Origin of the sequence: Terrimonas pollutisoli, assembly GCF_029360765.1 — a bacterium.
Taxonomy (GTDB): domain Bacteria; phylum Bacteroidota; class Bacteroidia; order Chitinophagales; family Chitinophagaceae; genus Terrimonas_B; species Terrimonas_B pollutisoli.
The window spans coordinates 1-461,373 of sequence record NZ_JARKNA010000001.1; the positions used below are offsets into that span (position 1 = coordinate 1).

At 41.0% G+C, this 461,373-nt stretch carries 356 protein-coding genes, 2 tRNA genes, 1 pseudogene and 2 riboswitches (1 of these 361 only partly in view); of the genes and pseudogenes, 251 read left to right on the forward strand and 108 right to left on the reverse strand.

Features of this window, described 5'->3' with window-relative positions; all coding sequences use genetic code 11:
* The first annotated feature begins 231 nt into the window (after positions 1-231).
* The 6 genes from P2W73_RS00005 to P2W73_RS00030 all read left to right on the forward strand — a co-directional run bounded on the left by P2W73_RS00005 (position 232) and on the right by P2W73_RS00030 (position 16,777).
* A complete protein-coding gene (locus P2W73_RS00005; protein WP_276499910.1) occupies positions 232-4,365 on the forward strand; it encodes a hybrid sensor histidine kinase/response regulator transcription factor in 4,134 nt (1,377 codons plus the stop codon).
* A 447-nt stretch (positions 4,366-4,812) separates the two neighbouring features.
* Complete coding sequence (locus P2W73_RS00010; RefSeq protein WP_276499911.1) at positions 4,813-7,932, forward strand: SusC/RagA family TonB-linked outer membrane protein; 3,120 nt, start codon at positions 4,813-4,815, stop codon at positions 7,930-7,932.
* 19 nt (positions 7,933-7,951) lie between these two features.
* Complete coding sequence (locus P2W73_RS00015; protein WP_276499912.1) at positions 7,952-9,643, forward strand: RagB/SusD family nutrient uptake outer membrane protein; 1,692 nt, start codon at positions 7,952-7,954, stop codon at positions 9,641-9,643.
* A gap of 258 nt (positions 9,644-9,901) precedes the next feature.
* Positions 9,902-11,419 carry a glycoside hydrolase gene (locus tag P2W73_RS00020; RefSeq protein ID WP_276499913.1) on the forward strand — a complete coding sequence of 506 codons (1,518 nt, stop codon included), beginning with the start codon at positions 9,902-9,904 and terminating at the stop codon, positions 11,417-11,419.
* A gap of 35 nt (positions 11,420-11,454) precedes the next feature.
* Positions 11,455-14,874, forward strand: coding sequence for a VCBS repeat-containing protein (locus tag P2W73_RS00025; protein ID WP_276499914.1), 3,420 nt, complete (start codon positions 11,455-11,457; stop codon positions 14,872-14,874).
* Between the two features lie 61 nt (positions 14,875-14,935).
* A complete protein-coding gene (locus P2W73_RS00030) occupies positions 14,936-16,777 on the forward strand; it encodes a glycoside hydrolase family 35 protein (RefSeq protein ID WP_276499915.1) in 1,842 nt (613 codons plus the stop codon).
* A 96-nt stretch (positions 16,778-16,873) separates the two neighbouring features.
* Here P2W73_RS00030 and P2W73_RS00035 read toward each other — a convergent pair.
* The 11 genes from P2W73_RS00035 to P2W73_RS00085 form a co-directional block, all read right to left on the reverse strand.
* Positions 16,874-16,945, reverse strand: a tRNA-Arg gene (locus P2W73_RS00035).
* Positions 16,946-17,001: 56 nt separating this feature from the next.
* On the reverse strand, positions 17,002-17,577 hold the full coding sequence (locus tag P2W73_RS00040; RefSeq protein ID WP_276499916.1) for a MarC family protein: 576 nt from the start codon (positions 17,575-17,577) through the stop codon (positions 17,002-17,004).
* 129 nt (positions 17,578-17,706) lie between these two features.
* Positions 17,707-18,300, reverse strand: coding sequence for an alpha-ribazole phosphatase (gene cobC, locus P2W73_RS00045; RefSeq protein WP_276499917.1), 594 nt, complete (start codon positions 18,298-18,300; stop codon positions 17,707-17,709).
* Positions 18,297-19,115: an adenosylcobinamide-GDP ribazoletransferase gene (locus P2W73_RS00050; protein ID WP_276499918.1), complete on the reverse strand. Its 819-nt coding sequence runs from the start codon at positions 19,113-19,115 to the stop codon at positions 18,297-18,299. The genes cobC and P2W73_RS00050 overlap by 4 nt, the downstream gene beginning before the upstream one ends.
* Before the next feature lie 22 nt (positions 19,116-19,137).
* Positions 19,138-20,226 (reverse strand): nicotinate-nucleotide--dimethylbenzimidazole phosphoribosyltransferase, encoded by a 1,089-nt coding sequence (cobT, locus tag P2W73_RS00055; protein ID WP_276499919.1) that lies wholly within the window; start codon positions 20,224-20,226, stop codon positions 19,138-19,140.
* Positions 20,227-20,256: 30 nt separating this feature from the next.
* On the reverse strand, positions 20,257-21,009 hold the full coding sequence (locus P2W73_RS00060) for a Dph6-related ATP pyrophosphatase (protein ID WP_276499920.1): 753 nt from the start codon (positions 21,007-21,009) through the stop codon (positions 20,257-20,259).
* Positions 21,010-21,012: 3 nt separating this feature from the next.
* Positions 21,013-21,519 (reverse strand): bifunctional adenosylcobinamide kinase/adenosylcobinamide-phosphate guanylyltransferase, encoded by a 507-nt coding sequence (locus tag P2W73_RS00065; protein WP_276499921.1) that lies wholly within the window; start codon positions 21,517-21,519, stop codon positions 21,013-21,015.
* Complete coding sequence (locus P2W73_RS00070) at positions 21,516-21,731, reverse strand: cysteine-rich CWC family protein (protein ID WP_276499922.1); 216 nt, start codon at positions 21,729-21,731, stop codon at positions 21,516-21,518. The genes P2W73_RS00065 and P2W73_RS00070 overlap by 4 nt, the downstream gene beginning before the upstream one ends.
* Entirely contained in the window at positions 21,718-22,662 is a 945-nt protein-coding gene (locus tag P2W73_RS00075) for an ABC transporter substrate-binding protein (RefSeq protein ID WP_276499923.1), read from the reverse strand. Before P2W73_RS00075 ends, P2W73_RS00070 begins: the two co-directional genes overlap by 14 nt.
* A gap of 71 nt (positions 22,663-22,733) precedes the next feature.
* Entirely contained in the window at positions 22,734-23,312 is a 579-nt protein-coding gene (locus P2W73_RS00080; RefSeq protein ID WP_276499924.1) for a DUF6580 family putative transport protein, read from the reverse strand.
* A 64-nt stretch (positions 23,313-23,376) separates the two neighbouring features.
* Positions 23,377-25,266, reverse strand: a complete 1,890-nt coding sequence (locus tag P2W73_RS00085) for a TonB-dependent receptor plug domain-containing protein (protein ID WP_276499925.1) — start codon at positions 25,264-25,266, stop codon at positions 23,377-23,379.
* A gap of 104 nt (positions 25,267-25,370) precedes the next feature.
* Positions 25,371-25,578: riboswitch (cobalamin riboswitch) on the reverse strand.
* Positions 25,579-25,732: 154 nt separating this feature from the next.
* Between P2W73_RS00085 and P2W73_RS00090 the strand changes: the two genes are divergently transcribed.
* From P2W73_RS00090 to P2W73_RS00140, 11 genes are all read left to right on the forward strand, one after another.
* A complete protein-coding gene (locus P2W73_RS00090) occupies positions 25,733-26,857 on the forward strand; it encodes a sensor histidine kinase (RefSeq protein ID WP_276499926.1) in 1,125 nt (374 codons plus the stop codon).
* A 22-nt stretch (positions 26,858-26,879) separates the two neighbouring features.
* The gene (locus tag P2W73_RS00095; protein ID WP_276499927.1) at positions 26,880-27,575 is read left to right on the forward strand and encodes a LytR/AlgR family response regulator transcription factor; all 696 of its coding nucleotides are present in this window, start codon (positions 26,880-26,882) and stop codon (positions 27,573-27,575) included.
* A 185-nt stretch (positions 27,576-27,760) separates the two neighbouring features.
* A complete protein-coding gene (locus P2W73_RS00100) occupies positions 27,761-28,510 on the forward strand; it encodes a DUF6089 family protein (RefSeq protein ID WP_276499928.1) in 750 nt (249 codons plus the stop codon).
* A gap of 255 nt (positions 28,511-28,765) precedes the next feature.
* Positions 28,766-29,515: a dioxygenase family protein gene (locus tag P2W73_RS00105; protein ID WP_276499929.1), complete on the forward strand. Its 750-nt coding sequence runs from the start codon at positions 28,766-28,768 to the stop codon at positions 29,513-29,515.
* Between the two features lie 70 nt (positions 29,516-29,585).
* Positions 29,586-30,098 carry a hypothetical protein gene (locus P2W73_RS00110; RefSeq protein WP_276499930.1) on the forward strand — a complete coding sequence of 171 codons (513 nt, stop codon included), beginning with the start codon at positions 29,586-29,588 and terminating at the stop codon, positions 30,096-30,098.
* Positions 30,095-30,805 carry a pirin family protein gene (locus P2W73_RS00115; RefSeq protein WP_276499931.1) on the forward strand — a complete coding sequence of 237 codons (711 nt, stop codon included), beginning with the start codon at positions 30,095-30,097 and terminating at the stop codon, positions 30,803-30,805. Before P2W73_RS00110 ends, P2W73_RS00115 begins: the two co-directional genes overlap by 4 nt.
* A 92-nt stretch (positions 30,806-30,897) precedes the next feature.
* The gene (locus tag P2W73_RS00120) at positions 30,898-32,238 is read left to right on the forward strand and encodes an APC family permease (RefSeq protein ID WP_276499932.1); all 1,341 of its coding nucleotides are present in this window, start codon (positions 30,898-30,900) and stop codon (positions 32,236-32,238) included.
* Positions 32,222-33,397 carry a trans-sulfuration enzyme family protein gene (locus P2W73_RS00125; RefSeq protein WP_276499933.1) on the forward strand — a complete coding sequence of 392 codons (1,176 nt, stop codon included), beginning with the start codon at positions 32,222-32,224 and terminating at the stop codon, positions 33,395-33,397. The genes P2W73_RS00120 and P2W73_RS00125 overlap by 17 nt, the downstream gene beginning before the upstream one ends.
* Before the next feature lie 62 nt (positions 33,398-33,459).
* Positions 33,460-34,890 carry a TolC family protein gene (locus P2W73_RS00130; protein ID WP_276499934.1) on the forward strand — a complete coding sequence of 477 codons (1,431 nt, stop codon included), beginning with the start codon at positions 33,460-33,462 and terminating at the stop codon, positions 34,888-34,890.
* 245 nt (positions 34,891-35,135) lie between these two features.
* Positions 35,136-36,503: an efflux RND transporter periplasmic adaptor subunit gene (locus P2W73_RS00135; protein ID WP_276499935.1), complete on the forward strand. Its 1,368-nt coding sequence runs from the start codon at positions 35,136-35,138 to the stop codon at positions 36,501-36,503.
* A 231-nt stretch (positions 36,504-36,734) separates the two neighbouring features.
* Complete coding sequence (locus tag P2W73_RS00140) at positions 36,735-37,778, forward strand: NAD(P)H-dependent glycerol-3-phosphate dehydrogenase (protein ID WP_276499936.1); 1,044 nt, start codon at positions 36,735-36,737, stop codon at positions 37,776-37,778.
* Between the two features lie 129 nt (positions 37,779-37,907).
* On the opposite strand, the gene hemW is transcribed toward P2W73_RS00140, so the two are convergent.
* Positions 37,908-39,023 carry a radical SAM family heme chaperone HemW gene (gene hemW / locus P2W73_RS00145; protein WP_276499937.1) on the reverse strand — a complete coding sequence of 372 codons (1,116 nt, stop codon included), beginning with the start codon at positions 39,021-39,023 and terminating at the stop codon, positions 37,908-37,910.
* Positions 39,024-39,093: 70 nt separating this feature from the next.
* On the opposite strand from hemW, the gene P2W73_RS00150 reads away from it, so the two are divergent.
* The 8 genes from P2W73_RS00150 to porN all read left to right on the forward strand — a co-directional run bounded on the left by P2W73_RS00150 (position 39,094) and on the right by porN (position 50,010).
* The gene (locus tag P2W73_RS00150) at positions 39,094-40,896 is read left to right on the forward strand and encodes a POTRA domain-containing protein (RefSeq protein WP_276499938.1); all 1,803 of its coding nucleotides are present in this window, start codon (positions 39,094-39,096) and stop codon (positions 40,894-40,896) included.
* Positions 40,897-40,991: 95 nt separating this feature from the next.
* Positions 40,992-41,942 carry a DUF4271 domain-containing protein gene (locus P2W73_RS00155; protein WP_276499939.1) on the forward strand — a complete coding sequence of 317 codons (951 nt, stop codon included), beginning with the start codon at positions 40,992-40,994 and terminating at the stop codon, positions 41,940-41,942.
* Between the two features lie 42 nt (positions 41,943-41,984).
* Positions 41,985-42,785 carry a uroporphyrinogen-III synthase gene (locus tag P2W73_RS00160; RefSeq protein WP_276499940.1) on the forward strand — a complete coding sequence of 267 codons (801 nt, stop codon included), beginning with the start codon at positions 41,985-41,987 and terminating at the stop codon, positions 42,783-42,785.
* Between the two features lie 79 nt (positions 42,786-42,864).
* Complete coding sequence (locus P2W73_RS00165) at positions 42,865-44,961, forward strand: thioredoxin domain-containing protein (RefSeq protein ID WP_276499941.1); 2,097 nt, start codon at positions 42,865-42,867, stop codon at positions 44,959-44,961.
* Between the two features lie 150 nt (positions 44,962-45,111).
* Entirely contained in the window at positions 45,112-46,416 is a 1,305-nt protein-coding gene (gene porK, locus P2W73_RS00170; protein WP_276499942.1) for a T9SS ring complex lipoprotein PorK/GldK, read from the forward strand.
* 107 nt (positions 46,417-46,523) lie between these two features.
* Positions 46,524-47,342 carry a type IX secretion system motor protein PorL/GldL gene (porL, locus tag P2W73_RS00175; protein ID WP_276499943.1) on the forward strand — a complete coding sequence of 273 codons (819 nt, stop codon included), beginning with the start codon at positions 46,524-46,526 and terminating at the stop codon, positions 47,340-47,342.
* Between the two features lie 104 nt (positions 47,343-47,446).
* Complete coding sequence (gene porM, locus P2W73_RS00180; RefSeq protein ID WP_276499944.1) at positions 47,447-48,982, forward strand: type IX secretion system motor protein PorM/GldM; 1,536 nt, start codon at positions 47,447-47,449, stop codon at positions 48,980-48,982.
* An 11-nt stretch (positions 48,983-48,993) separates the two neighbouring features.
* Complete coding sequence (gene porN / locus P2W73_RS00185) at positions 48,994-50,010, forward strand: type IX secretion system ring subunit PorN/GldN (protein WP_276499945.1); 1,017 nt, start codon at positions 48,994-48,996, stop codon at positions 50,008-50,010.
* Between the two features lie 208 nt (positions 50,011-50,218).
* Here the strand turns inward: porN and uvrC are convergent, their stop codons facing one another.
* The 6 genes from uvrC to gpmI form a co-directional block, all read right to left on the reverse strand.
* Positions 50,219-52,033: an excinuclease ABC subunit UvrC gene (gene uvrC / locus P2W73_RS00190; RefSeq protein ID WP_276499946.1), complete on the reverse strand. Its 1,815-nt coding sequence runs from the start codon at positions 52,031-52,033 to the stop codon at positions 50,219-50,221.
* 2 nt (positions 52,034-52,035) lie between these two features.
* Positions 52,036-52,608, reverse strand: a complete 573-nt coding sequence (locus P2W73_RS00195) for a hypothetical protein (RefSeq protein ID WP_276499947.1) — start codon at positions 52,606-52,608, stop codon at positions 52,036-52,038.
* Between the two features lie 150 nt (positions 52,609-52,758).
* Positions 52,759-54,126 (reverse strand): hypothetical protein, encoded by a 1,368-nt coding sequence (locus P2W73_RS00200; RefSeq protein WP_276499948.1) that lies wholly within the window; start codon positions 54,124-54,126, stop codon positions 52,759-52,761.
* Between the two features lie 26 nt (positions 54,127-54,152).
* Positions 54,153-54,734: an RNA polymerase sigma factor gene (locus tag P2W73_RS00205; RefSeq protein ID WP_276499949.1), complete on the reverse strand. Its 582-nt coding sequence runs from the start codon at positions 54,732-54,734 to the stop codon at positions 54,153-54,155.
* 94 nt (positions 54,735-54,828) lie between these two features.
* A complete protein-coding gene (locus P2W73_RS00210; RefSeq protein ID WP_276499950.1) occupies positions 54,829-55,314 on the reverse strand; it encodes a heme-binding domain-containing protein in 486 nt (161 codons plus the stop codon).
* Positions 55,315-55,332: 18 nt separating this feature from the next.
* Positions 55,333-56,865: a 2,3-bisphosphoglycerate-independent phosphoglycerate mutase gene (gene gpmI / locus P2W73_RS00215; protein ID WP_276499951.1), complete on the reverse strand. Its 1,533-nt coding sequence runs from the start codon at positions 56,863-56,865 to the stop codon at positions 55,333-55,335.
* Between the two features lie 194 nt (positions 56,866-57,059).
* Between gpmI and P2W73_RS00220 the strand changes: the two genes are divergently transcribed.
* The 3 genes from P2W73_RS00220 to P2W73_RS00230 all read left to right on the forward strand — a co-directional run bounded on the left by P2W73_RS00220 (position 57,060) and on the right by P2W73_RS00230 (position 58,759).
* Positions 57,060-57,449 (forward strand): DUF4783 domain-containing protein, encoded by a 390-nt coding sequence (locus P2W73_RS00220; RefSeq protein ID WP_276499952.1) that lies wholly within the window; start codon positions 57,060-57,062, stop codon positions 57,447-57,449.
* Positions 57,450-57,529: 80 nt separating this feature from the next.
* Positions 57,530-58,387 carry a carboxylating nicotinate-nucleotide diphosphorylase gene (gene nadC / locus P2W73_RS00225; protein ID WP_276499953.1) on the forward strand — a complete coding sequence of 286 codons (858 nt, stop codon included), beginning with the start codon at positions 57,530-57,532 and terminating at the stop codon, positions 58,385-58,387.
* A 30-nt stretch (positions 58,388-58,417) separates the two neighbouring features.
* Positions 58,418-58,759, forward strand: coding sequence for a translation initiation factor (locus tag P2W73_RS00230; RefSeq protein ID WP_276499954.1), 342 nt, complete (start codon positions 58,418-58,420; stop codon positions 58,757-58,759).
* Between the two features lie 302 nt (positions 58,760-59,061).
* Here P2W73_RS00230 and P2W73_RS00235 read toward each other — a convergent pair whose 3' ends face one another.
* Together P2W73_RS00235 and P2W73_RS00240 are read right to left on the reverse strand one after the other, a co-directional pair.
* Positions 59,062-59,316, reverse strand: coding sequence for a (4Fe-4S)-binding protein (locus P2W73_RS00235; protein ID WP_276499955.1), 255 nt, complete (start codon positions 59,314-59,316; stop codon positions 59,062-59,064).
* A 145-nt stretch (positions 59,317-59,461) separates the two neighbouring features.
* Positions 59,462-60,913, reverse strand: coding sequence for an isocitrate/isopropylmalate family dehydrogenase (locus P2W73_RS00240; RefSeq protein WP_276499956.1), 1,452 nt, complete (start codon positions 60,911-60,913; stop codon positions 59,462-59,464).
* A gap of 112 nt (positions 60,914-61,025) precedes the next feature.
* On the opposite strand from P2W73_RS00240, the gene apaG reads away from it, so the two are divergent.
* Positions 61,026-61,412, forward strand: coding sequence for a Co2+/Mg2+ efflux facilitator ApaG/CorD (apaG, locus tag P2W73_RS00245; protein ID WP_276499957.1), 387 nt, complete (start codon positions 61,026-61,028; stop codon positions 61,410-61,412).
* A 15-nt stretch (positions 61,413-61,427) separates the two neighbouring features.
* Here apaG and P2W73_RS00250 read toward each other — a convergent pair whose 3' ends face one another.
* Both P2W73_RS00250 and gldB read right to left on the reverse strand, forming a co-directional pair.
* The gene (locus P2W73_RS00250) at positions 61,428-62,471 is read right to left on the reverse strand and encodes a fatty acid desaturase family protein (protein WP_276499958.1); all 1,044 of its coding nucleotides are present in this window, start codon (positions 62,469-62,471) and stop codon (positions 61,428-61,430) included.
* A 77-nt stretch (positions 62,472-62,548) separates the two neighbouring features.
* A complete protein-coding gene (gldB, locus tag P2W73_RS00255; RefSeq protein ID WP_276499959.1) occupies positions 62,549-63,586 on the reverse strand; it encodes a gliding motility lipoprotein GldB in 1,038 nt (345 codons plus the stop codon).
* Between the two features lie 166 nt (positions 63,587-63,752).
* Here gldB and P2W73_RS00260 point away from each other — a divergent pair, with 166 nt between their 5' ends.
* Entirely contained in the window at positions 63,753-65,585 is a 1,833-nt protein-coding gene (locus P2W73_RS00260) for an NAD+ synthase (RefSeq protein WP_276499960.1), read from the forward strand.
* Positions 65,586-65,587: 2 nt separating this feature from the next.
* Here the strand turns inward: P2W73_RS00260 and P2W73_RS00265 are convergent, their stop codons facing one another.
* The gene (locus P2W73_RS00265) at positions 65,588-66,046 is read right to left on the reverse strand and encodes a lipocalin family protein (RefSeq protein WP_276499961.1); all 459 of its coding nucleotides are present in this window, start codon (positions 66,044-66,046) and stop codon (positions 65,588-65,590) included.
* 153 nt (positions 66,047-66,199) lie between these two features.
* On the opposite strand from P2W73_RS00265, the gene P2W73_RS00270 reads away from it, so the two are divergent.
* From P2W73_RS00270 to rsgA, 5 genes are all read left to right on the forward strand, one after another.
* The gene (locus P2W73_RS00270) at positions 66,200-67,201 is read left to right on the forward strand and encodes an AAA family ATPase (RefSeq protein ID WP_276499962.1); all 1,002 of its coding nucleotides are present in this window, start codon (positions 66,200-66,202) and stop codon (positions 67,199-67,201) included.
* Positions 67,202-67,235: 34 nt separating this feature from the next.
* On the forward strand, positions 67,236-68,108 hold the full coding sequence (locus P2W73_RS00275; protein WP_276499963.1) for a DUF58 domain-containing protein: 873 nt from the start codon (positions 67,236-67,238) through the stop codon (positions 68,106-68,108).
* A 69-nt stretch (positions 68,109-68,177) separates the two neighbouring features.
* Complete coding sequence (locus tag P2W73_RS00280; RefSeq protein ID WP_276499964.1) at positions 68,178-69,065, forward strand: hypothetical protein; 888 nt, start codon at positions 68,178-68,180, stop codon at positions 69,063-69,065.
* A complete protein-coding gene (locus P2W73_RS00285) occupies positions 69,065-70,078 on the forward strand; it encodes a vWA domain-containing protein (RefSeq protein ID WP_276499965.1) in 1,014 nt (337 codons plus the stop codon). Before P2W73_RS00280 ends, P2W73_RS00285 begins: the two co-directional genes overlap by 1 nt.
* A 55-nt stretch (positions 70,079-70,133) precedes the next feature.
* A complete protein-coding gene (rsgA, locus tag P2W73_RS00290) occupies positions 70,134-71,048 on the forward strand; it encodes a ribosome small subunit-dependent GTPase A (RefSeq protein ID WP_276499966.1) in 915 nt (304 codons plus the stop codon).
* A 43-nt stretch (positions 71,049-71,091) separates the two neighbouring features.
* On the opposite strand, the gene P2W73_RS00295 is transcribed toward rsgA, so the two are convergent.
* The 3 genes from P2W73_RS00295 to P2W73_RS00305 all read right to left on the reverse strand — a co-directional run bounded on the left by P2W73_RS00295 (position 71,092) and on the right by P2W73_RS00305 (position 72,348).
* Positions 71,092-71,418 carry a hypothetical protein gene (locus P2W73_RS00295; RefSeq protein WP_276499967.1) on the reverse strand — a complete coding sequence of 109 codons (327 nt, stop codon included), beginning with the start codon at positions 71,416-71,418 and terminating at the stop codon, positions 71,092-71,094.
* Between the two features lie 73 nt (positions 71,419-71,491).
* Positions 71,492-71,674, reverse strand: coding sequence for a hypothetical protein (locus tag P2W73_RS00300; RefSeq protein WP_276499968.1), 183 nt, complete (start codon positions 71,672-71,674; stop codon positions 71,492-71,494).
* 152 nt (positions 71,675-71,826) lie between these two features.
* Positions 71,827-72,348 (reverse strand): gamma carbonic anhydrase family protein, encoded by a 522-nt coding sequence (locus P2W73_RS00305; RefSeq protein WP_276499969.1) that lies wholly within the window; start codon positions 72,346-72,348, stop codon positions 71,827-71,829.
* A gap of 175 nt (positions 72,349-72,523) precedes the next feature.
* Between P2W73_RS00305 and P2W73_RS00310 the strand changes: the two genes are divergently transcribed.
* The 3 genes from P2W73_RS00310 (at position 72,524) to P2W73_RS00320 (ending at position 74,973) form a co-directional block, all read left to right on the forward strand.
* Positions 72,524-73,717: an aspartate aminotransferase family protein gene (locus P2W73_RS00310; RefSeq protein ID WP_276499970.1), complete on the forward strand. Its 1,194-nt coding sequence runs from the start codon at positions 72,524-72,526 to the stop codon at positions 73,715-73,717.
* Positions 73,718-73,987: 270 nt separating this feature from the next.
* The gene (locus P2W73_RS00315) at positions 73,988-74,368 is read left to right on the forward strand and encodes a hypothetical protein (protein WP_276499971.1); all 381 of its coding nucleotides are present in this window, start codon (positions 73,988-73,990) and stop codon (positions 74,366-74,368) included.
* A gap of 185 nt (positions 74,369-74,553) precedes the next feature.
* Positions 74,554-74,973, forward strand: a complete 420-nt coding sequence (locus P2W73_RS00320) for a hypothetical protein (protein WP_276499972.1) — start codon at positions 74,554-74,556, stop codon at positions 74,971-74,973.
* A 211-nt stretch (positions 74,974-75,184) separates the two neighbouring features.
* On the opposite strand, the gene P2W73_RS00325 is transcribed toward P2W73_RS00320, so the two are convergent.
* The 6 genes from P2W73_RS00325 to P2W73_RS00350 form a co-directional block, all read right to left on the reverse strand.
* Positions 75,185-75,406 carry a hypothetical protein gene (locus P2W73_RS00325; protein WP_276499973.1) on the reverse strand — a complete coding sequence of 74 codons (222 nt, stop codon included), beginning with the start codon at positions 75,404-75,406 and terminating at the stop codon, positions 75,185-75,187.
* Positions 75,403-76,275, reverse strand: coding sequence for a sulfurtransferase (locus tag P2W73_RS00330; RefSeq protein ID WP_276499974.1), 873 nt, complete (start codon positions 76,273-76,275; stop codon positions 75,403-75,405). The genes P2W73_RS00325 and P2W73_RS00330 overlap by 4 nt, the downstream gene beginning before the upstream one ends.
* A 79-nt stretch (positions 76,276-76,354) precedes the next feature.
* Positions 76,355-76,540, reverse strand: a complete 186-nt coding sequence (locus P2W73_RS00335) for a hypothetical protein (protein ID WP_276499975.1) — start codon at positions 76,538-76,540, stop codon at positions 76,355-76,357.
* A 105-nt stretch (positions 76,541-76,645) separates the two neighbouring features.
* A complete protein-coding gene (locus tag P2W73_RS00340; RefSeq protein ID WP_276499976.1) occupies positions 76,646-77,353 on the reverse strand; it encodes an MIP/aquaporin family protein in 708 nt (235 codons plus the stop codon).
* Between the two features lie 93 nt (positions 77,354-77,446).
* On the reverse strand, positions 77,447-78,937 hold the full coding sequence (gene glpK / locus P2W73_RS00345; protein ID WP_276499977.1) for a glycerol kinase GlpK: 1,491 nt from the start codon (positions 78,935-78,937) through the stop codon (positions 77,447-77,449).
* 265 nt (positions 78,938-79,202) lie between these two features.
* Entirely contained in the window at positions 79,203-80,780 is a 1,578-nt protein-coding gene (locus P2W73_RS00350; protein WP_276499978.1) for a glycerol-3-phosphate dehydrogenase/oxidase, read from the reverse strand.
* Between the two features lie 197 nt (positions 80,781-80,977).
* Between P2W73_RS00350 and P2W73_RS00355 the strand changes: the two genes are divergently transcribed.
* Positions 80,978-81,769: a DeoR/GlpR family DNA-binding transcription regulator gene (locus tag P2W73_RS00355; protein ID WP_276499979.1), complete on the forward strand. Its 792-nt coding sequence runs from the start codon at positions 80,978-80,980 to the stop codon at positions 81,767-81,769.
* Between the two features lie 85 nt (positions 81,770-81,854).
* Here P2W73_RS00355 and P2W73_RS00360 read toward each other — a convergent pair whose 3' ends face one another.
* Positions 81,855-84,341 carry a DUF5686 family protein gene (locus P2W73_RS00360; RefSeq protein WP_276499980.1) on the reverse strand — a complete coding sequence of 829 codons (2,487 nt, stop codon included), beginning with the start codon at positions 84,339-84,341 and terminating at the stop codon, positions 81,855-81,857.
* 127 nt (positions 84,342-84,468) lie between these two features.
* Between P2W73_RS00360 and P2W73_RS00365 the strand changes: the two genes are divergently transcribed.
* From P2W73_RS00365 to creD, 9 genes are all read left to right on the forward strand, one after another.
* On the forward strand, positions 84,469-85,131 hold the full coding sequence (locus P2W73_RS00365) for a hypothetical protein (protein WP_276499981.1): 663 nt from the start codon (positions 84,469-84,471) through the stop codon (positions 85,129-85,131).
* Between the two features lie 10 nt (positions 85,132-85,141).
* Complete coding sequence (locus tag P2W73_RS00370; RefSeq protein ID WP_276499982.1) at positions 85,142-85,441, forward strand: winged helix-turn-helix domain-containing protein; 300 nt, start codon at positions 85,142-85,144, stop codon at positions 85,439-85,441.
* 43 nt (positions 85,442-85,484) lie between these two features.
* Positions 85,485-85,970 (forward strand): hypothetical protein, encoded by a 486-nt coding sequence (locus tag P2W73_RS00375; protein ID WP_276499983.1) that lies wholly within the window; start codon positions 85,485-85,487, stop codon positions 85,968-85,970.
* 96 nt (positions 85,971-86,066) lie between these two features.
* Positions 86,067-86,450, forward strand: coding sequence for a hypothetical protein (locus P2W73_RS00380; protein ID WP_276499984.1), 384 nt, complete (start codon positions 86,067-86,069; stop codon positions 86,448-86,450).
* A gap of 32 nt (positions 86,451-86,482) precedes the next feature.
* On the forward strand, positions 86,483-87,886 hold the full coding sequence (locus P2W73_RS00385) for a B12-binding domain-containing radical SAM protein (RefSeq protein ID WP_276499985.1): 1,404 nt from the start codon (positions 86,483-86,485) through the stop codon (positions 87,884-87,886).
* A gap of 86 nt (positions 87,887-87,972) precedes the next feature.
* On the forward strand, positions 87,973-88,194 hold the full coding sequence (locus P2W73_RS00390; protein WP_276499986.1) for a hypothetical protein: 222 nt from the start codon (positions 87,973-87,975) through the stop codon (positions 88,192-88,194).
* Positions 88,191-88,559 carry a diacylglycerol kinase family protein gene (locus P2W73_RS00395; protein WP_276499987.1) on the forward strand — a complete coding sequence of 123 codons (369 nt, stop codon included), beginning with the start codon at positions 88,191-88,193 and terminating at the stop codon, positions 88,557-88,559. Before P2W73_RS00390 ends, P2W73_RS00395 begins: the two co-directional genes overlap by 4 nt.
* 1 nt (position 88,560) lies before the next feature.
* Positions 88,561-89,235 carry a DUF1361 domain-containing protein gene (locus P2W73_RS00400; protein ID WP_276499988.1) on the forward strand — a complete coding sequence of 225 codons (675 nt, stop codon included), beginning with the start codon at positions 88,561-88,563 and terminating at the stop codon, positions 89,233-89,235.
* Between the two features lie 27 nt (positions 89,236-89,262).
* Positions 89,263-90,555 (forward strand): cell envelope integrity protein CreD, encoded by a 1,293-nt coding sequence (creD, locus tag P2W73_RS00405; RefSeq protein WP_276499989.1) that lies wholly within the window; start codon positions 89,263-89,265, stop codon positions 90,553-90,555.
* Positions 90,556-90,780: 225 nt separating this feature from the next.
* On the opposite strand, the gene P2W73_RS00410 is transcribed toward creD, so the two are convergent.
* A complete protein-coding gene (locus P2W73_RS00410) occupies positions 90,781-94,266 on the reverse strand; it encodes a TolB-like translocation protein (protein WP_276499990.1) in 3,486 nt (1,161 codons plus the stop codon).
* Between the two features lie 154 nt (positions 94,267-94,420).
* Here P2W73_RS00410 and P2W73_RS00415 point away from each other — a divergent pair, with 154 nt between their 5' ends.
* Complete coding sequence (locus P2W73_RS00415) at positions 94,421-95,065, forward strand: MBL fold metallo-hydrolase (protein ID WP_276499991.1); 645 nt, start codon at positions 94,421-94,423, stop codon at positions 95,063-95,065.
* A gap of 19 nt (positions 95,066-95,084) precedes the next feature.
* The gene (locus P2W73_RS00420; RefSeq protein WP_276499992.1) at positions 95,085-95,330 is read left to right on the forward strand and encodes a hypothetical protein; all 246 of its coding nucleotides are present in this window, start codon (positions 95,085-95,087) and stop codon (positions 95,328-95,330) included.
* A gap of 62 nt (positions 95,331-95,392) precedes the next feature.
* Here P2W73_RS00420 and rpiA read toward each other — a convergent pair whose 3' ends face one another.
* Positions 95,393-96,076 (reverse strand): ribose-5-phosphate isomerase RpiA, encoded by a 684-nt coding sequence (gene rpiA / locus P2W73_RS00425; protein ID WP_276499993.1) that lies wholly within the window; start codon positions 96,074-96,076, stop codon positions 95,393-95,395.
* Positions 96,076-97,590 carry a lipopolysaccharide biosynthesis protein gene (locus P2W73_RS00430; RefSeq protein ID WP_276499994.1) on the reverse strand — a complete coding sequence of 505 codons (1,515 nt, stop codon included), beginning with the start codon at positions 97,588-97,590 and terminating at the stop codon, positions 96,076-96,078. The genes rpiA and P2W73_RS00430 overlap by 1 nt, the downstream gene beginning before the upstream one ends.
* Before the next feature lie 356 nt (positions 97,591-97,946).
* On the opposite strand from P2W73_RS00430, the gene P2W73_RS00435 reads away from it, so the two are divergent.
* Complete coding sequence (locus tag P2W73_RS00435; RefSeq protein ID WP_276499995.1) at positions 97,947-98,591, forward strand: hypothetical protein; 645 nt, start codon at positions 97,947-97,949, stop codon at positions 98,589-98,591.
* 5 nt (positions 98,592-98,596) lie between these two features.
* On the opposite strand, the gene P2W73_RS00440 is transcribed toward P2W73_RS00435, so the two are convergent.
* Positions 98,597-99,640, reverse strand: a complete 1,044-nt coding sequence (locus tag P2W73_RS00440; protein ID WP_276499996.1) for a cytochrome-c peroxidase — start codon at positions 99,638-99,640, stop codon at positions 98,597-98,599.
* Positions 99,641-99,667: 27 nt separating this feature from the next.
* Positions 99,668-100,054: pseudogene (gene arfB, locus P2W73_RS00445) on the reverse strand (alternative ribosome rescue aminoacyl-tRNA hydrolase ArfB); the annotation flags it as partial.
* Between the two features lie 58 nt (positions 100,055-100,112).
* Between arfB and dtd the strand changes: the two are divergent.
* Positions 100,113-100,565, forward strand: coding sequence for a D-aminoacyl-tRNA deacylase (gene dtd, locus P2W73_RS00450; protein ID WP_276499998.1), 453 nt, complete (start codon positions 100,113-100,115; stop codon positions 100,563-100,565).
* A gap of 120 nt (positions 100,566-100,685) precedes the next feature.
* Here the strand turns inward: dtd and P2W73_RS00455 are convergent, their stop codons facing one another.
* Positions 100,686-101,003, reverse strand: a complete 318-nt coding sequence (locus tag P2W73_RS00455; RefSeq protein ID WP_276499999.1) for a DUF8694 domain-containing protein — start codon at positions 101,001-101,003, stop codon at positions 100,686-100,688.
* 142 nt (positions 101,004-101,145) lie between these two features.
* Between P2W73_RS00455 and P2W73_RS00460 the strand changes: the two genes are divergently transcribed.
* From P2W73_RS00460 to P2W73_RS00475, 4 genes are all read left to right on the forward strand, one after another.
* Entirely contained in the window at positions 101,146-101,490 is a 345-nt protein-coding gene (locus P2W73_RS00460) for a nucleotide pyrophosphohydrolase (protein WP_276500000.1), read from the forward strand.
* A 29-nt stretch (positions 101,491-101,519) separates the two neighbouring features.
* Entirely contained in the window at positions 101,520-102,476 is a 957-nt protein-coding gene (locus P2W73_RS00465; protein ID WP_276500001.1) for a YihY/virulence factor BrkB family protein, read from the forward strand.
* Positions 102,477-102,697: 221 nt separating this feature from the next.
* Complete coding sequence (locus tag P2W73_RS00470) at positions 102,698-104,167, forward strand: glycine--tRNA ligase (protein ID WP_276500002.1); 1,470 nt, start codon at positions 102,698-102,700, stop codon at positions 104,165-104,167.
* A 239-nt stretch (positions 104,168-104,406) separates the two neighbouring features.
* The gene (locus tag P2W73_RS00475; RefSeq protein WP_276500003.1) at positions 104,407-104,616 is read left to right on the forward strand and encodes a hypothetical protein; all 210 of its coding nucleotides are present in this window, start codon (positions 104,407-104,409) and stop codon (positions 104,614-104,616) included.
* Positions 104,617-104,686: 70 nt separating this feature from the next.
* Here P2W73_RS00475 and P2W73_RS00480 read toward each other — a convergent pair whose 3' ends face one another.
* The 3 genes from P2W73_RS00480 to P2W73_RS00490 all read right to left on the reverse strand — a co-directional run bounded on the left by P2W73_RS00480 (position 104,687) and on the right by P2W73_RS00490 (position 114,190).
* Entirely contained in the window at positions 104,687-110,059 is a 5,373-nt protein-coding gene (locus P2W73_RS00480; RefSeq protein ID WP_276500004.1) for a S8 family serine peptidase, read from the reverse strand.
* 116 nt (positions 110,060-110,175) lie between these two features.
* Positions 110,176-113,601 (reverse strand): transcription-repair coupling factor, encoded by a 3,426-nt coding sequence (gene mfd / locus P2W73_RS00485; RefSeq protein ID WP_276500005.1) that lies wholly within the window; start codon positions 113,599-113,601, stop codon positions 110,176-110,178.
* Positions 113,602-113,878: 277 nt separating this feature from the next.
* On the reverse strand, positions 113,879-114,190 hold the full coding sequence (locus tag P2W73_RS00490; RefSeq protein ID WP_276500006.1) for a carboxypeptidase-like regulatory domain-containing protein: 312 nt from the start codon (positions 114,188-114,190) through the stop codon (positions 113,879-113,881).
* Between the two features lie 198 nt (positions 114,191-114,388).
* On the opposite strand from P2W73_RS00490, the gene P2W73_RS00495 reads away from it, so the two are divergent.
* Positions 114,389-115,105, forward strand: coding sequence for a ferredoxin--NADP reductase (locus tag P2W73_RS00495; RefSeq protein WP_276500007.1), 717 nt, complete (start codon positions 114,389-114,391; stop codon positions 115,103-115,105).
* A 74-nt stretch (positions 115,106-115,179) separates the two neighbouring features.
* Here P2W73_RS00495 and gyrB read toward each other — a convergent pair whose 3' ends face one another.
* The 5 genes from gyrB to P2W73_RS00520 form a co-directional block, all read right to left on the reverse strand.
* The gene (gyrB, locus tag P2W73_RS00500) at positions 115,180-117,162 is read right to left on the reverse strand and encodes a DNA topoisomerase (ATP-hydrolyzing) subunit B (RefSeq protein WP_276500008.1); all 1,983 of its coding nucleotides are present in this window, start codon (positions 117,160-117,162) and stop codon (positions 115,180-115,182) included.
* 192 nt (positions 117,163-117,354) lie between these two features.
* The gene (locus P2W73_RS00505; protein ID WP_276500009.1) at positions 117,355-118,758 is read right to left on the reverse strand and encodes a bifunctional UDP-3-O-[3-hydroxymyristoyl] N-acetylglucosamine deacetylase/3-hydroxyacyl-ACP dehydratase; all 1,404 of its coding nucleotides are present in this window, start codon (positions 118,756-118,758) and stop codon (positions 117,355-117,357) included.
* A 140-nt stretch (positions 118,759-118,898) separates the two neighbouring features.
* Positions 118,899-121,304 (reverse strand): hypothetical protein, encoded by a 2,406-nt coding sequence (locus P2W73_RS00510; RefSeq protein WP_276500010.1) that lies wholly within the window; start codon positions 121,302-121,304, stop codon positions 118,899-118,901.
* Between the two features lie 89 nt (positions 121,305-121,393).
* Positions 121,394-122,443 (reverse strand): UDP-3-O-(3-hydroxymyristoyl)glucosamine N-acyltransferase, encoded by a 1,050-nt coding sequence (lpxD, locus tag P2W73_RS00515; RefSeq protein WP_276500011.1) that lies wholly within the window; start codon positions 122,441-122,443, stop codon positions 121,394-121,396.
* A 57-nt stretch (positions 122,444-122,500) separates the two neighbouring features.
* Positions 122,501-123,721 (reverse strand): HD domain-containing protein, encoded by a 1,221-nt coding sequence (locus P2W73_RS00520; protein ID WP_276500012.1) that lies wholly within the window; start codon positions 123,719-123,721, stop codon positions 122,501-122,503.
* 241 nt (positions 123,722-123,962) lie between these two features.
* Between P2W73_RS00520 and porX the strand changes: the two genes are divergently transcribed.
* The 4 genes from porX (at position 123,963) to P2W73_RS00540 (ending at position 128,316) form a co-directional block, all read left to right on the forward strand.
* Complete coding sequence (gene porX, locus P2W73_RS00525) at positions 123,963-125,519, forward strand: T9SS response regulator signal transducer PorX (protein ID WP_276500013.1); 1,557 nt, start codon at positions 123,963-123,965, stop codon at positions 125,517-125,519.
* 153 nt (positions 125,520-125,672) lie between these two features.
* Entirely contained in the window at positions 125,673-125,951 is a 279-nt protein-coding gene (locus tag P2W73_RS00530; protein ID WP_276500014.1) for a hypothetical protein, read from the forward strand.
* A gap of 70 nt (positions 125,952-126,021) precedes the next feature.
* The gene (locus P2W73_RS00535) at positions 126,022-126,801 is read left to right on the forward strand and encodes an MBL fold metallo-hydrolase (RefSeq protein WP_276500015.1); all 780 of its coding nucleotides are present in this window, start codon (positions 126,022-126,024) and stop codon (positions 126,799-126,801) included.
* 372 nt (positions 126,802-127,173) lie between these two features.
* Positions 127,174-128,316 (forward strand): acyl-CoA dehydrogenase family protein, encoded by a 1,143-nt coding sequence (locus tag P2W73_RS00540; RefSeq protein ID WP_276500016.1) that lies wholly within the window; start codon positions 127,174-127,176, stop codon positions 128,314-128,316.
* 36 nt (positions 128,317-128,352) lie between these two features.
* On the opposite strand, the gene P2W73_RS00545 is transcribed toward P2W73_RS00540, so the two are convergent.
* Positions 128,353-130,161 (reverse strand): ABC transporter ATP-binding protein, encoded by a 1,809-nt coding sequence (locus tag P2W73_RS00545; protein ID WP_276500017.1) that lies wholly within the window; start codon positions 130,159-130,161, stop codon positions 128,353-128,355.
* Positions 130,162-130,252: 91 nt separating this feature from the next.
* Between P2W73_RS00545 and P2W73_RS00550 the strand changes: the two genes are divergently transcribed.
* Together P2W73_RS00550 and P2W73_RS00555 are read left to right on the forward strand one after the other, a co-directional pair.
* On the forward strand, positions 130,253-130,621 hold the full coding sequence (locus P2W73_RS00550; protein ID WP_276500018.1) for a ribosome-binding factor A: 369 nt from the start codon (positions 130,253-130,255) through the stop codon (positions 130,619-130,621).
* 57 nt (positions 130,622-130,678) lie between these two features.
* Positions 130,679-131,902: an FtsX-like permease family protein gene (locus P2W73_RS00555; RefSeq protein WP_276500019.1), complete on the forward strand. Its 1,224-nt coding sequence runs from the start codon at positions 130,679-130,681 to the stop codon at positions 131,900-131,902.
* A gap of 145 nt (positions 131,903-132,047) precedes the next feature.
* Here the strand turns inward: P2W73_RS00555 and P2W73_RS00560 are convergent, their stop codons facing one another.
* Positions 132,048-132,881, reverse strand: coding sequence for a transketolase (locus P2W73_RS00560; protein WP_276500020.1), 834 nt, complete (start codon positions 132,879-132,881; stop codon positions 132,048-132,050).
* A 234-nt stretch (positions 132,882-133,115) separates the two neighbouring features.
* Between P2W73_RS00560 and P2W73_RS00565 the strand changes: the two genes are divergently transcribed.
* Together P2W73_RS00565 and frr are read left to right on the forward strand one after the other, a co-directional pair.
* Positions 133,116-134,246 carry an MraY family glycosyltransferase gene (locus P2W73_RS00565; RefSeq protein ID WP_276500021.1) on the forward strand — a complete coding sequence of 377 codons (1,131 nt, stop codon included), beginning with the start codon at positions 133,116-133,118 and terminating at the stop codon, positions 134,244-134,246.
* A gap of 98 nt (positions 134,247-134,344) precedes the next feature.
* Positions 134,345-134,908: a ribosome recycling factor gene (gene frr, locus P2W73_RS00570; RefSeq protein ID WP_276500022.1), complete on the forward strand. Its 564-nt coding sequence runs from the start codon at positions 134,345-134,347 to the stop codon at positions 134,906-134,908.
* Between the two features lie 11 nt (positions 134,909-134,919).
* Here the strand turns inward: frr and P2W73_RS00575 are convergent, their stop codons facing one another.
* Positions 134,920-135,831, reverse strand: a complete 912-nt coding sequence (locus P2W73_RS00575; protein WP_276500023.1) for a DMT family transporter — start codon at positions 135,829-135,831, stop codon at positions 134,920-134,922.
* 78 nt (positions 135,832-135,909) lie between these two features.
* On the opposite strand from P2W73_RS00575, the gene P2W73_RS00580 reads away from it, so the two are divergent.
* From P2W73_RS00580 to P2W73_RS00595, 4 genes are all read left to right on the forward strand, one after another.
* Entirely contained in the window at positions 135,910-136,656 is a 747-nt protein-coding gene (locus P2W73_RS00580; protein ID WP_276500024.1) for a PPK2 family polyphosphate kinase, read from the forward strand.
* 109 nt (positions 136,657-136,765) lie between these two features.
* Positions 136,766-137,134 (forward strand): large conductance mechanosensitive channel protein MscL, encoded by a 369-nt coding sequence (gene mscL, locus P2W73_RS00585; RefSeq protein WP_276500025.1) that lies wholly within the window; start codon positions 136,766-136,768, stop codon positions 137,132-137,134.
* Positions 137,135-137,206: 72 nt separating this feature from the next.
* The gene (locus tag P2W73_RS00590) at positions 137,207-137,998 is read left to right on the forward strand and encodes a segregation and condensation protein A (protein ID WP_276500026.1); all 792 of its coding nucleotides are present in this window, start codon (positions 137,207-137,209) and stop codon (positions 137,996-137,998) included.
* A gap of 20 nt (positions 137,999-138,018) precedes the next feature.
* Positions 138,019-138,429 (forward strand): OsmC family protein, encoded by a 411-nt coding sequence (locus P2W73_RS00595; RefSeq protein WP_276500027.1) that lies wholly within the window; start codon positions 138,019-138,021, stop codon positions 138,427-138,429.
* An 89-nt stretch (positions 138,430-138,518) separates the two neighbouring features.
* On the opposite strand, the gene P2W73_RS00600 is transcribed toward P2W73_RS00595, so the two are convergent.
* Entirely contained in the window at positions 138,519-139,154 is a 636-nt protein-coding gene (locus P2W73_RS00600; RefSeq protein WP_276500028.1) for a murein L,D-transpeptidase catalytic domain-containing protein, read from the reverse strand.
* 149 nt (positions 139,155-139,303) lie between these two features.
* Complete coding sequence (dxs, locus tag P2W73_RS00605) at positions 139,304-141,238, reverse strand: 1-deoxy-D-xylulose-5-phosphate synthase (protein WP_276500029.1); 1,935 nt, start codon at positions 141,236-141,238, stop codon at positions 139,304-139,306.
* Between the two features lie 194 nt (positions 141,239-141,432).
* On the opposite strand from dxs, the gene P2W73_RS00610 reads away from it, so the two are divergent.
* From P2W73_RS00610 to P2W73_RS00635, 6 genes are all read left to right on the forward strand, one after another.
* Positions 141,433-142,512 carry a sensor histidine kinase gene (locus tag P2W73_RS00610; RefSeq protein ID WP_276500724.1) on the forward strand — a complete coding sequence of 360 codons (1,080 nt, stop codon included), beginning with the start codon at positions 141,433-141,435 and terminating at the stop codon, positions 142,510-142,512.
* Between the two features lie 10 nt (positions 142,513-142,522).
* Complete coding sequence (locus tag P2W73_RS00615) at positions 142,523-143,251, forward strand: LytR/AlgR family response regulator transcription factor (protein WP_276500030.1); 729 nt, start codon at positions 142,523-142,525, stop codon at positions 143,249-143,251.
* A 91-nt stretch (positions 143,252-143,342) separates the two neighbouring features.
* Entirely contained in the window at positions 143,343-144,626 is a 1,284-nt protein-coding gene (locus P2W73_RS00620) for a M20/M25/M40 family metallo-hydrolase (protein WP_276500031.1), read from the forward strand.
* Positions 144,627-144,637: 11 nt separating this feature from the next.
* Positions 144,638-145,918, forward strand: coding sequence for a M28 family peptidase (locus P2W73_RS00625; RefSeq protein ID WP_276500032.1), 1,281 nt, complete (start codon positions 144,638-144,640; stop codon positions 145,916-145,918).
* Between the two features lie 47 nt (positions 145,919-145,965).
* On the forward strand, positions 145,966-146,202 hold the full coding sequence (locus P2W73_RS00630; RefSeq protein ID WP_276500033.1) for a DUF4160 domain-containing protein: 237 nt from the start codon (positions 145,966-145,968) through the stop codon (positions 146,200-146,202).
* Positions 146,186-146,539, forward strand: a complete 354-nt coding sequence (locus P2W73_RS00635) for a DUF2442 domain-containing protein (RefSeq protein ID WP_276500034.1) — start codon at positions 146,186-146,188, stop codon at positions 146,537-146,539. The genes P2W73_RS00630 and P2W73_RS00635 overlap by 17 nt, the downstream gene beginning before the upstream one ends.
* An 8-nt stretch (positions 146,540-146,547) precedes the next feature.
* On the opposite strand, the gene P2W73_RS00640 is transcribed toward P2W73_RS00635, so the two are convergent.
* Complete coding sequence (locus tag P2W73_RS00640) at positions 146,548-147,303, reverse strand: phosphoglycerol geranylgeranyltransferase (RefSeq protein ID WP_276500035.1); 756 nt, start codon at positions 147,301-147,303, stop codon at positions 146,548-146,550.
* Positions 147,304-147,552: 249 nt separating this feature from the next.
* Between P2W73_RS00640 and P2W73_RS00645 the strand changes: the two genes are divergently transcribed.
* The 3 genes from P2W73_RS00645 to P2W73_RS00655 all read left to right on the forward strand — a co-directional run bounded on the left by P2W73_RS00645 (position 147,553) and on the right by P2W73_RS00655 (position 150,661).
* The gene (locus tag P2W73_RS00645; protein WP_276500725.1) at positions 147,553-148,518 is read left to right on the forward strand and encodes a TlpA disulfide reductase family protein; all 966 of its coding nucleotides are present in this window, start codon (positions 147,553-147,555) and stop codon (positions 148,516-148,518) included.
* Between the two features lie 608 nt (positions 148,519-149,126).
* Positions 149,127-150,251, forward strand: a complete 1,125-nt coding sequence (locus P2W73_RS00650; RefSeq protein ID WP_276500036.1) for a TlpA family protein disulfide reductase — start codon at positions 149,127-149,129, stop codon at positions 150,249-150,251.
* Positions 150,252-150,277: 26 nt separating this feature from the next.
* On the forward strand, positions 150,278-150,661 hold the full coding sequence (locus tag P2W73_RS00655; protein ID WP_276500037.1) for an HlyD family secretion protein: 384 nt from the start codon (positions 150,278-150,280) through the stop codon (positions 150,659-150,661).
* Between the two features lie 48 nt (positions 150,662-150,709).
* On the opposite strand, the gene P2W73_RS00660 is transcribed toward P2W73_RS00655, so the two are convergent.
* Positions 150,710-151,438: a DUF2490 domain-containing protein gene (locus P2W73_RS00660; RefSeq protein ID WP_276500038.1), complete on the reverse strand. Its 729-nt coding sequence runs from the start codon at positions 151,436-151,438 to the stop codon at positions 150,710-150,712.
* A gap of 297 nt (positions 151,439-151,735) precedes the next feature.
* Here P2W73_RS00660 and P2W73_RS00665 point away from each other — a divergent pair, with 297 nt between their 5' ends.
* Positions 151,736-155,125, forward strand: a complete 3,390-nt coding sequence (locus P2W73_RS00665; protein ID WP_276500039.1) for a vitamin B12-dependent ribonucleotide reductase — start codon at positions 151,736-151,738, stop codon at positions 155,123-155,125.
* 89 nt (positions 155,126-155,214) lie between these two features.
* Here the strand turns inward: P2W73_RS00665 and P2W73_RS00670 are convergent, their stop codons facing one another.
* Entirely contained in the window at positions 155,215-156,093 is an 879-nt protein-coding gene (locus P2W73_RS00670; protein ID WP_276500040.1) for an AraC family transcriptional regulator, read from the reverse strand.
* 214 nt (positions 156,094-156,307) lie between these two features.
* Here P2W73_RS00670 and P2W73_RS00675 point away from each other — a divergent pair, with 214 nt between their 5' ends.
* The 11 genes from P2W73_RS00675 (at position 156,308) to P2W73_RS00725 (ending at position 172,094) form a co-directional block, all read left to right on the forward strand.
* Positions 156,308-159,439: a SusC/RagA family TonB-linked outer membrane protein gene (locus P2W73_RS00675; RefSeq protein ID WP_276500041.1), complete on the forward strand. Its 3,132-nt coding sequence runs from the start codon at positions 156,308-156,310 to the stop codon at positions 159,437-159,439.
* A 27-nt stretch (positions 159,440-159,466) separates the two neighbouring features.
* A complete protein-coding gene (locus P2W73_RS00680; RefSeq protein ID WP_276500042.1) occupies positions 159,467-161,044 on the forward strand; it encodes a RagB/SusD family nutrient uptake outer membrane protein in 1,578 nt (525 codons plus the stop codon).
* A gap of 23 nt (positions 161,045-161,067) precedes the next feature.
* Positions 161,068-162,105: an IPT/TIG domain-containing protein gene (locus P2W73_RS00685; RefSeq protein WP_276500043.1), complete on the forward strand. Its 1,038-nt coding sequence runs from the start codon at positions 161,068-161,070 to the stop codon at positions 162,103-162,105.
* A 324-nt stretch (positions 162,106-162,429) separates the two neighbouring features.
* Positions 162,430-164,286, forward strand: coding sequence for a sodium:solute symporter family protein (locus P2W73_RS00690; RefSeq protein ID WP_276500044.1), 1,857 nt, complete (start codon positions 162,430-162,432; stop codon positions 164,284-164,286).
* 19 nt (positions 164,287-164,305) lie between these two features.
* Positions 164,306-165,517 carry a glycoside hydrolase family 130 protein gene (locus P2W73_RS00695; RefSeq protein ID WP_276500045.1) on the forward strand — a complete coding sequence of 404 codons (1,212 nt, stop codon included), beginning with the start codon at positions 164,306-164,308 and terminating at the stop codon, positions 165,515-165,517.
* A gap of 14 nt (positions 165,518-165,531) precedes the next feature.
* Positions 165,532-166,734 (forward strand): AGE family epimerase/isomerase, encoded by a 1,203-nt coding sequence (locus tag P2W73_RS00700; protein WP_276500046.1) that lies wholly within the window; start codon positions 165,532-165,534, stop codon positions 166,732-166,734.
* A 14-nt stretch (positions 166,735-166,748) separates the two neighbouring features.
* Positions 166,749-168,494 carry an alpha-L-arabinofuranosidase gene (locus P2W73_RS00705; RefSeq protein WP_276500047.1) on the forward strand — a complete coding sequence of 582 codons (1,746 nt, stop codon included), beginning with the start codon at positions 166,749-166,751 and terminating at the stop codon, positions 168,492-168,494.
* 32 nt (positions 168,495-168,526) lie between these two features.
* Positions 168,527-169,192, forward strand: coding sequence for an SGNH/GDSL hydrolase family protein (locus P2W73_RS00710; RefSeq protein WP_276500048.1), 666 nt, complete (start codon positions 168,527-168,529; stop codon positions 169,190-169,192).
* A gap of 86 nt (positions 169,193-169,278) precedes the next feature.
* Entirely contained in the window at positions 169,279-169,749 is a 471-nt protein-coding gene (locus P2W73_RS00715; RefSeq protein ID WP_276500049.1) for an SGNH/GDSL hydrolase family protein, read from the forward strand.
* 199 nt (positions 169,750-169,948) lie between these two features.
* A complete protein-coding gene (mgrA, locus tag P2W73_RS00720) occupies positions 169,949-170,947 on the forward strand; it encodes an L-glyceraldehyde 3-phosphate reductase (protein WP_276500050.1) in 999 nt (332 codons plus the stop codon).
* A gap of 22 nt (positions 170,948-170,969) precedes the next feature.
* Positions 170,970-172,094 (forward strand): glycoside hydrolase family 26 protein, encoded by a 1,125-nt coding sequence (locus tag P2W73_RS00725; RefSeq protein ID WP_276500051.1) that lies wholly within the window; start codon positions 170,970-170,972, stop codon positions 172,092-172,094.
* A gap of 267 nt (positions 172,095-172,361) precedes the next feature.
* Here the strand turns inward: P2W73_RS00725 and P2W73_RS00730 are convergent, their stop codons facing one another.
* The 6 genes from P2W73_RS00730 to P2W73_RS00755 all read right to left on the reverse strand — a co-directional run bounded on the left by P2W73_RS00730 (position 172,362) and on the right by P2W73_RS00755 (position 177,557).
* Positions 172,362-172,508 carry a hypothetical protein gene (locus tag P2W73_RS00730; protein WP_276500052.1) on the reverse strand — a complete coding sequence of 49 codons (147 nt, stop codon included), beginning with the start codon at positions 172,506-172,508 and terminating at the stop codon, positions 172,362-172,364.
* Between the two features lie 156 nt (positions 172,509-172,664).
* Entirely contained in the window at positions 172,665-173,906 is a 1,242-nt protein-coding gene (gene clpX, locus P2W73_RS00735) for an ATP-dependent Clp protease ATP-binding subunit ClpX (protein ID WP_276500053.1), read from the reverse strand.
* Positions 173,907-174,022: 116 nt separating this feature from the next.
* On the reverse strand, positions 174,023-174,661 hold the full coding sequence (locus P2W73_RS00740; protein WP_276500054.1) for a ClpP family protease: 639 nt from the start codon (positions 174,659-174,661) through the stop codon (positions 174,023-174,025).
* Between the two features lie 145 nt (positions 174,662-174,806).
* The gene (locus tag P2W73_RS00745; protein WP_338116855.1) at positions 174,807-175,499 is read right to left on the reverse strand and encodes a ClpP family protease; all 693 of its coding nucleotides are present in this window, start codon (positions 175,497-175,499) and stop codon (positions 174,807-174,809) included.
* 238 nt (positions 175,500-175,737) lie between these two features.
* Positions 175,738-176,901: a molecular chaperone DnaJ gene (gene dnaJ / locus P2W73_RS00750; RefSeq protein ID WP_276500055.1), complete on the reverse strand. Its 1,164-nt coding sequence runs from the start codon at positions 176,899-176,901 to the stop codon at positions 175,738-175,740.
* A gap of 83 nt (positions 176,902-176,984) precedes the next feature.
* Positions 176,985-177,557 carry a nucleotide exchange factor GrpE gene (locus P2W73_RS00755; protein ID WP_276500056.1) on the reverse strand — a complete coding sequence of 191 codons (573 nt, stop codon included), beginning with the start codon at positions 177,555-177,557 and terminating at the stop codon, positions 176,985-176,987.
* Positions 177,558-177,716: 159 nt separating this feature from the next.
* On the opposite strand from P2W73_RS00755, the gene P2W73_RS00760 reads away from it, so the two are divergent.
* Entirely contained in the window at positions 177,717-178,889 is a 1,173-nt protein-coding gene (locus P2W73_RS00760) for a class I SAM-dependent rRNA methyltransferase (RefSeq protein WP_276500057.1), read from the forward strand.
* Between the two features lie 13 nt (positions 178,890-178,902).
* Here P2W73_RS00760 and P2W73_RS00765 read toward each other — a convergent pair whose 3' ends face one another.
* From P2W73_RS00765 to P2W73_RS00795, 7 genes are all read right to left on the reverse strand, one after another.
* Positions 178,903-179,241 carry a T9SS type A sorting domain-containing protein gene (locus P2W73_RS00765; protein ID WP_276500058.1) on the reverse strand — a complete coding sequence of 113 codons (339 nt, stop codon included), beginning with the start codon at positions 179,239-179,241 and terminating at the stop codon, positions 178,903-178,905.
* Between the two features lie 131 nt (positions 179,242-179,372).
* Positions 179,373-179,843 carry a redoxin domain-containing protein gene (locus P2W73_RS00770; protein WP_276500059.1) on the reverse strand — a complete coding sequence of 157 codons (471 nt, stop codon included), beginning with the start codon at positions 179,841-179,843 and terminating at the stop codon, positions 179,373-179,375.
* Between the two features lie 68 nt (positions 179,844-179,911).
* Entirely contained in the window at positions 179,912-180,919 is a 1,008-nt protein-coding gene (locus tag P2W73_RS00775; protein ID WP_276500060.1) for a PorP/SprF family type IX secretion system membrane protein, read from the reverse strand.
* Between the two features lie 13 nt (positions 180,920-180,932).
* Complete coding sequence (locus P2W73_RS00780; protein WP_276500061.1) at positions 180,933-185,243, reverse strand: PKD domain-containing protein; 4,311 nt, start codon at positions 185,241-185,243, stop codon at positions 180,933-180,935.
* A gap of 219 nt (positions 185,244-185,462) precedes the next feature.
* The gene (locus P2W73_RS00785) at positions 185,463-185,882 is read right to left on the reverse strand and encodes a hypothetical protein (protein ID WP_276500062.1); all 420 of its coding nucleotides are present in this window, start codon (positions 185,880-185,882) and stop codon (positions 185,463-185,465) included.
* Between the two features lie 107 nt (positions 185,883-185,989).
* A complete protein-coding gene (locus P2W73_RS00790) occupies positions 185,990-186,610 on the reverse strand; it encodes a DinB family protein (protein WP_276500063.1) in 621 nt (206 codons plus the stop codon).
* Between the two features lie 89 nt (positions 186,611-186,699).
* Positions 186,700-187,674: a YitT family protein gene (locus P2W73_RS00795; RefSeq protein WP_276500064.1), complete on the reverse strand. Its 975-nt coding sequence runs from the start codon at positions 187,672-187,674 to the stop codon at positions 186,700-186,702.
* A gap of 90 nt (positions 187,675-187,764) precedes the next feature.
* Here P2W73_RS00795 and P2W73_RS00800 point away from each other — a divergent pair, with 90 nt between their 5' ends.
* From P2W73_RS00800 to P2W73_RS00815, 4 genes are all read left to right on the forward strand, one after another.
* On the forward strand, positions 187,765-188,859 hold the full coding sequence (locus tag P2W73_RS00800) for a Nif3-like dinuclear metal center hexameric protein (RefSeq protein WP_276500065.1): 1,095 nt from the start codon (positions 187,765-187,767) through the stop codon (positions 188,857-188,859).
* A gap of 23 nt (positions 188,860-188,882) precedes the next feature.
* The gene (locus P2W73_RS00805; protein ID WP_276500066.1) at positions 188,883-189,638 is read left to right on the forward strand and encodes a zinc ribbon domain-containing protein; all 756 of its coding nucleotides are present in this window, start codon (positions 188,883-188,885) and stop codon (positions 189,636-189,638) included.
* A gap of 125 nt (positions 189,639-189,763) precedes the next feature.
* The gene (gene recN / locus P2W73_RS00810) at positions 189,764-191,422 is read left to right on the forward strand and encodes a DNA repair protein RecN (RefSeq protein WP_276500067.1); all 1,659 of its coding nucleotides are present in this window, start codon (positions 189,764-189,766) and stop codon (positions 191,420-191,422) included.
* A gap of 308 nt (positions 191,423-191,730) precedes the next feature.
* Positions 191,731-192,546: an enoyl-ACP reductase FabI gene (locus tag P2W73_RS00815; protein WP_276500068.1), complete on the forward strand. Its 816-nt coding sequence runs from the start codon at positions 191,731-191,733 to the stop codon at positions 192,544-192,546.
* 93 nt (positions 192,547-192,639) lie between these two features.
* Here the strand turns inward: P2W73_RS00815 and P2W73_RS00820 are convergent, their stop codons facing one another.
* Entirely contained in the window at positions 192,640-192,864 is a 225-nt protein-coding gene (locus P2W73_RS00820) for a DUF2795 domain-containing protein (protein WP_276500069.1), read from the reverse strand.
* 212 nt (positions 192,865-193,076) lie between these two features.
* On the opposite strand from P2W73_RS00820, the gene P2W73_RS00825 reads away from it, so the two are divergent.
* Complete coding sequence (locus tag P2W73_RS00825) at positions 193,077-193,748, forward strand: ABC transporter ATP-binding protein (protein ID WP_276500070.1); 672 nt, start codon at positions 193,077-193,079, stop codon at positions 193,746-193,748.
* A 92-nt stretch (positions 193,749-193,840) separates the two neighbouring features.
* Here P2W73_RS00825 and P2W73_RS00830 read toward each other — a convergent pair whose 3' ends face one another.
* The 3 genes from P2W73_RS00830 to gatC are packed head-to-tail and all read right to left on the reverse strand — an operon-like array spanning position 193,841 to position 195,512.
* Positions 193,841-194,401, reverse strand: coding sequence for a cob(I)yrinic acid a,c-diamide adenosyltransferase (locus P2W73_RS00830; protein WP_276500071.1), 561 nt, complete (start codon positions 194,399-194,401; stop codon positions 193,841-193,843).
* A 47-nt stretch (positions 194,402-194,448) separates the two neighbouring features.
* Positions 194,449-195,165 (reverse strand): ABC transporter ATP-binding protein, encoded by a 717-nt coding sequence (locus tag P2W73_RS00835; protein WP_276500072.1) that lies wholly within the window; start codon positions 195,163-195,165, stop codon positions 194,449-194,451.
* 56 nt (positions 195,166-195,221) lie between these two features.
* Positions 195,222-195,512, reverse strand: coding sequence for an Asp-tRNA(Asn)/Glu-tRNA(Gln) amidotransferase subunit GatC (gene gatC / locus P2W73_RS00840; RefSeq protein ID WP_276500727.1), 291 nt, complete (start codon positions 195,510-195,512; stop codon positions 195,222-195,224).
* A gap of 123 nt (positions 195,513-195,635) precedes the next feature.
* Between gatC and trpS the strand changes: the two genes are divergently transcribed.
* The 3 genes from trpS (at position 195,636) to P2W73_RS00855 (ending at position 198,096) form a co-directional block, all read left to right on the forward strand.
* Complete coding sequence (trpS, locus tag P2W73_RS00845; RefSeq protein WP_276500073.1) at positions 195,636-196,640, forward strand: tryptophan--tRNA ligase; 1,005 nt, start codon at positions 195,636-195,638, stop codon at positions 196,638-196,640.
* A 111-nt stretch (positions 196,641-196,751) separates the two neighbouring features.
* On the forward strand, positions 196,752-197,387 hold the full coding sequence (locus P2W73_RS00850; protein ID WP_276500074.1) for a deoxynucleoside kinase: 636 nt from the start codon (positions 196,752-196,754) through the stop codon (positions 197,385-197,387).
* Positions 197,388-197,466: 79 nt separating this feature from the next.
* Positions 197,467-198,096 (forward strand): hypothetical protein, encoded by a 630-nt coding sequence (locus P2W73_RS00855; protein ID WP_276500075.1) that lies wholly within the window; start codon positions 197,467-197,469, stop codon positions 198,094-198,096.
* A gap of 58 nt (positions 198,097-198,154) precedes the next feature.
* On the opposite strand, the gene P2W73_RS00860 is transcribed toward P2W73_RS00855, so the two are convergent.
* A complete protein-coding gene (locus tag P2W73_RS00860) occupies positions 198,155-198,664 on the reverse strand; it encodes a DUF922 domain-containing protein (RefSeq protein WP_276500076.1) in 510 nt (169 codons plus the stop codon).
* A 206-nt stretch (positions 198,665-198,870) separates the two neighbouring features.
* Here P2W73_RS00860 and P2W73_RS00865 point away from each other — a divergent pair, with 206 nt between their 5' ends.
* From P2W73_RS00865 to P2W73_RS00875, 3 genes are all read left to right on the forward strand, one after another.
* The gene (locus P2W73_RS00865) at positions 198,871-200,334 is read left to right on the forward strand and encodes an RHS repeat domain-containing protein (protein ID WP_276500077.1); all 1,464 of its coding nucleotides are present in this window, start codon (positions 198,871-198,873) and stop codon (positions 200,332-200,334) included.
* A 155-nt stretch (positions 200,335-200,489) separates the two neighbouring features.
* Entirely contained in the window at positions 200,490-200,852 is a 363-nt protein-coding gene (locus P2W73_RS00870; RefSeq protein WP_276500079.1) for a hypothetical protein, read from the forward strand.
* Positions 200,853-201,247: 395 nt separating this feature from the next.
* Positions 201,248-201,817 carry a hypothetical protein gene (locus tag P2W73_RS00875; protein ID WP_276500080.1) on the forward strand — a complete coding sequence of 190 codons (570 nt, stop codon included), beginning with the start codon at positions 201,248-201,250 and terminating at the stop codon, positions 201,815-201,817.
* A gap of 404 nt (positions 201,818-202,221) precedes the next feature.
* On the opposite strand, the gene pckA is transcribed toward P2W73_RS00875, so the two are convergent.
* Positions 202,222-203,826: a phosphoenolpyruvate carboxykinase (ATP) gene (pckA, locus tag P2W73_RS00880; RefSeq protein ID WP_276500081.1), complete on the reverse strand. Its 1,605-nt coding sequence runs from the start codon at positions 203,824-203,826 to the stop codon at positions 202,222-202,224.
* 494 nt (positions 203,827-204,320) lie between these two features.
* Here pckA and P2W73_RS00885 point away from each other — a divergent pair, with 494 nt between their 5' ends.
* The 6 genes from P2W73_RS00885 to P2W73_RS00910 all read left to right on the forward strand — a co-directional run bounded on the left by P2W73_RS00885 (position 204,321) and on the right by P2W73_RS00910 (position 210,174).
* On the forward strand, positions 204,321-205,613 hold the full coding sequence (locus P2W73_RS00885) for an aminopeptidase P family protein (protein WP_276500082.1): 1,293 nt from the start codon (positions 204,321-204,323) through the stop codon (positions 205,611-205,613).
* 83 nt (positions 205,614-205,696) lie between these two features.
* The gene (gene pssA, locus P2W73_RS00890) at positions 205,697-206,488 is read left to right on the forward strand and encodes a CDP-diacylglycerol--serine O-phosphatidyltransferase (protein WP_276500083.1); all 792 of its coding nucleotides are present in this window, start codon (positions 205,697-205,699) and stop codon (positions 206,486-206,488) included.
* Positions 206,485-206,730, forward strand: a complete 246-nt coding sequence (gene purS / locus P2W73_RS00895) for a phosphoribosylformylglycinamidine synthase subunit PurS (RefSeq protein WP_276500084.1) — start codon at positions 206,485-206,487, stop codon at positions 206,728-206,730. Before pssA ends, purS begins: the two co-directional genes overlap by 4 nt.
* Positions 206,731-206,797: 67 nt before the next feature.
* On the forward strand, positions 206,798-207,466 hold the full coding sequence (gene rsmI, locus P2W73_RS00900) for a 16S rRNA (cytidine(1402)-2'-O)-methyltransferase (protein WP_276500085.1): 669 nt from the start codon (positions 206,798-206,800) through the stop codon (positions 207,464-207,466).
* 184 nt (positions 207,467-207,650) lie between these two features.
* A complete protein-coding gene (locus P2W73_RS00905) occupies positions 207,651-208,094 on the forward strand; it encodes a PepSY-like domain-containing protein (RefSeq protein WP_276500086.1) in 444 nt (147 codons plus the stop codon).
* 244 nt (positions 208,095-208,338) lie between these two features.
* Entirely contained in the window at positions 208,339-210,174 is a 1,836-nt protein-coding gene (locus tag P2W73_RS00910; protein WP_276500087.1) for a M1 family metallopeptidase, read from the forward strand.
* Between the two features lie 184 nt (positions 210,175-210,358).
* Here the strand turns inward: P2W73_RS00910 and P2W73_RS00915 are convergent, their stop codons facing one another.
* The 3 genes from P2W73_RS00915 to P2W73_RS00925 are packed head-to-tail and all read right to left on the reverse strand — an operon-like array spanning position 210,359 to position 212,839.
* Positions 210,359-211,000 (reverse strand): response regulator, encoded by a 642-nt coding sequence (locus P2W73_RS00915; RefSeq protein WP_276500088.1) that lies wholly within the window; start codon positions 210,998-211,000, stop codon positions 210,359-210,361.
* A gap of 60 nt (positions 211,001-211,060) precedes the next feature.
* Positions 211,061-211,696 (reverse strand): 16S rRNA (guanine(527)-N(7))-methyltransferase RsmG, encoded by a 636-nt coding sequence (gene rsmG, locus P2W73_RS00920; protein ID WP_276500089.1) that lies wholly within the window; start codon positions 211,694-211,696, stop codon positions 211,061-211,063.
* Between the two features lie 21 nt (positions 211,697-211,717).
* On the reverse strand, positions 211,718-212,839 hold the full coding sequence (locus tag P2W73_RS00925) for a glycosyltransferase (RefSeq protein ID WP_276500090.1): 1,122 nt from the start codon (positions 212,837-212,839) through the stop codon (positions 211,718-211,720).
* A gap of 141 nt (positions 212,840-212,980) precedes the next feature.
* Between P2W73_RS00925 and tgt the strand changes: the two genes are divergently transcribed.
* Positions 212,981-214,120: a tRNA guanosine(34) transglycosylase Tgt gene (gene tgt / locus P2W73_RS00930; protein ID WP_276500091.1), complete on the forward strand. Its 1,140-nt coding sequence runs from the start codon at positions 212,981-212,983 to the stop codon at positions 214,118-214,120.
* On the opposite strand, the gene P2W73_RS00935 is transcribed toward tgt, so the two are convergent.
* From P2W73_RS00935 to P2W73_RS00950, 4 genes are all read right to left on the reverse strand, one after another.
* Complete coding sequence (locus P2W73_RS00935; protein WP_276500092.1) at positions 214,115-214,780, reverse strand: response regulator transcription factor; 666 nt, start codon at positions 214,778-214,780, stop codon at positions 214,115-214,117. The genes tgt and P2W73_RS00935 overlap by 6 nt on opposite strands.
* A complete protein-coding gene (locus P2W73_RS00940) occupies positions 214,770-215,549 on the reverse strand; it encodes a sensor histidine kinase (protein WP_276500093.1) in 780 nt (259 codons plus the stop codon). The genes P2W73_RS00935 and P2W73_RS00940 overlap by 11 nt, the downstream gene beginning before the upstream one ends.
* Positions 215,531-215,998 (reverse strand): hypothetical protein, encoded by a 468-nt coding sequence (locus tag P2W73_RS00945; protein WP_276500094.1) that lies wholly within the window; start codon positions 215,996-215,998, stop codon positions 215,531-215,533. Before P2W73_RS00945 ends, P2W73_RS00940 begins: the two co-directional genes overlap by 19 nt.
* 185 nt (positions 215,999-216,183) lie before the next feature.
* On the reverse strand, positions 216,184-216,519 hold the full coding sequence (locus P2W73_RS00950; RefSeq protein ID WP_276500095.1) for a hypothetical protein: 336 nt from the start codon (positions 216,517-216,519) through the stop codon (positions 216,184-216,186).
* 514 nt (positions 216,520-217,033) lie between these two features.
* Here P2W73_RS00950 and P2W73_RS00955 point away from each other — a divergent pair.
* From P2W73_RS00955 to P2W73_RS00965, 3 genes are read left to right on the forward strand one after another with little or no spacing between them, the layout of a single operon-like run.
* Positions 217,034-217,852 carry a caspase family protein gene (locus tag P2W73_RS00955; RefSeq protein ID WP_276500096.1) on the forward strand — a complete coding sequence of 273 codons (819 nt, stop codon included), beginning with the start codon at positions 217,034-217,036 and terminating at the stop codon, positions 217,850-217,852.
* 33 nt (positions 217,853-217,885) lie between these two features.
* Complete coding sequence (locus P2W73_RS00960; RefSeq protein ID WP_276500097.1) at positions 217,886-218,329, forward strand: hypothetical protein; 444 nt, start codon at positions 217,886-217,888, stop codon at positions 218,327-218,329.
* Between the two features lie 36 nt (positions 218,330-218,365).
* Positions 218,366-218,686 carry a hypothetical protein gene (locus tag P2W73_RS00965; protein ID WP_276500098.1) on the forward strand — a complete coding sequence of 107 codons (321 nt, stop codon included), beginning with the start codon at positions 218,366-218,368 and terminating at the stop codon, positions 218,684-218,686.
* An 11-nt stretch (positions 218,687-218,697) separates the two neighbouring features.
* On the opposite strand, the gene P2W73_RS00970 is transcribed toward P2W73_RS00965, so the two are convergent.
* On the reverse strand, positions 218,698-219,531 hold the full coding sequence (locus tag P2W73_RS00970; protein ID WP_276500099.1) for a CvfB family protein: 834 nt from the start codon (positions 219,529-219,531) through the stop codon (positions 218,698-218,700).
* Positions 219,532-219,538: 7 nt separating this feature from the next.
* On the opposite strand from P2W73_RS00970, the gene P2W73_RS00975 reads away from it, so the two are divergent.
* The 15 genes from P2W73_RS00975 (at position 219,539) to bglX (ending at position 239,835) form a co-directional block, all read left to right on the forward strand.
* On the forward strand, positions 219,539-219,880 hold the full coding sequence (locus P2W73_RS00975; protein ID WP_276500100.1) for a hypothetical protein: 342 nt from the start codon (positions 219,539-219,541) through the stop codon (positions 219,878-219,880).
* A 12-nt stretch (positions 219,881-219,892) separates the two neighbouring features.
* Positions 219,893-220,990: an LptF/LptG family permease gene (locus tag P2W73_RS00980; protein ID WP_276500101.1), complete on the forward strand. Its 1,098-nt coding sequence runs from the start codon at positions 219,893-219,895 to the stop codon at positions 220,988-220,990.
* Between the two features lie 171 nt (positions 220,991-221,161).
* Positions 221,162-222,487 carry a citrate (Si)-synthase, eukaryotic gene (locus P2W73_RS00985; protein ID WP_276500102.1) on the forward strand — a complete coding sequence of 442 codons (1,326 nt, stop codon included), beginning with the start codon at positions 221,162-221,164 and terminating at the stop codon, positions 222,485-222,487.
* A gap of 182 nt (positions 222,488-222,669) precedes the next feature.
* Complete coding sequence (locus P2W73_RS00990; protein ID WP_276500103.1) at positions 222,670-222,918, forward strand: YtxH domain-containing protein; 249 nt, start codon at positions 222,670-222,672, stop codon at positions 222,916-222,918.
* Between the two features lie 27 nt (positions 222,919-222,945).
* Positions 222,946-223,329 (forward strand): phage holin family protein, encoded by a 384-nt coding sequence (locus tag P2W73_RS00995; protein WP_276500104.1) that lies wholly within the window; start codon positions 222,946-222,948, stop codon positions 223,327-223,329.
* The gene (locus tag P2W73_RS01000) at positions 223,322-223,756 is read left to right on the forward strand and encodes a hypothetical protein (RefSeq protein WP_276500105.1); all 435 of its coding nucleotides are present in this window, start codon (positions 223,322-223,324) and stop codon (positions 223,754-223,756) included. The genes P2W73_RS00995 and P2W73_RS01000 overlap by 8 nt, the downstream gene beginning before the upstream one ends.
* A 339-nt stretch (positions 223,757-224,095) precedes the next feature.
* Positions 224,096-224,169 (forward strand) — tRNA-Ala (locus P2W73_RS01005).
* A gap of 545 nt (positions 224,170-224,714) precedes the next feature.
* Positions 224,715-225,305, forward strand: coding sequence for an RNA polymerase sigma factor (locus tag P2W73_RS01010; protein WP_276500106.1), 591 nt, complete (start codon positions 224,715-224,717; stop codon positions 225,303-225,305).
* Between the two features lie 84 nt (positions 225,306-225,389).
* Positions 225,390-226,589, forward strand: coding sequence for a FecR family protein (locus tag P2W73_RS01015; RefSeq protein ID WP_276500107.1), 1,200 nt, complete (start codon positions 225,390-225,392; stop codon positions 226,587-226,589).
* Between the two features lie 222 nt (positions 226,590-226,811).
* Positions 226,812-230,243 carry a SusC/RagA family TonB-linked outer membrane protein gene (locus P2W73_RS01020; protein WP_276500108.1) on the forward strand — a complete coding sequence of 1,144 codons (3,432 nt, stop codon included), beginning with the start codon at positions 226,812-226,814 and terminating at the stop codon, positions 230,241-230,243.
* A gap of 17 nt (positions 230,244-230,260) precedes the next feature.
* On the forward strand, positions 230,261-231,832 hold the full coding sequence (locus P2W73_RS01025; RefSeq protein ID WP_276500109.1) for a RagB/SusD family nutrient uptake outer membrane protein: 1,572 nt from the start codon (positions 230,261-230,263) through the stop codon (positions 231,830-231,832).
* Between the two features lie 109 nt (positions 231,833-231,941).
* Positions 231,942-232,736, forward strand: coding sequence for a LamG domain-containing protein (locus tag P2W73_RS01030; RefSeq protein ID WP_276500110.1), 795 nt, complete (start codon positions 231,942-231,944; stop codon positions 232,734-232,736).
* A gap of 171 nt (positions 232,737-232,907) precedes the next feature.
* A complete protein-coding gene (locus P2W73_RS01035; protein ID WP_276500111.1) occupies positions 232,908-234,104 on the forward strand; it encodes a family 16 glycosylhydrolase in 1,197 nt (398 codons plus the stop codon).
* A gap of 59 nt (positions 234,105-234,163) precedes the next feature.
* Positions 234,164-237,484 (forward strand): VCBS repeat-containing protein, encoded by a 3,321-nt coding sequence (locus P2W73_RS01040; RefSeq protein ID WP_276500112.1) that lies wholly within the window; start codon positions 234,164-234,166, stop codon positions 237,482-237,484.
* A gap of 65 nt (positions 237,485-237,549) precedes the next feature.
* Positions 237,550-239,835, forward strand: coding sequence for a beta-glucosidase BglX (gene bglX / locus P2W73_RS01045; protein ID WP_276500113.1), 2,286 nt, complete (start codon positions 237,550-237,552; stop codon positions 239,833-239,835).
* A gap of 3 nt (positions 239,836-239,838) precedes the next feature.
* Here bglX and P2W73_RS01050 read toward each other — a convergent pair whose 3' ends face one another.
* Positions 239,839-239,982, reverse strand: a complete 144-nt coding sequence (locus tag P2W73_RS01050; RefSeq protein ID WP_276500114.1) for a hypothetical protein — start codon at positions 239,980-239,982, stop codon at positions 239,839-239,841.
* 1,291 nt (positions 239,983-241,273) lie between these two features.
* Here P2W73_RS01050 and P2W73_RS01055 point away from each other — a divergent pair.
* The 15 genes from P2W73_RS01055 to P2W73_RS01120 all read left to right on the forward strand — a co-directional run bounded on the left by P2W73_RS01055 (position 241,274) and on the right by P2W73_RS01120 (position 259,495).
* Positions 241,274-243,379 carry a histidine kinase gene (locus tag P2W73_RS01055; RefSeq protein WP_276500115.1) on the forward strand — a complete coding sequence of 702 codons (2,106 nt, stop codon included), beginning with the start codon at positions 241,274-241,276 and terminating at the stop codon, positions 243,377-243,379.
* Positions 243,380-243,388: 9 nt separating this feature from the next.
* Positions 243,389-244,129, forward strand: coding sequence for a LytR/AlgR family response regulator transcription factor (locus P2W73_RS01060; RefSeq protein ID WP_276500116.1), 741 nt, complete (start codon positions 243,389-243,391; stop codon positions 244,127-244,129).
* A gap of 211 nt (positions 244,130-244,340) precedes the next feature.
* Positions 244,341-244,916 (forward strand): cupin domain-containing protein, encoded by a 576-nt coding sequence (locus P2W73_RS01065; protein WP_276500117.1) that lies wholly within the window; start codon positions 244,341-244,343, stop codon positions 244,914-244,916.
* Positions 244,917-245,021: 105 nt separating this feature from the next.
* On the forward strand, positions 245,022-245,462 hold the full coding sequence (locus P2W73_RS01070) for a nuclear transport factor 2 family protein (protein ID WP_276500118.1): 441 nt from the start codon (positions 245,022-245,024) through the stop codon (positions 245,460-245,462).
* A gap of 83 nt (positions 245,463-245,545) precedes the next feature.
* A complete protein-coding gene (locus tag P2W73_RS01075) occupies positions 245,546-246,349 on the forward strand; it encodes a hypothetical protein (protein ID WP_276500119.1) in 804 nt (267 codons plus the stop codon).
* 546 nt (positions 246,350-246,895) lie between these two features.
* Positions 246,896-248,935 (forward strand): histidine kinase, encoded by a 2,040-nt coding sequence (locus P2W73_RS01080; RefSeq protein ID WP_276500120.1) that lies wholly within the window; start codon positions 246,896-246,898, stop codon positions 248,933-248,935.
* A gap of 29 nt (positions 248,936-248,964) precedes the next feature.
* Positions 248,965-249,705, forward strand: coding sequence for a LytR/AlgR family response regulator transcription factor (locus tag P2W73_RS01085; protein WP_276500121.1), 741 nt, complete (start codon positions 248,965-248,967; stop codon positions 249,703-249,705).
* A gap of 144 nt (positions 249,706-249,849) precedes the next feature.
* A complete protein-coding gene (locus P2W73_RS01090; protein WP_276500122.1) occupies positions 249,850-250,374 on the forward strand; it encodes an SgcJ/EcaC family oxidoreductase in 525 nt (174 codons plus the stop codon).
* 138 nt (positions 250,375-250,512) lie between these two features.
* A complete protein-coding gene (locus tag P2W73_RS01095; RefSeq protein WP_276500123.1) occupies positions 250,513-252,954 on the forward strand; it encodes a TonB-dependent receptor domain-containing protein in 2,442 nt (813 codons plus the stop codon).
* A 69-nt stretch (positions 252,955-253,023) separates the two neighbouring features.
* Positions 253,024-253,212, forward strand: coding sequence for an amidohydrolase family protein (locus P2W73_RS01100; protein ID WP_276500124.1), 189 nt, complete (start codon positions 253,024-253,026; stop codon positions 253,210-253,212).
* A gap of 1,080 nt (positions 253,213-254,292) precedes the next feature.
* Positions 254,293-254,589 carry a GIY-YIG nuclease family protein gene (locus P2W73_RS26445; RefSeq protein WP_369127512.1) on the forward strand — a complete coding sequence of 99 codons (297 nt, stop codon included), beginning with the start codon at positions 254,293-254,295 and terminating at the stop codon, positions 254,587-254,589.
* 681 nt (positions 254,590-255,270) lie between these two features.
* Positions 255,271-256,332: an aldo/keto reductase gene (locus P2W73_RS01105; protein ID WP_276500125.1), complete on the forward strand. Its 1,062-nt coding sequence runs from the start codon at positions 255,271-255,273 to the stop codon at positions 256,330-256,332.
* 32 nt (positions 256,333-256,364) lie between these two features.
* A complete protein-coding gene (locus P2W73_RS01110; RefSeq protein ID WP_276500126.1) occupies positions 256,365-257,381 on the forward strand; it encodes a zinc-binding alcohol dehydrogenase family protein in 1,017 nt (338 codons plus the stop codon).
* Positions 257,382-257,421: 40 nt separating this feature from the next.
* Positions 257,422-257,757 (forward strand): L-rhamnose mutarotase, encoded by a 336-nt coding sequence (locus P2W73_RS01115; protein ID WP_276500127.1) that lies wholly within the window; start codon positions 257,422-257,424, stop codon positions 257,755-257,757.
* A gap of 52 nt (positions 257,758-257,809) precedes the next feature.
* Positions 257,810-259,495, forward strand: coding sequence for an alpha-L-fucosidase (locus tag P2W73_RS01120; RefSeq protein ID WP_276500128.1), 1,686 nt, complete (start codon positions 257,810-257,812; stop codon positions 259,493-259,495).
* Positions 259,496-259,639: 144 nt separating this feature from the next.
* Here P2W73_RS01120 and P2W73_RS01125 read toward each other — a convergent pair whose 3' ends face one another.
* Entirely contained in the window at positions 259,640-260,521 is an 882-nt protein-coding gene (locus P2W73_RS01125) for an AraC family transcriptional regulator (protein ID WP_276500129.1), read from the reverse strand.
* A gap of 529 nt (positions 260,522-261,050) precedes the next feature.
* Here P2W73_RS01125 and P2W73_RS01130 point away from each other — a divergent pair.
* The 33 genes from P2W73_RS01130 (at position 261,051) to P2W73_RS01290 (ending at position 319,578) form a co-directional block, all read left to right on the forward strand.
* The gene (locus P2W73_RS01130) at positions 261,051-263,105 is read left to right on the forward strand and encodes an alpha/beta hydrolase-fold protein (RefSeq protein WP_276500130.1); all 2,055 of its coding nucleotides are present in this window, start codon (positions 261,051-261,053) and stop codon (positions 263,103-263,105) included.
* A 29-nt stretch (positions 263,106-263,134) separates the two neighbouring features.
* Positions 263,135-264,679 (forward strand): alpha-N-arabinofuranosidase, encoded by a 1,545-nt coding sequence (locus P2W73_RS01135; protein WP_276500131.1) that lies wholly within the window; start codon positions 263,135-263,137, stop codon positions 264,677-264,679.
* A gap of 381 nt (positions 264,680-265,060) precedes the next feature.
* On the forward strand, positions 265,061-269,173 hold the full coding sequence (locus tag P2W73_RS01140) for a hybrid sensor histidine kinase/response regulator transcription factor (RefSeq protein ID WP_276500132.1): 4,113 nt from the start codon (positions 265,061-265,063) through the stop codon (positions 269,171-269,173).
* A gap of 361 nt (positions 269,174-269,534) precedes the next feature.
* Complete coding sequence (locus tag P2W73_RS01145) at positions 269,535-272,402, forward strand: glycoside hydrolase family 31 protein (RefSeq protein ID WP_276500133.1); 2,868 nt, start codon at positions 269,535-269,537, stop codon at positions 272,400-272,402.
* A 33-nt stretch (positions 272,403-272,435) separates the two neighbouring features.
* Positions 272,436-275,564: a SusC/RagA family TonB-linked outer membrane protein gene (locus tag P2W73_RS01150; RefSeq protein WP_276500134.1), complete on the forward strand. Its 3,129-nt coding sequence runs from the start codon at positions 272,436-272,438 to the stop codon at positions 275,562-275,564.
* A gap of 17 nt (positions 275,565-275,581) precedes the next feature.
* Positions 275,582-277,177, forward strand: a complete 1,596-nt coding sequence (locus tag P2W73_RS01155; protein ID WP_276500135.1) for a RagB/SusD family nutrient uptake outer membrane protein — start codon at positions 275,582-275,584, stop codon at positions 277,175-277,177.
* 95 nt (positions 277,178-277,272) lie between these two features.
* A complete protein-coding gene (locus P2W73_RS01160; protein ID WP_276500136.1) occupies positions 277,273-278,097 on the forward strand; it encodes a hypothetical protein in 825 nt (274 codons plus the stop codon).
* A gap of 280 nt (positions 278,098-278,377) precedes the next feature.
* Complete coding sequence (locus P2W73_RS01165; protein WP_276500137.1) at positions 278,378-278,659, forward strand: hypothetical protein; 282 nt, start codon at positions 278,378-278,380, stop codon at positions 278,657-278,659.
* A gap of 28 nt (positions 278,660-278,687) precedes the next feature.
* The gene (locus tag P2W73_RS01170) at positions 278,688-279,920 is read left to right on the forward strand and encodes a glycoside hydrolase family 5 protein (protein WP_276500138.1); all 1,233 of its coding nucleotides are present in this window, start codon (positions 278,688-278,690) and stop codon (positions 279,918-279,920) included.
* Between the two features lie 226 nt (positions 279,921-280,146).
* Positions 280,147-281,787 (forward strand): alpha-L-fucosidase, encoded by a 1,641-nt coding sequence (locus P2W73_RS01175; RefSeq protein WP_276500139.1) that lies wholly within the window; start codon positions 280,147-280,149, stop codon positions 281,785-281,787.
* A 194-nt stretch (positions 281,788-281,981) separates the two neighbouring features.
* Positions 281,982-284,165 carry a glycoside hydrolase family 3 C-terminal domain-containing protein gene (locus P2W73_RS01180; RefSeq protein WP_276500140.1) on the forward strand — a complete coding sequence of 728 codons (2,184 nt, stop codon included), beginning with the start codon at positions 281,982-281,984 and terminating at the stop codon, positions 284,163-284,165.
* Between the two features lie 20 nt (positions 284,166-284,185).
* Positions 284,186-286,195: a sialate O-acetylesterase gene (locus P2W73_RS01185; protein ID WP_276500141.1), complete on the forward strand. Its 2,010-nt coding sequence runs from the start codon at positions 284,186-284,188 to the stop codon at positions 286,193-286,195.
* Between the two features lie 61 nt (positions 286,196-286,256).
* Complete coding sequence (locus P2W73_RS01190) at positions 286,257-288,056, forward strand: glycoside hydrolase family 2 protein (RefSeq protein WP_276500142.1); 1,800 nt, start codon at positions 286,257-286,259, stop codon at positions 288,054-288,056.
* A 438-nt stretch (positions 288,057-288,494) separates the two neighbouring features.
* On the forward strand, positions 288,495-288,752 hold the full coding sequence (locus P2W73_RS01195; RefSeq protein WP_276500143.1) for a hypothetical protein: 258 nt from the start codon (positions 288,495-288,497) through the stop codon (positions 288,750-288,752).
* A gap of 2 nt (positions 288,753-288,754) precedes the next feature.
* Positions 288,755-291,925, forward strand: a complete 3,171-nt coding sequence (locus tag P2W73_RS01200) for a SusC/RagA family TonB-linked outer membrane protein (protein ID WP_276500144.1) — start codon at positions 288,755-288,757, stop codon at positions 291,923-291,925.
* Positions 291,926-292,139: 214 nt separating this feature from the next.
* Entirely contained in the window at positions 292,140-293,714 is a 1,575-nt protein-coding gene (locus P2W73_RS01205) for a RagB/SusD family nutrient uptake outer membrane protein (protein WP_276500145.1), read from the forward strand.
* Positions 293,715-293,738: 24 nt separating this feature from the next.
* Complete coding sequence (locus P2W73_RS01210) at positions 293,739-295,220, forward strand: glycan-binding surface protein (RefSeq protein WP_276500146.1); 1,482 nt, start codon at positions 293,739-293,741, stop codon at positions 295,218-295,220.
* A 109-nt stretch (positions 295,221-295,329) separates the two neighbouring features.
* The gene (locus P2W73_RS01215; protein ID WP_276500147.1) at positions 295,330-296,775 is read left to right on the forward strand and encodes a cellulase family glycosylhydrolase; all 1,446 of its coding nucleotides are present in this window, start codon (positions 295,330-295,332) and stop codon (positions 296,773-296,775) included.
* A gap of 121 nt (positions 296,776-296,896) precedes the next feature.
* Entirely contained in the window at positions 296,897-300,448 is a 3,552-nt protein-coding gene (locus P2W73_RS01220) for a T9SS type A sorting domain-containing protein (protein WP_276500148.1), read from the forward strand.
* Positions 300,449-300,635: 187 nt separating this feature from the next.
* Entirely contained in the window at positions 300,636-302,630 is a 1,995-nt protein-coding gene (locus P2W73_RS01225; protein WP_276500149.1) for a glycoside hydrolase family 97 protein, read from the forward strand.
* 202 nt (positions 302,631-302,832) lie between these two features.
* The gene (locus P2W73_RS01230) at positions 302,833-304,791 is read left to right on the forward strand and encodes a sialate O-acetylesterase (protein ID WP_276500150.1); all 1,959 of its coding nucleotides are present in this window, start codon (positions 302,833-302,835) and stop codon (positions 304,789-304,791) included.
* Between the two features lie 101 nt (positions 304,792-304,892).
* On the forward strand, positions 304,893-306,485 hold the full coding sequence (locus tag P2W73_RS01235; protein ID WP_276500151.1) for a GH39 family glycosyl hydrolase: 1,593 nt from the start codon (positions 304,893-304,895) through the stop codon (positions 306,483-306,485).
* A 54-nt stretch (positions 306,486-306,539) separates the two neighbouring features.
* On the forward strand, positions 306,540-307,676 hold the full coding sequence (locus tag P2W73_RS01240) for an acyltransferase family protein (RefSeq protein WP_276500152.1): 1,137 nt from the start codon (positions 306,540-306,542) through the stop codon (positions 307,674-307,676).
* 157 nt (positions 307,677-307,833) lie between these two features.
* Positions 307,834-308,001, forward strand: coding sequence for a hypothetical protein (locus tag P2W73_RS01245; protein WP_276500153.1), 168 nt, complete (start codon positions 307,834-307,836; stop codon positions 307,999-308,001).
* Position 308,002: 1 nt separating this feature from the next.
* On the forward strand, positions 308,003-308,998 hold the full coding sequence (locus P2W73_RS01250) for an alpha/beta hydrolase (RefSeq protein ID WP_276500154.1): 996 nt from the start codon (positions 308,003-308,005) through the stop codon (positions 308,996-308,998).
* Between the two features lie 22 nt (positions 308,999-309,020).
* A complete protein-coding gene (locus tag P2W73_RS01255) occupies positions 309,021-311,381 on the forward strand; it encodes a PDZ domain-containing protein (RefSeq protein ID WP_276500155.1) in 2,361 nt (786 codons plus the stop codon).
* A complete protein-coding gene (locus P2W73_RS01260) occupies positions 311,368-313,491 on the forward strand; it encodes an alpha-L-fucosidase (RefSeq protein ID WP_276500156.1) in 2,124 nt (707 codons plus the stop codon). Before P2W73_RS01255 ends, P2W73_RS01260 begins: the two co-directional genes overlap by 14 nt.
* 209 nt (positions 313,492-313,700) lie before the next feature.
* On the forward strand, positions 313,701-315,674 hold the full coding sequence (locus tag P2W73_RS01265) for a glycoside hydrolase family 97 protein (protein ID WP_276500157.1): 1,974 nt from the start codon (positions 313,701-313,703) through the stop codon (positions 315,672-315,674).
* A 240-nt stretch (positions 315,675-315,914) separates the two neighbouring features.
* A complete protein-coding gene (locus P2W73_RS01270) occupies positions 315,915-316,895 on the forward strand; it encodes a family 43 glycosylhydrolase (protein ID WP_276500158.1) in 981 nt (326 codons plus the stop codon).
* Between the two features lie 110 nt (positions 316,896-317,005).
* Positions 317,006-317,242, forward strand: coding sequence for a hypothetical protein (locus P2W73_RS01275; RefSeq protein ID WP_276500159.1), 237 nt, complete (start codon positions 317,006-317,008; stop codon positions 317,240-317,242).
* Positions 317,243-317,484: 242 nt separating this feature from the next.
* Positions 317,485-317,934, forward strand: coding sequence for an SRPBCC family protein (locus tag P2W73_RS01280; protein WP_276500160.1), 450 nt, complete (start codon positions 317,485-317,487; stop codon positions 317,932-317,934).
* A 147-nt stretch (positions 317,935-318,081) separates the two neighbouring features.
* Positions 318,082-318,570, forward strand: coding sequence for a hypothetical protein (locus tag P2W73_RS01285; protein WP_276500161.1), 489 nt, complete (start codon positions 318,082-318,084; stop codon positions 318,568-318,570).
* Between the two features lie 531 nt (positions 318,571-319,101).
* A complete protein-coding gene (locus P2W73_RS01290) occupies positions 319,102-319,578 on the forward strand; it encodes a hypothetical protein (RefSeq protein WP_276500162.1) in 477 nt (158 codons plus the stop codon).
* A 159-nt stretch (positions 319,579-319,737) separates the two neighbouring features.
* Here P2W73_RS01290 and P2W73_RS01295 read toward each other — a convergent pair whose 3' ends face one another.
* Positions 319,738-319,911, reverse strand: coding sequence for a hypothetical protein (locus P2W73_RS01295; RefSeq protein WP_276500163.1), 174 nt, complete (start codon positions 319,909-319,911; stop codon positions 319,738-319,740).
* Between the two features lie 102 nt (positions 319,912-320,013).
* Between P2W73_RS01295 and P2W73_RS01300 the strand changes: the two genes are divergently transcribed.
* Positions 320,014-320,976, forward strand: a complete 963-nt coding sequence (locus tag P2W73_RS01300) for a hypothetical protein (RefSeq protein WP_276500164.1) — start codon at positions 320,014-320,016, stop codon at positions 320,974-320,976.
* A 908-nt stretch (positions 320,977-321,884) separates the two neighbouring features.
* Here the strand turns inward: P2W73_RS01300 and P2W73_RS01305 are convergent.
* On the reverse strand, positions 321,885-322,058 hold the full coding sequence (locus tag P2W73_RS01305) for a hypothetical protein (protein WP_276500165.1): 174 nt from the start codon (positions 322,056-322,058) through the stop codon (positions 321,885-321,887).
* A 350-nt stretch (positions 322,059-322,408) separates the two neighbouring features.
* Here P2W73_RS01305 and P2W73_RS01310 point away from each other — a divergent pair, with 350 nt between their 5' ends.
* Positions 322,409-324,979 (forward strand): alpha-L-arabinofuranosidase family protein, encoded by a 2,571-nt coding sequence (locus tag P2W73_RS01310; protein ID WP_276500166.1) that lies wholly within the window; start codon positions 322,409-322,411, stop codon positions 324,977-324,979.
* 105 nt (positions 324,980-325,084) lie between these two features.
* On the opposite strand, the gene P2W73_RS01315 is transcribed toward P2W73_RS01310, so the two are convergent.
* From P2W73_RS01315 to P2W73_RS01325, 3 genes are all read right to left on the reverse strand, one after another.
* Positions 325,085-326,125 (reverse strand): LacI family DNA-binding transcriptional regulator, encoded by a 1,041-nt coding sequence (locus P2W73_RS01315; protein ID WP_276500167.1) that lies wholly within the window; start codon positions 326,123-326,125, stop codon positions 325,085-325,087.
* Positions 326,126-326,493: 368 nt separating this feature from the next.
* The gene (locus tag P2W73_RS01320; protein WP_276500168.1) at positions 326,494-326,898 is read right to left on the reverse strand and encodes a hypothetical protein; all 405 of its coding nucleotides are present in this window, start codon (positions 326,896-326,898) and stop codon (positions 326,494-326,496) included.
* Positions 326,867-327,070 (reverse strand): hypothetical protein, encoded by a 204-nt coding sequence (locus P2W73_RS01325; RefSeq protein WP_276500169.1) that lies wholly within the window; start codon positions 327,068-327,070, stop codon positions 326,867-326,869. Before P2W73_RS01325 ends, P2W73_RS01320 begins: the two co-directional genes overlap by 32 nt.
* Before the next feature lie 513 nt (positions 327,071-327,583).
* Here P2W73_RS01325 and P2W73_RS01330 point away from each other — a divergent pair.
* The 23 genes from P2W73_RS01330 to P2W73_RS01440 all read left to right on the forward strand — a co-directional run bounded on the left by P2W73_RS01330 (position 327,584) and on the right by P2W73_RS01440 (position 368,490).
* Complete coding sequence (locus P2W73_RS01330; protein WP_276500170.1) at positions 327,584-328,627, forward strand: LacI family DNA-binding transcriptional regulator; 1,044 nt, start codon at positions 327,584-327,586, stop codon at positions 328,625-328,627.
* Positions 328,628-328,762: 135 nt separating this feature from the next.
* Positions 328,763-331,939, forward strand: a complete 3,177-nt coding sequence (locus P2W73_RS01335; RefSeq protein WP_276500171.1) for a SusC/RagA family TonB-linked outer membrane protein — start codon at positions 328,763-328,765, stop codon at positions 331,937-331,939.
* A gap of 19 nt (positions 331,940-331,958) precedes the next feature.
* Positions 331,959-333,749 carry a RagB/SusD family nutrient uptake outer membrane protein gene (locus tag P2W73_RS01340; protein ID WP_276500172.1) on the forward strand — a complete coding sequence of 597 codons (1,791 nt, stop codon included), beginning with the start codon at positions 331,959-331,961 and terminating at the stop codon, positions 333,747-333,749.
* A 53-nt stretch (positions 333,750-333,802) separates the two neighbouring features.
* The gene (locus P2W73_RS01345; protein ID WP_276500173.1) at positions 333,803-335,014 is read left to right on the forward strand and encodes a DUF5013 domain-containing protein; all 1,212 of its coding nucleotides are present in this window, start codon (positions 333,803-333,805) and stop codon (positions 335,012-335,014) included.
* Between the two features lie 99 nt (positions 335,015-335,113).
* The gene (locus P2W73_RS01350; protein WP_276500174.1) at positions 335,114-336,409 is read left to right on the forward strand and encodes an alginate lyase family protein; all 1,296 of its coding nucleotides are present in this window, start codon (positions 335,114-335,116) and stop codon (positions 336,407-336,409) included.
* 393 nt (positions 336,410-336,802) lie between these two features.
* Positions 336,803-344,242, forward strand: a complete 7,440-nt coding sequence (locus P2W73_RS01355) for a LamG-like jellyroll fold domain-containing protein (RefSeq protein WP_276500175.1) — start codon at positions 336,803-336,805, stop codon at positions 344,240-344,242.
* 322 nt (positions 344,243-344,564) lie between these two features.
* Positions 344,565-345,773, forward strand: coding sequence for a glycoside hydrolase family 88 protein (locus P2W73_RS01360; RefSeq protein WP_276500176.1), 1,209 nt, complete (start codon positions 344,565-344,567; stop codon positions 345,771-345,773).
* A 16-nt stretch (positions 345,774-345,789) separates the two neighbouring features.
* On the forward strand, positions 345,790-347,691 hold the full coding sequence (locus tag P2W73_RS01365; protein ID WP_276500177.1) for a glycoside hydrolase family 97 protein: 1,902 nt from the start codon (positions 345,790-345,792) through the stop codon (positions 347,689-347,691).
* Positions 347,692-347,718: 27 nt separating this feature from the next.
* Entirely contained in the window at positions 347,719-349,122 is a 1,404-nt protein-coding gene (locus P2W73_RS01370) for a sugar porter family MFS transporter (RefSeq protein WP_276500178.1), read from the forward strand.
* A gap of 311 nt (positions 349,123-349,433) precedes the next feature.
* A complete protein-coding gene (locus P2W73_RS01375) occupies positions 349,434-350,366 on the forward strand; it encodes an ROK family protein (protein WP_276500179.1) in 933 nt (310 codons plus the stop codon).
* 19 nt (positions 350,367-350,385) lie between these two features.
* Positions 350,386-351,810, forward strand: coding sequence for a glycosyl hydrolase family 28 protein (locus P2W73_RS01380; RefSeq protein WP_276500180.1), 1,425 nt, complete (start codon positions 350,386-350,388; stop codon positions 351,808-351,810).
* A gap of 20 nt (positions 351,811-351,830) precedes the next feature.
* A complete protein-coding gene (locus P2W73_RS01385; protein WP_276500181.1) occupies positions 351,831-355,214 on the forward strand; it encodes a family 43 glycosylhydrolase in 3,384 nt (1,127 codons plus the stop codon).
* A gap of 38 nt (positions 355,215-355,252) precedes the next feature.
* Positions 355,253-357,823 carry an alpha-L-arabinofuranosidase family protein gene (locus P2W73_RS01390; RefSeq protein WP_276500182.1) on the forward strand — a complete coding sequence of 857 codons (2,571 nt, stop codon included), beginning with the start codon at positions 355,253-355,255 and terminating at the stop codon, positions 357,821-357,823.
* A 73-nt stretch (positions 357,824-357,896) separates the two neighbouring features.
* Positions 357,897-358,991: a serine hydrolase domain-containing protein gene (locus tag P2W73_RS01395; RefSeq protein ID WP_276500183.1), complete on the forward strand. Its 1,095-nt coding sequence runs from the start codon at positions 357,897-357,899 to the stop codon at positions 358,989-358,991.
* Positions 358,991-359,557, forward strand: a complete 567-nt coding sequence (locus tag P2W73_RS01400) for a beta-L-arabinofuranosidase domain-containing protein (protein WP_276500184.1) — start codon at positions 358,991-358,993, stop codon at positions 359,555-359,557. Before P2W73_RS01395 ends, P2W73_RS01400 begins: the two co-directional genes overlap by 1 nt.
* Positions 359,541-359,678, forward strand: coding sequence for a DUF4986 domain-containing protein (locus P2W73_RS01405; RefSeq protein ID WP_276500185.1), 138 nt, complete (start codon positions 359,541-359,543; stop codon positions 359,676-359,678). Before P2W73_RS01400 ends, P2W73_RS01405 begins: the two co-directional genes overlap by 17 nt.
* 202 nt (positions 359,679-359,880) lie before the next feature.
* Complete coding sequence (locus tag P2W73_RS01410) at positions 359,881-362,073, forward strand: heparinase II/III domain-containing protein (protein WP_500691727.1); 2,193 nt, start codon at positions 359,881-359,883, stop codon at positions 362,071-362,073.
* A 59-nt stretch (positions 362,074-362,132) separates the two neighbouring features.
* Positions 362,133-363,767, forward strand: a complete 1,635-nt coding sequence (locus tag P2W73_RS01415) for a glycoside hydrolase family 43 protein (RefSeq protein WP_276500187.1) — start codon at positions 362,133-362,135, stop codon at positions 363,765-363,767.
* Positions 363,768-363,771: 4 nt separating this feature from the next.
* A complete protein-coding gene (locus P2W73_RS01420; RefSeq protein ID WP_276500188.1) occupies positions 363,772-364,203 on the forward strand; it encodes a nuclear transport factor 2 family protein in 432 nt (143 codons plus the stop codon).
* Between the two features lie 8 nt (positions 364,204-364,211).
* Entirely contained in the window at positions 364,212-365,813 is a 1,602-nt protein-coding gene (locus P2W73_RS01425; protein ID WP_276500189.1) for a hypothetical protein, read from the forward strand.
* A 14-nt stretch (positions 365,814-365,827) separates the two neighbouring features.
* Positions 365,828-365,983, forward strand: coding sequence for a hypothetical protein (locus tag P2W73_RS01430; protein ID WP_276500190.1), 156 nt, complete (start codon positions 365,828-365,830; stop codon positions 365,981-365,983).
* A gap of 62 nt (positions 365,984-366,045) precedes the next feature.
* A complete protein-coding gene (locus tag P2W73_RS01435; RefSeq protein WP_276500191.1) occupies positions 366,046-367,338 on the forward strand; it encodes a DUF4861 domain-containing protein in 1,293 nt (430 codons plus the stop codon).
* Between the two features lie 552 nt (positions 367,339-367,890).
* Positions 367,891-368,490 (forward strand): hypothetical protein, encoded by a 600-nt coding sequence (locus tag P2W73_RS01440; protein ID WP_276500192.1) that lies wholly within the window; start codon positions 367,891-367,893, stop codon positions 368,488-368,490.
* A 174-nt stretch (positions 368,491-368,664) separates the two neighbouring features.
* Here the strand turns inward: P2W73_RS01440 and P2W73_RS01445 are convergent, their stop codons facing one another.
* From P2W73_RS01445 to P2W73_RS01460, 4 genes are read right to left on the reverse strand one after another with little or no spacing between them, the layout of a single operon-like run.
* Positions 368,665-369,666, reverse strand: a complete 1,002-nt coding sequence (locus P2W73_RS01445; RefSeq protein ID WP_276500193.1) for an NADP-dependent oxidoreductase — start codon at positions 369,664-369,666, stop codon at positions 368,665-368,667.
* 30 nt (positions 369,667-369,696) lie between these two features.
* Entirely contained in the window at positions 369,697-370,614 is a 918-nt protein-coding gene (locus tag P2W73_RS01450; protein ID WP_276500194.1) for an alpha/beta fold hydrolase, read from the reverse strand.
* Positions 370,615-370,642: 28 nt separating this feature from the next.
* Complete coding sequence (locus P2W73_RS01455; RefSeq protein WP_276500195.1) at positions 370,643-371,638, reverse strand: enoyl-CoA hydratase/isomerase family protein; 996 nt, start codon at positions 371,636-371,638, stop codon at positions 370,643-370,645.
* A 24-nt stretch (positions 371,639-371,662) separates the two neighbouring features.
* Positions 371,663-372,463: an SDR family oxidoreductase gene (locus tag P2W73_RS01460; protein WP_276500196.1), complete on the reverse strand. Its 801-nt coding sequence runs from the start codon at positions 372,461-372,463 to the stop codon at positions 371,663-371,665.
* Between the two features lie 102 nt (positions 372,464-372,565).
* Between P2W73_RS01460 and P2W73_RS01465 the strand changes: the two genes are divergently transcribed.
* The 5 genes from P2W73_RS01465 (at position 372,566) to P2W73_RS01485 (ending at position 376,001) form a co-directional block, all read left to right on the forward strand.
* Positions 372,566-372,979, forward strand: coding sequence for a winged helix-turn-helix transcriptional regulator (locus P2W73_RS01465; protein ID WP_276500197.1), 414 nt, complete (start codon positions 372,566-372,568; stop codon positions 372,977-372,979).
* Positions 372,980-373,308: 329 nt separating this feature from the next.
* A complete protein-coding gene (locus P2W73_RS01470) occupies positions 373,309-373,713 on the forward strand; it encodes a VOC family protein (protein ID WP_276500198.1) in 405 nt (134 codons plus the stop codon).
* Positions 373,714-373,805: 92 nt separating this feature from the next.
* Positions 373,806-374,585, forward strand: coding sequence for a helix-turn-helix domain-containing protein (locus P2W73_RS01475; RefSeq protein WP_276500199.1), 780 nt, complete (start codon positions 373,806-373,808; stop codon positions 374,583-374,585).
* A 62-nt stretch (positions 374,586-374,647) separates the two neighbouring features.
* Positions 374,648-375,499: a VOC family protein gene (locus tag P2W73_RS01480; RefSeq protein WP_276500200.1), complete on the forward strand. Its 852-nt coding sequence runs from the start codon at positions 374,648-374,650 to the stop codon at positions 375,497-375,499.
* Positions 375,500-375,779: 280 nt separating this feature from the next.
* Positions 375,780-376,001, forward strand: coding sequence for a hypothetical protein (locus P2W73_RS01485; protein WP_276500201.1), 222 nt, complete (start codon positions 375,780-375,782; stop codon positions 375,999-376,001).
* A 135-nt stretch (positions 376,002-376,136) separates the two neighbouring features.
* Here P2W73_RS01485 and P2W73_RS01490 read toward each other — a convergent pair whose 3' ends face one another.
* Entirely contained in the window at positions 376,137-378,464 is a 2,328-nt protein-coding gene (locus P2W73_RS01490; protein ID WP_276500202.1) for a sensor histidine kinase, read from the reverse strand.
* Positions 378,465-378,816: 352 nt separating this feature from the next.
* Between P2W73_RS01490 and P2W73_RS01495 the strand changes: the two genes are divergently transcribed.
* Complete coding sequence (locus tag P2W73_RS01495) at positions 378,817-379,200, forward strand: DUF488 domain-containing protein (protein WP_276500203.1); 384 nt, start codon at positions 378,817-378,819, stop codon at positions 379,198-379,200.
* A 7-nt stretch (positions 379,201-379,207) separates the two neighbouring features.
* Here the strand turns inward: P2W73_RS01495 and P2W73_RS01500 are convergent, their stop codons facing one another.
* Positions 379,208-379,867, reverse strand: a complete 660-nt coding sequence (locus tag P2W73_RS01500) for an RNA polymerase sigma factor (RefSeq protein WP_276500204.1) — start codon at positions 379,865-379,867, stop codon at positions 379,208-379,210.
* 326 nt (positions 379,868-380,193) lie between these two features.
* On the opposite strand from P2W73_RS01500, the gene P2W73_RS01505 reads away from it, so the two are divergent.
* The 4 genes from P2W73_RS01505 (at position 380,194) to P2W73_RS01520 (ending at position 382,708) form a co-directional block, all read left to right on the forward strand.
* Positions 380,194-380,733 (forward strand): DUF4142 domain-containing protein, encoded by a 540-nt coding sequence (locus P2W73_RS01505; protein ID WP_276500205.1) that lies wholly within the window; start codon positions 380,194-380,196, stop codon positions 380,731-380,733.
* Complete coding sequence (locus P2W73_RS01510) at positions 380,733-381,110, forward strand: plastocyanin/azurin family copper-binding protein (RefSeq protein ID WP_276500206.1); 378 nt, start codon at positions 380,733-380,735, stop codon at positions 381,108-381,110. The genes P2W73_RS01505 and P2W73_RS01510 overlap by 1 nt, the downstream gene beginning before the upstream one ends.
* Before the next feature lie 448 nt (positions 381,111-381,558).
* Complete coding sequence (locus P2W73_RS01515) at positions 381,559-381,996, forward strand: hypothetical protein (RefSeq protein WP_276500207.1); 438 nt, start codon at positions 381,559-381,561, stop codon at positions 381,994-381,996.
* Positions 381,997-382,285: 289 nt separating this feature from the next.
* On the forward strand, positions 382,286-382,708 hold the full coding sequence (locus tag P2W73_RS01520) for a response regulator (protein WP_276500208.1): 423 nt from the start codon (positions 382,286-382,288) through the stop codon (positions 382,706-382,708).
* 191 nt (positions 382,709-382,899) lie between these two features.
* Here P2W73_RS01520 and P2W73_RS01525 read toward each other — a convergent pair whose 3' ends face one another.
* Both P2W73_RS01525 and P2W73_RS01530 read right to left on the reverse strand, forming a co-directional pair.
* A complete protein-coding gene (locus tag P2W73_RS01525) occupies positions 382,900-383,592 on the reverse strand; it encodes a response regulator (RefSeq protein ID WP_276500209.1) in 693 nt (230 codons plus the stop codon).
* Complete coding sequence (locus P2W73_RS01530; RefSeq protein WP_276500210.1) at positions 383,585-384,664, reverse strand: sensor histidine kinase; 1,080 nt, start codon at positions 384,662-384,664, stop codon at positions 383,585-383,587. Before P2W73_RS01530 ends, P2W73_RS01525 begins: the two co-directional genes overlap by 8 nt.
* 146 nt (positions 384,665-384,810) lie before the next feature.
* Between P2W73_RS01530 and P2W73_RS01535 the strand changes: the two genes are divergently transcribed.
* From P2W73_RS01535 to P2W73_RS01585, 11 genes are all read left to right on the forward strand, one after another.
* Entirely contained in the window at positions 384,811-386,778 is a 1,968-nt protein-coding gene (locus P2W73_RS01535; RefSeq protein ID WP_276500211.1) for a KUP/HAK/KT family potassium transporter, read from the forward strand.
* Positions 386,778-386,921 carry a hypothetical protein gene (locus P2W73_RS01540; protein ID WP_276500212.1) on the forward strand — a complete coding sequence of 48 codons (144 nt, stop codon included), beginning with the start codon at positions 386,778-386,780 and terminating at the stop codon, positions 386,919-386,921. The genes P2W73_RS01535 and P2W73_RS01540 overlap by 1 nt, the downstream gene beginning before the upstream one ends.
* Before the next feature lie 152 nt (positions 386,922-387,073).
* The gene (locus tag P2W73_RS01545; protein ID WP_276500213.1) at positions 387,074-387,928 is read left to right on the forward strand and encodes a chromate resistance protein ChrB domain-containing protein; all 855 of its coding nucleotides are present in this window, start codon (positions 387,074-387,076) and stop codon (positions 387,926-387,928) included.
* Between the two features lie 58 nt (positions 387,929-387,986).
* A complete protein-coding gene (locus P2W73_RS01550; RefSeq protein ID WP_276500214.1) occupies positions 387,987-388,445 on the forward strand; it encodes a chromate resistance protein ChrB domain-containing protein in 459 nt (152 codons plus the stop codon).
* Entirely contained in the window at positions 388,442-389,611 is a 1,170-nt protein-coding gene (locus P2W73_RS01555; protein WP_276500215.1) for a chromate transporter, read from the forward strand. Before P2W73_RS01550 ends, P2W73_RS01555 begins: the two co-directional genes overlap by 4 nt.
* Complete coding sequence (locus P2W73_RS01560; RefSeq protein ID WP_276500216.1) at positions 389,608-390,333, forward strand: superoxide dismutase; 726 nt, start codon at positions 389,608-389,610, stop codon at positions 390,331-390,333. Before P2W73_RS01555 ends, P2W73_RS01560 begins: the two co-directional genes overlap by 4 nt.
* Positions 390,334-390,481: 148 nt before the next feature.
* A riboswitch (TPP riboswitch) is annotated at positions 390,482-390,577 on the forward strand.
* Between the two features lie 67 nt (positions 390,578-390,644).
* On the forward strand, positions 390,645-391,367 hold the full coding sequence (locus tag P2W73_RS01565) for a class I SAM-dependent methyltransferase (protein ID WP_276500217.1): 723 nt from the start codon (positions 390,645-390,647) through the stop codon (positions 391,365-391,367).
* Positions 391,364-392,428, forward strand: a complete 1,065-nt coding sequence (locus P2W73_RS01570; protein WP_276500218.1) for an AIR synthase family protein — start codon at positions 391,364-391,366, stop codon at positions 392,426-392,428. The genes P2W73_RS01565 and P2W73_RS01570 overlap by 4 nt, the downstream gene beginning before the upstream one ends.
* A complete protein-coding gene (locus P2W73_RS01575; RefSeq protein ID WP_276500219.1) occupies positions 392,425-393,069 on the forward strand; it encodes a thiamine phosphate synthase in 645 nt (214 codons plus the stop codon). Before P2W73_RS01570 ends, P2W73_RS01575 begins: the two co-directional genes overlap by 4 nt.
* Positions 393,066-393,347, forward strand: a complete 282-nt coding sequence (locus P2W73_RS01580; protein WP_276500220.1) for a Trm112 family protein — start codon at positions 393,066-393,068, stop codon at positions 393,345-393,347. Before P2W73_RS01575 ends, P2W73_RS01580 begins: the two co-directional genes overlap by 4 nt.
* 92 nt (positions 393,348-393,439) lie before the next feature.
* Positions 393,440-393,988 carry a hypothetical protein gene (locus P2W73_RS01585; protein ID WP_276500221.1) on the forward strand — a complete coding sequence of 183 codons (549 nt, stop codon included), beginning with the start codon at positions 393,440-393,442 and terminating at the stop codon, positions 393,986-393,988.
* A gap of 33 nt (positions 393,989-394,021) precedes the next feature.
* Here the strand turns inward: P2W73_RS01585 and P2W73_RS01590 are convergent, their stop codons facing one another.
* Positions 394,022-394,396: a hypothetical protein gene (locus P2W73_RS01590; protein WP_276500222.1), complete on the reverse strand. Its 375-nt coding sequence runs from the start codon at positions 394,394-394,396 to the stop codon at positions 394,022-394,024.
* 355 nt (positions 394,397-394,751) lie between these two features.
* Between P2W73_RS01590 and P2W73_RS01595 the strand changes: the two genes are divergently transcribed.
* The 5 genes from P2W73_RS01595 to P2W73_RS01615 all read left to right on the forward strand — a co-directional run bounded on the left by P2W73_RS01595 (position 394,752) and on the right by P2W73_RS01615 (position 405,381).
* Positions 394,752-395,375 (forward strand): RNA polymerase sigma factor, encoded by a 624-nt coding sequence (locus tag P2W73_RS01595; protein ID WP_276500223.1) that lies wholly within the window; start codon positions 394,752-394,754, stop codon positions 395,373-395,375.
* Positions 395,376-395,506: 131 nt separating this feature from the next.
* Positions 395,507-396,616: a FecR family protein gene (locus tag P2W73_RS01600; protein ID WP_276500224.1), complete on the forward strand. Its 1,110-nt coding sequence runs from the start codon at positions 395,507-395,509 to the stop codon at positions 396,614-396,616.
* A gap of 170 nt (positions 396,617-396,786) precedes the next feature.
* Entirely contained in the window at positions 396,787-400,161 is a 3,375-nt protein-coding gene (locus P2W73_RS01605; RefSeq protein WP_276500225.1) for a SusC/RagA family TonB-linked outer membrane protein, read from the forward strand.
* A 136-nt stretch (positions 400,162-400,297) separates the two neighbouring features.
* Entirely contained in the window at positions 400,298-401,824 is a 1,527-nt protein-coding gene (locus P2W73_RS01610) for a RagB/SusD family nutrient uptake outer membrane protein (RefSeq protein ID WP_276500226.1), read from the forward strand.
* A 179-nt stretch (positions 401,825-402,003) separates the two neighbouring features.
* Positions 402,004-405,381, forward strand: a complete 3,378-nt coding sequence (locus P2W73_RS01615) for a VCBS repeat-containing protein (protein WP_276500227.1) — start codon at positions 402,004-402,006, stop codon at positions 405,379-405,381.
* Between the two features lie 21 nt (positions 405,382-405,402).
* On the opposite strand, the gene P2W73_RS01620 is transcribed toward P2W73_RS01615, so the two are convergent.
* The gene (locus tag P2W73_RS01620) at positions 405,403-406,164 is read right to left on the reverse strand and encodes a response regulator transcription factor (protein ID WP_276500228.1); all 762 of its coding nucleotides are present in this window, start codon (positions 406,162-406,164) and stop codon (positions 405,403-405,405) included.
* Positions 406,164-409,352 (reverse strand): ligand-binding sensor domain-containing protein, encoded by a 3,189-nt coding sequence (locus tag P2W73_RS01625; RefSeq protein WP_276500229.1) that lies wholly within the window; start codon positions 409,350-409,352, stop codon positions 406,164-406,166. The genes P2W73_RS01620 and P2W73_RS01625 overlap by 1 nt, the downstream gene beginning before the upstream one ends.
* A gap of 492 nt (positions 409,353-409,844) precedes the next feature.
* On the opposite strand from P2W73_RS01625, the gene P2W73_RS01630 reads away from it, so the two are divergent.
* The 12 genes from P2W73_RS01630 (at position 409,845) to P2W73_RS01685 (ending at position 433,871) form a co-directional block, all read left to right on the forward strand.
* A complete protein-coding gene (locus P2W73_RS01630; RefSeq protein ID WP_276500230.1) occupies positions 409,845-412,745 on the forward strand; it encodes a SusC/RagA family TonB-linked outer membrane protein in 2,901 nt (966 codons plus the stop codon).
* A gap of 34 nt (positions 412,746-412,779) precedes the next feature.
* On the forward strand, positions 412,780-414,390 hold the full coding sequence (locus P2W73_RS01635; protein WP_276500231.1) for a RagB/SusD family nutrient uptake outer membrane protein: 1,611 nt from the start codon (positions 412,780-412,782) through the stop codon (positions 414,388-414,390).
* 113 nt (positions 414,391-414,503) lie between these two features.
* Positions 414,504-417,893: a VCBS repeat-containing protein gene (locus P2W73_RS01640; protein WP_276500232.1), complete on the forward strand. Its 3,390-nt coding sequence runs from the start codon at positions 414,504-414,506 to the stop codon at positions 417,891-417,893.
* A gap of 20 nt (positions 417,894-417,913) precedes the next feature.
* The gene (locus tag P2W73_RS01645) at positions 417,914-418,489 is read left to right on the forward strand and encodes a hypothetical protein (protein WP_276500233.1); all 576 of its coding nucleotides are present in this window, start codon (positions 417,914-417,916) and stop codon (positions 418,487-418,489) included.
* Positions 418,490-418,604: 115 nt separating this feature from the next.
* On the forward strand, positions 418,605-421,874 hold the full coding sequence (locus P2W73_RS01650) for a VCBS repeat-containing protein (RefSeq protein WP_276500234.1): 3,270 nt from the start codon (positions 418,605-418,607) through the stop codon (positions 421,872-421,874).
* A 32-nt stretch (positions 421,875-421,906) separates the two neighbouring features.
* Complete coding sequence (locus P2W73_RS01655; protein ID WP_276500235.1) at positions 421,907-422,611, forward strand: 3-keto-disaccharide hydrolase; 705 nt, start codon at positions 421,907-421,909, stop codon at positions 422,609-422,611.
* Between the two features lie 54 nt (positions 422,612-422,665).
* Positions 422,666-425,944 carry a VCBS repeat-containing protein gene (locus tag P2W73_RS01660; RefSeq protein WP_276500236.1) on the forward strand — a complete coding sequence of 1,093 codons (3,279 nt, stop codon included), beginning with the start codon at positions 422,666-422,668 and terminating at the stop codon, positions 425,942-425,944.
* 223 nt (positions 425,945-426,167) lie between these two features.
* Entirely contained in the window at positions 426,168-427,994 is a 1,827-nt protein-coding gene (locus P2W73_RS01665; RefSeq protein ID WP_276500237.1) for a 3-keto-alpha-glucoside-1,2-lyase-like domain-containing protein, read from the forward strand.
* On the forward strand, positions 427,994-429,904 hold the full coding sequence (locus P2W73_RS01670; RefSeq protein ID WP_276500238.1) for a c-type cytochrome: 1,911 nt from the start codon (positions 427,994-427,996) through the stop codon (positions 429,902-429,904). The genes P2W73_RS01665 and P2W73_RS01670 overlap by 1 nt, the downstream gene beginning before the upstream one ends.
* A gap of 57 nt (positions 429,905-429,961) precedes the next feature.
* On the forward strand, positions 429,962-430,744 hold the full coding sequence (locus tag P2W73_RS01675) for a 3-keto-disaccharide hydrolase (RefSeq protein WP_276500239.1): 783 nt from the start codon (positions 429,962-429,964) through the stop codon (positions 430,742-430,744).
* A 47-nt stretch (positions 430,745-430,791) separates the two neighbouring features.
* Positions 430,792-432,828, forward strand: coding sequence for a glycoside hydrolase family 127 protein (locus P2W73_RS01680; RefSeq protein ID WP_276500240.1), 2,037 nt, complete (start codon positions 430,792-430,794; stop codon positions 432,826-432,828).
* Between the two features lie 62 nt (positions 432,829-432,890).
* On the forward strand, positions 432,891-433,871 hold the full coding sequence (locus P2W73_RS01685) for a Gfo/Idh/MocA family protein (RefSeq protein WP_276500241.1): 981 nt from the start codon (positions 432,891-432,893) through the stop codon (positions 433,869-433,871).
* Between the two features lie 333 nt (positions 433,872-434,204).
* Here the strand turns inward: P2W73_RS01685 and ypfJ are convergent, their stop codons facing one another.
* Both ypfJ and P2W73_RS01695 read right to left on the reverse strand, forming a co-directional pair.
* Positions 434,205-435,056 carry a KPN_02809 family neutral zinc metallopeptidase gene (gene ypfJ / locus P2W73_RS01690; protein WP_276500242.1) on the reverse strand — a complete coding sequence of 284 codons (852 nt, stop codon included), beginning with the start codon at positions 435,054-435,056 and terminating at the stop codon, positions 434,205-434,207.
* 53 nt (positions 435,057-435,109) lie between these two features.
* A complete protein-coding gene (locus P2W73_RS01695; protein ID WP_276500243.1) occupies positions 435,110-435,283 on the reverse strand; it encodes a hypothetical protein in 174 nt (57 codons plus the stop codon).
* Between the two features lie 288 nt (positions 435,284-435,571).
* Between P2W73_RS01695 and P2W73_RS01700 the strand changes: the two genes are divergently transcribed.
* The 13 genes from P2W73_RS01700 to P2W73_RS01760 all read left to right on the forward strand — a co-directional run bounded on the left by P2W73_RS01700 (position 435,572) and on the right by P2W73_RS01760 (position 452,650).
* The gene (locus P2W73_RS01700) at positions 435,572-436,222 is read left to right on the forward strand and encodes a bifunctional 4-hydroxy-2-oxoglutarate aldolase/2-dehydro-3-deoxy-phosphogluconate aldolase (RefSeq protein ID WP_276500244.1); all 651 of its coding nucleotides are present in this window, start codon (positions 435,572-435,574) and stop codon (positions 436,220-436,222) included.
* Between the two features lie 9 nt (positions 436,223-436,231).
* Entirely contained in the window at positions 436,232-437,191 is a 960-nt protein-coding gene (locus tag P2W73_RS01705) for a 2-dehydro-3-deoxygalactonokinase (RefSeq protein WP_276500245.1), read from the forward strand.
* A gap of 664 nt (positions 437,192-437,855) precedes the next feature.
* Positions 437,856-438,554, forward strand: coding sequence for a FadR/GntR family transcriptional regulator (locus P2W73_RS01710; protein ID WP_276500246.1), 699 nt, complete (start codon positions 437,856-437,858; stop codon positions 438,552-438,554).
* Between the two features lie 163 nt (positions 438,555-438,717).
* On the forward strand, positions 438,718-439,080 hold the full coding sequence (locus P2W73_RS01715; protein WP_276500247.1) for a hypothetical protein: 363 nt from the start codon (positions 438,718-438,720) through the stop codon (positions 439,078-439,080).
* Between the two features lie 206 nt (positions 439,081-439,286).
* On the forward strand, positions 439,287-440,540 hold the full coding sequence (locus P2W73_RS01720) for a sialidase family protein (protein ID WP_276500248.1): 1,254 nt from the start codon (positions 439,287-439,289) through the stop codon (positions 440,538-440,540).
* 39 nt (positions 440,541-440,579) lie between these two features.
* Entirely contained in the window at positions 440,580-443,954 is a 3,375-nt protein-coding gene (locus P2W73_RS01725) for a SusC/RagA family TonB-linked outer membrane protein (RefSeq protein ID WP_276500249.1), read from the forward strand.
* Between the two features lie 27 nt (positions 443,955-443,981).
* Positions 443,982-445,457 (forward strand): RagB/SusD family nutrient uptake outer membrane protein, encoded by a 1,476-nt coding sequence (locus P2W73_RS01730; protein ID WP_276500250.1) that lies wholly within the window; start codon positions 443,982-443,984, stop codon positions 445,455-445,457.
* Positions 445,458-445,491: 34 nt separating this feature from the next.
* Positions 445,492-446,424 (forward strand): dihydrodipicolinate synthase family protein, encoded by a 933-nt coding sequence (locus P2W73_RS01735; protein WP_276500251.1) that lies wholly within the window; start codon positions 445,492-445,494, stop codon positions 446,422-446,424.
* A gap of 70 nt (positions 446,425-446,494) precedes the next feature.
* Positions 446,495-447,631 (forward strand): Kelch repeat-containing protein, encoded by a 1,137-nt coding sequence (locus P2W73_RS01740; protein ID WP_276500252.1) that lies wholly within the window; start codon positions 446,495-446,497, stop codon positions 447,629-447,631.
* An 88-nt stretch (positions 447,632-447,719) separates the two neighbouring features.
* Positions 447,720-449,000 (forward strand): MFS transporter, encoded by a 1,281-nt coding sequence (locus tag P2W73_RS01745; RefSeq protein WP_276500253.1) that lies wholly within the window; start codon positions 447,720-447,722, stop codon positions 448,998-449,000.
* Positions 449,001-449,029: 29 nt separating this feature from the next.
* Positions 449,030-450,157 (forward strand): sialidase family protein, encoded by a 1,128-nt coding sequence (locus P2W73_RS01750; RefSeq protein WP_276500254.1) that lies wholly within the window; start codon positions 449,030-449,032, stop codon positions 450,155-450,157.
* Complete coding sequence (locus P2W73_RS01755; protein WP_276500255.1) at positions 450,154-450,378, forward strand: dihydrodipicolinate synthase family protein; 225 nt, start codon at positions 450,154-450,156, stop codon at positions 450,376-450,378. The genes P2W73_RS01750 and P2W73_RS01755 overlap by 4 nt, the downstream gene beginning before the upstream one ends.
* Positions 450,379-450,808: 430 nt before the next feature.
* Positions 450,809-452,650, forward strand: coding sequence for a glycoside hydrolase family 2 protein (locus P2W73_RS01760; RefSeq protein WP_276500256.1), 1,842 nt, complete (start codon positions 450,809-450,811; stop codon positions 452,648-452,650).
* Between the two features lie 59 nt (positions 452,651-452,709).
* On the opposite strand, the gene P2W73_RS01765 is transcribed toward P2W73_RS01760, so the two are convergent.
* The 6 genes from P2W73_RS01765 to P2W73_RS01790 all read right to left on the reverse strand — a co-directional run.
* Positions 452,710-453,696 carry an arabinan endo-1,5-alpha-L-arabinosidase gene (locus P2W73_RS01765; RefSeq protein WP_276500257.1) on the reverse strand — a complete coding sequence of 329 codons (987 nt, stop codon included), beginning with the start codon at positions 453,694-453,696 and terminating at the stop codon, positions 452,710-452,712.
* 2 nt (positions 453,697-453,698) lie between these two features.
* Positions 453,699-455,786, reverse strand: coding sequence for an alpha-L-arabinofuranosidase family protein (locus tag P2W73_RS01770; RefSeq protein WP_276500258.1), 2,088 nt, complete (start codon positions 455,784-455,786; stop codon positions 453,699-453,701).
* A gap of 124 nt (positions 455,787-455,910) precedes the next feature.
* Complete coding sequence (locus tag P2W73_RS01775; protein WP_276500259.1) at positions 455,911-457,899, reverse strand: alpha-L-arabinofuranosidase family protein; 1,989 nt, start codon at positions 457,897-457,899, stop codon at positions 455,911-455,913.
* 89 nt (positions 457,900-457,988) lie between these two features.
* The gene (locus P2W73_RS01780; RefSeq protein ID WP_276500260.1) at positions 457,989-459,470 is read right to left on the reverse strand and encodes an arabinan endo-1,5-alpha-L-arabinosidase; all 1,482 of its coding nucleotides are present in this window, start codon (positions 459,468-459,470) and stop codon (positions 457,989-457,991) included.
* 5 nt (positions 459,471-459,475) lie between these two features.
* Positions 459,476-461,017, reverse strand: a complete 1,542-nt coding sequence (locus P2W73_RS01785; protein ID WP_276500261.1) for an alpha-N-arabinofuranosidase — start codon at positions 461,015-461,017, stop codon at positions 459,476-459,478.
* 265 nt (positions 461,018-461,282) lie between these two features.
* Positions 461,283-461,373, reverse strand: the end of a protein-coding gene (locus tag P2W73_RS01790) for a RagB/SusD family nutrient uptake outer membrane protein (RefSeq protein ID WP_276500262.1). It continues 1,466 nt past the right edge of the window; 91 of the gene's 1,557 nt are visible here — the last part of the coding sequence; its start codon lies off the right edge, out of view; it ends in the stop codon at positions 461,283-461,285.

The following is a 461,373-nucleotide window of genomic DNA, read 5'->3' on the forward strand; positions in this document are numbered from 1 at the left end:
TCTATTACCTTAGCAAAACAAAAACTGCTGAACAACTTAACTCCAGCAGCCTAAACTTTTATATCCTGACCCTATAAAACTGAAAAGAAAAAATCCTCAACTGTCGGATTAAATACTAACTATTACAGATAAACTGATAAAAAAATCAATATCTCCCTGGGACAACAGTAGTTTGCTTCCGAATTATTGATTTTTCCCTATTTTACATCCTGCTTGTTGAATTTGTTGTCTATGTGTTTGCCAGCCCTTTGTCGCTATTTAACTGTTGTCGTTTCGGTTTTATTTTCCTGTCAACTCAAATCCCAGGATGTACAGGTAAAGTATTTAGGTATTGAAAACGGTCTTTCCAATAATGTGGTGAACTCCATTTTCCAGGATCATAATGGCTTTATGTGGTTTGGAACATATGATGGATTAAACCGTTATGATGGTTACAGTTTTAAAACCTATCGGAATGTTGTGGGCGACAGCACATCATTGAGCTCTAATAATATTAATGTAATAGATGAAGACGCAGGCCATCGGCTCTGGGTGGGTGGACAGAAGGAGGTTAACATTTTTAACCCGGTTACCTCAACTTTTTCTACGCCATCTTACTCTTTTTATAAAGGAAAAACTACGCAAAGACTAAACGATAATGTAATTGCTCTTTCGGTAACGGATGCGGGAAAAACACTGGCAGGCACACAACATAACGGCCTTTTTTATTTTTCGGATGCGAATGTGGGGCGGCAGATTCCATTAAAGTGGAAAGGAAAAGATGTTTTGAATTACTATGTATCTGCAATCAACTATGATAAACGAAAAGGGGTGGCCTATGTGTTTGTACAGGATTATGGATTGTATGAATTCAATTTCAAAGACGGTTCACTTCGTTTAAAAAGTGATGTGCTGCGTTACGCTAATTGTTTAAAAGCTATCGGCAATGAAAAGTTGTGGCTTGGCAATGACTGGGGACTTTATCTATTTGATGAAATTACGAATCGCTTTTCAGAAAGTTATGTTTCATACAGAGGCCCGGTTGTGAGTCTTTGTGAGGATAAAAAAGGAGTCCTGTGGATCGCAACAGATGGAGCAGGTGTATGGTTGCTGGAACATGGAGAAACAAAAGCGAAACCCTTGCAACCTGCCAACGACGATGGCAAATCGCTGATCAACAGTAACTCCGTTTATGCCGTGTGTGAAGATAAAGAAGAAAGAAAGTGGATTGGAACATTGCGGGGCGGGATAAATATTGTGGAGCCGGCATCTCCATTTAAAAAAATTGTTTACCAGCCAGGTGATAATAATGCTTCAGTAAAAAACTTCATCTTTTCTTTTTGTGAAGATGAACCCGGGAAAATTTGGATTGGCACAGATGGCGCCGGGCTTCGTTATTGGAATCGTTCCACTAATACCTATCAAACGTTTGAACATGATGAAAAAAATCCGGGTTCTATCAGCAGCAATTTTATCACCAGTATTATAAAAGATAAACAAAACAATGTATGGTTCTCCACCTGGTTTGATGGCATTAACCGGTATAATCGTGCAACAAAATCTTTTGAACGCTTTAAATGTTTCAATTCAAAAACGAAAGGGGTTAATAGTAACATTTGGCGGTTGGTGGTTGATTCAAAGGATAGATTATGGGCCTGTGCCGTAAGAAGCGGAGGCTTGTATCAGTTTGATTACCGGTTAAAACAATTTGTTGAGTTTGATAATAGTTTGTCTGAATTGCAGGCTCTTGCGGAAGACCGTAGCGGTACTCTTTGGGGCGGCGATTATTCTGCGTTAATAAAGATTGATACACTGACTAAAAAGCACACCTATTATAAAGTGGGCTATCCCATACGTTGTATATATGAGGATAAGAAAAACAATTTTTGGGTAGGAACCCAGGAAGGCGGGCTGATGCTCTTCGATAAAAAGACCGGCCGTTTTGAGCGATACACTACTAATGATGGTCTTTCCAATAATACCGTGCTGCGTATGCTGGAAGATGAACAAGGTAATATATGGCTCAGCACGTACAATGGACTATCCAAGTTTAATGCGCAAAAAAAAGAGTGGCAGAATTTTTACCAGTCTGATGGTCTGCAAAGCAATCAATTTAGTTTTAACGCAGCCCTGGCGCTTCAAAGCGGGGAGTTCATTTTTGGCGGTATTAAAGGGTTTAATATTTTTTATCCCGGTAATGTTTATAGCAAAAGCGTGTCACCCGAAATATTTCTTTCAGGTCTTCGGGTCAACAACAGCCCGATTGCAAAAAATGAAGCCTTTGTAAAAGAAAGAGAGTTGGAGAAGATCAGGCGCATCGTTATTCCCTACGACGAGGCTTTGCTTACACTGGATTACCTGGGCTTGGATTATTCAGATGTATCCAACATCAATTATGCGTATCAGTTAAAAGGATGGGATAAACATTGGAACAATGTAGGTAATAGCCGGACAGCCAATTATTCAAATTTGCAGGAAGGTGATTATATTTTTGAAGTAAAGGTGAGCAACAAAAGAGGGGCCTGGAGCGAGCCATATGATTTACTCCATATAACGGTGTTGCCACCCTGGTACCGGACCTGGTGGGCCTATTGTATCTATTTCCTGGTTGTAGCAGGTGTCTTATATTTTTATACGTTGTATAAGAGCCGCCAGGCCCGTTTGAAATACCAGATCCAGCTAGCCAACGTGGAAGTGCAAAAGGAGAGGGAACTGAATGAAAAAAAGATTGCGTTTTTTACTAACGTGTCGCATGAGTTCCGCACGCCCTTGTCGCTTATTATTAACCCGATTAAAGATTTATTACATAAAAAAGATAGCAAGGCTGAGACAAGAGAGTTGCGCATCGTGTACCGCAATGCAAGACGCTTGCTAAGGTTGGTAGACCAACTTTTACTATTTAAAAAGGCAGAACAGGAAATAGGCAGGCTAAATCTTAGTAACCAAAATATATATGCGCTTTGCAGGGAAGTATTCTTTTGCTTTTCAGAACAGGCACGATCGAGAAAAATCAGCTATGAGCTGAGATGTGATGTTAAGGATATCATGATAGAAGCGGATCGGGAAAAAATTGAGATCGCATTGTTTAATATTTTGTCTAACGCTTTTAAGTTCACACCTGATGAAGGTTCTATCATTTTCACGATAGAGGAAGATAATGAAAAAGTAAAAATTAGTGTTTCCGATACCGGGCAGGGTATTCCGGCCGAAGAAGGGCAAAAGCTTTTTGAGCGTTTCACTCAATTGAAGAGTGCAAATAATAAAGCGGGGTTTGGTATTGGACTTTACCTGGTCAGGAATTTTGTTGAAGCCCATGGAGGATCCGTATCGTTTAACAGCGGGGAAGGCAGGGGCACCACTTTTCATATTAGTTTGAACAAGCTGCATGTAAACGAGGTGGTGGCTGATAATGTCACGGCGGTAATGGAAACTCGTAAGATTGATCAAAAAATCGATTTTTCGAATGCGGAGATCCCATCGACGGCAAAACCAGTTTCTTCTTTATTAAACGAAATGTCAGAAGATCCTGCAGAGCAGGAAGAAAGCCAAACCAATTCTGTGGTTATCCAGGAGCTGGCTACTGAAAAACAGACATTGCTTATTATAGATGACGATCAGGAAATCAGGCATTACCTGGTTAGTATCTTAAATGACCAATACAAGATACTCCAGGCAGATGACGGCGTCAAAGGACTGAAGCTGGCGAAAGAACATTTGCCCGACCTGATCATAAGTGATATTGTGATGGGGGGATTGGATGGCTTGGATCTTTGTAAAACAATAAAGGAAGACAGCTCCTTAAACCATATCCCGGTTATATTACTGACAGGTAGCTCGTCCGATGAAATGCAACTAAAGGGAATGAATAAGGGAGCGGATGATTTCATTAAAAAACCCTTTGATAAGGATATTTTAATGGCCCGTGTAAGCTCCATTTTAAAAAGAAGAAATATCCTCCAAAGCTATTTCTATAATGAAGTAACCCTGGGATCGGCGAAATTTAAAGTTTCTGTTGAATACAAGGAGTTTATCGAGAACTGTATGAGGATCATTGAAGAGCATTTGCTGGATGATGATTTTTCGATAAAGGTATTGGCGACGGAAATGGGTATGAGCCATTCGAACCTGTACAAAAAGATAAGAGCGGTATCTGGTCAGTCGCTCAATAGTTTTATCCGCTTTGTACGTTTAAAAAAGGCGGCTGAGCTTATGATCAGCACGGAAATGAATGTGAATGAAACAGCAACCATGGTTGGGTTTCAAAGTATAAAGTATTTCCGGGCACAGTTTTATAACCTATTTGGATTAAATCCTTCCGACTATATAAAGAAGTTCAGAAAGCCATTTCATAATAACCAGACCTTAGATCATAGCGTAAGGAAATAATCCTCCGAAATTGTCAAAATAGCAGTTACTTCCAAAAGTTACATAGTGATCCGAACAGTTTGTTCTTCCAAAAGGGATGGTATGGCAATGTTATTATTCGCTATAAAATCTCATGATCGGGACAGCTATGATTTTCCTCTTTTTAATTTTTAATACGAGAATAAGCCTCCTTTTACGCCCAATCAAAGGACAAATCTTCAGCCTTTATGTTTAAAATTCAGAATTTGTACCCCTTTTTTGGATAATCAGGAACCCAGGTTAACTGATAGTGCAGTCTAAATTTGGTTTTGTATCACTGATATCAGCCAGGAGACGGTAGCAGGTTAGGGAGGATCTTCATTAGATAATCAATGACTCAATTTTTGAAACTCTGACATACTGTCGCTTCTTTTCCTACAAACTGCTCTGGCTTTTATCTCCATTTTTAATTTAAAACACGACTGCAAAATGAATTGCTTGCCAACGAATGAGAAAGACGCCGTTGCGTCACCCCGTAAGCACAAACAGATACCGCTTATGCTCTGTTTGTTTTTGTTTTCCCTCTTATCCCTTTCAGCATTTGCACAAATTAGCGTTACCGGACGGGTAACTTCGGGCGACACTTCCCTGGCGGATGTAACTGTACAGGTAAAAGGCGAGTCGACGGGCACGTCCACCAATGCGGAAGGAAGATTTTCGATTACTGTTCCTCCAAAGGGTATTCTTGTATTTTCCCATGTCAATTATGGCGCAACGGAGATGGCGGTGAATGGAAGAACTACGATCAATGTTGAACTGACGCCTCTCAGCTCTACGCTTACTGATGTAGTGGTGGTTGGTTATAACAGCCAGCGCAAAGCAACACTGACAGGATCTATTTCTACTGTGAAAGGACAGGAACTTGTAAAAAGCCCGCAGCCCAATGTATCCAACTCGCTGGCAGGGAGATTTTCCGGTATGACCATCAACAACAGGACTGGTGAGCCGGGCTATGATGGTTCGGCCATTTATATACGCGGATTAGCTACCACCGGCAACAATGATGTGCTGATCGTAGTAGATGGAGTGCCTGGGCAAATTGGTGGTTTGGAACGTCTCAATCCAAATGATATTGAAAGTCTCACTGTACTGAAGGATGCATCGGCAGCTATTTATGGAAGCCGCGCCGCGAACGGAGTGATATTAATTACTACGAAGCGTGGTCGCTCAGGTAAACCCATGATCGCGGCAAGCTTTAACCAGGGCTTTTCGTCTCCTACACGATTGCCAAAGATGGCGGACGCTGTAACCTATGCCGCTATCATGAATGAGATCGCTTATTACACCAGTCAAGGCGGTGGTATGAACCAGCAATATTCTGCGGCCGAGCTTCAAAAGTTCGCAGACGGTTCCGATCCCTTAAATTATCCTAATACTGACTGGGCAGATGTGACATTAAAAAATTCAGCACCACAAAGCCAGGCAAATATATCTGTAAGTGGTGGTTCAGAAAATATCAGGTATTATGTTTCTGCTGGTGCCTTGTACCAGGATGGTTTGTATAAAAATGGCGCTACAAAGTATAAACAATATAGCTTTCGCTCAAACATTGATGCCAATATTACCAAAGATTTCAAAGTAGGCTTATACCTTTCAGGCCGTGAAGAGAACCGGCAATTTCCCATTGCGTCCGCGGGCAGCATTTTCCGTTCTATCTACCGTGCATACTCTATTATTCCCGCTTTTTTCCCGAACGGGCTTCCTTCCTACGGAATTGAAGGATCAAACCCGCCGGTGATGGCAACCGATATTGGTGGTCTGAATAAGAATCCAACACAGGTATTTAACGGCATTTTGAAAGGTAGTTATAATATTGCGCCCGTTAAGGGATTATCCATTGATGGTTTCTTAGCTATTGATAAATTATGGTCTTTCGGTAAAGCATTTTCCCAGCCGTTTATCTTATACAAGTATGATAGGACTACTGACGTTTACAGCAAACAGATAATGGGCGGCGCCAATGGGTTGGCCACATTAAGTGAAACTCAAAGAAACCAATCACAAACTACGGCAAACATTAAATTGAATTTCAAGAGAGGTTTTGGTGGCCATAACATCGACGCTTTTGTGGGTTATGAGCAAAGTGAATATAAAGCAGAAGAATTTGGTGCTTACAGGGAAAATTTTCCAACAACGCAAACACCCGAACTGTCGCAAGGAGGTGCGGCCGCTGCTGATAGGAATAATTACGGAGGTTCTTACCACTATACAAGAAAAAGTTATCTCGGGAAACTGGGTTATAACTACCACGATAAGTACCTCGCCGAAGTGCAGATGCGTATAGATGGGTCATCTATATTTCCTAAAGGAAATCAGTATGGTTATTTTCCATCCGTATCAGCGGGATGGCGCATTTCCAAAGAATCTTTCTTTAATGTAGGATTTATCAATGATTTGAAATTGCGGGCTTCTTATGGTCAACTCGGCAACGACAATGTTGAGTTGTTTCAATACCTCAACAACTATAGCTTGAATAATCAATTGGTATTAGGCAGCAACGTTGTATCTGGTATTGATCTTACTAAATTGGCCAATGAAAAAATCACCTGGGAAACAGCTAAAAAGACCGATATAGGATTGGAAGCGGTGTTTTTGAAAAACTTTTTTATTGAATTGATCTATTTCCAGCAAAAGCGTTCGGACATTCTGGCGAAAAGAAACGCATCCATTCCTTTGGTGTCAGGTATTGTAAATCCGGTTGGGTCGACTTCGCTTGTACCTGACGAAAACATTGCTAAAGTAAATAATAAAGGTTTTGAAGCAACATTGGGTTATAACAATAAAACCCGTAATGGATTTAGCTATGGAATTTCCGGGAATTTCACGTTTGCAAGAAGCAAGGTCAAATTTGTTGATGAAGCATCCGGTATGTTAGAGTACCAGCGGCGGACAGGTCATCCGTTAAATACCATTCTTTTATACAACGCCATTGGCATTTTCCGCACGACGGATGATTTGAGTAAGTATACACAGGTGAATGGTAACGCCAACAAACTTGGTGATTTAATTTACGAGGATTATAATAAGGATGGCAAGATTTCACCAGATGACCAGGTGAGAACCAAGTATGGTAACATTCCTGAAATCACATACGGCGTTATGTTGAATGCAGGATATAAAAACTTTGATATCGTCGCTGTTTTATCCGGACAGGCACATGTTACTCAATATGTCTTACCGGAGTCAGGTACTATTGGTAATTTTTATAGTAGTTGGGCCGATAACAGGTGGAGTCCAACCAATACAGCCGGCACTTACCCAAGAGTAGATACCAGGGCCTCGGCTTCTGTAAATGGTGGATTATATAACAATACGTTCTGGTTGAATGACGCTTCTTTTATCCGTTTGAAAAATGTAGAGTTGGGTTACAATCTTTCACCCGAATTGCTGAAAAGAACGAAGATGGAAGGATTCCGGGTTTATCTTAATGCATTCAACCTCTTCACTATTACCAAAGTAAAAGATTACGATCCGGAAGGAAGTAACGGCAGTGGACAGTTTTATCCTCAGCAGCGCATTATTAATGTTGGAGTAAATGTTTACTTCTAAACCAATTAAAACGGCAATTATGAAAAAAAGATTTTTCTATACTATAATTATCTCAACAGGACTGTTTTCAATGGTATCCTGTAAAAAAGACCTTCTTGATGTAAAGGCAACAGACCGTATATCAGAACAAGCTTTATTGGGTGATTCATCCCTGTTCGAAAAATTTGTTACCAACAGGTATATCGGTGTAAGACTCCAGGATAAAGAAGGTGACGGAACCAATCCAGGTTTTGGAAGAGGATTTGAATATGCTATGTGGAGCTCAATCACTGATGAATCTATTTATAACAATGATGATAATACCTGGTTAATTCAAAGGGGGTTGTTGGCTCCTGAAAATACCGGCATAGCAGGCACCATCTGGGGAAGAAGTTACCGCAGCATCCGCGAATGTAATTTCGCATTAGCCACTCTTCCCAGCGTGGAAATGAGCGAGGACCATAGAAAGCTGTTGAAAGCTGAGCTGCAATTCATCCGTGCTTTCCGTTATCACGATCTGATCAGAAATTATGGCGGCGTGGTATTGATGGGTGATATGGTCTATAACTTAAGTGATAACTTACAGGATGAAGCGCTTTTCAAAAGAAGTTCAATCAAAGAATGCATAGATTATGTGATGAATATACTGGACGCTGCGGCAACTAATCTTCCAAAGGATAATAGTGGCACATGGGCCGTAGGGAGGGCTACGAAAGGCGCTGCACTCGCTTTGAAATCACGGTTGGCTTTATATGCTGCCAGTCCTTTATATAATAGTGGCACATGGGCTGATGCCGCAAAAGCGGCGCAGACTGTAATAGATTTAAATAAATATAGTTTGTACACCGGAGGTTATGGCAATCTATTTTTAGATGCCAATAATAATGAAACCATTTTTGCACGACTGTATACCAAAAATGCAGGTCATACCCACCTGGAAATCGCCAATGGACCTAATGGCTATGGTGGATGGGGTGGAAACCTTCCATTGCAAAACCTGGTGGACGATTATGAAATGAACAATGGAAAGCCGATCACTGACCCTACATCAGATTACGATCCGCAGGATCCATATACCGATCGTGATCCGCGTTTTTATGCAACGATATTATATAACGGTGCTACCTACAGGGGCAGAGCTCTTGAAACATTTACCCCCGGTGGTAAGGACAGTAGAGATGGTGCAGACAACTGGAACACTTCTAAAACTGGTTATAATCTAAAGAAGTTTATGAATGAAGCCTATCCTTTGCAAAACCCATGGGGCAATGCAGGCTTCCAGCCCTGGTATTATTTCCGCTATGCGGAGATCCTCCTGAATTTCGCGGAAGCAGCTAACGAAGTTGGCGGACCGGATGCGATTCCGGCAGGTTCTACCTTATCAGCACGTGCAGCTGTCAACATGGTCAGAAGCAGGACTGGCGTAAATATGCCTCCTGTTACGGCCGCGTCGCAGAGTGAAATGAGAGCAGCGATCCGCAATGAGAGAAGAATAGAACTGGCATTTGAAGAACATCGTTTTTATGATGTACGCAGATGGAAGATCGCGGAAGAGACGGAGAGCAAACCAGCATTAGGAATTAGTATCACCAGGAACGGTAGTACATTAACCTATGCCAATAAGGTAGCCCTGGATGGTCGGGCCTTTAATCCACGCATGTATTGGCTACCCATTCCAAGAGCGGAAATACAGGCTTCGGGAAATAAGATTCAACAGAACACAGGTTATTAATCGTTCGTTTCATAAAGCAAGCAGTTAAGCAGAATCTCCCTGGTAATATAGCCCTGGCCGAAAAGCCGGGGCTAATACCGGGAGTATGAAACTTAATGAAAAACCAGAACACGGATAACACGGACCTGCCTGACGGCAGGCAGGTTTGAGAGATTTACACGGATTTCAATCGTAAATTTTTACTTGAATGTTCATCTGTGTAAATCCGTTTTATCAGTGTCAATCTGTGTCCCATCTGTACTGCGCAAAAAATAATTTATGATTTTAAAATATCTCTGGTTTTATATTTTCTTTCTGTCCTGTTCCCGCTCAAAGACAACTGAGGCTCCTGCTTCTGTTTCTGTTCAGATCCAGATCAATGAACCAAAGACTGCACAGACCATTCACAACTTTGGGGCATCTGATGCATGGGCTTGCCAGTTTGCAGGCAACTGGCCCGATGAGAAAAGAAATGCCATTGCCGATTGGCTGTTCAGCATGGACACTTTGTCGAATGGAAATCCCAAAGGAATTGGCTTAAGCATGTGGCGGTACAATATTGGTGCGGGCAGCGCCAACCAGGGAAATGCAAGTGGTATTAACGATGAATGGCGAAGAGCCGCTTCATTGATTGATAATACGGAGTTAAATCGCATACAGGCCCAAAACTGGTTTTTGTCAGCAGCAAAAGCAAGAGGCGTAAATCAGTTCCTGGCATTTTACAACAGTCCGCCTGTTGAGTTAACCAGCAATAACAAAGCATTTGCCAGCAATGGTGTTTGCAATATCGAGGATAAAAACTATAGTTTGTTTGCCAAACATGCGGCAAGTTCTATACAACAAATAGAGAGTAGCACAGGCATACGTTTCAATTTTTTAAGCCCCGCTAATGAACCACAGTGGGATTGGAGTGATGGTGGACAAGAGGGGTGCCCTTACACCAATACAGAGCTAAGCAACCTGGTAAAAAGTTTCAATACAGAATTAGCCGGCCAGAACCCAGACATAAAAATCCTGGTGCCTGAAGCGGGTCATTTGAAATATTTTTTATCCAACAGCGATAAACCGAACAAGGATAACCAGGTGAATACTTTCTTTGATCCAAGTTCAACTTTATACATCGGTAATCTTTCATCTGTTTATCCCGCGGTGGCCTCACATAGTTATTTTTCTACATCGCCTGCTACAGAAGCTATTGACCTGCGGAAAAAAGTAAATGATGTTATTAAAGCCAGAACCAATCTTCAAGTTTGGCAAAGCGAGTATTGCATTTTAGGCGACAATGCGGGTGAGATCAATGGAAGTGGCCGGGACCTGGGTATGAGTTCCGCAATGTATATCGCCAAAGTAATACAGCAGGACCTGGTTTGGCTAAATGCCTCCGCCTGGCAATGGTGGCTGGCTGTTTCTCCTTATGACTATAAAGATGGTCTCGTTTATATTGATAAGAACACGACCGATGGCAATTATTATCAAAGCAAGATGTTATGGGTTTTGGGAAACTATAGCCGGTTTATCCGCCCGGGCATGATCAGGGTTGAGTCATCCGTAAATGATGCTGATCTGCTTGTTTCCAGCTTTAAAGATCCAACGAGTGGCAAACTCGTATTGGTAATCGTGAATTTAGTCGCCACTGATAAACCAATAACGCTGAACAAGACAAACAGTACGATTTCAGGATCGCAACAGCTTACCACCCATACGACCAATGACTTGAAAAATCTTGAGAAAAAAATAATTAAGGCAAGTGATTTAGTTGCTCCTGCCCGAAGTGTGATGACAGTGATTGTTGATTGATTCACCCTACAACTAAAAAGAGCAGTAAAGTAATTATGCGGGATACACAATTTATTTGTTTTGAAAAAGTGTCAAGTGGAAAAAAGTTGATTCGAAAAATTGCGTTTCGGATTTTTATAGTTTTCATTATTTACTTCTTTTTTACTGGCTGCACATCATCTTCATTGCAGCAATTCACTGATGTTTCTGCAAGCAGCGGTATTCGTTTTAGTAATCAAATAACCGAAACGGAAGATCAAAACATCTTCACTTATGAATACATGTACAATGGCGCGGGGGTTGCTGTAGGTGATGTAAACAATGACGGGCTGCCGGATATTTTCTTTACGGCTAATCAACTTCCCGATCAACTCTATCTGAATAAAGACAATCTGCAGTTCGAGGACATTACTAAATCTGCAGGTGTGGAAGGTAAGTCAGGCTGGAAGACGGGTGTATCGATGGCAGATGTGAACGGAGATGGGTTGTTGGATATTTACGTTTGTTATTCAGGGAATGGACAACCGCAGAACCGGAGCAACCAATTGTTCATCAATAAAGGTGTGCATAATGGTATCCCTGTTTTCAAAGACGAAGCCGTTGAATACGGTTTGGATGCTCCCGGTACCAATAGCACACAGTCGCTTTTTTTTGATTGTGATCGTGATGGTGATTTGGATATGTTCCTGCTCAATCACGCCACTATGTTTTACTCACCGCTTGTAAATACCTATAAGTTGCGACACAAGCGGCATCCCTATTTCAGTAATTATTTATTTCGCAATGATGGCGGCCATTTTACCAACGTTTCTGATTCATCGGGAATAGCAGGAGGTGGAAACAATTTTGGTTTGGGCGTGGTGGCGTCTGATATCAATAATGATGGATGGCCCGACTTATATATGACCAATGATTATGAAGAGCAGGATTTTCTCTTACTCAATAACCAGGATGGAACGTTTAAAGAAGTTACTAAAGAGGCATTAAAACATATTTCCAAATACGGGATGGGTTGCGATGTAGCCGATTGCAATAATGATGGACTCATGGATATTATAGTGCCTGATATGTGGCCTGAGGATAACTATCGTCAAAAAGTATTGCGTGGCCCTGATGAATACGATAAGTACAACATACTGGTCGATAGCGGTTATATGCATCAGAATATGCGGAATACGTTGCAGTTAAATGATGGTAATACTGAAAATGCTTTACCACGATTTTCAGAGATAGGACAATTAGCAGGTATTGCTAACACAGATTGGAGTTGGGCATCCCTGTTTGCTGACCTCGATAACGATGGCAATAAAGACCTTTACATAACAAATGGTTTCTGGCGGGATTATTCGAACATGGATTTTCAAACCTACCAGGTGCAGGAATTCAGAAAATTGTATGGCTTTAATGCTCCGCTATGGCAACTGATAGATAGCATTCCGCAGACAAAGCTTTCGAACTACGCCTTTCATAACAAAGGAGATCTTACTTATGAAAATGTAACCGCACAATGGGGATTGCATACTTTGAATGTATCCAACGGTGTTGCGTATGCTGATTTGGACAATGATGGCGACCTGGACCTTGTGGTAAATAATATGGGTGAACGGGCCTCGGTTTATCGCAACAATAATCTTACCGGTGGAAATTATCTCAACATTCAGTTGAAAGGTATTGCAGGAAATACATACGCAACAGGCGCCCGTGTTGATATAGAGACATATACAGGACAACGGCAGACAGTAGAGCAGCAAACTGTGCGTGGTTATCTTTCTTCCGTATCACCGATACTGCATTTTGGTTTGGGACGAGATTCCGTAATCAATACGTTAACTATAAGATGGCCAAAAGGGAACTATACCGTATTGAAAAATATAAAAGCCAATCAAACGATAATTGTTGATGAGGCGATAGCCAATAAGGATAGTGCGGCTATTCATCAAGATAGTTCTCCGTTCTTTCAAGACATTACAACGACTTCAGGAATTGATTTTTTTCAAACAGAAAATGAATTTGTTGATTTTAAACATGAGTCATTGCTTCCCTGGCAATTATCAAAGCAAGGACCTAAAATGTCGAAAGGAGATGTAAATGGCGATGGGCTTGAAGATGTTTTTATAGGAGCCCCCAGGAAGGGCAAAGCATGTCTATACCTGCAAACGCAAAACGGCCAATTCAAATCCGCCGCTTCGCAGCCCTGGCAACAAGAAAATAATTGCGACCAGGTGCAGTCCATTTTCTTTGATGCAGACAATGATAAGGATCTTGATCTGTATATCGTGAATGGAGGAAATGAAAATGAAGATAGAACGGCCTACCAGGATAAGCTTTACCTGAATGACGGTAAAGCCGGTTTTAAACTATCCGCGGACGCATTGCCGGCTATGCATACTTCCAAAAGCTGCATATCAGTAGCTGATTATAACCGGGATGGTAAGCCTGATATTTTTGTTGGTGGCCGGGTTGTGCCAGGCGCATACGGTATCACGCCAATATCTTATCTCTTGCAAAATCAATCAGAGAAAGGTGTGGTGAAGTTTGCAGATGTTACTGTTTCCGTAGCACCCTCGCTGCAGTATGCAGGTATGATCACTTCAGCCGTGTGGACCGATTTGAATAAGGATCAATTGCCTGATCTGTTGATTGCCGGTGAGTGGATGCCCGTAAAAATATTTATTAATAAAGGAGACAAATTAAATGAGCAAACAAACGATTATGGTTTGCAGGAATCGAATGGCTTGTGGACTTGTATAATACCTGTGGATGTTGATAATGACGGAGACGAAGACTTTTTGTTAGGTAATCTTGCGCCCAACACGCAGTTTAAAGCATCAGCGAAGGAGCCAATGTCTTTATATGTGAATGATTTTTTTGGCTTAGGTAAGGTCACGCCCCTGGTTTTCTACTATATCGGCAGCAAATCTTACCCGTATGCTTCTCGAAATGAATTGTTGGAAGACATGCCCATGCTTAAATCCAAATTTTATTACTATAAAGACTATGCGGCAGCAGATTTCAATACCATTTTTACTTCAGGTCAACAGAAAGGAAAACTGGAATTAAAAGCCAATGAATTGGGTAACTGCTGGCTTGAAAATACCAGTGATGGCAAATTGCTGTTGCACCGCTTACCTGTGGCGCTACAGTTTTCACCCCTGCAGGGAGCGGTTAGCCTTGATGTAAACAATGACGGCGTAAAAGAAATTTTTACTGTAGGAAATTTTTATCCATTTAGAGTTCAATTGGGAAGAGAAGATGCAGGTAAGGGTAGTTTGTTGCAATGGGATAAGATGAAACATCAGTTACTGGTATCCAACTTACCTATGGGTATCCATGCTGATGGTGATGTAAGAGATGTATTGACTGTGCAAACAAGCAGGCAAGAGCCGGTAATTATCATTTCAAAAAATAATGACCGTGTGCAGGTAATCAAAACTATAACGAAACAAAAAGACGATACTAATAGAAGTGAAGACTAAGTATAAATGTTGCGTTAGTTCAGTCAACTAATATTAACCTACCTATCTAAACAGAAACAATATGAAGAAGTTTATTTCATTGCTGACCTTTACACTTTTTCTTTTCATCAATCTTTCTGCCCAGCAGGCATCGCATACATTCAAGCTATCTGATTCTGTTTTTCTATTGGATGGGAAGCCATTTCAAATAATATCCGGCGAAATGCATTATCCAAGAATACCCAGGGAAGCATGGAGAGATAGAATGAAGAAAGCGAAAGCAATGGGGCTGAATACCATTGGCACTTATGTTTTCTGGAATATTCACGAACCGCAACAGGGTGAATATGATTTTAAGGGTAACAATGATATTGTTGCTTTTGTAAAAACAGCGCAGGAAGAAGGACTTTGGGTGATCCTGAGACCAAGCCCTTATGTATGTGCTGAGTGGGAGTTTGGGGGCTATCCTTATTGGTTGCAAAATATAAAAGGCCTGGAAGTAAGAAGCAAGGAATCGCAATATCTCAAAGCGTATAGAAATTACATCATGCAGGTAGGAAAGCAGTTGGCTCCTCTGCAGGTAAATCATGGTGGTAATGTGTTGATGGTGCAGATTGAGAATGAGTACGGTTCCTATGGCGCTGATAAAGAATACCTGGATATAAACAGGAAAATGTTTATTGAGGCAGGCTTCGATGGTATACTGTATACCTGCGATCCCGGGCCGGCTATCAAAGATGGTCATTTGCCCGGTTTTTTACCTGCCATCAATGCTGTGGATAATCCTGAGAAAGTGAGAAAACTTATCAGTCAGAATCATAATGGTAGGGGCCCTTTTTTTATAGCAGAATGGTATCCGGCATGGTTTGATTGGTGGGGCACAAAGCATCATACCGTACCGGCTGAATCATACTCGGGCAAATTAGATACCGTATTACAAGCCGGTATATCTATCAACATGTATATGTTTCATGGCGGCACGACAAGAGGCTTTATGAATGGCGCTAATTACAATGATAAAAATCCTTATGAGCCACAGATCAGCAGCTATGATTATGATGCGCCGCTGGATGAAGCAGGTAATGCAACAGCTAAGTTTTTAAAATTCAGGGAAGCCATCGAAAAAAATTTACTGCCCGGAGAGAAGTTACCGGAAATTCCAAAAGCAAAACCTGCCATTGCTACCGCCCCCGTCATTTTTACCAATACAACTTCGGTTTTTGATTTGCTTTCAAAACCTGTTTCCCATTCCACACCACTTACATTTGAAGATTTAAAACAAGCCTATGGATATGTACTATATCGCACCACTGTCAATGGCAATGGCAGATCAAAGCAGTTATTAAAGATTAAAGATCTGCGTGATTATGGTATTGTATTCATTAACGGTAAACGTGCAGGCATATTAGACAGGCGCTTATACCAGGATAGCTTATTGGTTGATAAGCCCAGGGGTAAAGTCCAAATTGATATTCTTGTTGAGAACATGGGAAGAATAAACTTCGGCCCTTATTTGCTGAAAAACAAAAAGGGTATTACGGAAAAAGTATTGCTTGATGGAAAAGAAGTAAAAGACTGGAAAATGTATCCTCTTCCTTTTGATGATATTAATACTCTTAAATCAAAAGCCTTCTCTAAACCGGGAGCAGGTATACCCGTAGTAAAGAGAGGTTATTTCACGATCGATCAATCAGCAGACACCTATCTTGATTTTTCCAACTGGGGCAAGGGTGTTGTGTGGGTGAATGGTCACAACCTGGGCAGATACTGGGAGATCGGGCCACAGCAAACAGTATATGTTCCGGTTGAGTGGTTAAAGAAAGGCAGGAATGAGATCGTGGTATTTGAATTGATCAAGCCGGGGCAAAAGCTGTTGCAAGGGGTGGAAAAACCAATACTCAGTACCTTAAAAAGGTATCAATAGTTCAGTCGAAGTAGTTTCGGCAAGCCCTATAAAATCATCGAAGAAAAAGAAGCAACAGCGGTAACCGGCCGATTGCCGTTTAACGTCCTGTAGTTGTAGCCTCGACAGGAATCGAACCTGTATCTGGAGCTTCGGAAACTCTTATACTATCCATTGTACTACGAGGCCAGGTTGGGTTTGGTGTTGGATTTTGCGTGCCTAAATCTTTTAATCCTAAGAACTTATCATATCAACCCGGGTGCATTGCTGGCGAATATTTTCACCGCAATGGCGAGCAATATTACGCCAAAAAATTTTCTTACAGCAAGTAATCCTGCGGGGCCCAGCAGGCGGGCAATTGCTCCCAGTGATTTTAAAACAATATAAATAATCACCAGGTTCATTAATATAGCGATCAACAGGGTCGTTTCGCCGTAGTTGGCTTTTAACGACATGATAGTAGTCAATGTACCCGATCCTGCTATTAAAGGAAAGGCAATGGGCACTACAGTCGCTGCTTTTATATCTTTTTCACTTTTAAAAAATTCAAGGCCCAATACCATTTCGAGTCCGAGAATAAATATGACTATCGAACCACCCACAGCAAATGATCGTACATCCAGGCCCAATATCTTCAGTAGAGGTTCACCAATAAATAAAAAAAGAGCCATCAACCCACCTGAAATGATCGTGGCCCTGGCTTCGTTTATGCCACCCATTTTTTGTTTCAGTGAAATGAGGATGGGGACTGAACCGATAATATCAATAACGGCAAACAAGGTAAAAGTAACAGTAAACAGTTCGCTGAAATTTATCGGCATGTAGAAAATGTTTCAGCAAATATAATGGGCTGCTGTTAACATACATGCGGCATGCATTCAGGGAATTGTTATTTCGCCGGAGAATTATTCAGCCCGTTACTGTTATTTGCTGCTATCAAAAAAAGTTATTTAGGCTGGCCGGTGTTGTTCAATCGCAGAAGGAATATTGGAAAGTATTTCATGTTGATAGTCGCTGTTGTGTAACATAATTTTTACAACACAACCATAGTGTATTTTGAAAATCGAAAATGAATCAATCAGCGGCGTACGGGTGACATAGGATAAAATACTTCTTATCACACCGCCGTGTGTGAATATAGCAGCAGGCTTTTTCTGACTTACAATACTGGTAAAACAATTGACTGTTCTTTCGTATAACTGCACATAACTTTCACCGCCGGGTACCTGCCTGTTTACAAAATCATTCATCCAGGGATCTAATTCTTCTTTTGCTATATCATCCCAGTTTTTTAATTCCCAGTCGCCGCAATGCAGTTCTTTCAAATCATCATCCAGCATCAATTCATGGTGTGGAAATAAACAGGATGCCAGTTTGTGGCAGCGTTGCAGCGGGCTGCTGTACACCTGCTGAATACCGGCGGGTAAAAAGCGGCGAATGATGGCGGCTTCATCCTGAAAAGAAGAAGTGACGTCCAGGTCGGCCTGTCCATAACAAATTCCTTTAATGACTGCAGGCGTAGTATGGCGTATCAAATAGATCATAGCAGACAAGTTAACCAGTATTTATTGAGGATAACGATGGATAGCAAAAAAGTTATTTCTGTTACCTGCTGCACGGCGCCAAGACAATCTCCCGTATAGCCGCCGATCCATTTTTTAAAAAATTGCGCCAACAAAAAAGAAACAAGGATCATTGGTGCTATACTTGCCAAATATGGAAGCGGTAAAAAAAGCATAGGAACCAGCATCACCAGGAACGCAAACAATATTTCAACAAAACGGAGTTTGGCGGAGGCCAGCGGTTTGGATTTGGAAATATCTTCCTGGAAGACGTAAGAGTAGTTTTGGATCAGCAACAATGGCATCCACCGGCTGGCCGTGTGTGCCGCTATGATGACAAGTGCAGGGTATGAAAATTTTTCTAATGAAGATAAGTGCCAATTGCTATTGGTGATTTGCAGGGCGATATGAACCAGGAGAAAATATTTCAGCAACAGTATCATGATCAAACCGGCTACGCCAAAAGTGCCCAGCCGGCTGTCTTTCATAATGGTGAGAATTTTTTCTTTGGTCCATCCGCCACCGAAACCGTCACATGAATCCGCAAAACCATCTTCGTGAAAGGCTCCCGTGGTCACTAATCCCGCAATAATGCAGAGGACTGCGGCGATAGGAGTGGAAAGAAAATTTCCGGCTGCAAATGTTAATCCGCAAATGATGCCTACAACCCAACCAATCATCGGAAAATACTTAGCCGCTTTTTGAAGATAGTCGGGGTTGTGATCAGTGGTCTTAGGTACAGGCAGCCTTGTAAGAAACATAAGCGCTGTAAAAAAAATGCGAAACTCTTTTTTCATGAATATTCAAATGGTCTTTATGTTATTCTTTGTTACTAACGCCAGCCGTTTCAAAACTTGCCATCTCATTTAAAAAATTAACGGATGACTGGATCAAAGGAATGGCCAATGCAGCGCCGGTGCCTTCGCCCAGGCGCATACCAAGCTGCAGCAAGGGTTTTGCATTCAAAAAATTCAACATGACCCGATGACCGTTCTCGTCTGAACAATGGGCAAAAACAAGCCCCCATTTGTTAAAGGGGGGTAGGTCCGTATCATTTTCACCCAGTCCTTTTGCTATCACTAAAGCTGCAGTGGAAATAAATCCATCCACCACTATAATCATTTTTCTTTTAGCGGCTTCCAGGTAAGCCCCCGCCATCATGGCTAATTCAAAACCGCCAAAAGTTTGCAGCACATTGAGCATTGAACTCCCGATAGCTATCGGGAGAACATTGAGCATTGAAAATTTCTCTTTCACCTTCTTTAACGTTTCTATTTTCGTTTTCAATTGTTCCTCATTCACACCTGTTCCTCTGCCTGTACATTCTTCAATGGACATTTGAAGAACAGCACTCATGATCAGCGAAGCAGAAGATGTATTACCAATACCCATTTCACCAAAGCCTATGCAGTTGCAACCCGACTGATGAATAGCTGCAACAATTTCTTTCCCCTTCCCGATGGTCCTGTTAACTTCCATTTCTGTCATAGCCGGTTCCTCCAGGTAATTTTTTGTACCATAACCAATCTTTGCATTGATAAAGTTTGAGTTGCTGATGGTATTGTTCCAGTCAAAGTTTACCCCCGCATCTACAACTTTCAATGCAATATTATTTTGCCTGCAAAAAACATTGATAGCTGCGCCACCGTTTAAAAAATTCAGTACCATCTGTGCTGTCACTTCCTGGGGATAAGGATTTACCAAACCGGTTTTAGCGATTCCATGGTCACCGGCAAAAACAACAATATGCGGGTGGTTGATTTGAGGATTCAGTGTTTGCTGTATGGATCCCACCTGCAGGGCAATTTCTTCCAGTCTTCCCAGCGCACCCAGCGGTTTTGTTTTAAGGTTGATCTTATGCTGCAAAGCTTGCTCAAGACTTGCTGTTGTTGATTCTGCAGGAGTCATTTTTTAAATGGTTTTTGTGATAACTGTTGATCATTCATCTTTTGGCAGCAGGTCGCAAAAATAAAAACCGTACTGTGACGCTTGGTTCATAGGATTGCAGCTATCCTGCGTATTTTTCGGCGCTTCATATTTCCGATAAACTATTTCCCCTTTTGTAAAAGCTATGGGTTGTTTAAATATAGGACCGTCAAATACAAAGGAATGGTATTCTCCGTTTTCGCCGCATACATCCACATTGGGCGGCAGGTCCCTTACAAATGATTCATCGATCAGGCGGCCACAAAGACTTTTGTCCAGGAATTTTTCATTTACACAAACAATGATGGCTTTAAAACCAAGCGCTAAAAATTCCTGCATCAGTTCTTTTGTATCCTTTTTCCACAGGGGGAAGAGGCAGGAGATATCCAGTGATTGCAATTTTTCTTCGCGGTATCGTTTCAGGTCTTCCAGGAAAATATCGCCGAAGATGGCATGCGTAAAGCCTTCGCTCTTTAGCTGCTGCACTTTTGTTGTCATCAGTTCTTCGTATTCATCCATGCCCGGTTGTTCCGGCAATTCAATTTTGTGTAAAGGCAGGCCGATAGATGCAGCCTGCTGATCAAGCAATTCATTTCTTACGCCATGCATCGAAATACGGTTGTGCACTTTGTTTACACTTGTCAGTAATGCCTGTACCGGTATTTTTTGTGCAAATGCATAATGAAGGCAAAGGCTTGAATCCTTGCCACCACTCCAGTTCATGTATCCCTTAATCCCCTGAAGGGGGAATGAAAAATCATTCATTTCTTAACCTTTAATCGTTTGTGGAATGCCGGATACCATGAACACTACTTTTCCTGCTTTAGCTGCCAAATATTGATTGGCCCATCCCTGCAGGTCGGTAAATTTTCTGCCGATGTCGGTATCGGCATGTACGCCCATCCCTATTTCATTGCTGATGATAATAAAGGTGCCGGGTTTTTCATACAGCGCATCAATTTGGTTTTTAAATAAGCCGAGTGATGAATCGATATTGTTTTTGGTATCTATAAAAAAATTAGTGAGCCATAGCGTTACACAATCGATAATGCATGTTTTATTTTCAATCGGTAGTTCGCTTACATTTCTTTGCTCTTCATAGTTGATCCAGCGTTCATCTCTTTCGGTTTGATGACGCTTCACTCTTTTTTCAAAGTCATCATCCCATATTTTAGCGGTGGCAATATAAACAGGGTTATTGCTTAGAGATAAAGCCAGTTGTTGCGCATAGCTGCTCTTGCCGCTCCGGGCGCCGCCCGTGATCATCCATATCATTTCCAATACATTTTTTCTTTGAACATCCTATAACGATTCTTTAATTCCAGCAGGCAATCCCTGCAAAGACAATCATTGTATTTTTCGCCGATAAATTTTTTCTCTTCTTCAGTAAAAGAGATGCCGCTGCATTGGCACTCGTTTACATTGCCCACCTTGCATTCAAAACTGCGGCCACATCGCGGGCATTTCTTTTCTTCATGCTTGCACATGCAATTGTTGTGTTTGAAATAAAGGAGAATATTTTTGTTGCAGATGCGATGGTACTGAAAACAAACCGGGATGGAATAATGCGGCTAATAGTTCGATGCCATCTACCAGCGTGGAAACAGAAGGTTGGGTAAACAGATCGTAATCGGCGAGATATACTTGTTGTGTCTGAACGGCTATCAATTGTCCCCATCCTTTTTTTTGCGTAAGTAGTCGCATTTCTTCTTTTGTCCTTTCAACTTCAAAGCCGCAGGGGGCGATCACCAATACTTCAGGGTCATATTTTACTATTTTTTCCCAGGCTGTTACAATAGAGTGGCCCGCAGGGTTACTTAGCATATCAATACCACCGGCCTGGGCAATTTGAAAAGGTATCCAATGACCGCAGTTATAGACTGGTTCTATCCACTCCAGCAACATTACTCTTTTCAATGGCATTTGGTTTAGCCGCAGGCAATCCAGTATATGAGCTGTTCTTTTTTGCAATGAAGAGAGGTATGCATAGGCCACTTCTTCTTTTCCCATAGCTGTTGCAATGGTGATGGCCGTTTTAAAAACATCAACAAGATTGTTTGGCGAAAGGGGTATGAGTAGCGGTTGTTTCCTTAGCTTAGCCACAGCAGTGGCCGTACAGGCGGTATCAATCTGGCAAACCTCACATACATCCTGTGTAAAAATTATATCGGGTTGAATCACCTGCAGCAATTCCTCATCTACATAATACAGACTTTTGCCTTGCGCCTTGCTTGCTGAAAATATTTTGTCAATTTCAGTGCTGGAATAATTGTTTCCTTCCAGTACACATCTTACTACTTTATGTTTTTCCTGGCGTGCGGGAAGTGGACACTCAAATGTTACCCCATGCAGCTGATTTTGCAAGCCCATGTCGTAGATCATTTGCGTAGCTGCGGGAAGAAATGAACAAACTTTCATGATGAATGAGAAATGAAGTTGGAAAAGGACAGATTTCTGATTTCCGATCTCCGGCTTCTGATTTCAATAAATCAAATTGTTTTTGTCTGCAATGCAGTGTACCTCTGCTTCATCCATTCAAATACTCCAAACATCACACCACTATACAATAAAGTACCGATAAGAAAATTTCTTTCATACGGAATGGCGGCTACAAGGCTGGTGTAATAACCGGCCCAGGTTTTTGGGTACATGCTTCCTTCTAATAGTATACAGGCAGGACTGGTAACGATCCAGTGAATGAATACTGTTGCAATAGAAGCAATCACAATATTTTTAATAGTTATTTTTTTCAACAATATTTTTCCTGTTAATACCATCAGGGCGAAAGCAGCGTATGTCCAGTACCAGCCGCTGTACATGATGCCAAACTTACCCTGGTGTACAACGGTGTTAATAACAATATCACTTGCTAACAAGGTCAGCAGGGGAAACGCATAGGCCTTCCAGTTTTTTTGAAAATAAGCACCGCCAAATAAGGCCATCGCACCAATAGGCGTGAAGTTGCTTAAGGGGCTCAGTGTGGCCGCACTGGGTATACGCATAGCCGCCGCGGCTATCATCAACAGTAGCAGAACGATAAAGCGGGGGTTGATCTTTTGAAGTGACATAGCGATTGATTTTATTGAAAGTGAAAAAGAAACAGGCTTCTCATTCTGAAGCCTGTTCAAGTTACTATAATTTAAAACTAATACCACCCATTACATTAAATCCCTGTGTGCTGTACCCATACACTTCCTCGTAGTCCGCATTGGTGATATTCTTAAAGTCAACAAATAATTTTAGCCTGTTTGTCACCACAGCATATTCTGCATAGGCACTCCACAAAAGATATTTTTTCAATATTACCGGAACCTGGTCGTACGTAATCATATCAAAATAGATATCAGTTCTTTTGCTATAATTATAGAGGTTGGTGCTTACAAACAATTTAGGAGTAACTTGGTAGCCCACATTAATACCAAAAGAATGTTTCGGTCTTCTTAGCAGGTTGAAATAGGATGTGTCTTTGCCCGCAATATTTGTAGTTACTTCTCCATCTGTAAAAGCGTAATATAATTTTAGGTGGAGGTCCTTGTTGATATGAAGTGTTGGCTCTATTTCTATACCATGATCTTTTTGCTTATTAAGATTAATATAGCTGAAGGCAGGGCCATAGGCAATCACATCTTTTATATTCCTTGAAAAATAAACTACCCTTGCATCTAATTTATTATCCAGCAAAGAAACCTGGACACCCCCTTCATAGGTTTTAGATTTTTCAGGTTTCAAATCAGGATTGGAGCCCCATTGTCCATACAATTCGCTCAATGTGGGTGCTCTGAACGCCGATGCTACATTTAGAAATAATTTTACTTCCTCGTTTAGAAGATAAGAAGGATTAACGCTATACGTAAAGTGGTCACCAAATTCCGAATGATTATTGTAACGGCCACCTATTTCCAAATTGAAACCACGAAGATTTTTTACAAACAAAGAAAGATAGGGACTGGTGATGTTGAACTTTGGATTTTTGGGATTGGCATTAGTGTCAAGTGACTGTTGGTTGCGGTAATCGACGCCAGCCAATAACTGGAAATGTTCCTCCAGGTTTACATGGCCATACAATTCTGCGCTTTTACTTTTTCCTTCAAACGGAAAACCAGAATAATTCCGGGAGATTTCATCATAACCATATTGTGCCACTACAGCACCCTTGCTGAAATTATATTGTGCAGCCGCACCAGTAGAAAGCAGCGATGATTTGTATTTGTTGGGAGCATCAGCAAAAGAACCGTCGTCATAGTCGCCTTTATAAAAATTATAACGGAAATAAGGTTTGATATGAAGACCTTCGATCACTTCGCCATCTATGTTCAGGTACAAACCATTTTGAAGAAACCCGTCCTTATCAAATGATTTTGCTTTCGTGGTATCTTTTGCTTCAGAGATCCCTTTTGTTTCGTGGTGCACAAAGCCAATATTGTAAGAGACTTTATCAGCATTGCCACTCAATCCGGCATTGCTCTTAAATGTACCAAAAGAACCACCGGAAAAATTTCCAAACAGTTGGGCCGGCTTGTCGGCACCTTTGCGGGTAATGATATTTATAACACCGGCGATGGCGTTAGAACCATATAAAGTTGATTGGGCGCCTTTTACTATTTCAATACGTTCGATTTGTTCGATCGGGAAAAGGCGAAGATCAAAAGCGCCACCAACACCTGAAGGATCCGTAACCGGCACGCCATTTATTAATATAACTGTGTAATCATTTTTGGCGCCGCGAAGAAAAACGGATTTGTCTTTGCCCGGGTTGCTGGTAGCGCCATTGATCACGATGCCGGTCTGCTCGGTAAGTAACTGCGCCAGGTCCTTTCCCATACTTCTGTCCAGTACTGCACGGTTGATCACTGTAACCACTTTGCCGGTTTCCGATGCTTTTTTAGAAAATTTGCTGGCGGTAATGATTACCTGGCTTAATGATTTGTACGTACTGTCTTCTTCCTGACTTGTGGGGACAAGTTGCGCAAATAGCCTGCTGCTGATACTGATCGCAGCCACTACCAAAAATTTCTTTTTCATTTTTTAAAAAAAATTTGTGTGACTGCTTCCGAGAAAATAAAGAGATAGAAATATAAATGTCCTGCGACTTTTACATTTCAAGCCTTTCACCCGAAAGCATTGAATGATTGTTAACTGGCCTGGCAGGTCTTCTGGCTCACCCCAACCTAATTGCCTTCCCGTGTAAAAAACAGTGGCATCCAGAATTAGATTTCCTAACTCCCCTTTAGGGGTTAGGGGGTTTACAGCTACGGGGATAGCACCGGACTTTCACCGGGTTTCCCTTTTAATCCCGATCATTTACATCGGGAAACCAAACCGGCGGCAAATGTAGGGAGAGTAAACTGTTATGCAATCAGAAATATTTCAAGCTGCTACCGCGATTGCTTTTATGTTTTGGCCATCGTAGTTTGTCTTTTCATCCATACAAAATCCCCGCATACCGATACATTCAGCTATTTTTAAGGCAAAGCATGTTTTTTTGTATATGATCCAGTCAAAGAGCTACACGATTGTTACTCATATTGCCGCCTGGATATTATTTCTAAGCTTGCCTGTGTTATTTGTCACTAGTCAATCGGGTTATAGCGGCATACTATCGACACTCGCTTCACCCAATACCTGGCTATTTTTTATTACTTATATTTTTATTTTTTATCTCCATAGCTGGTGGTTGATACCAAAGCTTTACCTGAAGAAAAAGTTTTTTCTATACGCAAGCTCGTTATTTATTTTATTGATCTCGGTATGGTTGCTGAAGCCTTTTGACCGCATGGTGAGTGATCGGGGGCCGGATACCGGGTTGGAGATGCCGAATCCCGGGCCGCCACCATCACCTGTCGATGACTTCAAAAGACCACCTCCCATGAGGCAGCCCGGCGATAAGCCACCGGGTTCACCAATGAATACAAGGGGTTTGCAAAAAATAGATGTGGTCAGCATATTTTTTTACTTCACCATCCTGGCCATGAGTATGGCCATACAGGTCCGGGTAAGATTGCGGGCAACTGAGCAAAGGGCGTTGCAGGCAGAAGCGGATAAAGCGAATGCTGAACTATCGTTTTTGAAGGCACAGATCAATCCCCATTTTTTGTTTAATACGCTGAATAATATTTATTCATTGGCAGCTTCTAAAAGCGATGATACGGCTGAAAGTATTTTGAAGCTTTCCAATATCATGCGCTATGTCACGGATGATGTGCGGGAGGAGTTTGTGCCATTAGAAAATGAAATGGATTTTATCAGGGACTATATTGACCTTCAGCGATTGAGGCTTGGTGATAAAATGAATGTCAATTTTATAGTGTCAGGTAAAATTGCCGGTAAGAAAATTGCACCGCTTATCCTGATGACATTTATTGAAAACGTATTTAAGTATGGTATCAGTAACCGCGAACCTTCCGCCATCGATATTCAATTAACAGTTGATGATCAGGCTATCCGTTTCTATTGTAGTAACAAGTTGTATGAAACCCCGCGCAATGTAGAAAGCACAGGAATTGGTATTGAAAATACCCGGCAGCGCCTTGAACATTTATATGCTGGAAAATATGACCTGTCAATAGACAAGACAAACTGCAGGTTTTCAGTACAATTAACTTTGCCTGGTTAAAATTGCAATTAATTCCATCATTATGCCTTTAAAATGTGTCGCTATTGATGATGAGCCGCTGGCCCTGGAGCTGATCAAAACCTATGTGGCCCGGTTTGCTGAATTAGAAATGCTGCAAGTCTTTGATGATGCCATTTCAGGCGCAGAATTTATTCGCAAAATACCGGTTGACATTTTATTTGTTGATATTAACATGCCTGACATAACCGGGCTCGACCTGGTACGGTCGTTGGAGGAAAAACCGATCATTATTTTTACGACGGCACATAGAAAATTTGCTCTCGAAGGGTTCGAACTGGACGCCATTGATTACTTATTAAAACCCATTTCATTTGAGCGATTCTCAAAAGCGGTGAAGAAGGCGATAGAGTATTCCCGGTATAAAAATCAACAGACCAGCGAGTCCGCTGAGAGTTTGTTTGTATACTCGGAATATCGGCTGATTAAAATTCCTTTTGCTGATATTGAATATATTGAAAGCGTTGAGGACTATATTAAAATACATCTTAGCAATGCCAAGCCCATTCTTACATTGATGCCTTTGAAAAAAGTGCTGGAAAAACTGCCTCCCGAAAAATTCAAACGTATTCACAGAAGTTATATCGTGGCAATCGAAAAAGTAAATTCTATTCTCAACCGGAAAGTACAATTGTCTTCCTCCACGGAGCTTCCGATTAGTGACAGCTATTCCAGCTTTATCAAAGAGTGGAAAAAATAAACCCTAACGGATTTATCAGCACAAAAAACCGATTCGTCGATACCTTTCCGGTTCTCACCGACACTGTGTTTTATTTAACAAACTCCTAAAACGATAGATAAACTTTTTTGCGTTTAGCAAAGGTAGCCGACGTTTAAGCTACCCGTTACTAACTGCTGTATTCTCCACACCAAATCAAAACCAGGATGAATAAATTATCAAAGCAAGCAGTTAGTATCATTGTAATGAGTATTGGGTATAGCATATTCGCTTATTCCCAACTCAATCCAAAACTTCAATTCGGCATCGGTGCTGGCACTTTCATTTACCAGGGTGATTTGACACCATCTGATTTGGGATCATATAAAACCATGAAACCACAATTAAACATTTTCGCTTCACGGTTTTTGAATTCTTCCTTTTCAGTACGGGCCAATCTTTTTATTGGATCGATAAAAGGAGATGATTCAAAGTATAATAAGCCAGTATACAGGCAGGAAAGAAATTTTAAGTTTCGTTCTTCAGTGGCTGAAATAAGTGGCATTGCGGAGTGGAATGTGCTGGGAAGAAACTATGCCGGAAAAGGTTTTTCTCCCTATTTGTTTGGCGGAGTTGGTTACAGCTTTTTGAGAATACGGAGAGACTGGTCCGGATTAAACACAGAGTATTTTTCTGGCGAATCCTCTTTAATAGAAGGCCTGGCAGAAGATGCTCAACATTCAGTGCCGCGAGGCTTATTGGTGTTCCCAGTTGGTATTGGGACAAGGTATTATTTTTCTGATAGGTTTGGTATTAGTGCGGAAACGTCCTACCGGATCAGCAGTACCGATTACCTGGATGGTTTCAGCCGGTCAGCAAATCCTGCTGAAAAAGATCATTACTACAGTCATAGCATAGGAGTTGTTTACAGGCTGGGTAAAAAGAACACTTTCGATTGTCCTGTTATCAGGTATTAAAAATTTACCGGGACAATCCGGGTATATACCGATACAACATACGAAAGAGTAAGCCTCTATCGTCAAAGAGGTGAGTGGCGAAATGAAACAAGTGATATGGTTTGGTTATGTGCAATTGGTTGTTCCCAGGCCCTTCGTTTCAAAGGGCCTGTTTTTTCAAGTAAGAGTGATTTATCGGTACAAAAAGCCTGTTCATCTATCGGAATTGATAGCCGGCAGGAATAATTGAAATTTTAATTATTAAAACGAAAAACAATGGAGCAGTCAAGAAAAAAATTCCTGAGACAATTTTTCATCGGAGCTACATCGGTTCCGTTGATATTGCAGGCTTGTAAAAAAGAGGATCTTACTACTGACACGGATACAGGAACTGGTAGCGGTTCAGGCAGTGGAAGTGGAAGCTGCAGCGTATCGCCCTCTGAAACAGCCGGTCCATTTCCAACTATTACTCCTTCATCATTGGTAAGATCCGATATCAAGGACGATAGGACAGGCGTCGCTTTTACGATCAAGGTAACGATTAAGAATACAAATAATAGTTGTGCGGCTTTAGCAAACGCCATTGTTGATATCTGGCATTGTGATAAAGATGGTTATTATTCAGAGTATGGCGGCACAAGTATGCAGTCAGTCAATTATACGGCAGTACATTTTTTAAGAGGCCGGCAAACTACTGATGCAAATGGCCTGGTAACCTTTACATCTATATTCCCGGGCTGGTACCAAAGCAGGGCTACTCATATACATGTACATATTTATAATGCATCAGGCACTTCATTATTGGTAACACAAATTGCTTTTCCGGAAGGAAGCAGCAGTGCCGTGGCAACGGTGAATGGCAGCGGTGGCGTGGCTTATGGATATTCGAAAGGAATGACAGGCTATACGTACAATGCATCGGATAATGTATTCAGTGATGATAGTGCAGGGGCCGAATTGGCAACGGTAGCAGGAAGCCTGAGCGGGGGATATACTCTTACGCATACCATAAATGTAGCTGCCTGATATTTTTTCTTAGAGTCAATCCGCAACCATAAGGCGTTAGGTTTTTACCTGCGCCTTCTTTATAATTTTTATGGAACAGAAGATCATTCGGCTTCGTTACCGGAAAATAATTGACACTGCTTCGCAAAAGCTGTGGGATAAGCTGGTGTTTGAAAGTACGTATAAAGAGTTCTTAATGCAGTCGCAATTTTATAACCAGGAAAAAAAGCATACAACATTTGCTGCTTTATTACAGCATGCCCCCGGTGCTGAAAAATTGCACTTTCTTGTTAGTACGGCTATTGTTGGCTACCTGCAGCAGTTGAAAGGAGTAGTGCCTGATATTTTAAACAATGTTGGAAAACATTTTCTTCGGTTTGAGAACTACAGGTTTGAACTGATCAACTCTGATATAAAAAATAAATCGGCGCACCAGGCTGCTATCAATTTCTTCAGCGAGCCGCTCACCTGGCATGATACAGTCAGTAATTATTTATTAGTATCGCAGAGCAGTGAAGAAAAAACTGATGACGGTGTATTAACTGAAATGGTACAACTACAGCCTTTTCTCAGTATTTATTCATTAAAAACAGAGGAAGTATGATACAGCAGACAAAAGCAAAAATTTTTTTGGCAGATGAAAGAGGGCTGAATGAAACGGCATGGTTCAGCAGCCAGAATACTTTCAACTTTGGAAAATATTTTAATGAACATAAATATCCTTTTGGTAATATATATGTAGTAAATGACGATACCCTGGATGCCGGCTGTTCGCTGAAAATGTTGATAGAGGAAAATTCTCATATCGTTTTGCTGCCGGTAATGGGAGCTATAACCTTTAACGATTCGTATGGCAATAAAAATACCGTGGCTGCAGGACAAACGCAGTTGCTTACGTTTGATAAAGGCGGAACGCTGGAAATACGCAATCCCTTCAACGATGGCTTGGTAAATTTTTTACAGATATGGATAAGGACAGCGGAAGTAAAAGAAACAAAAGACAATCACCTGTGCACCTACAATGTAAATGAACATATAGACAGCCTTTTCAAAATTTCACCCGAAACCGCAGCTTTACCCTTTACTGTATCTATAGGTAAGTTTAATGGCAGAGGCGAAACAGTTTATCATTTGACCAATAAAAACCCTGGAGTTTTTGTGTTTGTAATTGAAGGTGCATTTGAAGTGCAGGGCAGGTTGTTGCATGCCCGGGATGGGCTTGCTCTTTGGGAAACCAATGAAGTAGAAATGGAAGCCTTGAGTAATGATGCTATTATCCTGGTTATCGAAACACAGTTGTATTCATATTAGCATCCTGATATTATCCATTTTCGAAGTTCCGCTAAGGCTATCGTCAATACGAGGATTAGCAATAACAAACTGTTTTTTGCTATCTTCAATCCATGACAAAAAACAAGCTGGGCCTTTTCGATCTTACGATGATTGTGGTTGGGTTGGTGATCGGGATGGGAATATTCCGTACTTCTTCTGATGCTGCCAATGCTTCTGTTACTCCTGCTATTTTTTTTGTTGCCTGGTTTGCTGGTGGTATCGTGGCACTTTGTGGTGCGTTAACTTATGCGGAAATAGGCTCCCGCTTTCCGGCTACAGGTGGTTATTACAAAGTGTTTGCTGAATGTTATCATCCTTCCATAGCCTTTGCCATCAATTGCATTATTCTGATTTCTAATGCGGCTTCCATGGCGGGTGTGGCCCTGATCGGAAGCGAATATATATCCCAGGTTATTTTTAAAACCGTTCCCGATAATACCACCCGGGCTTTCATAGCGATGGTCCCGATTATTATATTTTATATAGTAAATCTTTTAGGCCTTCGAATGAGTTCTACGGCCCAAAATATTCTGATGATCATCAAGATCGGGATGCTGGTTTTACTGATTAGTTCTATATTCTTCATTTCGCCGGAAGCTGGTTCGTCGGCAGCAGCTATAGCAAGGGAATTCACTACGATGGATTATATCAAATCATTTGGTGTCGCCCTGATAGCTGTTTCTTTTACGTATGGCGGATACCAGCAAACCATCAATTTTGGTGAAGAAATACATGAGCCCAGGAAAACAATCCCCAAGGGCATTTTTATCGGGATATTAATTATTATTTCTCTTTACCTCGCCGTAAGTTATGCGTACTATAATGCAATCGGGTTTGAACAACTGAAAACGTCACGTGGGATCGCATCCATTGTCGTAGAAAAAATGTTTGGCCCGGCAGGCAGGACCGCTGCTTCCATATTGCTTTTTATTGCTGTGTTGGCGTATGTAAATGTATTATTGTTGAGTAATCCGCGGGTGATGTATGCCATGAGCCTCGACAAAATATTGCCCAAACCCTTCCAGAAAAAAGATGAAAAAAAGGATGTGCTTACTGTGAGCCTGACTGTATTTGCAGCCATGGGAATAATTGTGTTGTTTTTTGCCAACGAATTTAACCAGATATTGGGATTTACTATTTTTTTAGACTCAATAGGAATGGCCACTTCTGCCGCTACTATTTTCATTTTGCGAAAGCGTACAAAACACCTGGACGGGACCGGAATTTATAAAATGAAGTTGTATCCATTGTTGCCACTCATTTTTATCCTGGCTTATGTTTTTGTGGGTATTTCAATTGCATTTAATACACCCAGGCTTGCTATGATAGGAACAGCAGTTTTTGCCGCCTTCCTGGTTATTTATTTTTTAGTTACTCACCGGAAAAAAAATTCGAATGTCTCTTCCAACTGATATTTCTTACATATTGAATGAACTGGGTGAAGAAAGGGAAAATTATTTTAATGCAGTATCTCCCCCTATCATCCAGGCCAGCAATTTTACGTTTAAAAAAGTAGATGAATTATACAGCGCTTTCGAAAATGAAATGAGTGATTATCTCTATAGCAGGGGATTAAATCCTACCGTGGAGATATTGCGTAAGAAATTAGCGGCATTGGATGGGGCCGAAGACTGTCTTGTTTTCAATAGCGGTGCTGCCGCAATTTTTGCCGGCGTTTTGGCCAACGTGAAGGCGGGTGATCATATCGTCTCCGTAAGAGCTCCCTATACGTGGGCACAAAAAATGTTTGATGAGATACTGCCGAGGTTTGGCGTTACGACAACTTATATTGATGGAACTGCCGTAGAAAATTGGCAGTCGGCTACACGATCCAATACGAGTTTTTATTATCTGGAGTCACCGAATAGCTGGTTCTTCGAATTGCAGGACATTCGTGCCGTCAGTGCATTAGCAAAGACGAGAAATATTTTCACTTTTATTGATAATAGTTACTGCACGCCCTTGCAACAAAATGTAATAGAAATGGGTGTGGACCTCGCTATGCAAACAGCCACCAAATATATTGGTGGGCACAGTGATACGCTGGGTGGTGTATTGTCCGGCTCACACGCTGTTATCAAAAGGATTTTTGATAGTGAATACCTAAATATTGGTAGTGGTATTCAGCCTTTTAATGCATGGCTATTACTTCGTGGGCTAAGGACTTTGCCGATGCGACTGGAAAGAATTAACAGATCTACCCGGAAGATTATTGAATACCTGAAGCAACACCCTTTGATTGAAAACATTATCTTTCCTCTTGATCCATCTTTTTCACAATATGAGCTGGCGAAAATGCAAATGAAAGATGCGGGAGGGCTCGTGACCTTCTCACTAAAAGCCAAAACAAGGGAAGGCATTGTTCTTTTTTGCGAGTCGCTAAAACATTTTATAATGGCCGTAAGCTGGGGAGGACATGAGTCATTGATAATTCCCAAATGCGCCAGCGTAAAACTGGCCGGGTTTGACGTAGCTAATGTGGCTCATCGTTCAGTCAGGATGTATGTGGGACTGGAGGAGCCTGATTACCTGATTGCTGACCTTGACCAGGCCCTACAAAAACTAGTATGATTTTTAACCTCCGTTTATCAAAAATCAATATGGCGGCATTTGTTTTCAATTATTTTTGTCGAATGGTAACTCGCAGTATCAAGCTGGTCTTTTTCCTGTTCACATTTACAAGTTCTTTTGCGCAGCAAAAATGGGATTTGCGCCAATGCGTCGAATATGCGATGAAAAATAACATCTCTGTTCGGCAGGCGGATGTGCAGGCAAGAATAGCAGCATTAACATATCAGCAAAGTAAGCTATCGCAATATCCATATGCCAACCTGCAAAATAGTGCCGGTTATCAATTTGGGCGATCGATCGATCCCTCCACCAACCAGTTTACCAATGATAAAATTTTATTTACTAACCATTCACTTAATGTGAACCTTGATTTGTTCAATTGGTTCAGAAAAAAAAACACAGTAGCCGCTAACCGTTTCCAGGCGGATGCCTATGTGCAGGGGGTTGAGAAAGCAAGAAACGATATTGCTTTGAATGTGGCTAATGCCTACTTGCAAATCGTGTTGAATGCGGAGCAAATTAAGATCAGTGATGTGCAGGTAAAACAAAGCCTGGACCAGGCCGACAATATAAGGAAACGTGTAGATGCGGGAGCACTTCCTGAATTGAACCTTGCTGAAATAGAGGCTCAGCTGGCCAATGACAGTTCAACGCTCCTTACTGCCAATGCGAACTACACTCTCTCAGTTTTGCAATTAAAGGCACTACTTAATGTCGATGCCGATGTGCCGTTCGATGTTGAAATACCTCCCGTGGAGTTAATTCCTGTAGAGGCTTTAGCCGATCTTGATCCGGCGGCAGTTTATCAACTGGCGACGACCAATATGCCGCAGCAAAAAATCAATGAATTGAATTTGCAGGCTGCTATAAAAAACGTGGCAGCCGCCAAAGGAAGCTTGTATCCCTCGTTCTCTTTATTTGGTGGGCTGGATACCCGTTATTCGGATGCGCAAAAATTATTGCCTAAGGACTATGCAAGCACAATCATTCCAATTGGCTTTGTTGATATAAATGGATCAAATTATATCGTTCAATCGCAGCAATTGCTTCCGACAGGAACAACAAAAAATACTTATTTCCGACAATTGAATAATAACTTTAGCCAATCAATTGGGCTGGGTCTCAGTGTCCCGATTTTTAATGGTGGCGTTGCGAGAACAAACTGGAAAAAAGCGCAGCTCAATGTTACCAATGTAGAATTACAGCGGGAACTGGATTCAAAAACACTGAAACAGGATATTTACCAGGCACATGCCAATGCCATAGCAGCTTTACAGAAATTTAACGCATCTTCAAAATCTGTGGAGACTTCACAAAAAGCATACGATTTTGCCAAGAAAAGATTTGATGTTGGATTATTAAACACCATTGACCTGATCACGAACCAGAACAATTTATTTCGTGCCAGGATCAACAGGGCTTCAGCACAGGCAGACTATGTATTTAAAATGAAGTTGCTGGAATTTTATAAGGGGCAGGGGTTAAAATTGTAACCCCTAACCCCTAAAGGTTTGCTAAAGCACAGCCCCTGCCTACCGTCAGGCAGGCTCGTTTTTCGGCGAGCATGATTGGATTTGTAACTTCGAAAATGCTGAATTGAGATATAAAGATGAAGTGGCAGTTATGAAGATGAGTAAAGAACAGGAGCTGAAAACATGAATATTTTTTAACTATTCCGCACAAAAGAAGTTTTTTCGATTGTCGGAGTATAAATAGTCCGCCGCGGCGGATTTAGGGTATGAATAAAACTTTAAAATGGATATTGATAATTGTAGCAACACTCGTTGTGGTGGCAGTGATTTGGACGCTTATAGCCGGTAAGAATAGTGGAGCTGTAAAAGTAGCTGTTGAAAAAGTGACGAAAAGAACCATTATCGAAACAGTCACCGCAAGCGGAAATATCTATCCGGAGGTTGAGGTAAAAATTAGCCCCGATATTTCTGGTGAGATCACCGAATTGAATGTGCAGGAAGGGGATAGCGTGAAAAAGGGACAGGTGCTGGCCCGCATTTTTGCCGATATCTATGCTTTGCAAAGGGATGAAGCCGCTTCGCAGGTGGGGCAATCGGAGGCAACAGTTAGCAATAGCCAGGCAGCATTGGACGCTACCAAAGCTTCATTGGATCAGGCAAAGCAGGCTTATGAACGCAACAAGTCCTTGTTTGAACAAAAAGTAATTTCACAATCCGAATTTGAGCAGTTTGAAACAACCTATCGGTCGGCGCAGGCCAATTATAACGCAGCCTTGCAAAATATCAAAGGCTTGCAGGCGAACGTAAGAACAGCTGAAACCGGCCTCACCAAAGCCAACAAAGACCTTGGCCGTACCACTTTGGTGGCCCCGATGAATGGCGTAATATCTTCTTTGAAGGTTAAAAAGGGAGAAAGAGTAGCAGGTAATAGCTTTAATGTAGGCACCGAAATGATGACGGTTGCTGATATGAGTGTGATGGAAGTAAGAGTGGATGTGGGAGAGAATGATATTGTAAAAGTAAATATTGGTGACTCGGCAGATGTGGAGCTGGACGCCTATAACAATCGCAAATTCAAAGGTGTTGTTACCCAAATCGCCAGTAGTACCAAAACAACCGCTGCATCAGCTGTCTCCAATGAAGTAACCAATTATGAAGTAAGGATAAGACTTGACAGGGGATCATATAAAGATCTTATTGACCCATCAAAACCAAAGAGATTTCCGTTCAGGCCCGGGATGAATGCCAATGCAGACATTAAGACAAAACGGATAGACAATGTACTGGCGGCGCCGATCACTGCTGTAAATGCCCGGGTAAAAGGTAGCGATAAAAGTATAGCGGATAAGAAAAAAGAAAACGAGGCAAATAAAGAAGAAGATAACCTGAACATGACAGAAACTGCCATTAGTGATGAACTGGAAGAGGTGGTCTTTGTGTTGCAAAAAGATGGTACCGTGAAAAAAACTGTAGTGAAATCGGGTATCCAGGACATTAATTACATCGAAATAAGAAGTGGCTTAAGTGGCGGAGAAGATGTTGTTGTGGGTCCTTACAATGCAATTAGTAAAACATTGAAGGATGGCATGAAAGTAACTGTTGTGCCGAAAGATAAATTGTTTGAAAAGAAATAGTCTGAACTGGGATTTGGGGAGATTGGATGGATTAATAAGAAATTGAAAGAGTTTTGTAATTACAAGGCTCTTTTTTTATGGATATTGCATGACAAATAAGAATGATTGTGAATATTGTTGAGTTCGCAAATAAAGATAGAATATGATCATGAGGGATAAATTGGTTATATAGTCTTCAGGAGGCTCTATCTTAATTTTATCTCCTCTTAATCTTTTAAATCCACCCAAATCATGGTTCAGACATTTGGTATCATTGGCAGCGGAAGTTGGGCGACAGCATTAGTAAAGATCCTGACAGATAATGGAAACGCCGTTAACTGGTGGATACGTAATGAAAAAAGTATAGAATATATCAAGAGACGCCGGCATAATCCCTCTTATCTTCAATCTGCCTATTTTGATGTTTCATTGCTTTCCATGTCGGCAAAAATTGAGGAGGTGATCGGCAACTCAGAGATTCTTGTGATCGGCATTCCCTCTGCATATATCGATGAAAGTATTGCCCATTTAAAGCCAGAACACTTAGAGGGTAAAAAAATTGTGTCTGCCGTAAAAGGAATTTTACCGGAGCAAAACATACTGCTTAACTACTACTTGCAGCAAAAGTTTCAATTTCCCCTGGAGAATTATTTTGCTGTGTTGGGGCCATGCCATGCCGAAGAAGTGGCTGCGGAGAAATTGTCCTATCTCACGTTTTCCGGAATAGATGTAACTGGTGCTTCGCAAATTGCGTCCTATTTCACCAACAGCTATATTAACACAATAGTTAATCATGACATACTGGGTGTGCAATATGCAGCTGTGTTAAAGAATATCTATGCGTTGGGAGCGGGTATTGCGCATGGCCTGGAATATGGCGATAATTTTCAAAGTGTTTATATAGCCAATAGCGCCGATGAAATGGCTTCCTTTTTAAAGGAGTTCGGTGCAGAACATATTGTTGTTGGCGAACACGAAGGAGAGGATCCTGTTACGCATCGCAAAACTCCTAACTACGCAGCTTCGGTATACCTTGGCGACTTATTGGTAACCTGTTATTCCCTGTACAGCCGCAACCGTACGTTCGGCAATATGATCGGCAAGGGCTATTCAGTAAAAGCGGCGCAGCTCGAATTAAACATGGTGGCGGAAGGTTATAATGCGGCAAAATGTATTTATAATATTAACAAATCCATTGAAGCATCAATGCCAATAGCGGAGTCTATCTATAAAATCCTTTGGGAAAATGTTAAACCCGCTGAGGGTTTTAAACAAATAGAAGAGGTGTTGGTCTGATAGGCAGATAAAAACAAGTAATATGCCGCTGTCTTATCATGGTTTCGGACCCGCCGCCATCTTGCTGATGGTTGCGACTCTCATAATTGGCGAATTGTATAAGTTGTACAAAAACCGCAAACAACACTCTTAATCAAAAAACAAATCAGCGGCAATACCGTCAGCCAGTAGTTTGCCCTCTTTTGTCAGCCGTAAAAAATTACCCTCTTTTTTTAAAAGTCCTTTTTCCAAATATTTGCTGCTTTCTGCTGCTAACTTGTCTGCTTCTTTTGTCGCAAGCTTTGTAAGATTCAATCCTTCTTCCGTGCGAAGAGAGATCATGATATATTCGTTCAGTTTTTGCGTAATAGTGAGAGTTTCCTGTTCAAAGGGAATAACTCCCTGCCCTATTGAACGGATATACGCTGCGTTGTTGGCAATATTCCACCATCGGGTATTGCCGTCGAATGAGTGAGCAGATGGTCCGATCCCAATGTATTTTTTTCCCTGCCAGTAAGAGGAGTTGTGACGACTGCGGAATCCCGGTTTTGCAAAGTTGGAAATTTCATAATGTTCGTATCCTGCTTCTTCGAGCCACTGCATCAGCAAAAGGAATTGCTCCGATTGAGTCTCCGCGTTTATATTTTCAGTTTTGTGTTGCCGTATTAATTTGTCAAGCGGTGTTTTAGGTTCCACTGTTAGGGCATAGCAGGATAGATGTGGAATTCCCAATGAGATGGCTTTGTCTACATTTTGCTTCCATTTATCATTGGTCAATCCCGGTGTGCCATAGATCAGGTCGATTGTTATATTTTTAAAATAATCAAGCGCCAACTGCAAACTTTTGAGTGCTTGCGGTGCATTGTGCGCCCTGTTCATCCACAGCAGATCTTCCTCAAAAAAACTTTGTATCCCAATACTCAGGCGGTTAATACCAATTTCTTTCCACTCGCTAAGTTTTTGAATGCTGATATCATCCGGGTTGGCTTCCAGCGTTATTTCCGCTTCCGGAGAAACAGTATAAAGCGATTTTATCTTGCCGAGAATGCTTTCCAATTCGGATTTAGTGCACAAGCTGGGTGTGCCGCCTCCAAAGTAGATAGTTTCTATTTTTTCATCTTCTTTAAAATTAGCCTGCTGTAATTCGATTTCTTTCAATAAAGCATCAACTAATTCGTTTTTAGAACGCAATGAAGTCGAAAAATGGAAATTGCAATAATAACAAGCTTGTTTACAAAACGGGATATGTATATAAATTCCGCTCAACCGGGTTTCTGATTTAAATAAATATTTTTACCAATCCATCCCCTCCGGAGAGGAGTAAGGAATGAAGTTGATGACAAAATTAAGACTGCAAATATTGGTTACAGCATTTTTGTTGATCTGCATGAAAGCTGCGGGTCAATCCGGTTATCCTCTTCTTTTAAATGGCGTTGATAGGGATTCGGCTTTTCTCGCTGCATCAGTAGGTATTAAAACCAACTTTGATTCCCGCAATGAATGTATTAGTTATATAAATGATTTGCCCGCCACTCTTATAGCCAAAGGGTATGTGACGGCTTCGCTGGATAGTATACTTTATGATTCGGCTTTTGCCAGGATCGCTTTATACCTCGGGGAACAATATCAATGGGCGCAATTGGATGCAAAACAAATTGACGCTTCGATATTGCAGTCGGTTGGCTGGAGAGAAAAGATATTTACTAATAAACCGATGGATTTTGAACAGGTGAAGCAGTGGCAGGAAAAAGTGCTAAACTACCTGGAGAATAACGGCTATCCTTTTGCAAAAGTTTACCTGGATAGTATGGTGATAGATAGTGGCAGCGTGCGGGCACAATTAAAATTGGACAAAGGCCCCTCTTATAAAATCGACAGCATTCACATCGTTGGCAACGCTAAAATTGCGAATGAATTTTTACAACGATACCTCGATATTAAAAACGGCAGCCTGTTCAGTAAGGAAAAGTTGCTGCGAATCAGCCGGCGTATGCGGGAGCTAACCTATGTTGAAGAAGAATACCCGTCAAAACTTATCTGGTTAGGCACAGGCTCTACACTGGAAATGTATTTGAAGCCAAAGAAAAGCAGCCAGGTAAATGTGCTGGTTGGATTTTTGCCAAATAACGACCAGTTGTCTTCAAAGAAGATTTTGATTACGGGAGAAGCTAATCTGAACCTGAAAAATGCATTGGGTGCTGGGGAAACAATCGGATTAAACTGGCAGCAATTGCAGGTGAAATCACCAAGATTAAATATTTTATATCAGCATCCTTACCTCTTCAATTCACCGGTTGGGCTTGATTTTTCCTTTGATATGTTTCGAAAGGACAGTACGTTTCTGAATGTAAATTTCCAATTAGGTGCTCAGTATATTTTAAACATCAACCAGGCCGGAAAAATATTTATCCAACGGACTTCCACGATTGTGAATGGGATTAATAAAAATTTTGTCACTCAATATTATCGCCTGCCTGATGAGGCTGATGTAAGTGCCGTGAGTGCCGGGATAGATTACGAATTCAATAATACTAACTATCGTTTAAATCCCACAAAAGGAAATGAGTTCAGGATCATAACAGCTGTGGGCACTAAAAAAATAAAAAAGAACAATGAGATTCTCGAATTGAAAGATCCCGGGAATCCCTCTTTTGATTTTGGAACGTTATACGACACGGTGAAATTGAAGACGTATCAATTACGGATAAAGATTTCGGCGGCCCGGTATCTTCCATTAGGAAAACAAAACCGGAGCACAATAAAGTTGGCTGTTAATGGCGGTATGTTTCAAAGCGGTAATATTTTCCGCAACGAACTTTTCCAGATTGGCGGCTATAAATTGTTAAGGGGCTTTGACGAGGAGAGTCAATACTTATCCCAATTTGCTGTAGCAACGGCAGAATATCGTTACCTCGTTGGCCAAAACTCCTACTTCTATGCCTTTACCGACGGAGGATGGGGTGGCAACAATAGTCAAAATGCAGACGTTGATTACACCTATTTTGGAACCGGGCTGGGCCTGGCCTTTGAGACGAAGGTGGGAATTTTCAACCTGGCATGGGCTGTAGGGAAGCGAAGTGATTTACCCTTTAATTTGCGTCAATCAAAAATACACTTTGGATTCGTCAACTATTTTTAGCAATCTTGTGCCGGTTTAATACGGAAATAATCGTGACTATTTTAGTTGTGAAGTTGAATGTCCGGCTGTTATTTTTGCATTTCAATCAATAGTACTTGCTGCGTTTTTTTTTATCCATTGTTATTATCTTATCTGTATCTGTCCGAGTCGCTGCGCAGGACACCATACTTGCGCAAACAAATCGTAGTGCCGATACGATTTTAAATGCGGATAGTAACAGCATTAGTATTGATTCCGCTACCCTGATATTTTCCGATTCCGTTTCAAAAAGACCAATTATCAGGGATTCGTTGTGGCAATCAAATAGCGATATCCCTCTTCAGGAACAAATACTGCAACGCCATCCTTTTTTCAACTTTAATACCAGGCCGGTAGTTACGCCATCCGACATAAAAAAATTTAATGGGAAGGAGTTGCTTTTCTATGTCCTTGTGGTATTGGTGATAATTTTTGCGCTGCTAAAGCTGGCCTTTTCCAAATATTTTAACGACCTGTTCCGTGTTTTCTTTCGCACTACCATGAAGCAGAGGCAGATAAAGGAACAGCTGATGCAAACACCTTTTCCTTCATTGGTTTTTAATGGGTTTTTCGTGGCCAGTGCCGGCTTGTATGCAAATTTCTTGTTGCATTATTTTGGGTTTAAGCCGGTCGATAATTTTTGGCTGTCGTATTTGTATTGCTGTATCGGGCTTTCAATAATTTATCTGGTTAAGTTTATAGGCCTGATAGTGTGTGGCTGGCTTTTCAATATGAAAAAGGCAGCTGAATCTTATATTTTTATTGTATTTATCATTAATAAAGTGATTGGTATTGCCTTGCTTCCTTTCAACATTTTGTTGGCATTTACCGACGGAACGATGCATTCGGTTGCACTTATGCTATCGTGGTGCTGTATAGCGGGGCTTTTCTTATACCGTTTTATTTTAGGATTCGCTGCTATTCGTAACGAGGTCAGATTCAACCTATTTCACTTCTTTTTGTACCTGTGCGCCTTTGAAATTGCTCCCCTATTGCTGATTTACAAGCTTTTACTATTCTTTTTCTAAGTAGAATAGCTTAGCTTTGCACAAATTTAGCCGCACCACAACATGGTAAAAAATGGGGTTACAAAGGCCGATGTTCAGGCCAAAACAATAAATAAAGTTTTGATCACCCAGCCGAGGCCCGAAAGTGATAAGTCGCCGTACTTTGAACTGTCAAGAAAATACAACCTGGAATTGGATTTTCAACCCTTTATCCGTCTTGAAGGAATACCGGCCCGTGATTTTCGCAAACAAAAGATAGATATTCCAAACTATACCGGCGTCATTTTTACCAGTCGAAATGCTATTGATCATTTCTTTCGTACCTGTGATGAAATGAAAGTAAGCGTTTCCCAGGACACTAAATATTTTTGCATTACCGAAGCGGTGGCACTTTATCTTCAGAAATTCATCTTGTATCGCAAACGCAAAGTGTTCTATGGCGCCGATGGGACTAATAAGAGCATGTTTGACGTAATCAACAAGCATAAAGGCAATGAAAAATTCCTGTATGTATGTTCCGAAAATCAACAGGATAATGAGATCGTCAACTGGCTAAAGGCTAATAATTGTGAATTTGCATTAGCCTTTATGTATCGTACCCAGAGTAATGATGTAAAGGATCTACTGGCAAAAAATAAATACGACATCATTTGCTTCTTCACCCCAAGTGGAATTAAGAGTTTGTTTGACAACCTCCCAAAGTACAAACAGAATGGTACTTTCATAGGTGCGTTTGGTGGCAATACTTCCAAGGCAGCTGAGGAAGCAGGCCTAACCTTACAAATAAAAGCTCCCCAGCCGCAGGCACCCAGTATGGTAGCAGCGCTTGATAAATTTTTAGCTGAAGCAAGCAAGAAAAAATAATTTTAAAAAAGATGTTAAGGGCACTAATCAGTGCCCTTTTTCTTTTTTAGGCCACATGGTTTCTGCGTACTTTGCCTTTATGCCTACACACAAAAACAAATTAAGCACTGAAACCAGCCCTTATCTTCTTCAGCATGCTCATAACCCGGTAGATTGGTATCCCTGGGGAGAGGAAGCTTTGCAAAAAGCAAAAGAAGAAGATAAGCCCATTTTGATCAGTATAGGCTATGCCGCTTGTCATTGGTGCCATGTAATGGAAAAGGAGAGCTTTGAAGATGAAAGTACAGCATTGATCATGAACGAACACTTTGTCAATATTAAAATCGACAGGGAGGAGCGGCCGGATCTTGATCACATTTATATGGATGCAGTGCAGGCTATGACCGGGAGCGGGGGGTGGCCACTCAATGTCTTTCTTACACCATCGACAAAGCCCTTTTACGGCGGCACCTATTTTCCACCTGTTCGGGCTTTCAACAGAGCTTCGTGGAAAGAGACCTTGTTGGGTGTAATGAACGCATTTAAGGAAAAAAGAAATGAGATCGAAGAACAGGCTGAAAGCTTAACCAGTCATTTGTTGCAGTCAAACTCATTTGGGTTACAAAAGCCAGGCGAACAGTCAAATTTGTTTACTGGTAAAAAATTAGCCGAGTCATTTGCCAACATCATGAAAGCTGCTGACAAAGAGTGGGGTGGTTTTGGACGGGCACCGAAGTTTCCTCAGACTTTTACCATACAGTTTTTATTGCGGTATGCGCATGTTAAAAGTCATCAATCCATACCGCAGGAGTCTGCAAGTGAAGAAGCAAATGCTTCGCTCAGGCAGGCGTTGCTTTCATTGGATAAAATGATTGATGGCGGTATTTATGATCAAATAGGAGGAGGATTCGCCAGGTACTCAACGGATACGGAATGGCTAGTCCCTCATTTTGAGAAAATGCTGTATGATAATGCGTTGTTGATTTCTGCACTAAGTGAGGCATACCAATTAACAAAAAAAGATAAGTATGCTAATGCAATTCATGAGACGATGAGTTTTATTCGCCTGGAATTACTTCATCCGCAGCACGGCTTTTATTCAGCATTGGATGCAGATAGTGAAGGAGAGGAGGGTAAATTTTATGTGTGGTCAAAAACAGAGGTGGAGCAACTCCTGGGAGATGAGGCGGACATATTTTGTCGTTTTTATGATATCACCCAAGAAGGAAATTGGGAAGGGAAAAATATTTTAAGAGTGAAGACCCCAATTGAGCATTTTGCCCGTGAGAATAACATTGAACAATCTGTCTTAGTTAGCCTGTTGAAGGGAGGTCGCCAAAGACTTTTGGAAAAAAGAAATACCAGGGTAAAGCCTTTGCTTGACGATAAAATTATTTTAAGCTGGAATGCCTTAATGAATACGGCGAGTAGTAAAGCATATGCAGCCACGGGGAAGGAAGAATACCGGGATTTGGCAATTGCCAACATGCAGTTTCTGTTGGAAAGGTTCTGTAGTAAAAATTCAGAAAGCTTTTTTCACACCTGGAAAAACGAAGAGGCAAAATATCCGGCATTCCTTGACGACTATGCTTTTTTAATACAGGCGTTAATTCACTTGCAGGAAATAACTGCTGATACAAAATGGCTGGAAAAAGCAAAAAGCATTGCTGACTTTGTTATCGACAACTTTAGTGAACCGGCAGCCACCTTCTTTTTTTATACCGGGCAAGGACAGACCGATGTTATTGTTCGAAAAAAAGAAGTTTATGATGGGGCAGTCCCTTCCGGTAACGCCGTGATGGCTGAGAATCTTCATCGCCTTTCCCTGTACTTCGACAGAGGGGATTGGGGTCAGCGTAGCCAGGATATGGTGCTTTCACTCGGCCAGGTAATAACGAAATATCCCACTTCTTTTGGATACTGGAACTGTCTGTTACTGGAGTCAATAAGCGGAACAGCGGAAGTGGCAGTTTTGGGGGCCGAGATAAAAAAGATCCATAAAGAACTGTTGTCGGAATTCATACCTCAACGGGTTCTAATGGTGTCATCGGCAGAAAATGAGGAGTTTCCCCTACTGGCCGGAAAGGCAGTTTCAAAAGTCCCATCTGTTTATATATGTAGAAATTTTGCATGTTTAAAACCCGTCAGTTCCATAGCCGAAGTACGGGAACAAATCAGGTTTGAAATAGCCAATTAATTTTATGTTAATACAATAATTTAGACTTAATATGCGTTAGAATAATTACGTCGTAAAACCCGATTTGGACATACTAAAATAAATTGTAACGTTGTGGTGATGAATAAACCTAAATTTTATATTTGCCCCAATACCCTTAAGAGTATGAAAATGAAAAACCTTAACTACGCATTTCTTGCAATTGTTTGCATTTCAATGCTATCCAGTTGCGGAATACTGGGAAAGAAAAATAAAGGCAGCAGCCTGCCTAATGATGGCCAGGTGCACGGAATTTCTCCGGGCAACAGGTATACACTGCCTAAGCCTCCGGGTATGGTTTATATACCCCAGGGAACATTCCATATGGGACCCAGTGATGAGGATCCTGCATATGCCTTTAGCTCCCGCAATCGTTCAGTTTCAATCAGCGGCTTCTGGATGGATGCTACGGAAATCACCAACAACGAGTATCGTCAGTTTGTTTACTGGGTACGTGACTCTGTCGCCGCCCGCAAGTTAGGTAAAGTAAAAGCTGGTGCAGACGGGAACGAATATGTTGATTGGGCTGCCATGAAACAAATGAAATGGGATGACCCCAAGACGGTTGAAGCTCTTGGAAACACAGATCTCATTCTGGTTCCTGAAGAAAGGATTTTTGGAAAGAAGGAACTGGATGCGTCCAAGCTTGTTTTTCATTCCGAAACCTTTGATCTAAAGGAAGCAGCTAAAAGAGAGAATGCGGGTAAATCCCGTTCTAAATTCATCCTGAAAAAAGACATTCCTATCTATCCTGATACCTTGGTTTGGATTCGTGACTTTGCGTATTCTTACAACGAGCCAATGACCAAACGTTACTTTTCGCATCCTGCATTTGGTAACTATCCGGTTGTGGGTGTAAACTGGAAACAGGCTACTGCTTTCTGCGAATGGAGAACAATGTACCTGAATGCTTTTTTGGATAGCAAAAAAAGAGTGCAGGAGTCCGATTTCCGCCTTCCAACTGAAGCTCAGTGGGAATACGCAGCCCGTGGTGGTCGTTCACAATCAATGTTCCCCTGGGGTAACTACTACCTGCGTAATAAAAAGGGATGTTTAATGGCAAACTTTAAGCCTGGTCGTGGTAACTATCCTGAAGACGGGGGCTTCTATACAGTGCGTGCAGATGCTTATTGGCCAAACGACTTCGGTCTGTATTGCATGTCAGGTAATGTGGCAGAATGGACTTCCTCGATTTATTATGAAGGACGTAATAACTTCCAGCATGATATGAATCCTGATGTTCGCTGGAATGCTAAAGATGATGATCCCCCGCTGATGAAGCGTAAAATAATTCGTGGTGGAAGCTGGAAAGATGTTGGATACTACCTGCAAACAGGTACCAGCACTTATGAATACCAGGATTCTTCCAAATCTTATATTGGATTCCGCAGCGTAATTGACTTACCAGCTGCTCCTCAAAAAGCACGTCGCAGATAAAAACTTTCTCAAAGAGGTATTTTTCTGCGGCCTCTTTTTCTATACAATTTTTTTCATATTCACATCGTTTTAGTTAAAATTTAATAATCTATAAAAACGAACCCTTTATGCTATTCTTTAAAACCCACAAAGGCCAGGTAGTACTAAATTTTCTTTTCAGCTTTTTTGCCGCAGTAGTAATCTTTGCGGCAATGATGAAAATCCTTCACTGGCAAGGTGCTGATATAGCTATCATGTGTGGACTGATCGCTGAAGCCATCGTATTCCTCGTAATGGCATTCTTAGTGCCTCCTCCTGAAGAACCACACTGGCAACGTTATTTTCCAGACATTAACCAACACCCTGATCTGGATCCTAATTTTAAACCTACACCATTGGCTCTTAATTCCGGAGGTTCTGGTAATCCAGCCCTGAATAAATTGGATGATATGCTACGTGAAGCAGATATTACTCCGGCTAACCTGGGTCGCCTGGGTGATAACTTCAAAAAATTAGGTGGAACTGTAGATAGAATGGCTGACATTTCAGATGTAGTAGCCGCAACAGGTGACTACACTGCTAAGACCCGCGAAGCAGCAAATGCGTTAGGTACTATGAAAGATGCTTACCTAGGTGCAGCGAACAGCATTCAGCATTTCAACAATGCAGCTGAAGGCACAAAACAATTCCACGATCAGGTAACTGTATTGACTAAAAACCTGGCTTCTCTGAATACTATTTATGAATTAGAGTTGCAGGATACGAATAATCACCTGAAAGCAATGAACAAATTCTATAGCAACCTGACACAAGCTTCTGAAGCTATGCAGGGTAGTGTAGAAGATGCTCAAAAAGCAAAAGAGCAAATTGCACAATTGGCTACTAACCTGGGCCGCCTGAACAATGTTTATGGCAATATGCTCAGCGCTATGCAAGGTCGTAGCTAATAAAATTTTTAATAATAAAGGGTTCGTTTTAGATTTTAAAATTGAAATCCCGTATCCTAGATTTTTTGATAAGCACCATTAACTAAAATAAAAACCAAATCATCATGGCTTTACCTCGTGAGCCCCGGCAGAAAATGATCAACATGATGTATCTCGTTCTCACAGCCCTGCTGGCGCTGAACGTATCATCTGAGATATTGAATGCCTTCAAAACGGTGAATAAAAGCTTGGAGAATACCAATACAACTGTAAATAAATCTACAGAGACTATCATGGCTTCATTGTTAGATAAAACAAAGGATCCATCTAGTGCAAACAGAGCGAATATTTGGTATCCCAAAGCTCAGCAAGTACAAACTTTGAGTAAAAGCATCTTTGCTTACGTTCAAACTTTAAAAGATCAAATCCTTCGTGAAGCAGGGGGTGACCCAAACAATCCTGAACAAAAGTTCAAGGAAGATAATCTGGACATTGCTACTCGTATCATGATTGAAAAAGGTGAGGGCCAAAAGTTATTGGCGGCTTTGGATAATTATAAAAAGACTGTTCTTAAAGTTGACCCTGCCATTGATTCAGCTTTTAAAACCACACTTCCTATCAATCTTGACAAGCCAGCCAGTAAAAATCAGGCGGGCAAGACGTGGGAAGGCGCCTATTTTCACATGGTACCTACTGTAGCCGCTTTAACTATTCTAAGTAAGTTTCAGAATGACGTGAAAACTTCTGAGAACAGAATAGTTCAATTTTGCCACAATAAAGTTGGAGAAGTAAATGTCGTGTTTGATAGCTATGGGGCTGTAATAGGACAAAGCTCTAACTATCTAATGCCGGGACAAGAAATTGAAATTACCGCAGGTGTTGGTGCTTTTAGTAAAAAAGCACAACCAATAATAGTTGTCGGCGGTTCACCGGTGCAAATTGGAGACGATGGCGCAGCGCATACCAAATTACAAGGGGGTGGTGTTGGACAGCATAGCATTCCTGTAAAAATTACTTACATGAATCAGGAGACGGGAAAAATGGAGACGATTGAGAAAAATGTTACCTATACTGTTGGCCAAGCCAACGCCTCCATTGCTCTTGATGAAATGAACGTTCTTTACGTTGGATATGATAATAAAGTAACTATCGCGGCAAGCGGTGGTGGTGATGATAAAGTACAAGCATCTATCAGCGGCGGCGGCGGTTCTTTGGTTAAAGTTGGTGGTGGTAAATACATCGCCAAGGTTAATACAGTAACCGATGATTGCAAGATCACAGTATCTGTTGATGGCAAAGTAGCTGGTGTTTCCCAGTTCCGTGTTCGTACGATTCCTCAGCCTGCTGCAACTGTGGGTGCTTATCCCAGTGGTGAAAGTATATCGGCAGGTGCATTCAAAGCACAATCAGGTGTGGGTGCCTACATCAAAGACTTCCCGCTCAATTTGAAATATTCTGTAACCAGCTTCACCATCGCCGCCGACAATGCTGAAGGAGATATTGATGAAGCTGCTTGTCAAGGTAATCTTTGGAGCCCGAAAGCCCTTCAAATTGTAAGAGGCCTTGGTCCTAACAGAACAGTAACGATTGATAATATTCGTGCAGTTGGTCCCGATGGTAGAAATCAGAAATTACCTTCGCTGGTATATTATATAAAATAAATTTTGAAGAGATGAAAAGTTTTGTTGTAAAAGGTTGTTTACTCGCTGTGTGTGCATCAATATTGGTAGCTGAAGCTAATGCCCAGCGTACCGGCCGCAGAAGGACAAATGCTCCTGCTAATAATGCACAGCAGAATCAGCAACAGACCAATATAACCACGCCGCCATCGGGTTACAATCCTTACGGCAATATTCCCATCGTTGTTGACTCAGCAGGTGTTTCTGACACAGTCGTAAAAAAGTCACTCCGTAATGATAATGCTTTTGACAAAAGCAGTTTGAATGCCCGTACACCATTAACTTATGAGCATTTAAGAGCAGACGATGCCCTATTTGCTGAAAAAGTATGGCGTGAGTTGGATCTGCGTGAAAAAATGAATGCTCCGTTCCGTTACGAGGCTGAAAGTGATAATGGCAGCCAGATGTTTGTAAATATGTTGCTGAAGGCAGTTAGCTCTGGTGAGGTGACAGCTTTTTCGGACGACCGGTTTACCACGCCTGTTACTATTGCTGACCTTCAGCAGCAAACGGTGGGTACAGCAGATACTGTTCCCCAAGTCGATCCTAACGATCCCAGCAAAGTGATTCGTTATGTGGTGACACGAGCCAGCTTTGATGCGAAAAGTGTGGTGAAACTGAGAATAAAAGAAGAGTGGGTTTTTGACCGTGAAGCCAGTCGTTATTTCTGCCGTATTCTTGGAATTGCTCCGCTCAAAACACAATTTTTCCCAAATGGCCAGGAAAGGCCCGGAAGCACTCCGATGTTTTGGGTTTACTACCCGGATATGCGTCCAATCCTGACTAAATACGAGGTTTATAATCCCAAAAATATGGGTAATAGCCGGATGACCTGGGAGGAATTGTTTGAAAGCCGCATGTTCGCCAGCTATATTACTAAATCTACTTTGGATAATGCTGCTAACCGTACCATACGTCAATACATAAAAGATCCCATTCTGGCATTGTTAGAGGGTGAGAACATTAAAGAGAAGATCTTTAATTATGAGCAGGATCTTTGGTCTTACTAAGTTTTTCCGCGAAATTTTGTATAAAAAGAGCCCCTTGTCAAAGGGGCTCTTTTATTGATAAACAATTTCTAAGCAATAAATAAAAAGCAAAAAATATATGCGCCTACTATTAGGATTATAGGAAAATATTTGTATTTTCGTCTCGGTTTTTCATAGGATATTGGATTTTAAAAACGGGGCTGGATTTCTATCCTGGCCCCATTTTTATTTAATAACCTTCTTCTTGCTGGTTGTTAAAATAGTTAAATACCAGTAAAGCTTTGGCTTTTCCAACAGTATTTTCTAACTCCTCAATCGGCAATTCCCGGATCTTTTTCACTGATTTATATTCTTTTAGCAAGATATCAGCTGTCGTCTTTCCAATACCGGTAATATCCTCCAACTCATTTTTAAAAGTGCCTTTGCTTCTTTTATTGCGGTGAAAAGTGATTCCAAAACGGTGTACTTCGTCCCTGATCCGGCGAATTAATTTAAGACTATCGCTATTATAAGGGAGTTTCAAAGACTCTTTATCGCCTACAAAAAAGAGTTCTTCTTCATTTTTGGCCAATCCGACCAGGGTGGTTTTACCGGCAATACCCAACTCATCAATTGCTTCTGATGCTGCTCCCAATTGCCCCTTTCCACCGTCAATGATTACGAGCCTGGGAAAAGGCTGACTTTCTTCTATAAGCCGCCTATATCGTCTAGAAACAGCTTCTTTCATCGAGGCAAAATCATTGATACCTTCCACAGTTTTCACGTTAAAATGGAGATAATCTTTTTTGCTCGGTACCCCGTTTTTAAAACATACCATAGCCGAAACAGGATAACTGCCCTGGAAATTAGAGTTATCAAAACACTCAATATGATCGGGTAATTCGGGCAATTGCAGGTCTGCCTGTAATCGTTCGAGTATCTTGATTTGATCAGTATTTGCCGGGAGTTTCAGTCTTTCCTTATTTTTCAATTCCTCAATAAAGTAGTCGACATTTTTTTCAGAAAGTTCAAGCAATTTCTTTTTATCGCCGCCTTTCGGAATAGTAATTGTTATTTGATCCTGAGGGTAATCGATGGGAAAAGGAACAACAATCTCCGGAGCATTACTATCAAAACTGGTTCTTAATTGAGCAACTGAAAAGCTTAATATTTCTTCCTCCGTTTCATCCAAATGAGTTTCCAGTTTATTGGTTTGTGTTTGAACGATAGTTCCATTACGAATCATCAGGAAGTTGACGAAAGCTATATCTTTTTCTTTTCTTAAAGCAAATACGTCGAGATCGCCAGCCTTTATATTGGTAATAACTGATTTTGATTGATAGTTTTCCAGGTATTCAATTTTCTTTTTTGTTATTTCTGCTTTTTCAAAAGCGAGATTGGCGGCATGAGTTTTCATTTCTTCCTTGAAATGGCGAATTACCGGCGAAAGATTACCCCGCAGCAGATTTTTTAACTGGTCAATACTTTCTGCATAATCTTCTTTTGTTTGAAGTCCTTCACAAGGGCCTTTGCAATTTCCCAAATGGTATTCCAGGCATATTTTGAATTTTTTCTGCTCAATATTCTTTTGAGTAAGATTGAGGGAACAATTTCTTAGAGGTATCGTATGGCGGGTGAACTCAATTAGCTCCCGAACTTTTTTTACGGAAGTATAAGGACCGAGATATTGTGAACCATCTTCTATTCTTTTCCGGGTAAGAAAAACCCGGGGGAAGGGTTCATTTTTAATAACGATGAATGGGTAGCTCTTATCATCTTTTAAGTTGATATTAAAAATAGGCTGAAACTCTTTGATCAGCGAGTTTTCTAAAAGAAAGGCATCCTGTTCGGAGTTTACAAGAGTAAATTCGATGCGATTGATCCGCCTGACGAGCTCATTTGTTTTGTAACTGGTAATACTTTTATTGAAGTATGAGCCAACCCTTTTACGAATGTTTTTTGCCTTGCCGACATATATCAGTTCATTCGTTGCGGAATAGTATTTATAGATACCGGGTTGTTGAGGAATGCTTGCTGCAATATGTTGAAATTCCTTTGTTGTCATGCTTATTCGTTCTCACCCCAAACTACTTTGAATGTAGTTGTTTTTTCAGGTTGTCCCGCCAATTGCCGGGTAGTAGTTACCTGGAAGCTTTCATCTACTTTCCATAGTAGCTTTTTTTGCACTGCGCTATCTCTTGTATTAACAGTGGTTTCAATAAAAATGTTGGTTACCTTATCGCCGGATGGATCCGGTTTAATCAAAATTTGCTGTCGCTGTACCTGTTCCTTTTCGGGTTTTACAGGACTATAAGTTATCATTACCCGGTTCAATGACTCATCAAATAATTTTTCCTCTTTGTAACGATCTTCATACTTAGGTGAGGCAATGTCAGGAACAGTGAGAAAATCATTCGCAATTACACGAAACTGGTCCCGATGAATAAACGTGGTGTCGGTTTGTATGCTATCAATAAAGTCCAGCTTACGGATTGAATAAAGAGAAGTATCCATTGCTGCTATTTGTCCCTTAATAAAAGAAAGGGCTGGGAAGAATTTTTCTCCTTCTTTTTTCTCTTTTTGCTTACAACTATTGAAAAAAATTAGTCCTGCGATTAAAAGGCTATAACTTGATTTCATCCGGGGGCAATATGTGATTGATAATTATCGGGCAAAATTAATTGAAAAAAGAACTTTTAATAACATTTTACAGCGACTGAATCTGGTAAAAAAATATCTTGTCTTACTAAAAGACAAGATATTCTGAGAATAGATAGTATAGGAATAGCTTTATTTATTAAGTGTGACACCCACTTTCAAACCAAAATCAAACAAGTTTTCTTTAATTGGATATGTATTATGGAAGCTTGAAAGAATTTGATAGCGAACCTGTGGTCCAATTTGCCATTTTGTTTTGCCACTGGTATAGTTAACAAAAGTTTCGAATCCAGTACTCAAGTTTACATGACGGATGAGCCTTGGCACTTCAGCATAATTCTTATAATCGGTTGAAATCAGGTAAGCCCTGTCATTGAGAACGTAAGTAGGTTGTATTGTTCCTGCCACTCCAACGCTGGTTTTTTCATTGCCAGCCAATTTCATCTCAATACCAATAGGGGTGGAGACTGAGAAATAGAAATTTTTCAACCAATCAGATTTATAGCCCGCATAATTGCGATAATAGGTCCAGGTAGAAATTGTCGAGTTACTGCCGTTCCCACCGTTTAAATCGATAGTGGCAACCTCTCCGTTAAAGGCATATGCTTTTATGTCATAACGATTGATATTGAACTGGAGACCTCCTCTTACTTTTAACCCCTTGGTGATTGGGTATCTGCCTGAGAAACCAATTTGCAGACCCAGGTCAGGCTTATGTGTAACAGCACTATTTACGTCCTGCAAGTAAGCAAAAGGATAATTTGAAGAAGATGGATTGTCAACTGACTTATTTACACTGAGCCGACGGTAACTAATAGTAGGAGTTACAAACAACTGCCAGCTAATTTTTTTGGATGGCTTTTTATATTTATAAGAATTTATAACACTTTCGATGGTATATGGAGCATATGACTCAGTCTGCCCGGGCGTTTTTATTAGCGCCTCCGGAATAGTTTTAGCATCTGATAGATGATTAATTTCAGGAAGCCTGGCTATTTCAAACGATGCAACCGGATGAATATTTATGTTCGTAAAGGTTGAATGCTGCCCGCTTTTTACAGGACGTTCAATTAGTACAGGATCAATTAAAACCTCATCAACAGAAATGCCTTCGATTTCCGATAATACTACAGGAGAAAAGCTGGAAAAGCTACCCTCATTTTTAGAGTCAATTAAAGGGGATGTTTCTTTTGCCGCAAAGGGAAGCAAATCCTCGATATTTTTAGGTTCCACTTTTTCAGCAGGGATATTCGTAACAGGTAAATTGTTGTTGAAAGCAGTGCCATTTTTTCCTGAAACCGGGTGCGTAGTCATTACCCAGGTTACAGCGCCGCCCGTAAGTAATAATAAAACTCCCAGCCAGAATCCGTACCATTTTCTCCTCGTATGAAGGGCATTGTTCACTCCCTCCCATACTTTTTCTGAAGGGAACATCCGGTATTGATCAGCACTTTCCTTTATATAATGCTCAAATTCCTTATCGTTATAGCTGTTCTCCATAACCAGTTAAAAATTAAGAGTACGAATCATCGATGGCTAACGGCCATAAGCCAATCGATATCTTGTTTTGGTTTTTGTATAATTTTCTTCCGTATCAAAATATCTTCCAGCATCGCTTTAGCCCTGGTGTATTGGCTTCGGCTGGTGCTTTCCTCTATATCCAACATATCCGCAATCTCCCGATGACTGTACCCTTCTACCGCATACAAGTTCAAAACAGTGCGGTAACCAATCGGCAATAACCGAATGCATTCTACCACTTGTTTTGCCTGTATAATTGCCGGAACACTTTCTTCCCTGATCTGTATACCAGTAGCGTAAATAATGTCTACACTTTCATTGAACTTTTTGTTTTTCTTCAGGATATTGATACAGGTATGAACGATTATTCGTCTTATCCATCCTTCAAATGCACCGCGATTTTCGAAAGTATGTATTTGTAAAAAGACTTTTATAAAGCCTTCCTGCAACATATCTTCCGCATCTTCGCGGTTATGCCCGTATCGATAACAAACCGCCAGCATTTTTGAACAATACTTGTTGTAAAGTTCCCGCTGAGCGGCAGCATCATTGTTTAAACAACCTTTTAAAATGGCTTCTTCGGTCATATATGCCGTTTGGTTGTCTGTAATTTAGACATTTTTTACATACAAAAGCTGCATGAAATAGTAAATTTCAGGGGCGATATGTGGGAAATACCGCCTATTTTTTCCTTATAAGACTATCAATAGGGTATTTGGCTTTCATGCTGTCCCGGAGTGTATTTGTCCAGCTAATTATTTTTTCTTTTTCCGCAGCTGTAAGGATGGCGTCCTTATGCACCCAGGTATAAGATTGCAAAGGCATTTCACCTTCCTTTATTTGTTCTTCAATTTCTTCCAATTTGTGGTATTGATAACGGAGACTTCGGTTGCTGTAGTCGTCCAGGTTCAAATGCTTCTTTCCATTCTTCACATGGCCGCTCATCCACCAATCTACCGGTTGTATGGCAGAATACCAGGGATATTCTGTGTTATTGGAATGGCAATCATTACACGCCTTTGCCAGGATAATTTTTATATCGTCAGGAACTGGATGAACGTTCCCAATATAATTGGCCTGAGGACCGGTAGCCTTGTTTTTTTCAGGATGAATAAATTGAATAATGACCAATATCACCAATAAAAACAGGAAGATCTTTTTTAGCATGGGAGATTTTTGTGAAAATTATGGTTTGTCAATTAAAATTTCACCAGTCATTTCTTTTGGAATTGGTAAACCCATCATGGATAATATAGTGGGGGCGATATCTCCCAGTTTTCCGGGCTTAATTGTTCCTCTCCAGTTTTTGTCAATAATAAACAAAGGAACCGGGTTTAATGTGTGGGCTGTATTAGGAGATCCATCTTCGTTAATGAGGTAATCTGAATTTCCATGATCTGCCGTCAAAAAGATGGTATAATCATTAGCAAGTCCCGCAGTTACTACTTTTTCGACACATTGGTCAACGGTTTCTGCCGCTTTTATGGCGGCCTCCCAGACACCAGTATGGCCTACCATATCTGCATTGGCATAATTGAGGCAGATAAAGTCGGCAGATTTATTGTTTATTTCTGGTAAAAGAGCATCAGTCATTTCATAGGCGCTCATCTCTGGCTGAAGATCATAGGTGGCAACCTTTGGCGAAGGGATCAGAATTCTCGATTCACCTTCAAAAGGTATTTCGCGGCCGCCACTGAAAAAGAAAGTTACATGGGGATACTTCTCTGTTTCGGCAATCCGAATTTGCTTTAACCCATTTTGCTGCAGTATGTCACCCAATGTATTTTTTAAGTCGTCGTTATCAAAAACTACATGCACATTTTGAAAACTTTGATCATACTGTGTCATGGTTGTATAATGAAGAGCCAGTTTCTTCATGTTGTATTCAGGAAAATCTTTTTGCGTTAGCACCTCCGTTATTTCCCTGCATCGGTCGGTGCGGAAATTGAAACAGAAAGCGACATCCCCGTCTTTAATGGTCGTTACCGGACGACCATCCTTATTGGTAATAACAACCGGCTTTATAAACTCATCGGTGATATTATTGGCATAAGATTTTTCTACAGCTGTAATGGCATCATTTGATAACTTACCAATGCCATTTGCCAAAGCGTCATAGGCCAGCTTTACTCTTTCCCAACGTTTATCCCTGTCCATAGCATAATAGCGACCGCTTACAGTTGCGATTTTGCCCACGGTTTTGTCCAAATGTTGCTGCAGCTCTTTTATAAACCCTAAACCACTTTTTGGGTCACAGTCACGACCGTCCGTAAATGCATGCACATACACGTCTGACAAGCCTTCAGCGTGGCAGATGTCTATGATTGCTTTCAGATGATTGATGTGGGAATGCACACCGCCGTCACTTACGAGGCCAAGCAAATGAAATGGTTTGTTATTTTGTTTTGCAAACAGAATTGCTTGTAACAATTGTTCGTTTTTTGCCAAAGAGCCATCTTTAGTAGCAACATTTATTCGCTGCAACTCCTGGTAGACAATGCGACCGGCTCCCAAATTTAGGTGGCCTACTTCTGAATTGCCCATTTGCCCATCGGGTAAGCCTACTGATTCTCCGCAAGTTACGAGAGTAGTATTTGGGTAACGTGTATATAACGATTTCGTGAAAGGTACGTTAGCATGCTGGATGGCGTCAGAAGATGCAACTTTTCCAAGTCCCCAGCCGTCCATAATAATTAAAATAACTTTTTTTTGGCCCATTAGATAATTGATTGTTTAGTATAAATTCATTTGTTACAGGGTAACAATGCGTTGTAAATCTACAAATCATTCATCTATTTAAGCCTTAAAGATATTTAACAACCGGTTTTTATTATTTTAGTATTCCGGTGTCAATGGTGATTATCCTGTGGCACATTTTTAGGACTATATTGCCTATGGAAAACAAATTAGATATGAAACTTTTATTTACTTCTTTTTTGGTTGCTTCACTTATTGTTTTTTCCTCTTTTGCGCAGTCAAGTAATATTGACGGTGTAATCGGAGCTTTACGCATAGGTAATGCTTCTGAACTGGCTAAGTACTTTGACGATAATGTTGAATTGACGCTGCCTGTAAAAAGTGATAGCTATAGTAAGGCCCAGGCCCAGGTAATCTTAAAAGATTTTTTTGCTAATAACGGCGTAAAGACTTTTGTGTTAAAACATAAAGGTGATTCACCCGGTGGAAATTATTGTATCGGCACCCTGCAAACAAAATCGGGCAACTTCCGGGCTCATGTTTTTATGAAAGTGAAAGGGGGAAAAGAAGTATTGAAAGAAATTCGTTTCCAATCCATCGAGTAAATATCGTTTAAAATATCAGGTAAAGCCTTTCCACTATCGGGCAAGCCGAAGTACTGGGAAGGCTTTCTTATTTTTGCTCCATGAGTTTTGATAGTCAACTTAACCACCTGATAGATGAAGCGCTAAAGGAAGATGTTGGTGATGGGGATCATAGCAGTTTGTCCTGTATTCCCGCTGGTGCAAAAGGAAAAGCAGTATTAAAAATAAAGCAAGACGGCATATTGGCCGGCGTAGATGTAGCCCGCAAAATCTTTACCTATAAAGAACCGGCATCCATCTTCACTTCCAATAAAGGAGATGGGGAAAGGATGGCTTTTGGCGAAAAAGCTTTTGAAGTTGAAGCCTCTGTCCACACAATTTTACAATGCGAGAGACTTGTACTGAATTGCATGCAACGAATGAGTGGAATTGCTACCCTAACAAAAGAGTATACAGACAAATTAAAAGGTTATAAGACCCGCCTGTTAGACACCCGCAAAACAACTCCCAATTTTCGTCTGTTGGAAAAGGAAGCAGTGAGAATCGGTGGCGGAGTCAATCATCGTTTTGGATTGTTTGATATGATTATGTTGAAGGATAATCACATCGATTATGCTGGTGGAATTGAAAAGGCCATTGAGAAGGCATATGAGTATATAATAAATAAAAAACCCGCGTTAAAAATTGAAGTAGAAACCAGGAGTATCGAAGACGTAAAAAAGGTTGTCGCTATAGGAAAAGGAAAAGTGTTTCGCATCATGCTCGACAATTTTAGGCCGGAGCAAATAAAGGAAGCCCTGGCACTAATTGGTGAGGATTTTGAAACCGAAGCTAGTGGAGGAATCAACCTTGAAAATATCGGGGAATATGCTCAAACAGGAGTGGACTTTGTTAGCGTAGGAGCATTGGTACACCAGGCAAGGAGTTTGGACCTGAGCCTTAAGGCTGTCATCGCCTGATAAATCTTAAGTTTTAAAGTTGTAAAATTCATGTCAAAAAAAAATAAGCCTGACAACAGGGGATTTGTTTACAGTACAGATCCTAACTTCAAGTTTGAAGAGAATCAGCAAAACTTCGAAACTTTACCGGCGTCACAACAAAAATTGAAGATCCGGCTAGATACAAAGCATCGTGGGGGGAAGGTCGTTACGCTGATCGAAGGGTTTATTGGGGAAGAAAGTGCCCTGGAAGAGTTAGGGAAAAAGCTAAAATCATTTTGTGGAACCGGAGGGTCAGCCAAGGATGGCGAAATTATAGTACAAGGTGATCAACGGGAGAAAGTGCTGCAATGGTTAATGAAAAATGGCTACAAGCTGGCCAAGAAAATTTAAGTAATTATAATTTGCTAAAAAATGAATAATCCCTGGGTACTATGTGGTATTGGTATTTTGTTCTGCATTGCCGGGGTATTTTTTTTCCTCCGGAATGTTTATGAAGAAGATCAATCAGTGTCCTGGGCTGTAACAATTATGATCATGGGAGTCATTCTAATTGCAGCTGGAACCGCCAAATATTTTAAGCTACTTTGAGTTTTGATTTTCTTTTTCTTCGATGAGCCGCACTGGCATATAAAACTACAGAACTTGTTTTTGTTTCTTCCTGCCCATTACACTTCTATTTTAAGTATGCTGGCTCACTCAGCCGCTACTTTATCAGTTTCGCCAGGGTTTTCTTCATTGTAGAAATAGCTTAATGCCCCACTTGGGCATTTTCTCACCTGTTCAATGATCTTTTCGGTTGAGGCACCATTCATTTTTATCCAGGGTCTCTCTTTTGGATTAAAAACTTCAGTCAGTCCTTTCCAGCAAAGAGTAGAGTGTATGCAAACATTCGGCTTCCAGATTATGGTTATCTCATTATTTGTGTATTGATGGGTTTCCTTTGACATTTCAGAACCGCGATTTTTAGAATTAACAAAGACTAAGAAGAGTTAGCCTTTATTGTAATTTACACTATCGGGATAGATCAACAAAAAAGGAAATGAGCTTTTCATTTCCTTCCGATCCATAATAATCTTATCAATCGTGGTTCTGTTACTGTCCTTGCGACAAACTATAGGCTTTTTTATCTCCCCACATATTAAGCAGTTCCAGTGAACATATTTTAAAATTACCGCTGAGACTAACGTACAGGCCAATGATGTCCTGCTGATTCAAGGGAGAGCCATCAATACTTTCAAAACGAACATTGTATTGATTCACCAGGTTGGTAAATACTGATCCTGTAGGCCACACCTGTGTACCCCGATTGCTGACGTTAACGATATTAAATTTAACGCCGCCATGCCGCTGACATTTATGGGCAATTATTTCTGGCTGTTCATCACTTTCGATAAACATGTCGACACCGATTATGTTTTCCTGCTCCATTTCTGCAGAGACCATCATTGGGTTTTTTTCCAGCTTAAATACCGTTTGCAAAGCTGGTTTATTGGGTAAAAGCTCCTTCGCATTCAACTGTGGTTTTTTTCCAAAGTTGCTGATAATAGTTTCAGCAAAATCCGTTGTATTTAACGGCGGGATACCTTTATCACCAAAATCACCGGTTCTCGTTCCCGTCTCTAATGTATAAAGCAAAGCATTTTCAATTTCCGCCGCGTTTTGCATATAGCCAAGGTGACGAAGCATAGCGATACCACTCAAAAGTAAGGCTGTTGGATTAGCGATATTTTTTCCTGCTATATCTGGTGCTGTGCCGTGAACGGCTTCAAATATGCAAATATGGTCGCCAATATTACCCGAAGGCGCAAAGCCCAAACCTCCTACAAGCCCAGCACAAAGATCAGAAACGATATCTCCCTGCAGATTGGTTAAAACAATTACGTCGAATATATCCGGCCTTGTTACCAACTTCATGCACAGATCATCTACAATTACATCATCAGCTTTTAACTCAGGATAATCTTTGGCTACTTCATAAAAACAATCCAGGAATAGACCATCTGTTATTTTCATAATATTGGCCTTATGGCCGCAAGTGATACGACGGGCATTTTTTTGCTTTGCCATTTCAAATGCATACTTGATCACCTGCAGGCTTCCGGGCCGGGTGATAAACCTGCGGCTCAATGCCACATCATGGGTAAGCATGTGTTCTATTCCTCCATAGGTGTCCTCAATATTTTCTCTAACAACCGTTATATCGATCGGAATTCCTGCCTTGCTAAAAACTGTATCTACGCCGTGCAGTGTTTGAAATACCCTCTTGTTAGCATAAGTGTTCCAGGTTTTTCGGGCGGTAACGTTTACACTTTTTACGCCTTTGCCTTTAGGAGTTTCCATGGGACCTTTGAACAGGATGCCAAGGTTTTCTATAGTAGCTTTTGCCTCGGGTGTCATGCCATTGGAAAAACCTTTGTCAAAAACCCATTTCCCCATATCAACGTATTCAAATTCAATCGGAGTTTTGTTGGCTTTAAAAATGCTAAGAACGGCATCCATGATCTCAGGCCCTATTCCGTCGCCCTGCGCTACAGCTATCTTCATAGTGGAAATTTTTGAGGTGTTTAGAAGGCGCAAATTTAAGCCTTGAGGAGTAAAATCCGGCAAGATTTACCGCCGTCAGTGTTTTTCGTTATTTTTACGTAAACTGATTGGTATGAATAGTCTCATTTCCGAGGGTGTGGAGGTAAGTGTAGAAACATTTTACCAGCCGGATTATAGCAACCCTATTCAGTCAGAATTTATGTTCGCCTATCGCATTACGCTGGAAAATCACAACACTTTCCCGGTAAAACTTCATCGTCGCAGCTGGAATATTTTTGATAGCAATGGAAGTACAAGAGAAGTGGAAGGTGAAGGAGTAGTGGGCGTTCAGCCGACCATCCAGCCAGGCGAAACTTACCAATACGTCAGTGGTTGTAACCTTCGTACCGAAATGGGTAAAATGAAAGGGACTTACCAAATGGAAAACCTGAACAATAAGCAAATGTTCACGGTTGACATTCCTGCATTTGAAATGATTGTTCCGATGAAGAACAATTAGGTTACTTTTTTCTTCCTAAAGTTCGATTTTTCTAGTTCTCTCCTTCATTAAGGCTATAGCCTGTTCCCGGCTTGTAAACATGTTATTAATGTTTACAAGGTTGTCAGCCAGCTTATCATATCTTTTTGTAAGCAGGTACATAAAGATGTGCAGATAATGAATGCCATCAAATACTATCGCTTTGTTAGTGGCAAATTCATCTTTTCTCCTCAATAGTTCAGCGGGCATATCCGTGTAATGCATTCCAGGCCGCAGGTGATGTATGATATGATAGCCGTCATTCCAGCAAACATGGTTATACTTTGTATTGATGCAGTTGATCGAGTTAGTATATAAATTATCCGGATTGGAGCTATCAATAAAAGAGTGCTGTGTCCAGTTGCCTAACATCATCACTAAGCGGGCAAACAATAAAGGAACAATGAAAACGAGCAAGGCGGCTTTTAGATTTAAAAAGCACATGCCTATGCAAAAGAAAATAAAAACATACTCGCCAAATGTCAGGCGCATATATAGTTTTTTTCTTTTCCTGTGATACAGGTACAAGATGGTGTTCTTAACGCCAACTAAAAGGAATTTCAGGAAATAAACAAGGAAATCTTTGACGCTATCTCTCTGATAGGCCATCGTGCTGCTGGTATCATCCCCGGTATTGTTTTCTATATGGTGCATGCCAAGATGATGACTGAAATAACCCTCAGGAGCATGTCCGAATAAAGGGCAAATGACCCAGGTGATATACGTGTGGATCCATTGATACGGTTTCTTAAAACACCTGCGGTGGCAGATGCAATGAAACATCAACCCAAACCTGCCTTTGAAATATAATTGTGAAAAATAGAAATAAGGTATCACTGCCAGCCACCACCACCATCCTTGCAATACTGGCGTAAACAATAATATGGCAACGGGCAAAATAAAAATATGTATCCAGGTCAATAAGTAAATAAAAGGCAGATCCCGCTTGTCATTGATGATGTGAAGCCAAAGTTTATCATACCAGCTAAACTTTTCCTTGGGGACATATATAGGGTCAGTAAGGGTGGAAAGTGTCTTCATGCTACTAAATAATTTAAACGCCTAAACCGCAATATAAGCAAATAGGAAACAGGCAGAACAATAGAATGGATTTATAGCTATTTCGGTTTGTATTTGGATTGCTCCAATATCTGCTTCGGCGACGCCTTCATAACATCTTCAGGTTTCATGCCAGAATTTTCTTCAACAAACTTTTTAACGATCTGCCACCCTATCCATGGGCCTATGTTGCCGGGCGAGTTTTCCTGGGAAAAACCTTGTGTAAACGGTGCTTCACCTATATAGTTTTGAATCGTTACCGGGTCTACTGTATACAAATTTTCATTCTTCACAATATAGGTCCAAATCAGCCCCTCATTTTCGTGGCACCAATCAATTTGTTCCTTTGTATAGCCTGTTTTGACATAATCAGGGGTTTCCGGCAAAAACTTATCAATCAGCCACCATTGTTTGCCCTTTTCAATCATCTGTTCTATCAACGATTTAGTATTGCTTTTATCAGGGAAAATATCATCAGCCACCAGTTTCATTACGTCGGCTATGATATATTCCTTTGAAAACCTGCGGCTGCGATACAGGGGCACAACGTTATTGATAAAATATTCCTGGTTATAGAGTGAAAAGTTTTTTCCCAGGTAAAACTGGAGACTTATTCCTAAAAAATCGGGGCCGATAAAATTAGGTGTCAGGTCGCCATTACTCATTTTAGCCATGTCGTTCAGCGAATTCATCGGGCCCACAATAGGGATAATTTTCCCAGGTGTTTTATAGGCAGGAAAATAATACTTCACGTAGCGAAATGCCCTTTCTATCTCGGCTTTTTCGGCACTAAAGTTTTTATAAATTTTTTGGGATGAATCAAACACTGGTTTATATAACCGGTAGAAGGTGCTAATGCCTTCCTGGCTGGTAACGCCAACAATATTTTCCAGGAACACCGGTAGTAGGACAGGATATTTTGCCTGTAGATTCGCCAGCCCTCTTTGCACATTCGTTGTATCTAAAGAAAAAAAATCTTCATCAAATCTTTCAACCGCAAGGTTCACTTTAATACCAGAAATATCGGGTGTATTTTTTTGATTTTTGCAGGCAGCAAAAGCAATAAGTACAAACAAAAAAAGGATGGCTTTTTTCATAGCTCTTGTAAACGAAGTGGGTGTTTAAATGTTGTGTACGAAGATATAGAAACGTTAGTGGCTCTTCATTGTCGTTTTTTATCCAACCGTTAAGGCAATGATTGCTATTGTCAGTTAGATTAGTTTTTTTACTTTTCATTTGGTAGTGGGGAGTTAAATTTGTAGTATGAAGATTGCATTAGCGCAACAGAATTATCATATCGGCAATTTCGAAGACAACACAAGCAAGATCATTGACGGCATCAACTGGGCAAAGCAACAAGGTGCTGACCTGGTGGTTTTTTCTGAGTTATGCGTTTGCGGATATCCTCCCAGGGATTTTCTTGAGTTCAGCGATTTTATTAATAAATGTTATGCCGCCGTCGACAGCATCCGGGAACATGCGGACACTATTGGTGTACTGATCGGTAGCCCCGCCAGGAATTTACAAAAAGAAGGTAAAGATCTTTTTAATGCCGTTTTTCTTTTGCATGAAAAGGGGATAAAGGCCGAGATTCATAAGACATTGTTGCCGAACTATGATGTATTTGATGAATACCGCTATTTTGAACCAGCGTTTGAATGGAATGTAATGGAATTTAAGGGGAAAAAACTGGCGGTTACTATTTGTGAAGATGTCTGGAATATGGGCGACAATCCACTTTATCGCATTACGCCCATGGAGAAGTTGATATTGCAAAAGCCGGATGTGATGATCAATCTTTCTGCGTCACCCTATAATTACGCACAGGATATTGTGCGAAATAGTATTGTCAAAGCACACACACTAAAGTATAATTTGCCGATGCTTTATTGTAACACGGTGGGCTCGCAAACAGAGATTGTTTTCGATGGAGGTAGCCTGGTATATGATGATTGTGGCAACCAGGTCAGAGAGATGAAGTATTTCGAAGAGGATTACCAGGTATTTGAATTAAAAGACCTCACCCAAACCTCTCCGAAGAAGGGGCTTGCTAACTTTCAAAGCCAGCTTATCGAAAATACTTTAGTTGATGAAAAGATTTCAAAAGGGAGGGAGTATTCGTCAAGCGAGGTAGGTGCGCAGGTGGCCTTTCCGCCAGCCGGCGGAGAAGGCCGGGATGGGGCCGGGCCTGTTTATTTCTCTGCCACCGATGTCGGCGTAGGAGAGGATACAATTAAATACCTGACCAATGAAAAGAACATGGCTGAGATCTACCATGTTTTGATACTTGGTATCCGGGATTATTTCCAAAAAATGGGCTTTAAAAAAGCTATACTGGGATCATCCGGTGGAATTGATAGTGCGGTAACCCAGGCATTGGCTGTTGAAGCTTTGGGCAAGGAAAATGTGAGAGCCATCCTGATGCCCTCCCATTATTCAACATCGCATTCTGTGAGTGACGCAGAGCAGTTGAGCAAAAACCTGGATAATCCTTACGATATTGTTCCCATCAAAAATATTTATGACGCTTTTCTTACTGAATTGAAGCCGATTTTCAAGGATCTGCCTTTTAGCGTCGCCGAAGAGAACATTCAAAGCCGTACAAGAGGAAATTTGTTGATGGCAATTGCAAATAAGTTTGGGTATATTTTGCTAAACACGTCTAATAAAAGTGAACTGGCAACAGGGTATGGTACGTTGTATGGTGATATGGCAGGCGGATTAAGTGTATTGGGTGATGTATACAAAATGCAAATATTTGCACTCGCCAGGTACATTAACCGCCATAAAGAAATCATTCCTGTCAACATCATAACAAAACCTCCGTCTGCGGAACTAAGGCCCAATCAAAAGGATAGTGATAGTTTACCAGAATATGATACTCTTGACCGGGTTTTATATGAATACATCGAATTGAGAAACGGCCCCAAAGAAATTATTGCAAAGGGATTCGATCCTGCATTGGTAGCACGGGTATTGAAGTTGGTCAACACGAATGAATACAAGCGAAACCAATTTTGCCCCATCATTCGAATTAGCTTCAAGGCATTTGGTGTAGGTCGCCGGGTCCCTATCGTTGGCAAATATCTCTCCTGATCTTAATGAATAAAAGTGATTACAACATTTTGTGTTGAACCAGATATCGTCATATTTTGAGACACCACTAGTTCCGTTTCTGTCAAACTCACAATAGTGAATGAACTGCTGCCACCGGTGAACAAAGGAGTAGAAATAAATAGAATGGTTTCATTAGTTTGAAAATTCCAGGTGAAGGAATTGGTTTGAGGATCAGCCGGATCACATTTTGTCGCACCTTCATCAGCTGTACCTGTACCGGCTGCTGCAAAGGTTGCTATATTGTCTTTTTGACAAGTTTGCAGAAAAGCGGACACGGATGTGCCACCAACTTTTGCATCGCTGAATTTCCAGGAGCCCTTTACTAATAATTCCGTTTTTGTTTTGCCGGCAGCTGGCTCATCGTCGTCTTTGCTACAGCTGGTATTCAATATTTGCAACGCAGAAAATAGAACTACTGCTAATAAAAATCGTTTTTGCATAGAAGGGATTTGTTTTCGTAAAAATAAGCCCTGTTTTTTAGCACTACAAGGTAGAAATACTTAAAAAAAGAGAACTATTTCGCCTCAATTGCTATATCGGCAAATAATTTGCTTAACTCAAGTTCGTATTTTGTGACACCATAAATCAAGCCAATGTATAAAACCGCAGAAGACATCCGGCAGTTAAATGATCGAATCAGCCATGCCGGCCAGTTTACAGATAAGTTAAGAGAAGAGGTAGGTCATGTCATAGTTGGGCAAAGTCATATGCTCGATCGTTTGTTGATCGGGTTGCTGAGTAACGGACACGTTTTATTGGAAGGTGTGCCGGGCCTCGCAAAAACGCTGACTATAAAATCCCTTTCCCAGGCCATCCATGCACAGTTTAGCAGGATCCAGTTTACGCCTGATCTTTTACCAGCAGATGTGATAGGAACGTTGATTTATAACCAGCAAAAAAATGAATTTGTTGTTCGAAAGGGACCCATTTTTGCCAATTTCATTTTAGCTGATGAAATTAACCGGGCCCCGGCCAAGGTACAATCAGCCTTACTGGAAGCTATGCAGGAAAGGCAGGTGACTATTGGTGATACAACTTACAAGCTGGAGCAGCCGTTTCTTGTGTTGGCCACACAAAATCCGCTGGAGCAGGAAGGTACTTATGCTTTACCGGAAGCACAGGTGGATCGCTTTATCATGAAAGTAGTAGTGGGCTATCCTAAAATGCATGAAGAACAATTGATTTTGCGTCAAAATACACAAGGGTTAACCACTCCAACAATAAGACAGGTGGTTTCAATTCAGGAAGTGATGAATGCAAAAGAGCTGACGCGGCAGATATATATGGATGAAAAAGTCGAGCAGTATATTCTCGATATTGTATTTGCAACAAGAACACCCGAGAAATACCAGTTAGAAAAATTGAAACCCCTGATCTCTTACGGAGCTTCACCCCGGGGCAGCATTAACCTGGCGTTGGCGTCAAAGGCCCAGGCATTTTTAAATAAAAGAGGTTTTGTAATACCGGAAGATGTAAGAAGTATTTGTAATGATGTCCTACGGCATCGCATAGGCCTTACTTATGAAGCGGAGGCGGAGAACGTAAAAGTAGAAGACATTATTGAAGATATTTTGAAACAGGTCAATGTACCCTAGTAAGTTTTGAGTTTAAAAATTTAAATGTTTAAGGTTGTTAACAACGGCTGAAATATTAAAAAAAGTTCGACAGCTCGAGATTAAAAGCAAGAAGCTGGCCAGTGATCTTTTCACCGGTGAATATCACAGCGCTTTTAAAGGGAAAGGCATGTCGTTTAAAGAAGTACGGGAATATGCAGCCGGTGATGATATTCGTTTTATTGATTGGAATGTATCGGCAAGGTTTGGTCATCCCTTTAGTAAGATCTTTGAAGAAGAACGAGAGCTGACAGTAATGCTATTAGTGGATATCAGTGCCAGTTCATTATTTGGAACCGTTCATGCCCGCAAAAGAGATATTATTACTGAAATAGGGGCGGTGTTAAGCTTTTCCGCCGTCAATAATTCAGATAAAGTTGGCGTCATTTTCTATAGTGATAAAGTGGAGGCCTATATTCCGCCTAAGAAAGGAAGGCAGCATGCCTTGTATATTGTAAGAGAGCTGTTGAGCAAGGAGCCAAAAGGCAAAAGTACACAGGTGAATTCGGCGCTTCGCTATTTTAACAACTCTACCAAACAAAAAAGCATTGCTTTTATCCTGAGTGATTTTCTTGACGGTAACTATGAGGATGCACTACGGATCGCTGGAAAAAAACATGATGTGATCGGCATAAAAATATATGATAAAATGGATATGGAGTTGCCCAATGCGGGTTTAATCCAGGTGCAGGATGCAGAGTCGGGAGAAATAAAATGGGTAGATAGCAGCAATGCATTTGTGCGATACAGTTATCAGCAGGAGTTTTTTAAAATGACAGACTATAGCACCCAAACTTTTAAAAAAGCGGGTTGCGACTTGTTGCATGTGCGAACCGGGGATGATTATGTAAAAGTGCTGCAAAGGTTTTTTGTCAGTAGGAATAAATAAACCACCTTTTTTACCCATTCCCGAAAATGGTCGGGGTTGGAACGAACACAAGCCCAGGATTTTGTTTAAATGAGGAATAATTTTTTTTATAGAACCGCTATAGCTATAGGTTTATTTTTTGTCACTGCAACTGTTGCAGCGCAAAACAAGACTGTTGTAAGAGCGTTAGTTGATAAATCAAAGATTTTAATTGGCGAGCCTTTGCGAATAACATTGGAGGCTGATATCCCGGAGCATGAAGCTATCCGCTTTTTCCAATTCGACTCGATTCCGCATTTTGAATTTCTAAACAGACCGAAGATTGATACATCAAATACTGGCAGAGGAACTGTTTTGAAGCAGGTATTAACGCTTACCAGTTTTGACTCGGGTCATTGGATCATTCCTGCATTTCTGCTTACTGATGCTATTGCCACCGACTCAATACCGGTGGATGTTGTTTTTTCTCCTTTCGATCCTGCTCAGCCTTACCATGATGTAAAAGATATAATCGAAGTAAATCCGCAGGAGGAAAAAAAGGAAATCAAATGGTGGTATTTTGTAATTGGAGCGGCTGTGTTGTTATTGCTGGTAATTCTTTTGTTCAGAAAAAAGAAAAAGCCTGTTGTCGCTGTTGTTGCCGAGCCGGCAGACCCTTACAAAGAAGCAATATTGGAATTGCAAAAATTGCAAGCCGAAAGACCCGAAATCAAGGAATACTATTCAAGACTGGTAGATATTTTCAGGGTGTATGTATCAGCCAAAAAAGGAATCCATTCTTTACAGGCCACTACCAATGACCTGGTACGGCAATTAAAAGGTCTCGGCCTTCGAAATGATGAATTTGATAAGCTGTCTCATACCCTACGGCAAAGCGATTTTGTCAAGTATGCAAAATATGTTCCTTCGGCCGAAGATGATAAAAATAATTTTGAAAACATAAGCCGCTCTATCCAACAGATAGAACAAATGCAATAATGTTGTACGATTGGATTAAAAATATCGACTTTGCTTATCCCGAGAATTTTTTGTTGCTCGGGTTGGTTCCCTTCATGATATGGTGGTATATAAAAAAATACAGCAAACGCCAGTCCTCCGTCAGGGTGTCTTCAACGAGATCTTTTACTGTATCCACAGCAAAAAATTATTTCCGCCATTTACCTTTTATACTCCGGTTGCTCGCTGTTACGGCGTTGATCATGGCCCTGGCAAGACCACAAAAAAGAAATGATCAGCAGCAGACCCTGGGTGAGGGAATTGATATTGTGTTATGCATGGATGTAAGCGGCAGCATGGGTTCCCGTGATATTTTGCCATCCCGGATGGAAGTGGCCAAAGAAGTCGCTATTGATTTTGTATTAAGCCGGCCCATTGACCGGATAGGCCTGGTTATTTTTTCAGGCGAAAGCTTCTCCCAGGTTCCTATTACCACTGATCGAAATACCCTGGTCAGTCAAATACAGTCCCTGGAAAGCAGGCGTTATTTAAAAGACGGAACCGTAATCGGTGAAGGGTTAGCAACAGCCGTGGATCGCTTATCAAAAAGCGAGGCCAAAAGTCGGGTAATCGTATTGCTGACAGATGGAAAGGAAGATGCGCCGGATACCAGGCTAATTGATCCACTCACGGCCCTTGAGATTGCAAAATCAAAAGGTGTAAAAGTGTATTCTATCGGCATGGGTGCCGCTCCGTCAACCATCGTAGAGATAACCGGCAATACGCCGAGGCAAAAGACGGCTACTATCGATTTTATTGATGAATCATTGCTCCGCCGGATAGCGGAAGAAACAGGTGGCCGGTATTTCAGAGCCAGGGATAAAGAAGGTTTGCAAAATATCTATAAGCAAATAGACCAGTTGGAGAAGTCCAAAGTAGAGTATACTTCCTATAAGCGTTATGAGGAATTATTTTTGCCGTTAGCCCTTGCGGCAATTTTCTTTTTGCTAGTTGAGATAATACTTCGCTACACCATTTTTAGAAGATTTCCCTGATTAATTATGAGGTTACCGGTCCCAATTAGTGCCAATTCCTGAAATTCGCAACACAATGAAAGCACTGGTTTATAAATCAACGGGCAGCTGGTACACCGTAAAGGACGATTCGGGACAATGGCACAATGCCCGGATGAAAGGCGTTTTTAAAATTGATAATATTACCAGCACCAACCCTGTTGCGGTAGGTGATGAGGTGGAAATAGATATGAACGGAGAACCGATGATCGTTGAGATTCATCCCCGCAGAAACTATATCAACCGCCAATCTCCGCGGGTAAAATTTCAACATCATATTGTAGCTTCTAATCTTGATCAGTCGCTATTGGTGGCAACGTTGAAAGAGCCCAGGACATCGCAGGGTTTTATCGACCGGTTTTTAGTGGCCTCCGAAATGTTTCATGTAAAAGCATTGATTGCTTTTAACAAATCTGATCTTTTTAAAAAGAAAGAACAGGAGCAATTTGAAGAAATGAAAGAAATGTATGAGGCAGTAGGATATAAAGTTTTTTTAACCAGCACAAAGGAAAATATCGGCATCGGGGAATTAAAGAAGGAGCTGAAAGATAAAACTACACTGATCAGCGGTCATAGTGGGGTAGGTAAGTCTTCATTGCTGAATATTATATTTCCCGGGATGAATTTAAAAACGCAGGGTGTAAGTGGCTGGAGCGGTAAAGGACAGCACACTACTACTTTTGCTGAAATGTTTGACCTGCCATTTGGAGGCAGGATTATCGATACCCCCGGTATGAGGGAATTTGGCCTTGTTGATGTTTCCAAACAAGAAGTGTCACATTATTTTCCGGAAATGCGGGAAAGGCTGAATGATTGCCAATTCAACAATTGCCTGCATGTAAACGAGCCAGGTTGCGCAATAAAAGAAGCCGTAGCCAACGGCGGGATCAGCGAAGAACGGTATATCAGCTATGTCAATATAATGGAATCGATAGAAGAAAAGAGCTACTAAATGGAATGTAGTTACCAGTTTCCGGTAACTGGCAACGCTTCGGTTATGCTATATTCTTTACCTGGTTAAACAATTTGCCCTGTAAAATATTCGCCAGTTCGACTACAGCCTGGTTTTCTTTTGGCTGGGCAGCCTTGGTCTTTGTCGGGTGAACAGAAATGCCGTTATAAATATTGTAGTGTAAAGTGAGGGGGTAACCTTTGTATTTAAAATCCCAGTTGATGGAATCAAATTCATCTTCCTTATTCAGAAATTTGATACGGAGGTCGTCATTCATAATGCCAGCAATCTGGTAGAAAAAATTTAAGCCGCCATCATCTGCCAGTACTGCTTCGGTGCATCCTAAAGAGGTACGTAAATTGAGACTCATAGTAAAGAGTTTAGGGTTTTAATGGTTTTTACTATAAGACTTGGATATATTAAAAAAGGCTGCTCGGCCTTTATTAACTTTTAAACTTTTTTGCTTTCCTTGCAGCTTTTTCTGCAGCAGGATCACCAGCGGCTAATTTTTCAGCCCCGATATTCTTACCATTCGTTGGACATCCATATTTTGGTTTAAACATATTGCAGGATGTCATCGCCATCATAAAACCAGCCAACACCATTATTGTAAGAATATTTTTCATAATTGTTTTCTTCGTATAACGAAAGTAAAAATTAGAAATTGCTTCTACTATAGTAGAATTACGGACAGTTGTTTGGGTAATTTGTAAGGTGCATCAATTCAGAAGGTTGAGCCAACTAAATTTTTATGATAAACTACAAACCACCTGAACTTTTACACTTTCTCCCGGAACCAATCTGCATACTTGATATAATTGTTGGCAATCCGATCGATCTCACCATGGATCAGTTCCTGCGAAATGGCCTTAATCTTCTTTGCCGGAACACCTGCATAAATACTGCCAGCTTCGCAAATGGTATTTTCCAGTACTACTGCACCCGCTGCAATGATCGTATTACTATTTACGACACAATTGTCCATAACGATGGCTCCCATTCCAATTAATACGTTATCATGGATCGTGCAGCCATGTACGATGGCATTGTGACCTATTGAAACATTATTGCCGATGGTGGTCCCGTACTTTTGGTAAGTACAGTGAATACAGGCGCCATCCTGCACATTCACCTTATTACCCATTTTTATAAAATTGACATCCCCCCGGATCACCGTGTTAAACCAGGCACTACAGTCATCTCCCATCACTACATTTCCAACGATAGTGGCATTGGGCGCAATAAAACAGTTATTTCCCCACTCGGGATATTTGTCTTTTACTGGAAGTATTACAGGCATAAAAAAAGTTTAAGGTTTCAGGTTTGATGTTTAAGGTTGCGGCCAGTTTTTTAAGATGTCATGGTTGTTTCCGCCGCAAAGGATCCGACTTCCGTTCTTTATTCAATTAGTATCACTTGCAAATTAGCCAATTTCTTTTGCGTGTTAACCAGCCTTTGCGTTCTTTGCGTGAAATATGAATCAGCGGGAGCTTTTTTTACGCCATGTAGGCCAAACTTCTCCAGCGCCACTTTCTCTTGAGATTGTAAAAGCTGAAGGTGCGGTGTTATATGACGCCGATGGAAAAGAATACATCGATCTAATCGGGGGTATCAGTGTCGCAAATACCGGGCATCGGCATCCCAGGGTTGTAGCCGCCATTCAGCAACAACTTGACGCTTACCTGCACATTATGGTTTATGGTGAATTTATCGAAAGCCCACAGGTACAATATGCCAAACTGTTGACAGATCATCTTCCTGCATCACTTAATTCAGTTTATTTTACTAACTCTGGTGCTGAAGCGGTAGAAGGCGCCATGAAACTGGCCAAAAGAGTTACCAACCGTACCCAAATAATTGCTTTTAAAAATTCTTATCATGGCTCCACCCAGGGAGCTCTGAGTATTATCGGCGATGAATACTGGCGCAATGCGTACCGGCCGTTATTACCCGATGTATGGCACCTGGAATACAATTCTTTTGAGTCAATCGATAAGATATCTGGCGAAACTGCCTGCATAATTGCTGAAACCGTGCAAGCAGAGGCGGGTGTCAAAGCCCCTTCTCAGGAATGGATGCAGGCATTAAGGGAAAAATGCACTAAAATGGGAACGCTGTTAATTCTTGATGAGATACAAACAGGCTTCGGTCGGACTGGTAAACTGTGGGGTTTTGAACATTTCGGGATTGTTCCGGATATAGTTTTATTGGGTAAGGCATTAGGTGGAGGCATGCCTCTTGGTGCGTTTGTTGCTGATAAAAAATTAATGGATGCTTTTACCGAAAACCCTGTTTTAGGCCATATCACTACGTTCGGCGGCCATCCTGTTTGTTGTGCTGCGGGTATGGCTGCAATGAAAACTTTGCTGGATGAAGGAATGCTGAACTCCATTCAGCAAAAAGAAAAATTATTCCGCTCATTACTCGTACATCCAAAAATAAAAGTCATTCATTCTTTTGGTTTATGGCTAGCCCTGGAATTTGGTTCGTTTGAAACAAATAAAAAGGTCATTGACTCCTGTATTGCCAATGGCGTATTGACGGATTGGTTTTTATTCGCTTCGGATTGTTTGCGTATTTCACCGCCGCTAATTATTTCGGAAGATCAGCTGCGAAAAGCAAGTGAGGTAATAGTAAAGGCTTGTGATGATTTGTCAGAGACAAATTGATTGGTGGTTGCGAAGTCGGAGACTTCGCAGAGCAGGGGCAGCGTAGAAGTACCCGGTAGTTTTCCGTAAACGAAATTCTACAGGTTTTTATTAAAATCTATTACCCCGGATAGATAAGTTGTTCTATTTTTTTCGGTTTGTACTGGTCGTTTCTTTGTATCAGCAAGCAACTAAAAAATCCGTACTCCTAAGAAAATTGATCCGTCCCATTGAAAGGTTTTAATCCGTACCCCGGCAAAGGAAATTATTTAACCCTTTAAAACTCATCCAATGGAAAATCCGAAACCAATGCAGGTCAACAAACTTAATGATGTAGTTGACCGGCTGATCAACACCCTTTTACCCAAAGCCAGCAGTAACAGAAGCTTTTTTGTTAATGACATTCCTCACCACCTTCGGTTGAAAAAGGAGTCGCCTGTAATTACATCTGTATTGGGAGGCTTGCTTTCAACAATAGTTTCAAATGCAAAAGATAGTTGCATCTGGCTATCCGCGAAATTGTATGGTAATGTTGTTTTAGTGCATGTAAAAACGCCCACGGTTTTAATTCTCATGCTATCCAGGGCCAGCTTCAGCAATTGCAGACACTTGCTGAAAAAAACAGGGGCACTATTGGCTTCACAAGGCACCAAAGTACCATCACGTCACTGACCTTCGGCTTTTATCCATAAAGCCGGAGTGAAACAAAAGATCCGTGTCCTATTTATTTTATGAAATCAATCTGTAGTTTCTTAGTACGGCGAATGCCACAAAGCTATGCCCATTGCCTTCTGACACTCGCCTGATAAATAAACCAGGGTGAAACAAAACCATCTGTAACTTATTTACCTTATCCTATGAACCATCAATCCGTACTACCTGCCAGTCACGCAGACCTTAGGGAATTAATAGCCGATCTGCTAAAGGCTATGTTGCCCCAGACAGTTAACAACAAAAGTGTTTTCATTAACGAAATCCCCTCAAAGCTAACCTTGAGTACGGACCTGCCTCTTGTCAGCGCCGTACTCAATGGCATGCTATCATCGGTAGTAAAACATACCCGGGAAACTTATATCTGGCTTTCAGCCAGGGTATATGGGCATGTAGTGCTTGTGCATATACGAAGACAAGGAAATATCAATACTTCAATTCAGCAGGAAGTGAGCAAACTGCATGCAATGGCTGAAAGGATATTAGGTTCCGTCAGTTTTAATGCTGAAAGAAAGGACATGGCCACATTAACTTTCGGCTTTCCCAACCTTCCGCCGCTTGATTAGAGATTGCATATTGTCAACTGACCGTCTGAGAAATGAAATGTCTCAGGGCGAAAGCCTGTGGTGATTTGCCAGAGACAAATTAATTAAAGACTGTGAAATCGGAGAGTTTGCAGAAAGAATTTTATTTGAAAGGACCAATAATATAAAAACCGGGAGTTCCTGCACTGACAGAACTTCCCGGTTTTTTTGAAGATAAGTTGTTACGAGGTGGTCAGGTTTTCCTTGTGTTTTGTAAAATTCTTTTTTTTGTTTTATCCATTGCTTCATCCATGGCTGCTTGCCTGTCGGCATTACTTGCCCTTGCGATAGTAGCTCCCGGATCGGCATTATAAATATGACAATAGAACATATCGCCAATCTGGTAAACGGTTCGCCGGATCGGGATGCCTTCCACCTCTAATTGCTCTTCTGTAAAATTTTGCGTGTGCATCATGCCATTTCTTTTTTTGGCTGAATAATGACATCTTTCTCTACGGCGGCGCCTACCAGGTTGCCCCATTCGGTCCAGGAACCATCATAGTTGCTTACATTGGGATAGCCCAAAAGATACTTTAATACAAACCAGCTATGACTCGACCTTTCACCAATTCGGCAGTAGGCAATTACGTTTTTCTCCGGTACTACGCCCTTGCTCATATAAAGCTCTTCCAATTCTTCTTTTGATTTAAAAGTACCGTCCTCACGGCAGGCCTGCGCCCACGGAATATTTACCGCCCCGGGTATATGGCCACCGCGTTGGCAGGTTTCAGGTAAGCCGGGGGGAGAAAGAATTTTGCCGGTGAATTCATCAGCAGAGCGAACGTCTACCATGGCAAATTCGGGGGCCAGCATGGCCTTTTGTACCTGGCTGAGATAACTGCGCAATGATTCATTCCGCTGACCGGCTTTATAGGTCGTTGCTACCGGTTCGCGAACGTCTTTGGTGATGACCCGGTTTTCAGCCAGCCATTTTTTTCTTCCGCCGTTCATGATCCGAACATCCTTGTGTCCATACATTTTCAGTTGCCACAGAGCCCAGGCGGCAAACCAGTTATTGTTGTCGCCATACAGGATTAAAATGGTGTCGTTGTCGATACCGCTTCTGCCAAGTAGGTTTTCCAGCTCGGTTTTACTGATGATATCGCGGCGCACCGTGTCACACAGTTGTGTTTGCCAGTTCCAGCCCAGTGCACCCGGAACATGGCCTTCTTCATAAGCCTGTGTGTCTACATCAACTTCCACTACTACTACGTGTGGATCAAATTTGTGCTGATCTACCCAATCCGTGGAAACCAGCACTTCCGGATGAGCATAGTCAGACATGACTCTGAATTTTAAGGTTAAAAAAAATTGTGAAGGACATCCAAGGTACGACTATAACATACCTTTTCCCAAATCATTTTTAGTCATTGGCGACATAAAAAAACCGGGGGTTGGTGAGCAGGTTATTCATTTGTTTGGTTGGGAATGACGGCACTGGGTTTGTTCTTTTAAAATAAAAAAGACTATGCTGTGGTTTTGCTTTGGCAGCGATGGCAAAAAACGCCAACAGAACCAAGTGGGCCTGGATCGGTGTAGTTGCTGCCATACTTCTTTATATTTTATTGCTGATATAATAATCGGAGAGTTAAATTCAATAAAAAAAGTTGATTCATTTAGGAGTCAACTTTTTTTATTGGAGGTGAAATTTTCATCATACAAGTTTAAACAAAGCCGCTGCCAACAACCCGCCAATTATTGGCCCTACCACGGGCACCCAGGCATAGCTCCAATCACTATCTCTTTTGCCTTTTATCGGCAAAATAAAATGAGCTATTCTTGGCCCCAGATCCCTTGCAGGATTGATAGCATAGCCGGTAGGCCCGCCCAATGATAAACCTATTCCCAAAACTAATAATGCCACAGGCAAAGCATCCAATGCTCCCATAGTTGCAGCCGATTTGGAAATATTCAATGCGCCAAACAGAAGAATAAAGGTGCCAATGATTTCCGTAAGTATGTTATGCAAGGGATTACGAATGGCTGGTGCTGTGCTAAAGACAGCCAGTTTCAAATCCTTATCTGCTGTTTCATCAAAATGTTGTTTGTATGCAAGCCAGGCAATCACCGCGCCGGTAAATGCACCCGCAAATTGTGCTGCCAGGTAGGTGCCTAGTAAAGAAGCATCAAAATCGCCAAATACGGCCAGGCCAATGCTGACAGCTGGGTTTAAATGACCACTGCCGCCTAATTTATTAGAAGCATATACACCTACAAACACGGCCATCGCCCAACCGAATGTAATGACGATCCAGCCACTGTTTTGTCCTTTTGTTTTGCTGAGTACAACATTAGCTACTACACCAGCACCCATAATGATAAGAAGGGTAGTGCCAATAAATTCACCGATAAATGGAGACATAATTGAAGGTTTAAGAGGTTTAAGTAGTTTAATAGGTTTCAAAGGTTATGTTCAACTTCTTGAACCTTTTAAACCCTTGAAACTTTTGGAACTTTATTCTGTCCACGCTTGTGCCGCTTTTACTGCTTTCTTCCAGTTTTTCTGCAGATCGTTTCTTTTTTCGTCGTTCATGGAAGGAGTAAATGCTTTGTCTTTCTGCCAATACTGTTGCAGTTCATCAATACTGTTCCAATACCCAACGGCAAGCCCGGCAAGGTAGGCAGCGCCTAAAGCGGTAGTTTCTGTTACCTGCGGTCTTACAACCTGTGTGTTGATGATATCGCTTTGAAATTGCATCAGGTGATTATTCACAGTAGCGCCACCGTCCACTCTTACTTCTTTTATCGGCAAACCCGCATCGGCTTCCATTGATTGTAAAAGATCCATTGATTGAAAAGCAATACTCTCAACAGCCGCTCTTGCTATATGTGCATCGGAACTTCCCCTCGTGAGACCAACGATTATTCCTCTTGCATGCTGGTTCCAATAAGGAGCACCTAAACCTGTAAAGGCCGGTACAACGTAAACGCCTCCATTATCTTCTACTTTTAAAGCTAAAGATTCCACATCACCTGAGTTTTGAATGATCTTTAATCCATCCCGCAACCACTGCACTACGGCTCCGCCGATAAAAACACTTCCTTCCAACGCATATTGCACTTCACCATTTACTTTCCAGGCAATAGTCGTCAGCAAATTATTTTTTGAATTGACCGGTTTGGTTCCGGTATTCATCAACATGAAACAGCCAGTGCCATACGTGTTTTTAACCATGCCCGGTTGAGTACACATTTGACCGAATAAGGCCGATTGCTGATCACCGGCGATTCCACTCACTGGAATTTTTGCTGCCGTCAAAATATTTTCGGTATGTCCATATATTTCACTGCTTGATCTTACATCGGGCAGCATACTTGCAGGTATCCCAAATAAGGATAACAATTCTTCATCCCACTTTAACTCATGAATATTATATAGCAGTGTTCTTGATGCATTGGATACATCTGTTGCATGCACTTTACCGTTGGTCAGTTTCCAAAGCAGCCAGCTGTCGATGGTGCCAAAACACAATTCACCTTTCTGTGCTTTATCTCTTGCACCTTCTACATTATCTAAGATCCACTTTACTTTAGTGCCGGAGAAATAAGCATCTGTTACCAGGCCGGTTTTTTTGCGTATTTTTTCTGCCGAACCATCTTTTTTTAACTGATCACAATATTCCGCTGTTCTCCTGTCCTGCCAAACAATGGCGTTGTAAATGGGAAGATGTGTATCTCTGTCCCAAACAACAGTGGTCTCTCTTTGATTGGTGATGCCGATAGCTGCAATGTGGTTGATGGTAAGGCCAGCTTTTAAAATTGCCTCAGTTGCTACTCCTAACTGTGTACTCCATATTTCATTGGCATCGTGTTCCACCCAGCCCGGTTGGGGAAAGATTTGGGTAAATTCTTTTTGTGCGGTCGCAACTATGGTTCCTTTTTTGTCAAAAATTATAGCTCTTGAACTCGTCGTTCCCTGGTCAAGGGATAAAATGTACTTATCCATGGCAATCGGTTAGCAATTTTTAAAATTTAAATATATTGAAATTATAGTCTCATCTGGCCTCATCCCTCTTATCCCTTCTCCCAAAGAGAAGGGACGGTGCTGCATTGCTAAGCCAGGCTTCATATCTACCAAATCAGCTTTATATCTCCACTCAGCATTTTCGAAGATTACTATTTTAATTATACTCTTCGAAAAGCGAGGGGTCGTGCTTAGCAAGTCTTCCGTCGCGGAGTTTTAGAGGGGGCCATGGCTTATCTGCAGGTTGTTATTTAAGTATATAGTGTTCGGATAGTTTAGTAAAACTTTCCACTTGTTCTGCTTTCCATTGTTCGTCCTTACCTAGCACACTTGCCATAATGGAAGCACATTCCGGTGCAATGCGAAGGCTCTCTTTTGCATTCAGCAATAAGGCTCTTGTTCTTCTTGCTAATACATCCTCAACTGTTCTTGCCATTTCATGTTCCACCGCCCACACTATTTGTTGCCGGTGTATTTTTAATTCTTCACTCAGCCAGTCATTCGCACTGCCATTCATCTGTTGTTTCATTGCGGCCGCATCACTTCCGTAGAAATACAGGGGATCGCTCCAGTTAGTAGTAGCCGCATACCCATGAATATGCAGCGATGCAGTGGCAGATTTTTTATGCTGCCACTTCAATTCTTTTTCTATCCTGTTGATCATATCTTCTCCCATCTTTCTATACGTAGTCCACTTGCCACCAAGAATGGTAAAGAGTCGGGAGGGCGAAACGATGATCTTATGACTGCGGGATATTTCTTTTGTTTTTTGTTTATCGTTGTCGGGAACCGCTAATGGACGAAGGCCGGCAAACACACTTAATACATCGGATCGTTTGGGTTGGGTGGTCAAATAAGTTCCCGCTGTTTCAAGAATGAATGAAATTTCTTTTTCCAACGCTTGCGGCTCCAGTGAGGCTGCTTCAACAAGCGTATCGGTAGTGCCCACTACTACTTTATCATGCCAGGGTACTGCAAACAACACACGGCCATCACTTGTCCTGGGGATCATTAAGGCATCACTGGAAGGATAGAATCTTTTATCCAACACCACATGAACTCCCTGGCTTACGCAAATGGTCTTTGCGCTACCCGGCTTATCCATCTGCAGAATATTGTCTACAAACACACCGGTCGCATTTACAACGGCCCTGGCTTTAAAATCATAGAGCTTGCCGGTTTCCATATCCATTGCGGTGACGCCTGCTGTATTTTTTGCTTCGTCTTTCAACAGGTCGGTCACCTGCATATAATTCACAGCATAGCCGCCATTTTTAATAATGCTTTGTGCAAGGTTGATGGCAAGCCGTGAATCATCAAACTGACCATCGTGGTATAATACACCTCCTTTGAGATTGCTGGTCTGAATGGCCGGTAACTTTTTGATTGTTTCCTCTTTTGAGATAAAAACTGAAGGACCAAGACTTAACCTGCCGGAGATCCAGTCATAGATTTTCAAGCCAACAGTATACTTTAGGCGATCAAATAAACTATAAACCGGAACGATGAATGTTTGATCTTTCACCAGATGTGGTGCATTGCGATGCAATAATCCTCTTTCAATGCTCGCTTCACGAACCAGGCGAACATCTCCCTGGGCCAGGTACCTGACGCCACCATGCACCAGTTTTGTGCTGCGGCTGGATGTGCCTTTGGCAAAATCAGATTGCTCAATTAGTAATGTTTTATAACCACGAACAGTGGCATCCAGTGCTATGCCGAGCCCGGTAGCGCCACCGCCAATCACGACTATATCCCATTCCGGCGTAGCGTCGGCAACCTTTTTTAAATACGTTGATCTATTGTTTAGTTTTTCATTATTCATTTCAAGTAGTTTCGGTATATATTGAAACGAAACTAAAAAATAATAAAATGAAACTAAATAAACCAATTGTTATGTTAAGAAAAAATATTTCGAAATTCGATTAACATAAGGAGTTTCAAATTATTTCGAAAAAACGAACAGATGTTTGAAGTCAGATTTAAGGTTTTGAAATTCAGCTACATCTATATAAATTGAATATGAAACAGCAAAGACAAATTAACGGTATGGCAACGCTGGCGGATAGGCATCAATACATATTATCAAAATTGAAAACAGAAGGCAAAGTAAATGTGCTTGACCTTTGTCATGACTTGAACGTGTCTTCCGTTACTATTCGCAAGGATTTGAAACTATTGGAAGATAAAAATCTTTTATATCGTACACACGGCGGTGGTACGTCCAGCAATCCCTACACCGTTGATCGGTCCGTAGATGAAAAAGAAAAAATAAGAGCAGAAGAAAAAATGGATATAGGCGCTGCCGGCGCTGCATTGATCGAGCCTAATGATTGTATTATCATTGCCTCCGGAACGACCGTTTTGTCGTTAGCAAGAAATATAAAGCCTAAAGCCCATCTTACCGTTATTACTGCGGCTTTAAATGTGGCAACAGAACTCAATCGTCATGCTGAAGTAGAAGTATTAGTGCTGGGTGGCGTGTTGCGTAAAAGTTCTTCCTCCGCTACCGGTATGTATGCTGAAAATATTTTAAATGATTTTTCCTGCAGCAAATTATTTCTCGGTGTGGATGGCATCGATATTGATTTTGGATTGACAACTACTCATGTACAGGAAGCGCAGCTTAACCGCAAAATGATGGCTGCGTCTCAAAAAACAATTGTGCTGGCGGATTCCAGTAAGTTTGGTAAACGTGGTTTTGGCAGGATCTGTGGCCTGGAAGAAATAGACCAGGTGATTACTGATAAAGGCATATCTGATCATACTGTCAAAGCGCTAAAAGAAATGGGGATCGAAGTTGTGATTGTGTAAGAGATTTCAAATTTTGATGTTTGAGATTTTATCGAAATCAGACTTGCGTGTTAAACCTCAAACCTCAAATTTCGTACCTCGAACTTTAGAAACTCAACCTGAAACTTCCAAACACACCAAACTTCTTTGTTGTTCCATTGGGTAGTGAATTGGGCAATACACGCCAGATAAAATCAACTCTGAATACACGAAGAATATTGTCAACCCCGGTTCCTATTTCCATATAGGTTTTACCATCCAATGTTTGAAAAGTATTTCCTTCTTTAAAATTCAGCGCCTTGTTTGCATCAGATAAACTACCCCATAATGTTTTGATGGTATAGAACTGACGGAATTTTAATTTTGGAAACAAACGAAAAATCCCATTCCCAACGTTGTGTTCGAAGTTGATTCCGGCGAATTTATCATGGATGAATTCATATTTGTTCATCATGTTAAACGCATACTTGTTGTAATAATGCAATTCATTGCCAGGGGCGATATCCAATAAAACATAAGGTAATGTCCCAAATGTTTTTCCTCCATATAGCTGGAAAGAAATATTTCCAAAGGGGGGAATTTTTATATAATCGGAAATACTGCCGGATAATTTGGTGTAATTATAATTGCTTTTTAATATACCGGAAATACCTCGGGAAATGTAAATTTCACCAATAGGATAAGGGCTCCCCAAACTCGTTCGGAAAAATTGATTCTCTAAAAATTTTTCAAGATAAGCAAAGCGAAGACGAAGCGACACTTCGAATGTCTTGAGGGGAGAGCGGTCATTGTAGGTAGGGAAGGAATCTTTTAACGGAATATTTTTCAAAGGTGTAAATCCCTTGTGGGTTACGGCTATCAGTTCGGATAAACCAAAGCGGTGCTCATTAAAAAACTCAAATCGCTTTTCTTCCACCTTCATGAATTTTACCGGCACATTTTGTTTGCGTATAGCGAGGGCAAATATATTGTCAGATGAAACTTCACCGTAATAGTTTTGGCCATAGTCCAGGTCGTTGGTATAAGAGCCATACCAGTAACGACGCGGATGTTTGTTGGGCAGGTAAAATAATTCCGCCTTGCCTTTAAATTTTTTATCACCGAATCCATAAGCCAGGTACCAGTGATACCACCAATGCTTATCAAATTTTTTGTTGGTACCAAAATCAAAGCGTAGCCGTAATCCTTCCCATGAATTTGCCGTCACCCAATTGTACCAGGGGCCTAATTGAAAGTTGCCGACATTCAAATAACCTGTTGCAATAAAATTGATCTGTCGTGCCAGCCGCTTGAAGGTGGGTGCATTCAACAACGTGTCGATCATCTTTATAATGCCGGCTTCGGTTTTCGTCAGTTCTTCATGCCTGGTTTCATTCCAATACGTTTTGTCCTTCGCACTTGCATCCGGAAGTGTGATAATTTCCTCCATCAGCTTATTATTATTCAACGCTGCAACAACCGAAGTATCATTAACAACAATATCACGATAGGTAGTTGTTTTTCTGCCAATAAAACCCGGACTGTTTCTGCCAATTGGAGTTACATCTGCCACAAATTTATCCTTCGATAAAAACCAGGTCGAATCATTGATGAGTTTATATTCCTGTATCAGGCTAAGGTTTTCGACAAAGTTTACATTAGCTTCTTTGCCCAATCGAAGGTTCATCTTTTGAACAGCGAAGGTGCCGGCATGCACCCAGCAATCTCCTTCAAATGTATTGGTGCCTTTTCGTCTCGGAACAAACACAAGATGATAAAATCGATTGTTGTTTACCTGTTGGGTATCCGTTACCCGGTAGTTATAATACAAATCGCCATTGTCACTGGCAGGACTTATAAATTGTTTGTCAAATACTGTGATGAAATTGTTATAGATGTTGACATTTTGATCCATGCCGCCCAGGAACTTAATAATACTCTCATTCTTGACACCATTTGTATTGGCAGCTTTTATGACTTCACGGCGTTTGAGTGGTTTTTTCTGGTAATAGTAGTTAGAAAGCGCTTCGGTTAAGTAAGTAGGCAGGTATTTTATTCCTTCCGAACTATCGATGTTTTGATTGATCAGTTCTCCAACAGCCCGCAACGGTTTAAATTTTGTGATCCTGCCAAAATTGACATTTTTAATATCCAGTTCCAGTTTATTATATAACTCATAAGAGAAGTTAGAAAAGCGATAGCGATCGTTGGAAGGTTTGTTCTGAACAATCTTTCGCCAAAGTAAAAGCCCCTTGTTTACTTTGGTTTTTACTTTTACACCTTCGTTAAATGTTCCTCTTTCAAACGGAACATTGAGCAGAATGGAGTCTTTATTTTTATCGATAGGAAATAAAAATGGCTGATAGCCCACAGAGGTGATAACGAGTGTATCAGCCGGCCAGGCTTCCAGCCTGAAAGAAAATCTGCCTGCAGAGTCAGTAAGCTGACCAACCGTGGTATTTTGAAACGCCACGGAAGCAAAGGGCACACCCTCTTCGCTATGGGAATCTTTAACTATACCACTGATCCTCTTGCTTTGTGCAGCAATATCATTTATGGCAATAAAGAAAAGGAAAAAAAGGTATAAGGGGATATAGGGACTTCGCAAACTCATAAAGTACAAAGGTATTGACTGGAGACGAGCCGGGAAAGGGTAATTGATAATATGTGTCATCATTTTGACAGAAACTATTTGGAAAATAAAAAATGAAATGTTTACTTTGTACTTCAAAGTGCTTTTTATGAGCGATCAGAACCAACCAACCGATAGTTTGCAAGACGTAAAGGATATCCGCAAGCTGATGGAACGATCCAGCCGGTTTATTTCGTTAAGCGGCCTGAGCGGCGTGGCTGCGGGCCTTTTTGCTTTGATCGGTGCAGCCATTGCCAGATATGTAATATTCGATGGGTATTACATAGATTACAACGAACGGGGCTATTTTCAGGCAGGAGATTTCAGAACACTGAAACTTCAGTTGATCGTGTTAGCCATCGCTATTTTTGCGGCTGCTTTTTTTTCTGCGTTTTATTTTACGTGGAAAAAAACAAGCCAGGATGGTCACTCGCTCTGGAATCCTGTTTCCAAAAGACTTTTTTGGAATATGGCCATTCCCCTTGTTGCTGGCGGACTTTTTATACTGGGTATGCTCCAGCATAATGAGTGGCGTTTTGTAGCACCGGCTTGTCTTTTGTTTTATGGGCTGGCCCTTGTTAACGCAAGTAAATATACCCTCACAGATGTTCGCTACCTGGGTTACTGCGAGATTGTTGTTGGATTGATCAATATGTTTTGGATCAGGGATGGTTTATTTTTCTGGGCTTTTGGTTTTGGTATTTTGCATATTGTCTATGGAATTGTCATGTGGTGGAAATATGAGCGGAGTGTAAAAAGTGTAATGCTTTAAAAAGATTAGTTTGAAAAATCCGATAACAGGACTAAATAAAGTGTTTGACAACCGCATCCGTTTGGGTGTGATGAGCATCCTTATGGTCAATGATGAAATCAGTTTTAATGACCTTAAACAAATGCTGGAAGTAACCGATGGTAACCTGGCAACGCATTTGGTGAGCCTGGAAGAAAATGGGTATCTCAAGGTGCATAAGGGATTCATCGGGCGAAAGACGAATACAACCTATTCGGTTACCAAGAGCGGGGAAAAAGCCTTTACCGATCACATCACGGCGTTGGAGAATATGATCAAGGGAGTAAAATAAATTTTTTTGTTCTTATACTTTGAAATACAAAGTGCTTTTTAAAATGAATAACAAACTAAAACAAATTCGCGGCTGGGTCATCTTCTTTATGGTCTGCCTTTTTTTAAGCGGCCTCACAGCTATTCCACTGGAAGCGGAATTGCAATTTCTTTCCCGTTGCTTTTCACTACAAACCAGGTTGGGTGCCTGGATTGAAAAAGTTTATTTGGCTATTGTACATACAAACAGGCAATATCCTTTTTTGAGTTATGGTTATGATTGGCTGGCCTTCGCTCATTTCGTATTAGCAATTCTTTTTATCGGCCCGCTAAAGGATCCGGTAAAAAATAAATGGGTGATTGAATTCGCTATGATCGCCTGCCTGCTCATCATTCCATATGCCTTCATTGCAGGTCAGTTCCGTGGCATTCCCATCGGCTGGCGATTGATTGATTGCTCCTTCGGAATAATCGGGCTGATACCTTTAAGTATCTGCCTCGCCAAAATAAAACAAGTAGAAAATTTCATCACGCAAAATCATGTTGTATGAAATGAGTCATAAAATTTTCGAGGTATAATATATCAATTACCGATGAATCCCGACTTGTCGGGACCATGTGGCAAAAAAGAATAAAAAAATATGCACATGAAACAGTATATCAAACAAAATGTAGTCACTGCTCTTTCGTTTTTGCTGGCACTGCCTACAGCGTATTTCATTGTCATTTCAGTTTTAAAATACGAGATGGGTATCAATTCCCCATTTGATTCAGTGGCTCCTTTTCTCGAAAGAATGGGTATCAAAGAAACACCAGGCTGGAACATCAATTTGCTTATCCTCTTTGGTCCCGTGGTGGCATTAGGGTTAACCCTCTTACAAGTGTTAAAAGTGAAATGGAGCATCACCAATGAAGAATTTCATTTTCATTTTGCGGTGAAAAAAAGGTGGTTTCCACTGCTGGTAATTGCTTTTAGTCTGAGTCTTTTGGCTGTTCTCACTCTTTATATGATTGGAGAAAACTGCAGGTAAGCGTTTTTAATGGCCCGGTAAATACATCTGACATGAAAATAAAAATGATACTTCCAGCTTTAATGGAAGCAAAGAGCCCTTATTGGCGACCTATAAAGTATTCCTTGTTTCCCCCGCTGGGGTTGGCAACATTGGCTGCTTACTGCTCGCCTGATGATGAGGTTGAATTAGAGGATGAGCATGTTGAAGAAATAAACACAGATGATGATCCTGACATTGTAGTGATACAGGTTTATATAACCAATGCTTTTAGGGCATACGAATTAGCCGATCACTATCGAAAAAATGGAAAATATGTTTGCCTGGGTGGCCTGCATGTCAGTTCGCTTCCTGACGAAGCCTTATTGCACGCCGACTCTATTTTTATTGGTCCCGGGGAAGATACTTTTCCTCAATTCTTAAAAGATTTTAAAGCCGGGGTTGCGAAGCAGATTTATAGAAATAGCGCCCGTGATATTACTAACATACCTCCTATTAGGCGTGATCTTATCAAAAGAAATTTATACCTCGTACCTAATTCTATTGTGGTTTCAAGAGGTTGTCCCCATCATTGTGACTTCTGTTATAAGGATGCTTTTTTTGAGGGAGGAAAATCATTCTATACCCAAAGGGTTGATGCGGCACTAAAAGAAATCAGCCGGCTGCCTGGTAAACATCTTTATTTTTTGGATGATCATTTACTGGGTAATCAAAAATTTTCTGCGGCTTTGTTTGAGGGGATGAAGGGCATGAACCGGGTATTCCAGGGTGCATCAACTGTTGACGCTATTTTAAGAGGAGACTTGATTGAAAAGGCTGCCGAAGCCGGCCTGCGGAGCATATTTATCGGATTCGAAACGCTGAGCCGCAACAATCTTTCACAAAGTAACAAGAAGCAAAACATGGGTAAAGATTACGGGGAAGCAATTCAGCGGCTTCACTCGCTGGGTATCATGATCAATGGCAGTTTTGTTTTTGGTCTTGATGACGATGACAAAGATGTTTTTAAACGAACCGTTGATTGGGGTGTACGGCAGGGTCTTACTACATCAACCTACCATATTCTTACTCCTTATCCCGGAACAAGACTTTACCAATCCCTGAAACAGCAAGGAAGGTTATTGCACAATAACTGGAGTTTGTATGATACACGGCATGTTGTTTATAAAACAAAAGGCTTATCTGCTGAAGAATTAAAAGCAGGATATGACCGGGCTTACCAATCTTTTTATAGCTGGTCAAACATATGGAAGGCAAGCTGGCAACACGAAGAGTTTAAACATGTTGTGAAGCATTTTGCTTATGCCGGCGGCTGGAAAAAATTTGAGCCTCTTTGGAATTTCATGATCAAAACAAGGGGCCTTAACAAGATGCTTCCCTTGCTTGAAGCCATCTTATCAAAAGTGAAAACAGAAAACAAATCCATCAATAAATCTCCTTTTCCCGCAATTGCCTAAAATCAAATACACTTTTATGTTCAATTACACCTTTATTCAATATCCACATTTCAATAAAATTATTTACACGTCCCAAACTAATAATCATGAGACAAATCTGGTTTAAAAGAGCCGGCTGGTTTTACCTGCCTATACATGCAATGGGAATGCTAATTACCCTGGGTGCAATCATTTTTATGCTTACGGTTTGCATCGCTATACTCAGAAATGGACATTCCGTGACTGATGATCTCTATAAAATGTTCGTCTATCCCTCCTGCACAGCTTTTTGGTGGAAATGGATCGCCGATAAAACTTCAGCATCATGAAACAAAAAACAATTTCTTTCCGGTCAAGACTAAGCAGCTTTGGTTTTGCCGCCAGGGGTATACAGAAATTTTTCGAGCAGGAACCCAACGCATGGCTTCACCTGGTCGCAACGATTGGCGTATTTGCCAGCTCGGTTTACTTCGGCATCACAAGTTTTGAACTACTAGCCCTGGTTATTGTCACAGGCTTTGTATGGGTAGCTGAAATGTTCAATACGGTCATTGAACGGGTGATGGATTTTATTTCTCCGGCATATCATTCCCAGGTGGCCTTTATTAAGGACCTCGCCGCGGGGGCGGTGTTAATGTCCGCCGTAATCGCTGCCACCACAGGCCTTATTGTATTTATTCCAAAAATCATTTAACATGTTTCCGAAATATTTTTTAGTAAAGAAAGCCTTGACAACATTAACAATACAGGATCTGCTATTGATTTCCTGTGGCTTTAGTTGCTTGCTGTTAATTGGAAGAGCGGCTGCAACAGGACTTATTACTTATGCTTTCCTATTGTGGAATTTATTTCTTGCTTTTGTTCCCTATGGAATTACGCAATGGTTAAGCGGTCAATCCCCGCTTTGGAAAAGCAAGCCAAAGTTGATAATAACAATTCTTGGCTGGCTTGTTTTCATTCCTAACTCTTTTTATATTATTACTGATCTTTTTCATCTTGATACATTCGACTCAGCTCCAAAATGGTTTGACCTGCTGCTGTTATTCTCGTTTGCGTGGAATGGTTTGCTATTAGGGATTCTTTCTGTAAGAACACTGGAAAAAATTATTGAAGCTGCATGGGGAAGGGACTTTTCATCAACGATGCTGGTTGTCGTGATGTGGTTAAATGCTTTTGGCATTTATATCGGCCGGTATTTGCGCTTTAATTCGTGGGACATTATTGCGCAACCATTTTCCCTATTCAGCGAAATGTTTGAGGTAATCTTTCATCCTATCAAAAATAAAATGGAGTGGGGGGATGATTACTGTGTATGCAATCTTCTTGTTATTGCTCTACACAACCCTCAAAAAATTAAGCGAAAATTTTAATCAAAATCATATCAAAACAATTTAAACATGGACACCATTGTCGCCAATACTATTTGGCAAAAAAGTAAACTACTCATTAAAGGGTTATTGATCGGAGGATTAGTATTGCTGCTACTGATACCTTCGTTCTTTGTACAGAATATAGTCAGTGAAAGAGAAGCAAGGCAGCAGGAGGCATTTAAGGAAGTAAGCAGTAAGTGGGCAGGCCGGCAAAACATCACCGGGCCTGTACTCGTATTGCCGTATGCAGAAACTGTAACAGGCGATAAAGGCCAGACAACTGTTTTAAAAAAACTGGCTTACGTGTTGCCGGATAATCTGACCATCGAGTCGTCAGTAAAGCCGGAAGAAAGGCATCGCGGTATCTTCCAGGTGATGCTTTATTCATCCCTGGTAAAGATGAGTGGTAAGTTTAATGTAGTTCCGCTGCAACAATTGAAGATCGATCCTTCGGTGGTCTTGTGGAATGAAGCCTACATATGTATGGAATTGGGGGACAGCAAAGGATTAAAGGAAGAAATAAAACTCACCTGGAATGACTCTATGGTTACGTTGAATCCATCTGCTGTCAATAATGGTGTAATGAAGGAAGGTTTTGTGGCGCCTGTAGTGGTGACCCCGGACAAAGAAATTCGCTTTTCTTCAGCGATCGCCATCAATGGCTCCGAACAATTATTGTTTACACCCGTTGGAAAAGAAACCACGGCCAGGCTATCTTCCACCTGGCCTGATCCGAGTTTTACGGGAGGTCAATTGCCAGACCATCAAATTACTGACAGTGGATTTGTCGCCACCTGGAAAAGCCTGGCGCATACCAGAACTTTTCCGCAAGCCTGGAAAGAGACTACTTACAACCTGCAAAATGCCTCGTTTGGCGCGGACCTTTTCATACCTGTAAACGGCTACCAGAAAACGATGCGGTCGGTGAAGTATGCTATTCTTTGTATCCTTCTCACTTTTGCCGCATTCTTCATCATCGAAACTGTAAATAAAAGATCGGTACACCCTTTCCAGTATGGGTTGATTGGGTTGGCACTTATTCTTTTTTATACACTGTTATTATCCATTTCAGAATACACAGGTTTTAATACGGCCTATATTATCGCATCAGCAGCAACGGTTGGATTGATAGCCTGGTTTGTAAAAGGACTGTTACAATCAGCAAAGCTCACTACTGTTTTAGGCGTAGTGCTGGTGTTGATGTATTCCTATATTTTCTCGATACTGCAATTGCAGGATTATTCCTTGTTGCTGGGAAGTATCGGATTGTTTCTTACCCTGGCAGTTATTATGCACTTTTCAAAAAAGATTCAATGGTAACACCGACGAGGCGTTAGAATCATATTATTGGTGGTTCACAATGTCTGTCGGCATTATACCAATAGCTATAAGATTAAATTAATATCTAAATGGTATAATAAACGAAGGTTGACTGTTGGTTTTTCGCTCATCCGTATCAAATGGGCACAAACAAAAATCCTCCGCCGCGGCGGAGGATTTTTGTATTATCCGTGAAATCGTTTTAATAATTCAGGTTATCCCTAATCAAAAGTCAACACCCATTGCAAAATACCACATAGGTTTGTTCCTGAAAAAGCCATTCATTTCCCAGGCAGCATCCACCCTGATAAAATAACCCAGCAATGTACTCCTGGCGCCAAACCCATATCCACCGGCGAAAGGACCAATACCGCCAGCCTTTATCCTAACGGTAAATGGATTATTGGGATCATTGGGATTAGAATACACACTTTGGGGACGCTGAATATCTTTCACATCACCTGCCCATGCAGTTCCAATGTCAAAGAATTGTACCAGTTGGAAATTGCGCAGGAAGGCGTTATTGATCGGCTTATTAAAAAATGTGGAAAACACCGGAACCCTGATCTCACTATTGACAACAACAGCATTATTACCATTCGAAAGATTTTGTTTGAATCCACGAAGGTTTACCGCCAGTGACTGGTAAGCATAATAATTGATGTTATCATCGGGCCTCGGTTCTGGATTAAATTTAGGTGAGAACCAGTTGTCGACGCCACCGAGGTAATAAATGACTTTTTGATCCCCGAAAGAAAAATCACCACCGGCACGAACGGCCCAAATCAGGTTGCGATAGATAGGCAGGTAATGGCGGGCATCAAACCCTGCATTGAACATGAACTTGCCATCAGCATTCGACTTGGTTATCTCGGTAAACCAATCTGTAAATATTTTGTAGCGTAAGCCATGCCAGATATTAGTAGCAGGGTTTATTGTATTGTCGTACACATACTCAAGGCTAAACTGGCCGTATGTTTTTTTATAATCCGGTACTTTGATCGTTTGAGAATTTGTTGCACTCATGACTACTCTTTCAAAGCGTGGGCCGAGGGTTGCCCTGATGCTCCTGATCCTGTCAAGCGGGTATTTTAGTGTGGCCAGGTAGTAACTGGCAAATTGTTTGGCAGTGCCCGTGACAGGTGAATTGTTATAAAGTAAGGTTGCAAAAATCTCATTGCTGCTCCTGTAATACAAAGCTCCCCAGTCAAAACGTTTTCGCTGATTTTGAAAAGAAAATAATACGTCATTGTCTCTTAAGTTTGGAGCAATGCGGATACCGCCGGTAAATTTCACATCTTCCATAAGGTCTGATGTTCCCATACGAATAAGACCATTAAAATCTCCACCATTGGAAAGATATATAGGTCCGTTACCTCCATTATAAGTTTGAAACTTATTCACAGCTAAAACAGAGTTGTTAAAGCCTGTTACAGCATAATCCGCAAAAAATTTCGGCGGACGGTATTCATACAATTTTGCTTTCCGAAGAATGGTTGGCTCGGTGATTTCTGTAGCTTCCACTACACGGCCAATCTGGGCGCTATCTTTTTTCTCATTGTCAAATTCACTTTGGAAAAAATCATCCTGTTTTGCTTCATCAGGTTTCTTACCTTCCTGCTGAGGAGACAGTTTGTTGCGGCTTCTTTTTTCTTCATCAATTACCTGCTTCATATACTCAGTGGGCCGGGCATTGATATTGCGACGACGTAATGCATTTTCATCAACCTTCAGCCTGTAAAGTAATTTTACATCACCCAGTTTTACCACTTCGCTCACCTGCTGGTTATCACCGGCAGTTCTTGTTTCCAGCATACTGCTTTGATAATTGGTCAGCGGGAAAACATAAGATGAATCGTTGGTAAGAGAAACATAGCCGACCGAGTCAATATCCGTCTTATCCCATTCTTTGAGCAGGCTATCTACTTCCGCCAGGGGAGGATTGCGCAAGACTTCATCTCCGATAAAAACTAATGTATCCAACCCCGCTCTTTCAGTACGGAAAAATCCCGCATATCGGTTATTGACACCATTTTCATCACTAATAAAAGTGAAGTGTGATGAATTGTATTGAGACGGATACCGGGCATTACCATGATTGAGTGCGGTGAGCTGTGAAATCTGTTTGAACTCTGATTTATTCCAGTTATCAACCAGGAAAATATTATATCGTTTTCCCGGCAATGAATCATCACTGGTTGCCGCTGTTGCAGAAGGACGATTGCTCGAGTAAATAATACCGGTTTTGTTAGGAAAGGCAACAAAGGAAGGGTCCAGGTCATCATACACATCGTTAGTGATCTGGTCAAAAGACTGGCTGTCTATTTTATAAACATAAATATCGGTTTGCCCGCTTCGGATACCGCTAAAAATAAGCGTATTGGCATCCAGCATATACTTCATATCCTGGATCTGGTTAAACATTGGTAAATCCTGTTTTACCACCTTGATCCTGTTGATGACATCGTAAACGAACATGTGAAGTTTGCCTTCCGAACTATAAACCACCGCCAGCCGGGTGCCTTTACCATCCCAGGCAAGAATGGGATAATTTGGATTTATTTCATCACCCTTCTGGCGTACACCATATTTCAGCAGTACTTTTTTATTCACAAAATTTTCCATCAGTACTACTGAATATTTTCCCTGGTGAAATTCAACAACAGCATAAGTAAAACTTTTAGGGTTGGGGTTGGCATTAAACCTGATAAAATCTTTTTTACCGATCACTTCGCTTACTCCCAACTGGCCTTTTGGCGCATTGCGTCGGCCGCGGATGTCTTTATAATATTGCTGTGGTACCTCCACCATAAAATCTTTGAGGACCTCTTTAAATTTTTTCTTGGTAATCTTTTGTGAAGCACTGTTGAGATTTCGGTAAATGCGGCTCAGGTAAAAGAAATAAGTGACTTTGTTTTTACCGTATTTATCAGCAATGTATTTCCAAAATGAGTGGCCGGCAAGATTTGGCTTTTCAAAAGCGAACTGGTAAAAGTTAGTGTACTTACCAGTCAGCATAATCGAACGCAGGTCATCATCCAATTTTGGCGACCAGTTTTCACCGGCATATTCGATATAGCCATCGGTTAGCCATTTTGGAAGATCCAATAATGCCTGGTTAGCGGCAAATTCGCCCAGGTCATCGCCAAACAACTGATTTTCCACTAATACCTGTGCAAGGCCCTGGCGAATCTGGCGGCGAAGGTTATCATGGTTACCATCAAAATAAACCAGCATTTTATTGTTCACCAGTTTGGTGATACCGCCGGTATTTTGCCAATCGATACCCAATCCAATGTTGGATTGCTGCATTTCATCAAAATTATTATAGGCTACGATATTGATGCGGCGTTGTAAGCCATATTCTACAAACTCTTCAATGCTGGGCAGCTCTGTTTCGGCTATTTGGGCCACGTATTTACCCAGTCCCAAACCATCCTGGCTGAAATAAGTATTAAAGTTTTCGGTTTGATAGTATTTCCATTTGAACTTTTGATATTGAACCCGGTTTTTGCCAAACTCTACAGTATTGACCTGTGCATGGGTTATTGTTGAGGTAAGAATAAAAAGACAAGCGATCAGGCGTGATACGTTACTCATAAAATCTTTGCTGTTTCTTGTACTGATAAATCGTTGTTTTTTCATCGGGTGTTGCCAACCGGCATAGTTGAATTCTGAATTATCTTCGCTGCGATTATTAACCTGTTCCAAATCACAAATTTACCGGATTCAGGTTCATATCTAAAAGTACGAATCGTATATGACAAAATTTTCATTTGGCTGGATAAGGAATATGAAAATTTTGGAACGGTAAATCCGGTGGCTGAGAGGGGAGTGGATTTGGGAAATGAATTAAAAACTAATCATGTTAAGCCTTAAGACATTTACATTTAATCCCGTCCAGGAAAATACCTATGTTTTGTATAACGAAAACAAGGAGTGCTGCATTATAGACCCGGGCTGTTATTTTTCTGCGGAGAAGGAGAAACTGAAAGCGGAGATCGAAAAAGCAGGCTTGAAGCCGGTTTTGCTCCTGAATACACACTGCCACCTCGATCACATCTTTGGTAATAAGTTCGTGCATGACACCTGGGGACTTGTGCTGCATATTCATGAAAAAGAAAAACCTGTTTTGGACAGGGGACCCGAATCAGGATTACGCTGGCAACTGCCATTTGAAAATTACCAGGGACCGCTGACTTATATAAAAGAAGGAACTAATGTCACATTGGGTAATGAAGAACTGGAAGTGCTTTTTACCCCTGGTCATTCACCCGGTAGTGTTTCTTTCTATCATGAAGCTGGTGGGTTTGTAATCGGTGGGGATGTATTATTTAACGGTAGCATCGGCAGAACTGATTTACCTGGCGGCGACTACGATACGTTGATCAATAGTATTCAAACAAAATTTTTCACTCTCCCCGATGAAACAAAAGTGTATTCAGGTCATGGAACAGTAACAACGGTTGGTTTTGAAAAGATGAACAACCCGTTTGTGAAATTGTATTAACAAATTTCAAATAAATGGCATGAAGCAAAATACCTTTTTTACTACTATTGTATGCATTGTTTTTACATTGACAGCAATAAGCTCGTTTTACTTTTGGTTTAAAGCAAATAAAATAGGCTGGAAGTATAGATATAACTGGCCTGATGGTTCATCTCCCGAAGAAAAAAATATGGTAAAAAAATATGGTAAAAAAATATTTAAGAAGTTGCTTTGTTTGCTTCTTAACAGGAAGTTTGTTGATAGTTTTTCTTTTCATTTTTTTTAACATAGGTAAAAATTAATCCCATTTTAAAAGGTACTAAAATAACGATGACTTAGAGGGGGCAATTATTTTTCTTTTACTTCAATGCTTCCATCCGCATGACCAATAATAATCGTATCGGCCATATTGACAAAAAGGCCGGTCTCTACAACGCCGGGAAGGAGATGTAAGGCTATATTGAGCGCAGCAGCATCATTGATTTTTTCAAAATGGCAATCCAGGATATAATGTCCATTATCCGTAACGTAGGGAACATTATTTTTTTCCCTCAACACGATATTGCTGCATCCCATCGCTGTGATTTTTTTCTTCACCTGCTTCCAGCCGATCAGCATTACTTCAACAGGCAATGGAAAGCGACCTACCTGATTCACCCATTTGCTTTCATCTGCAATGATGATCAGTTTATCCGATGCAGCAGCCACCAATTTTTCCTGCAACAAAGCGCCACCACCACCTTTGATCATATTAAAAGAACGATCAACTTCATCGGCGCCATCAATGGTGATTGCGAGGGTATCAATATCATTTAGTTCAACAATATCAATCCCATGCTGCAGGGCCAACGCCTTGGTAGAAGAAGATGTAGGGACGACTTTTATTTGAAGACCTTGTTGTATACGGTCAGCTAATTCTTTTATTAACCAAAATACTGTGGACCCTGTTCCAAGGCCAATAGTGGAATTAGCTGGAACAAGTCCGGCAGCATAGCCGCCTAATTTCTTTTTTATTTCTTCCTGTGTGAACATCAGATTTTCATCACCAATTTACCGATAAAGGGCATTCTTTCCAGCTCTCTTCTTTCCACTTTGGCTACAAACAAGCCGAATAATAATAACAAGATACTGGCTGTAATAAGATTGAACCAATGATTGGACCATAAGCTTACGAGACCACGATGCAATGCATAGATGATCACCGTCAGGACGAGGTAGGAAATGAGTTTTTTGCGGGCATAAGGAACCGGGTAATATTTTTGACCCAGCAGGTAACTGGTTATCATCATAAACAGGTAACAACAAAAAGTGGCAATAGCTGCTCCCAGGTAATGATAACGTGGTATCAGCAGGATGTTTAATACAATAGTGATCGCTGCGCCACCAAAGGTAATGACAGCACCGGTCATGTTTTTATTGGTAAGCTTATACCAAATACTGAGGTTATAGTATATGCCAAGAAAAACATTGCCGAGGGCTAATAGGGGCACCACGTTTAATCCTTCAACCCAGGCGGGTTTATCGATTGCCTGGAAAAACCAGGCAAATACATCTATATAAAGGCTGATAAAAAGAAACATGCAGCAGCAGGCGATCACAAAAAACTTCATGATGCGGGCATAGGTGCGGGGCGCATTTTCGTCTTTACTTTGACTGAAAAAGAATGGTTCAGCCGCCATACGGAAGGCCTGTATCATGATAGTGATCAGAACAGCCAGGCGGTAAATATTTCCAAAAATACCGAGCTCATGTTTGGCTTGCTCTTCCGGCAGGTCAACCACATGCTGGTAAATCAGCCGGCTCAACATATCATTTACCATTCCGCCCATGCCAACAATTACCAGCGGATAGGCATATTCCATCACTTTTTTCCATAGTGACGAATCAAAATGAAACTGTATTTGCGCAAATTCCTTTCTAAGAATAAGAAAAGTAAGTATGCTGCCTGCAAGATTACCCAACAGGTAATAGCCAATGCCAATATTTTTATCATAAAACGTTCCTAAAAAACTATTCGGGTTGTTTTGAACATATTTTGGAATGATGGCAAGGAACAGTACAACAACGAGTATGTTTAAAAGTACACCAGCGAGGGTGGCAAATGCATAACGTTTTGGCCGGTTTTCCTGTCGCAACCTCGCAAAAGCCAGGGTGCTGATGGCATCAAAAAAAATAATGGCCGCCATCCAGTTTACATATTCCGGGTGTTCATCAAGATTGGCCCAGCCGGCAATGGAATCTTTGAAGATGAATAATAGCGCCGTAAAGAAAATGGTAGAACCTAACAGCGACAGGGATAAGGTGCTGTATAAATTCTTTTGCTCTTCATCACGGGAAAAACGAAAATAAGCCGTTTCAAGCCCGTAGGTAAATAACACATTTAAAAACGGGATGATGGCATAGATCTGTGTAAGGTCAGCTGTTTTGGAGGGCTGGGCAAAAATGAGTGGGAGGGTCAGGTTCATTATATACCCAAGAAAACGCCTTGCGATAGTAGGAACGCCATACCATAATGTTTGCCCTGCCAGTTTTTTTATTCCACCCAAGAATTAGATTTTTGACAAAAGTAACTGGTCGTTGCACAAAAAACCAATATCTGTATCACTGTTGTTATTTACTCCCCTGCAACCCATTTTCAGTTTCTTCTATCTTTGTAAAAAATAGTTAATATGATAAGCTGGCAAGGGTATTTGTTTTGAAAATTGTCGTACTATCGAAAAGCAAACACATGAAATAGGTTCATGGCCTCACAGGCAGATTCCATAAAACAAAAACAATAAAAAATAAACCGAAGAAATGAGCCATAAAAATTTTCGAGCAATTTATACTCCCGATAGCTATCGGGACAATGAAAATTTTTATGGTGAATTACAGGCGGCCAAAAAACAATAATAATTAACACATGAAAAGTCTTTTACTTGTCGCAAGCATTTGTATTGGTTCCTCAATACCTGTAGTTGCTCAGTCTTATGAAAGCAGTATTGAGTACGGTAAAAAAAAGCAACAGGCAATTGCGATTGACTATGCCTACACGCAGGAAGCTGTCGAAAACGCAATCGTTCAAAAAATTGAAAAAATGGGTTTTAAGGCCAAAGAAGAGAAAGGGGTTTTTAATAAGGATAAAGGCTTCATCGTCTTTAAAAATGCCCTTATTCCCGAGATCAGCGATTCGCGGATGGATTATATAGTAAAGACAGATCGCAAAAGCAGGCGGGAAAAAGATGAAACGACTCTTTATATCATTATGCAAAAAGATGGTGAAAACGCCTTGTCTTCAATGGATGCCTACAGTGTCGGTAAAGCAAAAGGGTTTGTGAATGGTCTGACGCCGGAAATAGAAGAAGCCAACCTGGAACTCCAGATAAAAGCCCAGGACAATGAGGTGGTAAAAGCAGAAAAGAAGTTCAAGGACTTGCAGGATGAAAAAGCCGATCTTGAAAAGAAATTGAAAAAAAATACCGAGGATATCGAAAAGCAGCAGAAATACATAGAAACACAGCGGACAGCTTTAGATGGATTGAAGAGTAAAAGACGAGCAGAGATGTAGTTAATTCAGGGTTTGCTGAATCGCTTATCATTTAATAAGGAAGAATCCGTCAACGTTCTTAAAAAAAGTGCCAGGTTGATAGCTTCGGTATCAGTAAGCTGGATACCATTGGCCAGGGAAGGATCTAATGTGGCGCTTTGCCGGACACCGGTTCGGTAGTGGTTAATGCATTGTGCTAAGGTGTTGAAGCGTCCATCATGCATATAGTTAGAAGAAATATAAACATTACGGAGGGTCGGCGTTTTGAATTTTAACGAATCTGCAAGGTCCTTTGTGACCCGCATTCTTCCATAATCGGTTAAAAAATTATCTATTGGCAAGCCAATATTCCGAAAGTTGTAATCAGTGAATAAAGGTTCTTTATGACAACTGTTGCAGTGCAACTGGAATAGCAGGTAACCATTTTCTTCTTCTGCAGAGAAACTGGCCGTTCCCTTCTTATACCTGTCATATTTTGAATTAGCTGAAACCATGCTGCCGGTAAACTGGGCGAGGGCTTTCAAAATAAATTCCGGCCTGATAAATTCCGAATGAAAAACATCACGGAATCGCTTCCTGTAATCAGCATCTTTTTGCAACTTATCGATCACTCCATTAAAGGTTTCGCCCATTTCAATATGCCCGTTAATAGGTTGTGCAGCCTCGTCAAACAAAGCGTTGAATTCACCGTCCCAGTGAAATTTATCCTGCCAGGCCAGGTTGAATAAAACCGGTGCATTGCGCAACGTATGCGAATTGAAGACGCCATGGCTTCGGTCATGCTCATAGGTTCCGAAGGCAGCAATTTGCTGGTGACAGGATGAGCATGGATGGGCGCCATCTACCGAAAGCCGGCCATCGTAAAACAATTTTCTACCCAGCTCAAAGCCTTCTTTAGTTAATGGATTATCGGTAAATGTGTAAACCGGGCTGGGAAAGCCTTCCGGGACTTCCTGGTCAAGTAGTGTAAGATTGTTGGGATTGTCATTTTTACGGCAGGATCCCAGGCTATAAGAAAGTGCGACGGCTGAAACGCCAAGCAGTAATATGGCCAGGAAAGTTTTTTTCACTCTATCTTTTTAGAACGGCGGTATTGTCTAAAAATCGCCGGACCTGAATTTTTTTCGACCGGATTTAATCTCTGCCTGTCTTTTTTTAGATTCTATTCTTCTTTCTTTTGCTGCTTTGCTGATTTTTGTCGCAATGCGTATTTTCTTTTTTATTAACGCTGCATTTACCAGCTTATTGATTTTGTCGATTGCTTCTTCCTTATTCGCTAATTGGGTTCGATGTGTTTGAGCTTTTACCTGCAAGAAGCCGTCAGCCGAGATCCGATGTGATAATTTATTTTTTAACAGGATCTTTTGTTCGCCGGATAATAATTGTGAATCATCAATTTTAAAAGAAGCAATCACTGCGGTCTCCACCTTGTTTACATTTTGCCCGCCTTTGCCACCACTTCGTGTTGTTTGAAGTGATATTTCTTTTGCCAGGTCGATCATAGTCAATAGTCAATACATTTGCGAAAAGGATAAAGATACGATGAAAGCAGTCATTCAGCGGGTATCAAGGGCCAGCGTAACGGTCAATGGATCTGTTCATTCACAAATAGGTTATGGTCTTCTTATCTTATTGGGAATAGAAGATGCCGATACTGTTGAAGATATAGAATGGCTAAGCGGAAAAATTGTAAACCTTCGCATTTTTAACGATGAAAATGGAGTGATGAATATCTCACTAAAAGATATAAGCGGGGAGATATTATTAGTAAGCCAGTTCACCTTGCATGCGAGTACGAAGAAAGGGAACCGTCCTTCCTATATTAAAGCCAGCAAACCTGATATTGCAATACCTCTGTATGAAGAAATGAAAAAGCAACTGTCGAAAGATCTGGGCAAACCCATTGAAACCGGGGAGTTTGGTGCTGATATGAAAGTGGAATTATTAAATGATGGACCTGTGACGATCGTAATTGATACTAAAAATAAAGACTAAGAGTTCAAAAGAGAAAAGGAGTTGAAAGCGAGATGCAAATGGTTTACAGCTAAGAAAAAACGAACTATTAAAGGGACTTCACTAAACTCTTTTTCTCTTTTCCCTCCTTGAGCTCTTAGCTTATTGCACACCAATCTTTTCAGAATAGGTATTGCCATCAGCTAATTGTACCCGGATGAAAAATACTTTTTCATTTACGGTTATCCGGAAGCTATATAACGCGACATTAATATCTTTTTGCTCATGAACCCGGTTGCCACCGGATGTCCATGCCATTACACTTTTAATTGTTTTGGAGCTTTTGATCGTTATTTGCTTACCGGATGTGAGAATGCGATAAGGCCGGGCAAAATTTTCAGTTGATTTAGCGGGTATTGATGACCCGGCATTTTGTGCCTGCGATCCCAAAGCAATACAGACGATTGCCAAAAAAGCCATGCTTTTACAAAAAAAGGTTTGTATCATAGAACAATAATGGGTTAGGAAATAAATTTCTGTTCCAGCAGGTACGGCTTTGTTTAGGGAGGTCTATAACGGCAACAATCATGCTATATTGCAAAAATTTTCAAAAAATATTGTTATGACAATTCAAAATGCGCAGCAACAAGTTGACCAATGGATCAAAACAGTTGGGGTTCGCTACTTCAGCGAATTGACCAACATGGCAATCCTGACAGAGGAAGTAGGTGAGCTGGCCCGCATAATAGCCCGTCAATACGGCGATCAATCATTCAAGGAAAGCGATAAGAACAGAAATATGGCTGATGAAATGGCTGATGTTTTATGGGTATTGATTTGCCTGGCTAACCAGACGGGAGTAGACCTGACAGATGCATTACAAAAGAATTTTGAAAAGAAAAATATAAGAGATGCTGACCGCCACCAACAAAATGAAAAACTAAAGGGTGGGCCTAACCAGCAATAATTGGCATTATTTTTTTCAGGCTATTAGGTATGCGGCTAAAAATTATTTGGGGTAGTATTAAGCAGGCCTTTCATGATTTTTTTGAGCACCGGGTGTTGAAGCTAAGTGCTGCCCTTGCCTACTATACTATATTTTCCTTACCGGGCCTTATTATCATTGTGGTATGGGTGAGCGATATTTTTTATGGGCATGAAGCGGTTGAGGGAAGTGTTTATGGCCATATCGCTAAACTGGTGGGGTCTGATGCAGCTATTCAAATCCAGGATACAATTCGCAATGCTACCTTATCAACGGAGGGAAGTTTTGCTACAATCATAGGGCTGGTCACCCTGATCATCGGTGCGACCAGTGTTTTTGGAGAAATCCAGGATTCTATCAATCTAATCTGGCGGGTGAAAGCCAAACCAAAAAAAGGCCGTGCCTGGTTGAAGCTGATCATTGACAGGCTACTTTCTTTCTCACTTATCATCTCGCTTGGATTTTTATTGTTGGTTTCTCTTATTTTAAATGGCATTATGGATGCGTTGATTGGCAGATTGACCCGGGTGTTTCCTGAAACGCAGGTAATATTGGTGTACAGTTTAAACCTGGTTATCACTTATCTCATGACATCATTCCTGTTTGGTCTTATTTTTAAAGTATTACCCGATGCCCGTATCGAATGGAAGCATGTACGAGCCGGGGCATTTGCCACGGCCTTGCTATTTATGGCCGGCAAGTTTTTAATCAGTTATTATCTTGGGCATAGCCGGATGTCTTCGGCCTATGGAGCCGCTGGTTCCATTATTGTTATTTTAGTTTGGGTTTATTATTCGGCGATCATATTGTATTTCGGCGCCGCTTTTACAAGAGGTTATGCCATTTGCACCGGTTCACATATTTACCCCAGCAAATATGCAGTTTGGGTAGAGCAGGTGGAAATACAAACTAAAAAGGATATTCAGCAAACCTCGGCAGCTAATAGTATACCAGCCAAAGCCGATTGATCAAATGAAGTTTTCATAACCTGGTTAATGGAAACAGCCACCTGTATAGCACATATTATTTTTGAAAACGGAAATCCTCCCGGTATTATTTACCAGTAGCTTTCGGGAGAACCTTTCAAATCTTTCTTAAATACGTTTGTTGGTTCCGGCTGATTGAAGCGATTTTTCCTCTTAATCATTTTCATCTTATAAATCCCGGTTCTGACTTACTTTTGCGCCCTATGGCAAACGATTCGGGCAAATTCCAGGCGATTATATCGCATTGTAAAGAGTACGGGTTTATTTTTCCCAGCAGTGAAATATATGATGGCCTGCAGGCCGTTTATGATTACGGACAGTGGGGGAGTGAATTGAAAAAAAACATCAAGGATTATTGGTGGAAGAGCATGACGCAGCTTCACGACAATATCGTGGGTATTGATGCTGCCATCTTCATGCATCCTACTACATGGAAAGCATCTGGTCACGTGGACAACTTCAATGATCCGATGATCGACAACAAGGATAGCAAAAAGCGTTACCGGGTAGATCATTTGATCGAAGCTCACGCCGACCAGATGGAAAATGATGGACGCTATGATGAAGCCAAGGCTCTGCTGGAACAAATGGAGCGTTTACTGGCAAAAGATGATTTTGAAGGATTGAAAAAGCTGATCACCGATCACAATATTAAATGCGCCGTTAGCGGCACTACGAACTGGACGGACATTCGCCAGTTCAACCTGATGTTTTCCACGGAATTCGGTGCCGTATCGGCCGAAGAGGGTGAGGAAAATATAGTTTACCTCCGCCCTGAAACGGCACAGGGGATATTTGTCAACTTTCTGAATGTGCAGAAAACAGGACGCATGAAAGTGCCGTTTGGTATTGCACAAATTGGTAAAGCCTTTCGTAACGAAATCGTGGCCCGCCAGTTTGTTTTCCGCATGCGGGAGTTTGAGCAAATGGAGATGCAGTTTTTTTGCCGACCCGGAACACAAAAGGAGTGGTTCGAATACTGGAAGAAAGCCAGGCAAAAATGGCATCTGAGCTTAGGCATTGACGAAGCCAAATATCGCTGGCACCCTCACGCAAAACCGGCTTTTTATGCAGATAATGCCGGTGATATAGAGTATGAATTCCCATTTGGATTTAAAGAAGTTGAGGGTATCCACAGCCGTACTGATTATGACCTTAAGCAACACCAGGAATACAGTAAGAAAAAGCAGAATTATTTCGATAATGACATTGACCCTGTAACGGGCAAACCATTTGGAAACTACATTCCTTATGTGATTGAAACATCCATAGGCCTGGACCGGATGTTCCTCCTGATCATGAGTAATGCGTACGAAGAACAGGACTTGGGTACTCCTGAAAAACCTGATAGTCGGGTCGTGTTAAAATTTCCTGCGAAGTTGGCTCCAATAAAAATGGCAGTGTTCCCTCTACTTAAAAAGGATGGCTTACCCGAAATTGCTAAGAAAATTATGGATGACTGCAAGTCTTCGTTTAGATGTTTTTATGAAGAAAAAGATGCCATCGGTAAACGTTACCGCCGGATGGATGCCCTGGGCACACCGTTTTGTGTAACAGTTGATCATCAGACGAAGGAAGATAACACGGTTACCATCCGCTATCGGGATAGTATGGAACAGGAGCGGGTGCCTATAGATAAATTAAAAGAAATAGTATTAAAGGCTATTGACTAAACCGAAGCTGTTTAATTTTTGGATGCGAGGCGCTCGCCTCGCCATGTTTAACGGGACAAAATCACATTTAAGTGATTCAATTTGCGAATGTGAAAAACAAATGGGAAAGGTGTTTGGTGCTGATTTTCAAACAACTATACTTTAAAAATTGCCCTTTTGAGCCTTTTTTAGCGACATCCTCTCCTTCTAAACGCCCCAAAATCCGTAATTTCAATCATTACTAATCAAAAAACAATATCATGTCTGAAGTAACACTTACGGCCTATAATGTAAAAACTAAGGAAAAAGGCGTTCCCATTCAAGACGCAGTAATTACCAAAACGGCGAAGGGCGCCTATATGGCCCAGGGTAATGATGGCAAGGGTAATAAACTTACCACTTTGCTGGGTGCGGAGAAAGCATTGGCTGCAATACAAGCCGGAATAGCCAAAAAAGGATGGGAAGATTAAAATAAATTAAACGTATACAAAAGGCCAGGTTTTCGGAAGACCTGGCCTTTTGTATTGCATAGAAGATGATTTATTGCTTCAATAACCTGAACGTATATTTCTTGTCGCCAGCTGTTGCTTCGAGCAAGTACAAACCTGGAGCATAGTTTGGCCCGGAGAGGTCGATAGTTATTTTTTGCACAAAAGCGTTGGCCGTCATAGTTCGCTGCTGCACCAGTTTGCCATTTATATCATGTAATTTGATATTGACCATCTCACCTTCATTTACCTGGTATACGAAATTGAACACACCAACAGATGGGTTAGGATATACCTGCCATTTTACTTCATCATCAAATACAACTGCCCTGATTATTGAGTAAGTGAATTTGCCGTCAATATCTATCATCTTTAGACGATAGTAGCGTACACCCTGTTTATTATATTCTTCGTCTGTAAATTGATATTGTCGTTGGCTTGTACTGTTACCGGCACTTATAACTTCTCCAATTTTGACAAAGTGGTTTTGCCGGTATTCATCATTGCCTTTGGCTAGTTCAATTTCAAAACGGGCGGTATTTTCTTCCCAGGCCGTTACCCATTCTGCTACTACATTGTTCGAGGCATTTTTCTTTGCAGTAAAACTGACCAGTTCAACCGGCAAAGGTTGATCGTTAAAAGGTCCTCCATTGTTGAGCCAGAACTCGGAAAAGTTTTTCACTTTAAACTCAGCGTAGTAGCCTTTATCAAAAGGAACTTTGGTAATCTTCGCGGGAGCAATAAATAGATAATTGGTACCCGTATTATCTCCCAGTGTTCCATTTTCAAACGCATCATTGGTGTCACTATATTTTGTCACACCCAGTTCATAGGCGCTTGATGGTTTGCTACACATGGCACAGCCTGTAGCGGCGATCTGCGCTTCAACTTCGGTATCTAAAAAATAGAAACGAACTGATGCTGAATCAGGACCGGGCAGGTTCACTGTTTGTGGTTTAATGGTGATGTTCCTGTTGTTATAATATTGGTTGGTATTGGTTCGCACCGCACCGGTGTGGTTATAAGTTTGCACGTCTATATCACCCAGGTTTATTCCATTCGGATTTACCGAAGCAAGTAGCTTTCCGCCGGAAAGGAAGTGTACCCAATCATTTCCGTTCACATTTGATTGTTGACTAACTGTACTTGTATAAGGTGGGCCTTCGTAAATGCCATTCAGGTTATCATAAATATGAATGTCATCAATTGCTATACCTTCCCGGGTTACATAGGGGTCAGATTGCATCACAAAACGAAGCCGCAATGAGCCTGAACCTACAGGCAGTGGAATGGTTGCCACATGCCAGCGGGTGTAGTTCTGAATGCTCCAAAGCTGGTTTCCGCTGTAATCTTTGTTATACCAATTTGTACCTTGAGTGGTAGCTCCTAACCTTGACCAGGTCTTTCCATCATTGGAATATTCTACATAAGCAGCGTCGCACAAATCAGCGCCACAATATTCCAGATCCAATGCCGCACTAAAACTTAGCGTTGGACTTGTCATTCCCGTCAGGTCAAAACAGGGAGAATAGAGATAAGATTCTTCCTGGTCGTTATAGTTTCCGGTAAGATTGGTTTTCCACGCTTTTGTGCCACTTGCCGCCTTGCTTATCATAGTTGACGACGGGGCTCCGTATTGCCAGGATGAATTCGTACCATCAGCATGCCAGAATCCGTCATTTGATTCAAAGTTTTGCAGATAAGGGAAGCTGGTTATCTGGGGAGAATTATAAATAGTTATTGTTACAGTGTCATTGCCATGATAGGAATCACTGGGCAATGCACACCACACCTTCAAGGTATGAAATCCGGTCGTCGAAAGATTGGCAGTAGCGGTAAACATGTAGGTAATAGTGGTATGTCCATTAATTGATGAAATGGATTCACTAACCGTTGTGCCATTGTCCACCTTAAAGGAGACAGGTATACTAGCTATTACATCAGGAGAAGTATTCCTGATCTTTATTTTTACCGGAACAGTATTGTTTAAACCGCAACTGGCGACTATTGGTGTGTCGATACTCAGCAGTTCAATATCATTTATCACTTTATACAAGCTGATGTCATCAAAAGTATAGCCATCCGCAGTTTCATTATCTGCTGTTATTGATTGTCCGCCTTGTATCCATCGGGCCTGGAAGCTGGATGAAAAGTTTTGTGACGATTGGTCGAGTAACCCGCTCAAGTCAATACCTGACACTTTTTTAAAGATTCCGGGTGCGCTTTGGTTTACAAAAAGATCATAAGCGTCTATCCAGGGCTGTTGATCATTGCCCCTTATCCATAATCTATTTGCTGGATTATAGTCCTGGCTGTGATGCTTAAACATAAAGTCAAGACGGATATTGTCTACCTGGGCATCATAACCCTGCAAGTTAAAAGTAGCTGTAAGAGTGTCGATGGTACCTCCTGCATTATACCGGTCAGCATCAAGCGTTAGCGCTTTTGTGCCCGAATAAGCAACGCCTGTATTGACAAAAGTTCGTAACCGTCCATAAATTCCGGAAGTGGTGAAATCGTATCGATCTAATCCCTGCAAGCCAAGTTGGGGACTTGCATAAGATTGGTCTGTCGCAGTTTCGATATTATCGAGAAATGGAGTCGCCAGGTTGACTAATGGATTATCCAGTTGCTTGATCGTTCTAGATAAAGTATCATTTTTTACAACGGGGTCGTTTGCATACGAGACGCTCGTTTTTAGATCATAAGTGCCAATAGCAGATAAATCCGCAGGAGTCACAAAACTATAAACATGTGTTCCTCCGGCGGGTATATTTGCCGCCACAATTGTCTCAACCACCGGCGGATTGTTCCCTATAGTGTAACTCACAGGAATATCTCCCGTCGTTGCGGCGTTATCAAGATTTTTAATACGGATGGATACAATGGAATTATTGGAAAGCTCCGTAGATGTAAATTTTCTACCTGAAGAGGGAGAAATAATGCTATCGACTTTTAGGTCATAATCAGATACAGTACCGCTACAGCTACCAGTATTTGGCTGGCGTGAAACTGCCCAGGCCCTTCTGCCCGGGTTACCGTTTATTCTTGGTCGTACGGAAAGCCAGTAAACAGAATCCTTCGAAAGTCCGCTAAAAGTATAAAATGTGTCGATGGTAGTGGCAATAGGAACCATTTCATCGTTTCTTAACATCATTACTTCATAGTCTGTTGCTCCGGTTATCGGCCTCCAATTCATAGCAATATACCCTTCACATTGATTAGCGGTGGATGCAAGTGTTATGACAGGCAATCCTAAAATAGTGAAAGGTTCACTGATGCTTTCAATACCAGTTCCGTTGTGAATGAGCTTTACCCTCGCCTGGTTTGTAGGGGTAGTAGGAGTGTTGGGGATTGCCCAGTTTAATTCTCTTACATTTGCTGCTATCGCACTGTTTATATTGCCCCAGCTAGTCCCGTTATCAAGTGAGTATTGTAAAGTAAAAGTATTGGCTGTATTGCCAAATGCATCCCATTGAACAACGATTGTACTTCCCGTTTGCAGACGTTCGCCTCCTGCCGGAAAAGTTAAAGTGGCAGAAACAGGGATGGTATCGAATACCAAAAAATATTCATGCTGCGTGCCGGATGGGATTGTTGTTCCCTTTACTGAAAAAGTATAATTACCACTGGCGGGATTATCGATAATAACTTGCTCTATATTGTTTACATGATCGGCTCCCGTAGTGGCCGGATCACTCACATTGCCTGGAGACGAATTCAATACCTGGGGCAGATGAGTAGTAGCGGCCGGGTCGGTAACTTCCAAATCAAGGTCATTTACAAGTGCCGTCGCAGCCATTGATGCTGCTGCCGAATCGTTCCAGTACAACATCACCTTAAGCTGGGCCAGTGAAGAACCTGCCGGAATGGTGATTGAATGGGTGTTGGTGGCGCCACTGTTTACTGATGCATTGATATAATCGTTTTTCTCCAACATGGTTACTGACCGCAACAGGTTCATCACGCCAAACCCATAACGATAATCAATACCGGCAGTTCCCAAATCTCTGGCTCCATTGCAAAGCAAGGCTTTCATTAATCCGCTTTTGGGGTTCGCATTTGAATGCAATTGGCGATACCGTTGATAAAGCAATGCCAGCCCGCCGGCAACTGCCGGTGAGGAGTAGCTGGTACCAAAGTCGGATGCATAGGTATTAGTCGGACGGGTGGAGAGCACTTGACCTCTGGCTACGATTTCCGGTTTCAATCTTCCATCTTTAACGGGACCTCTGCTGGAGTTGTTATATTCGCTGGTAGAACCGACTGTAAGCAGATTTTTTGCGGACTGGGGGCCTCCGTACACGTTCCCAAAGTCTGGCAGATAGGGACTGCAATCTTGAGTGCCACTATTACCTGCTGCGAATACATGCTGGAGGTTTGGCATTTGAAAAGTTTGTTGATCCAGTATCCGGGAATAAAGATCATATACTCCTAGCGAGGCGCAGTCTCCGGAAGTCACCGCATATGAATTGTTCGTAATAACCATTCCATAGTCTTGAACATAGGTGGGAGCATAGCCAACTATATTCAGGGTATTTTGTAGAATGAGAGTAGATTTTTGCGCAAAGCCGGTATACTGCTCCCTTACAATTCCTGCGCCGCCAACTATTCCGGAGACGTGAATTCCATGGTAATCGCTGGAACCTGAGCCGGTGGCAGGTGACTTATTAATAAACCTGCCTGCAAAATCAATATGTTGCCATGGGTTTATGTAGTCACCCACACCTACAACCACACCCTCCCCAAGGAGATTGCGGCCTCCGGACAAGCTTGATTGCAAAACGTTTGCTTTCGCAACAGTAGTACTCCGCTCATTTAGTAATTCTGGCTCCGGTGGAGCAAACTGAACATAGTCAAAGAAAGGCAATTCGGCCAGCTCCTGAACCCGATTGGTTGCAATTCTTAACGCTATAATATTGTAAGCCTTAAAATCCGCCGAAATTATTTCAAAGCCTTTTGCTTTTAATATAGCGCTAATTGTTTCATACGAAAAAGCCTTGGGAAAACTGGCCCAAAGATCCACTGTACCAGGAGCTTTTATAGCCCAGGATGGAATCTCCCCGCGGGATAAGGCAGGTTCCATTTTCTGTGCTGCTGACAACTCAATAATTGCCCTCGTTTTTGCTCTTTTGAGTCCATTTGATCGAAGAGAACCGGTAACGGTAGCAGTATAGGCATTATTAGGGATGTAATCTACAAGCTCTATTCCTTCCTCCAGCAACTGCTTTCTCTCTTCAGCAGAGGGTATGCTTTCAAACTGAATAACCACAAAGGATTTTCCACCTGACCTTGACGCCCGTTGGCTAACCTGGCTGATTGTACTATCATCAAAATTTTTTGCGGGAATAAATGAGCCACTTTTTAATTGCAGCCGGAATTTTTCATCATCCTGTGAAAATGATGTGTATGAACATAGTAGCAAGCATACAAATAATAGTAGAGCCGGACTCAACCTCATAAACAGAATAGAATGTCTAATAAAAATAGAACAATTAATGGTAAAATCTTAGTTGGGAAAGCCTTCAAGCCAAAAATCGCTTATGCCGTTGCTTCAGCTTCGGCAAAACAATAACGGTGAAGACCCGATAAGAAACGAAGCATTTCTTCCATTGTTTTAATCGGCTCAGCAATTAACATGAAAAGTTTTCCATTTTGCTTGAGTCGTCCTTTGTTGGTACCGGTTTGGAGATAAGTGATAATATTATTGAATAGTGCTGACTCGAAATAGTTTGAATCCGGGCGGTTGATGAAATAGCACCGCAATATATCTGACTTGAGAGACATTTTTTCAAAGCCAATCTCGACAGCCAGCTTCCGGCACCGTACCGTAATAAACAGGTCTTCAACCTGCTGAGGAATAGGTCCGAAACGGTCATGCAGTTCCTCCCGCATTTGCACAAGATCCTGTTCTGTTTCGCAGTTATCCATTCGCTGGTACAGTGAAAGTCGCTCCGCTATATTTTCTACATATTCGTCAGGAATCAGGATCTCAAGATCGGTATCAATAGTGCAATCCTGTACATAATCGTCCTGTTTGGTAATCTCTTCCTTGAAAAGCTCTTTGAATTCTGTTCTTTTTAACTCCCGTATAGCTTCATCCAAAATCTTCTGGTACATTTCAAAGCCAATTTCGGCCATAAAGCCGCTTTGCTCACCGCCCAGCATATTGCCCGCACCCCGGATATCAAGATCTCTCATGGCAATCTGGAAACCACTGCCCAATTCACTGTGCTGCTCCAATGTTTGAAGCCTCTTCCTCGAATCTGACGGTAAAGTACTCATGGGCGGAGCAAGCAGGTAACAAAAAGCTTTTTTATTACTCCGACCGACTCTTCCCCGCAATTGGTGAAGATCGCTAAGACCAAACTGGTGAGCATTATTTACGATGATCGTATTGACGTTGGGAATGTCAACGCCACTTTCCACGATATTGGTGCAAACCAGCACATCGTATTTTTTATCGATAAAGTCTAAAATCCGCTCTTCCAGTTCGTGACCTTCCATTTGACCATGTGCGTACCCTATGCTAAGATCCGGGCACAGTCCCTGGATAATGGCTGCCATCTCAGCAAGGCCGTTGATCCGGTTATAAATGACAAAAACCTGTCCGCCTCTTTCGCTTTCAAAATAAACGGCATCACGGATAAAATCTTCATTAAATACCTGTACTTCTGTCTGAATAGCCTGGCGGTTGGGCGGAGGAGTATTGATAATACTCAGGTCCCTTGCACCCATTAAGGAAAACTGTAGTGTGCGGGGAATTGGCGTGGCGGTCAATGTAAGACAGTCGACCGTTGTTCGCAAGGTTTTGATTTTTTCTTTATGGCCTACACCAAACTTTTGTTCTTCATCAATCACCAATAATCCCAGGTCTTTAAACTTCACATCTTTTCCCAAAATGCCGTGAGTGCCAATCAGGATATCCACTTTTCCTTCTTCCAGTTTCTTTAGCGTTGCTTTTTTCTCCTTAGCTGATTTAAACCGATTGATATAATCGACGGTAACAGGAAAATCTTTTAAACGTTCTGAGAAAGTTTTATAATGCTGGAATGCAAGGATAGTTGTTGGAACTAGCACAGCGGCTTGTTTACCATCCACGCAGGTTTTAAAGGCGGCCCTGATCGCCACTTCTGTTTTCCCAAAACCTACATCACCGCAAACTAAGCGGTCCATCGGTGATGATGATTCCATGTCTTTTTTTACATCCCCCGTTGCTTTACTTTGATCAGGAGTGTCTTCATAAATGAAAGAAGCTTCCAACTCGGTTTGTAAGTAATTATCGGGTGAATGAGAAAAGCCCTGCTGCGCTTTTCTCTGGGCATATAGCTTTATCAGGTCGAAAGCAATTTCCTTAACCTTTGTTTTTGTCTTGTCTTTTAACTTACTCCAAACATCACTGCCCAATTTATTTACCTTCGGCACACTACCTTCTTTGCCTGTATATTTAGCAATCTTGTGGAGTGAATTAATATTTACATACAGAATGTCACTGTCTTTATAAATAATCCGGACTGCTTCCTGCAGTTTGCCATTTGCCTCCATTTTCTGCAAACCGCTGAATACGCCTACGCCATGATCTATATGTGTGACAAAATCACCAGGCTGCAACTCCCGAAGTGTACGAAGTGTTAAAGCCTTATTTTTATTATAAGCCTGCTTGACCCTGTATTTGTGATACCGTTGAAATACCTGGTGATCGGTATAGCAGACAACTTTAAGATCTTCATCAATAAATCCTTCGTGAATGGAAGTTGTAACGGGATTGAAAACAATCTCCGCTTTGAGATCATCAAAAATAGTTTGCAGACGTTCCAGTTGTCTTGGGTTATCTGCAAACAGGTAAATGGAAAATCCCTTTTTTTCCCATGCTTTCAAATCTCTTATCAGCAATTCAAACTGGCGGTTGAATGCCGGTTGCGATTTGGTGGTAAATTCTATGGTAAATGTTGGGTAATAGTCAGGGAAAGTATTGGAATGGCCAAAGCCGATAACATGTCGCTGAATGATTTTATCAACAAAATCTTTTGCGCTAATAAAGTCATCCATACTCAGATCCTTCTTTACCAGTCTTTCCTCATCTTCCTCTTTTGTTTTATACTCACGGCCTTCGTTTAACTCCTGCTCAAGCTTTAGAAAAGCCTGCACTTCATCTTCACTGTCGAGCAGCCTTTCCTTGCATAATTCATAATCCTGTATCCAGGCTACCGTATTTTCCGGCAAAAACTCCAGTAGCGAAATCCTTTCTTCATTTTCAAATTGGGTGTCTACATTCGGTATGATATTTACCTGTAATAACTTTCGTTCACTCAATTGAGTTTCAGGGTCAACAATGCGGATTGTGTCCACGTCGTTGCCGAATAACTCGATGCGATAGGGTTTTTCATTGCCAAATGAATAAATATCAAGGATACCGCCGCGAATAGCAAACTGGCCCGGCTCATACACAAAGTCAGTTCTTTCAAAGCCGTAGTCTGAAAGTTTCAGCAGCAGCTCATTTACATTTAATGTATCGCCGGATTTGATATGAATGATATTAGAAGAAAGTGTTTTCGCAATCACTACTTTTTCAAACAGGGCTTCAGGATAGGTAACAATTACTTTTTTATTGCCGCCTGCTGCAATTTTTGTCAGGGCTTCTGTGCGCAACATAACATGCGAAGAATTGAGCAAACGATAATTCTTCCTGTTTTTAAACGAGGAGGGAAAATAAAATATATCCAGTGCACCTGTCAGATTCTCCAGGGTATTGTGAAAATAAGCGGCCTCTTCCGCATCGTTTAGAATAATCAGGTGATTAAGCTGCTCGCAGGATGGATGTAAAAATGTAGCGGCGGTTAGAAAAGCCGGTGAACTTCCAAGCAGTCCTTTTGCATATATTTTTTGGGGTTGGGAAAAAGAAATCCTGTCCGCAATTTGAAAAAGGCGGGGGGTGTTTTGATACAATTGCAACAATTCCTGAGTCATAGTTCCGCGTTGCAAAAATACGGACTATCAGTTTTATTAATCAACTTCTTTAAAAGTTCATCAGCAAGTACCATTGGAGCCGGTTATTATTTGCAAGTTGTACATGCCAATTAAAAGTGAATGTATCAGGAATTAAACAAAATATTTGGAGAACCTTGTTGATGAGTCGTACCATCACAGGTTTAAATATAAAGTGTAAAGTATTTTATCCTGTCATTAAAAAAGCCCTGCTGCTGCAGGGTCTTTTTCCTTATAAACCGTCCCGTTCGTATGAGAGTTATTTTTGAAGAACAACTTCACCTACATCCAGTGGTTGATCTTGTTTTACTTCCAGGTTTTCAAGTGTTACATCTTTGTAAGGATCTTTGGCATCTACAGTCAATTTATAAGTGCCGGGTTTTACTTCTAACGTAAAAGCTCCCCCGCTAATAGTTCCCTTGGCAGTGTCGGTGCCACTTACAGCCCATACAGACTCCGCGCCATCTGCCGGAGTAACTTTTCCTGTAATTGATGACTGTGTGGTTGTAAACGCAAATAGGCCAGCAACAGAAGCCGCGATGATACCACAGGTTAGCATTTTCTTCTTCATGATAAATCTATTTTTAATGTTAAGAAATTGTATACTTCTTTCACATAAACAGTTATAAGAAGATTGCAGAACCTGAAAACCAACTACTATGCCAATGCCATTTTTTGTGGAAAACCTATGAAGAATATGCCGCAGAACTATTGCAACACATTTGGTGGATTAAATTTCTCTTTTGTAACTTCCACTAAATTAATTGCTATGGCCATACAACCTTGGAGGACTGGAAAGGTTATTCGTATTGAAAATGAAACTGACAACACAAGACGATACTGGATCGAAGTTCCCGAACTTAGTTCTTTTGATTTTGTACCCGGCCAGTTTGTTACGCTGGATCTTCCTATACATGAAAAACCTAATAAAAGATGGCGGAGTTATTCCATCGCTAGCTGGCCCGATGGAACTAATGTCTTTGAGCTGGTGATTGTGTTGGTGGAAGATGGTCTCGGTACACCGTGGTTATTCAAAAATGTGGAAGTTGGCAGTGAACTGACATTACGGGGACCGCAAGGGGTATTCGTATTAGATGAAGAAAATTTACAAAAAGATCTTTTTCTTATTTGTACCGGAACAGGAATAGCTCCTTTCAGAAGCATGATTCATCATATCTGGCGACACAATATTCCGCATAAGGACATTTATATTCTTTTCGGCAGCCGGACTCAAAAAGATATTTTATATTATGATGAGTTAAGAAATCTTGAACTCGAAAACTTCCACTACATACCAACTCTTTCCCGCGAAGACTGGGAGGGTAAAAAAGGATATGTACATAGTATTTATGAAGAACTTTGCGGCGGAAAACAGGCCGCAAGTTTTTTTCTTTGTGGTTGGAAAAATATGATCGATGAGGCCAAGCAACGTATACTTGCGATGGGCTATGATAGAAAATCAATTCACCAGGAATTATATGGATAACTGATTTTAATGATCAATAAAAAAATCCCTGCATTTGTAGGGATTTTTTTATTGGTTATCTTTAATGAATACACTTAAACATCCAGCTTTGCATATTTAGCGTGTGTTTCAATAAAATCTCTTCTCGGGCCAACTTCATCACCCATCAACATGCTAAAGATGCGATCAGCTTCGGCGGCACTTTCAATTGTCACTTGCTTTAGTGTTCTGGTTTCAGGGTTCATGGTTGTTTCCCACAACTGTTCAGCGTTCATTTCTCCCAAGCCTTTGTAACGTTGTATCGTTACTGAATCTTCTTTTCCACCACCCAATCTTTCCACCAGGGTTTTACGCTGATTTTCGTTGTAGGCGTAAGCCTGTTCCTTTCCTTTTTTAACAAGGTATAAAGGGGGTTGTGCTATATAAACATAGCCTTGTTCTACAAGGGCCTTCATATAACGGAAAATGAATGTGAGGATCAGGGTAGCAATATGCGATCCATCTACATCGGCATCGGTCATGATGATAAGCTTATGATAGCGAAGCTTGACGATATTGAGCTCTTTTGGATCCTCGGGAGTACCAACTGTCACGCCCAAAGCGGTATACATATTACGGATCTCCTCATTTTCATAGATCTTATGTTCCATCGCTTTTTCTACGTTAAGAATTTTACCTCTTAGTGGTAAAATAGCCTGGAAGCTTCTATCTCTTCCCTGTTTTGCTGTACCACCGGCTGAATCTCCCTCCACCAGGTATAACTCACATCGATCGGGATCCCTGTCTGAGCAATCAGCTAATTTACCAGGTAAACCGCCACCCGTCAAAACGGATTTGCGTTGTACCAGTTCTCTCGCCTTTCTTGCAGCGGCTCTTGCCTGGGCCGCAAGAATTACCTTGTTAATGATATTTTTCGCATCCTTCGGATTTTCTTCCAGGTAAATTTCTAAAGACTTGGAAACAGTACTGTCAACAACACCCATTACCTCGTTGTTGCCCAACTTGGTCTTTGTCTGCCCTTCAAACTGAGGCTCCGGAACTTTTACTGAAATGATTGCACTGAGTCCTTCTCTGAAATCATCTCCTTCGATTTCCACTTTTGCTTTTTCAAACAGGCTGTTTTTATCGCCGTAGCTTTTAAATACCCTTGTTAATGCACGCCGGAAACCGGAGACATGGGTACCGCCCTCAATCGTGTTGATGTTATTAACGTAAGAGTAAATATGCTCGCTATAGCTGCTATTGTAACACAACGCCACCTCGACGGCGACGTTGGTGGCTTCATCCAGTCCTTCTACAAAAAGCACTTTCGGGATCAGCTGGTCACGGCCTGCGTTGGCGTCCAACATTTCCACAAACTCTACAATACCGCCTTCACTGTAAAATTCTTTTGAATAGGGAGATACTCCATCTTCTTCTTTTTCCCTGAGATCGGTGAGTTTGATGCGAATACCACGATTCAGGAAAGCCAGTTCACGAAGGCGTCCTTCTAAGATCTCTTTGTTATAAATTAGGCTGTTGAAAATGGTACCATCAGGCCAAAAATGAACTTTGGTACCCGTTGTTTCACTTTTACCAATTTCACGAACAGGATATTGCGGAATACCGATATGATACTCCTGCTCAAAAACTTTTCCTTCGCGGTTTACTTTCACATGCAATTTTGTACTCAAAGCGTTCACGCAGCTAACACCCACACCGTGCAAACCGCCGGATACTTTATACGTGTCTTTATCAAACTTACCACCTGCATGCAGTACCGTCATCACGATCTCCAGCGCCGATTTTTTTTCTTTGCTATTGATGCCGGTTGGAATACCACGTCCGTCGTCTTCAACAGAAATGGAATTGTCTTCGTGGATAATAACGAAAATATTTTTACAATAGCCGGCAAGCGCCTCATCAATTGAGTTATCAACTACTTCGTAAACGAGGTGATGCAGACCTTTTACCCCTACATCACCGATATACATGGCCGGCCTTTTACGAACCGCTTCTAAACCTTCTAAAACCTGGATACTATCAGCACCATAGCCGCCGGATGCTACGGGTATTTTTTCTGTAATTTCTGCACTCATAAAAAGGAAAAATCCTGTCGTTTAGTATTAAAAATGAAATACTGACAAATGTACAAAAAAGCGAGCACTCATGCGGCTTTCAAACGCTAAATAAACACTGATTTTTTAACATTTTTTGATGTTTTGAGGGGATAAAAACAAATGGCCAAATCGCATGCGATTTGACCATCAAAATAGCTTTAAAAAACGACTCTATCGCTTCACAATTTGCGCTACAAGGTCGGCTTCGGTACACACCTTGTTGCCAACATATACCGTTCCTTTCATTTCGCAAATACCCCGGCGGATGGGCGCCGATAGCTCCATTTTCAACAACATGGTATCCCCCGGTTTAACCATCTGTTTGAATTTGCAATTATCGATTTTTAAGAAATAGGTATCATATTGTCCCTCTCCACTAAGATTAATGGCTAAGATGCCACCGCATTGAGCCAGTGCTTCAATTTGAAGGACTCCCGGCATAACAGGATTTCCCGGAAAATGTCCCTGGAAAAACCATTCGTTGAAAGTGACGTTCTTTATACCGACAATCTGCGTATCGGACAATTCGATAATCTTGTCAACTAATAAAAAAGGGAAACGGTGCGGTAGTTTCTTTTCAATATAAGTCAGATCATAAATGGGGGGAACGGTTGGGTTATAGGCGGGCACACCCCTGATATGCTTATTCTTCTTTATGTATTGCTTGATCTTTTTGGCAAACTCAACATTTGAACTATGACCGGGGCGATTGGCAATCACTCTTCCTTTGATCGGATAGCCGATCAATGCCAGGTCGCCAACAATATCCAGCAGTTTATGCCTTGCCGGTTCGTTCGGAAAACGAAGCTCAAGGTTATTCAGGTAGCCTTCGCTTTTTACTTCAATCTTATCTTTTTTAAAGATTTTTTTCAGCCTTTCCATTTCAACATCGTCAACAGGTTTGTCTACGATGACGATGGCATTGTTTACATCACCACCTTTGATAAGATTATTATCCAACAACATTTCCAACTCATGCAAAAAGCAAAAAGTGCGGCAGGGGGCAATTTTTTCCTTGAAATTTTGCATGTTTTTTAATTCCGCATGCTGTGTGCCGAGTACAGGTGAATTGAAATCAATCAATGTTGTAACCTGGTATTCGGTAGAAGGCATTACTACCATTTCTACTCTTTTCGCCTCATCATAGTGATAGATATTTTCATCAATACTATACCAGAGTTTGGCTGCGTCCTGCTCAGATACGCCTGCTTCTTCAATCAGCTCGACAAAAGGTTGTGAACTTCCATCCATAATTGGCATTTCAGGCCCGTTGATCTCAATGAGACAATTATCAACGCCCATCCCAACAAGAGCTGCCAGTACATGCTCTACTGTGCTTACTTTACCACCATTTGCCTCTAAAGTAGTACCGCGACTGGTATCGGTCACCAGGTCACAATCTGCTTTAATGATGGGTTGTTGCGGAAGATCAATTCTTTTGAACTGGAAACCAAAACCGGGGCTGGCTGGTTTCAAGGTAAGATCTGCTAAAATGCCGGTGTGCAGCCCTGTACCTGAAATGGTAATTTCATTGGCTAGTGTATGCTGCTTATCAGGATTAAACGTTTGATTCATGTATTCTTTTGCTTAAGCGGGGCAAAGATAATGGTTCGCAGGGAGTATAGTTTCAAAGGTTCCAGGAGTTGAAGAGGTTTCAAAAGTTAAAGCAGAATCTATTGAACTTCTGAAACTTCTTAAACCTTTTGAACTCTTATTTATTCCATCATTTGTTCGATATGGGCCAGTTTGCCGTCTCTTGTCATTCCTTCAATGATCACCCTGAAAGCTCCTGTAACATCATTATTGTAAAAGGATAATACTACCTGGTTTTTTTGGGGCACTGTGATTACCGATGGATTCCAGTATAAAGTGGTGCGTAGATCTCTTTGTTCATTTTTTTGTGTAAATGCTGCATAGTTGGGCGCATAAAATTCTTTGATAGGTGTGTACCCAAATATTTTGTTGCTGGCTAAACCTTTTCCCGGTTCTTGTTTCATATCGTTTCCCTTGCGTGTATAAATGGCAATCGCACCATTGGCACCGTTAAAGCCTCCCATAAATGGGGGTCGGAAAACTTTTATATAAGCCACATCATTCACATTTAACGAGGAAATAAAGCTGGCATCAGTAGGAGACTGGTCCAGGTATAATTGAGGCGAACCGCCGCGCCATTGCATAGAAGGCTGAGGGCCACTGGTATTGATTTGCAACCCTGCCACTTTTCCCTGCAGGTAAGTAAAAATATTTAATGCACTACCTGCCAGGGGGTCGTTAACCAGGTCAAATTGGTAGGCATCACCGGTAAATAAGCCGGATGCATATTTTTCATCTAATAACTGTGTTGGAGTTTTGCTTTTACTTTTTACAACTACAGCTTCCAGGGTTTTTACCCGCTGCATTGCAGCAATGCTGTTAGCTTCGTCGACTAGAAAGGATTGCCAATAGTTGCCCGTAGTATCGGGAGCAATTCCATAAGGTTTGATAAAGTCAGCTGGTTTTAAGGTTGGAGCAGGTAAACGGGAGGTCATAAATTGTATCGTCGCATCCTTCAGTTCTTTTGCTTTTTGAAAACTATAGTACACCTGTGCCGTGTCGAAAATGATTGTAGCAGGATCGTTAAAAGTAGCATTTGATTGAATAGGTACCAGTAACATTTGCCCTTCCTTTTCTTTTTGTTTAACCATCAACACCACGGACGCATCTTTATTTATCTGCTGAGGCAATACACCAATCACTTTCCCTGATAAGGTAATATAACTGGTGTCTTTTTCAAAAAGCGGAGGGGTTATTTTACCTTTTACAATGTCATCCCATTTGAAGCGGCGCCAGCCATGAGTCAGCATTACAAGGTCAAGATGCTCTTTAACCTTTTCATTATCGCCCGAAAAATAATAGGATGGATTATACACTTGCCCCTTTAATTCACTGCTCAGCATCAAATGTGAAATAATATTGTTACTGCTATCTGTACCGATGGAAGCATCTGTGACAGCAACAGAAAGATTAGCCACGAGGCTATCGGGCACTGTTATTTTCAGTTCATTTCTTGCTCTTTTATTTAAACCCCATCGCTGTACTTCCATTTCGGGCTGAAAGGTGTACTCACGGTTATCGAGATAGGTAATTCTTTCTGCAATAGCATTCCAGTTTTTATCAAACAATGTGATGGTAAGAATGCCGCTTGGCAAACCGGCGGTGGGTATAGTGCCTTTTATCGGCCCCGATGTAGCTTTTGCAACCCGGAAAACTTCATGCTGGTAAACGGTGCCAATGAGATGTACCGAGTCCATAACATTGATCATATCAGTCGTACAGTTAACGGTAAAAATTCTGTTAGTGCCGGCTGAAGTAACCTGCAAGGTAGCACCGCCTGGTTTTATTTTTGGTAAAGAAGCGTTACGCTCTACTGCTTTTTCATCTTTCCATTTTACAGCATAGGGGACTCCATTTTGAGGGGTAAGATAAAAATAGCCCATGCCATCATGAATTGTTAGGAGACTGTCAATCGTTTTGCCATTGGCAGTAATTACTCCTTTTACTTTGACCGGTTTGCCCCACTGGTCATTTGCTTTGAACGCTATTTTGTTGGAAATCCCTGCAATGATATCGCCACCTTCCGGAAAAAAATTAATTGTTGGTATTGCCGTATTCTTATTAGCCGGAGAAGTTTTTGCAGTGTTGATGACCGGGATTGCTTTGTTATAAAGAAAAGCAGAATCAAAATTGAGCATCCATTTGGTATAGGCTCGTACATTAAGGTATTTCCCTTTATAATCTGTTGGAATTTCAAACTGGCCGTTGGTAACAGCATCTATTAATGGGCTTACTGCATGCAACAACAGGTTGCCTTTATCATCGATCCAGTCGACATACAGTGTTTTGCTATCATCGGCGGGGATGATTTCATTCATTAAATAAGCCTTGAACCATATAGTCTCGCCGGGAGAGTAGGCCGATTTATCGTAATGAAGATAGGCCCGTTCGGGACTGTACTTATCGGCATAAGCAGCAATAGCCGCATCAATGTCTTGCGCTTTTGAAACAGCTACACTGCAAAATAAAAAGAGAAAAAATGCAATTGACCTATGGCTTTTGGCAGTTGTTTTAATAAGAGAAATCATGCCGTAAATTACGGCAGTATGCCAAAACAAAGATCGCCTTAACAGTTTTGCAACAAAAAAAATGAAGCTGCTGAAAATTTTATCGGTAGCTACATAATGGTTTTCTCTGCCAGCAATTGTTTTATTAGCGCCTCCAATTCTTTTACCCTTTTTTCCAAATCTGGAAGTTTGCGGGTAATTGCCTGGCTGCGAAGAGCGGCTGTATAATCATAGGCAGGTGAGCCCGTAACAGCTTTACCCGGTTCAAGAGATTTACTAACTCCGCTTTGTGCATTTACTTTAGAGCCATCACCCAACTGTATATGTCCAACAATACCTGCCTGGCCGCCAATCATCACACCATTACCGATTTTGGTGCTGCCACTGATGCCTGCCTGCGCAGCAATTACCGAACTATTACCGATCTCAACATTATGCGCAACCTGTATGAGGTTGTCAAGCTTGGCGCCTCTCTTTATTAATGTAGAGCCAATGGTGGCCCGGTCAATCGTGGCATTCGCACCAATTTCTACATCGTCTTCAACAACCACGTTACCGATTTGCGGCACTTTTTTAAAACTGCCATCAGCCTGTGGCGCAAATCCAAAGCCATCACTCCCGATGATGGTACCGCCATGAATGGCGACACGATTACCAATCACACAATCATGATAAATCTTTACACCAGGGTGTATAATACTGTTTTCACCTATTGTTACATTATCACCAATGTAAGCATTGGGATATATTTTAGTGTTGTTTCCAATCTTTACATTTTCGCCCAGGTAGGCAAATGCTCCAATAAATACATTAGTACCGTAACTGGCTGTTTTAGCAATATAGGATGGCTGTTGAACACCGCTCAACTGCTGTTGCATGACCTCCTGGTACTTACTTAGCAACAACGCAAAGGCCGAATACGCATCCGGCACTCTTATTAAAGTAGCTTTTACCGGTTGCTTCAATTCATAAGCTTCATTCAATATGACAATAGACGCCTGGGTCGTATACAAAAAATCTTCGTATTTGGGATTGGCTAAAAAAGTAAGTTGGTTTTCTTTTGCTTCTTCAATTTTGCCAAAAGAATTAACTACAACATTAGGATCGCCTTCCACCGTACCATTTATCAGCAGGCTTATTTGTGCAGCAGGAAAATTCATAGTTATTAAGTCTTAATAGTCAACGGTTATAATAAGTCACAGTTCAATTCAACTGACTTATTCTTTCCGTAAATAACAAAAATAATGTTTTTTAACCGTGCTGCCCAAGTGCTGATGGATGAGTGCATTATCCACTTTGGAAATATCTTTCACCGTTCCGTCTTTAAACAGAATATTAATGCGTTCGTCCTGCGAATCGTAAGTGGTGTTGCTGGCATCTCCTGTAAAAACGAAATAATCCACCAGCTTAGCATCTATGCCCAGCTCGTCGATTGCTTCCTTTTCTTTTTGCCGAATGAGATCACCATCAAATGGCTCAGCCTGCAGTTTTATTTTCAGCAATTTTCTTTCAACGAGTGACCGGCAGAGTAAGGCTAATATTTTATCAGGATGATGACTCCAGTTTTTGATCGTCGCCATCAGGTCATAATCATCCAGGCTACAAAAAATATCCAGGTGATCTTCAATAGCGGTGTTAGAATTGGGATTCTGCAAAAAGAAATTTAATTCAGGTGTTGCGGCTTCTACTTTTTGTCCCGAAGCAATCAACTCTTTGGCCCGCCGGATGATTTTTACCAACATCATTTCCGCGGCTAACACAGCTTTGTGAAGATATACCTGCCAATACATGAGTCGTCTTGACACCAGGAATTTCTCAATTGAATAAATAGCTTTTTCTTCTACCATCAATGCACCGTCCTTTACTGTGAGCATCTTGATGATCCTGTCATAACCCACCACACCTTCTGCTACACCTGTAAAAAAGCTATCTCTTATCAGGTAGTCAAGCCTGTCAACATCCAGTTGACCTGACACCAGTTGGTGAAGAAAACGTTTTGGATGTTGGTCGGTAAATATTTCGATGGCTGTTTGTAATTGGCCATTCAACTCAATATTAAGTTTATGCATGATTAGCTTTGAAATAGTTTCATGATGCACATTATTGATCAACTCATGTTCCAGGGCATGTGAAAAAGGTCCGTGGCCGGAATCATGCAGGAGTATGGCAATTTTGGCTCCCAACTCTTCCTCTTTTGTTATATCAATTCCTTTTCCTTTAAGTTCACTCAGCGCATTGCACATTAAATGATAGGCGCCCAATGAATGATGCAGCCTTGAATGAACAGCACCGGGGTAAACCAGGTGCGCAAACGCCATTTGGTGGATATTACGCAATCGCTGGTAAAAAGGATGGGAGATTATCTGCAGGATCAGCGGGTGATCAATCGTAATAAATCCATAAACCGGGTCATTAATGATCTTGCGGACTACCGTCATTGTTGCTTTTTTGTTAAAGGCTAAAAAAGGCCAGGCTGCAAAAGTACAAAGGCAGCTTTTAAAAAGCTACTTTTGACAGGATGGGTGGCAAAACAAGCATCGTAAAATAAATTGGCTTGCCTGGAATCAATTATCCGGAATCGTTGAAAGTCTTTGATGCAGCCAGTTATTTATTTGGTATAAAGATTGGACCGTAAGCAGCTAACTTATACTTTTAAAAGACAAACAAAAAACGAAAAGAATGGCCGTAGCAAAAATCATCTGGATCGATGACGAAATTGAAAGCTTGCAATCGCAAAAGTTTTTTTTAGAAAATAAAGGATATGAAGTGCAAACTTTCACCAATGGTTTTGATGCCATCGATTTTGTGAAAGACAATTTGGTGGATGTGGTATTAATTGATGAGTCCATGCCTGGCATTACCGGTCTTGAAACATTAGCAAAAATCAAAGAAATAAACCAGTCACTTCCCGTTGTTCTAATTACAAAGAATGAAACGGAAAACCTGATGGATGAAGCGATAGGTTCACAAATCAGTGATTACCTGATCAAGCCGGTCAATCCCAACCAGGTTTGGCTGAGCCTCAAAAAGATCATTGACAACAAGCGTCTCGTAGCAGAAAAAACCACAACCGCTTATCAGCAACAATTTCGTAACCTGTTCATGGCGTTAAATAGCAATCCTGACTATAATGAATGGATGGATATTTATAAAAAATTAGTGTATTGGGAATTGGAGATGCAAAAAAGTGATAGTCCTGAGATGCAGGAAATATTGCAAAGCCAAAAAAGCGAAGCGAATACAGAGTTCTTTAAATTTATTTCCCGGAACTATGCAGGTTGGTTAAAATCAAAAACTGCAGATGGACCCGTGATGAGTCATTCGCTGGTTCAATTCAAAGTTCTGCCGCATTTAGAAAAAGGGACGCCGTTATTTTTTGTGCTCATTGATAATCTTCGCTTCGATCAGTGGAAGGCCATTCAACCCATTTTCGCTGAGAGTTTCCGCATTTTGGAAGAAGACAGTTTTTATAGCATACTGCCTACAGCTACGCAATATTGTAGAAATGCAATTTTTGCGGGGCTATTACCAGTTGATATTGAAAAACAATTCCCGGCCCAATGGAAGAATGATGAAGAGGAAGGGGGGAAGAATTTATATGAAGAAGAATTTTTCCGGGCCCAGTTAAAACGGTTAGGAAAGGGAGATCTGAAAGTATCCTACACAAAAGTGGCGAATAATAATGCAGGACTGGATCTTGTTAACAATATCCATAACCTGATGAACAATGACATTAATGTTATCGTGTACAATTTTGTGGATATGCTTAGCCATGCCAGGACGGAGATGGAAGTATTAAAAGAACTGGCGGGTGATGAAATGAGTTACCGGAGTATAACGACTTCCTGGTTTGAACATTCACCATTGCACCAGGCGTTAAAAAAGATTGCTGATAAAAATATCAAATTGATATTGGCCACCGATCATGGGAGTGTAAGAGTAAAAACACCCTATAAAGTGGTGGGTGATAAGCAAACAACTACTAATCTTCGCTATAAACATGGGCGGAATCTGAACTACGAACCAAAAGAGGTGCTGGCATTCAGGGATCCCCGGGAGATAGGCCTGCCGGTTCCTACCATTAATTCATCCTTCATCTTTGCCAAAGAAGATAGCTTTTTATGCTATCCAAACAACTATAACTATTATGTAAATTATTATCGCAATACATTTCAGCATGGGGGCGTAAGCCTTGAGGAAATGATTGTGCCGGTGATAAAAATGCAGAGTAAGTAAACCCCTGTCCCCTAAAGGGGAACTTAGACTGCGAACTTTTCACTTTTGTGGAAAAGTATTATAGAAGAAAGTAGTCGATGATGTAGTTTCGCAAACGGTAAAGAATTTACAATAGTAAAACTCTAAACTCTCCGCCTTCGGCGGACTTGGGGTATGAAGTATACACAAACAACATTGGATAAATTAGAGGCTATTCCTGAACAGTCAGGTTATGTGCTTCGCTATGAAAGAGGCACATTTCAAAGCGGATATTGTGTTTTAGAGGAAAAGAAAGTGGTTGTATTGAATAAGTTTCTTCAACTGGAAGGACGCATCAATACACTGGTCGATCTCATTCCTCAATTAGACATCAACACGGAATTGTTAACGGAAGACGCGAAGAAATTATATATGGAGATAATTTCTAAGCTGCAGGCAGAGCCCCCAGAGTAGCTCACCCGGTGCAGTTGAATATTGATACTAAAAGTTTATTCTTCATACACCTGACTTCGTACATTTGATCGTGTCATATCCTCCTCTCAAAATAACTTTTCTTGGTACTGGTACCAGCAGTGGTGTGCCCATGATTACCTGTGATTGCGAAGTTTGCACATCGTCCGACAAAAAAGATAAACGTTTCAGATCAAGTATTTTGGTTCAGTCTGAAAAAACAACACTGGTGGTCGATGCCGGTCCCGATTTTCGTTGCCAGATGTTGCGACACAATGTAAAGTGGCTGGATGCTGTCGTTCTCACTCATTCCCACAAAGACCACATCGCGGGTATGGATGACCTGAAGGCTTTTAGTTGGTTTTCTAAAATGCCTATGCAGGTATATGCAGATACTTATACGGATGCAGCCGTCCGCCGTGAATTTTATTATGCTTTTGCTGACACAAGATATCCAGGTATCCCGCAGTTCGATATGCATGCGATTGGCGAAGAAACTTTTATTGTTGGAGATATCCCTGTCACCCCAATACTCGTTTGGCACTTGAATATGCCCGTGAAGGGTTTTCGGTTTGGGAAGTTTACTTATATCACTGATGCCAACAGGATAGAAGATATAGAAAAGGAAAAAATTAAAGGGAGTGAAGTATTAGTTTTAAATGCACTTCGCAAGGAAAAGCATGTTTCACATTTTAGCCTGCTTGAAGCAGTAGACTTATCACAGGAGTTGGAAATTCCCATCACTTATTTTACCCATATTTCCCACCAGTTAGGTAAGCACAATGACGTAGAAGGAGATTTACCTGCGGGTATTCACCTTGCATATGACGGATTAACTTTAGAATTTAGCTAGCAGTATAATAATAAAATATCTAGCAGTATAATAATAAAATATGTGGACTGTTTATTTAGAACTAACTAAATAGGTGTTCCTTTGGCAATATTTGCCTGGATTTTTTATCGAGTTAGTTTTAAGAAGAAAGATGGTCGAAGGTCAAGCCGGATTTGCATTTAGCTCTTTTTGTCCGTGCTGTCTGGATCCTGGTTTATTTTGTTCTTTTAAGTAAATAAAGTAAAAATAAATAGCTAACGATTGTTAGTTTATTATTGAATTTAATTAACTTGCATTTGCCTTTAACGATTGCAAGCTGTTACAACATAACAGTAACAAATGTGCCATCACAATCTGTGGTGGCACATCTTTTAAACCTTTAACGTCAGGAAAATGAATTTCGAGATTTCTGAAATAACGGGGCAGGTGGCTCAAACAGCCCGTGATTTTGCCCAGCAACATATAAAACCCAATGTAATGACCTGGGATGAAAGCCAGTTGTTTCCGCTACAGGTGTTTAAGGAAATGGGAAAACTTGGCTTCATGGGAGTACTGGTGCCGGAAGAATATGGCGGATCAGGTCTTGGATACTTTGAATATAAGACAGTGATAGAGGAAATAGCAAAGGTCTGTGGCTCGATCGGCCTTAGCCTGGCAGCGCACAATTCACTTTGTAACAGTCATATCATGACATTTGGCAGTGAGGAGCAGAAGAAAAAATATTTGCCGAAACTGGCGACCGCTGAATGGCTGGGCGCCTGGGGGTTAACGGAAGCTAACACCGGTAGTGATGCGGGGAATATGCGATGCACAGCGGTAAAAGATGGAAATGAATGGATCATTAACGGTACAAAAAACTGGATCACACATGGCAACAGCGGTGATATAGCAGTCGTCATTTGTCGTACAGGTGAGCCAAGGGCAAAAAATAATGCTACTGCCTTTATTGTAGAAAGAGGAACACGGGGTTTTAGTGCTGGAAAAAAAGAAAATAAGTTGGGAATGAGAGCAAGTGAAACCGCAGAAATGGTATTCGATAATTGTCGTATACCGGATGCCAATCGTTTAGGCGGAGTTGGAGAAGGATTCAGGCAGTCGATGGTGGTATTAGATGGTGGAAGAATCTCCATAGCTTCCCTTTCGTTAGGTATTGCAAAAGGCGCATATGAAGCGGCGCTGAAATATTCGCAGGAACGTCACCAGTTTGACAGGCCAATCTCCAGTTTCCAGGGAATATCTTTCAAACTGGCAGATATGGCTACTGAAATAGCCGCAGCTGAATTGCTGACACTACAAGCCTGTGATTTAAAAAACAGGAAAAAACCAGTGACAAAAGAGGCGGCAATGGCGAAATACTATGCCAGCGAAGTCGCTGTAAAAGTGGCAAACGATGCCGTGCAGGTCTTCGGCGGTTACGGTTATACCAAAGATTTCCCGGTCGAAAAGCATTATCGCGACGCCAAGCTTTGTACAATAGGCGAGGGAACGAGTGAGATACAAAAGATCGTTATTTCGAGGGAGGTTTTAAGGAGTTAAAGTTGGTTTAAAATTTAGTTGAAGAAAAAAGAGTTGTTATTTCACCTCCTGCATCTCCACTAATTTTTTATAAAATCCATTTTGCGCAATCAATCCTTCATGCGTTCCCCGCTCAACGATTTTCCCCTTTTGCAAGACAACGATTTCATCTGCATGACGGATAGTAGATAACCGGTGTGCAATGACAATGCTGGTTCTGTTTTGCATCATATTGTTGATGGCATCCTGTACCAATCTTTCGCTTTCGGTGTCGAGTGATGAAGTAGCTTCGTCCAAGATCAATATCGGTGGATTTTTTACGACAGCCCTTGCAATGGTCAGTCGCTGCCTTTCACCACCACTCAATTTGCTACCCCTGTCGCCAATATTGGAGTTATAATCTTTTTCTTTCTGAATAATGAAATTATGCGCATTCGCTACTTTAGCAGCATCAGTAATTTCTTCTTCAGTGGCCGATTGTTTGCCAATTCTGATGTTATTTGCAATGCTGTCATTAAACAGAATAGGCTCCTGTGTTACAATACTCATCAGGCTGCGAATCGATTGCAAAGAATAATCCTTGATATTCACACCATCTATCAAAACCTCACCCCCTGTTACATCATGAAAGCGGGGAACCAGGTCAGCCAGGGTTGACTTGCCTGCACCGGAAGATCCAACCAATGCGATAGTCTTTCCTTTTTTTATAGTGAGATTGATATTATCCAGTATCGTCGCATCACTGTAGGCAAAAGTTACGTTGCGAAACTCTATTTGATCATTGAAAGAATGCAACACTTTTCCATTTATATTTTCATCAACAACTATTGGTGCTTTTAAGACTTCTTCTACTCTTATCAATGCAGCGGCGCCACGCTGAATATTAAAGAATGCGGTCGAAATATTTTTTGCCGGGTTAATAAGCATAGCAAAGGAGGCGATATAAGCAATCAATTCCTTTGCTTCAAGCCCCTCATTTTCCAATACCAGGCGTCCACCAAAATAGAGAATGGTACTTAATACAATTACACCTAATAGTTCGGTAAGTGGAGAAGCCAGGTCTCTTCTCGCACCCATTTTTTTTCTGATCTCAAATAATTCAGCATTGACAGCATGAAAACGGCTGCTTAACAGTTTTTCTACAAGAAATGCTTTTATCACTCTTAAGCCACCCAGTGTTTCGTCAAGTATAGATAGACCTTCACCCAATTTTACGGCAGCATCCTGTGACTGGCGCTTTAATGTCCGGCTAACACGGCCAATCAAAAGACCTGTAACCGGTAGAAGGATAAGTAAGAATAGCGAAAGCTTGGGAGATATGATCACCAGAAAGATCAGGTAGCCTAATACAGTCAGGGGATCTTTGATCAGGCCATCAAATGTGCCTACCACTGAACCTTCAATTTCTGCAATATCGTTTGTCATCCTTGAAATAACATCGCCTTTTCTTTTTTCAGTAAAGTAACCGACCGGAAGGCGTAATATCTTCTCATATAAATCTCCCCGTAATTCAGTAATGATCGCACTGCGAACAGGTACCGAGATCCGGTTGGATAAATAAACAAACAGGTTTTTTAAAAAAGTGGCTGTGATAATAAAAATGCAGATCGCAGTAAGACCTCCCACTTTGCCTTTTTCGTTGATGATTTGTTCAAGCGTGTTGGTGATATATGAGCCAAGGACATTTGTACGAACCATTTCTGTTCCACCCGCTTGACCCGTGTCGAATATCAAACCAAAAAACGGGATAAGCATTCCTATGGAAACAACACCAAATATGGTAGCCAGTACGGTACAAAGAAAATAAAGTGCAAGCTTGCCGGTATGTTTTTTTAAATAACTGAAAATCCTTGAATATTTCTTCATTGAGAGGTATAAATCGCTTAAACGGTGCAAAGTAAGTAATTTTACAGCGTCTGCGTGGGTTTAGAAGTGCCAGGCAACAAATTATAACAAAATGGAAGAAGGAAAACGTCAAAAACAGATAGCGGGTTTACTGCACGAAGAAATGAGCATTATTTTTCAGCGGTTGGGTTTGAATATGATTGATGGTGGAATGGTTTCCATTTCATCGGTGAAAGTGACACCGGATTTGCTGGAAGCCAGGTTTTACTTAAGTCTTTTTCAGGTCAAAGATGTTGAAGCGGCACTTAAAAAAATTGAAGAAAAGCATCATGAAATAAAAAAGGAATTGGCAGCCAAAGTAAGGCACCAGTTACGAAGTATTCCCGTTTTACGTTTTTACCAGGATGATACACTGGACCAGGTATTTAAACTGGAGGAAATATTTAAAAAGATGAAAGACGAAAAACCGCCAAAGTCTTAATCGGGAATAAGCCGCGTTAAATTTGGCTAACCTTAAACTCTTAAATCAGTAAACTTCTTGAACTTTCTTTTTGCCTGGCGATATTTCAAAGCAAAGAAGTCAATCAACGCCATTAATATCATTGCAAGAATAAGTATTGCTGCAATTGTCATTGGTACAGCTGCATTGATATTGGTGTTGAGTGTCTTCAATGGATTTGAAGGTTTGGTCAAATCATTATATTCTTCTTTCTACACCGATCTGAAAGTTTTGCCTGCTACGGGCAAAACGATAAACGTGACGACGGAGCAATTGCAGCGATTAAAGGGGGTAATAGGTATAAAAAATTATTCGCTGGTTGCAGAAGAAAAAGCACTCATACAAAATGGCGATTTCCAGTCAGTGATGTATTTGAAGGGTGTGGATGATAACTATCGCTATGTGACAGGCGTTGCCAATCACATCATTAAAGGAGAGTATCAATTGGGGACAGAAGATGCGCCACAGGTCATTCTTGGCGGTGGTGTAGAAGGCGCTTTGGGAATCCAGGCCGATCGAAACATTTTTGTGTTGAAAGTTTACTTGCCCCGGAAAAGCAATACCGAACAGATAGACCCATTAAATGATATCAGTAACGATTCGATACGGACCTCCTCGGCTTTTATGATACAGCAGGATTTTGATAATAAATATGGCATTACCAATATTGATTTTGTAAAAAAAGCATTAAAGCTCGGCGCTAATGAATACAGTGGGGTAGAGATAAGCCTCGTGGATCCGTCAAAGGCGGACGATATAAAAAAAGGAGTAGAAAAGATATTTGGCAACGGCTACCTGGTTCAAACCATTTACCAGCAAAATCAAAGTCTGTATGCGGTAATGAATTTGGAGCGCTGGGTAATCTATGGGGTACTTTGTCTTATACTGGTAGTCGCCGCTTTTAATATGATCGGCGCATTGACTATGCTGGTGCTGGAAAAGCAAAAAGATATAAGTGTCTTGCATGCATTGGGAGCTAACAAAACATTTATTCAGAAAATATTCCTGAACGAAGGTTTGTTATTAGCGCTTATGGGTACAGCGGTAGGCATGTTGTTGGCCCTCGTAATTGCATTACTACAAATTAAATTTCATCTCATTCCCCTGCAGGGCGGCTCTTTTTTGATCGATTATTTTCCGGTCAAATTGCGCCTCATGGATTTCATCCTGGTAACGGTGACTGTTTTTGTAATTGCCTTGATCGCTTCCTGGCTTCCATCCCGTAAGGCGGCCTCGCAGGAGTTTTCATTGAGAAGTGAATAGGAGAACCACGATTTTCAGGATTAAATTGGGGTTATTCGCAAATAGAAAATTGAAACTTTCTTGCCCTTCACACATCAGCCAATTGAAAAAAGAAAAGGACTATGAGAATTTCTCATAATCCTTTAAAATCTTTTGAATCGTGGTTCTAATAATCTCCCAGGGTTTCAGGCAACTGGGTCAGGGCCTTTGCTAACTGCTCATCGTTGGGAGCAATGCCGTGCCATTCATGCGACCCTTCCATAAAGTCAACACCTTTGCCCATTTCTGTATGCATCATGATGCCGATAGGTTTTCCCTGCCCAGTCAATGTTCTCGCTTTTTCCAACGTCGCTACCACATCATCCATGTCATTGCCATTCATTTCAAGCGTTGTCCAGCCAAACGCGTCAAATTTTTGACGGATATTACCCAATCCCATTACCTTATCGGTTGGGCCATCAATTTGCTGGCCGTTCCAGTCCACCGTTGAAATCAGGTTATCAACCTTGTGATGGGCTGCGAACATGATAGCTTCCCATACCTGTCCTTCATCAAGTTCCCCATCTCCATGCAGGGAAAAAACAAGATTTTTTTCTCCGTTTAATTTTTTGGCCAATGCCGCACCGATGGCCACACTCATGCCCTGACCCAAAGATCCGCTTGCAATTCTTACACCCGGAAGATGCTCATGAGTTGCCGGGTGACCCTGCAACCGGGAGTTTAGCTTCCGAAAAGTTGCCAGTTCTTTTACGTCAAAATAACCTGACCTGGCAAGTGTGGAATAAAAAACGGGTGAAATGTGACCATTGGATAAAAAGAATACATCTTCGTTTGTAGCATCCATATTAAAGGATGGATCATGCTTCATGATCTTAAAATAAAGAGCCGTAAAATACTCAGTACATCCTAGTGATCCACCAGGGTGACCACTGCTGCTGCCATGTACCATTCTTACTATATCTCGCCTGATTTGCGATGCAATTGCCTTAAGTTCAGCCATAAAAATTAGGAACTTTTTAAACTTTTTGTATCTTGCCGCCTCAAATAGCAGCAAGGGGACTGCAAAAATGCAGTTTTTTTGCACACAAAATCCATCCGTTGATATTAATCTGGTTTAAATCACATAATCCTGATGGTCCTGAACAATTAATATTGACGTGGTAGCAGTTAATGGTTCAGTGCCAATGATGATCTGAATGGTTTAGACCTATTGTTGTACCGTAAATCCCTGCTGATGCTAGATGTATTATTGACAGCTTCTGTTTCCTTTATTATATCTTTCCTTGCGATACCGGTTGTAATGCAAATTGCAGAGCAAAAGAAATTATATGATATACCGGATGAACGCAAACTACATACACATACAGTTACATCTTTAGGCGGCGTTGGTATTTTTGGCGGTTTTTTATTAGCTGCTTTATTATCTATCCAGGGTTATTTGAATCCTGAGTTTCAATATTTCTTCGCCGCAGCATTGGTAATTTTCTTCCTTGGGTTAAAGGATGACCTGATCGTATTATCAGCCAGCAAAAAGTTTGTTGGGCAAGTGGTGGCTGCATCCATCATTATTCATCTGGGTGGAATTAAACTGGACAGCATGCATGGCTTGTTCGGATTTGACCAATTGCCCGAAGCATTTGCACTGGCCCTGACTTATCTCACCATCATTGTCATTATTAATTCTTTTAATTTGATTGATGGTATCGATGGTTTGGCAGGAAGTTTAGGCGTGATGACCATGCTTGTTTTTGGAACCTACTTTTATATGGTAGGTTACCAGGCATACGCCTTATTAGCCTATTCGCTTGGAGGTAGCCTTATCGCTTTTCTCATCTTTAATCATCATCCTGCCAAGATCTTTATGGGTGATTCGGGTTCTCTGATGATCGGCCTGGTAAATTCCATATTGGTCATTAAATTTATAAATGTAGCCAGCGACCCGGCCATTGCCATTCCTATTGAGTCAGCAGTAGCAATTGGCTTTTCTATCATGATCGTTCCTTTGTTGGATACTTTGCGGGTATTTGCTATACGCATTTCTAAAGGATGCTCGCCTTTTACGCCTGATCGTAATCATATTCATCACTTATTACTTAACTGGGGTCTTGGGCATGCAGCTATTGCCCTGTTTTGTGTGGGTATTAATGTGGCCTTTATCATATTCGCTTACACGTTTCGTTCCATCGGCTCTACTTATTTATTGTTAAGCATGTTGTGTATTGCATTTGCGGGGTTTGGGTTTCTCTATTACCGGAGGCCGAAACGGACTGTTGTTACAAGGCGTATGAATGGCACTACCGAATTGAAAACAACTTCTAAAGTTGTTACACTAACACAGGAGGCAGCAGCGGCGGACAGCAAATAACCAGTTAGTGCAAAAAGAATTAGCCGGAAAAGAATAATTTTTCCGGCTTTTTTTTAACTGGCTGCTTTTATTAGCTTTGCCTTTCTCAAATTTTTACTATGACGGAAGATGTTTCAAAAATTATTGCCGGCACAGATGAGCAAATGAAAAAAGCGATCAATCACCTGGAGGCCGAACTACTGAAGATAAGAGCAGGTAAAGCCAATCCCCAGATGCTTGACAGTATTGTGGTAGACTATTATGGTTCGCCGATGCCCATCAACCAGGTTGCTAATATCAGCGTATTAGATGCCCGTACGTTGACGATACAACCCTGGGAAAAGAACATGCTTCAACCCATCGAAAGAGCTATCATTAATGCCAACATTGGCGTCACACCTCAAAACGACGGAGTGATTATCCGTTTGTTCTTACCGCCATTAACGGAAGAAAGAAGAAAAGAACTGGTAAAAAAATGCCAGGCAGAAGGCGAGCATTCAAAAGTCGCCATTCGCAACATCCGCCGTGATGCCATTGAGGCAATTAAAAAATTACAGAAAAACGGGTTAAGCGAGGACGCTGCTAAAGACTCCGAAGCGGATGTTCAGGAAGTCACAGACAAGTTTATTTCCCAGATAGAAAAACACCTGGCTGCAAAGGAGAAGGAAATTATGTCGGTTTAATCTCTTGTCAATTATACTTTTTGAGTCAGCGGAGCTTTAGCTCCGCTTTTTCTTTTATCAGGGAGATTGGCGAGGTAAACGCCCAACAAAATTATCGGGAGACAGATGAACTCAACAATCGTGATAGCTTCCCCATCCAGGAATCCCCAAAACAAAGCGACAAATGGAATACCATAAGTAACTAAAGAGGCAAACAGGCCACTAGCCTTTTGAACAAGGATATAAAACAGAACAGTAGCGAAAGCACTTCCTACAAGACCGAGTAATAATGTATTAAGAATGGACCATTGTACTATCTTGTCAGTAAAGTCTAGTTGAAAGAAATCCTGTTGCCATAATATAATGGCTGTAGGTAAAGCCATTAAAGCAAGCGAGACTGCAGCAATATGTATCGGCTTTTGTTCTTTTAAAAAATGGCTGACGAGATTTACGTTTATACCGTACGATATCGTTCCAAGAATTACCAGAGAAGCATAGCCAAAATTATCAAGGCTGATATTTTTTTTAAAAAGCGTAAGGAGACAAAGACCCACAAAACCGATGACTATCCCGATAATTTTTTGCCTCCCTATTTTATCCCGGAAAAACAGGACGCTAATGCCAACAACACAAATAGGTGTCAACGAATTGAGAATTCCTTCCAGGGAGCTATCGACTTTGGTAATAGCGATAGCAAAACAAAAAGCAGGTAGCAAATTACCGCAAAGGCCGGTAAAAAAAAGCAAGCCTATTTTTTTAAGGGGAATTTTTGATCCATGTATAAATGCAATAGGGATAAATACCAGGGATGATGAAAAGATGCGTAAGGCTGCGATTTGTGAGCCACTTAAGCCTTCACTGCTCACTTTCATTAAAATAAAAGAGCTTCCCCAAATAAAACAAAGCAGTACGAAAATGCTCCAACTAATTACTTTATTATTCATAAGCGAGGGGCGAAGGTCTTAAAACAAAATGAACAGGGGCAAATTTTTTATATTGTGAAACTAAATAAGATGAATGCTATGAATAAAATCAGATTGAGTAATATAGACACCCGTGCACCCAGGAACCTCGATAAAAATGCGACCAAGGAAAAAACAGTTGCTATTCTTGAAGAACTCGATGAGCTCCAAAATCTGTTATATGCAGAAGGCAAACATTCCGTCTTGATTGTAATCCAGGGAATGGATGGAAGTGGAAAAGACGGCGTGATCAGGAATGTGCTGGGTAATATGAACCCACAGGGAGTAACCGTACAATCTTTTAAAGTTCCCACACCTGAAGAAGCTTCGCATGATTTTCTCTGGCGTGTGCATAAATATGTACCTCAAAGAGGAATGATCCAGGTTTTTAACCGGTCGCATTATGAAGATATTCTTGTAACCCGGGTGCACAAATGGTGTGATGATAAAACAGCACAGAAAAGAATAAAGGCAATCAATGACTTTGAAGAACTATTACAAGAGCACAACGACACGCATATCCTGAAATTTTATCTGCATGTATCACCGGAAGAGCAATATGAAAGATTGACTGAGCGATTGAAAGATCCTGCCAAGATGTGGAAATACAATGAAAAGGATTTGAGCGAAGCCAAACTTTGGAATGTATATATGCAGATGTACGAAGAGTGTTTTGAATATTGCAATAAGCCGGCCTGGATCATCGTACCTGCTGATCAAAACTGGTACAAAGAATTTATCATTGCTTCAGCATTGCGTGATATGCTCAGAAGTTTAAAAATGGAATATCCGGGATTAAAAAAGTAGTGCATCAGTGGAAAAGTTTCTATAAAATGGCGTTCGTAAAAAACCGGTCATGTCCTTAAAGTAAATAACTTAGGGATACACTTTTATTAACACACAAAACCAACAAATTATGAGCATGCTAAAAGAATTCAAAGAGTTTGCCACCAAAGGCAATGTTGTAGAATTAGCCGTTGCTGTAATCATCGGCGGTGCATTTGGTAAGATCATTAACTCTTTGGTTGAAGATATTATTACGCCGGTGTTATTAAAACCAGCTTTGGAGGCGGCCGGTGCGGCTAATATTGAAACCTGGGCTCCGGGTGGTGTGTTATTGGGAAAATTTATCGCAGCTATTCTTTCTTTTATTGTAATTGCTTTCGTTTTATTCCTAATTATTAAGGGCATGAATAAAGTAGTGAGAAAAGAAGCCGCTGCCCCGCCACCTACACCCGAAGAAGTACTTTTATTGCGCGAAATCAGGGACTCTTTAAAGAAATAACCCGCAACCATATTTCCCTTATTTTTGAGCCCTGTTTCAGGTAACCCCTGCGACAGGGCTTAATTTTTATACATGGTAAACTCTTCATCATACCAGATCAAACTGGCCCAGTTTGAGGGACCTTTTGACCTGCTTTTATTTTTTATAGAACGTGACGAGCTGGATATATACAATATTCCTATCACTAAAATCACGAATGACTTCCTGGATTATATTCATCAGCAGCAGGCTGTGAACATTGAGCTTTCCAGTGAGTTCATCCTGTTTATATCTACGTTGATGCGGATCAAAGCCAAAATGCTGCTCCCCCGAAAAGAGCTGGATGCGCAAGGGAATGAGATCGATCCCCGCGAAGAATTGGTGAATAAAATACTGGAGTATAAAAAATTCAAGGAGGCGTCGGCTCAAATGGCTGAAATGGAAGCCATGCGAATGCTGATGGTGAAAAGAGGAAATATCCAGAAAGAATTATCACAAATAGGCGAAGAAGCAGGTGAGGGAACCGAGATACAGAATATCACCGTATTCAAACTGATGAAGGCTTTTGAAAAAGCCATGCAGAAATATTCTGACCGGGTCAATAAACCGGTGCATACGGTCGTACAGTATCGCTATACCATGGAAAATAGCCGCCAGGATATGCTGGCGCTTTCACAAAAAGAAAAGACGTTGGCATTTGAGAAAATATTTGAAAGAGCGGAAAACAGGGTTCATGCCATTTTTCTTTTCCTTTCATTATTAGAACTGGTACAGGGAAAATTCTTGAAGATCATTATCGGCGAAGGCAAGAATAATTTTATCATTGAATATAATGAGCCTGAAAACCGGCTGGCCGAATTGGAAGAAGTCAATCAACCACAATAAACAAACTAAAAATTTTTATTATGAAAAGCTTTGCAACTGCAAATTGGAAAGGCTCTGGTAAAGAGGGGTCCGGAACGTTATCAACCGGAAAAGGTGCTATAAAAAATACATCTTATGATTACAAAAGCCGGTTCGAAGACGGGCAATACACTAACCCTGAAGAATTAATTGCAGCGGCACATTCGGGATGTTTTTCAATGAAATTGAGTTTTGTTTTGGGTGCTGCCGGTTTTACACCTGATAGTATTGATACCAAGTGTACCGTCACTTTAGAAAACGGTTCTGTTACATCGAGCCATCTCGAAGTAAAAGCCAATGTTCCGGGTATTGATGCGGCAAAATTTGCGGAGTGTGCAGCTGATGCAAAAGCAAATTGCCCCATTAGCAAACTGTTGAATACAAATATTACTATGGACGCCAGCTTGGCGTAAGCATGTTAGAGTTTTAAAAGGCGCAAACAAGAAACTAAATTTTCGGGTTTGCGTCTTTTTTCTATTAAGCAAGCTTGACTGAAAAAGACTCAATCATATATCCACAACAACACCGGTTTCCCGGATGCATCGATTATCGGCTTCAGGTATTGCAGATAATTGATAGATACAGTTGGGCATCCATCACTTTGACAAATGTCCTCCTTCACTTCCGATTCGGGTACACAATCATGTGCATGTAGTACTACAAATCGTTGAAATGCTTTGTCATTTGTTTTGTCTAGGCCATATAGTTTATAAGCCAGGCCAAACCTGCCGTTGTAAGCATTCCCGATTTTATATTTTCCCAGCGAAGTGCAGCCACAACCCACCGTGTTACCATATTTTCTGCCTTCCAGCCAATATTGATTACAACGACCGTGGGTGACCAGGCCTGAGTTTCTGATTGTATCCCTTTTTAGGTCGTAGACAAAAAACCTGTTTTGTCCGGAATGCAGGCTCATATCGATCAGGAAACAAATAATATCATTATATCCTTTTTGTTGAGCAAACGCCCTGGCTTCGCTTGCTTTTAATTGAAGCTTTTTCGCCGATGCGGTTGTTAAAGTATAATTGGAGCGGTTGGGTTTACCGGCTTTTGCTTTTTCTATTAATCCCGAAGAAAATAGCCAGGTAAAGGAAACCAAAAGAAAAAAGATAAGTAGCAGTATCCTGGTTTTAAACATATGCTATGTTTTAAAAAAGGAAGACACAATTCTAACTCAAATCCATACTTGAAAATTGTGAAAGGTTGTTAATAATAGTTGAAATTATCAAAAAGCAAAAGGCCAACCTGAATAAGGTTGGCCTTTCATAAAAAAACAAGATAAAAAGTTTATTGGAAAAAAGAAGTTGCCGTTACTGTGTCCTTCATCATATCGCGGATTGTTTCAATTATGGCGGTTGTATCATAACCACATTCATGATGCAATTCCTTCGGCGTACCATGTTCAACAATCCTGTCCGGAATTCCCAGAATACGAATATCATTTTTGTAGCCATGCTGAGCCATAAACTCCAATATAGCACTACCAAAACCTCCATCCACACAGCCGTCTTCAACAGTCACTATCTTTTCATAATTGCCCAGAACTTCATGCAATAGCTCTTCGTCAAGTGGTTTTACAAAACGAATGTCGTAATGACCTGGGTTCAACCCATCATTTTTTAACTCACGTATGGCGGCAGCAGCAAAATTGCCGGGATGACCCAATGAAAGAATAGCAATGTCCTTACCGTCTTTTAATTTTCTGCCTTTGCCGATCTCAATCTCTTTCATTTCAGTTTTCCATTCGGGCATTACACCTTCACCCCTGGGATAACGAATCACAAACGGAAGCTTCGTGCTTTCTAATTGTGCGGTATACATCAGGTTGCGTAATTCGCTTTCATTCATTGGTGCGCTAACGATCATATTGGGTATGCAACGCATATAGGCAATATCATAAGCGCCATGGTGTGTAGGACCATCATCGCCTACTATACCCGCACGATCCAAACAAAAGACAACCGGCAATTTTTGAATGGCTACATCATGTATCACCTGGTCGTAGGCCCGTTGCATGAACGAGGAATAGATATTGCAAAACACTTTCAAGCCCTGCGTAGCCATACCAGCACTCACCGTGACGGCATGTTGCTCTGCGATGCCAACATCAAATGCCCTGTCCGGCATTTTTTCCATCATATATTTTAACGATGAGCCGGATGGCATTGCCGGTGTTATTCCAAATATTCTTTCGTTCTTTTCTGCCAGTTCAATAATGGTATGTCCAAACACATCCTGGTATTTAGGAGGTTGAGGCAGATCATATTTTTTCTTTTGAATTTCTCCGGTTATTTTATCAAACAAGCCCGGGGCGTGCCACTTGGTCTGATCTTTTTCGGCCAATGCATATCCCTTTCCTTTTACAGTAACTATGTGCAAGAGTTTAGGACCCGGTATTTCACGAAGGTCAGTAAGCGTATCTACCAGTTTAGCCACATTATGTCCGTCGATTGGACCGAAGTAGCGAAGTTTCAATGATTCAAAAAGGTTGGCGCTGCTGCTTACCATTCCCTTTAATCCCTCTGCCAGTTTGTGCCCCATTGCCCGGCTAAAGTTTTTACCAACAGGTAATTTGCCCAGCAATTTCCAAACGTCATCTTTTACTTTATTGTAGGTTGGAGAAGTGGTAATATCTGTCAGGTATTCTTTTAATGCGCCAACATTAGGATCAATGCCCATATTATTATCGTTGAGGATAATAAGCATGTCCGTATCAGCTACACCGGCATGGTTCATCCCTTCAAAGGCAAGGCCCGCCGTCATAGCGCCGTCGCCGATCACGGCAATACATTTCCGGTCTGTTTCTCCCTTATATTTCGCCGCCATAGCCATGCCCAATGCAGCCGAAATAGAAGTAGAAGAGTGGCCCACGCCAAATGTATCGTACTCGCTTTCACTTCGCTTGGGAAAACCACTGAGGCCATTATACTTTCTGTTGCTAATAAAATTATCGCGGCGACCCGTCAATATTTTATGACCATAAGCCTGGTGACCCACATCCCATACCAACTGATCATAAGGCGTATTGTACACGTAATGAAGAGCAGTGGTTAATTCTACTACACCGAGGCTGGCGCCAAAATGACCACCATGTACGCTTACAACGTCAATGATATACTGGCGTAATTCATCGCACAGTTGATGCAGCTTTTCGCGGGGGAGCTTTTTAAGGTCAGCAGGTGAATCGATGGTTTTTAATAACGGTCCGGGTGTAATTTCCATGTACCAATTTTAACGCTGTAAAAGTAATATTTTCTTGCGAGCCCTTGCCGATTAAGGGCTTTAACAATTAATTGCAGGCACTTATATAGCTTTTGTAGCTCAAAACCAGTCAAAATATCCCATTTGTAAAAGTTATTTTCCACTGATATATTTATAAAGTTCAGGGGTGAATAAAACAGTTAGCTTTGACGACTATGCGTATAGGTAACTCAAGGTACTGGCTCTTTCAGTTTATTGGCTGGGGCTCTTTTGCCCTCATCAATACCTTTTTTGCCTTTTCCTTTGACCGTCTTACGCCTGATTTTTTTAAACGATTGGGTGTTTTTTTAGCGTTGGGTATTTTCTTTTCCCACTTGATGCGGATCATCATCATCCAGCTCGGCTTATTACAAAAAAGTTTGAATAAGCAGATACTCCAGTTTTTCCTTATCACTTTTTGCCTGGCAGTGCTGGTATCCTATATCAGTGTGGAAGCGTTAATTGCATTTAAATTAATTAAGAAGGATGAAATGGATCTGTTGGCGAGAACGGATGTACACTATTGGGTCAGCAAGCTTTTGCTGGTATTGAGCAGTGCTTTTTCATATTTCATCCTATTCTTCATCTGGAGCCTTATCTATTTTGTGTATCATTATGTAGCTAAAAGCCGGAAGCAGCAAATGGATACCCTGCAGTTGGAGTCGCTGGTCAAAGAGCTGGAACTAAAAACGATCAAAGCGCATATAAACCCCCATTTTATTTTTAATTCGTTAAATAGTATCAGGGCCTTGGTAGATGAGAACCCGGAAAGAGCCAGAAGAGCTATTACAGAATTAAGCAATATTCTTCGCAGTAGTATGCAGGCAGATAAATCGGAAGCGGTTCCGTTTGAAAAGGAGTTATATATCGTAAAGGACTACCTGGCCCTGGAAAACATGCGGTTTGAAGACAGGCTGAAGATCGAATATAAGATCGATGAAAATACATTGAGCTTACCAGTGCCACCCATGATGTTGCAAACATTGGTGGAAAATGCGATAAAGCATGGTATCAACAAACAAATACTAGGTGGCGTAGTGCGAATCATTTCAACTATAAATAATAATTTTCATGAACTCTCAGTGGAGAATACTGGTTATTTGAACGGCCAGTCATCGGCTGAAGGTTTTGGTTTGTCGAGTACAACCAACCGCCTTAGCCTGTTATACGGAAATAAAGCTAAATTTGAGATAAAGCAGGCCGCACCTTCGCTGGTAGAAGCGAAAGTGCTGATACCTGTGGCAGATGATTATTAAAACAATTCACATGAGAGCAATTATCATTGATGATGAACGCCTGGCCAGGGCTGAATTAAAAAAACTCTTGCAAGATTTTCCCGAAGTCGAAGTGATCGATGAAGCTGCAAACGCCGAAGAAGGTGTTTCCAAAATTGAAACACAGCAACCCGATCTTATTTTTCTCGACATTCAGATGCCTGGTAAGACTGGCTTTGATATGCTGGCCGAATTAGAACGTTCGCCCCAGGTAATTTTTACAACAGCTTATGACGAGTTTGCGCTGAAAGCATTTGAGGTAAATGCGCTGGATTATTTATTAAAGCCCGTGGAGCCAAAGCGTTTGGCAGATGCCATTCAAAAATTACAACACTCCGAACACCGTGAGAACAAGACGACAGAAGAATTTACCAACAACAGCATATTGAGTGAGCATGACCAGGTGTTTGTAAAAGATGGTGAACGCTGCTGGTTTGTAAAGCTGAGTGATATCCGCCTCTTTGAGAGTGTGGGCAATTATGCAAAAGTTTTCTTTGGACTCAACAAGCCATTAATCCTAAAATCGCTCAATGCATTGGAAGAAAGGCTGGATGAAAAATTTTTCTTCCGTGCCAACAGGAAGCATATAGTGAATCTGAGAATGATCGATAAGATCGAGCCTTATTTCAATGGTGGGTTACTGCTGGAGTTAAAAGGTGGCGAAAAGATAGAAGTAAGCCGGAGACAAACGGTGAAGTTTAAGGAGATGATGAGTTTATAGTAAAATAGACAATAAACAATAGACAATAGGCAATTTACAATTTGAGTGCGGCTTTGCTGATTGCCAATTGCCTATTGACTAAGAAAAAAATATGAAAAAACTTTTAATGGCGGGGTTATTCACAGCAATAACCTCTTTTTTATTGGCGCAAAAAACGGATGCTATTATCAATGCTAAAGAAGTAAAGAGGATTGAAATGGTGTTGGCATCTGATGAAATGAAAGGAAGAAAAGTGTACAGCCCTGAGCTTGATAAAGCTGCGGATTTTATTGCGGCCGAGTTCAAGTCTGCAGGGTTGAAAACATGGAACGGGGGAAGCAGTTTTCGCCAGGAGTTTGCAATGGTGAGTCCTAAACAAACAAGCCTTGTGGCAACCTTCGATAATGTGGAAGTAGATCCTTCAAAAGTGTTGGTGGTTACCTGTCAGCCGGAAATTACCATCAATCAATTGTCAGGGTATGAAACAGGATCGATCAAGGCGGGTGGTAATATTTTTCAGCAAGCTATGGACTTTGCAGAAGCTAAAAAGAATATGATTATAACGGTCGATTCAAGCTATGCTAAAAACTTTCCGAGGCTTAGTTTCCTGAAACGCAGTCTTTTTAAGACGGATAAAAACCTCGTATTTATCTTAGGTAATGCGCTTCCAAAAAATTTTACTATCACAGCAAGGCATGACATTAAGGAACAAAAGTTGGCTAACGTGGTGGGCATATTACCAGGCAAAGGAAAGAAAGACGAATACGTGATATTCTCGGGTCATTATGATCATATCGGAATTGGAAAAGCACAAAATGGTGATTCAATTTATAACGGCGCCAATGATGACGCAGCGGGTACAACGGCAGTGATCATGCTGGCTAAATATTTTGCTGCACAAAAAAATAATGAACGCACCCTGGTGTTTGCAGCATTTACCGCGGAAGAATCGGGCGGATATGGGTCACAATATTTTTCAAAACAACTTTCGCCGGATAAAGTGGTGGCGATGTTCAATATCGAAATGATCGGCACGGAAAGTAAATGGGGAAAGAACTCAGCATACATAACAGGTTATGAAAAAACCAATATGGGGTCTATCCTGCAAAAAAATTTAGAAGGTACAGGTTTTACTTTTCACCCCGATCCTTATCCCGACCAACAATTGTTTTATCGTTCGGATAATGCAACGCTTGCCCGCCTGGGTGTGCCTGCACATACCATTTCTACTTCAAAAATGGATAACGAACCTAATTATCATAAAGTAACCGATCATGTGGAAACGCTGGATCTTGAGAATATGGCAATGATCATTAAATCCATTGCGCTAAGTTCAACGAGCATTGTCGCTGGTAAAGAAACACCCAGCCGGGTGAAGAAAGAAGATTTGAGATAGGAATTAAAATGATGAAGAAAATAACTTTCATACTGGCTGTGCTGCTATCAGTGCAGCCAGTTGTTTTTGCCCAGCATGCAACGGATACAATTAAAGAAAGTGAGGCCCGGCGTATCATGCAATATCTTGCGGCTGATTCTATGAAAGGTCGCGGCAATGGCAGTACTGAACTATTAAAGGCGGGGATGTTTATAGGCAATGAATTTTACAAAAGCGGCCTGCGTCCGTGGCCGGGCTACTTCAGTTACTATATGCCCTTTCGGCCTTTTGGCGGTCAAAAAAATGTGGTCACCGATGAACTGGTATGGAACGGTCAAAAAATGTTGCCCGAAGCATTTCTATACATGCATCCAACACCCGGCAACTACGCTCCAAGAACCCTTGATGGTTTCACTGTTATAAAAATCGATTCATTTTTTACAGAGGATGTGTTAGCCTCCTATGATCATATCAAAACAGATCTGCTTCTATGGAGCAATCAGCCACAGCCGGATAAGGAAAATTATTTTCCCTCCCGTATTAAAACCGCACCGGATGGATTAAGGAGAAATGTATTGTTGGTTTGTGCACTTGCACCGCCTGATTCTATTATGCTTTCAGGTGTCAACAATTATTATTCAAATGTGGAGTATAATGTAGCAGCTATCTTACCGGGTCGGTCTAAAAAGCATGAGGTCGTTTTGTTTTCAGCGCATTACGATCATGAAGGAGTATATGCCCGGAAAAGAAAAGATGGGATCCTTAACGGCGCCAATGATAATGCGTCGGGTGTTACCGCTTTATTGTTACTGGCCGACTATTTTACAAAGAGGAATGACAATGAGCGAACGCTCTTGTTTTGCGCCTTTGCCGGAGAGGAATTGGGCCTATTAGGTTCAAAACACTTTGCAGATGTCATCAACACAAAACCGATCGTGGCCGGCATTAATATCGAAATGATCGGTATTCCTCAATACGGTAAGAATAATATTTTTATAACGGGTTACAACCGCTCTTCATTGCCGGATATTCTGGAAAAACAGTTTCGTTCAACTCCGGTAGCTGTGAAAGCAGGCCCATCAGAAGAAGAGAAGGAGCTTTTTAAAAGAAGTGACAATTTCCCTTTTGTTGAAAAAGGTATACCGGCTCATAGCATCATGAGCAGTGATGATGATGATAAGTGTTATCACCAGCCATGCGATGAAATAAAACGGATCAATATTCCGCATATGACAACGGTGATCAAAGCTATCGCCATAGCGGCGCAGTCGTTAATAAATGGAGAAGATACACCGGCGAGGATAAAAATGTAAGAGCTTGGTATAAGCGATATGCAGTATTATTTTTTAAATTTGTGCAGATGCCCACCGTATTTTACTTTAAAGGTTACCGGTTTTATTTTTTTAGTCAGGAAAGTGATGAACCAGTTCATATACATGTAGAAAAAGCGGAAGCATCAGCTAAATTCTGGCTTGAACCCGAAATAAGAGAAGAGTATTCTTATGGTTTTTCCGGAAGGCAGCGAAAAGAAATTAAGCAGATCATTATTGATAACCTGGATACACTTAAAAGAGCCTGGCATGAACATTTCAAATAAAATACAGAATAAACGGAGTTCCGATCCTTTCGATATCCTGATTTTTGAAAAAGGATTGAGAATTAAAAATGTAATGATTGATAAAGACCTTGATCTGATGCTTGTTGTTTTAAACAACGGGTTTGTTGTTAAAGAGATGCTTTCAGATTACCCGTCTCTGAAAAATGCGTCTATTAAAAACCTTAACGACTGGCGGCTTATTTCCGGAGGCATTGGCATTTCATGGAAGAAAGTCAACGAAGATCTTTCATTGAAAGGTTTTTTAAAAAATGGCGCTTTACAGGAAACACTCAGGCTTTTACAGGGAAAAGGAGCTTTAAAAAAGATAATTGCCTGACCAGTTTATTACGCTTTAACAGCTACCGAATGCACCGCATCGCTCATTTCTTTAATTAGTGATGCGTTTTTTTCAATCGCATTGCCGACAACAATCACATCAGCACCGGCTTTGCAATTCAAATAAGCTTTTTCGGGATCATTAATACCGCCACCAACGATCAGGGGAGTGTCAATATGTTTTGCTACTGCTGCGATCATAGTTTCGCTGATGGCTCTTTTGGCGCCACTACCGGCATCCATATAGATTAATTTCATGCCCAGCATTTCTCCGGCCATAGCTGTACACATGGCAATCTCATTTTTATCGGCTGGAACGGGTGTCGCATTACTGATATACGAAACGGTAGTAGGAGCACCGCCATCCACGACAATATAACCCGTAGGCATTATTTCCAGTCCACTCTGTTTTACAAATGGCGCTGATACCACATGTTGCCCGATTAGCAACTCGGGATTACGGCCGGAGATCAGGGAGAGATATAATAATGCATCGGCATATTTGCTTACCTGCGAGGGGCTACCGGGAAAAAGGATAACGGGGATGGAACAATTTTTTTTAATGTGCTGCACACATTCATCCAGGTGATTGGAAATAACCAAGCTGCCACCTACCAGCAGGTAATCGACTTTTGCATCTGCCGCCAGGTTGGTCAGTTCGTCCAGCATTGATGGGCTAACCTTGTCGGGATCAATGAGTACGGCAAAAGATTTCTTTCCCAGTTTTTTCTTCTCTGTCAATGAATGGTAAATAGCTGACTTCATCCGGTACCGGTTGGTTAGCTGCAAAAATGCAAAAAGTTTTTGGGTTTTAAACAGTTAATTTACAAAGAAATGCAGTCGAAAGTGTAGCACCAAATTAACTATTGCTAGTTCTTTTATTTTATTTATTCAAAAAATCTAAAAAAAGATAATTTAGAAACAATTAAATCAACAACAATTTTTCTTGGAGCTGTTAATTTGCTTGCTAAAAAATAATGTAGTTATTATGAAAACTTTGGTTACAGAAAGGTTATAGGTCAGGAAAAGGGTTATGTTTCCCTCTCTTATGTCAATAGTGAAGGGAAAAAGATAAAGGATAGCTGTTTGCTTATGAAAGGACGTTTTGCCTTCACTGGAAAGATCACAGAGCCTACTATGGGTTTTCTAAGAGGACAGGTAAGTTCAATGGAAGATAACGATCCTAATGCGACAAGTTTTTATCTTGAACCGACCCGAATGAAGATAGTGGTTAAATTTAATCTATTCAAAAAGGCTAAAGTGGCCGGTTCAAAAACTCAGGTTGAGAATGAAAAATTGAATGCTCAAATCAGTCAAATAAAAGACACAGGCGCTGTGTATATAGCTAAAGTGAATAGAGTGTTGAAAAGTTTCATATATAATCACTCCAATTCCTATGTAAGTGTTTTTAAACTTTTGCTTAATAGGTATCGATGGCCCTTTGACACAGTTCGATTGCTTTATGAAAGACTAGACCCTGGATTAGTGAAGAGTTATTATGGGATTCCTTTGACTGCTTCCGTTAATGAAATGCGTGAGAATTCAGCTGGTAGACCTGCTAAAGAATTTTCCACTTTAGATATTAACAACAGTCCATTACAATTGACAATGTTTAAAGGTAAATATATCTTATTAGATTTTTGGGCTAGTTGGTGCGTCCCATGTAGAATATCAGTTCCCAATTTTTTGAAGTTGTATGATAAATATCATACTAAAGGACTTGAAATAATAGCAATATCTGTAGACAAGGACAGCACTGCATGGAGAAACGCCGTGCGAGTTGACCATACTGAAATCTGGTACCATATCCGCAGCGACGGCGGTACAAAAGATACTGTCAATATCGCTAACAAATATGGTGTTCGGTTTTACCCAACAAAAATGCTTATTAACAGAGAAGGAACGATTATTGGCCGCTATTCAGGCACAGAAGAAGATCACTTATTGAATAGTAAGCTTAGTGAATTGATGGGTGAGTAAAATTGAAATAGTAAAAATATTAAGGGATCGTAGATAAAATGAATGAATAAGTGTTTTTCCTTTCTACAAACAGCCCGACATCATGGACTGCGGCCCAACTTGCATTGAGGACTTACAATATTTTCTTTTGGAATAGTACCCTGAAAGAAAAGCCCGGCGGTACTAAACTGATGTGGCCACATTGGTTGCCGGGCAGCCAAAGCCTTTGAAGCTTAAAACTAAGGCAGACACAATTTTTAAACTTTAAATTTCAAAAATGAAAATGCAAAAAATGAGCCTTGCCAGCATCACGGGAAAGTTAAGCAGGGCGGAAATGAAAAAAATTATGGCGGGAAGTGGAGCAGGATGTGGCACTGCATGTAATACCACCTGTACACATTCCGACGGCAGGGCAGGTAACTGTCATATGCCAACTGAAGGGCCTAATATGGGAAAGTGTTTTTGCGTTTCTGGGTATTAATATTTTGATATTTTGGTTTAAGCTGCAGTACTTAATTAGGTGTACTGCAGCTTTGTTAGTTGTTTCCTAAAAGAAAATCAAGCTTAGTGTTTTAGAAACAACAAATGTTTTGCCTTTCAGAATAAAAAGATAAACCAATCAAATAGGTATGCGATTACATATTAGTTTTGTGATAGTATTATGCCTGACAACCATTGCTGCTGTTCATGCGCAAAAGTATCGGGCTCCCTCAGTAAACATAGGTGATCCCGCTCCGCCTATGCGGGTGTATAGTTGGATAAAAGGGACACCTGTCAATATTTTTGAGAAGGGGAATATCTATGTTGTGGATTTATGGGCAACATGGTGCCAGCCTTGTATCGCCGAAATGCCTCGTCTTTCCGCTTTGGCCCGTAAATACAGAGGTCATGTTACTGTTCTTGGTGTAGATGTTTTGGAGAGGAAAACTACAACACTGCGCAAAATAAAAACCTTTGTTGACAGTATGGGTGCGCAAATGGACTATAATGTGATTATGGCAGACAGCGGTCAGATAGAGAAAGACTGGCTCAGTGCCACTGAGGAAATGGGTATTCCTACAACTTTCATAGTAGATAGGGAAGGAAGGCTTGGATGGATGGGCCATCCCTGCGATAATTTCGAAGATGCTCTATCCAAAATTGTGAATGGTAGTTGGGATATTAATAAGGCATTGGCGAAAAGAAATTTAGAATTTCGATTGAGAAACCTGGAGGATTCATTAAAAGAGCAATTAGAGTTTGCACCAAATGGGAATTATAGAAACGATAGTTGGAAACGGGATTCCGCATTATTACTGGTAGATGAAGTGGCGAAAGCCGAACCCCTGGTAAAATATACTCCCATGGTAGCTTCTCAAATATTCTCTACATTACTTAAGACAAATACGAAAAAAGCCTACGAATATGGTAAAGAGGTTCTTGAAACAACCACTTACGAGAAACCTGCTGGCTTTATTATCAGTGGAGCCATAGAGAGATTATCAAGCGAGATTAATTTCCCTCCGGAAATCTATCAATTGGGCCTTGATGCTATTCAGGTAGAATTAGATGAAGTTCTCTCCTGCTATCCGGAAATTAGAAAAGTCTATAAACATTATTACAAAAGGGCAAAGTGGTATGGGGTCTTGGGTAATAAATCAAAAGCAGTTGAGGCATTGGAAAAAGCTATTGAAATTATGAAATCTCAAAACGACTATCTGGAAACAGATCTGGCTCTGTGTGAGGCATGGTTAAAACAATATAAAAAAATGTAGTGATAGGATAAGGGGCGTATGAATTTATGAAACAACATTTCTCCATTGGTCATGCTCAGCTGCTAGTAACGGACCATATTAACCCGGGGAATACCAATTATTACGTAGAAGCGCTGATACAACAATATATTTTTGGGAAAGTAAAAAAAGGGCAGCAGGTGCTTTTAAAGTTTCCAGCATATACCTGCCATGAATTTGGCACTGGGAAGGGAGTTGTTGAATTGATCAACGCAACGCCTTCAGACAGTGGTTATCTTGCAAAAGTTTCTTTGCAGGGGGGATTAATCACTAACTATAAAAAACAACTCCGTTATAATGACAAGCTTCCTGTGCAGGCGGATATTATTACTGAAAACCTGAACCTGCTTCAAAGAGTTTTTTATAATCTCAGAAAAAATATATCCCGATAAACCTGCAGTTCCCAGCCACGCTTTTCGTTACCAATGTTTATGTTTAATTCAAAGTCTCAGATACCCCGCCAACTGCCACACATGACTATTCGTAAAGCTGCTATTCCTTCCGTTAATATACTGGTTGAGATACCCTGTTTCCAGGTCAAACGCCGGATTCACCCGGTAACCCAGCGCCAGGTAAAGCCGGTTCTGGTCAAAATATTTACCATTTACATTAGCCTTATTGCCAATATTCACAAATACCTCGTTTTGTAAAGCTGCAAATAATCCCTTGCCGAATGATTTTTGCTGTTGAAAGGGAATGACATTTCTTATAAAATAGCGAATACGGTTGGCGTAGAGCGAGCCATCTTTTTTCAGTTCTTCATCTGCAATAAAAGTTTTTGCCATAAAACGCTGCTCAAGCCGGAGCCGGTGACTGATGGCGACATGTTTTACTTTATGATTATACAGCAGTTGTTCCCATATCCGGTGTTCCGGCGCATAGCCACTGACATCTGCCAATACCCGACGATTGTGTATAAAGGCATAGCCGCCGGTAATGGTAAAATGTTTATTCAAATGCACATTCAACGCCGATCGCAACAGTAAGGTTTGCGTATGTTTCCACTCGTCCGAGCTGCGCCATTGCACATCGGCATGAATGCTTGTTCTTTTGCCGGTTTTAAACGTATTAAAAGAAGCCAGCCAGCCGGAGAATTGTGACTGCGCATTTAACTCAAGAAATGAAAGACTTGAGAGAAGAGATAGAAAACAAATGATTAATTTTTGCATGGCTGCAAAAAAACAAAATCTCGGGTTAAATTGTTTTATTAATTTATAGAAAGTAGTTAATCTGAAATGCCGGACTAGTATTTTAACGAAATATGACCAAAAAAATATGTAAATGAGCGGAAAAAGTGTGCAAAAATCAGCAAACTCAATACAGGTACGAATTTTGACATTATTCACATTGCTTTTCCACACAATGTGCATATTTGAGAGGTCAAAAATATCGCAGCAAAAAATATATTCGTGAACGCCTCCCACCTAAGGCTTAATCCTAATCTTAACCCGTTAAATAGTTTTGTTATGGCTGATAAAAAGCAACCAACCGCCGCAAGCGGATTGAAATTCCATCGTCGCTATACAAGTGATACGGTGAATGTGTTTGATCAGTTCGAGTATGATTACCGTACTTCTGTGATCAAAAATCCTTCGGGTGAAAAAGTGTTTGAAATGACCAATGTGGAAGTGCCCAAACAATGGAGCCAGATTGCCACGGACATTTTAGCTCAAAAATATTTTCGCAAAGCCGGCGTGCCACAACCCGATGGCAGTCTTGGTCGGGAGACATCAGCCAAACAGGTGGCGCATCGGATGGCCAATTGCTGGAAAGCCTGGGGCGAACGATATGGTTACTTCGCTTCGGCCAACGATGCACAAATTTTTTATGAAGAATTAGTGTATAGCATTTTGAATCAGATGTGTGTACCTAATTCACCGCAATGGTTTAATACCGGCTTGCATGAAAGTTATGGCATCAAAGGAAAACCGCAGGGACATTATTATGTTGACCAGGCAGATGGTGAATTAAAAAAATCTACATCAGCTTATGAACGTCCGCAACCGCATGCCTGCTTTATTTTAAGTGTGAATGATGACCTTGTGAATGATGGCGGCATCATGGATCTCTGGGTTCGTGAAGCAAGAATATTCAAATATGGCTCGGGTGTGGGAACCAACTATTCCAACCTGCGTGGTGAAGGAGAGAAATTAAGCGGTGGCGGTACCTCCAGTGGTTTGATGAGTTTTTTAAAAATTGGTGACCGTGCTGCAGGAGCTATTAAAAGCGGTGGTACAACCCGTCGTGCCGCTAAAATGGTTTGTCTCGACCTGGATCATCCGGAAATAGTTGAGTTCATCAACTGGAAAGTAGAAGAAGAAAAGAAAGTAGCGGCATTGATTGATGCAGGCTATGCATCGGATTACGAAGGCGAAGCCTACAAAACGGTAAGCGGACAAAACTCTAATAATTCGGTTCGCATTCCCAATTCATTTTTTGAAAGATTAAAGCACAATGAAGATTGGGAATTGACTGCCCGCACTGATGGCAGGGTAATGAAGAAAGTTCCTTCCAAGGAGCTATGGAGCCAGATATCGTATGCAGCATGGCGTTGTGCAGATCCCGGTACGCAGTACAATACCACTATCAACGAATGGCATACCTGCCCGGAAGGCGGTGAAATAAGAGCATCCAATCCTTGTAGCGAATACATGTTTTTGGATAACACCGCCTGCAACCTTGCATCAGCCAACCTGATGAAGTTTTATGATACTGAAAAAAATCATTTTGATGTAGAAGGGTATGAATACAATTGCCGTCTTTGGACAGTAGTGTTGGAAATATCCGTGTTGATGGCGCAATTCCCATCCCAGGAAGTAGCTCAATTGAGTTATGAGTATAGGACATTGGGATTGGGTTATGCTAACCTGGGCACATTGCTGATGGTAAGTGGCATCCCTTATGACAGCGAAGAAGCGAGAGGTATTGCCGGTGCTATTACAGCTATCATGACGGGTGTTGCTTACAAAACTTCGGCTGAGATGGCACAGGCATTGGGTGCTTTTCCAAGATACGAAGAAAACAAAGCCCACATGATGCGGGTAATGCGTAATCATCGGTTGGCGGCTTATGACGCTGATGAATACGAAGGACTGAGCTTAAAACCACAGGGATTAAAAGCAGAACATTGCCCAGATTATTTATTAAAGGCTGCCTGCAAAGCATGGGATGATGCTGTAGAATTGGGTGAGAAATATGGCTATCGCAATGCACAGGCAACAGTGATCGCACCCACTGGTACTATTGGATTAGTAATGGATTGTGACACTACCGGCGTTGAACCTGATTTTGCTTTGGTGAAATTTAAAAAGCTATCGGGTGGGGGCTACTTTAAAATCATCAATCAATCTGTACCTGCCGCACTGAAAAATTTAGGTTATACAGAAAAAGAAATCGAAGCGATCATCAAATACGCAGTCGGTGCTAAAAGCTTTGCAGGCGCTCCGTTTATTAATCACCAGTCGTTGAGCGAAAAAGGTTTTATTGCAGATGAGATTAAAAAATTAGATGCGGCCGTAAATACTGCGTTTGAAATCGGTTTTGTTTTCAATAAGTATACACTGGGCGAAGAATGTTTGCAACGCCTTGGTTTTATGCCGGAGCAATACAATGACTTTGAATGGAGCCTGCTGGATGCACTTGGTTTTAGCGATGAACAAATTGAAGCGGCCAATGATTATGTCTGCGGTACGATGATGCTGGAAGGCGCACCTCATTTGAAAGAACAACATCTTGCCGTTTTTGACTGTGCAAACAAATGCGGCAAAAAAGGCCAGCGCTTTATTCATGCGCATGGACATATCCGCATGATGGGGGCCACACAACCTTTTATCAGTGGCGCCATATCCAAAACAATTAACCTGCCGAATGAAGCAACTGTGAATGAAATCGCAGACGCTTATTTATTAAGCTGGGAGCTTGGGTTAAAGGCTTGCGCATTGTATCGGGATGGTTCTAAACTTTCCCAACCGTTAAGTACGAAGTCAGATAGGAAGAAGAAGTCAGAGGTCGGAAGTGAGAAGTCAGAAGTGAAAAGTGAAAAGGCAGATGAATCATCAACAATTATTGAATCGAATATTGTTGATATGAGCAAGCTGACAGTGGAAGAACTGTTGGAAGAAGTGCAAAAGCGGGTGCAATCATCACCTGATACGAAGTTGAAAAGAAAACTGGCAAGTATTGTTGAACGGCGTTCATTGCCGGCCAAGCGTCGTGGTTTTACCCAAAAGGCAAAGATCAATGGACAGGCTATCTTCCTTCGTACCGGAGAGTATGGTGATGGCACATTAGGCGAAATATTTATTGATATGGCAAAGGAAGGTGCAACCATGCGTAGCATGATGAACTGTTTTGCTATTTCTATCTCTATCGGATTACAATACGGTGTGCCGCTGGAAGAGTTTGTTGACAAGTTCGCCTTTACCAAATTTGATCCATCCGGTTTTGTAGAACACCCGAATATCAAATCAACTACTTCTATTGTTGACTTTATATTCCGTGTATTGGGTTATGAATACCTCGGACGCACTGACCTGGTGCATGTATTGGACAAACCTGAGGTGATGAATACAGGAGCAGATGATTGGGACGATGTGCCATCGGGTTTGGAATATGAAAAAGCTCCTGAATTATCCAGCATTCGGATAACACCTGTACCTGTCACAACAACGACAGCCCAAGTCAAAACGCAGTATGGAGTAAAAGCAAAAACAGATACCGCCTTGGACGCTGTTAATGCGGCTGCAAAGAATATGCAAAGTGATGCACCGGCTTGCAATGTATGTGGTCATATCATGATGCGAAGCGGCACTTGTTATAAGTGTAACAACTGCGGCAACCAGGGTGGATGCAGTTAAAAAAGCACAAGGACGGAAAACCACCATATAAAAGGTATGTACCCACCTCTATCCCGCTGCTTGCAGCGGGATTTTTTTATGGAGTAATCCTATATAAACACCCTGTTACCGTAACTGTAATTTTCTCTGAACTCTTTTGGCGTGCAGCCTTTTTTCTTTTTAAAAAGACGATTGAAGTTGGAGATATTGTTGAAGCCGCAGTTATAGGCAACCTCAGCTACCGATTGTGTTGTATCAATGAGTAACCGGGAGGCATGCCCAAGCCGCATTTCCAGCAAGCTATCCATAAAGGTGATGCCAGTTCTTGCTTTGAAAAAGCGACTGAATGAAGCATCCGTCATGTTGGCCAGCCTGGATACTTCGGTTAGGGTGATCTGCTTTTGAAAACTTTGGTTCATGTATTCGATAGCTTTTTCAATGCGACGGCTATTGTAAGATAGTTCTGCATTGTTGAAAGTAGCATCAGACAAAGTGTGCATATTGCGGGATATGGAAAGATCATGCAGTATAGACAATAATTCAAGCACCGAGTCAAATCCCTGTTTTTGACTCAATATGGTTAACCGTGGAGCAATTTGTTCAATCACGGGGCGGGAGAATAAAATTCCCTTAGCTGATTTCTCAAGCATGTTTCGAATAAAGCTCAGCTGGTTTCGGCGTAAAAATTTTTCATCAAAAAGGTCTTTGTGAAATTGTATAGTGACCTCGCGGATCTCTTTGCTTTTGCACTTATGAGTTTGCCACACATGCGGCAGGTTGGAACCTACCAATACCAATTCAAGGTCATCTATTTCACCGATATGATCTCCAACCACCCGCTTTGCTCCCCTGGCATTCATGATAAAATTCAGTTCCAATTCTTCATGGCTGTGGAGAGGAAAGTCGAACTCTGATTTAATACGGGTGAAGATGGTAAAGCAATCACTGCTGGTCAGCGGAGTGATTTCCCTCATTATATTTTTTTGCATATGGCGATATTAAGAGAGCTAAATTATTAAAATACAGATAAAAAAGTATCAGGTGGTATTTTTAAAGTTTATAATTGTTTCCTTTAAACCACTGTAACAATCGTGTGTTTGTCATTCTTACATTTATTGATGTGAGAAAAAGCATTATAATGTGATAAAATAGTATTAGTTTATAGTTTGTTGGTGCAAGACATTTGGCGAAATAACTTGCTATATGAGAATAAAAGTATTTCTACAGGTACTCATGCTCACGGTATGTGTATTTTCCCTCTCTCCAGTTGTTGCGCAGGAAAAAAAATTAACAGGTGTAGTAGCAGATGAAAAAGGTACTACGCTTCCGGGTGCGACAGTTTCTGTTAAAGGCACAACCAATGCCGTTACCACTGATGTCAATGGAAAATTTTCCATTACAGCCGGCGCTAATGCCAAAACACTCCAAATATCCTTTGTTGGTATGGAGCCAAAGGATGTGGCGATTGGTAAACAAACCGATTTCAAAATTTCGCTTCGTTCTGTAGCTACCGCAATGAATGAGGTTGTTGTTATCGGCTACGGTACTGCTAAAAAAGCGAATGTGTCTTCAGCCATTTCTTCTGTAAGCGCAAAGGATTTGAAAGATTTGCCGGTAGCCGGTGTGGACCAGGCGATACAAGGTAAGCTGGCAGGTGTTACTGTCACCAACAACAGCGGCCAGCCCGGTGGTGGTGTGTCTATAAAGGTACGGGGTGTTACTACTATCAACAGCAACGATCCGCTGATTGTAATTGATGGTGTTCCTTTTGTAAGTAATACAGCTTCCAGTTCCGGTTATGCAGGGCTGGGTGGCGCCAACGGACAAACCGGCAATAGCGTGATGGCAAGCATCAACCCCAATGATATTGAAACAATAGATGTATTAAAGGATGCATCGGCACAGGCCATTTACGGATCACAGGCAGCCAATGGTGTAATATTGATAACTACCAAAAAAGGAAAATCTGGCGAAGGAAAAATAAACTATGATGTTTATTATGGCCAATCACAGATTGCCAAAAAATTAGATTTGATGAACCTGCAGGAGTTCGCTACCTATCAAAACCAGGTGGCCATTACCCCTACTGCTGAATTCGCGGACCCTTCCGTGTTGGGCAAGGGCACCGACTGGCAGGATGCCATGTTTAGAAATGGCCAGGTGCAAAATCACCAGTTGAGTTTTTCAGGTGGTAGTGACAAGACCAACTATTATTTCTCTCTAAACTATTTCAATCAAACTGGTACATTGATTGGCTCCGACTTTAAACGTTATTCAACAAGATTTAACCTGGATCACCAGCTTAAGAGCTGGATAAAAGTGGGAATCAGCTCCAATGCTTCAAAAAGCATTCAATACGTAGCATTAGCCGATGCAGCGCCTGGCGCTATCTGGGATATGGCAATTTTAAACCCATTGATCCCTGTAAAAAATATTGATGGTAGCTGGGGTGGTGGAAACTCCAACCTGATCCCCGGTATTCAATCAGGCATTGATAACCCCGTTGCAAACACGGAATACCGCCGTAATAAAAGAAACAACACACAGGTATTTGGAAATATCTATGCTGATGTAAAACTGTATAAAGACCTGAGTATAAAAAATGAAGTTTCCTATTCTTTTGGTATCAATGGCAACCTGGCTTATCAGCTTGCCGGAAACGTTGGGCCCCGTACGCTTGCATCCAAACTGTCTGATTACAGGGGCAACAGTTATTATTATGCATTGCGTAATTATCTTAACTATAATAAAAATGTTGGCAAACACAATGTATCAGCTACTGCAGGTCATGAGTCGCAGTATTCCTACTATGAAGCTATCAGCGGAACGAAACTAAACCTGGCCAATAATATCCTCGACCTGAATGCAGGTAGCAGCACACAAACAGAATGGGAACTGAATGGTGGTAAGAATGAATGGGCAATGGAATCCTGGTTTGCAAGGGCTAATTATTCTTATGATAACCGTTATGCTCTTTCATTAAGTATAAGGGCTGATGGCTCATCCAATTTTGGTACCAACAATAAATGGGGTTATTTCCCCGGTGCATCGCTTGCATGGACAATAACCAATGAATCCTTTGCAGAGAATATCAAATCTGTTGTAAATAATCTGAAACTCAGAATTGGCTATGGAGCAGTTGGTAATCAAAATCTGCCATCCGGCGCACAAAACCCACCTTACACTTCTGCTATTGGTTTCTGGCCCGGCCCTGTTGGTTTCGGTACATCCAGTTATTTAAATGGTATTGCCAATCCTGATCTGAGCTGGGAATCTGTGATCACAAAAAACATAGGACTTGACGCATCTTTCTTAAACGGGAAAATTGATCTGTCAGTTGATGTGTATAATAAAACTACCAGCGACATGTTGTTGTTCCTTACCGGTCCCAGGTTGATCGGCGTAGGTGATAGCTGGGATGATTTGAAAGCACCGATAGGTAACGTGGGAGAAATGTCGAACAAAGGCGTTGATTTAAGCATCAACACTCATAATATCAAAACAAAAGATTTCACCTGGAAAACCAATCTTATATTTTCCTCTTTCAAAAACAAGCTGGAAAAAATGGCCAATTCTACAGCCGGCTTAAATGGTAAAGTGTATTTTGATAACTACATCATTACTTATACCAAAGTTGGGTTCCCTGTTGGTTCGTTTTATGGATTAGTAACGGATGGTTTATTCCGTACACAGGAAGATCTTAATAACAGCCTTCCTCAATTTGGCTACCCGGTTGACGAATCGCATACCTGGTTGGGTGATGTCAGGTTTAAAGATATCAATGGAGATAAAGTGATTGATGCAAATGATATCACGAATATCGGAAGCCCTCTTCCCAAATTCACCTATGGTTTTACCAATACCTTTCAGTATAAGGATTTTGATGCTTCTGTTTTTTTACAGGGAAGTTATGGAGCCAAGATCTTCAACTTCCTTCGTTGGAGACTGGAAAAAATGGATGAGCCCTATTTCAACCAGTTAAAATCGGTGATGAACCGCTACACTGCCACCAATACGAATGGTGAACTACCAAGATTTGTTTCAGGCCAGGTAAATAACATCGCTATGTCTGATCGGTATGTGGAGGATGGTTCTTACCTGCGCATCCAAAATATTACGGTAGGATACCGTCTTCCGAAAAACCTGTTAAACAAAGCAAGAATTAGTAATGCCAGGCTTTACATCTCCATCCAGAATCTGAAAACCTTTTCTGATTACACAGGCATGGATCCCGAAGTGGGTGCCTTTAATAACAATATCCGTCTGATGAATGTTGACCAGGGGCACTATCCCAACCCACGTTCATTCACCGCAGGTATTAATATTGAACTTTAATCAGTAAAATTTCAAAACGTATTTGACATGAAAAATAAAAATAAATATATAGGCGCCGTGTTAAGTGTTGTAGTAATGCTGGCATCCTGTAAAAAAGATTATATAGAAAGAGCCTCTTTAGATGGCACCACACTTTCTAACTATTATAATACGGCGGAAGAAGTAAGAACGCTTACCAGCACATTGTACGGATTGCCCTGGTCGGGTTATGAAAACCGGGCGATGGATGTGATAGGTGATGTAATGGCAGGAAATGAATTTACCGGAAGTGGTAATGCCGATGACTATCCGTTTCAGAATTTCAGTCTTGCTTCTACAGCCGTTCGCCTCGCCGATGCCTGGAAAGTGTTTTATAAGATCGGCGGTTGGACAAGTGAGTATATGAAAGCATTGGAATTAAAAAAAGCTGCGGGTGGCAATGCAAGTTTTCTTGATCCTGCCATTGCAGAGTGTCACTTCTTCCGCGGCACTGTATATTTTTATATTGCCCGTATCTGGGGTGATGCACCTATTGTAACAGACCCGGGAGCTACAGCTTTATCAGGCAACTTTAATATACCACGTTATATCAAATCAGATGTTTTCAAATTCGCATTGGAAGAATTGAAACTGGCTGAGGCGGGTTTACCTGAAACAGATGTGCCAGGCAGGCTTACAAAATATTCCGCTAAAGGAATGATGGCGAAATTGTATTTGCAACTGAAAGATTATGCCAATGCGAAAGCAAAAGCGCAGGAAGTGATCAGTTCAGGTAAATATGATTTGGTTACTAATTATGCGGGCATGTTTAATTCAAGTGCAAACAACAACAATAAGGAATCTCTTTTTTCAGTTCAGCACCAGTTGACACAAAACCCATGGGGTTCGGGCAATCAGAAAAATCCCGACCGCGGCCCCGGCAACTTGCAAACATCTGAAGCTAATATGTGGGAACTATACATACCCACCATTGATATGAGAAATGCTTATGAATCCGGAGACCTGCGCCGCGGCGGTTCTATGATGGAGCATGGATGGAGCAGATCCGCCTGGAAACCGCAGGGTTCGGTAGCCGCTTATAATGCGTTTATGGCAAATGGCTATAAATACGACACGATACAGCCTGTTGGTGATGGCGGCCAGAAAAACAGTACCCGTTCCAATATCGCCAAATATGTAGTTGGCCCCGGTGCTGCATTTGGCGGTGAGAAAGTAATAGGCATGAATACCGGTATCAATACTATGTTATTGCGTTATGCCGATGTTTTATTGATCTATGCGGAAGCTGTGTTGGGTACCGATGCATCCACTACTGATGCATCGGCATTAAGCGCTTTTAATAAAGTTCGCACCCGTGCGGGTTTGTTGGTCAAAACTTCAATTACTGCCGACGATATCTTACATGAACGCAGGGTGGAATTTGCTTTTGAAGGCGATTATTGGTTTGATCTGCAAAGACAGGGATTTGCCAAAGCAAAAGCCATCATCCAGGCACAAAACAGGGGCACAAATGAATATCCTTATTATGTTACCACGTTTACCGAAAATATGATGCACCTGCCTATTCCTGCCGGAGAGATAGTACAGGATCCTGCATTGGCGCAACCACCTGTACCATACTATTAATTTAATTTTTTAAAAAAATAATTATGAGGAATATATTTTTTAATAAAGCATCATTGCTGTTCGTCCTCCTGGCGGCGACGGTATTATTGATTAGTTCATGTGAAAAGGATGGAGATGGCAGTCCCGGTTACAAAGCAGGCAATCCAATAGCCACAAATGGTATTAAACCCGATTCAGGTTCAGGCGGCGCCGTGCTGACACTGGTTGGTTCGGGGCTTGGAGAAATGCGGAGCATTGTCTTTAGTAATAAGAATGTGCCAGCTCCCTTTCAAACAACACTGAATACGGAAACATCTTTGGTATTCCGGGTACCCGATACTGCATTTGGCGGGCCACAAAATATCATTTTCACTAACAGCGAAGGAAAAACCTTAACGGTTCCTTTCCGGGTATTGGCTTATCCTGTTGTGTCAACAGTTTTTCCAACTGATTTTGAAGCTGGCTCCACTGTTACTTTAACGGGAAGCAACCTGGATGATGTGACCAATGTAGTAATTGATGGCACCACTGATGCAGCAACGATCGTCTCCCAAACAAGAAGTGAGTTGGTGATTATCATGCCTGCTTCTAATGTTGACAGGGGCTTTCTCAAAATAACGAATGCCACAGGTTCGATAGTGGCTTCCCAGGAGTTTATTAATGTAGCTAAAGCAATACCTGTTTTCAATGATGCATTGCAAAGTGGTTTTCAAAGCTGGAGCTGGGGCGGAAACTTTGATGCATCTACTGATGATAAAATAACTGGTACCAGTTCAATGAAAGCAGCCTATGATCCGGCCGGTTCCTGGGGCGGTATGCAACTAGGCGGGGGTTCGATTAACCTGGCCGGCCTTAAATATTTTACCTTTTGGGCCAAAGGCACTGATGTAGACAAGAACGTTCAGTTCTGGCTCAACTGGCAGAACCAGAAAGTGGTTACCATACCAGCAAATAAATGGACTTATTTTAAATATGCGCTGGCTACTGAGTTTCCTGGCACCACGACAGTTGACAATGTTACGTTTCAGATCCAGGGAGATGGTAAAACCATTTATTTTGACAACATCATGTTCATTAAGTAACAAATTTGATTGATCAGTTATTTGAAAAGGTCCGGTTTCATTTCCAATGTTTTTAAAGGTGGATGAGCCGGACTTATTAATCAAATGCAGAGAGAAAAACATCAGGAGAGTTTGAACTTTATGTTCCCATAAAGACCATGCATCGGCCGATGATTGCAAACGATTTTATCAAAACGAGCGAACACTAAGATCTTTTAAAAAAAAGATATACGAATGATTCATTAATAAGCAGTGATCGTTGAAGTAAGAGGTCTGCGGGTTGATTTTTCTTTCTGCAGCCTCTTTTTAAGAGAAATTGCTCATCTTGGTCGGAAAAAACAAACAATGAGATTAGGCTGGATAGACATTAGCATGGTGCTGGCATACCTTATCACAATGATCCTTGTAGGTTGGTATTATCGTAAGAAAGCAAGGTTGAATAAGGAGAGTTATTTGCTGGGAAGCAAAAGCCTTCCCTGGTATAAACTTGGTTTAAGTGATGCCAGCGATATGTTTGATATCAGCGGCACTATGTGGATGGTGGCTCTTTGTTTTGTGTATGGATTAAAAAGCATTTGGATTCCTTGGTTATGGCCAGTGTTTAACCAGGTGTTCATGATGATGTTTTTGAGCAAATGGTTACGGCGCAGCAACGCCAACACCGGCGCTGAATGGTTGCAGACAAGGTTTGGAGTGGAAGGCAAAGGTGTGCGGGGCTCCCATATCATCGTCATTGCCTTTGCGCTGATCAGCTGCCTTGGTTTTTTGGCTTATGGTTTTGTTGGGCTTGGCAAATTTATGCAGGTGTTCATACCATGGGATGTGGTGAAGGGTTATGTGCCTTTTGATATAGCCGGCAAATATGTTCCGCATTTTTATGGTATTGTATTCACCCTGTTTGCCATGTTCTATTCCATCATTGGTGGTATGCATAGCATTGTAACGGGCGATGTGATCAAGTACATGATAATGACCCTTGCCTGTATTGCCATAGCCTGTATTGCGATGATGCATTTACAGGGTAAGCCGTTGGACGTTCCCCCGGGATGGAGTGATCCTTTTTTTAGTTGGAAGCTAGACCTTGACTGGACGGCGATAGCTGCAGATGCTAATAAAAAAATTGCCTCAGATGGCTTCAGTTTATTTGGAGCTTTTTTTATGATGATGTTATTCAAAGGTGTGTTTGCATCCTTAGCCGGGCCGGCACCTAATTATGATATGCAAAAAATATTGAGTACAAGAAGCCCAAAGGAGGCAAGTAAGATGACGGGTTTTGTCAGTATTATATTGTTGCCGATAAGATATTCTATGGTGATAGGATTGACTGTGCTGGCATTGTTGTATTACAACCAGCTTTACCTGAAAGGACCAGATGGCATCACTGATTTTGAACGGGTGTTGCCAGCTACGATCAATACTTTTTTGCCTGTTGGTGTTCTTGGGTTGGTGCTTACAGGTTTGCTGGGAGCTTTTATGGGAACCTTTAGCGGTACATTAAATGCGGCACAGGCTTATATTATCAATGACATTTATCTTAAGTATGTGAATCCAAATGCCGGAACAAGAAGGGTGATCACCATGAATTATATCGTGGGGATCGTGGTGGTAGCGGTAGGAATCTTCTTTGGTTTTATGACGGATAATGTAAATGCTATCCTGCAATGGATCGTCGGTGGTTTATATGGTGGCTATGTGGCAGCTAATTGTTTAAAATGGTATTGGTGGCGCTTCAATGCAAATGGTTTTTTCTGGGGAATGGCAACGGGGATAGTTGGCGCATTGATCATGCCTTATGCTATTGAGTGGGGCTTGCAAAAAGGATATATCACCCAGGGCTTGCCTTTGTATTGGTGGCCGGTTCTTTTCATTTTATCACTGCTCGGCTGCTTTATCGGTACTTACACCGCTCCGCCAACAGAAACCGGGGTATTGAAAACATTTTATAAAACAGTAAGGCCATGGGGTTTTTGGAAACCCGTGAATGAACTGGTGATAGCAGATGATCCGGCATTTCAACCAAATAAACGTTTCAAGCTGGATATGTTCAATGTGGTATTGGGAATTATTGCCCAATGTTGCCTGACGATATTGCCTATGTATATCGTGCTGTGGATGAAACTACCCTTGCTGATTACAATAGTTATTTTGACCATTATTGTTATTATACTAAAAAGAACATGGTGGAATAAGTTGGAAGATTAGAGAATTTAAAATTTAAGTGATGCATAAGAAATTTGTCAAACGATTGCAACAACTAGAGCTGGCGCATGATGAACTGTTGAAAAAAACAAACGAAACAGTAGAGGAGAGCAACGGCATAGTTCAACGTTATAAGAATCCGGTATTAACCGCAAAGCATACTCCTTTATTTTGGCGCTACGACCTGGATGAGCAAAGAAACCCTTACCTGATGGAACGTTTTGGTATTAATGCGGTATTGAATGCAGGCGCCATCAAGTTTAACGACAAATACCTTGTGGTAGCAAGAGTTGAAGGAAATGACCGGAAATCCTTTTTTGCTATTGCCCAAAGCGATAATGGTATTGACAATTTTCAATTTTGGGAATATCCTGTGGTGATGCCTGAAACAGGTGATCCGGATACCAATGTGTACGACATGCGCCTGGTGCAACATGAAGATGGTTGGATCTACGGATTGTTTTGTACTGAGCGAAGGGATCCCAATGCATCACTGGCTGATCAATCTGCGGCCATTGCACAATGTGGAATAGCCCGGACAAAGAATCTTAAGAACTGGGAGCGGTTAGATGACCTCATTACCAGGTCACCACAGCAACGAAATGTGGTATTGCATCCTGAATTTGTAAATGGAAATTATGGATTTTATACCCGGCCACAGGATGGATTCATCAATGCAGGTAGTGGTGGCGGTATTGGGTTTGGTGTAAGCAATTCCATTACCCACGCAATAGTCGAAGATGAAATGATCGTCGACAGAAAAATATATCATACCGTCTATGAATTGAAGAATGGTTTGGGGCCTGCGCCGATCAAAACAAAATATGGATGGCTTCACCTGGCCCATGGTGTACGAAACACGGCAGCAGGATTACGCTATGTACTGTATTTATTTATGACCGATCTTCATGATCTTGCGAAAGTCATTTATCAGCCTGCCGGTTATTTTATGGCGCCGGAAGGTGAGGAAAGGATAGGAGATGTTTCGAATGTATTATTCAGTAATGGCTGGATACTGGATGATGACGGTACTGTCTTCATTTACTATGCATCTTCAGACACCCGTTTGCACGTAGCAACCTCTACTCTTGATAAACTATTAGACTATGTGATGAATACACCGGCAGACGGATTCCGTTCAGCTACATCTGTTCAAACACTGATTGGCATCATTGAAAAAAATAGGCGGGACAATAACATATCGAAGGAGAAAGTATTTTCATCAATACTGTGATAAGAAGGAGGCCAATGATAAATAACACGTCTGCAAGCCTGACCCAATTGAAGGAGGAACTCCGGCAGGAATTAGACAATATTCTTCAGTTCTGGAAGGATCATGCGATTGATGAAAGTTTCGGTGGATTTTATGGCAGAGTAGATAACGACAACCGTGTCGACACAGATGCGCCGAAGGGACTGGTACTAAATGCCCGGATTCTCTGGACATTCTCTGCTGCATTCAATTTTACGCAGGAAAAAAAATGGCTGACGATTGCAGACAGGGCATTTCGATTTCTTATGCAATATTTCCATGATCCTGTATACGGCGGTTTTTATTGGTCCGTTGATAAAGCCGGAGCCATAGTTGAGAGCAGAAAGCAAGTATATGGAATCGCTTTTTGTATCTATGCTTTTGCCGGGTATTACAAGGCGGCAGAAAATAATGATGCACTGCAACATGCGAAAAATTGTTATCATTTACTCGAACAGTATAGTTTCGATTTTGGCAAAGGCGGCTACCTGGAGGCATTTACACATGACTGGCAACCTATCCGGGATCTTCGGTTGAGCAACAAGGATGCAAATGAAAAAAAAACGATGAACACTCATTTGCATGTACTGGAAGCATATACCAATTTATACCGCGTATGGAAAGATCCAGGCTTAGAAAAAAGTATTGAGCTGCTACTGGAAAATTTTATAGACCACATTATTGATCACAGCTCAGGTCATTTGCAATTATTTTTTGATGAAGACTGGTGCAATAAGGGAGATATTATTTCCTATGGACACGATATAGAAGCAGCCTGGTTATTATTAGAATCCGCTGAAGTGATTGCTAGCAAAAGTTTTGTTGAAAAAATAAAAAAGATTTCCTTTCAGTTGGCCCATGCTGCCGAAGAGGGCCTGGATAAAGATGGTGGTCTATGGTATGAAATTGAGGATGGGGTAATGGTAAAACAAAAGCACTCATGGCCGCAGGCAGAGGCAATGATAGGTTTTTTCAATGCCTGGCAGATTAGCGGTGATAAAAGGTACCTTCAACATGTATTTAGAAGCTGGCAATTTATTCAACGGCATATTCTGGATAAAGAACGGGGTGAATGGTTTTGGGGCGTGAATGCGGATTATAGCATAATGGAAAAGCAGGATAAAATAGGTTTTTGGAAGTGCCCTTATCATAACTCAAGGGCATGCATAGAGATTATCAAAAGAGTTCAATCTAAATAGTCAGCCGTAATAACATGAAAAAATTATTGTCCCTTCACCTCCCTGTGATTATTGTCATAGTAATATCCGGCAGTTGCAAGAAAAGTAAAACGACGGAAACACCACCGCCTTCTCCACCCGTAGTACCCGGCGATACGGTCATTGTTCCGGGTACAGATCCGGCTATTGCGAATACAATTGGTTTTTTTCTTGATGATTGGCAACCTAAAAGTTTTGCAGCGCCGTCATACGTTGAATCTTCTGTCGCCGCCAGTGCTGATAACACCGTAACCGTTGATGCCACTTCTATCATCACCAAAATTCCACTATCCGAATTTGGACAAAATGCCGTGTGGTGGATGGGGCCTGTCGCCAATGAGCCAAAGTTTATTGATCCTGTTACCAAATTACATCCTATTATTATTCGCTTTCCGGGAGGCAGCACCAGCGATGTTTATTTTTGGAATGCGCAACAGGGAACCACACCGGCCGATGCACCCGCTATGATAACTGATGAGTTCGGCGTTAAAAAAAATCCATCTTATATCTATGGAAAGTCAAATTTAAACTGGCAGTGCAACCTGGATAATTACTATTCCATGTTGCAGCAAACAAATAACAAAGGGATCATCACGATTAATTATGGCTATGCCCGGTATGGCACCAGCAATGATCCCGTAGCCACTGCAGCACATCTTGCGGCCGACTGGGTTCGCTATGATAATGGGCGGACAAAATTGTGGGAGATAGGCAATGAAAATTTTGGAAGCTGGGAATGGGGGTACCGCATCGATCCGGCTTTAAACAAAGATGGGCAGCCCGAATTTGTCACTGGAGCTTTATATGCACAGCATTTTAAAGTGTTTGCCGATTCCATGCGCAAAGCGGCAATGGAAGTAGGCAGCACCATACATATTGGTGCGGTGGTATTTGACAACCCCGCCACCGAGGCGTGGCAGACCAATACAACCAAAACATGGAATACCGGAGTGATATCAGGTGTGAAGAATATCGCTGATTTTTATGTGGTTCATAATTATTTTACTCCATACAATGAAAATTCGAATGCTTCTGTGATCTTTTCATCGGCATTATCGGTGCCATCAACGCAAATTAGTTTTCTGACACAGGCACTGCAGGCCAATGGGGCCACTATCAAACCGATCGTCATGGATGAATGGAACATGTGGGCAAAAGATTCAAAGCAACAGGTGTCAAATGCCAGTGGTGTTTTTGCAGTGTTGGTGTTGGGTGAAGCGATAAAAAATAAATACGGTATGGCTGCCCGCTGGGATTTGATAAATGGATGGAACAATGGAGATGATCATGGCCTTTTTAGTCCCGGTGATGAACCAGGAATCAGTAAGTGGAGTCCACGTCCCAGTTTTTACTATACGTATTTTTTTCAAAAAATGTTAGGCGATAGAATGGTGAATTCTTCGGTAACGGGAAGCAGTAATATCAACGCTTATGCTTCTACTTATTCATCAGGTGAATTGAATGTAACATTGGTAAATACATCATCCTCTCCATTGAATGTAGAAGTAAAAATGAAAAATTTTTATAGCGGCAAACAATTTTATTGGTATACGCTTGAAGGAAGTAATGACAATGGTGAGTTCTCCCGGAAGGTATTGGTAAATGGGGCAGGGCCTGCTTTTGATGCCGGCGGACCTGCTGATTATGCTACGCTCAAAGCCCGGTCAGCACTTACAGCAAATGGAATAAAAGTTTCCATACCTGCCCGTGGTGCGGTTATAATGGCCATTGACAAAAAATAATGCTGTAAATTTCACTGATCAAACAAAAGAACATGAAAAAATTACTCATCCTTCCATTTTTACTGATTTTGATTTCTATGTACACGGTTAAAAAAACAAAGATTGTTTTCTTCGGTGATTCCATTACGCAGGCCGGTGTAAAAAAAGGTGGCTATATCGATCGTATTCAAAAGTCAATTGACGATGCTAAACTTACGGCTAACTATGAGCTGATAGGTGCAGGTATTGGTGGCAATAAAGTGTATGATCTTTATTTACGGATGGATGATGATGTGCTGGCCAAAGACCCGCAGGTGGTCGTTGTCTATGTCGGCATCAATGATGTCTGGCACAAAACAACTTCCGGCACGGGTACGGATAAGGATAAGTATGAAAAATTCTATATTGCCCTTATAAAAAAATTGCAGGCGAAAAATATAAAAGTGGCGCTGTGCACGCCGACTGTTATTGGTGAAAAGAAAGATAATGCAAATCCCCAGGATGCAGACCTGAACGCCTACTCCGATGTGATTCGCAAATTAGCGACTTCCTATAATTGTACATTGATAGATCTGCGCAAAGCATTCCAGGATTACGAACAAGCGAATAATGGAGACAATAAAGAGTCTGGCTTACTAACCACTGACCGGGTGCATCTGACAGATGCCGGTAATCAGCTGGTGGCCGACGAGATGACCAGGGCTTTAGCTATTCGATAATTTGGCGAATGAGCTCTAACAATCTGTATTCCTATAAATTTTTATATCCCTACATCTTCCTTTAGGCAACCAAAATGATTTTGCAAATGATCAAGCTCACACTAACAAAAAAGCAATTCGTCGTGTATGCCTTGGGCCTGATCTGCCTGTTCTTTCAGCAGTTAGCACATGGTCAGAACTCAACTCGTTACAAACTGGAGAATGATGGGGTATTGATCTATCCTGATCCGCGTTTTATCGGTCTTATACATAGTTGCTGCAATATGAATGTAATCATGCCGCAGGATAAGATTAGTATTCGCAACGATACGATAACCTGGAATTTTAGCCGCTATCAACCGGATGTAGTGACCATTTGCCTTGGGCAAAATGACGGAGTACAGGACTCCGCTTTGTTTGTCAGCAATTATGTTAGTTTTCTTGATCAGTTGAGACTGCATTACCCGGATGCAGCTTTTATTTGTCTTACCAGCCCGATGGCTGATGGAGAATTAAAACGATATATGAAAAAGACCATTAAAACTACAGTCGGTATTCAGCATAAAAAAAGGGGATAAAAAAGTTTATTTTTTTTCTTTTTCGAAGCAATACCATAATGGTTGCGACGGGCATCCCGATCTTACTAAGCATAAGCTTATAGCCGGAGAATTGATGAGTTTTGTCAAAAGAGTAATGAAATGGTAAATCTTCAACAAAATCAGTTGATATTTGAATGGATATTTTTTTTAATCAAAGCCTAATCACTACAATTATTTTATGTATAACCCTTCATCAACGCGTTATGATAGTATGCAATACAACCGCTGTGGTAAAAGCGGTTTAAAACTACCTGCTATTTCATTAGGCCTGTGGCACAATTTCGGCTCGGTAGATGTGTATGAAAACGGAAAACAAATAATCCGGCGGGCTTTCGACAGGGGCATTACTCATTTTGATCTGGCGAATAATTATGGCCCGGCTCCCGGCTCGGCAGAAGAAAATTTCGGAAAAATATTGAAACAAGATTTCTCCGGCAATCTCCGTGATGAGTTGATCATCTCAACAAAGGCTGGTTATTTGATGTGGCCCGGTCCTTATGGTGAATGGGGTTCGAGGAAATATTTATTGTCAAGCCTTGATCAGAGCCTGAAGAGAATGCAAATAGACTACGTTGATATTTTCTACTCCCATCGTCCCGATCCTGATACACCTTTAGAAGAAACGATGATGGCATTGGATACAGCCGTTCGCAGTGGCCGGGCATTGTACGCAGGTATTTCCAATTACCAGGCGCCTGAGGCCAAAAAGGCTATTGAAATCCTGAAACAATTGGGAACGCCTTGTTTAATTCACCAACCAAAATATTCAATGTTTGAAAGGTGGGTTGAAGGCGGTTTGCTGGATATACTGGAGCAGTATGGAGTAGGGTGCATTCCATTTTCGCCTTTGGCGCAGGGTATGCTGACTGATAAATATCTGAAGGGTATACCAACTGATTCAAGGGCTGCGAAAGCTCATGGTTTTTTACAAACATCAGAACTAACGGATACACGGTTGCAACAAATCAGGGAGCTAAATGAAATAGCTAAACAAAGAAATCAGTCGCTGGCTCAAATGGCGCTGGCATGGCTGTTGAAAGACAAACGGGTAACTACAGTATTGATTGGTGCGAGTTCTGTTGCCCAGTTGGATAATAACATTGATGCGTTGAATAATCTGTCATTTAGCAATGACGAATTAACAGCAATTGAAAACGTTCTGCAGAAAAAGGGATGAGGACATTAGCTAAGGAGACTATATGAAGCAAGTTCTTATTTATTTTTTATTGTTGATATCAGTAGCCGGGGTTGGCCAAAATAAAAAGCTGATTGATCAAACGGCCACAAATGAAACAAAAGCATTATTCCGGAATCTTGATAAACTATCACAAAGCCACATTCTCTTTGGTCACCAACATGCAACGGAATACGGTCATGGCTGGTCGGGTGATGCAGACAGATCGGATGTAAAATCAGTTACGGGTTCTCATCCGGCCGTGATCGGTGTCGACTTTAGTGGCCTTTCCGGCAGGTCTGAAAGCGAGATTGAAAACAACAAATCAGCATTAAGAAAAAATATCGCAGATACTTACAACCGGGGAGGCATTACCACTATTTCCTGGCATTTCTCCAATCCAGTATCACCTGGAGACTTTTATTGGAAAGACAGTGTCTCAGCCCCGGCAGTGAAATACATCATACCGGGTGGCTCACATCATGACAAATACAAAGCAATACTTAGCACTATTGGAAGTTTTGTAAAATCAATAAAGGGGAGGGATGGTAAGATGGTGCCAATGATTTTCCGTCCCTATCATGAGTTTGACGGCGATTGGTTTTGGTGGGGCAGGAGCCATTGTACCACAGAAGAGTTTAAGCGGCTTTGGAGGTTTACCGTTTCTTATTTAAGAGATAGTATGGGTGTGCATAATTTCATTTATGCGTTTTCTCCCGATAATCTGTTTATTACGGAAGAACAATTTTTAGAACGATATCCTGGTGATGAATGGGTAGATATGGTAGGCATGGATAACTATGGCGACTTTGGAAGGGATGGAAAATATAATGTGGAGGCCGGATTGACGAAATTAAAAATTGTTTCAGCGTATGCTATCAAAGCCGGCAAACTCGCAGCTTTTACTGAAACGGGCCTGGAGTCTATACCCAATGCAACCTGGTGGACCAATATTTTGCTGAAAACAGTAAAGTCAGAAAACCTGAAACTAGCTTATGTGCTGGTTTGGAGAAATGATACAAGAAGCCCTACTCATTACTATGCGCCATTTCCCGGCCATACCAGTGAAGCCGATTTTATTAAGTTTTACAACGATCCATTTACGCTCTTCGAAAAAGATTTGGGAAATATCTATTCTATTAAAAAGTGATTAGCTATGTTTAGTGTGAGTATATTTTCTATAAATCGAAAAGAGTTTTCACTTAAACGCCGTAGCGTTTTTCAGGCGTGTATTATCTTTTCATTTTTATATTAAAATAATTATCATTGCTCTACAAATCAATAGTTATGAAAACCCGATACTTCTTTTGGAGCCTGATCCTGATAATTTTTTTAGAATCCTGCAGCAGGGCAATGACTCCTTTTGAAGCTGCCAATCACCCCCGTGGTAGAAAATGCCGCAATATTCGCTAGGCAATTAATCTTGTCCAAAAAGACTACCAACAGCACCTTCCAGCATTGGGAATTTTTCTACAACAAAATTTTTAATAGCTGCAATGGCTTTTTGCGCCTGCTCGTCTGTAAGTCCTGCTTCGGCTTTTAGTCTATCTATCAGTTCCTGCATGGTAAAAAGTTTAAAAGTTTTAAAAGTTCCACAAGTTAAGAAAAGCAAAACCGTTTGTTTTATTGAAATTATTTTTAGTTGTCTTATAATGTAAAAAGGTTTCAGAATTAGAAAACTTCTGAAACCTTTTTAACCTATTAAACATTTTGAACCTTTTTACGCCACTTTCAACAGGCTCAATTTGCTCTTATCAAACTTATGTTTGGCATAGTCAAGATCGAGAGCAAAATGTGTTTGCCTTGACGATGGCAATTCAAACATGGCATCAGTAAGGATACCTTCACAGATGCTTCTCAATCCTCTTGCGCCCAATTTATATTCCAATGCTTTTTCAACCATGAAATCCAACACATCTTCTTCAATTGTCAATTTAATTCCTTCCAATTCGAACAACCGGGTATATTGTTTAACCAATGCATTTTTTGGTTGAGTGAGAATGGCGCGGAGTGTCGGTGCATCCAGGGGATCGAGGTGTGTCGCAACAGGTAAGCGGCCGAGCAGTTCCGGAATTAATCCAAATGCTTTTAAATCCTGTGCATTGACATATCGCAACAGGTTTTTCTTCATGCTCTCCTGTTGTTCCTTGTCTACATTAAATCCGATCGTGTTTGTTTGCACCCGGCGGGCAATGATCTTATCAATACCACCAAAAGCCCCACCGCAGACAAACAATATATTTTGTGTGTTGATCTTTATAAGTTTTTGTTCAGGGTGCTTACGACCACCTTGTGGCGGAACCAGTACATCTGTTCCTTCTAATAGTTTCAGCATTCCCTGTTGTACTCCTTCTCCGCTTACATCACGGGTGATAGAAGGATTATCGCCTTTGCGGGCAATTTTATCTATTTCGTCAATATATACAATACCACGTTCAGCTGCAGCTACATCATAGTTGCATACCTGCAACAATCTTGTCAGGATACTTTCTACATCCTCACCCACATAACCTGCTTCAGTAAATACAGTTGCGTCCACAATGGCAAAAGGAACGTTCAACATGCGGGCAATGCTCTTTGCGAGCAATGTTTTACCGGTTCCTGTTTCACCTACCATGATGATATTACTCTTTTCGATTTCTACGTCATTACCACCAACCGTGTCGCCTTTTTGTTGCAGGCGTTTATAGTGATTATAAACCGCTACTGCTAAAACCTTTTTAGCTTCATCCTGGCCTATTACATATTCATCCAGGAACTTTTTGATTTCTAAAGGTTTCTTTATCGTGAGTTTGAACGAAGAAGAAGTTTTATCATCCTTAACCATCAGTTCCTGCTCGATGATCTCTCTTGCATGCTCTACACAATTCTCACAAATATGTCCCTCCTGGCCGGCGATCAGAATTTTTACTTCGTCACGACTACGTCCACAAAATGAACAATGTAAAATGTTTTTTGCCATGTTTTATCCTGGAATTATCCCGCTTTTTCTTTATCAACGATACAAAAATAGAAAACCGTCCTGATAAAGACGATTTTCTATTAATTCGGATATCTATAATCCTGATTGGTAGCGTATTACAACTTGGTAATAACCTTATCTACAATACCGTACTTCATTGCCTCTTCCGCATTCATCCAATAATCCCGGTCGAAGTCGATCAAAATTTGTTCAACTGTTTTACCGCAATTCTCGGCCAATATTTTCGCTCCCATATCTTTTACCCGTTTCGTCTGGCGGGCTTGTATTTCAAGATCCGTACTTACTCCCCTGATAAATCCTCCCAATGATGGTTGGTGAATCATCACTTCGCCACTTGGGTAAATAAAGCGCTTACCCTTTTTACCGCCGCTTAACAATATGCTTCCCATCGAAGCTGCCAATCCCATACAGATGGTGCTCACCGGGCTTTTTACCATTTGCATTGTATCATACATCACCATACCGCTGGTAACCACACCGCCGGGGCTATTGATATAAAATTTGATTTCTTCACCAGGCTTGTCAGCGTCCAGTAAAAGCATTTTGCTGACTACATCCCGTGCACTTTTATCATCTACCACGCCCCATAGGTAGATACTTCGGCTTTCAAAAAAATATTTTTCCAGCTTTTTACTGAACATCATGAGGTCAGATTTCGGGGTCTCTTCCTTTTCATCTTCATCAGGTTCCTCTTCTGCTCTCCAATCGTTGTATAAAAAATGGTTGCGATTCATATCTCGAAATAATTTGTAGTTTATGATTTATTTTTTTATTGGCTTCAGTTGTATGATCAACGTTGCTGCATCACACATTTCATCGTCATTTCACTAATTGCCTTTCCTCACGATCAATTAAAATCCTGTCAATCGTGGTTCCATCTTAATCTTTCTTGTCTTTACGGTGATTCACCAATAATACTTCATCAACGAGACCATACTCTTTTGCTTCTATCGAGGTCATCCATTTATCCCGGTCAAAATCTTTTTCAATTTGCTCAACAGTTTTTCCGGTATGATGGTTTACCACCGCGTATAATTCATTTTTTAATTTCCTGATCTCATTCACTGTAATTTCTATATCACTGGCCTGTCCGCCGATTGCTCCGCTCGGTTGGTGCATCATGATGCGTGAGTGTTTTAAGGCGGCTCTTTTTCCTTTGGTACCGGCGCCTAATAACACGCAAGCCATCGATGCTGCCATGCCAATGCAGATGGTGGCCACGTCAGGGCTCACGTATTGCATCGTGTCATATACACCGAGTCCGGCATATACACTACCGCCCGGACTGTTAATGTACATATTGATGTCTCTTGCCCTATCAGATGAATCCAGGAATAATAATTGGGCAGTTATGATATTAGCAACCTCATCATTAACGGGGTAACCCAGAAATATGATCCTGTCCATCATAAGGCGGCTATAAACATCCATCACAGCTACATTCATCGGACGCTCTTCAATGATATTGGGCGTCATGCCAGTAACAAGATGTGATGCATAGCTATGTAATGTGTTGCTGGAAAGACCGCGGTGCTTGACCGCATATTTTTCAAACTCTGAATTATAATTCATAGATATTTTTTGTTTGCAGGTGAAAACGAAGTTCACGGGTGCCGGAATCTTCGCTAAGATAGGTTAAGTCATCAAATATCCGTCCAAATGATAAAACAGCAAAACGGGGTGACAGTATAGCAGGAACAGTTGGTTTTTAAAGCCTTCCGTTTTGCCGTCACATTGGCGAAATGACAGATGTGCGAAATAAAAAAAGCCTACCAGGATGCAGGTAAGCTTTACTCAATTAAAAAATTATTTATGAAAACATCTCCCTTATTTTATCAAAGAAGCCCTTTTCGCTTTTATCAGGTTGTGGTTTGAAATTGGGAGATTCACTCATTTTTTCCAGTGCTGCTTTTTCTTCAGCAGATACATGCTGAGGTGTCCATACGTTCACATGAATAAGCTGATCACCTTTTTCGTATGAATTGACAGCAGGAAATCCCTTTCCCTTTAGCCTGAAAATTTTTCCGCTCTGTGTTCCGGCAGGAATTTTAATTTTTGCACGGCCGTCAATAGTCGGAACCTCCACTTGTATACCTGCTACCGCATCGGGGAAGGAGATATAAAGATCATAAGCGACGTTCAATCCATCCCTTTGTAATTCTTTGTGCGGTTCTTCCTCAATAAGGATAATAAGGTCACCATTCGTGCCACCTCTTTCCCCTGCATTACCTTTCCCCGTTACATTTAATTGCATTCCTTCCTGCACACCAGCTGGTATATCGATGCTTACGGTCTCTTCGCCATAGACACGACCCTCACCTTTACAGTTTCCGCATTTGGCGGTAATCGTTGACCCTTCACCATTGCAGGAGGGGCAGGTAGTCACTGTTTGCATTTGGCCAAGGAAAGTATTTTGCACTTTTCTTACCTGGCCACTGCCACCACAAGTCTTACACGTTTGTATACTACCCCTATCTTTTGCACCGCTACCATTACAAGTGGTGCACTGAACATATTTCTTTACCTTGATATTCTTCTTAACACCTTTGGCTATTTCTTCATAAGTGAGTTTTAATTTAACCCGAAGATTGCTGCCTCTTATTCCCTGGCTACGCTGGCCACCACGGGCTCTGTGTCCGCCGCCAAAAAAGTTGCCGAACACATCGTCTCCGAAAATGTCTCCGAATTGGCTGAAGATATCATCCATGTTCATGCCACCGCTAAATCCACCGGGCCCTCTGCCATTACCACTTACGCCGGCATGGCCATATCGATCATACTGTGACTTCTTGTCTGCATCACTTAATATTTCGTAAGCTTCCGCGGCTTCTTTGAACTTCTCTTCCGCGGCTTTGTCGCCGGGATTGCGGTCAGGATGGTACTGCATGGCGACCTTGCGGTATGCTTTCTTTATTTCATCTGCAGCGGCCCCTTTTCCAACACCTAATACTTCGTAATAATCTCTTTTTGACATATGAATAAGCGATGAGCTTTACACTACGAGTTGAGTAAATTCCATAAACCGGCTCGTAGTACGCGGCCTATGGCTCAAAGCTTTTATTTTCCTACCACCACCTTTGCGTGCCGAATAATCTTATCGTTGAGATAATAGCCTTTCACAACTTCATCTACCACCTTACCTTTTAGTTCTTCTGAAGGAGCTGGTATTTCGGTGATTGCTTCATGCAGGTCGGCATTAAAATCTTTGCCTTTTGTTTCCATGGCTTTTAGCCCCCTGGATTGCAATTTGCTTTTAAGTTTATTGAAGATCAGGCTAACACCTTCTTTTATTTGTTGGCTATCTTCAGTGCTTTCCATCTGTTGCTGAGCCCGGTCACAATCATCCAGCACGTCCAGCATTTCAGCGATCACATCCTTACCGGCTGTTTGAATCAGCTCAATTCTTTCTTTAGCGTTTCTTCTCTTAAAATTGTCAAATTCAGCAGCTAAACGCAGATACTTATCTTTAGCTTCTTTAAGTTCTTCTTTGGTTTTTTCCAAAAGCGACTCTTCCGCAACCGGTTCGTTCAGATGAGTCGAACCACTTAATGAGTCGTCTGAATTGATATCCACTCCCACACTATTTTCCGGGGTTTCATTGATTTTTTCTTTCACGTCTTTTTCTGCCATTTTTTACAAATTGTTTGCAAAGGTAAGCCTGTCAAGAATATTGCCAAGAGGCAGTTTTGGACAAAATGACCTGATAAGAGCCTGCCGGGCAAGGATTGGTGACAATAAAGCCCTTACGTGATGATCGCTTGGGCTTGTTTTGTACCTTGCAGCCCCATTATGAACAAGGTCTACCTGAAAAGAAAAATTGCACAGCGGATCGCCAATGGCCATCCGTGGATATTTAACAACGAAGTTGAAACGATTGAGGGTGAAATAGAAGGAGGCGAAACAGTTGAAGTATTTACCTATGACAAAAAATTTGTCGGCAAAGGCTACATTAACCCTAAATCGCAGATAATCGTTCGTCTTTTAACAAGGCAAAAAAACGATGAGATTAATGATGCTTTTTTTCTAAACCGGATTCGTGAATGCTGGGATTATCGCCAAAAGTTGGGTTATACAGAAAACTGCAGGCTTGTTTTCGGGGAAGCTGATTCACTACCGCAATTGATTATTGATAAGTTCAATGACTATTTTGTTATACAGACACTTGCCTTAGGTATTGACAAATGGAAACCGGCGATTGTCGCCGCTTTAAATCAGCTATTTAAACCAAAAGGTATTTATGAAAGAAATGATGTGCCGGTCAGGGAACTCGAAGGCTTGTCTCAACAAAAAGGTTTTTTGTCCGAACCATTTGATACCAAAATAATCATCAATGAAAATGGTTTGAAATTTCATGTTGACATAGAAAATGGACAAAAAACAGGTTATTTTTTAGATCAAAGAGATAACCGAAGGGCTATTCAACATATTGTAAATGGAGCCGAAGTATTAGGCGCTTTTACTTATACAGGAACATTTGAGATACATGCCGGATACTACGGGGCCAAGTCGGTGTTAGGATTGGATATTTCAGAAAATGCTGTACAGCAGGCCAATCGAAATGCGAAACTGAATGGATTGGAAAATATATGCAGGTTTGAAGCAGCCAATGCTTTCGATGTTTTAAAGCAATGGTCAAAAGAGGGAAAACAATTCGATGTTGTGATGCTTGACCCGCCAGCTTTTACAAAAAGCAGGGAGACGATTCAAAAGGCCATCACGGGTTATAAAGAAATCAATCTTAGGGGAATGAAATTGGTACGACCAGGCGGTTTTTTAGTAACCTCCTCTTGCACGAATCTTGTTAACCCGGAATTGTTCCTGCAGATAATTGATATGGCAGCAAAAGATGCAAGAAGAAAAATAAGGCAGGTAACTTTCCAGGCACAAGCGTCAGATCATCCTATTATCTGGGGTATGGATAATACGCAATACCTTAAATTCCTCATTATACAAGTCAGCTAAAAAGAAATGCAAATTATTTAGACACCTGGAATTTTCCTGTGTCGATTACCTTCCCGCTTTGATCCGTGAGGTGATAAATATAAGTACCGCGGCTAAAATCAGTAAGAGATAAAATTGTTTTTTCACTTACCGATTGTTTCTCCGACATTTTTTTGCCCATAAAATTGAAAACGGTAATCGTTAGGCCCTTTTGATAATTTTTTTGAATATCGAAGGTAATGTAGGCTGTAGCGGGGTTAGGATAAAGGCTCAGTTTTTTCACGCCATCGGGCAACGGATTGCGGGAATCCTGGGCCGTAGAAGCGATGACTGAAAACAATAAAAGAAATAGTATAGGTAAAATTCTTTTCAATGAAACAAATTTACTTTTATTTTTCAATAATATACCGTTTTCCTGAGATGTGCAACGTAAATTTCCGATAAATTTTTACTACTTCATTTTCAGTGTCTTAATGAAATGTATCTCAGGGTTTTAGTTTAGGTTTAATTTATTGAAGCCAGTATTTTTTGGATCTCAGCATAATCGGGCTCCTCGCTGGAATTTTCCAAGACCTCAGCATACCTCGCAATACCCGTTTTGTCTATAATAAAAGCCGATCTTTTCGACACTCCATGCATGTCCAATATCCAGGTATCATAAAGACATCCATATAAAGCTGATACCACTTTATTAAAATCACTCAGTAGCGTAAAGCTATACTCCTGTACTTCCTTGTATTTAGCTAATGTAAAAACCGAATCTACTGAGATGCCCAGTACCGTGGCACTTGCATTCTGATACATCCCAATATTATCCCGAACAGAGCAAAGCTCCTTTGTACAGACACGACTAAATGCCTGCGGAAAGAAGAGCAGCAAAATATTTTTTCCTTTAAAATCTGAAAGGGAAATCTTCGTTCTTGTGGTATCATACAATGTAAAGGCTGGCGCCAATTGTCCAACTTCAATTGCCATATCTATAGTTTTTTATAAAACTAAACTTGTATGAAAACCTGGCAAAAATAAAAGAGGAAGTCAAAAGATCAGAATCGCGGACATTTTACAGCATTTAAACTTGAATTATCACGATCGAGAAAGCCGATATAGGAAACAGATAATTCAAATCCACCACGTCCATTACTGTAAGGTTTCAATTTTGATATGTTTACATCATAGCTCAATGCAAAAGCAAATGGTGCATAATCAAGTTTGACTACAGGTATTAAAGCGTCATCCCACCTGATAAAAGATCCTGCATGTATTGTATACTTTGGATTATCCAACTCGGGTCCAATTTTCAACCCATATAGCGCACCAACAACTGCTTCTTTGTAATTTTCCTGGATTGAATAATCAGCAAGAATAGACACATAAGCGTATTCGGACACTCCAAAACGAAATCCCGCTGACCCTGTCCATTTAGGATTTAGTTTAACGGAAGGATCCCTGAAAAAAGTATTTTTAGGTTTTGTGAAATGATGGTACGCTACGCCTATATAGAAATTATCGTCAGGCTTCTTATTGAGGTTTGAATTATAACTTAATCCTACACTGCCATCGAGGTATGTGTATCTTGGAATAGCTGTAGGTTCGCCATTTGGATCATCTGTAATGACTTTAGATTGGTCAAAATGCCTGTTGACAACACCGCCCATAAAACCTAACGAAAGGTAACGGTTACTTTCATCATCGCTTAGTGATTTGTGATAATTTACTACCGGCAAAATACTTGTTTGAGTTAATGCAGCAGTGCCGGCCCGGTCAAATAATACCTGGCCACCGACAGTTATAAAATCATCAGCTTTTCCTATTGGTAATTTATATTCACCATTTAGAGATCCTGTTTTGTAGCCATCCGTCACGCTGCCCCATTGTTCCCGGTAAACCATTTGTACACGAATGTCCCCGGTGTATATTCCGGCCAATGCCGGGTTTCTTAAAAGTGGTGTTTCAAAAAACTGTGAAAAGTGAATGTCCTGGGCATGCACGATGGCTTTCAAACTGACAAATAAGATTGTCAATACCATTTTGCTATTTATTATCCTTTTCATCATCACAGTATTTCTATCTTAAAAGGGTTACGTTTCCTTTCACAGGTATAACGGTATTGTTATCGCAAAGAATTTCCATTGTATAGATATAAGCGTCCGGGCTGGCAGGTTTTCCATCATACATACCATTCCAACCAGCCGACGGATCGTTGGGCGCAAAATCTTTCTTTTCAAAGACTACCTGTCCCCAACGGTTAAATATTCTCATTGATTTTATCCTGAATAATCCGGTCCCCTTGGGATAAAAAACTTCGTTTCGTCCATCGCCGTTGGGTGAAAAAGTATTAGGGATAAAAAAGTTTTGATTATTGCAGACTACTACAACTGTTACATCACCCGAATTTTTACAACCATAGCTATCCTCGATTTGTACAGTGTATTTTGTGGACCACCTGGGATTGGCATACGGAGACGGGCAATCAGTACAGCTTAAGTTCGTGGCTGGCATCCAGTTGTAGGAAGTAATGTTTCCTGTGTAATTCATTAGAATATTTGCACCAGAACCAACTATTATGGTAGTGGGTTCCTGTACGGGAATAGCAGTAGGTAATGGAGCAACATAGATATTCTTTGTTGCAGTTGAACTGCAGCCAATTTTATTGGATGTCACCAACTGAATGGGAAAACTGCCCGAAGCGTTATATATAACGCTATTATTTTGCTGAGATGAACTTTGCCCGTTGCCAAAATTCCATTGCCACTTGGTAAGTGTATCCGCAGTTGTTAATACACCATTAATTGGTTCAGCTATATTAAGGCATATCGTATCCCTGCTTTGAATAGTGGCAGTGGGAGTTCTATAAACAAATACTGTATCTGAAAAAGACTTGGTACAATTGTTTTGAGTGGTAACAGTAAGTGTGACAACATAAGTACCAGGTTGAGTAAAATTGTGCGATGGCTCCAGATCAGTAGAAGTGGTATTATCTCCAAAAGTCCATACTGTTGAGATGATAGGATCGTTTTTGGTGGTGAAATTTTTGAAATTCACGACACCCTGGTCACAAAACTCCTTTTTATCTTTTCCAAATAGTGGAATAGCACCGAGGATATCAATTCTTTGACGTCCATTTATTACAACCCTGCAACCGGAAATTGTATCAATAATTTCTATCCTGGGACGGTTAAAGCTTGGTCGTGAGTAAAAATGACTCAATGTTGTTGCACCGGAAGAATCAGCTGCACCATCTCCGAAATAGAAAATAAATTTAAATGAAGGCGGTACTACCAGGTTAAAATCTACATTCAACGAGTTACAGGTGGGCGGCACCAGTCCATAATTAATTTTGGTAAATGCTTCAGGATCGTAAAGGGATACAGAAGCCTGAGCTGAGTCTACACATCCTCCCGGACCAGTCAAATAAAGCTTAGGTGTGTAGTGTCCATAGTCGCCATAAAAATAACTTGGATTCTGTAAAGTACTGCTGCCCCCATCTCCAAAAACCCAACGGAACGACTTGTAATCGGAACCCTTAAAAGTAAAAGTAGTTCGCAACGGAGGACAAATAGTTGTTGTATCCTGTATGTCAAAAGCTGCCTTCGGGCTCCTGATTTTTATGTAGTCGTTTTTTGTAATCGAATCTTCACAACCTGAGATGTCAGTAATCTTCAACTTGACTGAATATACTGCATCCCCGGCAGGATAACTGTGTCTTGGATTTTGCAAATTGGAGGTACTTCCATCACCAAATTCCCATAAATATTTTAGTCCGGCACCTGAAGAAGTATCTGCAAATTGAAGTGGCGATTGTGGACAATAAAAGGTGTCAGCCCGAAAACCTACCTGTGGATTTGTAATAAGCAGATTGCCCGGAAGCCTATATCTGTCTGTGCATCCGTTGGCATCGGTCACTACCAAGGTAACTGGAAATCTGCCAGCCTTTGTATAGACATGTGTGAACGGAGGTGCATTAAATGTTTGCACTGGTGTGCTGTCACCAAAATTCCATTCCCATTTTACAATTGCTGCAGAAGCAGGAGCCGGAGTGGAAAGATCATTAAATGTAACCGCCTTATTCAAACATCCGCCCGTAGTTGCAGGCTCAAATCTTGCACTCGGACCATAGACAGTTATATAATTTGCAACAGTTTTAGTATTTGTGCATCCGTTTATGTCAGTAATTGTTAAGCTTACATCGTAAGTTCCATTGGTTGATAGTCGATCTCTCACCGAACGATCGGTCTCAGCAAGTATAGTTGAACCCACTGTCCATTCATAATTCGTGATATTGTTTGCATTATTGTTTATGGAACTTAGCGTAAACACAGAGTTTTTACAAACAGGATTTTCATTTATCGTAAAATCTGCCTTTTCATCAACAAGGGTAACAGGCTTTGTTACTGTATGTGTACAAGTACCATTCGTAATTGTTAACGTTACATTATATGTTCCCGGCCCGGGATAAGTAAAGAGCGGTGGTGTTGCAACAGTAAATTGGGTATTGGCAGGATCTCCCATTTGCCATAAATACGTTAAAGGACTAACGGCAGCGTCAACGGAACTGGTATTATTGAAGCTCACAGACCGATTTGCGCAGTTTACTGAGTATTCAAACTTAGCAATTGGTGGACGAATGGTTACTGTTGAGGCGTACGATGTAGGACAACCATTGTTTGAGACAGTCAGGGTAACCGTTAGGATACCTGTTTCCTTAAACAAATGCGTAGTGTTTTGACCACTACCTGTCGTCCCATCACCGAAATCCCAATTCCATTCAACATCGGCGCCAGGAGAAGTAATCGCCTGACCAGAAAAAGATATAGTTTCGCTGGCACATGCATTAGTGGGGTTTGCTGTATAAGTGATTGCCTGTGCCGGTGTTCCCGCAACGACGGTGTTTGGCACCGTTACCGTTTTTGCGCAGCCGCTTACTGTTGTTATCGTGAGTGAAACAGTATATTTTCCTTCGGTCGGGTAGCTGTGTGGCGGAGGAGATTTTACATTGGATGTGGTACCATCACCAAAATCCCACAAATAAGTGGCTATCGAATCTAAGGTTTGTATTGTCGCCTTCGGAGTATAAGTAAAAGGTATACATCCGCTGGCACGATTAATTGAAACGGTTGTTTCCTGGATCTTAATCAAATCTGTTTTAGTAATAGTGCTGGCGCAATCAGCCGAAGTGCCTGCAGTTAAAGTAACAGTATAATTTCCCAAACTGTTATATTGATGAGTCGGATTTTGCAGTGAGGAGGTGGTCCCATCGCCAAAATCCCATAACCAGGAAGTAGCGCCGGGTGTCATGTCAGTGAATTGAACATTAAATGGCGCCTGGCAGGATGCACTATCATTTGCGGTAAAATTCACGACAGGCTTGTTTATTACCGTCACAGTTTTTGTGATAGAGTCAGTACAACTGCTATAGTTGTTGATCAATTTGACGTTATAAGTTCCTGCAGTTAAAAAGGTTTTAATAGGATTTATTTGAGCCGACATTGTTCCATCGCCAAAATTCCACGAGGATGTCGCCGGCGCTGCGGAAGAATTATTCTGAAATGTTACCGGTTGTTCCAGGCAAATCGTTGAAGGGCTGGAAAAATCCGTATTGGTTTGCGTAATGGTAACATCTTTCTGTATTGACCCCGAGCAGCCCAAATCACTTCTTGCATTCAGGCGAACATTGTAGGTACCGGGAGCATTATAAATTGTTGTCGGGTTTTTTACAGTTGACGTTTGGCCATTCCCGAAATTCCAGGTATAAGTAATGTTACCAGGCCCGCTGGATTGGTTTTGAAAATTAATGGCAAAAGGTGCTTTACAAGAACTTGGATCAGAAAAATTAAAATTTGTTTCCACGCCATCTACCACTCTTATGTATCGACCTCTTGAAATTCTGCGTTCGCAACCATTGCTGCTGATTACCTTTAAGGTTACGGTGTAAAAGCCGGTAGTGGCATACGTATGTGAAGGATTTTGTTGTGAGGAAGTACCACCATCTCCAAATTCCCATTCCCAGGAGGCGATCGTTCCAACAGGAGAAGATGAAAGATCGGTAAACCGAACAGTAGCTGGCACACAAGCCAGCCGTATATTGGCGTCAAAGTCTGCAATGGGCGAAGGATAGACTGTTATATAGTCGATTTTCTCGATTTGGTCTATCCCGTTCGCATTTCGTACTACCAACTTCACGGAGTAAGTGCCAGGAGTTGCAAAAGAAACAGTGGGATTTTGCGCATTGGATAATGTTCCATTGCTGAATTCCCAATTCCATTCGGTGGGACTGCCACTTGATTGATCGGTAAATTTTACAGCCAAGGGAGCACAACCAGATGTAGTGTTGGCAGTAAAATTAGCAACAGGATTTTGTCCAAAAGCATGGGGCATTCCGGAGATAGCAAATATGAAAACAACTAGCGTTTTCCTGAGAGTATTGTAAAATTGAGTTTTCAGTACGTTTGGTTTTATTTGCTACCTAAGAACGGCCTTAGCCGGAAAAAATTATTCAGGGAAAAACGAAAATAAAATATCTTTTCTAAGTGATCGGGTTTTCCGCAGGAATTATAGATTAAATGTGTTAATTACTCTGGTCATAAGTGGTGGCGCTTATAACTTTTCTAATCGCAAAGACTTGGTTTCCGTGGTGGTGTTTTGAGATGCTACTACATAAGTCCAACTATTGTTATCTACATGCCAGGCGCCATTGAGTAAACTAAGTGGGGGAACGGAATTGGAAAAATTCGCCGTGATTGTCATCGTTGTGGCATCTCCGTCCCATGTCCCCGTTTTTTCGACCACTCCGTCTTTTATCGCATCGACGGTTCTGTTGCTGTAATATTGAAATTTGTAACCTGTGAAATCCGAAGTGATAACTGCTCCGTCCTTTTTGAAACTCGTAATTACCCATTGCCCATCCGTCATTGCGGAAATGACAGCATTTTCCTTGATCTTATCAACCGTTTTTTTACAGCCAACGGTCATCAGAAAGAATAATAAAGCGGGAATGGGGAAAATGATCTTTCTCATAGGTTAAGTTGTGTCGCCAATTTAAGGTTATCCTTCGAAATATACAATAGTAGTTTAACCTGATTTTGAGTTGATTTAAGCCAAAGCAATTAAAACCTGAAAAAGAATCAATTAGCCGGGAAACCAGGCTGGTTCATCATGGCATTGATTTTTTGAAAGTACCGATCTGTATTGCTTTGAATAAAAATGATCAATTGATAGTTGTCGAGCCAGCCAAATGGAAGATGTGTAAAATGATTTCGAATGTCACTTGTGGTCGTTCTCAGGTATTTAAGCCGCTTGGTCCGTGAAAATTTAAAGGCTGAAGCCGCCTTGTCCATTGATTCCCAGGTATTTGATAACGGGCTTATTATAAATGCATTGTTGTTTTCGGGATTTTCGCAAGCATATCGCTGAATTGCTTCATCACTCAAAATAACTTCAGCACGTCTTTCCGGCGCAACAGGCAAAGCCATGGATGCATCAAATTTTTTCCATAAATATTCTTCTGTCGAAACTAATCGATAAAAACACTCCTTTATGCTTAATTGATCAGCGGTCTTTTTATAATTAAGCTGCTCAGGCGATAGTCCCTTAATGGTTTTTAAAAGTTCGGTTCTGGTGTCCTTGAAATTAGTGATAACAAATTTTCTTTCCTGGGAAGTAAGAGTGTTGTTTTTTAAAGTTCCTGCGAAGCCTGTAACTACTAAAAGTGTAAGTAGAATGCGGCCTTTGGTTCTTTTTAGCATCGTTGTTTATTAAATGAATAAAACGGCGGCTATTAACTTCAGAATCAAAAACGAAAGTAAAGTTAAGTATCCTGAGATTTCTAGCGTCGTTATTCTTTTAGTGGTCTTTTTTTTACCATTCCTCCTTTAGTGTCGCGAATGCTTTGCATGACGATAAAAGCGTTAGGGTCGATTTTTTCTATTTCATTCGTAAGCCGGCTTATTTCTAGCCTGGTGACCACTGTGAAAAGAATATCGGTGGCTACAAAGTTTTCACCTCTCTTGCCAAAGCCTCTTCTGCCTGAATAAATAGTAAGACCCCGCCCCATTCCTTGCTTGATAAATTCTGCTATTTCATCACTTCTGTTTGAGATGATAGTTACCCCGGTAAATTCTTCAACTCCTTCCAACACAAAGTCAACTGTTTTTGATGCGGCCAAATAAGTAAGCATGGCATACATCGCTATTTCAACAGAAAGAAGATAAGCCGCTGCAGAAAAGATAAGGATATTAAAAACAAGTATGAAATCACCAACACTCAGGCTCTGTTTGCGGCTAAAAAAAATAGCCAGGATCTCTGTGCCATCAATCACAGCCCCGCCGCGGATAGTAAAACCAATACCGGCCCCCAAAAAAAATCCACCAAATACCGCCACTAATAATTTGTCATCTGTCACCATGGGATAAGGAATGACTACAACAGCCAATGCCAGCAAAGTGATAGCAACAACACTTTTTAAGCTGAACCCTTTACTGATTTGTTTCCACCCCAATAAAATGAAGGGTAAATTAAAGATGATGATCAATGCCGCGAAAGGAAGTCCTGTTTTTGCATTTACCAGAAGTGATATACCCGTTACTCCACCATCGATAAAGTTATTAGGCATTAAAAAGCTTTTTAATCCAAAGCCGGCAGATAGTACACCCAACGCCACCAAAACTGCACTACGGATGTAATCTTTTATGGTCCTCTGCACCCGCCAGGAATGCTTGGCCTTTTGATAACGGCTTACTGGCTGGAATTCAGTTTTGCCCAGCGCAACTTCTACTTTTTCCCGAAGATTACTGAGAATGCGGTTAGTCATCTTTCCAAAGTTAGTTGAAAGAAATTTTATTAGTGTAGCTCACATTTGTTCAAATGGTTAACTTGCTGTACTCTTTTTAAAAATGATTATATGCTGATAGCCGAACTAATTTCTTTTTTGGAATCAATAGCTAATCGGTCTCTCCAGGAAAGTTATGATAATGCGGGTCTCATTACGGGCGATCCGGGATGGGAGTGCAGTGGGGTTATTTGTTGCCTGGACTCTACGGAAGAAGTAATCGACGAAGCAATTAAAAAAAAATGCAACCTCGTAATTGCACATCACCCTATAATTTTCAAGGGGCTTAAAAAGATCAATGGGAGAAGTTATGTTGAAAGAACAGTTATAAAAGCTATAAAAAATGATATTGCCATTTATGCCATTCATACTAACCTCGACAATATACTTGGAGGTGTAAGTGGCGAGATGGCAAAAATGTTGGGCTTGCAAAATGTCTCCATTCTTGCTCCCAAAGAGAGTAGTTTAAAAAAGCTATTTGTTTTTGTACCCGTTGAAAAAGCGGAGCAGGTTCGGAATGCTATTTTTGATGCCGGTGGGGGACAAATTGGAAATTACAGCGAGTGCAGTTTTAACGCAGAAGGTTGGGGCACATTTAAAGCAGGACCGGGTACAAACCCATTTGTCGGCAAAATTTCAGAACAACACCAGGAAAAGGAGTTAAAAATTGAAGTGATTTTTCCAACCTATTTGGAAGCGAAGATTGTCGGGGCTATGAAATCTGCACATCCCTACGAGGAAGTGGCTTATGATATAGTTGAGTTGGTAAATGTTCATCCAAAAACTGGTTCAGGTGTAATCGGGGAACTTCAATCGCCCATGGATGAGATCAATTTTTTAAAACATTTAAAATCAGTTTTTAAGTTGCCATTGATCCGGCACACAAATCTCAGGGGCAAACCAATAAGCAAAGTAGCGGTCTGTGGGGGGGCAGGCAGTTTTTTGATTTTCAATGCGTTAAGTTTAAAAGCGGATATTTACATTACCGGAGATATCAAATACCACGAATTTTTCGATGCAAATGGCCAAATGATTATCGCCGACATCGGCCATTACGAAAGCGAACAGTTTACCATTAACTTATTGCAGGAAATTTTGGTAGAAAAATTCCCTACCTTTGCCGTCCTTAAAACAGAAGTGATAACCAATCCGGTTTATTACTTCTGAAGCCTTAAACTTCAAATAAAACAATGGCAAACGTTAAAGAATTTTCTGTTGAAGAAAAGTTGACTTCCTTAGTTACTCTCCAAAAGATAGAAAGCAAGATGGATGAAATCCGGATTTTGAAAGGTGAGCTGCCTATGGAGGTAGCTGATCTGGAAGATGAAATCCAGGGATTGCATTCACGTCAAACACGTATTGAAGAAGAGATCAACGGCGTGACTGATTTTATTCAGCAACGAAAGGATGCTATTAAAGAAGCTGAAGCGTTGGTAAAAAAATACGAGAAACAAAGCGATAATGTAAAAAACAACCGTGAGTTTGAAGCCATTAACAAAGAGATGGAGATGCAGCAGTTGGAAATTAAACTCGCCGAAAAGCATATTAAAGACGCCACTGAAGAAATAGCTGAGAAAGCTGTTTTATTGGAAAGGGCGAAGAAGAATATTGGTAATAAGGAGGCAACGCTATCCAACAAAAAAGGTGAACTGGAAAAAATCATCGCGGCTAATGAGAAGGAAGAAAAGCACTTTGCTAAATTGGCTGAAGATGCAAGACAGCATGTTGACGCCCGTTTATTAGCCAGCTATGAAAAAATTCGTAAGAGCTATCGTAATGGTTTAGCAGTGGTACCAGTTGAAAGAGATGCCTGCGGTGGTTGCTTTTATTCAATTCCTCCACAAAAGCAAAGTGAAATCAAACAGCATAAAAAAGTGATGGTGTGTGAGAACTGCGGCCGTATCCTGGTAGACGAAGAGTTAAGTAATAACGTAGAAATAAAATAATTTTTTTCTTTTTTTTATTTTCCCCGTCCTGCTTTGGCAAGGCGGGGTTTTTTATTGGGTTATATTTTTGCCTTTAGTTAATTTGCTCATTTGTTGAGAAAATTTTCCTAATTCATTCCATATTCATGCTGCAGAGATTGACGATAAATAACTATGCGATTATCGAAAAGCTGGAAATTGAGTATTCAAAGAAATTGAATATCATCACCGGTGAAACGGGTGCGGGTAAGTCAATCATTGTCGGGGCTTTGGGTTTAATTCTTGGAGAAAGAGCCGATTCCGCTGTGTTGGTAAACAAAGAAAAAAAATGTGTAGTCGAAGGAGTTTTTTATCCTGACAATAAAAACATGATAAAAAGTTTCCTGAGGGAGAATGGACTGGATGTTGAAGAAGAGTTGGTGCTTCGCCGGGAAATTGGTACCAATGGAAAATCCAGAGCTTTTGTCAATGATACCCCGGTTAATCTTTCTCAACTGCAGCAACTGAGTTCTTTACTGGTGGATCTTCATCAGCAATTTGATACGTTAGAAATAGGAGAGAGCGATTTTCAAAGAGAGGTAATAGATGCGTTGGCTGGCAATTCGGATTTACTAACTAATTACCAATCGTTATTTCACCAATGGCAGCTGGTGAATAATGAAGCCGAAGAATTAAAAAAGCAAAAACTGCAGTTCGATAAAGAAGCTGACTATAACCAGTTTCAGTACAAAGAGCTGGAGGAAATTGGATTCAAAGAAAATGAATTGGAAAATATTGATGCAGAATTAAAGATGCTGAGTCATGCCGAAGGCATTAAAGGAGCCTTAAACAAAGTTTATTTTAATCTGGAAGAGAGTGAAAACCCTGTTGTGCCCCAGATAAAGAGTTTGTTTAATCAACTTAACGCTTACCAGTCATTCCATCCCGATCTGCCTGCACTGGTACAACGATTACAATCATCACAAATAGAGTTGCAGGACATTGCTGATGAGGTAAGCCGCATCAGCGATCATATTAATTACGATCCTGAAAAAATTGAACAATTAAATGAACGGCTTTCTACCGGCTATAAACTTTTTAAAAAGCACGGTGTACAAACTACGAATGAACTGCTCCACATTCAAAAGGGTTTGGAAGAGAAGTTGAAAGCTGTATTGAATATTGATGAAGCCATCCAGCAAAAAGAAAAGGAAAGTCAACGATTAAAAGATGAAGCAATAAAGCAAGCAACGAAAATTTCTGATGTGCGTAAACAACAGGTAAAGCCATTAGAAGAAAAAGTGAACAAGTTGCTGTCACAGGTGGGCATGCCGAACGCAAAATTGAAAGTTGATTGCAAAAGAGAAGATCGCCTGAATCAATATGGAATGGATGTTATCGAATTTTTATTTGATGCCAATAAGAGCGGGCAGTTTCAGCCTGTCCGTAAAGTAGCCAGCGGAGGCGAGCTTAGCCGGCTAATGCTTTGTATAAAATCATTGGTAGCGCAATCGATCGATCTTCCGACAATGATCTTCGACGAAATCGATACCGGCATTTCAGGCGAGGCCGCAAAACAGGTGGGGATTATTTTGAAAGACCTGGCGGCAAAAAGACAGATTATCTGCATCACTCATCAGCCGCAAATTGCAGGCAGGGCTGATGCACATTTCTTTGTTTACAAAGAAATAATAAAGGACGTAGTGAAAACAAATATCCGCCAGTTAGCTGCGGAGGAAAGAATTACCGCGATAGCTAAAATGTTAAGTGGTGAGAAGCCTACGGCAGCTGCGTTGGAAAATGCAAGAGAAATGCTGGCGAATTGAAAAGCGAGACCATAAGGTTTAATTTTTTAAAGAAACCATGCCAGCTGTCTTCAAACTTATATTATTTCTCATCATAGTTGGAATGATGTTGATTTCAGGGTATTACTCCTTCATTTTTTTGAATAGAAAAATTAATGAAAGTAACACGGGCTGGGAAATAACCGGATATTCCGTTCTATTATTTGTAATAAACCTACTGTTATTCTTTGGGGGATTGTTGCTGCTGATCCGGATCTATGCATTTCTTGTAAATGTTGAGTAACCATTTATCGCTATTTTTACCCGCAAATTTTATTAAATCAATTACTATGGCATATAACTTACTTAAAGGGAAAAGAGGAATTATCACCGGGGCATTAGATGCAAATTCTATTGCCTGGAAAGTGGCTGAAAAGGCACACGAGGAAGGAGCAACTTTTGTTTTAACCAATGCACCTATCGCCATGCGTATGGGTGAAATAAAAAAACTGGCTGAAGCAACAGGTTCAGAAATCGTTCCCGCCGACGCAACGAATGTTGAAGAGTTAACAACGCTATTCACAAAATCACAGGAAATACTGGGCGGAAAAATTGATTTTGTATTGCACTCAATCGGGATGAGTGTGAACATCCGGAAAAATATTCCTTATACCGAGTCCAATTATGAGTATTTTATGAAAGGCATTGATGTATCTGCCATGTCTTTTCATAAGATGTTAAGTGTGGCAAGAAAGCTGGATGCAATCAATGAATGGGGTAGTGTAGTCGCACTTACTTACATGGCCGCGCAACGTACCTATCCCTTTTATACAGACATGGCTGATATCAAAGCTATGCTGGAGTCAATTGCCCGCAGCTTTGGCTATCACTATGGCGTGGAGAAGAAAGTTCGCATTAACACCGTTTCCCAGTCGCCGACAAAGACAACTGCCGGAACAGGGATAAAAGGATTTGGTGATTTTTATGATTATGCCAACGCCATCGCTCCATTGGGCAATGCCACGGCAGAAGACTGCGCCAATTATTGCATCACCCTATTTTCCGATCTTACCAAAATGGTGACCATGCAAAACCTGTTTCATGACGGAGGTTATTCAACTACAGGTGTCAGTACTGAAGTAATGCAGAAATTGGGCGTAGAATAAATACAACGAGCGGAAATAACAAAAGCCTCCATATTGGTTGGAGGCTTCATTATTATTAGAGTTTACCAGTACTCCCCTTTAGGGGATGGGGGGTTAATATTCGTCTTCGTTAAACAAGAAATCTTCTTGTGTCGGGTAGTCAGGCCAGATGTCTTCAATAGTTTCATACACGTCCTGACCTTCATCTTCCAGTTCCTGCAGATTCTCCACCACTTCAAGTGGAGCACCTGAACGGATCGAATAATCAATCAATTCGTCTTTGGTAGCAGGCCAGGGTGCGTCTTCCAGGTAGGAGGCCAATTCTAATGTCCAAAACATATTTCGAAGGGTTTATTTGGTTAATAGCTGAATTTCAGGATAAGTTATTACCCCATTTTTTCGCAAATGTAACGGTATTAACGAATTTTCCAAATCCTTAGTTGTACAGCAGGTGTTGAATAATTTCCTAAAGTTCAGCGCTGCTTTCAGACTTGTTTTGCCCGTCGGGGTGATTTTATGGATATTTGATTAATTTAAAAGGATTTAACACCATGATCTCGGGGAAAAATATTCATAAAAAGTATGATACAGTAGAGGTATTGAAGGGGGTAGATATGGACATTCAAAAGGGAGAAGTGGTAAGTATAGTAGGGCCGTCCGGATCTGGTAAAAGTACATTACTGCATATTCTGGGTACTCTCGATAATGCCGATAGCGGAACGGTAACTATGAACAATGTTCCTATAAACTCTTTGAACGGTAAGAAATTGGCTGCTTTCAGAAATAAGCACATTGGCTTTGTTTTCCAATTTCACCACCTGTTGCCTGAATTTACTGCCCTTGAAAACGTGTGTATTCCCGGATGGCTGGCTGGTAGAAAAAGGAGTGAAGTAAAGGAAGAAGCCGTGAACTTATTGACGATGCTGGGACTTTCTCACCGGATGGAAAATAAGCCCAACCAGCTATCGGGTGGAGAGCAACAAAGGGTGGCTGTAGCAAGAGCTTTGATCAACAAGCCGGATATTGTGATGGCAGACGAACCTACCGGCAATCTTGATTCTGTCAATGCAAAAGAACTTCATCAATTGTTCTTTGATTTGCGGGATAAATTTAACCAGACATTCCTGATCGTTACGCACAATGAAGAACTGGCTCAGTTAAGCGACCGGGTATTGCATATGAAGGATGGGAAAATAGTGCCCCCATCCCCTGAAGGGGGGTAATAGAACCTTATCTAAAAATTGCAGGATCCTATTTTTTGATGCGGGAATATTTCATTTAGGAAAAATTCTAAACATTCCTTGAAAGACAGGGGCTAGACTCTCGGCTTCCAGGGAATATCAGCGATGTTTAGCGAATGGCTGGTATATCTCGCCAGCACAAATAAATAATCACTCAACCTGTTGAAATATTTCGGTATTATTGGTTCCACTTCATTTTTCTCTATTTCCAACCTTACACAGCAACGTTCCGCCCTGCGGCAAATACAACGGGCAATATGCAAGTGTGAAATAGTAGGGTGCCCGCCGGGTAAAATAAAGGATTTCATAGCCGGGAGTATCTCATTCATCGCATCCATCTCTTTCTCTAATAGCGAAACATCTTCTTCCTTCAGATCAGGAATTTTCATTTTGGTTTCCTTTTCCGGATCACAAGCCAGGGCTGAACCAATGGTGAACAACCGATCCTGGATTTCCTGCAGTATTGTTATACCGTTTTTGTCGGTCAAAAGATCTTTGCATAAGCCAATATACGAGTTGAGTTCATCCACGGTTCCGTAGGCTTCAATCCGGAGATGCGCTTTGGAGACTTTTGTTCCGCCGATTAGCGATGTAGTGCCCTTATCACCCGTTTTAGTATAGATTTTAGAAGACATTATGTTCAGGTTGGATATCTTTCCTGTTCAAATTTTTAATAAGATGTTTAAGCAATGACTTTTACAAGGTCCCCTTTAGGGGATTTAGGGGTATCGCTTTCAATGATGCCATCCCGTAGCCTGACAATCCTCAGTGCATGATTGGCGATATCTTCCTCGTGGGTTACCAATACAACGGTATTACCGCGGCCATGTATGTCACCAAAAATATCCATGATTTCGTATGAGGTCTTGGTGTCTAAATTTCCGGTGGGCTCATCTGCTAAAATGATGGCAGGATCGTTAACCAATGCACGGGCAATGGCTACCCGTTGTGACTGGCCCCCGCTCAATTCGTTGGGCCTATGGTGACTTCGGTCGGAAAGATTGACCATGTCCAGTACATGCATTGCTTTTTCATTGCGCTGCTTCTTATTCATCCCCGCATATACCAGCGGCAGTGCAACATTTTCCAATGCGGTGAGACGGGGCAACAAATTGAATTGCTGAAAAACGAACCCAATTTCTTTATTCCGGACTTCGGCCAGTGAATTGTCCAGCATTTTGCTTACATCCTGGTCGTTCAATATATATTTTCCCGAAGTAGGGGTATCAAGACACCCGAGTATGTTCATCAACGTGCTCTTACCCGATCCCGATGGGCCCATCAATGCGACGTATTCGTTTTTATAAATCTCCAGTGAAACGCCTTTTAAAACTTCAAGAACATTTTTGCCCATGTAATAGTTCTTGCGGATGTGTTCCAGGTGAATAATTGAGCTCATAGTTAAAGTCTGAGGGCTGAAGCCGAAGGTTGGAAATCCGGGTTTCGGTTCGGGCCTTATTTTTTTATTACTTTAGGGACCTTGAAAAACTTCTCGTCATGGGAAGGCGCATTTTTTAACGCTTCGTCACGGCTCACCGACCCTTTCACTTCGTCATCCCGTAATACGTTTACTTCTTCACTCATGTGTAACATGGGCTTCACATTTTCCAGGTCCAATTCATTCAGCTTTTCTACAAAAACGATCATCCGCTGCAGATCGTTCTTAATCTCTTGCTTTTCAGCATCATTGAATTTCAACCGGGCAAGATTTGCCAGCTTTTCCACTAATGCATCATTTACTTCCATCAAACAAATATAGTTTGCAAATCGCAATAGGCAATTTGCAATGAACAATTGACAATTGAAAAAATACCGGTAACAGGGAACAGGAAACCGGCAACTTCCCACTTTTCTTATCTTCGCCGCCCTATGGCTAAGCAGAAAGAAAAAGTAATGAGTGGCATTCGCCCCACAGGTTTCTTACACCTGGGAAATTATTTTGGGGCATTAAGCAACTATGTGAAAATGCAGGAGGATTATGAATGTTATTTCATGGTGGCGGATTGGCACTCTTTAACTACTCACCCCGATACCAAAGAACTGCGGAGCAGTGTTTTGAGGGTATTGGCGGAGAATATTGCTTCGGGACTGAATCCGGAAAAAGCGGCTTTATACCTGCAAAGCAGTGTACCGGAAATAGCAGAATTGTATATGCTGCTGAATATGCTGGCTTATAAAGGGGAATTAGAAAAGACGCCGACATTTAAAGATAAAGTGAGATTGCAGCCGCAGAATGTCAATGCCGGTCTGCTGACCTACCCGGTTTTAATGGCCGCCGATATTCTTATTCATCGGGCCAAATATGTTCCTGTTGGAAAAGACCAGGAGCAACATTTGGAAATTGCCCGCAATTTTGTTCAACGTTTCAACAGGCGTTATACCGAAGTATTTCCGGAACCGGTAGCGTTTAATTTCGGTGCAAATTTGCTGAAAGTGCCCAGCCTTGACGGGGCAGGGAAGATGAGTAAAAGTGAAAATCAAATGGCTACTTTATACCTGGCCGATAGCGATGACCTGATCAGGAAAAAAGTAATGAAAGCCAAAACAGATAGCGGTCCTACCGAAATGAATTCAAAAAAACCGGACTATATCGAAAACATCTTTTTGCTGATGAAGCTGGTCAGCAATGAAGAAGTACTAAAGAAATTTGATAACGACTTTAATAACTGTACTATTCGCTACGGTGATATGAAAAAGCAACTGGCAGAAGATATGGTTAGGTTCATTGCCCCGATACGGGAAAAGGCAGAAAACATTTACCGGGATGAAAATTACCTAAAGCAGGTGGTGGAGATGGGTGCTGAAAAAGCCCGCAAGAGTGCACAAATCACCTTTCAACTGGTGAGAGAAGCCATGGGGATGAAATATTTTTAGACCCTATCCCCTAAAGGGGCAACGAAGATTTTCTTTTGAAAGAAGTGCGAAAAGATTTTATATATTCATTTATTTAAACAGAAAATTCTCCACCTGAGGGTGGAATAGGGCATGGCAAAATCAAAGAAACCAAAGCATATAGCAGTAGCGGGTAATATTGGGGCGGGAAAGACGACATTGACAGAAATGCTGAGCAAACATTATAAATGGATACCCAATTTTGAAGATGTTGATCATAATCCATACCTGATGGATTTTTATGAGGATATGCCCCGCTGGAGTTTTAATCTTCAAATCTATTTTTTGAATAGCCGGCTTCAACAATTAGTCGAAATTCAAAAAGGTACTGAGACCGTCATTCAGGATAGAACTATTTACGAGGATGCCAACATCTTTGCGCCTAATTTGCATGAGATGGGGTTGATGAGCAAACGTGATTTTGATAATTATTTCCATTTCTTTCAAACTTTGAAAACCCTGGTGCAACCACCAGACCTGATGATCTATCTTAATGCATCGGTGCCTACACTGGTGGGGCAGATCCAGAAGCGGGGGAGAGAATACGAGGAAAATATCCGGCTCGATTATCTCAAACGACTCAATGAATATTATAATAAATGGATTGACTCCTACAAAGAAGGTCAGCTGTTGATCATTGATGTTGATAAGAATAAATTTGCCGAGAAGGAGGAAGACCTTGGGGAGATCATTTCCAAAGTAGATGCGCAGCTCTACGGATTATTTTAACTGTTTCCAGACAAACTATCTGCTTTAAAGTAATAACTTGTGAGTGAGAAAAATTCACTTGTTCAAACAAAACAAGAATATGAAAGCGATAGTTTTATTTTCACTGGTTATGCTGGCTATTTCAGCAAGATCCCAATCTTTAAAAGAAGCTTTGTATGGGGGTAAATTAAAAGCCGATACAGGAGCTGTGATCAGGAAAGGTGATAGTTTGAAGATCCAGGAAAATATGGCCCAAAAGGTCGTTGAAGATTCTATAAAGAAAAGCACAGCCGACTCAATAAGAAAAGAAGCGATAGCTATACAAAAAGAAAAGGCCATCGCTGCTGGCCAGGATACAACGGCTATTGTATACGCAGATACCATCTCGGCCACGTCCCCGGAAATATCAGCTACAGAAAAAGCTCTTCCCAAAGACAATAATAAAATCTGGAAAGCCTATATCGATTCGCTTACTACGACCATAAAGTCAGAAGTGCTTAGTTCCGGTAAGATAAAAAAGGGAAATTATTTCGTACTGATAGATTATAAAATCAATCCTGATGGACAAATTTCCGTTACCAGTGTGACCTCAGATCCTCAAAACTCTTACTTAGAGCAAAATATCAAGGATAGGTTAACATTGGATGGTCCCCGTTTAAATCCTGTTATTGATGCTAATGGAAGAGCAAGGACAGTGAATAAAAAGCAGACGCTGAATTTTGTGAAATAAATTATTCCGGGAAACGATAGTGGATAAAATAGATAGCTTTCAAAGGCTATCTATTTTATTAATTGTAATTGGCGAAGTCTTTATAATCAAGAAGTGTCTGGTCAATCTTTTTTAACCATTCAGCCTGTTTCTCTTTTTTGATGCTATGATTGGTCTCTTTGTCGTATTCATTTTGCATGTTTTCCTTTTCCGTAGTTATATCATCATAGATATTTTTCAGGTCGGTTTTAAAACTATTTTTATTAAACCGGTATTCGCGCAATCGACGGTTTAATTTGCGGGCAAAAATTTCGGCAATATCAAAATGTCCCTGCTCATGCGCTAGTACATAATCAGTTTTATGCGAGCCCCAGGACCGGGTCTTTGAAAAGCTGCAGGTGATTTTGTAACCAAAGCCTTTGTTGTTAAAACTATATTCGATTCCGAGGTAGGTAGCCGTTGACGCCACAGCATCCGACTCAGGTTTGGGGCTACCCTTGTAATCGGCCCAGGTCAACTTCTTATTGGCACTCCAGCTAATCAGTTCTTCATCGTTGGATTGACCAATGGCTATAACAGAAACCAGCATTGAAAAAATAGTTAATAGATTTTTCAGCATAAGACCTAAAACGAGATCGGGAAGTGAAAAGTTGTACCTAAAACCTAAATAAGTTCATAAAAAAATCTTTTCAAAACTGGTGGCACACGAATGAAAGCAACGTGAATGATAAAAGAAGAGAAAATCATCTGACCAGGTTACGTGGTAAAATCGTTTTTTGATAATAGGAGAAACAAATGGCTCCATTGCTTCCGGTTCATCCCTGCGATTCCACAACTCACACAATCTCTCCTTTTACCCTTGCCTACGATGCCAGCGGTAACCGGATCACTAAAACAGTTAGTGGCAAAACTACCGTGTACGTACGTGATGCCAGTGGTAATGTGATGGCCATTTATGAAAAAGGAAACAGCGAAATTAACAATGGCAATCTTAGCCAGACCGAAGCCCACCTGTATGGCAGCAGCCGCCTGGGTATATATAACCTGAAGCGAAACATGGAAAATCCTGATGTAAATACAACAGGTATTTATAGTTTTGAAAGAGGTAATAAGCTCTTTGAATTAAGCAATCATTTAGGCAATGTATTGGTAACAATTACCGACAAAAAGAAAGCTGTTGACAGTGATGCCGATGGCGATATTGATTATTACGAGGCCGATGTAGTAAGTGCTAGTGATTATTTAGTCTTTGGAATGATAATGCCTGGACGCAATTATTCTTCTGGCTATAGGTATGGTTTTAACGGAAAGGAAAATGATAATGAAGTGAAAGGTGAGGGTAACCAGCAAGATTATGGACTGAGAATTTATGATCCGAGATTAGGGAAGTTTTTATCAGTCGATCCGATTACACGATCTTATCCCGAATTGACTCCATACCAGTTTGCGAGCAATTCTCCAATAGCTGGAGTTGATTTGGATGGGGCCGAATTTAGATTGAGTATATTGGATCCAAATGTTACAGAGAATTTCCTTTGGGCATTAAATGATGGAGATATTTATCGGGCAAGGAGAATTATTTTTGATGCTTTACACACAAAACTAACAAAGGATGTCATAAGAAACATAAACGATATCTCTACAACTACATATGATGATAAAACATTAAGCCCTCTTAGAAAAATAAATGTTATTGATGGGGCGAATCAGGCAATACTAGAATGGGAAAAAGATACTGAAGGCATGGAAGTTGAAATGAATCGTGGCCTTGGAAGACCTTATAACGCAAAAGCAGAAAGTGACTTTACGTTTATTTGGCTAGAGACAAAACCTTTTCCAGAAGGACCTCATAGTATGGAAGATAAGAATTACCCTGTTGATGTTAGAGCTTTCAATACGCCAGCGTATACTGACTACTATAAAGAGAATGATTTTCGGGGGTGGTATAGTACTGTTGACGTTAGTGTAGGGGGCGTAACGGGTTCAGGGTCCGTTTACGGCTATTTGAAAGGAAGTGGCTATGTTCAATATGCAGTTAATTCTGTTGGAGCGGCAGCTCCATTTGCTTATAATTTATCACGGATGGGGGGTAAAATATGGGGGAATGCTACGACTAAATCTGAATTTTATGATCCTAGTATTCTATCTGGTTGGGGTGCACAGTTAGGTGCGGGGGGGGGGCATATAGAGGAGCTGCAATTCAAGGAGGCGTATGGGGAAGTTTTAATACAAATGAGGCAGCTGGAGTTTTTAACTTAAAAAATGCCACCTTTTATGGTGGGTATGGGGGTATCGGTGTTAGCATTGATGTTATGAAAGGCTTTTTCAAGAGATTACGACCTTCGCCATCAAAGGGTGTTTCTGGCGGAGCTGCTGTAACATTTTCTACACTACTTCAAAAGAAATAATAAATAATGAGGAAATACTTTTTATTGATATTATGCTTATTTGCTGTGGCTAGTGTTGGATTTTTAATTATTAAAAGGAATACAATAAAAAGTATGCGGGAAGAATGTTCACTAGAGTTAAGAGGTAAAGTAAAGAAAATGGTAAAAAAGAAGAATGAAAAAAATTATTTAATCGTTTTTGATGATGGAAGGGAATATCAAATTGTTTTTTACGATTTAAATTCAATGGTAGACATTGGTGATTCACTAATTAAACACAAAAATACTTTTACGTTTGTTATTTATAAACCGGATAGACCAGATAGTGTGATTTATGTAGCCGAATCTCGGCTGTATAAGTGTCAAAATGAGGATGGTGTATCAAATTAATAGCAGACCCCCCGTTGTAGTTAGTTTGTCGTGCATTGAAAGTTTCAAAAAATAAAAAAAGTTGAAAGGTTGTGCTGAGATTGTTTCTGCCCGTAGTCTTCCTTCCTAACCGTTTCCGCCCATGTCTCCATGCAGGGTTATGTGAGCAGGGCATGGGACATTGGGCATTTGCGAAGATGTCCTTCCATTCAATACTTTTTTCCTGCCCGGAGTCTTCCTTCCTGACCGTTTCGGCCCATGTCTCCCTGCGGGATTATGTGTGCCAGCCAGGGGACATTGGGCGTTGTGTAACGTATATTCCTATCCCATATCTTTACGCTATGCCGGTACGGAGAGATATACCTTATTGTGAGGGATTGTTCTTTATCACATTTACCTGTTATAGATGGCTACCGATGATAGATCTAGCAAATAGTTATGACCTAGTGTACGGCTGGTTTGACTATTTGAAGAAACAAAATCACCGGATTGCCGGGTATGTTATCATGCCTAATCATCTTCATGCCCTGATAGATTTTTCAACTACAACAAAGAAGATTAATACCATTATCGGAGATGGCAAACGGTTTATGGCTTATGAAATAATCAAAAGGCTGCAGCAGGCAGATAAAATCGATATACTGATGGCGTTGGAAAAAGGAGTGGCGGCAAAGGGTAAGGAGAAAGGAAAGCTGCATGAAGTATGGGAAGAATCATTTGACTGGAAAATTTGTGAAACGGCTGAGTTTGCTTATCAAAAGTTGATCTATATGCACAACAATCCATGCAGTGGGAAGTGGAAATTGGTTGAAGATATTACCAGGTATGAGCATAGCTCGGCAAGGTATTATATCACAGGTAAGCATGCAGGTTATATTGTTACGGATATAGAAGCAATATTCAGTGAGAGATGTGCGGCAGATGAGCTATCTAAAATAAAGTTAGAAGAGAAATTTGTTGATAGAAATGGGCAGATGTCTTCGTAGCTGCCCGGAGTCCCTGCCATCACACAAAAGCCCGGCCGGGGAGACTCCGGGCGGAAACAAGAATCTACAACCAAATATGAGCATGTTCGGTATTATATCACAGATAAGCATGCAGTTCAGGTTATGTTGTTACGGATATAGAAGCAATATTCAGTGAGAGATATGTGGCAGATGAGCTATCTAAAATAAAGTTAGAAGAGAAATTTGTTGATAGAAATGGGCAGATGTCTTCGTAGCGGCCCGGAGTCCCTGCTATCACACAAAAGCCCGGCCGAGGAGACTCCGGGCGGAAACGAAACGAGATCGGGAAGCGAAAAGTTGTATTTAAAAACTAAATAAGTTCACAAAAAAAACTCCCTCCGATATTTCGAAAGGAGTTTAGTATGTCAAGCAATCGCAAAGGATTAAATTTTTGGCGCAGCAGCCAATACTTCGGCTGTCACTCCATCCTTATATTTTTCAAAATTTTTAATAAACAGACTGGCCAGGAATTTTGCCTTTTCATCATAAGCATTTTTATCCGTCCACGTGTTACGCGGATTTAAAATGTCTGAAGGCACAGCAGGGCATTCCTGCGGTACGGCCACTCCGAATATGGAATCAAAATCATATTCAACATTGCTCAATTTTCCATCCAGTGCCGCTGAGATCATGGCACGGGTATATTTCAGTTTCATCCTGTTGCCAATGCCATAGGGGCCGCCTGTCCAGCCAGTATTGATCATCCACACATTCACTTTATGTTCCTGCATTTTTTTACCCAACATTTCAGCATACTTACCCGGATGTAATGGAAGAAACGGAGCGCCGAAACAAGCACTGAATGTTGACTTTGGCTCTGTCACTCCCGCTTCTGTGCCGGCTACTTTTGCCGTATAGCCGGAAATGAACTGGTACATTGCCTGGCCCGGGGTCAATTTAGAGACAGGTGGTAACACACCAAATGCATCACAGGTAAGAAAGAAAATATTTTTTGGTAAACCACCAACGGATGGTTCAAGTGCATTACTGATATAATCAAGAGGGTAAGAAACCCTTGTATTTTCGGTTATAGACGCATCGTCAAAATTGATCTTGTTGCTGCCGGGGAAGAAGATTGTGTTTTCCACCAGTGCTCCCGGCCTGATGGCATGAAATATTTCAGGCTCTTTTTCTTCGGTCAGGTTGATTGTTTTAGCATAACAGCCGCCTTCAAAATTGAAGATACCGGTATCGGTCCAGCCATGCTCGTCATCACCAATGAGTTTGCGGTTTGGATCTGCGCTCAATGTTGTTTTGCCAGTGCCACTCAATCCAAAAAATATTGCTGTATCACCATGTTCCCCCATGTTAGCACTGCAATGCATGCTCAATACATTTTCCTCATAGGGAAGAATATAATTAAGGATAGAAAAAATGCCTTTTTTGATTTCACCGGTGTAACCAGTGCCAGCTATAAGAATCATTTTGTATTTGAAAGAAATAACAGCGGCGTTGTGTTGTCTTGTGCCGCATTCCCTTGGGTCCAGCTTTAATTCTGGTGCTGATAAAATGTGCCATTCCGGTTTGAAATCTTCCAATTCCTCTTCAGCCGGTCGCAGGAACATATTATAGGCAAACAAATTGTTCCATGGCTTTTCGTTTATCACACGAATATTCAACTTGTACCGGGGATCCGCACATGCATAGCAATCACGAACCCATAATTCTTTCCGGTTACTTAAGTAATGGGTTATTTTTTTGCGAATAATATCAAAATATTGCTGATCGATCGGAATGTTGAATTCATTCCAGTGCACTGTATCGGCGGTCTTATTGTCTTTTACAATAAACTTGTCTTTCGGAGAGCGACCGGTAAATTCGCCGGTTCGGATAATCAATGCCCCGGTATCATTCAGCACTCCATCGCCCATTCTCAATGTGTCTTGAACAAGCTCTTGCGGTGATAATTGGTAGTGAATGTTTTCAGTGTTGGAGAGACCTAGGCTCAACAGATTCTTTTTGGGGAGAGTAATTACTGGAATAGACATAAACGCAATCATTTGATTTGTGAGCAAAAATAACATACAAATTCCCGTAAATACAAACGGATGTTCGTCTTACACATTGAATTCGGTTTACTTCCCCGGTGTAAGGCCTTATGATTATTGCAGAAAAATTGATTTTTTTTAAAAAATATTCAGAGAATGGGCCAATCAGATTTAAAAAAATGATTTTGCTTCTTTTTTTAAAATTTACCAGATTCTTTTTTAGCGGGTCGGCCAGATTGTGCCGGCATGTTTATTTGGGGCATTTCTGAATTGTCGCACTCATTAACCACAGAGATCCACAGAGTTTGTCGCAGAGGACACAAAGATTTCCCCCGTGAGTTTTGAGCCATCTCAGTGTTCGCCGTGATTTATTCTTACCTGTTTATACAGCGGCCATTTGGAATGCACCCTTTATCTTTAGCGCTTTAAAAATTGAGAATCTTTACAATTAACTGGCCTGCTCAACGATTTCGCCAGCTATAACTATTGCAATCATGAAAAATTTCCCGCTTAATCCCGAGCTATTCAGAAAGAACCGGGAACGCTTTCTGTCCATGATGAAAAAAAATTCCATTGCTATAATTGTCAGTAATGATGAATGTCCCAGCAATGGTGATGCCTTATACCGTTTCCGTCAAAATAGCGACCTGTATTGGTTAACCGGAATCACGCAGGAGGATAGTATGGTGATACTTTTTCCTGATAATCCTGATCCAAAATATAGAGAAGTGCTGGTACTTGTAAAACCAAACGAGCTAAAGGAAAAATGGGATGGAAAAAGGTTGAGAGCGAACGAGGCGAGGGAAATGAGCGGTATTCAAACAATAGTATGGCTGGAAAGCCTGGACGGTTTATTACAACCATGGATACATTTAGCTGACTCAATTTATCTCGATAGCAACGAAAATGATCGCAAAGGAAGCTTATTACAGACAAGGGATTACCGGTTTGTACAGGAGATGAAAACCCGCTACCCGCTACACCAGTTTGAAAGAGCGGCCAAACTTTTCAAAGACCTGCGTGGAATTAAGACAAATTTTGAAGTAGAAGTAATGCAACAGGCCATTGACATTACTGATAATACGTTCCGCCGGCTTTTGAAGTTTATCAAACCCGGCGTAATGGAATACGAGATAGAAGCGGAGATCGTCCATTCATTTTTGAGTCAGCGGGCAACCGGAGAAGCTTATGGCAGTATCATTGCCAGTGGCGACCGGGCCAGGACCCTGCATTATGTATCCAATAACCAGGAATGCAAAGACGGTGAATTGATCTTAATGGATTTTGGCGCTGAATATGGCGGCTATTGCGCCGATCTTACCCGAACAGTTCCGGTAAACGGCAAGTTTACAAAGCGGCAAAAAACTGTTTATAATGCCTGTCTTCATTTACATGATTATGCAAAAAGTTTGTTGAAACCAGGTATTATTATTTCTGATTATACAGAGAAAGTCGGAGAAGAGGCAACGCAGCAATTTCTAAAGATCGGGTTATTAAAAAAGACGGATATTAAGAATGAAGATCCTGATAACCGTGCTTACCGGAAATATTTATATCATGGGATATCACATCATCTCGGAATAGATGTGCACGATCTTGGTACCAGGACCGAACCCATTAAACCCGGGATGGTCTTCACGGTAGAGCCGGGCATTTATATAGAAGAAGAACAAATGGGTATACGCATTGAAAACAATGTCTGGATAACCAAGAATGGAAATAAAGATTTAATGAAGAATATCCCGATTACAGTTGAAGAGATCGAATCCTTGATGAAACCCTCCTAAATCCTCCCTAAAGGGAGGATTTGAAAAAGAGTCCTCATAAAACAGTTTGGTTAATTTATTTTTGAAAAAAAATTAAAATATTAATGGCTACTAATTCCCCCTTCAGGGGGTTAGGGGGTATACCAAACCTCTTCACCTTACTCAATCTTGTTTTTGGTTGTATCGCTATCGTATGTATTCTTCAAACAGGTCAGTCTATCGTGTATGTTGACCGGGATGGTTTTACTTCCTGGGATCTGCCTGAAAAAATAGCTATCGCATCATTCTTCATTTTTGCAGCTGCCGTTGTTGATTTTTTAGACGGTTTTGTGGCAAGGCTTTTTAAAGCCACTTCCGAAATGGGTAAGCAACTCGATTCGTTAGCAGATGTAGTGAGTTTTGGCGTAGCACCAGGCATGATCCTTTATCAAATGTTGCGTATCAGTTTTGCGAAAGAGGCCGATGGGCTCGATATTTCCAGTTGGGTATTATTACCAGCAGTTCTTATTCCCTGTGCGGGAGCCTGGCGTTTAGCGAAATTCAATATAGACGACTCACAACAATTTTCATTTAAGGGCGTGCCTATACCCGCTGCGGGTATTGTTATTGCGTCTTTACCATTGATCGTTCACTACCAGCAATTGAACTTGCAGGAAACCTTGTTTAATCAATGGTTGATATATGGAATAATTGTATTGTTAAGCTACTTGATGGTGAGCAATCTTCCGTTACTAAGTCTTAAATTCAAGGACAAGACGCTGAAAAATAATTTGCCGAAATATATTTTGGCAGGTATCGCCATTATTGCTGCCATTGCTTTAAAATGGGTAGCTATTCCCGTTGTTTTCATCGCTTATGTTATTGTATCTTTGGCCTTCAAAAATAAAACCGCATGACGTTCGAAGTTCAGATAAAAGTAATGCCATTAAAAGAGTTGTTAGATCCACAAGGAAAAGCCGTTTTAGGAGGTCTTGAAAATCTTGGTCTGAGCGGTGTTGAAGATGTAAGAGTCGGTAAGAACATTACGCTTCGTGTAAATGCCGATACGGCGGAAAAGGCAAAACAAATTGCCGAGGAAGCAAGCAAAAAGCTATTATCAAATCCCGTAATGGAATATTTTGAGGTGTCAGTGAATTAAAGCTGTGAGCTATTAGCTATGAGCTGCGAGCCGGTAGCTCGAAGCTCATAGCCCGAAACTCCAGGCTATGTTATATCTAGTTCCTACTCCCATAGGTAATTTGAAGGACATCACTCTTCGTGCACTGGAAGTGCTGAAGGAAGTGGATGTTATTTTGGCTGAAGATACCCGCACCACTTCTAATTTGCTAAACCATTACCAAATTAGTAAACCGCTGTCGCCTTATCACCAGCACAACGAGCATAAAATAGTACAACATTTAGTTAGCCAAATGTTGGAGGGAAAAAAAATGGCAGTTGTAACAGATGCCGGTACACCTGGTATTTCCGATCCTGCTTTTTTGTTGGTGCGGGAATGTATAAAGGCCGGCATAAAAGTTGAATGTCTTCCCGGCGCCACTGCATTTGTTCCTGCTTTGGTCAATAGTGGTATACCAAGCAATCGCTTCGTTTTTGAAGGATTTCTGCCATTAAAAAAAGGAAGACAAACGTTATTGAAGCAATTGGCAGAAGAAGAAAGAACCATGATTTTTTATGAATCTCCCATGCGATTGGTAAAAACATTGGAAGAGTTTGCATCGTGGTTCGGCGCAGAAAGACACTGTTCGGTGAGTCGTGAATTAACTAAACTTTTTGAAGAAAACAAGCGAGGAGCGCTACAGGAAGTAGCTGCTTATTTCAGTGAAAAATCAGTTAAAGGAGAGATAGTAATTGTGGTGGCGGGTAAAGAAAAATGATAATATAAACCTAAAAATAATCCTGGTCAGATGCTAAATCAGCATAGTGTATCAAATTTGCATTTCAAATAAATGATAGATACTATGAAATGAATCATAAAAAATTTCGGGCAAATTCATACCAACTGCGATGAAAATTTTTATGGTGAATTCCATGTACCTAAACAACAAAAACAATATACACATGAAAAAAGGATTTGTATTATTACTGGCGGGATTATTCTTCACAGGAATTGCTTTCTCGCAAATACGTGAAATTCCAAAGGTCGTTGAAGAGACATTTGCCAACCAATATAAAGGCGCATCGGATATTGATTTCAAAGACCAGTTGGTTAGGGTAGATGTGCATTTTGTGTTGGATGGGGAGAATATGATCGCATCCTACACTAACAAAGGGCTGTGGAAAGAAACACAAAAGGAGTGGAGTTTTGATAAGCTACCCGAAGAAGTGAAAGTGGGTTTTGAAAAGAGTAAGTACGCTGACCGTGACGTCGATGAAACAATTGTAATTTATCTTCCGGGAGACATTACACAATACCGGTTGAAGGCAAAGAAAAATGACATTGAAAAGAAATATTTGTTCTTTAACCCGAAAGGAAGACTGCTCAGGGAAACAGTAACGCTTTAATATTTTTAAAATAATGATGAAGAACTTCCTGCCAGGAGGTTCTTTATTTTTTTAAACCACTGGTCATTTTTGACCCGCGGGTTTTGATGATTTTCCGATATTTAATGTTTTTGAGAAAATGTCAATACCTTAATAAAATTGAAACTATTTTTCACGCAACAACGCAAAGAGGAAAACGCAAAGGGCGCAACGCAGCATGCGTAAGTTAATGACATTGGTTTTTTTTGAGAATAAAACAGTTAACATGATGATGAAACGTTTAGGATTTTTGTTAGTTGGCATCTTTATGATCACTTTCGCAATTGCTCAGCCCAGCAGGTGGCAGCAGCGGGTAAAGTACCTGATGGATATCGACATGAATGTTGAAACCAACCAATTTACCGGTAAACAGAAATTAGAGTATTGGAATAACTCACCGGATACATTGACGAAAGTTTTCTATCATTTATACTTCAATGCCTTTCAGCCGGGGAGTATGATGGACACCCGGAGCAGGAGACAGGGAACTATACAGGCGGGAAGAGGTATGGATTGGGATCCGAGAGTAAAGGACCGGATCCAAAATCTGAAGCCTGATGAAATCGGGTATCAAAAGATCATTTCATTAAAAATGAATGGACGTCCGCAAAAATTTGAAGTACTGGAAACGATATTGGAAGTAAAATTGGACAGGCCGATTTTACCAAAAACAAAAGTGGTTTTTGATATGGCTTTCGAAGCCCAGGTACCCTTGCAAATACGCAGAAGCGGTCGTGATAATCCTACAACAAAGGTTCGCTATTCCATGAGCCAGTGGTATCCCAAACTGTGCGAGTATGATTATGAAGGCTGGCATCCTACACCATATGTTGCCCGTGAGTTTTACGGAGTATGGGGTGATTTTGACGTAAACATTTCTATTGATAAAAATTACATTTTGGGAGGTACTGGTTATTTGCACAATGCGAATCAAATTGGCTATGGGTATGAAACACCCGGAACAAAAGTGGTAAGACCTTCCGGCAATAAGCTGACATGGAAATTCACTGCTCCGAATGTGCATGATTTTATGTGGGCCGCTGATCCGGAATTCAAGCATCTCACCAGAAAGGCAAGACCGGATCTGACCTTTCATTTGCTATATAAATCATCAGCAGATAATGCTGCTACATGGGAAAAAATATTGGATGATGCCGAAAAGGCTTTACCCTTTATTGAAAAAACCTTTGGTCCTTATACGTATAAGCAATATTCATTTATTCATGGCGGGGATGGTGGCATGGAATACCCGATGGCCACTCTACTGGCAAGCCCGGGTGCATGGCTGCATGAGTGGATGCATAACTGGTACCAGGGTATCATGGCTACGAATGAGTCGTTGTATGCCTGGATGGATGAAGGTTTTACCAGCTATGCCGATAGCAGGGTTTCCGCATTTCTGAAAAACGAACAGGGATTTGCGCAAGCCGGTAGCTACCGCAGTTATTTCTCACTGGTAAAAAGCAACAAAGAGGAACCCTTAACAACGCATGCCGATCATTTCAATACCAATGCTGCTTATTCTGCTGCTGCTTATTCCAAAGGAGCTGTTTTTTTGGAACAACTGGGTTATATAACAGGTGCAGCTAAACGGGATAAAATTTTATTGGAATATTACAGGCAGTGGAGATTTAAACATCCCAATGTGAATGACTTTATCCGTATTGCAGAAAAAGTAGGCGATATGAAATTGGATTGGTATAAAGAATATTGGGTCAATTCTACCAAGACCATCGATTATGCATTTGACAGTTTATGGGAAGAAGCTGGTAAAACGAAAATACGCCTGAAAAGAGTTGGCCTGATGCCCATGCCGATAGATCTGCAGCTTACATTTAAAGACGGCAGTGTTGAGACGCATTATGTACCTCTTGATTTAATGTATGGTGAAAAAGCTGCTGAAGACGCCAGTTCTTTCAAAGTGTACCCGGCCTGGAGATGGACCAGCGAACAATATGTCATTGAAAGTAACCGGAAACTGGCGGACATTTCGATAGCTGAAATAGATCCCTCCCAACGAATGGCCGACACAGAAAGGCAGAACAACAGGATAAAATTGTAAACCGATGTAAAGAATAAAAAAAAGCCATTCGCAGCAGTGAATGGCTTTTTGATTTAGATTAGAGCCCGTGTTTATGCTTAAATAGGTAGGTTTACGGTCAATGGTACAATTGAGGTAAATCAACACGAAACTACACGGATTCATGTACCCCGCCTATACCCTTTTTGTGGTATTTTTTGCTGTATTACCTGCCAAAGTACTTATTGACCGCCTCAATCCGGTTGCTTACATGTAGCTTTTCATATATATGATATACATGCTTGCGAACCGTTTCGGGACTAATAAACAGTTCGGCTGCAATTTCTTTATACATCAGCCCCTTTGATAGCTGCTCAAGAATCTCTTTTTCCCTTGTCGACAGAATGTTGAGATTATCAGTTTCGCTGGGATTTTCTGCTTTGGTTTGAAAGGCCGCCACTACTTTACGGGCAATCTGGCTGCTCATCGGTGCACCACCCAGGTACAGTTCCCTGATGGCTTCAAGCATCTTAGGCGGTGCAGTCTTTTTTAGAATATAACCACTGGCCCCCGCAGTAAGTGCCTGGAATATTTTCTCATTCTCCTCATACACCGTACACATCATAAAGTTGGTAGCCGGAACTTTTTGTTTCAAAACCCTCACACAGTCAATTCCCGTTTCTTCTGTTCCGAGGTTGATATCCATCAGTACTACGTCAGGTTTTAACGGGGGTATTTGGGCAATGGCTTCCTGCGCCGTACCAATGGTTCCCACACATTCAAAACCTTCAGACATATCAATAATCTCCTCAAGGGCATTTCTCAAATCCCTGTTGTCGTCCACAACACAAACCGAAATTTTATTCATGAGACAAAATTGAGTCTTAGGTGATGATTAACCAATACCACTAAGTGGTAGTTTTAAGATCTATCGGGGTACATAAAGGATGTATTTATCCTTAAAAAACTCTTCTTCAAAAATATCCTTGATCTCCATCAATCTCGGCCTTGTATAGCTTTCCTGGATCTCAGCGGCTAAATCGCCACCCTTTAAACAGATAAGCCCCGGAACATGCTGTTGTTTTGGATTTTCCTGTTGCTTGTTTTTGAGTAATGGTTTAGTCCATTTCCAAAGATCCTTCAAAGGCGCTACGGCCCTTGACACGACAAAATCAAATTTCCGGTTTTTGATGTCTTCAATCCGGCTGTGTTGGGTTGTTATATTTTCCAGGCCTATGTTTTCAGCAACGGCATCTACTACTTTTAGTTTTTTGGCAATGCTATCAACCAAATGAAATTTTACTTGAGGAAAAAAAATGGCTAAAGGTATGCCGGGAAAACCGCCACCAGTTCCCAGGTCGATGATTTCAGTACCAGGCTCAAAATCAAATATCGCAGCTATGGAAAGAGAGTGCAAAACGTGTCGCTCATATAGGCTGTCAATATCTTTTCTTGAAATGACATTGATCTTATCATTCCATTCTTTGTACACCTCTTTAAGGCCTTCCAATTGTTTGAGCTGTGCCGGGGTAAACTCAGAAAAATATTTGAGAATTATTTCCATAGACTTTCGAAATCCTGGTTCTTAACTCCAGTTTTGCGCTGGTTTTTTCCAGAGTGCAGGTGCAAAGATGATGTAATAAAGGAACATCCACAGATCGAGAAAAAAGAACCAGGGCCATAGATCTTTTTCATCCATTCTCTTCATGGCATGATAAAAAATATAGCCTTGAACGATCAGCCGAATGGCAAATATTCCCAATGCGAACCTCCAGTCGAAAAAAATGATGCTGGCAATGAACAGCGGATAAAACAAAAATTGAGTAACAAAATACAATCCCAACAAAATTTTGTGTTTGGGTTTATAATATTTGGCAGTAGTGTAGTGCCGGGATTTTTGTTTTAGCCAACTACTCCAGGTAGTTTTTGGAATGGAGCGGGTGGTTGCTTCGGGGTCTATGACCACTGCTGTGTTTTTTTTCGTAGCCACTTTGTTTATGAACAGGTCATCGTCGCCACTGGGGATATGGTTAATAGAGGAAAAGCCTTTGTTGCGCAGAAAAATGTCTTTTTTGTAAGAAAGGTTTCTGCCCACCCCCATATACGGAGCGCCGGCAAGCGCATAAGAAAGGTATTGCAGCGCTGTATGGAAAGTTTCAAAACGTATGAGCTTATTTAGAATGCCCGATTTTTTGTGATAAGCTCCGTAACCCAGAACGATCTCAATATTGTCATCATAGCCATCCTGCATTTTTTGAATCCAATGTTCGCTGGCTGGTACGCAGTCGGCATCGGTAAGCAACAACACCTCATGCTTTGCCTCACGAATGCCAATGGATAACGGATATTTTTTCCCTTTGATCAGTTTGGCCTCGTGTGTTAATTCGACAACATTCAGCGATTTGAATGTCTTTTTTAACTCCTGCAAAACGTATTTGGAATCATCCACTGAATTGTCATTTACGGCCACCACTTCGTACGTGCTGGGATATTGCTGAACGAGAATGCCGGGCAGGTTTCTTGCGAGGTTCTCATCTTCGTCGCGGCTGCAGATGATGACGGAAACAGGATGCTGCTGCGATTGTTGCTTTTGTCTGGATTTGTAAAAAGCAATGCGGCTAAAAAACCAGGTATAATAAAATACCTGTATGGTGGTGGTGGTCAGAAAGAGATAAAAAACGATTTCTCCCCAGTTGATGGTTGGCATAACGGCGAAGGTAGAAAGCAATGGGCAATAGGCAATAAACAATAAGCAAAAATTGAAATCAGTTCATCTGCCGGAGGATCTATTGCCGGTTGCCAATTGCCAATTGTCCATTGCCTGTTGACAGCTAACTTTGCGTCCTTTATGGCAGCACTGCAATTTCAATTGGAGAAAACAGATACCGGTTCTAAAGCGAGGACAGGAAAAATAAAGACAGATCATGGAGAAGTGCTCACACCGATATTTATGCCGGTTGGAACTGTTGGGAGTGTAAAAGCGGTAACCCAGCAACAACTAATCAATGATGTAAAGGCCCAGATCATTTTGGGAAATACCTACCATCTGTATTTAAGACCGGGCCTGGAAGTTTTGGAAAAGGCAGGGGGTTTGCACCGCTTCAATGGTTGGCAAAGACCGATACTGACCGACAGCGGGGGATACCAGGTATTTTCGTTGGCTGGTACCCGTATCATCAAAGAGGAGGGAGTTACCTTTCAATCTCATATCGACGGTTCCCGGCATCTTTTCAGCCCTGAATATGTCATGGATATCCAGCGGATTATTGGCGGGGATATCATCATGGCATTTGACGAATGTCCACCTGGAGGAAGTGATTTTACCTATGCCAGGACTTCCATGGAACTTACTCATCGCTGGCTCGACCGGTGCTGGACCCGCTTTCATGGTACGGCTGATAAATATGGCTATACACAAAATTTATTTCCCATTGTACAGGGCGGAACTTTTAAAGAACTCCGCAAACAATCCTGCGAATATATTTCTTCAAAGGATGCTACCGGCAATGCCATCGGCGGACTGAGCGTCGGAGAACCCGAACCGGTGATGTACGAGATATGCAATTGGTGTTGTGACCATCTACCGCAGAACAAACCCCGTTACCTGATGGGTGTAGGAACACCCTGGAATATTTTAGAATGCATAGGAATGGGTGTAGATATGTTTGATTGTGTAATGCCGACCCGCAATGGCCGCAATGCCATGTTGTTCACCACCCAAGGAGTTTTGAACATCGATAATAAAAAATGGGAATTTGATTTTTCTCCGATAGATGAGGGGCTGGCATGTGAAGTAAGCAACTATTACAGCAAAGCCTACTTGCGCCACCTGATGAAGTCAAAAGAGTTTTTGGGACTAACTATTGCCAGCATTCACAACCTCGCTTTTTATTTATGGTTGGTAGGTGAGGCCCGCAGGCATATTGAATTGGGTGACTTTGCCAGTTGGAAAAACGGAATGATTGAGGTGCTGAAAACAAAACTATAGTTTATACAAACCATTTTTTATGGCGAAGATCACCAGGCCCACTCTTGACTGTACATTCAATTTTTTAAAAAGGTCATCCCTGTACCCGTCTACGGTTCGGGGACTTATCTGCATGCTGCTGGCAATGTCTTTATATGTCATTTCTGTGCAGGCGTATTTCAGGAAGGCGATCTCTTTTTCAGATAATTCAGAAACGAGGCTCACCTCACTTCCTCTTTTTTCTTCATGTGTTAAATAATTCAGCATTTTATTACTGACCAGTTCATTCATAAAAAATCCTGAATCCCTTATGCTGTCCAGCGCCTGTTTGAATAAGGCAGGTTTGCTGTCTTTTAAAATATATCCTCTTGCTCCGGCCTTCAGCATACTAATCACCACTTCATCATTATCCATCATGCTCAGGATAAGAATTTTTATCGACGGTGCATTTTGTTTGATCCAGGCAGCTGTTTCGAATCCATTCATTTCCGGCATGGTGATGTCCAGCAGTATAATGTCGGGAACAGCATGAATTTGTAATTGATTAATAAAATCCTTTCCATTATCGGCTTCAAACAAAACAGTATAACCTTCAAAAGAATTGATCAATGCCGCAAGCCCGTTACGGAGCAGCGAATGATCATCTACTAACGCTATGCTGGTATTATTTTTATTCATCATTGTCTTTCTTTATCGAAATGGTAACAGTAGTTCCCTCTCCTTGTTCACTTTTGATAGCCAGGTCGGCATTGATCATCTTCGCACGGTTCCTCAGGTTTTGTAAACCAACACCGCCTGGATTTTTGCCCACATCAAAACCTTTTCCGTTGTCTGTAATCTTTATTACCAGTTTATCATTTTCTTTCCTGGCATCCAAATGTATGGTATCGGCGGCGGCATGTTTGATAATATTGTTAATAATTTCCTGGATCATCCGGAAAAGAATGATGGGCTTATCGCTGCCAGGCAAAGGCAAATTTTCGTCGTAATAAATATGTGTCGTGTACTTTCCGGTTTTTTGCAGATCGCCCAATAATTTAGTAACAGGGGGAAGCCAGCCGTTATTTCTTATATGATCTGCATTGAGTGAATGGCTGAGGTTGCGTAAGTCAGCAATAGCTTTTCCCATCAGATCGTCCATCAGGTTTATTTTTTCAGCATCGGTAGATGGGTTCAGCGTATTCAGGTTGATACGAACAAGACTTAAAACCTGGCCAATATTATCATGGATCTCCCGGCTGATGTCGTTAAATGTATGTTCCTGTATTTCCAGTTTTGATTTAAGCAAGGTCTGCTCAAAGGCGATGTTCATTCGTTCCTGTTCCAGCAATAATTTGTTTTTTCGCTTCAGGTAGATCCGGAAAAGAAAAAAGCCAGATACTACCAGTAACAACACAAAAATGCTTACAGAAACTACTGTTAATATAAGTTCTAACTTTTCTTTTTGCATAAATAAAAGGCCCTGGTAAAACAGCTATACATGAATATACTCATTATATGGGGTATCATTTGATAAAGGCGCATACCCCAAAGCTTAGCGTCATAAGCTAACAAAAATTTATAAAAACTAAATGCGATGTTGACAACGGGGTAGAAAGTGACGACACCAATAACAATCCAAATCAGCGGGTGCCATTTTTTTTCCTCTGCCCTATTATCCAGTTTAAAATAATTGAACAGGAAAAGAATGGCATTTAAGGTCGTGAGCATAGATCCCGTCAAAAAAACATAGTTATTGTAGATTCGAATGGGTTGAATAAGAAGATAGGTGATGATTACGGCTGTCAAATAAACAACCAGCAAACCCATTATCCATTTTTTGGATGGACGGTTAAAGGGAATGCTGGTGAAAAGAAAAGAGAAAAAGACAGTTGCCAGGGGATTATAAATGTTATACATCAAACCTGTTGAATGAATTAGGTTTGAGTATGAGAGAAGGGTAGCGGTGGTTTCCTGTATAAATACATACAAGAGGTAAAAGGGTAATAGGTACAGATTCCTGCTTTTGAGATGTTTTCGGTAAAGCAGTCCTACTACTGCACTAAGCAGCAGGACTGCCAGATAACAGATAGTTAGCCACATGTTTACGGAATTAAGGTGCCCTGGTTATAAGGTGGAGTGGGTGGGGGTGGTGTTCCATCTTTGCCTTCACTGTAACCATCGGTCAGGGGATGTCCGTCCTTATAGGGCCATAAGATCACAGTTACTCTACCCGCCTGCGGATCTTCTTTCGGGTATTTCCCAAAGAAAATTCTTAGCTCATCAGCTAATGGCATTTTTTCGTTTAGCCAGTCCATTAATTCCCTCCCGGTAAATGATACGGTAAGGGTTTTTTTGGCGAGTTCTGTTGTAGGTTCTGTGGAGCGTTCATACTCCTCGATCATCAGGTTAGCTTCGCTAACGGGGATAGGTCCTTGCATACAATTTTGATTTTGGTGATTTGTGGCGTTAAGTTAAATAACTGCATCCTATTTACAACAGAGTCAATGAGAATTGGGTGATAAAACAGCAGCTACCGTGAAAAACACGGTATGGATTTACCGTTAAAAGACACCTGATAATTGGGTCAAAGATCGCTTGACTGCTCTCTACATCTGTCTCAACTTTGTGGCATCGTCGGGCCTTTAAACAACTAAACAACCATTGACCATTAAACCTTATTCCGTTTAGGCCTTAATCCGGACATATACACCTGCCGTCTGTTAGCCTTAGCAGCGGCAGGACTTTTTTTATAAGAAAAGGTATAAATTAGCATTCGGTTATAGTTTTCAACTGGCCGGCATTTTTTGTAGCCTGGATCGTTTTTCTTTCTCTTTAGTAGCATCATTTCCCAAAGTTTGAGGTTTAAGAAGGTTAGTGCATGTGAGTAGACATTGCTGTACCTGTCACTTGTTCAGTAACTAACAATTTTGCTATACATCAAACTCAACAATCATGGAAAAAAAACTTGCGCTGTGCATCGGGATCAATGATTATCCGGGCACAGGTAGTGACCTTTCTGGTTGCGTCAATGACGCCAATGATTGGTCAAAACTGCTTTCTCAAAAAGGATATACTGTGGCGAAACTAATAGACAAGGAGGCTACAGGAAAAAATATCCGCGAAAGCCTGAAAGCAATGATTGTGCAGGCAGTGAAAGGTGATTCAATTTTTATTCAATATTCGGGGCACGGTACTTATATACCCGATAAAGATGGCGACGAATCGGATGGTACCGATGAGTGTTTATGTCCTTACGATTTGTACACGAAAGGCCCCATTTCAGATGATGAGTTAAATGACTTGTTTACCTCCAAAAAACCAGGTGTCAGAATGGTTTTCTTTTCTGACTCCTGCCACTCGGGCACTGTTACCCGGTTTGCACCCATTACTACGCCGCCGACAACGACCGGTAAAAATGCACCTGTTCGAAAAGTAAAGTTTTTACCGCCTGCCAATTTTTTATCACAACGTGACCTGAACAAATTAGGGATGATCAGGACATTTCGCCGTTCTTCACCCCCCGGCAGATATGGCAGTTTATTGATGTCGGGCTGCCAGGATACAGAATATAGTTATGATGCGTTCTTTCAAAATCGACCTAATGGCGCTTTCACCTTTGTTGCGTTACAAACATTGAAGAATTTAAAAACTTCAGCTACTTACCTGGATTGGTATAAAGCTATTCGCAAAGCGTTACCATCACAGCAATATCCCCAATCTCCTAATCTTTATGGTTCGGCCACCATGAAACGGTGGAAGATTTTTTCCTGAGACAAAAACATTTTTTACTCAAATTATCCAATTATGACAATGGTAAGTTATTTGAAAAGAATACCGGTTTTCCTGCTCGTGATTCTTCTTTTTGTTTCCTGCAGGGTTACACTGGTTCCGGAATACAGTGCGCAGTTGGAAGACCAGATAGCCAAAACGGCTAAGGCCACTGATAAGCTCTATATTGATATGCTGGATGTACCGGTGAACAACAGGACCTACGAAAATTTCAAGGAGAGGTACAATGAAATTGAGTCGGAGATCAATTCGATCAAACTTAAAAATGAAGCGAGACCCAAGAATGCTGACTTCCTGGTAATAAACAAAAACCTGAAAGATGCTTTTGCTGAGGCTAAAAAATATCATAAAGAAAATTCGACGCTGGCAGATGGCGAAGCAAAAGCTTACCAGGCAACGTTAGCGGGTTTTTGGAAGCCACTTTATATAGCTGAATTGGCATTAAAACCACGGAAATAGTGATTGTTCTATTTTTTCAACTAAAAAAAGATTTATATGGCATTTGAAATAAATGAAGTTGTTGCACAAATGTTAGGAGCTGTAAAAGCTTCTGTAAAGGATGACTGGAAATTAGTAAAAGAAACTGCAGGCACTTTTTTACAAACCCGCCAGGACAGGTTGGAGTTGCTGGCCAGTTTACGATTGAACAATGAGATAAGTCAGAAATTCTTTCTCAAAAGATTGGAAGACGAAAAAAAAATACTGGAATCGGAATTGCATTCCGTGGCTATTCTGACCAAGGCCGCTGCCCAGAGAGCTGCGAATGCGGCTATTGACGTATTGAGTAAAGCCGTGGCGAAACTGCTGCCCTTGTAGGAACACTGGGTTTAATTTTCCACTAGCTTAATACCCGTTGAGGTAAATTCTATTTTCCGTTGTTTATACAAAAGCCCGGTCGTCATCTTGAATGTTTTTTTGCTCATTGCAAAGAAGGAATAAATGTCTTCCGGTGAAGATTTATCATGATAGGGTAAGTAGCCGTCATTTTCTTTTAACAGTCTTAATACTTTTTCGCTTTCATTTTCAACACGGCCATAACCCGGCTTACCGGCTACAACGTCGATCTTGTTGCCGGGTAAGATGGTTTTAATAAATCCTTCAAAACGATCGCCAATTTCAACATCCCTATATACTTCATTAAAGTGTAAGACTCCCGTATGCTTATTATTTATAATGACCACATACCCTAAATCGCTACGTCGATAAACCAACAGGTCAACAATATCTTTTTCTTTGACCGTGAGCTCATCATTTGAGAGAAATTGATCGACTCTTTCGGTGGCTGCCAAACGTCCCGTTTGTTGATCGAGATATATTTTTACAATGTATTCGCCCATCGGTCGCATAAAACTTACCTGTTGCGACTTGGGTACAAATAAATCTTTCATTAATCCCCAGTCTAAAAAGGCACCCTGAGGCGTAGTGCTAACCACTTTCAATTTTACAATATCTCCTAAGACAGCTTTTGGCTTTAGCGTTGTCGCAATAATCCTGTCTTCACTATCATGGTATAGGAAAACGTTTAATTCATCACCTGTTTTAGTGCCGGGCGGCACAAATCGTTTTGGCAAAAGGATACCTTCTGCACCGTCATCCAGGAACGCACCCATCGGTTTTTGTTTGATTACCTTCAGCAGGTTATACTCACCTATTTTAATCATATATTCATTGACTGGCGGCAAAGTTAACCTATTGATGCCCGGTCTTGAATTATTGGCGTTTTTAATTTGGCAGATGTACCAGGCTGCCGGTCAATTGGGTGCATTCCAAATTCCCGAACTTCTTTTATTAGCCACAAAGCCCACTGAGATTTACACAGAGGTCTTGAAAATGTTTTCTCTGTGTGCCCTGTGCCTTCTTTGTGTATTCCCTGTGGTTATATTTTTACCTGTTAGTGTGGCGACAATTTGGAATGCACCCGGTCAATCTTTCACATTTCATTCCGCCAGAAATCCTTTTTCTTTGCATGACTTGAAAAATGACAAGTGTGTTTTATCTCAAACCAGCTAAGTTGTTATTTCCTTGGGAAGAATTGATTGGTACATATTAAAAAATTTCCTGGTAACATTCGTGTTCTGTATGCTGCTCTTTATGGTGGTAGCGGTAGCCGTTGATACCAGTGAAAAAGCCGATGATTTTGTAAAGACCGGTTTGAGTACTTACCAAATTATCGTACAGTATTATTTTGGATTTGTTCCTTTTATCTGGGGTCTGCTGTTCCCACTGTTCGTTTTTATTTCTGTCATTTTTTTTACCAGTCGCATGGCATCCCGCTCGGAAATCATTGCCATACTGGCCAGTGGTACCAGCTATAACAGGATGTTGCGGCCATATATCGTAGGTGGCGTTTTTCTTGGGCTTGTATTATGGCTTGGTAACCGCTATTTAATTCCAAAAGCAAACGAAATTCAGGGTAAATTTAAAACACAATATTTCGATAAAAACGACCCCACCAAGAACCAACAGTTTAGTAATTGTCGCAATTGTTTTTATCGCCGCATTGACGCTATCACCTACATTGGAATAAAAAATTTTGACACTGTTTCAAAATCAGGGTCGCCCTTTTTTCTCGATAGGGTGAGAAATAATAGAGTGGTGTATAACTTAAGAGCTGTTTCAATACAGTGGGATGTAGCGAAAAAGAAATGGATCTTACAAAATGTAATAGAAAGACGGGTAGATAGCATGCGTGAAACCACCAAGCAGTATCCAACCCTGGAACTAAACATCAGCCTGAAGCCGGAAGAACTGCGAAAGGACGAGTACCTGAAGGACAGGCTTACTACCCCTCAGTTAGCCGCATTTATTCGACAAGAAAAAGCAAGAGGTACGGAAGGCCTGAGTGCTTTGGAAGTGGAACAATACCGTCGCACCGCCACTCCTTTCGCCGTTTTACTGCTAACAATAATTGGCGTTGTGCTGGCCAGTCGAAAAACACGTGGCGGTAGCGGTAAGCATCTGGCCATAGGTATTATCACTGCAGCACTTTTTATTATGTCTGATCGCTTTTCTACCGTGTTTGCTACAAAAAGTAATTTTCCGCCGTTGCTGGCAGCCTGGGTGCCTAATATCATTTTTTCTATCGTTGCATTATGGATGTATAAGAAAGCTCCTAAATAAGCTAACAGTTAATAGTTGAATTGTATAGCCGGGAAATCCACTACCAGCCTACAATACCCAGCCAACTGTCTCATTATTACCGAACAATATTGACTAATTTTTTGTTCTGGCAATGGGCATTAACTACCTTTAGCCCTCTCATACATATTTCGAATTTTTAAAAGTGTTTTCATGGGAATATTAAAAGAAAGGTTTAAGGCAAAAGCTGATCAATTAGGTGCCGAGATCAAAGACTTGCTGAAGGAACATGGAAATAAGGTGATTGGTGAGGTACAGCTTTCACAAATATACCAGGGCATGCGTGGCATGACTGGTTTGGTATCTGAAACTTCTTTACTGGATGCACAGGAAGGTATCCGCTTCAGGGGATACACCATTCCTGAGCTTAGAGAAAAGCTACCAAGGGTGCCTGGCGGTTCGGAACCCTTGCCGGAAGGTTTATTTTATTTGATGCTGATCGGTGAACTGCCTACCGAGGAAGATGTACAACATGTAACGTCGGTGCTTCAGCGTCGCAGCCACGTACCCAATCACGTTTTTGATACAATTGAAGCATTGCCCGTATCTGCTCATCCTATGACGCAGTTTGTAGTAGGCGTGATGGCTTTGCAGACAGAAAGCCAGTTTTCAAAAAAATATGCGGCGGGTTTGAATAAGAAAGATTATTGGGAGGCGATTTTTGATGACTCCATGGATCTTATTGCCCGTTTGCCACGTGTAGCAGCATATATCTATCGTCGTAAATATAAAAACGGAGATCATATTCAGCCGAATGGCTTGTTGGATTGGGCTGGTAATTTTGCGCATATGCTGGGTTACGAGGATAAAACCTTTATGGCCCTGATGCGGCTGTATATGACGATTCATGCCGATCATGAAGGTGGTAATGTATCTGCTCATGCTACTCACCTGGTAGGTTCGGCACTCAGCGATCCCTACTTAAGCTTTGCCGCCGGCATGAACGGACTTGCGGGTCCCTTACATGGCCTGGCCAACCAGGAAGTGATCAAGTGGATATTTGAGATGCAGGAAGAGTTAAAAACTGAGGAGCCCACCAAAGAACAAATCGCTGAATATGTAAAGAAAACATTGAGTGAAGGAAAGGTAGTGCCTGGTTATGGACATGCGGTATTGCGCAAAACAGATCCACGATTTACCGCCCAAATGGAGTTTGGCAAAAAACATATGCCGGATGATAAGCTTGTTAATACAGTTTGGAATATTTATGAAGTAGTACCACCCATTCTTCAGTCGCTGGGAAAAATAAAAAATCCCTGGCCCAATGTTGACGCACATAGCGGCTCGTTGCTCGTACATTTTGGTATGAAGGAATATGAATATTACACGGTGTTATTTGGTGTCAGCCGGGCATTAGGTGTGCTAGCCAGTCTTTGCTGGGACAGGGCATTGGGATTTGCATTGGAAAGACCAAAGTCCGTTACTACTGATCTTGTTAAAAAATGGCTGAAAGGACAAGACAATATTTGGGGAGAATAAGCCCCATTTTTTCGATAAATTATCCGCGGCCCTTGTAAAACTACAGGGGCCTTATTTTTTGCCCCAAGACAATTGACAGCGGTAATAGAGGGTTGCCGCAAAATCTAAAAGCTCTTATTCTGGTACGGTTTTTTATGTTTTTATGAATCAACATGGATTCCTTAACTCTTAAATTTATAACCATGGACACAAAAACAAAAGTTCTATTGGGTATCCTGGGTGCAGCAGCAGCAGGTGTAGTTATCGGTATGTTAGTGGCCCCGGAAAAAGGAGAAGAAACCCGTAAACGCCTACGCAAAACCGCAGGCGATTGGGCTGACAGCTTAAGTCATCTTTGGGAAAGAGGAAAACATGCAGCAGAAGACAGCGCTAAGTATGCCAAATCCGCTGCAGAAGAAAAAGTAAACAAAATGAAAGAAAGCTTTAGCTGAATTGCCTAAATTACTGAAGCAGGGTTTATGATCCTGCTTCAGTCTTTTCTTTTCAATTCCTGCACGCAAATGGAAGATCTCAAAGAAAAAACGGCTGATCTTGCCGATCACATAGAAGGCCTTGCTGATACTTTTTATCGTTTGACGGTTGTAAAGGTTACGCAGCGAACCTCGGATATTGTATCAGGTGCTGTAGTGATGATCGTAATGTGTGCATTGGGTCTGTTCGTTCTTCTGTTTGCCGGTTGTGCCCTTGCCTGGTGGCTGGGCAATCTTGTGCATAGCAGGGTGGGAGGGTTTTTATTGGCTGCCGCTTTCTTCTTACTGGTCATGCTGGTGGTAGCTTTGATTCGCAAGAAAACCATATTCCCCATGATCAGGAACATGATTATCCGCAAGATGTATGACTAAGCCTATTCGCACATATGAGGACCTGATGGAGGAAAAGGAAAGACTCAACCAACTCCTGGCTGCGCAAAAAGAATTGGTGCGACAGGATTTTATTGAAATCAAAGAAGAACTAGCTCCTGTGAGATCGGCGATATCCATGGTAGGTAAATTCGCTACAAAGGATAACCGGAACTTTCTATTGACAACAGCGGCTGATACCGTCATTGAGCTTGTTGTCCGGAGAATGGTGCTTGCAAAGGCAGGCTGGTTTACCAAACTGGTCGTTCCCTTCTTCATGAAAAACTTCTCATCCCACGTTATTGCTGACAATAAGGACAAAATCCTCGACAAACTTTCAAAGTGGTTTGGGAAGAAAAACGCCAATGGAAAAAGTGACGTTGAATTTGAAAAGGTGAAAGAACCTCTTGACACCGAGGAAGAAGATTAATTCCCTTTACACAAATTGTTCAAATCCCTTATTTTTGCTGCCCGGTTAGGAAAAATCGCAGTTCTTTTTTCCGGGGGTTTAGCTCAGGTAGCCAGAGTGTCCCGATGACAATCGGGAAGGTCACTGAATTAAACAAGTACTGAAGCTCTTATATATTTTGGGGGTTTAGCTCAGCTGGCTAGAGCGTTTGCATGGCATGCAAGTTTAAGCATCAGTTAGTTGATTGACCGCCATATAGTTAAGGACTATAAAAAAGTTGAAAAGTATTTTTTAAAAACCTCTTTAAAACTAAACTTTGGTAGTCTTTAATAGTATTAGCATTTAGTTTTTTAAAATAATGGGGGATTAGCTCAGTTGGCTAGAGCGCTAGCGTGGCACGCTAGAGGTCGTCGGTTCGACCCCGATATCCTCCACTCACGAAAAGGACAGCCAAAATATTGACCGTCCTTTCTTATTTTAATGGGTACCATTCTACACCAACTATAATATATTCAGGTATCTTGTACTGACCACAAATACACTTGCGAGACTTGCAAACATTTTGGTCTAATCCGGGGCAGGCCAAATTATTTCAAAATCACCTTTAGTACCAAATCCTAATTTGGAAAAGTTCCAATTTGATCGTCATTTTCACCCGCATAATGGGTTCAATTTTTATCTCATTATGAAAACCCTGATCATGGCTATAGAAAAAACTGAACATGGGATGCTAAAATTGTCTTTGTGCTGGAAAAAGCCGGTAAACCCTTTCGGTCTGCTGAAATAATTGAGGTGTTGGAAAAGAAAGAAGGGGTAAGAGTCCTTTATTCAATTGTAACAACCATTTTTTTAATAGAAGTATCAGAATATACGATTATTTTAATCCCGGCCCTAAGATTACTTTATCACTTGCTCCTGTAACGATCCTATCGCTGCTTTGCGTAATTTTACCGGCATCAAGAACTGCTTTTTGTCCAAAGTGCCATTACATACAGAGAGAGAATTATTGCTGCTTATTAGTCGGGACGATCAAGCTGCTTTCACAATTTTATTGCGTGGTTACTGGAACAAAGTGTACACACAAGCAATCTCTTATCTTAAATCATCCGAGCTTGCACAGGAAATTACCCAGGATGTTTTTTTGAAGATATGGTTCTCCCGTGAAAGGTTAAGTGAAGTACAAAGTTTCTCCGATTATCTCTTTATCATTTCACGAAACGAAATTATTTCAGCTCTTCGAAAAAAGAACACACAGATCGTTGAGCTACCCGGGCAATTGGAAGAAGTGTTATTACAGCCGGATAAGCAACTTCATTATAAAGAATCATACACTAAAATGTTGGGGCTTATTGACCAACTGCCGCCAACCAGGAAAAAAGTTTTTATGCTAAGCCGGCTGGAAGGAAAATCTTATGAAGAAATTGGTACAGAGCTCGGCATTTCACGAAACGGGGTAAAAGACCACATCGTAAAGGCTCTGAATTTTTTGAGAATGCATTTCAATTCTCATGAACAGCTATTGCTAATGCTGTTTATAGCAACGAATTGTTTTTCTGATAATTTTTCTTAAAAAATGTTACGTTGCAGCTACCCATTTTTTTTAAACACACGTCTTTATTAGAAGTGCGGACCTGTGTGAATTAAAATACTCAGTATGAATGAAATTTATTTCAGACAGTTATTAGATGATTATGTTACGGGAAAGCTTTCCGAACAGGATCAAAGGAAGTTCTTTGAATTTTTAGAACAGGACGGTTATCGCAATGTCCTGGAAGAAGTGCTTCGTAAAGAGTGGGATGACGAAAACTATATGGAACAAACCAATACACAAATTGGTGAACGTATTGAACAATATGTATTGAGAAGGATTGCAAACAATGAAAAAGCGCCGGTTCGCCCTATTTCTTTTTTTAGAAGATACCGGATGATCGCTGCCGCTGTTATCATCATAATAGCCGGTGCAGGATTATACCTTTTGCTTACTAATAGAACGAACGATAGAAGGGATATTGCCAAAACTATACAGAACGACGTTCCGCCGGGCAGCAACAAAGCTGTTCTTACATTGGCAGATGGTTCAACAATAATATTGGATAGTGCGGCTGACGGTCAACTGGCACAGCAAGGCAATGCAAAGATTTCAAAGACAAATGAAGGTCAACTGGCCTACAACTTAATAAATGAAAAACCAACCACGGAAGTTCTTTACAATACACTGGCTACACCCCGTGGCGGACAGTACCGGCTGGTGTTGCCCGATGAAAGCAAAGTATGGCTGAATGCAGCATCCTCTATTCGTTATCCTACCGTATTTACCGGCAAGGAAAGAGTGGTTGAAATTACAGGAGAGGCTTATTTCGAAGTTGAAAAAAATGAGAAGTTGCCCTTTATCGTAAAAATAATTTCCCCTTCCGGTGACAATGGCGAAGTAAGGGTATTGGGCACTCACTTTAACATTAATGCATATGATGATGAATCGTTAGTAAGGACAACGTTGCTTGAAGGATCTGTTCTGATTAAAAAGGATGCCGCAATGGCTTTATTGAAACCGGGCGAACAGGCGCAGTTAAACAACGGAAGTTCCGTAAAAGTGGTAAAGAATGTGGATTTAGAAGAAGTTGTTGCCTGGAAAAACCGTGAATTTAATTTTAACGGAGCAGACATTTATGCTGTGATGCGGCAATTATCCCGGTGGTATGATGTAGATGTGATATATCAAAACAAAAAAATTGATGTTCAGTTTTTTTTCGAGATCCCCAGAAGTTCAAAACTTTCCGATGTATTGAGAATATTGGAGCTTGCCGGTAAGATAAAATTTCAAATTGAAGGGAAAAGAGTCATTGTTCTGCCCTAACAATTATGGAAATGGAATACTGATTTTATAATAAATCTTAAAAACGAAAACTTGCTTATGAAGAAAATACAATCCTCGACTTAGTTGCCGCTCACAATGCGTGAAGATTGGCTAAAAAGAAACCGGAAGTAGTGCAAATACCTCCGGCAAATAATCAGGCCGATCCAATTAAAAAAAACTCAGATTCTCTTTATTGTTCAACCTAAAAATCAAACCAAAATTATGCATTTGATTGCTTGTGGCCATGCCCTGAAACGAAAGGGGTTTGGAAAAATCTTGTTAGTGATGAAATTGACTGCCATTCTTTTGTTTAGTGCTTGCCTGACTGCTTCAGCTAACGGCTTTGCCCAAAACGTTTCGCTCTCTGAAACGAACGCTTCCCTGCAAACAATATTTAAAAAGATCAAAAAACAGACTGGCTACACCTTTGCTTACACAAAGGCTCATTTGCTTAAGGCACGGCCCGTTACAATTTCCATCAGTAATGCTTCAATTGAAGAAGTACTGGATCTTTGTTTTCAGAGCGGGCCATTGGATTACACAATTATCAATAAAACGATTGTAATTATTGATAAAAAAGACGAGCCTGGAAAGGAACAGCCATCCGTTCCGCCTCCTCCAATACAGATCCAGGGTAAGATAACCAACGACAAAGGAGAAACCCTGGCCGGCGCTTCTGTTGTGGTTAAAAGAACTGGCACTGGCGTAAGCGCCAACGACAAAGGTGAATTTAGACTTAATGATTTGATCGAAACTGATGTGCTGATAATTTCCTTTACCGGCTATCAAACACAGGAAATAGCCGTAAAAGGAAAAACCTTTTTGAATATTCAATTGAAACCAACAGAAAGCAAATTAGATGACCTGGTGGTGATTGGTTATGGACAAGCAAGTAAGCGGGACTTAACCGGTTCCATCGTTAAAATAAGTGGTAAAGAAGTAGCGGACAAGCCTAATACTAATCCAATATCCAGTTTGCAAAGTAAGGTGTCCGGTTTGTATGTTGTAAACAATGGCACACCAGGCTCGTATCCGGATATCAGAATACGTGGTACATTAAGTATCGGGCAGGTTGGCCCTTTATATGTAGTGGATGGAATAGTTACGGGTGATATTAATTATTTAAACCCGAATGATATTGAAAGCATCGAAGTTTTAAAAGACCCTTCTTCACTTGCTATTTTTGGTGTAAAAGGAGCAACAGGTGTCATTGCTATCACCACCAAAAAGGCCAAAGCCGGACAGACAATTATTAACTTTAGTTCTAATTATGGATCGAAACAACTGGTTGACAAACTTAAATTAGCTGATTCGAGCCAGTTCAATACATTATTTGCAGAAGAAAATGCCAATAACGGAACTACTACTCCGGATTACTCTGTCTTAAACTCCAATACCGATTGGATTGACGCCGTAACCAGAACAGGTATATTTAGTAACACTAACTTGTCTGTTACCGGAAGTACTGAGAAAAACAGGTTCTATCTCGGATTGGGATATACTATAGACGAAGGAATCATTAAACATCAGCGGCTTGAAAAAATGCAGCTTAGCTTAAGCGATGAATTCAGATTTAATAAAAATATAAAAGTTGGTTTTGTTTTAAATAGTTTAAGAACAAGTAATCCGTCAAATGTAGGCTATGCATTGGATGCTGCAAGAAAAGTTATGCCACAAGTATCAGCAGATCCAAAAACATTTGAAGTCTCTGACCCATATACAAATTTGCCTGTTTCAAAATCAATTTATTCAACTTTGTTTGATGCTATTCAAAATAGCGGAGTTTACAATCCGCTTATTCCAATGGAAAGTGAATGGAACAAGCTCAGAAGTATAGAATATAGAAATGTGGGATCTGTATATGCTGAAATAAATTTTTTAAAATACTTCAATATACGAACAGCCTATTATGCCGATGTAAGTAATGTGAATAGCAGGTCTTATAAGCCATTATATTATGCATACAACCCGGTATCTAACCTCCCTTTTTTATATAGTAACAGCACACAGGTTAATGAAACCAGTGCAGACTATAAAAAATTCCAGCAGGATTACATTCTTACTTTTAAAAAGGCATTTGGCGACCATAGTGTAACCACTACCACTGCTTTTACAACGAATTATTTTGGCAATTTCAACAGGTATGGCCAGTCTGTACAAGGTACAAGCCCTTCCGACCCTCCGATTCCTGATAACGAAGATTTATGGTACATCAATAATGGCTTTGGAATTGCTCAACCATCTGCATCATACCAGTCGGAGAATACTACGTTGTCATATCTTGCAAGGTTACTTTATAACTATAAATCGAAATATTTCCTTACTGCATCCTGGCGGAATGATGCATCCTCCAGGATTCCGCCTAAAAACCGTTACCAGCAATTCTGGGCCCTTGGTGGCGCCTGGGAAATGAGCAGGGAAAGTTATATGAAAAATGTAAGGGTGATTGATTATTTGAAATTGAAAGGATCAATTGGGGTATTGGGTAACCAGAGTTCTTACGGACCAGTAGGGGATTATCCTTTTTATCCTGCCATCAATCAAAACTCGGCGCCAGTTAGTTTCGGAAACAATATTGTAAGGGCCGCACAACTTTCCTATCAGATAAACCCTGATTTAAAATGGGAAACTATCGATGCATCTGAAGCGGGTATAGAATTAACTGCCTTCAATAACCGTTTGCATTTTGAAGCGAATTATTTTAATAAGGTTACCAAGGGAATGATGACATATCTCTCATTAGGCATTTTAGGCAGGCAAGACCAAATTGTAAACGGCGGTAAAATAAAAAACTGGGGAGAAGAGTTTTCTGCCACATGGAACCAGAAAGTAGCCAAAGATCTGGAGATCAACCTGGGCGGCAATATTACATTTATGAACAATAAAGTAGTAGAAGTAGCAACTGGCCTTCCTGGAGGACAAATTTTAGAATATAGAAGTGGTAACGGAAGAGCTCAGGCAAGAACCTCAGCGGGAAATCCAATTGGCTCATTTTATGGATATGTGGTGGAAGGTATTTATCAAAGCCAACTTGATATTCTTAAATCACCATCTGCTGCTTCTATTGCCGGTGGTGCTCCTATTAGTCCCGGTGATTTAAAATTCAAAGATTTAAATGGAGATGGTCTGATTACTGAAGGCGACAGAACGGTGATCGGTAATCCTTCTCCCGACTTTATTTATGGCGCTACTGTTTCCGCAACCTACAAAAGGTTCAATGTAAGTGTTGATCTTGGAGGTGTATATGGCAATGAAATTTACAGAACCTGGGGTACAATGGAATCACAATTTCAATTTGTGAACTACCCTGCATCAAGAATAAACAGGTGGCATGGAGCCGGAACATCCAATTGGGAGCCAATATTGAGTTCGAAACATCAAATTAATAGTATTGGTTCTACTTATAATATCGAAGACGGCAGTTATTTCCGTTTAAGAAATTTACAGATAGGTTACGATTTTGATCCCCGCATACTATCAAAAATTCATGTTAACAGTCTCCGTGTTTATGCAAATGCCCAAAACCTTAAAACATGGAAGCGTAATGAAGGGTATACTCCTGAGTTCGGCGGAAGCGCAACAGCCTTTGGGTTTGATGATGCAAGCGGCGCCATTCCACGGGTGTTCACTTTTGGATTAAACGTTACTTTTTAATAGTAAAAAAATTAAAAATGAAAACAAGTATTAAAATATTCAAATATTGCTTTTCTCTTGCAGCACTGGTGTTATTATTTACCGGCTGTAAAAAGTACTTAGACAGAAGACCGCTTACAGCTATCCTGAGTGATTATGGATCTGTATTAGACGTACAAGCTTTGAGTATGTACAAAATTGTTTATACCTATGGTGGGTTTAATGCACTACCCTGGTTGTGTTTTAACAGCTTTCGTGATGATGATGCGCAAAAAGGCAGTACAGGATCTGATCAGGCACAATGGACTGGTATATTCGATAACTATGCATATGCCAAAGACGAATCGGCAACTAATGCCTTTTGGGGAGATCATTACAACGTTATAAATAAGGCCAACGATTTACTTTATACCGCTGATTCTCTAAAACTTACTGATGTAGCATCATTAAAAAACATCGGAGAAGCTTATTTTTTTAGAGCGTTTTGTTATTTCGATTTGGTTAAGGCCTATGGGCAGGTACCTAAAATTGATTTTCATTATACCGTAGCCTCAGACGGCATAAAACCAAAATCTACAGAAATGGAGATATATGCTTTAATAGATAAAGATCTTGACTCGGCTGCCCGGTTGCTACCTGTAACATGGGGTAATTCAACAACCGGACAAAACCCTTTTCCGGGACGACTAACCAGTGGAGCTGCAAAAGCCTTATGGGCACAAACTTATTTGTTCAGGCAAAACTGGTCAAAAGTATTGGCAATAACTAACGAAATCATTAACTCAGGCGAGTATTCACTATTACCTAATTATACAGATATATGGAAAGATGGCGTTAATGGCGTTGGCAAAAACAGCAAGGAATCTATTTTCGAATTTCAGGCATTATTGAGTGCTTCCCGCACGGATGCTACCTCTAATACGTCATTCTGGGGAGTTACACAAAACTTAAGATCGGGTGGTGCCGGTCCGGAATGGAATTTGGGATGGGGCTTTAATATTCCCACCGATAAATTGGTAACTGAATGGTCTGATACCGACCCACGTAAAGCAGCTACTATTCTCTTCTCTGGACAATATGATGGTGGAACTGCAAATGGCGGTTATGGTGCATCATTGCCACCTTATAATCCGGGAGTTGCATTGGATCAGAAATACTGGAATAAAAAGGTTTATTCAGATCCTGCTATGCGTGCATATACCGGCACAACTACATGGGGGTATCCTGCCTGGATCAATCACAGGGTAATCCGTTATGCCGATATCATATTAATGAAAGCGGAAGCAGCCAATGAATTAGGTGATGGTGTCACTGCTGCTGCCATGCTCGAATTAATCCGTAACCGGGCAAGCAGAAATTTAGGCATCGGTCGCACAATTGTACCTTATATAGCATATACCAGCCAGGATCAAATGAGGTCAGCTATTAAGAACGAAAGACGCTGGGAGTTTGCTATGGAGGGGAAAAGGTTTTACGATCTGGTTCGCTGGGGTGATGCAGTATCTGTTTTAGGACCTTTAGGTTATACCCATCGTTGCCGTTATTATCCGATACCGCAACAAGTAATTGATCTGTCCGGTGGAGTAATAGTTCAAAACCCGGAATGGTAAGAAAGATAATGTCTAAACTAAAATGAATTTTCAGATGAAAAAGCATAATATATTTTTTAAATTTTGTTGGGCCTTTGTTGTAATTATTTTTATAGTTGGTTGCCAAAAAATGGATAGGCCGCTATTGGCCTCTGATTACCCGGTTGACCATACCGTTACTCCCACGACTCCATTAAGATTTTACGTGCCGTTTGATTCAACAGATAAATCGCAAAGCCAGATTAATATTCGTTTTATGGATTCCATTTCAGGATATCCGAGTCTTCTTCCGGATCAAAGTGTTACTGCAATTGCCGGCATCAGAGGCACTGCCTACAATTCCTCCAGTTCTTTTGTGCAATACTTACACACAAATGATTTTGTAGCAACTGCACAAAGTTTCACTGTAGCATTTTGGTTCAAACATGATGGTGTGCCGAACGATGGTCAGGCGCAATTTGTTTTTGCACTCCCTTCAACAATCGGGCATTGGTCTGGTGGTACCATGTTTTTGCTTTTAGATCATCCCGGAGCTGGTGCAACAAATGAACTGGCCGTTTTAAAATTTGTCGCAGTTGATAAAAACAATGCAGACGGCTGGTTTGAGTGGAAAGACGCAAACAGAATCCCCGGTATTCAGGATAATAATTGGCATCATTTGGCTTTTGTATATGACCAGGTTTCATCAAAAATGACCCTCTATATAGATGGCACAGCTCATTCGTATACTCCCGATTGGTGGGGTGGTTCGCATGGCGGTATTAATATGGATGCAACTAAAGCAGGCACATTAAAAATAGGTGGCCGCCCTAAAGAGGACTTAGGTTGGGGAAAATCATTCCTCGGCGGTTTAGATCAATTTCGTTTGTATAACACTGCTCTTACTGCTGCCGAAGTTGCGAATTTGTACAACGGTAAATTATAATTCTTGAATATCATAATAACGTGAGTTCGGGCTATTGAATTAATGCTTTAGTGATACCAGCTATAGTATTTCGTGGCATCGTTTCCTGGCGTTGCAAGCACTTTATCGGCTTGTCCCGAACTCACGTTATTCAACAAAAGAGAGACTAGAATACTCCAATCATTCAACGCAATGTTTAGTAAATATTTTCTGACCTTAATAAGCTCCTTTATTACTTGCATTAAGTTTACCGGTTGCAGTAAAAAAGAAACTAATGCAAGATTATTGCCGCAGGCTACAATTACAGGAGTTAGTCAGCTAAGAACAACAAGCTCTTCTCAGTTTCAATTTTCAGTATCGCTTGACAAGGTTACTGATCAAAAAGTAATGATTAATTATTCTACAGTAGCCGGAACAGCATTGGCTACTAAAGATTTTATTCCTGTAGCAGGTACGCTTACTATTGACGCCAACCAGAACAAAGGATTCATTGATGTAACCGTTACGGGAGACAGCACACGAAAAGAGGATCAATATTTTTATGTACAACTGGATAGTCCACAAAATTGCACCATTGCAAATAGTAAAGACACCGGAATCATTCTCAATAGAGACGGCACTTATTTTCCGGTTGATAATAGCGGGTATGTAGCGCCGGCCTCCTATGCCGGTTATTCGCTTGTATGGTCTGATGAGTTTAACGGGTCAAGTGTGGATCCGTCCACATGGACCTATGAAATCGGTACTGGTAATAATAGCTGGGGAAATAATGAACTTGAATATTATACGGACAGAACACAGAATTCATTTGTTTCTGATGGTCATTTAATTATTGAAGCAAGAGCTGAATCTTTTGGAGGACGCAATTATACATCTGCCAGAATGATCACTAAAAACAAAAAAATATTCAAATTCGGGAGAATAGATATCAGGGCCAAAATGCCTAAAGGCAAGGGTATCTGGCCGGCGCTTTGGATGCTGGGAAATAATATTGATGCAGTTCCCTGGCCCGCTTGCGGAGAGATTGATATAATGGAAATGATTGGACAGGAACCAAACAAAATAGTTGGTACGTTTCATTGGGGTAACTCCATCGCTACCCGTGCTTTAAAATGGACCAGTTACACATTAAGCAGCGGCAGCTTTGACCAGCAGTTTCATGTGTATAGCCTGATATGGAAGGAGAATGAAATGAAAATATTAATTGATGATCAGATGTATGCATATATGACACCCGCCGATATGGCGCCAGGTAGTACCTATCCATTCAACAACGATTTCTTTTTTATTTTCAATGTTGCAGTAGGTGGTCAATTGCCGGGCTCTCCGGACAATACAACTGTATTTCCACAGCGGATGGCGGTGGATTATATAAGAGTGTTTCAATAAAGTCAGTCATTTCTTTACTTCCGAATTTGGAACACGGTTTAAAACAAAAAATAAGAAAATTGAATATTACCAAAATAAAGGGGGCTGTAAAATATTGTGCTTTTATTATTGGCATAGGAAAGGCTTTATTCTTTTTCTCATGTAATGAGAAGCCACATGCGTTTACATCATTACCGTCTTCAAAAACCGGCATTGCTTTTATCAATGCCCCAATTAAAAAAGAATTTATCAATATTCTTTATTACCTCTATTACTACAACGGTGGCGGGGTATCGGTTGGTGATATTAACAATGATGGTTTGCCGGATATTTATTTTACCGCAAATAATAAAGCGGGTAACAAACTCTATCTGAACAAAGGTAATTTTCAGTTTGAAGATATAACAGAAAAAGCAGGTGTGGCAGGTATTTCCGACTGGAGCAGTGGTTCAACTATGGCAGATGTTAACGGAGATGGATTCCTTGATATTTATGTATGTTCAGTAAGCCAAAAAAATCAACTGCAGGGTCATAACCAGCTTTTTATTAATAATGGAAACAACACATTTACCGATAAAAGCAAAGACTATAATTTAGATTTTTCCGGCTATTCTTCACAAGCAGTTTTTTTTGATTACGACCACGATGGCGATTTAGATTGCTATATTTTAAACCAGTCTCATTATCCTTTAGATAATTTAGTTGATACTTCAAATCGTCGTACTTATGACAGCCTTTCAGGCGACAGATTATACAGAAATGACCTTTCAACTACCCGAAAATTTACAGATGTAAGCAAAGATGCGGGTATTTATCAAAGTAGTTTGGGATATGGTTTAGGAATTGCCGTTGCTGATTTTAATAATGATGGCTGGGATGATATTTATGTAGGAAACGATTTTCATGAAAACGATTATTATTATCTGAACAACGGGAACGGAACATTTACCGAAAGCGGCGACAAACATTTCAATCATTACAGCCGCTTTAGTATGGGTAACGATGCAGCCGATTTTAATAATGATGGACAAATGGATTTGATAACCGTGGATATGCTACCACCAGATGAAAAAACATTGAAGACTTATGGCAGCGACGAGAATCCGGATATCTATAAATTGAAGCTAACCAGGAATGGTTATCAAAATCAATATTCCCGGAATTGTTTACAGCAGAATAATGGCAGCGGAACATCTTTTAGTGATATAGCGCTGATAAATGGAGTTGATGCAACTGACTGGAGTTGGAGTCCACTGTTTGCGGATTTTGATAATGATGGCTACCAGGATCTGTTTGTCAGCAGTGGTATTGTTAGGCGGCCGGTGGACATGGATTACGTACGGTTTATTTCCAATCTCAAAATGCGGAATACTGATAATAACACAGATAAAGATGATGAGGCAGCGATAGCACAAATGCCTGATGGCTCTTCGCATCCTTTTTTATTTAAGAATAATGGGCAATCTTTTTCCGATGTAAGTAATGCCTGGGGAACAGGTAAAATGAAAGGATATTTTAACGGCGCTGCTTATGCCGATTTAGATAACGACGGCAATCTTGATATTATAATTAATGCACTAAACGCTCCTGCGATTATTTTAAAAAACAACTTACCAAAAAAGAATTCACTGATCTTGAAGTTGAAAGGCAACGCTCCCAATACGTTTGGAATTGGCGCGAAGGCATGGGTATTTGCAGGCGGTAAAAAGCAATACCGCCAGTTAATGCTTACAAGAGGTTTTCAATCCTCTTCTGATACGAAACTATATTTCGGTTTGGACAGTTTACGAACTGCAGACAGTTTGCTTATCGTATGGCCTGATCAAAAATACCAGGTCGTTAAAAATATTTCAATTTCATCCAGCCCAATAGAAGTAAAAGCATCTGATGCATCGGGTAAATTCGACTATAAAATTTTCTTTCCCGAAAGAAAAATATTGTTTGAAGACATCACCAATCAAATTTCAATTCCCTGGCAACACAGGGAAAATGATTTTACAGATTTTAATGTACAATACCTTATCCCGCACAGTGAAAGTACAAGAGGCCCGAAAATAGCTGTGGGAGACGTAAATGGTGATGGACTGGATGATTTTTATGTTTGTGGAGCAAAGGGACAAGCCGGTTCTCTCATGATTCAGCAAGCGAATGGTTCTTTTAAAGCAAGCGATACAACCTTGTTTAACATGTTCGCAGTTTGTGAAGATGTGGATGCAAAATTTTTTGATGCAAATGGTGATGGATATTTGGATTTATGGGTAGTAAGCGGAGGAAACGAAATGCCTGTTAATGAAATCGCCTCTGCAGACCGTTTATTTTTGAACGATAGCAAAGGGCATTTCATGTATGCGGCCAGTAACATCCCTCGTTTTTATGAAAACAAATCCTGCATTACGGTTGCAGATATAGACAAAGATGGAGATAATGATGTATTTCTCGGATTTCTTTCAGACCCTCATAAATATGGCATTCCGCAATCATCCAAGTTATACCTGAATGATGGCAAAGGGAAGTATTCGGTTGCTGATGTTAAAACGATTAATTCGTATAACTTAGGCATGGTCACCTCCGCCATCTTTGCTGATGTAAACAATGATGGGTGGCCCGATTTGATTGTTGCAGGCGAATTTATGCCGGTAACCATTTATTTAAACAACAAGGGACAATTTACCAAAACCCAATTACCGCAATCTTCCGGCTTATGGCAATCTTTATATGCAACCGACATCAATGGAGATGGGAAAACAGATTTCCTGGCAGGCAACTGGGGGCACAACTCCAAACTATGGTCAGGCAAAAACGGCCCGCTGAAATTGTATGTAAAGGACTTTGATAGCAACGGCTCGGTTGAACAAATTTTGTGTTATACGAAGAATGGAAAAGAATACACTTTTCTTGCTAAAGACGAACTGGAACGTTCTCTGCCGATATTAAAAAAAGCCTACTTGAACTATTCAGAAGTAGCGGGGAAAACAGTGGACTATATGCTCTATGATTTATTTAAAGATTATACTGAATTAAAAGCTGAACTATTAGGCTCCTCCTGCTTCATCAATGACGGAAAAGGGAATTTTAAAAGAACAGATTTGCCCGATCATCTACAATTAGCTCCTGTTTTTTCATTTGAACAAATAAACAAAAGCGCAACTGCTGATAACAGTTATATGTGCGGCGGGAACTTTTTTGGTGTTATCCCCTATGAAGGCAGGTATGATGCACAGCCATTGGCTTTATTTAACGCTGATAAGAATAGTGGTTTCAGTTATCTGCATCAGCCCAATTTATCATCAGTTCAGGGACAGGTGAGAGATATCAAATGGCTCAACACCGCAAAATTTGGAAAAATATTGGTGGTAGCAAGAAACAATGAACCCTTACTGTTTTATGCACAAAAGAATTAAATAACGCAAAACGGAAACTCTCTGGCAAAAAAATATTAACCAATTTATTGAAACAAAATAAGAAGATGAAAAAAGTGAAACAATTGTTATTCGGATTATTGATACTACTGGCAGTAAATGTATCTGCACAAACGGCGAAGGATGCAAAGATGAAAGCATTTGTAGATGCCCTGATGAAAAAAATGACGCTGGATGAAAAGATTGGTCAACTCAATTTACCCAGCAGCGGCGACATTGTAACCGGCCAGGCCAAAAATTCAAATATTGCAAAACAGATTCGTGAAGGAAAAGTGGGTGGCTTATTCAATATAAAATTGGTTGCTAAGATAAAAGATGTACAAAGAGTGGCGGTGGAAGAAAGCAGGCTAAAAATTCCATTGATATTTGGTATGGATGTGATTCATGGTTATGAAACCGTTTTTCCTATTCCATTGGCATTAAGTTGCAGTTGGGATATGAAAGCTATTGAACGCAGCGCACAGATTGCAGCAATGGAAGCCAGCGCTGATGGCATTTGCTGGACTTTCTCTCCTATGGTAGATATAGCCCGTGATCCTCGCTGGGGCCGCATTGCGGAAGGGAATGGCGAAGACGTTTATCTCGGTTCTCAAATTGCCAAAGCTATGGTAAAAGGCTACCAGGGAGATTTTTCAAAAAATACAAATATCATGGCCTGCGTAAAGCACTATGCGTTATATGGCGCTGCAGAAGCCGGTCGTGATTACAATACCACTGATATGAGTTATGCAAGAATGTTTAACGAATATCTCCCCCCTTACAAAGCTGCCGTAGATGTCGGTGCAGGTTCAGTAATGGCTTCTTTCAACGATGTAAATGGTATTCCTGCTACTGCCAATAAATTTTTAATGACGGATGTATTACGCAAACAATGGGGCTTTAAAGGCTTTGTAGTTACAGATTATACCGGCATCAACGAAATGACTGCACACGGCTTAGGTGATTTAAAAACCGTTTCAGCAATGGCACTAAAAGCCGGTATTGATATGGATATGGTGGGTGAAGGTTTTTTAACTACACTGAAACAATCATTGAAAGAAGGAAAAATTTCACTGCAGGAAATTGACAGGTCGTGCCGCTTAATACTGGAGGCGAAATACAAACTTGGTTTATTCGATAACCCATATAAATATTGTGATGAGAACCGTGCCAAAACCGAAATATATACTGCCGCCAGCCGTGCCGAAGCAAGAAAGATAGCTGCAGATTGTTTTGTATTACTAAAGAATCAAAACAATATTTTGCCTTTAAAGAAAAGCGGAACGATTGCGGTTGTAGGTCCATTGGGGAACAATAAAGAAAATATGCCAGGCACATGGAGTGTGGCCGCTAATTTTGATAAGCCAATTTCCCTACTCGATGGATTGAAAGCAGTGGCGGGTGATAAAGTAAAGATTGTTTACGCCAAAGGGTCTAACCTCGATGCAGATGCTGCTTTTGACGGAAGAGCCCGAATGATTTCAAAATCGTATGCGCATGACGACCGACCCGCCGGTGAAATTATTGAAGAAGCATTGGCAATCTCAAAAGATGCCGATGTGATTGTGGCTGCTTTAGGTGAAAGTGCAGAGATGAGCGGTGAATCTTCCAGCAGAACTAATATCGACATTCCTGCTGTCCAGCAAGATTTATTAAAAGCATTGCTGAAAACAAGCAAGCCTGTTGTACTGATTTTATTCACCGGCAGGCCATTAGCAATCAAGTGGGAAAGCGAAAATGTTCCTTCCATCCTGAATGTTTGGTTTGGTGGTAGTGAAGCAGGGTACGCTATTGCGGATGTGTTGTTTGGCGATGTAAATCCTTCCGGTAAACTAACCACCACCTGGCCACAAAATGTTGGACAGGTGCCCTTGTATTATAATCATAAAAACACCGGTCGCCCATTACCGGAAGGCGAATGGTTTCAAAAGTACCGCAGCAATTATTTGGATGTAACCAATGATCCTGTTTATCCCTTTGGTTATGGATTGAGCTACACTGCGTTTTCATACAGCGATGTAAAACTTAATACCAATTCTCCTAAAGGAAATCAAACGGTAACTGCAAGTGTAACGGTAACCAATACCGGTAACCGGGATGGCAAAGAAGTAGTTCAATTATATATTCATGATGTAGTTGGCGCTAACAGCAGGCCGGTAAAGGAATTAAAAGGATTTCAGAAAATAGAATTGAAAGCAGGAGAAAGCAAAACAGTTTCCTTCAGCATCAGTATAAACGATTTAAAATATTATCATACCAACATGAGTTATGATTGGGAACCCGGTGAGTTTGAGATCATGATCGGTGCTAATTCAAAGAATGTGAAAATGGCAAAGTTGAATTGGAGCAAATAAATATTAGATGTAATGCCGGATGGCAATGACATTGCCATCCGGGATACCATCCAGCTTTAGTATTGAGCACTGGCCAATTTTTTCCGGTGCTTTTCTAACTCTTGTTTTAGCTTCGCCTGGCTCGAAAAAAATCATCAAATTCTTCATATCTAATATCGGCTTGACTTCGAAACCAATATACCAGTATATTAAAATCAACCGCCAAAGACCACTTGCATACAAAGCAATAGGCCAAAAGATGCTTACTTTCAATCTATATTCGTTAGCAATGGATTACAAAGACCTCTTGCATACAGCATGCAATTTTTTGACATTTTTAAAACTTTTTTAAAACCATAGCCGTCGCTTTTCAGGCAATCCTACCTGAATGAAGTCATTGGAAGGACGTAAAGTGTTGAGTTGGTGTTTCGTAACATATTCATAAACAATTACTTGTATCGGTAAAAAGCATGGCATGCAAAAGGTCACCGGTTCGACTCCGGTAATCTCCACAAAAGGTTCTGATAATTTCAGAGCCTTTTTTTATGTTATTTACTGTTTATATACTTTATTCTGCTGTATTGGGGCAATATTATATTGGTCATACTGCTGACCGGTAGGATAGATTGATTGTACAGGCCTAATAATTCCGGAAGCAAATCGACCAAAAAACAAATGATTGGAGAATCGTTTATACAGAGAGGTTTCAATGTAAAAGAGAAGCAGTAAAAAGGGAGTTTGAAATCAAAAGGAAGAAGCGTAGAAATTATATTGAATGGTTGATTAATTCAGCTGGCTAGAGCGTCCCGAAGGCGTTCGGGGAGGTCGTCGGTTCGACCCCGATATCCTCCACTGTAAAAAAAGGAAGCAAATCATGTGCTTCCTTTTTATGTTTCTCCGGATAATATACCGCTTCGACATTCAGATTACACGCTTTCTATCTTTTACAACCTGAGCGTCATTTTACATTGCAACAAAGTATGAAATCGCCATACTGATATTAGACCAACCTGCAAAAGATCAACCCGATGTTTCCATAGATGCTGTCGTCCGGTTGCTGCGTCCACTTATATTTTAGCAAGCATCGTAATCGTATTATCCTGTCTGCAATCACCACCACTAATGCCAACCAGCAAACTGTCGTTCAACTGTGGAAGAAAATAATAGCTCCTGTCCGGGTTTTGCTTTGCCTTAGATAAACACCTAAAGCCTCACTTGCTCAATAAACACTCCCACTTTCTCATTGTCACTTTCTATAGCTTATTAGTGTCACTAACTTACAATGAGAAGATTCGAGTTGCATAAATCATCAGTTACGATGGTTCAGTCAACTATTGACTATTTTAGAAAGGCTACGCCCAGCGGTGAATAATAAAACTATAGGGTGTATTCCTTCTGCAAGCCTGTTTTTGAGAAATGAAGTAAATTTAATAGGCGCTTCTCATTTAAAAATTTTCTTATGCGTTGCCGGCTTTTTATTTTTTGGGTTCTTATTGCCAATGCTATACAGGCACAAACTCATAAGATAGATAGCATACGAAAAAACCTTAGCATTGTTAATGGCAAGGAAGCAGTAAATAGTCTGAACGCATTAGGCTGGCAATTTTATTATTATTGGATTCATTCTGATTCGGCTCTTAAATATGCAAATCTCGCCCGGCAGAAAGCATTTGCAATTAACTATTATAGTGGAATGGCAGAAGCTTTGATGATTGAAGGCGGTGTGAAGGGGCGACTTTTAGGGCACCCTGATGTAATGGAACGGGATACGAGAAAAGCCATTGAGCTTTTAAAAAATGAAACTAACCCTAAAGTTTTTTCCATGGCCTATTATAACCTGGCCATTTCATTAGCCATAGTGGGTAAATATGATGCAGCCAATGAAGCAGCAGGTAAAGCATTAGCATTCGCAACGACAGCAAACGATCCATTATCGCTTGGTTGGGCCAAACAAGCTGCCGGTTTCAGTTATTCAAAAAGCGGGGAATATTGGAAATCCTTCGAGAATTTTATTGAAGCAGGTGAAATTGGAAAGCAGCAGAATGATACGATGCTGATCTCGTTTTCATTAGCCTTCATTGGAAGAGCATTTAACCGGGCCGGCGATCCATCCAAGGCATTACATTACCATCATCAGGCACTTCAATATAAATGCCCATTTGTCTTTATTTGGCCACATGCTGAAGATATGGCCTATGCTCACCTGGTATTGAAACAGTATGATTCCGTGACCTGGTATCAGCAGAAATACAGGGCTGATATTAATTTATATACAACGGACCCGGCTGTACGGAAAAAATTTGGCGCCTATGCTTATGGCTTTTCAACGGAGTTGCAGTTAGCAAGGAAACAGTACGACACTTTATTAATCCAGGTATTGCCAAGGCTTCCGCTATTACGAAAAAGCAATGACGTATTTCCTCTGATGGTTAATTTATTAGTGGTAGCAAAGGCTTACCTCGGCAAGTCAAATTATCAAACCGCCCTTGGTTATGCCAGCGAATTGAATCAAACAGCATACCACGCAGCCAACAAACAGTTTCTGAAAGATGGGTACGAGTTGCTTGCATCAGTTTATGATCATCTAAAAAAAACTGACAGTGCCTATCATTACTTCAAACAGTTCGCATTTATCAAAGATTCAATGGAAACTGCACTATATGCCGGCAGAACTGCTCTTTACCTGGCAGCTTCAGAAGCGGAAAATAAAATCAGGTTGCTAAAAAAAGACAAGGAGTTGGGCGATCAACAATTAAAACTAAACAAAAAAGAATTACAAAAACAGGCACAATTAAAGAACTTGCTTATTGCCGGCAGCATTGCCTTGCTATTGATCTCAGTGCTGATTGTAAGAAATAATATGCTAAGAAGAAAAAATGAACAGCTTCGAAATAAACATGAACAATCAGGCTTAAAACGAAAAGCAATGGAGCTTGAGATGCAGGCATTGCGGGCACAAATGAATCCGCATTTTATCTTTAACTGTTTAAGCGCTATTGATAACCTTATTCAAACCAGACAGTCAGACAAGGCAACGTCTTATCTTGCCCGTTTTGCAAAATTGATACGGTCAGTATTGGATAGCTCTAAAAATAACCTTGTGCCATTTCAAATGGATTTGGAAACAATACAACTATATCTTGAAATGGAAAAGTTTCGGTGTAATGATAAATTTCACTATGAGATAAATGTGGAGCCAGTTTTATTGCATGGCGATTTTAAAGTGCCTCCGCTTATCGTGCAGCCGTTTCTTGAAAATTCGATCCATCATGGTTTGTTGAATAAAAAAGAAAATGACCGGCAATTACAGTTGAAAATAAATCTCTGCGATGAATTTATTGTTTACTCAATCATTGATAATGGTATTGGCAGGGAAAAAGCAGCCGAATTTAAAGAAAGAAATAAACCCGAACATCAATCGTATGGCATTGCTATTACCCGGGAGCGAATTCACTTGCATAATCAGAATGGCATTGACGATGACCTTGTGATCACGGATATTGAAAAAGAAGGCGTTCTTTTAGGAACAAAAGCTGTTATAAGAATAAATTGCTCAAAATCTTAAAATCATATCATGCTGAAAGCTGTGTTAATTGATGATGACGAAAGCAATCTGAGCTCTTTAAGCGAAAAAATTTCCAATCATTGCAAACAGGTTCAGATCATTGGCTGCTGCGATAATCCGGAAGAAGGGATTCGCATTATTGATGAAGTAAAACCGGATCTTGTTTTTCTTGATATTGAAATGCCTCGGATGAACGGATTTCTAATGTTGCAGCAACTGACCTACAAAAATTTTGAACTCATCTTTGTTACAGCTTATGATCATTATGCCATAAAAGCTATTCGAAGCTGCGCACTGGACTACCTGGTGAAGCCGGTTGAAATAGAAGAATTAAAAAGGGCCGTTGCCAGGGCAGAAGAAAAGAAAAAACAACCTCCCTCATCCTCACAATTAGATCTCCTGATCGACCATTTGCAGAAGAGGCAGACAAAATTGCTGACAATACCAACAAATGATGGGCTTCAATTCATCGATATTGAAAAAATCATGTATCTTGAAGCCAGTGACAATTATTCAAACATCTACCTTTCTACTAATCAGAAGTTTTTGGTAAGTCGTACTTTAAAAGATTTTGAAGAATTGCTGCCTGCGGATCTTTTTATTCGCATTCATCACTCAACTATTGTAAATAAGTTTTATGTGGACAAATACATCCGTGGAGAAGGCGGACAGGTTGTAATGCGCAATGGAAGTGTTCTTGATGTCTCTAAACGAAAAAAATCAGATTTTTTACAGGCAATTGGATATTAAAAGAAATTGGCCAGGACAAACACTTCAGGCCTCACTTACTCAATAAACGCTCCCACTTTCTCATTGCCCCTTTCCACAACTTAGTTTCGACTATAATTTGCATTAAGAAAATCAAGGTATCACATATGCTGTTAAAGCAGGCTGCAAATTCGGGAGGATAATCAGGTTTATCGCTAAATTTTTAAACCCTTTCACAAATAAAATAACCATTATGCAACGCAAATTATTTTTAAAATTTGGCCTTGCCCTTGGCTCTTTTCTTGCAGCTCCTTTTACTATTTATGCAAGGGTTAGAAAAGGAACCCGTGATGACAAAGGCTTCAAAGTAGATGCCGGGAAAGACCGGTTTGATAAAAGCATTTCTCCTTTTGAAGGAGATGCTTTTTACACTAAAGTATCCACCAAAGATGCTGACGGAGATATGTATGTTTTTGAATCAACCCGCATAAAAGAAGGTGGACCGATACTTCATACTCATTATGACACGGATGAATTTTGGTATGTTTTGCAGGGAGAGTTTCTTATCAAAGTAGGCGATAAGCTATATAATGCTAAGGCTGGTGATCTTGTATTCGGCCCGCGAAAGGTGCCCCACACTTTTGCGAAGGTTGGACAGGGAGAGGCAAAAGTGATGATATGCCATCAACCTGCTGGTAAAATGGAAGAATATTTTAAGAAACTCAGCGAAGGTGTGGCTAAAAATATGACAGAAGCAGAAAGGGACAATATGAGAAAGGAACACGGCTTTGAAAGAGTGGGCCCACCACTGACGTATTTGAAACAGTAAACTCTTTGCCGTCCTGGATAACGTTGATACTAACCATGGCTTCCATCACGGTGCCGGCGTACAAAAACTAAAGTATTTGTGATATTCAAACAATAAACATTCAAAATGAAAAAAGCTATCATTACACTTTTTTTATTGTTCATTTTCTTTTTTGGCTATTCACAGAATAAAGAAATTGAAAAAGAAATCCGGCAACTGGAGCAAAAAAGAGTAACGGCTTTAATGACTAAAGACACAGCAGCTTTACTCAAAATCTGGGCTACGGACTATTTTGTAAATCGCCCTGCAGGCGTGGTTTCAACAAGAGACCATGTATTAAGTATGGTTTTGAATGACACGATAAGTTTTAAAAGCCTGGAGTTTGAAATTGAAAAAATTGTGGTTAAGAAAAACTTCGTAATCGTAATGGGAAGCGACACAGCAGACCCGGGCGAGAAAAGCCCTTATGCAGGAAAAATTTTGCATCGCCGCTTTACACATATTTGGTCAAATGAAAGCGGCAACTGGAGACTACTTGGCAGACATGCCAACATTTTGTGCCAATAGATAGATAGTAGAAGTTTTGGTTCAGGTGAAGAAAGTACCATACCTGGTCAGACAACCCTTTTTTACAAGCAAACTCATATACCATGCAACCTCAGGAAGCTTTCGAGAAAGAAAAAACCGGAACACCAAAGATTGTTTCCTTTCAACAGGAACGGTCTATTTCCCGGGGAGCTATTATCCGCATTATTATCGGCATCCTTCTTTTATTGGTATTGGCCCATATCGGGTTTTACAAAACCTATATCCGTCACTTTCCAGGTTTCGCTGATTATACTACACCTGCCGGCCGGAAGTTTCATTTTACCTGGATCATACATTTTCATGGCATGATGATGATAGGATGGCTGCTTATGTTATTGTTGCAACCCTTTCTTATTTTGAAAGGAAAAATAAAACTTCATCGATTGGCAGGTCGCCTGAGTTATGTAATAGCCCCATTGGTGCTGCTCTCCATGTATTTAGTTACCTATTCCAGCCTTCATCGTGAATTAGCACAGGGTATAGCAGTTGCAGCAAGTAGGATTGCACTGGACGTTCCCTTGATTATATTCTTTGCCATACTGTATTTGCTCGCCATTTTTTATACACATAAACCGGCCTTGCACAGCCGCTTTATGTGTAGCACTGCTTTTATATTGATTAGCCCGGCTTTATCCAGGACGTTGAGAGCCTACCTGGATGCCAGCCGTGAAGATAGTATTGACATGTCCAAAAACATTATTGTGATTGTTGCAGGGGTAATTGCCGTTGTGGATTCGTGGCGGACAAAACGTATCAGCCCCTTTGCCCTGGTGCTGGGCTTCATGGTGTTGAATAGAATCATCTGGAATATCAGAGACACCCCTTTTTGGTACTCAATAGCAAATGCGATAGCAAAAATGTTTTGAAAAAACATGAATTTAAAATTCATTCAAACTAACGACAATGGAAAAAGAAAAGGAAGAGTCAGCTGCTGCATCCAAAACCAGCCCGTTAAAATGACAAAAGAACTCAGCGGACTTCGATAGAGATTTAGCGTGGCACGCTAGAGGTCGTCGGTTCGACCGATATCCTCCACGGTAGAAAAAGGAAGCAAATCATGTGCTTCCTTTTCATGTTTTTCCGAATAGTATACCTATTCGGCATTCAAGTGATACGCTTTCTATCTTTTACAACTTGAGCGTCATTTTATATTGCAACAAAGTATGAAATCGCCATCATGACATTAGATTGTTAAAGGTTGCAGGAAAATGTGTGCTGAAAAATCTAGTTAGTTCGTCACTTAAAATATCCGATAAATTTTTCTGAGTGGACATGGACAATGGAAGAGCAAATGTTTTCCCTTCAGTTATCAGCATATTCAGAACCTGTACTAACTAAAAGCGGTCGTTTACAAGAAAATTATCAACAATTTTCCTCTATTTCTTAAATTAGAAGAAAGCATATCAACTGCAATGAGAAGCTTCCTGCTTTTTATATTTTTCTTAGCCACTCAACCGCTCCCGGCACAAACGGTCAGCCTTGAGCTCTATGGCCAACCCAAATTGAAACAGGGTATATCCATTGTACCCTATGCCCTGGTGTATGAAGATCCATCGGGAGACACCACGCAACCGCTGAACGAAGTGATGAAACAATCATTTATTCCAGCTGCATCTTCTCCGGTTACAAAATTTCACAATAACCGGCAAATGAAACGGACCAGCCAGGTGGTCTGGCTGCAATTCAAAATAACAAACACACACTTGGCCGATACTATTCATTTGTGGTATGATTGCGGGCCTCATGCCATAGCCTCTCTTTATGCGGAAGCAAATGGCGGGTTAATTTATCTTGAAAGTAGCGGGCTTTGCACCCCTGTAAAAGACCAATTGACAATATTCGGAATGCCTTTGGTGTTACCCCCTCATACGACTCACCATTATTTTGTTCGCATTGCGGATTATATTGTGTTGATGTCATCAGTTGCTGGCACTATTCATACTACAGAGACCTACCAGGCTGCTTGGCTGACTGACAATTCAAACAATAAGTGGGTGTTTTTTTTAATGCCGATGCTTATTGGTTGTTTATTGCTGATGAGTCTTTATACTTTCTTTCAGTATATTTTAAACAGGGACAAAGCATTTTTATTTTATGGGCTTTATGCTGCGCTTGCTTTTTGCTGGATGATGGAATTTGCCAATCCTCGTTTTCATTTGGGCTTCGTTCCTTCCTTTATGCCCTGGCTGGGTCATGCTGTGTCTTTTTCATTTACTTATATTCTCAGCATTTTGCATGTTCTTTTTTTATCCAAACTCCTTTCCATCCCTGCCCAGCAGCCCGGGATCTGGCGGGTGGCACGGCCCCTGCTATTCCTCCTGGCATTTTTGCAGGTAATGATGGTTATTCAACTTTTTACCGGCATTTTGATTAAAAGCAACGCCTGGTACTGGATTATAGACGGACTACCTGGGGTGTTAATGGGTTTACTAATGGTCATTGCAACCATCCGGAGTAAGAGCAAACTAAAGATCTATTTGCTTACCGGCGAAATCATTCTCTATTTTTATGTAATTGCCCTTTCGCCTTTGCTGGGCTATTTGACCAGGTTTGATTTATCACCGCAGCTCCTGGCTTTCGTGAACAATGTGCCATTCTTTATAGCGTTAGGTTTATTTTCAGAACTCTTTTGTTTTTTGCTGGCTTTAGCCAAACGAAACAAGTTGATAGAAACTGAGAAAAATCATTTGCAGCAGAATTATACCAATCAGCTTGAAACCGAATTGACAAAACGTACACATGAAATTGAACAACAAAGCCGGCAACTGGAAAAACAACATGCTGACCAGTTGCAATTGTCTTTTGAACAAAAGTTATCAGAAATAGAAATGTCGGCGCTCCGGGCACAAATGAATCCGCATTTTATTTTCAACTGCCTGAATTCAATCAAGCTTTATACTACCGATAATGAATCAGCCAAAGCTGCTGATTATCTTACCAAGTTCAGCCGTCTTATTCGTTTAGTGCTGGAAAATTCCCGTTCAGAAAAAGTTACACTGAAAAATGAATTGGAAGCGCTGTCCTTATATATGGAAATGGAAACCATGCGGTTTAAAAGTAAGCTGAACTTTACTATCGAAACAGATCCGGCTCTCGATACTGACCTGGTTGAAATGCCACCGCTGCTTCTGCAGCCTTATGTGGAAAATGCCATCTGGCATGGACTGATGCACAAAAGGGAAGGAGGCAGTGTGTATGTAAAAATCAAGCAACTGAAATCTGAACGGTTGCAAATTACCATCACAGACGATGGCATTGGCCGGGCCAGGGCGGCTGAGTTAAAAAGTAAATCAGCTATCGCCGGTAAATCATTTGGGATGAAAGTGACAGGAGAACGCATTGCTCTTATCAACCACCTCTATAAAACCAATGCTAAAGTACAGGTGAATGATTTGACGGATGCGGAAGGAAATGCAGCAGGTACGGAAGTGGTAATAGAGATATTGATTTAAAAATTATTAAAGTATTCAAGTTTATACTGATGTTAAAAGCAATCCTGATTGACGATGAACCGGACAGTATCCGCTTGCTGGCATTGCAGTTAAAAGCGCATTGTCCGAAAGTAGAAATTGCAGGGCAATACACGAACAGTATGGAAGGATTGCAGGCTATCCGAACATTGAAACCGGATGTGGTTTTTCTCGATGTAGAAATGCCTGAGATGAATGGATTTGAATTATTGGATCAGTTGGATGATATTTTCTTCAGCCTGATTTTCGTAACGGCGTATAATGAATTTGCTTTAAAAGCTTTTCGTTTCAGCGCTCTTGACTACCTGGTAAAACCATTGGATACATCCGAATTGCAGGAGGCTGTAAAAAAAGCCGAAAAGCACCAGCGGGTTGATCAGGGACAAATTGAATTGTTGCGATCACAATTGCAGCGGCAGCAACAACCTCAAAAAATAGCCGTGCCATTTCACACCGGTGTTGTGTTTGTAGAACTAAAAGACCTGGTTTATTGTGAAGCAGAAGGGAATTATACAAAACTTGTTTTAACTGGCGGAAAAACTTACCTGCTAAGTAAAACACTGCGTGAAGTACAGGAAGTATTGGAAGAAAGAAATTTTTTGCGTGTACATCGTCAATACATCATCAACCTTGATCACATCAAATCCTATCATAAAGGAGATGCCGCATATCTCGTTATGCAGGGAGATATAAATATTCCCGTAGCAAAAAATCAAAAAGAACGACTGGTGCAAAAATTCGGTTGGCTATAATCCATAGTTTCTCTGATCTTCCCCGCTCACTCAAAACGTTCCCTCAAGGAAAAACAAAGTGCCTTCACAGGATTGTTATGCAAATCACTCCGGTTAAACCGGAAGTTTGTTTAAAATTATTCACTCACCTAAAGCATTTTTAAAATGAAAAAGTTTATCTGTTTAGGGCCGATCCGGCTTTTTGCTGCAACTGTTTTCTTATTAATGGGTGGAATCCTCCATGCTCAAGATCGAAGCAAGGATGAAGCATCCATCAATAAGCAGGTGGATGCTATGATATATAGCTGGAATAATCATAATTATGATGATCTGAAAAACTATACTACAGAAAATACCGATTGGGTGAATGGCGTAGGTATGTGGTGGAAAGGGCAAAAAGAGTATCAATATGCACACCAGGCCTATCATAATACAATGTTTAAGGAATCGATAATGGAGAAAAAATCTGTGGTCATCCGCTTTGTAACAAAGGATGTTGCCATAGCACATCTTGTGTGCCATCTTAGCGGTACCATGATACATGAAGGAAAGAAGGACGATCCAGAAGATATCCTGGAAACCCTGGTTTATGTGAAAGTAAACGGGGAGTGGTTAGTGACTGCAGGAGTAGTAGTTCCTATTGTAAAAGAAGTACAACAGTATGACCCGGTGAAACAAATGCCGAAGTAATGATGAACCATCATTTAGCCAAACAGTTCGGAGTTGTGTTCATGGTGAATCTTGCAACCCGGATTTTATCGGGGGCTGTGCTATATTATCGCCCTCTATCATGCCACATTACTGTTTACACGTATTCAACCTTTTGTTATGAAAAATTATCCTTTTCTAAACATTCCCCTTTACATCTTCATGTTCATCAGCCTGTTTATAAGCTCCGGCTTGTACAGCCAGTTGCTTCAGGGAAAAGTAACAAGCTCAAACGGAGAGTCACTTTCCAACGCAAATGTTTTGCTGCTCAACAGCCGGGACTCTTCTCTGTTAAAAGGCGCAGTATCAGGTAAAGCCGGGAATTATAAGTTTCAAAATATCCGCCCGGGCACTTACCTCTTATCAGCGTCAATGTCGGGGTATCAAACTGCTTACTCCCGGGCCCCGGTAATTGTTGGCGAAAACGAAATTGCTGTCACCATTCCTGTATTGAATCTTTCAGAAAATGTAAAACAGCTTGGTGAAGTAAAGGTGATGGCCACTCGCCCCTTTATTGTACAGGAAATAGACCGCACCGTGGTGAATGTGGCCAATAGCATTGTGTCTGCCGGCAATACCGCCCTCGAAGTTTTGGAACGTTCACCAGGAATTATGGTTGACCGGCAAAATAATGTTATCTCCATGCTTGGGAAAGACGGAGTAAATGTAATGATCAATGGAAAATTAAATTACATGCCCGCTTCATCAGTGATACAAATGCTGGAAGGCATGAACGCAGCAAACATTGACAAAATAGAGCTTATTACAACACCGCCAGCGAATTTTGACGCACAGGGAAATGCCGGTTACATCAATATCGTTTTAAAACAGAATGACAATTTTGGCACTAACGGATCCGTATCCGGCACCATTGGCTATGGCAAAGGATGGATGGGCCAGGCAAGCCTGAACATGAATCACCGTAAGGGAAAAACAAATGTTTTCGGGAATATTTCTTTATCAAGAACAAAAAAACCTACTCCATTTAATGGATACAGCCGGGTATCCAATAACGGGAACATTACTGAAAATTATTTCAACACAGACAGAGTTGATACCACCTGGAATTATAATGCCCGGCTGGGGTTGGATTACCAGGCAAGCAGTCGCACCTTATTGGGGCTTTTAATTACAAGTGGCGGCAGGTTGTTCCGGCAGGGAGAGCGCCGAAACAACCCGACTTATTTAAACAGTCAGCCTGATACACTGCGAACCAGTTCCAACAGTGAGATTAATAACTTGTTGAATTATGGTGCAAATCTTAACCTGCAACATACATTTAAGGATGGCCAGGATTTAAAGGTGAATGCAGATTATATTCACTACATTAATGACCAGCCTGTCAACTATTATACCCAATTTTATGACAAGGCCGGGGCTTTTATTTATGATTCCACCGCAAGGAGCAAAAAAAAGACTCCCATAGATTTTTGGGTAGCGGGTGCAGATTATTCCAGGAAACTTTCCAAAAAGATAAGCATGGATGCCGGCATTAAGGGAACCATCGCTTCTTTTAACAATGACATCAGTTATGAAAGACTGGTACAAAATAACTGGGAGAGAGATCCTTTCTACTCTGCGGTATATACACTCAAAGAAAATTATTCCGCTGCCTACATTTCATTTAATATGACTGCAAGCGAAAAAATAAGTATCAAAACAGGCCTTCGTTATGAGTACACCAATTCGAATCTCGGTACGCGGGATACAAAAAATATTGTTGACCGGCATTATGGAAACCTGTTCCCCAGTTTTTTTCTTTCGCATAAGGTAAATGATAATAATACCTTCACAGTTTCCTACAACGCCAGAATTGACAGGCCTAAAATCAATCAACTGGCCCCCTTTACTTATTTCACCAGTTCAAATTCTGTGTTGACCGGCAATCCTGCTTTGCAGCCTGCCATTTCCAATAAGGTGAGTTTGGGTTATTCCTTAAGAAAATATTTCTTTTCGGTAGCGTTTGCCAAGGAAGACCATGCCATAGCAGAATTCCAGCCAACGGTTGATTCGGTAACCAACAAGACAATCGTCACCGCTGAAAATCTTAAGAATAAAAAGCTGGTGTCTGCTGTGGTTTCTATTCCAGTATCTGTTTCAAAATGGTGGAGCATGTTTTATAATATAACCGGCCTGTGGGAACAGGTGAATGCCATTTATAAAAACGAGCCGGTACACCTGGAAAATAAAAACATTAATATTTATATGAGCCAGCGGTTTAACCTGCCGAAAGATTTTTCAATTGAGCTGTCAGGGTTTTATCTGTCACGGTCTTTGCGTGGTATCGCAATGAACAGGGCAATGGGTAAGCTTGATTTTGGGCTGAGAAAAAAAATGTCCGAAAAAGATGCCATCAATTTTTCGGTGGATGATGTATTTAATATTTTTGAATTCAGAAGTTATGCAGACATCCCGGAGCATAACCTTGTAGGCCACATTCGTTTCAAATTCGCACAAAGGACTTTCAAGATTACCTACTCACGAAATTTTGGTAACATAAAGCTGAAACAGAACAGAAACATTACGACGGGTGCAGAAGAAGAGAAAAAGCGGGTTGAATAGTAATAGCAATCTTTCTATGCCGCAGTTCGTGCTCGCCCGTCCTGTGGGTACTCACCATAGCAGAATGTAATGATTGCCTATGCCAAAACAAATGCTTACGCTGAGTTTAAGGAAAGAGAAAAAGGCATGTTGAAAAAAGGAATGCTTGCAGATCTTGCGGTGTTATCACAAGATATTTTCACCATACCAGCAGAGCAACTTCCTGCTACTGTTAGTGTGCTTACCATCATAGATGGAAAAATTGTTTATCAAAAATAGACTGACATGTTTGCAAAAAAATAACCGGAATTATCTTTCTTTTTCATCCTTTCTTCCTTCGTTCTTCTTTGCTTGCAATAACTCAGCCTCATAAATGGCTATTTCTTCAGCAGTAGCACTTGCTCAATCGATAGGTACGCCACTTGCTGAACTTTTGGGTGGTAAAGTAAAGGTGTAGAGCTTCAAAGAGAACTGCTGCAATTGTTCAGCGTTAATGTGCTATCATATTAATGATACTGTTGTGTGCTTCAATATTTTTGTCGCATTGCTTTGAAGAGAATACATCTTTTAGAAAGAATGACCCTTATTCCTTTGACCATCTAAATGAAGTCAAGACAAAATAACTTATACGAAATAGGAATCAATTACCTTAAACTTGATTGCATTGGCTTTCGGGGTAGTGCTGGCATGGTCAGCTTAATGGAACGCGAACTCGTTACAAAGAAAGGTTGCAGCACTGTTATTGAACTTTTTGGTAGTGTAACACTGGACACTGGCCTCTCCCTTCTATTAATTCATTTAGTAGAAAACACGAAACCATCACATTTTAATATTCATTAGAAAATCCGTTACATTCTTGGTGACAAAAAAAGCTTGACTTCAAAGCGCTATATTAGTTTGGTAGTATCTACTTCGAAAAACCTCTTGCATACAAAGCAACTTTTTACTTTTAAAAACTTCAGAAAACTGCAAACATAGATGGTAAGTCCAATCACAAATGAATTAATAACTACAACGCTTTCCGGGGTACCGTTTTGTTCCAAAAGCACTTATGAAACAATTAAATTGATAAGGGCAATAGCCATTAACTTTAAACCTACATGCTTTAGTTTTTGCACTCAAAGACCACTTGCATACACATGCAATTTTTTCACGTTTTTAAAACTGTGGACATAGATTGTAAAGCCAATCCTAACTGAATGAAGTCATTGGAAGAGTTTAAAGTATTGAGTTTATGTTTCGTAACAGCTTCAGAAACAATTACTTTTGTTGCAAGAGGGCATGGCATGCAAAAGGTCACCGGTTCGATTCCGGTAATCTCCACAAAAGGTTCTGCCAATTCAGAACCTTTTTTAGTTTATGGTCTTTCTCGTTTACATTCTTTATTCTGCATCATTTGATCAATATTATGTTGGTCATTCTCAGAATATTCGGGACAGAATTTTTCGTCATAACAATTCGGGTAGTAAAGCGACGAAAAAAGCTAATGATTGGAAACTTGTGTATTCTGAAACCTTTGATACAAAAAAGGCTGCAGCCAAAAGGGAAACTGCGATTAAGAAAAAGAAAAGCCGAAATTATATTGAATGGTTGCTTAATTCAGCTGGCAAGAGCGTCCCGAAGGCGTTCGGGAAGGTCACCGGTTCGACTCCGTAATCTCCACTTCACCGGACAACGTCAGATTTTTGAATAGTTGTCCGGTTTTTTTGTTGGCTGAAACCTTTACTGGTATTGAGTATTAGCCGGACAGCCTCATTGATTCTTGGTGTTCGACTTTTTTCTTTCGAAGAAAATAAGTTTTCCGGAAAAATTGAACCGAGTAGTTTTCGCTTGATGGAAACATCTGCTTTTCTATAAAGAGGCTTATGTTGGAAAGCAAGTCAATAGCATCAATTACATTAGCCCTTGTCCAAGTTTTATTTTTTCCTGCCAGGTTAAAACAAATTTTTCGCCTCCATCAATATAATAAATCTGGAAAGTAGGGACTGATTACATTTGGATAGTTCCACTTTTCATTCAGCTTAACATAGTCTACATGTAATAACGAGAAATTATGTCCAGGAAATTATATGCTCCTTTTCTAAAAATCAACGTTCCGAAAAAGTCGGATTTGGACAAAACAAAGTCTTTTTAGCGCAATTAAAATGGAAGGCCGGAGAATAAATTTGTTATTAAGTAGTTCCATTTTCATCATGACGCATTGCCAAATGAATACATCACTTCCTAAAAACGTAGCAACTACCAAAGTTTCTAAAACAGAATTCGAATTTATTTTAGTGATTTCTTTATTCTTCTTAGCAACACTGGATATCTCAATTGAAAAATCAAGAATAAAAAATGAAAGCGCATCATAAGCAGGAAGCAAAAGAGATTGCTACTTTACATCTTCCGCCTGTTATTTTTGGAACCAGTGGTTTAGGAAATTTATTTGTTGCTCTTGAAGAAGAAGAGAATCTGAATATAGTAAGTGAATGTGTCCGTTTGTCGAAAGGAAAAGTGGTATTTGATTCGGCAGGAAAGTATGGTGCCGGTCTGGCATTAGAAACACTCGGGAAATGTCTTAGGCAATTAAATGTAGCACCGGAAAAAGTTGTTATCAGTAATAAGTTGGGCTGGGTTCGTACGAAACTAAACACAAAAGAACCAACTTTTGAACCTGGTGTTTGGAAAAATTTAAAACATGATGCTGTTCAAAAAATAAGTTACGATGGCATCATGGAATGTTTCGAACAGGGTAATGAACTGCTGAATGGATACTATCCTCAAATGGTTTCTGTTCACGACCCCGATGAATATATTGCTGCAGCAAAAAGCTATTCTGATTCAGAAAAATTGTACGAAGATATTCTCGATGCATACGAAGCTTTGTATGATCTGAAGAAACAAGGAAAAGTGCAGTTCATTGGGGTTGGTGCAAAAAATTGGAAAATCATAAAGCGAATAGCGGCAGATGTAGAATTAGATTGGATCATGATTGCCAACAGCATGACGATTAGAAGCCATCCACAAGAGTTGTTGGATTTTATTATAGAGATGGAGAAAAAAGGTGTTTATGTAATTAATTCTGCTGTGTTTCATTCTGGCTTTCTTGTAGGTAGTGATTATTTCGACTATCGACTGATTGAAAAAGATGCTTCGCAAAATGATGCATTGTTCAAATGGAGAGAACAATTTTTTGAAACATGCAATCAGTTTAATGTGAAACCGGCAGAAGCCTGTGTACAGTTTGCATTGAATGTTCCCGGGGTGAAAAGCATTGCATTGAATACTTCACATGCAAGCCGTGTAAAAGAAAATATAGATATGGGAGATGCCATTATTCCGGTTCAGTTTTGGAACGAAATGAAAGCCGGAAACTTAATTGATGTTAATTGCCAGCAATGGCTTCAACAAATTTGAACATAATTCATTTTAAATTTTTAAGGAAGAAAATGAAGACTTTAGTGTGTGTAAGACCTGGCAGGTTTGAATATGTTGCCGGCGAACAACCAGAACCGGAATCCGGGCAGGCCATTATAAAAATCAAAAGAATTGGTATTTGTGGAACTGATCTTCATGCTTTCGAAGGAACTCAGCCATATTTTGAATATCCACGCATTTTAGGTCATGAGCTTTCAGGCGAGCTCGTTGCAGTTGATAATGCTCCCGGTTTTGAAATTGGTGAAGCGGTTACATTCATTCCATATTTCTATTGTGGAAAGTGCATTGCCTGTAAGTCAGGAAAAGAAAATGCCTGCGTTAATATAAAGGTCTGTGGTGTTCATCAGCATGGAGGCATGGTGGAATATCTTTCTGTTCCTTCTTATTCTTTAATTCATGGTGAAGGATTAAGCTTTGACGAACTGGCGCTTGTGGAACCCTTGGCCATCGGAGCACATGGTGTGAGAAGAGCAGCTGTAACAAAAGATGAATTTGTTTTAGTGATTGGTGCTGGCCCCATTGGATTGGGAACAATGGAATTTGCACGTATTGCCGGAGGCAAAGTAATTGCGCTCGATATCAATAATGAACGTTTGAAGTTTTGTAAAGAACGAGTGAAAGTTGAGCATGCAATTAATGCAATGGACGCTGATGTTGTGCAACAATTAAAAACAATCACAAACGGTGATATGCCAACAGTTGTAATTGATGCAACCGGAAATTTAAAAGCCATCAATAATGCATTTCAATACATGGCACATGGAGCCAGGTATGTTTTGATTGGACTGCAGAAAGGAGAGATATGTTTCAGTCATCCGGAATTTCATAAACGGGAAGCAACGCTCATGAGCAGCAGGAATGCAACGAGAGGAGATTTTGAACATGTGATTGAATGTATGAAAAGAAAAGAAGTTGATCCCACCACTTACATTACCCATCGTGTTTTCTTTGAGCAGGTGAAAGATGAATTTGAAGGCTGGCTCAATCCTGCGAATGCTGTGATCAAAGCAATGGTTGAAATGTCTTGACCAATCCGAATAATTATTCATTATAATAAAACTGCATAAAATGAAAAGATACTGTTTGGCTGTTGACTTAGTTGACGATCAGGAATTAATTGCTGAATACGAAAACCGACACAAGAAAGAAAATGCATGGCCAGTAATTACAGAAAGTATTACTGATTCAGGTATCAGCAACATGGAAATTTATAGAACAGGTAACCGTTTGTTCATGATCATGGAAACCGATGACAGTTTCAGTTTCGAACGTAAAGCAGCTATGGATGAAGCCAATCCTAAAGTGCAGGAGTGGGAACAATTAATGTGGAAGTTTCAACAACCATTATCATGGGCAAAGAATGGAGAGAAGTGGATATTGATGGATAAGATTTTTCAATTGTAATTACAACACTGGTAATATCAACACGCATTTATAAAACATACAACTTGCAAATATGAAAAGAAGAACATTGATCAAAGGAATGGCCGCTACTTTGCCATCTTTATGGTTATCACAGGCATTGGGTAATAATTTATTTGATGAGTCTTATGCAGGCGAGTCGATTGCAAAAGGACCATTCAAACCCACGTGGGAATCGTTACAGAACTATAAAACACCCGGATGGTTTCGTGATGCAAAGTTTGGTATGTGGGCGCACTGGGGACCGCAATGTGAACCGGAACATGGCGATTGGTATGCCCGTGGTATGTATGAAGAAGGGAGTGATCATTACAAATACCATCTTGAAAAATATGGGCATCCTTCAAAATTTGGATTTAAAGATGTGATCAACGAATGGAAAGCACAGAATTGGAACCCTGAAGAATTAGTGAGTTTGTATAAAAATGCGGGTGCACAATATTTCATGGCCATGGCCAATCACCACGACAACTTTGATCTGTACGATAGTAAGTATCAGAAACAATGGAACTCGACTAAGATCGGCCCAAAGAAAGATTTGATTGACGGTTGGGCAAAAGCAGCAAGGAACAATGGACTTCCCTTTGGCGTGAGTGTTCATGCATCACACGCATGGATCTGGTATGAGTTGGCGCAAGCTGCAGATAAAACCGGTCAATATGCAGGCATCCCTTATGATGGAAAACTTACAAAAGCAGATGGCAAAGCCCGCCTGAATGACGCAGTCGGGCAGGGAAAATGGTGGGAAGGATTGGACCCGCAGGAATTATATGCACAAAATCATCCGTTGAGCCCCGGCGGTTTAAAGGGTAATTTCACCGAGCAATGGGATTGGGGCAATGGTACGTATCCGCCCAGCAAAGCATACATCGGAAAGTTTTATAACCGCACTATAGACCTTATCAACAAATACAATCCTGATGTTGTTTATTTCGATGATGATCAACTTCCGTTCTGGCCTGTTAGTGATGCAGGCTTACGCATTGCTGCACATTTGTATAACAAGAGCATTAAAGAACATGGAGAACTTCGTGCAGTGCTCAATGGAAAAATGTTAAATGAAAGTCAGCGTAAAGCTATGGTTTGGGATATTGAAAGAGGACAGGCAAACGAAATTCAACCATTGCCATGGCAAACCGATACCTGCATTGGAGGCTGGCATTATGCCCGTGGAATTTATGACCGCAACAGTTACAAAACAGCAAAGACGGTTATTCATAGTTTAGTTGATATTGTAAGTAAGAATGGCAATTTAATGTTGAACATACCTGTTCGTGCTGATGGGACCATCGATGAAAAAGAAAGAAAGATCGTTGAACAAATAGGTACATGGATGAAAGCAAACAGCGAAAGCATTTATGGTACAAGACCATGGAAAATATTTGGTGAAGGACCTGCACAGGAAGCGTCGGCAAAACTTAGCAATCAGGGTTTTAACGAAGGGAAAGGAAAACCATTTACGCATGAAGATATTCGCTTTAATGTGAAAGGCGATGTGCTTTATGCTACTGCAATGGGTTGGCCGCAAGATGGGAAACTTACTATAAAAAGTCTGGGAAAGAACAGCCCCCATTTTACCAAAGAAATTCAAAAAGTAGAGTGGTTGCCAACTAAACAATCATTGACATTTGAAAGAAATGAAAATGCATTGATGGTTTCTTTACCTGAAAAAACTTCTGATGAATTGACGTATGCAAATGTGATAAGGATTCTTTCATAGTAAGTTGATGTTGCTTTAATTGCCCAGGATAGAATCATTAAAGTTGTCTCCTGATCATTTAGGCGGTTATATCCCCGTTATTTCGTTTTTCCAAAATATAGCAAGTAAATGAAAAAGTTATCCGGCATCGCTCCAATGAAGTCATCATGCGTTCGTTGATCGTTGCGCCTTGCGATACTGATTGGGCGTGGTTCCCGTCAATTTCTTAAATACTTTTGAAAAATAGGGGAGACTCTCAAATCCTGTAGCCTCGGCAATTTCCGTATATGGCATAAGAGTAGTCGTTATCAGGTATTGCGCTCGTTCAATTCTTTTCTGATGAATATATATCAGGGGTCGATCGCCAGTGTACCCGGCAAATTGCCTCGAAAAATAATCCGGATGTTGGTTGGCCCGTTGAGCCAGTTGAGCTACTGTTAATGGCTCCCGGAGGTTAAGCTGAATAAAAGATATTGCTTCCAAAATTTTTGATGGGATGGCGACAGGCGTTTTATTTTCAAACTGGACACTATCGACAAAGCGGGCGATCAGTTGCAATAGTATACCCTGCGTTTCGAGATAATTGGCCATATTTTGGCTGTTGTTTAGTTCTTCATATTCCTTATAATAAATATTCTTCTCGTATACCTTTGGATTATCTGAACGATTAATACCTCTTCCGGGATTGATTTGCAATAGTCTTTTTACATTGGCAATGTCAGTGCCGGTTGCTTTGACCTGGATTAATGTCCGGTTGTTATGAAAAAGGGATATGCCGTTGGGTGAATCTTCGAAAAAATGAATAAAATATTGGCCCAGGTATACCGGGCATTTCATAGTACAAACAGTGAAACTCGGAATAATATAAAGATGCCCTGGTCTGAGGATTAGTTTTTTCCCTTGACCGGAGATGTATCCTTCTCCTTCATCAATCAGGTAAATGCGGTAATATGGACTCAACACATTAGAATAATTCCAGTGTGTATCAAGCTTTGCATAATTTATATGCAGAAGAGAAAAGCTGTGTTTTAATAGTCGCCTGTTCATATACAATCGCTAACTGAAACTCCGGTAATAGGTCGGATTTGTGTAAAATAAAGTCTTTTTCATGGAATGGCTGAGAGGCGATAAAAGATAATTTTGTTTAAAGGGATCGGCTAACGCATTTTCCCCGGAGAATTGTCGTGCATATGATTGAAAAGCAACACAGCATGTTTGCGTTTGAGCATAATACTTCTTTATTTTACTTATGGAGTCATAATCACGACCCAATTTTAATTCCTCATTTAAAAAAATATTCGACACTTTTTGCAGTGCAGGCAACGCTATTCAATACGCCTGCAAGAGGGGGTGGCACTATTGATTCAATTGAACGGAATATACGGTCACACGTTCGACTTATGATTGGAACGGAGCAAGGCCTTGATATGAATCCCGTCAATTTTAACAAAATTCAGCGCAGTTCAATTTTGGAAGTTTTTGCATAACAGCCCCATTAGCTTAGCATCATGTATGGTAAAGTCAGGGATCGAACTCTGGCCCCTGTTATTGTTTTTTAATCAAAACGACTTGCTTTATGAACAAGAATCTTCACCGCACCTTTAAGCTTCGCTTGAAAAGGCTTTTACTTGCATTTTTATTTTTCACTCTTATTGCTTCAGCCGGGGCACAGATTGTGACGGCCACTGACGAAAAAAATAAGCGGGTTAGCCGTGCCACTATAACCGGAAATGGAACTAATAGGGATGCTACCGGCGCATATTCGGGGAATTTGGAAAAGCAGGCCCCAAAAGGATTTGATTCTATAAGAACGGATATTTCTCACGGAAGAATTGATACAGTTAGTTATGTATCAAAAACAGTTGGAACAACCCGCAGGAGTTTGATCTATCTGCCGCCGGGTTTTTCAAAAAGAAAAAAATATCCTGTACTGTATCTATTGCATGGGATTGGTGGCGATGAAAAAGAATGGCTTAATGGAGGCAAACCACAGGTGATCTTAGATAACCTTTATGCAGAAAATAAAATAGCGCCGCTGATTGTTGTGATGCCCAATGGCAGAGCCATGAAAGATGATCGTGCAGGCGGCAATATTTTTGATAGCGCCAGGGTACAAGCCTTTGCCACTTTTGAAAAAGATTTGCTGAATGATTTAATTCCCTTCATTGAAAAAAAATATCCTGTACTCACAGACAGGGAGCACCGGGCCATTGCGGGTTTATCTATGGGCGGCGGTCAGTCTTTAAATTTTGGTTTAGGTAATCTTGACAAGTTTGCATGGGTAGGCGGCTTTTCATCCGCTCCCAATACGAAACCTCCAAGAGAATTAGTTCCCAACCCGGAGGAAACGAAAAAGAAACTCAGGTTACTGTGGATTTCATGTGGCGATAATGACGGCCTGATTTCATTCAGTAAAAGAACACATGAGTATTTAAGACAGCAGGATGTTCCGCATATTTATTACATCGAGCCTGGTGTGCATGATTTTAAAGTATGGAAAAACGGGTTATATATGTTTTCCCAGTTTCTTTTTAAACCTGTGGATGTTTCTACATTTTCCCAATATACAGTTTTAGGTACTCCTGCTTCTACCAATACACGTTCAGCCAAGTATCCTCAAATCTTACCCGATAACCGTGTTGTATTCCGTGTGAAGGCACCTGACGCACAAAAGGTGCAAATTGATCTGGGGAAAAAATATGAACTGGCCAAAGATACCGGCGGATATTGGATCGTAACGACCGATTCAATCAGCGAAGGATTTCATTATTATTCTTTATTGATAGATGGTGTGGCTATTGCTGACCCTGCCAGCGAAACGTTTTATGGTATGGGCCGCATGGCCAGCGGTATCGAAATACCGTTTCAGGGCGATCGTTATTATTCATTGAAAGATGTGCCGCATGGAGATATCAGGATTAAAAAGTATTATTCGCCAGTCACTGGTTCATGGCGGCAGTTTTATATCTACACTCCGCCAGGCTATGATGAAAATGTAAGCGAGCAATACCCGGTTCTTTACATTCTGCACGGTGGGGGAGAAGATGAAAGAGGATGGGCTACCCAGGGCAAAACAGATCTGATTCTTGATAACCTCATAGCGGAAAATAAAGCAAAGCCAATGCTGGTGGTAATGCCGGATGGTAATATGGGAACTGGCGGCCTGGCGGGGTTTAACGAAAATGTATTGAGAGCTTTTGAAAATGAATTAAAGCAGTCAGTCATACCATTTATCGAAAAAAATTACCGTGCAGAAACGGATGCAAAGAAAAGGGCACTTGCCGGGTTGTCAATGGGTGGCTTACAAACTTTGTATGCCGGAATAAAAAATACAAACATGTTCTCTTATCTCGGGGTATTCAGCTCTGGCTGGTTTGGCAATCGACCGGAACTTTCCAATCCACAATATGATTTTATGAAAGCTAATGCTGCTATGATCAATAGCAACCTGAAAAGCCTTTGGGTAGCCATGGGCGGTAAAGAAGATATTGCTTACAACAACTGTAAGATCATGCTGTCAAAGTTTGATGAGATGAGTATTAAATATCAATACAGCGAATATCCCGGCGGACATACATGGCCGGTATGGAGAAATAACCTGTACAATTTTGCACAATTACTATTTAAATAAATCATCACTCTTAGAAACAAAAATATTTTATGCGATTCAATCTTTTTAAGCTTGCTGTTTTCATTCCAATATGCACATTTGCGCAAACCCAGGTTACTATAGATGCTGCGAAGGCAAAAGAAACGATCAGTAAACACATTTACGGGCATTTTGCCGAACATTTGGGCCATTGTATATACGGTGGCTTATATGTAGGCGATACCAATAAAACCATTCCGCATAAGGATGGCGTAAGACTGGATGTAATCGAGGCATTAAAAAAATTAAAAGTCCCGGTGCTGCGCTGGCCCGGCGGTTGCTTCGCCGATACCTATCATTGGAAAGATGGTGTTGGTCCTAAAAAGCAACGTCCTTCCATGCTTAATATCTGGTGGGGCAATGTGAAAGAAGATAACAGTTTTGGCACAAATGAATTTTTGAATATGTGCGAATTGCTCGGCGCTGAACCTTATTTGAGTGGTAATGTAGGCAGTGGTACTCCACAGGAATTAGCCGATTGGGTAAAATATACGACACATCCTAATGGCAGCAGCCCCATGCCAGATCTGCGGGAAGCAAATGGACGACCGAATCCATGGAAAGTACAATTCTGGGGGCTGGGCAATGAAGCCTGGGGTTGCGGTGGCAATATGAAAGTGGAATACTATGCCAACGTCTATCGCCAGTATGCCACCTTCATGAGCAACGGGAGCCGCGATTATCAACTATACCGCATTGCATCCGGCGCATCGGATGATGATTATCACTGGACAGAAGTATTGATGAAAGAATTGCCCGCTGGTATGTTTGATGCGTTGGGCTTGCATCACTATGCAGTTATTGACTGGAACAAAAAAGGATCGGCGACCAACTTTACAGAGCAACAATATTTTACTACGATGAAAAGAGCGTTGCTGATGGAAGAACTGGTTACGAAGCATAGCGCTATTATGGATAAATATGACCCGCAAAAGAAAAAATCATTGGCGGTGGATGAATGGGGCGGGTGGTATGATGTGGAACCCGGCACCAATGGCGCTTTTTTATACCAGCAAAATACGATGCGTGATGCGATGATCGCTGGCGCCACCTTAAACATCTTCAACAATCATTGCGACCGGGTCAAGATGGCCAACCTGGCTCAAATTGTGAATGTATTACAGGCCGTCATTCTTACTAAGGAAGAAAAATTAATTCTTACTCCTACCTATCATGTAATGGAAATGTACAACGTGCACCAGGATGCGATGATGTTGCCATTGAAGGTAACAACCAACAATTACCAGGTGGGTAATGAGAAACTACCCGCTGTTTCTGCTTCGGCGTCTAAGGATAAAAATGGACTGACGCATATTTCACTGGTAAATATTGACGCCCATAAAGCACAGGAGATTACCATCAACGTTAATGGTGCGGCTTATAAAACAGTTACCGGCAGAATTTTAACCTCGGATAAATTACAGAACTATAACAGTTTTGAAAACCCGGACAAAATAAAACCTGCAAGCTTTGCAGGCGCCAGCTTAACCAGTTCAACATTGCGTGTGAAAGTTCCGCCGTTTTCGGTGGTGGTATTAGAATTAAAACAGGAATAGAATTAAGGAATAAATTTTATTTAGCTTTTCCATGGAATTTTCATCCCAATGAATTTATTCTTGCTGCAAAAGTTTTCGCCTGATAAGAAAAAAGAGAGGTTGCCTCAAAATAGGAGGCAGCCTTTTTGATTTTACGGCGATTCAAAAATTAAAAACTTAGGACATTATACCTTGTACCGCACCTGGATGCCCTGTAAATGACCAGTTAACATGTACGGCCTTCCATTCCCCGTTTTACATTTTATATACTTGAGTTGAATTCCATTAGGAAAATTCGATAATCCCTCTCATTTTGTTAACTTATTCCGATTTTTGTGCGAATATAAATCCGGGCACCTATGCTAAAGACTGCAAAATTTTTCCAAAGCTAAAATCGATTTGATGCGTTTCCCTGTTTGGATTGTGCTGGTATTACTTTCGCTTTCTGCTTTTGCTCAAAGTACTCAATATAATTTTTCCAGGTTAGACACCTATACAGGCCTTTCACATAACCAGGTCAGCGCCATACTGAAAGATTCGGACGGCTTTGTATGGTTTGGTACTATGTCTGGCCTTAACCGCTATGATGGATATTCGAGCCGGGTATTTCGTAAAAATTACAATGACAGTTCATCGCTATTGGATAATAGCGTCCAGTCGCTTTATGAACTTCCCGATGGAAGGATGTGGTTGGTAACAAATGGGGGAGCCTGTATTTATAATTCACATTCAGAGAAATTTGATGCTGATTATTATGGCTATCTGCAATCTCTCGGTTTGCCTTCGGGGCCAATAACCAATATTGCAAGAGGAAGCAACGGGAGATATTGGTTCCTTTACGACAACGCTGATCTGTACTTGTATTCCGCTACAGATAAAAAGGCAAAATCTTTCAGGCAGCACTTCGGCTTGAATAGTTCTGGAAAAATTATTTCCATTAAAGAAACAAAGGATGGGAAATTATGGCTGCTCTATCAGAACGGATTTTTGCAGCAATACGATATAAATTTAAACAAGCTCATTTTCTCCAGCGCTGCATTGCAAAATTTGAACAAAGCAAATAATTCTTTTAATTTTTTTGTAGACAATGACGGAGACATCTGGCTCTGGGCCCTCAATAAGGGCGTTTTTCTTTTTCAGCCACAGTATAATTCGATCAGGCAGTTTAATGAAAATTCATTTCCCTCAAGATTAACCACAAACCTTGTAACTCAAATCGTTCAGGATAACAACGGCTTGATTTGGGTGGCAACGGATCATGGAGGTATAAACCTTATTGACAAACGACACAACTTCAGCATTAGTTATCTTCTCAATGATCCCAAAGATCCAAGGAGCCTGAGTCAAAATAGCATAAGAGCAATGTACAAAGATGATAATGGAATTATCTGGCTGGGAACCTATAAACAGGGAGTGAATTATTTGAATAGTAATATTGTGCTTTTTCCGCTTTATCGTCACCAGGAGTCTAATGCAAAGAGTCTTCCTTACGACGATGTCAACCGGTTTGTTGAAGATAAATCCGGTAATATCTGGATTGGGACCAATGGCGGAGGATTGATTTTTTTTGACAGGACACAAAATACATTTAAACAATACCTGCACGATCCAAACAACAAAAACAGCCTGAGCAATAATGTAATCGTAAGCCTCTGGTTAGATCATGAGGGTATTCTTTGGATAGGAACCTATTTCGGCGGTCTTAACAGCTTCGATGGAAAGAAGTTCACACATTACAGGCATAATGATAATGACTCTTTGAGCCTGTCGAATGATAATGTGTGGGAAATATTTGAAGACCGGGAGCAGAATTTATGGATCGGTACTTTGGGTAGCGGATTAGATCTTTATGATAGAAAGACAAACCACTTTAAACATTACCAAAACAAGGGAGGACCGCAAGATCCTTTGCCCTCCAATTATATTTCATCCATTCTGCAGGATAAGAAAGGCAATTTATGGGTTGGCACATCCGGAGGAATTACCAGTTTTGAAAAAAATAAAGCCACCCGTGTCTTTTACCAGGCCAACAATGATAAAAAAAACAGTTTAAGCAACAATAATATAAACTGTATTACAGAAGACAGCAAGGGAAGAATCTGGGTAGGTACCCGGGAAGGTTTGAATTTGTTTAATGTGCAAACAAAAGAATTTCAAACATTCACTACAGATGATGGGTTGCCCGATAATATGATATTAGATATTCTTGAAGACAATCATCAGACACTTTGGCTTTCTACACCTAACGGATTATGTAATGCTATTCCGAAACAAAACAAAAACGGTTTTGTTTTTTCGATCATTATTTATGATGAGACAAACAATCTGCAGAACCGTGAATTCAATGACAATGCAGCGCTCAAAACACGGGCAAGCGAACTGATTTTCGGCGGTCCTTCGGGTTTTAATATTATTAATCCGGATAAAATTCTAAAACCTGTTTATCGCCCTAAAATTGTTTTTACCAGTTTGCAAATATTAAATAAAAGTGTAGAACCGGGAGAATTGATCAATAACCGTGTGCTGTTGCAACAATCATTATCACGGCTTCAAAATATTGATCTGAAATATAAAGAAAATGTTTTTTCCATTGAGTTTGCTTCGCTGGATTTTGACCAGAGCAACCGCGATAAATATGCATACATGCTGGAGGGATTTAATTCAGACTGGTTGTATGCAGATGGCAACCTGAGAAGAGCCACCTATACAAACCTTGACCCTGGCCATTATACGTTGAAAGTAAAAGTATTAAGTTATAACGGGGAGTGGAGTGAAGAAAAAGCGCTGCGTATAAATATTGCCCCTCCGTTTTGGCGAACCCCTATTGCATATATTATTTATGCATTGATCGCCACAGGATTATTTTTACTCGCCAGGCGCATTACATTAGAGAGGATACACATGCGCTTTGAAGTAAAGCAACAACGCAGGGAAGCAGAAAGAGCACATGCGCTGGAACAGTTAAAAACCAAATTCTTTACCAATGTAAGTCATGAATTCCGTACACCTTTAAGCCTGATCATTGCTCCGCTTGACAAGATTATCAAGCAAAGCGCAGATGAAGAACAGAAAAAGCAATTAAACCTTGTGCAACGGAATGCCAAACGCTTATTGAACCTGGTAAATCAATTGCTCGATTTCAGGAAGATGGAAGTACAGGAAGTAAAATTGCATCCTTCAATTGGAGACATTGTCGGATTTAGTAAGGATATCAGTCACTCATTTATGGATATCGCCGAAAAGAAAAAGATTCAGTTTTCATTCTCATCTAACATTGACACTCTCGAAATTTTTTTTGACAAGGATAAGATTGAAAAGATTTTATTCAACCTGCTTTCAAACGCTTTCAAATATACACATGATAATGGAATAGTGAGCGTCAACCTGGTGTATAACCCGCCAGAAAATAATGAAGGTGATGGAACGCTTGCCATAGAAGTAAAAGATACTGGCATTGGAATTCCTGCCGGTCAGCATGAAAAGATTTTTGAACGGTTCTTTCAAACAGATGTTCCTGAAAGCATGGTGAACCAGGGAACGGGTATTGGCCTGGCTATCACAAAAGAGTTTGTAAGACTGCATAACGGTGTTATAACTGTAAAAAGTGAACCCGAGCAGGGTACATGTTTTACAGTTTTACTTCCTGCAAGAAGAATATATGAGGCTTCAACCCAACCGGCAACTATCCCGGTACCGGCAGAGGAAACGGAACAAATAAAATTTGAAGAAAGCCAGAGAGGCGGCAAGAAGAAAATGATAATAGTGGTGGAAGATAATGAAGATATTCGCTTTTATCTGAAAGACAATCTGAAAGGACTATACCATGTTGAAGAGGCCACGAACGGAAAAGAAGGTTGGGAAAAGATAAAACTGTTGAACCCTGATCTTGTGGTAAGCGACATTATGATGCCCTTAATGGACGGAGTTGAATTAGCCAGGAAAATTAAAACCGAAACGCTGACGGCCCATATCCCCGTCATCCTGCTTACAGCAATGGGAAGTGAAGAAAAACAACTGGAGGGCTTAAAGGCCGGCGTGAATGATTACATCACCAAACCCTTTACTTTTGAAATCCTTGCGTCACGCATCAGGAATTTGCTGGCTCAGCAAAAATTATTGCAGAAGAGATTCCAAAAGCAAATTGAGGTCAATCCCGGCGAAGTAACTATAACGCCTGTTGATGAGAAGTTCCTGAAACAGGCTTTGGAGGTGGTGGAAAAAAACATGGATAACCCTGATTTTTCGGTTGAGGATTTTAGTCGTGATATGTATATGAACCGTGTCACCTTGTATAGAAAGATCCTTTCGATAACCGGCAAAACGCCGATAGAGTTTATCCGTTCTATCCGTTTAAAAAGAGCTGCCCAATTGTTGGAAAAAAGCGGAATGTCGGTTGCTGAAATAGCATACGAAGTAGGATTCAACAACCCGAAGAACTTCACCAAAGCTTTTAAAGAAGAATTCAAGGTTTTGCCTTCGCAATATATTACCAATCAAAAGCCAAAGGATGCTTAAAGGCTACCTCTGTTGGCAAGGCTCATCAAAATCAATAATTATTACATTTATCAGAAGTAGTTCGGGTTCGCTAATACCGCTCCGGTAGGCAGAATGTCTATTGACAAAATAGCATATGGACTGGATTCAATAACGCAAAGAACCTGACCTGATTTTTAATGATAAATTCAGAGTGCTACCTTCCCAATATAATACCAATAAGCAGGACAATAACACCTGATAGCCTCCGTGTTTGAACAAGGCGTGATGAAAATCAGCTTTTTGCAACATTATAGTCCCTGATCTGCAACATTTGACCCCCCCGTTTCGGGAGGTGTAGCAGTAGTTTTACCATATTCTTTCAAGTGAAAGATTGCTTTATATGAAAAAACGACTGCTGCTGCTTTGCCTCCTGCTTGCTTGTGTTTTTAATGTCTTATTGGCAGAACCACCATCGTACATTCAAACAAAAGACGGCGTTATTGTTTTTACTGACCCGGTTTTTACCGGCACTTCCCATGCCGTTAAACTTGAAGTGGTGTCAGATAATATTATAAGAGTAACTGCTTCACCCGGCAAAAAAAATGTTTCTACTGAAAGTTTAGTTGTTGTTCACAATAAAAGGTCTGATATCGTTTGGAATATTGTTCCTTCCAAAGACAAGCTGACTTTAAAAACGAAGACACTTACTGCTATTATCCATCTCAAAACAGGAGTGGTTTCTTTTTGGGATACAAATGGCAAAAAAATAATAGATGAAAAACCAATTGCAGGACGCAGTTTTCAGCCCGCCGTATTTGATGGTAAACGTTATTACAACCTTACGCAAACTTTTCAAACCACTTCTGATGATGCATGGTATGGGCTCGGCCAGCACCAGGATGGGGTTTTAAATTATCGTGGTCAACAGGTCAACTTCTTTCAGAACAACACAGAAGTGGCGATTCCATTCCTTGTCTCAAGTAAAAATTATGGCATCCTTTGGGACAATTATTCACTTACCAAAGTGGGTGATACAAGGCCACTTCATCCACTCTCTTCACTTCAGCTTTTTTCAAAAAATGGCGAAGCCGGTTGGCTTACGGCTTCTTATGCCAACGACAAACAAAAACCCCGGGACATCATTACTGAAAGAGCGGAAACAGCCATTGATATGGAGTTTCTGGGTGAATCAAAAATTAAACTACCCAAAGAGTTTACAGCAGAAAACGGAATGGTAACATGGGAAGGCAGTCTTGCCAGCCATCTTTCAGGACTTCATCAGTTGCGGTTCATATTTGGCGGGTCGCTAAAAGTTTGGCTGGATGGAAAATTGGTATTGGATCACTGGCGAAAAGCATGGAACCCTGCGCCTGCATTGATCCCTTTCCATTTAAAAAAAGATGGAAAAACAACTATCAAAATTGAATGGATACCTGAAGGCGGCGAATCCTATATTTCTTTGAAATGGCAGGAACCGTTGAGTGAGGAACAACTGAACAGCTTTAGTTTTTCATCAGAAGCCGGCCAGCAGGTTGATTACTATTTTATCTATGGTAATAACATGGATGAAGTGATCTCGGGTTACAGAACGCTTACAGGCAAAGCGCCGATTGTTCCAAAATGGGCTTTAGGTTTTTGGCAAAGCAGGGAAAGATATAAAACACAGCATGAAATTCTTACTACTGTTGACGAGTTCAGAAAAAGAAAAATTCCAATAGACAATATTGTACTGGACTGGAGCTATTGGCGGGAAGCTGAATGGGGCAGCCAGGATTTTGATGAAAAACGGTTTCCTTCTCCGGATAGCATGATTGATGTATTGCACAAAAAATACAATACGCAGATCATGATCTCGGTGTGGCCAAAATTTTATGAAGGAATTTCAGCATACAATGAATTTGATAAAAAGGGATGGCTCTATAAAAAAAATATTGCAGACCGCCAGCGGGACTGGATCGCCAAAGGTTATATCTCCACTTTTTACGATGCCTTCAATGAAAATGCGAGAAAAGGTTTTTGGGATCTGATCAACAAAAAAATTTACAGCAAAGGGATAGATGCGTGGTGGATGGATGCAAGCGAACCTGATATTCTTTCCAATGTTGATCCTGAAAAAAGAAAGCTGCAGATGTCGCCAACGGCATTAGGCAGTGCAGCAGAATATCTCAATGCTTATCCATTACAAAATGCAAAAGGAATTTATGAAGGGCAACGATCAACCGATCCGGATAAAAGAGTTTTTCTTTTGACACGTTCAGGCTTTGCCGGTTCGCAACGTTATGCTGCTGCAATATGGAGTGGGGACATTGGTTCTACATGGATTGACATGAAGAACCAGATTTCTGCAGGAGTTAATTTCTCCATGTCAGGACTTCCTTATTGGACTATGGACATTGGAGGCTTTGTAGTGCCTGAAAAATTTGAAAGACCCGATGCTGAAAGTTTGAAAGAATGGAGAGAGCTGAACACCCGCTGGTACCAGTTTGGTGCATTTGTTCCTTTGTTCCGTTCACATGGACAATTCCCTTACCGGGAAATATTCAACATCGCGACCGATGATCATGCCGCCTACAAAAGTTTTCTTTACTATAATAAACTGAGGTATCGGTTACTTCCTTATATCTATTCACTGGCCGGTGCAGCCTATCATGATAATTATACCATCATGCGGGGACTGGCGATGGACTTTGCAAAAGATACAGCAGTGTTGAACATTGCAGATCAATACATGTTCGGCTCTTCCTTGCTGATCAATCCTGTTTGCGAATACAAACAAACAAGCCGTGAAGTGTATCTGCCAAAGTCTGCGGGATGGTATGATCTCTATACAGGCAAATGGTACAAAGGCGGACAAAGAATTATTGCTGATGCTCCTTATGAAAGAATGCCTGTTTTTGTAAAAGCGGGTTCTATTATTCCCTTCGGGCCCGAGCTGCAATACACAACAGAGAAACCGGCTGACACCATTACGCTGTATGTATATAGCGGCAAAGATGGCAGCTTCACTTTGTATGAAGATGAAGGGTTGAATTATAATTATGAGAAAGGATTGTATTCAACCATTGAATTTCACTACACAGACAGCAATAAAAAACTCACAATAGAAGAAAGAAAAGGAAACTTTCCGGGAATGCTGAAGAACAGACATTTCCGCATAAAACTCATTCCTTATGAAAGACCCACAGCGTTGAATGTTGACGAGAAAGATGGTGTTCTGATTAAGTATGATGGTCGTTATCAAGCCATCTTTCTTCAACCTAAAAAGTAAAACAAGAATTTAATTAAACAAACACTGCTTGTTATGAAAATGACAACCCACAAAAACAAATGGAAGAAATGCCTGCTGGTATTTCTATCCTTCACTTTGCTGGCCATTCATGCAATGGCCCAAACGACCCCGAAAAAAGTTAGCGGTACGGTTATTAATCAACGTACCTCTACCCCGGTTGCCGGGGCAACCATAACCGTCAAAGGTGCCAATCGTTCTGCTGTAGCCGATGAAGCCGGCGGGTTTACCATCGAAGCATCTCCTGAGGATGTTCTCGAAATTACTTCCGTTGGTTATGCCGCGCAGAATGTAAAAGTTGGTTCCGGTTTGCTGAGAGTTCAGTTGCACGAAGCCGACAATCAAATGGATAATGTAGTAGTGATTGGTTATGGTGTTCAAAAGAAAAAATTAGTCACCGGCGCTAACCTGCAGGTAAAAGGGGACGACCTTCAAAAGCAAAACACTACCACCGCTTTGCATGCCTTGCAGGGACAAGCATCTGGTGTGCAAATCACATCCTCTTCGGGACAGCCTGGTTCAGGATTTAATATTGTCATCCGCGGAAAAGGAACCATTGGCAATTTTGGGCCATTGGTTGTAGTTGACGGAGTTCAGGGTGTTGATATAAATTCGATTAACCCTGCCGATATTGAATCCATCGATGTTTTAAAAGATGCTGCTTCTGCGGCCATCTATGGTTCGCAGGCTGCTAACGGCGTTATTCTTGTTACTACAAGAACCGGAAGACAAAATCAAAAAGCACAAATTACTTTGGATGCTTTTTACGGCATTCAAAACGTTGCAAGGAAAGCCCAGTTGCTCAATGCAAAGGAGTATGCGATCATCATGAATGAGCAGGCTATCAATTCCGGCAAAGCTCCTTATTTCACCAACGATGTCATTAATAATTTGCCGGTTAACACCAACTGGATGGATCAAATGTTTAAGAAGGATGTACCTACGCAAAACTATGTTCTAGGTATTCAGGGTGGAAGCGCAAGCTCTATTTATTCAACAACTTTAGGTTACACCAGCCAGGGAGGGATTGTTGGCGGCTCCGATATTTCCGATTATGAGCGCTATACTTTCAAATTAAACTCTGAACATAATTTATACAATAATATCGTTAAGGTTGGCCAGCATCTTACATTCAACAATGTAAACAGTCGTGGTATTCAGACAGGAGGCCAGTACAACAATACTTTGCGTGGCGCCTTTAGTGCGAGCCCTTTTCTGCCCATGTACGATTCTGCAGGAGAGTTCTTCCCCGCAGACAGGGTAGGATGGTTTCCTGGAGATCCTGGTGCTGCATGGGATAATGCTACCGCCAATCCTTATGCAAGCATGTATTACAATTCTAACAGCCGGAACAATAACCATGGCTTGTTTGGCGATGTGTTTATGCAAATTGAGCCCATTAAGGGCTTAAGGTTTCGCTCAAGCCTGGGACTGAATTACTGGAGTAATAAGAGCCACGGTTTTAGCCCTGTGTATCATCTTTCCATCTTCTCCATGCGTGATACATCGACAGTTTTTCAGTCAATGGGCAGTGGCAGAACCCTTCAGTTTGACAATACATTAAGCTATGATTTCAGAGTAGCAAAGGATCACAGCTTCAGTGTGATGGCTGGTACAACTGCTATCAATACAAAAGGCGAAGGTCTTTCTGGAAGCAATTGGGATTTACGCGTTGCGGATATAGAACATGCTTATCTCGATATTGCACAAAACAGGGCTCCTGAATCGGATCATCTTTCTGCAGGCGGCGGACCTTTTGAAGATGCACTGCTTTCTTATTTTGGAAGACTGCAATATAACTTCCAGGAAAAATATTTGTTCAATGCTACCTTCCGTGCCGATGGTTCTTCCAAGTTTGCACCGGATCATCGCTGGGGTTATTTTCCTTCCGTTTCTGCAGGATGGATCGCTTCAAGGGAAAACTTCATGCAGAACATTTCATGGTTAAGTTTCTTTAAGCTTCGCGGAAGCTGGGGTCGTGTAGGTAATCAAAGCGTTCCTGCTTACCAATTTTTGGCTCCTATCAGTTTTAGCCAGGCAGGGTATGTTTTTGGAAATACCGAAGGCGCCAATACGCCGGGTGCTTATCCCAATCGTTTGGCCAATCCCAGAGTGAAATGGGAAACTTCGGAGCAAACCAATATTGGCTTTGATGCTACAGTGATAAAGAGATTGAATGTTACTTTCGACTATTATATTAAGAAGACAAAGGACTGGTTAATTACAGCGCCAATTCTTGCAACTGCAGGTGCTGATGCCCCATTGATCAACGGCGGTGATGTAAAGAATACGGGTGTTGAATTGTCTCTGAACTATCGCAATACCATAGGCAGAAACTTTAATTATTCGGTTGGCGTCAATGGTTCATATAATAAAAACAAAATTGGAAAAATTCCAACTAACGACAATATCGTTCATGGTAATACCAACGTAATATATGCCAATGCTGGTGAGTTCTACAGGGCACAGAATGGTTTTCCGGTAGGTTATTTCTGGGGATTGAAAACAGCCGGCGTTTTCCAAACCGAAGAAGAGGTTAATTCTCACGTAAGCAAAACCGGTAGTCTTATTCAGCCTGAAGCAAAACCCGGTGATGTTCGTTATGTTGATTTGAACGGAGATGGTGTAATTGGTAATGAGGACAGAACAATGATTGGTAATCCAAATCCTGATTTCATTTTTGGCTTTAATGTATCACTTGATTATAAAGGCTTTGACTTCATGGTGCAGGGATCAGGTGTAGCAGGCAATGAATTGGTTCAATCATGGAAAGGCCCGGGTGGACGAGGCAATTATTCTGCTGAGATCCTGGAACGCTGGACTGGTCCCGGATCATCCAACCGGATTCCGAGAGTAACCGAGGAAGGAACCAACTTTGCGCAGTTCTCTGATCTGTACGTGTATGATGGGAGCTTCCTTCGTATCAACACAATTACACTGGGGTATGATTTTGCCCGCATTGTAAAGAAAAATTATTTGAGCAAAGTCAGACTATACGCTTCTGTATTAAATGCTTTCACATTTACTAAGTACAGCGGAATGGATCCTGAAATAGGGCACAATGAAGGTTTCTCTACAGGAGTAGATGTGGGTTATTATCCAAGACCAAGAACAATACTGGTAGGTGCAAACATTCGCTTTTAATCAAAAATGACAGTAAGATGAAAAATTTAAAATTATATATTCCAGTGATCGCTCTGTTATCGCTGGTGTCTTGCAAAAAAAGTTTTCTCGATACAGAAGATGTAACGAGTGCGACAGAGCAAAATTTTTATAAAACACAATCGGATGCATTCAAAGCATTAGTAGGTGTATATGATGGATTGCAACGGACAGGTTCATCCGGCTTCGGATTGAGTGTTGTTGCAACCGAGGTTATGTCCGATAATGCATTTGGCGCCACGGGGAATGCAGACGGATTTGGTTTTCAGATGATAGACGAGTTTGACAAGCTTCGTTCACCTTCCGACCAGGATATGTTCGCTGATAACTGGAGTGTTTATTACAAGGCTATTTATCGTGCCAATATGCTGCTGAAAAATCTTGACCAGGTGGATTGGAAAGGCAACGATGATCTGCGTAAGGTATATGAATCGGAAGCAAGGTTTATACGTGCCTACCTGTATTTTGATATGGTAAGAGTTTGGGGCAATATTCCATTGCTTACAGAACCCTCAGTGGAGAATCTTCCCCAGGCAAATCCCGATAGCGTTTACAGCCTCATTGCGCAGGATTTGAAATTCGCCGCTGCCAATCTTCCTGCCACTAATTATAGTACTCAGGCTCCTGCTACTTTTGGAAGAGTTACCAAATGGGCAGCCGAAGCATTGATAGGCCGTGTATTTCTATATTATACCGGTTATTATGGTAAACCTGATTTAGTCGGTGTCGTTTCCAAAGCAGAAGCATTGGCCTCTCTCGAAGATGTAATCAGCAACGGAGGTTTTGGCCTGGTTGACAATTTCGCCAACCTGTGGCCTGCAGCATCGCTTAATAATTATGTTGGGGAGAATAACAAGGAAACTGTCTTTAGTATCCGGCATACCTATACCAGTGATTGGAATGGTAATGTTGATGGCAATCATTGGATGGTGATGATGGGCATCCGTGTTCAGGCCATTTATCCTTACGGACTTGGTTGGGGAGGCGCTACGGTGAATCCAAAACTTTGGGATGCATACAGTGCAGATGACACAAGAAGGAATGCTTCAATTATTTCAATTGATGGAGAAAGTCTCGATTTCAAAAACAAAAAAGATCAAAGAGAGTACACGGGATATTACACAAAGAAGTACACTCCAATGGCCGATGCGGCAGGCGTAAGTCTTGCTGAGAAAATGGGCGGCGTCAGCTTTATGATCAGCCAGTTCCAGGATTTTGTTTCAATCCGCTATGCTGATGTTTTATTGATGGCTGCCGAATTAGGTTCACCAAATGCTCAGCAATATTTTGACGATGTACGCAAGAGAGCTTACGGAACCAATTTTGTTCAAATGCCCGTAAGCCAGGCAAATATTATGAATGAAAGAAGATTGGAGTTTGCGGGAGAAGGACTTCGTTATTGGGATCTGCTTCGCCAGGGTATAAGTGTAGCAGCATCAGCTATTGCTGAAACAGTGACTCTTGAAAATGGTGGCGTGGCTACGGTGAAGACTATTTCAGCATCGAAGATCACCGAAACAAAAGGGTTGTCTCAAATACCTTATTCACAAATCACTTTGTCTAACGGCGTATTAAAACAAAATGCAGGATGGTAATTGTTTTAATTAAAAATTATTAAACATGAAATGAGCCCCGACGTTTACAGTCGGGACGAATTCCATTTGGCCAAAAAGCAATAAAAAATATACAAATGAAAAAGTTAATTCACTCCATAATAGTAGTTTGCGGGTTAATCACCTTATTTTCAGGTTGCAGGCCCGAAAAGATAGAGCTAGGCCCCGCATTAGATAAAGCTGCATTGAAATTTACCGTCGCTCCAAGCGCTAATAATCCTAATGACATCGTTCTTAAAAGCCTTACCCCAAATGCTACGCCTTATTGGGTGTCGCCATCAGGTAATTCGATTAAGTTAACGGATACTGTAAACATTCCTTTCCCGGGTACTTATACCATTGAATATGCTGCTCAAAGCCGTGGTGGCCTGGTATATGCCGACCCGGTAACGGTAACGATCAATTCGATTGATGAGAAGACTGTGAGTGACCCTATGTGGGTTAAACTAACAGGGGGATTGGGGAAATCGAAAACATGGGTTTTGGATTTAGATGCTAACGCTGTAAGCAAATATTTTGCCGGACCATTTTACTTTGGTGGTACAGGATGGGAATGGGCCCCTGCATTTAAAGATATACCCTGGGCCGGGGTTTCAGCAGGCAATTATGGTACTATGACTTTTGATTTGATTGGTGATGCACATTTTACAGCCGATAATAAAATGTTTCCTGACCTGTCGGGAACAGGCAAATTCATGTTGTACTCAGCTACAAAGGAGTTGCAAACTATTGGTGCGCAGGTTTTACATGACAAAGCACAAGGTGGCCAGGTTGCTAACTGGAATGCAAAAATGCTAATCAAAACACTTACTGACGACCATATGCAGCTTATTGCTAAAAAAGATGCTAATAATTGGCTTATCTACAATTATATAACTAAGGAATATTACGACACACATTAGAGCTATCATATGAATTAATTAACAATGAAAATATTCGCTTCAAGGTCATTCTCCAAACAAAACAAAAATTTGGATTTTGATGCAAGTCTAAAGATATATCCGATGAGGATAAGAGGATCTCAATAAAATTGACTCATTGTTTAGATTTAGAAGGTTACATGAAAAATGAATACAAGTCTCTCATAAGGTAGCAATCGGTCAACCTGCAGGTGTTCAATGAAAGTTGATGCATCCTGCAGGTTTTTTTAACCCAATGAAAAAACACTAACAAACGGATTCAATGAAAGCACGAAGACGAGATAATTTTTTAGGGTTGCCTATGGCTGTTTTGGCTTTTGCATCCTGCCATAAAAAGGATGCTGTAGTTCCTCCACAAGCACATGGCTTACTTCCATTCTATTGGGATGGAGTATCCATCATCAATCATGGTTTCAGCATCTTTTACAGGCTAAACAATACGGTGCTTGATCAACAGGTATTGGATGCATTGATACAGGTGCGCAATAAGGAAAGATATATTGAATTGAGAATGCGAAATACTAAGAAGTTCTTTTGTATTTGAAAACAATAATCACTCTAAAATTAAGCCAATGAAACGCACAAATCTAACGATGTTGTTACTTGCCATAGTAACATGCACAGTTCTTTCTTGTAAAAAAGACCAGCAAAATTTATCGAAGGCACAATCAGAATCAGAACAGGCAATTAGCGGAACGACTGGCAGGGGAGGAAAAGCCAACTACCCCAGCTATAACACTAATCCGCTACCTCCTGATGCTACGGGTATGACGAGTACTGCAGTACAATTGGCTGCCAAATTCAAATTAGGAATCAATATTGGAAATACCCTTGAAGCTATTGGTGGCGAAACTGCATGGGGCAATCCCCAGGTTACACAGGCACTGATTGATAAGTATAAGCAAAGCGGATTTACTGCTGTGCGCATTCCCTGTTCCTGGAACCAATATGCAAATCAAACAACAGCCAAGATTCAGGACACATGGCTTGACCGGGTAAAACAGGTGGTGCAATATTGTATTAATGCTGATCTGTACGTTGTTCTCAATATTCATTGGGATGGTGGATGGCTGGAAAACAATATTACCACCCGCTCACAGTCTTCAGTGAATGCGAAGCAGAAAGCATTCTGGGAACAAATTGCTACCAAGATGCGTGACTTTGATGAACATTTAATGTTTGCCAGTGCTAATGAGCCTAATGCAAGCGATGCCACTTCAATGAGTGTGCTGCTTTCTTATCATCAAACCTTTATTAGTGCAGTAAGATCAACAGGTGGCCGTAATACGTACAGAACACTTGTTGTGCAAGGGCCTTCAACAAATATTGATCATACAAACAACCTGATGAATACACTTCCCACTGATCCTACTCCTAATCGTATGATGGTGGAGGTTCATTATTATGAGCCATTCCAGTTTACGGCACTATCAGAAGATGCACCCTGGGGCAATATGTTCTATTACTGGGGACAAAATAATCATTCTACTATAGAACCTTCCCGTAATGCCACCTGGGGCGAAGAAGATTTTGTTGTTGCACAGTTTCCAAAAATGAAAACAAAGTTTGTGGATAACGGTATTCCGGTTATTGTAGGTGAATATGGTGCTTACAGACGTTCAACGCCTTTGGATATGGATAAACACCAGGCATCAGTAGATCATTGGATAACATTTGTAACACAGCAGCAAATCGCTAACGGGCTCAAACCATTCTGGTGGGATACCGGCGGCATGATTAGCAGAAGCAATTATACGGTAACGGACCAACGAACATTAAATGCATTAATACAGGGGGCGCAATAGTTATTGGAAAAAAATTGAAAATTCATTTTATACGATGAATAAAAAGTCTCAGTGTGAGTTTAGCAAGCAGTCTAAGTAATACGCACAGTATTATTATTAGAATCGTTTCACGGGCCTATTTCTATAGTGCCCGTCCTTTTTTACTTTTTAATATCATGCAGACGATTAGATTTTGCACAGGCTTTTAAATATGCAACCGTAATTTTAAATAATTGAAATAACGTCAATGAAAAGAAGAACATTAATCAAAGGAATGACTGCCACTTTGCCTGCACTGTGGTTATCCCGTGCATTGGGTAATAATTTTTTTGAAGAACAATATTCAGGAGAGGCATTTGCAAACGGTCCATTCAAACCAACATGGGAGTCTTTACAAAATTATAAAACGCCTGAATGGTATCGCGATGCCAAGTTTGGCATGTGGGCACACTGGGGGCCGCAATGCCAGCCTGAACACGGCGACTGGTATGCAAGAGGAATGTATGAAGAAGGCTCTTCTCATTACCTGTATCATCTTAAGAAGTATGGGCATCCTTCCAAATTTGGTTTTAAAGACGTGATACATGAATGGAAGGCGGAGAACTGGAATCCGGAAGAATTAGTGGGCCTGTATAAATCAGTAGGCGCACAATATTTTATGGCAATGGCTAATCACCACGACAATTTGGATTTATACAATAGTAAATACCAAAAACACTGGAACTCTACTAAGATCGGTCCGAAGAAAGATTTGATTAAAGGTTGGGCAAAAGCAGCAAGAAATAAGGGGCTTCCATTTGGTGTAAGCGTTCATGCATCTCATGCCTGGATGTGGTATGAACCTGCTCAACTTTCCGACAAGAAGGGAGAACTGGCAGGTGTGCCTTACGATGGAAAACTAACCAAAGCAGATGGAAAGGGAACCTGGTGGGAAGGTCTTGATCCGCAGGAACTGTATGCACAAAATCATGAATTAAGTAAAGGATATAACTGGGAGTGGAAAGAAGGAATAATAACTACCCCTTCAAAAGAGTATTGCAATAAATTTTACAACCGCACAATCGATCTTATAAACAAATACGATCCTGACCTGGTTTATTTTGATGATTCGCAATTACCCTTGTGGCCTGTGAGTGATGTAGGCCTGCGCATTGCTGCTCACGTGTACAATAAAAGCATTAAAGAACACGGAGAGCTTCGTGCAGTGATCAATGGAAAAATTTTGGATGAAAATCAACGTAAGGCGATGGTTTGGGACATAGAAAGAGGACAAGCTAACGAGATTCAACCACTGCCCTGGCAAACAGATACCTGCATTGGTGGCTGGCACTACGATCGAGGATTGTATGAACGCAATGGCTATAAAACATCCGCAACTGTCATTCAAACTTTAGTTGACATTGTTAGTAAGAACGGTAACCTCATGTTGAACATCCCAGTCCGTGGCGACGGCAGCATTGATGAAAAAGAAAGAAAGATAGTGGAGCAAATTGGCCAATGGATGAAAATAAATAGTGAAAGCATTTATGGTACAAGGCCCTGGAAAATATTTGGCGAAGGTCCCGCACAACAAAATACTGCAAAGTTGGACGGACCAGGATTTAATGAAGGGAAAGGAAAGGCATTTACGCATGAAGACATCCGCTTTGCAACAAAAGGCGATGTGCTTTTTGCAACAGCTATGGGTTGGCCGCAAGATGGAAAGCTTGTTATAAAAACTCTTGCAAAAAACAATGCGCACTTTCCGAAAGAAATACAAAAAGTAGAGTGGGTGCCAACTAAACAGTCTTTAACATTTGAAAGAAATGAAAATGGGTTGATTGTTTCATTGCCGGAAAAAACTTCTGATGAATTGACGTATGCGAACGTGATAAAGATTCTTTCATAGCCATAACAGTTTTATTCGGCACTGTTACGCCGGTGAACTATATAAACCGTATTTCATAATGTAATTCTCAAAAAAACTAATTGCAGCTCTTTTCTATCGAGCAATGTAATCAATAATGCCGGAACAATGACGCTGGCAGCTGATAAAAATCAATTCTGAACAAAATTTCACCAAAGAACAATAAACATTAATACATGAATAGAATTTTGAAAACATTTCTTTTTGCGGCCTCCTTGTTAATGATGTGTGTAACCAATGCGCAACAAACGGCAAAAGCCGGCGATGCCATAGAACAAAAAATCCGCAGCCTTATCAACCAGATGACATTACAGGAAAAAGTGAGCCTGCTTCACGCTAATTCCAAGTTTTATGTATCGGATATAAAAAGATTAGGCATTCCTGAATGGGCATTGAGCGATGGGCCTCATGGCGTTCGTGCCGAAATCAACCGGGATAACTGGGCTTATGCCGGATGGACAAATGATTCCGCCACCTGTTTTCCACCGGGCACGGCTCTTGCTGCCAGTTGGAATCCACGCCTCGCCTATGAGCGGGGACTTGTATTGGGTGAAGAAGCCCGCTTTCGCAAAAAAGATATTTTATTAGGTCCCGGCATCAACATTATCCGCTCACCGCTATGCGGAAGAAACTTCGAATACATGAGTGAAGATCCATTGTTGATTTCGAAAATGTCGGTGGCATATATCAAAGCATTGCAAACAAAAGATGTGGCCGCCAGTGTAAAACATTGGCTGGCGAATAACCAGGAAGAACACCGCGATTCTGTTGATGTGACGATGAGCGAAAGAGCTTTGCGTGAAATTTATTTGCCGGGATTTAAAGCATCTGTAATGGAAGGCGGCGCTTATACGGTGATGGCTGCTTACAATAAATTCAGGGGCGACTGGTGCTCGGAAAATGATTACCTCAACCGGCAGATACTTCGCAAAGAGTTTGGGTTTAAAGGAGTGTTAATGACCGATTGGGCTGCTGCACATACAACAGTGAAAGCGGCTTTAACAGGTCTTGACCTGGAAATGGGTACAGACAAAAAGGATTACAATGAATGGTATTTTGCCAACCCGTTAATTAAAGCAGTGGAAGAAGGAAAAGTGCCCGTATCAGTTGTTGATGAAAAAGTAGCGAATGTGCTTCGTGTAATGATGAAGACAAAAATGTTTGATGAGGCAATTCGTGAAAAAGGAAAGATGAATACAAAAGAACATCAGCAGGCTGCATATAATGATGCTGCTGAAGCGGCAGTGTTGTTACAAAATAACAGGAACTTGTTGCCACTTAATTTTGGTAAACTAAAATCAATTGCCATTATTGGCGATAATGCCACCCGCAAACATTGCGCCGGCGGACTAAGTTCTGAAATAAAGGCCCTATATGAAATCACTCCTTTGCAAGCCATGCAGCAAAAGTTTGGCGCCACGGTAAAAATAAATTTTGCACAGGGATACGAAAAGCAATCTTCATTCAAAGAGGGTAACAACTCCGGCCAGTCCGGTTCCACCAAAGTGGATTGGAAGCTGATTGATGAAGCAGTTGCAGTGGCGAGGCAATCCGATGTGGTGATCATTTTCGGTGGATTGAATCATGATTTTGACACCGAATCTTCCGACAAACAAAATATGGATTTGCCGTATGGACAGGAAATTTTGATGCAGGAAGTGGCCAAAGCAAATCCCAATACAGTGGTGGTTATTATAGCCGGCTCCCCGGTAAAATTGACCGGCATTGTTCACCGGGTGCCATCTATTTTATGGTCGTGGTTTGGCGGAATGGAAGCAGGAAATGCAGTGGCGGATTTGCTGAGTGGTAAAGTAAATCCTTCCGGCAAACTACCATTTACCCTGCCGGTATCTTTGGAGCAATCGCCTGCTCATGCACTTGGAAATTTTCCCGGCAGAGATTTAAAAGTGAATTATGAAGAAGACATACTGGTAGGATACCGCTGGTTTGATACCAAAAAAATTCAGCCGCAATTTCCATTCGGGTATGGACTTTCTTATACTAATTTTTCCATAAGCAATTTTTCAACGGATAAATCAAGCTATGGGAAAAATGAAACAATCCATGCAAAGTTTACCATCAAAAATACAGGCAGCACTTATGGAGCTGAAGTTGCGCAATTATATGTCAGCGATCCGGTTTGTTCTGTATTACGTCCAGAAAAAGAACTAAAGGCTTTTGAAAAAATATTCCTGAAACCAGGCGAAACAAAAACAGTTGAAATGCAGGTGAAAGTTGCTGATCTGGCCTTTTATGACGAATCAAAAAAAGGATGGGATACAGAAGCTGGTGAATATGTCCTGCAATTAGGCAATTCATCCCGTACTATTTTCCAGAGGGTAAAAATTTCAGTTAAGTAAGCCTATCTTAAGGATCGATCATGAATAAATCAATCAGCATATCATTTTTTACAGCTTCATTATTTTTATTTCAATCACTATGTTATGCCCAGGTCAGTTTGCCAAAAGTGTTTGGCGACAATATGGTGTTACAAAGAGGCATAGCAATTCCTGTTTGGGGAATGGCAAAGCCTGGATCAGTGGTTATAGCCAAGCTTGGAACGGAGCGTATCTCTGCAAAAGCCGATAAGGAGGGAAAGTGGATGCTGTACTTTCCCAAAAGAAAAGAAGGCGGTCCATATGAGCTGGAAATTTTTGAATCAGGGAAAGCACAGACAACAATTAAATTCAAAGGTATTTTGATTGGTGATGTTTGGCTGGCTTCAGGTCAATCCAATATGGAATGGCAGGTGCAACAAGTTCAGGCAAACAAAGACATAGCCAACCTTATTCATGGCGACAAATCTTTGTATGAACAATCGAACACGACAAACAAGGAAAGTAACAGTGCCAACTATTCGCAGATACGTTTCTTCATGGTAGAGCATGATAAAAAATTATCTCCTCAGCAGGATGTTTTATCCGGCACATGGAAAATTTGTGATACAGTAAGCGTAAGAAATTTTTCAGCGGTTGCATTTTATTTTGCAAGAAAAATTCACAATGACCAAAACGTTCCAATAGGTATCATACAAAGCACATGGGGCGGCACCCCGATAGAGTCCTGGACAAGCAGGGAAATGTTACTCACCTCGTCCATCAGCAAGGCGCAAGCTATAAGTAATGATACGCTGAGTTCCAATGATTTTGTAAACGATAGTTTGAACCTGGTCCGTTTTTGGGACATTGTGTATCATCCGCAGAACAATACGGATAAAATAATCCCTGTTCCAGATTATAACGACGCTGATTGGACGAAGATTGAAATGCCGAATGTGATAAAAGATTTCGGAATTGGTCATTATGAAGGAATGATGTGGTTAAGAAAAAAAATAACATTGCCCGAATCCTTTACCGGAAAAGATTTAACGCTGAATATTGGTCATCCCGAGATGAACTATTCGCTTTATTTCAATGGTGAGGAAATTTGCAAGACCATATGGAATAGTAATCCGAAGCAATTCTATACCATTCCGGCCAAACTGGTGAAGAATGGAGAAAATACCATTTCCCTGAGAATTGCTATGTTATGGGGCGGGGGTGGGTTGAATCCGCCGGCAGAAAACATTTATATTAGTGATGGCTCTTCTAAAATTTCTTTAGCAGGAATGTGGCTGTATAAAAAAGATATTGAACCTGCAATTCCGAAAATACGCAACTATCACTACTACCCAACAGTGCTGTTCAACGCTATGATCAATCCGCTGATTCCCTATGGCATCAAAGGATTTCTGTGGTACCAGGGCGAGGCTAATGATACAGCAGCTTATGATTATCGAAAATTATTTCCGATGTTTATCAGGGATTGGAGACAAAGATGGAAACAGGGGAATCTTCCTTTTCTATACGTTCAGTTGGCAAATTATAAGAAAAGACAATCGCTTCCTTCCGAAAGCGAATGGGCCGAATTGCGTGAAGCGCAAACATTAACTCTGTTACAACCCAATACCGGTATGGCATGCATCATTGATATTGGAGAAGCAGACAATATTCATCCGATGAACAAACAGGAGGTGGGACGTCGTTTGGCTTTAATTGCAGATAAATTGGTGTATAAAAAAAATGTCATTGCATCGGGACCGTTGTATAAAAGTTTTCAAAAAGAAGGTAATCGTATCCGCATCAATTTTACAAATACGGGTTCCAGGCTTTCAACAAAAGATGGAAAAGAAGTGACAGGGTTTGCTATTGCGGGCAAGAATAAACAATTTTACTGGGCAACCGCTATGATAAAAGGAAATGAAATTATTGTGTTTTCCGACCGGGTGGATGAACCAGTGGCTGTGCGATATGCCTGGGCTGATAATCCTGAATGTAATCTTATAAATGTTGAAGGCTTGCCTGCCATTCCTTTCAGAACTGACGAATGGAAGGGCAAGACCCAAAGATAGCAATGCAAAGATGGGAGGAAGGTGAAACCGGAATAACAATGAAATAATAGACAAAACGCAAATGAATAAATACATGGTAGTAACGTCAAAGCAGCGGGTATTGACTTTTTTGTCCATTTTTTTATTGACCGGTATTTTAAATGCTCAGACGGCTATGATTAGTGTCGGGGCCAGAACCTTACGCAGTTTAAATGGTGCATGGAATGTAATTGTTGACCCGACAGGAATCGGAGAATGGCGGCAGGTTTGGCTCGAACATAAGCCTCAAAAAAAAACTGATTTTTTTGAGTATTCATTTGAAGGAGGGCCTGTATTAAAAGTGCCGGGAGATTTTAATTCCCAAATGCCTGAGCTCACTTATTTTGAAGGCACAGTTTGGTACCGAAAACAATTCAACTATACAATTAAAAAAGAAAAAAGACTATTTCTTCATTTCGGGGCAGTAAATTATACAGCGGATATTTTTCTGAATGGTCATAAAGCAGGAAGTCATGAAGGAGGTTTTACTCCCTTTCAGTTTGAAATTACCGGTAAAGTAAAAGAGGGATTGAACACTATCGTTGTTAAGGTAAATAACATACGGCTTAAAAACGGATTGCCCGGCTTTGGTTTCGACTGGTTAAACTACGGAGGCATAACCCGTGATGTTGATCTTATTGAAACCGGCAACACCTATATTGAAGATTATAGTATTCAACTGAAAAAGGGGAGTTTGAATACTGTTCTTGGCTGGGTACAATTAAATGGAATGCAATCAGCACAAAACATCGAAATAAAAATTCCGGAGCTCAATTTATCGTATAAAACAAAAACGGGCAATGACGGTGTTGCGAGGGTTGAATTTTCTTCGGACTTTAAACACTGGAAGCCTGAAAATCCTAAACGATATAAAGTAATTATCAAAAGCGAAACCGATACGGTGGTAGATACTATCGGTTTCAGGAGTATTGAAGTGAAAGGAACGAAAGTGTTGCTGAACGGAAAACAAATTTTTTTGAAAGCGGTAAATATTCATGAAGAAAACCCATACAAAGGAGCCCGGGCATATTCAAAGGAGGATGCACTTATCTTACTGAATGCAGCCAAAGAATTGGGATGCAATCTTGTTCGCTTAGCTCACTATCCGCATAATGAGAATATGGTTAAAGAAGCTGAAAGAATGGGATTGATGGTGTGGAGCGAACTCCCGTTGTATCAGCATATAGACTTTGCTGATAGCGTTGTTTCCGGTAAAATGGAACTAATGATGAAAGAAATGATCCGCAGAGATAGAAACCGGTGTAGTATCATTATCTGGTGTCTCTCAAATGAAACCTACTCATCCACTCCAAACCGTGATAAAGCTCTTATTGAACTTACAAAACCCTGCAGATCCTCAGACGCTGCCAGATTGGTGACTCATGTTATTAGCACCCAGGGTTATCAGAATAACACTTTCAACGTGTGGGATACTCTTTACCGGTATGCTGATATTATCTCCATTAACGAGTATATTGGATGGTACACGCCATGGCAAGGTTTACCATCTGAGACAAAGTGGAACTTAGTGTATCCTGGCAAACCAGTGTTTATTTCCGAGTTTGGCGGTGAAGCTTTATACGGCAACAATAGCGGACCGGCAGATGAAGCAGCCTATTGGACAGAAGCATACCAGGCCAAAATTTATACCGATCAGATCAAAATGTTCAATACGGTTCCTAACTTATCCGGAGTATGCCCCTGGCTCTTATTTGATTACAGATCATTGGGAAGAATGCATCCCGTTTATCAGCAAGGATACAACCGGAAGGGGTTATTGTCTGAAAAAGGTAATAAAAAGAAAGCATGGTACATCATGAAAGAGTATTATAGCAGAAAATAAGATATCGTGAAAGTTTCGCCGGGTGAAAGCAGTTGACATGTCCAACGCTGCACGTCATTTTCCTGTAAGATTTTATTATTAAATAAGACGAGTTGCTATACCATGCTTATTCTGGTTCATGGTATTATTGTTTCATCTCTTTTTACGGTTTCAAGAAATCCTGCCAAATATTCGTCCCTTCTTGTTCAGGTGGACACCAGCGATTTGGGGTAATGGTTCAGGGAAACTTATTAAATTTTGAAATAAGTGCCGGCCGTTGGCTTTATTCGTATTAACAGGAAAAATAATCGGGTTATCCCGTCCCTTCTCCCGCAAGAGGACGTAATAATCAGCTTTTTGCAACATTTTAGACCCTGATCTGCAACATTTGAGTGCCCTGCTTCAAACAACACATCTGTAGTTTTATAGCACTGTTTCAGAAATGAAAGATTGCTGTTTATGAGAATACAATTGCTGTTGCCATCCGTCCCGGTTTTTTCTATTCGTAATGTCGTTCTGGCAGCCTGGTCTTTTTGTTCTCACTTCAGGAATGTTTTCACCGGCTCTATTGTTAACCCGGTTTTTTTTAAAAAAACGCCTTTTTTTATAAACGCCGGGTCAGTCTTTTCTTTCTCCCCCGCATGGCAATACAGATCTCAAAAGTTTGCCCGTGCTGTTATCATCAGTATTGACAATGTAGTTAAGCTAAACATCTAAATATGAAATCATCCAAAACGACTCGCTTGCGATTATGGCTGCTATGGAGTATTATGCCGGTATTCCTTATATGCACAAATACTTTCGCACAAACAACAAAAATCAACGGTACAGTTATCAATCAACGTACCTCCGCTCCGGCATCGGGAGCAACTATTACCGTAAAAAACACCAATCGCTCTACAACTGTTGGTGACGATGGCAGGTTTAGCATCGAAGCATCAAAAGGAGATGTACTGCTTGTTACAATGGTCGGTTTTCAGAAAACCCAGGTTGCAGTTGGCAAAAGCAGTACAATTGAAATTAAGCTTACGGAAAATGCTTTAGAACTGGATGATGTGGTTGTGATTGGTTATGGTAAATCGAAGCGGAAAGATATTACCGGTTCTATATCTTCAATAGGCGGAGATGAATTGCGCAAAACAGCACCCACAACGTTCGACCAGGCTTTACAGGGAAAAGTTGCCGGTATAATGGTTCAACAGGTTTCCGGTCAACCCGGAGGTGGCGTATCTATCCAGATTCGCGGAGTATCGTCTATCACCGGAAAAAATGCGCCCTTGTATGTGATAGATGGTGTTATTATTCCATCTCCAGAAGATCCTGGCAGTGGTTCAAACCCATTAAATACCATCAACCCTTCCGAAATTGAAAGCATAGACGTATTGAAAGATGCTTCGGCAACCGCTATTTATGGTTCGCAGGCTACCAATGGCGTCATAGTAATTACCACGAAAAGAGGCAGGGCTGGGGCTCCATCCATTTCATACGAGGGCTATTATGGTTTACAGGAATTGCCTAAAAGGCTTCCTACTGTTAATTTGCAGGAACTCGCTACGCTGTTGAACGACCGTGCGGTTGTATGGGGGTTCGATGCAAGGCCGGAATTTACAAACCCAAAATACCTGGGCAAGGGCACTGATTGGCAAGACGAGTTGTTCCGCAGGGCGCCAATGCAAAATCATTCCATTACGGTTAACGGTGGCGATGCCCGCACCCAATATTTATTGTCAACTTCTTATTTCAACCAGGAAGGCATTGCGCTTGGTTCTGATTTCAAAAGGTATTCGGTTCGTTTGAATTTAGATAATAAAACGACCAACTGGCTGAAGATGGGAACCAGCCTTCAATTGGCACACGTTGATGAGAATGTCAATTCAACTACTTCAAGCGTTATTTCTAATGCTCTGAGTTTAACGCCTGATGTTGCTGTAAAAAATTTGGATGGCAGTTGGGGTGGTGTCACCAATGACGACGGTTGGGTCGTGCCTATTCCCAATCCTGTTGGATTGGCGCTTTTGAATACGAATACCAGGAAAAGAAACCAGGTATTTGGAAATGTGTATGCCGAAATTCAGTTTTACAAGGATTTATCATTGAGGAATGAGGCCTCCGGAAATTTTGATTTTAGCAACCAAAAAACGTTCAATCCTACATATGATTTTGGCAGGGCTACAAATACTACCAATTCTTCGTCGTCTTCTGCCTCACAGAGCATATATACTGTGGTTCGCAATTTTCTTACTTACAACCACTTATTTGGAAAGTATAGCGTAAACGCATTAGCCGGGCATGAATCACAATTGAACACTTTTGAAAATGTATCGGCATCAAGAAGAAATTTCCCTTCAGATCTCGTGACATCCATTAGCAGTGGTGATGCCAATACGGCTGCGAACGGAGGTTCAACAGGTTCCGGACCGGCACTTGAATCCTGGTTTGGCCGTGTGAACCTTGGCTGGAACGACAGGTATTTGTTAACGGGCAATATTCGTAGGGATGGTTCTTCCAAGTTTCCACCCGGACATCAGTGGGTAACTACTTCTTCCGCTGCTTTTGCATGGAAAGTAAATAATGAAGCGTTTTTCAAGAATGTAACATTTGTTAACGACTTAAAACTGCGCTTAGGTTACGGTGTTACCAATAACCAGGGCATACGAGATAATACGTTTGTTACAATGCTTACTACTGTAAATAATGGCTTATCGGGCACTGCGCAGTTTCAATCGAACCTGGCCAATCCTGATGTGAGATGGGAAAAAACAAAATATTCCAATGCCGGGATTGACGCAACGTTTTTGAACTGGAGATTAAGTTTTTCTTTTGACATTTACAATCGCCAGACAGATGGGTTGTTATTGAGCCTGCCTTTGCCCGGGTTTGCCGGAACTACAACAAGCTGGTCACCCGGAGCTATGGAAGCACCTATTGTTAACATTGGTGCTATGAGCAATAAAGGATTTGATTTCAGGATCAGTTCCACTAATATCAGATCGAAAAATATTACATGGAGAACCGATTTTACTGTTTCGCACAACGTAAATAAAATAATCAGTTTGGGTAATGGTAATGCAGGAGCCAATTTATCGCAAACGTTTAATGGATATGTTTTTGAAAAAACAGTGGTAGGCCAGGCAATCGGGTCTTTCTATGGTTATAAATTCGATGGTATTTATGCAAAGCCTGAGGATTTTACATTTTTGCCTGTTGATCAGGCCGGAACTCCTTACCCTGTTTCGCCTGATCTTGGTGGAATTTGGTATGGCGACAGAAAATATAAGGACCTGGATGGGGATAGTGTTATTAGTGCAAATGACCAAACGTTTTTGGGATCTCCTTTACCGAAGTTTCAGTTTGGGTTCAACAACTCCTTTAGTTATAAAAATTTTGATCTGAACATTTTTCTCAGTGGAAGCTATGGCAATAAAGTGTTCAACCAGTTGACGATTTCGCAAACGTATCCCCGCAATAATACCAACTATTTCAAGTCTGTTATGGACTATGCCAGGGTTGAGTATATCGATCCCAATGGATCACGTAATGATCTCAAAAATGCTTACGTGTCGAATCCCAACACAAAAATAACCGGCTTGAGAAACGATAATACGAACGAAAATCTTCGCCCTTCTGATCTGTTTATCGAAGACGGTTCGTTTATCAGGTGCAAAAACATTACGCTGGGATACAGGCTTCCTGAAAAAATATTAGCCAAAGCGCATATACACGCACTTCGGATTTATGCAACTGTTTCAAATGCTTTCATCATAACAAATTATTCAGGTATGGATCCTGAAATCGGCTCCTGGAATCCATTACAGGCCGGCTGGGATGGTGGGTACTATCCGCAACCAAGGACATTCACAATCGGAGCTAACCTGAATTTAACCAAATAAAAAAAGTTTGAGATCATGAAATGAGCCATAAAATTTTCGGGCTATTATATCCCGATAGCTATCGGGACGATGAAAATTTTATGACGAATAACATGTGGCAAAATTCAAAAAATAAAAATTAGCACATGAAACCGAGCATGATATTTTTTTCTCACACAGGGGAATGATTATTTGCGAGGTTCCATCTGGCCAAAATAAAATAAAAAATAAACAGATGAAACATCTTAATAAAACTATACTGATTGCAGTGGTTTCGATCTCCTGTTTTGCTTGTAAGAAAAGCTTTCTTGACCGCCCTTCGGAATCGCAAATCAGTTCGGATAACTTTTATAAAACCACTTCAGATTTACGATTAGCCACCGCCAATCTTTATGGTGGCTCCCCCTGGGGTATATGGCATCACGAAGCCTATTTGCCTTTGGGAGATATATTAAGCGGAAACGGCATCCGTCAATGGATCGGTGAGTGGGTGCAGCTTTATACACGCACCATTACTGCCGGGAATCCCGTAATGCAGGGTGGATGGAAAGGCTTGTACAATTTGATTGGTCAATGCAATGGTGTTATTAACTCCATAGAACAAAAGGCAGATAAATCCATTAGTGATGCGGATAAAAATGCGGCTATTGGCGAAGCAAAATTTATTCGCGGAATGGCTTATTATTATCTCGCCAGTTTGTGGGGTGCAGTTCCTATCATTGAAGATAACAGTAAGCTTATTAAAGACCCTTTGGTAAAGCGTAACATTGTTTCCGACGTTTATAAGTTTATTACAAATGATTTAAGCTTTGCCGCAGAAAGCTTACCCATTACCGATGAAAAAGGCAGAGTGACAACCTGGTCGGCACAAGGCATGTTGGCAAAAGTTTACCTGACCATGGCGGGACTGGGAGGCAACGGAAGCCGGGATCAGAAATTATTGGACAGTGCAAAAAAATATGCAGGAAATGTTTGTAATAACAGTGGTTTGAATTTGTTGAAAAATTATTACAACCTGTTCCAGTCTCAATACAATGATAACGAGGAAGCCTTGTTTGCACTTCAGTGGGCTACAGGCCCAAGTGTTGGCTGGGAAGAAGGTAATTTATTGCTGACATATTCTCCATCCGCTGATATTAACCCGCAAAAAAATGGTGCGTGGACTTCTTTGGACCCTACTTACGATTTGTATCTGAATTATTCTGCAAAGGATAGTATAAGAAGAAAAGCAACCTTCACGCTTAATGGAGATCATTATCCTGAATTGAATGCTGCAGGAGGCGGATACACCGCCGGTGGACAAAGTATGAAGAAGCATATTATCGGGAACGAAAAGGATAATAATTCACCCTCTATGACCTTTACAGCATCTATTGAACATGATGCGCTGCTTCGTCTTGCAGATGTTTATTTAATTTATGCCGAAGCGATCCTGGGAAATAATGCAAGTACCTCCGATGGTGAGGCGTTGAAATATTTTAATAAAGTAAGAACAAGGGCTGGTGTTGACCCTGTTACAACAATAAACATGGACAGTGTTCTTAAAGAAAGAAGAATTGAATTTGCTTTCGAAGGACAATACTGGCTGGACCTGGTGCGCCTTTCTTATTGGAACCCCACCAAAGCGGTGGATATTCTCAACAAGCAACAGCGGGTAACATTTAAGTATTCAAACGGAGTAGCTACTCCGGATGATCCTATTGGTACAGCTGTAATACCAGCTAAAATTGAAGCCTTTACATTGCAATTACCTGCATCCGAACTGGGGGCAGATCCCAACCTGGCTGAGCCGCCTGTTCCCTATTATTAATCCATAACGTTATAATATACTATTATGAATAAAATATTAAATCACCGCTTTTATTTGCCGCTTCTTATAATTATAGTGGCTTTACTATCGGCCTGTAAAAAAGATATTAGTGATGATACTCCTCCTGTCATTACGGAGGTTAGGAGTTATGCAGCCGATCCGAATGATACCGTAATTAATGGCCTTACAGTTAATGACCAAATAAGAGACGGCCAGTGGGTGGTTATTTCAGGTCAGAATTTGAAAAATGCAATTCAAATAAAGTTTAATGGTGTAAACGCTTCTTTTAATAGTGCTTTGTTTGCACAGAACAATGCAGTAGTGCGAATACCTACCATACTGTTTTCAACAATCGATACCACTAAGCTTTATACGATAGAGTACGCTACAACAGGAGGCACAACTACGTTTGCTTTCAAATTAGGCCCCGCTGCGCCAACTATTTCTGCTATTTCCAATGTATTTGCTAACCCTGGAGATTCTGTTTTTATTTATGGAACGAATCTGGTTTTAGTCCAGAGTTTTTCCTACGGCGGAACTAAAATTTCTTCATCTAAAACGAATACCGAGGGAACGTCCCTTGGTTTTGTTATGCCTTCGCCGGCTCCCACAAGCGGAGATATAGTAGTAACTACTAAGAGCGGTACAGTAACTTACAAAATATCGGCAACACCTACAATTACCGGCGTTTCCAACGAAAATGCAATCGCTGGTGATTCGGTATTTGTTTATGGTACTTATTTCAAAAAAATTCAAACGTTCACTTTTGCAGGAGCTACTATCACTTCCTTTAATGCATCCGCCGATGGTAGTTCTATAGGTTTTGTTATGCCTTCTATTTCAACAAGCGGCCCTGTATCCATTACCACACCATTCGGTACAGCAACTACAGTTTACAACGTAAATGATATAGTAGGTGTAGGTTCTATATCAAACTGGGAATGGGGCAGCAACTTTAACTGGCAATGGTGGGGCGGTAGCAATTTAACAAGTGGCAGCCCTGATTTCCCAGGAAATCAGAGTCAGTACCAGGTATTGAAAAGAGGCATTTTTAGTTCCGGCGAAGGTAATACCTGGTCAAGTTATGCCATACGTATGAACGCGGTGCAGTGGGTGCCCACAGCCAGTATGAATGATCCTATTGACAATTGGGCATTTAAATTTGAAGTAAATATTCCGCAAGAATGGAATGGGCCTTCCATTCTTATTCAAAGCTCTGATGCTACATATACATGCCGGTTGGAGCCCTGGCAAAAATCTGCAACCACCACAGCGCCATACACTACAAAAGGCTGGCAAACAATAACCATTCCTTTCTCTGCATTCCGTAAAACAGATGCAACACTTGGCGATGGTAGGGGAGCTTCAATGACAAAGTTTGCTGATCTGCTGGGTACATCCGGAAACAGTGAGTGCTATCTGTGGCTGAAAAACTTTAGCACTTCAGATACACCAACGGGCTTTTATGGAGCATTTGACAATTTAAGAGTAGTAAAAATAAAATAGTAGTCTCTCATGCAAGCAGATGACCTGGGGATGGTCAATGAATATTGTACCATCCTTTCAGGTCTATTGTAAAAATTAGTTTACCTCTATGAATACAAAAAACAAAAAAATGAGTAGTTACAAATTGATAGGATTTTTGATGGCCATATTATTTTTTATTGGCTGTAAAAAAAAGAACGATGCCGTTAATCCCGAACTCTCTGTTTCACCGTCGGAGATTAATCTTCCCGCGGAAGGAGGAACAGCAGACCTGACGATCAACTGTAATGCACAATGGAGTATCAGCAATCTTGCTTTGTGGCTTAAATTCAGCAAATTATCCGGCAATAGCGGCAACAACATCATTCAATTAACTGCAATGCCTAATCAAACCGGTGCTACCCGTTCTATATACTTGTCAGTAAACTCTTCAAACGGGCAGGCAAGAAGAGTTAAAGTTTCGCAACCAGCTACGATATATCCATCTTACAATACATCGCCCAAGGCGCCTGATTCAATAGGAATGAGCACTGCTGTGCAATTGGCTGCCAAATTTAAATTGGGATGGAACATTGGTAATACGATGGAGGCGCCTAATGGTGAAACGGGTTGGGGTAATCCTCAGATAACAGAGTCGTACATAAAATTTGTAAAACAGCAGGGCTTTACTGCTATTCGCCTGCCATGCGCATGGAACTGGACACATTTAAGCGACGAAAAAACCGCAAAGATAGATCCCGCCTGGCTCAATAGAGTTAAGGAAATTGTTGGATACTGCGTCAACAATGATATGTATGTTATGCTCAACATTCATTGGGATGGTGGCTGGCTGGAAAATAACATCAGCAAACTAAAGCAAGATTCTGTCAGTGCTAAACAAAAAGCATTATGGGAGCAAATTGCTACAGCTTTACGTGACTTTGACGAGCATTTAATGTTTGCCAGTGCCAATGAACCGAATGCGGATGATGCAGCGGAAACTGCAATCTTAACATCCCATCATCAGACTTTTGTTAATGCTGTTCGTTCAACAGGTGGAAAAAACAGTCACCGCGTACTTATTCTCCAGGGACCCAATACAAGCATGTCATTGACATCTCAATACATGACCACACTTCCTACTGACCCGGCAGCTAATCGCCTGATGGTTGAAGCGCATAACTACACGCCTTCATTGTTTTGTTTCTTTGGTGAAGACCAAAGCTGGGGCAGGATGATTTACTATTGGGGCAACGGGCATCATTCAACCATTGAACCTGATCGTAACGCTACATTCGGTGAAGAGAACGACATAATTTCTGACTACAATAAAGTTAAAGCAGCATTTGTCGATAAAGGAATACCGGTGATAATGGGTGAGTATGGCGCTTACAGGCGTAATAATTCCAACCATGTCCCATTAGACCTGGCAACGCACGAGGCATCGGTGGACTATTGGATAACCTTTACAACTAAAGAAGCGTTGGCCCGCGGAATAAAACCATTTTGGTGGGATACAGGAGGTGCTTTGGATAGAGCAAATAATACAGTAAAAGATCAAAGAACAATTGACGCTCTTTTGGAAGGGGCGAAATAAAGTATTTTGATAAAAGATGGGCTGGCCAGTCGGGGATAAAGGAATGTGGCAAAGGCAACTGGCCTTTTCAACTTTCTAATAATTGTGATAACCCAATATTATAATAGAAAAACTAAAGATTATGCCACATTTTTATCTATTCAGATTCTTGTCAACTAAAGTATCCTCACAGTTCAGGAAAAAATCACTTGGGTTACTATGTTTATTTTTTTTAATTAATCTGTTTCAGGACTATGAAGTAAAGGCTCAAACCTCAGGTTATACATGGAAAAACGCACCTATTGGTGGTGGTGGATTTGTGACAGGGATCGTTACCCACAAAACATCGGGTGATAGGTATTGCCGCACGGACGTAGGTGGCACCTATCGCTGGGATGCTGCGAATAATAAATGGATTCAACTGCTCGACTGGTTTAACGAGGCAGAAAATGGATTTTATGGCGTGGATGCGTTGGCGCTCGATCCGCAAAACGCCAACAATATTTATATGCTATGCGGAACTTCCTATATCAATGGTGGAAGAACGGCTATATTGAGATCTACCGACAAAGGAAATACGTTCACGTATACAGATGTCACTTCCAAATTTAAAACGCATGGAAATGGCGAGGGGCGGGGCAATGGAGAACGTCTTGCCGTTGATCCCAAAAACAGCAACATATTATTCTGCGGTACAAGAGAGAATGGATTATGGAAAAGCACAGATGCCGGCGTTACCTGGAACCTTGCCTGGAGCGGTGTCACTACCACTGCCAATGGCAACGGAATATGTTTTGTCCTCTTTGACCCTTCAAGCAATGTTGTAAACGGAGCGAGTCAAACTATCTACATAGGTGTGTCCCGCATTGGAGGCGGCACCCTCTACAAGAGTACAGACGGAGGCGTCACCTTTACTGATATTTCACCTACCATCAGTTTTATGCCGCACCGCGCCGCCCTGGAGGGAACTACCATGTATGTTACCTACGCAGATGGTGCAGGCCCGTCACTCAATGGAGATGGAAAGGTATATAAGCTTAACACGGCTACAGGGGTCTGGACAAACGTTACCCCTGTTCATTCGAAGGATTACTCGTACGGCGGCGTAAGCATAGACCCGAATAATGTTAACCGGGTAGTCGTTTCTACCTGTGGCATGTATTGGAACAACCAGTTTGGTACCGGATGGGGAGACTTTATTTTTCTATCAATCGACGGAGGATCGACCTGGACACTTAAAAATGGTACCAACGCCACCTATGACGCCAACGGTATGGAATGGTCAAGGGGAGGAGCGGTTAACTGGATGGACTGTATTGAGTTTGACCTTTCAAACCCCTCAATAGTACGGGTAATTGGCGGTGGCGGCGTATACACATGTCCTGATATCACAGCCGCAAATCCATCATGGAAATACGATGTGATCGGAATTGAAGAAACAGCATTGCTTGACGTGATAAGCATTCCCGGAGGCCCGGTTATTTCCTCGTTTGGAGATGTAACCGGCTTTGTGCATGAACCGCTGACTTCTTTTCCTTCAACTAAACTTTCTCCTTTAGGTGGTTATAATAACAACAGCATTGCGTATGCTGCTGCCAACCCAAACAAAGTAGTAAGAATTGCCAATGAAGGAAATGTTGTTTACTATTCCAATGATAAGGGTGCTACGTGGACGGCAGCCACTACCAATATGGGTACGGCAGGAAGGGTGGTCGTCAGCGCCGATGGAGGCACGATCCTGCATTGCCCCTGGGGGTCCTCGATCACCTACTATACAACCAATAATGGTGGAACCTGGTTGAGCAGTTTGGGTGTAGTAGTGGGCGACGCTGCTCCAGTGTCCGATCAGGTAAATCCAAATTACTTCTACATCTACCATCCTTCAGCGGGCCAGTTATTTAGAAGCTCCGATAAAGGAGTCAGCTTTTCAGTAGCAGGCACCCCTGGTGCGTCAACAGCGAACCATCCATGGGAGTCAGCTCTGGCCCGGACAGTGCCAGGTTTTGAAGGCCATATCTGGATACCTCTTGGCCGCAATGGATTAAAATATTCGACCGACGCTGGATCCACTTATACAACTGTTGCCAATGTAACTTATTGCAAATCTATCGGGATAGGAAAGGCAATGCCCGGATCTAATTATCCTACTGTTTTCATTTGGGGAACAGTGTCAGGTGTTACAGGCCTTTTCAGATCAACAGACCAGGGTGTCACATGGCTTAGGTTGAATGATGATGCCCACCAGTTTGCAGGAGCACCATTGCTTATCGGAGATATGAACGTTGCCGGAAGAGTATTCATGAGCGCCGGCGGAGGAAGAGGCTTAATTTATTGGGAGCCTACTGGTTCCTGTACACCTACTACAATCACTCCGTATGTACAAGTTAACGGAGGAGCCTGGCAGCAGACCGCCAATGCTTCACTAACTGCAGGTGACACGGTGATGTTTGGCCCACAGCCTGCCGAGGGCGGATCATGGAACTGGAGCGGGCCAAATAATTTTAGTGCTACAACACGTGAAGTATTCATTTCAAATATTCAGGCCATTCAGGCAGGCAACTATATTGCCACCTACACCAATAGCGGAGGATGCCAAAGTACGCAGACTTTTAACGTCACGGTGACTTCCCCCTGTACACCCACTACTATCACTCCGTACGTGCAGATTAACGGCGGAGCGTGGCAGCAGACCGCCAATGCTTCTCTAACTGCGGGAGGCACTGTAATGTTTGGCCCACAGCCTACCCAGGGAGGATCATGGAACTGGAGCGGACCGAATGGTTTTAGTGCCAGCACCCGTGAAGTAACCATTTCAAATATCCAGGCCAACCAGGCAGGGAACTATGTTGCTACATATACTAATACCGGGGGATGCCAAAGCACACAGACCTTTAACGTCACTGTGACTTCCGCCGTCACAGGCTCCATACTGAGAGAATACTGGACAGGTATTAACGGAAGTACAATTAGTAGCCTTACTTCCAATGCCAATTATCCAAACAATCCTACGGGTAGCGGGCAGATCACCAGCCTGGAAGGCCCGACAAACTGGGCGAATAACTACGGAACGAGAATACGTGGATATGTTCATTCTACTACAAGCGGAAGCTACATATTCTGGGTGGCCGGAAATGATAACACTGAATTATATCTGAGCACAAGCGACAATCCTTCTAATAGTTCAAGGATTGCTTTTGTGAATGGTTCGACAAATCCGAGACAATGGAATAAGTATGCTTCACAACAATCTGTAACCATCAACCTTACTGCCGGACAGAAATACTACATCGAAGTCCTTCACAAGGAAGGAACCGGTGGAGATAATGTAGCTGTAGCCTGGCAGGGTCCCGGCATTACACAACAGGTAATCGCCGGAAGCTATCTTTCTCCGTTTGTTCCGGGAGGAACTGGATCCAGAATGTCATCTGCTCAGGGAACGGCAGCCAATATTAATGAGGATGCTATTAGCCTGTATCCGAATCCTGCCGGCAAAGGAAGGTTTACTATTCTTCTTCCGGAAATTTCAAAAGATGCGGTCGTAAAAATTTATGATAGCCAGGGCAGAATGGTTTACGAAAAGATCGCTCAAGGCAATAACAAGATAGAGATTGATTCACGCCTTAAGACGGGTCTCTACATTGTCAGGATAAATTCGGAAGCATTTAGTTTTACTAAGAAGCTCATTGTTAATTGACAACTCTTTCATCAATTCTGGGAATGCATCGCTGGATGCATTCCCATTTTATGAACAGAATATTGACCATCAAAAACACGGGAGATTGTTATGGTTCTCCGTAACAATCTTTTTTCAACAAAGCAAAGCATTGTATATGCTTTAAGCGTGTCGTTTAACTTTAATAAGATTATTAAAAAGAATTAGTGTGAAAAAAACTTCTTTATTATTAGCGATCTTACTTTTTTTCTTTTCGGAAGAAGAATTAATTGCTCAAACTTCAAATCAAACCTCAAAACGGGTTGCGCAATTACAGAGTCCGGACAAGTCCATTGCATTGAACGTATTCTTATCAGCTTCAGGTGAAATTCAATATGCGGTAAAGAAATCTGGTGTTAACGTCATTCAACCTTCTGCTTTAGGAGTGATGATGAAGGGACACGATTTTACACAACGCATGCAACTGGTGATGACATCTAAGCCCCGGCGCATAACAGATAGTTACCAAACAAAGAATGCAAAAAAAAGCAACATTCTTTACCAAGCCAATCAATTGGTAGTGTCTTTTACTAATGAAGAAGGAAAAAAAATGGATATCATTTTCCGATTATCCAACGACGGTGTGGCGTTCCGGTATTCTTTTCCCTGGATAAAAAATAAGGAAACAATTATTGAGGAACATTCCTCATTTGCTTTTGACAAAAACACAAGAGCGTGGTTACAACCCATGAGTGAGGCAAAAACAGGTTGGGAGCGTTGTCATCCTTCTTATGAAGAACATTATTTGCAGGATATTTCTGTTGGCACAGCGTCGCCATTAAAGTCAGGCTGGGTGTATCCTGCGTTGTTTAAAACAAACGATACATGGGTACTGATTACCGAAGCAGCGCTTGATGGTACTTATTGCGGCACAAGATTGATCAATGACTCATTGTCGTCTGTTTATTCAATCGGCTTTGCCGATCCGAGAGAAGTGTTTACCACCGGTAGAGACGCCATGCATGGCGCCTCTACCGGTGGTAATCTACCGGAAAACAATAAGCCGTGGCTTACACCCTGGCGAATTATAACAATTGGCAGTTTGAAAACAATTGGAGAATCCACGTTGGGCACCGATCTGGCGCCGAAAGCTATTAACATAGACCAATCATTTATTAAACCGGGCAAAGCATCCTGGAGCTGGATCAATAGCAAGGATGACAACATCACTTTCAATGAACAAAAAAAATATATTGACTATGCCTATGACATGCACTGGCAATATTGCCTGATTGATGCAGACTGGGATACTAAGATCGGATATGATAAGGTAGCTGAACTCGCAACCTATGCAAAACAAAAAAATGTTGGATTACTATTATGGTATAATTCGGCCGGTGACTGGAACACTGTAAAATATCATCCAAAAGATATGCTGCTGACGAAGGAAGGAAGAGAAAAAGAATTCAGCCGTCTGCAGTCATTAGGTATTAAAGGTGTGAAGATTGATTTCTTTGGTGGCGATGGTCAGAGCATGATTCAATACTACATTGATATTTTGAACGATGCTGCAAAATATAAGCTGTTGGTGAACTTTCACGGTGCAACATTGCCAAGAGGCTGGCAAAAAACATATCCTCATCTTATGACAGCCGAAGCAATTTATGGAATGGAGATGGTAACATTTGACCAGAAAGCAGCAGACAAGCAGGCCAACCATTGCGCTATGTTGCCGTTTACAAGAAATGCATTCGACCCGATGGATTTTACACCGATGAATCTTACGGGACTTACGTCGTCAAATTGTATCAGAAAAACCACTCCCGCCTTTGAACTGGCCCTTTCGGTATTGTTCTTATCCGGCATACAACATTATGCTCAGGCACCCGAAGGAATGGTGAAGGTTCCCGATGATGTAAAATATTTTTTAAAAACACTTCCTGACTATTGGGACGATATAAAATTTTTGGAAGGCCATCCCGGGAAAGACGCTGTCATTGCCAGGCGAAGTGGTAATCGCTGGTACATTGCCGGTATTAATGGAGATAAAAATGAAAAGAAAGTAAATCTTGACCTTGCCTCATTTAAGAAAAACAAGGCAACTCTGTTCACTGATGGTACAAAAGGTGAACTGTTTTCAAAAACAGTCCTGAACACGGCAAGACAAAAGAAATGTGATATCACACTAAATGCAAATAGTGGATTTGTAATGGTGCTGGAATGATTTTACAACGAAATATTACTCCCTCAAAGGGTTCAAACGAGGCCAACGCAATCATAAAGCTGATGCAGGTATGAGCAGACAAGGCGTAAAAGAACAATATCTGCCAGGAAATAGTACACTTTTCAGGGTTTCATGACTTTGGCTGTACTTGCTTCAACAAGAAAGTTATTTTTTGATGTGCTAAAAACAAATGAACAATACAATGAGATTCCGGGTACGAACATCGCTCCTTTTCCTTACAACATTTCTTCTTTCTCAAACATTTACTTATGCTCAAATCAGTCTACCCAAAGTATTTGGTGACAGCATGGTTTTACAGCGGGGCATCAAAATACCTGTGTGGGGAAATTCAACTCCGGGTGCATTGATCGTTGCAAAACTTGGAAACATACAGGCAACAGCGAAAGCTGATCAACATGGAAAATGGCAGATCAGGTTTCCTGTATTTAAAGCAGGTGGGCCATATACACTTGACATTGCAGAATCAGGCAAACCGGATTCTAAAATTAAACTGAAAGGAATTTTGATTGGTGATGTTTGGCTTGCTTCCGGTCAGTCAAATATGGAATGGCAGGTGCAACAGGCAAAAGATGCGGGTAAAGAAATTGCAAATGCCGATTTTCCGCAAATACGTTTTTTGGTTGTTGAACAGGATAAACAACTAAAACCACAGCCCGACATTCGTGCCGGTAAATGGAAAGTTTGCGATACTGTACATGTGAAAGGATTCTCTGCGGTGGCCTACTATTTTGCACGCAAAATACACCGTGATCAAAATGTTCCCGTAGGCATTATTCAAAGCACCTGGGGCGGCACACCGGTAGAAGCGTGGACAAGCAGGGAGATGTTGCTTACATCACCTATTACTAAAACAAAAACGCTTAGCAATGATACGCTTGGTTTAGACCGGGAAGACTTTTTAACCGATAGCTTGAACTGGATACGCATTTGGAATATTGTTTATAACCCACAAAACAATGCGGATAAAATATTCGCAGTTCCCACATTTGATGACGCTGGTTGGACAACAGTTGAAATGCCCAATGTGGTAAAAGATTTTGGGATTGGGGCTTATGAAGGAGTGGTTTGGCTAAGAAAAAAAATCACCTTGCCTGAATCATTTAACCAAAAAGAATTAACCATCAATCTGGGGCATCCGGAGATGAACTATTCGCTTTACTTTAATGGTGAAGCGATTTGTAAAAATGTTTGGAATTCTAATCCGACACATTCTTATACCATTCCAGCCAACTTGGTGAAGAGCGGAGAAAATACAATAGCTGTCAGGGTGGCCATGCTGTGGGGCGGTGGCGGTTTGAATCCTCCGGCAGAAGACCTTTATATTACCGATGGTGCTTTTAAAATTTCTTTAGCCGGAAAATGGTTGTATCAAAAAGACCTTGAAACCGCTTTTCCGAAAATACTCAACTATCAGTATTATCCAACAGTGCTTTTCAATGCGATGATTAACCCGCTTATTCCTTTTGGCATCAAGGGATTTATCTGGTACCAGGGGGAATCGAATGCCGGGGCAGCTTACAATTATAGAAAATTATTTCCCATGCTGATCACAGACTGGCGGCAACGCTGGCAACAGGGTAATCTTCCATTCTTATTTGTTCAGTTGGCCAATTACATGAAAACAAAACCGCTTCCATCTGAAAGCGAATGGGCCGAATTGAGAGAAGCGCAAACGCTGACACTATCTCAGCCTAATACAGGTATGGCTTGCGCCATAGATATTGGTGAAGCGAATGATATTCATCCAAAAAATAAGCAGGAGGTTGGCCGCCGGCTGGCATTAATTGCCAATAAAATGGTGTACAAACGAGCCGTCATCGCATCTGGTCCGCAGTATAAAAATTTTCAGAAAAAAGGAAATCATATCCGCATCAATTTTATCAATTCCGGTTCAGGCCTTTCAACGAGAGATGGAAAAGAAGTGAAAGGTTTTGCCATTGCAGGTAAAGACAAAAAATTTTATTGGGCAAATGCAACTATTGAGGGAAATAAAGTGATTGTTTCTTGTGATAAAGTTGCGGAACCAGTTGCTGTGCGATATGCCTGGGCAGACAATCCGGAGTGCAATCTTATCAATTCAGAAGACTTGCCTGCTACCCCTTTCAGAACAGATGATTGGAAAGGCATCACTCAAAAATAAAAATCCCGGCGCAAATGGTTTAATGCCGGCAACTATCATCATCAACACAAAAAATAATCGCCATGTGCAGGAATTTTTTTATGCGACCGAAATTATTCTCAATGAAAAAAAATATCTTCTTATTAACGCTTATACTTCCTTTCATTTCCGTTCAACTGTTTAGTCAAAGTTCAAATCGCAATAAACAGGTTATTCAGGAGCGAATAATAAATGTAGATTTCAGCAAACCGGCAGGCTCACTGAATACCTTTTTTAAAGAATGTGTGGGTGCCGGCAGAGCCAATGAAGGATTAAGAGCGGATTGGCAGCAACAATTGGCTTATGTAAGAAAAGAATGTGGTTTCAAATACATCCGCATGCATGGATTGCTGACTGATGATATGGCTGTTTATAAAGAAGACAACAAAGGCAATCCTGAATACAACTACATGTATGTGGATGCCTTGTTTGATTTTTTGCACAGCATTGGAATGAAGCCCTTTGTTGAATTAGGTTTTATGCCAGGCGCATTAGCAAGCGGACCTCAAACAATTTTTTGGTGGCGGGGAAATGTAACTCCACCAAAAGATTATGAAAAATGGGCGGGTTTAATAAAAAATCTTACCGAACATTTTACGGAACGTTATGGTGCCGATGAAGTAAAGACCTGGTATTTTGAAGTTTGGAATGAACCCAATCTTTCTCCCGGTTTTTGGACAGGAACACAGGAAGATTATTTCAAACTTTATAAATACGCAGCACAAGCCGTTAAAAGCGTAAACAAGGAATATCGTGTTGGTGGGCCTGGTACAGCCGGAGCAGCATGGGAGCCGGAAATGATAGCTTATTGTCATAAAAACAATGTGCCAATCGATTTTGTAAGTACACACTCTTATGGAGTGAATCAGGGATTTCTGGATGAATATGGAAATTCAGGTACTGTGCTCGCTAAAGAAGAATTTGCAGTTAGCGGTGATGTGCTGCAATCGAGAAAAGAAATTGCAAGTTCTCCAATACCAAATTTAGAATTGCATTACACCGAATGGAGTTCATCTTATACGCCGGCCGATCCTGTTCATGATAGTTATCATAGTGCAGCGTATGTGTTGCAAAAAATGAAGCAGGTAGGAAATGCGGCGAACTCTATGTCGTATTGGGTGTTTACGGATGTTTTTGAAGAACCGGGCCCAAGATTTACACCTTTCCACGGTGGTTTTGGAATGCTGAACACACAAGGAATTAATAAGTCAGTATTCTATTCATACCAGTTTTTGAACCGGTTGGGAAATATTGAACTGGTAAATAAAGATGCCGCTTCGTGGGTTTGTAAAGACTCATCCGGAAACATGCAGGCATTAATTTGGGATTACACTTACACGATTCCCGACTCGGTGAATAACCAGCAGTATTATATCCGTGATCTGCCTTCGAAATCAAAAGGAAAGCTAAAGATCAATATTGCAAATGTTCCCAATGGCAATTATGCTCTTGAAGTTTATAAAGTTGGTTATCGCAGCAATGATGCTTATACAACTTACCTGTCTATGGGACGGCCTTCTCAACTTACAAAGCAACAGGTTGAGCAAATCAAAAAACAAAACGACGGTTCACCGTTTTTAAAAGAGATTGTTACTATAAAAGATGGAATTCCGGTTTTAAAAGAACTGGAGATTCATGAAAATGATGTTTTCTTTTTAAATATTATCAAACTGTAAATGATAGCGGCAGTACTAATAGCTCTCTAATGCTTAGCTCACAATTTAAAAAGCATGACACCAATAAGATATTACAAACCCGAGTTAGACTTACTTCGCCTTTGTGCATTTCTATTTGTGTTCTTCACACACCGATTGGACCTGGCACCAATTGATCCGGCACAATATTATTGGGGACATCATATTAGTTTGGTTGGAGTTTTTGGAGTACCGCTCTTCTTTTTTCTAAGTGCATTTTTAATAACAGAATTACTTACTAAGGAACAAGACCAGTTCGGAAAAATTAGTATCAAATCTTTTTACATAAGACGCATCCTTCGCATTTGGCCATTGTATTTTACCTTCTTTTTTGGAATGGTATTAGTGACACAGTTTTCAGACAAATTCGGACATATTACACCCGGAACACAACTTGCATTCAGTTTATTTTCCGGCAACTGGTATATTACTTTTAATGAATGGCTTTCGTCTTACCCTGTTAATCCGCTTTGGAGCATTTCTGTTGAAGAACAACTTTACATTTTACTTCCATTAGTTGTATTTTATGCAGGCAAAAGAGGGCTAAAGATTTTTTCAGTTCTTGCACTTCTGCTGGCTTACACAACTGTTATTTACTATGCCCTAAATCCCACAAAAGGATTTAGTGGACAGTGGACAAATAGCTTTGTGCATTTTCAATTTTTTGCAGCAGGAATTCTTCTGTCTGTTTATTTAAAGGGATGGCAACCAAAATGGCAAGTAATTTCCCGAATTGCAATATTTATAGCGGGACTGGTATGTTGGTTGTTAGCCTCAATTGTCTGTGGAATTCATGCAGATGCTCCACACCTTTCAACTATTTCACAAGCTATTGGTGGTTGGTTTTTGATACTTGCCGGAGTTGTACTGTTTTTTCTGTCGTTGTATGGAGCGTCGTCAAAGTATATGCCTTCTGCGTTGCTGTATCTCGGCCGCATATCTTATGGAATGTATGTATTTCATATCACCATGTTTTGGTTGGTTTATATAATATTTAAGGAAGAGCTGGAATCTTTTAGTACGACGATTGGCTTGTATGAATGGAGAAACAATGTTGGTTTTATTATCGCTTTCCTTGCTACGGTAATTATATCGTTATTGTCTTATCGTTTTTTTGAAAAACCATTTCTACAGTTGAAAAGAAAATTCACATTAATTCTTTCAAGAGATTAGCACGATGAAGAACAAATTACTGATTACGTTTATATCCCTTTTTATTCATCTTGCTGAGTTTAGCCGGGAGACAACCGAGACAGATAAGGTTTGTTGTTTATAAATCCGCTGTATTTAAGATTGAAATCTTTTTATAAAACTATAATATGAATAACGTATGAAACTTTACTACACGAAGAGATATTTTTTTTTAGGTCAGCGCAAAGCTTTCAATGGATATTGCCTGGTACTGGTGCAAACTGATAAACAAGCAGGCGAAATCAGGTTGAAGGCTTCATCGGATACATTAAAAATAGATGAAATACTCATAAAAATTAAAGAATAAAATGACACCAATTAATTTATTCAACCGCAGCTATTTTTTTTATACTAAAGTAGTAATAGTATTTTTTTTGCTTTTAGCTGATGGTATTTCAGGTTATGCACAGGAAAAGCCATCAGCGGTGGTCGAAGTCCGTGACGATACATCTGGTGTCCGCAGGGGTGGCTTTGGCGGACCAATTAAACTGGGACCCGATGACAAGCCCGCCTTTGACAATCCCCCTGCCGGGTTCAGAGATAAGCGTGAAAATATTGCTCACGGTTCTATTACTGCTGTTCAGTATGATTCTAAAACGCTCTCCACACGGCGGGAGATGCTCGTTTATACACCTCCTGGTTATTCACCCAACCGAAAGTACCCGGTGATTTATTTACTGCATGGTCTCAATTCGGGCGCCGGTCAATGGCCGTACTGGGTCCGTGCTGATAATGTCATCGACAACCTGCTGGCCGACGGTAAAATCGGACCTGTGATTATGGTTTTTCCTAATTGTAATACAAACATAACTGTGTCCAATCCCCAACCTGATGAACAGGAAGAGCGAAAAGACGGATTTAAAGGTTATGCCAAGTCTTTCGAAAACGATTTGTTCAACGATATCATCCCTTACATCGAATCTCACTATTCGGTTTACACCGACCGCAAACATCGTGCACTCGCAGGCTTGTCTATGGGTGGTGGCCAATCCCTGAATATCGGCCTTTCGCATATCAATACGTTTGCTTATGTCGGTGGATTTTCGTCAGCTCCGAATACCAATGAATTCGGTGGACTTTCTGAAACCAAACTGTTGCCGGATTTGGCGGCAGCTAAGCAGCGGCTCAAAGTACTGTGGCTTGCTTGTGGCAACAAGGATGGACTGATCAGTGTCAGCCAGCGTGTGCACCAGCACCTCAAAGAGCAGGGGGTGCCGCATGTATGGCACGTGGATGGCAATGCTCACGACGATACCGAGTGGGCCAATAATCTGTATCTTTTTGTACAACATATTTTCAAATAAGTGTAGTATATAGAAGAAGAAAATGAATAAGATTCAAAAAATGCTTTTTGCAATGGCTTTTGGGTGGCCGATAGGATTGTTATCACAAACAAACATTTATGTTTCCCCCAAAGGCAATGATGCCAACAGGGGAACACAGATCAAACCATTTGCATCCATTGAAAAGGCGATGGCAGCCGTGCGTAAAACAACGGGGCCGGTGGTGATATGTCTTTTACAAGGAACTTATCATTTAAAGAAGCCGATAGTTTTCACATCCGAAGATTCCCGGAAAGAAAACGAACCACTTACAATAACAAATTTTAAAAACCAGGAAGTCATTATTAATGGAGGGGTTCCTTTAAATCTGAAATGGGAAAAACACAAAAATGGAATTTGGAAAGCCGTTTTAAAACAGGATATCATTTTTGATGAGTTGTTTGTCAATGGGCAATTGCAACGGATGGCCCGTTACCCGAACTTTGACTCTACTGCACGTTTTCTTGGAGGTACGGCGGCGGATGCTGTCAGCAAAGAAAGAACTGCCCGGTGGAGATCGCCTGCAGGTGGTTATGTGCATGCTTTGCATCGTTCTGAATGGGGCGATTTTCATTATCTCATCACGGGGAAAAATGACCAAAACGAACTGGCGCTTGAAGGCGGCTGGCAAAACAATCGCCGGATGGGAATGCATGATAAACATCGTTTTGTTGAAAATGTTTTTGAAGAACTGGATGCTGCAAACGAATGGTTTTATGACAAGAAAACAAAAACGTTATACTATCATCCTCCCAAAGGGCTTGACATAACAACCGCAAAATTTGAAACTCCGCAGATTGCTCATTTGTTTGAATTTAAAGGCACCGAAAAAAGTCCGGTAAGCAATATCAACATAGAAGGTTTAATGCTTACGCAAACATTGCGAACATTTATGCAAAACAAGGAGCCATTACTTCGCAGCGACTGGACCATTTACCGTGGAGCTGCTGTGTTGTACGAAGGCGCAGTAAATTGTTCGCTTACAAATTGCACACTATCGAACCTTGGTGGCAATGCCGTTTTCTTTAATAATTTCAACCGAAAGAACGAAGTATCAGGATGCCTGATTTCAAAAATAGGTGCCAGCGCTATCTGCTTTGTTGGCGATCCCAATGCCGTTCGTTCACCAAGTTTCGAGTACAACCAATTTGTACCCCTGGAACATATTGACCGCACTCCCGGTCCAAAAACAAATAATTACCCTGCAGAATGTAAAGTGTATGACAACCTGATGTTTGATCTGGGCCTGGTTGAAAAACAGTCGGCGGGTGTTGAACTCTCCATGTGCCAAAGCATTACCGTTAGCCATAACAGCATTTATGATATTCCCCGTGCAGGTATCAATGTAAGTGAGGGAACCTGGGGCGGCCATATCATTGAGTACAATGATGTATTCAATACTGTAAACGAAAGTGGCGATCACGGATCGTTTAATTCGTGGGGTCGTGACCGCTACTGGCACCCTGATAAAGACGTACTCGACACGATAGTTGAGAACCATTACGATATTACCATGCTTGATGTAGTGAAACCAATTATTCTGCGCAACAACCGTATGCGTTGCGATCACGGTTGGGATATCGATCTTGATGATGGTTCCAGCAATTATATTATTTACAACAACCTTTGTTTGAATGGAGGAATAAAACTTCGTGAAGGCGTGAATCGCATTGTTGAAAACAATATCATGATCAATAACACTTTTCATCCACACGTGTGGTTTCGGAATAGTAATGATGTGTTCAGGCATAATATTGTTTCATCTTCGTATATGCCAATCGGCATTCCTGTTTGGGGAAAAGAAACTGATTACAACGTATTCCCTGATTCAGCATCGCTTAAAGCTGCATGGGGTAGGGGAACGGATAAAAATTCGGTGAGTGGTTACCTGGATTTTGTGGATCCAAAGAATGGCGATTTTTGCTTGAAAAATGGATCCATTGCATTTACTGCAGGGTTTAAAAATTTTGCAATGGATAGCTTTGGCGTTCTTTCTCCGCAGTTGAAGTCATTGGCCAAAAAGCCACTATTGCCTTCGGTGATTGCGCTTGACAAGATAGATGATAACCCGGTAATTGATTTTATGGGAGCCAAAGTAAAAAACCTGGCTACGCAGGGCGAACGTTCGGCAACAGGTATGAATGATACAACAGGCGTATTGGTTGTTGAAGTGAAACCCGGTTCTGCTGCTGCTAAATTTTTGCAGGCAAATGATGTGATCTTATCATTCAACAATAAAAAGGTGAATAAACTGAGAGACTTGCTTGAAGCACGAATGTCGGTGATAGGATCAAATACGGAAGTATTGATCTTTCGTAACCAGAAAGAGATAAAAAAACATGTTGAATTAAATGGAGAGAAATAAATTTTTAAAAACAACTATCAAAAACCTTATGACAAGATTTCGTTTCGTGGGAATGCTGCTCTCTATCTGTATGATCAGTTCCTCGTATGCACAAACAAAAGCGCCTGCCCCCTTTGGTCCTGTTCCAAGCAAAAATCCAATGCGGTGGCAGCAAATGGAGTATTATTCTTTTGTTCATTTCTCCCTGAACACCTGGACAGATCAATCATGGGGGTATGGCGATGAAGATGTCAAACTATTCAATCCCGAAAAATTAGATTGCCGCCAGTGGGCACGCATTTGCAAACAGGCAGGGATGAAAGGAGTTATCATAACAGCAAAGCACCATTGTGGTTTTTCCCTGTGGCCTTCAAAGTACACGGAGTACTCCGTAAAAAATGCTCCATGGAAGAATGGAAAAGGTGATGTGGTTCGTGAGATGGCGGATGCCTGTAAAGAATACGGCTTGAAATTAGGCATCTATTTATCGCCCTGGGATAGAAACCACCCGGACTACGGAAAGCCTGAGTACATTACTTATTTCAGAAATCAACTCACTGAATTGCTCACCAACTACGGACCCATTTTCGAAGTATGGTTTGATGGCGCTAATGGTGGTTCAGGCTATTATGGCGGCGCCAATGAAACCCGTAAGATAGACGCCACAACTTATTACGACTGGAGCAATATCTACAAGCTGATTAGAAAGCTGCAACCGGATATTCTTATTTGGAATGATGGTGGTGACAGGGCTGATCTTCGTTGGGTGGGAACCGAAGCAGGTTATGTTGGCGAAACAAACTGGAGTTTGCTAAATGCTAAAGGTGAAGTTCCGTGGGAGATGCTGCATTACGGTGTAGAAAATGGAGATTCATGGGTGGCTGCAGAAGTAAACACTTCAATAAGGCCGGAATGGTTCTATCATCCAAATGAAGATGCTAAAGTAAAAACAGTGCCTCAATTAATGGATATTTACTACAATTCTATTGGGCGCAATGGCTCATTGCTGCTCAATTTTCCCATCATGCCAAATGGATTAATTCATCCTAACGATGAAAAAGCGGCGCTTGGATTTGCAAAAGCAGTGAAAGAAGCATTTGCTGTGAATCTTGCTGCAAAATCAAAAGCAACAGCTTCCAATGTTCGTGGCAACTCAAAACAATTTGATGCAGCTAAAGCCATAGATAGTAATAAAGAAACTTATTGGACCACTGATGATGATGTAACAAAAGCTTCGTTGACCATTGATCTTGGCAAACCAACTACCTTCAATCGTTTTTTAGTACAGGAAAATATTCGTTTAGGACAAAGAGTAAAGGGCTTTACTGTAGAAGCGCTTGTTGATGGTAACTGGAAAGAAATTGCGAAAGCAACAACCATCGGTTTTAAACGCATCCTTCGTTTTCCAACGGTGAAAACAACACAGGTTCGCTTCAACATTACCGGTTCAAAAGCTTGTCCTGTAATTTCAAATATCGGAATTTATAATGCACCGCAACTGCTGGGTCCACCTTCAATTATCAGGAATCAATCAGGTGAAATAAAAATAATTCCGGTTGACGGAGAATCGGTTGTTTACTATACAGTGGATGGAACTGTTCCAACTACCAAATCGAAAAAGTATACAAAGCCATTTCAAACAGAAGGGAAGTTAGCGCTAAGAGCAATTGCTTTCGATCCTGCTACAAGAAAAAGCAGCCCTGCGTCTCATGAAAAATTTGATATCCCCAGAAAAGATTGGAAAATTATTGGAATAGAAGATGAAAAAGCATATGCAGTTCTTGATGGAGATCCGCATTCGGTATGGCACCAGCCAAAGGGTACAAAATTACCTGCAGACCCTGTAATTGATTTAGGCAAAGAAGAAAATATTAGCGGCTTCAAATACTTTCCTGATCAGGGTTTGTGGGGACCGGGCATCATCACTACTTACCAGTTTTATGTTTCCAACGACAATAAAGAATGGAAACTGGCAGATGAGGGTGAATTTTCAAACATAAAGAACAATCCCCTTTGGCAAATTAAAAAGTTTGCATCTGCAAAAGCCCGCTATATTAAGTTGAGGGCCATAAAAAATACAGAGGATAACGATAACATAGGATATGCTGAAGTGGATGTAGTTACAAATTAATTTGCCTTTGTACGGGTGATAAAAAATAATTTATACAGCGCTTTTTTACTTTTGCTAAGCACCGGAGTTCTGGCACAAACAACCTTTTTGATTCAGTACTTGGTTTTGGACAGGAACACAGGAAGAATATTTCGATGGATATCCGGGAAAATGACGTTTATTTTTGAATTTGATAAAATTATAAAGCCTTGATGATTTTAAAGATGAATATGAAAAATACCATTCTTTTAGTTTTGGTCCTCGTTGGTATCAACATATGGGTATATTGCCAGCCTGCTATTTCAATGTATAATCGGTTACAGGCAAAGCAGGTTGCTCAACTGGAAAGTCCCGACAAATCTATCGTACTAAATGTATTCTTATCTGCTACAGGTGGAATTCAATACCGGATACAAAAATCTGGGATAAGTGTCATTGAGCCTTCTGCTTTGGGAGTGATGATGAAGGGGCACAATTTCACGCAACGCATGAAACTGATCACGATCTCAAAACCTAAGCGGATAACGGACAGCTACCAAACGAAGAATGCAAAAAAAAGCAACATTCAATACCAGGCGAATCAATTGGTAGTGTCTTTTATCAATGAAGAAGAGAAAAAAATGGATATCATTTTCCGGTTATCGAATGACGGCGTCGCATTCCGCTACTATTTTCCCTGGATAAAAAATAATGAAACGATTATTAAAGAACATTCCTCATTTGCTTTTGACAAAAACACAAGAGCCTGGTTGCAACCCATGAGTGAAGCAAAAACAGGTTGGGAGCGTTGTCATCCATCTTATGAAGAATATTATTTGCAGGACATTTCTGTTGGCACAGTGTCGCCTTTAAAGTCAGGTTGGGTGTACCCGGCATTGTTCAAAACAAATGACGCATGGGTGCTGATCACTGAGGCAGCAATTGACGGTACTTATTGTGGCACAAGATTGACCAATGATTCTGCGTCGTCTGTTTATTCAATTGGATTTCCTGATTCGAGAGAAGTTTTTACAGGTGGTGGCTATCTGCCGGAAAACAACAAGCCCTGGTTTACACCGTGGCGCATTATTACCATTGGCAATTTGAAAACAATTGCTGAATCTACATTGGGTACTGACCTGGCGCCGAAAGCTATTACGATAGACAAATCATTTATCAAACCGGGCAAAGCATCGTGGAGCTGGATCAACAGCAAAGACGATATGATCGTTTATGATGAACAAAAAAAGTACGTTGACTTTGCTTCAGCAATGAAATGGCAGTATTGCCTTATTGATGTGAACTGGGATACAAAGATTGGATATGATAAGATAGCTGAACTGGCAACGTATGCAAAACAAAAAAATGTCGGTTTGATATTATGGTACAACTCTGCAGGCGACTGGAATACGGTAACATATCATCCGAAAGACGTATTACTGACAAAAGAAGGAAGAGAAAAAGAATTCAGTCGCTTGCAGGCAATGGGCATTAAAGGTGTAAAGATTGATTTCTTTGGTGGCGATGGCCAGAGTATGATTCAATACTACATTGATATATTGAATGATGCTGCAAAATATAAGCTGCTTGTAAACTTTCATGGCGCTACACTGCCGCGAGGCTGGCAAAAAACATATCCTCACCTTGTGACTGCTGAAGCAATTTATGGAATGGAGATGGTTACATTCATCCAGGATGCGGCGGATAGGCAAGCCAATCATTGCGCCATGTTGCCATTTACAAGAAACGCATTCGACCCGATGGATTTTACACCCATGAATCTTACAGGACTAACCGCTTCAAATTGTGTTAGAAAAACAACACCCGCTTTTGAACTGGCTCTTTCCGTTTTATTCTTATCCGGCATACAGCATTATGCCCAGGCACCGGAAGGCATGGCGATGGTGCCCAATGATGTGAAAGATTTTTTAAGAACGCTTCCCGACAACTGGGACGATGTAAAGTTCCTGGACGGCTATCCCGGAAAATATGTTGTTATCGCCAGGAGGAGTGGTAATCGCTGGTACATAGCCGGTATTAATGGAGATACAACTGAAAAGAAAATAAGTTTTGACCTCACCTCATTTAAGAAAAGCACGGCGACTCTTTTCACAAACGGTGTAAAGGGCGAACTGTTTTCGAAAACCGTCCTGAGCAACGCAGGACAAAAGAAATGTGATATTACATTGAATGTAAATAGTGGATTTGTAATGGTGCTTGAGTGATTGGTGTTCGCTTCGACACAACCGGGACGTTAAATGATGTATTTGAATGTGTGTTTGCCTGCTGAGAAACCAAAGTGCTTTCTGTGACCGGCGAATTCAATCATTCTTTGTCGTATTATTTTTGTTAGACCAGCATCTAATTGGAACGAGGTATTCCAATAGGCAACGGGACAGTAATAGTCTTTGACGGCATTTCGATATACGTTTTATTTGCAACTTGCACTCAATAAATTGTACGTGATGAATCTTTACATGAAATATTTCGCATTGATCCTGGTACTGACTTTCAGCCTTCAAACAAAGGCGCAGAAAGACAGTTCTAATGCTGGATTTACGAATCCAATTATACCTGGCTATTTTGCCGATCCAACCATCCTGGTGGCTAATAACAAATATTACATTTATGCCACCATTGACCCATGGGGAGGCGACAGCCTTGCGCTTTGGGTCTCTGATGATTTTAAAAACTGGAAGAGAAAGCCTTTAAACTGGCCCACCAAACAACTTTGTAAAAGTCCCACCTCTAACGATAGTAAAGTTTGGGCTCCCAGTGTTGTATTGGGTGCCGACAAAAGATACCATATGTTTGTTTCGGTAGGCAGTGAGGTTTATGCAGGTGTGAGCGACCATCCGGAAGGCCCCTGGCGAAATGTAAAAGCCGACGGCAGTCCTTTCATCGCTACTCAAAAAGCTATCAATGTCCACACTATCGATGCCGAGGCTTTTATCGACGACAATGGCAAAACCTATTTGTACTGGGGCTCCGGCTGGGACTGGAAAGATGGGCATTGTTATTTTGGCGAATTGAATAAAAGAATGGATGCATTCGTGGGAACACCCAAGGACATTACTCCACCCAATTATTTTGAAGGCCCTTATATGCTAAAACGAAATGGTACTTATTATTTGATGTATTCTGAAGGCAAGTGCACTGACAGCAGCTACAAAGTACGGTATTCCACCTCCAGGTCTCCTATGGGTCCGTGGAAAGAAGGCAAAAACTCTCCGATCTTAACCAGCAATATGGCCAACCACCTTATTGGCCCCGGGCATCACACTGTTTTAAAACACAAAAGCAAATACTACATCATCTACCATCGTATTTCTTATCCACTTCAAAAGGATCTGTTGCGGGAGCTCTGCATCGACGAACTCAATTTTGACAAGGAGGGGAATATCAACAAGGTGAAGCCAACGAAAACCGGGGTGACATTTAAATAGACAAATTGCTTGCCCTAATTCAGCAACTACGGGTTTTATATATCGAATTATAATGCAGAATGAAAACTAGCCGATGCAGAAGAATTCTCCAACATCAAAAACAATCCATTGTGGCAGTCAAAAAGTTTTTCACCGCAACACAAATTAAAGGTGATACAGTGTTTGCTTATCACAGCAATTTAGTCTACAATGGATATATCACTAAATTAAATGAGGAGGATTTCTTTGTAAAGCACGGGGAGCTTGTCTTTACAAAAGCAGAGTTGAAAGCTATGTTAGATAAAGATGAAATAAATGCTGTGGAACGCAACTACGGAACAGAAGTGGGATTTGATCGTATCAGGTGATTGATTAACCGGACAGAGTAGCTGCGATTTTTTCCAAATTTTGGATTTTTTGTCCCATGACACTTTACCTGTTTAACGTCATGGATGAGAAAGCTTATAGGCGGCGGGCGGAAAAGATGTCAGTCTTGTTTTGTAGCTTTATTCCCGACAGGAACCGCTACAAAACTGCGCCAGGCCGGATCCGTTGACAGCAATGCTATTAAAACTTAAAAGCCAAGCGAAATTTTTTTAAATAAAGTATTATGTCTAAAAACAATGTTTCGCTACACAGGGTTCTTAAAACTTCTCCTGAAAAAGTTTACCGGGCGTTTACTGAGGCAAATGCACTTGCATCCTGGCTACCTCCATATGGTTTCCTTTGTACTGTTCATGAAATTAATGTGCAAGTGAACGGCACTTATAAAATGTCATTTCAAAATTTTTCCACCGGTAATAGCCATTCATTTGGCGGAAAATATCTCGAGATTAAACCCAATGAGTTTTTAAAGTACACAGATAAATTTGACGACCCCAACCTGCCGGGCGAAATGACTACTTCGGTCTGGCTACATAAAGTTTCGGTTGGTACGGATATAAAGATTTTGCAGGAAGATATTCCTGCTGTTATACCGGCGGAAATGTGTTATTTGGGTTGGCAGGAATCTTTGGAAAAATTGGCCAGGTTAGTCGAGCCTGAAATTCCAGATATGTAATTCTTTTTTTAGCAAGTTTTGTGGCAATGAAGCAGGGCCGGACTGACGGCTATAAAATATCCCAGTCTGATCCGTTGTGTGCTAAACTCACAGACTGTTCAAAATGACAGAACGAGTAAATCGATTTCAAAAATCAACCGCTTAATCGTGACAGCTTCAAAAGCATTACTCTTATCTGTTATTAGCGTGTCATTGATTTCTTGCGGCGGGACGACGCATTATCTTACTGCCGGTAACTTTTCAAAGGATGACAGCTACAAGGTGAATAGCTATTACGGGTGTTGTGGGTGTGAGGCTAAATATTTCAATATTAAATCGGGTAAACAAAAGATTGAACAAGTTATTTATTCATATGGTATCGGCAGTCCTACGAAATTTGTTTTTAATTATGACAAAAGCGGGAAGATAATTAGCTGCGACAAATTCGTTGCAACCACATTAAACGACTTTACCATTGCATTAAGTGACTTTGAAAAGAGGCTTTTTTCTATAGGTGACACAAGAAACACATCGAAGGCAAATTATATTGCAGTCAAATTTTCAGAAATTAAAGGCTTTAGAAAACCTATCGATAATGACATTAGTCATTCCCTTCCACTAATTAAAAAAGGATATAAACTACCGGTTAATTACTGATTATTCCGCAGTATCAAAATCTTCAGTTTGTATTTTACCGGTAAATGCTTTCCACCTTTCGGTTTTTTAATTCCGGAATAGAAGGTTTACTCCTTCGAGGCCTTATTCAAAAAATTACATCTCTTGTTTCCCCATTTTAATTGAGCACGACAAATTAACAGTGGATAGAAATGCCAATTAATTAGTCATTGCGGTAAGCAAATGGCTCCTTGCTTATAAATCTTAAAGTGGAATTACTTTATACTGTTTCGAATCACTATTGAGCACAACAATTTTGAACGGTGATGTTAGAATAGTGTTTCGGGCGGATCAAAACTTTGCCCGTATCCAGATCAGGGGTGCTATAAAAGCCTCATGCAATAAGGAAATAAAATTGACTTGAAAATTGTTTGCCTTGCCAATGAGTTGTGCGTCATTTCCGGAGACCACATTAATAATTAACCTGAAAAATCCGGTAAAGCAAAAAATTAATAAACGGAGCAAGCCGAAAATCCGACAAAGAGTAGGCGAAATATATAAACCTTAAAGGGTATGAAAAACGTAACTAAAATTTCCTGGAGAATCAGAACCGGTAACCAATGGTGGAGTGGTACTGATACCAGAATAGATGTGGAGATGTATCGTGATGGAACTTTATTACAACTTGCATCTGTGGAGCCTGGTCGTACTTCCAGGCTTAACCGAAATGAAGATGTAACTTATTTTTGGGTGTTTCAAAATAATACGGGACTTGGTGAAAGTTATTCCGGTTTTACTCCTCCTTTTTATATTGAATTTCCAAATGGTATTCAAGGTCATTTAAAGGTTAAGTTTATTGCCAGGGGTAATGATGCCTGGGAAAAAACATCTATAATCAGTACTGTATTTAGTGGTGACATAAGAGCAGTTCCAGGAACGATAGATTCACTTTACTGGGAAGAACAACGGGATGAATTTGTTTTCGGCCGGGATGTGGTATTAAGTACGGATTCGTCGGAGGGACACGCTACCTGGACATTGTTGTATTGATAACTAAAGTAAATAAAGCGGAATAAGCTGGTTAGCTGAGGAATGAAAAAGGAAAGAGGCTGAGATAGCAATAAAACAGTTCGCCGAGCTAAGCCTCTATCGAAAGATTCTACCCTTACATTCAAAACTTATGAGAGTTTCGCCTATGAAATTTGGCCATTAAGGCTTGTTCTTAAATTTGTTTACCGGTTTAGGTCTGCCGGCCAGGTAGTAATCAAGTTCGTCTTGTATTTTCATAATGTTTTGAGCATTGTCTTTGATGTTCCCGGTCATTTCGAAATTCATTTCTTTTATTTTCCATTGGCCTGTAAGCTTTGTCAATAGCTTTTCCATGATCATGTTCTTTCCCCCGGTCTGTTAAACTGGGAATTCAGGTGGCTAATGAATGTGATCAATTGAATTGAATATATCATTTAAAACTTAAAAGTAGGTGCTATGCCATTTGTAAAAACTTATGATGTCGATTTCGCCAATGGAAATCTGCATCCGAATTTAAACCTATTAAACTGGCCCGACCTTACTATGTCAGGAGATGTGACTAAAACAACTGAAGGTTTGATCCTGCATGTCGTTCGTGGACCGGTGACTGATGAAAACCTCGGTACACATCCGCCATTAACTAGTATTGATACTGTTGAGTTGCCTGGCAGTTCTTCCTTGCCGAAAAGTAGTGTCTTCATCAAAGTACCTGGTCGCGGACTGCCTCTCGACACCCGGTTATTCATGAGTATTACTTTTGACCTACCGAATGCAGAAGAATTTTTACCTGATAACATCCCTGTTCCTCCGGTACGCCCTTTATCTGGTAACCTGTCTGGTACTCATGGCCCATTAGGTGGGGGTGGTGGTATAGAATTTCCCGGCCCCGAACCATGGGCTGTTGTATTAAGCATAAGTCCGACAAGTGATCTTTCAAGCGAATATTCTGTTCATACCACCTGCCAATTTCATAAAGTGTTCAATTGTGTTCGTCTCAATACACCTTCAAGCCAGGGCATTAGAAGATTACAATCTGACCAGGCTGCTCCTTTGGAAAGCCCTTTAAACTACAGTAGTTATCGTGGCGGGTATACTGTTCTTCCTAATGGCAGTGAAATACAAACCGAGCCTCCATTATTTACACTTAGTACTTCTTTCTGTGGCTGGGATACTATCAAATTAGGGCATTCTGTCGGATGTGGCTTTTTGAAAATTTCCCGTTCCTGGAGACCTGAAGTCGAAGACCATCGGGTATTTTCCAACAATTCATTTATTCCGATACTTGATCCGGAAACTCCTTCTAGAAATGCTATTCGGGCTTTAGGGATTTCGGTGGTCACTCAACAGGGTATTGGAAGAATGAGTGCCAGGATAAGATCATTCAGCCTTTCATTCAATAATAGCATAACGGTTAATTAACACAAGTTTTCTAAAATAGAAGCATTTGAGATAGAGTATTATTGAGTTTGCTGTGTCAGCCCAACCATGACCCTTTGCCCATTCAATTTTGTAGTTATTGATCACGGCAAGCCAGTACAGGCCGGATAAAAGTGAGTGCGGATTGAATTAGTTTTGGTATAAATAGTCAGCCACTGTGTTAAACCGCTATATAAAATTCCTACCACCGGGAAAAACTTTTTCCTGACTGGTTTTATGTACCGGTGATTTTTTGGTGATATGCGGAAGAAATTTGGTGAGTTTTGGCGTTACACTTTTGCTTAAGCTTCTTGTAAAACGATTCGAAAAATAATTTCATTTATTGTGGTGACCAATGCAATCTTTTCCCGGTAATCACCGGACTTCTTTTATATTTGATTATGCATTCCAATATAAGACTTCCAAAAAATTTTAAGGAGTATAATAAGCAAGTCATCTATTCTAATCTTACCAATGAATTAAATGAAAGTATAGCGAATGCTATTTATAAAATGCCGTTTTTTCAAGATTTTCTGCATGGGACTTCAACGGTTTAGTGTGGCGGAATGATGAAATAGGTTATTGGTGTGTCGAAATTTCCAAATATGGGAAATATATAACTACACATATGTGTGAAACCCTCAAGGAGTTAATCATCGAAACAAGAAAAATGCACGGAGAAAAATAGCCCCTAAAGCGGAGGCAAGATGGAAGTAGTGACGAAAGAACAACTGCCCCATATTGCTTTAAAAGCTCATTCGTTAATCTCCATTATTTAAAGCACCGTAGTAATAACTGTCAATCATTAAATGCCAAACATGAGCCCCGGCTCCGGATACTTTGCTGAAATGACCTTGTAATGCTTGCCTTTATAGTCAAAAGTTACCGGAATATCTTCCATCAAACCACAATTAAGGTTTATTCCTGAATTTGTTTACCGGTTTAGGTCTGCCGGCCAGGTAGTAATCAAGTTCGTCTTGTATTTTCATAATGTTTTGAGCATTGTCTTTGATGTTCCCGGTCATCTCAAAATTCATCTCTTTTATTTTCCATTGGCCTGTATGCTTTGTCAATAGTTTTTCCATGATCATGTTCTTTTCTCCGGCAAATATTTTAAAACGAATAACCTGCTCTGATTTCAGCTAACGTCGTTATTAGCAACAACCGGGTGTTTATGTATTACTTCACGCATCCCGGCCGGACAGGAGCTGATAAAAATAAAGATGGCTATAACAGCGTCGCACTTCTATCCAGGTTGTTGAATTGAAATTGAACGAAACGGGGTGGCTTACAGCCAACAGAAATGAACCAACGTACGTGAAACTTTCTCCCCCTTAAGTACAACTTCTGTTTTTAGCACCGATATTTACCGCACAAAAAACCAGCGGCTGTTTTCTGGAAATTAAAAATGAAATTTTAAAACGTATAGCATTCCATGAAGAAGTTTTTTTTATTCATCAGTGTTTTTGTATCAATAGACTTTATTGCACTGGCCAATGAGCCAGACTCTGTTTATCTTTTTTCTTACGCAACCGAAAAAAACAATAATCACAACGGGTTGCATTTCGCCTGGAGCGTTGACAAGATATCCTGGCACAGCATCGGAAATGAGTTCTCTTACCTGAAATCGGATTATGGACGTTGGGGCGCTGAAAAAAGAATGATTACTCCTTACCTAACGCAAGGCCCTGGCGGTGTGTGGCAATGCGTGTGGAGTTTGAACGAAAGGGATAAAGTTTTTGCACATGCTTCTTCACATGATTTGATTGATTGGGGCCGACAAAGCTATCCCGATACAAAAAGTGGAGCCAACGTTCTTCGACCGGTAGTTGTTTATGATAAAACGACAAGTAACTATACAATAACTTATACAGATGTTACGGGCAAGTATTATCGTGTTGCCACCAAAGATTTTAAAACCTACAGCGACGTAACCGAAGTGCCGGCGGCGGAATATAAAAATGCCAGTATTACCATTCCATTGCCTACTGGTAACGCCACGGGCCAATTGTATTACGTAGCCTGGGAAGTGGTTGATAAGCTGATCAAGGCCGCCGATTTACAGCAATACAAAGGCAAATTATACAGCGAATCGGCAAAAGACGATGCTGTGCGGTTTGCCGGTCTTCAACCAGTAAATGCAAGTATCACCCTGCAAGCCGGAAAAGCAAAACCGATAAGTGATATGCTGCTCGGCATATTTTTCGAAGACATCAATTACTCGGCGGATGGTGGCCTCTATGCAGAACTCATTCAAAACCGCGATTTCGAATATGCACTTGGCGACAAAGAATATCGCGACAAGGCCTGGAATCCGACGCATTCATGGACGTTGAAAGGAGAGGGTACAAACTTTACGATTGACAGCATTTCACCTCTTCACGTTAATAATCTACATTATGCAGTGCTGCAAACAGAAGTACATGGAGCATCATTGGTTAACGAAGGCTTTGACGGCATTGCATTGAAAAAAGGCGAGGCTTACAACCTGTCATTTTTTGCAAAACGGTCGGAAGGGAAGGCTGGAAAGTTGCTGGTTCGTTTAGTTAACAAAAAAGGAGAGGTGTTGGGGCAAGCAACCGTTGATGTGTCGTCTAAAGAATGGAAAAAAACAAAGGCTGTTCTGACAGCGTCAGCTGATGCTGCTGATGCGACACTTGAATTGCAGCCATTGTTACCAGGACGATTGGCATTGGATATGATTTCACTGTTTCCACAAAAAACATTCAAAGGCAGAAGCAATGGCTTGCGTGCGGACTTAGCAAAGGTGGTGGCGGATCTCCATCCTCGTTTTATTCGCTTTCCCGGCGGTTGTGTGGCGCATGGCGATGGCCTCGCCAATATCTATCGCTGGAAAAATACAATTGGTCCGTTGGAAGCACGAATCCCACAGCGAAATCTTTGGGGTTATCACCAGAGTGTTGGCCTGGGTTACTATGAATATTTCCAGTTCTGTGAAGACATTGGAGCCGAGCCGTTGCCAGTGATTGCAGCAGGTGTTCCCTGTCAAAATTCAGGCACAGGTGGAGCGGGCCAGCAGGGTGGCATTCCAATGAAAGAGATGGATGAATACATACAGGATATATTGGACTTGATAGAATGGGCCAATGGTGATGTGAATACAAAATGGGGAAAGTTGAGAGCGGCGGCAGGTCATGCAAAGCCTTTTAATTTAAAATACATCGGCATTGGTAATGAAGACCTGATCACGGATGTTTTTGAGGAGCGCTTCACGATGATCAATAATGTTCTTAAAGTGAAACATCCGGAAATAACAGTGATTGGGACGGTGGGCCCTTTTTATAAAGGAACGGATTATGAGGAAGGATGGGAGATCGCAACAAAGCTAAAACTCGCCATGGTTGATGAGCATTACTATGAAAGCCCCGCATGGTTTGTACACAACCAGGATTTTTATGACCGTTACGATCGCTCTAAATCAAAAGTGTACCTGGGTGAATATGCTTCCCGGGGCAATGAGTTGTACAATGCGCTTGCCGAAGCGCTTTACCTGACGTCGCTGGAACGAAACGGTGATGTGGTGCATATGACATCTTATGCGCCGTTGCTGGCAAAAGAAGGTCATACGCAGTGGAACCCGGATCTGATATACTTCAACAACACCGAAGTAAAGCCAACAGTAAATTACGAAGTGCAGAAACTTTTTAGCAACCATGCGGGCAATGAATACCTGCCCGCCACCATCACGCTTTCAAACAACGAGGAAGCCGTAAAAAAACGAATTGCCTATTCCATTGTGCGGGACACAAAAACGGGAGACGTCATTATTAAAATTGTAAACCTTTTGCCGGAAACTGTCAACGCTTCACTCGATTTGGCAGGTATTTCAATTCCCGGCGCAAATGCAAAGAAGATTACGCTGCAGGGAAGTTGGGATGATAAAAGTGCAAAAGCAGTGGAAACGGAATGTTTGGTTTCAGAAAAGTTTACTTCCGAATTACCGGCGTATTCATTCACAGTAATTCGAATGGGGTCAGTTCGATAATCTATACATCTTATGAGTGAATTTTATAAATAGTGTCAATCACAAGGATGGATTTTCCCTTTGCAGGCCAATGCCAGGTTTACGATTAGGCAATATCCTATTGTATTATTCCAAATGATATTTTACTGAGGACTTTCGGATCTCCAATTCCACCGGTAGTTCGACTTTTTTGAAGCTGGAAGGGGGCCGTTTCGCCTCGATAAGTTCTATTAATAATTCTGCGGCTGCTTTGCCCATTTCAAAAGCCGGTTGACGAACCGTAGTTAAAGCTGGATCGAAAAGGTCGGGAGCACTGAAATTAGAAAAACCGGCAAGTGCTATTTTGCCAGGAATAGCAATATTTCTTTTTTTCAGGATAGAAAAACTGCCAATTGTCAGACGATCCGAAGCAGTGAATATGGCATCGGGTGGATTCTCAAGAGAAAGTAATTCATCTATAGCCGTTTCAATTTCGTCTTTGTTCATACCTCCGTGAAAGCAATATTTGACATAGGCTTCATCAACGGGAATATCGTTTTGTTGCAAAGCCTCGTAATAGCCAGCCAGTCTTTCATGCGTAATAGAAATATTCAAGGAACTTGTGATGTGGGCTATGCGCTTATAACCGGATTTAATAAAATGTTCTGTTGCTGCTTTTGCGCCTCCTTTGTTATCCGCTACAACGGTATGTGTTTTGATCGCATTTGTTATCCGGTCAAAAAAAATAAGGGGCACTCCTTTTTCGTGAAGTTTTTTAAAATGCTCTACATTTTCTGTTTCTGTTGAAAGTGAGACAAGCAATCCATCTACGGATTTCCAGGCGAGGTGTTCCGTGTTTTTAACTTCTTTCTCATATGATTCCTGGCTTTGCGTGATAATAAGATGATAGTCCTTATTGCTGGCGACGAATTCTATTCCACTGATGACGTCGGCAAAAAAATTATTTGGCACCGAGCTAATAATTAATCCAATAGTCCGGCTTTTCTTGCTTTTGAGGCTTTGTGCCATCAGGTTGGGCCGGTAATTATTGGCCATGGCATACTCCAATACTTTTTGTTTGGTTTCGGGGCTGATCTTATAACTGTCACGAAGGGCCCGCGACACCGTGGCTATAGAAAGGTCGAGTGCTTTAGCGATATCTTTTATAGTGATTGATTCAAGTTTCATACGGGAATTATGGATGATGGGTGCTAATGCGCCTTTTGCTTATGCAAACATTTTAACGTTTTCAAATATGAAAGTAAGATAAATCACAGACTGCATTATAAGGTATTCGTCAATAATAATATAAAGAAGTGAATTCGACTTAATGCAAACGCTCTGCTCCAATTAAATCCAGCTTTTTAAACTGGCTTTATCGAAGACCTTAAAATCTCAAGGCAATGGTATATTTTATATTAAACGGTGTGCCCGGCGTAAAGTGAATTTCGGGGACTGGTTGCGGTTCATTATACAGCCTGCTTGTGGTGGCAAACTGGGTTTCGTTCCAATTTGCATTAAAGACATTTTCAGTAATGATGCCAAAACTGAATTGCTTACGGGTCAATTACTGTTTTTCTGTTTAGTGTATGCGACAGTTCAATATCTTTTACAGCATCGTATCGCCAACCAATACCTGTTTGCCAGTTCACAGGTATATTTCCCCAATTTGTTTGTTTGGTAATTACTGATTCAAATCCGGCTATGTCCCTGTTTTCCTTTTGGCGTATCTGGTCACCATTTACAGGATCATTTAAAAAGAAAGTAAAGTTGGAATACAGATCAAATGCATACCTGCTATAAAACAAATTGCTTTTTATGCTGGTATTGTTGTTGATATAATGCCGGTGTTGTAAGATGAGATTTGTTCTTTGTGTATTGCCACCCTCTGCTGAGTCGATGCTTCCAAGCCTGGTAATGAGCCCTGCATCAAAAGCTCTTCGGTATTTGCCCGCTGGCATTCCATTTACTTGAAAGATGAGAAAAAGAAAGAGACAGTTTATCTCTTTCTGAAATATCGCTACTATATTTTCCAAATACATTAAGGCGATAAAAATTCTGCGGCGCTTCGAAATAGCCGTCTGTGTTGAGATATTCAGTAGCGATACAGGCAGATTGCTTTGGTGTGTTCAAAATGTTCTGTTGTTGCTCCCTGCACTTTCTGTATGTTATTCCATTGATGGGGTAGGTGAAAGAGTTATCGGGTACCGGGCCAATAAACTAATCCAATTGTCCGGCTGACTCAAGTCTCATTTAGTAGTCATGGATGATCGGTGCAAATGCGCTTTTGCCTTATACAATCATTTTTGACGGTTAAAACATGGAAGCAAGACAAATCCCGGATATCGCTACAATAGATTGAATAATAGTTATATACAACATAGAAGCCTAACTTATGCAAACGTTTGCCCAAATTAAATTTAACAAGTTGATAGCTAAATCGATTAATTGATGTTCCTTTATATTGTCATTTTTACACTTATTCTTTTTGCTAAATCGATTAACAAAATTGAGTGGAAATGACAAGGAAGATTAACGATTGCTATCCGCCAGACATTTTTTTGAGATCCTCTCGTCTGCCACCCGGCTATCGCTAATCCCCGATTTAAGGTTCAATTTTTTTAGACGTAACTGAAATCTGATTGCTTGAAACGTAAACAATCCATACATGATGTAGCAAAAGAGCTGAACCTATCGGCCACCACTGTATCATTTGTAATAAATGGAAAAGCTGCTGAAAAACGAATCAGCAATGATGTAAAGGAAAAAGTGCTGGCTTACATAAAAGAAACAGGCTACCAAACCAACATGGTGGCCAAAAGCCTCCGCACTGGTAAAACAAAGATCATCGGCATGCTGGTGGAAGATATTTCTGACCCGTTTTTCTCAAGCATAGCAAGAGTAGTAGAGGAGAAGGCGTACAAGCTGGGCTATAAAATATTTAATTCAAGTACAGAGAATGATACAATCCGTGCCAGGGATTTGATCAAAGTTTTCAGGGAAAGGCAGGTAGATGGTTATATTATAGCTCCTTCGCCGGGCATCGAAGAAGAGATTCAGCAACTCGTAGATGACAATTTTCCTGTTATTCTTTTCGACAGGTATTTTCCTGAATTGCCCACTCATAATATTATTGTTGACAATGCCGGCGGAGCCTACGAGGCGATGCAGCATTTTGTAGAAAATGGTTATAGAAGTATTGGTTTTGTGACCCTCGATTCAGCGCAGGTGCAAATGCAGGAAAGGTTGAATGGTTATTTACGTGCAACCTCGGAGAATGCGCTCCAGCCGTTTATTCAAAAAGTACCTTACGATACTGCGCTTGACAAACATGATAAGATAGTAGAACAGGTTAAAGCATTTGTGCATAAAAATCCTGGTCTTGATTCTATTTTATTTGCGACAAACTATCTCGCCATCGCAGGCCTGCAGGCGTTAAAGGATTTGAATCTTACAATACCCGGCAATATTGCTGTGATCGGCTTTGATGATAATACACATTTTTCATTGTTCTCACCTTCTGTTACTGCTGTGGCGCAACCGGTTGAAGAGATGTCGGCGAAGGTGATGGAACAACTGATGCTTTGCATAAATGATGAAAACAGGAAAACCAAAAATACAACGATCCGACTACCGACAAAACTAGTGATAAGGGAGTCCTCGCTGAGAAGGAATGGAGTAAAACAATAGCCCGGTTACATATTGAACAGGATTAAAAAAAATCGACGAAAATCGAAGCAGGATTTCTTTTGCCCGATCCGAACCCTATGAATTAAAAATTAAGCGCAAATCAATCAAATCTAAAAAACAAAAAAAACTTGCGGTATGAGAAAAATTAAGTCAAAGCAAGGAGGAAAAATGGTCGCATTTACGATGCTCATTTTCTTTTTGGCTTTTTTCAGTCCTTCCTCTTTTGCTCAAACTAAAACGGTAACCGGAAAGGTGGTAAATGCCGATACCAAAGAGCCTTTGGCAGGAGCTACGGTAAAGGTAAAGGGCAGTACGAAAGGTACAACCACCGATGCCGATGGAACATTCGCCATTGAAGCACCCGAAGGGGCTGTTCTCGAAGTAGGGTCTGTAAGTTACCAGGAACTGGAAATAAAACCTTCCAGGACCAAGGGAGCTTTGGTAGTCGGATTATCGCTTAAAGAGAAGGATTTGGGCGAAGTAGTAGTGGTAGGTTATTCAAAGCAAAAGAAAGCAACCTTAACAGGCGCTGTTGAACAGATAACAGCCAAGACTTTTGAAAACCGTGCCGTAACGAATATCGGTTTGGCTTTGCAGGGAGCAACACCGGGGTTGTTGGTTACCCGTTCCTCTCCGAGGCCGGGTAATGAAGGTTTGAATCTTGTGATCCGCGGTCTTACTTCAGCCAATGGCAGTGCTCCTTTGATCATCATTGATGGAGTGCCTGCGCTTAACTCTTATTCATTTTTTAATATGAATCCAGATGATGTTGAAAGCATTTCAGTATTAAAAGATGCGTCGGTAGCCATTTATGGAAGTGCTGCAGCCAATGGTGTTATATTGGTTACTACTAAACGCGGAAAAGGAAAAACCAAATACGACTTTTCCAGCAATATGCGCTTTACAACCAATGGTATTACCGGCTATTCGCCCAACATGCAGCAATATGCTACCATGTGGATTGAAGCCAATAAAGAAGAAACCAATCCTAACTGGTGGGTATGGGGAAATAAGGATAATATGCTGAAGATGCAACAGGGTGTGGAAGGCGCCTATCCACTTTTTGGTATCGACTACTACATTTTTAATGCCAACCGCATTAAGGAAATGTTTGCCCGCCGTAATTCTTATCAAAACAATATAAGCATTTCGGGCAGCGACGAAAAAACCGCTTACCGCTTATCCCTTCTAATGGCTGATAACCAAGGCAACCTGGCGACAGCCTACGATGGACAAAAACAATACAATGCCCGCTTTAATTACGATATTAAATTATCGCAAAAGCTAAAATTAGAAACTGCTATCAGCCTGGTTGATGCCAAAACCAGCACACCTTCTGCCGGTTTGGATAATACTTTATACGGGTATGATATGCCCTTCTTCCCTGCGAAGAATCCATTCGGACAGTGGTTTGCCACTTTTAATGGTGTAGATGGCGGCGCCAACAGGAATGCTGCTGCCAGAACCAGTGATGGTGGACGTGATAATCGAAATTCGCTTACCGGAAGAGTGGATTTAAAAGCTATTTACCAGGTTTATAAAGACCTCTCGATAGAAGGCCTGGCGTCGGTGCAAAATGAACGCTTTAACCAGGAAACATATCTTTTAGCCCTTCCCGTGTATAACTGGTATGGTAGACAAACCGGGTGGGCTGGAGGTTTGGATACGACCAAAACCAATTATTATACATATGCATGGACAGGCGTTACTCAGTATTATCAGCTTTTAATGCGATATAATAAGAACTTGAAAGGGCTGCATAATTTCTCTGCAGTTGCCGGTATTGATGCTCAAAAAACAAATACCAACTGGGTATCGGCAAACCGCACCCTTTTTACTGATTTGGGAGTGCAAAACATTAGGCTAGCCACAGGAATACAAACAAACGATGGAGGTAGCTCACTAGTTGGTAACTATGCTTATTTGGCCAGATTCAATTATGGCTATGCCGACAAATATTTATTGGAATTCCAGGGAAGAATTGATGGAAGTTCCCGGTTTGCGCCTGGCTATAAATTCCAGAACTATGGCGGTGTTTCTGCAGGATGGGTATTTACCAGAGAAAAATTCTTAAGCGGTATTAATTCTGTTCTTGATTTTGGTAAGCTTAGAGCAAGTTGGGGCAGCGTAGGTAATCAGGCTACTGGTCTTGGTGCATTTGATTATTTAACCCTTGTAAGAACTGGTACTACGGTATTAGGTTCACCCGCGGCTTTGCAAAGCACAGCTTCTATGACTGACTTAACCAGTTATACCAGGACATGGGAAAGAGTGGTGCAAAAAAATATTGCACTTGATTTGGGTTTCTTTAAAAACCGCCTGTCGACCACTGTCGAGTATTTTACTAAGGATAATATCGGAATGCTAATTGGTGTAAACTATCCTTCGGTGTTAGGTGGCAATCCTCCCGCAACCAACAATGGGCATTTTAGCGTGAAAGGTTGGGAAACCATTGTAAAATGGAGTGATGGAAAGAAGGATTTTTCATACAATATTGGTGTTACCCTGAGTAATACAAAAACGAAAGTGACCGGAGTTCAGGGTGCTGATAATTACAATCCCGGAAGAAACGGCCTGGTAAACGGGTTTTCTTTCCAACCATGGTTTGTTTACAAAACAGACGGTTATTTTAAAGACCAGGCTGAAGTGGATGCTTATTATGCAAAATATGGTTCCAGTGCTGATTTAGCAGGGTTACCTCAAAATAATGTGGCTGTAGCCCTACGGCCAGGTGATATTAAGAAAGTAGATGTATCAGGCAAAGGCAATATTACCGGTTCGGGCAATGCAAATAGTTCGTTGGTATATGCAGGCGATGGTACACCACATTATACATTTGGAATAAACTTAGGAGGGGCATGGAAAGGATTTGATTTAACCGCATTTTTCCAGGGTCAGTTAGAGCAATTGATTATGCGAAACGGGTATATGGCCTATCCTTTCGGTGCAATATGGACCAACCAAAACCCTTCGTTCATTGGTAAAACATGGACCGCAGAAAATCCCGATGCCATTTTCCCACGCTTAACAGTTAACGGAACCCGTGCAAAGTGGAACTATGCCAACAACGACTTCATGTTGCAGAATAACCGGTACATCCGTTTAAAAACTTTGATTGTTGGCTACACCCTGCCTGAATCCTTAATGAGAAAAGTAAAGCTGGAAAGAGCAAGAGTATATTTTTCTGGAAATGACTTGTGGGAGATGACGCATATCAAAGATGGCTTTGATCCTGAAATGGGAGAGACTTCTCAAAATGCCGGTTATCCCTTTGCCAGAACATGGTCATTCGGTGTAAACATTGGATTTTAAAAACTGAAATCATTCAATCATGAAAAAAATATTTAACTATATCATAATAGGCAGCTTATCCCTTGGCGTTGTCTCTTGTAAGAAAGATTTTGTTGACCTTAAGCCCAAGGACGCTTTTTTAGATGCGGTTTATTTCAAGCAACCAGGTGAATTTAAGGCTTACGCTACAAATTTTTATAGCAAGTTACCAGGTTGGGATTTTGGTACAATGGATAATAATTCTGATTTGTCTGCCAATGCTAATGGTACTGGTTACGATATTGGTCACGGAACCATTGCAACCAGTACTTCTGCAAACTGGGATTATTCCGGCATTCGTAGTAGCAATATCCTGTTATCAAAAGCAGCAGCTTATACTGGCACTGGTGATATAAGCCAGTACGTAGCTGAGGCTTATTTCTTCCGTGCCTTTGCCTATTTCAATCTGCTAAAAACTTATGGTGGTGTACCTATTATAACTGAAGTACTGGATGTTAACTCTCCGGAATTATATGCACCGCGCAACAGTCGCTACGAAGTAGTGCAGCAAATCCTGGCAGACCTCGACCAGGCTATTCCAAAATTGCCAACAGAGCAAACAATACCCAGTACCGACAAAGGCAGAATAAGCAAATGGGCTGCTGAGGCATTTAAGGCCCAGGTTGAATTGTATGAAGCCACCTGGGAAAAATATGTTGGCCAGGATCCGGATGGCGATGGTACAGCAATAGGGGCAGGCAAGGCTGGGCACGATGCAGCGAATGTAAATAAGTATTTGGCTGATGCAATAGCTATGTCCCAGGATGTGATGAACAATGGCGGATACGCAGTATGGAATAAAAATTCAGTAGCCAGTATGGCAAATTCCAGCTCCTGGTATTTGTTCAATTTAGAAGACGCAGGAAGTAATCCGGGAGGCTTTGATAAATCCACTAACAACGAGTTTATCTTATATACCGTATATGATTATACGCTAAAAAAACCTGGAAAGAATATTTCATGGACATCCTGGCAGTTATATCCCAGCCGCAAATTTGTAGATATGCCGGTTTGCAAAGACGGGTTGCCTATAGACAAATCGCCTTTGTTCCAGGGCTATCATAAAACAGGGGATGAATTTAAAAACAGGGATCTGCGTTTAACAAATTACCTCTATGCCAGTGCAACCGGGCCGACATCAGCTACATTAGATTATGGTGGCTTAGGCAGCAGCGGATATGGCAATGCCAAATACGCCGTATACGGTTATGGAACCCGTAGAACTGATAATACCGAATCGGCTAATTATCCCATCATCCGTTTGGCCGAAGTGTATTTGAATTATGCAGAAGCTTTAATTGAGCTAAACGGATCCATTACAGATGCAGAGTTAGATGCATCTATTAATAAGTTGAGAGACCGGGCCGGAGTGGCACGCCTTACTAACGCTTTAGTAACTGCCAATGGTCTGGATATGAAGGAAGAAATAAGAAGAGAAAGAGGTGTGGAGCTATACCGCGAAGGCAAACGCTTTGATGATTTGAAACGCTGGGGAATTCTGGAAGCTTCTTTGAATCCTTCACGCCTGGGCATGGTAGTAGGGGGTGCAGATTATCCTACTGATTTCAAAACTGCTTCATCTACAGGTGCAGATAGCGTTATCGTTGCTAAGTATAAAGCTTCATCTTATGTGTTTGGCGAGGAAGAAGTACAAACTCCTGCCGGTACATTAAAATGTGTGGTGGTTGATAGTAAGCAAAATCATACAATTGCTAAAAAGCATTATCTGTATCCCATTCCTCTTACCCAGATTTCATTGAATTCAAAATTGCTTCAAAATCCAGGGTATTAATAGCAACTATAATTGATTGAACGTAATTAATTCATTTCTCTTAAAGATTTTTTATGAAGAATAAATTTTTAAATATAGTCTGTGGCCTAATCGCAATAGCCATCATCGGCACCAGTTGTGAAAAAGATCCGGAATTCAGGGAGTTTAATTATCCTGCAGCAGTGCCATCAGGTATGAGCCCGGCCAGTGGTTATGCTATGACCAATGTTACGATTACCGGTACCAATCTCGACACATTAAAAGGAGCAGTAAAAATTTGGTTTGGCGGCATACAGGCAACCAATATAGTAAGCGCTAAAGGCAATCAAATAGTAGTGCAAGTGCCGGCGAATGCTGTATCCGGAAAAGTCAGTCTCCAGGTATGGACTACAAAAGTGGATTCAGTAGGAACGTATACTGTAATTCCTTCTCCGGTGATTAATTCAGTGGCTTCACAAAATGCGCAAAGCAATGTTGCATTTCCAGGCGATACATTAGCGATTAAGGGTATTCGCTTCGGTACAGATGCTTCTAAAATGGTTGTAAACTTTAATGGAACTCAGGCAAATATAATTACCCCAATTACTGATACACTGTTTAAAGTAATTGCACCGGCTTCATTTGCAAGCGGTAATGTAACACTTACAATGGGTGGCTTAACTCTTACGGCCACGCCGGCTATTATTAATCCAACAGCAGCAGGTGATATTACACCCTATTTTTTAGGGAATACCGGGGATACTGTTAAGGGTGGTGGTTTTACTAATATTGCGGCTCCATACGATGGCAGATGGGGAGTGCTTGCTGCTCCATGGCGTTCTAATGCAGCAGCTTTAAACAAAACTAATGGCACAATTGGTGGTTATGGTAAGGAAGCCTGGGGCATACCTCCCGGTTATATTTGTTGGGAAACATGGGGTAATACGCCTGTTACAGATGGGATAATTTATCAGCCAACTTCAATGGCGCTGCCAGCAGGAAGTTATACTTTTTCATTTAAATATTATGCAGAAGTACAAACTAACAGCACTGTTTATGGTGTGGTAGCAGAAGGCGGAAATGGTATTCCTGTTCTTGCTGATCTTGGTACAGCATTGGCATCTGTTCAATGTTATAATGGAACTGCTATTGGTTCTACCACCCCTAATTTAACTGAAACTAAAAGTATAACGTTCACACTTGCCAGTTCGCAGGTTGTTTCAATCGGTTTTTTAGGCAATTTGGCTGGAGCAACAACTAAGGGCGCTTATTTTAGAGTGGCTTGGATAAAATTAGTTAAGAACTAAATGTTCCTAAAGCTTTGGAGATGCCTTACATCTCCAAAGCTGTTTTTTATCCGAACTATTAAACAAATTGTTTTGAGAAGGGATGGTAAAGCAAAAGTTATGTACAAGAATTACAAAATATTTGTGTTGTTCGTTTTTGTCGTTTCGGCTATAAGTTCCTGTAGTAAAAAAGAAAAACTTAGCGTTAGTACAAGTGAGACAACGGCTGCTATAAAATACATTGATACCCTTCCTGCATCAACACCCATGAAGCATGTAGGAGCGCTGCATACGCAGGCGGATTTTGATCGCATTAACACAAAACTGGCTTCCAATGCCGAACCTTGGATAAGCGGATGGAATAAACTGATCGCCAATTCGCATGCGCAAACAACTTATGTGGCCAATCCAACAGTAAAGCTTATACGTGGAGGGAACAGCGCTGAAGAACCAGAACCTGATAACTATTCCCGTGCCATGAATGACGTTGCTGCTGCTTATCAGTTGGGGCTTCGATGGAAAATTTCAGGAGATACCACTTATGCCCGGGCAGCAGTAAATATTTTAAATGCATGGGCTGCTATTTGTATAAAACTAACTGGCAATTCCAACGTGGCACTTGGTGCAGGTATCTATGGGTATCAGTTTGCAGTAGCAGGAGAATTGCTAAGAGATTTCAATGGCTGGCAAGAAGCAGATTTTGCAAAATATCAACAATGGATGCTCAATGTTTTTTACCCGGTCAATTATGGTTTTTTATCAGGGCATTTTGGTTGCCATCCGGAACATTCATGGTCAAATTGGGATTTGTGTAATATGGCATCTGCAATGGCAATAGGTATTTTAACCAATAACCGGGGCATTTATAATTATGTGATCAACTATTATCAACGGGGATTGGGAAATGGAAACAATTTCAAAACCATTTTTTATGTATTTCCAGGTGCTGATTCCACAATGGCAGAAATGCAGGAAAGCGGAAGAGACCAGGGACACTGCACACTTTCGCTTGCGTTATTGACAACAGTTTGTCAGCTTGCCTGGAACCAGGGAGATGATTTATGGGGCTTTAGAAACAATATTATTTTAAAAGCAAGTGAATATGTGGCTAAATACAATATAGCCATGTTAAATGTGCCTTATTATCCTTATAGCTGGCATGAAGGAGATCCATGGACCGGATGCGGGGTTAAAACAACATTGTTGCCAGAAATAGGGTCGGGCGGCAGAGGTAACTTACGCCCAATGTGGACGATGATTTATAACCATTATGCAAAAATTAAAAACCTGCCGGCGCCCTATTCTGCTATGGGTGTGCAGCGGACGCTACCGGAAGGCGGAGGCGGTGACTACGGTCCCAACAGTGGTGGATTTGATCAACTCGGCTTTGGCACTTTGCTGTACACTTTGGATTAGTAAATGTTTTTGGTTGAAGAAATAAACAAACCAATTATTTTAAAAACAAGGCTAATGAAAATTAAAAAGTTTGTGCAATGAGTAACTCTCAATAAACTCTTAAGCCGCCATCCGGTATACATTTTAAACAACATATCAGACATAAAATTTTTAGCAGATAATCGTAAGCAATAGCGGAAGAGGTTTCTACCTTTTCCTGTTTTTAAAAAAATAACTATACTCTGCAAGTCATGCTATAGACGAATGTGTGCTTCAGCCGGATGACCAGATGAAATAAAAACATTGGTTTCAAAAAAAAATACTGCAATCAAAGCTTGCCAAATTGATATTAGAGATGCCAATCTTTAGAAAAACAATTTCAGCATTCTTTAACGTGTTTAAACAATTGCCAATATGAAATTTTTTACGCTTGGTTCTGTAATGAAAACCGCAATTCTTAACTGCTTTTGGGTAACGGTTTTTACCTTCTTGATTTGTGTTAATACAAAGGCACAACGTTTCCAACATCCGGGCATACCATTTACAAAGTATGATCTTGAACAGCTCAAAGCAAATATTACAAAAGAGCCTTGGCTATCAGCTTATAATTCCTTTAAAGAAGACTATCGTTCTAAACTCACCTACACGGCAAACCCCAAAGCAACAGTAACCCGTGCACCTAATTTGAATAATACAGTTTGGATCAATGATATGATCGCTGTTCATCACCTGGCCTTTATGTGGGTATTTACAGGCGACTCTGCTTATGCACGAAAAGGCACAGATATTATAGATGCCTGGGCAGTAACCAATACGGTTTGGGGTGGTAATGAATCCATGCTCGACATTGGTGACTTTACCGAATACTGGGCCACAGGCGCCGATATTCTTCGTGGTACATTTCCAGGCTGGACTGACTCTAATACCGTCCATGTCAAGAACTATTTTGCCAATGTGCTTTATCCAACTTCGTTTGTACCTTATCAACTGCGTGATGCAAACAAAGGTGCCCTTCAGTTGAAAATAGCTTTAGCAGCAGCGGCTTTTTGCGATGATGTCACAAGATTTAACCAGGCCATTGATGTGTACCGCATGGATGCCGGCGGCGGCATGCGCAACTCATTAACCAACGGCGAAGTAGGCGATGCCGGCCGTGACGACCACTGGCGGGTACAAGCTGCAGCAATTGTGTGGGGGGCCGAACTGGCCTGGAAACAGGGTATTGATATGTATGCAGAATTGGACAACCGGGTACTGGCTATTGGTGAACTATATCACAAATTCGCTTTTGAAGGCGATACGATGACCTTCATTCCATTTGGTGGTTATGCCTCTTACTGGACTAACTGGGGCATTGCACCCGGGGCACGTCGTGGAGATATGACTAACCTCATGCTTGGTGCGTACGCTCTGCGTAAAGGTATTCCCACGCCGTACACTGACAAGATGAGGGCCGCATTAGGTGGAGCCGGTGGCGACTTTTTATACCTGAAATCATCCGATACTTCTACAGCTACTCCATTGCCTCCGGTGTATTATCCTTCAGAGCATGTACAGCCGGTAAGTCATTTAACCAATACAGATATTGGTAACCCCGGAATAGCAGGCAGTGCTTCTTACAACAATGGCGTGTGGACCGTAAAGGCAGCGGGCAATTCAACAAGCAGTGCATTCAATTATACATTTAAAAAGATGAGCGGAGATGCGGGCCTGGTGGTAAAGGTTGATAATATGTCTCTGAGCTCGGGCGGTTCCGGAGTCATGATCCGGCAGTCGGTGGCACCTGGTGCTCCTTTTTGGGACATCTTCCTGTCAGCATCGGGTGGGACAGGCAGGCATTGGCAGCCTAAAGCCCCTTGGTGGCTTAAGATAGAGAGGGTAGGCAACCGCATATTTACTTATCATTCGCATGACGGTGCAAACTGGACCGCCCTCAATTGTTTTTATTCTGAAAGCGGATATCCTGCTGAACTCTATTATGGCTTTTATACACTGTCTAATAATACTTCGGCTCTTAATACCACCAATTTTACTAATGTAGGTTTCAGCCAGGCTGCACCTGAGGGTTCTCCTGAAATCAGCAGTGCCACTTCCCTCACAACTACAGTTGGCGCTCCGTTTAATTATACTATTACTGCGAGTGGAGCTCCCACTACATATGGTGCGAGTGGCTTGCCCGAAGGTTTATCCATTGATGCTGTAACTGGCGTTATATCAGGAACACCAACTGCAATTGGTCAAAGCGAGATAACCTTAACTGCCACCAATGGCATTGGTACAGGTAGAGCTACTTTAATGCTTAAGGTTATCGGTAGTGATATACCTGCTGTTCCCGATTCCGTGGTAGCAACAGTAGTTAATACCACGCAAATTAAACTTACCTGGAAAGCCTCTGCCAACGCTACCGGTTATTCGGTTAAACGTTCACTCACTCCGGGCGGACCTTATACTCTCATACAGAGTGGTATTAATGTTACCAGCTTTACCGATGCTGCTCCTGTTCCTGAAGTGAACAACTATTATGTGGTAACAGCTCTTACAGGTGAACTGGAGAGCGGAGTTTCCAACGAAGTATTTGGTTCTGTGCCACCGGCAATTCCCGGCAAGCCAGTAGTAACCAGCAAAAACGGTCAGATAGACCTGACCTGGGCTACAGCTAACGGTGCTACTTCCTATAAAGTAAAACGTTCATTAACTACCGGCGGGCCTTACACAGTTATTGCACAGGTATCTGCAAACAGTTATTCTGATGTAAATGTCATTAACGGCACCGGGTATTATTATGTGGTTTCGTCTGCGGGTACGAGCCTTGAAAGCGCCAATTCTTTAGAATCATTCGGTGTACCTGGTTCCAATTCTTCTACATGGAGTTCAACTCCTGGTAGTAATCTATGGAGCGAAACAGGCAACTGGGTGGAGAACAGCGTGCCACAAAGCCCTGCTATCGTAACGTTCAAAAACACTGCAGATAGTGTTTTGACAAATAACCTTACAGGTCTCGAGGTTTCAAGAATGCTGTTCGATACAACAGCCAGCGCTTACACCGTCAATGGTAACAGCTTTACGCTGAAGACCGACCTGGTGAACATATCTTCCAATACACAAACCATCACAACACCTATTACAATTAATGAACAGGTGAATGTAACTGCTACTTCAACCATTAAATACACAGGTGTTCTGAGTGGCTCAGGAGGTTTGACAAAAAATGGCGGTGGCTGGCTTATGCTGTCGGGACAAAATACTTACTCCGGTAATACTATCCTTAACGGAGTTGTTGCTATTCAGGCGCATGGTAAAGGAACATCAGGTGCACCAACATCAGGTCCGCTGGGCACAGGTAAAATCATTATGAACGGAGGCACCATACAATCCGGTGATAGTGCAGCTACCATCTATAATGATATTGAAGTTGTTGCCGGGAAACGAAGTTTTCTCAATCAAACTGTCAATTCCATGACTATTTATGGTAGGATTACAGGAAGCGGCACTTTGTGGGAAGATGGTAACGATTATCCGGGCATCAATCTTTATGGAGATAACAGTGGGTTTACAGGAACATTTGTTGCAGCGCTTCGCAGCGGAAGAAACCGTGTTCGTTTTATGGTTCCGGAGGCGGGCAGTGCCAAAGCATATTGGAATCTTGATGCAAATGGAATTGATTGCATAGGCATTGGTTTCAAAACAGGCACACTTCACTTTGGTGCACTTTCTGGCCGTGGTTATATTCGTAATAATGCTGGCGGTACACCAATAATCAGCATTGGTGCATTAAATCAGTCAACATGGTTTGGTGGAACTATAGCTAATTATTTTGATATTGTGAAAGTAGGTACCGGAACGCTGTTTTTTGGCGGCAACCATACTTATTGGGGAACTACCACCATCAAAGACGGCGCATTCCTTTTGAGCAATAGTCCAACTAATGGCGCTTTTGCAAGCCCTGTTGTGGACAGCAGCGGTATATTCGGAGGAACTGGTCTTAGCCAGGCATCTGTAACAATCGGTACGGGAACTTCCGCAACCGCTATGCTCGAACCCGGCAATGGCAGTATCGGCACGTTTACTACCACAAGCAGCCTTACACTTAATAGCAATGCAATCTATAATGTACAGGTAAGCACAAAAGATACAATAGCAGATAAAATAAAGGCCGGCACTGTTAATCTGGTGGGTTACCCTGCGCTGGCAGTAGTCAATACAGATTCTGCTGCATTGGCATTAGGAACCAACTTTACGATTATCGAAAACACCGGCAGTAATGCTGTATCCGGTACGTTCAAAGATCTTCCCGAGTTAGGTCTTATAAAACTTGGCAACCATAACTTCCGCATTACTTATATTGGAGGTGATGGTAATGATGTTGTACTGAGGGATGAACGTGTTGTGCCAATGACCATCGTAAGTGCTAAAACAGATACCGCACTGGTGGGCAAGGCATACAGTTATACTATTCAGGCTATTCATTCGCCAAACAGCTTTAATGCTGCAGGACTGCCTGATGGCCTGAGTGTAAATCCATCAACCGGCGTAATATCCGGTACGCCAACTGTAAGCGGCAACTTTGCAATTGTTTTAACTGCAGCTAATGATACAGCTTCAGTAACAGATACACTGCGTCTTGCAGTATTGAAAACAGTAGTGGAAAATGTGCTGGCTGCTGAAGGCGATACAAAAGTTGTTTTAGAATGGAATCCCATTCTGAACCTCACGTATAACATTACACGTTCTACATCACAGTCTGGTCCGTTTACTTTGGTGGGCAAGGCCACTGCTGCAAGATTTGCAGATTCTCTGCTTACTAATGGTACTACCTACTATTACATCATATCAAGTGTAGATGGAAGCGTAGAATATCCCGGAACATCTCCAATAGCGGCTACTCCGCAATTAGGTCAATGGGATTATTATAAGTTTAACGACAGCACTGGTACAAAAGCCATTGATTCATGGGGTGCCCGTCATGGTGCATTTACCGGCGGAGCCAGTTGGACAGATGGTCTTCAGGGTAAGGCTGTTAAACTGAATGGAAGCAATGGATATGTAACACTTCCAACAGCATTGATGAGTTCTGTCAATAATTTCACCATTGCTACTTGGGCAAAGGTGGATGCAAGTGCAAACTGGGCAAGGATTTTTGATTTTGGCACAGGCACTACTAACTATATGTTCTTAACAGCACGGGCAAGCACAGGTTATGTGCGATATGAAATTATTACCGGTGGTGTGGTACAACAAATCAATAGTACAGTAGCCATTGCTCCCGGCGGATGGCACCATTTTGCGGTAACATTATCGGGCACCACTGGAATACTTTATGTTGATGGAGTTGAAATAGGCCGTAATAATGCCATGACAACAAAACCATCTTCACTGGGTAATACCACACAGAACTGGATTGGCAAATCGCAATGGAGTAGCGATCCACTCTTCAATGGTTCCGTGGACGAGTTCAGAATTTACAACAAAGGTTTAAGTGCATCAGAAATATTGGCACTGGTTTACCAATCGGTACCGCCGCCATCACCAATCAATCTTTCTGTTATTGGTGGTAATAATCAAATAGCATTAACATGGTCTGCACCAACGAGTGCTACAGGTTATAATGTAAAACGTGCCGAAACTGCCGCAGGGCCTTTCACAACTATTGCGAACGTAACGAGCACCAGCTATATTGATAGCACAGCTGAAAATTGCAAAACCTATTTTTATGTAGTATCGGCAATTAACAGTGTAGGTGAAGGAGCAAACTCATCGGTGGCGAGTCTTTCATTTGGTAAAAAGCTTACAGGTGCACTCATCGGTACAAACGGTTCATGGGGTAATAATGCTGCTACAACCAAAGCAGCAGCAGTGGATGGCAACCTTGCTACTTTCTTTGATGCTCCAACAGGTACAGCCTGGGTGGGATATGATTTGGGAGCAAACAATAACAATGTCATTACCAAGCTGAGATATGCGCCACGTGCCAATTTTGCACCTCGCATGGTAGGCGGCATGTTCCAGGGTTCTAATGTTGCAGATTTCAGTTCTGCAACAACATTATTCACTGTTACGGCCCAACCAACAGTTGGTGTTTATACAGAGCAGACCGTTTCAAATAGTACAGCTTTCCGCTATATCCGCTATATCTCTTCAAGCACCGGCTTTGGTAATGTTGCTGAAGTTGAGTTTTACGGATTTCTGGCCCAAGCGCCACAAATGTTGAGTAAAGCCGGCACACAAAACATTTGGTATGATTCGTCATTCAGTTATTCAATACAAGCCAGTAACAGACCAAACAGTTACAGTGCTGCAGGTTTGCCCGATGGCTTAACGCTGAATACCTGCAACGGTATTATTTCCGGTGCACCAACCACTGCAGGAACTTTTTCTGTGATACTTACTGCAGCAAATGATTGGGGTTCGGTAAATGATACAATGACACTAACGGTGTACAGATTCCCCACCGTTAAAACAAAGAGCATAGAAGTAGCGGTGGGCGCAGATGGAAAAGCATTCATCACACCACAACAAGTGGATGATGGTTCGATAGGTTATTCAGGAGTGCTGATATTAAGTTTAGACAAAACAGATTTCACTTGTGCTGATATTGGTTCACCAGTAACCGTAACACTTACTGCAACAGATGCAGATGGGCATTCAGGCACAGGAACAGCGCAGGTAACGATTGTTGATAACATCAATCCAATTATTACCGCACCAACAGATGTAAACGCAAATGCTGACAATGGCGTTTGCGCTGCAACGAATGTTTCACTCGGTGCTCCGGTTACTTCCGACAATTGCGGTGTGCAATCCGTGACGAATGACGCACCGGCAAGTTTCCTTGTAGGAAGCACAGTAGTGACCTGGACAGTTACTGATGTTCATGGCAACAAGTCTACTGCTCAGCAAACAGTAACCGTTGCAGATAATGAAAAACCAACGCTTACTGCAGCATCAAACCAATTCTTCTGTTACAGTATTGCAGGTTCTTATACTGTTCCTTCATTGATTGCTAATGATAATTGTGGTATTGCTTCTGTTAGTTACAGTGTAAGTGGTGCTACTTCAAGAAGTGGCAATGGGTCAGATGCAAGCGGTTCCTTCAATGCAGGTGAATCAACAATTGCATGGACAGTAACAGATATTCATGGAAATGTAAGTAATGCAAGTACTGTTGTAACTGTAAATGCACCGCTTGCTGTTAGCATTCCCGATGTATATGCATTAAGTGCAGGTGTTGATGCCAACACGATCTATACCGGCTATGGCGCTTCATCGCTTACCATTACTGCGTTACCTGCAGGAGGCAGTTCACCCTATACGTATAGTTGGAACACATCTCCGGTTTCAACAACACAGGCAATTTCCGTTACGGCAGCAGGAACATACACTGTAACGGTAACAGACGCCAAAGGATGTGAGGCAACAGTCTCCATCACAATTAAAGTTGTTGATGTGCGCTGTGGTAATAAAAACAAAAACAGGATGATTTGTCATAGTGGTAATTCGCTATGCGTTCCTTATGAAGATGTGCAGGATCATTTAAACCACGGCGATTATTTGGGAACCTGCAATGCTACTCCTTCACGTTCTGCAAATACAAGTACAGCAGCATCAGTAGAATTAGTTAAGGAAGGCACGATTGTTTATCCAAATCCTGTTACTGACAAGCTGATCATTAAAGTGAGCAGATTGCAGGAAGGAGCCTTGGTGAAAGTGTATAATGTAAACGGAGCAGTAGTTGTTACGACCAGGCTGACGAATATTATCCAAAGCCTTCCTGTGCAAACACTGGCTGCAGGTATATATTATGTGCAGGTAATAAATGGCGGTGTTCTTACTACAACAAAAATTGTAAAACAATAATGAAACAGTCATTTGAAAAACCAAATAGTAGGTGTGAGGCAAACGGCACAGGAACAGAATTGTGAGGCTGGGAATAGTTACTAAAAAGAATTCATCAGGGGCGGCAGTTTTTTATATCCGTTAAGCAGTTGGTTATTTTAATAGCTGCCCTTGATGAATTTATTTAAAGTCTATGACAGGCGACAGAAACTCTTGTCTGCATAGACTTATATTTTATGATAGTAAAAAGATAAAAACATTTCATAATATCTTTAAACGGCGATGATGCCTGGCAAAACATCTATCGTATGCTGTTAGCAGTTTATATCAAATTTTAAATTAAATGAGAGGGTCATTGATCATAATATTGTTAAGTGTTGTTAGTTTGGCTGGTTGTAAAACATCCGAACAAAATAATATTGACACAGCCAAAGAATTGAACTATTGTCTTGCACAAGCAACAAAAACATTAAATGGGTTGACTGATTCATCCATGATCCCCCGCAGCATTGCCAATGGAAAAACAGCATGGCGGTTTGTAAACTATCGTGACTGGACAAGCGGCTTCTGGCCCGGCATTCTCTGGTACGCCTGCGAATATTCAAATGATGATAAATGGAAAAAGGAAGCGGCCCGTTTTTCTTCCGTTCTCAAACCGCTTGTTGATTCAGCAGCCATTGATCATGATCTAGGCTTCCAGTTTTTTTGCAGCATCGGTAACGGATACAGGCTCACAAAGGATTCATCCTATAAAACAATTTTGCTAAGAGCTGCTGATACACTTGCCAGGTTATACAATTCAAAAGCTGGAACCATTTTATCATGGCCACGGGAAGTGCCAGGTGTTGACTGGCCTTTGCGTCACAACACTATTATGGATAATATGATCAATCTTGAATTGTTATTCTGGGCATCAAAGAATGGCGGCAGTAAAAATTTGTATGATATAGCAGTGAAACATGCAGAGACAACCATGCAAAATCATTTTCGTGATGATTACAGTTCTTATCATGTAGTGGTGTATGATACTGCAACGGGGAAAAAGATCAAGGGCACTACACACCAGGGATACAACGACAGCAGCATGTGGGCAAGAGGGCAAAGCTGGGCCATCTATGGTTATACAATGGTGTACCGGGAAACAAAGGATCCTAAGTTTTTAGACTTTGCTCAAAATGTAACAGATGTTTATTTACAAAGTCTTCCCGATGATTTGATTCCTTACTGGGATTTTAATGATCCTGCCATTCCCAATGCCCCCAAAGATGCATCGGCTGCCTGTGTGGTAGCTTCAGCGTTATTAGAATTATCTACATTGGTGAACAATGAGAATAAATCAAAACTGTATCGAAATAAAGCAGAGGCCATGCTGAAGGCATTGTCTTCATCAAACTATCAAAGCGGTGATGCAAATAATGCCTTCCTGTTACATTCGACCGGGCATAAGCCAAATGGTGGTGAAATAGATGCTTCGATTATTTATGCTGATTATTATTATATCGAAGCATTGCTCCGATTAAAGAGATTGCAGGAAGGAAAAGCCATTTATTAAAACCTTTAAACACACAATGAAAAAAAATATTTTCATAATTGTCTTTTTACTGGTCATTACAGACTTATACAGTCAGCAAATAATAGATTCTGCCAAAACAACTGTTGTGTCGCCGGATAAGAATTACACTGTCAGTTTTTACCAGAAAAGAAATAGCGACGGTACAAGAACCATGTTTTATAAAGTTGATTACAAAAATCAACCAGTAATTCATGAGTCGGTATTAGATATACAGCTTGATAATAATCTTTCCGAAAGAGCGATGGCTCTGCCGGTTGATAAGCATGCAAAGTGGTGTGAAAATTTAACCGTGAAGAAAATTGTTTCTTCTTCTCATGATACTTCATGGCTCCCTGTTTATGGTGAAAGAAATAAAATCAGGGATCATTGTAACGCCATGACCATTGAAATGATCAAAGATGACAATCCCATTTACTTAATGAATGTGGAAATAAGAGCTTATAATGAAGGTGTGGCTTTGCGATATTTTTTCCCTGAAAATAGTAAAGGAACTTATTACCGGGTAATGAATGAGAATACAGAATTTGCTTTGCCTGAAGGAACAAAAGCGTGGCATCATTCATGGGCGCAGGCACCGTATAAATTATTGCCTTTGAAAGATTGGCCTGACGAAAGCGAAAGACCGTTGACACTGCAATTACCCAATGGATGGTTTGCCTGTCTTGCTGAAGCACAGATGGTGGATTATGCAAGAACAAAATTTAAACTGAGCAATGAAAAACCAAATACAGTTCTTACATCCATGTACACACCTGCTGACCTGATCTCACCTTTCGCTACGCCGTGGAGGGTGATCATGGTGGCGGAAAAAGCCGGTGGTCTTGTTGAGAACAATGATCTTTTATTGAATTTAAATGAACCTTCAAAAATCAAAGACCTTGGTTGGATAAAGCCGGGAAAGATCATGCGGGTAATGACGCAAACAACCAAAGATGCTTTTGAAAATATTGACTTCGCCGAAAAGCATAACCTGCAATACATTTTATTCGATTGGAAATGGTATGGTCCTGCCTTTACTTTTAATTCCGATGCTACGAAAGTCGCCATTCCTGATTTTGATCTGCCTGCTATTATCAATTATGGGAAAGAAAAGGGAATTGGTGTTTGGCTGTACTGCAATCTGCAGGGTTTATATGCACAAGCTGATTCGTTGTTCAGGGTGTATAAGGAATGGGGAGTGAAAGGAGTAAAATTTGGATTTGTACAGGTGGGTTCGCACCGATGGACAACCTGGCTGGAAGAAATGCTTAAGAAAGCAGCGGAAAATAATATCATGGTAAATGTACATGATGACTGGCGACCCACCGGCGAGCAACGTACCTGGCCCAATCTTATGACAGCAGAGGGAATCAGAGGGAATGAAGAAATGCCTGATGCCACGCACAATACTGTTCTTCCCTTTACAAGATATATCGCCGGCGCTGCTGATTATACTATTTGTTACTATGATAAACGAATAAAGACAACACATGCCCATCAGTTGGCATTAGCAGCTATCTATTATAGTCCGTTACAAACCTTGTACTGGTACGATAAGCCTGCCTTCAGCAATGATGAGCCCGAACTGGAATTCTGGGATAAGATACCGGTATCATGGGATGAAACAAAAGTATTGCAGGGCAAACCGGGTGAATTTGTCAGCACGGCAAGAAGAAAGGGCGACGATTGGTTTGTAGGAACTATCACCAACAATGATGCAAGAACCCTGAAGCTATCTTTTGATTTTTTAACAAAAGGGAAAAAATATACAGCCACCTTTTACAGCGATGATGAAACAGTGTCGACAAAAACCAAAGTGAAAGTAGAACGCAAAACGATAACTTCAGCAACAGTAATGGAACTGAAGTTAAAAGCCTCGGGAGGGCAGGCTGTTTGGATAAAACCATTCACGAAATAAGTTATGTCAAATCACTAATCGTTTTATATGCAAATACAAACCAGCGATTTTTCAGGCAATGTATCTTTAAAAAGTTCGTCCAATCTTTTAACCATTTCATTGATAGCCGCCCTTGCCGGATTTATTTTTGGGTTCGACACAGTTGTTATTTCCGGCGCCAATCAACCTATTAAAGACCTTTGGCACACCACCGAAATTTCTCCCTGGTTTCACGGGTTCTTTATTATGTCAATGGCCCTGTGGGGTACCGTAGTTGGTGCTATATTCGGCGGCATACCAACCGATAAATATGGCAGAAAAAAAATATTATTGTGGATTGGTATTTTATTTAGTGTGTCAGCACTAGGTTCTGCATTGGCGCCGGATCCTTATACATTTTCTTTCTTTCGATTCATAGGAGGCCTGGGTATTGGCGTTTCTTCGGTGGCTGCGCCTGCTTATGTTTCTGAAATTTCTACTCCTGCAACAAGAGGACGCCTGGTTGCCATGTATCAATTCAATATTGTATTTGGGATATTGATCGCTTTTCTTTCCAATTATTTTTTAAAAGGAGCAGGCGGCGAAAATGACTGGCGTTGGATGCTTGGCGTAATGGCAATTCCCTCGCTGCTTTATACATTAATGGTAATGGGTATTCCTGAAAGTCCCCGATGGCTTTTGGCACGGAAAAATGATACGGCAGGGGCTAAAAAAGTATTTGAAAGAATAGGTGTCGCTAATGCTGATGAAGTGATTGAATCGGTAAAGGAAGGCATCAGGCACGAATCTTCAAACGGGCAGAATATTGGTTTTTTTCATCGCAGGCATAAAACAATTTTATGGCTTGCATTCATGATCGCATTTTTTAATCAATGGTCGGGGATCAACTTCATTTTATACTATGCGCCGGAGATACTGGAAAGAGCAGGGCTGGCTTCTGTTGATTCATTGAAGAACTCCATTTATATCGGCGGCACCAATCTCATTTTTACCTTTGTTGGCTTGTACCTCATTGACAGGCTGGGCAGAAAGACATTAATGATCATCGGCTCGCTGGGTTATATACTCAGCCTTGCATTGGTGGCTTATGCTTTTAAGTCAGCAGCAGGTCCCGCCTTCCTGCTTACATTCCTGTTGCTTTTTATTGCATCGCATGCTATCGGCCAGGGCGCAGTAATCTGGGTTTTTATTGCTGAAATTTTTCCTAATAAAATAAGAGCAAGAGGCCAATCCTTTGGCGCCAGTACACACTGGGTATTTGCCGCGATCATTACATTGATCACACCGGTTTTTTTGGACAAAACCAACGGAATATTGAAAGAGAACCCCTGGCCCATATTTGCTTTTCTTGCGTTCATGATGTGTCTTCAATTAATATGGGTATTGACCAAAATGCCCGAAACAAAGGGAGTATCGCTGGAAGAGCTGGAGAAGAAATTAGTGAAGGAATAAATAGATAAATGGTGTTAAGAGTTTAAAGTTCTTTTGTGAAACAGGCAGCGAAAAGTAATGATGATTTTTTTGATGCCCTGATGAAAGGACGATGAAGGGATTGCGACCCGCCTTCGCAATGCTTCGAACGGGCAGGCGCAAGGGACGATGCCATAAAAAACCATAGCTGGTATAAAAATAAGCTAACGTGAAACTAAACTTAGGTACAAATAAAAATTTACACGAGAAACCAAGCATGATATCCCGATAGTCCTGAGCTTGTCGAAGGATCGGGGACAAGTATTGATCAAAAAACAATAAAAAATAAACAGATGAAACTTTGGGGAATAGACTTAGGCGGAACAAAGACCGAATGCGCCGTACTGAATGAAGATATGAATGTCATTATTCGTAAACGTATTTCAACAGAAGCACACAAAGGTTATAAACACATTCTCTGGCAGGTGCTGAAACTGGTGGAAGAAGTGGCTGAAGAGATCAATGAAAAGCCCGGGCGGATCGGTTTTGCTACTCCAGGTATGCTGGAGCCCGAAACGCAAACAATGAAAAATTGCAATACGGTTTGCATGAATGGCCAGGCAATGAAGGATGATCTTGAGAATATTTTAAGTGTGCCGGTGAGACTGGCAAATGATGCCAACTGTTTTGCCCTTGCTGAAACATTAATGGGAGCAGGGAAAAACTATCCCGACGCCAAACTGGTGTTTGGCGTTATCATGGGAACGGGTGTTGGCGGGGGATTGGTGGTAAATAAAGAGATCATTGAAGGAAGACAGGGGCTCGGCGGCGAATGGGGACATAATATTTTAGAAGAAGGCGGCGCTCCCTGTTATTGTGGTAAGAAAGGTTGCGTAGAACAGGTGATCAGTGGTGTTGCGCTGGAAAATTTTTATGAAAAAATTTCCGGTGTGCATTTAAAACTTTCTGAGATATACCGGCGTCGCCAGGCCGGTATTGATTCTCATGCAACGGCAACAATCGAACGCCTGCTGGAATATTATGGCAGGGCTATTTCCACTTTGGTTAATGTCATTGATCCCGACCTGATCGTTATCGGCGGTGGTGTGGGTAATATAGACCTGCTTTATACAGAAGGTTATGAACGCATCAAAAAATATGTATTCAATGATGGCAGGCTCTCTACGCCTGTGGTTAAACCATTGCTCGGCGACAGCGCCGGTGTATTTGGCGCGGCGTTGTTATGGCAGAAAGCAGCGGCTTATCCTGTTGGCATCACTCATTAAAAATTACGCTTGTTACAAAATGAAAAATTTATTTGTTCTTTTTCCTTTTTTCCTTTTTTATTCAGTTGGATATACGCAACGGTTGATCACCTATCCTGCTCTGCAGGCGGTTATTAACTCCATGCATAATGATGATTTTACAGTAAGGGTAAGAAAACCGGGTGGCCAATGGAAGGATCTTTATGAATACAATGTAAAGGTGGATGAAGTAAAGGGAACGTCTCATCATGTTGAGAATGCTTCAATGTGCAGTTTCGATTTCTCAGGCGAAGTGGAAGTTTTAGTTACAAGCAATAAAGGCAACGTTCAGCAAGCTCGTATCCGGCCGTTGTCTTACGGTATTAAACCGGTTATAAAAGGGAATACCATCAGTTTCAAATTGAAGCAACCACGTAACCTTTCCGTTGAAATCAATGGCGATATTTTTCATAACCTTCATCTTTTTGCCAATCCCATTGATGAGTTTGTTCCCAATAAAAAAGACACTAATCTCATTTATTTCGGAGCCGGTATTCACAAGGTTGACAGTGGTAAACTGAAAGTGTCTTCCGGAAAAACAGTTTACCTGGCCGGCGGGGCTGTGCTCATGGGACAGGTGCTGATAGAAGGCGTTCGTGACGTGAAGTTGCTGGGGCGTGGAATTATTGATCCTTCAATAAAAATGGGAGTACGCATTGCAAACTCAAAGAATATAACGGTTGAAGGGATAGTGACTACACAATGTGCCACAGGCGGATCAGACAGTGTAACCATCCGGAACGTAAAAAGCATCAGCTATTATGGTTGGGGCGATGGTATGAATGTTTTTGCAAGTAACAATGTGCTGTTCGATGGAGTTTTTTGCCGCAATTCAGACGACTGTACCACCGTATATGGAACCCGGGGTGGCTTTACAGGCGGTTGCAGAAATATCACCATGCAAAATTCAACACTATGGGCTGATGTTGCCCATCCTATTTTGATCGGCACACATGGTAACAGCCCCAATCCGGAAGTCCTCGAAAACCTGAATTACATCAATATTGATATTCTCGATCATAAAGAGGTTCAATTGGATTATCAGGGATGCATGAGCATTAATGCTGGAGATAATAACCTGGTGCGTAACGTACGGTTTGAAAATATCAGGGTGGAAGATTTCCGCCAGGGGCAACTGGTAAATCTCCGTGTCTTTTATAATAAAAAGTATTGTACGGCGCCCGGCCGTGGAATTGAGAATGTTTTGTTCAAGGATATTACCTATAACGGAAAGAATGCTGAAATATCAATTATATCCGGTTATGATGAAAACCGGCAGGTTAAAAATGTGATCTTTCAAAACCTGGTGATAAACGGCACCCTCATTACCGATGATATGCCGGGCAAACCCAAATGGTATAAAACTTCTGATATGGCAAGAATCTTTGTAGGTGAGGATGCAGAGGGAATTGAATTCAGAAAATAATTATCTCCTTCGAAAAAAGAATGAATAATCAAATTAAAAGGGAAGTGAAAAAAGTATTGTGTTTTACGTTGCTCGTCCTGGTATCTTTTTTAAGTCAGGCGCAGGAATATCCGAAAGCTATTTTGCAAGGCGATTATCCTGATCCATCGATTATACGTGACGGTGAGGATTATTACATGACACATTCTCCGTTTTATTATGCTCCCGGTTTTTTGATCTGGCATTCGAAAGATCTTATGAACTGGGAACCTGTTTGCCGTGCGATCGCGGAGTATAAGGGTTCTGCAATGGCGCCGGATCTGGTGAAGTACAAAGGAAAGTATTACATCTACTATCCGGCCGACAACACGAATTGGGTGGTTTGGGCTGATAATATAAAAGGGCCTTGGAGCAAACCCATTGATCTGAAAGTTTCAGGCATTGATCCCGGGCATGTGGCTGATGAAAAAGGCAACCGCTACCTATATGTGAACGAAGGTGAAATGATTCAACTAACCGAAGATGGTTTAGCCACCATCGACAAAAAGAAAAAAGTATATGACGGTTGGGTGTATCCTAAGAGCTGGGTAACAGAATGCATGTGCCTTGAATCGCCAAAGCTGAATTATCATAATGGTTATTATTACATGACTTCTGCAGAAGGCGGTACTGCTGGTCCTGCAACAAGTCACATGGTTGTTTCAGCACGTTCAAAAAGCATTTTCGGTCCATGGGAAAATTCTCCTTACAATCCAATTGTGCATACTTATAGTGCGGATGATAACTGGTGGTCGAAAGGACACGGTACCTTGATTGACGATGTGAATGGAAACTGGTGGATGGTATATCATGCTTATGCAAATGGCTATCATACATTGGGAAGACAAACTTTGATCGAACCAATTGAGTGGACAAGTGACGGATGGTTTCGGACCAAAGCCACAAACCCTCCTGTAAAGTCTTCAACTACTATTAAACATGGACTTGAACTTTCCGACGATTTTAAAAGTGATACGTTAGGCATTCAATGGACCTATTGGAAAGAATATGCACCACAGTCTCTTGCATTCAAACAGCAAAGTCTTTTTGTTGAAGCAAAAGGAACAACTCCTGCTGATGGTCGTATTCTGCTCACCACTGTTACTGATAAAAATTATGAAACACAAGTTGAAGTAACTGCAGGCAAAGGAAATATTGCCGGCTTAATCCTGTATTACAATGAGAAGGCTTATGCAGGATTGATTTCTGACGGAAGTTGGTTTACAGTTTATAAAAACGCAAATGACTCATTGAAAGTTCCCAATAAAATAGGGAAGCATTTCTATGTAAAAATTCAGAACCGTGGAAACAATGTTCTGATTAAAGTTAGCAAGGACGGTAATACATGGACTTCGTTGATAGAAGATCTGGATGTTTCAAGTTTGCATCATAACAACTATAAAGGATTTTATGCATTACGTATTGGCTTGCTTTCGGCAGGAAAAGGAACAGCATGTTTTAATCAATTCCGTTATAAAAATACTGTGCCGCAGGAAAAAGATATGAATGCTTACCTGATGGTTTTTCATAGGGATGAAACGCATGGATTATATATGGCATTGAGTCCGGATGGCTATAAATTTACTGCATTGAATAATGGAAATCCTGTGATTGCCGGTGATACCATTGCAATGCAAAAGGGTATTCGTGATCCGCATATTTTCAGGGGACCTGATGGTGGCTTTTATTTAGCAATGACCGATCTGCATGTTTTTGCAAAAAGAGATGGTCTTAGGGACACAGAATGGGAGCGTGATGGAAAACAATATGGTTGGGGAAATAATCGTGGATTGGTGCTGATGAAATCATGGGATCTTATCAATTGGAAAAGAACCAATATCCGCTTTGATACATTGTCAGCAGCATTTAGTGAAATAGGATGTGCCTGGGCGCCCGAAACAATTTACGATGAGAAGAAGGGAAAGTTGATGATTTACTTTACCATGCGTTTCAAAAATGAAGCGAACAAACTTTATTATGTATATGTAAATGATGCTTTCGATAAAATTGAAACGATGCCACAGTTATTGTTTCAATATCCTGATCCGAAAGTCTCTGCTATTGATGCTGATATAACAAGGGTTGGTGATAAATATCGGATGTTTTATGTTTCACATGATGGGCAGGCAGGAATCAAACAGGCTGTATCTGATAAGATCAATGGTGACTACCAGTTTGATGCCCGTTGGTATGATCCGGAAAAAGTATCCTGTGAGGCTCCCCATGTATGGAAGCGTATAGGTGAAAAAAAATGGGTATTGATGTATGATATATACGGCCTGTCGCCACACAATTTTGGCTTCAGCGAAACAAGTGATTTTGTAAACTTTACTGATCTCGGCCATTTCAATGAAGGTGTGATGAAAACCACCAATTTCACGTCGCCTAAACATGCAGCCATCGTTCAACTTACCAAAGAAGAAGCTGAAAAATTGGCCAGGCATTGGGGACTTTCTTATGATTCGTTAACCGAACCAAATAAAAATAATCCGGTATTAAAAGGAAGTTATGCTGATCCGGAAATTCTTTATGCTGAAAAAACGAAGAAGTATTATATCTACCCAACAAGCGATGGTTTTACTAATTGGAGCGGTACTTATTTCAAAACTTTTTCTTCCAGTGATCTGAAGAACTGGAAAGATGAAGGCGTGATACTTGATTTAAAAAAGGATGTGTCTTGGACGCAGCGTAATGCATGGGCACCAAGCATCATTGAAAAAAAAGATAAGGCCGGGAATTACAAATACTATTATTATTTCACAGCAGGTCAAAAAATTGGAGTTGCTGTTGCCGATAATCCAACAGGACCTTTTAAAGATTTAGGAAAACCTTTGATTGACAAATTGCCTGAAGGAATAAAGCGTGGTCAGAATATAGATCCTGATGTATTTACAGATCCTAAAACGGGAAAAACTTATTTGTATTGGGGAAATGCTTTTATGGCTGTTTGTGAATTGAATAATGACATGCTGTCGATTAAACCAAACACTACAAAGGTTCTTATTTCAAATGATCAATATTACAGCGAGGGCACACATGTTTTTTACCGCAATGGATTTTATTATTTCATGTGGTCGAAAAACGATACCCGTAGTCCCGATTACCAGGTACGTTATTTGAAATCTGCTTCTCCGGTTGACCCGATCGATCCATCAAAAGGAGAAATTATTCTTAGCAAGGATGCGAGCAAAGGAATTTTTGCTACCGGCCATCATTCTGTGTTGCAGGTTCCCGGCAAAGACGAATGGTATATTGTTTACCATCGCTTTAAACGCCCCGGCGGTATTTATATGGGACCAGAAGCAGGTTACAACCGGGAAGTATGCATCGACAAAATGGAGTTTAACGAGGATGGCAGCATCCTTAAAGTTGTTCCAACATTTTAAGACATGTGTGTAATAGTTTATTAATAATGGTTTGAGTAATGCGAAAAAATAATAGAAGGATACTTTTTTTGATGCTGTTTTTGGTAGTTGGAATCAATCAAACAGTTTTAGCAAACGAACCTGATTCCGTTTACCTGTTTTCTTACGCCACCCTTAAAGATAAAGGACGTAGTGGTTTGCATTTTGCGTGGAGTGCTGATGGAAAAAAATGGAACATGGTTGGCAATGAATACGGCTATGTAAGAAGTGACTATGCAAACTTGAAACAAATGAACAGCCCTTACCTGTTTCAGGATGCTTCCGGGGAGTGGCAATGTATCTGGAGCCACAATGAAACACTCAACCAGTTTGCTCATACTTCTTCAGCCAACCTGGTGAATTGGGGAAGACAGAGTTATCCTTACCTGCAACAAAACTTAAGCTTTCAACAGCCTGTTGTACGTTATGATAAAAGCAACCGGCAGTACACAATTTCATTTATCTCCGGCAACCAGTACTATAAAATCAGCACAAAGGATTTTAAAGTATTTGATTCAGCCGTAGCCATTCCTGCTTCCGAATATAAAGATGACCGGATAACAGTTAACCTGCCTGCAGGCCCAACAACCGGCAATGTTTGCAAAGTTGCATGGCAGGTTATTGCCCGGCTTACCGAATCATGGGAATTGAAGCAGTTCAAAAATAAACAGGCAGCAGAATCCTTCAAAGATGACAGTACCAGGTTTGCAGCATTAAAACAACTAACGGCAACCATTAGCCTGAAACCCGAAAACCGCACAGCCATATCCAATCTGCTGATAGGAGTTTTCTTTGAGGATATCAATTATTCAGCCGATGGGGGCCTGTATGCGGAGCTTTTGCAGAACCGGGATTTTGAATACATGCCCGCCGAAAAATTTTATCGTGATACAACCTGGAATACAAAACACTCCTGGACAACGGAAGGAAAGAACATAAGCTTTGTGATTGACAGTGTAGCACCTCTTCATCCCAATAACCCGCACTATGCTGTGCTGCGGGTAACTCAAACCGGCGGCGCTTTCATCAACAGCGGTTATGATGGCATTCCGTTAAAAAAAGGCGATGCGTATGATTTTTCGCTGTTCGCAAAAAATACCAATAAAATAAAGAAAACAATACTGGTAAAACTTGTATCTGAAGAAGGAAAAATAATTGCCCAAACAAAAGTGAATATTGACGACACGAATTGGAAAAAATATGCGGCTCAATTCATAGCAACAGAAAATATAAATAATGCAAGACTGGAACTGCACACACAGTTTGCAGGAAATATTATGCTGGACATGATTTCACTTTTCCCTCAAAAAACATTTAAGGGTAGAAAAAATGGTTTGCGTGCAGATCTGGCAGAAACTGTTGCTGCCATACGCCCCCGGTTCATCCGCTTTCCGGGTGGCTGTGTAACGCATGGCGATGGACTTGAAAATATTTACCGTTGGAAAAACACCATCGGTCCCATTGAAACAAGGAAGCCACAACCCAATATCTGGCGTTATCATCAAAGCGTTGGTTTGGGATACTTTGAATATTTCCAGTATTGTGAGGATATAGGAGCAGAGCCACTGCCTGTAATTGCTGCCGGCGTTTCATGCCAAAACTCTGGCGTGGGTATAAATGGAGGCGGTCAACAAGGCGGCATACCGATGAAAGAAATGGATGAATATGTGCAGGATATTCTTGATTTGGTTGAATGGGCTAACGGACCTGTTAATTCTAAATGGGGAAAGCTAAGAGCAGCAGCAGGCCATCCGGCTCCGTTCAATCTTAAATATATCGGTATCGGCAACGAAGACCAGATCACAGATGTTTTTGAAGAACGTTTTACCATGATCAACAAAGCACTTCAGCAAAAACATCCTGAAATAATTATAATCGGAACTTCCGGCCCTTTTCATAACGGAACTGATTACGAGCAGGGATGGACATTAGCCAGCAAGCTGAATGTTCCAATGGTAGATGAGCATTATTACGAAAGCCCGGGCTGGTTTATCAATAATCAAAATTATTACGATCGTTACGATCGTAATAAACCGAAGGTATATCTTGGAGAGTATGCTTCACGTGGCAATACCTTGTACAATGCCCTTGCCGAAGCTCTGTATTTGATCAATGTGGAACGCAATGGCGATGTAGTGCAAATGACTTCTTATGCACCATTGCTTGCAAAAGAAAAACATACTCAATGGAGTCCTGACCTGATTTATTTCAACAACACAGAAGTAAAACCAACAGTGAACTATGAAGTGCAAAAATTATTCGGCAACAATGCGGGAAATGAATATTTGCCGGTAAACATTAAACTTTCAACTAACGATGAAGCTGTGAGTAAGCGCTTTGCTATTTCAGTTGTGCGCAATACCGCCAACGGAAGCTTGATTATAAAAATAGTTAACCTGTTACCAATTGCTACATCGGTGAACCTGGATTTGAACAATTTGGGTGTAGGAAATAAAATGGAGAAATCAGTTTTGCAAGGTCGGCCGGAAGATAAGTTGGTGCCTGTTGTCGTTACCGCTGTTTCGGCACAATCTGAGCTCAAAGAAATATTGCCGCCTTATTCATTTACGGTGTTGAGGATTTATAAATAGCGGATAGGAATATAAAGCGAAATGAATTCAATATTGGTTACTTCAAATAAAGGTAACTGAACAGCTTAAAAGAATGAAAAAAAAATTCATAACAGTGTTGCTTGTTTTTTTACTGCATTGGCCTTTCTGCGATTCATTTGCCCAGGAGAAAAATAGCAAAAGGCAGGAATATGATTTTTCTTTTTTAAGCAATAAAATACTAGGCTGGGTTGATAGCGGTTATTACAATGGCGCTTCTATTCTTATTGCAAAAGATAACAAAGTCATTTATAAAAATTATTTCGGGAGTTACAAACCTGAAACAGTTGTATTCATTGCATCAGCCGGTAAATGGCTGGCTGCTGCAACAATAGCAGCAATTGTTGATGAAGGAAAACTTTCATGGTATGATAAAGTAAAAAAATGGTTACCTGAATTTACTGATGCAAAGGGCGAAGCTACATTGGCGCAACTATTATCTCATACCGCAGGTTATCCTGACTATCAGCCGGATGATCAACCAATAGATATTTATCAAAACTTAAAAGAATCTGTTGCGCAAATTGTCAATCTTCCTGCTGATACATTACCCGGAACAAAATTCAAATACGGAGGATTAAGTATGCAGGTAGCAGGAAGAATGGCTGAACTGGCAACAGGTAAAGACTGGGAAACATTGTTTCAGCAAAAGATTGCCATTCCTCTTAGTATGTATTCCACTCATTTTACTCCTGTTGATTCCAGTGGGGGACATGCTCCAATGCTGGGCGGGGGCGCCAGGACAACTTTGCAGGATTACACCAATTTTCTTGCTATGATTTTTAATAATGGCGTTTATAAAGGAAAAAGAATTTTATCAGTAAATGCTATCAGAGCCATGCAGGCGGATCATGTGCTAAATGCAAAAGTGAACACAGGCGAGTTTGTTGAAAATGTGAGAGGCAGTTTGCGAAAAGATATTTATGGGTTGGGTGAATGGAGAGAGGAAGTAAATGAAAAGGGAGAAGCAACGCTCATCAGCAGTCCTTCATGGGCGGGAGCTTATCCGTGGATTGATAAGAAAAATAACGTGTATGGATTTTTCATGACACATATTGTACAAACTAAGAACGGGTTCAATTCGTTTTTATCAAGTCCTGTTCTTGCTATAATGGCGCGGAATATTTTAAAGACAAAACAAATTAAGTGATGAGGAAAATTTTTACTGCGTGTTTATTTCTGCATGCCTGTATTGTTCATGCACAGTCACATTACCCCGGTCAGCATGCCGGCAAATTTGAATTGGAAGATAAACTGAAGCTTGCGGTTTACAGTTTCGATTTGCAGGATGTGAAGCTGCCTGATAGCCGGTTTACAAAAAATAGGGAAAGAGAAGTGCAATGGTTGATGAGTATTGATGTAAACAGGCTGTTGCACAGCTTTCGTACCAGTGCAGGGGTGTACAGCGGGCAGGAAGGCGGTTATATGACCGTAAAAAAAATAGCAGGATGGGAGTCGTTGGATTGTGAGATCCGCGGGCATACAACCGGGCATATTCTTTCTGGCCTGGCCTTATTATATTCATCTACTCATGATGAAAAGTTTAAAACAAAAGCCGATAGTCTTGTAAAAGGATTAGCTGAAGTACAGCAGGCATTAAACCAGGGAGGTTACCCCGGAGCTTTTCCTGAAGAACTCATTAACCGGAATATTGCGGGCACAAGAGTCTTCAGGCATCACCAGCGAATTAAAACTGAATATGAACAAATTGCTTGAATATGTAAAACCTGTTGCCGGAAAGTCATTGACATTTAAAACAGTTAAAGAAGGAATAACGCTGAAACCATTGTATGATACGCACCGGGAGCGTTATGTGGTATATTGGGATATAAGATAAGTATGCATAAAGAAATAACTATAATACATAAATCGTATTCTGAATGTGGTATAAAAAGATAACTTTCGTTTTTACACTAATGCTCATATGCAGCTGTGCATTTTCACAGGAAGGGATCGGTAAGGTAAAGGCTCACCCTTACCTTTTCTATACGGCCGGGAATATTAAAGCAGTAAAGGAAAATCTAAGGAAAGATACCGTTATGGAAAAAGCCTGGCGTGAAATGCTTGCTAATGCAGATGCGGCAGCAACCGCAGGAAAGGGCGGCAGCATGGAAGAACTGAGTTTTGCCTATCGCATGACAGGTGATAAAAAATATGCACTTCAGGCAAAAACATTGTTGCAGGATCTTTTGAAGCGAGGCGCATGGGATGGATTGGATGACCGCAGCCCGAGATGGAACTCAGCATTGGGTACAGCCCGTTACAATGGTATGAGTGCTATCACGTTTGATGCCATTTATGATATACTCACACCAGGCGAAAAAAAACAGATGGCCGAGCGTATTGTAACATTGGGTATAGAGCCATCTCTAAACGACTGGATTTCGGCTGATAAAAGATTACACACTTTAAATTCGATGGGACACAACTGGTGGAGTTCAATTGTCTACCAGGCGGGGATAGCTTCACTTGCCATCATGAACGAAGTACCGAAGGCTAAAAAATGGGCTGAGGATGTGATGCAATCTGCGGACGAGTGGTTTGCTTTTTCAGGAAGTGTTTTAGAAAATAAGCCTTCCAGCTTTGATCCGGCAGGTGGTTTTTATGAAAGCATCAGTTATGCCAACTTTGGTTTTTCTGAATATCTTTTCTTCAGAGTGGCGTGGACAAATGCGGTATCAAAAATTTTGAAGCCTTATGATCCGTTGTTGGAGAAAACACTGGATTGGTTTATCCAAATGTCTTATCCTGCATCCGGCAAACTTCAATCTGTCAATTTTGGCGATACCAATCCTTATGCCAATGGCGACAGACCGGTGAAGCTGATGATGGCTTTGGGTTTTACTAAAAAGAGATACGAATGGTATTTGAGCAAAACCAAACGGGATCGCATAAAAGAAGATCTTGGCATCCACACACCGTTGGGTTTGTTGTACAGTCCGGTTATCAGCTCGTCAGAGCCTGCTCCTGATTTACCAACTTCTGCCATTTATGAAAATATGGGTTGGGCTTCTATGCGCTCTTCATGGAAGGAAAATGCAAGTATGCTTGCCATTAAATCGGGTTATACGTGGAACCATGCCCATGCAGATGCAGGTTCGTTTATACTTTATCACAATGGCAAAAATTTATTGATCGATGGTGGTAATGTCAACTACGGCAACCCGTTGTATAGCAGTTATTCTGTTCGCAGTGATGCACACAACGTTATCTTGTTCAATGGTAAGGCGCAGGATCCGCAGGATCAGTACCATGCTGTTAAAAATACAGGCCATTTATATAACCTGATGGACGCAGGCAATTTTAAATATATTCTTGCCGATGCTACAGGACCTACATCCCATTATTTTTTACGCAACTACCGAAACGTGGTTTGGGTGGGTAATGTGATATTGATTTTGGATGATGTGAAAACCTATGATCAGGGAAAGTTTGAATGGTTATTGCATACCGCTGTTGATGCCAGGAAGAAAGGGATCGACCTGGATATAACAGATGGTAACGCATCTGTTTTGGTAAGACCGTTATTTCCTGAAACCTTACCAAATGGATATCCACATGATTTTCCTGAAAAAATGCGATTGGAAGAAAAGCAGGGTGTAAAAGATCATGAACCCAACACAAAGGTTACCTACTATTCCATTTCCCCTGCAGAAGAATTGAAGCAAACAAAATTTATTACCGCTATTATTTTACTGGATGATAAGAATAAGCCAATTGAGGGGCCCTCATTGTCGGGCATGGCCAGTGCGAAGGAAATGAGAACTGCTTTGCCCGGGATTGAAAAACTGGAAGGTAATAATTATATCGGTGTGCGAATTACAGATAATGGTATAACAACCGATGTGTACTTCAACCTGATGGCCGATGGCAGGATCATGCACCGGAACAGCCACAATGAAATCAATGGATGGGAAACAGATGCTTACTTATTAGGTGTGACTTACAAAGAAGGAACCAACCCTTTAGCAGTTGAGAATATCAACAGTTGGTTTGTTGCCAATGGAAGTTATATCCGAAAGAAAGATGAGGTGATCCTGCATTCACTTTCAAAAGTATTTCTGCACGCAAACCTGGACGATGAAACGCCACGGATTTTATTACAGGGACAACCATTGATTCGTGCAGAACTTTCTGTCAATAAGAAAGCTGCAAACGTGAAGCTGAACGGCCAGGCGATAAAGGCAGTGTATTCGGATAAGAAAATGTTGCAGTTAAAGACCGGCGGGTAACCCGCATTACATTATTTTTTCTTGAAAGACAAACGTCTTACACTAAATTCTTTTATTGTATGAAGTATAATGAGAAGCTGTTCGCTGTGATAGTAAGTTTAATTTTTTTAACGCATGTTTCCGCCCAAACAGACTATATGTCGCAGGTATGGGTGGCCGACAATGGCGACGGCACTTATAAAAACCCGGTACTGTATGCTGATTACTCCGATCCTGATGTGATACGTGTGGGTAATGATTATTACATGACGGCTTCCAGTTTTAATTGCACTCCCGGTTTGCCAATCCTTCACTCAAAAGATTTAGTAAACTGGCGACTGATTAACTATGCATTAAAGAAACAAATTCCTGAAGAAGTATTTAATGCGCCTCAACACGGTAAGGGTGTATGGGCTCCTTCGATGAATTATCGCAACGGAGAATTTTATATCTACTATCCCGATCCGGATTTTGGTATTTATATGATCAAAACCAAAGATCCTGCAAAAGAATGGAGCCAGCCTGTTTTGGTGTTAGCAGGCAAAGGCATTATTGATCCCTCTTCGTTTTGGGATGATGATGGACAAGCGTATTTAGCTGTTGCCTGGGCAGGTAGCAGGGCAGGCGTCAACAGTTTGCTTACCGTTTTTAAAATGAATAAAGAAGGAACCAAAGTAATTGATGATGGTAAACATGTATATGACGGGCATGACCAGGACCACACCGTAGAAGGACCTAAGTTTTTTAAACGCAATGGCTATTATTATTTACTGCCACCTGCAGGCGGAGTTGCTACAGGCTGGCAACTGGCATTGCGCTCCAGGAATATCTATGGGCCGTATGAACGGAAAGTAGTAATGGACCAGGGCAATACTGCTATCAACGGCCCGCACCAGGGGGCGTTGGTTCAAACGCAGACAGGCGAATATTGGTTTTATCATTTCCAGGATAAGGGTGTATATGGAAGAATTTTGCATCTGCAGCCGGTTCAATGGAAAAGCGACTGGCCCGTGATTGGCGTGGATAAGGATGGGGATGGAAAAGGAGAACCAGTTTTAGTGTTCAGGAAACCGAATGTTGGAAAGGTATACCCGGTAACAACACCTGCAGAAAGCGACGAGTTTACTACTGATACGTTGGGCTTGCAGTGGCAATGGCATGCCAATCCTAAGATTCAATGGTCGGCCCTGATAAGGAATTCAGGATATCTCAGGCTCTTTGCTTATCCCTCTGATTCGTCAAAAAATTTGTGGGCCGTTCCCAGCCTGCTGTTGCAAAAATTTCCTGCGCCGGATTTTACCGCTACAACAAAACTTGAATGGAATATTGAATGGGATGTATGGCAGAAAAAGAAAGCGGGTTTGCTGGTAATGGGTAACGATTATGCTTATCTGTCCATTTCAAAAAATGAGAACGGCTATCTTGTATCACAGGTAATATGTAAAGATGCTTTATCGGGAAATGAAGAAAATACAGTTGAGCAAAAGCCATTGAAAGATTCAACGGTTTATTTGCGGGTCACTGTGTCATCACCTGATGCGCAATGCACATTCAGTTACAGTGAAGATGGGATTAACTACAAAGCCATTGGAAAATCTTTCACAGCTAAACCTGATAAATGGATTGGCGCTAAAGTGGGATTGTTTTGTACAGGCGTACCGGGAATAAGAAATGGTGGTTATGCAGATGTGGATTGGTTCAGAATAACAAAATAAAAATATGAAGAAGGCATTGACACTAATGGTTGCCGGTTTATTTACTGCCGGAATAAGCTTTGCGCAAAGCAAAAAAATAAAACAGGTAGCAAAAGATGTAAATGATCTTAAAGAAGCGATGATTTCTGCTGACTCAGCAAAGCTTGCTGCCATTGTTTCGGATGATCTTAGTTATGGACATTCCGGCGGAAAAATAGAAGACAAATCTGCTTTTATCCGGGCATTTGTAAATGGTAGTTCTGATTTTGTTACGATTGATATAACTGAGCAAAAAATACGGGTTTATCAAAACACCGCAGTAGTGACGCATATACTGAATGCCACAACGAATGACAACGGAAAACCTGGTACGGTAAAGTTGTCAATACTTACAGTATGGAATAAACAAAATAGCCACTGGAAAATGGTTGCACGCCAGGCAGTACGGCCGCAGTAGAAATTGTTATGAAGAAGCAAAGCATACTATTACTCCTTCTGTTTTTTTTCGTTTCATCTGCTTATGCGCAAGTATGGCAATGGAGTGTTGCAGTAGATAGTGTTGTTTCTGGTGAAACAAAAGATCACCCGCAGGCTTATTTATGGATACCGGAAAATTGCAGGCAGGTGAAATCCGTTGTGTTTGCACAGCATAATATGGTAGAGGAGGGAATGCTGGAACATCCATTGTTCCGTAAAACGATGCGTGAACTGGGTATTGCAGAAGTATGGGTAACACCCGGTATCAATATGCCTTTCGATTTTACAAAAGATGCAGGTGAGGATTTTAGTTATATGATGAAATTACTGGCCGATGTTTCGGGGTATAAAGAGCTGGAACATGCACCGGTTATACCTCTTGGACACTCAGCTTATGCTACTTTCCCCTGGAATTTTGCTGCCTGGAATCCCGGAAGAACATTGGCACTGGTTTCCATACATGGTGATGCTCCGCAAACGAACCTCGCAGGTTATGGAGGTGCCAATGTAGATTGGGGAAACAGGAATATCGACGGGATTCCTTCTTTGTTTATCATGGGAGAATATGAATGGTGGGAAGATCGGATAAAGCCAGCATTTGATTATGTCGCCAAACATCCTAACAGTGCTATCAATTTGTTTTGCGATGCCGGTCACGGACATTTCGATTACAGCGATGAGATGATTGCATATGTGTGTATGTTCATTAAAAAAGCTGCGGCCAAACGATTGCCGAAATCAATGTCCATGGACAAACCGAATGTACTTATACCTGTAAAACCACAACAGGGTTGGCTGATGGATCGCTGGCACAAGAATAGTTTGCCAATGGCAATAGCAGCTCCTTACGCTTTATACAAAGGGAACCGTCAGTTTGCGTCATGGGTATTTGATCAGCAGATGGCCGATGCTACAGAAAAATTTTATGTGGCTGAGAGAGGAAAGAAAAAACAGGATATTGGATTTATGCAACATGGTGAAATCCTGCAACCGGTAAAAACACATGCCAATTATCAATTGAAATTTATTCCGCTGGAAGACGGGATCAGCTTTACACTTCGTGCTTTTTTTGCGGACACATCACGAACAAAACCGGTTACTGCATTTGCAAAAACCGCTTTGAAGATTGACAGAATCTGCGGGCCGGTAAAGAAAATCAACGACACTGCTTTTCAGATCAGTTTCAGCAGGCTTGGATTTAACAATCCAAAACGCAGCAATGATATCTGGCTGCTGGCGCATAACAAAGGGGATGATCAATACAAGAGTAGCGTTCAGCAACTGGATATGCGTTTCCCTCTATTCAATAAAGAGGGAGTGGCGCAACAAATTGAATTTCCCCAAATACAAAATCAAAAAGCTGGAATAAAACATATCAGGCTGAAGGCCGTTTCATCTGCAGGTGCCCGGGTATCTTACTATGTAAAAGCAGGCCCCGCTTTTGTAAAGGATCAACAACTGCATTTTACAAAAATTCCTCCCTGCGCAAAATTCCCGGTAAAGATCACGGTTGTTGCGTGGCAGTACGGTGTTGCGGGAAAACTGCAATCGGCAAACCCAATTGAACAATCTTTTTTTATCAATAAATAAACGGACATTGGTTTATGCAAGCTTTAGTGTTATTTGATCTGGAAGGCAAAACGGCTTTGGTTACAGGACGTGATGCGGGACCAGGACAAGCCATGGCAATAGCTTTGGCTGGCATCGCCTGCATCGGCGGAACGGTGTTGTTTGTGGACGGAGGATGGATGGCCCGGTAGACTTTTAACCTATATTGCAGAGTTTTTAATCAACTATTTTTACTCACTGTAAAAAAATAATGATGCAAATAAGTTTTCCAGCAAGAGTTACTGTTGCCATTTCCGGTTTGTTTTTTTTGTTTTTATCCTGTAACTCACCTGCGGGCAAAGACATTACCATAACAAACCCATTAGCGGCAGAGCGGCCAGATGAGTTAATCGTGTTGACGAAATCAGTTATTGAAGCAAAGATTGGAACAATACCCCCCGGAAAGTTTGTCTTGCTGACTACCGCAGACGACAAACCTGTATTGGTTCAATACGATGATATGGACAGGGATGGTAACTGGGATGAGCTGGCTTTTTTATATTCCTTCAAGCCGGAGGAAAAAGTCGGTTTGTCGCTGGCAATTGCCGATGCACCTGCGGCCATTAAAGCTTTTGTTCGGGCGCATGCAAGGCATCGGCGAAAAAATGCTGACAATAGTTTTGGCAATGATCTGCAAAGAGATTCTATACCTGCAGGTCAGCCTGCGACAGATTTTGCGAAGCAGGCCTATCCACCTTTTTTGACGGAAGGCCCTGCATGGGAGAATGATAAAGTTGGTTTCAGGTTATATTTTGATACACGAAATGGAAAGGATATTTGGGGAAAGATAACCAGCCGGATGATGATGGATGAAATAGGGCTGGACACCGCAAAGAATTATCACCTGCAGGCGGATTGGGGAATGGATGTATTGAAGGTTGGAAAATCATTGGGAGCAGGCGCATTGGCATTGTCTGTTCCAATGGAAAATGGTAAAGATAGTTTGATAAGATTGGGCGGCGTTAATATGGGAAAGGTAGTTTATGAAAAAATTGCCGATGGGCCTGTCAGGGCTGTCATCCGTTTGCATTATCCCGCATGGAAGTTATTGGACAACCTGAAGCCCGTAAGTCTTACCGAAGAGATCAGCATTTGGGGTGGACAATATTTTTATGAGAGTAAGGTAACAATTAACGGAGCCCCTGGCAATGCTAAACTGGTAACAGGAATTGTTAATCTCCACAGCAAGGAATCTTACCAGGTTGATACCGCCAATCATAAGATCCTTTTCACTTTCGATAAGCAATCTGAGAATAAGGACGAATTAGGAATGGGAATAGTGATACCGGCGAACAGCTTTAGCAACTACTTCACCACTCCCAATGAAGCAACAGATATTCAAAACACTTATGGCGTGCGCCTGAAAATAGCCGGGGAACAACCGGTAGTGTTTCGGTTCTATGCCGGCTGGGGTAAAAGCAATGATGCATTTTTATCGCAGGCAAAGTTCTCTGCTTACTTGAAAATGCAAGCTTTATACTGGGAGCAAATGGCTATAATCAATTAGCAAAAATCCGGGCGAAACATCCTTTTGCCCGGAGTTTTATTGGCTGAAATCTTTGCTGCCTGTTACACACTTTTTAGCGAAAAGGATTATGCCATTATTTCAATAGGTGACCATCGTTTGATACAATGGTCATTTTTTTTTTACTTGTGTCAACGGTTAAATTTTTCGTATTAAAAGCAGGAGGCAGATAAATATCCGCCCCCTCAATGTTTCCGTTTTTAAAAAACCATTAAATACGAAAAACCAATTATTCCACTACAAGTTCTTAGCCAGTTTATAAAGCATTTAATACCAGGTTTCGGGAATTGAAGGGTATGGAAAAAATTCCACAGGGTTTGGGATTATCTGCATGTCAGTAAAGAGGATCTTTCAATATTGTTGGTTCCCCGGATTACCTGTGGCGAAAAGGAATGGAAGAATGGAAATTGTATTGGCGCCTTAACATCCGATAGCTATCGTATTGAAATGGCGAAGACTAGATTTTAAAATCAAAATCGATTTTTCTTGAATTGAATGTTGGAGCGACATAAATTTACGTTTAGCGGAAATTTTATGGCAGCACTCTATTGGACTGAAGACTCCATTTTAAATAATCAGACCGACAAAACTTCACCTGCAGATATTTTTGCAGCATTTTGTGAAGCTATTGGAAAATATTTTGAGCACAAAGGCTTTAGGTATACAAGAAGTAGACCTCGTATTAGGTTTGAAACTGATGACTTATTTCTTGATATTAATTTTTGGAGTTTTCGAACCAATATGGCAGGATTGTATGTTACTGTTGAAATACTGCCATATGTTGGCTCAAAAAAACTAAAGAAGTGGATTAAAGAAAATAAAATGGGAAGAAACGAGTTTATTTTTGCACCACTTCGCTATGGCTTTCGAACTATAAACGTTTATGGTATATCTCATGAGGCATTTGGAAAACTTATAAATCAAATAGAAAGTTTAATTAGTTCTCAAATAAATATTGTCAATAACGAAGAATTTATTGACAGTTTATTTATGAATGATTGTCGAGGCACAATACGTGATAATTTTGCTTGCTATTTAGCAATGACTAGGGATAACAGGTTAACTAATTACATTGAAGACAACATCGTTGGTGTCGGCTCACCTTTAAGTTTCAATTTGAAAAACTTCCGCTAGGCTCGCAAAAATGGCGGCTTGCGGATCGTGTCTTTCCTCGTCCGGTTCGCTATTGAGCTACATATCCAACTAACGAATTACTATCAGAAAAAAAATATCTTGAGCTTTTAATCAATCATCGGCACCGGTTAGCCAGGGAAGCTGCTACTTTAAAGACGCTACCAGCCAGACAAACTAATTGACCTTAACAACAACTTTACCCTTTGCACGACCCGCTTCTACATAAGACATAGCTTCATTAGTTTGTTCAAAGGGAAACACTTTATCCATAACCGGTTTTATGACACCCGACTCTATTAGTTTTGTTATTTGACTTAGCTGTTCGCCTTCTGCTCTCATAAAAAGAAAAGAAAAGTTTACACCAAGACGGTTTGTTTTTTTCCTGATTCCGGCACTCAAAAATTTCAATATTATTTTCAAAAACCAATTCGCATTGATCTCTAGCCCAAAATCAGGGTCGGGCGGACCGGAGATAGAAATAACTTTTCCACCAGTCTTTACTACCTTCAGTGATTTTTCGAGTGTCTTTGTATCCTGACTATTCAGCACCACATCGTAATCTTTCAGTATTGTTTCAAAATCCTCTTTTTTGTAATCAATTATAATATCTGCACCCAAACTTTTTACCAAATCAATATTTGCGGTACTTGTTGTTGTAGCCACAGTAGCACCCAAATGTTTCGCCAACTGAATGGCGAATGTGCCTACACCACCGGAGCCTGCCTGGATGAAAACCTTTTGCCCTTTTTTCAAATTCGCTTTTTCAACTAGTGCCTGCCAGGCTGTTAAACCCACCAGGGGTATAGAAGCGGCTTCTTCCATAGAGAGGTTTTTAGGCTTAATGGCAACATCATTTTCATTCATGGAAATGAATTCTGCAAAAGTCCCAATCCGATGGTCTGCAGGTCTTGCATAAACCTCATCACCAACTTTGAATTTGCTGACATTTGAACCAACTTTCGTTACAACACCTGACACATCATGCCCCATGGTAAATGGAGTTTTATAAGGCAAAATCATTTTGAATTCACCATTTCTGATTTTTGAATCCAGAAGGTTCACACCTGCTGCATGTACCTGAACCAAAATATCAGTTTCTTTTACAACCGGGTCTGCTATTTCAGTTAGTTGCAATTTTTCTTTTTTGCCGTAGCGATTAACAATAAATGCTTTCATGCTCTGAATTTTTCTTTTTTGCTTTGTTCTTTATTTTGCTAAAAACGCCAATACACTTTTTACAAATTCTTCGTGATATTGAAATATGCCACCATGCCCGGCATCTTTATAAATAATGATTTCTGAATTAGAAAGGCGCTTATTTAAATCATAAGTATTACTACTCGGAACCATTCTGTCGTTATCACCATTTGCTACTAATACGGGTTGTTTAATTACTGATAGATCTTGTGGTGCTTGTAGTCCCCAGGCATGAATAGCTTTTAGCTGTCTTTGGAAGTTGCCAATTTTCATCTTTTCATCACGATTTTCTTTGCGTTCCTTTAACCGGATTAAAAATTCCTTCGCTGATTTCTTTCCATTTTCGTTTCTATTAAAAAAAAGATAGGTTTTAGCGTCTTTAAAACTAAATAAGCCTCTTAGTATATCCTGGTAAGTAATTCTTGTAACATTTTTTATTCCTTCTCCTCCGGCAGGGCCAGAGCCGGTTAGTATAGCTTTACGAACAAGCTGTGGTTCCTGGAGTAATATTTCCTGAGAGATAAAACCACCCAATGAAAAGCCAACCAAATCAACTTTTTCATAGCCTAACGCATGAATAAAAGCTCTTGCATCTGTGGCCATTTCTGCAATGGTTTTTGGCGTTTTACCTTTGGTAGCACCTACACCTCGATTATCAAAAGCGATTATCTGATGTTGTGAAGCAATGCCATCTATAATTCTTGGATCGCAGTTATCCATTGTGGCAGCTAAATGGTTTAGAAAAATAATTGGTATGCCCGAATTATTTTCTCCAAGTTTTCTATAAAAGAATTTTGTTCCGTTTACATCTGTGGATTCTGTTTTTACATTTTGATATCTCATAATTGTTGATTTATTTAATTGTGAGAATACATTAATAAAAGTCGTTAAGGCCACTATTAATAATAAACTATATTTTATGTTCATTTTTCCTTTTGAATTTTGTTATTCTTTACTATCGTCCGGATTTATTCGTTGGAAGATCACCTATATGACCCGTGTTCAGTGCTTGAGCGTACTTCTCCCGATTCAATAAAGGGAGCTCTCCGGTAGCTGCTGTAGTAGCAATGTAGTCGAGCATCAGATGTTGGGCTTCTTTTGATTGATCTCTCACGAGAAACTCAGCATGCTCAAGTTGTAAACCTTTTTCAATATACATTGAACTACCAAAGTATACAGATCGCTTAATAGCCCCGAGAGACTTCTTTGAACGGCGACTCAAATATTCTGCCCGCTCTATTGAGCGTTCAAGCACCTTATTCTGTGGTACTACTTCATCAACCGCCCCAAGTGCAAGAGCCTCTGCTGGCGTAAACGGCCTACCTTCAAGAATAGCATTTAAAGACTGCTGCATGCCAATTAAGCGAGGCAATCGTTGAGACCCTCCGCCACCCGGAGTAAGTGTGAGCAGTACTTCCGTTAATCCGATTACAAAGTCCCCGTCTGCCATGATGCGAATATCACATGCCCACGCCAATTCTGCACCGATTGCCAGAGCGGTACCATTAAGAGCAGCAATGAATATGGTGCCACTTGCATTCATTTTCAGGAATGTCGCATGCATGTTATCTAATTGCAAAAGTGTCTTGAGTTTTGTCATTCCAGCAAGTGATCTGACAATAGGTATTTTATTAATTAGTCTCGCCATGCGTGAAACAACTCCTGCAAAGCCTGTATTGATAGGAGGGAATCCTACACCGCCCTGTTGTAGCCAGGTAACATCGGAGTGGCTCAGGAACCGATCCGGATGAGTGCCTGTGAACACAACGGCACGAATGTTCGGGTCCCGGTCTGCTCTATCAACCAACTCTTTCAATTGCCTGGCAATCTCTTGATCCAACAATGCATGAGGACCACCGTCGATACGGGCAACGAGTATCGCTCCATGGTTTTCGGTATTGATGTTACCATTGGGCTGAGTGGACTTGCCACTATTCATTTTACTTTGCATTGCTTCCCTATTCTAAGTTTTATTTTAAAATTTGTTTAATTTTTTAAGAACTCCTTTTTCTAAAATACCATAGGCGAAGTGCTGCAAATTGATCAAGGCAGAAGTGCCCTTACCAACAATGTTCCTGAACTTAGGCTTATCAGTTTGAACCACTTTAAGCACTTTCCCTACAACAATTGAAGGGTCTTCGGCTTGTTCTACTAAGTCATTAGTGAATTTTTCAATTTTACCCCTTAACGTATTGTAATCTTCAATTTTCGTTAAAGGCGAAGATGAATTATCTAAAATGCTTGTTTTAAAAGCAGAAGGTTCAATCATAGAAACACTAATATTAAACTCATTCAATTCATAACGTAATGATTTGAAATACCCTTCCAATGCGTGTTTTGAAGCAGCATAGTAAGCGGCATTAGGAAATGAAACAAGCCCTACAATTGAACCTACAGTTACTATTTTACCGGATTTTTGTTTTCTAAAAAATGGCAATACAGCATTAGTTACCTTTATAGTTCCCCAAAAGTTAGTTTCCAATTGTTGCCTGCCTAACTGAATGGGCGTTTCCTCTGCAATACCCGACACTAAAAAACCTGCATTATTGATTAGAATATCCAAACGACTTATTTCTTTGAATATCCTTTCTGAAAAAGTATTAATTGACTGCTCTGAATCAAGGTCTAATGCAATCATTTTGAAGGGTAACGTTGTCGCATACTTTTCAGGGTTTCGGCTTGTGCCAATTACATTGTAACCCTTTTTGTGTAGCTCGTTTGCGACTAACAAACCAAAGCCTGATGATGCTCCTGTTACTAAAATATTTTGTTTCATTTCTTTTTGTTTAAATAGTTAATCTGTATATTTGCTTGCATTTTGCAAGTGCAAATATAGCAATTACTTGCAAAATGCAAGTAATTTTAAAATATTTTTTTTATGAAATCGAAAAAAAGGTCAGATTGTCCCGTTTGTAGTTCGCTTGATGCATGGGGAGATAAGTGGTCCCTGTTGATTATCAGGGACCTGATGTCTGCAAAAGAGTGCACTTATGGCGATTTTCTAAAAGCCCCGGAACGTATAGCAACGAATATTCTGGCTTCAAGGTTAAAGGAACTTGAAGAAAACAAGATCATTGAAAAATTAGATCATCCGGATAGCAAAGCAAAGGTGTTATACAGGTTAACCAAAAAAGGCATCGACTTGCTTCCTGTAATGGTTGAAATAAACTTATGGGCTGAAAAATATTTCCCTATACCGGCTGACAAGAAAGCAATGTTGAAAGAGGTGAAAAAGGATAAGGCTGCATTTATTAAGTCAATGACTAAAGTATTGGAGAGACAAGGTAATTAGATAATTTATTATTAAGCATTTCCAACACCTAAGAAACTAAATAACTAAACAAAAAAGAAAAACAGCAGCTAACAAACCCATCAAGTGGGGCTTGGCATCCAAACATCAGCTATTTGCTACTGTCAGCAGTAGTTCGGGGCAGACGAATAAAGCCCGGCAAAAGTTCTTAACTTCATCGACAAGCAAAACCAAGCTTCGGTTTCTAAAATATTCCACCGCAGCAATACCTGACCGTTGTATTTGTAAAGACATCAAAAGATTTTTTCGAAATCAATGGAAAACAGAATAAAACGGCTGCTCTAACATGCGCAAGCAAAAAATTTTACCATATGTCTTCGGGTAACCCGGTTATATCAGTTATGCTGGCAGTCGTAAGTACACCCACAGCTGTTAAATGGTATAAGACGGCTCTCGGCGCTATTGAATTATGGAACCTTGGTTCGGTAGCTGGTTTAGAGATTGAGGGAGCAGTCTTTTTTGTAGGTGAGCCGGCAAAGAATGGATGGGAAAGCCCTGAAAGGCTGGGTATAACATCAGCACGAATAGAAGTGTTTTGTGATGATCCGGATGCATTTATAGATCGTGCTGTGAAAGCAGGTGCAAATGGTAGCCTTGATAAAATAAAAAATCACGAGGCGCCATGGGGCATTCATAGACAAGGAGGATTTATTGATCCTTTCGGGCATATCTGGTTGGTAGGGGACAAATCTCCTTTAAATCCTTTTCCTCAATGAAATGGTTCTCTTTTCATTTCATAACTTAGTGATGGCAGGCAACCGAAGCCTGCACACATGACGGCCGGACATAACAACATACATCAGGTGAAATGAAATACTGGTACCAACAACCACATCGGTTGCTGTCAGCATATGTCAGAACGGTTTTGATACTGGAAGGATTTGTTGAAGCAGACCCGCCCGGACTGCCACTTTTTACCAATGGCATGCCTGCTTTACTCTGCCGGACTGAAAAAGATCAGACAGGAAATGAGAACGTCATGCAATTAACCCTGTTTGGAAAATCTATCCCGCCAGACTGCTGGACGATTAATGACAATACAACTATCATCGCCTGTTTCTTTAAACCATTTGTACTGGCAGGTATATTTAATATACCCGCCATGAAATTAGTAAAGGCCCCCGTTGATCTTTGCACCTGGAATCCGCATAAAACAAATGCGCTGATAACGCAATTGATCTATGCAGGATCAACGCAGAGCAAAATGGAGGTACTTGATAATTTATTAATTCACCAGTTGCAGCAACAGGAGAGGGAATGTGAAATAATTAAATATGCTACGGATGAGATCCTGTGCAACCCGGATACGGAAATCTTATCCGCAATACGGAATAAATTGAATCTTAATGAAAGGACCTTTCAAAGGATCTTTAAAAAATATGTAGGGGTCAGTCCAAACCAATACAGGCGCATCTGCCAGTTTCAGCTTTCCTTTGCGCAACTCAGGACTAAAAAATTTGATAAGCTTTCAGATGTTGCTTACGATAACGATTTTGCCGATCAAAGCCATTTTATCCGTTCATTCAAAGAGTTCACACAAACCACACCCAATGATTATCTCAGGTCTGGTTTGAAAAAAAAGCCATAGTGTCGTTTTTATTCTATTCACTGATCCTATACTTTTATTTCTTTGCTATCAAATCATAAAGAATGAATGAGAAAATAACTTCCTGTCTTTGGTTTGACGGGCAGGCAAAAGAAGCCGCTGCATTGTACTGCTCTGTTTTTGCCAATGCAAAAATTACAAGCCAGTCGCCCATCGTAACAAGCGTTGATATTTCAGGGCAAAGCTTCACGCTTTTGGATGGAGGACCTATGTACAAACCCAATCCTTCCATTTCATTTTATTATATCTGCGAAAATGCAACGGAGCTTGACCGCATCTGGAATGCATTTAGTAAGGAAGGGAAGGTGTTGATGCCTTTAGACAAATATCCCTGGGGCGAAAAGTATGGATGGATATCCGATAAGTACGGCATTTCGTGGCAGCTTGCCCTCGGCAAAATAAGTGACGTGGGCCAGAAAATAACGGCTTGCCTGCTATTTACCGGGAAACAATATGGTCGGGTGGACGAAGCCATAGCACATTACTCTTCTATTTTCAAAAACACCGGGGTTGACGGCATCCTTCGTTATGGGGCTAATGAATTGCCAGACGGGGAAGGCAAGGTAAAACATGCGCAGATCACTTTAAATGACCAGAAATTTATGTTGATGGAAAGCGCCGGGCCACACAACTTTAGTTTTAGTGAAGGTGTATCATTAACCATCCATTGCGAAACACAGGAGCAAATAGATTATTACTGGGAAAAGCTCACTGAAAGCGGGGAAGAAAGCATGTGCGGATGGCTGAAAGATCAATTTGGTGTATCCTGGCAAATCGTTCCAACTGTATTGAACAAGATCATGAGCGATCCGGCCAAAGCAGGCAAGGCAGCACAAGCTTTTATGGCTATGCGAAAATTGGATATTGAACAAATTGTGCATGCCTCCATTTCCTGAAGCTCAGCTTATTCTTTGCAAGCGATAACAACTGGTGATCGGTTTTCAGCTAAAAATACTTTTACTTTCACCAGGTGATTGACGATTAATATTTCAATAGCAAATCGCTTATAAAACAATAAGGCATGAAACGTTTATTACAACTATTCTGCGTTGCTTTTTTTGCAACTCACGTCAAAAATGATCTACGATGTAAGATTAATCTTACTTCGTAAAAATCCGATTTTATTTCAGCGTAGTGCTTTTTACCTTGCGCCGCTTAAACCACTACCTGTTAATTATGCCTTACTTTGTTGTTATTGCAAAGGATAAAAAGAATGGAGCAAAAAGAAGAAGAAAAATTACACTGGAAGCTACCGGCAGAGACAGCGCTAAAATCGCATTCATTGAAAAATGCAGGAATGTGGATTTTGAACCTGATCTCACTACGCTCAGAGAAATTACCCGCAAAGAATATGATGCGATCATTGCAACCCTTTTAGGGAAAAAGGTTAAGAATTGAACAACATAGCACATTGTTGATGTGGCTTTACTTGTTGCAAGTGTATTATTGAAAGCCTGTTCTCAATGTCAATGCACAGGAATCCCTGGCGGTAAAACACCTCCTGTTATTACGGTTATATAATTAAATGCATTTTTAATTTTGCATGGCAGGTAAACTAAAATAGAAGGTTGCTCCTTTATTTACTTCTGCGTTGGCCCACACCCGGCCGCCATGCCTGCTTACTATTCGCTGCACCAGGGCCAGGCCAACGCCGGTTCCTTCAAACTCTTCCAGGCGATGCAATCGCTGGAATACACCAAAAAGCTTGTTGACGTATTTCATATCAAACCCAACACCGTTGTCCTTTACATTGTAAATAACTTCATGAGCTGTTTTAACAGATGTGATCTCAATGACGGGCTTTTCTTTTTCACGGGAATATTTTATAGCGTTGGAAATAAAATTGACCCACACCTGTTGTATCAGGCTATTATCGCACCAGGCCGGCTCGAGGTTACCGATGTGCAGCGTTACATTATTTGTATTTACCAGGTGCTGTCCGGCAATTACTGACCTGACCAGCTCATTCATATCCACCCGGCGTATTGTCAATTCTCTTCGGCCCAGCCGGGAAAAATGAAGAAGATCATCAATCAGGGTACCCATTCTTTGTGCATTGGCGGTTATGATGCCAAGCAGCCGGTTTCCTTCTTCATCCAGTTTTGCAGCATAGTCCTCCATTACCGCTTTGGTATAGCCATCTATTATACGCAAAGGGGCACGCAGGTCATGAGAAACAGAATAAGAAAAAGCTTCCAGTTCTTTGTTTACAGTCTCTAATTCCCTTTGCGCTTTTTTGCGTTCAGTTATATCATAAATGATATTGATTGCAAATTTTTCTCCCTTCAATAAAATTGTCTCAACTGAAGCAAGTATATCCAATATTTTTCCCGATTTATTCCGGATCATCATTTCAAAGCTTTTTGCCGATCCATGCTCCCTGATAAGCTGCAATATCTCTTCCCGTTTCTCCATGTCCACCACCAGTCCCAACTCTGTGGAACTGTGATTTAATAACTCTTCTTTTGAATAGCCGGTGATGTTAGCAAACGCATCATTTACCTCAATGTAGGTGGAGTCGGAAAGCCGTGTAATGGTGATACCCGCTGCACTTGCCCTGAATGCTTTATGAAATTTTTCTTCACTTTCTTTTAACTTCAATTCTGCCTTTTTTTGTTCTGATATATCACGCACAAACCCAATGAACAGATATTTTCCGTTTGAAATCGCCGGAGAAATACTGAGTGATATATCAAGTTCAATATTGTTTTTATTGATGGCCTGGATCTCAACTGTTTTTCCAATCACTGGCCCCTTCCCCGTTTGCAGAAAACGGTTTAATCCCGTTTTATGCGCTTCCCTGTAACGGTCCGGAATAATGGTGTCACTCAGGAGTTTTCCTTTCACCTCATCACTACTCCATCCAAAAATAGACTCAGCCTTTGGGTTCCATTGAGTAACATACCCGTTATGGTCGATAACAATCACCGCGTCAGGCGCAGCTTTGAAAATAGTTTGTATTTGCTCTTCTCTTTCCCTCAAAGCATTTTCAGCCAGCTTGCTTTGAAAATCTCTTTTGTTCAGGAGTGTAACACTATACAATACAATACCCATTAACACGACAATGATGCTAAATACTAAAATGTTTACGCCAAATTCAAGTGTAAAGCTGCTTGTCCAATGACCGACCATGCGTAAAAGGCCAAGAAGAGCAGGTACCAGTATGGCCGCAGGAATTAACCTTCGTGCAACCATGCTTCCTGCAAATGGTCCTGTAATTTCCTTCATCAATCCTTTATCTGCATTAAAAAACAGCATGGATAAGGACAAAAGAAGAAAACAAGCGGCGGAATGAATTGCCATCGGCAGATAAGTGAATACCCCGTAAAATATTTTTACCTGGTACAGATAGCCTAATATGGCAAACAGGCTTATACCGGCGAGAGTCAGGAGAATAATATCAGAAGCAGTCCTTTTGTTTATTGTTTTCGCATGCAAAAGCAATAAGGCAATACCTGTCAGCATAAAATTAATCGCAGCAATTGGTACAATGCGATCAGATTGCAGTTTATTTTGAAACAGCAGTGCGTCAATTTGAAAATCCAGGCCGAAGGTGAGAGAAAAAAATTTTAGCGTCCCAATTAGTAAAACCAATATGGCAAAAATGTAGCCGGTCTTTCGTTTTCTCCCTGTGAGCTGGTCCGTAGTCTGAAAAAGGAATGAAACGGCTGCAAAAATAAATGCCAGTGCAGCAATAGGATTCATCGCCTTGGCGCCGGGAAGGGGGCGTGTTAAGACTAGAATATCAAACTGCCACCCAATCAGCACAAGCAAGGCAATCGCTATCACGGATATTGCTAAAATTACCGACCACCTTATCATTTCATTGGAGAAGCCGGTCTTAAGAGTAGAACGCTGCATCTGAAGTTGAATTCAATTAGAGAACATTGTTTCACTTTTAATCAGCGCCTTAACGGTGAGCAAAGCTACACTTTATTCAAAATCTTTGTCAGGATTTGAAAGAACGGATCATTCATTTTATCATTTGCAAAATGCTGCTTGTAGCGAAGACTCTGTCACTCGCCCGCAAAGACTGTACCGTAGCTTAGGCTTGTCGATCAAATAGCACCGGGTTGATGAAACTTATCATATGAATGCTTTTGTAAAGTATGCGGAATACGGACGTGTTGAAAATTTTTCTTAGTGACGGAAGCCGGTCCACATCTATAAACCGATACAGCTATATAAAATAGTTAAACCTAATTTTGTTCAAATGAACAACAAGGCCGGTGATTTGATAAAAATAAAACGTATTTATGATCCTCCCGATCCAAAGGACGGCATTCGAATCCTGGTTGACCGGCTGTGGCCGAGAGGTGTAAAAAAGGAGAATGCAAAGGTGGATATTTGGATGAAAGAAATTGCTCCTTCACCGGGTTTACGCAAATGGTTCAATCATGAGCCTGCAAAATGGGAGGATTTTAAAAAAGCATATAAGGAAGAGTTAGAACATTCAAAAGTTATCGGGGAGCTGGGGGAGTATATCAGGGTAAACAAGAAAATTACTCTCCTGTATGCTGCCAGTGACCAGGAACATAATCATGCACTGGTCTTGTTGGATTACATAAAAAAAGTTTTCCGGCCCGGTAAGAAATAAATGATAGTCAGGAAACGGCGATTTGATTCATCACTCTTTCAATCATCCGGTCACAACGGGAAAGATGAAAATGAAGAATGTCTTCTTTTTTATAATAGCCGTTTAACGACTCTTTCAATAGGGCTTTGGCCCGGTTGAGCCGCACTTTCACGTTGGCTTCGCTCAGATCCAGGCACTCCTGCGTCTCTGCAACGTTCAGGCCCTCAATCTCCCGCATGATGAAAACAATTCTGTATTTATCAGGAAGATTACGAATGGCTTCCTCCAGAATGACTTTTAATTCAGTATTCAACATTTGCCCAACAGGCGTTCTCACGGTGGCTGTCTGTTGCTGATAAATTTCTTTATCCATAGTATCGTCATTCATATTAATGGATCGGCCTCTTTTTTTTAATCGTAACAAGCTTTCATTGATCAGTATTCTTGTCAGCCAGGTAGAGAAACTTGCTTTAAAAGCAAATTTGTCCAGGTTCTCCCAGGCATTGATATAGGCTACCTGCATGATATCTTCCACTTCCGCGTCATCATTGATGATTGACATCCCCACCCGGTAAAGACGTTGGTTGTACCGGCGAATAATGATCGCATAAAGGTTTTTTTCACCGCTTAATATCCTGCCGATAATCTCTTTGTCAGAGATAGTATCCGTTGCAATAGCGTCCCGCATGTCCGTAATGTTGATCAATCTGTAATTAGAGTAACGGGAAATGATAAGGTTACAAAGTTACCCGAATATTTTTTGAAAGCTTTTTAAGCATTTCCGGCTGTATGCGGGCCCGGCGCCCCTGGCTGATATTATATCACAGGTCTTATCCAACCTGAGTGGGGCGATAACGCACTGATAGTAGAAAGTAGCTTAAATGTCGGACATGAAGCGGAATGTATACTGGTGAACTTTTTTTCAACGAATCATTTTATTCCGGAAAATATTGTAACCTTTTTTTAGCGCAACACTCAAATATTCAGTTCGTCACATTTTAAAATTTAACGCAAATGAAAATTATTAAAACTGCCGGGGCAGTGGGTGTGTGTATGCTTTGTATGACTTTTTTGTCAATAACACCCGTAATTGCTCAACAAAATCCAAAACTCTCAGATCCGGAAGTGGCATCGGTAGCTGTAACCGCCAACCAGATTGATATCAGTTATGCAGAGATTGCGAAGAAAAAATCGAAAGATGCTGAAGTCCTGAAATTTGCAGAGACGATGGCCAGGGATCATAAGGCTGTGATAGAACAGGCCGCTGCATTGGTCAAGAAGTTAGGCGTGACGCCAAAAGATAATGCAGTAAGTCAAAAACTGCTGGCTGATGCCGAAAAAACGAAGAAATCATTACGTGCCAAATCAGGCAAGGCATTTAATAAGGCATACATCGATAACGAAGTGGCCTATCACAAAGCCGTTATCAATGCGGTAGAAAATCTCTTAATACCGGAAACTGATAATGCCGAATTAAAGACTTTGTTACAAAATGTGCTCCCTGCTTTAAAAGCGCATTTGGGACACGCCGAGATGATTCAAAAAACGATGTAATGAAAAACCAATTAATGATGCTGAAGGAAACTGTTTGTTTGGCGATGTTACTATTTCTTTTGGAAGCTTGTTCATCCCCTGCTGAAAAAATAAAAGCCGAGCCTGTCAAAACTGTTGAAGAAACCAAGCCAACCATGCATGCAGTGGAAATCATCCAGATGAAATTTTATCCGGCTGAATTGAAAGTAAAAAAAGGCGATAAAGTTGTGTTCGTTAACCACGACCTGGTAACACATGATGTAACAGAGGAATCAAAAAAAGCCTGGAGCTCCTCTCCGCTCGCAACGGATCAGACATGGATATTGGAAGTAATAGAAAGTGTAAATTATTACTGCTCTATACATCCGGTGATGAAGGGTAGTATTGTTGTGGAATAATTTAGGTCGGCGATTATTGTGAAGTGATGGTTTCTGTTTTATTGTAACATAACCGCCTCATTGTCCCGGGGCGGTTACTTTTTTTGAAGAAGCAATAAATAGAGTTGAGTGTAACTTTTCCGAACGTGTTACGCTTATAAAGAAAAACTGCGTTTTTAGCAGTCCTGGCAAAATTCCGGAACAACAGAAAGTGATGTCACATTGGGTATCCTGCGACCCATTGCGAAGGGGGCAATGATCCGTGCAGCTGTGAAGTGAATTCCCGTCAACAATATTCTACACGGCAGACCTCAAAATCATTACAGGAATGAGATAAAGACCTCTATTTTTTAAGGCCTTTAATACTGGTTTCTTTGTGTTGGTGATTTTGATATCCGTACTCTGTGAAAACATCAACTTAGTGATGATCCATCTCAAATTTTTTTTTCTTCACTTCTGAAAACGTTTTATGGAAAAGTATGTCTCATACCGTACGGATGATTTCGAATCCGGCAATGCTGCCCTAAATGACCTGGCAGATCAATTGGTTCAGACTTTTGTTGTAAAAGCGAATCAACGTAATATTTGCCTGGTAAATGAAATTCCCCCTCATTTACAATTAAAAGCGGATATACAAATGACCGCCTCTATTGTAAGCGGACTCCTGGCTTCTCTTGTCTCCCACGCCATGGATACCTGTATACGCCTATCGGCAAAAAAATATGGTAATGTAATCTTATTACAGGCACGGGATGGAGGTAGCCTGAATTCAAGTCTCGTAGAAGCACAACTACAGGTGTTGCAGCCGCTGGCCGAAAAATTAAAAGGATCTATTGCAATTACAAGTCAGCGAAAAAATGCTACTACCATTACTTTCGGTTTTCCTAACCTTCCTTATCGAATATAACCGATAGTAAACATTCTTCCTGCTTATCAGAGCAGGAGAAATTGAATTTTTTTGTTGGTTTCGGTTAGCTGCAGCGTAATGAGGTCAACTTGTAGATAAGAAATTGATAAATTATTTTCCCGGCACAAAATTGCGTTGCCGGTGTCAACAATAATGGTAATTTTGAATAGCCACAACAACCTCCCAACATTTTGAGCTTCCTCTGAAAGTCTGTTTCAACGGCTTCCAAAAAACTACGAATGAGATTATTCAATGGTTCTTTTCAAGCAACGTGTAATATTGATTAATTATGAAGCAAGAGGTCAGATGCTTGTTAATAGAAGATGATGTAGACGACCAGGAGATTTTTCAAATGGCATTACAGGCGGTAACTCCTTTGGCAAAATTTACCTGCACTTCTAATGGCGTGGATGCATTGAACTACATACAGGAAAATGCGGACTATTCTCCATCCATGATCTTTATTGACTATAATATGCCATTAATGAATGGCATTGAATGTTTAAAAAATCTGCGAATGATAGAACGGTTGAAATCTGTCCCCATTTACATCTGGACTACGACCAATGATGAAGGCATCAAACAGCGATGTAAGCAGAACGGCGGTACTGATTTTATTGTAAAAGCCACCCGGCTGCAGGAATTGGAACTTGAGATTGCAACCCTTTTATCATCGATTGAAACAACAGCAAGCGATAAGGCAGGGTCGTAAAGATGGGAGGACAGGAGTTCAACTGTCTTAGAATAAGCGATCGGATCGCCAATAGTTTAAGACCGGTTGGATTATTGAGGGATAATCCGCATTGCCGGGTGTCAGTAACAAAATTCACAGTCACTTATTTCGTATTGGGTCAGCACAAGCTGGCTCTTTTTTCGTAATGAAAGTTGACGTAGAGTCAGGAATTACATCATTGCATTCACAAAAAATCGATAACCCACCCCGGACTCTGTTAATATAAAATCGGGACGGTTGGGATCATCTTCAATTTTTTTTCTCAACTGTGCGATAAACACTCTTAAATATTGTGATTGGTTAATAAAACCCGGCCCCCAGATAGCTCTCAGGAGGTATTGATGTGTCAATACTTTTCCTTCATTCCTAACGAGCAAAGCAAGCAGGCTATATTCGGTGGAGGTAAGCTTAACCAATTGCTTATTTTTTTTAACCGTCCTGGCGTTGAGGTCTATTTCCAGTCCCTGGTAATTCAGCACCGTGTCGCCATCCTCTGTTGCTGCGTTTCTCAGAGCCGAACGTATCCGGGCCAACAGTTCTCCGGTGCGGAAAGGTTTCGATAAGTAATCATTGGCTCCATTATCCAGTGCTTTGATAATGTCCTGTTCATTCTTTTGAACAGAAAGTATAATAATCGGATTGGTGTACCACATCCGCAATTTTTGCAAAACAATATGGCCGTTTTCATCAGGCAACCCGAGATCCAGCAATATCAGGGCTGGCGGATGATTGGCTGCAAGTATTTGTCCTTCTTTGGCAGTGCTTGAAGGCCTGCAGGTATAACCATTGCTCTGCAAAGTAATTTCCAGCAGCTTCCTGATCTGTGGTTCATCGTCAATGATTAATATCTCAGCTTTATTCATTTGCGGGTACGTTAAAATAGTTTGTTTTTACAGGAAAGCAAAGGATAAATCGAGCACCACCGCCCGCGGGTTTTTCCAGGTCAACTGTTCCCTCTAATGCCTCGGTAAATCCTTTTACAATAGAAAGCCCAAGACCGGAACCGGATGTCTTAGGGTTTTTATAACGGGATAATTTATCGAAAGCATCTTTCATCGCAATTGCAGTAAATCCTTCGCCATTGTCTTCAACGATTAGCTGCAAAAGGTCGGCATGGCAGCTGGCCGCAATGCTGATCTGGCAATGAGCCGCTGTATGGATGGCTGCATTATTGAGCAGGTTGTAGATGACTTGTTCCAGTATGCCCTTATCTGTTTGACACAACGGTAGGTTGGGATTGATATGGATGGCTATCTTTCTTTTCGGGTTATTTTCTTCCACTCTTTTTACAACATCAAAAACCAGTTCCACTACATCACACCAATCATACTTTGGTTGTATATGACCCGATTCAAGCCGTGAGATATTGAGCAGGTTTTCAACCTGAGCGTTTAATCGTAATGCGGCTTTTGAAATCTCCCCGATCAATTCATCCTTATTATCGTTGGTGAGGTAAGGATTCGATTGCAAATTATCCGTTGCCCCGATGATGGCAGCAATCGGCGTCCGAAGCTCATGTGAGAGAGAATTCAGAATGGTATTATATAGTTTGACACTGTTGGCCTTCTCTTCTTTTAACCGTGCCATCTTTTCAATTTGCCTGATCTTATACGTTAGTACGCCATTGATGATAGCAATCACAAAATACATGATCAGCAGGATGCCATCTTCGGTCGCATGCACATGAATGGTAAAGCGGGGCGGTATAAAAAAGAAATTCCAGATAAAGGCACTCAGCGCTGCTGAAACCAAAACGGGTAAGATATCAAAAATGATGGCCAGCAATGAAACCGAAAGCAACAAGATAAATGCTACCACTCTATAGCCCACCCATTCCGATAATCCAAAACATACGACAGAAACCAAAATGATAAAAGCAAGGCTATAAAAATACTGTTGCTTCTTGCTAAGCGTTGGAAATAAAAATCTGTTCATGGAAATCAAAGTACAAAAGTAAAGTCATCCCTGCTTACTGATTCAGGTTTACTTTTTTACCGGTATAAAGATTTTATAAAGGTTTATAGCTCACCGCAATCAGTCAGCACAACCGGTTCTACATTTGCCCCCAAATTTTAAAAAAGATGTCTTCGCACAATCGTGTTACGCTGGCTGGTATTTTGATTGCGTTGGGAATTATTTATGGCGATATAGGCACATCGCCGCTTTATGTGCTGAATGCCATCATAAACGGCAAAACTATCACCGACGAGCTGATAATTGGATCACTCTCCCTTATTATCTGGACACTGACATTGCAGACAACGGTAAAATATGTCATTCTTACGCTGCAAGCAGATAACAAGGGAGAAGGTGGTATTTTCTCATTGTACGCATTGGTGAGACGAAGGAAAAAATGGCTCGTCATCCCGGCGATGCTGGGCGGTGCTGCGCTGCTGGCAGACGGAATGATCACCCCACCCATCTCGGTTACCTCGGCTATTGAAGGATTGAAACAGGTGCCTGCCTTTCATGATATCAGCCAATGGACGGTAGTGTATATAGTGATTGCCATCATTGCCGCTTTATTTTTTCTGCAGCAGTTTGGAACAGCTTTCATTGGCAGGTTTTTTGGACCCGTAATGACTATTTGGTTTACGATGCTGGCCGTGCTTGGCATCATACATTTTTTTGAATACCCCGGCATCGTCAAAGCTTTTAATCCTTATTATGGTATAAAGCTGCTGATTACTTATCCGCAGGGCTTTTATATTTTGGGTGGTGTATTTCTTTGTACCACGGGTGCTGAAGCTTTATATTCAGATCTGGGGCATTGCGGTAAGTGGAACATTCGTTACTCCTGGATATTTGTAAAATCCTGCCTCATCCTCAATTACCTTGGGCAGGGTGCCTGGCTGCTGATAAATCAAAAAGGAAAACTGGTTAGTGCGGATATAATCGAAGCTGGCTTCAATCCGTTTTATGGAATAATGCCGCAATGGTTTTTATTTTTTGGAATCGCCATCGCCACTGCTGCAACCATCATCGCCAGCCAGGCCCTCATCTCAGGTTCCTTTACGCTTGTCAGCGAAGCCATGCGGCTCAACCTTTGGCCAAAGCTGAAAATTAATTACCCCACCGAAGCCAGGGGGCAGCTCTTTATTCCCGCCGTAAACTTTTTGCTATTTGCCGGTTGCGTAGGCATCGTGTTGTATTTCAAAAAAGCTTCTAACATGGAAGCGGCTTATGGTTTGGCCATTACCGTCACCATGATCGCTACTTCCGTACTCTTTGCCAATTATTTAGTGATACGTCGCACCCGGCCAGTATTGATTTACCTGTATCTCGGCGTGTATTTCGTGATTGAATTTAGTTTTCTCTACGCCAATATGGACAAGTTTCCGCACGGCGGCTATGTAACATTACTGGTAGGCGGTCTTTTGTTCCTGGTGATGTATAATTGGTTCAAGGCGAGGAAAATCAAGAATCGCTACGTAGAGTTTGTGCGGCTCGAACATTATATTCCTAAAATGCAGGAATTGAGCAATGATAAATCTGTGCCTAAATACGCTACGCACCTGGTTTATCTCACCAGTGCCGACAACCCGAAGGAGATCGAGCATAAGATTATTTATTCCATTTTGAACAAGAAGCCCAAAAGAGCCGATATCTATTGGTTCGTGCATGTGGATACGCTGGATGATCCTTATACGTCCGAATATGCGGTGACGCACATCATTCCCAATGATATCATCCGGGTGGAATTCAGACTGGGCTTTCGGGTACAGCCGCGCATCAATCTTATGTTTCGAAAGGTCGTAGAGGACCTTGTCATGAATAAGGAGGTCAATGTCGCCAGCCGCTATGAGTCATTGGAGAAAATGAATGTAATCGGCGATTTCCAGTTCGTCGTGCTCGAAAAATACCTGAGCCAGGATAATGAATTGCCGTTTTGGGAAAGGGTAATGATGAAGCTTCATTTTTATCTGAAGGAGATAAGTCTTTCCGAAGAGCGGGGCTTCGGCCTGGATCCAGGCAATGTTGTGGTGGAAAAATTTCCGCTCATCGTCTCACCGGTTACGACCCTCAGGCTAAAAAGAGTGGAGGATTAATGAAAAAGCAGGATGATAAAATACTATCCATGCTGCTGGTCATCCTGGCCTGGTTACTTGCCCTGGCATTCCTGGTGTGGGTAATCTTTAAAATAAAATGGCTGTATGGATTGTCATACATTTTAAAAAGGATTACATTTTGAAGTTATCTCTTTTAACGTGTACCCAATGAGCCTTTTTTAGTGGACGATCGATCAGGCTTAGCCTACCGGGATGTGTATACCAGTTCTGCGTACTAAAAGTGTTCGATTCTATGTCTCCGGTCTGTTGTAATTTCAAAGCTTAATCGGCTATTATGAAATGGATTACGAGAGAGCGACCAAAGGTCGACAGGATAGCTTGTCCCTGGCTGATCCGAAACTTTGTTGATAAAGAAGCTGAATTCATCTATGTGCCGGCAGATAAGGTAGCAGAAAGGGCCCATGCATTGTCAGCAATAGCTTTTGACATTCCCGGCGTAGAGTACTCGCATCATGCTGACAAATGTACATTTGATTATATTCTTGAAAAACATCAACTCACAGATGCGGCCTTACATACTTTAGCAGTGATTGTAAGAGGTGCAGACACTGACAGGCACGATATCGCCAGCCAGGCTTCCGGCCTGTGGGCCATCTCTGCGGGTTTGGCTTACAACATCAAAGACGATTACGAATTACTTGAAAAGGGAATGATGATTTATGATGCCTTGTACAGTTGGGCCAGCCATCTGCAAAAAGAAAAGCATACACAGAACCCTGTTGACCATTTGTTCATTGAGGTCTTCAATAAATTCATCAAACAAAAAGCTGCGCAAAGAAAAACACCTGATTGGGTAAAAGAGCTGAAACAAATAATACAGGACCAGGTGGATACTAATTTAACTTTAACTGACATTTCAAAAAGCCTGGATATTCATCCTTCCTATCTATCCCGGGAATTTTCCCGGTATTTCAACAATCTTTCGTTTGGTGAATACATAAGAAAGTTGCGTATTGAAAAAGCCGTTGAGTTAATGAAGACAACGGGCTATTCTTTGACCGAAATTGCCTACCTCACGGGCTTCTCCGACCAAAGTCATTTTACAAGAATTTTCAAACAGCATTTTGAGAAAAGTCCCTCAGCCTATAAAAAAGATTTAGCAAAAGATCAATCACGTACAAAAGGTTAAATGCATTCTATTTCCAGGTCTTAATTCCAAAGCATATTTGCTTTCTAAACTGGCTAACATGAAATGGATAACAAGAGCCAAACCTAAAATAGACAGGATTGCCTGCCCCTGGCTCATTAAAAATTTTGTAGATAAGGACGCTGAATTTGTCTATGTGCCGGTAAACGAAGTGCTGGCAAGGTCAAAAGAACTGGATGCAATACCCTATGACATTCCAAACGTGGAATATTCACACGACGGAGAGTTCTGCACTTTTGACTTTATTGTTAAAAAGCATCACCTGGCCGATCCGGCTTTATTGCAACTGGCCATTATTGTGCGTGGAGCGGATACCGATCGTTTTGATCTGGCGCCGCAAGCTGCAGGATTATGGGCCATTTCAGCAGGCCTCTCTTATAACATACCTGATGATCACGAAATGTTACGAATCGGAATGAAAATGTATGACGCCCTGTACAGTTGGGCAAAATATGTTTCTGATGAACGTCATAGCTGGAACCCTGATTTAAAAGTATGAACACCGGTACACCCAATTATTCGCTGAAAGATTTGATAGTCTATTTTCTGAAACTCGGTACAACAGGTTTTGGAGGACCGGTGGCCCTGGTAGGCTATATGCACCGCGATTTGGTTGAAGATCGCAACTGGATTTCCGAAGAAGAGTATAAACAGGGGTTGGCCCTGGCCCAATTAGCACCGGGACCACTGGCAGCACAATTAGCAATTTATCTCGGCTTTGTTCATTACCGCGTTGTCGGAGCAACATTGGCGGGGCTTGCATTTGTATTGCCTTCATTTCTGATGGTTGTGTTGTTGGGCATTGCTTATAAATTGTATGGCGGGCTGCCCTGGATGCAGGCAGTTTTTTATGGAGTGGGTGCAGCCGTAATCGGTATCATTTTCATGAGTTGCTATAAGCTCACGACAAAATCATTGGGAAGATTTACCCTGCAATCTTTAAAAGAGAACTATTTGTTATGGCTCTTTTTTATAGTATCGGCAGCTATAACCATTGCAATAGAAAGAGAAGAGATCCTGTTATTCGTAGGCACAGGTTTATTATATATGTTTATTAAGGCGCCGCCAAAATGGTTGACAAATAAAGCGGCCAATTCAATTGCTCTCTTGCAAATTGGATTTTGGGATTATGAAATGGGTGTGCTTGGTAAGATAGCCCTCTTTTTTACAAAGGCAGGAGCTTTTGTTTTTGGAAGTGGTTTGGCCATCGTTCCATTTCTTCATAGCGGGGTAGTAGCAGAAAATCACTGGCTCACAGAGCAACAGTTCCTGGATGCTGTGGCAGTAGCGATGATCACTCCGGGCCCTGTGGTTATCACCGTTGGCTTTATTGGTTATTTGATTGCTGGCTTTCCAGGCGCCTGTGTGGCAGCATTGGCAACATTTCTTCCCTGCTACCTGTTTACGATTTTGCCTGCCCCTTATTTTAAAAAGATAGCCGGCAACAAAAGTATTAAAGCCTTTGTGGATGGAATTACGGCAACGGTAATTGGCGCATTGGCTGGCGCAGTAGTGGTAATGGCTACCAGAACTATTGTCGATATCCCCACGGCTTTAATAGCGGCTGCCACCATTTTTGTTTTAATTTACATCACCAAAATCCGGGAGCCTTATATTATACTGGTTGGTGCAGCATTGGGTATCCTTTTTAAACAAATGATATGAATAGAAAGCAATTTATTTCAGCTTCAGGTGTTTTAGCCGCTACAAGCATTTTACCCACTAATTCTGTATTGGCGCAGCATTATGAAGAAAATGGCCTGGATAAACTGACCGATGCAAACGGAAATTTTCAGCATCTGCCGCTGCCTTATAACAAAAATTTTCTCGAACCCCACATGGATGAAGAAACCGTTTACCTGCATCATACTTTTCATCATGGCGGGGCCGTAAAAGCGGCAAATGTTGATCTGCAAAAAATCCGCAAAGCAATGGATGAAAATAACCTGGAGACGGTTGATTACTGGACAAGGAAATTGTCTTATCATTTTTCCTCGCATGTGCTGCATACCATCTTCTGGACGAACTTAACAAATAAGAAAACGGACCCTGGCGGCGAATTGCTAAAGCGGATTGAAAAAGATTTTGGCAATTACGATAAATTGAAAATGTATTTAGCAAAAACATCCAAAGATATTGATGGCAATGGCTGGGGTATTTTAGGCTACCAGCCTTATTCGGATAAACTTACCGTACTGCAATGTGAAAATCATGAAAGGCTTACACAATGGGGTGTCATCCCTTTGCTGGTGGTAGATGTTTGGGAGCATGCTTATTATCTTAAATACAAAAACAAACGAACAGATTTTGTGGATACGATGTTGCAAATCATCAATTGGGATAATGTGGCGGATCGGTTAAACACGGCAATTAAACTAGCGAAGTAAAAATGCATGAAAAAAATGAAGATTGTTCATTTGTCAATCTTTAAAATAAAATCAGTTTAATCATTATTGAGTAATGATAGAATTTGAAGAACGATGATCATCGGTTTTTAAAATTTTCTTGTGAAAGCGATTTAAATATATTTGCAAATACAAAAGCACGGGGTGCCTGGTGGAAGCCAGGCTGAGATTATACCCGGAACCTGATTTGGATAATGCCAACGTAGGGATGCAAACTGAAAATATTTTCATTTTATGCTCCATTCTTTGGTTATCCAATCGAATGGAGTTTTTGTTTTAAACAACAACATGAAATGGAAATACAAAAAGCAAACGCTGAATTGATTCCCCGCAGCCAGCAAAACTGGCAAAACAGGCCGGAGTGGTTTTTTAATCGTGAACATACTGACACCTACGAGCAATGGTATGAAGGCCGTTACAAACGGGCCGAGATCTGGCAAAAGAAAATAATGGAGCAGCTTGTTTCAAAAGATAGACGGGTAAAAACGCTGCTTGAGTTTGGATGCGGTACTACCCGCTTTACCCGTTGGTGGAAAGAGATAGGCATTGAAGCGACCGGTGGTGATATTTCTCCACTCATGTTATCACAGGCCATCGAACTTTTTGAAGGCGACCTGGTAATGGCTGACTCACACTATATGCCATTCAAAGACCATGTGTTTGACGCCCTGGCATTCATTACCACTTTTGAATATTACAAAGATCCTGTACAGGTGATCAGGGAAGCCGCACGGGTTGCCAGATATGGTATAGCGATGGGAATGATGAACCGAAACTCCACCAAAGTGGTAAGAAGAAGGGTGCAACAATTGTTCGGTAAAAATCCTTTTTATATCACCGCCACTTTTTACACACCTGCACAGCTTACAAAGATCATCCACCAGGCACTTGAAGGACGAGACTATTCCATTGAATGGACGTGCACGGGTCTTCCCAAATGGTTTCCTGCACAGCAATGGAGCTTGCCGCTGGGAGATTTTTTCGGCTTATACATACAACTAAATGATGTGGCATGAATGATATAAATGAAAAGCTTGGGAAAATAGATCAGCATTTGTTTGAGCACTTTATCAGCAACAAATGTGGACGACATCGTGCTGAAGTCATTGCTGGGCCACAATTTGGCGTAGACGTTGCGCTCATTGATCTGCCGGGTGAAATAGCAATGGCGTTAACCAGTGACCCTTTATCTCTTATTCCAACCTTGGGCCTGCAAGAATCTGCCTGGTTATCCGTGCAACTGATGGCCAATGACATGGCAACAACAGGGTATGCACCTATGTATGGACAGTTTGTATTGAATCTCCCTGCTGGTTTTTCAAAAAGTGATTTTAAAATTTACTGGGATTATATCCATCAATTTTGTTCTAAAATAGGAGTAGCTGTAACAGGCGGGCATACGGGTTTTATTGAAGGACAAAATTCTACCATCGCCGGAGGCGGTACGTTTTTTACTGTTGCACCTAAAAATAAAATGCTTGTATCCAAATATGCCAACCCGGGAGATTCTATTTTGGTGACAAAGGCATGTGCGATCTCTTCGGCGGCTATTCTTGCGATGAGCTTCCCCGAAACCGTCCGCAACAAATTGGGAACGGAACTTTTTCAAAAAGCCTGCGATAGCTTTTATGATACATCTTCCCTGGAAGATGCATTAGCGGCTGCCGGAAAAAACAGGGAACATGATGATATAACTGCTATGCACGATGTAACGGAAGGTGGTGTAATGGGTGCGATATACGAATTGACCAAGGCTTCGGATAGTGGTGCGATCGTTTATAATGAAAGATTACCTGTCGGTCACCTGCAACAGGAAATTTGCGAATTATTTTCGTTGGATCCGCGGCATTGTATTGGTGCCGGTTCCATGATTATTACCTGTAAAAAAGGAACAGCTACTGCTGTTATCAATCGCCTGGCCAGGGAAAATATTGCTTGTGTGGAAGTGGGAGAATTGGTAGAAAAAAACAAGGGCATCAAATTGATTGAAAACGGAACAACCAGCGATGTAGTTTATTTTGAAGAAGATCCTTATTGGGCAGCTTTCTTTACTGCATTTAATTCAGGATGGAAATGATAACAACATTTAAAAGAAATATAAAGCCCGGCATTTATGTGGTGGTTGATCCTTCCATGGCGGAAGCTGTGCTGCTGGATAGAATAGAACGATGTGCGCAGGAAGAAATAGTGGCGCTGCAGGTCTGGGATAATTTTTTACCTGGGCAAAACATATATAAGCTGCTGCAAAGGATCTGTGAACTGTGTCATGCAAGAGATATTCCTGTAATCATTAATAACAGGTGGCAATTGCTAGAAAATATACCGTTGGATGGCGTCCATTTTGACAAAGTCCCCGGAAATTACCAGTTGATAAAAGAAGTTATAAAAAGACCATTTATAAGCGGAGTTACCTGCAACAATGAATTATCAGTGGTGCATTGGGCAAATGAACAACAGTTGGATTATCTTTCTTTCTGTTCAATGTTTCCTTCCAGCACCAGCAACAGTTGCGAGCTGGTGCATTTCGACACGATCCGCGAGGCAAAAAAAATTTCCTCCTTACCTGTTTTTTTGACGGGAGGTATACGTCCCGGAAATATGCATGAATTGGATGGACTGGGTTATACAGGTATCGCTGTAGTCTCCGGCATAATGAATACAAACAAGCCGGATGAGTCAATAAAAGAATATCGCGAAAAACTAAAAAATAAATCATGAGAATTGAAACGATAAAAAAACTTTGTTGTCCTTTTGATAAGTCTGAATTGGCGTTAACAGCCATTGCAAAGGATATCAATGAAAATATAATCGAAGGACTGCTGATCTGTGATGAATGTAAACGTGTATATCCTATTGTAAAAGGAGTACCTATTATGAGCCCTGACGAATATCGTGAATTTAAATTGGAACAACCTTTATTGGAGCGATGGCAAAAGCAACTGAATGGAAAGTCGGTTGATAATTTCCGGTTGGTTGACAAGAATACAACGACCTAAAGCCCTGGTGCTCACCCTATTTCCCGGCTTTGAAAATAGCATGAAATTTTTGGCACTGGATTGGCACGTAGAAATGTGCACAATTCAATTGCGTGAACATAGTTCTAAAATATTTCAATCTGTTCTTTCTCCTGTTGCCCGTGATGTTGTTTTCGCAGGTAGACCAAAGGCGGGCCGGCAATCAACGTTTGAACGACACTATCTGGACCACCGGGCTGCAAACACTTTTTTCCAGCCAAACCATCGGCAGCAAGGTGACAACGCAATTGCGCTCTGCTGTTTCTACAGGTAAGCCTGGCATTATCGTTTCCTTTGGTATTACCATGAGCAGGGAAAAATTAGTGACCGCAGATGACGAAAGCAAAGCCATTTTAAAAACAACCGGTGGAAAAAGAATAACACTACAGATCGTCAGCGGGACGATGACTAATTTTTTGGAAGCGCCAACTGTCCTGGAATCAATTCTTCATTTTAAGCTTCATCCGGATGATATTGCGCTTTTAAAAAAAGAAAAGGTAACAGACGTAAACATCATTGTTGAAAGTGGTAACTATAACTACGGCTTGCACGAAAAGGCGCAGGGAATTTTAAATACACAATTAAGCCGGGCGTTAGATAGAACGAATACAGGAATAAAGTAAGCGGATTGCTTTTGAGTGCATAGAGTTCTGTAATCAGTTCAACTGCCTGAAGGCAATCGCATCCGGCATTTGTTTCATATCTACTAAAGGATGAACCAAATATTCCTCGGCAAAACTGGCGCAGAGTCGTGCATAAAAAGTGCTGGGCTCACGGGTGATCATACCTACTTTCAGGCGGTCACTCTGCTCCATGGCAGAATTTACTAATTCAATGGCGGCTGTAAAAGGGAGCTTAAGGTTCAGCAACAAACTATCCGGGTTGGCAACAGTCAGCAGGTTGGTGGGCTGACCATAATTAGAGGCATCCAGGATGTAATCGGCAAGTTCCTTCTGCCGGTGGGTCTTCAGTGTGTAGAGGATCACGGGAAATTCAGTGATCACTTCAATCACTCTTTTTTTGTTTTTCATGAGCTGTTGATTTACTGTCAAAGTAAAGACAGCCGGCAGCCGAAAAAAATAGACTCTTGTATAGATCTTTCGTAAGTGCATTAACAATCTGTTTGTAGAATAACAACGACATACAAATCGCATCGTGCAGCGATAACATTGGTCTCAGAGTCTTTAATAGGCATGTTTATTAGTATCCGGGCATATCCTAGGTGATAAGGTAGCATCCAAAGCAGGGTTGATTATTTTGGCAATAACTGTTTAATCGCTTTATATCGTTTTAGCAAACAACTGCCAATCCCCAACATGCCGGCTATATTTTTAATTTTAAGTTGTTACCGGATATTTTGTTAATATTGGTTTGCGATTGCTTATGATGAACAACGACGAAACTTTGTGGAAAGGGCTGAAACAAGGCGATAAGGAAATGTTTTTGGCCTTATACAAAAAGTATTACCATAGTCTTTTATTTATTGGGCTAAAGGAGATAAAAGATGCCCAATTGGTGAAGGACACCATTCAGCAAGTGTTTTTATACCTGTGGGAGAAAAGGAGTACTATAGACGAAGCAAAAAATGTTAAAACCTATATCATTATTTCCTTTTTAAGAAAGCTTACCGGCGATTGGAAAAAATCCGAAAAGACAGGCAGTTTACAGGTGGTTTGGAATCATTATTCCGAAGATCCACAGCCTAACCCCGAAGAAAACCTGATAAGGAAGGACGAGCAACATCATCTGTTTAAACTATTGATGCATCATATTAATGATCTCCCTAACCGGCAGCGGGAGCTCATTGTTCTCAAGTTTTATGAAGGACTCACCTACGAGGAAATTGTGCAAAAAACAGGTTTATCCCATCGCACGGTCTATAATAAAATCCATGAAGCATTAAAGAAACTAAAATTGGATATGGCGACCAACCAACAAGCTCATGGCGCCGCACTAATGTTATTGGTTTCAGCTATGGCTTCTTCCTGCATCATTGAAAGTTATCACTAATCTCCTGTTACGGCTCAGCCTTTTCAGCACTGATTCTGCAATTTTTAGAAAAAAGACATTCTTTTTTCAATTAACGGGTAAAAATTGCCCGCAGGACACTCTGTTTTAAAAATGGTTATTTAAAACACATTATGAAGTCTGATAAAATGGATGTTGCGGATTTATTGGCAGATGAGTCTTTTATTAATTATTGCAGGAGGTCTTCACCGGAGGACGTGACATTTTGGGAAAATTATATCAGGGAAAACCCTGAGCGCCGGTTGTTGGTGGAATATGCCAATGAAAAGTTTATTCAACTATTCAATGCGTTGGGAGAAGCAGACATGGAAGAACAGGCAGTCCGCTTAAAAAGCAGGTTAGACTTACTGGATTTAACGGAGCCTGCACCCGTTGTTCAGATGGAGGGATTTGAAAGGAAAAAATCCGGTCACAATTTTTCATTGTTGCTTAAACTTTCGGCCGCCGCCGTATTGTTTATAGGCCTCTTTCTTACCATTAATTACTATAACAATGGCAGGAGCAAAAACAGCAAAACATTCCTGGCGGCATACGGTGAAAGAAAGAATATTCAATTGCCCGATGGTTCCGATGTTACATTAAATGCCGGAAGTAAAATAGAGATCAATGAAAGTTTTGGCGTTTCCACCCGTGATGTTTATTTGGAAGGGGAGGCGTTTTTTGATGTAAAGCATAATGAAAAACTTCCCTTTATTGTTCATACCCCGGCCATGGATGTGAAAGCCCTGGGCACCGCTTTCAATGTAAAGGCTTACCTGGATGAAAGGATCACTGAAACTTCATTAATAAGGGGGCTGGTGGAAGTGACACTTAAAGAAAATAATAACCTTACCATGCTGCTTCGTCCTAATCAGAAAATAAAGTGGGAACACCCCTTCGGTGATGCTGGTTCGGCTGTAGTAAAGAGCGGGGATAATTTAAATGTAACAGACAGCCTGGTGAAAAAACTACAGGTCACGGATTACGGTAATATAAAAGAGGTGGCCTGGAAAGACAACAAACTGGTGTTTGAGGATGAGTTGTTTGGCGATATAGCCGCATTACTGGAAAGGTGGTACGGCGTAGAAATTGAATTCAATGATGATGCGATTCGCAATTACCGGTTTACCGGAGTTTTTGAAAAAGAGGATATCAATACAGTACTTGACTTTTTAAAAGAATCCAGGAGATTTAATTATACAATAGAAGAAGGAGAGCCTTTGAAAATAAACTTGTCTAAATAAAAATACAGGGAAGAATGCGGCAACATTCCCCCTGTAGTAAAATTTTGAAACACTTTTTCTAAAAAAAGTAGTTTCTATTTTTTAAAAAAAACCAAAATAAAGGTATGAAAAAAAATCATGCTTGTAGGTGGAGTTTTACAAACCTATCACTAACGAAGCTGCTTAAAATCATGAAACTAACTTCTATTCTGCTATTTGTCTGTGCAATGTCGGTCAATGCAGGCGGGTACTCCCAGGATGTGAAGGTCAATCTTTCGCTTACAGGGGTAAAGCTTACGAAGGTCTTTAAGGAGATCGAAAAAGAAACAAAGTACCGATTTACTTTTTGCAACGATATTATTCCGGAAGGCCGGATCTTTACTGTCAATGTAAGAGCGACACCAGTATCCCGGGTGATGAATGAAATAATGTCGGCAACAAAACTTAAATATCGGTTTGTTGAAGAATCCGGCATTTTTATTATTTCAGAAAAAAGCGATGAGGTATTAGATGAGCCTGAAGCCCCCATACTACGCACTATCACCGGTACAGTAACCAACGATGCCGGAGAGCCATTGGCCGATGTATCTGTGCAGGTAAAAGGTTCGACCACTGCTACTATTACCGATGCCAAAGGTTTCTTCTCGCTTGATGTGGACGATAATGCCAAAATCCTGGTGTTTTCATTTGTTAGTATGACAACCAGGGAAGTGAGTATTGAAGGGAAAACCTCGGTACAGGTAACTCTTCAATCCAATAACAGGGCAATGGATGAGGTGGTCGTAGTAGGTTATGGTACACAAAGAAGAGCTTCAGTCACCGGGGCTGTTTCCAGTGTGAACAGTAAAACGCTGAACGAGCTGCCGGTGCTGAGCGTTTCCCAGGCATTACAAGGTCGTGTTGCCGGGTTGACGGTTACTAATAATGGAAGCCCCGGGGCAGAGCCCATTGTACGGATCAGGGGTATCAGTTCGATCAGCTTTGCTTCCGATCCGTTATATGTTGTTGATGGGTTTCCAACAGGCAACCTGTCAACTATTGATACTAGAGATATCGAGTCTGTCGATGTATTGAAAGACGCCTCTGCTGCTGCTATCTATGGTTCAAGAGCTACCAATGGTGTGATCATGATCACCACTAAGAAGGGCAGAAGAGACAGCAAAATACGGGTGAGTCTTGATTCTTATGTCGGCACACAGGAAGTTACAGAAAGGCTTGATTTGTTGGATACCGAAGGGTTCAAAAAATATGCGCTTGCATACAGGGGTAGCCAGGTAGAAAGATTAACTGCACCAATGGTGGATCAGCCTACTCATACCGGGGCTACACAAACCTACGGACAAACCAATACCGACTGGCAGGATGCTTATTTCAGAAAAGGAAACATGACCCAGCATAATGTAGGCTTAAGCGGGGGAAATGATATATCCCGTTTTTATGCTTCTGCCGGTTTTATGGACCAGGAAGGTATTGCTCCAAGTGTTGGTTATCGCCGTTATAATTTCCGTCTGAATTCAGATCATGTCATTAGTAAAATCTTCACTTTCGGTGAGAATTTATATGTGGCTTATGGCGACCAGGCTTATGATAATAACGAAACAGGCTCCAGGACGAATTTGGTCAATGTAATCAGGATGTTTCCTCATATCCCGGTGTATGACCCGACCTCAAATGGTGGGTATAGAGGTGCCCATCCTGTTTTAGATGGTGGTGATCCTACAAATCCTGTTGAAGACGCTGAGCTAAAAAATCCCGGTAACAGAAAAACAGCAAAGATTTTAGGAACAGCTTTCCTGGAGATCAATTTTACCAAATGGCTAAGATTTAAATCAACATTTGGTATAGACTATGCCAATGGTTTAGACTATCGCTTTTCACCGATTTTCAACGACAACGGAGCCGTTGCCGGTTCAAGTTCAACCCAGGCTACTATTACTAATAACCGCGGTGTTTCTACAGTGCTATTATATACTGAACAACTTTCCTTCGATAAAACTTTTGGCAATCATCACATCAATGCTATTGCCGTTTATGAACAACAAAGCCAGCAAACACGTAATGAAAACGCAAACGGTAAACAAGCTTCGAACGACCTTCGGACATTAAACAATGCCACCAATGTAGGTGTGCAAACACTGGTCGGTGAAAATACATTGATCTCATACCTGGGTCGTGTGAATTATGATTTTAATGGAAAGTACCTGGCGAGTGTCGCTGTTCGTCGTGACGGTCTTTCAGTTTGGGCCCCAGGAAAGAAGTGGGCAACATTCCCGTCAGCTTCTATTGGTTGGAGAATTGATGAGGAAGATTTTATGAAGGGCCAGGAAAAGATTTCTGAGTTAAAATTAAGGGCCGGCTACGGCGTTACTGGTCTTAATGGAACGGTTTTAGGCAACACACCCTGGCTGGTGACTGTAAATGCCAATAGTGCTTATTATCCCTTTGATGGTGCAGCTACCAGTGGCCCCGCTTCTTCTATTCAGCGTTTAGGAAATAAGGAACTGGAATGGGAAAAAACAAAACAATTAAATATTGGATTGGACCTTGGATTTCTGCGAAACAAATTCACTTTGTCCGCTGAATATTACCAGAGGAAAACTGATAACTTAATTTTGAACGTCCCGCTTCCTCCTTCCTTTGGTTATATCACCAGTGAAGTAGCACAAAACGTTGGTTCCATGAAGAACAACGGCTTTGAAATGCAATTAGGATACAATGACAGGGAAGGCGAATTAAAATGGAACGCCAGTGCCAATCTTAGTTTTATCACCAACGAAGTAACAAGATTGGCTGAGGGAGTTCCGAATATTGAAAAAGGGGGGGACCAGGATTTTGGATCTTACAATATTACCAATACAGCCGTCGGTCACCCTGTTCAATCGTTCTATGGTTGGGTGGTAGAAGGTATTTTTCAAAATGCTGCAGAAGTTAGCAGTCATGCCACACAAGTTGCTGGAGCTGCGGGAACAGCCCCTGGTGACCTTAAATTCCAGGATACTAATAAAGATGGGGTAATTGATATAAAAGATCGCCAGTTTTTAGGAAGCTTCATTCCTAAGGCTACCTATGCATTTACACTGGGAGGTAACTATAAGAATTTTGATCTGTCTATTTTCTTACAAGGCGTTCAGGGTAATAAAATCTTCAACGCGACAAGGGTTATTACGGAAGGTATGGTTCGTTTCTTTAATGCAGGCACACAGGTATTAAATGCATGGACTCCTTCTAATACCAATACCAGTATTCCCAGGGCTATTTCCTCTGATCCCAATCAAAATGCCCGGCCTTCGACACGTTTCCTTGAAGATGGTTCTTATCTGCGCTTGAAAAATATCATGCTGGGTTATAACGTTTCGGCCACCTCTTTGCAATCATTAACCAAAGGAGCGGTGAAGAACTTCCGTATTTATGTTTCGGCTCAAAATATCCTGACATTTACAGACTACAGCGGATATGATCCCGAAGTAGGTAACAGAACGCCCAACCAATCATTAACCAACGGAATTGACTTTGCTGTTTATCCCCAGCCAAAAGCTTACCTGCTTGGTATCCAGGTAGGTTTTTAACAGCAAACATTGAGTCAACTTTTATAAAATAAAATAGTATGAAATGAACCATAAAAATTTTGGAGCAATTTATACCAACCGCGATGAAAATTTTTATGGTGAATTACATGTGGCCCAAAACAATAAAAATTAACACATGAAACAAAATATAAGTAAAAGGTGTCTGGCTGTTCTCCTGGTATTCACCGGAATAGCTGCCTGTACCGATAAACTGGATGTTCTCGATGAAAACAACCCGACAACCGAAAGTTATTTTAAAACTGCTTTGGAATTGCAGAATGGCGTAAATGCAATTTACTCCACCTTGCGCTCAGCAGAGTTGGTTGGAAGGGAATGGTTCTTTACGCATGACATGAGAAGTGGTGAATGTTCACCGGGTGGTGCGCAATTAGAAGCTCCAAGGGCGGAGTTATTGAAGCAGGCTTCACCGGCACCATCTAATTCTGTAATGTCGAATGTATGGACGGGTTCTTACCAAATGATCAACAGGGCGAACCAAGTGCTTTTGAAAGCACCAGATATAACAGATAATACAGCGCTTAGAGATCGCCTGGTTGGTGAAGCTAAATTTTTGAGAGCCTGGGCCTATTTTGAACTGGTATCGCAGTGGGGTGATGTTCCGCTTTATACAGAGACGATTACTTCTACTACCGGCTTCCAGGGCAAGTCGCCTGCTGCGGATATTTATGCATTTATCATCGCCGATTTGACGGATGCTGCTCAAAAATTACCGGCTACTTATTCCGCTTCTGACAATGGAAGGGCGACAAAAGGCGCCGCTAATGCCTTACTGGGAAGAGTGCAAATGCAGAAAGGCGATTATGCTGCGGCAAAAGCTGCTCTTTTGGAAGTGTATGGCAAATATTCATTGGTCAATTATTTATGGAATTTTGATGGTGATGCCATAAATGATAAAGGTGTTTCAATTACGAAAGGGCATGAATTTAATGCAGAGTCTATTTTTGAAGTTGTCTTTGTAGATAGAGGAGATAACAATTTTAACTGGGGGTATAATGGTGAAGGTTCCACAAGCCCGTTAAGTACAGTACGTAACCAGGAGTATGGTATTACCTGGGGAAATATAATTCCTTCCGACCGCTTGCTGAATGAATTTGAGCCGAATGACCCAAGGTATAAATTTACCATTTTTGAGGAAGGCGATCAAATATTGACTCAATCACCGGTGGACCAACCAAAGACATTGACAGCTGCTGATATGAATGTTGCCGCCAGCACAAAGAACGGCGTCACAAAGAAAAGATTTTTCCGCAAGTATGGTATTTACGATTGGGTTAATTCCGGTTTTCATCCCGGTGGTCTTAATCATCGTTTAATTCGTTATGCTGATGTATTACTGATGCTGGCGGAATGTGAAGCGGAAGTTGGAACACCGGCGCAGGCTGCCAGTTATATCAATGAAGTTCGTAGCCGGCCGGGTGTAAACATGCCTGCGGTTACATTGACATCAAAAAACGATGCATTAAAGGCAGTGATGCATGAAAGATCCGTTGAATTGAGCGCAGAACAGGTTAGCAATATCGATATCCTTCGCTGGAGGAAAAAAGGATATTTTCCTTCTATTATTCCAGATCGTGTACCAGGACAGGTTGATTTATTGCCGATTCCCTCGAGTGAAACTTCAACGAACCCATTGATAAAATAGATCATTGTTATCGCTCTTCCATAGCGATTATTAGAATAGTTTGAGAGTTTAGTTCTTTTCTCATCGTTAAGCAGTAATCATAGGGCTGTCATTATTGACGGCCCTATTTTTTAATATAAAATTCCAAATTCCTTTGGTCGGGATACTGTATCTCTCTCCCGAAGTAACTTGCAACCAGTATGAAAAAAAGATTTACCGATAGCCGTTCTTATTTTTTTATTGCGGCCATCCTTTTTTTGAACTCGTGTATTCATAAGCAACAGAACAGGTTGTTCACGCAGCTCGGTCCGGCAGAGTCAGGTATTTTTTTTAGTAACGATATTCATGACAGCGATTCTTCACATTCTTTTATCAACGAGTTTGGTTACATGGGTGGAGGAGTAGGGATTGGTGATTTTAATAATGATGGGTTAAAGGATATTTTTTTTACCGGTAACCAGGTAAGTAGCCGCCTGTACATTAATAAAGGAGATAATCAATTCGATGATATAACGGAAAAGGCGGGGATTGGTACTGATGTCTGGTGCACGGGTGTCAGTATTGTTGATATCAATCATGACGGGTATGATGACATCTATGTATGCGTTTTTGGAAAGGATCTGCTGCACCCCGCAAAGAATCTTTTATTCATTAACCAACATGATCTTTCTTTCAAAGAACAAGCGGAAGCATATGGACTTGCTGACACGGGCTATTCAACCCAGGCCGTATTTTTTGATTATGACAGGGACGGTGATCTTGATATGTATCTAGCTAATTATTTATTAAGTGCAAGAAATACCAATACCATTTTTCCCCGTGACAAAAGTGGCAGGTCCGCTGCCAATGATAAGCTCTATCGGAATGATGGTGATAGTGTACAGGCAGGGCATCCCGTCTTTGTCGACGTTTCTATGCAGGCCGGGATTAAGGAAGACGGGTATGGCCTGGGCGTAGTAGCAAGTGATTTTAATAATGATGGATGGCCGGATATTTATGTCGCCAATGATTTTGTATCCAATGATGAACTATGGCTGAACAACCGCAACGGTACGTTTACTAATTGTATCGCGAAATCGATTCAACACCAGAGTTATTCCAGTATGGGCACAGATGCCGCAGACATTAACAATGATGAGTTACCGGATATCCTTACACTGGATATGTTGCCTGAATACAATGAAAGAAAAAAAACTTCCTTCTCTTTCATGAATTATGAAAGGTATGAGGCAGAACGGGCCATGGGGTATGAGCCGGAATTTATGCGCAACACGCTTCAACTAAATAATGGCAGCCTGCAGCGGGGAGATACCAGCCTGCCATTTTTCAGCGAGATAGGACAGTTGAGCGGCATACAGGCAACCGATTGGAGCTGGAGTGTGTTGTTAGCTGATTTTAATAATGATGGATGGAAGGATATTCATGTAACAAATGGAATCGGAAGAGATTTTATTGATGCCGATTTCCTGGAATTCAGTAGTAATATCTTCAATAGTGGCCGCAGCAGGGAAGAACAGGAAAAAGCGATCAGGCAAAAACTGGCTTCGTTGGATCATGTTAACCTTCCGAATTATTTATACCTCAACCAACGTGATTTAACGTTTGCCGATCACTCGGAAGCCGGGGGTATCAATGAGCCATCCATGTCAAATGGAGCCGCCTATGCCGACCTTGATAATGATGGCGATCCCGATCTCTTGGTCAATAACATCAACAAAGAAGCATTTGTTTTTATCAATAATACCAATCAAAAAAATAAACCGGTCACTACTCATTTTTTAAGCCTTCAATTGAAAGGGGATAGCCTGAACCGGCATGGTCTCGGTGCAAAAATTTTTGTGTATAATGATGGTAAAGCTCAACTGCAGGAACAAAACCCGGTGCGGGGTTATTTTTCTTCGGTAGATCAGCAACTGATCTTTGGATTGGGAAAAAGTGATCATGCGGATTCGTTGGAAATTGTTTGGCCGGATAGTAAAAGACAAGTAATAAAAAATATCGTTGCCGATACTACATTGGTTCTTTCATGGAATAATGCTGCTGCCGGTCGAATAGTTGAGACAGTGAAGCCGGCGTTTCTTTTTTCGGATATTACTTCATTGGCCGGTCTTTCATACAGGCACCAGGATAATCCATTTAATGACTACACCATTCAGCGGTTGTTGCCGCAAAGGTATTCGCAGCTAGGGCCCTTTATTACTTCCGGCGATATCAATAATGATGGGACCGCTGACTTTTTCATTGGCGGTGGATTTAATTTTTCCGGTAAAATGTTCACGCAGAATCCCGGAAAGGTATTCACCTCAAGAGATCTTACAGACAGTATTAAGTTTGAGGAAGACCTGGATTGTATTTTATTTGATGCTGATAAAGATGGCGATTCCGATCTGCTCGTTACCTGCGGTGATATGCAGTACAATGAAAATTCAATCTATTATAAACCTCGATTGTACATCAATGACGGGAAAGCCAATTTCAGTTTGCAGGCTAATGCGATTCCCCATTCGGTAAAAACAATTGCCGGATGTGTAAGCGCCGGTGATTATGATGGGGATGGTGATGATGATTTATTCATTGGTGGGCGGGTGTCAAAGAAGTATCCGCTGCCACCACGCAGTTTTTTATTACAAAACAATAACGGCGTTTTTAAAGATGTTACCGCAAAAGTTTGTCCTGCTTTGCGAAACGTGGGTATGGTTACGTCGGCGGTATGGACAGATTTTGATAATGATAAACAAACCGACCTCATCATTGCAGGTGAATGGATGCCTATACAATTTTTTAAGAACAATCATGGCAATTTAATGGAAGCAACCTCATCCACCGGGTTAACCCAGCTAAATGGTATGTGGCGAAGCTTGGTTGCAAACGATATGGATAATGATGGAGATATTGACCTGGTTGCCGGTAACCTCGGTTTGAATTGTGAATACAAAGTCAATGAGGCAGAACCTATGCAGTTATACGCTACCGACCTGGATGGTAACGGAAGTATCGACCCCGTTTTTTTCTATTATATAAAAAGCGAGGATGGAAGAAAGCATTCGTTTCCTGCTATCAGTCGAAACCGTTTTTCGGACCAGGTACCTGCTATCAAAAAACAATTCTTGTTGTACAAGGATTATTCCAATGCAACATTTAATGAAATTTTCAAAGGAAAGGCCAGGGGAAATATTTTACAACTGCAGTGTAACGAAACAAGAACCTGTTATTTTGAAAATACAGGCAATGGGAAATTCATCAAACATCCATTGCCTGTTGAGGCGCAGTTTGCACCGGTAAACGCAATCATCTGTGATGACCTGGACAACGACGGATTTAAGGACCTGCTACTGGCAGGTAACGAATACCAGGCAGAAGTAATAACAGGAAGATATGATGCGTCCTATGGTTGTTTTCTCCGTGGCAGTAGTAATAAATCTTTTACACCGGTTCCTGCAGTTCAAAGCGGATTTATGCTGACCGGTGATATAAAAGACATGTCACTTATTCGCTTATCAAATGGAGAAAAAATAGTTCTTGCAGCAGTCAATAATGATTCACTGCGGGTATTCAGAGTAGGCGTTGCGTCAAAATAATTGGACTGCTTATTTTACATTTCAGTTATGACTTTTCGCCTGGAATTCTGAAGGAGTCATATTGAACTGTTTGAAAAAACACCTTCCGAAATGATGTTGCGATGTGAATCCCACCATATCCGAAATCTCATACAGCTTAAACTTGCCTTCTGTTAAAAGTTTGGCTGCTTGTTTGAGCCGGTTAACTTTTATTAGTTCATTAGGCGGCAGGTTACAGATATCATTGATTTTCCGATAAAGCGTTGCACGGCTCATAAACATTTCACGGGCAAGAAATTCAACATCGAGATTCGGGTTTTTAAGATTGTTCGAAATAATGTCAGTGATCTTTTCCAGGAATTCTTCATCTGCTTTCGAATAGCCAATGCTTTTTATATGGGTAAGTGGAGAGCTTGCAAAAAAATCCTTTAGCTTATTACGGTTTGTTAAAAGGTTGTCGATCTGCGCCAGCAAATGCTTGGGGGAAAATGGTTTTTCAATATATGCATCTGCACCTTTTTCCAATCCCTCGATACGGGAATCCAGCGTTTTCCTGGCAGTCAGCAAAATAATAGGAATGTGGCAATAGTTGATGCTGGATTTAATCCTGTTACAAATTTCAAAACCATCCATTACCGGCATCATGATATCACTGATGATCAGGTGTACTGTTTCGTTTTCAACAATCTGCATGGCTTTCTGTCCGTTAAGAGCAGTTAAAACCGCGTACTTTGGTCTCAGGCTGTCTGCAAGAAATTCAATGATCTCTGCGTTATCATCCACAATTAAAACTACTGATTCCATTAGGTAAAATTTTCTGCGTTAAGTTCTATAACAGTTAATTTATAATCCCGATCGTTATCGGTGTTTACCGGGAGTGTAAGAACAAAGATGTTGAAGCCATCTATTGGTTCTTTTAAGTCCAGCGTCCCTTTGTGTAGTTCAGTGAGAGCACGGGAAATAGCCAATCCTATACCCGTACCATTTTGATAATTGGTTTCTTTTATTCTAAAAAAAGGTTCAAAGATCTTTTCTTTACTCTCTGCAGGAATTAACAGACCATCATTTCTAAATTCAATATGAAATTCATTTTCCTTTTCCAGCCAGGTTAATTTTACATGGACAATGTTTTCAGCATACTTAACAGCATTACTATATAAATTGGTTAAGATCTTTTGAAAAGAATCATTATCAACCAACGCATAAAAATCGTTGGATGGCAGGTCAAGCGAATAGGATAAATTTCGCTGATCGGCCAGTGGCTGAAAACTGGCATGGATGTCCTCTATTAATTCTGTGATATTGATTTTTTCAAAATTCAGGCTGAATCCTTTTGCTTCTATCTTTCTAAAATCCAGTAGCTGGTTGGAAATATCAAGCAAACGGTTGGTGTTCCGTTCCATAATGCGGAGGTTGTTCTTTATTTCCGGGACCTTATCTGCATGGTTCATGATATTTTCCATCGGGCCCTGAATTAACGTTAAGGGTGTTCTTATTTCGTGGGCAATATTGGTAAAGAATTCAATTTTGTTTTGGTACAGTTCTTTTTCAGTCTTATGCGCCAAAAGTTCAATTTTCCGCTGGTGCTTTTCATTAATCCTGTTATGATAAATACGAAAAACAACATACACGATAGCGATGATCAAAACTGAATATAGTAAATAGGCCAGTTTGCTTTTCCAAAAAGGAGGCAATATTTCTATTCTTAGACTTGTTTCTTCTTTATTCCATATACCGCTACTGTTTGCGGCTTTTACTTTGAACGTATAAACTCCGGGCGGTAATTCGGTGAAATAAGCCTTTCGGTATGTCTTCAGTGGTGTCCAATCATTATCAAGGCCTTCCATCTTATACGCATATTCATTCGTCTCGGGGGAGGTGTAACTCAAAGCTGCAAAATCAATGCTGAATGTTGACTGATCATGTTGTAACGTAATTTGGTCCGTGTAAGTAATTGACTTTTTGAGTGGTGATTTTTTCCCGTTTACAACCAACTCCTTATCGTATAACTGTATCCCTGTGATGTAAACGGGAGGTGTTACAGTGTTGCTGGTAAATTTCTCAGGAACAAAACTGATCATGCCTTTTACGCTCCCAAAATACATTCTTCCGGTCGAATCCTTATAAGCAGAATTCCAGTTGAACTGATCATTAAGTAATCCATCAGCAACCGTATAAACTTTTATCGATTCTGAAATCGGGTTAAAACATATAAGCCCTTTAGTAGAGCTGATCCATAAATTATTTTTTTTGTCTTCCAGTATTTTAAAAAGAAAATTACTCGGCAGCCCGTTTGTAATGTTGTAAGTCTTAAATTTTCTTATTTGTGGATCATATTTACTCAACCCCCCTTCGGTAGCGAACCATAAATTGCCACGGCTGTCCCTGAATTGTCCGTTCACCATATTATTGGGCAGGGAATCTGTGCTTTTAAAATTTGCCCTGAAATTGCTGATCAATCCGTTTTTTTGATTGAGTGTAAAAACTCCATTACCGAGTGTACAGATCCACAGCAAGCCGTTTTCATCTTCTAAAATTGATTGGGTCTGGAATGGAAATCCGGCCACTGGTGAAAATGAATCAGTCAGTTTGTTATATTGAAAAAGTCCTTCCCAGGTACCCACCAGTATATTTCCTGATTTTGTTTTATAGAGATGAACGATGAAATTGCTGGCAAACGAATTTTTGCCTGCAGTATAATGCTTTATTATTTTGCCTGTTTTCAGGTTCATCCGGTCAAGGCCATATTGATAAGTTCCAATCCATAGTTCATCGTCCACTATGAGAAGGCCATGTATGTTTGAGTAGGAAATGCTTCCTTTTTTCCCGTCAGGAACAAAATGCTCAAATACTTTTGTTTTTACATTGAGCTTATTCAATCCGGCGTCTTCTGTACCGATCCATAAATTACCCCGGCCATCGGGACAAATTTCATGTACACCATTTCCTTTAATAGAGTTGATCCCATCCCGCGAAAAATATTTTTCGAACGAAGTGTACGGATAAGAGTAATAACTGATACCTCCGAATCTTGTGCCGGCCCATATACCTCCTTCTTTATCCCTGTATAATGTGTTAATTGCATTATCAGAAATAGAATAGCTATTGTTATACTGCATGCGGAGACTGGTAAATTTTCCACCATTGATGTTATAGATAAACAGCCCGTATTCAGTTGCCGCCCAATATTCATCTTCCGAATATTGAATAAAATCTTTTGCGAATATTTCAGTTTTGTCGTGATTGTAGATGAGAAGATCTTTGTACGCTTTTGTTTTAATATCAAAAAGTTTTATTCCCTGGTTTAATGTACCTACCAGTAATGAACCTTTATTGGTATTGAAAATCTTAGTTATGTACCTGCCGGGAGTTGTCCGGGATTTTGAAAAAAGATCATAGGATGTAAATCGATCAGTGGCTTTATCATATTTATTAATAAAACCATTGGAAGTCGCAACCCACACAGTTCCATCCTGATCCTTACAGATAGATGTCGCCAGGATTTCCTGTGGATAGGAACGAACCGTTTTGCTATTCTCATTATAGGAGTTGAGTGTTTTGTTCACAGTAAACCAAATATTTCCGCTGTTGTCTTTACAAAGAGCCCTGACCTCTTTGTGGGAAGTAAAGGGTATTAGCTCAAAGCTTTGATCCATGGGGTCGTGGTAGTATAACCCTTTTGCAGTTCCAACCAGGATTTTGCCATTATCAGTGGTAAGCAACGAAAAGACAGAATTATTGCCGAGACTTTTTGGGTTGGCAGGATCATTTCTAAAGACTTTAAAGGTGTAGCCATCAAACCGGTTTAAGCCGTCGATGGTTCCGAACCACATAAACCCTTTTTTGTCCATGGCACTACAAAGCACCGTATTATTTGAAAGACCATGTTCTACCTCGTAATGCCTGAAATAATAGGGAGACTGTCCGACTGCTATAGCTGGTGAAAGGACCAATGAAAACAGTAGCAGCGATAGTGATAGCCTGATTGACAAATATGGCAAGTTTGGTTGCTTAAAGGTAACTGAAATTTCTAAGCGAACAAGCCGCGATGCTTGCCGGATGGCTTGAGTATTGGAAGAATAAATTTGAGACGATTTGGACAAATTGCGAGACAAATGAAGCTTGAAAAACGAGGGATAAATAGTTACTTCACATAAGTGTTTGTGTGACACTTAATTGCCGCGATTGTTGTTCACCTATAATGAATGCTGTATGATGAAAGTAACCTCACTCTTATCCGGAGTGCTTTTGGAAGAGGCACGCCAAAAAAAATCTTTTTTTTATTTTTTTTCTGCGCCAGACAGAAGTTTTAGTAGCGGATAGCTTGTTTAAATGCGCAAAGAGATTTTCAATTGCCTTAATATTCTCCTTCCAATCTGCTAATTGTTTTTCTAACAACTTCAACTAAACTTATGAGTTACTGTTTTATTTACCTTTCACCTTCCCGGCTTATACGTGCTGTTGTATTTATAGCTCTGCTTTTTTTGAGTACTACAATTTTTGCACAGGTGCAGGTGCAGGGAAAGGTAACCGATAACAATAATGTTCCCCTGCCTGGTGCCACTGTCACCACCAAAGGAACCACCAGCGGTACCAGCACCAATGCTGAGGGCAATTTCACCATTTCTGTACCGAATCAACAAGCTGTGCTTGTTTTTTCATCCGTAGGTTACATGACACAGGAAGTGCCGGTCGGTAATAGAACGACAATCGATCTTCAACTGACTCCCCAGGCCGGTACTTTAAATGAAGTGGTGGTCGTGGGTTATGGTACCCAAAGAAGGAAGGAAGTAACCAGTGCTGTAGCTACTGTAAGCGCTGAGCAATTTAATAAGGGAAACATCGGCAACGTTGCTCAATTGCTACAAGGTAAAGTTGCAGGCTTGTCTATCTCAAGGCCCGGGGGCAATCCTAATGCTGGATTTACCATGCGTTTAAGGGGTTTATCTACTTTGGGTGCTAATAGCTCTCCATTAATTGTAGTGGATGGTCAGGTTGGTGCTGATATCAACACAGTAGATCCAAATGATATTCAAAGTATAGACGTGTTGAAAGATGCTGCATCAGCCGCTATCTATGGTACGCGGGGCTCATCTGGCGTAATTATTATTACTACAAAAAGAGGTGGAAGGATACCGACTGTAACATATAATGGAACGGTAACTGCCGAGGTGCCGGGTAAATTTACTCCTCATATGACAGCTGCGGAGTTTAAAGCCGCCGGCGGCCGCGACCTTGGTGCAGAAACCGACTGGAATGAGGAAATTACAAGAACTGCATATTCACATGTTCACAATCTGTCTCTTGCTGGTAGCGGAGGTAATGGAACTAATTATATTGCCTCATTTAACTATCGTGATGTGCAAGGTGTTGCTATAAGAACGGGCTTCGATCAAATCAATGGTCACTTTGGTCTTACGCAAAAGGCTTTAAAAGACAGGGTTACTTTTACCTTGGATGCAAACGCTACAAGGCGTACTTCTAAGTTTGGTTTTGACAGAGCATTTCAGTATGCAACGATTTTTAATCCAACAGCTCCGCGTCGTACTACCGATTCTGCTAACACCGGGCTCAACTATACAGGTAGTGGGTATGTAGAACAAAACTTTGTGGAATATGCAAATCCACTGGCGGTGCTCGAGCAAAATACTAACGAGGGGGTTCTTAAAAGAATGAACATTAATGCTTCTGCAAGCTTTGAGATCATTAAGGGATTAAGACTTCTTGGACGGTATGCACAGGAGAACACCAGCAATTATAGGTGGGTTTACCTTCCCAAGACCTCATTTGACACACGTTTAATTCCCGGTGGCAGTGGCTTTGACCGTAAAGGTTTGGCTCAAAAACAGGATGATGAAAATTACAACAAGCTATTTGAAACAACTCTTTCTTATGATAAAAGAGTATTTAATGAGTTTAACCTTGCGGCTGTAGTGGGTTATTCTTATCAGGACTTTTTGAACAATGGCTTTTTAGTGCGTGCCGGCGATTTTCTTACAGATATAACATCCGAAAACTTTGCCAGTGCTGCTGATTTCAAAAACAATAAAGCAGAAGCCACCAGTTATAAAGATGGCTCAAGATTAATTGCATTTTTCGGCAGACTGAACCTTAACTACAAAGATTTGGCGTTCCTCTCGGCTAGTTTGAGAAGGGAAGGTTCGACACAATTCGGTGAACGTAACAAATGGGGTAATTTTCCTGCCATCAGTGCCGGTCTTGACATTAGCAGGCTTACAGATATAGCTCGTGTAAACTCTCTTAAACTCAGAGCAAGCTATGGTATAACCGGAGCCTTACCTCCAAGGTCTTATCTCTCGCTCTTCCTGTATGGGCCAACAGCTAATAACTTTTTGTACAATGGTAATTATATTCCTGCTTATGAGCCAACGCAAAACGATAATCCAGACTTAAAATGGGAAAGAAAAGCAGAATTTGATGTGGGGCTTGACTTTGCATTATTTAACAGCCGCCTGACAGGTACTGTTGACTACTACAATCGTAAAACCTCTGATTTGTTGTTTAACGCTACCGTACCTGTTCCTCCCTTTCCAACTAACAGAAGGTGGATGAATATCGGGACAATGGAGAATAAAGGAGTAGAAGTCTTGTTGGCATATGATGTATTTAAAAATAAAATCTTTAACTGGAATACTTCAGTAAATTTTTCAACCTTCAGTGTTGAACTTACCAAACTGAATAAAGAACTTGCTGGTAACATAATTGGAGCAAGTAACCTTGGTTCTCCAGGCCAGGAACAAACTCAAATTACCCGTGCTGTAGAAGGTGAGAAAATTGGTATTATTTGGGGGTCTATTTTTAGAGGGGTAGACGATAATGGTAAATTTTTGTTTGACGATGGTCACGGAAAGACTACAGCACTTGACACTTTCAAAACAAAAATTGGTAATGGCTTGCCCAAGTTCGAATTAGGTTGGACCAACACATTCCGCTATAACAATTGGGATTTAAACTTCTTCCTTAGAGGCTCGTTTGGACATGACCTGGTAAATACGTATCGTGCCTTCTTTGAAAGTTCAGCACCCACTATAATCGCCAGCTATAATGTTGTAAAATCGAAGTACTTTAATCCTAAATTGAACGATTCTCAAACATTCAGCGACCTCTTTGTCGAAAATGCCTCTTTTGTTAAACTGGATAATGCCACTCTTGGATATACTTTTAATTTTAAAGGAGATGGTGCTATCAAAGGGCTACGAGCATATATTAACGGACAAAATTTATTTGTAATAACAGATTATACCGGTGTTGACCCTGAGGTGAGATATGCTTATGGCGGTAATATCCTGGCTCCCGGTGTTGATGCAAGAGATACATGGGTGCGTACCCGGTCATACACTCTCGGCGTGAATCTTAAGTTTTAATTTTTTTGAATCATTTTGTCAAAATTAGTTTGATATGAGAATTTTATCTGTTGCAAAATATTCTTTCATGGGCTTGCTTTTGATATCTGCTTCCTGTACCAAGCTTGATGAAAAAGAACTGGTCTCGGGGTTGGCTACTAATCTGAACTTTGGACAAACCGATGCGGAAGTAGTATCTCTTTTAGCGGCGGCCTATACAAATCTTTATGGCAGCTTTGGCGCTGATGGAAATATCATGCGTCTGCAGGAAGTACCTTCTGATGAAGTAGTGGTACCAACAAGAGGACCGGACTGGGGAGATGGTGGCCATTGGGTACGTCTAAAATTACATACGTACAAACCTAATGACGGGGGACCTGAAAACACATGGGGGTTTCTTTTCAAAGGAGTAAATACCTGCAACCGGGTGCTGGCAATATTGGAGCCAATAGGCACTCCTTCTTCTGAAAAATTTATGACAGAAATAAAGGCATTAAGAGCCATTTATTATTATTGGCTGCTTGACCTGTTTGGCAATGTTCCCATTAGCACCGATTTTGCAAAAACTGATCCGCCACCAAATAATACCCGCAAAGAAGTATATGATTTTGTGGAGAAAGAGTTAACCGATGCACTTCCCGATTTGCAACAAACAGGACCCAATGATAACGCTACTTATGGAAGAGTAAACTATTATACTGCCAAAGCTGTGCTGGCTAAATTATATTTGAACGCCGAAGTTTATACCGGCACGGCTCAGTGGGATAAATGTATTGCCGCCTGCGATGATATTATTAATTCAGGTAAGTATGCTTTAATGCCCAACTATAGAGATAATTTCAAGAAAGACAATAAAGGTTCTACAGAGTTTATTTGGGTAATCCCCTATGATGAAGTGCAGGCAAGAGGTTTTAATCTTCCTCACATGACTTTGCACATGGAAAGCCAGGAAACATACAAAATGACCGCACAACCATGGAATGGCTGGGCATCGGTTCAGGAATTTTATAATTCCTATATTGATCCTGTTCAAAACCCTGGCCCGCAAGACTCTGTTATTGGTACGAGTCCGAACGGTGCAAAGGTGTTAGGAACAAAAGATAGAAGGCTAAGCAATTTTATCGTAGGGCCACAATATAAGTCTGATGGCGTTACACGTCTTACAGATAATGCCGCTGATCCCACAGATCCTGATAGTACTCTTGTTACTTATACTCCCTATATCAATGAATTATTCCCCGGAGCCTGGCGGCAATCCGGTGCTCGTATCGGCAAATACGAATTTTATAGAAACATGACAGGTCAATTAAGCAACGATTTCGTTCTTTTCCGTTATGCTGACATATTATTGACAAAAGCAGAAGCTGTGGCAAGAAAAGCTACTAACTGGAATGATCCTGCCGCCCTGGCGATCGTTAATGAGATAAGAACAATGCATGGCGGTGTTGATCCTTATGTAACCATGACGGCAGGCACATTTTTGGCAGAAAGAGGCAGAGAAATGTTTTTTGAAACCACGAGAAGGCAGGATATGATACGCTTTGGAACATATAATGCCGCTTTCAAGTTCCATCCTGCTGATGCCAGCGCACATGTGAACATTTTCCCGATACCTGAAAGTGTGATTAATGCAAATAAAAATTTAAAACAGAACCCCGGATATTAAGTTTCTCTCATCCATAAGCAGTAAGTTTAGCAATCAAAACAGGCGAATTTTTTCGCCTGTTTCTTCAATTATGGTGGGGACTGATTCAATGTGAAAAAACGATTAGTGTTGTCATGAAGAGTGAACAATTTATTTTTCGAATAGTCATACTAGTTTTTCTTGTGGGCAGCGTATCAATTTTTGTTGCTGGCTGCACAGCGAAGAAAGATCCTGTTCGCCTGTTCACAAAGTTGCCTGGCGAAACTACCGGCATCAATTTTATCAACGCTGTTTCCTATACGGAAGAATTCAATCCCTATACCTTCAGGAATTTTTTTAACGGTGGTGGCGTAGCCATCGGCGATATAAATAATGATGGATTACCCGATCTCTTTTTTTGCTCCAATCAACAGTCCAATAAACTTTATTTGAACAAAGGCAATTTTCAGTTTGAAGATATTACGGCTCAGTCGGGAATTGTTTCCGAAGGTGTTTGGTCAACAGGTGTTACGATGGCTGATGTAAACGGCGACGGCTTGCTGGATATTTATGTATGTAAATCTGGTGATATAACAAGCCTGAACAGGAGCAATGAATTATTTATTAACCAGGGAAATTTAAAGTTTGTACCAAAAGCCAAAGAATACGGTTTGGATAATCGTGGCTTATCCACCCATGCTGCTTTCTTTGATTATGACAGGGACGGTGATTTGGATTGTTACCTGCTTAATAATTCTTTTCGGTCTGTCGGTAATTATGATTTAGTAAAAGATGAGAGAGCATATGCGGATTCATTGGGCGGAAATAAGTTATACAGGAATGATGACAATCGTTTTACTGATGTTACATCGTCGTCAGGAATTTTCAGCAGTAAAATAGGATTTGGCCTGGGAGTTACTATTACAGACATTAATAAAGACGGCTGGCAGGACATTTATGTATCCAATGATTTTTTTGAACGGGATTACTTTTATCTCAACCAGCAAAATGGTCATTTCGAAGAAGCGGCTGAAAAATATATCCGTGAACTTAGTATGAACTCAATGGGAGCCGATATTGCAGATATAAATAATGACGGCTATGCTGACATTTATGTAACGGATATGTTTCCGGAAAACGAAGAAAGAGTAAAAACAAAAACTGTTTTTGAAAATTGGGATAAGTACCAGGCTAATCTTACCAGCGGATATTACAAGCAATTTGTTCGGAATTCGCTGCAGTTAAACCAGGGAAGCATTGTAAACAAAGAAAACAGGAAGGAAACATATTTCAGCGAGATCAGCCGTTTTGCCAATGTATCAGCCACCGACTGGAGCTGGGGAGCTTTGATAACGGACTTTGATAACGATGGCTTCAAAGATATTTTTGTAGCAAATGGTATTGCTAAAGACATCACCGACCAGGATTATATTCAATATACCAGCGGTGCTTATAACGAAATAAAACAGCAAATACTCAATAAGGAAAAAAATGTAATTACCCGCCTCATAGATTTAATTCCATCGCATGCGATTCCAAATTATGCCTTTGCCAATAACGGCGACCTGACGTTTAGCAATAAAGCAAAAGAATGGGGATTAGACGAGCCATCATTTTCCAACGGATCGGCGTATGGAGATCTGGATGGAGATGGTGATCTGGATTTAGTAGTGAACAATGTTAACATGCCTTGCTTTGTATACCGCAATGAAAGTGTACAGCAGCACCCGGAGAATAAATATTTAAAACTGTCATTGCAGGGAGAAGGCAAAAACCGTTATGGTCTTGGCAGTAAAGTAACGGTATGGTACAACAACACACTGGCTTACCAGGAGCAGATGCCGATGCGTGGTTTTGAATCAACAGTGGACTGTTGCCTGAACTTTGGACTGGGAAAATGCAGCATCATTGATTCAGTAGTGGTGGAATGGAATGATGGGAAGAAAAGTGTGCTAAAAAATGTAAAGCCCAACCAGCATATAACAGTAAAGCAAAAAGAAGCAGTGTTATCAGTTACCGGTTACCGGTTGCCAGTTGCCAGTAATCAGCAGTCAGCAACTATTTTCACTGAAAGCCTTACAAACTACGGGCTTGACTTTGTACATACAGAAAATCCCTTTGTAGATTTTAACCGTGACAAACTCACCTTCCACATGCTGTCCACACAAGGCCCGCGGCTGGCCAAAGGAGATATCAATAAGGACGGACTGGAAGATATTTATATCTGCGGCGCCAAAGACCAGCCGGGAGTTTTATATCAGCAAACAAAGGAAGGAAGGTTTATCAAAACCAATGAATCGTTGCTGGCAGCAGATAAAGGAAGCGAAGATACCGATGCATTATTCTTTGATTGCGATGGTGATGGTGATGAAGACCTGTATGTATGCAGTGGTGGCAATGAATTTCCTGCCAAATCACTGGAGCTGATCGACCGGCTGTATATTAATGATGGCAAAGGGAAACTCACAAGATCAGCACCGGTACTTCCATCCTACAATTTTGAAGGCTCCTCCTGTGTAAGAGCAGCAGACTATGATGGTGATGGCGATATGGACCTGTTTGTGGGAACAAGAGTAAAACCAATGCAATATGGTTACCCCTGCAAAGGCTATATACTTCAAAACAATGGCAAAGGGATTTTTAAAGATGTAACGGAGCAATTAGCCCCTTCACTAATCAAAGCCGGCATGATCACCGATGCGCAGTGGTTGGATTATGATAACGATGGAAAAATGGATTTGGCGGTGACTGGAGAATATATGCCGGTAAGATTGTATCACAATGAAAATGGAAAGTTTAAAGAAGTGACAGCAGCGGCGGGACTTGAAAAAAGCAATGGCTGGTGGAACAGGTTGGTGGTAGCCGATATAAACGGTGATGGTTATGCAGACATGATAGGTGGCAATCATGGACTGAACTCAAGATTTAAAGCCAGTGAAACAAAGCCGGTGAGTATGTATGTGAGTGATTTTGATGAGAATGGTTCGACGGAGCAGGTGGTGAGTTGTTATAATGGCGATCATGCATACCCGATGTCGTTGCGGCATGACCTGGTATCGGTGCTTCCCTATTTGAAGAAGAAGTACCTGAAGTACGAAGACTATAAATTGCAGGGAGTAGAAGATATTTTTACGGAAGCACAGCTGAGCAAAGCAGTGAAACTGGATGCGTATGAGTTGAGGAGCTGTGTATTTATCAACGATAAGAAAGGTGGTTTTATCAAGCAGGCATTAAGCAATGAAGCGCAGCTGTCTCCTGTGTATGCAATAGCAGTGGAGGATGTAGACAGAGATGGAATAAAGGATATAGTGATAGGTGGAAACTTTTATGAAAGCAAACCGGAAGTGGGCATCTATGATGCCTCGTATGGGGTGCTGCTTAAGGGAGATGGGAAGGGAAACTTTACAGCAATAAAAGGAACAGCAAGCGGATTGCATATACAGGGAGCAGTAAGAGATGCAGTGTGGTTAAAGGCAGGAAATAAAAAACTGCTGTTGGTTGCTAAGAACAATGCATCATTGCAGGTAATAGATTATTTAAAATAGCAAAACACGGGTTACTAAAGATGAGTGGATTGAAATATTATTTACTGTTTTTGACGATAGGGCTGTATGCTTGTCAGCATTCAACAATGGATGAATATGATTCACTCGTCAAAAAAGAATTAAACAGTAATAAAAAAGTAAATGATATTTTTTGGGGAATTAATTTGGGAATGACTAATAAAGATTTTTATGTGCATTGCTGGAATCTGAATAAAAAAGGGATGTTCAGGGATGGTCCGGGCAATACAAGTGTTTTACATGAATTGGAAAATAAAGAATTGAAACATCCTGCCGAGATGAATTTTTACCCGGAGTTTAAAGACGGCAAAATTCATAAGCTATGGACAAAATTCAGGTATAAAGGGTGGATGCCGTGGAATAAAGAACTTGGCTCCGATAAACTCTTACCAGATGTAGTGAATCTTTATAAAAAATGGTATCCGGAAGGGAATCATTTTATCACGGTTCGGGATGCTAAGCGGGGAACAACCCATGTAAAAATTGATGGTAACCGCCAGATCATCATTGGAATATTTGATGACACAGATGTTAAAGTAGAATATACTGACCTGAGTGTGGTGGAAGTAAAAAAATAATATGTTTATCAGAAATTATTGTATAAAAGAAATATCCGGAATTGCCTGTCTGTTCCTGTTATTGCTGTTCTGCTCATGCCGAAATAATTCCGAACCAAAGGTTTTATTTCAAAAAATGACACCCGAACAAACCAATATTCATTTCAATAATAAACTTTCTTACGACCGGCATTTCAATATATATACTTACCGGAATTTTTATAATGGAGGTGGTGTTGCTATTGGTGATGTAAATAATGACAGCCTTCCTGATCTGTTCTTTACAGCCAATATGGAATCAAGTAAATTGTTTTTGAACAAAGGCAATTTTCAGTTTGAAGATGTTACGGAGAAAGCGGGCATAGGAAAAAAAGGAAAATGGTCAACAGGGGTAAGCATGGCAGATGTAAACGGTGATGGCCTTCTCGATATTTACGTATGCAACAGTGGCGATATAAAAGGCGATCAACGGGAGAACGAATTATACATCAATAATGGAATAGAAGGAGGCAAAGTAACTTTTACCGAAAAAGCAAAGGAATATGGGTTAGACGATCGGGGTTTGTCAACGCATGCTGCTTTCTTTGATTACGATAAGGACGGTGATCTGGATATGTTTTTATTGAATAATTCGTTTAAAGCAATCGGGAGTTTTAATCTTCAGCACAACGAAAGAAATATCCGGGATTCAATAGGCGGGCATAAATTTTTTCGCAATGATGGAAATCACTTTACCGACATCAGTGAGCAGGCGGGTATATACGGAAGTGTAATTGGTTTTGGTTTAGGTGTTACAGTGGGTGATATCAACCATGACGGCTGGCAGGATATATATGTATCCAATGATTTTTTTGAACGGGATTACCTCTATATAAATAACCACGACGGAACATTCAGGGAAACACTTGAAGATGAAATGATGAGTATCAGCAACGCATCGATGGGGGCCGACATGGCGGATATAAACAACGATGCACACCCGGATATTTTTGTTACTGAAATGCTTCCTGAAGATGAAACAAGGATCAAAACAAATATCACATTTGAGAACTGGGATAAATATCAACTGAATTTGCAGTATGATTATTATCACCAGTTTACCCGCAATATGCTGCAGTTGAACAATGGGGACAATAGCTTTAGCGAAATAGGACGTTTTTCAGGAGTAGCTGCCACCGATTGGAGCTGGGGAGCTTTGATAACGGACTTTGATAATGATGGCTTCAAAGACATTTTCGTAGCGAATGGCATTTACCAGGATCTCATCAACCAGGATTATATTCAATATATAGCCAACGAAAATTTTTTTAATGAGGTCGTTTCCGGCAAAGCCGATTACAGTAAGCTGATCGATTTAATTCCTTCGCATGCGATACCTAATTATGCATTTGGAAACAATGGGGATTTAACGTTTAGCAATAAAGCAAAAGAATGGGGATTAGCCGAGCCATCATTTTCCAATGGCTCGGCGTATGGAGATCTGGATGGAGATGGTGATCTGGATTTAGTAGTGAACAATGTTAATATGCCTTGCTTTGTATATCGCAATGAAAGTGTACAGCAGCACCCGGAGAATAAATATTTAAAAGTGTCATTGCAGGGAGAATACAAAAACCGTTATGGTCTTGGCAGTAAAGTAACGGTATGGTACAACAACACACTGGCTTACCAGGAGCAGATGCCGATGCGTGGTTTTGAATCAACAGTGGACTGTTGCCTGAACTTTGGACTGGGAAAATGCAGCATCATTGATTCAGTGGTGGTGGAATGGAATGATGGGAAGAAAAGTGTGCTAAAAAATGTAAAGCCCAACCAGCATATAACAGTAAAGCAAAAAGAAGCAGTGATGCCGGTTACCAGTTACCAGTTACCACTGAGCGACAGTCGAAGTGTAACCGGTAATCATCAACCGACAACTATCTTCACCCAAAGCCTTACAAACTATGGGCTTGACTTTGTGCATACCGAAAATCCGTTTGTAGATTTTAACCGTGACAAACTCACCTTCCACATGCTGTCCACACAAGGTCCGCGGCTGGCCAAAGGAGATATTAATAAAGACGGCCTGGAAGATATTTATATCTGCGGTGCTAAAGATCAGGCCGGTGTTTTATACCAGCAAACGGCGGAAGGCAGATTTATCAAAACCAATGAATCGCTGTTGGCAGCAGATAAAGGAAGTGAAGATACCGATGCATTATTTTTTGATTGCGATGGTGATGGTGATGAAGACCTGTATGTATGCAGCGGCGGCAATGAATTTCCGGCCAAATCACTGGAACTGATAGACCGGCTGTATATCAATGATGGCAAAGGGAAACTCACAAGATCAGCACCGGTACTTCCATCCTACAATTTTGAAGGCTCCTCCTGTGTAAGGGCAGCAGACTATGATGCTGATGGCGATATGGACCTGTTTGTGGGAACAAGACTAAAACCGATGCTATATGGTTACCCCTGCAAAGGCTATATACTTCAAAACAATGGCAAAGGGATTTTTAAAGATCTAACCGGCCAGGTAGCACCATCACTTGTAAAAGCCGGAATGATCACCGATGCGCAGTGGCTGGACTATGATAAAGACGGCAAGATGGATTTGGCGGTGACAGGAGAATACATGCCGGTAAGATTGTTTCACAATGAAGGAAACAAATTAAAAGAAACAACCGAAATAGCAGGACTTGAAAAAACCAATGGGTGGTGGAACAGGTTGGTAGTAGCCGATATAAACGGAGATGGATATCCGGACATGATAGGTGGCAATCATGGACTGAACTCAAGGTTTAAAGCCAGTGACACAAAGCCGGTGAGTATGTATGTGAGTGATTTTGATGAGAACGGATCGACGGAACAGATAGTCAGTTGTTATAATGGCGATAATGCCTACCCGATGGCCCTAAGACATGATCTGGTATCGGTGCTTCCGTATCTGAAGAAAAAATACCTGAAGTATGAAGACTATAAGTTGCAGGGAGTGGAAGATATTTTTACGGAAGCACAGTTAAGCAAGGCCGTGAAGCTGGAGGCATATGAGCTGCGGAGCTGTGTATTTATCAACGATAGGAAGGGAGGTTTTATCAAGCAGGCATTAAGCAATGAAGCGCAGCTGTCTCCTGTGTATGCAATAGCAGTAGAGGATGTAGACGGAGATGGAAGAAAAGATATAGTGATGGGCGGCAATTTTTATGAATCCAAACCGGAAGTGGGAATCTATGATGCATCATATGGGGTGATGCTGAAAGGCGATGGAAAGGGAAACTTTACAGCAATAAAAGGAACAGAAAGTGGTTTGTACATCCGGGGTGCGGTAAGAGATATAACGCTGACAAAGGCAAACAACAAAACGTTGCTGCTTGTTGCAAAGAATAATGCGCAGGCAGAAATAAAAGAATTAAAAAAGAATTGAATGATAACTTACCACCAAATAAAGAGATAATCATGAAATTTTTACTAACAGCGGGATGCTTTTTTCTTTTTGTGTGTGCCGATGCCCAGGACGACAGTAAAAAGAGCTCTTCTTCGGCTGAGAAAAAAACAAAGTCATTGTTTAACGGGAAAAATTTAGATGGTTGGTACACTTTCCTGAACAAAAAAGGAAAAAATAATGATGCCGAAAAAATATTCCTCGTTGAAGATAATATACTGCACATCTCAGGCAAGGAATTCGGGTATATTGCAACAGAAAAAATCTATACAAATTTTCATTTGGTCGCAGAATTTAAATGGGGTGTAAAAAAATATCCGCCAAGAGATGGCGCTGATGTTAAACGTGACAATGGTATTTGTTTCTATTTCCCGGCAGCCGAAAAAGATACCGTTTGGCCAAAATCAATCGAGTGCCAGATACAGGAAGGAGATGTTGGAGATCTATGGCTGATTGACAGTACTACCGTAAAAATTAATGGTGAACGAACAAAACCCAATGATTATACAAGAGTATATAAGAAAGAAGATGCCGAAAATCCGACGGGTGAATGGAACCAGGTAGAAATTATCGCCAACAAGGGAAAGGTTACTTATATTGTAAATGGTAAAGTCGTAAATGAATTTGAAGATCCGAGTGAGCAAAAAGGAAAAATTCTTGTTCAGTCCGAAGGCGCTGAAATTTATTACCGGAAAATAGAAATAGCTGAGCTTAAGTAAAAGCCCTGTTGACGTAATTACTATATGCATTGTTTTTTTAACAAAAGGTTTTCTTTGACGTTGATTGTAACAGGGTTACTTGTTTTTATTTCCTGTAATCGTGAAGAGAAGTTTTTTACTGTTTTATCTCCGGATGTAACAGGTATTTATTTTCAGAATACGATCAGTGAAGCCGACAGCTTCAATATACTTGACTATCTCTACTTCTATAATGGCGGCGGCGTGTCCGTTGGCGATATTAATAATGATGGTTTAGACGATATTTATTTTACCAGCAACCAAGGCAGCAACAAATTATATCTGAATAAGGGCGGTATTCGTTTTGAAGATATTACGGAAAAAGCAGGCGTAGCCGGTAATGGCAATTGGAAAACAGGGGTAACCATGGCTGATGTGAATGCAGATGGTTGGCTCGACATTTATGTGTGTGAAGTGGGGAAATATAAATCACTACATGGCCGCAATGAACTTTTTATAAATAATCACGATGGTACTTTCTCCGAAAGAGCAAAGGAATATGGATTGGACGCAGAAGGGTTTAATACACAAGCTTCCTTTTTTGACTACGATAAGGATGGCGACCTGGATATGTTCCTTGTTAATCATTCCGTTCATTCAACGGATACTTATGTTGATACGGCTGCACGCAGAAGAAAAAGTGAAGTGAGTGGTGATAAATTATTCAGGTGTGATAAGACGGGAGATAAAATTGTATACCGGGAAGTAACAGAACAGGCAGGAATTTATAGCAGCATCATTGGTTATGGCTTAAATGTCGTTATCGCCGATTTTAACAATGATAACTGGGACGATATTTATGTAAGTAATGATTTTCATGAAAATGATTATTACTATCTCAATAACAGGAATGGTACTTTTTCAGAAATGAATCAAGAAGCTTTTGGACATGAAAGCCGGTTTTCGATGGGAAGTGACGCCGGTGATGTGAACAATGACGGTTGGCTGGATATAGTTACGCTGGATATGCTGCCTGCGGATGAAAAAATATTAAAATCTTCGGTAAGTGATGATAATCCCGATGTTTATGATTTTAAAATGAGTAAGGGATATCATCACCAGAATGCAAGAAATTGCCTGCAACTGAATACCGGGGGTGGAAAAAAATTTAGTGACATCGGTTTGTACGCAGGCATAGCAGCTACGGATTGGAGCTGGTCACCACTACTGGCCGACTTTGATAATGATGGTATAAAAGATCTTTTTGTAACGAACGGAATATTGCGAAGGCCAAACGATCTTGACTTTTTGAAGTTTATTTCCACGGCTGATATTGCGGCGCAGATACAAAAAGATAAATCTGCTGATAGATTAGCGATCAGTAAAATGCCGGAAGGCAAGGTCAGTAATTATATTTTTAAAGGTTCACCCGAATTGAAATTTAATGAGCAAACCCAAAACTGGGGCATTAATAGTCCGGGCTTTTCAAATGGCGCTGCTTACGGCGATCTCGACAATGACGGCGATCTTGACCTGGTTGTAAATAATATCAATTCACCGGCAGGTATCTACCGTAACAATTCAAACCAGCAATCTGGGAATCATTACTTGGATATTCAATTGCGGTCCGCAGGTAATAATACATTGGCATATGGGAGTAAAGTTGTTATTAAAACAAAAGCAGGCATACAACTAAACTATGTAACAGCTACAAGAGGATTCGAAAGCTCATCATCTCCTGTATTGCACTTTGGTCTTGGAAAAACCGATAAGGTAGATTCACTTCAGATCACATGGCCGGATGGCAGCCTGCAGACGATGACAAATATCAAAGGAGGGCAATTGTTAGTCATAGAACAAAAATCGTCGGGAGTAGCCAATAAAATTTTACAACCTGCTGCAGCCAATATCTTTTTTAAAAATGTTACTGATTCGATTCAGGTTGACTACAGGCACCGGGAGAATCTTTTTTTTGATTTTAATACCCAACAATTGATACCTCACGGGGTTTCGGCTATGGGACCTAAACTAGCAGTGGCCGATGTTAATGGCGATGGCTTAGATGATTTCTTTGTGGGCGGTGCTAAAGGACAGACGAGCAAATTATTTCAGCAAACTGTCCAGGGAAAATTTATCAGCACCAATGAAAGTTTATTTATTCCCGATTCATTGTGCGAAGATGTAAATGCAGTTTTCTTTGATGCAGATGGTGACGGGGATGAAGATCTGTATGTAGTAAGCGGTGGTAATGAAATGGCAGGTAATAACCCGGCTCTGTTAGACAGGCTTTATATTAATAATGGCAAGGGTGGTTTTACAAAAGGCAATCTGCCTCCGATGTATCAAAACAAATCGGTGGCTATAGCGGCTGATATAGATCATGATGGCGATCTCGATTTATTTGTAGGCGGAAGAGTCGTGACAAATCGTTATGGTGAGACGCCGCAATCCTACATTTTAATAAACAATGGAAAAGCTTCCTTTACAGTTGCAGATGAGCGGTTGGCTCCGGGCTTACAAAAGGTCGGTATGGTTACCGATGCAGCCTGGACTGACCTGGATAAAGATGGGTGGAAGGATCTCGTAATAGTAGGAGAATGGATGCCCATAGTAGTTTATAAAAATATTGCAGGCAAGCTGCATAATGCTACCAGCCAACTTGGTTTGCAGGAGGCAACAGGTTTATGGACATCTGTATATGCTTCGGATATAGACAAAGATGGTTATGAAGATCTTTTAGTAGGTAATTGGGGAGAGAACTCGAAGCTGCAGGTGAAAAATGGTTTTCCTTTACAGCTATATACCGGTGACCTTGATAAAAACGGTGATATGGACCAGTTGATGTCGATTGAGAGAGATGGGCAATATTACTTTTTTTTGGGAAAAGAAGAGATTGAAAGGGTATTTCCCGGCATGATCAAAAAAAAATACCTCGATTATAAAACAATGGCCGGTTTAACAGTGGACGAGATACTGGGCGACAAGCTTAACGAAATGTCTAAACTAACGGTGAGTAATCTTTCCTCCGTCCTGGTAAAAAACACAGGAGGCGCTCTACAGATGACTAAACTTCCTTTCCCTGTGCAGTGGTCGCCTGTTTTTGCATTTATCACCGGCGACTTCAATAGGGATGGCGCTAACGATATTATTACCGCCGGCAATTTTTTTGGCGTATTACCTTTCGAAGGCAGATATGATGCCAGTTACGGTAATCTTTTACTCAATCAATCATCTTCATTTATTTCGTTGCCGTCATTGCAATCAGGTTTGCAACTGGACGGGCAGGTGAGGGATATAAAAAGAATTAAGATCCGCGGAAGAGATTTTCTTATTATTGCAAGAAATAATGACAGCCTTCTTTTTTACAGTAATTAATCCCCCGGCTCTTCGTAATTTTTTTTGAGACGATTAACCCAAAGAATGATACATATGAGAGGAGGTAAAAAAGAAATTTTCCTGACTTTTAACCGATTTTTTCCTTTTTGGGATAGTTGCTTGTGAGGTGAATTTTGAAATACGGGTTTAACGATTAAGTTGATCTTACACTTTGCACTCCTGGAACAGTTCATACCAAATGATTTTACAATTTTATCAAAGAATGATTACAAAACCTGCTGAACTTTCAGCCCGGCATAAAAGGTTTATTTGTGCCTTGCCCCTTTTATTGATACTGTCTGTGGCGTTTGCGCAAACAACCTTGCCCCTCACGGACCTTTCTTTCTTCAAATCACCTTCGGCCAATTGGCGCACCGGTGGAGATGTGAATGCTGATCTCAATAGCACTGGTCGTTTAACTTACACAAACGGCACAGGAATTTTGGTTAATACATTTACTGATGAAAGTGCCCGGGCGGATTTATTTTCTGCAGAAGAATATGGCGATGTTGATATCGAGCTGGACTATATGATGGCGAAGGGATCAAATTCCGGAATTTATTTATCAGGCCGGTATGAAATTCAGTTGTTAGATAGCTGGGGTATTCTTAAGCCAAAGTCAAGTGACAATGGTGGTATTTATGAGAGATGGAATGATAGCACCGCTGCCGCACAAAAAGGATTTGAAGGCCATGCACCCCGGCAAAATGTAAGTAAAGCGCCAGGCCTGTGGCAGCATCTCAGGATATCGTTTCAAGCTCCCCGCTTTACGAATGCTGTGAAAACGGAAAATGCTAAAATGCTTCGGGTAGAATTGAATGGTGTGGTTATCCACGAAAATGTTGAACTTTTTGGACCCACCCGCAATGGGTTAAATGATGAAAAACCGAAAGGACCCTTGCGTTTGCAGGGCGATCATGGGCCCGTAGCTTTTCGCAATATTAAAATAACAAGTTTCGACAAAGCCAAACCTCGTTTATCGAATCTGCAATATGCGGTATATAAAGGTCCATTTAATAAACAGCCTGACTACGCAAAATTGAAACCTGTTATAAAAGGATCATCGGAAACGCTTACTACCAATATTAATAATCTGCCGGATAGTTTTATTTTAAGATATACAGGAAAATTAACAGTGGATGAAGCAGGGGAATATCATTTCAATCTTTTCACAGTGGCTGGCAGAGGATCATTGGTGATCAATAATCAGCAACTTTCTATTGCAAGAGGAAGAAACCCGGTCAAAATTTCACTGCCTGCAGGTGAATTACCTTTTGAATTATCTTATTTCAAAACGATGGATTGGGGACAGCCTGCGTTGGGCCTGACTGTGGCCGGGCCAGGCATTCGGGACTACACGTTGAGTGACATGAATAATTTAAGTAGTGAGCAAACTGATCCAATTCTTGTGGATGCCCCAGTCAATACGGTGCTGAGAAGTTTTATTGATATCCCCACAATAAGAGTTGTTCATGCCGTGTCCGTGGGAAGTCCGGAAGGATTGCACTACACTTATGATATGGACAATGGTGCAATCGTGCAGGTGTGGCGCGGTGGTTTTTTAGATGCAACTCCTATGTGGCATGATCGGGGAGATGGTTCTTCAAGGGCAACCGGTAGCAAACAACTTTTTGGAAAACCTGTATTGAATATCGGCAAGCTTGCATCAGCTAATTCACCCTGGAAAACAGATACATCAGGAACGGGATTCCGGCCAAAAGGATATGAACTGGATGAAAAAGATCGTCCCGTTTTTCAATATTTCATTTATGGCAACGCTGTAAAAGACGCTTCACAGGTATTGGAAAACCGGCAGGGCATCAGTCGTGAAATATCCGTTTTGAATCCGTCAGAGAATCTTTACGTCAGGCTGGCCGCAAGTAAAAACATTGAAGATTTGGGTAATGGCTTATACCTGCTGGATGATAAATCATACTATTTGAAGATAGAGGATGGGAGTGAAGCAAAACCGATGGTTCGTGATGCCGGGGAAAAGAAAGAGTTAGTAATACCAATAAAAAATAAAATAAAATATATAATCCTGTTCTGATGATAAAAAGAAGAAATCATAGCATTAATTGGATCGCAAAAATTTGCTTTGTGACTGCGCTGCTGATTGGCAGCCATGCTGTGCAGGGCCAGGAGTCGGCAAAGGAAGAAGATTTTTTCCGGATCATGCGGGTCAGTTCTCCGGAAGGCACATTGCTTGAAGTAGGTGGACTTTGTACATTACCAAATGGAGATCTGGCCGTGACTACAAGAAGAGGTGATGTATTTATCGTTGAAAATCCAACGAGCCAGCGTCCCTATTTTAGAAAATTTGCAACTGGTCTTCACGAAGTTTTAGGCGTGGTTTATAAGAACGGTGCTTTGTATTGCGTGCAGCGGGGTGAGTTGACTAAGTTAGTTGATAAGAACATGGATGGTAAAGCCGATGTGTATGAAACTATTTACCAATGGCCTTTATCCGGCAACTATCATGAATATAGTTTTGGACCGAAGATCGCACCGGATGGATCTTTTTTTGTGACATTGAATTTGGGTTTCCCTGATGCCTGGTGGCATCCCAAAAGCATGGTTCCCTGGCGTGGTTGGGCCTTGCGCATCCAGGAAGATGGCACGATGGAACCATGGGCGGCAGGATTACGATCGCCTTGTGGTATCAGCATGATTGATGGCGAATTGTACTACACCGATAATCAGGGCGACTGGATGGCATCAGGAAGCATCATTCCATTGAAGAAAGGAACATTTGCCGGGCACCCTGCAAGTCTTGTATGGGATACAGCAGCTAATTCTCCGTTGAAAGTAAAACAGGAACAGATATTTTCTAAGCTCAGTCAAAGAATCGAGTTTGACCAGGATGGAAGGCCCGTAAAACCGCAGAATATTGTAAATGAAAAATTTTTTACGCTGGCCGACATGAAAAAAAATATTCCTGAATTACAATTACCACTGGTTTGGCTTCCGCATGGCGTATTGGGCATTTCTACTTCGGAGATTGTTAAGATACCTGAAGGAGTATTTGGTCCTTTTGAAGGACAGTTATTGGTTGGCGACCAGGGACAAAGTAATCTCAGCAGAGTGTTTTTAGAAAAAGTAAATGGCGAATGGCAGGGTGCTGCCTGGCTGTTTAGAAGTGGCTTTCAGTCCGGCACCGTAAGACTCAGCTGGGGCAAAGACGGATCGCTTTTCGTAGGCGAAACCAATAGAGGTTGGGGCTCCGTAGGTGATGCCAACCAGGGATTGCAACGACTCGTATGGAATAATCGTCTGCCTTTTGAAATGCGTACAGTTAAAGCAATGCCCGATGGATTTGAAATAGAATTTACCAAACCAGTAGACAAAAAATTTGCAAACGACATCGCTTCTTATTCCGTCAATAGTTTTACGTATAAATATCATGCAGTGTATGGCAGCCCGGAAGTAAACAGGCTGAAACATAAAATAAAGGGAGTAAAAGTGTCGGCTGATGGTATGCATGCACGCATCGTGGTGGAGAATTTGCGCCAGCATTATATTCATGTGATAAGCCTCGAAGGAATACGGGATAAAGAAAATGCTTACTCATTAATTCATCCCACTGTTTATTATACGTTGAATAATATTCCGGAAGGGAAAAAACTGGCTATTGCTGAATTAAGCACTGTTAATACAGCAAAAACGGCAGCTAAAACAAGCGGCAGTGTTCCAGGAAAGCCTTTAACTTTTAACCAGGTAAAACCATTGTTGACCCAATACACTTGTATCTCCTGTCATGATCCCAATAAAAAACAAGTGGGTCCTTCTTTTTCAGAAATTGCAAAGCGTAAATATAGCGCCGAAAAGATGCTGCAACTTATTTATAATCCGCAACCGCAAAACTGGCCGGGGTATGCAGTATCTATGCCGCCGATGGCGCAATTGCCAAGAGCAGAAGCGAGGAAGATAGTTGCCTGGATAAAATCGCTTGAGAAATAGACAAAACAAGTTTCACTTTTGAAAGCATTAATGTTTCATTGAATTAATAAATTTTGCATGAAGAAAAATAGTATTTATTTAATTAGTTTATTTCTGACAACAGCTTTTGCTTCTGTTGCGCAGCAGGAGACAAGAGAGCAGCAAGCAAAGAAAACAGAAGTTTGGACGCCTGTTCCGCCGGTAATAACGCCTTCTGAAAAACCCGGCGCCCCGCCATCTGATGCAATCATTTTATTCAGCGGTGATTCGCTTACAGAATGGGTATCGTCAAGAGATACAACAAAGCCGGCAGGATGGATCGTTTCAGGTGATGTATTGATGGTAAATAAACCGGCCGGTACGATTCAAACGAAAAGAAGATTCACCGATTACCAGCTTCATATCGAATGGCGCATTCCGAAAAATATTACCGGTTCGGGACAAGGGAGAGGAAACAGCGGCGTATTTCTTGGCGGCTGGGGCAAAGGCGATGAGGGATATGAAATACAGGTTTTGGATTCTTATAAAAGTGAAACCTATACAAACGGTCAGGCTGGCAGTATTTACAAACAGCATATTCCTTTGGTGAATGTAAACCGTCCGCCAGGTGAATGGAATGTGTATGATATTGTATGGACAGCGCCACGTTTTAATAATGATGGATCATTGAAATCGCCGGCAAGAGTCACTGCTTTTTTAAATGGTGCATTGGTGCAAAACAATGTAGAGGTAAAAGGAGATACAAGATGGATAGGAACACCTGAATATCACAAACACGGACCATTGCCCATCAAGTTACAATCACATGGAGATCCCAGTGAGCCGATTAGTTTTCGCAATATTTGGGTAAGAATTTTGTAAACTACATTTCCTTTTTTGAATTGATTGTTTTGTTTAAAATTTGAGCCATGAAAAAGATCTGCTTTGCCATTTTAGTTTTAACAACGACAATATCATACGGGCAAAATTCTGATTATGCCATCCAGGCTATCAATTTTACGTCGGTAAAGTTTATGGACAATTTCTGGATGCCCCGGATGCGTACGAATCATACGGTTACTATTCCTGCATCCTTTGAGCGTTGTGAACGGACAGGACGTGTAAAAAACTTTGAAATGGCCGCTGCTAAAAGCGGTAAGTTCTGTACCATTTTTCCTTTCGACGACACAGATATTTATAAGACGATTGAAGGAGCATCGTTTTCAATGAGCCTTTTCCCCGATAAAAAACTGGATTTATATATCGATACCCTGATTGAAAAAGTAGCAAAGGCACAGGAATCTGATGGCTATTTGTACACGGCGAGAACGATAAACCCCGCAGATCCACATAAGTGGGCTGGTACAGAAAGATGGGTTAAAGAAAGAGAGCTTAGCCATGAACTTTATAATGCCGGTCATTTGTATGAGGCAGCCGCAGCGCATTATTATGCTACAGGAAAAAAATCATTGCTCAATATCGCCTTGAAAAATGCAGATCTCATTTGTTCCGTATTTGGTCCTGATAAAATGCATGTAGCACCCGGTCATGAAATTGTGGAGATGGGTCTGGTAAAACTTTATCGCATTACCGGCAAAAAAGAATACCTGCAAACAGCAAAATATTTTGTTGATGAAAGAGGTCATTTTAATGGATATGACGCAACAAGTAAAGACCAATGGAAAAATGGATCATATTGGCAGGATCACAAGCCCGTTGTTGACCAGGATGAAGCAATTGGCCACGCCGTAAGGGCCTGCTATTTATATGCAGGTGTAGCTGATATAGCAGCATTAACAGGTGATGAAAAATACCTGCAAGCTGTAGACAGGATCTGGGAAAATATGGTGAGTAAAAAGTTTTATGTACAGGGTGGTCTTGGCGCTATTCCCCATGGAGAACAATTTGGCGAAAACTATGAACTGCCCAATGCCACAGCTTATAATGAAACATGCGCTGCCATAGCAAATGTGTACTGGAATCAGCGGATGTTTTTGTTGCATGGCGAGTCGAAATATATTGATGTATTGGAAAGAAGTTTATACAACGGACTAATCTCCGGTGTTGGTTTGGATGGCAAATCATTTTTTTATACCAATGCCATGCAGATCAAAAACAGTTTTAGTCATTCTGCAATGGAACCTGAACGTGCCGGATGGTTTGATTGTTCCTGTTGTCCAACCAATGTTGCAAGATTGATCCCATCAATACCGGGCTATGTATATGCTCAAAAAGATGATAATGTATATGTGAATCTTTTTGTAAGCAGCAATGCTTCCCTCAAGATTCACCAAAAGCCGGTGACTATCGTACAGGAGAATAATTATCCCTGGAATGGTAATTTGAAATTTACTGTTTCACCAAAATCACCAGATTCATTTAAAATGTTGATGCGCATTCCGGGCTGGTCACAAAACCAGGCTGTGCCTTCCGATCTTTATTCTTTTTCATCTTCAAGCGAACAAAAAATATCCATTAAGATCAATGGCGCACCAGTTGATTATACTATTGAAAAGGGCTATGCTGTGCTGAACAGGAAATGGAAAAAAGGAGATGTAATTGAAATGAATCTCCCGATGGAAGTAAGAAGAGTTATTGCAAATGAAAAAGTAAAGGACGATATTGGCAAAACAGCGCTGCAGGTTGGGCCATTAATGTATTGTGCGGAATGGATAGACAACGGAGGAAGGGCAAGCAATTTTATACTGACTGCGGATGCGGTCTTTTCAAAAGAATATAAAGCTGGTTTACTGAATGGCGTAACCGTTTTACAAGCTGAGCTTCCGGCCGTGTCAATCGACCACAAAGGAGAAAATATCAGCACGGCTAAAAAGACTTTTACAGCGATACCTTATTATGCATGGGCCAACAGGGGAAAAGGCGAGATGATGCTTTGGTTTCCAGTAGCTGTGAAGGATGTTGACCTCCTTTCAAATGAAAATATAACTCCAATTATAAGCAAATAATGAAACATAGATCTTAAGTATAGAAAAGATCAAAATTCAGCTGGGTTTTCAATTTTCTAATAATGAAAATATTCAAATGGGGAATAATAGGCCCCGGTAAAATAGCAGAGAAATTTGCAGAAGCTCTGCTAAATTGCCCAAATGCGGAATTATGGGCAGTTGCTTCCAGGGATAAAGAACGGGCGGAATCATTTGGAAAGAAATATAGAGCGGCAAAATATTATGATCAATACGAAGCTCTCATTAATGACGAAGAGATAGATGTGGTATATGTTGCCACACCTCATACCTTTCATTACAGGCATGTATTACTTTGCGTGAAAAACAAAAAGCCTGTTTTATGTGAAAAACCACTTTCGGTCAATTATCAAAGCGCATTGGAGATGATAACATTGGCGAAAGAAAATAAAGTTTTCTTAATGGAAGCTATGTGGACAAGGTTTCTTCCGGTAATAAAAGAAGTTTTTCGATTAGTAGAAGAAGGGGAAATTGGTAAGATAATTTTTGTAAGAGCCGACTTTGGATTTTCTTTTCCTTACGATACTGAGAACCGGATTTTCAATATGAAATTAGGAGGGGGCTCTTTGCTTGACATCGGTGTTTATCCTTTGTTTCTTGCGTTGTCTCTCCTTGGGGAACCTGATTCAATAAAGACGTCTGCTCACTTTTCTACAACTGGTGCAGATGAATCAATGAACATAATGCTATCTTATAAAAATGGGGAAATGGCTTCGCTCTATTCAACAATATTGGCAACCACACCCACTACAGCGGAGATAACAGGCACCAAAGGATCTATCACGATTCAGCAGCCCTGGTACAAAGCTTCGGCTATTGTACTTCGTAAACCGGATGGAACAGAAAAAAATATTTCGATGCCTTATGGAGATAACGGGTTTGAGTTTGAAATTAATGAGGTAATGAACTGCCTGGAACAAGGCACGACAGAAAGTACATTGATGTCCTTAGATTTCAGCCTTATGATGGCGAGAGTCGTTAATGAGATTTGCAATCAATGTGCAATCAGGTATGAGGTTCAATAAGCCTGGTATGGTTTTTTACTGTAGCATTTTTCAGCGGCATGCTTGTCGGAGAAAAATTTATCCGGATAAATTTGAAACACTTGGAAGATCTGCTAGTACATTAATATCTTCAATATGGTGGTTCGACTTTTGTCCGGTAACCTCCGCAGAAGTGGGAGAAACAGTCTTAGAATGGTTTCTCCCGCTTTTCTTTTTTCCCCAAAAGCTTTGCCAGTTACTGTTTGTCTTGTTTTGTGAAATTTTCCGTTTACCACATTTTGGGAAGTTGATAATTCCGCCCTGCTTTTTTTGCAAGTGTTTTTACACGTATGTTCAGAATTGTTGAAGAAAGCTTTAAAGATCACTCGATTTAAACGTATCCCCCTGACCAGGGTCACCCGTTTCATAGCCTTTTTTAAACCAGTACATGCGTTGTGCAGAGGTTCCGTGGGTAAATGCATCGGGAACAACATAGCCTTGCGATCTTTTTTGCAGGCGGTCATCACCAATTGCATTAGCTGCATTCAATGCTTCTTCAATATCGCCACTTTCGAGGATGTTTTTCTTTTGTGTATAATGGGCCCAGACGCCGGCTAAAAAATCGGCCTGCAACTCCAGCATCACCGAATAACGATTGTATTCGGCCTCACTCACCTGGCGGCGAAGCTGGCTTACCTTGCCTGCCGTGCCATTTAAATTTTGGATATGATGGCCTACTTCATGTGCCACGACATAGGCCATTGCAAAATCACCCGGCGCATTAAGTTTGGTTTGTAAATCCTCGTAAAATGAAAGGTCGATATATACTTTTTGATCGGTCGGACAATAAAAGGGGCCCATTGCAGCGCTTGCCATCCCGCAGGCGGACTCGATGCCATCCCTGAATAAAACAAGCGTAGGTTCAGGATAATCAGATCCCTGCTCTGCATACAATTTATTCCAGACGTCTTCGGTTTCGGCAAGAACAACTTTTACAAATTCTGCCCGCTCGTCATCGGCGGCTTTTTCTTCAGCCGTCATTTCAGTAGTAGTTGCGCTTCCCGGAAAATTTGGCGGTGGAGGCGCTGTATCACTGCTGCCACCTAAAAAGGTATACAATAAATAAACGATGACGCCGATAATACCGCCGCCTGCGGCAATACCGCCACCGGAAATCCCCCGTCGGTCGTCAACGTTTGAACTTCCTTTTCTTCCTTTCCAGCGCATAATGAATGTTTTATTTTATTATAAAAGATGGATGGAGCCAGGTAAACGAACGATTATAAAGTGTATTCGCCAAATTCATGCGGGTATTTTTTTCGGTAAATTTTTGCTAACTCCTCTTCTTCTCTTACCGACTTTCTTTTATGATCGTTCCACCACCTCATTAACATGTAAATAGTGATGCCTGCTACGACACCTGTCAAACCGTATTCAATTACCTTATTTTTCATGCCTCAAGTTTATTAAATAACACAATTGGTATGCCATGATAGTCCGGGAATCTTGTCAATTGAGGTTGTTGAGCTTAAGCAATTCTGGTTTATCTTCGGACGCACCAAAAGGATCTTTATGTATCTCTGTCTTTTAGCAATAATAATTGAAGTTAAGCTGAAATAAACATAAAAATTAACACATGAACATTGAATATGTTTAGGCCAGCCGTCGTCGTGGACCAATATATAAAAGGGTGAGACAATAAAGATTGGATCTTTTGATAAAACCAGTAAATATTTTTTTTGATGAATAAGGATGCAGTACTGTCGCAAATTCTTTCCGGTAAAATTGTAGCGATCATCAGGGGAGCATTGCCGGAAGATGTGGTTAAAATTGCAAATGCGCTTTATGAAGGCGGTGTTAAATGTCTTGAGGTCACCTTGAATTCTCCGAATGCCCTGTATGCTATTGAAAGTATTGCTAAAAAAATGGAAGGCCGCTTATTAGTGGGAGCCGGCACTGTTTTAACGGCAGTAGAAGCTCACGCAGCAATTAATGCCGGTGCAAAGTTTATTATCTCTCCCATTTTAAGTGCAGAAGTGATTGAAGCAACGAGGCAGGCCGGTGCTGTAAGCATTCCCGGTGCATATACACCTACTGAAATATTCAATGCGTTTACAAGTGGTGGTGATATCATTAAGGTTTTCCCAGGTTCCGCAGGGCCAGGATTTATAAAGGAAGTATTGGCTCCATTACCACATATTCCGTTGATGCCGACCGGCGGTATCAGCATTGACAATATTGAAACATTCAAAAAAGCGGGAGCTGTTGCATTTGGCATCGGCAAATCACTGGTAGATACCAGTCAAAAAGTTAATGATAAATATTTGCAGGAGATAGTCTCCAATGCGAAAAGATTTATGCAGGCGTTGAATCATGAACCCGTTAACGAATAGAACTACCATATGACTTTTTTTAGCTGCGATTGGGGCACTTCAGCATTCAGGTTAAGATTGATCGAATCGTCATCCGAGGATATCAGGACATTGGCTGAGATAAAAACAGGCCAGGGAATCGCCGCAACCTATAAGCTATGGAAAGAGGCTAGTATTAACGATGCAGAAAGAGTGGCGTTTTATCAGTCTTATCTTTTTGATCAAATACAGCAAATAGCAAAACAGGTAGATAAGGATATTAAAAACATTCCGATAGTGCTGTCGGGCATGGCTTCCTCCAGTATTGGCATGCTGGAACTTCCGTATAAACAATTGCCGGTTCATTTGGATGGATCGGATCTTTTGGTGAAAATAATTCCTTCGGTTGTGCCGGGTTTTTCTTCGAATTTGGTAATGATTTCGGGTGTAAGTTCTGAATTGGATGTAATGCGGGGCGAGGAAACAATCCTGGTAGGTTGTGATATTAAAAAAGCAAATAGGCAAGAACTGTTTATTTTCCCGGGTACACATTCCAAACATGTCAGGATAAACAACGGACAAGCACATTCGGTAAGCACTTATATGACTGGTGAGCTGTTCAGTTTGCTGGCACAGCATAGTGTTCTTTCGGGTTCAGTGCAACAAAATAGTTTTGATGAAAAATATGCTGAATTGTTTGCTGCGGGTGTAAAAAAAGGGAAAGAGGCAAACTTGTTAAACGGTATTTTCCAGGTGCGGGTGAACCAGTTGTTTGATAAGACATCGAAAGAAGAAAATTATTATTATCTAAGCGGCCTGTTAATAGGCTATGAGTTAAAAGACCTGGCTGACAAACCTGTTCCTGTTACCATTGTTGGAAACGGTGAGTTGCAAAAATTATATAGGGAGGCTCTTCATGTTCTTGGCTTGGATGATCGGGCACAATACAAAGACGCAGATGAAGCTTTGATCCGTGGGCAGTTGAAAATAGTAAAGCAATATGGATACTAACTTTTACCAATCATAATAACAAATCAATTTTAAACCCAGCACATGAAATTTTTTAAGAAGATTTCTCTTTTTTTGAAAACGGGTTGTTTGTTTACGGGGTTATGATGAGGTGGTGAATTGAAAGCCCTGCATATGAAGTACGTTTACTGGCACCTCTTTTTCGCCTTCTATAAAACACATTTTGCTGTCAATAATTAGGCGAAAAAGTAGTGCCTTTCGTTGCCCCGCATAACACGAAGCAGGTTCTGCGAATTATAGGCTATGAACACAAAAACGACTTACAAATTATCGGAGACTTTGTGTGTTGGCCGGAAAAACGGGCGGAGCCATTCGTTTGTCCTTGATCTTTTTGTTACTCCTATGTTTGTTTTGGGATTGTCATTTAATATATCTTTTGGTCATTATTTAAAATTAAGTGAAAGGGGTGAGAGTCTATTTTGTTACAAGCAATGCTTTGGGTATATGCTGGGAAAAAGAAAGGAATGAATGAAAATAAAAAACGGTGCGTTTATGTTAGGAAAATAGTTACATGAATTGAGAAAATAGCAATTCTCGAACAACACTTTTTTTTCATCACTCAAAATAAGAGTTTGCCGTTGACGGGAATGAGGAAATTATCGCAGATATTTGTACTACATTTAAACAGAAGTAATCCTTTTAATGTATGCGCAACACCCACCCCGATGAATTAGGAATTGGCCGGATCACACAAAAAACTATGGCAGACATTGTGGAGGTGAGATTGCGGGAATACCTGAAGAAAAAATCATTTAAGCCCGGCGATCCTCTTCCCAATGAAATGCAGTTGGCGGAGTCATTGGGTGTAAGCAGGAACGTAGTCCGGGAAGCACTGAGCCGTTTACGGATGTTAGGCATGGTGGAGACAAAGAAGAAAAGGGGGATGGTCTTATCCCGCCCCGATATTTTGGGATCATTTGAAAGGGTGCTCGATCCACTAATCATAGATGACAATACGCTACAGGATATTTTTGAAATAAGACTTACACTCGAACTGGGGTTGGCAGATCTCCTGTACCTGCGCAAAACAAAAAAAGATGTGGAAGAACTGGAACAGATTGCAAAACATCAAAAAGTGGATAGCGGCAAACAGGTCTTCCGGATTAAAAATGAAATTGCTTTCCATAGTAAAATATACCAGATGACCGGTAATGAAACATTGATGCGGTTTCAGAATATGTTATTGCCTGTTTTCGGTTATCTTGTTTCATTGGAGAAAGTTCCCATTGTCGGCAAGGTCACCCATATGGACCTGGTGAATATTTTAAAGACCGGTACCAAGGAAGAATTTCGGCAGGGAATGCTGCAGCACCTGCAACACCATTTTGATAAATTGAGAAAATAACTTTAGCAATAAGTTAGCGGCAATTTGAGTTGCTTCAGTTTTAAATAGATTCTATTTAAATAATGTACTTTTTGGAATAAATGAATTTGACTGAGAAAAGAAATTTTTAATAGCAACTGTACTTTTTTTAATGATCCACTCTTCTTGTAAAAGGAAAGATCCAATGATTGAGATGTTTTCTGCTTTTATAAGTAATAGCACCAAGGTAAATATTGCATATGGAAATAGGCTAGATACAAGTCAAATTATTATCGATACGACAATTTCCAAAATGTCTGAAGTTGAAAAGATCAAAAACTTTATTGTGCAGAGTGGTGAAAGAGACACATGCTATCATTTATCGGGAACAATCACTTTTCTAAATAGTTCTGAAGACGGATTTGTAATTGATTTTAGTCTGAATCCCCAATGCCCGGCTTATTGTTTTTATACTGAAGATAAACCGATGGGCTTAAAAATGTCATATCAAAGCGGAATGTATTTATCGGAACTTCAAAACATTTTGCTGAATAATCGGTCTAAATAAAACAGGAGCCGGCAGCTTGGCAATATGACAAGGGAGCGAATAAATTTGTCATGAACATTAACCTTTAAATGTTGCTTTAGCAGCACAATTAGTCTCTTCTCCCAAACCCAATAAAACATTTTTTAGAAAAAAATTTGGCAGAAAAAAACATTTATGCCTACATTTGATATGTCCTACAAAAGGACAAAACAACAAAATCTAACGAAATGGCCTGCCTGCTTGCTAAACGGAATCACCGGCCGCCCGGTATCTTCCTAAAACTTATTGCAGCAATTGTCTTGCTTCTTTGCATCGGCAGTTGCGCCAAGAAAACCCAGCCTCTTGCCTCCACTGAAAAAGAAGAAGCTATTGAAGCAAGAGCCGTTACTCCTTACCATACCAGCTCTGTTATTTTCAACGGAGGTAACGAAAGCATTTATCATTCTTTCCGTATTCCTTCGATCATCAAAACCAACAATGGAACACTGATCGCCTTTGCCGAAGGCAGAAGATGGAATCCCGGTGACTGGGGTGATATAAACCTTGTCTATAAACGTTCCACCAACAATGGTTCTACCTGGTCGGCATTGGGTGAAGTAGTTGGTTCCGGGAATGGCACCTGGGGTAACCCTACTGCTGTGTATGACTGGAACAAGGGACCCAATGGAAGAGTTTGGCTTTTCATGTCTTGGAATAGCGGTGACCACACTTCCATGAGTACGATTGATACCTGGGGTGAAAGAAAAGTGTACGCCTCCTATAGTGATGATCATGGTGTAACATGGTCAATCCCGCAGGATCTTACTAATACTTTGCTTCCTCCCAACTATACCTGGGATGCTATGGGGCCGGGCATTGGCATTCAAACAAAATATGATCATCCCGGAAGGCTGATCATTCCTGCGAAAGGCAGAAATATTTACAGTGATGATAACGGAACCACCTGGCACTACCAGCTTATTCCCTCGGGTACTGATGAGGGCACTATCGTGGAAAGAATGGATGGCAGTTTATTACGCAACGACCGGCCACAAACTGGCGAATGGAATCTTGCCAAACGAAGAAGAAAATCAACCGGCTCCATTGAAAATGGCTTTACTGCATGGACACCCGATAATGCTTTGCCGGATCCGAAATGTGAAGGTTCCATCATCCGCTACAATACTGATGACCCAGCAAGGATCATTTTTCTCAATCCCAATCATGAATCAAAGCGTTGCAACATGACGGTGCGGGTCAGTTATGACGATGGTAATAGCTGGCCTGTCAGCCGGCCAATCTTTGATTGGAACACCTGCGATTATGCAGCCATTACTATTGCTAAAGGCGGATACTCCAGCATGATCAAGACAGCTGATTATGCCGTGGCTGCTTTGATTGAGATAAACGAAGATGTGCACAACAGCGACTCCAGTCATAAATCTATTGAGTTTCACAAATTCAATCTTCCCTGGATATTGAATGGCGCCACAGAACCTTAATCAACTATTTGTTTACTGTTTTAAAACGATTATTTGCTTATGAAAAAAATGATCTTCTGGCGGAAACTGCGAATGCCCCTCGTTTCTGCAATCGTATTTCTTTTACCACTTTTTGCGGTAGCACAAACCTATACGGTCAATGGAAAAGTTACCGACAGCACCGGTGCTGGCATTGAAAAAGTAAGTGTAAAAGTAAAAGGAACTTCAACCGGTACTGCTACTTCAGCCGATGGCAGTTTCGCTATCGCATTGCCTTCCCCAAAAGCTACACTTGTATTTTCAAGTGTAGGCTTTATTCCGCGGGAAGTAAAAGCGGGTTCACAAACAACAATCAATGTATTGTTGGAGCGGGCCGATGAGACGCTTACCGATGTAGTAGTAGTTGGTTATTCCCAACAATCACGGGCAAAGACCACGGCAGCGATCGCAAAACTTGATCCGCAGGAATTGCAAAACACGTCGAACCCAAACCCCGTACAGGCGATGCAGGGTAAGATTGCCGGCGTATCCATTCCTATTAATTCCGGCCAACCTGGAGCGGGTGCTACTAACATGATCATACGTGGTGGTACTAAAGTGGATGTATATGGTTCAGGCCAGACAAACAGCAGAGGCGATGGATTAGGAGTCGCTACCAACAGCAACCCGCTAGTTGTTGTCGATGGCGTTTTCAGATCACTCAATGATGTCGACCCTGATAATATTGCATCTATCCAGGTGATGAAGGATGCTGCGTCAACAGCTATCTACGGCGCAAGAGGTGCCAATGGCGTTATTGTAGTTAAAACAAAGACCGGGCGGTTCAATACCAAAATGAAGCTTTCGCTCAAACATCGCACTACATGGGAAACACAAGCAAGAGATTATGATTATCTCTCTGCTGAAGAATATTTAAAATTGGCAAGGACCACCGTAAAAAACAGTTATGATTTTAACGCCACTTTGAGAAATACGCTGTTGAATAGCGCTGGTTATTCTGCGGGTACCAAAGCTTTTACAGGGCCAGGCCAATATGGCAATCATATTTACACCACAGCATTATATGATAATATCGTAGCTGTGGAAGGACAAGCTTATGTAGATAACCTGTTGACGAAAGGCTACAAAACGATGGATGATCCCATCAATCCCGGCACCAAATTATTATACTACGATAACCAGTACCAGGACCTGATCTGGAATACCGGCGTTACGCAAAATGAAAACATTTCCTTAGAAGGCGGTAGCGACCGTGCTTATTATTATGTTTCCGGGGGATATACCGACCAGGCCGGTACATTCGCCGGCACCGGTTATAAAAGATATGATGTGCTTGGCAACTTTGGCTTTAAGGCTACGGATAAATTGCGTATTGAGGCAATGGTCAACTATCAAAATCTCCAGCCACTTTATGTAGAAAAATTCCAGGATGAATTGATAAGAGGTGTTCGCATTACGCCGCTGCATCGCATTTATAAAGATGATGGCAGGCCTCAATCGGGAGAAAGTTATACCGTGCGCAACCGGTTACATACTCTTTACTACGATGATGTGCGTTCTGCAACCGAACGGCTTGTTACGAGGCTTGAACTGGATTATACGATTATCAAAGGGCTTCACTTCAGACCTTCTTTCTCTTATGTGATCAACGACTTCAAATATCTTTTCCGGAGAAAGGGCACACCGTCAACTGATTGGGCACAACCGCCTACGATACGTCAAAAATATGAATCGGTCAATCAATCACGTCAGCTGATGGTGGACCAGGTATTGCAATACGATTTCAATATCCGGAACGATCATCATTTTACCACGTTGGCAGGATTTAACTATATCAGGAGCCAGGGCAACACAATTGATATTGGGTCGCAACGAGGTACCAATGACTATATATTCACTATTGATGAACCATCCGTTGGAGTTGTTAATGGAGTTACTACAACCAACGTTACTGATTTTGGAACCAATCTTTCCGAATCAAAATCTGCCAGCCTCTTCGGCCAGTTGTTGTACGATTACAAGACAAAATATTTATTCGGGGCTTCATTACGTTATGACGGGTTCTCCAACTTTGCACCCGAAAATAAATTTGCCTACTTTCCTTCTGTTTCCGCAGGCTGGAATATTCATAAAGAAAATTTCTTCAACGTGAGATCGCTGAGCTTGTTGAAACTGAGAGCAAGCTGGGGCGTTGTTGGTACGAGTGATTTGAGCATTACAGATACATATGGTGGTTACCGCTCTGTACAATATGCATTCGGCTCGGGCATACTAAGGTCCAATCTTTCCAACCCCAATCTGAAATGGGAAAAAACAGAAATAACGGACATAGCCATAGATGCAGGTTTTTTAAATAACCGTATTACTTTAACCGTTGATTTCTATAACAAATTAACAAAGGACAGGCTTGACCTGAAGCCTCTTCCTTTGGAAGCTCCGTTTACAAGCATACGCTTCAACAATGGTACTTTACAAAATAGGGGAGTAGAAGTGGAATTAGGCGCAGAGGTTTTAAAAATAAAATCATTTAACTGGAAAGCTAATTTTTCTTTCGCTTACAACAGTCAGAAGATTTTGAAATTGCCAACTAACACAAGATTGAAAAACCGCCAGGGTGGTGGAGTTATTTATGATCCAAATTCCAAATCAGATATTGAAGTAGGAGGATTAGCCGAAGGAGAACGTCCTTTTGGTGTTTGGGTTTACCAGGTAGAAGGCATTTTTTCCACAGAAGCTGAAGCCGCTGCGTGGAATGCTACGAAAGTTGACAGGCTAGCAACCTCCAATGGTCTTACAGTAAAAAAGCACGCCGGTGATTACATTTTTTCAGATCTGAACAACGATAATATCATTGATGCGAAGGACGTGGTATTTGTTGGTTACAGAACACCCAATTTTACAGGTGGTATGCAAAATACATTTTCTTACAAAGGAATTTCTTTACGCTTTACTATGGATTATGCATTAGGTCATATTATTGAAAATGGTGCATTAGCAAGATCTCTCGGATCAGGAAGGGCGTATAATGAAGGCGCTACGTCCGTGGCATTGGGAAATGATATCTGGCAAAAAGAAGGTGATGTAAATAAGCGTTATGCCCGCTTTTCCCTCGGCGACGCGGATATTGGCCAGCGTAACTTTCTCCGGTCTGCCCCCGCTGGTATAGGTGTTGGCCAGGGTTATGGTTCTGATGTATCCACTATGGTTGAAAAAGGCGATTTTCTTGCTTTCAGGGAAGTTTCCATCAGCTATAATCTGCCTGCTAACATCACCAGAAAATTCTGGTCAACCGGTGTGAATGTATTTGCAAGCGTATTTAATATTGGTTATATAACAAAGTACAAAGGTTTGAACCCTGAAGTATATACTGGTTATGATCCGGGTGGTTATCCCCGCCCAAGGCAGTTTTCAATGGGAGCTACTTTGAAATTCTAAATCATCCTCAATAATAAATTAAGTAAGATGAAGAAAATAATTATAACTACTGTAGTGGCTGCATTATTAATTTCTGCGTTACCAGGTTGTAAAAAACTATTGGAGGTAAAACCGGAGTCAAGCATTACAGAAGAGATCTATTTTAAAAGCGAAGGCGACTTTGAACCCAATGTTACCGGCATTTATACATATATGCGTGAGCTTGTAAACAACGATTTATATGGCGAACAGCGAAGCGAAGAGCTGGTAAATGGCCCTAATGCAAGGCTTAGTTCAGCTGTGTGGGGACAACTGCTTAGCCCTACCAATGGCGCATTGGCTTATAATGGATGGTATACCGCCATCGGACATTGTAATCTCCTGCTGGAAAAAATAAAAGGTTTCGAGTTTGCGACTAACCCCGATACGAAAAAAAGGATTGTTGCAGAAACACATGCGTTGCGTGCCTGGTTCTATTTTCACCTTACAAGAATCATTGGTAAAACTCCATTAATGTTAGAAGCTGTTACCAATGAAAACGTTCCTTTGCTGCCGCGGGCTACAGAAGCAGAAGTAATGACACAAATACAAGCTGACCTCGACGCTGCTTTGCAACAGTTGGAATCGATGAGTAATTTTTCAAAAACAACATTTCCTTCAACAAAATACCGTTTCAGCTATGCTGCCATACAGGCATTGAAAGCTGATACAAAGTTGTGGAGTGCAAAAGTATTGGGAGGTGGTACTGCCGATTTGAATGCAGCCATTGCGGCACTCACCGAAGTCGAAGCCAGCGGTGTAGCACTGAATACTGATTTCAAAAGTGTTGTGGGATTAAGAGCGGCTGCAAATCCCGAGATCATACTCTCCGCTTTTTTTCTCAGGGATGAAGGTGTTGGGAATTATTCAATTCAAACTATTGCTATTTCCAGCCATATTACATCGGTATTGAATAAGGATAGTATTCCCAGCGCCGTTTCGCCAAGTTATGCACAGGGTGGTTATTTAATGAGCCCTGAATCAAAAGCATTATTCAATCCGGGTGATAAACGTATTCCGTTTACATTCGTTACTGAACGGCTTGCCAGCGGAACCGGAACAAGAACATGGATAGTAAAATACCCGGGCACAAAATATGCAGACGACAGGTTTCCTGATAATGATATCATCATTTATCGTCTTGCTGACATTTACCTGATGAAAGCAGAAGCATACGCTGCATTGGATAACGCGACTCTTGCTATCGAAAACTTAAACAAAGTAAGAAACCGTGCCAGCACGGGCGACTATAGCGGGGCAACTGATAAAGCTTCTGTTGAAAGGGAAATATTGAATGAGAGAGGAAGAGAATTGTTTTTTGAAAATAAACGCTGGTATGATCTCGTTCGTTTTCATAAAGGGGGAACAATTGATGTGTATAACTATGTTCCCAACCTCATTGGTAAAACAACTCCATTATTCTGGCCGTTGAATACAACTGTACTGGCCAATAATAGTTTACTTGTACAAACGCAGGGTTACTAATAATAGTAGAATAAAATAAGTAAAATAAAAAGAGATGCAAAAAATTGAAGGACTAATAGCGGCGGCATTTACACCTTTTCGGGAAGATGGTTCATTAAATTTGGATTTGATCCCTTCTCTCGTTGACAAACTCGTTAACGATGGATTGAAGGGAATATTTGTTTGCGGCAGTAATGGTGAAGGACCCAATATGACCACAGAAGAAAGAATGAAAGTAGCGGAAGCATTTGTGAAGGCAGCCCGGGGTCGTTTATTGATAATTGTACATGTGGGACACAGCAGTATCGCAGAATCAAAAATTTTGTCGACGCATGCAGCAGCGATCGGAGCTGATGCTTTTTCCTCTGTCGCTGCGTTTTATTTCAAGCCTGTATCCGTTCAGAACCTTGTAGACTGCATGACGGATATTGCCATCGCTGCACCGGCTCTTCCTTTTTATTATTATCATATACCTCATCTCACGGGAGTGGGCATGGATATGATCGAATTTCTTCAATTGGCCGGAGACCGCATTCCCAATCTGGCAGGAATAAAATATACTTCGTCTACCATACAGGAATACCAGGCTTGTCTGACTTTTGACAATGGAAGGTTTGACATTTTGTATGGATTGGATGAATTGTTGGTGCCGGCGCTTTCCGTAGGTGCAAAAGGAGCTATTGGCAGTACGTACACATTTGCGGCGCCACTCTATTTAAAAATTGTTGATGCTTTTAAAAAAGGCGACCTCTTAGCAGCCCGTGAGCAACATGCTTATATGGTTGAAGTGATACGGGTATTATTGAAATATCCACCTATTCCCGGTCAAAAAGCAATCATGAAAATGCTGGGTTGGGATCTCGGCCCCTGCCGACTTCCGCTTACGACTCTCAGTGCAGAAAACTTTGATAAATTTTATAAAGAGTTGGATGATCTTGGTTTCTTTGAAAAAGTTTCTCCTGTTTCATTAGAAGCAGTTAAACGTTGAAGAGAAAGAATTATCATCGGGAAAAAGTTTTTCACCAGTGAAAAGAATTGTTTTCATAATAATGATTGTAATGACAGGATTAAACTGTGTAAACAGCAAAGCGGTTGGGGGAGAAGATAAGATAAAGAAAATTGACTGGTCGGTAGCTGCTGTTCTGCCATCAGTCAATGGAAAAGAACAACCTGGTTTGGCGGGACCGGTAGCCGGGATTATTAATAACTATTTACTTGTAGGTGGTGGCGCCAACTTTCCTGATGGACTTCCATGGTATGGAAATAAAAAACAGTACCAGGATGAAATATATCTTTTCGAAAAAAAGGAGGGTGAAATTGTAAATGCATCTATAAGCAAACAAAAGTTACCAAACCCCGTTGCCTATTGTGCCAACGTGACCACGCCAAAAGGGCTTGTCTATATCGGTGGAGAAAATGAACAGGGATTGTCTGATAAGGTTGTTTTGGTTGAATACAATGCAATAGCTAATGAACTTGTATTTTCTGATCTGCCTGCTTTGCCTTTATCGCTTACCAATCTTTCTACTACTTTTTATAATCATAACATTTATGTAGCCGGCGGTAATTCCAAAGAGGGGCCTTCCGATAAATTTTTTTGTCTCAACCTGGCAACACCCGGTGCAAAATGGGAATCGTTGCCTGATATCCCTGTAAAAATTTCTTTTGCAGTAATGATAGTTCAATCCAATGGGGATCATGATTGCATCTACCTGGTAGGCGGGCGGAGAAAAAACGGTAATGGCATCAGCGATATTTTTAGTACGGTGTACCAGTTTGATATAAAAAACACTCGTTGGTCACAAAAAAAATCTCTGCCATTTGCTGCTTCTGCCGGAACAGGCATTGCTTATGGGTCGGATAAAATATTGATATTGGGCGGCGATAAAGGCGAAACCTTTAGCAAAGAAGAGAAACTAAATGCAGCGATAAAATCAGAAACGGATGAACAGAAGATAAAACAACTTACCAAAGAAAGAATTGCGTTGTTAGAAGCACATCCCGGTTTTGCAGGCGATGTGTTATTGTACAATACGATCAGCGACGAATGGGAAAAACTAAATGCTTTGCCTCCGGGTAATCCTGTTACCACAACAGCAATAAAATGGGGAGATGATATTATTATTCCAAGTGGCGAAATAAAAGCCGGAATACGAACACCTGGAATATTAGTTGGGAAAACCCCTGTCCCCTAAAGGGGAACTTAGGTCGAAATTTCTTTTTATGTTTTTGGTTTTTTTTGCCGAAGCATTAAAGTGATTAAAAAGATGCCAAACTATAATAATGACTGGTACTAAAATAGAAAATGATTCAAAGCCCCCCTTTAGGGGCGGGGGGGCTTCTTACCCATGGATTGTAGTAGGACTGCTATGGGTGGTAGCATTGCTTAATTATATGGACAGGCAAATGCTCAGCACCATGAGACCTTCCATGATGATAGATATTGCTGAACTACAAACGGCTACCAACTTTGGAAGGCTGATGGCAATTTTTTTATGGATCTACGGATTCATGAGTCCATTGGCTGGAATGATCGGCGACAGGGTAAACCGGAAATGGCTGATCGTTGGAAGTTTGTTTGTTTGGAGTGCCGTTACACTGGCTATGGGTTATGCGCAAAATTTTGAGCAGTTGTACTGGCTTCGTGCATTGATGGGAGTAAGTGAAGCGTTATATATCCCGGCAGGCTTATCATTGATCGCCGATTTTCATTCTTCCAAAACCCGATCACTGGCTATAGGCATTCACATGACGGGCTTGTACATGGGCCAGGCATTGGGCGGATTTGGCGCCACCATTGCTGCCAGCTTTTCGTGGCAGTCAGCCTTTCATTCATTTGGTATCATCGGTATTATTTATTCAGTAGTCTTAATGCTTTTCCTAAGGGAAAAAAAATCTTCTATAGAAGTAACTGATAAAATAACTATTGAAAAACCTGGGTTTTTCAAAGGGCTGAGTTTGCTGTTTAGTAATATCGCCTTTTGGATCATCGTATTTTATTTTGCCGTGCCAAGTTTGCCCGGGTGGGGAATTAAAAACTGGTTGCCTACTTTATTTGCCGACAATTTAAATATTGATATGAGCAAAGCGGGACCTTTATCAACCATCACGATTGCTGCTTCTTCATTCTTAGGCGTGCTATTCGGTGGAATCTTATCCGACAGATGGGTTCAGAAAAATATAAAAGGAAGAATTTATACCAGTGCTATCGGTCTTGGTCTGACTATACCCGCTTTATTGCTGATTGGTTATGGTCATTCGTTGTTTCATGTCATCGGTTCAGCGTTTTGTTTTGGTTTTGGCTTTGGTATGTTCGATGCCAACAATATGCCTATCCTTTGTCAATTTGTTTCTTCCAAATACAGGGCTACAGCCTATGGCCTGATGAATATGGTAGGCGTATTCGCCGGCGCATTTGTTACGGATTGGCTGGGCAAATCAACGGATGCGGGTAACCTGGGAAAGAGTTTTGCGATGCTTGCGGCTATTGTTTTGGCTGCATTGATCATTCAATTATCATTTCTCCGGCCAAGGGTAAATGATTTTGATACCGTAAACAAATAATTTAAATAGTTAGAAAACTGAAGCAATACATGATAGTCTCCCGAAACAATTTGTGGTTATTATTGGCAGTGTTGGTGTGTACGATAACAACCGGAAATAATTTATTGGCGCAGCAACTCAATCATATTTACAAAGGAGGAGAAGAGGGATACAACTGTTTCCGGATTCCATCCCTGGTTACTACCAGCAAGGGCACAGTACTGGCTTTTGCTGAAGCAAGAAAAATCAATTGCGGTGATGCAGGAGATATTGATATGGTGGTAAAGCGTTCGGAAGATGGCGGCAAAACCTGGAGCCCGTTGCAGGTGATCTGGAATGATTCAGCCAATACCTGCGGCAATCCTGCACCTGTTGTTGATCAGCAAACAGGAAATATCATTTTATTAAGCACCTGGAATTTGGGTGCTGATCATGAAAAAGACATTATCAATGGTTCAAGCAAGGATACGAGAAGAGTGTTTGTTCTGAGATCAACGGATGATGGTAAAACATGGTCGCAAGCAGCAGAAATAACAAAAAATGTAAAGAAGAATAACTGGACCTGGTATGCAACGGGTCCCGGACGTGGAATACAATTGAGCAAAGGAAGGCATAAAGGTCGCCTGGTTATTCCTTCTAATCATATCGTAGCAAAAACAAAAAAGAATTATTCGCATGTGATTTATTCCGATGATGGGGGGAATACCTGGAAATTAGGCGGTGTGACCAAACGGGAAGGCGTGAATGAGTCTACTATTGCCGAACTTTCTGATGGGCGCCTTCTGTTAAATATGCGAAATGCAGGCAAATCGAGATACCGGCAAGTTGCGATCAGTAAAAATGCCGGAAAAAAATGGTCAGCCATATATCCCGATACAGTATTGATTGAACCCGTTTGTGAAGCCAACCTGATTCAATACAAATTCCCGGGAAAAAAGAACCTTCTTGTTTTTTCAAATCCTGCGAGTACAACTTCCCGTGTTAAAATGACAGTAAGGATAAGCGAGGATGACGGAAAGACCTGGCCATTAAAAAAGCTGATCTACGAAGGGCCTTCCGCTTATTCCTGTTTAACGGTTCTGCCCAATGGCAACCTGGGCTTATTTTACGAGGCAGGAATTCAACGGCCTTATGAAGGAATTGCTTTTGAAGAAATAGCTATAGACGATTTCAAATGAACAAAGTTCCACAAACAAATAAGCATCCACTTACTGCTAAGGAACTTAAAGGAAATTGGGGAACGTTATTATTGCCCGTCAACAACGATGATAGCATTGATTATGTTCGCCTGGCTGATGAGATTGACTATTTCATTGATGCAAAGTTGGATGGCATTTATTCAAATGGTACGGCAGGTGAGTTTCATAATCAAACCGAAGATGAGTTTGATAAAATATAGGAGTTGATGGCACAGAAATGCGATAAGCAAAAATGCGTGGGGTGGGAGCTCATGGCCAATGATTTGAACGAGCATTAGTAGTAGAAAAGCGGATTCTGTCTTTTTTCGAAGAATGCATCTTGCCATTTAAGAATGCAGGGTATACAAATCCGGCATTAGATAAATTTTTAGGCGCAGTGGGAGGCTGGTCAGCTATCGGCACCCGTTTGCTGATGGCCGTATAAATCTATTCCTGAAAATGAGTTAGAAGCTGTCAGCCTCCGGGCGAAGAAATGGTTGCCTGTTTTTTTTCCAAACTATTATTCACATTCAGTAAAAATTCAATTATAGTTTCTCGTTAAGCAGTAGTCAGACAAGCCGCTCCGGTTGAAATTTGTGAGCGGCTTTTTTTCAAAAAAAACTTAACCTTTATCGTATAAATTACCGGCATATGAAACAGCTTTCTTATTTGTTTTTTTCCTTCGTTCTTTTTCACTCAGCGTCGCAAGCACAAGATTGGCAAATTGTAAAAGGTAAGATCATATCACCGTGGGCTGAGAAATTGAACCCCGATAATGCACTGCCTGATTATCCAAGACCACAAATGGTAAGAAAAGACTGGACAAACCTGAATGGGCTTTGGCAATATGCAATTCTGCCAAAGGATCAACAGTCGATTCCTGCTAACACCCAGGGATCGATACTGGTACCATTCGCAGTAGAATCGGCTTTGTCTGGTGTTGGAAAAACGGTTGGTAAGGACAGCATACTTTGGTATAAGAAAACAGTGAATGTTCCTGCTGCAAAAAATAAAAATGTATTGCTTCACTTTGGTGCCGTGGATTGGCAATGCACTGTATTTGTAAATGGAAAAGAAGTGGGCAGTCACCAGGGAGGTTATGATCCATTTTCCTTCGACATTACGAACGCACTAAAAAAAGGAACGAAACAGGATATCGCTATCAGGGTATGGGACCCTTCAGACGACGGACCTCAACCCAGAGGGAAACAAATCAAAAATCCTCATGGTATTTGGTACACACCTGTAACAGGTATCTGGCAAACAGTTTGGCTGGAATCCGTTCCAAAAACCTATATCGCTGAAACAAAACAAACACCCGATCTTGATAAAAAGCAAGTCCTTGTTAATGCCAGGATTGAAAACCTCCAGCCCGGTGACCAGGTTATAGTCACTGCATGGGATGGTGAAACAAAAGTGGCAGAACAAAGCGTTAGTGGTAATAGTGAAAGTTCATTGACTATTGCGAATCCAAAACTATGGTCCACTGAAAATCCTTTTTTATACGATTTGAAATATATCGTTCAGCGCAAAGGAAAAACGATCGATGAAGTGAAAAGTTATTTTGCCATGCGCAAAATATCTATGAAGCCGGATAGCAAAGGCATTCAAAGAATGTTGCTGAATGAAAAGTTTGTGTTTCAATATGGCCCGCTTGACCAGGGCTGGTGGCCCGATGGTTTGTACACCGCTCCTACAGATGAAGCATTGAAATTTGATATTGAAAAAACAAAGGAAATGGGCTTCAACATGATTCGCAAACATGTGAAAGTAGAACCGGCCCGCTGGTATTATTACTGTGATGTATTGGGAATGTTAGTTTGGCAGGATATGCCGAGCGGCGACCTGGGCAATCGCTGGGAATCACGTCCGGGTATTTATGGTCGTGCGACTGATAAAGACAGAACACAGGAATCGGAATCTATATTCCGTACAGAGTGGAAAGAGATCATGCAGGACTTACACAATTTTCCAAGTATCATTGTTTGGGTGCCGTTCAATGAAGCATGGGGCCAGTTTAAAACAAGAGAAATTGTAGAATGGACAATGCAAAAAGATCCGTCAAGACTGGTGAATACTGCAAGCGGCGGAAACTTTGAAGATGTAGGTCATATTATTGACTTGCACAATTATCCTGAACCTTTGATGCCGCAGCCGGATTTGTTTGGTCAAAAACGGGTATTGGTATTGGGTGAATTTGGTGGACTGGGATTACCGGTTGAAAATCATACCTGGCAGGAAAAAAATAATTGGGGCTATCAAAGTTTTAAAAATAATACAGAGCTGTTCAACAGGTATTCAGAGTTTATCGATAGTATACCCAATCTTATTTCCAAAGGATTGTCGGCGGCAGTGTACACTCAAACAACAGATGTAGAAGTGGAAACCAATGGCCTGATGACATACGACCGGAAACAAATCAAAATGCCGGTCGAAAAACTAAAGGAGTTACACCAAAAATTATACAATCCATCACTGGTGACGATCCGATAAACAGGATCGCCAGAATGATTCGTTGTTCGTTGAATTTATAAAGCAATTCAAGCTTTATTTTATTCACCCTGTTTTTCAACCTGTGGCCATCCGTTCACCCATTTCAATTTTTCCATTCTCAATTTTGAACGGCCCTTGTCTTTTGCATCATAACCGTGAAAGATCAAATAATCAGTGCCGTCAAAGCTGGCCACCGCATTATGACCAACACCATTCCAGTTGGCATCGCCTTCTAATACGATAGAGCCGCCACCTAAATTCATTGCCACGCCTTCCTGGTCGACATAGGGACCTTGTAATTTTGCCGAACGGCCCACAACTATTTTATAGGTGCTTTTCTCACCGCGGCAACAATAGTCAAACGATGCAAAAAGATAATAGTAGTTATTCTTTTTAAAAATAAAGGGAGCTTCGATAGCTGCATCGCCGCCTGCTGTATCAGGTGTAATAAAATTTCGTGGACGACTGGCAATCGTGTACCACTGTTCCGGTTGAGCAACAGATTTCAAATCGTCATTCAACTTAACCAGTTTAATGCCATCCCAAAATGAACCAAAGGTCAGCCAGCTAATGCCTTTTTCATCCCGGATCAAATTGGGGTCGATTGCATTCCACATATCCCTGCCTGGTACCGATTGTATCACCTTACCATGATCCGTCCATTTATAATCAGCACTGCCGGGATGTAATGTTTTATTGGTAGCCACGCCGATGCAGGAAGTGTTTTTTCCAAATGCAGAAACAGAATAATACAAATAATAAAGCCCGTTGTGAAAAGAAATATCCGGCGCCCAGATATGGTTACGAAATCCTGGGATCGTTCTGACGGCCCAGGGCAATGTATCAAATACAGGTTTTTCCCGTTTCCAGTTTATTCGATCTTTTGAGGACCACATGCTGATGCCCCTGCCGGTACAAAACAAATAATACACACTATCCTGTTTTATCATTACAGGATCATGTACGGGAATATTTGATACCTGTGCAAATACTGGCTTCTGTAATACCAGGAACATAAAGAACAACAGGCGGGTTATTCTTTTCATTATTATAAATTAAACTCGTAGAGATTAATGCTGTATGGTGAAACCATCAGTGTGCCATTGTATTGTTTAGAAGCAGATGATTCTTTTATTTCAACCACCGGAGATTTTCCCAGTTCATTGTATGAGTTAACCAACGGGCCGGTAATAACAAAACTTCTGATCATTTTATACTTTACTCCGTTTTTAAATTTTATTTCTGCTTTTTGCATTGCAGCTGTCGGGTTAACAATAGAAATGGTGATTGTTTTTTTATCCGCTTTCATAGCGGCCGATATATCCAGGGGATATGTATCACTGCCGGATGAAACTTCAGGCCTGTCGACACCAATAGTGCCTTTGATGGCAGGTTGCTTGCTGTCGCCTTCTACTGATACAGGGATAGTACCAAAATAAGTGCTGAACATTCTTATAACTAAACCGCTTGGTTGTATGGCAACTCTCGTGGCATCATATAAAAGACAGGAAGGAGCATCCGTCGAAGTAAATGTGCTCATCTTAATGATATCCGTATTCCTGAAAATTTCGTGATACGCTTCAGCCGTAGCCAATGCATCTTTCATCCCCCAACCGCCGTCTTTCATCCGCCATTCATCTACTGCCAATGTTATTCCTTTTTCTTTAATGACTGGATAACGCTGTTGGTATTTTCTAAATGCTTCCACCGAACCTTTTAAGCGGTTGGGTAATCTTCTTACTTTATCAACAATAGGATCGTCTTTTGCTGATACAAATTTTTGAAGTTGCGCATCATATGCTGAATCACCAAGGGGATATAAATGTTCTGCGAGATAATTGAAGTTTTCCGCACAATTTGCTAAGAGGTTGCCTGACCAGTCGTATTTACCACCGATAGTAAAAGGCAAAGTATCATGTGCATAATCGCCTGAATAAATTGAAGTGCAACCCATCTCGTATGGAGTTGCCCCGGATGCAACCAGTATGATTGACGAATCCGCTTTCTTCATTGCTTTGGCAAACATATTATGTTTGATCGCATAATGAAATGCGGACATATTACCCAGTTGCCACTTGCCATACATTTCATTGCCAATGCCCCACCACTTAACTGCAAAAGGTTCAGCATGCCCATTAGCTGCTCTTAATTTACCCATGGGCGTTTCTACAGATCCATTTACATATTCAACCCATTGTGCTGCAGAATAAGCGTCACCCATACCGGCGTTTACGCCAATATTTGGTTCTACACCCAATAGTTTGCAAAGGTCAAGATACTCATGTGTACCTACATCGTTTGATTCCATTGCATTCCAGGCATAATCATATATGGGTGGTCTTTTATCCCTGTCACCGACACCATTTCTCCAATCGTAACCGGATGATGCGTTGCCACCCCAGCGGAGATTACCCAGGTTCATATATCTAAACTGTTCCAGTATATCCGCTCTGAAGCCATTCACATTGCTGGCAGGCATAAGTGAGGTAGCGCCAATCCATAAAGCACCGTTACCAGAAGCCGTTATTTCGAATGCAGCATCGGTTGTTGTAACCGGCGATTTAAATGTAAACAGGAACGTTTTATACGAAGATGAAAGTGAATCAGCAATTGTTTGTATGGTATATTTTTCATTTGCCCACCGGAGGTTGGTTTGTACAGTTGGTTTTTGATCCGCTGCCAATACTACCCGTACATTATACGCACTGTCCTTCTGAAAACTCAGGCCTTTTTGGGTAATCCCTCTTTGCACCAGGGGTGACAAAATAATTTTTGGCGAATGTTCCCCAGTAAAAACATTTTTATTATCTGACTGTACATACTCATCTTCTCCTACAGGTTTCCATCTTCCCAAATAATGGCGGGTATTAAGAGGCTTTAGTTCATCCGAAGATGTCACCGGATAAAAGAACTTACGGTCACCGAGCATCTCGGCCCACAATCCGCCTTCAAAATAATTAAAGAGCAATTCAATAAATTGGCCGTAAATAAGTTTTGAAATAGTGTCTGATGTTTTATGAGGATCAACAATTACCTGTATTGATGGCACTTTCTTACCTGACTGCGAAAATAAATTTGTGCTTATGTTTAGCAAAAGGGAAGAAGTCAATAACAGTTTAAAGGCAAATCGTTTCATTTATTGATATTAATGGGCCGTTAATGAAATGAACGGCCCATATTTTACAATTAAGTCTTTATTTGTTTTCGTCTTGTATTCTTTACTACAACCCTTTTTTTGTAAACTACCAGTGTGATCAGTATTACAATAATTTCACCCGGAACACGGTAAGAGAATAAGGTGCTACCGTTATATCTATTTTCTTTCCTTTTACAGCCATTTGATGTGTAACGGGGCTAACAGCCAAAGGAACATCAGGACTATTCACCTTTTCTAATGATTCACCAGTCAAAACCGTAACAGTAGCCTGGGATGTTATTTTTTTCACTCCCTCAAAAGCCAAGCAGGTCGCCTTTTCATTAGCTGAACTATTTACGATCTTAATGATCACTTCGTTTGTGTTCTTATCTATAACAGCGGAAGCATACAAACTGTCCTGGCCCGTTACCGGTTTATTATTCCATAATGCAGGAACAACATGTGTGCCTTTGTTGGTAGAATACAATTTTTGAACATAGTAATTGGGCGTACCATATGACCGAAGGTTGTCAACCCATATCAGGTCAGGCGACCATTGCCAGCCATCCACATGTGCGAATAAAGGTGCATAAGAGGCCATCATTACTACACCAGCATTTCTTTCCAGGCCGGTAAGAAATGCTGCTTCTGCAATGGCTGTTTGCAGGTTGTTTTTATTTTTTATACTTACTGTCTTATCACTTTGCGCTGCATATTCGCCGGCAAATATTTTAGCTCCGTTTCTGTCGTAATTATCATACCGCGACGCATTTTGTAAAAACCATTCGGGGCGACGGTAGTAATGCTCGTCAATTATATCCGCTTTCATCTTTCTCAACTCGCCATTCAGATAATCAAATCGTTCTCCATTGGGATCAGTACCCGAGCTGGCCACCAATTTGAAGTCGGGATATTTTTCTTTAATAGCCTTTTGGAAAATTTTTAAGCGTTCAACATATTGCGGTCCCCAGTTTTCATTTCCTACACCCATCATTTTTAAATTAAAGGGAGCAGGATGGCCCATTTTTGCCCTAACCTTGCCCCATTTAGTGTTTACGTCGCCATTGGCAAATTCAATCAGGTCCAGTGCATCCTGTACATAAGGATCCAATTGATCCACCGGGGTTAATTCGGCAGTGTTAAATTGACAAGCCATGCCGCAATTCAATATGGGCAGTGGTGCTGCACCAATATCTTCTGCCAATTGAAAATATTCATAAAATCCGAGGCCAAACGATTGAAAATAGTCGGGTGCAGGACGATGCGCAAATTCTGTATTCCACCGGTTGACGATGAGTTGTCGTTCTTCGATGGGACCAATTGTTTTTTTCCATTGATAACGGGTTTCCAATTCATGTCCCTCAACAATGCAACCGCCTGGAAAGCGAATAAATCCTGGTTTCATATCAGCCAGCATTTGAACCATATCAGCCCGCATGCCGCCCGGTCTTTTTTTCCAGGTATCTTCGGGAAACAATGAGATCATGTCAAGATCGATCACACCATTACCTTCAAACCAAATATTCATTTTGGCTTTTGGTTCAGTAGTGGTAGCATTAAAACTCACGGCTTCTTTTTTCCAATCATCGCCTGCAGACGAAGGACTCAATGAAGCGTTGCCAATGATTTCGTTTTTATCATTGATCAGTTCAATATGCATTTTTATACCTGCAGCAGGTTGACGATACATTACCGAAAAATCATAACGCAATCCTTTTTTGATCCCCATTCCCCTGAAACCTTCATTGGTCAATCCCAAACTTTTAACAGTGTGGTTGACTTTTACCCGGATAAATCTTGGATTGGCTGTATTTTTTTCATTCCTGTTCAGCACCGTCACAGTACCCTCTTCAAACTTTGTTTGTTCCACTTTCCAGCCCATGAGCGGTTTATAAAATTCAAAAGAGCGGTTCTTTACCAACTCGGCATAAATACCGCCATCAGCTCCCATATTAATGTCTTCAAAAAAAACACCCCACATCGTCGGTTGTATCTCCGCTGTTGGCTTATCAGCTTTAATGTTGATGATGCATTTGTTTTTTTCCTGCGCAATTGCAGAAGCTGAAAATACGCTACCTGCAAATGCAGCAAATAGAATGTTCTTAAAGTTCATTGCACTATTAGTTTAAAATTTTCTTTTTTTTTATTATTATTCACTTTTGACTTTTCACCTTGCACTTTCGCCTGACTCCCGACTCACAACTATTTCTTCTTTCCCCAGATAGCTGTTCCCTGGTTGCTTAAACCTGAGAAAATGATCGTGTTCTTTTTGTTTTCCCAATCTCTTCCTTTTTGTACAAATACTTTATCCGTAAATCCATTGCTCCATTTCAGTTGCAACCATGGGGCGGAATAAGTCCAGGTATCAGCGCTGCTGCCATTCAATGTTCCATTCGCTGCAATATTTAATGAAAAGGAATTTTGAAAATCAGCTGAGGTTTGTTCGGCGGAATAGCCAGGGACTACGTTATATCCCAAAACAATTTGTTCCCATTCACCGACCAGGTCATTTTGTGAAATGAGTGAATCCTTTTCCCACGCATACCGCTCAGGAGAAGCCACCGGCCAGCCATCTGCGGTCCAAAATAATTTACGAACATGCATATTCATAAAATATTTATCAATGCCGGGTCTTCCCTGGTGTGCAATAAAGTATTGGCCCTCGCCATCGGTAAAGGCAGTGGAGTGGGCTACACCCTGCCAACCACTGTGACCGGAAAATTTATACGGTGCAATGATCATCGGTCCATGATCGGCATTGGTGTTAGCATCAGCACCGTTATAATCATAGAAAGGCCCATCTGGTTTATCAGCTTTCATCACCCTGACATTGTATTTTGTTTCGAGCCAGTCATAGGCAATAAACAAATAGTATTTGTTTAGCTGCGCATTATAAATGATATCAGCTCCTTCTATGTTTCCATTGTATTTGCCGGCGGTGAAGCCCCGGTTAGCAATCCTTTTTCCTTTATCACCCGATGCAAGTGAAAGACCCGTAGCAAGATCAAGTTTTAATGAATAGATACCATCCCATGCCGATCCATATACCATCCAGTGTTCACCTGTATTCGTAATGATCACGGCAGGGTCGATAGCATTTGTCTGTATACTATTATCATCTTTGGATGTAACTACGAGGCCCTTTTCTGTCCAGGGCCCTTCCGGGTTAGCAGCTGTTGCCATTCCGATCACACTTAGTCTTGGTTTGGCGCATGAAAGTGAATAATACAGGCGATATTCATTACCGGCTTTTACAATGCAGGGCGCCCATAATGAATTGAATGGTGTGCCGCCTCCCTGTGTAATATAGTTTGAACCCATTGCTGGTAAACTATTAAATACCCAGCCGACAAAGTACCATTGTACGAGATCTTTTGATTTTCTAATCTGCAGTCCTGGTCTTACGTCAATACCATAGCCGGCATCTGTGCTGAAGGAATAATAATACTCACCGGCTTTGATGATGGCAGGATCATGTACATTGTGCGGTCCCCATTTCAGGTAGTTTGCAAACGGTGCAATTGATCCATAAGTATCAGAAATCGTATTGATATCAAATGCAGAAACGACAGGCGGATCAACGGGAGTAGCCGGCGTTGTATCAGCTTTGTCTTTACTACAGGAGAATATCATTACGGCGAGTAACACCAGTCCTGTTTCTTTCAATAGAAATCGTTTCGTCATTTTTATTATTTAAGTGCCAGCACTACTACCGAAGCAGGAGGAAGCTTTACCTGTAACGAGTTGCCAGTCAGTTTTGCATCATTAAAGGTTGTTGGTTGAATTTTACCCGGATTTTCAAATGAATTATAATCCTGCAGTTTTTTTGATGTCAGAATTCTGCCGGAAACCGAATTGTATTTTGAACCTCTTATGTCTATAGTAATTTCCTGTTGTTTAGCAGCGTCAATATTTACCAATGAAATATGGGTGACGCCTGCCTGGTCTCTTGAGACGGAAGCGGAAACGGCTGGTAGTTTTTCATCGCCTACCACATAATCATTTGATTTTACATCTACCGGTAATAAAGTTGCATCCTGGTGAACATTGTACATCTCCATCACATGATAAGTAGGAGTGAGGAGCATCTTTTCTTTATTCGTTAAGATGACGGCTTGCAAAACGTTTACTGTTTGCGCAAGATTAGCCATCCTTACTCTTTCACAATGATTGTTGAAAATATTCAGGGTAGCACCTGCGATCATCGCATCACGAATAGTGTTTTGCTGGTAAAGAAACCCGGGATTAGTACCAGGTTCTACCTCATACCAACCTCCCCATTCATCCACAACCAACGCAGTTTTTTTTGCCGGGTCGTATTTATCCATGATATTGGAATGTCTTGTCACCAGCTCTTCCATTTTAAGGGCTGACTTCATGGTGGCGAAATATTGCTGTTCGCTAAAATCCCTCGCCGGACCCTTTTGGTTCCAGTTGATAACGGAATAGTGATGTAGTGCTACTCCTTCCACCATATTGCGGGGAATGTCACGCATTAATACTTCTGTCCAGTTGTAATCATCACCATTGGCCCCTGATGCCACCCGAAACATTTTGTCATTGTTGCTCCAATCGGTCATGAACGTGGCGTACAACCGATACACATTAGCATAATACTCGGGTTTCATATTCCCACCGCAGCCCCATGCTTCATTGCCCACACCCCAGATCTTTACGTTCCATGGTTTTTCTCTTCCGTTTTGTACCCGCCATTTACTCATCGGGCTTGCTTTACCGTCGAAGTTTACATACTGTACCCAGTCTATAAGTTCCTGCGTTGTTCCACTTCCAACATTACCTGCGAGATATGGCTCTGAACCGATTGCCTCGCACATGTTTAAGAAATCATGGGTGCCAAAACTGTTATCTTCTGTTACGCCACCCCACCAGCGGTTAACGATAGATGGTCTGTTTGCTTTGGGACCTATGCCATCTTTCCAATGATAGGTATCCGCAAAGCAACCGCCGGGCCAGCGAAGGTTCGGTACTTTTAATTTTTTTAAGGCTGCAATGATATCATTGCGGACACCATCAGTGTTGGGTATGATTTTATTGGTGTCGCCAACATAGAAACCATTGTAAATACAGTTGCCTAAATGCTCGGCAAAATGCCCATAGATATGCTTGCTGATTTTATCTTTTCCAAGATCAGCTTGCAAAATAATTTTGTTCTGCGCTAATAAACCAGAACCTGTCAGTAGAATAAAACAACCAATCGCAAATTTTTTCATGAAATATTTTTTAGAGAAGCAACTTACTCTATTATTGAAATAAGTGATACCGGAATTTTTTAAAAGATCCGACGAGCCCGGTTTTCAACGAATGCTTGTTAATCCGGGCCGCCGGAAGGTTGGTCAATTTATTTGCTTTTATAATTTTTTAAAAATGCCATGCTTTTAAAATAATTACCTGTTTGCGAAAAATCCGATGGTCCCGGTTATTCACGACTGCTTACCAACCAGGATCCCATCGGAATAAGTTTATTGATTTTTAAAATCAATAGCCGGTATTTTGCTTATACCCCGGATTAAGATCAATCTCTCTTTGCGGTATAGGAAAATATTCTCTTCCCGGAGCATAGGTATTG

Coding starts and splice junctions, on each gene's coding strand:
- P2W73_RS01515 (WP_276500207.1), top strand. CDS start 381,559: ATGGAAAAGTATGTCTCATACCGTACGGATGATTTCGAATCCGGCAAT.
- P2W73_RS00365 (WP_276499981.1), top strand. CDS start 84,469: ATGAGCGATCAGAACCAACCAACCGATAGTTTGCAAGACGTAAAGGAT.
- frr (WP_276500022.1), top strand. CDS start 134,345: ATGACGGAAGATGTTTCAAAAATTATTGCCGGCACAGATGAGCAAATG.
- P2W73_RS01550 (WP_276500214.1), top strand. CDS start 387,987: ATGAAATGGATAACAAGAGCCAAACCTAAAATAGACAGGATTGCCTGC.
- P2W73_RS01615 (WP_276500227.1), top strand. CDS start 402,004: ATGAAAAAAAGATTTACCGATAGCCGTTCTTATTTTTTTATTGCGGCC.
- P2W73_RS00490 (WP_276500006.1), bottom strand. CDS start 114,190: ATGAAGAAGAAAATGCTAACCTGTGGTATCATCGCGGCTTCTGTTGCT.
- P2W73_RS00755 (WP_276500056.1), bottom strand. CDS start 177,557: ATGGCAGAAAAAGACGTGAAAGAAAAAATCAATGAAACCCCGGAAAAT.
- P2W73_RS00730 (WP_276500052.1), bottom strand. CDS start 172,508: ATGCAGGAACTGATAGATAGACTAAAAGCCGAAGCAGGACTTACAGAC.
- P2W73_RS01605 (WP_276500225.1), top strand. CDS start 396,787: ATGAAACTAACTTCTATTCTGCTATTTGTCTGTGCAATGTCGGTCAAT.
- P2W73_RS00925 (WP_276500090.1), bottom strand. CDS start 212,839: ATGCCAACCATCAACTGGGGAGAAATCGTTTTTTATCTCTTTCTGACC.
- P2W73_RS01140 (WP_276500132.1), top strand. CDS start 265,061: ATGCGTTTCCCTGTTTGGATTGTGCTGGTATTACTTTCGCTTTCTGCT.
- P2W73_RS00680 (WP_276500042.1), top strand. CDS start 159,467: ATGAAAAATAAAAATAAATATATAGGCGCCGTGTTAAGTGTTGTAGTA.
- P2W73_RS01520 (WP_276500208.1), top strand. CDS start 382,286: ATGAAGCAAGAGGTCAGATGCTTGTTAATAGAAGATGATGTAGACGAC.
- P2W73_RS01210 (WP_276500146.1), top strand. CDS start 293,739: ATGAATAAAATATTAAATCACCGCTTTTATTTGCCGCTTCTTATAATT.
- P2W73_RS00060 (WP_276499920.1), bottom strand. CDS start 21,009: ATGAATGATTTTTCATTCCCCCTTCAGGGGATTAAGGGATACATGAAC.
- P2W73_RS00150 (WP_276499938.1), top strand. CDS start 39,094: ATGACAAAATTAAGACTGCAAATATTGGTTACAGCATTTTTGTTGATC.
- P2W73_RS00905 (WP_276500086.1), top strand. CDS start 207,651: ATGAAAAAAGGATTTGTATTATTACTGGCGGGATTATTCTTCACAGGA.
- P2W73_RS01340 (WP_276500172.1), top strand. CDS start 331,959: ATGAAAAAAATATTTAACTATATCATAATAGGCAGCTTATCCCTTGGC.
- recN (WP_276500067.1), top strand. CDS start 189,764: ATGCTGCAGAGATTGACGATAAATAACTATGCGATTATCGAAAAGCTG.
- P2W73_RS01365 (WP_276500177.1), top strand. CDS start 345,790: ATGAAAAAAAATATTTTCATAATTGTCTTTTTACTGGTCATTACAGAC.
- P2W73_RS00265 (WP_276499961.1), bottom strand. CDS start 66,046: ATGCAAAAACGATTTTTATTAGCAGTAGTTCTATTTTCTGCGTTGCAA.
- P2W73_RS00760 (WP_276500057.1), top strand. CDS start 177,717: ATGAACAAGGTCTACCTGAAAAGAAAAATTGCACAGCGGATCGCCAAT.
- P2W73_RS00580 (WP_276500024.1), top strand. CDS start 135,910: ATGAATAAAATCAGATTGAGTAATATAGACACCCGTGCACCCAGGAAC.
- P2W73_RS00085 (WP_276499925.1), bottom strand. CDS start 25,266: ATGAAAAAGAAATTTTTGGTAGTGGCTGCGATCAGTATCAGCAGCAGG.
- P2W73_RS01445 (WP_276500193.1), bottom strand. CDS start 369,666: ATGAAAGCATTTATTGTTAATCGCTACGGCAAAAAAGAAAAATTGCAA.
- P2W73_RS01080 (WP_276500120.1), top strand. CDS start 246,896: ATGAGAAGCTTCCTGCTTTTTATATTTTTCTTAGCCACTCAACCGCTC.
- P2W73_RS00465 (WP_276500001.1), top strand. CDS start 101,520: ATGCGGCTAAAAATTATTTGGGGTAGTATTAAGCAGGCCTTTCATGAT.
- P2W73_RS01115 (WP_276500127.1), top strand. CDS start 257,422: ATGAAAAGATACTGTTTGGCTGTTGACTTAGTTGACGATCAGGAATTA.
- P2W73_RS01215 (WP_276500147.1), top strand. CDS start 295,330: ATGAGTAGTTACAAATTGATAGGATTTTTGATGGCCATATTATTTTTT.
- gatC (WP_276500727.1), bottom strand. CDS start 195,512: ATGGAAGTAAATGATGCATTAGTGGAAAAGCTGGCAAATCTTGCCCGG.
- P2W73_RS01580 (WP_276500220.1), top strand. CDS start 393,066: ATGAGAATTGAAACGATAAAAAAACTTTGTTGTCCTTTTGATAAGTCT.
- P2W73_RS00400 (WP_276499988.1), top strand. CDS start 88,561: ATGTTTCCGAAATATTTTTTAGTAAAGAAAGCCTTGACAACATTAACA.
- P2W73_RS01485 (WP_276500201.1), top strand. CDS start 375,780: ATGCCTTACTTTGTTGTTATTGCAAAGGATAAAAAGAATGGAGCAAAA.
- P2W73_RS00630 (WP_276500033.1), top strand. CDS start 145,966: ATGCCCACCGTATTTTACTTTAAAGGTTACCGGTTTTATTTTTTTAGT.
- P2W73_RS00835 (WP_276500072.1), bottom strand. CDS start 195,165: ATGAGCTCAATTATTCACCTGGAACACATCCGCAAGAACTATTACATG.
- P2W73_RS01720 (WP_276500248.1), top strand. CDS start 439,287: ATGGCCTGCCTGCTTGCTAAACGGAATCACCGGCCGCCCGGTATCTTC.
- P2W73_RS01240 (WP_276500152.1), top strand. CDS start 306,540: ATGACACCAATAAGATATTACAAACCCGAGTTAGACTTACTTCGCCTT.
- P2W73_RS00640 (WP_276500035.1), bottom strand. CDS start 147,303: ATGAAGTCAGCTATTTACCATTCATTGACAGAGAAGAAAAAACTGGGA.
- P2W73_RS26445 (WP_369127512.1), top strand. CDS start 254,293: ATGGTCTTTCTCGTTTACATTCTTTATTCTGCATCATTTGATCAATAT.
- P2W73_RS00675 (WP_276500041.1), top strand. CDS start 156,308: ATGAGAATAAAAGTATTTCTACAGGTACTCATGCTCACGGTATGTGTA.
- gpmI (WP_276499951.1), bottom strand. CDS start 56,865: ATGGGCCAAAAAAAAGTTATTTTAATTATTATGGACGGCTGGGGACTT.
- P2W73_RS00545 (WP_276500017.1), bottom strand. CDS start 130,161: ATGAAGAAATATTCAAGGATTTTCAGTTATTTAAAAAAACATACCGGC.
- P2W73_RS00005 (WP_276499910.1), top strand. CDS start 232: ATGTGTTTGCCAGCCCTTTGTCGCTATTTAACTGTTGTCGTTTCGGTT.
- P2W73_RS00815 (WP_276500068.1), top strand. CDS start 191,731: ATGGCATATAACTTACTTAAAGGGAAAAGAGGAATTATCACCGGGGCA.
- P2W73_RS00800 (WP_276500065.1), top strand. CDS start 187,765: ATGCTGATAGCCGAACTAATTTCTTTTTTGGAATCAATAGCTAATCGG.
- P2W73_RS01050 (WP_276500114.1), bottom strand. CDS start 239,982: ATGAAGAATTTGATGATTTTTTTCGAGCCAGGCGAAGCTAAAACAAGA.
- P2W73_RS00955 (WP_276500096.1), top strand. CDS start 217,034: ATGGAAAAAAAACTTGCGCTGTGCATCGGGATCAATGATTATCCGGGC.
- P2W73_RS00210 (WP_276499950.1), bottom strand. CDS start 55,314: ATGCTAAAAAAGATCTTCCTGTTTTTATTGGTGATATTGGTCATTATT.
- P2W73_RS01540 (WP_276500212.1), top strand. CDS start 386,778: ATGAAAAAGCAGGATGATAAAATACTATCCATGCTGCTGGTCATCCTG.
- P2W73_RS00825 (WP_276500070.1), top strand. CDS start 193,077: ATGATCTCGGGGAAAAATATTCATAAAAAGTATGATACAGTAGAGGTA.
- P2W73_RS01735 (WP_276500251.1), top strand. CDS start 445,492: ATGCAAAAAATTGAAGGACTAATAGCGGCGGCATTTACACCTTTTCGG.
- P2W73_RS00235 (WP_276499955.1), bottom strand. CDS start 59,316: ATGTCAAAGGAAACCCATCAATACACAAATAATGAGATAACCATAATC.
- P2W73_RS00965 (WP_276500098.1), top strand. CDS start 218,366: ATGGCATTTGAAATAAATGAAGTTGTTGCACAAATGTTAGGAGCTGTA.
- P2W73_RS01745 (WP_276500253.1), top strand. CDS start 447,720: ATGACTGGTACTAAAATAGAAAATGATTCAAAGCCCCCCTTTAGGGGC.
- rpiA (WP_276499993.1), bottom strand. CDS start 96,076: ATGTTCACACAGGAAGAAATAAAAAAGAAATTAGGCGGCTATGCTGCC.
- P2W73_RS00325 (WP_276499973.1), bottom strand. CDS start 75,406: ATGATGCACACGCAAAATTTTACAGAAGAGCAATTAGAGGTGGAAGGC.
- P2W73_RS00575 (WP_276500023.1), bottom strand. CDS start 135,831: ATGAATAATAAAGTAATTAGTTGGAGCATTTTCGTACTGCTTTGTTTT.
- P2W73_RS01765 (WP_276500257.1), bottom strand. CDS start 453,696: ATGAAAAGAATAACCCGCCTGTTGTTCTTTATGTTCCTGGTATTACAG.
- P2W73_RS01055 (WP_276500115.1), top strand. CDS start 241,274: ATGCGTTGCCGGCTTTTTATTTTTTGGGTTCTTATTGCCAATGCTATA.
- P2W73_RS00300 (WP_276499968.1), bottom strand. CDS start 71,674: ATGAAAAATATTCTTACAATAATGGTGTTGGCTGGTTTTATGATGGCG.
- P2W73_RS00135 (WP_276499935.1), top strand. CDS start 35,136: ATGAATAAAACTTTAAAATGGATATTGATAATTGTAGCAACACTCGTT.
- P2W73_RS00295 (WP_276499967.1), bottom strand. CDS start 71,418: ATGAGTCTCAATTTACGTACCTCTTTAGGATGCACCGAAGCAGTACTG.
- P2W73_RS01095 (WP_276500123.1), top strand. CDS start 250,513: ATGAAAAATTATCCTTTTCTAAACATTCCCCTTTACATCTTCATGTTC.
- P2W73_RS01785 (WP_276500261.1), bottom strand. CDS start 461,017: ATGAAAAAATTTGCGATTGGTTGTTTTATTCTACTGACAGGTTCTGGT.
- P2W73_RS00205 (WP_276499949.1), bottom strand. CDS start 54,734: ATGACCGAAGAAGCCATTTTAAAAGGTTGTTTAAACAATGATGCTGCC.
- P2W73_RS01440 (WP_276500192.1), top strand. CDS start 367,891: ATGGCAGCACTCTATTGGACTGAAGACTCCATTTTAAATAATCAGACC.
- P2W73_RS00025 (WP_276499914.1), top strand. CDS start 11,455: ATGCGGGATACACAATTTATTTGTTTTGAAAAAGTGTCAAGTGGAAAA.
- P2W73_RS01695 (WP_276500243.1), bottom strand. CDS start 435,283: ATGAAAAATAAGGTAATTGAATACGGTTTGACAGGTGTCGTAGCAGGC.
- P2W73_RS00745 (WP_338116855.1), bottom strand. CDS start 175,499: ATGAATTATAATTCAGAGTTTGAAAAATATGCGGTCAAGCACCGCGGT.
- P2W73_RS01450 (WP_276500194.1), bottom strand. CDS start 370,614: ATGAACATAAAATATAGTTTATTATTAATAGTGGCCTTAACGACTTTT.
- porX (WP_276500013.1), top strand. CDS start 123,963: ATGGCCGTAGCAAAAATCATCTGGATCGATGACGAAATTGAAAGCTTG.
- dxs (WP_276500029.1), bottom strand. CDS start 141,238: ATGGAAATTACACCCGGACCGTTATTAAAAACCATCGATTCACCTGCT.
- P2W73_RS00940 (WP_276500093.1), bottom strand. CDS start 215,549: ATGCAAAAAGAAAAGTTAGAACTTATATTAACAGTAGTTTCTGTAAGC.
- P2W73_RS00390 (WP_276499986.1), top strand. CDS start 87,973: ATGAGACAAATCTGGTTTAAAAGAGCCGGCTGGTTTTACCTGCCTATA.
- P2W73_RS01570 (WP_276500218.1), top strand. CDS start 391,364: ATGAATGATATAAATGAAAAGCTTGGGAAAATAGATCAGCATTTGTTT.
- P2W73_RS01470 (WP_276500198.1), top strand. CDS start 373,309: ATGTCTTCGGGTAACCCGGTTATATCAGTTATGCTGGCAGTCGTAAGT.
- P2W73_RS01715 (WP_276500247.1), top strand. CDS start 438,718: ATGATTGAGATGTTTTCTGCTTTTATAAGTAATAGCACCAAGGTAAAT.
- P2W73_RS00695 (WP_276500045.1), top strand. CDS start 164,306: ATGCATAAGAAATTTGTCAAACGATTGCAACAACTAGAGCTGGCGCAT.
- cobT (WP_276499919.1), bottom strand. CDS start 20,226: ATGACTCCTGCAGAATCAACAACAGCAAGTCTTGAGCAAGCTTTGCAG.
- P2W73_RS01230 (WP_276500150.1), top strand. CDS start 302,833: ATGAGATTCCGGGTACGAACATCGCTCCTTTTCCTTACAACATTTCTT.
- P2W73_RS00420 (WP_276499992.1), top strand. CDS start 95,085: ATGAAGCAAAATACCTTTTTTACTACTATTGTATGCATTGTTTTTACA.
- P2W73_RS00250 (WP_276499958.1), bottom strand. CDS start 62,471: ATGAAGACACTTTCCACCCTTACTGACCCTATATATGTCCCCAAGGAA.
- P2W73_RS01085 (WP_276500121.1), top strand. CDS start 248,965: ATGTTAAAAGCAATCCTGATTGACGATGAACCGGACAGTATCCGCTTG.
- P2W73_RS00700 (WP_276500046.1), top strand. CDS start 165,532: ATGATAAATAACACGTCTGCAAGCCTGACCCAATTGAAGGAGGAACTC.
- P2W73_RS00160 (WP_276499940.1), top strand. CDS start 41,985: ATGGTAAAAAATGGGGTTACAAAGGCCGATGTTCAGGCCAAAACAATA.
- P2W73_RS00710 (WP_276500048.1), top strand. CDS start 168,527: ATGAAAAAATTACTCATCCTTCCATTTTTACTGATTTTGATTTCTATG.
- P2W73_RS01500 (WP_276500204.1), bottom strand. CDS start 379,867: ATGCGGGACGCTATTGCAACGGATACTATCTCTGACAAAGAGATTATC.
- P2W73_RS00355 (WP_276499979.1), top strand. CDS start 80,978: ATGAAACAGCAAAGACAAATTAACGGTATGGCAACGCTGGCGGATAGG.
- rsmG (WP_276500089.1), bottom strand. CDS start 211,696: ATGGAAATAATTCTCAAATATTTTTCTGAGTTTACCCCGGCACAGCTC.
- P2W73_RS01310 (WP_276500166.1), top strand. CDS start 322,409: ATGAAGAAGTTTTTTTTATTCATCAGTGTTTTTGTATCAATAGACTTT.
- cobC (WP_276499917.1), bottom strand. CDS start 18,300: ATGATCTATTTGATACGCCATACTACGCCTGCAGTCATTAAAGGAATT.
- P2W73_RS00620 (WP_276500031.1), top strand. CDS start 143,343: ATGAAAAAACTTTTAATGGCGGGGTTATTCACAGCAATAACCTCTTTT.
- mfd (WP_276500005.1), bottom strand. CDS start 113,601: ATGACTCAGGAATTGTTGCAATTGTATCAAAACACCCCCCGCCTTTTT.
- ypfJ (WP_276500242.1), bottom strand. CDS start 435,056: ATGCGCTGGAAAGGAAGAAAAGGAAGTTCAAACGTTGACGACCGACGG.
- P2W73_RS00865 (WP_276500077.1), top strand. CDS start 198,871: ATGGCTCCATTGCTTCCGGTTCATCCCTGCGATTCCACAACTCACACA.
- P2W73_RS00200 (WP_276499948.1), bottom strand. CDS start 54,126: ATGGAGAACAGCTATAACGATAAGGAATTTGAGCATTATATAAAGGAA.
- P2W73_RS01535 (WP_276500211.1), top strand. CDS start 384,811: ATGTCTTCGCACAATCGTGTTACGCTGGCTGGTATTTTGATTGCGTTG.
- P2W73_RS01670 (WP_276500238.1), top strand. CDS start 427,994: ATGATAAAAAGAAGAAATCATAGCATTAATTGGATCGCAAAAATTTGC.
- P2W73_RS00330 (WP_276499974.1), bottom strand. CDS start 76,275: ATGTCTGACTATGCTCATCCGGAAGTGCTGGTTTCCACGGATTGGGTA.
- P2W73_RS00560 (WP_276500020.1), bottom strand. CDS start 132,881: ATGGCTGAACTTAAGGCAATTGCATCGCAAATCAGGCGAGATATAGTA.
- P2W73_RS00960 (WP_276500097.1), top strand. CDS start 217,886: ATGACAATGGTAAGTTATTTGAAAAGAATACCGGTTTTCCTGCTCGTG.
- P2W73_RS01645 (WP_276500233.1), top strand. CDS start 417,914: ATGAGTGGATTGAAATATTATTTACTGTTTTTGACGATAGGGCTGTAT.
- P2W73_RS00030 (WP_276499915.1), top strand. CDS start 14,936: ATGAAGAAGTTTATTTCATTGCTGACCTTTACACTTTTTCTTTTCATC.
- bglX (WP_276500113.1), top strand. CDS start 237,550: ATGAAAAAAGTGAAACAATTGTTATTCGGATTATTGATACTACTGGCA.
- P2W73_RS00635 (WP_276500034.1), top strand. CDS start 146,186: ATGAACATTTCAAATAAAATACAGAATAAACGGAGTTCCGATCCTTTC.
- P2W73_RS01770 (WP_276500258.1), bottom strand. CDS start 455,786: ATGAAACGATTTGCCTTTAAACTGTTATTGACTTCTTCCCTTTTGCTA.
- P2W73_RS01370 (WP_276500178.1), top strand. CDS start 347,719: ATGCAAATACAAACCAGCGATTTTTCAGGCAATGTATCTTTAAAAAGT.
- P2W73_RS00375 (WP_276499983.1), top strand. CDS start 85,485: ATGAATAACAAACTAAAACAAATTCGCGGCTGGGTCATCTTCTTTATG.
- P2W73_RS01260 (WP_276500156.1), top strand. CDS start 311,368: ATGGAGAGAAATAAATTTTTAAAAACAACTATCAAAAACCTTATGACA.
- P2W73_RS01415 (WP_276500187.1), top strand. CDS start 362,133: ATGAAGTATAATGAGAAGCTGTTCGCTGTGATAGTAAGTTTAATTTTT.
- P2W73_RS01460 (WP_276500196.1), bottom strand. CDS start 372,463: ATGAAACAAAATATTTTAGTAACAGGAGCATCATCAGGCTTTGGTTTG.
- P2W73_RS01560 (WP_276500216.1), top strand. CDS start 389,608: ATGAATAGAAAGCAATTTATTTCAGCTTCAGGTGTTTTAGCCGCTACA.
- P2W73_RS00470 (WP_276500002.1), top strand. CDS start 102,698: ATGGCAAACGATTCGGGCAAATTCCAGGCGATTATATCGCATTGTAAA.
- P2W73_RS00540 (WP_276500016.1), top strand. CDS start 127,174: ATGAATTTCGAGATTTCTGAAATAACGGGGCAGGTGGCTCAAACAGCC.
- P2W73_RS01160 (WP_276500136.1), top strand. CDS start 277,273: ATGAAAAAGTTAATTCACTCCATAATAGTAGTTTGCGGGTTAATCACC.
- P2W73_RS00140 (WP_276499936.1), top strand. CDS start 36,735: ATGGTTCAGACATTTGGTATCATTGGCAGCGGAAGTTGGGCGACAGCA.
- P2W73_RS00310 (WP_276499970.1), top strand. CDS start 72,524: ATGAATCAGCGGGAGCTTTTTTTACGCCATGTAGGCCAAACTTCTCCA.
- P2W73_RS01300 (WP_276500164.1), top strand. CDS start 320,014: ATGCCATTTGTAAAAACTTATGATGTCGATTTCGCCAATGGAAATCTG.
- P2W73_RS00600 (WP_276500028.1), bottom strand. CDS start 139,154: ATGTTTAAAACCAGGATACTGCTACTTATCTTTTTTCTTTTGGTTTCC.
- P2W73_RS01510 (WP_276500206.1), top strand. CDS start 380,733: ATGAAAAACCAATTAATGATGCTGAAGGAAACTGTTTGTTTGGCGATG.
- P2W73_RS01290 (WP_276500162.1), top strand. CDS start 319,102: ATGAAAAACGTAACTAAAATTTCCTGGAGAATCAGAACCGGTAACCAA.
- P2W73_RS00910 (WP_276500087.1), top strand. CDS start 208,339: ATGATGATGAAACGTTTAGGATTTTTGTTAGTTGGCATCTTTATGATC.
- P2W73_RS01680 (WP_276500240.1), top strand. CDS start 430,792: ATGAAAAAGATCTGCTTTGCCATTTTAGTTTTAACAACGACAATATCA.
- P2W73_RS00565 (WP_276500021.1), top strand. CDS start 133,116: ATGCTAGATGTATTATTGACAGCTTCTGTTTCCTTTATTATATCTTTC.
- P2W73_RS00315 (WP_276499971.1), top strand. CDS start 73,988: ATGGAAAATCCGAAACCAATGCAGGTCAACAAACTTAATGATGTAGTT.
- creD (WP_276499989.1), top strand. CDS start 89,263: ATGGACACCATTGTCGCCAATACTATTTGGCAAAAAAGTAAACTACTC.
- P2W73_RS01555 (WP_276500215.1), top strand. CDS start 388,442: ATGAACACCGGTACACCCAATTATTCGCTGAAAGATTTGATAGTCTAT.
- P2W73_RS01125 (WP_276500129.1), bottom strand. CDS start 260,521: ATGAACAGGCGACTATTAAAACACAGCTTTTCTCTTCTGCATATAAAT.
- P2W73_RS00550 (WP_276500018.1), top strand. CDS start 130,253: ATGGAAGAAGGAAAACGTCAAAAACAGATAGCGGGTTTACTGCACGAA.
- P2W73_RS01295 (WP_276500163.1), bottom strand. CDS start 319,911: ATGGAAAAGCTATTGACAAAGCTTACAGGCCAATGGAAAATAAAAGAA.
- P2W73_RS00305 (WP_276499969.1), bottom strand. CDS start 72,348: ATGCCTGTAATACTTCCAGTAAAAGACAAATATCCCGAGTGGGGAAAT.
- P2W73_RS01035 (WP_276500111.1), top strand. CDS start 232,908: ATGTTTAGTAAATATTTTCTGACCTTAATAAGCTCCTTTATTACTTGC.
- P2W73_RS01020 (WP_276500108.1), top strand. CDS start 226,812: ATGCATTTGATTGCTTGTGGCCATGCCCTGAAACGAAAGGGGTTTGGA.
- P2W73_RS01425 (WP_276500189.1), top strand. CDS start 364,212: ATGAAGAAGCAAAGCATACTATTACTCCTTCTGTTTTTTTTCGTTTCA.
- P2W73_RS01685 (WP_276500241.1), top strand. CDS start 432,891: ATGAAAATATTCAAATGGGGAATAATAGGCCCCGGTAAAATAGCAGAG.
- P2W73_RS00520 (WP_276500012.1), bottom strand. CDS start 123,721: ATGACGGTAGTCCGCAAGATCATTAATGACCCGGTTTATGGATTTATT.
- P2W73_RS00505 (WP_276500009.1), bottom strand. CDS start 118,758: ATGAATCAAACGTTTAATCCTGATAAGCAGCATACACTAGCCAATGAA.
- P2W73_RS00455 (WP_276499999.1), bottom strand. CDS start 101,003: ATGGCTTTTTTGGCAATCGTCTGTATTGCTTTGGGATCGCAGGCACAA.
- P2W73_RS00780 (WP_276500061.1), bottom strand. CDS start 185,243: ATGCCCCATGCTTTTGGACAAAATCCTGTTGCTAATTTTACTGCCAAC.
- P2W73_RS00650 (WP_276500036.1), top strand. CDS start 149,127: ATGCGATTACATATTAGTTTTGTGATAGTATTATGCCTGACAACCATT.
- P2W73_RS01060 (WP_276500116.1), top strand. CDS start 243,389: ATGCTGAAAGCTGTGTTAATTGATGATGACGAAAGCAATCTGAGCTCT.
- P2W73_RS00795 (WP_276500064.1), bottom strand. CDS start 187,674: ATGACTAACCGCATTCTCAGTAATCTTCGGGAAAAAGTAGAAGTTGCG.
- P2W73_RS01545 (WP_276500213.1), top strand. CDS start 387,074: ATGAAATGGATTACGAGAGAGCGACCAAAGGTCGACAGGATAGCTTGT.
- P2W73_RS00785 (WP_276500062.1), bottom strand. CDS start 185,882: ATGAGAAAGATCATTTTCCCCATTCCCGCTTTATTATTCTTTCTGATG.
- P2W73_RS01410 (WP_500691727.1), top strand. CDS start 359,881: ATGGAAAAAGCCTGGCGTGAAATGCTTGCTAATGCAGATGCGGCAGCA.
- P2W73_RS00660 (WP_276500038.1), bottom strand. CDS start 151,438: ATGCAAAAATTAATCATTTGTTTTCTATCTCTTCTCTCAAGTCTTTCA.
- P2W73_RS01650 (WP_276500234.1), top strand. CDS start 418,605: ATGACACCCGAACAAACCAATATTCATTTCAATAATAAACTTTCTTAC.
- P2W73_RS01495 (WP_276500203.1), top strand. CDS start 378,817: ATGAACAACAAGGCCGGTGATTTGATAAAAATAAAACGTATTTATGAT.
- P2W73_RS01070 (WP_276500118.1), top strand. CDS start 245,022: ATGAAAAAAGCTATCATTACACTTTTTTTATTGTTCATTTTCTTTTTT.
- P2W73_RS00850 (WP_276500074.1), top strand. CDS start 196,752: ATGGCAAAATCAAAGAAACCAAAGCATATAGCAGTAGCGGGTAATATT.
- dtd (WP_276499998.1), top strand. CDS start 100,113: ATGAAAGCAGTCATTCAGCGGGTATCAAGGGCCAGCGTAACGGTCAAT.
- P2W73_RS01110 (WP_276500126.1), top strand. CDS start 256,365: ATGAAGACTTTAGTGTGTGTAAGACCTGGCAGGTTTGAATATGTTGCC.
- P2W73_RS01395 (WP_276500183.1), top strand. CDS start 357,897: ATGAAAAAAAAATTCATAACAGTGTTGCTTGTTTTTTTACTGCATTGG.
- P2W73_RS01075 (WP_276500119.1), top strand. CDS start 245,546: ATGCAACCTCAGGAAGCTTTCGAGAAAGAAAAAACCGGAACACCAAAG.
- P2W73_RS01150 (WP_276500134.1), top strand. CDS start 272,436: ATGAAAATGACAACCCACAAAAACAAATGGAAGAAATGCCTGCTGGTA.
- P2W73_RS00475 (WP_276500003.1), top strand. CDS start 104,407: ATGTCTGAAGTAACACTTACGGCCTATAATGTAAAAACTAAGGAAAAA.
- P2W73_RS00775 (WP_276500060.1), bottom strand. CDS start 180,919: ATGAAAAGGATAATAAATAGCAAAATGGTATTGACAATCTTATTTGTC.
- P2W73_RS00690 (WP_276500044.1), top strand. CDS start 162,430: ATGAGATTAGGCTGGATAGACATTAGCATGGTGCTGGCATACCTTATC.
- P2W73_RS00590 (WP_276500026.1), top strand. CDS start 137,207: ATGGTAAACTCTTCATCATACCAGATCAAACTGGCCCAGTTTGAGGGA.
- P2W73_RS00935 (WP_276500092.1), bottom strand. CDS start 214,780: ATGATGAATAAAAATAATACCAGCATAGCGTTAGTAGATGATCATTCG.
- P2W73_RS01165 (WP_276500137.1), top strand. CDS start 278,378: ATGAAAGCACGAAGACGAGATAATTTTTTAGGGTTGCCTATGGCTGTT.
- tgt (WP_276500091.1), top strand. CDS start 212,981: ATGGCAGCACTGCAATTTCAATTGGAGAAAACAGATACCGGTTCTAAA.
- P2W73_RS01385 (WP_276500181.1), top strand. CDS start 351,831: ATGAATAATCAAATTAAAAGGGAAGTGAAAAAAGTATTGTGTTTTACG.
- rsmI (WP_276500085.1), top strand. CDS start 206,798: ATGTTATATCTAGTTCCTACTCCCATAGGTAATTTGAAGGACATCACT.
- P2W73_RS01530 (WP_276500210.1), bottom strand. CDS start 384,664: ATGAACAGATTTTTATTTCCAACGCTTAGCAAGAAGCAACAGTATTTT.
- P2W73_RS01490 (WP_276500202.1), bottom strand. CDS start 378,464: ATGCAGCGTTCTACTCTTAAGACCGGCTTCTCCAATGAAATGATAAGG.
- P2W73_RS01355 (WP_276500175.1), top strand. CDS start 336,803: ATGAAATTTTTTACGCTTGGTTCTGTAATGAAAACCGCAATTCTTAAC.
- P2W73_RS00615 (WP_276500030.1), top strand. CDS start 142,523: ATGAGAGCAATTATCATTGATGATGAACGCCTGGCCAGGGCTGAATTA.
- P2W73_RS00130 (WP_276499934.1), top strand. CDS start 33,460: ATGGTAACTCGCAGTATCAAGCTGGTCTTTTTCCTGTTCACATTTACA.
- P2W73_RS01565 (WP_276500217.1), top strand. CDS start 390,645: ATGGAAATACAAAAAGCAAACGCTGAATTGATTCCCCGCAGCCAGCAA.
- P2W73_RS00790 (WP_276500063.1), bottom strand. CDS start 186,610: ATGCTAAAAAGAACCAAAGGCCGCATTCTACTTACACTTTTAGTAGTT.
- P2W73_RS00380 (WP_276499984.1), top strand. CDS start 86,067: ATGAAACAGTATATCAAACAAAATGTAGTCACTGCTCTTTCGTTTTTG.
- P2W73_RS01015 (WP_276500107.1), top strand. CDS start 225,390: ATGAATGAAATTTATTTCAGACAGTTATTAGATGATTATGTTACGGGA.
- P2W73_RS01335 (WP_276500171.1), top strand. CDS start 328,763: ATGAGAAAAATTAAGTCAAAGCAAGGAGGAAAAATGGTCGCATTTACG.
- P2W73_RS01360 (WP_276500176.1), top strand. CDS start 344,565: ATGAGAGGGTCATTGATCATAATATTGTTAAGTGTTGTTAGTTTGGCT.
- P2W73_RS00855 (WP_276500075.1), top strand. CDS start 197,467: ATGAAAGCGATAGTTTTATTTTCACTGGTTATGCTGGCTATTTCAGCA.
- P2W73_RS00050 (WP_276499918.1), bottom strand. CDS start 19,115: ATGAAAAAAGAGTTTCGCATTTTTTTTACAGCGCTTATGTTTCTTACA.
- P2W73_RS01760 (WP_276500256.1), top strand. CDS start 450,809: ATGAAACAGCTTTCTTATTTGTTTTTTTCCTTCGTTCTTTTTCACTCA.
- P2W73_RS01750 (WP_276500254.1), top strand. CDS start 449,030: ATGATAGTCTCCCGAAACAATTTGTGGTTATTATTGGCAGTGTTGGTG.
- P2W73_RS00020 (WP_276499913.1), top strand. CDS start 9,902: ATGATTTTAAAATATCTCTGGTTTTATATTTTCTTTCTGTCCTGTTCC.
- P2W73_RS00015 (WP_276499912.1), top strand. CDS start 7,952: ATGAAAAAAAGATTTTTCTATACTATAATTATCTCAACAGGACTGTTT.
- P2W73_RS01100 (WP_276500124.1), top strand. CDS start 253,024: ATGATTGCCTATGCCAAAACAAATGCTTACGCTGAGTTTAAGGAAAGA.
- lpxD (WP_276500011.1), bottom strand. CDS start 122,443: ATGAATTTTCCTGCTGCACAAATAAGCCTGCTGATAAATGGTACGGTG.
- P2W73_RS00985 (WP_276500102.1), top strand. CDS start 221,162: ATGGGAATATTAAAAGAAAGGTTTAAGGCAAAAGCTGATCAATTAGGT.
- P2W73_RS01705 (WP_276500245.1), top strand. CDS start 436,232: ATGACTTTTTTTAGCTGCGATTGGGGCACTTCAGCATTCAGGTTAAGA.
- P2W73_RS00110 (WP_276499930.1), top strand. CDS start 29,586: ATGGAACAGAAGATCATTCGGCTTCGTTACCGGAAAATAATTGACACT.
- P2W73_RS00220 (WP_276499952.1), top strand. CDS start 57,060: ATGAAACTTTTATTTACTTCTTTTTTGGTTGCTTCACTTATTGTTTTT.
- rsgA (WP_276499966.1), top strand. CDS start 70,134: ATGAAAGCACTGGTTTATAAATCAACGGGCAGCTGGTACACCGTAAAG.
- P2W73_RS01655 (WP_276500235.1), top strand. CDS start 421,907: ATGAAATTTTTACTAACAGCGGGATGCTTTTTTCTTTTTGTGTGTGCC.
- porN (WP_276499945.1), top strand. CDS start 48,994: ATGAAAAGTTTTGTTGTAAAAGGTTGTTTACTCGCTGTGTGTGCATCA.
- gldB (WP_276499959.1), bottom strand. CDS start 63,586: ATGAAAAAAGCCATCCTTTTTTTGTTTGTACTTATTGCTTTTGCTGCC.
- P2W73_RS01135 (WP_276500131.1), top strand. CDS start 263,135: ATGCGATTCAATCTTTTTAAGCTTGCTGTTTTCATTCCAATATGCACA.
- P2W73_RS01780 (WP_276500260.1), bottom strand. CDS start 459,470: ATGACGAAACGATTTCTATTGAAAGAAACAGGACTGGTGTTACTCGCC.
- P2W73_RS01740 (WP_276500252.1), top strand. CDS start 446,495: ATGACAGGATTAAACTGTGTAAACAGCAAAGCGGTTGGGGGAGAAGAT.
- purS (WP_276500084.1), top strand. CDS start 206,485: ATGACGTTCGAAGTTCAGATAAAAGTAATGCCATTAAAAGAGTTGTTA.
- mgrA (WP_276500050.1), top strand. CDS start 169,949: ATGTATAACCCTTCATCAACGCGTTATGATAGTATGCAATACAACCGC.
- trpS (WP_276500073.1), top strand. CDS start 195,636: ATGGCTAAGCAGAAAGAAAAAGTAATGAGTGGCATTCGCCCCACAGGT.
- P2W73_RS01700 (WP_276500244.1), top strand. CDS start 435,572: ATGAATAAGGATGCAGTACTGTCGCAAATTCTTTCCGGTAAAATTGTA.
- porK (WP_276499942.1), top strand. CDS start 45,112: ATGAAAAACCTTAACTACGCATTTCTTGCAATTGTTTGCATTTCAATG.
- P2W73_RS00385 (WP_276499985.1), top strand. CDS start 86,483: ATGAAAATAAAAATGATACTTCCAGCTTTAATGGAAGCAAAGAGCCCT.
- P2W73_RS00395 (WP_276499987.1), top strand. CDS start 88,191: ATGAAACAAAAAACAATTTCTTTCCGGTCAAGACTAAGCAGCTTTGGT.
- porL (WP_276499943.1), top strand. CDS start 46,524: ATGCTATTCTTTAAAACCCACAAAGGCCAGGTAGTACTAAATTTTCTT.
- P2W73_RS01250 (WP_276500154.1), top strand. CDS start 308,003: ATGACACCAATTAATTTATTCAACCGCAGCTATTTTTTTTATACTAAA.
- P2W73_RS00280 (WP_276499964.1), top strand. CDS start 68,178: ATGAGGAATAATTTTTTTTATAGAACCGCTATAGCTATAGGTTTATTT.
- P2W73_RS00460 (WP_276500000.1), top strand. CDS start 101,146: ATGACAATTCAAAATGCGCAGCAACAAGTTGACCAATGGATCAAAACA.
- P2W73_RS01255 (WP_276500155.1), top strand. CDS start 309,021: ATGAATAAGATTCAAAAAATGCTTTTTGCAATGGCTTTTGGGTGGCCG.
- P2W73_RS00885 (WP_276500082.1), top strand. CDS start 204,321: ATGAAAAATTTCCCGCTTAATCCCGAGCTATTCAGAAAGAACCGGGAA.
- P2W73_RS00685 (WP_276500043.1), top strand. CDS start 161,068: ATGAGGAATATATTTTTTAATAAAGCATCATTGCTGTTCGTCCTCCTG.
- P2W73_RS01575 (WP_276500219.1), top strand. CDS start 392,425: ATGATAACAACATTTAAAAGAAATATAAAGCCCGGCATTTATGTGGTG.
- P2W73_RS01200 (WP_276500144.1), top strand. CDS start 288,755: ATGAAATCATCCAAAACGACTCGCTTGCGATTATGGCTGCTATGGAGT.
- P2W73_RS01725 (WP_276500249.1), top strand. CDS start 440,580: ATGAAAAAAATGATCTTCTGGCGGAAACTGCGAATGCCCCTCGTTTCT.
- P2W73_RS01590 (WP_276500222.1), bottom strand. CDS start 394,396: ATGAAAAACAAAAAAAGAGTGATTGAAGTGATCACTGAATTTCCCGTG.
- P2W73_RS00950 (WP_276500095.1), bottom strand. CDS start 216,519: ATGCAAGGACCTATCCCCGTTAGCGAAGCTAACCTGATGATCGAGGAG.
- P2W73_RS01025 (WP_276500109.1), top strand. CDS start 230,261: ATGAAAACAAGTATTAAAATATTCAAATATTGCTTTTCTCTTGCAGCA.
- P2W73_RS01420 (WP_276500188.1), top strand. CDS start 363,772: ATGAAGAAGGCATTGACACTAATGGTTGCCGGTTTATTTACTGCCGGA.
- P2W73_RS00435 (WP_276499995.1), top strand. CDS start 97,947: ATGAAAAGTCTTTTACTTGTCGCAAGCATTTGTATTGGTTCCTCAATA.
- apaG (WP_276499957.1), top strand. CDS start 61,026: ATGAATAGTCTCATTTCCGAGGGTGTGGAGGTAAGTGTAGAAACATTT.
- P2W73_RS01265 (WP_276500157.1), top strand. CDS start 313,701: ATGAAAAATACCATTCTTTTAGTTTTGGTCCTCGTTGGTATCAACATA.
- P2W73_RS01280 (WP_276500160.1), top strand. CDS start 317,485: ATGTCTAAAAACAATGTTTCGCTACACAGGGTTCTTAAAACTTCTCCT.
- P2W73_RS01375 (WP_276500179.1), top strand. CDS start 349,434: ATGAAACTTTGGGGAATAGACTTAGGCGGAACAAAGACCGAATGCGCC.
- P2W73_RS00320 (WP_276499972.1), top strand. CDS start 74,554: ATGAACCATCAATCCGTACTACCTGCCAGTCACGCAGACCTTAGGGAA.
- P2W73_RS00080 (WP_276499924.1), bottom strand. CDS start 23,312: ATGTCACTTCAAAAGATCAACCCCCGCTTTATCGTTCTGCTACTGTTG.
- P2W73_RS00725 (WP_276500051.1), top strand. CDS start 170,970: ATGAAGCAAGTTCTTATTTATTTTTTATTGTTGATATCAGTAGCCGGG.
- P2W73_RS00915 (WP_276500088.1), bottom strand. CDS start 211,000: ATGAATAAAATTTCGGTTTGTGTTGTGGACGACAACAGGGATTTGAGA.
- P2W73_RS00970 (WP_276500099.1), bottom strand. CDS start 219,531: ATGATTAAAATAGGTGAGTATAACCTGCTGAAGGTAATCAAACAAAAA.
- P2W73_RS00125 (WP_276499933.1), top strand. CDS start 32,222: ATGTCTCTTCCAACTGATATTTCTTACATATTGAATGAACTGGGTGAA.
- P2W73_RS01195 (WP_276500143.1), top strand. CDS start 288,495: ATGAGAATACAATTGCTGTTGCCATCCGTCCCGGTTTTTTCTATTCGT.
- P2W73_RS01380 (WP_276500180.1), top strand. CDS start 350,386: ATGAAAAATTTATTTGTTCTTTTTCCTTTTTTCCTTTTTTATTCAGTT.
- P2W73_RS01315 (WP_276500167.1), bottom strand. CDS start 326,125: ATGAAACTTGAATCAATCACTATAAAAGATATCGCTAAAGCACTCGAC.
- P2W73_RS01600 (WP_276500224.1), top strand. CDS start 395,507: ATGAAGTCTGATAAAATGGATGTTGCGGATTTATTGGCAGATGAGTCT.
- P2W73_RS01155 (WP_276500135.1), top strand. CDS start 275,582: ATGAAAAATTTAAAATTATATATTCCAGTGATCGCTCTGTTATCGCTG.
- P2W73_RS00770 (WP_276500059.1), bottom strand. CDS start 179,843: ATGGCAATTGAAGTTGGACAATTGGCGCCAGCCTTTACATTGTATGAT.
- P2W73_RS00870 (WP_276500079.1), top strand. CDS start 200,490: ATGAGGAAATACTTTTTATTGATATTATGCTTATTTGCTGTGGCTAGT.
- P2W73_RS01775 (WP_276500259.1), bottom strand. CDS start 457,899: ATGAACTTTAAGAACATTCTATTTGCTGCATTTGCAGGTAGCGTATTT.
- P2W73_RS00285 (WP_276499965.1), top strand. CDS start 69,065: ATGTTGTACGATTGGATTAAAAATATCGACTTTGCTTATCCCGAGAAT.
- P2W73_RS00495 (WP_276500007.1), top strand. CDS start 114,389: ATGGCCATACAACCTTGGAGGACTGGAAAGGTTATTCGTATTGAAAAT.
- P2W73_RS01000 (WP_276500105.1), top strand. CDS start 223,322: ATGACTAAGCCTATTCGCACATATGAGGACCTGATGGAGGAAAAGGAA.
- P2W73_RS00595 (WP_276500027.1), top strand. CDS start 138,019: ATGAAAAGCTTTGCAACTGCAAATTGGAAAGGCTCTGGTAAAGAGGGG.
- P2W73_RS01455 (WP_276500195.1), bottom strand. CDS start 371,638: ATGCAAAGTAAAATGAATAGTGGCAAGTCCACTCAGCCCAATGGTAAC.
- P2W73_RS00340 (WP_276499976.1), bottom strand. CDS start 77,353: ATGTCTCCATTTATCGGTGAATTTATTGGCACTACCCTTCTTATCATT.
- P2W73_RS00945 (WP_276500094.1), bottom strand. CDS start 215,998: ATGTATAACATTTATAATCCCCTGGCAACTGTCTTTTTCTCTTTTCTT.
- P2W73_RS01635 (WP_276500231.1), top strand. CDS start 412,780: ATGAGAATTTTATCTGTTGCAAAATATTCTTTCATGGGCTTGCTTTTG.
- P2W73_RS00510 (WP_276500010.1), bottom strand. CDS start 121,304: ATGATTTCTCTTATTAAAACAACTGCCAAAAGCCATAGGTCAATTGCA.
- gyrB (WP_276500008.1), bottom strand. CDS start 117,162: ATGAGTGCAGAAATTACAGAAAAAATACCCGTAGCATCCGGCGGCTAT.
- P2W73_RS00010 (WP_276499911.1), top strand. CDS start 4,813: ATGAATTGCTTGCCAACGAATGAGAAAGACGCCGTTGCGTCACCCCGT.
- P2W73_RS00415 (WP_276499991.1), top strand. CDS start 94,421: ATGTTAAGCCTTAAGACATTTACATTTAATCCCGTCCAGGAAAATACC.
- P2W73_RS00805 (WP_276500066.1), top strand. CDS start 188,883: ATGGCAAACGTTAAAGAATTTTCTGTTGAAGAAAAGTTGACTTCCTTA.
- P2W73_RS01480 (WP_276500200.1), top strand. CDS start 374,648: ATGAATGAGAAAATAACTTCCTGTCTTTGGTTTGACGGGCAGGCAAAA.
- P2W73_RS01755 (WP_276500255.1), top strand. CDS start 450,154: ATGAACAAAGTTCCACAAACAAATAAGCATCCACTTACTGCTAAGGAA.
- P2W73_RS00120 (WP_276499932.1), top strand. CDS start 30,898: ATGACAAAAAACAAGCTGGGCCTTTTCGATCTTACGATGATTGTGGTT.
- P2W73_RS01270 (WP_276500158.1), top strand. CDS start 315,915: ATGAATCTTTACATGAAATATTTCGCATTGATCCTGGTACTGACTTTC.
- P2W73_RS00350 (WP_276499978.1), bottom strand. CDS start 80,780: ATGAATAATGAAAAACTAAACAATAGATCAACGTATTTAAAAAAGGTT.
- P2W73_RS01235 (WP_276500151.1), top strand. CDS start 304,893: ATGAAAAAAAATATCTTCTTATTAACGCTTATACTTCCTTTCATTTCC.
- P2W73_RS00230 (WP_276499954.1), top strand. CDS start 58,418: ATGTCAAAAAAAAATAAGCCTGACAACAGGGGATTTGTTTACAGTACA.
- P2W73_RS00995 (WP_276500104.1), top strand. CDS start 222,946: ATGATCCTGCTTCAGTCTTTTCTTTTCAATTCCTGCACGCAAATGGAA.
- glpK (WP_276499977.1), bottom strand. CDS start 78,937: ATGGATAAGTACATTTTATCCCTTGACCAGGGAACGACGAGTTCAAGA.
- P2W73_RS01185 (WP_276500141.1), top strand. CDS start 284,186: ATGAATAAATCAATCAGCATATCATTTTTTACAGCTTCATTATTTTTA.
- P2W73_RS01320 (WP_276500168.1), bottom strand. CDS start 326,898: ATGCCAGCGGGCAAATACCGAAGAGCTTTTGATGCAGGGCTCATTACC.
- P2W73_RS01305 (WP_276500165.1), bottom strand. CDS start 322,058: ATGGAAAAACTATTGACAAAGCATACAGGCCAATGGAAAATAAAAGAG.
- uvrC (WP_276499946.1), bottom strand. CDS start 52,033: ATGACAACAAAGGAATTTCAACATATTGCAGCAAGCATTCCTCAACAA.
- P2W73_RS00830 (WP_276500071.1), bottom strand. CDS start 194,401: ATGTCTTCTAAAATCTATACTAAAACGGGTGATAAGGGCACTACATCG.
- P2W73_RS01525 (WP_276500209.1), bottom strand. CDS start 383,592: ATGAATAAAGCTGAGATATTAATCATTGACGATGAACCACAGATCAGG.
- P2W73_RS01205 (WP_276500145.1), top strand. CDS start 292,140: ATGAAACATCTTAATAAAACTATACTGATTGCAGTGGTTTCGATCTCC.
- P2W73_RS00740 (WP_276500054.1), bottom strand. CDS start 174,661: ATGAATCGCAACCATTTTTTATACAACGATTGGAGAGCAGAAGAGGAA.
- P2W73_RS00105 (WP_276499929.1), top strand. CDS start 28,766: ATGGAGCAGTCAAGAAAAAAATTCCTGAGACAATTTTTCATCGGAGCT.
- P2W73_RS01030 (WP_276500110.1), top strand. CDS start 231,942: ATGGATAGGCCGCTATTGGCCTCTGATTACCCGGTTGACCATACCGTT.
- P2W73_RS00820 (WP_276500069.1), bottom strand. CDS start 192,864: ATGTTTTGGACATTAGAATTGGCCTCCTACCTGGAAGACGCACCCTGG.
- P2W73_RS01610 (WP_276500226.1), top strand. CDS start 400,298: ATGAAACAAAATATAAGTAAAAGGTGTCTGGCTGTTCTCCTGGTATTC.
- P2W73_RS01675 (WP_276500239.1), top strand. CDS start 429,962: ATGAAGAAAAATAGTATTTATTTAATTAGTTTATTTCTGACAACAGCT.
- nadC (WP_276499953.1), top strand. CDS start 57,530: ATGAGTTTTGATAGTCAACTTAACCACCTGATAGATGAAGCGCTAAAG.
- P2W73_RS00115 (WP_276499931.1), top strand. CDS start 30,095: ATGATACAGCAGACAAAAGCAAAAATTTTTTTGGCAGATGAAAGAGGG.
- P2W73_RS00090 (WP_276499926.1), top strand. CDS start 25,733: ATGATCCAGTCAAAGAGCTACACGATTGTTACTCATATTGCCGCCTGG.
- P2W73_RS01105 (WP_276500125.1), top strand. CDS start 255,271: ATGAAAGCGCATCATAAGCAGGAAGCAAAAGAGATTGCTACTTTACAT.
- porM (WP_276499944.1), top strand. CDS start 47,447: ATGGCTTTACCTCGTGAGCCCCGGCAGAAAATGATCAACATGATGTAT.
- P2W73_RS00655 (WP_276500037.1), top strand. CDS start 150,278: ATGAAACAACATTTCTCCATTGGTCATGCTCAGCTGCTAGTAACGGAC.
- P2W73_RS01710 (WP_276500246.1), top strand. CDS start 437,856: ATGCGCAACACCCACCCCGATGAATTAGGAATTGGCCGGATCACACAA.
- P2W73_RS00065 (WP_276499921.1), bottom strand. CDS start 21,519: ATGATATGGATGATCACGGGCGGCGCCCGGAGCGGCAAGAGCAGCTAT.
- P2W73_RS00100 (WP_276499928.1), top strand. CDS start 27,761: ATGAATAAATTATCAAAGCAAGCAGTTAGTATCATTGTAATGAGTATT.
- P2W73_RS00625 (WP_276500032.1), top strand. CDS start 144,638: ATGAAGAAAATAACTTTCATACTGGCTGTGCTGCTATCAGTGCAGCCA.
- P2W73_RS00075 (WP_276499923.1), bottom strand. CDS start 22,662: ATGAAAGTTTGTTCATTTCTTCCCGCAGCTACGCAAATGATCTACGAC.
- P2W73_RS00360 (WP_276499980.1), bottom strand. CDS start 84,341: ATGAGTTTGCGAAGTCCCTATATCCCCTTATACCTTTTTTTCCTTTTC.
- P2W73_RS00715 (WP_276500049.1), top strand. CDS start 169,279: ATGATCAAGCTCACACTAACAAAAAAGCAATTCGTCGTGTATGCCTTG.
- P2W73_RS00240 (WP_276499956.1), bottom strand. CDS start 60,913: ATGAAGATAGCTGTAGCGCAGGGCGACGGAATAGGGCCTGAGATCATG.
- P2W73_RS00165 (WP_276499941.1), top strand. CDS start 42,865: ATGCCTACACACAAAAACAAATTAAGCACTGAAACCAGCCCTTATCTT.
- P2W73_RS01390 (WP_276500182.1), top strand. CDS start 355,253: ATGCGAAAAAATAATAGAAGGATACTTTTTTTGATGCTGTTTTTGGTA.
- pssA (WP_276500083.1), top strand. CDS start 205,697: ATGGCTACTAATTCCCCCTTCAGGGGGTTAGGGGGTATACCAAACCTC.
- P2W73_RS01595 (WP_276500223.1), top strand. CDS start 394,752: ATGAACAACGACGAAACTTTGTGGAAAGGGCTGAAACAAGGCGATAAG.
- P2W73_RS01665 (WP_276500237.1), top strand. CDS start 426,168: ATGATTACAAAACCTGCTGAACTTTCAGCCCGGCATAAAAGGTTTATT.
- P2W73_RS01190 (WP_276500142.1), top strand. CDS start 286,257: ATGAATAAATACATGGTAGTAACGTCAAAGCAGCGGGTATTGACTTTT.
- mscL (WP_276500025.1), top strand. CDS start 136,766: ATGAGCATGCTAAAAGAATTCAAAGAGTTTGCCACCAAAGGCAATGTT.
- P2W73_RS00070 (WP_276499922.1), bottom strand. CDS start 21,731: ATGTGCAAGCATGAAGAAAAGAAATGCCCGCGATGTGGCCGCAGTTTT.
- dnaJ (WP_276500055.1), bottom strand. CDS start 176,901: ATGTCAAAAAGAGATTATTACGAAGTATTAGGTGTTGGAAAAGGGGCC.
- P2W73_RS01505 (WP_276500205.1), top strand. CDS start 380,194: ATGAAAATTATTAAAACTGCCGGGGCAGTGGGTGTGTGTATGCTTTGT.
- P2W73_RS01245 (WP_276500153.1), top strand. CDS start 307,834: ATGAAACTTTACTACACGAAGAGATATTTTTTTTTAGGTCAGCGCAAA.
- P2W73_RS00860 (WP_276500076.1), bottom strand. CDS start 198,664: ATGCTGGTTTCTGTTATAGCCATTGGTCAATCCAACGATGAAGAACTG.
- P2W73_RS01090 (WP_276500122.1), top strand. CDS start 249,850: ATGAAAAAGTTTATCTGTTTAGGGCCGATCCGGCTTTTTGCTGCAACT.
- P2W73_RS00610 (WP_276500724.1), top strand. CDS start 141,433: ATGCGTATAGGTAACTCAAGGTACTGGCTCTTTCAGTTTATTGGCTGG.
- P2W73_RS01145 (WP_276500133.1), top strand. CDS start 269,535: ATGAAAAAACGACTGCTGCTGCTTTGCCTCCTGCTTGCTTGTGTTTTT.
- P2W73_RS01350 (WP_276500174.1), top strand. CDS start 335,114: ATGTACAAGAATTACAAAATATTTGTGTTGTTCGTTTTTGTCGTTTCG.
- P2W73_RS00990 (WP_276500103.1), top strand. CDS start 222,670: ATGGACACAAAAACAAAAGTTCTATTGGGTATCCTGGGTGCAGCAGCA.
- P2W73_RS01065 (WP_276500117.1), top strand. CDS start 244,341: ATGCAACGCAAATTATTTTTAAAATTTGGCCTTGCCCTTGGCTCTTTT.
- P2W73_RS01170 (WP_276500138.1), top strand. CDS start 278,688: ATGAAACGCACAAATCTAACGATGTTGTTACTTGCCATAGTAACATGC.
- clpX (WP_276500053.1), bottom strand. CDS start 173,906: ATGGCAAAAAACATTTTACATTGTTCATTTTGTGGACGTAGTCGTGAC.
- P2W73_RS00195 (WP_276499947.1), bottom strand. CDS start 52,608: ATGAAATCAAGTTATAGCCTTTTAATCGCAGGACTAATTTTTTTCAAT.
- P2W73_RS00095 (WP_276499927.1), top strand. CDS start 26,880: ATGCCTTTAAAATGTGTCGCTATTGATGATGAGCCGCTGGCCCTGGAG.
- P2W73_RS01175 (WP_276500139.1), top strand. CDS start 280,147: ATGAAAAGAAGAACATTAATCAAAGGAATGACTGCCACTTTGCCTGCA.
- P2W73_RS01430 (WP_276500190.1), top strand. CDS start 365,828: ATGCAAGCTTTAGTGTTATTTGATCTGGAAGGCAAAACGGCTTTGGTT.
- P2W73_RS00260 (WP_276499960.1), top strand. CDS start 63,753: ATGAAGATTGCATTAGCGCAACAGAATTATCATATCGGCAATTTCGAA.
- pckA (WP_276500081.1), bottom strand. CDS start 203,826: ATGTCTATTCCAGTAATTACTCTCCCCAAAAAGAATCTGTTGAGCCTA.
- P2W73_RS00705 (WP_276500047.1), top strand. CDS start 166,749: ATGAAAAAATTATTGTCCCTTCACCTCCCTGTGATTATTGTCATAGTA.
- P2W73_RS00040 (WP_276499916.1), bottom strand. CDS start 17,577: ATGCCGATAAATTTCAGCGAACTGTTTACTGTTACTTTTACCTTGTTT.
- P2W73_RS00670 (WP_276500040.1), bottom strand. CDS start 156,093: ATGCAAAAAAATATAATGAGGGAAATCACTCCGCTGACCAGCAGTGAT.
- P2W73_RS01220 (WP_276500148.1), top strand. CDS start 296,897: ATGCCACATTTTTATCTATTCAGATTCTTGTCAACTAAAGTATCCTCA.
- P2W73_RS01640 (WP_276500232.1), top strand. CDS start 414,504: ATGAAGAGTGAACAATTTATTTTTCGAATAGTCATACTAGTTTTTCTT.
- P2W73_RS01120 (WP_276500128.1), top strand. CDS start 257,810: ATGAAAAGAAGAACATTGATCAAAGGAATGGCCGCTACTTTGCCATCT.
- P2W73_RS00875 (WP_276500080.1), top strand. CDS start 201,248: ATGATAGATCTAGCAAATAGTTATGACCTAGTGTACGGCTGGTTTGAC.
- P2W73_RS01475 (WP_276500199.1), top strand. CDS start 373,806: ATGAAATACTGGTACCAACAACCACATCGGTTGCTGTCAGCATATGTC.
- P2W73_RS00665 (WP_276500039.1), top strand. CDS start 151,736: ATGGCTGATAAAAAGCAACCAACCGCCGCAAGCGGATTGAAATTCCAT.
- P2W73_RS00335 (WP_276499975.1), bottom strand. CDS start 76,540: ATGGCAGCAACTACACCGATCCAGGCCCACTTGGTTCTGTTGGCGTTT.
- P2W73_RS00270 (WP_276499962.1), top strand. CDS start 66,200: ATGTATAAAACCGCAGAAGACATCCGGCAGTTAAATGATCGAATCAGC.
- P2W73_RS01400 (WP_276500184.1), top strand. CDS start 358,991: ATGAGGAAAATTTTTACTGCGTGTTTATTTCTGCATGCCTGTATTGTT.
- P2W73_RS01405 (WP_276500185.1), top strand. CDS start 359,541: ATGAACAAATTGCTTGAATATGTAAAACCTGTTGCCGGAAAGTCATTG.
- P2W73_RS01435 (WP_276500191.1), top strand. CDS start 366,046: ATGCAAATAAGTTTTCCAGCAAGAGTTACTGTTGCCATTTCCGGTTTG.
- P2W73_RS00530 (WP_276500014.1), top strand. CDS start 125,673: ATGAAGTATACACAAACAACATTGGATAAATTAGAGGCTATTCCTGAA.
- P2W73_RS01465 (WP_276500197.1), top strand. CDS start 372,566: ATGAAATCGAAAAAAAGGTCAGATTGTCCCGTTTGTAGTTCGCTTGAT.
- P2W73_RS01345 (WP_276500173.1), top strand. CDS start 333,803: ATGAAGAATAAATTTTTAAATATAGTCTGTGGCCTAATCGCAATAGCC.
- P2W73_RS01180 (WP_276500140.1), top strand. CDS start 281,982: ATGAATAGAATTTTGAAAACATTTCTTTTTGCGGCCTCCTTGTTAATG.
- P2W73_RS01730 (WP_276500250.1), top strand. CDS start 443,982: ATGAAGAAAATAATTATAACTACTGTAGTGGCTGCATTATTAATTTCT.
- P2W73_RS01620 (WP_276500228.1), bottom strand. CDS start 406,164: ATGGAATCAGTAGTTTTAATTGTGGATGATAACGCAGAGATCATTGAA.
- P2W73_RS01130 (WP_276500130.1), top strand. CDS start 261,051: ATGAACAAGAATCTTCACCGCACCTTTAAGCTTCGCTTGAAAAGGCTT.